390 protein-coding genes, 9 tRNA genes, 6 rRNA genes and 6 pseudogenes (2 of these 411 cut by a window edge) are annotated in these 461,373 nt (G+C 57.2%); 169 read left to right on the forward strand and 242 right to left on the reverse strand.

The genetic code is table 11. The features are described from left to right. The 4 genes in view from K3169_RS25920 to K3169_RS25935 are tightly spaced (at most 15 nt apart) and all read right to left on the reverse strand, a layout consistent with a single transcriptional unit that may run on beyond the window. Nucleotides 1–747, reverse strand: the 5' portion of a protein-coding gene (locus K3169_RS25920; RefSeq protein ID WP_263268733.1) for a betaine/proline/choline family ABC transporter ATP-binding protein. It extends 420 nt beyond the left edge of the window; the window shows 747 of its 1,167 coding nt (coding positions 1–747); the start codon lies at nucleotides 745–747; its stop codon lies beyond the left edge, outside the window. Then, a complete protein-coding gene (locus K3169_RS25925) occupies nucleotides 744–1,397 on the reverse strand; it encodes an ABC transporter permease (protein ID WP_027898181.1) in 654 nt (217 codons plus the stop codon). Before K3169_RS25925 ends, K3169_RS25920 begins: the two co-directional genes overlap by 4 nt. A 13-nt stretch (nucleotides 1,398–1,410) precedes the next feature. Further along, the gene (locus K3169_RS25930; protein ID WP_263268735.1) at nucleotides 1,411–2,319 is read right to left on the reverse strand and encodes a glycine betaine ABC transporter substrate-binding protein; all 909 of its coding nucleotides are present in this window, start codon (nucleotides 2,317–2,319) and stop codon (nucleotides 1,411–1,413) included. 15 nt (nucleotides 2,320–2,334) lie between these two features. Continuing rightward, nucleotides 2,335–3,048, reverse strand: a complete 714-nt coding sequence (locus tag K3169_RS25935) for an ABC transporter permease (RefSeq protein ID WP_027898183.1) — start codon at nucleotides 3,046–3,048, stop codon at nucleotides 2,335–2,337. A gap of 344 nt (nucleotides 3,049–3,392) precedes the next feature. Here K3169_RS25935 and K3169_RS25940 point away from each other — a divergent pair, with 344 nt between their 5' ends. Further along, nucleotides 3,393–4,976 carry a peptide chain release factor 3 gene (locus K3169_RS25940; protein WP_027898184.1) on the forward strand — a complete coding sequence of 528 codons (1,584 nt, stop codon included), beginning with the start codon at nucleotides 3,393–3,395 and terminating at the stop codon, nucleotides 4,974–4,976. 1,031 nt (nucleotides 4,977–6,007) lie between these two features. On the opposite strand, the gene ggt is transcribed toward K3169_RS25940, so the two are convergent. The 6 genes from ggt to K3169_RS25970 form a co-directional block, all read right to left on the reverse strand. Beyond that, complete coding sequence (ggt, locus tag K3169_RS25945) at nucleotides 6,008–7,675, reverse strand: gamma-glutamyltransferase (protein ID WP_263268736.1); 1,668 nt, start codon at nucleotides 7,673–7,675, stop codon at nucleotides 6,008–6,010. A 132-nt stretch (nucleotides 7,676–7,807) separates the two neighbouring features. Next, entirely contained in the window at nucleotides 7,808–8,722 is a 915-nt protein-coding gene (locus K3169_RS25950) for an IS3 family transposase (protein ID WP_231677976.1), read from the reverse strand. After that, on the reverse strand, nucleotides 8,638–8,934 hold the full coding sequence (locus K3169_RS25955; RefSeq protein ID WP_095096866.1) for a transposase: 297 nt from the start codon (nucleotides 8,932–8,934) through the stop codon (nucleotides 8,638–8,640). Before K3169_RS25955 ends, K3169_RS25950 begins: the two co-directional genes overlap by 85 nt. 230 nt (nucleotides 8,935–9,164) lie before the next feature. Then, the gene (locus tag K3169_RS25960) at nucleotides 9,165–10,061 is read right to left on the reverse strand and encodes a LysR family transcriptional regulator (protein ID WP_122705345.1); all 897 of its coding nucleotides are present in this window, start codon (nucleotides 10,059–10,061) and stop codon (nucleotides 9,165–9,167) included. Nucleotides 10,062–10,253: 192 nt separating this feature from the next. Continuing rightward, complete coding sequence (locus K3169_RS25965) at nucleotides 10,254–10,838, reverse strand: NAD(P)H-dependent oxidoreductase (protein WP_263268738.1); 585 nt, start codon at nucleotides 10,836–10,838, stop codon at nucleotides 10,254–10,256. A 140-nt stretch (nucleotides 10,839–10,978) separates the two neighbouring features. Then, the gene (locus tag K3169_RS25970; protein WP_263268740.1) at nucleotides 10,979–11,740 is read right to left on the reverse strand and encodes a sulfite exporter TauE/SafE family protein; all 762 of its coding nucleotides are present in this window, start codon (nucleotides 11,738–11,740) and stop codon (nucleotides 10,979–10,981) included. Between the two features lie 258 nt (nucleotides 11,741–11,998). On the opposite strand from K3169_RS25970, the gene K3169_RS25975 reads away from it, so the two are divergent. Next, nucleotides 11,999–12,889 (forward strand): LysR family transcriptional regulator, encoded by an 891-nt coding sequence (locus K3169_RS25975; protein WP_263268741.1) that lies wholly within the window; start codon nucleotides 11,999–12,001, stop codon nucleotides 12,887–12,889. Between the two features lie 276 nt (nucleotides 12,890–13,165). Beyond that, complete coding sequence (locus tag K3169_RS25980) at nucleotides 13,166–14,107, forward strand: NAD-dependent epimerase/dehydratase family protein (RefSeq protein ID WP_263268743.1); 942 nt, start codon at nucleotides 13,166–13,168, stop codon at nucleotides 14,105–14,107. Between the two features lie 74 nt (nucleotides 14,108–14,181). Here K3169_RS25980 and K3169_RS25985 read toward each other — a convergent pair whose 3' ends face one another. From K3169_RS25985 to K3169_RS25995, 3 genes are all read right to left on the reverse strand, one after another. Further along, nucleotides 14,182–15,432, reverse strand: a complete 1,251-nt coding sequence (locus K3169_RS25985) for an OprD family porin (protein WP_027901638.1) — start codon at nucleotides 15,430–15,432, stop codon at nucleotides 14,182–14,184. A 205-nt stretch (nucleotides 15,433–15,637) separates the two neighbouring features. Then, complete coding sequence (locus K3169_RS25990) at nucleotides 15,638–16,564, reverse strand: 2-hydroxyacid dehydrogenase (RefSeq protein WP_263268745.1); 927 nt, start codon at nucleotides 16,562–16,564, stop codon at nucleotides 15,638–15,640. Beyond that, entirely contained in the window at nucleotides 16,561–17,337 is a 777-nt protein-coding gene (locus K3169_RS25995; protein WP_263268747.1) for a class II aldolase/adducin family protein, read from the reverse strand. Before K3169_RS25995 ends, K3169_RS25990 begins: the two co-directional genes overlap by 4 nt. Before the next feature lie 120 nt (nucleotides 17,338–17,457). Between K3169_RS25995 and K3169_RS26000 the strand changes: the two genes are divergently transcribed. Next, nucleotides 17,458–18,429, forward strand: a complete 972-nt coding sequence (locus K3169_RS26000) for a LysR family transcriptional regulator (RefSeq protein WP_263268748.1) — start codon at nucleotides 17,458–17,460, stop codon at nucleotides 18,427–18,429. Between the two features lie 73 nt (nucleotides 18,430–18,502). Here the strand turns inward: K3169_RS26000 and K3169_RS26005 are convergent, their stop codons facing one another. Next, nucleotides 18,503–19,474, reverse strand: coding sequence for a LysR family transcriptional regulator (locus K3169_RS26005; protein ID WP_263268750.1), 972 nt, complete (start codon nucleotides 19,472–19,474; stop codon nucleotides 18,503–18,505). Nucleotides 19,475–19,650: 176 nt separating this feature from the next. Between K3169_RS26005 and argH the strand changes: the two genes are divergently transcribed. The 7 genes from argH (at nucleotide 19,651) to K3169_RS26040 (ending at nucleotide 26,987) form a co-directional block, all read left to right on the forward strand. After that, a complete protein-coding gene (argH, locus tag K3169_RS26010; RefSeq protein WP_099269034.1) occupies nucleotides 19,651–21,078 on the forward strand; it encodes an argininosuccinate lyase in 1,428 nt (475 codons plus the stop codon). Nucleotides 21,079–21,096: 18 nt separating this feature from the next. After that, nucleotides 21,097–21,972: an amino acid ABC transporter permease gene (locus K3169_RS26015; RefSeq protein ID WP_027901632.1), complete on the forward strand. Its 876-nt coding sequence runs from the start codon at nucleotides 21,097–21,099 to the stop codon at nucleotides 21,970–21,972. Between the two features lie 18 nt (nucleotides 21,973–21,990). After that, the gene (locus tag K3169_RS26020) at nucleotides 21,991–22,755 is read left to right on the forward strand and encodes an amino acid ABC transporter ATP-binding protein (protein ID WP_122395431.1); all 765 of its coding nucleotides are present in this window, start codon (nucleotides 21,991–21,993) and stop codon (nucleotides 22,753–22,755) included. Nucleotides 22,756–22,783: 28 nt separating this feature from the next. After that, nucleotides 22,784–23,620: an ABC transporter substrate-binding protein gene (locus tag K3169_RS26025; protein ID WP_406644112.1), complete on the forward strand. Its 837-nt coding sequence runs from the start codon at nucleotides 22,784–22,786 to the stop codon at nucleotides 23,618–23,620. 59 nt (nucleotides 23,621–23,679) lie between these two features. Then, nucleotides 23,680–24,528 (forward strand): polysaccharide deacetylase family protein, encoded by an 849-nt coding sequence (locus K3169_RS26030; protein WP_231670944.1) that lies wholly within the window; start codon nucleotides 23,680–23,682, stop codon nucleotides 24,526–24,528. Continuing rightward, nucleotides 24,521–25,423, forward strand: a complete 903-nt coding sequence (locus tag K3169_RS26035) for a polysaccharide deacetylase family protein (protein WP_263268756.1) — start codon at nucleotides 24,521–24,523, stop codon at nucleotides 25,421–25,423. The genes K3169_RS26030 and K3169_RS26035 overlap by 8 nt, the downstream gene beginning before the upstream one ends. A 202-nt stretch (nucleotides 25,424–25,625) precedes the next feature. Next, nucleotides 25,626–26,987, forward strand: a complete 1,362-nt coding sequence (locus K3169_RS26040) for an MmgE/PrpD family protein (RefSeq protein WP_263268758.1) — start codon at nucleotides 25,626–25,628, stop codon at nucleotides 26,985–26,987. A gap of 369 nt (nucleotides 26,988–27,356) precedes the next feature. On the opposite strand, the gene mmsB is transcribed toward K3169_RS26040, so the two are convergent. The 3 genes from mmsB to K3169_RS26055 form a co-directional block, all read right to left on the reverse strand. Next, complete coding sequence (gene mmsB / locus K3169_RS26045; protein WP_263268760.1) at nucleotides 27,357–28,244, reverse strand: 3-hydroxyisobutyrate dehydrogenase; 888 nt, start codon at nucleotides 28,242–28,244, stop codon at nucleotides 27,357–27,359. 149 nt (nucleotides 28,245–28,393) lie between these two features. Further along, nucleotides 28,394–29,920, reverse strand: coding sequence for a CoA-acylating methylmalonate-semialdehyde dehydrogenase (locus K3169_RS26050; protein ID WP_263268762.1), 1,527 nt, complete (start codon nucleotides 29,918–29,920; stop codon nucleotides 28,394–28,396). 36 nt (nucleotides 29,921–29,956) lie between these two features. Next, nucleotides 29,957–31,285, reverse strand: coding sequence for an MFS transporter (locus K3169_RS26055; RefSeq protein WP_122805778.1), 1,329 nt, complete (start codon nucleotides 31,283–31,285; stop codon nucleotides 29,957–29,959). Between the two features lie 277 nt (nucleotides 31,286–31,562). Between K3169_RS26055 and K3169_RS26060 the strand changes: the two genes are divergently transcribed. Further along, entirely contained in the window at nucleotides 31,563–32,510 is a 948-nt protein-coding gene (locus K3169_RS26060) for a LysR family transcriptional regulator (protein WP_099269025.1), read from the forward strand. Nucleotides 32,511–32,620: 110 nt separating this feature from the next. On the opposite strand, the gene K3169_RS26065 is transcribed toward K3169_RS26060, so the two are convergent. Together K3169_RS26065 and K3169_RS26070 are read right to left on the reverse strand one after the other, a co-directional pair. Then, nucleotides 32,621–34,561: a putative bifunctional diguanylate cyclase/phosphodiesterase gene (locus tag K3169_RS26065; RefSeq protein ID WP_373562219.1), complete on the reverse strand. Its 1,941-nt coding sequence runs from the start codon at nucleotides 34,559–34,561 to the stop codon at nucleotides 32,621–32,623. Between the two features lie 166 nt (nucleotides 34,562–34,727). Continuing rightward, a complete protein-coding gene (locus tag K3169_RS26070) occupies nucleotides 34,728–37,358 on the reverse strand; it encodes an EAL domain-containing protein (protein ID WP_263268763.1) in 2,631 nt (876 codons plus the stop codon). Nucleotides 37,359–38,000: 642 nt separating this feature from the next. Here K3169_RS26070 and K3169_RS29650 point away from each other — a divergent pair. The 6 genes and pseudogenes from K3169_RS29650 to K3169_RS26095 form a co-directional block, all read left to right on the forward strand. Continuing rightward, nucleotides 38,001–38,246 (forward strand): annotated as a pseudogene (locus tag K3169_RS29650) (hypothetical protein); the annotation flags it as partial. 492 nt (nucleotides 38,247–38,738) lie between these two features. Beyond that, nucleotides 38,739–39,623 (forward strand): annotated as a pseudogene (locus K3169_RS29895) (methyl-accepting chemotaxis protein); the annotation flags it as partial. Nucleotides 39,624–39,821: 198 nt separating this feature from the next. Then, nucleotides 39,822–40,526 carry a methyl-accepting chemotaxis protein gene (locus K3169_RS29900; protein WP_410478228.1) on the forward strand — a complete coding sequence of 235 codons (705 nt, stop codon included), beginning with the start codon at nucleotides 39,822–39,824 and terminating at the stop codon, nucleotides 40,524–40,526. A 371-nt stretch (nucleotides 40,527–40,897) separates the two neighbouring features. Next, nucleotides 40,898–42,646, forward strand: a complete 1,749-nt coding sequence (locus tag K3169_RS26085; RefSeq protein WP_122705429.1) for a type I secretion system permease/ATPase — start codon at nucleotides 40,898–40,900, stop codon at nucleotides 42,644–42,646. Beyond that, on the forward strand, nucleotides 42,627–43,961 hold the full coding sequence (locus K3169_RS26090; protein WP_231676885.1) for an HlyD family type I secretion periplasmic adaptor subunit: 1,335 nt from the start codon (nucleotides 42,627–42,629) through the stop codon (nucleotides 43,959–43,961). The genes K3169_RS26085 and K3169_RS26090 overlap by 20 nt, the downstream gene beginning before the upstream one ends. Beyond that, on the forward strand, nucleotides 43,958–45,283 hold the full coding sequence (locus tag K3169_RS26095; protein ID WP_122705378.1) for a TolC family outer membrane protein: 1,326 nt from the start codon (nucleotides 43,958–43,960) through the stop codon (nucleotides 45,281–45,283). Before K3169_RS26090 ends, K3169_RS26095 begins: the two co-directional genes overlap by 4 nt. Before the next feature lie 565 nt (nucleotides 45,284–45,848). Here K3169_RS26095 and K3169_RS26100 read toward each other — a convergent pair. Both K3169_RS26100 and K3169_RS26105 read right to left on the reverse strand, forming a co-directional pair. After that, nucleotides 45,849–47,684, reverse strand: a complete 1,836-nt coding sequence (locus K3169_RS26100; RefSeq protein WP_263268767.1) for a tetratricopeptide repeat protein — start codon at nucleotides 47,682–47,684, stop codon at nucleotides 45,849–45,851. 80 nt (nucleotides 47,685–47,764) lie between these two features. Further along, nucleotides 47,765–54,136 carry a hypothetical protein gene (locus K3169_RS26105; protein WP_263268769.1) on the reverse strand — a complete coding sequence of 2,124 codons (6,372 nt, stop codon included), beginning with the start codon at nucleotides 54,134–54,136 and terminating at the stop codon, nucleotides 47,765–47,767. A gap of 408 nt (nucleotides 54,137–54,544) precedes the next feature. Between K3169_RS26105 and K3169_RS26110 the strand changes: the two genes are divergently transcribed. Beyond that, a complete protein-coding gene (locus tag K3169_RS26110; protein ID WP_122705383.1) occupies nucleotides 54,545–55,147 on the forward strand; it encodes a class I SAM-dependent methyltransferase in 603 nt (200 codons plus the stop codon). 155 nt (nucleotides 55,148–55,302) lie between these two features. On the opposite strand, the gene K3169_RS26115 is transcribed toward K3169_RS26110, so the two are convergent. The 7 genes from K3169_RS26115 to K3169_RS26145 form a co-directional block, all read right to left on the reverse strand. Continuing rightward, entirely contained in the window at nucleotides 55,303–56,298 is a 996-nt protein-coding gene (locus K3169_RS26115; protein WP_263268771.1) for a class I SAM-dependent methyltransferase, read from the reverse strand. A gap of 93 nt (nucleotides 56,299–56,391) precedes the next feature. Further along, on the reverse strand, nucleotides 56,392–58,083 hold the full coding sequence (locus K3169_RS26120; RefSeq protein WP_263268773.1) for a rhamnan synthesis F family protein: 1,692 nt from the start codon (nucleotides 58,081–58,083) through the stop codon (nucleotides 56,392–56,394). A gap of 1 nt (nucleotide 58,084) precedes the next feature. After that, nucleotides 58,085–59,461, reverse strand: coding sequence for a glycoside hydrolase family 99-like domain-containing protein (locus tag K3169_RS26125; protein ID WP_263268775.1), 1,377 nt, complete (start codon nucleotides 59,459–59,461; stop codon nucleotides 58,085–58,087). Between the two features lie 26 nt (nucleotides 59,462–59,487). Then, entirely contained in the window at nucleotides 59,488–60,492 is a 1,005-nt protein-coding gene (locus K3169_RS26130) for a class I SAM-dependent methyltransferase (RefSeq protein WP_122705389.1), read from the reverse strand. Continuing rightward, nucleotides 60,489–61,838, reverse strand: coding sequence for an ABC transporter ATP-binding protein (locus K3169_RS26135; RefSeq protein ID WP_122705391.1), 1,350 nt, complete (start codon nucleotides 61,836–61,838; stop codon nucleotides 60,489–60,491). The genes K3169_RS26130 and K3169_RS26135 overlap by 4 nt, the downstream gene beginning before the upstream one ends. After that, nucleotides 61,828–62,658, reverse strand: a complete 831-nt coding sequence (locus K3169_RS26140; RefSeq protein WP_122705393.1) for an ABC transporter permease — start codon at nucleotides 62,656–62,658, stop codon at nucleotides 61,828–61,830. Before K3169_RS26140 ends, K3169_RS26135 begins: the two co-directional genes overlap by 11 nt. Nucleotides 62,659–62,794: 136 nt before the next feature. Then, nucleotides 62,795–63,886: a glycosyltransferase family 2 protein gene (locus K3169_RS26145; protein WP_241154056.1), complete on the reverse strand. Its 1,092-nt coding sequence runs from the start codon at nucleotides 63,884–63,886 to the stop codon at nucleotides 62,795–62,797. Between the two features lie 316 nt (nucleotides 63,887–64,202). On the opposite strand from K3169_RS26145, the gene K3169_RS26150 reads away from it, so the two are divergent. After that, nucleotides 64,203–64,994 (forward strand): substrate-binding domain-containing protein, encoded by a 792-nt coding sequence (locus tag K3169_RS26150; protein WP_263268791.1) that lies wholly within the window; start codon nucleotides 64,203–64,205, stop codon nucleotides 64,992–64,994. Between the two features lie 135 nt (nucleotides 64,995–65,129). Here K3169_RS26150 and K3169_RS26155 read toward each other — a convergent pair whose 3' ends face one another. Next, nucleotides 65,130–65,588, reverse strand: a complete 459-nt coding sequence (locus tag K3169_RS26155) for a metallophosphoesterase family protein (protein WP_263268793.1) — start codon at nucleotides 65,586–65,588, stop codon at nucleotides 65,130–65,132. A 592-nt stretch (nucleotides 65,589–66,180) separates the two neighbouring features. Between K3169_RS26155 and K3169_RS26160 the strand changes: the two genes are divergently transcribed. From K3169_RS26160 to K3169_RS26195, 8 genes are all read left to right on the forward strand, one after another. Beyond that, nucleotides 66,181–67,434 carry an OprD family porin gene (locus K3169_RS26160; RefSeq protein WP_027900142.1) on the forward strand — a complete coding sequence of 418 codons (1,254 nt, stop codon included), beginning with the start codon at nucleotides 66,181–66,183 and terminating at the stop codon, nucleotides 67,432–67,434. A gap of 282 nt (nucleotides 67,435–67,716) precedes the next feature. Next, nucleotides 67,717–68,544, forward strand: a complete 828-nt coding sequence (locus K3169_RS26165) for an NAD-dependent epimerase/dehydratase family protein (protein WP_263268795.1) — start codon at nucleotides 67,717–67,719, stop codon at nucleotides 68,542–68,544. 35 nt (nucleotides 68,545–68,579) lie between these two features. Continuing rightward, entirely contained in the window at nucleotides 68,580–69,467 is an 888-nt protein-coding gene (locus K3169_RS26170; RefSeq protein ID WP_099269019.1) for a glucurono-1,5-lactonase, read from the forward strand. 54 nt (nucleotides 69,468–69,521) lie between these two features. Continuing rightward, entirely contained in the window at nucleotides 69,522–70,535 is a 1,014-nt protein-coding gene (locus K3169_RS26175; RefSeq protein ID WP_099269018.1) for a TRAP transporter substrate-binding protein, read from the forward strand. A gap of 75 nt (nucleotides 70,536–70,610) precedes the next feature. Further along, nucleotides 70,611–71,138 (forward strand): TRAP transporter small permease, encoded by a 528-nt coding sequence (locus K3169_RS26180; protein WP_099269017.1) that lies wholly within the window; start codon nucleotides 70,611–70,613, stop codon nucleotides 71,136–71,138. After that, a complete protein-coding gene (locus K3169_RS26185) occupies nucleotides 71,139–72,419 on the forward strand; it encodes a TRAP transporter large permease (protein WP_263268798.1) in 1,281 nt (426 codons plus the stop codon). A 140-nt stretch (nucleotides 72,420–72,559) separates the two neighbouring features. Next, complete coding sequence (locus tag K3169_RS26190; protein ID WP_263268799.1) at nucleotides 72,560–73,474, forward strand: EamA family transporter; 915 nt, start codon at nucleotides 72,560–72,562, stop codon at nucleotides 73,472–73,474. 31 nt (nucleotides 73,475–73,505) lie between these two features. Further along, entirely contained in the window at nucleotides 73,506–74,375 is an 870-nt protein-coding gene (locus tag K3169_RS26195) for an aldose 1-epimerase (protein ID WP_263268801.1), read from the forward strand. Nucleotides 74,376–74,983: 608 nt separating this feature from the next. Here the strand turns inward: K3169_RS26195 and K3169_RS26200 are convergent. Beyond that, a complete protein-coding gene (locus K3169_RS26200; RefSeq protein WP_263268803.1) occupies nucleotides 74,984–75,697 on the reverse strand; it encodes a cupin domain-containing protein in 714 nt (237 codons plus the stop codon). 15 nt (nucleotides 75,698–75,712) lie between these two features. Next, nucleotides 75,713–76,576 (reverse strand): GNAT family N-acetyltransferase, encoded by an 864-nt coding sequence (locus K3169_RS26205; RefSeq protein ID WP_263268805.1) that lies wholly within the window; start codon nucleotides 76,574–76,576, stop codon nucleotides 75,713–75,715. Nucleotides 76,577–76,783: 207 nt separating this feature from the next. On the opposite strand from K3169_RS26205, the gene K3169_RS26210 reads away from it, so the two are divergent. From K3169_RS26210 to argE, 12 genes are all read left to right on the forward strand, one after another. Beyond that, complete coding sequence (locus tag K3169_RS26210; protein WP_263268806.1) at nucleotides 76,784–78,256, forward strand: aldehyde dehydrogenase family protein; 1,473 nt, start codon at nucleotides 76,784–76,786, stop codon at nucleotides 78,254–78,256. Nucleotides 78,257–79,049: 793 nt separating this feature from the next. Then, nucleotides 79,050–79,508, forward strand: coding sequence for an REP-associated tyrosine transposase (locus K3169_RS26215; protein ID WP_263268808.1), 459 nt, complete (start codon nucleotides 79,050–79,052; stop codon nucleotides 79,506–79,508). A gap of 1,210 nt (nucleotides 79,509–80,718) precedes the next feature. Then, nucleotides 80,719–81,387 carry a haloacid dehalogenase type II gene (locus tag K3169_RS26220; protein WP_263268810.1) on the forward strand — a complete coding sequence of 223 codons (669 nt, stop codon included), beginning with the start codon at nucleotides 80,719–80,721 and terminating at the stop codon, nucleotides 81,385–81,387. A 48-nt stretch (nucleotides 81,388–81,435) separates the two neighbouring features. After that, nucleotides 81,436–82,710, forward strand: coding sequence for an NAD(P)/FAD-dependent oxidoreductase (locus K3169_RS26225; protein WP_263268812.1), 1,275 nt, complete (start codon nucleotides 81,436–81,438; stop codon nucleotides 82,708–82,710). A 94-nt stretch (nucleotides 82,711–82,804) separates the two neighbouring features. After that, a complete protein-coding gene (locus K3169_RS26230; protein ID WP_263268814.1) occupies nucleotides 82,805–84,442 on the forward strand; it encodes an ABC transporter substrate-binding protein in 1,638 nt (545 codons plus the stop codon). Nucleotides 84,443–84,476: 34 nt separating this feature from the next. Then, nucleotides 84,477–85,433 carry an ABC transporter permease gene (locus tag K3169_RS26235; RefSeq protein ID WP_027901144.1) on the forward strand — a complete coding sequence of 319 codons (957 nt, stop codon included), beginning with the start codon at nucleotides 84,477–84,479 and terminating at the stop codon, nucleotides 85,431–85,433. After that, a complete protein-coding gene (locus K3169_RS26240; RefSeq protein WP_263268817.1) occupies nucleotides 85,430–86,305 on the forward strand; it encodes an ABC transporter permease in 876 nt (291 codons plus the stop codon). Before K3169_RS26235 ends, K3169_RS26240 begins: the two co-directional genes overlap by 4 nt. Nucleotide 86,306: 1 nt before the next feature. Then, complete coding sequence (locus K3169_RS26245; protein ID WP_263268819.1) at nucleotides 86,307–88,151, forward strand: ABC transporter ATP-binding protein; 1,845 nt, start codon at nucleotides 86,307–86,309, stop codon at nucleotides 88,149–88,151. Then, nucleotides 88,148–88,456, forward strand: a complete 309-nt coding sequence (locus K3169_RS26250; RefSeq protein WP_027901147.1) for a (2Fe-2S)-binding protein — start codon at nucleotides 88,148–88,150, stop codon at nucleotides 88,454–88,456. The genes K3169_RS26245 and K3169_RS26250 overlap by 4 nt, the downstream gene beginning before the upstream one ends. Beyond that, a complete protein-coding gene (locus K3169_RS26255) occupies nucleotides 88,438–89,814 on the forward strand; it encodes an NAD(P)/FAD-dependent oxidoreductase (protein WP_263268822.1) in 1,377 nt (458 codons plus the stop codon). Before K3169_RS26250 ends, K3169_RS26255 begins: the two co-directional genes overlap by 19 nt. After that, the gene (locus tag K3169_RS26260; RefSeq protein ID WP_231667356.1) at nucleotides 89,811–90,965 is read left to right on the forward strand and encodes an NAD(P)/FAD-dependent oxidoreductase; all 1,155 of its coding nucleotides are present in this window, start codon (nucleotides 89,811–89,813) and stop codon (nucleotides 90,963–90,965) included. The genes K3169_RS26255 and K3169_RS26260 overlap by 4 nt, the downstream gene beginning before the upstream one ends. Further along, nucleotides 90,962–92,119 (forward strand): acetylornithine deacetylase, encoded by a 1,158-nt coding sequence (gene argE, locus K3169_RS26265; RefSeq protein WP_263268825.1) that lies wholly within the window; start codon nucleotides 90,962–90,964, stop codon nucleotides 92,117–92,119. Before K3169_RS26260 ends, argE begins: the two co-directional genes overlap by 4 nt. A gap of 155 nt (nucleotides 92,120–92,274) precedes the next feature. Here argE and K3169_RS26270 read toward each other — a convergent pair whose 3' ends face one another. The 4 genes from K3169_RS26270 to K3169_RS26285 all read right to left on the reverse strand — a co-directional run bounded on the left by K3169_RS26270 (nucleotide 92,275) and on the right by K3169_RS26285 (nucleotide 96,894). Next, on the reverse strand, nucleotides 92,275–93,201 hold the full coding sequence (locus K3169_RS26270) for a 2-hydroxyacid dehydrogenase (RefSeq protein WP_027901151.1): 927 nt from the start codon (nucleotides 93,199–93,201) through the stop codon (nucleotides 92,275–92,277). A gap of 422 nt (nucleotides 93,202–93,623) precedes the next feature. Next, nucleotides 93,624–94,886, reverse strand: coding sequence for a 3-phosphoshikimate 1-carboxyvinyltransferase (gene aroA, locus K3169_RS26275; protein WP_263268827.1), 1,263 nt, complete (start codon nucleotides 94,884–94,886; stop codon nucleotides 93,624–93,626). Between the two features lie 52 nt (nucleotides 94,887–94,938). Further along, complete coding sequence (locus K3169_RS26280) at nucleotides 94,939–95,892, reverse strand: GGDEF domain-containing protein (protein WP_099268999.1); 954 nt, start codon at nucleotides 95,890–95,892, stop codon at nucleotides 94,939–94,941. 3 nt (nucleotides 95,893–95,895) lie between these two features. Next, nucleotides 95,896–96,894 (reverse strand): response regulator, encoded by a 999-nt coding sequence (locus K3169_RS26285; protein WP_027901154.1) that lies wholly within the window; start codon nucleotides 96,892–96,894, stop codon nucleotides 95,896–95,898. A gap of 490 nt (nucleotides 96,895–97,384) precedes the next feature. Here K3169_RS26285 and K3169_RS26290 point away from each other — a divergent pair, with 490 nt between their 5' ends. Together K3169_RS26290 and K3169_RS26295 are read left to right on the forward strand one after the other, a co-directional pair. Next, nucleotides 97,385–98,911: a sensor histidine kinase gene (locus K3169_RS26290; protein ID WP_263268832.1), complete on the forward strand. Its 1,527-nt coding sequence runs from the start codon at nucleotides 97,385–97,387 to the stop codon at nucleotides 98,909–98,911. After that, nucleotides 98,901–99,554, forward strand: coding sequence for a response regulator transcription factor (locus tag K3169_RS26295; protein ID WP_263268834.1), 654 nt, complete (start codon nucleotides 98,901–98,903; stop codon nucleotides 99,552–99,554). Before K3169_RS26290 ends, K3169_RS26295 begins: the two co-directional genes overlap by 11 nt. A gap of 518 nt (nucleotides 99,555–100,072) precedes the next feature. Here K3169_RS26295 and K3169_RS26300 read toward each other — a convergent pair. The 15 genes and pseudogenes from K3169_RS26300 to K3169_RS29910 form a co-directional block, all read right to left on the reverse strand. Continuing rightward, nucleotides 100,073–101,335, reverse strand: a complete 1,263-nt coding sequence (locus K3169_RS26300; RefSeq protein ID WP_263268836.1) for a type II toxin-antitoxin system HipA family toxin — start codon at nucleotides 101,333–101,335, stop codon at nucleotides 100,073–100,075. Further along, a complete protein-coding gene (locus K3169_RS26305; protein WP_122394607.1) occupies nucleotides 101,328–101,645 on the reverse strand; it encodes a helix-turn-helix domain-containing protein in 318 nt (105 codons plus the stop codon). The genes K3169_RS26300 and K3169_RS26305 overlap by 8 nt, the downstream gene beginning before the upstream one ends. Nucleotides 101,646–101,982: 337 nt before the next feature. Continuing rightward, nucleotides 101,983–102,354: a response regulator transcription factor gene (locus tag K3169_RS26310; protein ID WP_122703529.1), complete on the reverse strand. Its 372-nt coding sequence runs from the start codon at nucleotides 102,352–102,354 to the stop codon at nucleotides 101,983–101,985. Nucleotides 102,355–102,528: 174 nt separating this feature from the next. Further along, nucleotides 102,529–106,140, reverse strand: a complete 3,612-nt coding sequence (gene bcsC, locus K3169_RS26315; RefSeq protein WP_263268842.1) for a cellulose synthase complex outer membrane protein BcsC — start codon at nucleotides 106,138–106,140, stop codon at nucleotides 102,529–102,531. Then, the gene (gene bcsZ / locus K3169_RS26320) at nucleotides 106,128–107,252 is read right to left on the reverse strand and encodes a cellulose synthase complex periplasmic endoglucanase BcsZ (RefSeq protein WP_099268993.1); all 1,125 of its coding nucleotides are present in this window, start codon (nucleotides 107,250–107,252) and stop codon (nucleotides 106,128–106,130) included. Before bcsZ ends, bcsC begins: the two co-directional genes overlap by 13 nt. Next, entirely contained in the window at nucleotides 107,242–109,512 is a 2,271-nt protein-coding gene (gene bcsB / locus K3169_RS26325) for a cellulose biosynthesis cyclic di-GMP-binding regulatory protein BcsB (protein WP_099268992.1), read from the reverse strand. Before bcsB ends, bcsZ begins: the two co-directional genes overlap by 11 nt. Further along, nucleotides 109,509–112,103 (reverse strand): UDP-forming cellulose synthase catalytic subunit, encoded by a 2,595-nt coding sequence (bcsA, locus tag K3169_RS26330; RefSeq protein ID WP_411567016.1) that lies wholly within the window; start codon nucleotides 112,101–112,103, stop codon nucleotides 109,509–109,511. Before bcsA ends, bcsB begins: the two co-directional genes overlap by 4 nt. Further along, the gene (gene bcsQ, locus K3169_RS26335; protein ID WP_263268845.1) at nucleotides 112,100–112,819 is read right to left on the reverse strand and encodes a cellulose biosynthesis protein BcsQ; all 720 of its coding nucleotides are present in this window, start codon (nucleotides 112,817–112,819) and stop codon (nucleotides 112,100–112,102) included. Before bcsQ ends, bcsA begins: the two co-directional genes overlap by 4 nt. Continuing rightward, nucleotides 112,816–113,073 carry a cellulose biosynthesis protein BcsR gene (gene bcsR, locus K3169_RS26340; RefSeq protein ID WP_049827026.1) on the reverse strand — a complete coding sequence of 86 codons (258 nt, stop codon included), beginning with the start codon at nucleotides 113,071–113,073 and terminating at the stop codon, nucleotides 112,816–112,818. The genes bcsQ and bcsR overlap by 4 nt, the downstream gene beginning before the upstream one ends. After that, a complete protein-coding gene (gene bcsG, locus K3169_RS26345; RefSeq protein ID WP_263268847.1) occupies nucleotides 113,043–114,683 on the reverse strand; it encodes a cellulose biosynthesis protein BcsG in 1,641 nt (546 codons plus the stop codon). The genes bcsR and bcsG overlap by 31 nt, the downstream gene beginning before the upstream one ends. Then, nucleotides 114,670–114,870, reverse strand: a complete 201-nt coding sequence (bcsF, locus tag K3169_RS26350) for a cellulose biosynthesis protein BcsF (RefSeq protein WP_231677533.1) — start codon at nucleotides 114,868–114,870, stop codon at nucleotides 114,670–114,672. The genes bcsG and bcsF overlap by 14 nt, the downstream gene beginning before the upstream one ends. Continuing rightward, nucleotides 114,867–116,405: a cellulose biosynthesis protein BcsE gene (gene bcsE, locus K3169_RS26355; protein WP_263268849.1), complete on the reverse strand. Its 1,539-nt coding sequence runs from the start codon at nucleotides 116,403–116,405 to the stop codon at nucleotides 114,867–114,869. The genes bcsF and bcsE overlap by 4 nt, the downstream gene beginning before the upstream one ends. Before the next feature lie 599 nt (nucleotides 116,406–117,004). Beyond that, complete coding sequence (locus tag K3169_RS26360; RefSeq protein WP_263268851.1) at nucleotides 117,005–118,177, reverse strand: murein transglycosylase A; 1,173 nt, start codon at nucleotides 118,175–118,177, stop codon at nucleotides 117,005–117,007. A gap of 424 nt (nucleotides 118,178–118,601) precedes the next feature. Then, a complete protein-coding gene (locus K3169_RS29905) occupies nucleotides 118,602–119,159 on the reverse strand; it encodes a methyl-accepting chemotaxis protein (protein WP_406644118.1) in 558 nt (185 codons plus the stop codon). Continuing rightward, nucleotides 119,145–119,915, reverse strand: a pseudogene (locus tag K3169_RS29910) (PAS domain-containing protein); the annotation flags it as partial. The pseudogene K3169_RS29910 and the gene K3169_RS29905, both read right to left, overlap by 15 nt. Nucleotides 119,916–120,268: 353 nt before the next feature. On the opposite strand from K3169_RS29910, the gene gmd reads away from it, so the two are divergent. Together gmd and K3169_RS26375 are read left to right on the forward strand one after the other, a co-directional pair. Continuing rightward, nucleotides 120,269–121,300 (forward strand): GDP-mannose 4,6-dehydratase, encoded by a 1,032-nt coding sequence (gene gmd, locus K3169_RS26370; protein ID WP_255878700.1) that lies wholly within the window; start codon nucleotides 120,269–120,271, stop codon nucleotides 121,298–121,300. Continuing rightward, complete coding sequence (locus K3169_RS26375; RefSeq protein WP_263268855.1) at nucleotides 121,300–122,193, forward strand: GDP-mannose 4,6-dehydratase; 894 nt, start codon at nucleotides 121,300–121,302, stop codon at nucleotides 122,191–122,193. Before gmd ends, K3169_RS26375 begins: the two co-directional genes overlap by 1 nt. A gap of 172 nt (nucleotides 122,194–122,365) precedes the next feature. Here K3169_RS26375 and K3169_RS26380 read toward each other — a convergent pair whose 3' ends face one another. From K3169_RS26380 to K3169_RS26390, 3 genes are read right to left on the reverse strand one after another with little or no spacing between them, the layout of a single operon-like run. Next, a complete protein-coding gene (locus K3169_RS26380; protein WP_263268857.1) occupies nucleotides 122,366–123,580 on the reverse strand; it encodes a cytochrome c in 1,215 nt (404 codons plus the stop codon). An 11-nt stretch (nucleotides 123,581–123,591) separates the two neighbouring features. After that, on the reverse strand, nucleotides 123,592–125,784 hold the full coding sequence (locus K3169_RS26385; RefSeq protein ID WP_263268859.1) for a xanthine dehydrogenase family protein molybdopterin-binding subunit: 2,193 nt from the start codon (nucleotides 125,782–125,784) through the stop codon (nucleotides 123,592–123,594). Nucleotides 125,785–125,795: 11 nt separating this feature from the next. After that, nucleotides 125,796–126,248, reverse strand: coding sequence for a (2Fe-2S)-binding protein (locus K3169_RS26390; RefSeq protein ID WP_099268981.1), 453 nt, complete (start codon nucleotides 126,246–126,248; stop codon nucleotides 125,796–125,798). A gap of 752 nt (nucleotides 126,249–127,000) precedes the next feature. Between K3169_RS26390 and K3169_RS26395 the strand changes: the two genes are divergently transcribed. The 4 genes from K3169_RS26395 (at nucleotide 127,001) to K3169_RS26410 (ending at nucleotide 131,449) form a co-directional block, all read left to right on the forward strand. Continuing rightward, a complete protein-coding gene (locus tag K3169_RS26395) occupies nucleotides 127,001–127,852 on the forward strand; it encodes a sugar phosphate isomerase/epimerase family protein (protein WP_263268862.1) in 852 nt (283 codons plus the stop codon). A 14-nt stretch (nucleotides 127,853–127,866) separates the two neighbouring features. Then, on the forward strand, nucleotides 127,867–128,922 hold the full coding sequence (locus K3169_RS26400) for an isopenicillin N synthase family dioxygenase (RefSeq protein WP_263268864.1): 1,056 nt from the start codon (nucleotides 127,867–127,869) through the stop codon (nucleotides 128,920–128,922). A gap of 67 nt (nucleotides 128,923–128,989) precedes the next feature. Further along, the gene (locus K3169_RS26405; protein WP_263268866.1) at nucleotides 128,990–129,793 is read left to right on the forward strand and encodes an ABC transporter substrate-binding protein; all 804 of its coding nucleotides are present in this window, start codon (nucleotides 128,990–128,992) and stop codon (nucleotides 129,791–129,793) included. Nucleotides 129,794–129,937: 144 nt separating this feature from the next. Beyond that, a complete protein-coding gene (locus tag K3169_RS26410) occupies nucleotides 129,938–131,449 on the forward strand; it encodes an amino acid ABC transporter permease/ATP-binding protein (RefSeq protein WP_263268868.1) in 1,512 nt (503 codons plus the stop codon). Nucleotides 131,450–131,581: 132 nt separating this feature from the next. Here K3169_RS26410 and K3169_RS26415 read toward each other — a convergent pair whose 3' ends face one another. Next, nucleotides 131,582–132,994: a M20 family metallopeptidase gene (locus K3169_RS26415; protein ID WP_411567017.1), complete on the reverse strand. Its 1,413-nt coding sequence runs from the start codon at nucleotides 132,992–132,994 to the stop codon at nucleotides 131,582–131,584. Nucleotides 132,995–133,165: 171 nt separating this feature from the next. Here K3169_RS26415 and K3169_RS26420 point away from each other — a divergent pair, with 171 nt between their 5' ends. After that, the gene (locus K3169_RS26420; protein ID WP_255880518.1) at nucleotides 133,166–134,080 is read left to right on the forward strand and encodes a LysR family transcriptional regulator; all 915 of its coding nucleotides are present in this window, start codon (nucleotides 133,166–133,168) and stop codon (nucleotides 134,078–134,080) included. Nucleotides 134,081–134,236: 156 nt separating this feature from the next. Here K3169_RS26420 and K3169_RS26425 read toward each other — a convergent pair whose 3' ends face one another. The 11 genes from K3169_RS26425 to K3169_RS26475 form a co-directional block, all read right to left on the reverse strand. Further along, nucleotides 134,237–135,529 (reverse strand): MFS transporter, encoded by a 1,293-nt coding sequence (locus K3169_RS26425; protein ID WP_027897897.1) that lies wholly within the window; start codon nucleotides 135,527–135,529, stop codon nucleotides 134,237–134,239. Between the two features lie 299 nt (nucleotides 135,530–135,828). Continuing rightward, nucleotides 135,829–137,925 (reverse strand): exodeoxyribonuclease V subunit alpha, encoded by a 2,097-nt coding sequence (recD, locus tag K3169_RS26430; protein WP_263268871.1) that lies wholly within the window; start codon nucleotides 137,923–137,925, stop codon nucleotides 135,829–135,831. Then, nucleotides 137,922–141,632: an exodeoxyribonuclease V subunit beta gene (gene recB / locus K3169_RS26435; RefSeq protein WP_263268873.1), complete on the reverse strand. Its 3,711-nt coding sequence runs from the start codon at nucleotides 141,630–141,632 to the stop codon at nucleotides 137,922–137,924. The genes recD and recB overlap by 4 nt, the downstream gene beginning before the upstream one ends. Further along, nucleotides 141,629–145,105, reverse strand: a complete 3,477-nt coding sequence (gene recC / locus K3169_RS26440; RefSeq protein WP_263268875.1) for an exodeoxyribonuclease V subunit gamma — start codon at nucleotides 145,103–145,105, stop codon at nucleotides 141,629–141,631. Before recC ends, recB begins: the two co-directional genes overlap by 4 nt. 458 nt (nucleotides 145,106–145,563) lie before the next feature. Then, nucleotides 145,564–145,679: ribosomal RNA gene (rrf, locus tag K3169_RS26445) — 5S ribosomal RNA — on the reverse strand. Between the two features lie 171 nt (nucleotides 145,680–145,850). Further along, nucleotides 145,851–148,744 (reverse strand): 23S ribosomal RNA (locus K3169_RS26450). A gap of 228 nt (nucleotides 148,745–148,972) precedes the next feature. Further along, a tRNA-Ala gene (locus K3169_RS26455) sits at nucleotides 148,973–149,048 on the reverse strand. Between the two features lie 30 nt (nucleotides 149,049–149,078). Next, nucleotides 149,079–149,155, reverse strand: a tRNA-Ile gene (locus K3169_RS26460). 122 nt (nucleotides 149,156–149,277) lie between these two features. Beyond that, nucleotides 149,278–150,816 (reverse strand): 16S ribosomal RNA (locus tag K3169_RS26465). Together the 16S, 23S and 5S rRNA genes with 2 tRNA genes alongside form the textbook arrangement of a ribosomal RNA operon. Before the next feature lie 577 nt (nucleotides 150,817–151,393). Beyond that, nucleotides 151,394–152,887 (reverse strand): CoA-acylating methylmalonate-semialdehyde dehydrogenase, encoded by a 1,494-nt coding sequence (locus K3169_RS26470; protein ID WP_122707119.1) that lies wholly within the window; start codon nucleotides 152,885–152,887, stop codon nucleotides 151,394–151,396. Between the two features lie 60 nt (nucleotides 152,888–152,947). Next, complete coding sequence (locus K3169_RS26475) at nucleotides 152,948–154,294, reverse strand: aspartate aminotransferase family protein (RefSeq protein WP_122707117.1); 1,347 nt, start codon at nucleotides 154,292–154,294, stop codon at nucleotides 152,948–152,950. 127 nt (nucleotides 154,295–154,421) lie between these two features. Between K3169_RS26475 and K3169_RS26480 the strand changes: the two genes are divergently transcribed. From K3169_RS26480 to K3169_RS26510, 7 genes are all read left to right on the forward strand, one after another. Next, nucleotides 154,422–155,342, forward strand: a complete 921-nt coding sequence (locus tag K3169_RS26480) for a LysR family transcriptional regulator (RefSeq protein ID WP_027901269.1) — start codon at nucleotides 154,422–154,424, stop codon at nucleotides 155,340–155,342. A 210-nt stretch (nucleotides 155,343–155,552) separates the two neighbouring features. Continuing rightward, nucleotides 155,553–156,944 carry a uracil-xanthine permease family protein gene (locus K3169_RS26485; protein ID WP_263268877.1) on the forward strand — a complete coding sequence of 464 codons (1,392 nt, stop codon included), beginning with the start codon at nucleotides 155,553–155,555 and terminating at the stop codon, nucleotides 156,942–156,944. A 75-nt stretch (nucleotides 156,945–157,019) separates the two neighbouring features. Further along, nucleotides 157,020–157,682, forward strand: coding sequence for a TetR/AcrR family transcriptional regulator (locus K3169_RS26490; RefSeq protein ID WP_027901271.1), 663 nt, complete (start codon nucleotides 157,020–157,022; stop codon nucleotides 157,680–157,682). 33 nt (nucleotides 157,683–157,715) lie between these two features. Further along, the gene (locus K3169_RS26495; protein WP_027901272.1) at nucleotides 157,716–158,306 is read left to right on the forward strand and encodes an IMPACT family protein; all 591 of its coding nucleotides are present in this window, start codon (nucleotides 157,716–157,718) and stop codon (nucleotides 158,304–158,306) included. 700 nt (nucleotides 158,307–159,006) lie between these two features. Next, nucleotides 159,007–160,575, forward strand: a complete 1,569-nt coding sequence (locus K3169_RS26500) for an ABC transporter ATP-binding protein (protein WP_263268882.1) — start codon at nucleotides 159,007–159,009, stop codon at nucleotides 160,573–160,575. Nucleotides 160,576–160,586: 11 nt separating this feature from the next. Further along, nucleotides 160,587–161,690 (forward strand): ABC transporter permease, encoded by a 1,104-nt coding sequence (locus K3169_RS26505; protein WP_027901274.1) that lies wholly within the window; start codon nucleotides 160,587–160,589, stop codon nucleotides 161,688–161,690. Next, complete coding sequence (locus tag K3169_RS26510; protein ID WP_099269472.1) at nucleotides 161,690–162,616, forward strand: ABC transporter permease; 927 nt, start codon at nucleotides 161,690–161,692, stop codon at nucleotides 162,614–162,616. Before K3169_RS26505 ends, K3169_RS26510 begins: the two co-directional genes overlap by 1 nt. 107 nt (nucleotides 162,617–162,723) lie before the next feature. Here the strand turns inward: K3169_RS26510 and K3169_RS26515 are convergent, their stop codons facing one another. After that, nucleotides 162,724–163,134: a hypothetical protein gene (locus K3169_RS26515; protein ID WP_263268885.1), complete on the reverse strand. Its 411-nt coding sequence runs from the start codon at nucleotides 163,132–163,134 to the stop codon at nucleotides 162,724–162,726. A gap of 80 nt (nucleotides 163,135–163,214) precedes the next feature. On the opposite strand from K3169_RS26515, the gene K3169_RS26520 reads away from it, so the two are divergent. The 3 genes from K3169_RS26520 to K3169_RS26530 all read left to right on the forward strand — a co-directional run bounded on the left by K3169_RS26520 (nucleotide 163,215) and on the right by K3169_RS26530 (nucleotide 165,871). Then, complete coding sequence (locus K3169_RS26520) at nucleotides 163,215–163,565, forward strand: MerR family transcriptional regulator (protein ID WP_027901277.1); 351 nt, start codon at nucleotides 163,215–163,217, stop codon at nucleotides 163,563–163,565. A 19-nt stretch (nucleotides 163,566–163,584) separates the two neighbouring features. After that, entirely contained in the window at nucleotides 163,585–164,274 is a 690-nt protein-coding gene (locus tag K3169_RS26525; protein WP_122707113.1) for an SDR family oxidoreductase, read from the forward strand. Nucleotides 164,275–164,515: 241 nt separating this feature from the next. Continuing rightward, nucleotides 164,516–165,871, forward strand: a complete 1,356-nt coding sequence (locus K3169_RS26530; protein ID WP_263268887.1) for an 8-oxoguanine deaminase — start codon at nucleotides 164,516–164,518, stop codon at nucleotides 165,869–165,871. 137 nt (nucleotides 165,872–166,008) lie between these two features. On the opposite strand, the gene K3169_RS26535 is transcribed toward K3169_RS26530, so the two are convergent. Next, entirely contained in the window at nucleotides 166,009–167,100 is a 1,092-nt protein-coding gene (locus K3169_RS26535; RefSeq protein ID WP_027898103.1) for a calcium:proton antiporter, read from the reverse strand. A 394-nt stretch (nucleotides 167,101–167,494) separates the two neighbouring features. Here K3169_RS26535 and K3169_RS26540 point away from each other — a divergent pair, with 394 nt between their 5' ends. From K3169_RS26540 to K3169_RS26550, 3 genes are all read left to right on the forward strand, one after another. After that, nucleotides 167,495–168,592 (forward strand): BMP family ABC transporter substrate-binding protein, encoded by a 1,098-nt coding sequence (locus tag K3169_RS26540; RefSeq protein ID WP_027898104.1) that lies wholly within the window; start codon nucleotides 167,495–167,497, stop codon nucleotides 168,590–168,592. A 165-nt stretch (nucleotides 168,593–168,757) separates the two neighbouring features. After that, nucleotides 168,758–169,723: a 2-oxoglutarate and iron-dependent oxygenase domain-containing protein gene (locus K3169_RS26545; RefSeq protein WP_263268891.1), complete on the forward strand. Its 966-nt coding sequence runs from the start codon at nucleotides 168,758–168,760 to the stop codon at nucleotides 169,721–169,723. 84 nt (nucleotides 169,724–169,807) lie between these two features. After that, the gene (locus tag K3169_RS26550) at nucleotides 169,808–170,761 is read left to right on the forward strand and encodes an adenosine deaminase (RefSeq protein ID WP_263268893.1); all 954 of its coding nucleotides are present in this window, start codon (nucleotides 169,808–169,810) and stop codon (nucleotides 170,759–170,761) included. A 12-nt stretch (nucleotides 170,762–170,773) separates the two neighbouring features. On the opposite strand, the gene K3169_RS26555 is transcribed toward K3169_RS26550, so the two are convergent. The 3 genes from K3169_RS26555 to K3169_RS26565 form a co-directional block, all read right to left on the reverse strand. Further along, nucleotides 170,774–171,466, reverse strand: coding sequence for an ArsR/SmtB family transcription factor (locus K3169_RS26555; protein ID WP_027898604.1), 693 nt, complete (start codon nucleotides 171,464–171,466; stop codon nucleotides 170,774–170,776). 805 nt (nucleotides 171,467–172,271) lie between these two features. Continuing rightward, nucleotides 172,272–173,468 carry a multidrug effflux MFS transporter gene (locus tag K3169_RS26560; RefSeq protein ID WP_122707105.1) on the reverse strand — a complete coding sequence of 399 codons (1,197 nt, stop codon included), beginning with the start codon at nucleotides 173,466–173,468 and terminating at the stop codon, nucleotides 172,272–172,274. A gap of 226 nt (nucleotides 173,469–173,694) precedes the next feature. After that, complete coding sequence (locus tag K3169_RS26565; RefSeq protein WP_099269465.1) at nucleotides 173,695–173,898, reverse strand: heavy-metal-associated domain-containing protein; 204 nt, start codon at nucleotides 173,896–173,898, stop codon at nucleotides 173,695–173,697. 157 nt (nucleotides 173,899–174,055) lie between these two features. Here K3169_RS26565 and K3169_RS26570 point away from each other — a divergent pair, with 157 nt between their 5' ends. The 3 genes from K3169_RS26570 (at nucleotide 174,056) to cueR (ending at nucleotide 177,101) form a co-directional block, all read left to right on the forward strand. After that, nucleotides 174,056–174,436 carry a hypothetical protein gene (locus K3169_RS26570; protein ID WP_027898601.1) on the forward strand — a complete coding sequence of 127 codons (381 nt, stop codon included), beginning with the start codon at nucleotides 174,056–174,058 and terminating at the stop codon, nucleotides 174,434–174,436. A gap of 68 nt (nucleotides 174,437–174,504) precedes the next feature. After that, nucleotides 174,505–176,703 carry a heavy metal translocating P-type ATPase gene (locus tag K3169_RS26575; protein ID WP_263268897.1) on the forward strand — a complete coding sequence of 733 codons (2,199 nt, stop codon included), beginning with the start codon at nucleotides 174,505–174,507 and terminating at the stop codon, nucleotides 176,701–176,703. Then, the gene (gene cueR, locus K3169_RS26580) at nucleotides 176,700–177,101 is read left to right on the forward strand and encodes a Cu(I)-responsive transcriptional regulator (RefSeq protein ID WP_027898599.1); all 402 of its coding nucleotides are present in this window, start codon (nucleotides 176,700–176,702) and stop codon (nucleotides 177,099–177,101) included. Before K3169_RS26575 ends, cueR begins: the two co-directional genes overlap by 4 nt. A gap of 210 nt (nucleotides 177,102–177,311) precedes the next feature. On the opposite strand, the gene K3169_RS26585 is transcribed toward cueR, so the two are convergent. Both K3169_RS26585 and K3169_RS26590 read right to left on the reverse strand, forming a co-directional pair. Beyond that, on the reverse strand, nucleotides 177,312–178,208 hold the full coding sequence (locus tag K3169_RS26585) for a PA4780 family RIO1-like protein kinase (protein WP_027898139.1): 897 nt from the start codon (nucleotides 178,206–178,208) through the stop codon (nucleotides 177,312–177,314). Nucleotides 178,209–178,443: 235 nt separating this feature from the next. Beyond that, on the reverse strand, nucleotides 178,444–179,250 hold the full coding sequence (locus K3169_RS26590) for an AraC family transcriptional regulator (protein WP_406643815.1): 807 nt from the start codon (nucleotides 179,248–179,250) through the stop codon (nucleotides 178,444–178,446). Between the two features lie 84 nt (nucleotides 179,251–179,334). On the opposite strand from K3169_RS26590, the gene K3169_RS26595 reads away from it, so the two are divergent. Further along, entirely contained in the window at nucleotides 179,335–180,363 is a 1,029-nt protein-coding gene (locus K3169_RS26595) for a bile acid:sodium symporter family protein (protein ID WP_099269460.1), read from the forward strand. A gap of 153 nt (nucleotides 180,364–180,516) precedes the next feature. Here K3169_RS26595 and K3169_RS26600 read toward each other — a convergent pair whose 3' ends face one another. Next, nucleotides 180,517–181,794 carry an acetyl-CoA C-acetyltransferase gene (locus tag K3169_RS26600; RefSeq protein WP_122707095.1) on the reverse strand — a complete coding sequence of 426 codons (1,278 nt, stop codon included), beginning with the start codon at nucleotides 181,792–181,794 and terminating at the stop codon, nucleotides 180,517–180,519. 114 nt (nucleotides 181,795–181,908) lie between these two features. Here K3169_RS26600 and K3169_RS26605 point away from each other — a divergent pair, with 114 nt between their 5' ends. Both K3169_RS26605 and K3169_RS26610 read left to right on the forward strand, forming a co-directional pair. Then, nucleotides 181,909–183,264, forward strand: a complete 1,356-nt coding sequence (locus tag K3169_RS26605) for a 3-oxoacyl-ACP reductase (RefSeq protein WP_263268904.1) — start codon at nucleotides 181,909–181,911, stop codon at nucleotides 183,262–183,264. A gap of 36 nt (nucleotides 183,265–183,300) precedes the next feature. Next, nucleotides 183,301–184,158 (forward strand): MaoC family dehydratase, encoded by an 858-nt coding sequence (locus K3169_RS26610; RefSeq protein WP_263268906.1) that lies wholly within the window; start codon nucleotides 183,301–183,303, stop codon nucleotides 184,156–184,158. Nucleotides 184,159–184,318: 160 nt separating this feature from the next. Here the strand turns inward: K3169_RS26610 and K3169_RS26615 are convergent, their stop codons facing one another. The 4 genes from K3169_RS26615 to K3169_RS26630 all read right to left on the reverse strand — a co-directional run bounded on the left by K3169_RS26615 (nucleotide 184,319) and on the right by K3169_RS26630 (nucleotide 188,042). Then, nucleotides 184,319–185,653, reverse strand: a complete 1,335-nt coding sequence (locus tag K3169_RS26615) for a DEAD/DEAH box helicase (RefSeq protein WP_263268908.1) — start codon at nucleotides 185,651–185,653, stop codon at nucleotides 184,319–184,321. A 141-nt stretch (nucleotides 185,654–185,794) separates the two neighbouring features. Beyond that, a complete protein-coding gene (locus tag K3169_RS26620) occupies nucleotides 185,795–186,406 on the reverse strand; it encodes a PolC-type DNA polymerase III (RefSeq protein ID WP_027902938.1) in 612 nt (203 codons plus the stop codon). Nucleotides 186,407–186,428: 22 nt separating this feature from the next. Then, nucleotides 186,429–186,905 (reverse strand): NYN domain-containing protein, encoded by a 477-nt coding sequence (locus K3169_RS26625; protein ID WP_099269455.1) that lies wholly within the window; start codon nucleotides 186,903–186,905, stop codon nucleotides 186,429–186,431. Nucleotides 186,906–187,277: 372 nt separating this feature from the next. Then, nucleotides 187,278–188,042, reverse strand: coding sequence for a DUF2076 domain-containing protein (locus tag K3169_RS26630; protein ID WP_099269454.1), 765 nt, complete (start codon nucleotides 188,040–188,042; stop codon nucleotides 187,278–187,280). Between the two features lie 179 nt (nucleotides 188,043–188,221). On the opposite strand from K3169_RS26630, the gene K3169_RS26635 reads away from it, so the two are divergent. The 3 genes from K3169_RS26635 (at nucleotide 188,222) to K3169_RS26645 (ending at nucleotide 190,732) form a co-directional block, all read left to right on the forward strand. Next, nucleotides 188,222–188,899, forward strand: coding sequence for a YciC family protein (locus K3169_RS26635; RefSeq protein WP_231675619.1), 678 nt, complete (start codon nucleotides 188,222–188,224; stop codon nucleotides 188,897–188,899). A gap of 114 nt (nucleotides 188,900–189,013) precedes the next feature. Further along, nucleotides 189,014–190,102, forward strand: a complete 1,089-nt coding sequence (locus K3169_RS26640; RefSeq protein WP_122707091.1) for an endonuclease/exonuclease/phosphatase family protein — start codon at nucleotides 189,014–189,016, stop codon at nucleotides 190,100–190,102. 201 nt (nucleotides 190,103–190,303) lie between these two features. Next, nucleotides 190,304–190,732 carry a hypothetical protein gene (locus K3169_RS26645; RefSeq protein WP_231675620.1) on the forward strand — a complete coding sequence of 143 codons (429 nt, stop codon included), beginning with the start codon at nucleotides 190,304–190,306 and terminating at the stop codon, nucleotides 190,730–190,732. Nucleotides 190,733–190,965: 233 nt separating this feature from the next. On the opposite strand, the gene hrpB is transcribed toward K3169_RS26645, so the two are convergent. Then, complete coding sequence (gene hrpB, locus K3169_RS26650; protein WP_122396803.1) at nucleotides 190,966–193,497, reverse strand: ATP-dependent helicase HrpB; 2,532 nt, start codon at nucleotides 193,495–193,497, stop codon at nucleotides 190,966–190,968. 40 nt (nucleotides 193,498–193,537) lie between these two features. Then, nucleotides 193,538–194,095, reverse strand: coding sequence for an RBBP9/YdeN family alpha/beta hydrolase (locus K3169_RS26655; protein ID WP_231675622.1), 558 nt, complete (start codon nucleotides 194,093–194,095; stop codon nucleotides 193,538–193,540). Between the two features lie 395 nt (nucleotides 194,096–194,490). Here K3169_RS26655 and K3169_RS26660 point away from each other — a divergent pair, with 395 nt between their 5' ends. Together K3169_RS26660 and K3169_RS26665 are read left to right on the forward strand one after the other, a co-directional pair. Continuing rightward, complete coding sequence (locus K3169_RS26660; protein ID WP_263268912.1) at nucleotides 194,491–194,910, forward strand: polyribonucleotide nucleotidyltransferase; 420 nt, start codon at nucleotides 194,491–194,493, stop codon at nucleotides 194,908–194,910. A 21-nt stretch (nucleotides 194,911–194,931) separates the two neighbouring features. Beyond that, nucleotides 194,932–195,825 (forward strand): cation diffusion facilitator family transporter, encoded by an 894-nt coding sequence (locus K3169_RS26665; RefSeq protein ID WP_099269448.1) that lies wholly within the window; start codon nucleotides 194,932–194,934, stop codon nucleotides 195,823–195,825. Nucleotide 195,826: 1 nt separating this feature from the next. Here the strand turns inward: K3169_RS26665 and K3169_RS26670 are convergent, their stop codons facing one another. Next, nucleotides 195,827–196,978, reverse strand: a complete 1,152-nt coding sequence (locus K3169_RS26670) for a DUF6515 family protein (RefSeq protein WP_099269447.1) — start codon at nucleotides 196,976–196,978, stop codon at nucleotides 195,827–195,829. 438 nt (nucleotides 196,979–197,416) lie between these two features. Here K3169_RS26670 and K3169_RS26675 point away from each other — a divergent pair, with 438 nt between their 5' ends. Next, complete coding sequence (locus K3169_RS26675; protein ID WP_027901835.1) at nucleotides 197,417–197,896, forward strand: Lrp/AsnC family transcriptional regulator; 480 nt, start codon at nucleotides 197,417–197,419, stop codon at nucleotides 197,894–197,896. A 16-nt stretch (nucleotides 197,897–197,912) separates the two neighbouring features. Next, the gene (locus K3169_RS26680) at nucleotides 197,913–198,113 is read left to right on the forward strand and encodes a DUF2788 domain-containing protein (protein ID WP_027901836.1); all 201 of its coding nucleotides are present in this window, start codon (nucleotides 197,913–197,915) and stop codon (nucleotides 198,111–198,113) included. A 112-nt stretch (nucleotides 198,114–198,225) separates the two neighbouring features. On the opposite strand, the gene K3169_RS26685 is transcribed toward K3169_RS26680, so the two are convergent. The 4 genes from K3169_RS26685 to K3169_RS26700 form a co-directional block, all read right to left on the reverse strand. After that, complete coding sequence (locus tag K3169_RS26685; RefSeq protein WP_027901837.1) at nucleotides 198,226–198,858, reverse strand: pseudouridine synthase; 633 nt, start codon at nucleotides 198,856–198,858, stop codon at nucleotides 198,226–198,228. A gap of 67 nt (nucleotides 198,859–198,925) precedes the next feature. After that, complete coding sequence (amn, locus tag K3169_RS26690; protein WP_176560639.1) at nucleotides 198,926–200,422, reverse strand: AMP nucleosidase; 1,497 nt, start codon at nucleotides 200,420–200,422, stop codon at nucleotides 198,926–198,928. 272 nt (nucleotides 200,423–200,694) lie between these two features. Continuing rightward, nucleotides 200,695–202,353, reverse strand: a complete 1,659-nt coding sequence (locus K3169_RS26695) for an acyl-CoA dehydrogenase family protein (protein WP_263268917.1) — start codon at nucleotides 202,351–202,353, stop codon at nucleotides 200,695–200,697. A gap of 119 nt (nucleotides 202,354–202,472) precedes the next feature. Continuing rightward, nucleotides 202,473–204,467: a hybrid sensor histidine kinase/response regulator gene (locus K3169_RS26700; RefSeq protein ID WP_263268919.1), complete on the reverse strand. Its 1,995-nt coding sequence runs from the start codon at nucleotides 204,465–204,467 to the stop codon at nucleotides 202,473–202,475. Nucleotides 204,468–204,864: 397 nt separating this feature from the next. Between K3169_RS26700 and K3169_RS26705 the strand changes: the two genes are divergently transcribed. From K3169_RS26705 to K3169_RS26730, 6 genes are all read left to right on the forward strand, one after another. Then, entirely contained in the window at nucleotides 204,865–205,662 is a 798-nt protein-coding gene (locus tag K3169_RS26705; protein ID WP_122396824.1) for a hydroxymethylpyrimidine/phosphomethylpyrimidine kinase, read from the forward strand. Nucleotides 205,663–205,685: 23 nt separating this feature from the next. Continuing rightward, complete coding sequence (gene thiE, locus K3169_RS26710; RefSeq protein ID WP_263268921.1) at nucleotides 205,686–206,312, forward strand: thiamine phosphate synthase; 627 nt, start codon at nucleotides 205,686–205,688, stop codon at nucleotides 206,310–206,312. Between the two features lie 41 nt (nucleotides 206,313–206,353). Continuing rightward, entirely contained in the window at nucleotides 206,354–207,637 is a 1,284-nt protein-coding gene (gene hemL, locus K3169_RS26715) for a glutamate-1-semialdehyde 2,1-aminomutase (protein ID WP_027899835.1), read from the forward strand. A 274-nt stretch (nucleotides 207,638–207,911) separates the two neighbouring features. Then, nucleotides 207,912–208,460, forward strand: coding sequence for a tetratricopeptide repeat protein (locus tag K3169_RS26720; RefSeq protein WP_027899834.1), 549 nt, complete (start codon nucleotides 207,912–207,914; stop codon nucleotides 208,458–208,460). Nucleotides 208,461–208,678: 218 nt separating this feature from the next. Beyond that, nucleotides 208,679–212,197: a toxin VasX gene (locus K3169_RS26725; protein WP_263268924.1), complete on the forward strand. Its 3,519-nt coding sequence runs from the start codon at nucleotides 208,679–208,681 to the stop codon at nucleotides 212,195–212,197. A 15-nt stretch (nucleotides 212,198–212,212) separates the two neighbouring features. Then, a complete protein-coding gene (locus K3169_RS26730; protein ID WP_263268926.1) occupies nucleotides 212,213–213,325 on the forward strand; it encodes a hypothetical protein in 1,113 nt (370 codons plus the stop codon). A gap of 13 nt (nucleotides 213,326–213,338) precedes the next feature. Here K3169_RS26730 and K3169_RS26735 read toward each other — a convergent pair whose 3' ends face one another. Next, nucleotides 213,339–213,665 (reverse strand): DUF1820 family protein, encoded by a 327-nt coding sequence (locus K3169_RS26735; RefSeq protein ID WP_027902336.1) that lies wholly within the window; start codon nucleotides 213,663–213,665, stop codon nucleotides 213,339–213,341. 133 nt (nucleotides 213,666–213,798) lie between these two features. Between K3169_RS26735 and miaB the strand changes: the two genes are divergently transcribed. From miaB to lnt, 5 genes are all read left to right on the forward strand, one after another. Continuing rightward, nucleotides 213,799–215,127 (forward strand): tRNA (N6-isopentenyl adenosine(37)-C2)-methylthiotransferase MiaB, encoded by a 1,329-nt coding sequence (gene miaB, locus K3169_RS26740; RefSeq protein WP_099268228.1) that lies wholly within the window; start codon nucleotides 213,799–213,801, stop codon nucleotides 215,125–215,127. 388 nt (nucleotides 215,128–215,515) lie between these two features. After that, on the forward strand, nucleotides 215,516–216,538 hold the full coding sequence (locus K3169_RS26745) for a PhoH family protein (protein ID WP_122397727.1): 1,023 nt from the start codon (nucleotides 215,516–215,518) through the stop codon (nucleotides 216,536–216,538). Beyond that, a complete protein-coding gene (gene ybeY / locus K3169_RS26750) occupies nucleotides 216,531–217,031 on the forward strand; it encodes an rRNA maturation RNase YbeY (RefSeq protein ID WP_263268930.1) in 501 nt (166 codons plus the stop codon). The genes K3169_RS26745 and ybeY overlap by 8 nt, the downstream gene beginning before the upstream one ends. Before the next feature lie 5 nt (nucleotides 217,032–217,036). Continuing rightward, on the forward strand, nucleotides 217,037–217,879 hold the full coding sequence (locus K3169_RS26755; RefSeq protein ID WP_027902332.1) for an HlyC/CorC family transporter: 843 nt from the start codon (nucleotides 217,037–217,039) through the stop codon (nucleotides 217,877–217,879). A gap of 26 nt (nucleotides 217,880–217,905) precedes the next feature. Beyond that, a complete protein-coding gene (lnt, locus tag K3169_RS26760; protein WP_231675628.1) occupies nucleotides 217,906–219,426 on the forward strand; it encodes an apolipoprotein N-acyltransferase in 1,521 nt (506 codons plus the stop codon). A 133-nt stretch (nucleotides 219,427–219,559) separates the two neighbouring features. Here the strand turns inward: lnt and K3169_RS26765 are convergent, their stop codons facing one another. Next, nucleotides 219,560–220,321 carry a YdcF family protein gene (locus tag K3169_RS26765; RefSeq protein WP_263268933.1) on the reverse strand — a complete coding sequence of 254 codons (762 nt, stop codon included), beginning with the start codon at nucleotides 220,319–220,321 and terminating at the stop codon, nucleotides 219,560–219,562. Nucleotides 220,322–220,406: 85 nt separating this feature from the next. Further along, nucleotides 220,407–220,778, reverse strand: a complete 372-nt coding sequence (locus K3169_RS26770) for a hypothetical protein (protein WP_231675630.1) — start codon at nucleotides 220,776–220,778, stop codon at nucleotides 220,407–220,409. Between the two features lie 314 nt (nucleotides 220,779–221,092). Between K3169_RS26770 and leuS the strand changes: the two genes are divergently transcribed. From leuS to K3169_RS26795, 5 genes are all read left to right on the forward strand, one after another. Continuing rightward, complete coding sequence (leuS, locus tag K3169_RS26775) at nucleotides 221,093–223,699, forward strand: leucine--tRNA ligase (protein ID WP_231675631.1); 2,607 nt, start codon at nucleotides 221,093–221,095, stop codon at nucleotides 223,697–223,699. A gap of 86 nt (nucleotides 223,700–223,785) precedes the next feature. Next, nucleotides 223,786–224,391, forward strand: coding sequence for an LPS assembly lipoprotein LptE (gene lptE, locus K3169_RS26780; protein ID WP_122707060.1), 606 nt, complete (start codon nucleotides 223,786–223,788; stop codon nucleotides 224,389–224,391). A gap of 192 nt (nucleotides 224,392–224,583) precedes the next feature. After that, the gene (gene holA / locus K3169_RS26785; RefSeq protein WP_027902326.1) at nucleotides 224,584–225,621 is read left to right on the forward strand and encodes a DNA polymerase III subunit delta; all 1,038 of its coding nucleotides are present in this window, start codon (nucleotides 224,584–224,586) and stop codon (nucleotides 225,619–225,621) included. A 316-nt stretch (nucleotides 225,622–225,937) separates the two neighbouring features. Next, nucleotides 225,938–226,093 (forward strand): alternative ribosome rescue factor ArfA, encoded by a 156-nt coding sequence (gene arfA / locus K3169_RS26790; protein WP_027902325.1) that lies wholly within the window; start codon nucleotides 225,938–225,940, stop codon nucleotides 226,091–226,093. A gap of 84 nt (nucleotides 226,094–226,177) precedes the next feature. Then, complete coding sequence (locus tag K3169_RS26795; protein ID WP_263268937.1) at nucleotides 226,178–227,497, forward strand: lytic murein transglycosylase; 1,320 nt, start codon at nucleotides 226,178–226,180, stop codon at nucleotides 227,495–227,497. A gap of 1,045 nt (nucleotides 227,498–228,542) precedes the next feature. On the opposite strand, the gene lipA is transcribed toward K3169_RS26795, so the two are convergent. The 12 genes from lipA to K3169_RS26855 form a co-directional block, all read right to left on the reverse strand. After that, complete coding sequence (lipA, locus tag K3169_RS26800) at nucleotides 228,543–229,565, reverse strand: lipoyl synthase (RefSeq protein ID WP_263268940.1); 1,023 nt, start codon at nucleotides 229,563–229,565, stop codon at nucleotides 228,543–228,545. A 2-nt stretch (nucleotides 229,566–229,567) separates the two neighbouring features. Further along, nucleotides 229,568–230,215: a lipoyl(octanoyl) transferase LipB gene (gene lipB, locus K3169_RS26805; RefSeq protein ID WP_027902322.1), complete on the reverse strand. Its 648-nt coding sequence runs from the start codon at nucleotides 230,213–230,215 to the stop codon at nucleotides 229,568–229,570. Then, complete coding sequence (locus K3169_RS26810) at nucleotides 230,215–230,490, reverse strand: DUF493 domain-containing protein (protein ID WP_027902321.1); 276 nt, start codon at nucleotides 230,488–230,490, stop codon at nucleotides 230,215–230,217. Before K3169_RS26810 ends, lipB begins: the two co-directional genes overlap by 1 nt. Before the next feature lie 87 nt (nucleotides 230,491–230,577). Next, the gene (locus tag K3169_RS26815) at nucleotides 230,578–231,738 is read right to left on the reverse strand and encodes a D-alanyl-D-alanine carboxypeptidase family protein (protein ID WP_027902320.1); all 1,161 of its coding nucleotides are present in this window, start codon (nucleotides 231,736–231,738) and stop codon (nucleotides 230,578–230,580) included. Nucleotides 231,739–231,978: 240 nt separating this feature from the next. Then, nucleotides 231,979–232,986: a septal ring lytic transglycosylase RlpA family protein gene (locus K3169_RS26820; protein ID WP_231667782.1), complete on the reverse strand. Its 1,008-nt coding sequence runs from the start codon at nucleotides 232,984–232,986 to the stop codon at nucleotides 231,979–231,981. Then, nucleotides 232,986–233,993, reverse strand: a complete 1,008-nt coding sequence (gene mltB, locus K3169_RS26825) for a lytic murein transglycosylase B (protein WP_099268219.1) — start codon at nucleotides 233,991–233,993, stop codon at nucleotides 232,986–232,988. The genes K3169_RS26820 and mltB overlap by 1 nt, the downstream gene beginning before the upstream one ends. Before the next feature lie 17 nt (nucleotides 233,994–234,010). Further along, nucleotides 234,011–235,114, reverse strand: coding sequence for a rod shape-determining protein RodA (rodA, locus tag K3169_RS26830; protein WP_049827151.1), 1,104 nt, complete (start codon nucleotides 235,112–235,114; stop codon nucleotides 234,011–234,013). A gap of 31 nt (nucleotides 235,115–235,145) precedes the next feature. Beyond that, nucleotides 235,146–237,047 (reverse strand): penicillin-binding protein 2, encoded by a 1,902-nt coding sequence (mrdA, locus tag K3169_RS26835; protein ID WP_122707054.1) that lies wholly within the window; start codon nucleotides 237,045–237,047, stop codon nucleotides 235,146–235,148. A 12-nt stretch (nucleotides 237,048–237,059) separates the two neighbouring features. Beyond that, nucleotides 237,060–237,527, reverse strand: coding sequence for a 23S rRNA (pseudouridine(1915)-N(3))-methyltransferase RlmH (rlmH, locus tag K3169_RS26840; RefSeq protein ID WP_027902315.1), 468 nt, complete (start codon nucleotides 237,525–237,527; stop codon nucleotides 237,060–237,062). Between the two features lie 9 nt (nucleotides 237,528–237,536). Next, a complete protein-coding gene (gene rsfS / locus K3169_RS26845) occupies nucleotides 237,537–237,935 on the reverse strand; it encodes a ribosome silencing factor (protein WP_027902314.1) in 399 nt (132 codons plus the stop codon). A gap of 16 nt (nucleotides 237,936–237,951) precedes the next feature. Beyond that, nucleotides 237,952–238,596, reverse strand: coding sequence for a nicotinate-nucleotide adenylyltransferase (gene nadD, locus K3169_RS26850; RefSeq protein WP_176560584.1), 645 nt, complete (start codon nucleotides 238,594–238,596; stop codon nucleotides 237,952–237,954). A 64-nt stretch (nucleotides 238,597–238,660) separates the two neighbouring features. Beyond that, the gene (locus tag K3169_RS26855) at nucleotides 238,661–239,932 is read right to left on the reverse strand and encodes a glutamate-5-semialdehyde dehydrogenase (protein ID WP_027902312.1); all 1,272 of its coding nucleotides are present in this window, start codon (nucleotides 239,930–239,932) and stop codon (nucleotides 238,661–238,663) included. A 337-nt stretch (nucleotides 239,933–240,269) separates the two neighbouring features. Between K3169_RS26855 and K3169_RS26860 the strand changes: the two genes are divergently transcribed. Next, nucleotides 240,270–240,941 (forward strand): DNA-3-methyladenine glycosylase, encoded by a 672-nt coding sequence (locus K3169_RS26860; protein ID WP_099268217.1) that lies wholly within the window; start codon nucleotides 240,270–240,272, stop codon nucleotides 240,939–240,941. Between the two features lie 2 nt (nucleotides 240,942–240,943). Then, entirely contained in the window at nucleotides 240,944–242,260 is a 1,317-nt protein-coding gene (locus K3169_RS26865; RefSeq protein ID WP_263268946.1) for a bifunctional DedA family/phosphatase PAP2 family protein, read from the forward strand. Between the two features lie 197 nt (nucleotides 242,261–242,457). Here K3169_RS26865 and K3169_RS26870 read toward each other — a convergent pair whose 3' ends face one another. The 3 genes from K3169_RS26870 to K3169_RS26880 are packed head-to-tail and all read right to left on the reverse strand — an operon-like array spanning nucleotide 242,458 to nucleotide 244,133. Then, on the reverse strand, nucleotides 242,458–243,048 hold the full coding sequence (locus tag K3169_RS26870; protein ID WP_231675635.1) for an LON peptidase substrate-binding domain-containing protein: 591 nt from the start codon (nucleotides 243,046–243,048) through the stop codon (nucleotides 242,458–242,460). Nucleotides 243,049–243,058: 10 nt separating this feature from the next. After that, on the reverse strand, nucleotides 243,059–243,775 hold the full coding sequence (locus K3169_RS26875) for an LrgB family protein (protein ID WP_027897920.1): 717 nt from the start codon (nucleotides 243,773–243,775) through the stop codon (nucleotides 243,059–243,061). Next, nucleotides 243,765–244,133 carry a CidA/LrgA family protein gene (locus K3169_RS26880; protein WP_027897919.1) on the reverse strand — a complete coding sequence of 123 codons (369 nt, stop codon included), beginning with the start codon at nucleotides 244,131–244,133 and terminating at the stop codon, nucleotides 243,765–243,767. Before K3169_RS26880 ends, K3169_RS26875 begins: the two co-directional genes overlap by 11 nt. A gap of 189 nt (nucleotides 244,134–244,322) precedes the next feature. Between K3169_RS26880 and K3169_RS26885 the strand changes: the two genes are divergently transcribed. The 3 genes from K3169_RS26885 to K3169_RS26895 all read left to right on the forward strand — a co-directional run bounded on the left by K3169_RS26885 (nucleotide 244,323) and on the right by K3169_RS26895 (nucleotide 247,306). Continuing rightward, nucleotides 244,323–244,778: a MaoC family dehydratase gene (locus K3169_RS26885; protein ID WP_263268948.1), complete on the forward strand. Its 456-nt coding sequence runs from the start codon at nucleotides 244,323–244,325 to the stop codon at nucleotides 244,776–244,778. A gap of 136 nt (nucleotides 244,779–244,914) precedes the next feature. Then, nucleotides 244,915–246,639: a C13 family peptidase gene (locus K3169_RS26890; protein WP_263268950.1), complete on the forward strand. Its 1,725-nt coding sequence runs from the start codon at nucleotides 244,915–244,917 to the stop codon at nucleotides 246,637–246,639. A 25-nt stretch (nucleotides 246,640–246,664) separates the two neighbouring features. Then, nucleotides 246,665–247,306 carry an oxidoreductase gene (locus K3169_RS26895; protein WP_099268213.1) on the forward strand — a complete coding sequence of 214 codons (642 nt, stop codon included), beginning with the start codon at nucleotides 246,665–246,667 and terminating at the stop codon, nucleotides 247,304–247,306. Nucleotides 247,307–247,484: 178 nt separating this feature from the next. Here the strand turns inward: K3169_RS26895 and K3169_RS26900 are convergent, their stop codons facing one another. The 3 genes from K3169_RS26900 to mpl are packed head-to-tail and all read right to left on the reverse strand — an operon-like array spanning nucleotide 247,485 to nucleotide 249,737. Next, on the reverse strand, nucleotides 247,485–247,769 hold the full coding sequence (locus K3169_RS26900; protein WP_027897915.1) for a YceK/YidQ family lipoprotein: 285 nt from the start codon (nucleotides 247,767–247,769) through the stop codon (nucleotides 247,485–247,487). Next, on the reverse strand, nucleotides 247,762–248,391 hold the full coding sequence (gene ubiX / locus K3169_RS26905) for a flavin prenyltransferase UbiX (RefSeq protein WP_027897914.1): 630 nt from the start codon (nucleotides 248,389–248,391) through the stop codon (nucleotides 247,762–247,764). The genes K3169_RS26900 and ubiX overlap by 8 nt, the downstream gene beginning before the upstream one ends. Further along, nucleotides 248,388–249,737, reverse strand: a complete 1,350-nt coding sequence (gene mpl / locus K3169_RS26910) for a UDP-N-acetylmuramate:L-alanyl-gamma-D-glutamyl-meso-diaminopimelate ligase (RefSeq protein ID WP_263268952.1) — start codon at nucleotides 249,735–249,737, stop codon at nucleotides 248,388–248,390. The genes ubiX and mpl overlap by 4 nt, the downstream gene beginning before the upstream one ends. Nucleotides 249,738–249,995: 258 nt before the next feature. Between mpl and K3169_RS26915 the strand changes: the two genes are divergently transcribed. From K3169_RS26915 to K3169_RS26955, 9 genes are all read left to right on the forward strand, one after another. Continuing rightward, complete coding sequence (locus K3169_RS26915; protein WP_099268211.1) at nucleotides 249,996–251,516, forward strand: aldehyde dehydrogenase family protein; 1,521 nt, start codon at nucleotides 249,996–249,998, stop codon at nucleotides 251,514–251,516. Nucleotides 251,517–251,857: 341 nt separating this feature from the next. Then, entirely contained in the window at nucleotides 251,858–253,252 is a 1,395-nt protein-coding gene (locus K3169_RS26920) for an ethanolamine ammonia-lyase subunit EutB (protein ID WP_263268955.1), read from the forward strand. Nucleotides 253,253–253,263: 11 nt separating this feature from the next. Next, entirely contained in the window at nucleotides 253,264–254,100 is an 837-nt protein-coding gene (gene eutC / locus K3169_RS26925; protein WP_263272362.1) for an ethanolamine ammonia-lyase subunit EutC, read from the forward strand. A gap of 87 nt (nucleotides 254,101–254,187) precedes the next feature. Further along, on the forward strand, nucleotides 254,188–254,646 hold the full coding sequence (locus K3169_RS26930; RefSeq protein WP_027898136.1) for a GNAT family N-acetyltransferase: 459 nt from the start codon (nucleotides 254,188–254,190) through the stop codon (nucleotides 254,644–254,646). 259 nt (nucleotides 254,647–254,905) lie between these two features. Next, nucleotides 254,906–255,553, forward strand: a complete 648-nt coding sequence (locus K3169_RS26935; RefSeq protein WP_231675639.1) for a DedA family protein — start codon at nucleotides 254,906–254,908, stop codon at nucleotides 255,551–255,553. Between the two features lie 3 nt (nucleotides 255,554–255,556). After that, nucleotides 255,557–256,369, forward strand: a complete 813-nt coding sequence (locus K3169_RS26940; RefSeq protein ID WP_263268958.1) for a zinc-dependent peptidase — start codon at nucleotides 255,557–255,559, stop codon at nucleotides 256,367–256,369. 111 nt (nucleotides 256,370–256,480) lie between these two features. Beyond that, nucleotides 256,481–257,008 (forward strand): inorganic diphosphatase, encoded by a 528-nt coding sequence (gene ppa / locus K3169_RS26945; protein WP_003317259.1) that lies wholly within the window; start codon nucleotides 256,481–256,483, stop codon nucleotides 257,006–257,008. Between the two features lie 375 nt (nucleotides 257,009–257,383). Continuing rightward, the gene (locus K3169_RS26950) at nucleotides 257,384–258,109 is read left to right on the forward strand and encodes a helix-turn-helix transcriptional regulator (protein WP_027898626.1); all 726 of its coding nucleotides are present in this window, start codon (nucleotides 257,384–257,386) and stop codon (nucleotides 258,107–258,109) included. 938 nt (nucleotides 258,110–259,047) lie between these two features. Further along, nucleotides 259,048–261,636: a DEAD/DEAH box helicase gene (locus K3169_RS26955; protein ID WP_263268973.1), complete on the forward strand. Its 2,589-nt coding sequence runs from the start codon at nucleotides 259,048–259,050 to the stop codon at nucleotides 261,634–261,636. Between the two features lie 55 nt (nucleotides 261,637–261,691). On the opposite strand, the gene K3169_RS26960 is transcribed toward K3169_RS26955, so the two are convergent. The 11 genes from K3169_RS26960 to K3169_RS27010 all read right to left on the reverse strand — a co-directional run bounded on the left by K3169_RS26960 (nucleotide 261,692) and on the right by K3169_RS27010 (nucleotide 269,825). After that, nucleotides 261,692–262,162 carry a hypothetical protein gene (locus K3169_RS26960; RefSeq protein ID WP_263268975.1) on the reverse strand — a complete coding sequence of 157 codons (471 nt, stop codon included), beginning with the start codon at nucleotides 262,160–262,162 and terminating at the stop codon, nucleotides 261,692–261,694. Then, nucleotides 262,159–262,989: a hypothetical protein gene (locus K3169_RS26965; RefSeq protein ID WP_263268977.1), complete on the reverse strand. Its 831-nt coding sequence runs from the start codon at nucleotides 262,987–262,989 to the stop codon at nucleotides 262,159–262,161. The genes K3169_RS26960 and K3169_RS26965 overlap by 4 nt, the downstream gene beginning before the upstream one ends. 388 nt (nucleotides 262,990–263,377) lie before the next feature. Further along, entirely contained in the window at nucleotides 263,378–264,223 is an 846-nt protein-coding gene (locus K3169_RS26970) for a hypothetical protein (protein WP_263268978.1), read from the reverse strand. Between the two features lie 109 nt (nucleotides 264,224–264,332). Beyond that, nucleotides 264,333–264,986, reverse strand: a complete 654-nt coding sequence (locus tag K3169_RS26975; RefSeq protein ID WP_263268980.1) for a helix-turn-helix domain-containing protein — start codon at nucleotides 264,984–264,986, stop codon at nucleotides 264,333–264,335. Nucleotides 264,987–264,988: 2 nt separating this feature from the next. Continuing rightward, entirely contained in the window at nucleotides 264,989–265,576 is a 588-nt protein-coding gene (locus tag K3169_RS26980) for a recombinase family protein (protein ID WP_263268981.1), read from the reverse strand. 211 nt (nucleotides 265,577–265,787) lie between these two features. Then, complete coding sequence (locus K3169_RS26985) at nucleotides 265,788–266,195, reverse strand: recombinase family protein (RefSeq protein ID WP_263268982.1); 408 nt, start codon at nucleotides 266,193–266,195, stop codon at nucleotides 265,788–265,790. After that, complete coding sequence (locus K3169_RS26990) at nucleotides 266,195–266,458, reverse strand: AlpA family transcriptional regulator (RefSeq protein ID WP_263268984.1); 264 nt, start codon at nucleotides 266,456–266,458, stop codon at nucleotides 266,195–266,197. The genes K3169_RS26985 and K3169_RS26990 overlap by 1 nt, the downstream gene beginning before the upstream one ends. 106 nt (nucleotides 266,459–266,564) lie before the next feature. Next, a complete protein-coding gene (locus tag K3169_RS26995) occupies nucleotides 266,565–267,212 on the reverse strand; it encodes a hypothetical protein (RefSeq protein WP_263268986.1) in 648 nt (215 codons plus the stop codon). A 47-nt stretch (nucleotides 267,213–267,259) separates the two neighbouring features. After that, nucleotides 267,260–268,477: a tyrosine-type recombinase/integrase gene (locus K3169_RS27000; RefSeq protein WP_263268988.1), complete on the reverse strand. Its 1,218-nt coding sequence runs from the start codon at nucleotides 268,475–268,477 to the stop codon at nucleotides 267,260–267,262. A gap of 157 nt (nucleotides 268,478–268,634) precedes the next feature. Continuing rightward, complete coding sequence (locus K3169_RS27005) at nucleotides 268,635–268,814, reverse strand: hypothetical protein (protein WP_263268989.1); 180 nt, start codon at nucleotides 268,812–268,814, stop codon at nucleotides 268,635–268,637. A gap of 552 nt (nucleotides 268,815–269,366) precedes the next feature. Then, on the reverse strand, nucleotides 269,367–269,825 hold the full coding sequence (locus K3169_RS27010; RefSeq protein ID WP_122707129.1) for a winged helix-turn-helix transcriptional regulator: 459 nt from the start codon (nucleotides 269,823–269,825) through the stop codon (nucleotides 269,367–269,369). Between the two features lie 141 nt (nucleotides 269,826–269,966). On the opposite strand from K3169_RS27010, the gene K3169_RS27015 reads away from it, so the two are divergent. Next, on the forward strand, nucleotides 269,967–271,196 hold the full coding sequence (locus K3169_RS27015) for an MFS transporter (protein WP_263268991.1): 1,230 nt from the start codon (nucleotides 269,967–269,969) through the stop codon (nucleotides 271,194–271,196). 154 nt (nucleotides 271,197–271,350) lie between these two features. On the opposite strand, the gene K3169_RS27020 is transcribed toward K3169_RS27015, so the two are convergent. The 3 genes from K3169_RS27020 to K3169_RS27030 form a co-directional block, all read right to left on the reverse strand. After that, the gene (locus tag K3169_RS27020) at nucleotides 271,351–272,244 is read right to left on the reverse strand and encodes a helix-turn-helix domain-containing protein (protein ID WP_231675644.1); all 894 of its coding nucleotides are present in this window, start codon (nucleotides 272,242–272,244) and stop codon (nucleotides 271,351–271,353) included. A gap of 372 nt (nucleotides 272,245–272,616) precedes the next feature. Continuing rightward, nucleotides 272,617–273,588 (reverse strand): FecR family protein, encoded by a 972-nt coding sequence (locus K3169_RS27025; RefSeq protein WP_263268994.1) that lies wholly within the window; start codon nucleotides 273,586–273,588, stop codon nucleotides 272,617–272,619. A 48-nt stretch (nucleotides 273,589–273,636) separates the two neighbouring features. Next, nucleotides 273,637–274,155 carry a sigma-70 family RNA polymerase sigma factor gene (locus tag K3169_RS27030; protein ID WP_027902034.1) on the reverse strand — a complete coding sequence of 173 codons (519 nt, stop codon included), beginning with the start codon at nucleotides 274,153–274,155 and terminating at the stop codon, nucleotides 273,637–273,639. Between the two features lie 216 nt (nucleotides 274,156–274,371). On the opposite strand from K3169_RS27030, the gene K3169_RS27035 reads away from it, so the two are divergent. The 3 genes from K3169_RS27035 to K3169_RS27045 all read left to right on the forward strand — a co-directional run bounded on the left by K3169_RS27035 (nucleotide 274,372) and on the right by K3169_RS27045 (nucleotide 279,226). After that, on the forward strand, nucleotides 274,372–276,825 hold the full coding sequence (locus K3169_RS27035; RefSeq protein ID WP_263268997.1) for a TonB-dependent siderophore receptor: 2,454 nt from the start codon (nucleotides 274,372–274,374) through the stop codon (nucleotides 276,823–276,825). Nucleotides 276,826–276,985: 160 nt separating this feature from the next. Then, a complete protein-coding gene (locus tag K3169_RS27040) occupies nucleotides 276,986–278,536 on the forward strand; it encodes a PepSY-associated TM helix domain-containing protein (RefSeq protein ID WP_263268999.1) in 1,551 nt (516 codons plus the stop codon). Between the two features lie 384 nt (nucleotides 278,537–278,920). Then, on the forward strand, nucleotides 278,921–279,226 hold the full coding sequence (locus tag K3169_RS27045; protein ID WP_263269000.1) for a DUF3649 domain-containing protein: 306 nt from the start codon (nucleotides 278,921–278,923) through the stop codon (nucleotides 279,224–279,226). Nucleotides 279,227–279,229: 3 nt separating this feature from the next. On the opposite strand, the gene K3169_RS29915 is transcribed toward K3169_RS27045, so the two are convergent. The 3 genes and pseudogenes from K3169_RS29915 to K3169_RS27055 all read right to left on the reverse strand — a co-directional run bounded on the left by K3169_RS29915 (nucleotide 279,230) and on the right by K3169_RS27055 (nucleotide 281,446). Continuing rightward, complete coding sequence (locus K3169_RS29915; protein WP_371856810.1) at nucleotides 279,230–280,093, reverse strand: methyl-accepting chemotaxis protein; 864 nt, start codon at nucleotides 280,091–280,093, stop codon at nucleotides 279,230–279,232. Further along, nucleotides 280,088–281,152 (reverse strand): annotated as a pseudogene (locus K3169_RS29920) (methyl-accepting chemotaxis protein); the annotation flags it as partial. The gene K3169_RS29915 and the pseudogene K3169_RS29920, both read right to left, overlap by 6 nt. 138 nt (nucleotides 281,153–281,290) lie before the next feature. Then, nucleotides 281,291–281,446 (reverse strand): hypothetical protein, encoded by a 156-nt coding sequence (locus tag K3169_RS27055; RefSeq protein WP_263269004.1) that lies wholly within the window; start codon nucleotides 281,444–281,446, stop codon nucleotides 281,291–281,293. Between K3169_RS27055 and K3169_RS27060 the strand changes: the two genes are divergently transcribed. Next, nucleotides 281,445–282,767 carry a UDP-glucose dehydrogenase family protein gene (locus tag K3169_RS27060; protein WP_263269006.1) on the forward strand — a complete coding sequence of 441 codons (1,323 nt, stop codon included), beginning with the start codon at nucleotides 281,445–281,447 and terminating at the stop codon, nucleotides 282,765–282,767. The genes K3169_RS27055 and K3169_RS27060 overlap by 2 nt on opposite strands. A gap of 295 nt (nucleotides 282,768–283,062) precedes the next feature. Here the strand turns inward: K3169_RS27060 and K3169_RS27065 are convergent, their stop codons facing one another. Then, a complete protein-coding gene (locus K3169_RS27065) occupies nucleotides 283,063–283,944 on the reverse strand; it encodes a LysR family transcriptional regulator (RefSeq protein ID WP_122397854.1) in 882 nt (293 codons plus the stop codon). 50 nt (nucleotides 283,945–283,994) lie between these two features. Further along, a complete protein-coding gene (locus K3169_RS27070; RefSeq protein ID WP_027901903.1) occupies nucleotides 283,995–284,747 on the reverse strand; it encodes an Asp/Glu racemase in 753 nt (250 codons plus the stop codon). Between the two features lie 249 nt (nucleotides 284,748–284,996). On the opposite strand from K3169_RS27070, the gene K3169_RS27075 reads away from it, so the two are divergent. From K3169_RS27075 to dxs, 3 genes are all read left to right on the forward strand, one after another. Beyond that, complete coding sequence (locus K3169_RS27075) at nucleotides 284,997–285,239, forward strand: exodeoxyribonuclease VII small subunit (protein WP_027901904.1); 243 nt, start codon at nucleotides 284,997–284,999, stop codon at nucleotides 285,237–285,239. Then, on the forward strand, nucleotides 285,236–286,123 hold the full coding sequence (locus K3169_RS27080) for a polyprenyl synthetase family protein (RefSeq protein WP_027901905.1): 888 nt from the start codon (nucleotides 285,236–285,238) through the stop codon (nucleotides 286,121–286,123). Before K3169_RS27075 ends, K3169_RS27080 begins: the two co-directional genes overlap by 4 nt. A gap of 160 nt (nucleotides 286,124–286,283) precedes the next feature. After that, nucleotides 286,284–288,179 (forward strand): 1-deoxy-D-xylulose-5-phosphate synthase, encoded by a 1,896-nt coding sequence (gene dxs / locus K3169_RS27085; RefSeq protein ID WP_263269008.1) that lies wholly within the window; start codon nucleotides 286,284–286,286, stop codon nucleotides 288,177–288,179. A 373-nt stretch (nucleotides 288,180–288,552) separates the two neighbouring features. On the opposite strand, the gene K3169_RS27090 is transcribed toward dxs, so the two are convergent. The 11 genes from K3169_RS27090 to nrdR form a co-directional block, all read right to left on the reverse strand. Beyond that, on the reverse strand, nucleotides 288,553–289,185 hold the full coding sequence (locus tag K3169_RS27090) for a Vat family streptogramin A O-acetyltransferase (protein WP_411567018.1): 633 nt from the start codon (nucleotides 289,183–289,185) through the stop codon (nucleotides 288,553–288,555). 52 nt (nucleotides 289,186–289,237) lie between these two features. Beyond that, entirely contained in the window at nucleotides 289,238–289,657 is a 420-nt protein-coding gene (locus K3169_RS27095; RefSeq protein ID WP_263269011.1) for an MFS transporter, read from the reverse strand. Continuing rightward, entirely contained in the window at nucleotides 289,654–290,271 is a 618-nt protein-coding gene (ribA, locus tag K3169_RS27100; protein ID WP_027901909.1) for a GTP cyclohydrolase II, read from the reverse strand. The genes K3169_RS27095 and ribA overlap by 4 nt, the downstream gene beginning before the upstream one ends. Before the next feature lie 226 nt (nucleotides 290,272–290,497). Further along, nucleotides 290,498–291,007, reverse strand: a complete 510-nt coding sequence (locus K3169_RS27105; protein WP_027901910.1) for a phosphatidylglycerophosphatase A — start codon at nucleotides 291,005–291,007, stop codon at nucleotides 290,498–290,500. Continuing rightward, nucleotides 291,004–291,969, reverse strand: a complete 966-nt coding sequence (thiL, locus tag K3169_RS27110) for a thiamine-phosphate kinase (protein ID WP_263269012.1) — start codon at nucleotides 291,967–291,969, stop codon at nucleotides 291,004–291,006. The genes K3169_RS27105 and thiL overlap by 4 nt, the downstream gene beginning before the upstream one ends. Nucleotides 291,970–292,094: 125 nt before the next feature. Further along, nucleotides 292,095–292,595 carry a transcription antitermination factor NusB gene (nusB, locus tag K3169_RS27115; protein WP_027901703.1) on the reverse strand — a complete coding sequence of 167 codons (501 nt, stop codon included), beginning with the start codon at nucleotides 292,593–292,595 and terminating at the stop codon, nucleotides 292,095–292,097. After that, nucleotides 292,592–293,068, reverse strand: coding sequence for a 6,7-dimethyl-8-ribityllumazine synthase (ribE, locus tag K3169_RS27120; RefSeq protein WP_027901702.1), 477 nt, complete (start codon nucleotides 293,066–293,068; stop codon nucleotides 292,592–292,594). Before ribE ends, nusB begins: the two co-directional genes overlap by 4 nt. A 114-nt stretch (nucleotides 293,069–293,182) precedes the next feature. Continuing rightward, the gene (ribBA, locus tag K3169_RS27125; RefSeq protein ID WP_027901701.1) at nucleotides 293,183–294,274 is read right to left on the reverse strand and encodes a bifunctional 3,4-dihydroxy-2-butanone-4-phosphate synthase/GTP cyclohydrolase II; all 1,092 of its coding nucleotides are present in this window, start codon (nucleotides 294,272–294,274) and stop codon (nucleotides 293,183–293,185) included. Between the two features lie 18 nt (nucleotides 294,275–294,292). Continuing rightward, nucleotides 294,293–294,964 (reverse strand): riboflavin synthase, encoded by a 672-nt coding sequence (locus K3169_RS27130; RefSeq protein ID WP_027901700.1) that lies wholly within the window; start codon nucleotides 294,962–294,964, stop codon nucleotides 294,293–294,295. 47 nt (nucleotides 294,965–295,011) lie between these two features. Continuing rightward, complete coding sequence (ribD, locus tag K3169_RS27135; RefSeq protein WP_231666968.1) at nucleotides 295,012–296,112, reverse strand: bifunctional diaminohydroxyphosphoribosylaminopyrimidine deaminase/5-amino-6-(5-phosphoribosylamino)uracil reductase RibD; 1,101 nt, start codon at nucleotides 296,110–296,112, stop codon at nucleotides 295,012–295,014. Between the two features lie 41 nt (nucleotides 296,113–296,153). After that, on the reverse strand, nucleotides 296,154–296,618 hold the full coding sequence (nrdR, locus tag K3169_RS27140) for a transcriptional regulator NrdR (RefSeq protein ID WP_027901698.1): 465 nt from the start codon (nucleotides 296,616–296,618) through the stop codon (nucleotides 296,154–296,156). Nucleotides 296,619–296,837: 219 nt separating this feature from the next. On the opposite strand from nrdR, the gene K3169_RS27145 reads away from it, so the two are divergent. The 3 genes from K3169_RS27145 (at nucleotide 296,838) to trxA (ending at nucleotide 298,994) form a co-directional block, all read left to right on the forward strand. Beyond that, complete coding sequence (locus K3169_RS27145; protein WP_027901697.1) at nucleotides 296,838–297,290, forward strand: hypothetical protein; 453 nt, start codon at nucleotides 296,838–296,840, stop codon at nucleotides 297,288–297,290. Further along, nucleotides 297,287–297,988 carry a class I SAM-dependent methyltransferase gene (locus K3169_RS27150; RefSeq protein WP_263269017.1) on the forward strand — a complete coding sequence of 234 codons (702 nt, stop codon included), beginning with the start codon at nucleotides 297,287–297,289 and terminating at the stop codon, nucleotides 297,986–297,988. Before K3169_RS27145 ends, K3169_RS27150 begins: the two co-directional genes overlap by 4 nt. Before the next feature lie 133 nt (nucleotides 297,989–298,121). Then, nucleotides 298,122–298,994: a thioredoxin gene (gene trxA / locus K3169_RS27155; RefSeq protein WP_231666948.1), complete on the forward strand. Its 873-nt coding sequence runs from the start codon at nucleotides 298,122–298,124 to the stop codon at nucleotides 298,992–298,994. A 10-nt stretch (nucleotides 298,995–299,004) separates the two neighbouring features. On the opposite strand, the gene K3169_RS27160 is transcribed toward trxA, so the two are convergent. Then, on the reverse strand, nucleotides 299,005–299,361 hold the full coding sequence (locus tag K3169_RS27160) for a hypothetical protein (RefSeq protein WP_122398187.1): 357 nt from the start codon (nucleotides 299,359–299,361) through the stop codon (nucleotides 299,005–299,007). Between the two features lie 555 nt (nucleotides 299,362–299,916). Between K3169_RS27160 and K3169_RS27165 the strand changes: the two genes are divergently transcribed. The 6 genes from K3169_RS27165 to K3169_RS27190 all read left to right on the forward strand — a co-directional run bounded on the left by K3169_RS27165 (nucleotide 299,917) and on the right by K3169_RS27190 (nucleotide 304,436). Next, on the forward strand, nucleotides 299,917–300,111 hold the full coding sequence (locus K3169_RS27165; RefSeq protein ID WP_122398188.1) for a hypothetical protein: 195 nt from the start codon (nucleotides 299,917–299,919) through the stop codon (nucleotides 300,109–300,111). Between the two features lie 204 nt (nucleotides 300,112–300,315). Further along, entirely contained in the window at nucleotides 300,316–300,909 is a 594-nt protein-coding gene (locus K3169_RS27170) for a DUF2796 domain-containing protein (protein WP_122398139.1), read from the forward strand. Nucleotides 300,910–300,983: 74 nt separating this feature from the next. Beyond that, nucleotides 300,984–301,694, forward strand: coding sequence for an ABC transporter ATP-binding protein (locus K3169_RS27175; RefSeq protein WP_027901693.1), 711 nt, complete (start codon nucleotides 300,984–300,986; stop codon nucleotides 301,692–301,694). A 1-nt stretch (nucleotide 301,695) separates the two neighbouring features. Beyond that, the gene (locus tag K3169_RS27180) at nucleotides 301,696–302,961 is read left to right on the forward strand and encodes an ABC transporter permease (RefSeq protein ID WP_027901692.1); all 1,266 of its coding nucleotides are present in this window, start codon (nucleotides 301,696–301,698) and stop codon (nucleotides 302,959–302,961) included. Nucleotides 302,962–302,972: 11 nt separating this feature from the next. Continuing rightward, nucleotides 302,973–303,494 (forward strand): DUF3299 domain-containing protein, encoded by a 522-nt coding sequence (locus tag K3169_RS27185; protein WP_231675658.1) that lies wholly within the window; start codon nucleotides 302,973–302,975, stop codon nucleotides 303,492–303,494. 255 nt (nucleotides 303,495–303,749) lie between these two features. Further along, nucleotides 303,750–304,436 (forward strand): OmpW/AlkL family protein, encoded by a 687-nt coding sequence (locus K3169_RS27190; protein ID WP_263269018.1) that lies wholly within the window; start codon nucleotides 303,750–303,752, stop codon nucleotides 304,434–304,436. A 159-nt stretch (nucleotides 304,437–304,595) separates the two neighbouring features. On the opposite strand, the gene K3169_RS27195 is transcribed toward K3169_RS27190, so the two are convergent. Both K3169_RS27195 and K3169_RS27200 read right to left on the reverse strand, forming a co-directional pair. Next, entirely contained in the window at nucleotides 304,596–305,525 is a 930-nt protein-coding gene (locus tag K3169_RS27195) for an NAD-dependent epimerase/dehydratase family protein (RefSeq protein ID WP_231675659.1), read from the reverse strand. Continuing rightward, nucleotides 305,518–306,402, reverse strand: coding sequence for a sugar nucleotide-binding protein (locus K3169_RS27200; protein WP_049827086.1), 885 nt, complete (start codon nucleotides 306,400–306,402; stop codon nucleotides 305,518–305,520). Before K3169_RS27200 ends, K3169_RS27195 begins: the two co-directional genes overlap by 8 nt. Nucleotides 306,403–306,760: 358 nt before the next feature. Here K3169_RS27200 and K3169_RS27205 point away from each other — a divergent pair, with 358 nt between their 5' ends. Beyond that, the gene (locus K3169_RS27205) at nucleotides 306,761–311,083 is read left to right on the forward strand and encodes a DEAD/DEAH box helicase (RefSeq protein ID WP_263269019.1); all 4,323 of its coding nucleotides are present in this window, start codon (nucleotides 306,761–306,763) and stop codon (nucleotides 311,081–311,083) included. A 391-nt stretch (nucleotides 311,084–311,474) separates the two neighbouring features. Here K3169_RS27205 and K3169_RS27210 read toward each other — a convergent pair whose 3' ends face one another. Next, nucleotides 311,475–313,613, reverse strand: a complete 2,139-nt coding sequence (locus K3169_RS27210) for a mechanosensitive ion channel family protein (RefSeq protein ID WP_317633769.1) — start codon at nucleotides 313,611–313,613, stop codon at nucleotides 311,475–311,477. A gap of 229 nt (nucleotides 313,614–313,842) precedes the next feature. Here K3169_RS27210 and K3169_RS27215 point away from each other — a divergent pair, with 229 nt between their 5' ends. From K3169_RS27215 to K3169_RS27225, 3 genes are read left to right on the forward strand one after another with little or no spacing between them, the layout of a single operon-like run. After that, nucleotides 313,843–316,194, forward strand: coding sequence for an FdhF/YdeP family oxidoreductase (locus tag K3169_RS27215; protein WP_263269020.1), 2,352 nt, complete (start codon nucleotides 313,843–313,845; stop codon nucleotides 316,192–316,194). Nucleotides 316,195–316,238: 44 nt separating this feature from the next. Further along, nucleotides 316,239–316,832 carry a TetR/AcrR family transcriptional regulator gene (locus K3169_RS27220; RefSeq protein WP_099268180.1) on the forward strand — a complete coding sequence of 198 codons (594 nt, stop codon included), beginning with the start codon at nucleotides 316,239–316,241 and terminating at the stop codon, nucleotides 316,830–316,832. Nucleotides 316,833–316,861: 29 nt separating this feature from the next. Beyond that, nucleotides 316,862–317,341 carry a nuclear transport factor 2 family protein gene (locus K3169_RS27225; protein ID WP_263269021.1) on the forward strand — a complete coding sequence of 160 codons (480 nt, stop codon included), beginning with the start codon at nucleotides 316,862–316,864 and terminating at the stop codon, nucleotides 317,339–317,341. A gap of 214 nt (nucleotides 317,342–317,555) precedes the next feature. On the opposite strand, the gene K3169_RS27230 is transcribed toward K3169_RS27225, so the two are convergent. Further along, nucleotides 317,556–318,092, reverse strand: coding sequence for a single-stranded DNA-binding protein (locus K3169_RS27230; protein WP_027898315.1), 537 nt, complete (start codon nucleotides 318,090–318,092; stop codon nucleotides 317,556–317,558). A gap of 9 nt (nucleotides 318,093–318,101) precedes the next feature. Continuing rightward, nucleotides 318,102–319,496, reverse strand: coding sequence for an MFS transporter (locus K3169_RS27235; protein WP_027898314.1), 1,395 nt, complete (start codon nucleotides 319,494–319,496; stop codon nucleotides 318,102–318,104). 191 nt (nucleotides 319,497–319,687) lie between these two features. Here K3169_RS27235 and uvrA point away from each other — a divergent pair, with 191 nt between their 5' ends. Continuing rightward, nucleotides 319,688–322,522, forward strand: a complete 2,835-nt coding sequence (gene uvrA / locus K3169_RS27240; RefSeq protein ID WP_099268178.1) for an excinuclease ABC subunit UvrA — start codon at nucleotides 319,688–319,690, stop codon at nucleotides 322,520–322,522. Between the two features lie 82 nt (nucleotides 322,523–322,604). Here the strand turns inward: uvrA and bfr are convergent, their stop codons facing one another. The 55 genes from bfr to tyrS all read right to left on the reverse strand — a co-directional run bounded on the left by bfr (nucleotide 322,605) and on the right by tyrS (nucleotide 365,343). Next, on the reverse strand, nucleotides 322,605–323,069 hold the full coding sequence (gene bfr / locus K3169_RS27245; protein ID WP_027898312.1) for a bacterioferritin: 465 nt from the start codon (nucleotides 323,067–323,069) through the stop codon (nucleotides 322,605–322,607). Nucleotides 323,070–323,223: 154 nt separating this feature from the next. Beyond that, on the reverse strand, nucleotides 323,224–324,672 hold the full coding sequence (locus K3169_RS27250; RefSeq protein ID WP_231666943.1) for a catalase: 1,449 nt from the start codon (nucleotides 324,670–324,672) through the stop codon (nucleotides 323,224–323,226). A 181-nt stretch (nucleotides 324,673–324,853) separates the two neighbouring features. Next, on the reverse strand, nucleotides 324,854–325,240 hold the full coding sequence (gene rplQ / locus K3169_RS27255; RefSeq protein WP_008145500.1) for a 50S ribosomal protein L17: 387 nt from the start codon (nucleotides 325,238–325,240) through the stop codon (nucleotides 324,854–324,856). Between the two features lie 42 nt (nucleotides 325,241–325,282). Then, on the reverse strand, nucleotides 325,283–326,284 hold the full coding sequence (locus tag K3169_RS27260; protein WP_003176403.1) for a DNA-directed RNA polymerase subunit alpha: 1,002 nt from the start codon (nucleotides 326,282–326,284) through the stop codon (nucleotides 325,283–325,285). A 22-nt stretch (nucleotides 326,285–326,306) separates the two neighbouring features. Further along, nucleotides 326,307–326,927 carry a 30S ribosomal protein S4 gene (gene rpsD / locus K3169_RS27265; RefSeq protein WP_025262045.1) on the reverse strand — a complete coding sequence of 207 codons (621 nt, stop codon included), beginning with the start codon at nucleotides 326,925–326,927 and terminating at the stop codon, nucleotides 326,307–326,309. 18 nt (nucleotides 326,928–326,945) lie between these two features. Beyond that, complete coding sequence (gene rpsK, locus K3169_RS27270; RefSeq protein ID WP_002555466.1) at nucleotides 326,946–327,335, reverse strand: 30S ribosomal protein S11; 390 nt, start codon at nucleotides 327,333–327,335, stop codon at nucleotides 326,946–326,948. 30 nt (nucleotides 327,336–327,365) lie between these two features. Beyond that, nucleotides 327,366–327,722, reverse strand: a complete 357-nt coding sequence (gene rpsM / locus K3169_RS27275) for a 30S ribosomal protein S13 (RefSeq protein ID WP_027898310.1) — start codon at nucleotides 327,720–327,722, stop codon at nucleotides 327,366–327,368. 130 nt (nucleotides 327,723–327,852) lie between these two features. Continuing rightward, entirely contained in the window at nucleotides 327,853–327,969 is a 117-nt protein-coding gene (rpmJ, locus tag K3169_RS27280) for a 50S ribosomal protein L36 (protein WP_002555468.1), read from the reverse strand. Nucleotides 327,970–327,997: 28 nt separating this feature from the next. After that, on the reverse strand, nucleotides 327,998–329,326 hold the full coding sequence (gene secY / locus K3169_RS27285) for a preprotein translocase subunit SecY (RefSeq protein ID WP_027898309.1): 1,329 nt from the start codon (nucleotides 329,324–329,326) through the stop codon (nucleotides 327,998–328,000). After that, nucleotides 329,327–329,761 carry a 50S ribosomal protein L15 gene (gene rplO, locus K3169_RS27290; RefSeq protein WP_027898308.1) on the reverse strand — a complete coding sequence of 145 codons (435 nt, stop codon included), beginning with the start codon at nucleotides 329,759–329,761 and terminating at the stop codon, nucleotides 329,327–329,329. Between the two features lie 3 nt (nucleotides 329,762–329,764). Next, nucleotides 329,765–329,941, reverse strand: coding sequence for a 50S ribosomal protein L30 (rpmD, locus tag K3169_RS27295; RefSeq protein ID WP_003186033.1), 177 nt, complete (start codon nucleotides 329,939–329,941; stop codon nucleotides 329,765–329,767). Nucleotides 329,942–329,943: 2 nt separating this feature from the next. Further along, complete coding sequence (gene rpsE, locus K3169_RS27300; RefSeq protein WP_003186035.1) at nucleotides 329,944–330,444, reverse strand: 30S ribosomal protein S5; 501 nt, start codon at nucleotides 330,442–330,444, stop codon at nucleotides 329,944–329,946. Between the two features lie 3 nt (nucleotides 330,445–330,447). After that, nucleotides 330,448–330,798 carry a 50S ribosomal protein L18 gene (gene rplR, locus K3169_RS27305; protein ID WP_027898307.1) on the reverse strand — a complete coding sequence of 117 codons (351 nt, stop codon included), beginning with the start codon at nucleotides 330,796–330,798 and terminating at the stop codon, nucleotides 330,448–330,450. A gap of 10 nt (nucleotides 330,799–330,808) precedes the next feature. Then, nucleotides 330,809–331,342, reverse strand: a complete 534-nt coding sequence (gene rplF / locus K3169_RS27310; RefSeq protein WP_027898306.1) for a 50S ribosomal protein L6 — start codon at nucleotides 331,340–331,342, stop codon at nucleotides 330,809–330,811. Between the two features lie 12 nt (nucleotides 331,343–331,354). Beyond that, nucleotides 331,355–331,747: a 30S ribosomal protein S8 gene (rpsH, locus tag K3169_RS27315; RefSeq protein ID WP_027898305.1), complete on the reverse strand. Its 393-nt coding sequence runs from the start codon at nucleotides 331,745–331,747 to the stop codon at nucleotides 331,355–331,357. Nucleotides 331,748–331,960: 213 nt separating this feature from the next. Next, nucleotides 331,961–332,266, reverse strand: a complete 306-nt coding sequence (gene rpsN / locus K3169_RS27320) for a 30S ribosomal protein S14 (protein ID WP_027898304.1) — start codon at nucleotides 332,264–332,266, stop codon at nucleotides 331,961–331,963. Nucleotides 332,267–332,279: 13 nt separating this feature from the next. Next, complete coding sequence (rplE, locus tag K3169_RS27325; RefSeq protein ID WP_004883677.1) at nucleotides 332,280–332,819, reverse strand: 50S ribosomal protein L5; 540 nt, start codon at nucleotides 332,817–332,819, stop codon at nucleotides 332,280–332,282. Nucleotides 332,820–332,839: 20 nt separating this feature from the next. Continuing rightward, the gene (gene rplX, locus K3169_RS27330; RefSeq protein WP_002555478.1) at nucleotides 332,840–333,154 is read right to left on the reverse strand and encodes a 50S ribosomal protein L24; all 315 of its coding nucleotides are present in this window, start codon (nucleotides 333,152–333,154) and stop codon (nucleotides 332,840–332,842) included. Nucleotides 333,155–333,165: 11 nt separating this feature from the next. Continuing rightward, nucleotides 333,166–333,534 (reverse strand): 50S ribosomal protein L14, encoded by a 369-nt coding sequence (gene rplN, locus K3169_RS27335; RefSeq protein WP_002555479.1) that lies wholly within the window; start codon nucleotides 333,532–333,534, stop codon nucleotides 333,166–333,168. A 23-nt stretch (nucleotides 333,535–333,557) separates the two neighbouring features. Beyond that, nucleotides 333,558–333,824, reverse strand: a complete 267-nt coding sequence (rpsQ, locus tag K3169_RS27340; protein WP_002555480.1) for a 30S ribosomal protein S17 — start codon at nucleotides 333,822–333,824, stop codon at nucleotides 333,558–333,560. Between the two features lie 2 nt (nucleotides 333,825–333,826). Beyond that, on the reverse strand, nucleotides 333,827–334,018 hold the full coding sequence (gene rpmC, locus K3169_RS27345; protein WP_002555481.1) for a 50S ribosomal protein L29: 192 nt from the start codon (nucleotides 334,016–334,018) through the stop codon (nucleotides 333,827–333,829). Beyond that, a complete protein-coding gene (gene rplP, locus K3169_RS27350; protein WP_027898303.1) occupies nucleotides 334,018–334,431 on the reverse strand; it encodes a 50S ribosomal protein L16 in 414 nt (137 codons plus the stop codon). The genes rpmC and rplP overlap by 1 nt, the downstream gene beginning before the upstream one ends. 12 nt (nucleotides 334,432–334,443) lie before the next feature. Then, the gene (gene rpsC, locus K3169_RS27355; protein WP_003176422.1) at nucleotides 334,444–335,130 is read right to left on the reverse strand and encodes a 30S ribosomal protein S3; all 687 of its coding nucleotides are present in this window, start codon (nucleotides 335,128–335,130) and stop codon (nucleotides 334,444–334,446) included. A 13-nt stretch (nucleotides 335,131–335,143) separates the two neighbouring features. Beyond that, entirely contained in the window at nucleotides 335,144–335,476 is a 333-nt protein-coding gene (gene rplV / locus K3169_RS27360; protein WP_027898302.1) for a 50S ribosomal protein L22, read from the reverse strand. Between the two features lie 13 nt (nucleotides 335,477–335,489). Beyond that, complete coding sequence (gene rpsS / locus K3169_RS27365) at nucleotides 335,490–335,765, reverse strand: 30S ribosomal protein S19 (protein ID WP_002555486.1); 276 nt, start codon at nucleotides 335,763–335,765, stop codon at nucleotides 335,490–335,492. 16 nt (nucleotides 335,766–335,781) lie between these two features. Next, the gene (gene rplB / locus K3169_RS27370) at nucleotides 335,782–336,606 is read right to left on the reverse strand and encodes a 50S ribosomal protein L2 (protein WP_003317104.1); all 825 of its coding nucleotides are present in this window, start codon (nucleotides 336,604–336,606) and stop codon (nucleotides 335,782–335,784) included. A 14-nt stretch (nucleotides 336,607–336,620) separates the two neighbouring features. After that, nucleotides 336,621–336,920 carry a 50S ribosomal protein L23 gene (gene rplW, locus K3169_RS27375; RefSeq protein ID WP_002555488.1) on the reverse strand — a complete coding sequence of 100 codons (300 nt, stop codon included), beginning with the start codon at nucleotides 336,918–336,920 and terminating at the stop codon, nucleotides 336,621–336,623. After that, nucleotides 336,917–337,519, reverse strand: coding sequence for a 50S ribosomal protein L4 (gene rplD / locus K3169_RS27380; protein ID WP_020290705.1), 603 nt, complete (start codon nucleotides 337,517–337,519; stop codon nucleotides 336,917–336,919). The genes rplW and rplD overlap by 4 nt, the downstream gene beginning before the upstream one ends. 12 nt (nucleotides 337,520–337,531) lie before the next feature. Further along, on the reverse strand, nucleotides 337,532–338,167 hold the full coding sequence (gene rplC, locus K3169_RS27385; RefSeq protein WP_027898301.1) for a 50S ribosomal protein L3: 636 nt from the start codon (nucleotides 338,165–338,167) through the stop codon (nucleotides 337,532–337,534). 81 nt (nucleotides 338,168–338,248) lie between these two features. Then, on the reverse strand, nucleotides 338,249–338,560 hold the full coding sequence (gene rpsJ / locus K3169_RS27390; protein ID WP_003186070.1) for a 30S ribosomal protein S10: 312 nt from the start codon (nucleotides 338,558–338,560) through the stop codon (nucleotides 338,249–338,251). Nucleotides 338,561–338,700: 140 nt separating this feature from the next. Beyond that, nucleotides 338,701–339,894: an elongation factor Tu gene (tuf, locus tag K3169_RS27395; RefSeq protein WP_027898300.1), complete on the reverse strand. Its 1,194-nt coding sequence runs from the start codon at nucleotides 339,892–339,894 to the stop codon at nucleotides 338,701–338,703. A gap of 32 nt (nucleotides 339,895–339,926) precedes the next feature. After that, nucleotides 339,927–342,029: an elongation factor G gene (fusA, locus tag K3169_RS27400; protein ID WP_027898299.1), complete on the reverse strand. Its 2,103-nt coding sequence runs from the start codon at nucleotides 342,027–342,029 to the stop codon at nucleotides 339,927–339,929. Between the two features lie 30 nt (nucleotides 342,030–342,059). Beyond that, nucleotides 342,060–342,530: a 30S ribosomal protein S7 gene (gene rpsG / locus K3169_RS27405; RefSeq protein ID WP_002555493.1), complete on the reverse strand. Its 471-nt coding sequence runs from the start codon at nucleotides 342,528–342,530 to the stop codon at nucleotides 342,060–342,062. A gap of 122 nt (nucleotides 342,531–342,652) precedes the next feature. Continuing rightward, on the reverse strand, nucleotides 342,653–343,024 hold the full coding sequence (gene rpsL, locus K3169_RS27410) for a 30S ribosomal protein S12 (protein WP_002555494.1): 372 nt from the start codon (nucleotides 343,022–343,024) through the stop codon (nucleotides 342,653–342,655). A 204-nt stretch (nucleotides 343,025–343,228) separates the two neighbouring features. After that, on the reverse strand, nucleotides 343,229–347,428 hold the full coding sequence (rpoC, locus tag K3169_RS27415) for a DNA-directed RNA polymerase subunit beta' (protein ID WP_027898298.1): 4,200 nt from the start codon (nucleotides 347,426–347,428) through the stop codon (nucleotides 343,229–343,231). 63 nt (nucleotides 347,429–347,491) lie between these two features. Further along, the gene (gene rpoB, locus K3169_RS27420) at nucleotides 347,492–351,565 is read right to left on the reverse strand and encodes a DNA-directed RNA polymerase subunit beta (RefSeq protein WP_027898297.1); all 4,074 of its coding nucleotides are present in this window, start codon (nucleotides 351,563–351,565) and stop codon (nucleotides 347,492–347,494) included. 219 nt (nucleotides 351,566–351,784) lie between these two features. Then, complete coding sequence (gene rplL, locus K3169_RS27425; protein WP_027898296.1) at nucleotides 351,785–352,150, reverse strand: 50S ribosomal protein L7/L12; 366 nt, start codon at nucleotides 352,148–352,150, stop codon at nucleotides 351,785–351,787. A gap of 78 nt (nucleotides 352,151–352,228) precedes the next feature. Further along, nucleotides 352,229–352,729: a 50S ribosomal protein L10 gene (gene rplJ / locus K3169_RS27430; RefSeq protein WP_027898295.1), complete on the reverse strand. Its 501-nt coding sequence runs from the start codon at nucleotides 352,727–352,729 to the stop codon at nucleotides 352,229–352,231. A gap of 195 nt (nucleotides 352,730–352,924) precedes the next feature. Beyond that, nucleotides 352,925–353,620 carry a 50S ribosomal protein L1 gene (gene rplA / locus K3169_RS27435; RefSeq protein ID WP_032626524.1) on the reverse strand — a complete coding sequence of 232 codons (696 nt, stop codon included), beginning with the start codon at nucleotides 353,618–353,620 and terminating at the stop codon, nucleotides 352,925–352,927. Further along, on the reverse strand, nucleotides 353,620–354,051 hold the full coding sequence (rplK, locus tag K3169_RS27440) for a 50S ribosomal protein L11 (protein WP_020290713.1): 432 nt from the start codon (nucleotides 354,049–354,051) through the stop codon (nucleotides 353,620–353,622). Before rplK ends, rplA begins: the two co-directional genes overlap by 1 nt. Before the next feature lie 118 nt (nucleotides 354,052–354,169). Beyond that, complete coding sequence (nusG, locus tag K3169_RS27445) at nucleotides 354,170–354,703, reverse strand: transcription termination/antitermination protein NusG (protein ID WP_020290714.1); 534 nt, start codon at nucleotides 354,701–354,703, stop codon at nucleotides 354,170–354,172. Between the two features lie 9 nt (nucleotides 354,704–354,712). Continuing rightward, nucleotides 354,713–355,081, reverse strand: coding sequence for a preprotein translocase subunit SecE (gene secE, locus K3169_RS27450; protein ID WP_027898161.1), 369 nt, complete (start codon nucleotides 355,079–355,081; stop codon nucleotides 354,713–354,715). Nucleotides 355,082–355,127: 46 nt separating this feature from the next. Further along, nucleotides 355,128–355,203 (reverse strand) — tRNA-Trp (locus K3169_RS27455). 178 nt (nucleotides 355,204–355,381) lie between these two features. Further along, nucleotides 355,382–355,457 (reverse strand) — tRNA-Thr (locus K3169_RS27460). Between the two features lie 25 nt (nucleotides 355,458–355,482). Beyond that, a tRNA-Gly gene (locus tag K3169_RS27465) sits at nucleotides 355,483–355,556 on the reverse strand. Between the two features lie 25 nt (nucleotides 355,557–355,581). Further along, nucleotides 355,582–355,666 (reverse strand) — tRNA-Tyr (locus tag K3169_RS27470). 143 nt (nucleotides 355,667–355,809) lie between these two features. Next, nucleotides 355,810–356,247 (reverse strand): hypothetical protein, encoded by a 438-nt coding sequence (locus K3169_RS27475; RefSeq protein ID WP_255876895.1) that lies wholly within the window; start codon nucleotides 356,245–356,247, stop codon nucleotides 355,810–355,812. Nucleotides 356,248–356,254: 7 nt separating this feature from the next. After that, a complete protein-coding gene (locus tag K3169_RS27480) occupies nucleotides 356,255–357,004 on the reverse strand; it encodes a pantothenate kinase (protein WP_263269081.1) in 750 nt (249 codons plus the stop codon). After that, complete coding sequence (gene birA / locus K3169_RS27485; protein ID WP_255880357.1) at nucleotides 356,994–357,956, reverse strand: bifunctional biotin--[acetyl-CoA-carboxylase] ligase/biotin operon repressor BirA; 963 nt, start codon at nucleotides 357,954–357,956, stop codon at nucleotides 356,994–356,996. The genes K3169_RS27480 and birA overlap by 11 nt, the downstream gene beginning before the upstream one ends. 445 nt (nucleotides 357,957–358,401) lie before the next feature. Continuing rightward, nucleotides 358,402–358,517: ribosomal RNA gene (rrf, locus tag K3169_RS27490) — 5S ribosomal RNA — on the reverse strand. A gap of 168 nt (nucleotides 358,518–358,685) precedes the next feature. Beyond that, nucleotides 358,686–361,579: ribosomal RNA gene (locus K3169_RS27495) — 23S ribosomal RNA — on the reverse strand. Nucleotides 361,580–361,808: 229 nt separating this feature from the next. Further along, nucleotides 361,809–361,884, reverse strand: a tRNA-Ala gene (locus K3169_RS27500). A gap of 44 nt (nucleotides 361,885–361,928) precedes the next feature. After that, nucleotides 361,929–362,005 (reverse strand) — tRNA-Ile (locus K3169_RS27505). 96 nt (nucleotides 362,006–362,101) lie between these two features. Further along, nucleotides 362,102–363,640: ribosomal RNA gene (locus K3169_RS27510) — 16S ribosomal RNA — on the reverse strand. Between the two features lie 503 nt (nucleotides 363,641–364,143). After that, a complete protein-coding gene (tyrS, locus tag K3169_RS27515; protein ID WP_122395513.1) occupies nucleotides 364,144–365,343 on the reverse strand; it encodes a tyrosine--tRNA ligase in 1,200 nt (399 codons plus the stop codon). Between the two features lie 215 nt (nucleotides 365,344–365,558). Between tyrS and K3169_RS27520 the strand changes: the two genes are divergently transcribed. Further along, nucleotides 365,559–366,995: a peptidoglycan DD-metalloendopeptidase family protein gene (locus K3169_RS27520; RefSeq protein ID WP_263269082.1), complete on the forward strand. Its 1,437-nt coding sequence runs from the start codon at nucleotides 365,559–365,561 to the stop codon at nucleotides 366,993–366,995. Nucleotides 366,996–366,998: 3 nt separating this feature from the next. Then, nucleotides 366,999–368,093, forward strand: a complete 1,095-nt coding sequence (locus K3169_RS27525) for an anhydro-N-acetylmuramic acid kinase (protein WP_099268450.1) — start codon at nucleotides 366,999–367,001, stop codon at nucleotides 368,091–368,093. Between the two features lie 57 nt (nucleotides 368,094–368,150). On the opposite strand, the gene erpA is transcribed toward K3169_RS27525, so the two are convergent. Both erpA and argC read right to left on the reverse strand, forming a co-directional pair. Further along, nucleotides 368,151–368,501: an iron-sulfur cluster insertion protein ErpA gene (gene erpA, locus K3169_RS27530; RefSeq protein WP_027900658.1), complete on the reverse strand. Its 351-nt coding sequence runs from the start codon at nucleotides 368,499–368,501 to the stop codon at nucleotides 368,151–368,153. Between the two features lie 196 nt (nucleotides 368,502–368,697). Beyond that, nucleotides 368,698–369,732: an N-acetyl-gamma-glutamyl-phosphate reductase gene (gene argC / locus K3169_RS27535; protein WP_095101166.1), complete on the reverse strand. Its 1,035-nt coding sequence runs from the start codon at nucleotides 369,730–369,732 to the stop codon at nucleotides 368,698–368,700. A 133-nt stretch (nucleotides 369,733–369,865) separates the two neighbouring features. Here argC and hemJ point away from each other — a divergent pair, with 133 nt between their 5' ends. The 5 genes from hemJ (at nucleotide 369,866) to coq7 (ending at nucleotide 373,258) form a co-directional block, all read left to right on the forward strand. After that, nucleotides 369,866–370,288 (forward strand): protoporphyrinogen oxidase HemJ, encoded by a 423-nt coding sequence (hemJ, locus tag K3169_RS27540; protein WP_099268451.1) that lies wholly within the window; start codon nucleotides 369,866–369,868, stop codon nucleotides 370,286–370,288. Nucleotides 370,289–370,357: 69 nt separating this feature from the next. Further along, on the forward strand, nucleotides 370,358–371,209 hold the full coding sequence (locus tag K3169_RS27545; RefSeq protein WP_263269086.1) for a DUF805 domain-containing protein: 852 nt from the start codon (nucleotides 370,358–370,360) through the stop codon (nucleotides 371,207–371,209). Between the two features lie 60 nt (nucleotides 371,210–371,269). Next, the gene (locus tag K3169_RS27550) at nucleotides 371,270–372,058 is read left to right on the forward strand and encodes an SDR family NAD(P)-dependent oxidoreductase (protein ID WP_263269088.1); all 789 of its coding nucleotides are present in this window, start codon (nucleotides 371,270–371,272) and stop codon (nucleotides 372,056–372,058) included. Between the two features lie 92 nt (nucleotides 372,059–372,150). Continuing rightward, on the forward strand, nucleotides 372,151–372,489 hold the full coding sequence (locus tag K3169_RS27555; protein WP_027900662.1) for a histidine triad nucleotide-binding protein: 339 nt from the start codon (nucleotides 372,151–372,153) through the stop codon (nucleotides 372,487–372,489). 121 nt (nucleotides 372,490–372,610) lie between these two features. Beyond that, nucleotides 372,611–373,258, forward strand: a complete 648-nt coding sequence (coq7, locus tag K3169_RS27560; RefSeq protein ID WP_231676426.1) for a 2-polyprenyl-3-methyl-6-methoxy-1,4-benzoquinone monooxygenase — start codon at nucleotides 372,611–372,613, stop codon at nucleotides 373,256–373,258. Nucleotides 373,259–373,323: 65 nt separating this feature from the next. Here the strand turns inward: coq7 and speD are convergent, their stop codons facing one another. Together speD and K3169_RS27570 are read right to left on the reverse strand one after the other, a co-directional pair. Continuing rightward, nucleotides 373,324–374,124: an adenosylmethionine decarboxylase gene (gene speD / locus K3169_RS27565; RefSeq protein WP_027900664.1), complete on the reverse strand. Its 801-nt coding sequence runs from the start codon at nucleotides 374,122–374,124 to the stop codon at nucleotides 373,324–373,326. 238 nt (nucleotides 374,125–374,362) lie between these two features. Then, on the reverse strand, nucleotides 374,363–374,785 hold the full coding sequence (locus K3169_RS27570) for an OsmC family protein (RefSeq protein WP_027900665.1): 423 nt from the start codon (nucleotides 374,783–374,785) through the stop codon (nucleotides 374,363–374,365). Nucleotides 374,786–374,990: 205 nt separating this feature from the next. On the opposite strand from K3169_RS27570, the gene crp reads away from it, so the two are divergent. After that, a complete protein-coding gene (gene crp / locus K3169_RS27575; RefSeq protein WP_122706939.1) occupies nucleotides 374,991–375,635 on the forward strand; it encodes a cAMP-activated global transcriptional regulator CRP in 645 nt (214 codons plus the stop codon). Nucleotides 375,636–375,797: 162 nt separating this feature from the next. Here crp and K3169_RS27580 read toward each other — a convergent pair whose 3' ends face one another. Genes K3169_RS27580 through K3169_RS27595 form a run of 4 tightly spaced genes read right to left on the reverse strand, consistent with a single transcriptional unit; the run spans nucleotide 375,798 to nucleotide 379,055 of the window. Beyond that, a complete protein-coding gene (locus K3169_RS27580; protein WP_099268454.1) occupies nucleotides 375,798–376,505 on the reverse strand; it encodes a biotin/lipoate A/B protein ligase family protein in 708 nt (235 codons plus the stop codon). A gap of 43 nt (nucleotides 376,506–376,548) precedes the next feature. Then, a complete protein-coding gene (gene trpC, locus K3169_RS27585) occupies nucleotides 376,549–377,388 on the reverse strand; it encodes an indole-3-glycerol phosphate synthase TrpC (RefSeq protein WP_099268455.1) in 840 nt (279 codons plus the stop codon). Next, complete coding sequence (gene trpD / locus K3169_RS27590; protein WP_027900669.1) at nucleotides 377,385–378,434, reverse strand: anthranilate phosphoribosyltransferase; 1,050 nt, start codon at nucleotides 378,432–378,434, stop codon at nucleotides 377,385–377,387. Before trpD ends, trpC begins: the two co-directional genes overlap by 4 nt. Nucleotides 378,435–378,455: 21 nt before the next feature. Then, entirely contained in the window at nucleotides 378,456–379,055 is a 600-nt protein-coding gene (locus K3169_RS27595; RefSeq protein WP_263272363.1) for an aminodeoxychorismate/anthranilate synthase component II, read from the reverse strand. Between the two features lie 476 nt (nucleotides 379,056–379,531). Here K3169_RS27595 and estP point away from each other — a divergent pair, with 476 nt between their 5' ends. Further along, entirely contained in the window at nucleotides 379,532–381,460 is a 1,929-nt protein-coding gene (gene estP / locus K3169_RS27600; protein WP_317633747.1) for an esterase EstP, read from the forward strand. Between the two features lie 108 nt (nucleotides 381,461–381,568). Here the strand turns inward: estP and trpE are convergent, their stop codons facing one another. The 9 genes from trpE to K3169_RS27645 form a co-directional block, all read right to left on the reverse strand. Beyond that, nucleotides 381,569–383,044 carry an anthranilate synthase component I gene (gene trpE, locus K3169_RS27605; RefSeq protein WP_099268457.1) on the reverse strand — a complete coding sequence of 492 codons (1,476 nt, stop codon included), beginning with the start codon at nucleotides 383,042–383,044 and terminating at the stop codon, nucleotides 381,569–381,571. A gap of 74 nt (nucleotides 383,045–383,118) precedes the next feature. Then, nucleotides 383,119–383,937: a phosphoglycolate phosphatase gene (locus K3169_RS27610; protein WP_122706817.1), complete on the reverse strand. Its 819-nt coding sequence runs from the start codon at nucleotides 383,935–383,937 to the stop codon at nucleotides 383,119–383,121. Further along, nucleotides 383,934–384,608: a ribulose-phosphate 3-epimerase gene (gene rpe, locus K3169_RS27615; protein ID WP_027900674.1), complete on the reverse strand. Its 675-nt coding sequence runs from the start codon at nucleotides 384,606–384,608 to the stop codon at nucleotides 383,934–383,936. The genes K3169_RS27610 and rpe overlap by 4 nt, the downstream gene beginning before the upstream one ends. A gap of 166 nt (nucleotides 384,609–384,774) precedes the next feature. Next, nucleotides 384,775–385,599, reverse strand: a complete 825-nt coding sequence (locus tag K3169_RS27620) for an ABC transporter permease (RefSeq protein WP_099268459.1) — start codon at nucleotides 385,597–385,599, stop codon at nucleotides 384,775–384,777. 11 nt (nucleotides 385,600–385,610) lie between these two features. Then, nucleotides 385,611–386,858, reverse strand: a complete 1,248-nt coding sequence (locus tag K3169_RS27625) for an ABC transporter permease (protein ID WP_027900676.1) — start codon at nucleotides 386,856–386,858, stop codon at nucleotides 385,611–385,613. A gap of 80 nt (nucleotides 386,859–386,938) precedes the next feature. Beyond that, a complete protein-coding gene (locus tag K3169_RS27630; protein WP_027900677.1) occupies nucleotides 386,939–387,970 on the reverse strand; it encodes a polyamine ABC transporter substrate-binding protein in 1,032 nt (343 codons plus the stop codon). A gap of 84 nt (nucleotides 387,971–388,054) precedes the next feature. Beyond that, nucleotides 388,055–389,179 carry an ABC transporter ATP-binding protein gene (locus tag K3169_RS27635; protein WP_027900678.1) on the reverse strand — a complete coding sequence of 375 codons (1,125 nt, stop codon included), beginning with the start codon at nucleotides 389,177–389,179 and terminating at the stop codon, nucleotides 388,055–388,057. A 247-nt stretch (nucleotides 389,180–389,426) separates the two neighbouring features. After that, on the reverse strand, nucleotides 389,427–390,056 hold the full coding sequence (locus tag K3169_RS27640) for a response regulator transcription factor (protein ID WP_027899443.1): 630 nt from the start codon (nucleotides 390,054–390,056) through the stop codon (nucleotides 389,427–389,429). Continuing rightward, complete coding sequence (locus K3169_RS27645; RefSeq protein ID WP_263269097.1) at nucleotides 390,053–392,062, reverse strand: histidine kinase; 2,010 nt, start codon at nucleotides 392,060–392,062, stop codon at nucleotides 390,053–390,055. Before K3169_RS27645 ends, K3169_RS27640 begins: the two co-directional genes overlap by 4 nt. 122 nt (nucleotides 392,063–392,184) lie before the next feature. Here K3169_RS27645 and K3169_RS27650 point away from each other — a divergent pair, with 122 nt between their 5' ends. Then, entirely contained in the window at nucleotides 392,185–393,162 is a 978-nt protein-coding gene (locus tag K3169_RS27650) for an alpha/beta hydrolase family protein (RefSeq protein ID WP_263269099.1), read from the forward strand. 67 nt (nucleotides 393,163–393,229) lie between these two features. On the opposite strand, the gene K3169_RS27655 is transcribed toward K3169_RS27650, so the two are convergent. The 3 genes from K3169_RS27655 to K3169_RS27665 all read right to left on the reverse strand — a co-directional run bounded on the left by K3169_RS27655 (nucleotide 393,230) and on the right by K3169_RS27665 (nucleotide 395,754). Next, complete coding sequence (locus K3169_RS27655; protein ID WP_231676413.1) at nucleotides 393,230–393,994, reverse strand: DnaJ domain-containing protein; 765 nt, start codon at nucleotides 393,992–393,994, stop codon at nucleotides 393,230–393,232. Beyond that, nucleotides 393,994–394,665: an N-acetylmuramate alpha-1-phosphate uridylyltransferase MurU gene (gene murU / locus K3169_RS27660; protein WP_122706826.1), complete on the reverse strand. Its 672-nt coding sequence runs from the start codon at nucleotides 394,663–394,665 to the stop codon at nucleotides 393,994–393,996. The genes K3169_RS27655 and murU overlap by 1 nt, the downstream gene beginning before the upstream one ends. Nucleotides 394,666–394,728: 63 nt before the next feature. Further along, nucleotides 394,729–395,754 carry an aminoglycoside phosphotransferase family protein gene (locus K3169_RS27665; protein WP_231676394.1) on the reverse strand — a complete coding sequence of 342 codons (1,026 nt, stop codon included), beginning with the start codon at nucleotides 395,752–395,754 and terminating at the stop codon, nucleotides 394,729–394,731. A gap of 129 nt (nucleotides 395,755–395,883) precedes the next feature. Here K3169_RS27665 and K3169_RS27670 point away from each other — a divergent pair, with 129 nt between their 5' ends. The 11 genes and pseudogenes from K3169_RS27670 to K3169_RS27720 form a co-directional block, all read left to right on the forward strand. Then, nucleotides 395,884–398,658, forward strand: a complete 2,775-nt coding sequence (locus tag K3169_RS27670) for an LPS-assembly protein LptD (protein WP_263269102.1) — start codon at nucleotides 395,884–395,886, stop codon at nucleotides 398,656–398,658. Then, entirely contained in the window at nucleotides 398,639–399,961 is a 1,323-nt protein-coding gene (locus tag K3169_RS27675; protein ID WP_231676389.1) for a peptidylprolyl isomerase, read from the forward strand. The genes K3169_RS27670 and K3169_RS27675 overlap by 20 nt, the downstream gene beginning before the upstream one ends. Continuing rightward, nucleotides 399,958–400,947 carry a 4-hydroxythreonine-4-phosphate dehydrogenase PdxA gene (pdxA, locus tag K3169_RS27680; RefSeq protein WP_263269105.1) on the forward strand — a complete coding sequence of 330 codons (990 nt, stop codon included), beginning with the start codon at nucleotides 399,958–399,960 and terminating at the stop codon, nucleotides 400,945–400,947. The genes K3169_RS27675 and pdxA overlap by 4 nt, the downstream gene beginning before the upstream one ends. Further along, on the forward strand, nucleotides 400,944–401,750 hold the full coding sequence (rsmA, locus tag K3169_RS27685; protein WP_263269107.1) for a 16S rRNA (adenine(1518)-N(6)/adenine(1519)-N(6))-dimethyltransferase RsmA: 807 nt from the start codon (nucleotides 400,944–400,946) through the stop codon (nucleotides 401,748–401,750). Before pdxA ends, rsmA begins: the two co-directional genes overlap by 4 nt. A gap of 114 nt (nucleotides 401,751–401,864) precedes the next feature. Further along, nucleotides 401,865–402,245: a Co2+/Mg2+ efflux protein ApaG gene (apaG, locus tag K3169_RS27690; protein ID WP_027899453.1), complete on the forward strand. Its 381-nt coding sequence runs from the start codon at nucleotides 401,865–401,867 to the stop codon at nucleotides 402,243–402,245. Beyond that, nucleotides 402,245–403,126, forward strand: a complete 882-nt coding sequence (locus K3169_RS27695; protein ID WP_263269109.1) for a symmetrical bis(5'-nucleosyl)-tetraphosphatase — start codon at nucleotides 402,245–402,247, stop codon at nucleotides 403,124–403,126. The genes apaG and K3169_RS27695 overlap by 1 nt, the downstream gene beginning before the upstream one ends. A 311-nt stretch (nucleotides 403,127–403,437) precedes the next feature. Further along, on the forward strand, nucleotides 403,438–403,758 hold the full coding sequence (gene glpE, locus K3169_RS27700) for a thiosulfate sulfurtransferase GlpE (RefSeq protein WP_231666366.1): 321 nt from the start codon (nucleotides 403,438–403,440) through the stop codon (nucleotides 403,756–403,758). Between the two features lie 286 nt (nucleotides 403,759–404,044). Continuing rightward, nucleotides 404,045–405,967: a PrkA family serine protein kinase gene (locus K3169_RS27705; protein ID WP_027899456.1), complete on the forward strand. Its 1,923-nt coding sequence runs from the start codon at nucleotides 404,045–404,047 to the stop codon at nucleotides 405,965–405,967. A gap of 118 nt (nucleotides 405,968–406,085) precedes the next feature. Then, nucleotides 406,086–407,357 (forward strand): YeaH/YhbH family protein, encoded by a 1,272-nt coding sequence (locus K3169_RS27710; protein WP_027899457.1) that lies wholly within the window; start codon nucleotides 406,086–406,088, stop codon nucleotides 407,355–407,357. Further along, complete coding sequence (locus K3169_RS27715; protein WP_099268474.1) at nucleotides 407,354–408,916, forward strand: SpoVR family protein; 1,563 nt, start codon at nucleotides 407,354–407,356, stop codon at nucleotides 408,914–408,916. The genes K3169_RS27710 and K3169_RS27715 overlap by 4 nt, the downstream gene beginning before the upstream one ends. 121 nt (nucleotides 408,917–409,037) lie before the next feature. Beyond that, nucleotides 409,038–409,805: pseudogene (locus K3169_RS27720) on the forward strand (multifunctional CCA addition/repair protein); the annotation flags it as partial. Nucleotides 409,806–410,810: 1,005 nt separating this feature from the next. On the opposite strand, the gene folB reads toward K3169_RS27720, so the two are convergent. Next, nucleotides 410,811–411,413, reverse strand: coding sequence for a dihydroneopterin aldolase (gene folB / locus K3169_RS29925; protein WP_411567019.1), 603 nt, complete (start codon nucleotides 411,411–411,413; stop codon nucleotides 410,811–410,813). Between the two features lie 74 nt (nucleotides 411,414–411,487). Here folB and plsY point away from each other — a divergent pair, with 74 nt between their 5' ends. Then, nucleotides 411,488–412,057 (forward strand): glycerol-3-phosphate 1-O-acyltransferase PlsY, encoded by a 570-nt coding sequence (plsY, locus tag K3169_RS27730; RefSeq protein WP_263269112.1) that lies wholly within the window; start codon nucleotides 411,488–411,490, stop codon nucleotides 412,055–412,057. Between the two features lie 47 nt (nucleotides 412,058–412,104). Here plsY and tsaD read toward each other — a convergent pair whose 3' ends face one another. Then, on the reverse strand, nucleotides 412,105–413,130 hold the full coding sequence (gene tsaD / locus K3169_RS27735; protein WP_263269114.1) for a tRNA (adenosine(37)-N6)-threonylcarbamoyltransferase complex transferase subunit TsaD: 1,026 nt from the start codon (nucleotides 413,128–413,130) through the stop codon (nucleotides 412,105–412,107). A gap of 198 nt (nucleotides 413,131–413,328) precedes the next feature. Between tsaD and rpsU the strand changes: the two genes are divergently transcribed. The 6 genes and pseudogenes from rpsU to K3169_RS27765 all read left to right on the forward strand — a co-directional run bounded on the left by rpsU (nucleotide 413,329) and on the right by K3169_RS27765 (nucleotide 421,948). Continuing rightward, entirely contained in the window at nucleotides 413,329–413,544 is a 216-nt protein-coding gene (rpsU, locus tag K3169_RS27740) for a 30S ribosomal protein S21 (protein ID WP_002551877.1), read from the forward strand. A gap of 520 nt (nucleotides 413,545–414,064) precedes the next feature. Next, the gene (dnaG, locus tag K3169_RS27745; RefSeq protein ID WP_027899463.1) at nucleotides 414,065–416,023 is read left to right on the forward strand and encodes a DNA primase; all 1,959 of its coding nucleotides are present in this window, start codon (nucleotides 414,065–414,067) and stop codon (nucleotides 416,021–416,023) included. A 67-nt stretch (nucleotides 416,024–416,090) separates the two neighbouring features. Continuing rightward, nucleotides 416,091–417,941 carry an RNA polymerase sigma factor RpoD gene (gene rpoD, locus K3169_RS27750; RefSeq protein WP_027899464.1) on the forward strand — a complete coding sequence of 617 codons (1,851 nt, stop codon included), beginning with the start codon at nucleotides 416,091–416,093 and terminating at the stop codon, nucleotides 417,939–417,941. Between the two features lie 413 nt (nucleotides 417,942–418,354). Then, nucleotides 418,355–421,297 (forward strand): annotated as a pseudogene (locus tag K3169_RS27755) (EAL domain-containing protein); the annotation flags it as partial. Between the two features lie 15 nt (nucleotides 421,298–421,312). Further along, a tRNA-Ile gene (locus tag K3169_RS27760) sits at nucleotides 421,313–421,389 on the forward strand. A 235-nt stretch (nucleotides 421,390–421,624) separates the two neighbouring features. Then, nucleotides 421,625–421,948, forward strand: coding sequence for a helix-turn-helix domain-containing protein (locus K3169_RS27765; protein ID WP_099268484.1), 324 nt, complete (start codon nucleotides 421,625–421,627; stop codon nucleotides 421,946–421,948). A 167-nt stretch (nucleotides 421,949–422,115) separates the two neighbouring features. Here K3169_RS27765 and K3169_RS27770 read toward each other — a convergent pair whose 3' ends face one another. The 7 genes from K3169_RS27770 to K3169_RS27800 all read right to left on the reverse strand — a co-directional run bounded on the left by K3169_RS27770 (nucleotide 422,116) and on the right by K3169_RS27800 (nucleotide 427,184). Further along, nucleotides 422,116–423,273, reverse strand: coding sequence for a glutathionylspermidine synthase family protein (locus K3169_RS27770; RefSeq protein WP_263269119.1), 1,158 nt, complete (start codon nucleotides 423,271–423,273; stop codon nucleotides 422,116–422,118). A 14-nt stretch (nucleotides 423,274–423,287) separates the two neighbouring features. After that, nucleotides 423,288–424,004: a DUF1190 domain-containing protein gene (locus tag K3169_RS27775; protein WP_027899469.1), complete on the reverse strand. Its 717-nt coding sequence runs from the start codon at nucleotides 424,002–424,004 to the stop codon at nucleotides 423,288–423,290. Between the two features lie 26 nt (nucleotides 424,005–424,030). Beyond that, the gene (locus tag K3169_RS27780; protein ID WP_027899470.1) at nucleotides 424,031–424,456 is read right to left on the reverse strand and encodes a DUF350 domain-containing protein; all 426 of its coding nucleotides are present in this window, start codon (nucleotides 424,454–424,456) and stop codon (nucleotides 424,031–424,033) included. A 13-nt stretch (nucleotides 424,457–424,469) separates the two neighbouring features. Further along, entirely contained in the window at nucleotides 424,470–425,138 is a 669-nt protein-coding gene (locus K3169_RS27785; RefSeq protein ID WP_027899471.1) for a DUF2491 family protein, read from the reverse strand. A gap of 49 nt (nucleotides 425,139–425,187) precedes the next feature. Further along, complete coding sequence (locus K3169_RS27790) at nucleotides 425,188–425,748, reverse strand: rhomboid family intramembrane serine protease (protein WP_099268485.1); 561 nt, start codon at nucleotides 425,746–425,748, stop codon at nucleotides 425,188–425,190. Between the two features lie 92 nt (nucleotides 425,749–425,840). Beyond that, the gene (locus K3169_RS27795; RefSeq protein WP_027899473.1) at nucleotides 425,841–426,548 is read right to left on the reverse strand and encodes a PspA/IM30 family protein; all 708 of its coding nucleotides are present in this window, start codon (nucleotides 426,546–426,548) and stop codon (nucleotides 425,841–425,843) included. 15 nt (nucleotides 426,549–426,563) lie between these two features. Further along, the gene (locus K3169_RS27800; protein ID WP_027899474.1) at nucleotides 426,564–427,184 is read right to left on the reverse strand and encodes a YjfI family protein; all 621 of its coding nucleotides are present in this window, start codon (nucleotides 427,182–427,184) and stop codon (nucleotides 426,564–426,566) included. A gap of 167 nt (nucleotides 427,185–427,351) precedes the next feature. Here K3169_RS27800 and K3169_RS27805 point away from each other — a divergent pair, with 167 nt between their 5' ends. Together K3169_RS27805 and K3169_RS27810 are read left to right on the forward strand one after the other, a co-directional pair. Beyond that, nucleotides 427,352–428,425: an FUSC family protein gene (locus K3169_RS27805; RefSeq protein WP_099268486.1), complete on the forward strand. Its 1,074-nt coding sequence runs from the start codon at nucleotides 427,352–427,354 to the stop codon at nucleotides 428,423–428,425. Between the two features lie 369 nt (nucleotides 428,426–428,794). After that, a complete protein-coding gene (locus tag K3169_RS27810) occupies nucleotides 428,795–429,838 on the forward strand; it encodes a methyl-accepting chemotaxis protein (protein ID WP_263269123.1) in 1,044 nt (347 codons plus the stop codon). Between the two features lie 137 nt (nucleotides 429,839–429,975). Here K3169_RS27810 and K3169_RS27815 read toward each other — a convergent pair whose 3' ends face one another. Further along, nucleotides 429,976–431,565 (reverse strand): gamma-glutamyltransferase family protein, encoded by a 1,590-nt coding sequence (locus tag K3169_RS27815; RefSeq protein ID WP_263269125.1) that lies wholly within the window; start codon nucleotides 431,563–431,565, stop codon nucleotides 429,976–429,978. Then, a complete protein-coding gene (gene oxlT, locus K3169_RS27820; RefSeq protein WP_263269127.1) occupies nucleotides 431,566–432,858 on the reverse strand; it encodes an oxalate/formate MFS antiporter in 1,293 nt (430 codons plus the stop codon). A gap of 411 nt (nucleotides 432,859–433,269) precedes the next feature. Between oxlT and K3169_RS27825 the strand changes: the two genes are divergently transcribed. The 10 genes from K3169_RS27825 to K3169_RS27870 all read left to right on the forward strand — a co-directional run bounded on the left by K3169_RS27825 (nucleotide 433,270) and on the right by K3169_RS27870 (nucleotide 444,404). Further along, nucleotides 433,270–433,731 carry an Lrp/AsnC family transcriptional regulator gene (locus tag K3169_RS27825; RefSeq protein WP_263269128.1) on the forward strand — a complete coding sequence of 154 codons (462 nt, stop codon included), beginning with the start codon at nucleotides 433,270–433,272 and terminating at the stop codon, nucleotides 433,729–433,731. 254 nt (nucleotides 433,732–433,985) lie between these two features. Beyond that, nucleotides 433,986–435,665 carry a flavin monoamine oxidase family protein gene (locus K3169_RS27830; RefSeq protein WP_027899480.1) on the forward strand — a complete coding sequence of 560 codons (1,680 nt, stop codon included), beginning with the start codon at nucleotides 433,986–433,988 and terminating at the stop codon, nucleotides 435,663–435,665. Nucleotides 435,666–435,680: 15 nt separating this feature from the next. Then, nucleotides 435,681–436,481, forward strand: coding sequence for a carbon-nitrogen hydrolase family protein (locus K3169_RS27835; RefSeq protein WP_231666379.1), 801 nt, complete (start codon nucleotides 435,681–435,683; stop codon nucleotides 436,479–436,481). 204 nt (nucleotides 436,482–436,685) lie between these two features. After that, nucleotides 436,686–438,974: a pyrroloquinoline quinone biosynthesis protein PqqF gene (gene pqqF / locus K3169_RS27840; RefSeq protein ID WP_263269129.1), complete on the forward strand. Its 2,289-nt coding sequence runs from the start codon at nucleotides 436,686–436,688 to the stop codon at nucleotides 438,972–438,974. Nucleotides 438,975–439,127: 153 nt separating this feature from the next. Then, entirely contained in the window at nucleotides 439,128–439,199 is a 72-nt protein-coding gene (gene pqqA, locus K3169_RS27845) for a pyrroloquinoline quinone precursor peptide PqqA (RefSeq protein ID WP_008365141.1), read from the forward strand. A gap of 101 nt (nucleotides 439,200–439,300) precedes the next feature. After that, nucleotides 439,301–440,212: a pyrroloquinoline quinone biosynthesis protein PqqB gene (gene pqqB / locus K3169_RS27850; protein WP_263269130.1), complete on the forward strand. Its 912-nt coding sequence runs from the start codon at nucleotides 439,301–439,303 to the stop codon at nucleotides 440,210–440,212. Nucleotides 440,213–440,407: 195 nt separating this feature from the next. After that, nucleotides 440,408–441,163: a pyrroloquinoline-quinone synthase PqqC gene (gene pqqC, locus K3169_RS27855; RefSeq protein ID WP_099268493.1), complete on the forward strand. Its 756-nt coding sequence runs from the start codon at nucleotides 440,408–440,410 to the stop codon at nucleotides 441,161–441,163. Then, complete coding sequence (pqqD, locus tag K3169_RS27860; RefSeq protein ID WP_027899483.1) at nucleotides 441,160–441,435, forward strand: pyrroloquinoline quinone biosynthesis peptide chaperone PqqD; 276 nt, start codon at nucleotides 441,160–441,162, stop codon at nucleotides 441,433–441,435. The genes pqqC and pqqD overlap by 4 nt, the downstream gene beginning before the upstream one ends. After that, nucleotides 441,407–442,594: a pyrroloquinoline quinone biosynthesis protein PqqE gene (pqqE, locus tag K3169_RS27865; RefSeq protein WP_263269133.1), complete on the forward strand. Its 1,188-nt coding sequence runs from the start codon at nucleotides 441,407–441,409 to the stop codon at nucleotides 442,592–442,594. Before pqqD ends, pqqE begins: the two co-directional genes overlap by 29 nt. Then, nucleotides 442,560–444,404: an alpha/beta hydrolase family protein gene (locus tag K3169_RS27870; protein ID WP_122397998.1), complete on the forward strand. Its 1,845-nt coding sequence runs from the start codon at nucleotides 442,560–442,562 to the stop codon at nucleotides 444,402–444,404. The genes pqqE and K3169_RS27870 overlap by 35 nt, the downstream gene beginning before the upstream one ends. A 189-nt stretch (nucleotides 444,405–444,593) precedes the next feature. Here K3169_RS27870 and K3169_RS27875 read toward each other — a convergent pair whose 3' ends face one another. The 9 genes from K3169_RS27875 to K3169_RS27915 all read right to left on the reverse strand — a co-directional run bounded on the left by K3169_RS27875 (nucleotide 444,594) and on the right by K3169_RS27915 (nucleotide 454,988). Then, a complete protein-coding gene (locus K3169_RS27875; protein ID WP_027899486.1) occupies nucleotides 444,594–445,223 on the reverse strand; it encodes a glutathione S-transferase in 630 nt (209 codons plus the stop codon). A 66-nt stretch (nucleotides 445,224–445,289) separates the two neighbouring features. Further along, a complete protein-coding gene (locus K3169_RS27880; RefSeq protein WP_049826841.1) occupies nucleotides 445,290–445,466 on the reverse strand; it encodes a hypothetical protein in 177 nt (58 codons plus the stop codon). Then, on the reverse strand, nucleotides 445,463–446,596 hold the full coding sequence (locus tag K3169_RS27885) for a PepSY-associated TM helix domain-containing protein (RefSeq protein WP_231666383.1): 1,134 nt from the start codon (nucleotides 446,594–446,596) through the stop codon (nucleotides 445,463–445,465). Before K3169_RS27885 ends, K3169_RS27880 begins: the two co-directional genes overlap by 4 nt. 378 nt (nucleotides 446,597–446,974) lie before the next feature. Then, the gene (locus K3169_RS27890; protein ID WP_263269135.1) at nucleotides 446,975–447,781 is read right to left on the reverse strand and encodes an electron transfer flavoprotein subunit beta; all 807 of its coding nucleotides are present in this window, start codon (nucleotides 447,779–447,781) and stop codon (nucleotides 446,975–446,977) included. Further along, a complete protein-coding gene (locus K3169_RS27895) occupies nucleotides 447,771–448,991 on the reverse strand; it encodes an electron transfer flavoprotein subunit alpha/FixB family protein (protein ID WP_263269137.1) in 1,221 nt (406 codons plus the stop codon). The genes K3169_RS27890 and K3169_RS27895 overlap by 11 nt, the downstream gene beginning before the upstream one ends. Continuing rightward, nucleotides 448,991–450,937, reverse strand: coding sequence for a dimethylglycine demethylation protein DgcB (gene dgcB, locus K3169_RS27900; RefSeq protein ID WP_263269138.1), 1,947 nt, complete (start codon nucleotides 450,935–450,937; stop codon nucleotides 448,991–448,993). The genes K3169_RS27895 and dgcB overlap by 1 nt, the downstream gene beginning before the upstream one ends. Before the next feature lie 375 nt (nucleotides 450,938–451,312). Continuing rightward, nucleotides 451,313–453,373, reverse strand: a complete 2,061-nt coding sequence (dgcA, locus tag K3169_RS27905; RefSeq protein WP_263269140.1) for a dimethylglycine demethylation protein DgcA — start codon at nucleotides 453,371–453,373, stop codon at nucleotides 451,313–451,315. A gap of 15 nt (nucleotides 453,374–453,388) precedes the next feature. Then, entirely contained in the window at nucleotides 453,389–453,919 is a 531-nt protein-coding gene (locus tag K3169_RS27910; protein ID WP_027899495.1) for a DUF5943 domain-containing protein, read from the reverse strand. Nucleotides 453,920–454,010: 91 nt separating this feature from the next. Then, nucleotides 454,011–454,988 carry a dipeptidase gene (locus K3169_RS27915; protein ID WP_027899496.1) on the reverse strand — a complete coding sequence of 326 codons (978 nt, stop codon included), beginning with the start codon at nucleotides 454,986–454,988 and terminating at the stop codon, nucleotides 454,011–454,013. Nucleotides 454,989–455,231: 243 nt separating this feature from the next. Between K3169_RS27915 and K3169_RS27920 the strand changes: the two genes are divergently transcribed. Together K3169_RS27920 and K3169_RS27925 are read left to right on the forward strand one after the other, a co-directional pair. Then, nucleotides 455,232–455,642, forward strand: coding sequence for a lysozyme inhibitor LprI family protein (locus K3169_RS27920; RefSeq protein ID WP_263269142.1), 411 nt, complete (start codon nucleotides 455,232–455,234; stop codon nucleotides 455,640–455,642). Nucleotides 455,643–455,702: 60 nt separating this feature from the next. After that, a complete protein-coding gene (locus K3169_RS27925; RefSeq protein WP_099268500.1) occupies nucleotides 455,703–456,122 on the forward strand; it encodes a DUF3010 family protein in 420 nt (139 codons plus the stop codon). A 1,250-nt stretch (nucleotides 456,123–457,372) separates the two neighbouring features. Here K3169_RS27925 and madM read toward each other — a convergent pair. The 6 genes from madM to K3169_RS27955 form a co-directional block, all read right to left on the reverse strand. Next, nucleotides 457,373–458,137 carry a malonate transporter subunit MadM gene (gene madM / locus K3169_RS27930; RefSeq protein ID WP_099268501.1) on the reverse strand — a complete coding sequence of 255 codons (765 nt, stop codon included), beginning with the start codon at nucleotides 458,135–458,137 and terminating at the stop codon, nucleotides 457,373–457,375. Between the two features lies 1 nt (nucleotide 458,138). Beyond that, on the reverse strand, nucleotides 458,139–458,579 hold the full coding sequence (gene madL / locus K3169_RS27935) for a malonate transporter subunit MadL (protein ID WP_099268502.1): 441 nt from the start codon (nucleotides 458,577–458,579) through the stop codon (nucleotides 458,139–458,141). 72 nt (nucleotides 458,580–458,651) lie between these two features. Then, nucleotides 458,652–459,587, reverse strand: coding sequence for a malonate decarboxylase subunit epsilon (gene mdcH, locus K3169_RS27940; RefSeq protein ID WP_263269145.1), 936 nt, complete (start codon nucleotides 459,585–459,587; stop codon nucleotides 458,652–458,654). Further along, nucleotides 459,584–460,210 (reverse strand): malonate decarboxylase holo-ACP synthase, encoded by a 627-nt coding sequence (locus tag K3169_RS27945; protein WP_255879541.1) that lies wholly within the window; start codon nucleotides 460,208–460,210, stop codon nucleotides 459,584–459,586. The genes mdcH and K3169_RS27945 overlap by 4 nt, the downstream gene beginning before the upstream one ends. Beyond that, on the reverse strand, nucleotides 460,211–461,011 hold the full coding sequence (gene mdcE, locus K3169_RS27950) for a biotin-independent malonate decarboxylase subunit gamma (protein ID WP_263269147.1): 801 nt from the start codon (nucleotides 461,009–461,011) through the stop codon (nucleotides 460,211–460,213). Next, on the reverse strand, nucleotides 461,008–461,373 hold the 3' portion of the coding sequence (locus tag K3169_RS27955; protein WP_263269148.1) for a biotin-independent malonate decarboxylase subunit beta. 501 nt of this gene lie beyond the right edge of the window; the window shows 366 of its 867 coding nt (coding positions 502–867); the start codon falls outside the window, past its right edge — the gene reads right to left on this strand; the stop codon is at nucleotides 461,008–461,010. Before K3169_RS27955 ends, mdcE begins: the two co-directional genes overlap by 4 nt.

Below are 461,373 nucleotides of genomic sequence, written 5' to 3' on the forward strand. Positions count from 1 at the left end.
CAGACGCTTGAGCGTGCTGTCCTGGCCAACGAAGCTCGACACGAACTCGTCTGCCGGATGCGCCAGCAAGGTGTCCGGGTGGTCGATCTGCAGCAGTTTGCCTGCGCGGAAGATCGCGATCTTGTCGCCCAGTTTGATGGCTTCGTCGATGTCGTGGCTGACCATGATCACGGTCTTGTTCAGCGCGCGTTGCATCTCGAAGAATTCGTTCTGGATCATCTCGCGGTTGATCGGGTCGACCGCACCGAACGGTTCGTCCATCAGCAGCAAAGGCGCGTCGGCGGCCAGAGCGCGGATCACACCGATACGCTGCTGCTGACCACCGGACAGTTCACGCGGGTAGCGATGCAGGTACTGCTTGGGCTCCAGCTTGATCATGCTCATCAGTTCGCGAGCACGGTCGTGGCAACGCTTGGCGTCCCAACCCAACAGCTTGGGCACCACTACGATGTTTTCTTCGATGGTCATGTTCGGAAACAGACCGATCTGCTGAATCACGTAGCCGATGTTGCGACGCAGGGTCACTTCGTCCAGATCAGTGGTGTCTTCACCGTTGATCAGCACCTTGCCGGAGGTCGGCATGATCAGGCGGTTGATCATTTTCAGGGTGGTGGACTTGCCGCAACCCGACGGGCCGAGGAAGACGCAAATCTCGCCTTCGTTGACGGTGAGGCTGACCGAATCGACAGCCTTCACTTCTTTGCCGTTGCTTTGGAAAGTCTTGGTGAGGTTTTGAAGTTCGATCATTTCAGTAATCCTTTTGGAGTCAGCGCACGTTGCAGCCATTGCAGGAGAAGGTCAGCGATGATGGCCAGAATACTGACCAGTACCGCGCCGACGATCAGCATCGACATATCGCTGCGGCTGATTGAAGCAAGAATAAGTACACCTAGACCGCCAGCACCGATGGTGGCGGCGATGGTCATGACGCCGATGTTCATCACCACGGCAGTACGCACGCCAGCGAGGATCACCGGCACGGCGATAGGCAGCTCAACCATGCGCAGGCGCTGGCCGAAGGTCATGCCGATGCCTTTGGCGGCTTCGCGAATACCCGGCTCCACGCCTGTCAGTGCCAGATACGTGTTGCGCATGATCGGCAGCAGCGAATACAGGAATACGGCGGTGATCGCAGGCATCGGGCCAAGGCCTTGACCGAACTTGGAGTAGAACGGCAGCAGCAGACCGAACAGGGCAATCGACGGCACGGTCAGCAGCACGGTGGCGCTGGCCTGCAGTGGACCGGCGAGCGCCGGGAAGCGGGTCATCAACACACCCAATGGAACACCGACCAGAATCGCCAATGTCACCGCAATGCCGACCAGCGTGATGTGCTGCCCGGTCAGTTGAATGACCTGAGCCCAATCCAGATGGGAGAAGGCGGCAAAAATACTCATATCGTCTCCTTCCTTAGTTAAGTGGGTGCTGCTGCAGGAACTCTGCTGCAACTTTGGATGGGCTTTCATGACCGACGTCGATGCGAGCGTTGAGGTCGATCATGGTCTGGTTGTCCAGCAGATCAGCCAGTGGCTTGAGCAACGTGGCGATTTCCGGATGCTTGTCCAGATACTCTTGACGGATTACCGGGGCGGCGGTGTAGTCCGGGAAGTAGTGTTTGTCGTCTTCAAGCACTTTGAGCTTGAAGGCGTTCAAGCGACCATCAGTCGTGTACACCAGACCGGCAAACACTTGACCGTTGCGCAGTGCGGTATAGACCAGGCCGGCGTCCATCTGGCGAGTGTTCTCACGACCGAGATTCATGTCGTAATGCTTGACCATGCCGATCAGACCGTCGGAACGGTTGGCGAACTCGGTGTCCAGCGCTACGAGATGACCCTCTTTGACTTCGTCTTTGAGGACTTTGGTCAGGTCGGTCATGGTGTTGACCTGCGGATACTTGTCCGCAACTTTCTGCGGCAGCGCCAAGGCGTAGGTGTTGTTGAACTTCGACGGCGAAAGCCATACCAGGCCTATCTTGGCGTCGAGCTCTTTGACCCGTGCGTAGGTTTGCTCGCTGTCGAGTTTTTCATCGATATGGTTGTAATTAACCAGCGACACGCCGGTGTACTCCCAGATCAGATCCAGTTGACCGCTTTCCTGTGCACTACGTGCCAGGCTGCTGCCCAGACCACCCGTGACTTGAACGTCATAGCCCTTTGTACGCAGATACTGCGCAGTCAGTTCGGCTAGCAACGTTTGCTCGGTGAACACACGTGCACCCACGCGCAATACCGGCCCTTCCGTGGCGGCGTTGGCCACCTGGGCGAATCCTGCGAACAGCAAGGCAAAGCCCGCTATTAATGTGCATAACTTTTTCATTGGTATTCCTTTCGCTCAGCGAGTCAGGCCACGTTCCAGCCAGGTACGACTGGCAAGAGTCACCAGACCATCAAGCAGCAACGCCAGCAGAGCGGTACACGCTGCACCCAGCACCAGTTGCGGCTGATTGTTCAAGGCGATGCCCGGGAAGATCAGACTGCCAAGGCTGTTGGCACCGATCAGGAAGGCCAAAGGCGCGGTACCAACGTTGATGGCCAGCGCGACACGCACACCACCGACGATGATCGGTACGGCGTTAGGCAATTCGACTTGCCACAGGACTTGGCGCGGCGTCATGCCGATACCGGTGGCTGCTTCCTTGAGTGAACCCTGAACGTTTTTCAGGCCTTCGTAGGTGTTGCGTACGATGGGCAACAACGAGGCGAGGAACAGCGCGAAGATCGCAGGCCCGCTACCAATCCCGAGAATCCCGAGGGCAATGGCCAGAACGGCGAGAGGGGGAACGGTGTTACCAATGTTGAAGATCTGCATGAAGCGTTCGGCACGGCCAACCATGCTTGGTCGACTAAGGGCAATGCCCGCCGGGATCCCGACCACGAGGGCCGCCAACATTGAAACCAGAACCAGAATCAGGTGAGCTTGCAGATAGAACAGCAGGTCATCCTGGTATTGCTTGATAGTACTGATGCCGATCCAGTGGATCAGCAGGGCCAGGAGTGCGATTACAACCGCACCTCCAATCAGCCCCTTGCCATAGCGATTAGCCACAGGCGGACTCCTTATTTCAGTCGGCGAACGCGTTGCCGTGATCGACCCTTGCAGGTGATCAGGAATAACGTTCGCGAAGAGCAGCGGGTGGGTCGCCATTGAGGTTGCCCTCGGCGAAAACACAAGCCATTAGCGCAGCTTCGTCAAGCCAACATGCTGATGAATCAGCCCCTGAAGTTGGCCGTTTTACTGGCCTTGACGGGGGAATGGACGTCTCCACGACCCGAAAGGTTCCCACACAAGATGGTAATTGGCCACCGACCATGTGCTGAACGGTTCGGTTATTGCTATCAGATAGGCTATAATCTGCGCCCTTTTTTGACTCACCTGCCAGGCGATTTCCCATGACCCAACAGGCCGCCGAAGTCGCGAAACGCCGCACTTTCGCCATTATTTCCCACCCGGATGCGGGTAAAACCACCATCACAGAAAAACTGCTGTTGATGGGCAAGGCCATTTCCGTCGCTGGCACGGTGAAATCTCGTAAATCAGATCGTCACGCGACATCCGACTGGATGGAAATGGAGAAGCAACGCGGCATCTCCATCACCACCTCGGTTATGCAGTTCCCGTATCGCGATCACATGATCAACCTGCTCGACACCCCGGGCCACGAAGACTTCTCCGAAGACACCTATCGCACCCTGACTGCCGTCGACTCGGCGCTGATGGTGCTCGATGGCGGTAAAGGGGTTGAGCCACGGACCATCGCGCTGATGGACGTTTGCCGTCTGCGTGATACGCCGATCGTCAGCTTCATCAACAAGCTCGACCGTGATATTCGCGACCCGATCGAGTTGCTGGACGAGATCGAAGCAGTCCTGAAGATCAAGGCTGCGCCGATCACCTGGCCGATTGGCTGCTACCGCGACTTCAAGGGTGTCTATCACCTGGCTGACGACTACATCATTGTTTACACCGCCGGTCATGGCCACGAGCGCACTGACGTTCGTATCATCGAGAAGCTGGATTCGGACGAAGCCCGCGCTCACCTGGGCGACGAGTACGACCGTTTTGTTGAACAGCTGGAGCTGGTGCAGGGCGCTTGCCACGAGTTCAATCAGGAAGAGTTCATCAACGGTCAACTGACCCCGGTGTTCTTCGGTACTGCACTGGGCAACTTCGGTGTCGATCACGTACTTGATGCCGTTGTGAACTGGGCGCCGAAGCCTTTGGCCCGTGTTGCCAACGAGCGTACCGTCGAGCCCGTGGAAGAGAAATTCAGCGGTTTCGTGTTCAAGATCCAGGCGAACATGGACCCGAAGCACCGCGACCGTATCGCGTTCATGCGTATCTGTTCGGGCCGCTACGACAAGGGCATGAAAATGCGCCATGTCCGTTTGGGCAAAGACGTGCGGATCGGCGACGCGCTGACGTTCTTCTCCTCCGAGCGTGAAATGCTTGAAGAGGCCTATGCGGGCGACATCATCGGTTTGCACAACCACGGCACGATCCAGATCGGCGATACCTTCACCGAAGGCGAAAGCCTGGGCTTCACCGGTATCCCACACTTCGCCCCGGAACTGTTCCGCCGCGTGCGTCTAAAGGATCCGCTCAAGTCCAAGCAATTGCGTCAGGGCCTGCAGCAACTCGCTGAAGAAGGCGCCACTCAGGTGTTCTTCCCGCTGCGCAGCAACGACATCATTCTCGGCGCGGTCGGTGTGCTGCAGTTCGATGTGGTGGCAAGCCGCTTGAAGGAAGAATACAAAGTCGAATGCGCTTACGAGCCGATCACGGTGTATTCAGCCCGCTGGATCGATTGCGCGGACAAGAAGAAGCTCGAAGAGTTTGAAGTCAAAGCGGTGGAAAACCTGGCAATGGACGGCGGCGGTCACCTGACCTACCTCGCGCCAACGCGGGTTAACCTGGCTTTGATGGAAGAGCGCTGGGCAGACGTGAAATTCCGCGCTACGCGTGAGCATCATTAAGTAAAAGATGCGCGGTTCTGACACCGCGCCGCTTGAACATTGCATGAATGCCCGGACTGAAACCGGATTTTCTGTGGGAGCGAATTCATTCGCGAAGAGGGCAGACCTGAATAAAATCCGGGTCTGACACACCGCTTTCGCGAATGAATTCGCTCCCACAGGGAACTGCACCACATCCAGATTGGTAACTAACGCACCACCATCCCCACTCCCCTGCCCGCAGATCAGAGCGGGCGCTGGGCAGATGTGAAATTCCGCGCTACGCGTGAGCATCATTAAGTAAAAGATGCGCGGTGTAGCTGACACCGCGCCGCTTGAACATTGCATGAATGCCCGGACTGAAACCGGATTTTCTGTGGGAGCGAATTCATTCGCGAAGAGGGCAGACCTGAATAAAATCCGGGTCTGACACACCGCTTTCGCGAATGAATTCGCTCCCACAGGGAAATGCGCCACATCCACATCGATAACTACCGCACCACCATCCCCACTCCCCTGCCCGCAGATCAGAGCGGGCGCTGAGCGGACGTGAAATTCCGCGCTATGCGTGAGCGTCATTAAGTAAAAGATGCGCGGTTCTGACACCGCGCCGCTTGAACATTGCATGAATGCCCGGACTGAAACCGGATTTTCTGTGGGAGCGAATTCATTCGCGAAGAGGGCAGACCTGAATAAAATCCGGGTCTGACACACCGCTTTCGCGAATGAATTCGCTCCCACAGGGAACTGCACCACATCCAGATTGGTAACTAACGCACCACCATCCCCACTCCCCTGCCCGCAGATCAGAGCGGGCGCTGGGCGGATGTGAAATACCGCGCTACGCGTGAGCATCATCAAGTAAAAGATGCGCGGTGTATCTGACACCGCGCCGCTTGAACATTGCATGAATGCCCGGACTGAAACCGGATTTTCTGTGGGAGCGAATTCATTCGCGAAGAGGGCAGACCTGAATAAAATCCGGGTCTGACACACCGCTTTCGCGAATGAATTCGCTCCCACAGGGAAATGCGCCACATCCACATCGATAACTACCGCACCACCATCCCCACTCCCCTGCCCCGCGGATCCGAGGCTGTTTCCAGCTTCGTGCCGTCCACTTTGATTGCCTGCACGTTACCCATCTCCCAGCCCTGATCTTCGAGCGTGTAACCCATGGCTTTCAGCTCATCGGCAACCTTGCCAGTCAAAGGCGCGTGGGAATCGTAATAGATCGTATCCTTGGGCAATAACTGGTGATGCACGCGTTGCGCACCCACGGCTTCCTTGAGCGGGAGTTTGTAGTCGTAGATGTTATTCAGCACCTGAAAGATCGAGGTGAAGATCCGCGAGCCGCCGGGCGTGCCCAATACCAGCGTTACCTGACCGTCACGCGTCACCAGGCTCGGGCTCATCGACGACAGCATGCGCTTGCCCGGCTCGATGGCATTGGCGCTACCGCCCACTACGCCAAACGCATTAGCGACCCCCGGCTTGGAGCTGAAGTCGTCCATCTCATCGTTGAGCAAGAAACCCCCGCCCTTCACCACCACGCCACTGCCGTAATCCCAGTTCAACGTATAGGTATTGCTGACCGCGTTGCCCTGCTTGTCGACGATCGAGAAGTGCGTGGTCTGATGCGGTTCCAGCCCCGGTTTGACGTTTTCGGTTGGAGAGATGGCGGTCGGATTGATCTCATTCGCGCGCTTGGCCAGATAACTCGGGTCGATCAATTCTGCAACGGGGGCCTTGGTGAAGTTCGGGTCGCCCAGGTAATCAGCCCGGTCAGCGAACACGCGCTTTTCGATTTCCGCCAGCAGGTGAATGTACTTGGCGGAATTCAACGCCACGCCTTTGAAGTCATCAGCTCGCTGCTCTTTGATGCCTATCAGTTGCGCCAGCGCGACTCCACCTGAGCTGGGCAAAGGCGCGGTGTACAAGGTGTTGCCCTGCCAGTTGACGTGCAGCGGCTTGCGCCAAAGCGCTTTGTAATCAGCAAGATCCTGTTTGGTCACCAGACCTTTGTCATGCTCCATTTGCTTGACCAATAGATCAGCGGTCTCACCCTTATAGAACTCATCCGCACCCTTGTTGGCGATGCGTTCCAGGGTCTTGGCCAGCTCAGGTTGACGCAAGGTTTCACCAACTTTCATGCTGCCAAAGTAATCGTTGAAATTGGTGGTGCCCTTGAACAGCTCCAGGGCTTCCTGACGGTACATGTATTGTTTTTCAGCCACTTTGAAGCCGTTCTGCGCATAGCCAATCGCGGGGGTCAGCAACTCAGCCCACTTCAGCTTGCCGAATTTTTGATGCGCTTCCCACAGCCCCATAACCGTACCCGGCACGCCGACTGCGCGGGCACCGACCAGGCTCATGTTTTCGATCACCTCGCCTTTTTCGTTGAGGTACATGTTACGGCTGGCCGCTTTGGGCGCCGTCTCACGGTAATCGAGGAAGTACGGTTTGCCATTCATGAACAAGGTCATGAAGCCACCGCCACCAATGTTGCCCGCCTCGGGGTAGGTAACGGCCAGCGTGAATGCGGTAGCGACCGCGGCGTCCACCGCATTGCCGCCTTTGCGCAGCACATCGGCCGCCACCTTGGCACCGTACTCATCAGGCGACGCCACCGCGCCGCCCTCAAGCGTGACTGCGAATACTGAAGATGAACTGAAGATTACCACTGACAAAGCCAGTGTCTTGAACATAACCACTCGCATGAGGCTTCCTTAATGTGAAAGTCGGACGGGATTGATTAATGACCAGAGAGCGTATAAACGCAAATGAATGGATGAGATCCGTAGGAGCGGCTATGTAATGGTCCAGTTTTTTTGGACCGTTCCGTAGGAGTGTTAGGCCGCCAGTTTTTCGAAAACAGCTGGCGGCAGGTTATTCGAGGCAGAGTGGCAACGTCGATGGTTGTAGTGAGCAATAAAATCCATCACGTCTCGTTCTGCCTCGAAGTGATTCGAGTAACCGTTCTCAGGTGACCAATCGTGTTTCTGTGATCGGAAGTAGCGTTCCACTACCGCATTGTCCCAACAGTTTCCGCGCCGACTCATGCTCTGCACGATTTGCTTCTCGGCCAGATAGCTAACGAAGCGGTCAGCGGTGTATTGGCATCCCTGATCCGAGTGAAACACCAGCTCGGAAGAAGGTCGGCGCAGCCCCACCGCAAGTCGTAAAGCCTGCAATGAAAGCTCGGTATCGGCCGTCCTTGAAAACGCCCAGCCAACGATCCTGCGCGAGAAAAGATCCATCACAATTGCCAGGTACAGCCAACTACCACCGACACGGATATAGGTAATGTCTCCCGCCCAGAACGTGTTGGGATGTTCAGGGTTAAAGCGTCGTGCCAGCACATTGGGCGCAATGTTGGACGGTTTGGTAGCCCGTCGATAGTGCGCATGCTGTGCCCGACGCCTCACCAAACCCAGACTCTTCATCAAGCTGCGCATACGATGACGCCCCATTTGGACGCCTTGTGCCTTCAGCGCTTTAACAAATCCGCGACTGCCCAGCGCGCCTCGATGTTCTTTGTGCAAAAGCCGGATCTTCTTCTCTAACTGCGGCTCGATACTGCGTTTAGCTCGAGGCCGACGCATGGCGTAATAACTGCTGCGAGGTATGCTCAGTACGCAGCACAAGCGTCGAACCGACAGCTTCTTTGTAGCGCCCTCAATCATTTTCTTCGGCCAAACAGCACCTTTAGATGAGAGGGCAACTGCTTTTTTAAAACATCGTTCTCGGCCTCCAGCAGTGCCAATCTGGCCTGCAGCGAGTCGATGAGATCTTGATCCTGAGGCCGGGTAGTTTGCGCGGCTCCTACCTGCTCCTTGCGCCACCGTGAAACCCAGCGCCGCAACGCGGTAGGCCCTACGCCAGTCTGCTCACACGCTTTAGGCACTGAGTAATTCAACTCAACGACAAGGCGAATAGCCTCGGCTTTTTCTTCGGCTGTAACGACCCGAAATCCCATGATGCTTCCTTAGGTTGATACTCCTACATCATGGTCCATAAATATTGAGCCACAACACTACGGGGACGCGGTTATCTGACCAAAGTCGTAGGAGCGGCTTCAGCCGCGAGAGGGGCAGCCCATTCACCGCATTCCTTCAGCAATAACGCCCTCCCGGCTAAAGCCGGTCCTACGGGGACGCGGTGAGTATGGCCATATCGTAGGAACGGCTTAAGCCGCGAGAGGGCCCGCTAAACCACATACCCCTTCATCTTCTCCTGAATGAAATCCAGGAAGCATTGAATCCTCAGCGCCAGTTGCGAGTTGCGGTAATACACCGCATGGATCGGCTGACGATGACCACTGTTGGCGTTGGGCAGAATGACTTTGAGGCGACCGAGGCGGATGTCTTCGTGGGTCATGAAGTGCGACAGACAGACGATGCCCTCACCCGCCAGTGCCAGATGGCGCAAGGTCTCACCACTGGACGCGGAAATAGCGGGCTGGATCAGTAAACGATCACCTTCGGTATGGCGCAGCGGCCAATGGTTGAGGGTTTCGGTGTGGGTGAAACCCAGCAGTACGTGGTTGCTCAATGACGCTACGGTTTTGGGCTGACCATGGCGCTCAAGATAAGCCGGGCTGGCCAGAATATTCAGTGGGCTACTGCCCAGAAAACGGGCATGCAGCGTTGAATCAGCGAGGTTGCCGATCCGGATGGCGACGTCAGTACTTTGCTCCAGCAGATCGATGATCAGGTCGTTGGTGTTGAGTTCCAGCTGGATCTCTGGATAACGCTGACGAAACTCGGCCACGTAAGGTACGACCGAATGGAACATGAACGGCGATGCCGCGTTGATCCGCAAACGCCCGGCCGGGGTCTGGTGACGCAGTGACAGGCGCTCTTCGAGGTCTTCCATTTGCGCCAGGATCTGTCGGGCCTGCTCGAGGAAGTACTTGCCCTCTTCCGTCAGGTCCATGCGCCGCGTGGTGCGGTTGATCAGGGTGGTTTCCAGCTTGGCTTCGAGCCGCGACAACGTACGGCTGATGGCCGATGGCGTCTGCCCAATCTGCTCGGCCGCCGCAGAAATTGAACCGCTTTCGATGACTGAAACAAATACCTGTAATTCGTCAGACCGGGCTTTCATCCATGTACTCCGCTCGAAAATACGCGGGATATTAGCGCTATTTTGAGCAGGAGCTTAATGCCGACTGTGCAAATACTGTTGGAGCGCGGCTTGCCCGCGAACCTATCGACTCAACAAATCAGACACACCGCATTATCGTTCTTCGCGGGCAAGCCTCGCTCCAACAGGGCTTTACCGAGTTTTCAATCAGCTTTACCCCCCAAACACCTGCGCCAGATGCGCTTCGTAACGCTTCACGTCGTTCTCGATATTCGGCATCTTCATGACATCCACCGCCAGGAAAGTCGGCAAAGCGATCATGTCGAGAAACTCGTTGGCTTTGTGGAACGGGAAGTACACCGCGTCCACACCCTTGCCTTCAAAGAAATCAGTCGGGTCTTCGAACGCTTGCTGTGGCGCGTTCCAGGTAGCGGAAATCATGTACTGCTTGCCCTTGAGCAAGCCTCCACTGCCGTATTTCTGCGACGCATCGGAACGGGTACGACCATCGTTGGCGTACAGCGAACCGTGGCCTCCGGTGAAGACTTCGTCGATGTACTTCTTGACGGTCCACGGCGCGCCCATCCACCAGCCCGGCATCTGATAAATGATCACGTCAGCCCACAGGTACTTCTGCACTTCATCGATGATGTTGTAACCGCCGTCGATAAAAGTCTCTTTGACGTCGAACCCGGAGCGATCCAGGTAAGCCACCGCCGCTTCATGCAGGGTGGCGTTGTAACGGCCATCGGAGTGAGCGAATTGTTTGCCGCCGTTCAATAACAGAATTTTTTTCATGTGTTACCCCATCAAGTAAAAGGGAGGTTCATTAAATTTGATGGGCGAAAGATACAGGCTGGGGCTGGTCAGAATAAGGCCGGCAAGGTCAAATAACTTTTGACCCAGAAGCACGAATAAGCCTCACATTATTGAAACCGCTAGCCGAGCAAGAGATGTAAACCCAACGCTCCCATGCCGATAAAGAACACGCGTTTGAACACCTTCGCGCTGATCCGTTGACGCAGCCACTGCCCGACCCACATACCGAGCAGCGCGGGGATCAACGCCAGAACAGAAGCCCCCAGCTCGCCGCCACCCAGTGCGCCGTTCAAGAACAGACCACCGGCCAATGCCAGCGTGGACACCGTGAAGGACAGACCCAACGCCTGCACCAGCGCGTCACGCTCCAGCCCCAATGCTTGCAAGTAAGGCACGGCCGGGATCACAAACACCCCGGTGGCCGAGGTGATGATGCCGGTGACAAAACCGCAGGCAGGGCCAAGCCAGACTTCATGACGTGGCGCAATACGAAGGGTCGGTAAAAACAGACCGCTCAAGGCATAAAGCAATAAGGCCGCGCCTAACGCCCGGGTCATCAATGGGCCGCTGCTGATGCCGATGACCATGGACCCCAAGACCGTGCCCAGAGCGATCATCAGCAACATGGGCCAAAGCCGCTTGAGCAAAGGGATAAGATGCCCGCCAGTTATCAGTTGCCAGACATTGGTCACGGTCGAAGGAATGATCAGCAATGCGGCTGCCTGCGCCGGAAGCATAACCATCCCGAGCAACCCCATGGCCACGGTCGGCAAGCCAAGGCCGATGACACCCTTCACGGTTCCGGCGAGTAGAAAAGCCGCCATCACTAGTGCTGAAAGGGCCAGACCGAGTGTTTGATAGTGCTCGATAATGTCGTTCATGACGTTATATTGGCAGCACAGACCGTATTGGAAAATTCGCCATATACTGAGCCAGCCTTAGGCAGAACCGGAGGCTGTTCTGATAGTGCTTCAGCCCCGCGCTGTCTTCTGGCAACCAACGAACCTGTAGGAGTGAGCTTGCTCGCGATAGCATCTTGTCAGTCACAAGATATGTGACTGGCAGACCGCTATCGCGAGCAAGCTCACTCCTACAGGGGCGGCGCTGGGCATCTGACCGCGCACACCGGACAAACCCACATGCACTTCGATTTGATTGATCTACGCCTGTTCCTGAATGTGCTGGAAAGCGGCAACATCACCGCCGGAGCGGCACGCAGTCATCTGTCGCTGGCATCAGCGAGTGCGCGCATTCGGGGGCTTGAGACGTCACTGAATATTCCTCTGCTCGAACGCGGCCGGCGCGGCGTTACGCCCACGCCTGCGGGCAAGGCGCTGGCGCAGCACGCACGGCTGATTCTGCAACAGGTCGAGCGCATGCAGTTTGATCTCGCGGACTATGCCAAGGGATTCAAGGGACAAGTGCGCCTGCTGTGCAACAGCTCAACCCTCAGCGAGCATCTCCCAGAGCTGCTGGCGGACTTCCTGGTCAGCCATCCGCACATCGACATTGATGTTGAAGAGCAGCCCAGCCTGCGCATCATTCATGCGTTGCGCAATGGCACGGCCGACATCGGAATTATTTCCGACGCAGTCGACGCCAGTGATCTGCAGACCCGGCCGTTTCGAGCGGATCCATTGAGCCTGATCATGCCGCTCGATCATTCATTGGCCCTTGAAGAGCACCTGCATTTCAACCAGGCGCTGGATTATGAATTCGTCGGCCTGTCGGTCAACAGTGCCTTGGCCCTGCACCTTGAAGCACAAGCGTTGCATGTCGGTAAACGGCTACGCATCAGGGTGCGAGCTGAAGGCTTTGACGCAGCGATCCGGATGGTCAGCCATGGCGCGGGATTGAGCATAGTGCCGCAAGCCGCGGTGCAACGCTGGCAAGGGCCGCACACCTTCAAAAGTGTGCCATTGAGCGACGCATGGGCCGACCGGCAATTGCTCCTGTGCGCGGTGGATTTCGCTGCATTGCCGGGGTATGCGGCGGTATTGCTGGCGGCGTTGAGTATGAAGGCCCCGTAGGACCGGCTTTAGCCGGGAAGGCGTCATATGTGGCGGCGAAGATCCCGGGCCTGCTCGCGGCTGAAGCCGCTCCTACGACCGCGCATACCCGTAGGACCGGCTTTAGCCGGGAGGGCGTACTTTCTGGCGAAAAATATGCGGCGGATTTACAGGCGCCCTCCCGGCTAAAGCCAGTCCTACAGATCTTTGCAGGGCTTTTTTCTTCAACCGTCAGCATTCCCCAATCCCCCTACTATCCTGATTGCAGCAATAGCTAACGGCACATCAGGGAAGACCATGAAAATACTCGTCACAGGCGCAACAGGTTTTATCGGTAAAGCATTGCTGCACAGACTTGCTACAGAGCCTCAATACCAGGTGACAGGTTCGACCCGCCAGCAAAATCCTGAGCCGTCGGTGGCACCACTGATTGAAGTAGGCACCGCAAATGCCGCGACCGACTGGTCAGCCGCCCTGCAAGGCGTTGATGCGGTTATCCATGTTGCAGCCCATCTCGCCACCCGCGGCAGTACGCTGGAAGAACTCAGAAGCACCAATGTTGACGGCACGCTGGCCCTGGCGCGGCAAGCATTGTCTGCGGGCACGCAACGTTTCATTTTCATCAGCTCGGTCGGCGTCAATGGCTCGACAACCCGCCATGCCCCTTTCAACGAAATATCCCTGCCCGCTCCGACGGATGATTACGCACGGTCAAAACTCGAAGCGGAGCAAGCGCTGCAAAAGCTGTTACACGGCACAGCCATGGACCTGGTGATCATCCGTCCACCACTGGTCTACGCGGGCCATGCGCCGAGGAATTTTTCGAAGTTGATGCAGTGGGTTCGTTCCGGGGTGCCCATGCCGTTTGCTGCCATTCATAACCGGCGCAGCATTATCGCCTTAGAGAATCTGGTGGATTTCATCGCGCTGTGTGTCAGACACCCTGCCGCTGCCAACGAACTGTTCCTGATTTCGGACGGCGCTGACCTCTCGACCGCTGAATTGGTGAAGCACCTGGCCAATGGAATGGGCTGCTCAGCCCGGCTGGTGCCTGTGCCTGCGTCGTTATTGCGTCGGGGGGCAAGGCTGTTGGGCAAAGGCCCTATGTATTCCACGCTGTGTGCATCGCTGGTGGTTGATTCGGATAAAGCGCGTCGCCTGCTCGGCTGGACCCCGCCCCTGGCAACCATTGATGCGCTGATCAAAAGCGGTCGTGATTACCGCACATTGAACACTTGAACACGCGCCCATAAAAAACCCGCTCCGGAGGATGAATCCGGGGCGGGCCATATTTCGATGGGGATCGAAATGCGTTACAAGATGCTGATCGGGTATTCGATGATCAGACGAGTGTCGTCGACTTTCGAGTTGAAGTCCGAAGCGCCACTGCGATAGGTCGCGTTACGCACACGGAAGCTCAGGTCCTTGGCCGGGCCAGACTGGACGACGTACTTGGCTTCGATATCACGCTCCCATGCGTTGATATTGTCGCGGGTCGCGGTGGTCGCATCGGAACCCATGACATAACGCGTCATGAAGCTCAGGCCCGGCACGCCGTAGAGCGCCATATTCAAGTCATAGCGCGCCTGCCAGGACTTCTCGTTTTCATGGTTGAAGTCAGAGAACTGAACCGAGTTGCCGACGAAGATGGTGCTGTTACCGTCAACGCCATAGTCGTAGTTGTTGGTGCCATTGACCACCTGACGGCCCACCAGGAAGGTGTGCGCGCCGAGGGTGTAGGACGCCGTCAGACTCCAGATAGTGCTGTCGTAAATGCCCCGCTCTTCAGCGCCGATGCTTTTGGTGTCGTAACCGTTAAGGTCGAACTTCACGACGTCCTGTGGCGACAACGCCAAAGCGTAAGTCAGGCTGCCGTAGTATTTGCGCCATACGTCTTCAACGTTCGAGTAGTAAGCACTGGCCGACAGGTTCTTGTTGAACTTGTACAAGCCACCACCGAAGTTGATGACATCCAGGCCACCGCTGTCGTGGTTGCTCGAGTTACGGCTTTTCAGCGAGGTGAAGTGACCGCCTTGCAGGGTCAGATTGTCGATTTCGTTACTGGTGACCAACAGACCTTGAGCCGTTTCCGGCAACAGACGGCTGTCAGACGTCGCGAAGACCGGGTTGTTGACGATCTGGTCGCCAAACTTCAACACGGTTTTGGAAACGCGCATTTTGACCGCAGCGCCAGCATACCCGTAGCCGTCTTTGGCATGGGTGCCGCCATCTTCCTGCTCAAGCAAACCGGTACCGCGGCCGGTGCGACCATCGCCAGTATCCAGCTTCAGACCGTACATGCCGATCGCATCCAGACCAAAACCGATGGTGCCTTGAGTGAAGCCGGATTCAAAGTTGCCGATGAAGCCTTGCGCCCACTCTTCGCCGGTGTCGCCTGAGTTGCGAGCACGCTGGTCGCGGTTCATGTACATGTTGCGCGCCTTGACGTTCAACTTGGCGCCTTCCAGAAAACCCGTAGCGTCTGCCTGCGAATCAGCAAAAACCGGCTGCACAGATCCCGCTGCCACTGCCAGGGCAATGACACTTAGCTTGCTAACATTCATTACTGCGCTCCGTTGGTTATCGCATCCGCCTGCCTTCGTTGGGCGAGCGGATATTTATTGGCAGATTCAGAAGGGGTTGTTTCCTTTGCCAATACATTCGCGATGGCATTTCTTATAGATCAAGCCGTTGTTCCCACACACAACCAGTCCCGGCTTCTTCTCCCCAAGAAGCCCCCAACCCAGGTCTGGCTTGTTACTACTCTCCCTAGTAGCCCTGTTCCGGGTTGACCTGATTCGCCAAGGGTAAATCCGCATCAAGGCGTTTCAGGTTTCCAAGAATCTGTTCAGCTATCACTTCGTAGGAAGCGGATGAAGCAATGTGCGGCGTCACGCCTATCTGCGGATGGCGCCAGAATGAGTCGTCCGTGGGTAATGGTTCCTGCTCGAATACATCCAGCAAAGCGCCACGCAATTGACCGCTGTCCAGCGCGGCTAACAAGTCGTCGCGGCGCAGGTGTTCGCCGCGACCGCAGTTGATGATGACCGAGCCTTTCGTCATGGGCGCGAAGGTCTCGTTATTCAGAATGCCAACTGTCTCTGTGGTAAGAGGCAATAAACAGACCAAGATGTCCAGATCCTGCAAAAACTCATTGAATTCAGCCAATTGAAAGGTTTTTACGCCCTCAACCTGCTGCGCACGACGTGCCCAGCCGCGCGTATCGAAACCCAGCCCGGACAATTGCACCGCCACGGCGCGCCCCAGCTCGCCAAGCCCCATAACGCCCACTCGGGTTTGCTTGGCTGGTTGCTGCCCGGGCCGATGCCAGACCACGCGGGCCTGATTTTTCAGCATCTGATCAAAGCCACGGTGATAGTGCAGCACACCCCATAGAACGTACTCGATCATGCCCAGCCGATGGTCCGGATCAATGATGCGACAGACCGGAACATGCGCTGGCCTACTTGGATCCTTGAAGATCTGATCAGCACCGGCAGCAATGGAATGAATAAGACGCAGCTTGGGAAACATTCCCAGATCGCCTGGCGACGGGTTCCAACAGAGTGCAACTTCAGCGCCCTGCGCACCGGCTTCGCCCGGCCGCAGAATCGTCAGTGACGGGTCCAGCGCCAGGAGATTTTCACGAACACGTCCCAGGCCACCGCCTGTGCCAAGCAACACCAGAGGCTTCATGAGCAATACTCATCACGCTGGCTGGCAATCAGTTCCAATGCCGCTTGCCAGGCCAGTTCGGTGATGCCTTCGCTGTCGTCGGCTTCGAACTGTTGCGCGGTGTGCTCACAGATGTGCGGGTCTGGCTGTACCAACTCGACGCCACCGGCCAGCGCCTGAACCTGCGCCTGACAGGCTCGCTCCAGGAAGTAGATATTGGCGAACGCTTCGGCCGTGGAACCACCGGCGACCAACAGGCCGTGATTGCGCAGGATCATCGCGTTGTTGCTGCCCAGGTCGGCCACCAGACGCTCACGCTCTGCGACATCAACCGCAATACCTTCGTAGGTGTGATAACTCAGACGGTTGTAGAACTTCAATGCGTGCTGACTCAACGGCAGCAACCCTGCCCGCTGCGCCGACACGGCGATGCCTGCCGCGGTGTGGGTATGAATCACACAGTGCGCGTCGGGGCGCGCGGCATGAATCGCAGAATGGATAACGAAGCCCGCACGGTTGATGCGGTGGTCGGGGTAGAACTCGTCGACGACGTTACCCTCGCTATCGATCTTCACCAGCGTGCTGGCACTCATGCGCTCGAACAGGGTGCCATAGCGATTGATCAGGAAGTGTCCGCTGTCGCCCGGCAGCCGCAAGGAAATGTGCGTATCGATCAGGTCGGTCATGCGGTAGTGAGCCAGCAAACGGTAGAGCGCGGCGAGTTCGCAGCGGGCGTTGCGTTCGGTCTCGGGCATGTGCGGCGGTAGCCGATCGTGGCTGGCGGGAGCGGACATCGTGGGTTCCATCAAAAGGTCATGGCGCAATTTGTGCAGCCTTTTTAAGAGCAAAGGGCAAAGCAGTTCAATTCGCCATTGCTTATATTCATTATTTTTTTCACCAATAAAGGCTGTGCAGTGACTCAATCGACAAGCCCGGTAGCCATTCCTCGTCCGTCTTCGCGGTCGCTGGGCGAGCGGCTGGACTGGAATCTGTTGCGTACCTTTCAAGTCGTCGCGCAAGAGCTGAGCATCAGCCGCGCCGCAGCACGCCTGCACCTTTCACAGCCAGCCGTCAGCCAGGCGATCAAACGTCTTGAGGAGCAACTGGGTGCTGCGCTGATCGAACGTCGCGGGCCGCGCTTTCTGTTGACCCAGTCGGGCATTGAAACGCTGCGCGTAGCAGCGGAAGTGCAGAGCCATTTCACCCAGCTGGACGCTGCCCTCGAACGCAGCAGCGATCAGGTCGTAGGCAAAGTGCGGATGCTGACGGTGAGCGGGATTCGCTGCCCCGCCTACGATAAGTTTCTGTCGCAACTGCACCGCGACTATCCCGGCATCACCCTGGAAATCGACGTGCAATCCAGCGACGCAATCCTTAGCTCGCTGTCCCAGAAAACCGCCAGCTTCGGCCTGGCAGTCAACCGCACAGCGCCCGCCTGGCTCGGCCAGCAATGCCTGACTCAGGAGCACTACGCGTTTTATTGCAGTGACGAGCATCCTTTATACGGGCGCGACGATTTGACCCTGACCGACCTGCGTAACGAGCAGCTGATTATTTTCACCGGGGATCTGCTGGGGGGCACGCTGTCGTCGCTGGCCGAGTTTCGTGACCTGCACAAACTCACCGGACAAATCGTCGCTTCGTCCGCCAATACACAGGAAGTCTTACGTCTGGTACTGGCGGGATTTGGCATCGCATGCCTGCCGCAACACATCTGCCAGAACGAATTGGCAACCGGCCGTTTGTGGCGCTTGCCGCCTGAAGAAAGTGTGGGTTCTGTGGATATCAACTTGCTGTGGAATCTGGAGCAACGCCTGACCAAAGCCGAATCAGTATTCCTCCAACGCCTGCGCGAAACGACCACTGATCGCCAATCCGCACCTTGATGTTCCGTTCCGGTGCGCGGTAACCGGGTACTTCCGTAACATGCACCAGTAGCGCGCATTAGTTGCTGTCTTATTAGCTCTGGTTATTAGCGCTGGAACTTTCCTGCATTATTTCGAGAAAAACATCCAACAAAGGGTTGCGTGGAACCTGCTGCTTGTACAACAGTTTAACCGGTGTGGCTATGGCGAATTTCTGCCTCTTTATAGAGCGCATCTCGCCACGCGAGACATAACTTCTGGCCCAATGAACGGGCAAATAACCCAGATAACGCCCCGTCTTTATCATGATCGCCACGGCCTCAACCTGAGTGGCCACAGCTGTCACTTCGCGCTGGCTCATCAATGTCGACTTACCCGCATGAACGGCATAAGCGTGCTCGACGAACTCTGCTTCCGACAGGCACTTCTCATCGACACTTTCGTCACTCATGGCGAAAAATGGATGCCTGTTCGAACAGTAAAGCTCTGACACTTCGTCATACAGCGGGATCACTTGAAAGTCATCTTTACCGCTATACACGGGCACGATACCGGCCGCAAAACGGCCTTTGAGAATACCTTGCTCGATCTCGTCCAATGGTGCCACATTGAGCCGCACCTTTGCCTTTGGAGCCTTTATCTGCAAGGCTTTCAGGGCATCCACCAAAGGGGAGTCGGGGTCTGAAACAGTGTTATCGATGACGGCGATATTCAAATCGCCGAGCAACTCGCCACGCACATTACCGAGGCGATCACGAAAGTTATCCAGCGCCATGAACAGGTCAAGGCTGGCGTCGTAGATAATCTTGCCTTGTTCGGTCAGGCAGAACTTTTCCCGCCCTCGCGTACATAAGCGCATGCCCAGTCGAATTTCAAGATCCGATATCTGCTTACTGATTGCCGCCAGGCTGATATTCAGTTCTACCTGTGCAGCGGTAAATCCTCCCGCTTCAACCACTGCCCTAAAAACCTTGAAGAGTTTCAAGTCCATGGCGCTGGCCATTGACATCGCCGCTTCACCACTTCTTTTTGGCAGGTTTCCAGTTTCAGTAAGTTGACTTGCCATTTAAAACATTTCCCCGCGCGTTGGTTTTTTCTAGCATCCCTCTCAATTGATCAATTCAACGTTAAGTGTAAGTCCACTTATTCCTTGCTCGCCCCGCGATCTTCACATCGCAGTTCGTATCGCACAACACGCTGTTGTTCAGGGTGGAGCAATCAACGTGCCAACGGAGAATTTACATGTCTGACGCCACTGATCGCCTTTGGGGCGCACGTTTCAAGACCGGCCCTGCCGAAGCCATGGCCAACCTGTCCCGCTCGCCACGCGCCTACTTTCGCCTGACGCCGTACGACATCGCCGGTTCCAAGGCGCATGCCAACGAGCTGAACCGTGCCGGACTGCTGGATGCCGACGAAACCGCGCGCATCATCGAAGCCTTGCGCACCATCGACGTGGACTTCGCCGCGGGCAACATCGAACCGATTGCTGCCGACGAAGACGTACACACCTTCATCGAACGCCTGCTCACCGAACGCCTTGGCACGCTGGGCGGCAAACTGCGCGCAGGCCGTTCGCGTAACGACCAGTCGGCTAATGACATGCGGCTGTTCCTGCGTGATCAGGTGCGGGTCATGACCCTGGCAATTCTCGAATTGCAGAAGGCGTTGGTCTCGCAAGCCGAGCAGCACATCAACACCATCGCGCCGGGCTTTACTCACTTGCAACAAGCGCAACCGATCGTGTTCGCCCATCACCTGATGGCGCACGCTCAGGCGATTCATCGTGACATCCAGCGCCTGCAGGATTGGGACAAACGCTTCAACCTGTCGCCACTCGGCGCGGCCGCTCTGGCAGGCTCGGCCATCGCTCGCGATCCGCAGCGCTCGGCGGCAGAAATGGGCTACAGCGGCCCCTGCGAAAACTCCATCGACGCCGTCGCCAGCCGCGACCACGTCGCGGAATTCCTGTTCTGCAGCAGCATGCTCGGCATCAACATTTCGCGACTGGCCGAAGAGTTCTGCCTGTGGACTTCCCGCCAGTTCCGCTGGATCGAACTGGACGACGGTTACGCCACCGGTAGCTCGATCATGCCGCAGAAAAAAAACCCGGATATCGCCGAACTGGCCCGCGGGAAATCAGGCCGGCTGATCGGCAGCCTGACCGGCATTCTGGCCGTGCTCAAGGCTCAGCCGCTGTCTTACAACCGCGATTTGAGCGAAGACAAACACGCCATTCTCGACAGCCTGGAAACCGTGCACCTGGTGCTGCCTGCTTTCGCGGGCATGGTCCAGACCATGAAGGTGCGCGTTGACGAATTGCTGCGTCAGGCACCACTGGGCTTCACCCTCGCCACTGAAGTTGCCGACTGGCTGGCCGTGCGCGGCGTACCGTTCAAGGAAGCGCACGAGATCACCGGCAAGCTGGTGCAGCTCTGCGAAGAAAACAATATCGGCCTGGAAGAACTCAGCACCCAACAACTGGCCGCAACCGACTCACGCCTGACGCCAGAAGTGCTCGACGCACTGACGCTGGAAGCGGCACTGGCGGCGCGCAGCGGCTGGGGCGGAACGTCGCCGGTACGGGTGGCCGAGCAGATCGAGCGGTTCAAAGCGCAACTGGTCGCACAGGAAAAATGGGCACTCGACTACGCGGGTCCGCGCGGCTGATTCAACGGAGAGCATTCCATGTCAAAGCCTCAAGCTTCAGCGAGCGCCGAGCGCGCTTCACTCGCGGCCAAGTACGACATTTCGACCTACAAGGTTGTGCCACGTCGTTACTACGGTCGTTATGCCTCAGCGACACTGATCGTGGTGCTGTTGATCGGGTTGGTTCACGCCTTTATCAACGGCAACATCGAATGGAGTTTCGTGCGGCAATTTCTGACCGCCGAATCGATCATGTTCGGCCTGTTGAACACCATCATCATGTCGATCCTGGCCATGGCGCTGGGGGTGGTGCTCGGGGTGATCGTGGCGGTGATGCGCATGTCGCAGAACCCGCTGCTGCGCTATGTGGCTCAGGGTTACACCTGGCTGTTTCGCGGTACACCGCTGATCCTGCAATTGCTGCTGTGGTTCAACCTGGCGTTGATCTTCCCGACTCTGGGCATTCCCGGTCTGTTCGAATTCAAGACCGTTGAGGTGATCACACCATTTGCCGCAGCGCTGCTGGGCCTGGGCATCAATCAGGGTGCCTACACAGCCGAAGTGGTGCGTGCCGGTCTGCTGTCAGTGGACAGCGGCCAGTACGAAGCTGCCAAGTCCATCGGCATGCCGCGTCTGCAAGCATTGCGCCGGATCATCCTGCCGCAGGCCATGCGGATCATCATCCCGCCGGTCAGCAACGAGTTCATCGGCATGGTGAAAATGACCAGTCTGGCCAGCGTCATTCAGTATTCGGAGCTGCTGCACAACGCACAGAACATTTACTACGCCAACGCCCGCGTCATGGAGCTGCTGATCGTGGCCGGCATCTGGTATCTGGCGGTCGTGACCATCCTGACACTGGGTCAGAGCCGACTGGAAAAACGCTTCGCCCGCGGCGCTGGCAAACGTAACTGAGCCCCAGGAGGCGCAATCATGTTGAACATCGTCAAAGCAGTAGACGTCAACAAGTTCTTCGGCGACTTCCAGGCGCTCAAGAACGTGAATCTGGAAATCCCTCACGGCGAAGTGCTGTGCATTATCGGCCCGTCAGGCTCCGGCAAAAGCACCCTGCTGCGTTGCATCAACCAGCTGGAGAAAGTCGACAGCGGCGGGCTGTGGGTCGATGAAGAAATCCTCGGCTACCGCACCGACGGCCATAAGCTGGTGGAGCTGAGCGACGTACAGATCGCAAAGCAACGGCTCAAGACCGGCATGGTGTTTCAGCGCTTCAACCTGTTCGCGCACATGACCGTGCTGGAAAACATCATCGAAGGGCCGTCGCAGGTGCTGCGTCAACCCGTTGAAGATTGCCGGGAACTGGCCATGGAACTGCTCAAGCGCGTAGGCCTGGAAGCCAAGGCCAATGCTTATCCCATCGAGCTTTCAGGTGGTCAGCAACAACGTGTTGCCATCGCTCGGGCCTTGGCCATGCGTCCCAAGCTGATGCTGTTCGATGAGCCGACGTCGGCCCTCGATCCCGAGCTGGTCGGCGAAGTGCTGTCGGTCATGCGTGACCTGGCCAAGAGCGGCATGACCATGATTGTGGTCACTCACGAACTGGGGTTCGCCCGGGAAGTGGCCAACCGCGTGGTGTTCATGGATGCGGGGCAAATCATAGAGACGGGGGCACCCGAAGACGTGCTGATGAACCCGCGCAACCCACGCACCCAGGATTTTATTGCTGCCGTTTTGAACTGAACTCAAACCCTTGCTGAGGATGTCCGATTTGAAAACTTTCGCGCTTACCGCTACCGCCGTACTGTCCGCCCTGATTTCGGTTTCGAGCTGGGCAGCCGACACTCACGTGTTGCCAAAATCCATCAAGGACAAGGGCTACATTACCGCCGGTATCGCTCCGAACTATCCGCCGATGGACTTCAAGGATCCTGCAACCGGCAAACTGACCGGCGTCGATTACGACCTGGGCACCGAGATCGCCAAGCGTCTGGGTGTCGAGATCAAGTGGCAGGAAACCGCTTTCGAACAAATGGTCAGCGGTCTGGCCACCAACCGTATCGACATCGTGCTGTCGGGCATGACCGACACGCCTGAGCGCCAGCAGACTGTAGACTTCGTTGACTACTTCAGCACCGGCCCGCAGTTCTACACCCTCGAATCCCAGAAGGATTTGAAGACCACCGCTGATATGTGCGGCAAGAAAATCGGCACCAGCCGTCGCACCACGTTCCCGGTGGAAATCGCCAAGTGGAGCGAAGTGAACTGCGTGGCCATCGGCAAACCGGCCATCACTGTCGTCGGCACCGAAGGCAGCGCCGATGCCCGTGCGCAACTACGCCAGTCGCGACTGGACGCCGCCGTGCAAGGCAGCGAAACCCTGCCGTACATTCAGGGCCAGGAGCCAGGCGTGTTCAAGGTCATCGGTGAGCCATTGTCGCGTCAGTTGACCGGCCTGGGCGTTGCCAAGCACAACGCCGAGTTGAGCACCGCGATCATCGCCACCCTCAACGACATGATCAAAGACGGTACTTACGAGCAGATCCTCGGCAAGTGGCAGCTCAAGAATGGCGCACTCGAACAAGCTGTCTTGAACGGCGCCAAGTAAGCGCCATTGCACTCGCCCAGGGACCGGGCGGGTGATATTCACACAGGCGGAGACTCCCCATGTTTGCCTCTAACGATCTGCGCTGGCCAAACAACGCCCGCGCCAGCGTCGCCCTGGCCTTCGATCTGGATGGCCCGACCGGTGCAGCCATGCTCGACGGCTCGATCTGGCAGAAACCGGAATACTTCACCTTCGGCAGCTACGGCCCCTATCGCGCATTGCCACGTCTGCTGGACATGCTCAAAGCCCACGCGACACCGGCGACTTTTTTCGTCCCGTCCTGGGTCGTGGAGAACTGGCCCAGACAATGCCAGGCAATCATCGAACACGGCCACGAAGTGGCTTATCACGGTTATCGTCATGAATCGTTTTTCGCCCTGGACCTGCAAGCCCAGCGCGACGTCATGAAGATCAGCGCCGACATTTTCAAGCGCTATCTGGGCATCACTGCCACAGGTTTCCGCACGCCTTCAGGCGATTGGCACAAAGAAACACCCGCCTTGCTCATGGATTGCGGTGTGACCTACTCCAGCAGCATGCGCGGCGATGACCGCCCGTACTTCATCGAAGTGCCCGGCCAGCCAAACGGACTGGTGGAAATCCCCGGCCGCTGGGAACTGGATGACTACGCCTCGCTGGCCTACACCCGTGCGCCGAATTACCCGGCCGGGCTCGACCGCATCGCCAGTTACGACCAGACGCTGGACAATTGGTGTCGCGAGTTCGACGGCACCTATCGCGAAGGTCTGTGCATGACCACGCTGTTCCATCCCAAGATCAGCGGCAAGCCGGGGCGCATCGGTATTCTTGAGAGATTTCTGGAGCACATGCACGGCCACCCGGACGTCTGGTTTGCGACCTGCGACGACGTCGCCAACTTCTGGCTCAAGGAGCATCGGCATGACTGAATCCAGATCCGTCTGGCCCGCGCCTTATCGTTGCGCAGTGGTCATCACATTTGATTACAACGACATTCACGGCATCCTGACTCAGGTTCCAGCGATTGCCGGGCGCGATAAGAGCCTGTCGGTCTGGCGCTACGGCACGACACGCGGTGTGCAGCGGGTACTGCAGATTCTTGCGGATCAGAACCTGCCATCGACCTGGTGCATCCCCGGTATCGTCGCCGAGGAGAACCCACAAGTGATTCAGGCCATTCATGCAGCAGGCCACGAAATCGCCTGTGCGGGCTATCGCCATGAAGATTTTTCACAACTCGATCTTGCCGGGCAACACGCGTCTCTGAAGCAAGGCTGCCAGGTGATTGCCGAGATGACAGGTCAGCGTCCCAGCGGCTTTCGTGCGCCCGCAGGCAGTTATGCGCCGGGCTTCGTTGATGCAATGCGTGCGGAAGGTATCGCATGGTCCTCATCGTGGTCTGGCGATGACCTGCCTTATTTGCATCCAGCGACGCAGATTGATTCGGCACCTTTGGTTGAGCTGCCACTGCATTGCGAACTGGAGGACGAGCCGTACTTCGCCTTCAACCTGGCGCCTGCGGTGCCGGTCAGCCAGGCGCGCATTGGTTCCAGCGCCGAGGTGTTGAAAAACTGGCAGCACGACTTTAATGGCTTCCATCGTTTCGGCCTGTGCTACGTGTTGCGACTGCATCCCGAAACCCTCGGCAACGTCGGCCGAAGTGGTTTGTTGCTAGAGCTGCTGAGCTGGCTCAAGGCGCAGCCGGATGTGTGGTTTGCCACCGCTGAGGAAGTTGCGGATTGGTGGAGTGGCAATCACAGCAAGGTGCCTGAGGATCACCCGGCGGCAGTGTTTGAGCGGCACAACAAAGTCCAGAACGCCTGAGATTTACATCGGCATATATCGAACCTGTAGGAGTGAGCTTGCTCGCGATAGCGTCAATTCAGGCGATAAATTCGCCGACCAAAAAACCGAATCGCGAGCAAGCTCACTCCTACAGTCCCAGTGTTTGCTTCGCGACAGCGCGGTGTCATGGCACCCGAGCCTACCCAAATCGCGGTAACGTCCAATTTATGAGCTTCTCTTTATGACCAACGCCGTTGAAACCCTCAGCCAGTTCATCTGCCGCACCTCATTCGATGAGCTGCCCGAATCGCTGGTCGTCAAAGCCAAGCAGCATCTGCTAGACACTCTGGGGGCAGCGTTGGCCGGGTCGCAAGCTCCGCTGACCCAGAATGCGTTGCGCGCGATGAATGCCAGCGAAGCAGAAGGCGCATCGGTGATCTGGGGTGCCGACTATGGGTTGTCAGCGCGAAACGCAGCGCTGATCAATGGCATCGCCGCCCACGCGCTAGAGCTGGATGACGCCGGTGGCTGCGATCACTCCGGCGCGGTCGTCGTCCCGGCCATGCTCGCGGTATTGCCCTTGTGCGAGCCAATGCCCGATGGCCAGGAACTGCTCACGGCCATGGTGCTCGGTTACGACGTGGCGCGCCGGGTGCTGGAGGCCTGTGGCGGGTACTCACCACACAACGAAGCAGGCTGGCATTCCACCGGCACCTGCGGAGTATTTGGCGCGGCTGCTGCCTGTGCTCGATTGCTCAAACTTGATGAACAGCAGACGGGCTCGGCACTAGGTCTGGCGGCCAGCATGAGTGGCGGCTTGTGGGCGTTCATCCACGACGGCGCCGACAGCAAAAAGCTCCATGCCGGACGCCCCGCCGAAGGTGGTGTGCTGGCTGCGTTGCTGGCGCGTGAAGGCATTACCGGGCCGACACAGGTGTTCGACGACGTATGGGGCGGATTTCTGCGCACACTCGCTCGGGACACGGCCCAGCCTCAGGCGCTGACCGATGATCTGGGCGTGGTCTGGAAACTGGCGCGTTGCTCGATCAAACCCTATGCGGCGTGCCGTGGTACTCACTCGGCCATCGATGCCATCGGCCAACTGTTGAACGAAATGCAGATCAACGCCGATCACGTCGCGTCCATTCAGGTCAACGCCAGTGCCTTTCTGGTGGACATGTGCGCGGGCATCGACACGCAGACCCTGGCCGCTGCGCAAATGAGCTTGCCCTATGCCCTCGCAGTGCGCTGCTTGCTGGGTCACGCGGGACTGGATGCGTACGAAGAGATAAAGCGCACGTCACCTGCCGTGCTGGGCTTCATGCAGAAGATACAGATGCAGGTCGATGAGTCCCTCGCACCGCTGGATGAACCGCATGTCACCCTTGTCAGCGAAGATGGACGCAGCGCCACCTTGCAAATCAAAACCCCATTGGGCGGCCCGCTGAACCCGATCGGCGACGGCGAACTCTGGTCGAAATACAGCTCGCTGGCCAACCGCGCCCTGCCCGCCATGCAGGCCGAACATCTGGGAGAACTGTGTATGAACCTGCAGCACATCACTGATCTGCAGGAGATGCTGGACCTGTTGCGCAGCCCCTAAGCGCAAAGGCTAAGCCCAAAAATGTGACGCTGAAATGCAATCCAATGTGGGAGCAGAGCTTGCTCGCGATAACGCTGGACGCGGTTCACTTTAGATCGCATCCAGCCTTATCGCGAGCAAGCTCTGCTCCTATCAAACAAACTACAACTATTTGATTTGGAGTACTTTTTCATCTGTAGGAGCGCGCTTGCCCGCGATCGCGTCAGCACAGGCAATATATTCATCGACTGACAGACCGAATCGCGGGCAAGCGCGCTCCTACAGGGTCCGTGTTTGCTGCGCGACAGCGTGGTGTCAGGGACACCGGGGCGACTCCCACAAGATATTGTAGCCAGACATAGAATCTCCTACACAAGTCCGGCATCAGCTTCAGATTTTCTTGCGATACCCCTCAACAATCGCCGAGAAGTCCTTGCCGCCCTCGCCGCGCAGGCTCATCGCCTGATAAAGCTGCTGCGCCACTGCGCCAAGGATCACCGGTTGATGGGCGACGCGTGCCGCTTCGGTTGCCAGGCCCAGATCCTTGAGCATCAGCTCCGCACCAAAGCCGCCTGTATAACCTCGGGAAGCAGGCGCGGTGTCGACGATGCCTGGCCATGGGTTGTACATCTCTGAACTCCAGCAGCGACCTGTCGAGGTGTTGATGATTTTCGCCAACACTTCGGTGTCGATGCCCAGCGAATCGCCCAATGCCATGGCTTCAGCAACGCCGATCATGGTGATGCCCAGCAGCATGTTGTTGCAGATTTTGGCGATCTGCCCGGTGCCGATGTCACCGCAGTGGACGATGTTCTTGCCCATCTGTGTCAGCACCGGCTTGAGCGTTTCGAAATGCTCGTGGCTGGCTCCGACCATGAAGGTCAATGTGCCCGCCTGCGCGCCTCCGGTACCGCCCGATACCGGCGCATCACCGAGGCTGACGCCCTGCTTCGCCGCGATAGCCGCAACGTCGCGAATGGTCTGCGGATCAATGGTGCTGCAGTCCACAGCCGGTACACCGGGACCGATGCCTGCGAGCACGCCGTCTTCGTTCAGGTACACGCTGCGCACATGGGCCGCGGCGGGCAGCATGGTAATGACCAGCTCAGCGCCCTGAGCGGCATGTTTCGGCGATTCGCTGATGCGCCCGCCCAATGCAGCCAGCTCATTGAGGATGGTGGTGTTAAGGTCGAACAGATGCAGATGATGCCCGGCCTTGAGCAGATTACGGGCCATGGGCGCGCCCATGTTACCCAGGCCGATGAATGCGATTTTCATTGTTGTTCTCCTGATTCCGAAATCACCCGGATCTCATGTGGGAGCGGTGCTTGCCCGCGATAAGGGCGACGCGGTTTAAAAGGGAATTGCGGTGCCCTTATCGTCGGAATGCCGCCCAGACCAAGCTCAGCTCCCACAGAGTTGTCCTTCTACTTCAGGTTTATGGTGGTATTCACCCCGTCGTTCACACTGTCATCGTCAAACCAGCGACTGGTGACAGTCTTGGTCTGAGTGTAGAACTGCACCACCTGTTTGCCGTAAGGGCCGAGGTCGCCGAGTTTGGAACCGCGTGAACCGGTGAAACTGAAGAACGGCACGGGCACCGGAATCGGGATGTTGATCCCCACCTGCCCAACGTCGATCTCACTCTGAAACTTGCGCGCCGCCGCGCCGCTCTGGGTGAACAGGCCGGTGCCATTGCCAAAGGGGTTGGCGTTGACCAGCGCGATGGCCTGATCCAGCGTGTCGACCTCCAGCACCACCAGCACCGGACCGAAGATTTCCTGGGTGTAGATCTGCATCTCAGTAGTGACACCAGAGAACAGCGTCGGCCCGACAAAGTTACCGTCCTCAAAACCCGGCACCTTAATGTCGCGGCCGTCCAGTTCGAGCTTCGCCCCTTCGCGCACGCCACTTTCGATCAGGTCCAGAATCCGCTGTTTGGCGCGCCTGGAAATCACCGGCCCAACATCGGTGCCCGCCTCGCTACCGGCGTTAACCTTGAGTTGCTGCGCCAGGGCTTTGAGGTCCGGCAGCCATTGCTTCGCCGCGCCGACCAATACCACCACCGAAGTGGCCATACAGCGTTGACCGGCAGCACCGAACCCGGCACCGACCAAGGCATTCAGCGTTTGTTGACGATTGGCGTCGGGCAGCACCACCGCGTGGTTCTTGGCACCCATCATCGACTGCACGCGCTTGCCGTGTTGACCGGCCAGGTTGTAGACATGCGTACCGACTGCAGTAGAACCCACAAAGGAAACGGCTTTGATGTCCTTGTGGGTGCAAATGGCATCCACCACCTCCTTACCGCCATGCACCACGTTGAGAACGCCCGGCGGAACACCCGCCTCCACTGCCAGTTCAACCAGTAGCATCGTCGACATCGGGTCCTGCTCGGAGGGCTTGAGCACGAAGGTGTTACCGCAGGCGATGGCCATCGGGAACATCCACAACGGGATCATTGCCGGGAAGTTGAACGGTGTGATGCCAGCGCAGACGCCCAAGGGCTGGCGCAAGGTGTAGGTGTCAACACCGCCTGCGACGTTCTCGGAGAACTCGCCCATTTGCAGGCTGCCGATGGAGCAGGCGTGTTCAACCACTTCCAGGCCGCGAAAGATATCGCCCTCCGCATCGGCGATGGTCTTGCCCTGTTCGGCGCTGAGCACTGCCGCAATGCGCGACGAGTGTTCACGAATCAACGCCTGCAACTTGAGCATGATGCGCATCCGCGCACCAATCGGCGTATGACGCCAGGTCTGAAAAGCCTTCTGCGCGGCAGCCACGGCGGCATCCACTTCGCCGGTCGTGGCAAACGGCACTTGAGCCAGCACGTGCTGGGTCGCCGGGTTGATGATGTCGTGCCATTCGGTGCTTTGCGATTCAACCCACTCGCCATTGATCAGCAGCTTGACTCGATCCACGGTGTTGTCCTTGTTGTTCGGGGAAGCGTTCATGAAAATCTCCTAATCAAACAGTTATTCAGGACTCGCTCAGGACACCCTGTGTCGAGGCGGGTCGCGCTTCATCAGCGCGGTGCAGACCAGCGCCACAACGCCCATGCCCACCAGATAAACGATCACGTAATGCGGGCTGCCATCGGCATAGGCCAGTAGCTTGGTGGCGATCATCGGTGCGAATCCGCCGCCCAATACACCCGCCAGTTGCACCGATACCGAAATGCCGCTGTAGCGAATTTCTGCCGGGAACTGTCGGGCGAACAGCAATGATTCAGGGGCATAAAGAATCGGGAACACCACACCCACCGCCAGCACCATCGCCCACCAGACCAACAGCGGTTCGCGGGTGCCGAGCATCGCGAAGAACGGATAGGCAAACGCGCACAGCAGCAATAAACCTGCGAAGTACAACCGGCGCTGGCCGACCTTGTCCGAGAGGTAGCCGCAAAACGGCATGGTGATCAGTGACAGCGCTGCACCCGCAGTAATCGCGTTGAGGACGTCGGCACGAGGGATCTGCAACTGATTGGCGGCATACGCCAGGGCGAAGGTCACTGACATGTAGAACCAGGCATTCTCGGCAGTCCGTGCGCCGATGATCGTCAGGGTTTCCCGCGGGTGTTCACGCAGCACCTTGAGCAGCGGCACCTTGACTGCAATTTTGTCTTTCTTGAGCTTTTCGAAGTCCGGCGACTCCGGCACTTTCAGACGGATCAGCCATCCCACGCCCAGCAGCACGATGCTGGCAATGAACGGCAGCCGCCAGCCCCAACTGAGCATGTCTTCTTCGGGCAATTTGGCGACCATGCCCATGGCCAGCGTTGCCAATACAAGGCCTGCACCAACACCGGTTTGCGGCAAACTGCCGTAGAAGCCTTTTTTGCCTTCAGGCGCATGTTCGACGGCCATCAACACCGCACCGCCCCACTCGCCTCCCACCGCCATGCCTTGCAGAAAGCGCATGACCACCAAAATCAGCGCCGCCCAATAGCCGATCTGTTCATAGGTGGGGATCAGGCCGATGATGATCGTCGGAATACCCATCATCATCAGGGTCATCAGCAGCATGGATTTGCGCCCGATGCGGTCGCCGAAATGCCCGAATATGATCCCGCCCAGTGGCCGCCCGAGAAAGCCCACAGCGTAGGTGGCAAATGCCGCCAAAACGCCGCTGATCGGGTCCAGTGCAGGGAAAAAGATTTTGTTGAAGATCAGCGCGGCAGCCGTGCCGTACAAGAAAAAGTCGTACCACTCGATGGTCGTGCCCGCCATGCTCGCGGCACCGGCAAGGCGATAGGATCTGGCTTTTTTCGCGGGCCCGGCATCGAGTGCGCCAGCGTCTGCCGTGAGTGCGTCCTTCATAAACTCCTCCGCTTATTTATTGTTGTGCAGGGTGTTATGTCGTGGGGGTGTTGCCTGGGGTTGCAGGGTGACGCTCTAGGGCAATTCAATCCTCGTGTTTCGAAATCCATTCCCTGTAGAAGCTGCCGAAGGCTGCGAGACGTAAAGCCTGACACAACGCCATCGCAGCCTTCGGCAGCTCCTACAGATTCATTCCAACAGGCTCTGTGTTTACCGGCTGCATCGGAGTATAGATGTGCAAACTTCTAACAAGAACGCACATAAAAGCAGGACCAACATGCAAAAAAACATCACCTCCCTGAGCAGTCTGAACTGGGATGACCTGAAGTTTTTCCTTGAGGTGGCCCGTACCCGCAAGGCAAGCAGTGCTGCCAAACGCCTCGCTGTGGATTACACAACGGTGTCGCGGCGCATTACGTCGCTGGAAAATTCGCTGGGCACGCTGCTGTTCGAAAAGTCTCGAGGTAACGGTTTCGTACTGACCGCCGAGGGCCAGCGACTGCTGGGCTACGCGGAGTCCATTGAAAGTACGTTGCATTTGGCCTGCGAGCAGGTTTCGGGCTCAGGCCTGGCGTTATCCGGGCATATCCGCATCGGTTGTACCGAGGGTTTCGGCAGTTTTTTCATCACGCCACAACTCAGCCATTTCCTGGATGACTACCCCGACATCTCGGTGGATATCCTGCCGCTGCCGCACTTCATCAGCCTGTCCAAACGCGAAGCCGATATCGTCATTGCCCTGGAGCGACCGGAGCATGGGCCTTATGTGTGCTGCAAATTGTGCGATTACAACCTGCGCCTGTACGCGACTCAGGAATACCTGGACAGCCACACACCGCTCAACAGCACGGCGGATCTGGCCGAGCATACTTTCATCAGTTACGTAGACGATCTGGCCTTCAGCTCGGAGCTGCTTTACCTCAGCAACCTGCTCCCGGGTGCACAGGCGCAATTACGCAGTACCAGCGTCATCGCCCAATACCTCGCTGCGCTGCAAGGCCGTGCAGTGGCGATTTTGCCGTGTTTTCTTGCCGCTCAGGATTCGCGGTTGATACCGGTACTGGCCGAGGAAGTGAACATCACCCGGCACTTCTGGATGTACTGCCGGGAGGACTTGAGGAAGCTGAAACGGATTACAGTGCTGTGGGATTACATTCGGGAGGTGACGGAGTTGAATCAGGGGTTGCTGCTGGGGCGGTCGCGGGAAGTGATGTTTGCAGAATAGTCATGCCCACCGAATACCCGTAGGAGCTGCCGAAGGCTGCGAAGCATTTACTCCTGACACGCCGCCATCGCAGCCTTCGGCAGCTCCTACAGAGGCTTTTGAATCAGGAACTAGGCCGCAGAAACCTGCTCATGCTCGAACCACCCTCCAATCTCCTCCAGCGGTATCGGTCGCGAAAACAGGTAGCCCTGTGCGGACATGCAACCAAGGCTCCTCAGTGCGCCAAGTTCTGCTGCCGTTTCAACTCCTTCGACGATGCATTCAAGCTGCATGTCCTGGCACAACGCGACCAGGGATTTGACGATTTTGAAGCTCGCAGGGTTGAGGTGGATGTCGGTCACAAACGTACGGTCAACTTTGAGCTTGGTCAGTGACAGCGCATGAATCTGGCTCAGGCTTGAGTACCCGGTGCCGAAGTCATCCAGGGAAATACCACAGCCCAGACTGCGGAACAGCCCGATGGCGCGCTGCGTCTGGGCAAGGTCCTGAATAACGGCGGTCTCGGTGATTTCCAGATCCAGACATGACGGATCGAACGCACTGTCTTTGATGGCCTGGACAATGACCTGAGCAGCTTCTTCCGACCCGCAATCATGGGCGGAAAGGTTGAACGAAAGGCGAATACCGGCAGGCCAGGACGATGCCGCCTCCAGCGCCTTGCTCAACAGTGGCACGGTCAAGCGGTTAACCATGCCGATACGTTCGGCGATGGGAATGAACTCACTGGGCGGCACATTCCCCAACTCAGGACTCCGCCAACGAGCCAGTGCCTCGAACGCGACGGTTCGCTGGCTATGAATATCGACGATGGGCTGGAACACCACGTGAAACTCTTCATTCAGGTTCGCCCTGCGCAGCGCTTGTTCGGTCAAACCCTGCTGACTCAGTTGCTGACGATGTACACCGGAGAACATGCACACCGTGCCCGGTCGGTTGCGCTTGCTTTGGTAAAGCGCGTAGTCAGCGTATTCGTAAACTTCGGTTTCGCTGACGGCCAGGTCGGGAAAGGTCGCGATGCCCATTGAAGCGCTGATCTGGATCGGAATATCCACCAACAGAAAAGGCTCACGCATCCGTGCACAGATCAGCTCACCGAAAGCGCGCAACTGCTCGTCGCTTTTGGCATCGGTCATGATCAACGCAAATTCGTCTCCGCCCAGTCGAGCCAGATGCACGCCATCGTTCAATAAACCCGTCAAACGCTGGCCCACTTGATACAGCAGCTTGTCGCCAATGCTGTGGCCGTAGAGATCATTGACCGGTTTGAAGCCGTCCAGGTCGATCAAGCCGACCGCCAGGCGCGCATCCTGTACCCGAGCTTCTTCAAGCAAGATGTCGAGCAAAGAAAAAAACTGTCGACGATTGGCCAGGCCGGTCAGGCTGTCCATATTGGCAAGGCGGCGGTTCTCGTTACTGAGCCTTTCAGTGCTGGCCTGCATGTTGACCAGTCGCTTGAAGTCGCCGTACTGGGCCTTGAGGATCACGAGCATCGCGATGGAAACCAGCACGACATCAATCGCGGTCGCAATAAATGTGATGTTGTTGGTCGAGGCGAAGAACACCACGAACGCCGTATTGACCACGACCGTGGTTGCCAGCGCCGCAGGAAGCAAATGCATCATGCAGAAGATGCAGGCGATAACCGTAATCGCCATGAAGAAGGCGACATGAGCCTGACCGTAGCTGTCGCCATAAGGAAACAGCGCCAGCGACCAGGCTGTAAAGCCCGCAGCAACGAGTGGCGCGAGGCGATTCGTGCGTTTCAGGGCGGTCAGCATCTGTGCCGGGCTGGCAGTGCGTGTGCGCGTACGCCACCACTCCACGGCACGGATAACACCGAACACTGTCATAACCAGCGGGCAATAAACCGCCAGCCAGGCCGGGGCAGCTGAGTAATGAGTACCCGCCAGCACCAGCGTATTGACCAGCAGGATGAAGTACATCATCGGCAGTTGCCGGGACAACGCGATGTATTGGGCTTTGACCAATCCAGGGTTGTCTTGAGGCACAGACATGAGCGCTCGCAAATTGGCGAACAAGGATTTATTCATCAGGCGTGGCTCTGAAAGTTCAACCAGTTATAACCGACCAGATATCCCTTCCAGTTTTGGTCAAGTACATCGATAGACCGTGCACTTATCTATTCGTGTCGGCAGCGCGAGCGGTTTGTGCACGTCTTCCGATGAATGGTGGCATTTTGACTGTAGACCATGATTTTCAAATCAGCACAGACTCAGCCAACCAGGCTTCAAACTCTTCCAGCGGCATCGGTCGGCTAATCAGATAGCCTTGCCCGGTGTCACACCCTGCCTCGCTCAGGAACGCCAGTTGCTCGACGGTTTCGATACCTTCGGCGGTGACGGTGTAGCCCAGCGCATGCCCCAGCTCTATGACGGCCTGAGTGATGGCGACGTAGGCTTTGTCATGAGGCAGACCGGAAATGAACGTGCGGTCTATTTTCAGGTTGTCGATAGGCAAATCTTTCAGGTAAGCCAGAGAGGAATAACCGGTACCAAAATCATCAATGGCTACGCTCAGGCCCATGTTGCGCAGTTGACTCAGCACCGTGTGCGCCAGCTCCTGACGATTCATGATCAGGCTTTCGGTGACCTCTACCTCCAGCGCCCGGGCGGGCAAGTCATAGCGCGCCAGGGCCAGCCGTACGTCCTCGACAAAATCGCTGCGTTCTATTTGCATGACGGCCACGTTGATTGCCACGTGCTGGTTGTACTGCCCGGAGTCGAGCCAGAGCCTCGACTGCCTGCACACCTGGTCGAGCACCCATTGGCCGATCGAGACGATCAACCCTGTGCGCTCAGCCAGCGAGATGAAATCGGCAGGCGACACCAGACCCAGCGTCGGGCTGCGCCAGCGAATCAATGCCTCTGCGCCTTCGACCTTGCCAGTTCTCAGATCGCGCTTGGGCTGGTACCAGACTTCAAATTCATTGCGCTCAAGCGCCTGACGTATCGCTGCCTCCAGCGCCACCCGCGCCTGAATCAGGGTGGTCATATGCGGCTGGTAGAAACAGAAATCGTCACGACCGGCCTCTTTGGCGGCGTACATTGCCGTATCGGCCTGGGTCAGAAGCGCCTGGGCCGTGGTGCCGTTTTCCGGATACATCGTGACGCCGATACTGGCAGTCACTAACGCGGCGGTCCCGTCCAGATCGAATGGCTTGTGCAGCGACTGCAGGATCCTGCCCACCACCGGTACCACGTCCGCCTCGCACTCAAGCCCGTCAAGGATAAAGCCGAACTCGTCGCCACCCAGTCGAGCGACAACATCCCCAAACCTTGCTGCGTCGACGAAGCGGTGGGTGGCCTGCTGCAACAACAGATCGCCCATCGGGTGGCCCAGGCTGTCGTTGACCATCTTGAAGCCATCCAGATCCAGCATCAGCACGGCCATGCAGTTGTTCTGACGTTTGGCCTGCTCGATGCCCTGGATCAGTTGCGTGTGAAACAACACACGGTTAGGCAAGCCGGTCACCGAGTCGAAGTGAGCCAGCCGCTCAAGCCCGCGTTCGGCTTCTCTACGAACCGTAACGTCTCGCACGATCGCGTAAGTCACCAGCTCTTGCGCCAGTTGCATGGTGCACAGCGTCACCTCGGTTGGAAACACGCTGCCATCCACACGTTTGTGATCCCACTCGAAACGCAGCGAGCCCTCACGTTCTACTTCGACTCGAAGCGCTGCGGCTTTGACTACCGAGGACTGCCCGTCAGGCTGGAACTGTGGAGAGATGTCGGCCACGGTGACACTGGGGAACGAGTCACCCTCGAACCCCAAGGCCTTCATTGCGGCAGTGTTACCCAGATTGATCCGCCCATCCTGGCCCCTGATCCAGATGGGGTCCGGTGAACGCTCGAACAACATGCGGAAGCGATCTTCACTTTGTATCAGCGAAGAGGTCACAACTTCCCGCTCGGTAATCTCTTTACACAGCTCGGCGTTTCGCCGCTGAATAAGTCGGTGATTCAGACTGGCCTGCAGAATGAAGAGACTCAACAGTATGGACGTCGAAATTGCCAGGAGGAAAAGCGAGGAGTCAAGGATTGAACGTTCTACCCAACCGTTTTTGGGCAGGGCCGCCAACTGCCAGCGGCCACCGGGGATACTGACGTCGACCATGATCGGATCGCTGTCGAACAAAGCTGGATCACCATAAATCAACTGACCTGCAGCACCGAGGCCATCGTGGCCGCGCAACGCGATTTGCAGCCCTTCCTCCTCTTCAAGTCCGGCTGCCTTCAGCAAGGCGTCAGTACTGGTGACTACGGAAATAACGCCCCAGTAAGCCTCATGCTCCCGATGTGCAGAGAGGAAAACAGGACGGCGATAGATCAATTCCCTGCCCCCCTGATACAGCGTCAAGGGCCCGGCCAGCAACGCGGCCCCGGTCACGCGGGCTTTTTCTATCAGTGGGTACTGGTTGAGCAGGCGTCGATAGTCCAGGCCGATGATGCCTTCATTGCCTGCCAGGGGGTACGTATCCAGAATCACTTCATCGGGCGCGATGACGATGTTGCGAATGTAAGGCACAGCGTCAATAGCGCTGTGTGCCATACGCCTGAAATGCTGAGGCGAGATACTCCCGTCAATACTGATGAGTTGAGCAATGCCTTCGGTGCCGCTGAACGCAAATCGCACACGCTCCGCCAGTTGCGTGCCGAGACTGCTGAGTTGAAGGGCCAGGCCAGCCCGATCATTGTCGCGGTGACGTGCGTTATCCAGTGCCCCCAGGCCATAGGACAGAAATGCGCCGATGAGCAGCACCCCGAGAGGTAAAAAGAAGGTGCTATACGAGCCCTTGTCACGGCTCGCTGGTGCCTGGGCTTTACTCACATGCTGCCATCCGGTTGGGTAATTCAAAGAACATTGATACCCGATGCACTATCCGAGCTCGCGCAAGACAGTGGCTGATAGCTCAAGGGCAATGTATCCGTATGAGTGCATATCGTCATCGACCAGAATGACAGATCCTTTAGAGACATTTTCAACTATCAATTTGGACGATGATGGGTAGTAATCGCATTGACTTCTTAATAAATACCAGCGGCGTAGCATTGCCTCCATACCGAGTTAACAACTAACCGATCTGGAGCAACTACCATGAAAACTTCAAACGTGATTTTTGGCTTTACCTTCTCCCTGCTGGCTGCAAGTGCTTTCGCCCTTCCAGCCATAAATGTACAAAACCAGTTGAACGCCCCGATAGTTGCTGAAGGCGGTTCGGATCATGTAGGTGCAAACCGTGTAGCCGCTGACGGTGCTGACCGCGTCGGTGCAAATCGCGTCGCTGCTGATGGTGCTGACCATGTCGGTGCAAACCGTGTCGCTGCTGATGGTGCTGACCATGTCGGTGCAAACCGTGTCGCTGCTGACGGTGCTGACCATGTCGGTGCAAATCGCGTCGCCGCTGACGGTGCTGACCGCGTAGGTGCAAACCGTGTAGCTGCTGATGGTGCTGACCACGTAGGTGCAAATCGTGTAGCCGCTGATGGTGCTGACCACGTCGGTGCAAATCGCGTCGCTGCTGATGGTGCTGACCGCGTAGGTGCAAACCGTGTAGCTGCTGATGGTGCTGACCGCGTAGGTGCAAACCGTGTAGCCGCTGATGGTGCTGACCGCGTAGGTGCAAACCGTGTAGCCGCTGATGGTGCTGACCATGTCGGTGCAAACCGTGTAGCTGCTGATGGTGCTGATCGCGTAGGTGCAAATCGCCTAAGCTGATTTCTGATCTGCTTTTCTACAGCCCGGCTTAGTGCCGGGCTTAATTTTGTCCGTAATAAAGTTGTTTCACTCAGCACATATATACAAAGTTATAATCACCCAGTTATTAAGCGCGATAATTGGATCCAATTATCATTAGCCATTCTCCTCGACAAGTATGACGTCCGATCACAAACCGGCACACTAAAAAGCCTGATCAAACAACTGCTTGAAACTTTGTCCTGCTTTTTGACAGTCGGCCATTAAGGTTCGAAAGTCAGTGCCGATAGGGTGTTGTACAGATGCCCTCGCTGCCTTAAAAAAATAATGCTCCGGCTGTGATTGATCTTCAAAGCAAAAAATTCGTGGAGAAACACAATGAACAGCTGGTTTGCCAACATCAGCGTCAACATGAAGCTCGCCCTTGGTTTTGGGCTGGTGCTTGTTTTTACTGCCATCCTCGCTCTGACTGGCTGGAACAGCCTGAGCAAACTCATCGACCGTAGTAACTGGATGAGTGACATCACCGAACTCAATGCCCAATTGACCAAATTGCGGGTCGCACGCCTGCAATACATGGTTGCCGACGGCGACGACACCGTAGCCCAGAGCGTTCAGGTCGCTTTGGACGGTTTCAAGGCACAGCAGGAAAAACTGCTGAAAAGCTTCAAGAGCCCGGAAAACATTGCGCTATTGAAGCAACTGAGCACTGTAATCGCCGAATATGAAAAAGGCCTCGCTGACATGCGCTCTGGCTACAAGGCCAGCAACAGCGCGCGCGATTCAATGGGCGGCCATGCAGACAAAGGCACCGCGCTGATTGATCAGCTTTACGCAGACGTACTGAGCCTCGGCGCAGAAGACGAGCGCCGCTTCGAGCAGTATCAAGCCATCAGCAAGGTCAAACAGGACCTGATGCTGGCGCGTTACGCGACGCGTGGTTACACCGGCAGCACCACGCCGGAGAACGAGCAGAAAGCATTAAGCGAAATCGAGAACGCGATCAAAGGCCTGCAGGCTACACAGTCGACGTTCAGCGGCGTACAAGCTGAACGCCTCAAACAGCTGGAAGCCGAACTGGGTGAGTACCGCAATTCATTGATGGCCTTCAAGACCACCATTGGCAACCTCGCTGTATTGCGCAAGAACATGACGACCCAGGGCGCGACCATCGTCAAGCTCAGCGATGACATGTACAAAATCCAGCTGGACCGCCGTGACATCGAGAGCGCCGACGCCCGCAATATGCAGCTGATCTGCACCTTGCTTGCACTGGTGCTGGGTGTATTGGCAGCAATTATCATCACCCGTCAGATTACTCGTCCGCTGAGAGACACCCTGGAAGTTGTAGAGCGCATTGGTTCTGGCGATCTGTCGCACACCATGGTGGTGACCCGTCGCGATGAATTGGGCGAGCTGCAACAAGGCATTCAGCGCATGGGCACTACACTGCGCGACCTGATCGGCAATATTCGAGACAGCGTTGTGCAAATTGCCAGCGCCGCTGAAGAGCTGTCTGCCGTTACCGAACAGACCAGCGCCGGTGTGAACAGCCAGAAGGTCGAGACCGATCAAGTAGCCACCGCGATGCACGAAATGTCGGCCACGGTGCAGGAAGTGGCGCGTAACGCCGAACAGGCCTCTCAAGCAGCATCGGTCGCCGATAAAGAAGCTCGTAACGGTGACAAGGTTGTTGGCGAAGCCATTGTGCAGATCGAGCGTCTGGCAGCTGAAGTGGGCCGCTCCTCCGACGCGATGACCCAGCTTGAACAGGAAAGTGACAAAATCGGCAAGGTCATGGACGTGATCAAGGCCGTTGCCGAACAAACCAACCTGCTGGCGCTCAACGCTGCGATCGAAGCAGCACGTGCCGGTGAAGCCGGACGTGGCTTTGCGGTGGTGGCTGATGAAGTTCGCGGCCTGGCGCAGCGCACTCAGAAGTCCACCGAGGAAATTGAAGCCCTGGTCGCCGGTTTGCAGAACGGCACCCGTCAGGTTTCAAGCATCATGCTCAGCAGCCGTGAACTGACCGAAAGCAGCGTAACCCTGACTCGTAAGGCTGGTACCTCGCTGGAAAGCATCACCCTGACGGTTTCCAACATTCAGGCGATGAACCAGCAGATCGCCGCAGCCGCTGAGGAGCAAAGTGCAGTGGCCGAGGAAATCAGCCGCAGCATCATCAACGTACGAGATGTTTCCGAGCAGACCGCTTCGGCCAGCGAAGAAACCGCCGCATCCAGCGTTGAACTTGCCCGCCTGGGCAATCAGCTGCAAATGCTGGTCAGCCACTTCAAGGTCTGACCCTCGGCAAGCAGTCGCCACACACCTCAAGCCCGGCTATCTGCCGGGCTTGAGCGTTTCTGGGCAGCGCAATTGCAGTGCTGGCAAGCACCTCAGATGCCTTGAGCGCCGACAAATCAAACACCACGGCGCACCGCACGCCGCTGGCGTTTCATCACGTGCGTCAAGCGGCACAGAACCTGATACGAGCCGCCTCAAGATCAGGAGCCTCAAGCCGATGAAGTAGAAGTGTGAACAAGGTCACGCGCGGGCTCGATAATTATCACCAAAGTGCCAGCATCGGACCCCTTGAATTCACTGTGAGTGATGTAGCGCCACTCATCATGGCGCTACCGGAATTCTCCCTAACATTTCTCTATCTCACGGATTCTATGCGATTTTTTCTTGATCCCAAGCGAGACATCGATGCTGCCCTGCTGCGTTATCGCCGTCTTTTCGGAGTGCTCGCACTGTTCAGCGGCGTGATCAACCTGCTGATGCTGGTGCCCTCCATCTACATGATGCAGGTCTTCGATCGCGTGCTCACCAGCCGCAACGAAACCACGCTGCTGATGCTGAGCCTGATACTGCTGTGCTTCTTTGCGGTCAGCTGTGGTCTGGAATGGGTCCGTGGTCAGGTCATGATCAAGATGAGCGCAGGTCTGGATGCCCAGCTCGGGGAGCGGGTATTCGACGCCGCGTTCCTGCGTAGCCTGAAGGAACACAACTCCAACCCGGCACAGGTACTGAGTGACCTGAACAACATTCGTCAGTTTGTCACCGGCCCCGGATTGATCGCGCTGTTCGATGCGCCATGGCTGCCGATCTATCTGATTGCGACGTTTCTCTTCCACCCATGGCTGGGCGTATTTACCGTCGTGGGCTCGCTCATCCTTGCCGGTCTGGGCATCTGGAACGAGTTGACCACCCGCCGCAGTATGGGCGAAGCCAACCGGCTTTCGGTTTCCTCGGCAAGTTATGTAAACAGCACACTGCAGAACGCGGAAGTCATTCAGGCAATGGGCATGCTGACGCCTTTGCGGCGTCGCTGGTTCAATGTCCAGCAGCGCGTCATTACTGAACAAGGCGAAGCCAGCGATCGCAGCTCGCGGATTGCCGCCCTCTCGCGTTTTGTACGCATGACCTGGCAATCCCTGGCGCTGGGCTTGGGTGCCGTGCTGGTCATGGAAAACCAGATTTCAGCTGGTGTGATGATTGCCGTATCGGTTTTGCTCGGACGAGCCATGGCACCGGCCGAAGCGCTGATCGGCTCATGGAAGCAGATGGGCAATACCAAGAGCAGTTATGAACGCTTGAATCGTCTGCTCAATGAATTTCCCAAGGCCCCGCAGCCAATGCCTCTGCCAGCACCAACCGGTGCGCTGAGCATCGACAAACTGGTGATCACTCCACCGGGCATGAAAGTACCGGCTGTGAACGGCGTGACGATCAAACTCGCCAAAGGCGAAGTGCTGGCGATCATCGGCCCAAGCGCCTCGGGTAAATCCTCCCTGGCTCGGGCCATGGTCGGCATCTGGCCCGCCAATCACGGTTCGGTACGCCTGGACAGCGCAGAAGTCAGCCAATGGTCGCGGGAGGCGCTGGGGCCATATCTGGGCTATCTGCCACAGGACATCGAGCTGTTTGACGGCACCATCGCCGAAAATATCGCCCGGTTTGGCGAAGTGGACTCGGCGAAAGTCATCGAGGCGGCGCAACTGGCCGGCATCAACGAAATGATTCTGCACTTCCCCAAGGGTTACGACACGCTGTTGGGCGTGGGCGGGCTGGGTCTGTCCGGCGGGCAGAAACAACGTATCGGTCTCGCCCGGGCACTGTATGGCCAGCCTCCTCTGGTGGTGCTCGATGAGCCCAATTCCAATCTGGATGATGCTGGTGAGGCTGCTCTCGTCAAAGCCGTGCGCATCCTGAAAAACGCTGGTTCCACGGTGGTGCTGGTGACCCATCGGCCGAACATTCTGGGGGTAGTCGACAAATTGCTGTTCCTCAGGGACGGCGTGCAGCACCTGTTCGGTCCACGGGATCAGGTAATGAAAACTCTGGTGCCGACTCCCGTGCAAAAACCCGTCGAACCCACCAGCCAGGACACCGGAGGCGTCAATGCAAGCCAGTCAAAATGACATGTTGACCCCTCCGCCAGCGCCGGATGCTGATGCCGCGGGCATTGCCCGGATTGGCGTATGGTTTTTGATCCTGGGTCTGGGCGGATTTTTCCTGTGGGCCGGTTTCGCGCCGCTTGACCGCGGCGTGGTCGGCAGCGGCACCGTAACGGTTGCCGGTGAACGCAAAACCGTCCAGTCACGCACTGGGGGCATGATCGATCGAATTCTGGTTCGTGAAGGCGACCTGGTGACACAAGGTCAGGTGGTCGTGCAGCTCAATATCGTCCAGACCCAATCACAGCTGGATGTAGCACTGGGGCAATGGATCAGCGCACGTGCCGTGGAAGACCGGTTGATCGCCGAGCGCCTTGATCGCAAGGATATTCAGTGGTCCCCGGAATTGCTGGCCAGGGAAAACGATCCCCGTGCCCGCTCGGCAATGGAACTGCAAGGCTATCTATTTGCTACACGCCGCGCTGAACTGAACAGCAGGATGAAAATCAACGACCACGAAATCGCCTCGTTCAACGAGCAACTGGCTGGTTACGAAGAGATCAAACGCAACCACGCGGCTCAATTCCAGTTCCAGCAGCAGGAACTCAATGGGTTGCGTGAGCTGGCTCGCGAAGGCTATCTGCCGCGCAATCGCCTGTTCGAAGCTGAAAGTAATGCCGCGCAACTGGGCGCCCAACTGGCCTCGACTATTTCCGACATCGGTCGCACCCGCCAGGCTATCAACGAGAGCAAGCTCAAGGCGCTGCAGCAAGGCCAGATCTTCCGCAGCGACGCTGAGTCTCAGCTCACTCAGGTTTCGGCGCAGACATCGAGCCTGAGGGATCAGATCAAAGCGTTCGAATTCGAAGTGCAAAGCGCCTCGATTGTGGCCCCGGTGGCGGGTCAGATCATGAGTCTGGCGGTGCACACCGTCGGTGGCATTGCACCGGCGGGCCAACGCCTGATGGATATCGTCCCGCAGGGTTCCAGCTGGGTCGTCAAAGCTCAATTCCCGCCAATGATGGCTGACCGACTCAAGCCTGGGCTTAAGGTCGACCTGCGATTCGGCTCATTACAGCGAGTACACACGCCTGTGATCGTCGGCACCGTGTCCACCGTATCGGCCGACCAATTGGTCGACGAAAAAACCAATTCTCCGTACTTCGCAGTTGAAGTGTCCGTGAGCCCGCAGGACGTCATTCACCTGCGCGATCTAGGGCTCGATATCAAGCCGGGCATGCAGGCCGAAGTGCTGGTCAAGACCGGCGAGCGGACCCTGGCCAACTACCTGATGCAGCCGGTTGCCGAGCGTATGGCCGGTGCTTTCAAGGAAGAATGACAGTGCGCACACGTCTAGCTGTTCTCTCACTGCTCTGGTCCTGCCAACTTCTGGCGGCGGATGATTCGTTATCGCTGGTGGCGCTTTACGATGCATCAAGGCTGAACGATGCGACGTACAAGGTCGCCGACCATGACTATGCAGCGTCGCGCGAGGAAATCGCCATTGGTCGCAGTGGTTTGCTGCCACAGGTCGCCATCAACTCCCGATATGGCCATGGCGGGCAGCTCGAAAAGCGAACGCCAAACAACAACTCAGATGATCAGTACTCCGCCGACAGCATCGCGCTTTCAGTCAGCCAGCCGCTGTTCGACAAGGGCCGCTGGGCGTCCTATGAGCAGGCAAAAGCCCGGGCAAAACTGGGCGAAGCGCAATATGAAGGCGCCGGACAAGGTCTGTTCGACCGCGTAGTACAAGCTTATTTCGACATCGCCCAAGTGGAAAACGAACTGAAGCTGACCACCCAGCAAAAAGCGTCCATCGAAGCCTTGGCCAAGCAATCCAAGCGTCTATATGAAGCCGGTGAAGGCACAGTGACAGACATGGAAGAAGCCCAGGCCCGACTGGATTCGACACGCGCCCAGGAAATCGAACTGCAAGCCCGACGTCGGGCGGCACTGCGTAAACTGGCGGGCCGCTCCGGGCTGACGGTAGGAAACATTCCCGAAATGCAGGAAAAGTCTCCGGCAACCGCCTTGCTCGCGCCGGAGGAAGACCTTGATTACTGGATGCTCAAGGCCGACCAGGCCGGCGCTACGCTTGGCGTCAGCCGCGCTTCGGTCAAGGTCGCCGAAGCCAATCTGAAGCTGCAAAAGTCCGGTCACTACCCGACCGTTGCGCTGAGCGGCCGTCTGGCTCGGGTTGATCAGAGTGATACCAACGACTACTCCCAGCGCCAGTCCACGTACTACCTGGGCGTAGTGATCGATATTCCTCTGTATCAGGGCGGCGGCATCAGTGCCTCCTCCGAAAAAGCCCGCGCGGCCCTGGAAAGCGCCCGTTCCAGCTACGACGCGCAACTCCAGCAACTGACTGAAGACGTCGAGACCAATTACCTTGGTGTGGTGGCAGGGTTCGAGAAAAGCAAAGCACTGGTCACGGCCGTGCGCTCAAGCCAGATTGCCCTGACCTCAGCCGAGAAAGGCTATCAGGCTGGCGTTCGTTCGACCGTGGAGATTCTGGACGCTCAGCAACGTCTGTACTCGGCCAAACGCGACCTGCTCGATACCAAGCTCGCGATGTTGCTCAGCTACGTGAACCTGCACACCCGCACCGGACAAATGACCCGCAGCCAGCTGCAGAAGGTTCAGGAGCTGTTCTGAAATGGCTTGGTTGAACCCTGCAACTGCCTGACCTTGAGTACTTTCTGTAGGAGCAACTTGTTGGCGATAGGGCTTAAGCGGTGAATCAGGCCTGCCGCTTCGCGAACAAGTTCGCTCCTACCGGTTAGCGCTGTATCAGGTAGGAGGCAACTTGTTGGCGAGAGGGTTACGCGGTGAATCAGGCCTGCCGCTTCGCGAACAAGTTCGCTCCTACCGGTTAGCGCCGTGTCAGGTAGGAGGCAACTTGTTGGCGAGGGGGTTACGCGGAGAATCAGGTCTGCCGCTTCGCGAACACGTTCGCTCCTACCGGTTAGCGCTGTATCAGGTAGGAGGCAACTTGTTGGCGAGAGGGTTACGCGGTGAATCAGGCCTGCCGCCTCGCGAACACGTTCGCTCCTACCGGTTAGCGCTGTATCAGGTAGGAGGCAACTTGTTGGCGAGAGGGTTACGCGGTGAATCAGGCCTGCCGCCTCGCGAACACGTTCGCTCCTACCGGTTAGCGAAGCAGTTATCCTGACAGACCACCATCGCAGCCTTCGGCAGCACGTGTTTGTTGCGTGAGAACCTAAGCGGTTCTCAGCGCAACGCTGCTGATGGCGTCTTCGAAATCCCGGACGAAAGCCGGGGTATCGAACAGCGCAGACGTCGTTCTCCCCTCCTGCAAACGCTGGCGCAATCCAGGCATTAGATCGGCCTGGGTTGCCAGTTGCACAGCACGCTCTTCGTAGTCCTCCAGCGTTGTCGTAATCAACTCCGGCAACTCCAGCGCAGTCAGCAGACTACCCGCCATACGCGAGGCAAAGGTGCGACCGGAACGTGTCAGAACCGGCAGGCCCATCCATAGCGCATCGTTGGCTGTCGTCCCTGCATTGAACGGATAAGCATCGAGAAACAGATCCGCTGCGGTGTACCGCGCCAGGTATTCAGGGGGGGCAACCCGCGGCGCGAAGAGCAGACGAGCCGGGTCTACCCCCTGCTGCTGCGCACGCTCGCACAGGTTTTTCTGTGCCCAGGGATTGTCTGCCAATAACCACAACACACTGTCGGGAGCGCGCGTGAGAATGCGCATCCAGCAGTCGAACACCTCTTCATTGAACTTGTAGTTGTTGTTGAAGGAGCAGAACACAAAGCGATCTTCAGGCAAGCCGCATTCGGCTCGGCTCGGCAGTGTCGCGACCGGGCGTTGCCGGTCACTGCATTGATAGATCTGCGCCAGGTAAAGTGGCTTCTCGCTGTAGTAAGGCTTGACGCTATCCGGGATCAGGTAGCGGTCAGCGATGACGTAATCAATGCAAGGCAGGCCGGTGGTGCCGGGGAAACCAAGATAGGTCATCTGCACAGGCGCCGGACGATAGGCCGGGATGTCTGCGCGGGCACCGGAAGTCAGGCCGTGAAGGTCAATCAGGATGTCGATTTCATGATTGCGGATGCACTGCGCTGCTGCCGCGTCGCTCATGTCGCCGATCCGTATGAAGTGATCCATCGCGTTTTTCACTCGCTCGCGCAACGGCGAACCGTCTTCGCGACTCCAGCAAAAACCGTACACCTCAAAGCGCGCTCGATCGATCAGTTCGAACAGCTCAACGGTCAGCAGCGACACCGCATGCAGAGAGAAGTCGGAGGACAGAAAGCCGATACGCAGTTTCGGATGGGCATACCCCTGAGTCGGTGCCAGGGCCGGAACCCGTACATTGACGCGCTCCTTGACGAAGTGAACCGCTGCCGCCAACTGCAAGCCCGGATCGTCGCTGCCCGCAAGCAACGCCAGAGGCGAGGACGCTTTGAGCAAATCGCCCACGGTCAAGCCCTGAGGCGGTTGGTACACAGGCCAGACACATTGCTTCTGGCGCAAATGCACCCAGTGCTGAATAACCTTGGGCTGAACAGGATCAACCTCCAGGCTGGTACGCAGAATGGCTTCCGAGGGCTGTAACTGGCGGGTCTCCTCCAGCAAGCGCCCCAGACCGTTACACACCATCAGGTACAAATCACGGCTCGCCTGCGGATCGACCCGTTTGTCGTCAAGCATGGACTGCCAGGTTGCCAGGGCCTCCTGAGGTTTTTTCTGGCGTTCAAGGATGGTTCCCAGATTGAACCAGGCCTGAGCAAACTCCGGGTTCTGGGCAATGGCAGCGCGGTAGGCAGCTTCGGCGGCCGCAAGCTGACCCAGACTGGTCAGTGTGACACCGAAGTTGAACTGAATAATGTAGTTGATCGAGGACTGACAGTGCCCCAACCAGGTTTGATAAAGGGCCGCAACATCGGTAAAGCGCAGCGCTGCGTTAAGTCGGTCGGCGGCCGCAAGTAGCTGCATGGGTTGTAGCGCGACACCTTTGGCCAACTCCAGGGCGGCAGCCAGCATGACATCGAGGTCCGGGCTATCAAGATTCTCTGTAAGCATTCGAGTGACAGTCTCCACCAAAAAAAATACCGGGCTCTCGCGAGCCCGGTATCAGGTCAATCAAGGTCTAGCACTGAATATCAGTGAACCCAGGTATGAACATCCGTTGCGACCAGCAGTTGAACATTACCATCGTTGAAGACGTTGTAGCTCGCGCCATCAACTGTTGTGGTACCGCCCGCATGCCATTCGCCACTGGCGCCATTGATGTTGACTGTGTCATGGCTGTCACCGTTGATGATCATTTGCACCGGTGCCGCGGCACCGTTGCCAGCCACATCAACCTGACCAGCCTTGCCGAGTTCGCTGACCGTCTTGGCATCAACAGTCAGAGTCGTCGCCTTGCCACCATCTGCCGCGAGGTCGATAGCGCCCAGAGTATGAGCACCCACGGTTTTCGGATTCAGCTGTGTCAGATCGATGTTCTGATTGCCGTTTGCGTCAGTGCGGAACCACACGTCGGCAACGGTATGCGTCTGACCATCACTGGTTTCGTAGGTGCTTTCCAGGCCAAGCAGGTTGCCATGGTTCAACTCGGTGATCGTGCTTGCACCCAGGTTGAACTGGGTGATACCCAGGTCGCTCAGGTGGAACATCTCGCCCTTGTCGCTGATGCCATCGTTGTTGGCATCGACCCAGACCTGCAGCGACGCGAAGAGTGCGTCAGAACTGTTGACGACACCATCGTGGTTGCTGTCCAGGCTTTTCAGTGCTTCGAAGCCGTCTTTGGCCAGCGAACCATCCGCCAGTTTGAACGAAGAACCGAACAGCTCGGAACCATCGTTGACCTTGCCATCGCCGTTCAGGTCGATGGTCAACAGACCATCACCACCGGCAGTCCAGCCAGTCGTTTCCTTCACGCCATCAGCGTTCAGGTCGAACTTCACGCCTGAGGTCAGGTGCGAGGTTTGCACGCCGTCACCGTTGAGATCCAGAACCAGCGGCGTGGACAAAGCCAGCGCGTCGATCTGGGTGGCAGTCATTGCTTGCAGCTGTGCCGTGGTGAACGAATCGACCTGAGTCATATCCAGATGCGACAGTTGCGCCGTGGTCAGAGCCTGAACCTGAGTGGTGGTCAAGGCGGCGACTTGAGCGGTAGTCAGCGCCGCCATGTCTGTCGTCTCGATCGCCGCGACCTGAGCCGTGGTCAGGGCCGCCACATCGGCGGTTTCCAGGGCGCTGATCTGGGTCGGTTTCAGTGCAACGATCTGCGCAGTGGTCAGTGCTGCAACCTGAGCCGTGGTCAGTGCAACCAGTTGAGCCGAGGTCAGCGCACCGATATCGGCAGTTTCCAGAGCCGCCACTTGCGTGGTGGTCAGGGCTGCGATTTGCGTTGGCTTCAAGGCAGCGACTTGTGCAGTGCTCAAGGCCACGATATGCGCTGTGGTCAGCGCCGCTATATCAGCGGTTTCCATGGCCGCGATCTGAGTCACTTTCAGCGCTGCAACCTGAGCAGTGCTCAGAGCAGCCACTTGAGCGGTGGTCAGGGCTACGACACCTGCAGTAGTCAGGGAGTCGATATCCGCTGTCTCCAGAGCCGCCACTTGCGTGGTGGTCAGGTTGGCCACCTGAGCGGTGGTCAGCGCTGCAACCTGGGCAGAGGTCAGGGCCACGATTTGTGCCGTGGTCAGGGCCGCCGCTTGAGCAGTGGTCAGGGCTGCAATGGAGGTCACTGGCAGCGCGGCAATATCGGCAGTTTCCAGAGCCGCCACTTGCGCGGTGGTCATGGCTGCGATTTGCGTAACTTTCAGAGCCGCTACCTGTGCGGTGGTCAGAGCCACGATCTGACCGGTGGTCAGAGCCGCCACATCTGCGGTTTCCAGTGCTGCGATCTGAGTCACTTTCAGCGCTGCAACTTGTGCAGTGGTCAGGTTAGCCACTTGTGCGGTGGTCAACGCCACGATGCCAGCGGTGGTCAGTGAGCCGATATCGGCAGTCTGCATGGCTGCCACTTGCGTGGTAGTCAGGTTTGCAACCTGAGCCGTGGTCAATCCTGCTACTTGAGCAGTGGTCAAGGCCACGATCTGGTCGGTGGTCAGAGCAGCAGCATCAGCAGTTTGCAGGGCAGCAATCTGGATCACGGTCAGTGCGGCAACCTGAGCTGTGGTCAGTGCAGCAACTTGAGCAGTTGTCAGCGCTACGACGCCAGCAGTGGTCAGGCCAACGATGTCGTTGGTCTGCAGAGCCGCCACTTGCGTGGTGGTCAGGTTAGCCACTTGAGCGGTGGTCAACGCTGCAACCTGGGCAGAGCTCAGAGCCACGATTTGCGCCGTGGTCAGGGCGGCTGCCTGAGCAGTAGTCAACGCTGCAACCTGTACCGCTGTCAGCGCTGCAACATCAGCAGTTTCCAGAGCCGCCACTTGTGCGGTGGTCAGGGCTGCGATTTGCGTAGCTTTCAACGCTGCCACTTGTGCGGTAGTCAACGCCACGACCTGACCGGTGGTCAGAGCTGCCACATCGGCAGTTTCCAGAGCTGCGACCTGAGCCACATTGAGCGCTGCAACTTGTGCAGTGGTCAGTGCAGCCACTTGGGCAGTGGTCAAAGCCACGATGCCTGCGGTAGTCAGTGAGGCAATATCGGCCGTCTGCATGGCTGCCACTTGAGTGGTAGTCAGGTTTGCAACCTGAGCAGTGGTCAATGCCGCCACTTGAGCGGTAGTCAACGCAACGATCTGGTCGGTGGTCAGCGCAGCAGCATCAGCCGTTTGCAGTGCTGCGATCTGAGTCACTTTCAACGCTGCAACTTGTGCAGTGGTCAGGGCTGCTACTTGAGCGGTGGTCAAAGCAACGATGCCAGCAGTGGTCAGGCCGCCGATATCGGCAGTCTGAATGGCCGCCACTTGCGTGGTGGTCAGGTTAGCCACTTGGGCAGTCGTCAATGCTGCGATCTGGGCAGAGCTCAAAGCTGCGACTTGCGCCGTAGTCAGGGCTGCTGCCTGAGCGGTGGTCAACGCTGCGACTTGCAACGCTGTCAGAGCCGCCACATCTGCAGTTTCCAGAGCCGCTACTTGCGCGGTGGTCAGGGCTGCGATTTGAGTAGCCTTCAGCGCTACGATCTGGGCCGTGGTCAATGCCACAACCTGGCCAGTGGTCAGAGCGGCCACATCAGCGGTTTCCAGGGCTGCGATCTGAGTCACTTTCAACGCTGCAACCTGTGCCGTGGTCAGAGCTGCGACTTGACCGGTGGTCAAGGCCACGATGCCTGCGGTGGTCAACGAACCCACATCAGCTGTTTCCAGGGCTGCCACTTGAGCGGTAGTCAGGTTGGCAACCTGAGCGGTGGTCAAGGCTGCTACTTGACCAGTGGTCAAGGCAACGATCTGGGCGGTGGTCAACGCTGCTACATCAGCAGTTTGCATCGCCGCGATCTGGGTCACTTTCAGAGCTGCGACTTGCGCCGTAGTCAGGGCCGCGACTTGATCGGTGGTCAACGCCACGATGCCAGCAGTGGTCAGGCCGCCGATATCGGCAGTCTGAATGGCTGCTACCTGCGCAGTGGTCAGGTTAGCCACTTGAGCAGTTGTCAGTGCGCCGACCTGGGCAGAGGTCAGGGCCACGATCTGAGCGGTGCTCAACGCTGCCGCTTGAGCCGTGGTCAGGCCTGCGATTTGTGCAGTAGTCAAAGCTGCGATATCGGCAGTTTCCAGAGCCGCCAGTTGCGCGGTGGTCAAGGCTGCGATTTGCGTGGCTTTCAGCGCAACGATTTGTGCTGTGGTCAGTGCGACGACTTGAGCGGTAGTCAGGGCCGCTACGTCAGCGGTTTCCAGTGCGGCAATCTGAGTAACTTTCAGAGCACCAACCTGAGCAGTGGTCAGGGCAGCTACCTGCGCGGTGGTCAGAGCCACTACGCCAGCGGTGGTCAGGCCGCCAATATCGGCAGTCTGAATCGCCGCCACTTGGGTGGTAGTCAGGTTGGCGACCTGAGTGGTCGTCAGCGCTGCAACCTGGGCAGAGGTCAGGGCCACGATTTGTGCCGTGGTCAGAGCCGCTGCTTGAGTGGTGGTCAGAGCTGCAACAGAAGCTGGAGTCAGCGCGGCGATATCAGCAGTTTCCAGGGCCGCCACTTGCGCGGTGGTCAGGGCTGCGATCTGCGTAGCTTTCAGCGCGACAACTTGTGCGGTAGTCAGGGCCACGATTTGCGCAGTGGTCAGGGCTGCCACATCAGCAGTGGTCAAGGCCGCGATCTGAGTCGCTTTCAGTGCAGCAACCTGTGCAGTGGTCAGCGCCGCTACTTGAGCGGTGCTCAACGCGACAACACCAGCCGTAGTCAGCGAAGCGATGTCAGCTGTCTGCATGGCTGCCACTTGAGTGGTAGTCAGGTTGGCAACCTGGGCGGTGGTCAATGCCGCTACTTGAGCGGTAGTCAACGCAACGATCTGGTCGGTGGTCAGCGCAGCAGCATCAACGGTTTGCAGTGCAGCTACCTGAGTCAGGCTCAGTGCAGCAACCTGGGCAGTCGTCAGCGCAGCAACCTGAGCAGTGGTCAACGCCACGATGCCTGCGGTGGTCAAGCCGATGATGTCGTTGGTCTGCAAAGCCGCCACTTGGGTAGTGGTCAGGTTGGCGACTTGAGCAGTCGTCAATGCAGCCACTTGAGCCGAGCTCAAGGCAACGATCTGTGCAGTCGTGAGTGCAGCAGCCTGAGTAGTGGTCAGACCAGCGATCTGAGCAGGGGTCAGCGCAGCAATGTCAGCCGTTTCCAGTGCTGCCAGTTGAGTGGTGGTCAGCGCGGCAATTTGCGTGGCTTTCAGAGCGCCGATCTGGGCGGTGGTCAAAGCAACGATTTGCGCGGTGGTCAGGGCCGCTACATCAGCGGTTTCCAGCGCGGCAATCTGAGCGACTTTAAGTGCTGCAACCTGTGCAGTGGTCAACGCCGCTACTTGAGCGGTGCCCAACGCGACAATGCCAGCCGTAGTCAGCGAAGCGACATCAGCTGTCTGCATGGCTGCCACTTGAGTGGTAGTCAGGTTGGCAACCTGGGCGGTGGTCAGCGCCGCTACTTGAGCGGTGGTCAGCGCCACGACCTGGTCGGTGGTCAGCGCAGCAGCATCAGCGGTTTGCAGTGCAGCAACCTGAGTCACGCTCAGTGCAGCAACCTGGGCGGTGGTCAGGGCAGCAACCTGAGCGGTAGTCAGGGCCACGATGCCAGCGGTGGTCAAGCCGATGATGTCGTTAGTCTGCAGGGCAGCCACTTGAGTCGTAGTCAGGTTTGAGACTTGAGCGGTGGTCAGTGCAGCCACTTGAGCGGAGGTCAAAGCGACGATCTGTGCAGTGGTCAGCGCCGCTGCTTGAGTCGTGGTCAGGCCTGCGACTTGTACAGGAGTCAACGCTGCAATATCAGCAGTTTCCAGAGCCGCCAGTTGCGTGGTGGTCAGTGCTGCGATTTGGGTGGCTTTCAATGCAACCACTTGGGCAGTGGTCAGGGCCACGATTTGCGCAGTGGTCAGGGCCGCCACATCAGCGGTTTCCAGCGCGGCAATCTGAGCAACTTTAAGTGAAGCAACCTGAGCGGTCGTCAGAGCAGCCACTTGAGCGGTAGTCAGCGCCACGACGCCAGCAGTGGTCAGGCCACCGAGGTCAGCGGTCTGCAAAGCAGCGACTTGGGTGGTGGTCAGGTTGGCTACTTGCGCAGTCGTCAGCGCGGCAACCTGAGCAGAGGTCAGTGCGACGATTTGTGCGGTAGTCAGAGCTGCCGCTTGAGCGGTGGTCAAGGCCGCAACTTGCACGGCTGTCAAAGCCGCTACATCAGCAGTTTCCAGAGCCGCCACTTGCGCAGTGCTCAGGGCCGCAATTTGCGTAGCCTTCAGGGCCACTACCTGAGCAGTGGTCAGCGCGACAATTTGATCTGTGGTCAGAGCCGCTACGTCAGCGGTTTCCAGCGCGGTGACTTGGGCGGCTTTGAGTGCAGCAACCTGAGCAGTGGTCAGGCTTGCCACTTGTGCAGTGGTCAGCGCCACGACCTGGGCTGTAGTCAGCGAGGCAACATCGGCAGTCTGCATGGCCGCCACCTGGGTGGTGGTCAGGGCGGCGACTTGAGTCACTTTCAGTGCTGCTACTTGTGCAGTGGTCAGCGCCACGACCTGGGCGGTGGTCAGCGCGGCAGTCTGTGCAGTGGTCAACGCGGCGACGGCTGTCACGGTCAACGCAGCGACATCGGCTGTTTCGAACGCTGCCACTTGAGCAGTGGTCAGGTTAGCCACCTGAGCGGTGGTCAGCGATGGAATTTGTGCAGTGGTCAGCGCAACAATCTGACCTGTGGTCAGCGCTGGAATTTGCACAGTGGACAGAGCGGCAACGTTTGCCTTGGTAATCACAGCGATCTGCGCAGTCGTGAGCGCTGCAACCTGAGCTGTGCTCATGGCTGCAATGTCAACGGTACCGAGTCCCGCAATGGTTGTTGTACTCAAGGCGGCAATTTGCGCGGTGGTCAACGAAGAAATAAAACTAGCCATATTCGCATCCTGTTTAGGTCATTAACCGCGCTGCCAGCGACGCCGCCGTAGCCTCGAAAACGGGCCGGGGAGCCCATGTGTCATCAATAGCGACCGTCCGTGGAAAATCCTTAAGAATATTTAAAGGTGGCGTTCTACCTTTTTTGACTTTTTAGTTATTAGCACGCCATCTTTTAGAGGCTGAGCTCATAAACAATGACATCATATAGCCACCTTAAAAATTTGTTCACTTTACTTTTATTACTGCCGATAAACGGTGTACGCCCCGGTAACCTTGACCACTCAAGGGACTTAACCTAGTGTGCGTTTGACCTCCCAAGCGCCGCCGACCACCTCGTCCGGCCTGACGGAGAACGCTTCCACGCCCCCCTTTGGCACATGCAAAGGGCCTTGATCGAGTAACTGATTGTGAAAACCTTCCTCCATGTAGGTTGCGGTCCAAAGAACAAAAGCGGCACGACCAAGGGCTTCGCCTCGCCGGAGTGGCAGGAGCTGCGTTTTGATATCGATGAGAGTGTGAATCCGGATATCGTGGGGACGATGACCGACATGTCGCAGGTTAAAGACGCGTCGGTGGATGCCTTGTTCTCAAGCCACAACATCGAGCACCTCTACCCTCATGAGGTGCCAGTAGCGTTGGCAGAGTTCAAGCGCGTGCTCAAGCCAGGCGGCTTCGTCGTCATCACCTGCCCGGACCTGCAATCGGTCTGCGCGCTGGTGGCCGAAGACAAATTGACCGACCCGGCCTACATCTCGCCAGCCGGCCCGATCGCGCCGATCGATATCCTGTACGGACATCGTCCGGCCATGGCCAATGGCAATGTGTACATGGCGCACCGTTGCGGTTTCACCAAGAAAGTCCTGACCGGCAGCTTCCAGGCAGCTGGCTTCGACTTGGTGCTGCCCATCCAGCGCGCTCACCCGGCCTACGACCTATGGGCAATCGCAGCCCTTGCTCCGCTCACCGAGCAGGAAGTCGTGGACATTGCCAACCAGCACTTCCCGGCCTGATCTGCGGGGTTAGTCGGGGGTATTGGGAACTCAGAGTGACGAGCGGACGTTGTTTTCGCTCGTTGCCACAGATGCCAAACGTTTTGGGCAGCAGACCGGGCCGATCAGAGGCAGGGCCTAAGCGTGCAGTGTCAAACGTACCGGCGTGCTTGGCATTAGCGGCTTACGAACTCCCGTAATAGCCTTAAGGGCAGCGTGAGACGCCACGAGGTGCTTGAATACAAACTGTCGAGTTGTTTTTTCTGCTGCGCAATAACATCCGTTAAACGCCTGTTTTCCGACACCTGCCGCGTGAGGTCTTCACTGAAGCAAGGCTCCTTTTCCGAATGAGTCGACCGCGTGTAAAAAGCCGCACCGACTTCATGTTGAATTTCAAAAAGCAGCTGTGCCTTGGTTCTAGACTCGACGGGAGCGCGAGTGGATAAAATAGCCAGAAACTCGTAGCCCAATGTCGCGTACGCTTGATCTATTCCCAGATTGACGAAGCCATGACCACGTAGCTCGGCCAAGGCAAATGCAAAGCTGGCAGGAACGAATACCCACTCATGTGCATCCGAGTAGTCGCCAGACAACAGCGGCTTGTTCACTGCGTCCATCGTCATGTCAGCAGTATGAATAAACTCCAAGTCAGCGACATCCTCAACATCGCCCCATGCCATCTGACCTTTGTTCCTGCAAAAATAAGAATAATGATCAAAAAGCCCTCCGACATGCAACGTTCTCTTTGAACAGTAAGCGTCGACCATTGCTCCTGGCGTTGTAACGGGCCTGAAAAAGTCGAAGCAATGACGTTTATCAGGGACAATGAGAGCAAGCTGTCCACCCTCCACCAACAGACTCTCGCAATCGTTAAGAAATTTTATAAAGTCTGTCACATGTTCTATCACGTGACTGGCCACCACCAAATCGAATCTGTGTCCGGTCGATTTTATCGACGCCAGATCGGTGGTGACATAATCGACATCTTCAATTCTGCTCGTATCAACGTCGAAAGCTGCATATTTCTCTACTAACTCTGACCGGTTAGCATGGTCCATGATAGACACTTGATAGCCTTCGGCCTTAGGGAGGATCGGATTATAAGACGGTCCAATTTCCAATACACGACTTTTACGTTTGGCCAAATGCTGAATATAAAGACGGAAGTCCATTGAGATCGCCCCGCAACTGTAGAGAAAACACGTAATCCCCGTCGCATCCGACAGAACGTATCGCTATAAAACACTCATCATCAGGCAATACAATTAAAGAACAGGAACCGTATTGCTGATGGAGTGGGCGTCATTTATTTCTTCCCCGCCCAATTCAAGACTGGATGTTTTCAATCCGACGAATCTTGATAATGGACAGAAGATCCTCTCGAATGCATGAGCAACGGTACCGTCTTGCAGTCCATTCTCCTCAGGGAATGAAAAATAGGACTGTGGAAGGCTTTTCAAAGGAGCAAGCGCTTTGGGCGAGAGCCAAAACATCGAGCCCGCGAAGAAACCAAGAGAGGTTGCAGTGTGTAAGGGCACTCCCAATGCACTCAGTGTTGTCGCCACCGATAGCTTGTTTGCCCCCCAGAATCTATCATGACTCAAATAATATCGATGAGGGCCAACGATACCGACATCCTTATTCTTAAGTAAGTCCACCACCTTGGCAACGACCAACGATGAGCCCATGAGCGAGTGATATATATTTCTCCTCCACTCATCGCCAGACGCGCTGTAACTGCTTTTCTTTGAATGCAGCTTCAAAACCGCCGTATAACCATCCAGAAGTCCCTTCAAAAAAATAGAAAGAAAGGGTCCTATGTCTCGTCCGCGATTTTCACTCACATGAACCGTCACGCTGTTTGAAACCGAGGAGCAACGATCTATTATCGACACCACATCCCCCTCAAAAGGAGTCGTTATATATAAATCGAATGGCTCTGCGAAATGTTTCAAATAGCTTAGTATTTCGTCTAGAAGATCAAGGTAGTAGAGATGAATAACCACGGCCACTCTCACGCCTTCTACTCTAGGCAGCCCCCATTGAACCGCCCGATAGAGAGGTAGCGGTGATGCCCCAACGCAGAATTCGGACAACCCATCGACGCTTACCTGATATTGCCCTTCGGAGCTTGACAACGCAGTCTCGATCTCATTGATCAGCTCGTGAGACAGCCCGTTTTTTATTGAATTGACATCAACTCGCAATGGATTGGTTCTGAAAACCTCAGACTTTATCACGCCATACCGATCGGAAATTTCTTGCGCCGCGAAGTGCGTCCAGTTAATGCCGCTGACCGCATTTAATACACGCCCATTAAAGAGGTCTCGCGAAGGTGAAATACTAATCAGCCTCTTGAGCCATCTACACTTCGAAACGAGTTCAGTCCGCCAATCCGCTGCATACAAAACTGCCGTACTGGCCGCGTTCTGTTTCAGCAATGTAGACAACCCGATTTCATAATTGAATATAATTTCGATCTTGCGATTTAAAGGGCTGACCCGATGGATAAATATTGAAAACCAATCGGAATACAAAACCTCCCCCCCCAGCAACATCATGTAAGACTGCACATGCCAGCTGAACTGTTTTGACTCGGTAAGGCCGACCACATCGCAGTGTTGTGATTCGAGCATCATACACCGGAGCAGCGCACCAAACCTAGAGCTGGACGTCACGAAGTAGCTGGAATTTGTTATCAGTAGACGCTGAACGTCCCAATGCGTTTTTGCGTACTCGATCCCCACTCGGTAACTATAAAAATCATATCCTATGTTAGGGCGTTTAATGAGCGTCGTTTTAGTGAGGTCAGCCACGCACGCCTGATCTATATCACTGGTCGAGACCAACACCACCTGATCAAACACTAACTCCAGCGCTGTCAGAATTCTTCTGAAGTTTTGGCCCACCGAATGGTTTGCATCAAAATGGGCAATAATGGCAACGTTGGTTTTCATATCATCCCCGCACCCGCCGAGCCAATAAATAAATAAATCTTGCTATTTTGTAGACCGTGGGCCATTTGCCCAAATGCGCGGAAATCTTATGTGCATAACTTTTAACCGGCCGATAATTACGCATGTCGACACCGATGCTTTGTGCGCTGGCGATAACGATGCCGGATGCCTCCCTGCCTGCGGCAACAGCAGCCACCGCCGTATACAAGTCTTCACGCGCCTCGCTCGAACTTTTCGGAACGCCATAGTTATAGGAAGACCGTAAAACCTCTTCAAGATACCCCAGCCCCCACTTCAGATCAGGCTCCAGGTGACAACCCTCCCCCCATTCGTTCCAGGCATTGATGAAAATGAAATCACCAGACCCGGACTGTTTGTTTTCACGCGTGTAAGCCCTTAAATACCTTAACCAGTGCCCGAACAACGGGGGCGTAGCATTCACCACGGTGGTGGGTGTGAGCTGCCGTCGTGCAGTATTGTCCCAACTCGGAATGATCCCGCGATACAGTTTAAAGGGGGGTATTTCACGTTTCGCACTTTGCGCAATGATTTTTACATAGTCAACGACGCCCCCTGCAAAACCCGGCGTGGTGAAGACAGAGACGTTATCCGGAACACTTTGAGGACCATTGAATTTATGAGGGGGGAACTCGACCAGCGCATCGGCACTCACTTCCTCAGGGCTCTGGATATCGTAAAAATCTACGACGGCGATATGCAGACCTGAAAAACCATGCTGGACAGCAAGTAATCTCCATTGAGCAAAAGCGGCACTCGCATCAGGCAAACTCTTCGCACGGTAGACCACAAGCATCGGCTTGCCATCCACAAAGATATAACGTGGATCCCTGAAGAACTCGAGCAGTGACTCAATAAATTTTTCATTGTCATCCGCAGCGTACTGTTGCCCCAACAACACACTTTTCTCGTCACCGGACCATGTCCGCGTCCAGTTTTCATTCGCCCAGCACAAGCAAAATTTTATATCAATATCGGTTTTCAGAAAATTGGCGACCGGCCGCTCAAGAATACGACGCCCGCTGAACCAGTAATGATAGAAACAAAAACCATAGACACCGTACAGCTTGGCCATCTCAGCCTGCTCATACATCACATCCGGATGGGTTAAATCATAGAAACCCAATTCTCTAGGAATGTGCGGCTGGTAATGCCCCTCAAAATTAGGTTTGGCACGTGCGACATTGGTCCACTCTGTAAATCCAGGCCCCCACCACTCGGAATTCTCGGCCGTCCTGTGAAACTGAGGAAGGTAAAATGCCAAGAGTCTACTGTCGTCTTGAGTAACTGAGGTCTTATCTGAGTCGATCAGGTCGTGTCGAGTTGAAAGCGCATCAAAAGAAGGGGTCGTGTCTCTCATGGACGTCTCGCAAAGAGTGAGCATTATCAAAAAATCGCGTTTTTAATACTTGAAATTTTTGTTAGCACTTTCCACACCGTAGAGTCTTTGATTTTTTTTAACTCGGAATTTGACGATGCCAATTCGGCATCGGCTCGCCTTAGCGCAGCATCCAACTGTTCCTTTTCTGCGAGCATGGCAGGAGTCGTAACGGTCTCAAGGACCTCCAATTTAAGCTGTTGCTCGATAACCGCCTGCTCTAAATAATGGCGAGCGGCATCCGACTGCTTCTTTTCTGCGATCATTCCAGGAATCGTAACGGCCTGAAGTTTTTCTAACTCACCGTGCTTCTCGCTAACAATCTGCTGTAACCAGAGTCGCTCGGCAAGACGCTCACCCAGTAATGCGACAGATTTTATAGCTTTCAGTAACGCGTCATCCTGCTGGTAGAGGCTACCGACGAGCAACACCCCCAGACCGTTGCTATGAGTGAAATTATAAGAAGGAAAAAGATCGCAGACTTCAGACCAAAATCTAATGACGCCAAACCCGTCAATGTCCACGACGGTATCGTGAAACAGAATGACGCCTCGCTCAGACATTTTAGGCATCCACGTTTCATAATCATTCTTGACGGCTTCATAGGTATGAAGACCATCAATATGAAGAAGGTCTACGCTGCAATACCCCACCTTGGGAAGCGCATCGTCAAATCGCATGCGTAAACAGCTGGAAAACTCACTGAAATGAGTTTCATTGTATTCAGTGAATGCTTGAAAGATAGCGTCGGAATAGCTACCGGTGTGCTCATCACCTTCCCAGGTATCAATCGCAAAACAGCGTGTATCTAAAGCCGCATTTTTTATCGCCTGGCAAAAAGCAAAGTAAGAGGTGCCTGAATAACTTCCCAGTTCTACAAACTGTCTGGGCTCAACGACCGTCACCAACCACGCAGCGAACGGAATGTGGCCCAACCATGAAAGGGGATAGGCAATATAGTCCGGATGCATGGCAAGCTGCTTTAATTCACCGGCGTACTGATCAGCGCTCATGATACTGTGCTCATCGTCAGCAACTTTATTTCCAACATGGGGATCCCGACGATCCCCGTCGATAGCGGGTCATGATGCGAGCGAAATAAGAGAGCGTCGTGTACCCATTGCTGATGGACATGCTCTGCCTGGGTTCCGTCCGCAACGGCGACTGCAATTGAATAGTCACCTTGCGCCAGCCAAGGCATTGGAAACGTGAACTCGGCAATAAAAACGCTGCCCGCCCGTGACTGAATAGGGGTCGCGGCATAATTTAAATAAGTGTTATCACCGAACAATGTCTGTCCCAAGCGATCTTTCACATAAAACCCGACAATGGGACTCAATAAGCATCTAAGAGATGCCACTTCTACGCGGAGCATGACCACCTCGCCCCCCACCACCCAACTCAGAGCCCTGCCGAGACTATCGTTTAATGTAACGTTCAGAATTTTTGCTCCGCCTGCGCCAAATTCCTCAGTGTCGGTGGTATTGAAACGAAACACTTCCATGTCATTACGATGCAGACTGCTGTTAACAAAATCCTGACGGTGGTCGCGCCAGGCAGCCGCTTTCACAACCCTCAGATTTTCCAGCAATGGACTTTCTGTCGGCTCTTTTTTTTCTGAATGACCGAATAACGCAGCGAGGTACTGCTCAGCTACCGCTTTAGCGGGGCCATAGCCTCTGATCTGTCCTTCATCCAGCCATATCGCTCTGTCGCATAGATTTATAACGGAGCTGGTGTCGTGGCTGACAAACAGGAGCGTGTGTTCTTCCTTGAATGCTCTAAGGAATCGCATGCATTTTTGCGTAAAAAGCGCATCCCCCACTGCCAGCGCTTCATCGATGATCAAGATGTCAGCGTCTACGTTCGCAATGATGGCAAACGCAAGACGTACGAACATGCCGCTTGAATAGATTTTCACCGGCTGATCGATAAAATCACCGATGCCCGCGAACGCCGCGATCAACTCAAACTTCTGATCCACCTCTTTGCGATCAAGACCATAGAGCGCGGCGCAAAGGTAGACATTTTCCCGCCCCGTGAACTCGGGGTTAAACCCTGCCCCCAGCTCAAGCAGCGCAGCGACCTTGCCCTTTACCGCAATGATCCCTTCGGTCTGGTTCAACGTGCCACATATCATCTGTAGCAGCGTTGACTTGCCAGAGCCGTTCCTTCCAATAATACCTATCGTTTCCCCTTTTTTTAGTTCAAATGAGACGTCCTTCAGGGCCCAAAATTCTCTGTAATACTTCTTGCGAGAGCGTACAAACATCTGCATCAGACGCTGGTGCGGGCGTGCATAAATGGCGAAGCACTTGCCCAAGCCTTTCACACTGATGGAACCTGCATCAGATGACATCTGCAAACCCTCTACGCGTTTTCTGAAACCATACGAACCCCATCCAGGCAAAAAACAGACTGGTCAGACTGCTGATCAGCAGCGTCGCGGGGTCCGGCGGCTGATTCAACAGCAGCACCTCACGCGTCTGCTCAATAATTGAGGTCAGCGGGTTCAGCTTCAAATAGAACTGGAATGTCAGCGGCAGTGAAGCGACTGGATAAAACACAGGTGATAAAAACATCAGCATGGTTGTCGCAATGCCTACCGTTTGCCCGACATCACGAAGGTAGACGCCGAGCGAGCACAGAAACCAACTCAAGCCCATGCATAAAAAAATCAGTGGCAGCAGCACGACCGGCAGCCAGATAACGGTCCAGGTGAGTTGATGGTTGGTTAGTAAGAAAAAAGTGACAAGTACACAAAAGCCAATGAGTGCATTGAACATCGCCGTTCCCAGAACGATCCACGGCAAGATATCCAATGGAAAAACAACGCGTTTTACATAGTTTGGATTACCGAGTATTAAGGTAGGCGCCCTGTTCACACACTCGGCAAAGATGCCATAGACGATCATGCCGGTGAACAACATGATTGCAAAGTCTGATTGACTCTGCACCTCCCCAAACCCGCCCCCCGCCCAGCGAGCTTTAAAAACCACACTGAACACGAAGGTATAAACCGCCAGCATTAAAACAGGTGTCAGGAACGCCCACATCACACCAAAAATAGATCCTTTGTATCGGCTGCTTATTTCTCGGCAAATCATTTGTCCGATCAGTTGTCGGTAGCGACTGACACTACGGTACACCTCGACAGGAGTGGCATTGAATTTTTCCATCGTTATTTATTCACCCTTGCGAACATTGGCATCAACGAATGGGTCGCTCTTCTGACCACCACCGCAGATGAAAGCTTTTTCAAGTAAGTCCTTAAACGCTGATGAGCGATCTGAATAATCATCTGCGCTTCCACATTTATATCTTGCCCATGACAGCCGCCACGATCAGGCCCAGATTACCCAGTCGAGTTTGTCGATAAATTCCCGACCGCTTGAGTCCTGCCAATCGACGCGGCAATGTATCGCTGCGTAATAATTTGAAGCGCTCCAGCAACTCCCGATTTTCATGAGTCAAGGAACCGATGACCCTTTCAAGGTTGGCGATATTGATGCTATTCCATACCCGGAAGCGACCTTGAGTCATCATCTTCATGCGGATAACCCTCGCCCGCCAACTCGAATTAGCCCCCACCAGATTACCGGCATGCTGGCGGTACATTACATACGGACTCGGATCATAGAAAACGTTCCCACCAGCACCAGTTACCAATAGATAAGCCCACCAGTCATGGGAAACGACATCCAGATTCTGTCCAGCCTTCTCCAGCAACACACGAGCGGCGTGGTTCAGAACCATGGTGTTGCCCCCACCTATATTTTGAACCAGCGCGTTGGCAAAAGAAGGAGAGCGTCGGAACAATGGCGAGTACCCTAATACCACGCCCATCGAGTCAACCAATTGAGTCCGGCCGAAATAGAGTGCGGGAATGTCTTTCGGCATGCTGTGTAACCAGCTCAACGCGGCCTGTAACTTTTTCTCGTTCCACATATCATCCTGATCACACCATGCGTAGTGATCTGCCGACAGATCCTTGTGACAGACTGAGGAGATGAAGTTCCGCGCAAACCCTTTTCCAGGCCCTTGCCAGACACTAAGTTTTTCCTCACCCCATTTGAGCCTGTAGCGTTGGGCAATGGTTAACGTTTCATCTTCAGAACCGTCATCAGAAATAGCCACGTGCCAGTCACTACAGGTTTGAGATTCAATCGATTCCAGTTGCTTTTCAAGAAACGTCTGTCCGTTGTAGGTACACATCAGTATCAAAACTGAAACACGCGCTGTGTGTTTCTTTACCTCAACCGAGTCGTGATGGATTAATGACGTCAACGCTACCGCTGCCACAGTGGCATCGATAAGTTTTGTTTCTAAGGAACACTCAGAACTTTCATCTACACGCGAACAACCATGAATACTGCACGAGGTTCCGGGCAAATGATCGTTGATCATTGTCGGGTCACCTTGGCAAAGGGCAGTGCCTAATTTGTGTCAGTCAGTGTGGCAGTCTAAACACACTTTAGTCTGGCAGAGCGATGAGTGGTCGTTGGAACTGCAATTCGTTGAAGTTTATCGCTTAATTAATCATGGGTGGCAGTTACAGTTTGACGCGTGTTAAGTTTATGAAACATAAACTGTATCACCCGCTTAACTTCTAATGCTCATAAGCGTGTCTTCAGTCGTGGATTTTTCAGGTCGATAACCGCGCAATATTAGTGGCTTTGCCACATAATCGTCGGGTTTTCTCCACTGCAAGGTCTATCTTCACATGCCAAAAATTCTTTCCTGCCTGCTCGGCGCCGTCCTTTCCTTCTCACCTGTGGCGCTGGTCAGCGCCGCGACGGTAGCCAAGCCTGTTTCTCTGGTCGTCCTCAGTTCCGGCGGCATCATGGGCGCGTTCAACGCGATCAGTAGTGATTATGAGCAGCGCACGGGCGTGCGTCTGGTGGCGGAGGCTGCGCCGTCAATGGGTGCTACGCCGCAAGCGATACCTAACCGCCTGGCTCGCAATGAACCTGCCGACGTTGTTCTCATGGTTGGCTCGGCACTGGATAAACTGATCAAGAACGGCCAGATCGATCCCAAGAGCCGCGTCGATCTGGGGAAATCCTACATTGCCATGGCCGTGCGTCACGGTGCTCCCAAGCCTGATATCAGCACGATGGAAGCCTTCAAGCAGACATTGGTTGATTCAACCTCCATCGCTTATTCGGACAGTGCCAGCGGCGTTTACCTGTCACGAGTGCTCTTCAATCAGATGCATATCGGTGAGCTGATGCAGACCAAAAGCCGCATGATTCCTGCTACCCCGGTGGGTGAAGTGGTCGCACGTGGCGAGGCCCAGCTCGGCTTTCAGCAGTTGAGCGAGCTCAAGCAGGTTGAAGGCATCGACATCGTTGGTTTGATTCCCGATCAGGCTCAACAAATGACCCTGTATTCAGGTGCGGTTTCGTCGCGCAGCACTCATCCGGAACAGGCTAAACAGCTGCTGGAATACCTGGGCTCGCTGGCGGCAGCTGACGCGATCAAAAAAAGCGGGCTGGATCCGGTGGCGAAGTAACGGCTCATTATTGCCTGAGCTGACGCAATTTGTAGGAGCTGCCGAAGGCTGCGATGACGGCGTGTCAGGGAAAAAACATCGCAGCCTTCGGCAGCTCCTACAAGGATATCGTCAAGCCAAAGACTTAGAGATCGTTCACACCACCAACTCAACCAGCTCGGCCCTCACGCCTTGCTCGTCGATATGCAGCACAGCAACCGAAATCGGCAATTTGAAACGCCGAGGGCCAGCGCTGCCCGGGTTGATGAAAAGCACACCGGCTCGCTGTTCGATCAGCGGTTTATGGGAGTGCCCAACGACTACGACCTGGATATCCTCAGGTAAGGGTTGAGGAACATCAGCCGGAATGTGGGTGACGTATATCCCGATGTCTGCCACGCGCAGCACCGCCGAATAAGGCACGTCGCTGGCCCATGCATCGTCCTGGTCGTTATTGCCGCGTACGACAGTCAGCGGCGCGATGGCGCGCAACTCTTCCAGAATCTCAGCCTTGCCAATGTCACCGGCATGAATCAGTTGCTCACAGCCTTTGAGTGCATCCAGCGCCTGCGGGCGCAACAGGCCGTGCGTGTCGGAGATCAGGCCAATTTTCATGATCGGGGCTCGTGCTTCCTGAACGTAAGGGACTGAGCATATCGGTAAATGCTTTGATCCTGTAGGACCGGCTTTAGCCGGGAGAGTGGCGTTTCTGGCAAATATTTTTGGCGGATGCCCGGACGTCCTCCCGGCTAAAGCCGGTCCTACGGAATTGCGCCGACTCTGCGCGAATTCATTCGAGAAGGGGACACCTGCACCACTCGGCGCACGTCCAAAAGGCTTATTGACAAACATCAGGCGGACTGCAAATATCGCAAAAAGTTGTACGACGACAGATAACAAAAATAACAATAATCAGGGAATCACACGTATGACGAACCTCGTTCGCACCCCGCAATACCCACGCGCCAAGCGCCCCGCACACTCAGTGTCCAGCGGTAGCTCTTGCTCGCGCTCCCGATCAAGTCCGGGATCCCCCCTCTTTTATCAAATTCGCTGACGGTTAATCCGTTTCGAAGTGAAGACTCGTCTGCAGTAGCGGCCCGAGTCTGAAGCCCCAGCATGGGGGCACCTTGCACTTTTCCACAGGACAGGCCGTTCAAGTGCCGGAGGAGAAGTGCTTTGTCAAAAAAATGGGAGCACAACAATAATGAGATCTAAAAACAAGCGTTCGCTGGCCCTTCTCGGGCTGGGCACCATGAGCCTGACGTTCCCGCTGATGGGCATGGCCGAAGGTTTTGTAGACGATACCAAAGCGACGCTGACTTTTCGTAATGCCTACTTCAACCGTAACTTCGTCGACCCGGCGAATGCGCAGAGCAAGGCGGAAGAGTGGACACAAAGTTTTATTCTTGATGCCAAATCCGGGTTCACTCAAGGCGTAGTCGGTTTCGGGATCGATGTTCTGGGCATGTACTCGGTGAAACTCGATGGCGGTAAAGGCACAGGCGGCACACAACTGCTGCCGATCCACGATGACGGTCGTCCGGCCGATGACTTTGGACGCCTGGGTGTCGCGGCCAAAGCCAAGGTTTCCAAAACTGAATTGAAAGTCGGTGAGTGGATGCCGGTTCTGCCAATCCTGCGCTCGGACGACGGCCGTTCGCTGCCACAGACGTTCCGTGGCGGGCAGATTACCTCCAAAGAACTCGATGGCCTGACCCTGTACGGCGGTCAGTTCAGGGGCAACAGCCCGCGTAACGATGCGAGCATGGAAGACATGTCGCTCAACGGTCGGGGCGCTTTCCAGTCTGACCGCTTCAACTTTGGTGGCGGTGAATACGCCTTCAATGAAAAGCGCACTCAAGTCGGCCTGTGGTACGCCCAACTCGAAGACATCTACAACCAGAAGTTCATCAACGTGCTGCACAGCCAGCCTATTGGTGACGTGACGCTGGGCGCGAACCTGGGTTACTTCTGGGGTAATGAAGACGGCAACAAACTGGCTGGCGATCTGGACAACAAAACCGCATACGCTTTGTTGTCTGCCAAATACAAGGGCAACACCTTGTACGTGGGCCTGCAGAAAGTCAGCGGTGATGACGGCTGGTTCCGGGTAAACGGAACGAGCGGCGGCACGCTGGCAAACGATAGCTACAACGCCAGCTATGACAACGCCAAGGAAAAATCCTGGCAACTGCGTCACGACCTGGACTTCGCCATCTTCGGCGTGCCCGGCATGACTTTGATGAACCGCTACATCAGCGGTGACAACGTCCACACTGGTGCCATTACCGATGGCAAGGAATGGGGTCGGGAGTCAGAACTGGCGTACACCGTACAAAGCGGCACGTTCAAGAGCCTGAACTTCCGGTGGCGCAACTCTTCCATCCGTCGCGACTTCAGCACCAACGAGTTCGACGAAAACCGGGTATTCATCAGCTATCCGCTGTCGCTGCTTTAAGTAACAAACTCTACTCCCCGTAGGAGCTGCCGGAGGCTGCGAAGCATTTGTTCTGACACACCGCCATCGCAGCCTTCGGCAGCTCCTACAAGTATCCTGTTGGCCGGGCGACTGTGGTGTGTCAGAGATACAAGACGATCCGGGCGGTCGTTCGTCTTCGTCTCGCCAACCAGCCATCATTTCGACCTAAGTCGCGTTGACAAAGCCATACACGACTGCAAATAATCACCCACAAGTCATACGACAACAGATGACAACTAATAAGAATTGCAAGGGAATCTCATGACAACGACTCATACCGCCCAAACTCCCTTCAATCGCCTGCTACTGACAGGTGCAGCAGGCGGTCTGGGCAAGGTTCTGCGACAAAGTCTGCGGCCTTACGCCAAGGTCCTGCGACTGTCCGATATCAGTGAAATGGCCCCCGCCGTTGACGCCAGCGAAGAAGTACAACCCTGCGACCTCTCCGACAAGCAAGCCGTTCATCAACTCGTTGAAGGTGTAGACGCGATCCTGCATTTCGGCGGTGTCTCGGTAGAGCGTCCGTTTGAAGAGATCCTCGGGGCGAATATCAGCGGTGTCTTCCATATCTACGAAGCCGCCCGTCGCCACGGCGTGAAGCGCATCATTTTCGCCAGCTCCAACCACGTTATCGGTTTCTACAAGCAGGATGAAACCATCGACGCGCTCTCCCCGCGCCGTCCGGACAGTTACTACGGTCTGTCCAAATCATACGGCGAGGACATGGCCAGCTTCTATTTCGACCGCTACGGCATCGAAACCGTGAGCATCCGCATTGGCTCGTCGTTCCCGGAACCGCAAAACCGCCGAATGATGAGCACCTGGCTAAGCTTCGACGACCTGACGCAACTCATCGAGCGCTCGCTGTATGCACCGAACGTCGGCCACACCATCGTCTATGGTGCTTCCGCCAACAGCAACGTGTGGTGGGATAACCGGTACGCCGCCCACCTCGGCTACAACCCCAAGGACAGCTCGGAAGTTTTCCGGGACAAGGTTGAAGCGCAGCCGATGCCTGCTGCTGACGACCCGGCGATGGTTTATCAGGGTGGCGCCTTCGTTGCATCAGGCCCCTTCGGCGACGACTGAGAACCGATAAAAAAACAATAAAAGGACAGGGCGACATGGATGCTGAATTGATTCTCGACGCACAAAACGCCACGGGTGAAAGCCCGGTGTGGAGCGCCAGGGACAAGGCTCTTTATTGGGTTGATATCCCGGCGGGTAAGCTTCATCGCTGGGACTCGGCCCATGACAGCACCCAAAGCTGGAAAGCACCGCAAATGCTCGCCTGCATCGCTCGTTACGATAACGGCGACTGGATTGGCGGTATGGAAGACGGTCTGTATCGGCTGACCGAAAGCGCCGACGGCACCCTGAGCAGTCGTTCTCTGGCCAGCGTCGATCATGCGTTGCCTGGCATGCGCTTCAACGATGGACGCTGTGATCGCCAGGGCCGCTTCTGGGCCGGCACCATGTTGATGGACATGGCCGCAGGTGCATCGGTCGGCGCGATGTATCGTTACAGCGCAGGCCAGAGCGAAGCGCTCACGGCACAACTTACTGACTTCATCGTACCCAACGGCCTGGCGTTCAGCCCGGACGGCAAGACCATGTACTTGTCCGACTCGCACCCCAGCGTGCAAAAGATCTGGGCGTTCGATTACGACACCGACAGCGGCACGCCCCACAACCGCCGCCTCTTCGTGGACATGAACCACTATCTGGGCCGCCCTGATGGCGCAGCGGTCGATGCCGAAGGCTGCTACTGGATCTGCGGCAATGATGCGGGGCTGATTCACCGCTTCACACCGACTGGCAAGCTTGACCAGTCACTGGTTGTGCCGGTGAAGAAACCCACTATGTGCGCCTTCGGCGGATCGAATCTGGACACGCTGTTCGTGACCTCGATTCGTCCCGGTGGCGACATCAGCGACCAGCCACTGGCCGGTGGCGTCTTTGCCCTGAGACCCGGAATCAAAGGCTTGGAGGAGCCTGCCTTCAAGGGCTAATGCATCACACACAAATCCACCAGCACCACAAAAACAACAAAACTGGAGTTATCCATGGATTTCAAACGCAAGCTTCTCATCGCCGCACTTCCACTGGCCTTCTGTATGTCGGGCCTGGCCCAGGCAGAAGTCAAAATCAAATTCGCCGAAGTTCACCCCGCCGGCTATGCCCCGGTAGTGGCCGAACAGAACATGGGCAAAAAGCTAGAAGAGCAGTCCAAAGGTGAGATTAGCTTCAAGATGTACCCCGGCGGCGTGCTCGGTTCAGAGAAAGAAGTGGTTGAGCAGGTACAGAGCAACGCCATCCAGATGACCCGTGTCAGCCTGGGCATCGTTGGCCCGGTAGTGCCTGACGTGAACGTCTTCAACCTGCCGTTCGTATTCCGCGATCAGGCGCACATGCGCACCATTATCGACGGTGAAATCGGCGACGAAATTCTGAAGAAAATCACAGACTCCAACTTCAACCTGGTCGCTCTGGCCTGGATGGATGGCGGGACCCGCAACCTGTACACCAAGAAGCCGGTACGCCAGATTTCCGATCTCAAAGGTATGAAGATCCGCGTTCAAGGCAACCCGGTATTCATTGAAACCATCAATGACATGGGCGGCAGCGGGATCGCAATGGCCACCGGCGAGATTTTCAGTGCATTGCAGACAGGCGTAATCGACGGTGCAGAAAACAACCCGCCAACTTACTTCCAGCACAATCACTATCAGAACGCCAAGTTCTTCACCATCACCGAGCACCTGATCCTTCCAGAGCCGATCGTGATGGCCAAAGACACCTGGAACAAACTCAATCCAGAACAACAAGCGCTCGTGAAAAAGCTGGCTCGTGAAGCACAAGCCGAGGAACGCGTGCTGTGGGACAAGTCGTCTGCTGATGCAGAAGCCAAGCTTAAAGCAGCAGGCGTAGAGTTCATCACCCTGACGCCTGAGCAGAAGAAAGCGTTTTATGACGCTACCCAGCCGGTTCGCGACAAGTTCGGTGCGCCATACAAAGACCTGATCAGCCGTATCGAAGCGGTGAAAACTGATCCGGCTCTGGCCGCAGCTAAAAACTAAGCAGCCCTATAAGTCAGTCCGATAACGCCGCGGGGGCGAGCGAAAGCTCGTTCGCCGCCGCAGTGGTGAGCCTCAATGAAAAATACGCTGTTAAGTATTAACGACATTATTTATCGGGTCTGCATCGGGATCGCCGGCTTTGCGGTGCTGATCATGACGTTGATTATCCCTTGGGGCATTTTCGCTCGTTACGTTCTTGGTACGGGGTCGAGCTGGCCGGAACCTGTTGCGATCCTGTTGATGGTGGTGTTCACCTTCTTCGGAGCTGCAGCCAGCTACCGTGCCGGTGCGCACATGGCCGTCTCCATGGCGGTGGATCGCATGCCCCTGCATTTGCGCAAGCTCGCTGCTGTGCTGGTGCAAGTGCTGATGGCAGTCGTAGCACTGTTCATGATCGTCAAAGGCTTCAAACTCTGCGCCACTACCTGGAACCAGTTTCTGGGCGAAATCCCGTCGCTGCGCGTAGGTATCTCCTACTTGCCAATTCCCCTCGGCGGGATCGTGACCCTGATTTTCATTCTGGAGCGAGTTTTTCTGGGTGACCAAAGCCATCGCGCCGTCATGCATTTTGACGTCGTAGAAGAAAGTGAAGGTGCTGCATAAATGGACGCACTTATATTACTAGGCAGCTTTATCGCGCTGATCCTGATCGGCATGCCGGTCGCTTACGCACTAGGTCTGTCTGCGCTGATCGGTGCATGGTGGATTGAGATCCCTGCTGATGCACTGATGATTCAGATCGCTGGCGGTGTCAATAAATTCTCTCTTCTGGCAATCCCATTCTTCGTCCTGGCGGGCGCGATCATGGCCGAAGGCGGTATGTCGCGGCGGCTCGTCGCATTTGCTGGCGTGCTGGTGGGTTTCGTACGCGGTGGTCTGTCGCTGGTAAACATCGTTGCGTCTACCTTTTTCGGCGCTATTTCCGGCTCCTCGGTAGCGGACACTGCCTCAGTTGGTTCGGTGCTGATTCCGGAAATGGAACGTGCGGGCTACCCTCGTGACTTCTCCACAGCGGTAACGGTCAGCGGTTCGGTCCAGGCGCTACTGACACCGCCAAGCCACAACTCGGTTCTGTACTCGCTGGCAGCGGGCGGCACCGTTTCCATCGCATCGTTATTCATGGCTGGGATCATGCCGGGCCTGTTACTCAGTGCGGTGATGATGGGTCTGTGCATGATCTTCGCCCGTAAGCGCAACTACCCCAAGGGTGAGGTCATCCCGTTGCGCAAGGCGCTGAAAATCGCGGCTGACGCGCTGTGGGGCATGATGGCGCTGGTCATCATTCTCGGCGGTATCCTGTCGGGCGTGTTTACCGCCACCGAGTCGGCAGCCATTGCGGTGCTCTGGTCATTCTTCGTGACCATGTTCATCTACCGTGACTACAAATGGTGTGACCTGCCCAAGCTGATGCACCGGGCAGCCCGTACCATTTCCATCGTCATGATCCTGATCGGTTTCGCTGCCAGCTTCGGTTACATCCTGACGCTGATGGAAATCCCGATGAAGATCACGACAGCGTTCCTGACCATATCGGACAACCGCTACGTGATCCTGATGTGCATCAACATCATGTTGTTGCTGCTAGGCACCATCATGGACATGGCACCGCTGATCCTGATCCTTACACCAATCCTTTTGCCAGTAGTGGCGAGCGTGGGCGTAGACCCTGTGCACTTCGGCATGATCATGCTGGTGAACCTGGGGATCGGGCTCATCACACCACCGGTTGGCGCGGTGCTGTTCGTCGGTGCTGCGGTGGGTAAAGTGACCATCGAAGCCACCGTGAAAGCTCTGCTGCCGTTCTACGCTGCACTGTTCATGGTGCTGATGCTGGTGACCTACATCCCTGCAATCTCCCTGTGGTTGCCGAGTGTGGTGTTGTAAGAAACACCGATGATCCAGGGTTGGAACGATGATTTGTGGGAGCGAGGCTTGCCCGCGATAAGGTACACACCGATCGCGAGCAAGCTCAGCTCCCACCGTTGCCTGGATTCGCGCCCCCCAGCCAAGGAGGCTGGTTGCTCATGTCTGCTCCTGCTTTGTTTCCCCGCCACATCGCTGTATTGCTCCTCGCCCTTCTCGCCTGTGCTTTTGCAGGCAATCACATCGCCGCGCGTATCGCCTTTGACCATGACACCGGCCTGCTGCTGGCGATTCTGTGTCGCTCGGGCGTGACCTTGCTGGTCCTTACTGGCCTGGTGCTCTGGCAGCGGGAACGCCCGAACCTGACCGCCAGAACGTGGCGCTGGCAATTGCTGCTGGGCGTGCTGATCGCAGCACAAAGTTTCTGCATCTACTCGGCTGTTGCTCGCATTCCAGTCGCGCTGGCGTTGCTGATCGCCAACGTGGCTCCCATCCTGTTGGTCTTGCTCATATGGGCGTTAGGCGGCGCAAGGCCGACCGCTCGTGCCGCGTTGCTGATGGGTTTTATTCTGATTGGTCTGGTCTTTGCGCTGGACGTACCAGAGCGCCTGTCCAGCCAGCACAGCACCGAGGCACAATGGCTCGAAGGCATTGCCTTCGGTTTTGGAGCGGCGGGTGTTTTCGCCTGTGCGCTGTGGATAACCGACCATAAACTTTCATCCCTGCGCGGCACCGTGCGCAGCATGCTGACCATGTTGATTGTGTTCAGCGCTGCTGCATTGGCGGGTTTCAGCGGCGTGCTGCCTGGAGGTGTTTCATTGCCGTCCACCGCCACCGGCTGGACAGCACTGACCTGTCTGGTCACGCTTTATGGCGTTGGGTTTTCCCTGCTGTTCATTTGCGTAAACCGTCTGGACATGGCCCGCAACGCGCCGGTGATGAACATCGAGCCAGTGGCGAGTCTGTTGTTTGGCTGGTTAATCCTTGATCAATTGCTCAGCGGCGGCCAGATCATTGGCGGCCTGATCGTGGTCACCGGCATTGTGCTGCTGACCTGGCGGCGTAAAACGGCTTGAGCCCTCATCTGCACTCATACGGCGAATCATCATGCACCCGGCAATCCTGACGCTTGAAGATGGCATCACCCGACTGACGCTCGCCCCGCAAACCGGCGGCAGCATTGTTAACTGGAATGTGATCGCCAGCGGCCAACCGCTACTGCGCCCCAGCAATGACGAAGCCCTCGGTGCCGGGACTGCACGGAAGCTGGCCTGCTATCCGCTGGCACCGTGGTCCAACCGGATCAGCAACGGAGGATTTGAAAGTCCCGATGGCTGGTTCGCGCTTGAGCCCAACAGCCACAACGACGCGTTGCCGATTCATGGCAGTGCCTGGCAGCAGCCATGGGAAGTGATTGAGCAAAGTGCGCAACATGCCTGCCTGCAACTGAACAGCAGCATCCCTTTTGCTTATCGCGCGCAACTGCACTTCAGCCTGCTGGACGGCACGCTGAGCATCATGCTGCAGGTGACCCACCTGGACGCGCGGGCCGCCTGGCACGGGCTGGGCTTGCATCCTTATCTGCCACGCACCGCCAACACCCGGTTACGGGCCACGGCGTCACAGGTCTGGCTGACCGATGAAACCGGGCTGCCTACTGAACTGGAAAATATACCGGCCGCATGGAACTTCAATGCGTTGAACAGCCTGCCGCAAACTCGTCTGGATAACGGTTTTACCGAATGGGATGGCAGTGCCCTGATCAGCCAGCCGGACCTGGGTTATGAGCTTGAATGCCGGGCGACGGGCAGTGAGTTCTTTCTGGTGTTCTGCCCGCCCGGGCTGGATTTTTTCTGCTTCGAGCCGGTCAGCCACCCGGTGAATGCCCACCATTTGCCGGGGCATCCAGGGTTGCGGCTGTTGCGACAGGGAGAGTCGGCTGAGCTGGGTTTCAGCCTGAGTTACCGCGCGCTGTAACAATTTCATTCAGGCGGATCGCAAATCCCTGTGGGAGCCGGGGTTGCCCGCGATGCTGGCGACTCGGTTTCAAAGCCATACCGCGTCATCGTTCATCGCGAGCAAGCTCAGCTCCCACAGGTGGGTAGCCTCTCAAGCTCATGCAAAACCTGTGGGACCGAATTTATTCGGGAAAGGGCTGGCAGATTCAATACTTCTGTCGCCTGACATGACGCATTCGCGAATGAATTCGCTCCCACCGGGATCAACCCTTGCAGGCCAACATAGAACCTCCCGCAGACAACCGTCTCAGGCGGATCGCAAAATTCCTGTGGGAGCCGGTTTGCCCGCGATATAGGCGACGCGGTTTCACGGCCACACCGCGTAATCGCTCATCGCGAGCAAGCTCAGCTCCCATCGGGATCAACCCTTGCAGGCCAACATAGAACCTCCCGCAGACAACCGTCTCAGGCGGATCGCAAAATCCCTGTGGGAGCCGGGCTTGGTCTGGGCGGCATTCCGACGATAAACGATAACGCGGTGGGTCTTCTGTCCGCGTCTCATGTATCGCGGGCAAGCCCGGCTCCCACAATTAAATGCACTCCAACCAGACTTTTGAAGTCTGCCAATCAAACCACCACGTAGTACTTGCGCACATACACCGTGCTTTCCCATGCGCAGCTCGCGCCTAGCGGAACAAACACGGTGTCGCCGGTGTTCACGATCAGCGCTTCGCCGTCTACACCGGTGAGCGTCACCTGACCTTCGATCAGATGCATCAACTCATGCACTTTGTGCGGTCGGCCGCCACGGGCATAAGGTGTCGAGTCCCAGACGCCGATGCGCAGGGAGCTGTTCGAGGCTTCATAGGCGTTGTGTGAGCGGCACTGAGGCGTCGGGCCAATCAGGATGCTGGCCTCGGGGGCTGCCGAAGGTGCCAGTGGAACTCGCTTGTCGATCCAGGTCAGCGCCGGTTGCGTCGATGGCGCGGAGTCCCTGATTGCGCAAAAAGCCCAAAGGCTGCCATCTGCCGCATCAAACTGACAGGCGACTCCCTGCTCCACTACAACGCTTTCGCCGGGGCCGACTTCGAGGGTTTCACCGTTAACGTGCAGGCTGACACACCCGCGGTGGACAACCAACATTTCCGTGAATGGATACGATTGACTGCTACGTAAGCCACTGGCGCTGACCAATCCGGCACTTACGCCATCATCAGCGACATAAGCGATATCACGCACGTCGGCAAACGGATCGCCAGCGCTCAAAGCACCGCGCTTCAACGGTGCATCGGTTTGACTGCCGTCAGCGCGGACCAACAACAAAGCTTTTAGCTGTGACATTAAACACTCTCCGGATTAGCCAACGGCCTGGGTGACGAGGGCAAACTGTGCGACGCCAGCAGTGGCCTGCGGAGCCTTGCCTTTAGCCATTTGTGTGACGCTGTCGACAGCTTTAAGACCTGCAGCGTCCAGCCAGTCTGCCAAGCCGCTATTCGTAGGAATATCGATACGCACAAAGGAATACGGCACTCGCGACAGCAACTGACTGATCAGGTACCTGGCCTGCTCTACGTTTTGAGCGATCACCGGGCCGATGCACAGGCCGCGACCAAAAGGGCGCAATAGAGCAAACGCCTGTAATTGCCCATTGCGCTCGATAGCTGCCGAGTGTTCTACGCTCGGCAGCAGGTCCTTGAGGACCGCAGTGCGATCAAGCCCGCTGCCCGCGTTGGCCAACTCGAACAGGCGCGGGTAATCCGCTTCGCTCACCGAGCGGCAGCTTTCGCTGAACGCGAGCGCGGGCGCTGACGGTGCTTCGGCTGGAGCCTGACCCTGACGTTGTTCGACGCTGCCGAAATCAACAAATCCCAAACTGGCGTAAAGCGGGGCTCCGGCCAGGGTCGCGTTGAGAACAGGAGTACGAGGTGTGGCGGCCTCAATCGCCAGGTTCATCAGTTGCCGACCAATCCCCTTGCCCTGATATTCGTCGCTGACGATCACCAGACCAATGGTTGAGAAATCCCCCTGATGGCAAGTGAATGCACTGCCGATCACCCGCCCCTTGTCTTGCGCAACGAAACCCTCGCTAACGCGTTGCAGCATCGCCCAGTCCTCACGACGATGCGGCCATTTCAACTGTACTGAAAGTTGGTGTGCAGCATCCACATCGGCCGCAGTCATAGGGCGATAGGAACATGAAGAACGTTGCGAGTCAGCCATGAAAAGCTCTCCGGTCAAAGGGGCACTAATGCCTGTATCCCATCTGTTTACCGCTCATGGCAAGAGCCCCGGAACGATTCGGCAGATTGCGCAAAGCGCGCTGCCGTTTACCACAGTTACTGCTTAAATCGACACTAAGGTCGGCAGCAAATGCTTGGGCTTTTTTCCTAGGATGGACGTCTCGCTTTTTATCGGCTGGAGTCCTTCATGGATAGCTTCGATCCTCGTCAAATTTCTGTTCGCAGCGCGCACTTCATCGGCGGTCATTATCGCGATGCCCAGTCAGGCATGGACGTCTCACGCCCCTCCGACGGGCAGGTCTACGCCGGGCTGCCGATTGCTGACGCGGACATGGTGGACGAAGCCGTCAGTAATGCCTGGCAGGCGTTCAAGCACAGTGACTGGGCCAGCCGCCCGCCTCGCGAGAGAGCCCGGGTCATGCGTCGTTGGGCCGACTTGATTGAAGCCGATGGCGCGATCCTGGGACCGCTGGAAGCAGTCGGTTCGACGCGTCCCCACAAAGACGTGCTCGCCTGGGACATTCCTTATGTCGCCGAAGGGATTCGTTTTTTCGCAGAGCTGGCAGACAAGCATGGCGGCGAAGTGGCGGCGACTCAAAGCGACCGGCTGGGCATGCAGATCGCCGAGCCTTACGGCGTGATTGCCGCCATTGCACCGTGGAACTTCCCGCTGAGTATGGGCCACTGGAAAGTCGCCCCGGCGCTGGCAGCGGGTAACGCCGTAGTGCTCAAACCTTCGGAACTGACGCCATTTTCCAGCCTGCGCTTTGCCGAGTTGGCCGTGCAGGCCGGGCTCCCTGCCGGGATGTTCAACGTGGTTCAGGGTGACGGACGCACCACAGGCGACGCGCTGTGTCGTCATCCGCGCATCTCGAAAGTAACCTTCACCGGTTCGACGGCCACAGGCTCCAGCATCATGTCCACTTGCGCACTGGTCGGTCCCAAACCCGTGACACTGGAGCTGGGCGGTAAAAGCCCGCAACTGGTGTTTGCTGACGTGCCTGATCTGGCCAAAACCGCACGCACCGTTGCGCTAGCCATTACCGGTAATGCCGGACAGGTGTGTGTTTCGGGTTCACGACTGTTGATAGAACGCTCGATCATGGCGCCGTTCATTGAGCATCTTCAGGGCTACTTCGCTTCTTTGCGCCCCGGCCCGACCTGGTCACCAGACGCCACGCTGCCGCCGATCATCTCCCATTTGCAGGGCAGCCGCATCGACAACATCGTCCAGCGTGCGCGCCAGGCCGGAGCCGAAGTGCTGGCCGGTGGCGGGCTGTTCGAAGGCATGGGCGGCGCTTATTACCAACCGACATTGCTGACCGCAGTGGACAGCCAAAGCCCGGCAGTCTGCGAAGAGATTTTCGGCCCAGTGCTGACCATTCAGCCATTCGACACCGAAGAACAGGCGCTGCAACTGGCCGAACACGACACCTATGGTCTGTGCGCAGGCGTGCATACGGCTGACCTGAATCGCGCACTGCGACTGATTCGCAAGCTGGAAGTCGGCACCGTCTGGGTCAACCGCTACGGGCGCAGCAACGATTACATCCTGCCAACCGGGGGCTATAAACGCTCCGGCATTGGCAAGGACCTGGGACGTGAAGCGTTTGAAGCCAATCTACGCTTTAAAAGCGTGTTGATCGATATCGCTCAATAGCGGCAGAAACACCGCGCTGCAACGGTAGGAGTGAACTTGTTCGCGAGACTTTTCTCCTGACACACCGCCTCGCCAACAAGTTGCCTCCTACCTGGAAAGCGACAAGCCTGACACACCGCGTTGCAATGGTAGGAGCGAACTTGTTCGCGAGACGCTTCTCCTGACATACCGCCTCGCCAACAAGTTGCCTCCTACCGGGAAAGCGACAAGCCTGAAACACCGCGTCGCAATGGTAGGAGCGAACTTGTTCGCGAGGCTTTTCTCCTGACACACCGCCTCGCCAACAAGTTGCCTCCTACCGGGAAAGCGACAAGCCTGACACACCGCGTTGCAATGGTAGGAGCGAACTTGTTCGCGAGACGCTTCTCCTGACATACCGCCTCGCCAACAAGTTGCCTCCTACCTGGAAAGCGACAAGCCTGAAACATCGCGCTGCAACGGTAGGAGCGAACTTGTTCGCGAGACCTTTCTCCTGACACACCGCCTCGCCAACAAGTTGCCTCCTACCTGGAAAGCGACAAGCCTGAAACACCGCGTCGCAATGGTAGGAGCGAACTTGTTCGCGAGACTTTTCTCCTGACACACCGCCTCGCCAACAAGTTGCCTCCTACCTGGAAAGCGACAAGCCTGACACAACGCGTTGCAATGGTAGGAGCGAACTTGTTCGCGAGACTTTTCTCCTGACACACCGCGCTACAGCGGCAGGCCGAAATACTCAGGTACGTAATAGGCGAGCGACTTAGCCAATCGACCGCTAAATTCGCGTTTCACTCTTCCCAAGGAGCGCCACGGATTGGCTCTTAGCGCAAAAGCACACCAACTTCGTAAAGGTCGCTACTCCGAAATTGGACGGTTCTATATCGTCACTGTTACCACTCATCAGCGCCGCCCTTTCTTCGCCGACTGGAGACTAGGAAGGCTTGTCGTTCAAGAGCTTCGCCGGGCCGAACAGCAAGGCCTGGCTGAATCTTTAGCCTGGGTTGTGATGCCCGATCATCTCCACTGGCTGTTTCAACTCAAGAAGACATCTCTGAGCCTTTTGTTGAAACAGGTCAAAGCCCGAAGCGCTATCGCCCTCAATAAAGTCAGCGGGAGTGAAGGCCAGATCTGGCATCAGGGCTTTTACGATCACGCGCTTCGCCGTGAGGAAAATCTACGCAAACACGCACGCTACATCGTCGCCAATCCCGTGCGGGCAGGCTTGGTGAAGCGTGTAGGAGATTATCCGCTTTGGGATGCGGTCTGGTTGTAGATTCGAACCACCGCCTCATCCCCTCTCGCCAACAAGTTGCCTCCTACCTGAAAAACGACAAGCCTGAAACACCGCGTTGCAATGGTAGGAGCGAACTTGTTCGCGAGGCTTTTCTCCTGACACACCGCCTCGCCAACAAGTTGCCTCCTACCTGGAAAGCGGCAAGCCTGAAACACCGCGTTGCAACGGTAGGAGCGAACTTGTTCGCGAGACCTTTCTCCTGACACACCGCCTCGCCAACAAGTTGCCTCCTACCGGGAAAGCGGCAAGCCTGAAACACCGCGCTGCAACGGTAGGAGCGAACTTGTTCGCGAGACACTTCTCCTGACACACCGCCTCGCCAACAAGTTGCCTCCTACCTGGAAAGCGACAAGCCTGAAACACCGCGATGCAATGGTAGGAGCGAACTTGTTCGCGAGACCTTTCTCCTGACACACCGCCTCGCCAACAAGTTGCCTCCTACCTGGAAAGCGGCAAGCCTGAAACACCGCGTTGCAATGGTAGGAGCGAACTTGTTCGCGAGACGCTTCTCCTGACACACCGCCTCGCCAACAAGTTGCCTCCTACCTGGAAAGCGGCAAGCCTGAAACACCGCGTTGCAATGGTAGGAGCGAACTTGTTCGCAAGGCTTTTCTCCTGACACACTGCCTCGCCAACAAGTTGCCTCCTACCTGGAAAGCGACAATCCTGAAACACCGCGCTGCAACGGTAGGAGCGAACTTGTTCGCGAGGCTTTTCTCCTGACACACCGCCTCGCCAACAAGTTGCCTCCTACCTGGAAAGCGGCAAACCTGACACACCGCGTTGCAATGGTAGGAGCGAACTTGTTCGCGAGGCTTTTCTCCTGACACACCGCATCGCGAGCAAGGGCGGTCTACAAAACAACGGGAGCAGCTTTCTGGCTGCTCCCGTTTTTTATTGGCTTGACGCAGTTTGTGCTGCGCTGGCACAGCATCTGTTCGGCGTCAGCACCATAAGTGCTCATAAAAGTACATAAACACGAGGCTCGCCCAAGGCTGGAGCGCTCCGCAAAGTGTGCTGAGGGCACCCCCTAAAACGGCGTTTTCTATCAAGCAGCCGACGCTTTTAACGTCATCTGCTGATTTCACGGTGTTGTAATGAAGGTGTGGTGCAGCGTTGCATCACGCGCTTTGAATCCGAAGCACAGAGATGCCTCGCCCAGACTTAACGAACTTCAGGACCGCACTCAATGAGCTTTCTTCGTCCCAAATTCATTACGTTCGATTGCTACGGTACGTTGACCAACTTCCACATGGGCGCCATGACCCGCGAACTCTTCGCGGACCGTGTCCCCGCTGAACGCATGGAAGAGTTCGTCAAGGATTTCTCCGCCTATCGCCTGGATCAAGTCATGGGCGACTGGGTGCCTTACGACGAAATCATCAAGACTGCGCTGGAACGTACCTGTAAACGTTGGGGTATCGAATACCGCCAGGAAGGCCAGCTTTACTACGACGCGGTTCCAACATGGGGTCCGCACGCCGACGTTCCGGCAGGTCTGGCAAAAATTGCCGACAAGATCCCTCTGGTGATTTTCTCCAACGCCAGCGACAGCCAGATCATGTCCAACGTGAACATGCTCGGCGCGCCGTTCCACAAAGTCTTCACCGCTGAACAGGCTCAGGCCTACAAGCCTCGCCTACGTGCGTTCGAGTTCATGCTCGACAACCTCGGCTGCGGCCCGCAGGACGTGCTGCACGTTTCCTCGAGCTTCCGTTACGACCTGTTCCCGGCGCATGACATGAAGATCAAGAACCGCGCATTCGTTGCCCGGGGCCATGACGTGCCTGCCAACGAGTCCTACGGCTATCACACCCTCAAGGACATCGGCGGCTTGCCTGCGCTGGTCGGCCTGTAATCCGCATTGCCCACGGTTTCCGGTAACGCCACAGGTAAGGACAGCACCATGCGAAGTGAATCCTACTGGCTTGATACCGCACCGGCATTTGCCGGGGCGCAGACCGGCGCGGTGGAAGGCCAGGTGGATGTCGCCATTGTCGGGGGCGGCTTTACCGGTCTTTCGGCGGCCCGCGCCCTGGCGATGAAAGGCGCAAGCGTGGCAGTCCTGGAAGCTGACCGGGTGATCGGCGAAGCGTCCGGGCGTAACGGTGGCCAGTGCAATACCGGCGTGGCTCAGGATTATTCAGCGCTGACCGCCAGTCTGGGCGCCGACCAGGCCCGCGCGTATTACCTGGCTTACGAAAGCGCTGTAAAGAGTGTCGTCGCGGTGGTCGAGCAGGAGCAGATTGCGTGTGACATGACCCGTAACGGCAAGCTGAAACTGGCCGCCAAACCGATGCACTTCGACGGCATGGCCCGCACCTGCGAGCTGATCCGTCGGGAAGTGGACGCGGACGTCGAGCTTCTGTCCGCGCAAGAAACCCGCGCCGAAGTGGACTCGGCTGAATTCCACGGCGGCTTGTTACAGCGCAACGGCGTGCAGATGCATGTCGGGCGCTTTGGTGTCGGGCTGGCCGATGCTGCCGTGCGTCACGGCGCACAGGTTTTCCAGAACGCCGCAGTAAAAAGCTGGAAAGCCAACGCTTCAGGCTATCTGCTCAACACGGCCAAGGGCTCTATTCAGGCCAAACAGATCATGCTGGCAACCGGTGCTTGCCAGCATGGCGGTCCAGGCTGGTATCGACGGCGCATCGTGCCGGTGGGCAGCTTTGTGATTGTGACCGAGGTGCTGCCTCAAGCTTTGATTGATCAATTGCTGCCGCAGCATCGCGCCTATGTCACCAGCCGCATGATCGGCAATTACTTCCGCCTGACGCCGGATAACCGTTTGCTGTTTGGCGGCCGGGCGCGTTTTGCCATGTCCAATACAACCTCCGACGCCAAGAGCGGCAAGGTATTGCGTGCCGCCATGGTGCAAATGTTCCCGCAACTGGCCAGCGCCAAAGTGGATTACTGCTGGGGCGGTCTGGTGGACATGACCTCCGACCGCTTGCCGCGTGCGGGTGAACACGAGGGCGTTTTTTACTCCATGGGCTACAGCGGCCACGGCGTACAGATGTCCGTCCACATGGGCCAGGTCATGGCCGACGTTATGGATGGCAATCCGCAAGCCAACCCGTGGCGTGAGCTTGACTGGCCAGCCGTTCCAGGACATTTCGGCACCCCGTGGTTCCTGCCGCTGGTGGGCGCGTGGTATCGATTTCAGGATGCCCGGCACTAGATTTTGCGCTTCACCGTCGTTGTGTGCGTTTCAAGGACGCTCCGGTCAACCGTGAGCAACTCATGCATTCCCTTAATCGACAGGTAGAACTGATATGGCTGACAACAAAGACGATTCCCCATTGATCTCAGGCCAGGACAGCCTGCGCGTATTCGAAGGGCTCAATCGCGGTCTTTCACGTCGTGATGCATTACGCATGCTGGGCGTTGCTGGCGTCGTCGCCAGCGGTGCGACGAGTCTGTTCGGTGCAGCGGGCAAAGTCTTCGCCGACGAAGCGGCAGCGCCTGGCAAAGGCAAACCCGGTGGGCGTATTCGTGTAGCAGGCATGTCCAGTTCTACCGCCGACACCCTCGACCCCGCCAAAGGCGCACTGTCCACCGACTATGTCCGCCACTTCATGTTCTACAACGGCCTGACTCGCTTCGACTCGCATCTGGTACCGCAGATGGAGCTGGCCGAGCGCATCGAAAGCGACGACGCCACCTTGTGGACCGTAACGTTGCGCAAGGACGTTACGTTTCACAACGGCAAACCGCTGACACCTGCCGACGTGGTCTTCTCGTTGAACCGTCATAAGGACCCGCTGACCGGTTCAAAGGTCATGCCGTTGATGGCTCAGGTCAGTGAGGTCAAAGCCAGCGGTCCGAACGAAGTACAAATCCGCCTCAGCGCTGCCAACGCCGAGCTGCCCTCGATTCTGGCGGTGTCGCACCTGTTGATCGTTCCGGAGGGCACCACCGACTTCAATCAGGGCATCGGCACCGGGCCGTTCAAGGTCAAGGAATTCAAACCGGGCGTGCGCTCGATCAGCGTGCGCAACCCGAATTACTGGAAGCCGGGCCTGCCATATCTGGACGAAATCGAATTCATCGCGATTGGCGACGAGCCTTCACGGGTCAACGCGCTGCTGTCCGGCGATGTGCACCTGATCAACGAGGTCAACCCGCGCTCCACCGCGCGCATCACTGCCAGCGCCAAGCACAGCGTGTTCGATGCCCCCTCGGGCAACTACACAGACTTGATCATCCGTCAGGACCAGATGCCGGGGCAGAACCCGGACTTCACCTTGGCGATGAAGTACCTGCTGGATCGCGAACAGGTCAAATCGGCGGTGTTCCGGGGCTACGCCCGCGTCGGTAACGACACGCCGATTTCTCCAGGGTCGCGCTACTTCAACGCTGATTTGCCGCAGCGTGTATACGACCCGGAAAAAGCCCGCTTCCACCTGAAAAAGGCCGGTATGGAAAAAATCACCATGGCTGTGGCTGCATCACCTGCTGCCACCGGCTCGGTGGACATTGCAGTGCTGCTGCAACAGTCCGCCAAGGAGGCGGGCCTAACCCTCAACGTCAACCGTCTACCCAGCGACGGCTACTGGTCCAACCACTGGATGAAGCACCCGCTGAGTTTCGGCAACATCAACCCGCGGCCGAACGCCGACGTGATTTTCTCTCAGTTCTTCCAGTCCACTGCGCCCTGGAACGAATCGGCCTGGAAGAACGAGCAGTTCGACCAGTTGCTGATGCTGGCACGCGGTGAAACCGACGAAGCCAAGCGCGCCGAGATGTATGGCGACATGCAGACGCTGGTCCACGACCACTGCGGAATCGGCATCCCCGTCTTCATCAGCAACATCGATGGCGTCGACAAGCGTATCAAAGGCTATGGCAGCAACCCGCTCGGCGGCTTCATGGGCTACATGTTCAGCGAGCAGATCTGGCTGGACGCTTGATTGCGGGTAGTTTCCCCTTTGCCGGAGCAATGCCATGAATAGCAACACACTCTGGTTGATCGGCAAGCGCTTCGGCGCTGCGATCCTGACCTTGCTGATCGTTTCCATGGTGGTCTTCGCCATTACGGCGGTGCTACCCGGCGACGCGGCTCAAGCAGCCCTCGGGCAATTCGCGACGCCTGAACAGGTCGCGGCATTGCGGATAAAAATGGGCCTGGATCAACCGGGTGTGGTGCGTTACCTGAGCTGGTTGATGAACCTGCTCAGTGGCAATTTTGGCGAGTCGGCGTCAAACGCCATGCCGGTTACCGAACTGGTGGGCAGCCGCTTCCCCAACACCTTGATGCTGGCCGGGGCCACCGCGCTGGTTTCAGTTCCGGTGGCATTGGTGCTGGGCATCGGTTCGGCCATGGGACGTGGCGGCCGACTGGACAGCGCGTTGAGTTTCATCACGCTGGCGCTGGTCGCGGTACCGGAGTTTCTGGTGGCGACCCTCGCGGTGCTGATTTTCGCGGTTAACCTGGGCTGGCTGTCGGCGTTGTCCTATGCCAGCGATACCCACTCCCCTCTGGAATTCATACGCACTTATGCACTGCCGGTGATGACCCTGTGCTGCGTGATTGTTGCGCAAATGGCGCGCATGACCCGCGCAGCCGTCATTGATCAACTGGACAGCCCTTACGTGGAAATGGCCCGCCTGAAAGGCGTCAGCCCTGTACGCATCGTGTTGCGCCACGCGTTACCCAATGCCATCGGCCCCATTGCCAATGCCATCGCCTTGAGCCTGTCGTACCTGCTTGGCGGCGTGGTGATCGTCGAGACCATCTTCAACTATCCGGGTGTCGCCAGCTTGATGGTCGACGCCGTGACCAACCGGGACATGGCCCTGGTTCAAGCCTGCACCATGTTGTTCTGCTCAGCGTATCTGGGCCTGGTGCTGATTGCCGACCTGTGCGCCATCCTTTCCAATCCGAGGCTGAGAACCCAATGAATAACCTCATTGTAAAATCGACGCCACCCGGTGCTGACCTGTCATTGGGCAAGGTCGCGCACAGCACATCATGGCTGGGTCTGGCGGGTGCATTCGTGTGCATCTTCTGGCTATTGGTGGCGCTGTTCGGGCCATGGCTCGCCCCTCACCCGGTCGGTGAAGTGGTGTCCAACAACGTCTTCGACAGCATGAGCGGCACGTACCCCTTTGGCACCGATTATCTGGGCCGCGACATGCTCAGCCGGGTGCTGGCCGGATCGCGTTTCACTGTCGGCCTGGCGCTGATTTCCGCTGTGCTGGCGAGCGGTCTGGGCACCAGCCTGGCGCTGCTTGCCGTGGTCGTACCGAAATGGCTGGATGAAGTGATCAGCCGCCTGATGGACGCTTTTATCTCGATCCCCAGCAAGATGCTGGCGCTGATCATGGTCTCAGCGTTTGGCTCATCGGTCACGCTGCTGATCACTACCGCCGTACTGAGCTTTGCACCCGGCGCATTCCGGATCGCGCGTAGTCTGGCGGTCAACATCGAAGCGCTGGAGTACGTGCAAGTCGCGCGCACCCGCGGCGAGCGCCGCTTGTACATCGCCTGTGTGGAAATCCTGCCCAACATGCTTAATCCGGTGCTGACCGATCTGGGCCTGCGCTTTGGCTTCATCGTGCTGCTGCTCAGCGGCATGAGCTTTCTCGGCCTTGGCGTGCAACCGCCCGACGCCGACCTGGGTTCGCTGGTTCGGGAAAATATCGGCGGTTTGAATCAAGGCGCACCCGCCATCGTGATTCCGGCGCTGGCCATCGGCACCCTGACGATCGGAGTGAATCTGTTCATCGACAGGCTCTCGTCACGGCGCAGCCGACGTTCCGGGGGGCATTGATATGAGCCAATTGATCAAGGTCCAGGACCTGCGAGTCGTCGCCAGCGCAGACAGCGGCGACATTGAGATCGTCAAAGGCGTGAGCTTCGCCCTGGAAAAAGGTGAAGTGCTGGCGCTGATCGGTGAGTCCGGCTCTGGCAAAACCACGATTGCCCTGGCCTTGCTGGGTTACGCCCGACGCGGCTGTCGTCTGGCCAGCGGCACGGTGCAGATCGCGGAGCACAACATGCTCGACTTGCCGGAAAGCATCCTGCAAGGGCTGCGCGGCAATCGCGTTTCGTACATTGCACAGAGCGCAGCAGCGGCCTTCAACCCGGCCAAAAGACTGATAGACCAAGTGATCGAAGGCGCGTTGATTCACGGGCTGGGCAAGCGCGCAGCGCTGGAAGCCAAAGCCATCGAACTGTTTCGCGACCTCTCGCTACCCAATCCGGAACAGATTGGTCAGCGTTTCCCGCACCAGGTCTCCGGCGGCCAGTTGCAGCGGGTCATGGCGGCCATGGCACTGATCAGCGATCCGTTGCTGGTGATCCTTGACGAACCCACGACCGCACTGGACGTCACCACTCAGATCGATGTGTTGCGCGCTTTCAAGCGTGTGGTGCGTGAGCGCGGGGCGACGGCGGTCTACGTCTCTCACGACCTGGCCGTAGTGGCGCAAATGGCCGATCAGATTGTGGTACTCAAGGGTGGCCAGATCGTCGAGCAAAGCAACACCGCGGCGCTGCTCAAAGGCCCGGAGCATCCCTACACTCGCAGCCTGCTGGCCGCCGCAAGGCCGGATGCAACATTGCGCCCGGCCAGTGAGGTTGCACAAGACAAGCCGTTGCTGACCATCACGGGCATGTCTGCCGGTTATGGCAATAAAGACCTGCAGGGCAGGCCGATGATTCGCGTGCTGGAAGACATTGATCTGACCATCAACCGGGGTCAGGCGATCGGTGTGATTGGCGAGTCAGGCTCCGGCAAGTCCACCCTGGCTCGGGTCGTAGCCGGTTTACTCGATCCAGCGCGGGGCAGCTTGAGATTTGATGGCGAGCCGCTGTCAGGCGATCTGGCCGGTCGTACGGACGATCAGTTCCGGCGCATTCAAATGGTCTTCCAGAATGCCGACACCGCGTTGAATCCGATGCACAGCATCAGCACTATTCTCGGCCGCCCATTGAAGATGTACTTCAATCTCAAAGGGGCTGCCTTGCGCGAGCGTATCGATGAATTGCTCGATCTGGTGCGCCTGCCCCGGGACATGGCAGAACGACGCCCCGGCGAACTGTCCGGCGGACAAAAGCAGCGGGTCAATCTGGCTCGCGCACTGGCCGCCAAACCAGACCTGATCCTCTGCGATGAAGTCACGTCAGCACTGGACACTGTGGTCGGCGCAGCGATTCTCGAATTGCTGGGCGACTTGCGCCGGGAGCTGGGCGTTTCCTATCTGTTCATCAGCCATGACATCTCCACCGTCCGGGCCTTGTGCGACGACATCGTGGTGATGTACAGCGGTCACAAGGTCGAAGAAGGCAGCCGCGAATCCTTCAGCCAGACACCGTTTCATCCCTACACCGACCTGCTGGTGCATTCGGTCCCCGAATTGCGTCAGGGTTGGCTGGAAACCTGCGGCACCACCACCTGCGGTACGCTGCCAACCATCACCGCGCCGACCAACACACGGGAACTGTGTACCTTTTTGAACCGCTGCCCGCAACGCGTCGAAGGCTTGTGCAACCGCACCGCGCCGGGTCGCCGCGAGATTACTGGTGGCAGCCAGGTACTCTGCCACCTGGACAGCGGCGAGCTGCGGCAAAATCAACAAGAACTGGAAAACATGATCGTGGGAGCCTACGCATGAACGGGCGTTTTGTAAGGCTGGGCGAGCGCGACCGAACCACCGTGAACCTCGTGGTGGACGGCGCGCCGATTGAAGCGTTGCAGGGCGACACCTTGATGGTGGCGCTGCTGACCCAAGGCGTATCGCTGCGCCAGTCGGAGTTCGATCCGGGCCGCCGCGCAGGGTTCTGTCTGATGGGCGCGTGTCAGGACTGTTGGGTCTGGACTCGATCCGGGGAGCGTTTGCGTGCCTGCTCCAGCGAAGCCCGCGAGGGTCTGGATATTGTCACTACACAACCGGAGGCGACATGGCCACTCCACGGGTAGTCATTGTAGGGGCCGGACCAGCCGGTACGCGTTGCGCACAGACGCTGCTCGCCGCCGGGATCAAACCGATCCTGATCGATGAAAATCGCCGCGATGGTGGGCAAATCTATCGTCGTCAGCCTGAAGGTTTCAAGCGAGATTACGCGGCGCTGTACGGCTCCGAAGCCGACAAGGCGCGGGATCTGCACCAGAGCTTTGACCGCCTGCGCGAACACATCGATTACCGTCCCGACACGCTGGTCTGGAACCTCAGCCAGGGTCAACTGTGCTGCGTCCATCAGGGCCAGCATTCAGTTCTCAACTACGACGCGCTGATTCTCTGCACCGGTGCCACTGACCGGTTGATGCCCATCAACGGCTGGCAACTGGCCGGGACTTACAGCCTCGGCGGCGCGCAGATTGCACTCAAGGCGCAATCCGTCTCCATCGGTCACAAAGTCGTGTTCATGGGCAGCGGTCCTTTGTTATATCTGGTCGCCAGCCAATACGTGAAGGCCGGTGCCGAAGTCGCTGCGGTGCTGGACACCTCGCCGCTGAGCAAGCGGATCATGGCCACGCCCAAACTGCTGGCGCGCCCCGGCGTGCTGCTCGAAGGGATGAAGTTGATCGCGCGCCTGCGCAGCGCCAAGGTGCCGGTCCATTTGGGTGTCGCGCCTTTGCATGTCCTGGGCGACGCTCAAACCGGTGTCAGTGGCGTGCGCTTCAAAGACGGCAGAGGCAACCCGCAACAGCTGGATTGCGACGCCGTGGCCCTGGGATATCACCTGCGACCGGAAACCCAACTGGCCGATCTGGCCGGGTGCCGCCTACGCTTCGACGAGGTATCCAGCCAGTGGCTGCTGGACGTCGATGAAGCAGGCCGTACCTCGGTCAGCGGTGTTTATGCCGCAGGTGACGGGGCGAAAATTCGTGGCGCGGACGCCGCTGAACAAGCCGGGCGTCTGGCGGCACTGGCCGTTCTGCAAGACCTGAAACTCCCGGTAGATGTCAGCGTGATGCAAACGCAAACGCGCCAGTTGGCCGTCATGGATCGCTTCCGGGTCGGGTTGGCCGAAGCCTTTCCCTGGCCTTCTTCACAAGCCAGATCGCTGCCCGACGAAACGATTATTTGCCGCTGCGAAATGATCAGCGCAGGCGAACTACGTGGCGTAGTCCGGGAAAAAGGTGCCTGTGAAGTCAACCGTGCCAAAGCCTTCAGCCGGGTGGGAATGGGCCGTTGCCAAGGGCGTTATTGTTCGCAGGCCGGGGCAGAAGTGATCGCCGCCGAAGCGGGCGTCGCCGTGGAGCTGGTCGGCCGTCAGCGTGGACAGGCACCGATCAAGCCGTTGTCGATGCTTACTGATGAGGTCGTGTCATGAAACAGCAAAAATCCGATGTACTGATTGTCGGCGGCGGCTTCATGGGCTCGGCCACAGCGTTTTTCCTGCGTCAGCGCGGCCAGTCGGTGACGTTGCTGGAACGCGACATGATCGGCCAGTACGCCAGCGGCGTTAACTTCGGCAACGTGCGGCGCCAGGGTCGCTTCCTCGGCCAACTGGAACTGGCCAACCGCTCCCGCGCCTTGTGGGGCCGTCTGCCGGAGCTGATTGGCGAGGATCTGGAATTCCTGCCCAGCGGCCATATGCGCGTCTGTTATCGCGAAGATGAAATCGCCGAGCTGGAAGCCTATGCCGCAGCACCCGAAGCCCGCGAGCTGGACCTACGTATCTACAGTGGCCGCGAACTGCATCAGCGTTTTCCATTCCTTGGGCCGGTGGTCAAAGGCGGCTCTTATGCGCCTCACGATGGTCACGCCAATCCACGTCTGGCGGCCCCCGCCTTTGCCCGCGCAGCGATCCGCGCCGGGGCGCGCATTGAAGAGCGCACTGAGGTCACCGAGGTGCAGAAAGTCGGCAGCCAGTTCGAAGTCACGACCCGCGACGGTCGGGTGTTCAGCGCCGATCAGTTGCTGATTACCGCAGGCGCCTGGGGACAAAAGCTGTCCACACAGTTCGGCGAGCCGGTGCCACTGGAAACGTTTGGCCCGCAGATGGCAGTCACCGAACCCGTGCCCTACGCCCTGCCAACGGTCATTGGCGTCTACACCAAAATCGCCGAGGAAGTGATTTATTTCCGCCAGATCCCCCGTGGCAACATCATCATTGGCGGCGGCTTTCGCAGCAAGCCGGACATGGTCAACAAACGGGCCGTAGTCGAACCACGCAGCACCATCAATCAATTGCAGCAGATGCGGCGTTTATTGCCCGGCGTCGCTAACCTGAACATCATCCGGGTATGGAGCGGCATCGAAGGCTATCTTCCGGATTCGCTGCCAGTCATGGGCCGTAGCGGCAATGTCGATGGCCTGTTTTACGCGTTCGGCTTCTGCGGCCACGGCTTTCAGCTCGGCCCTGGTGTCGGCGATGTGATGGCCGAATTGCTCAGTACCGGCAGCACCAGCACCTCGATTGCGCCTTTCGATATCCGTCGCTTTGCCAGCGCCAGCAATCAACAGAGCAAAGCCTCATGAAGCCGCGTGTACGGGAGATATTCAACCGCCTGCTGGCATTCGATACCGTGTCATCTCAGTCGAACATGGCGCTCATTGAATACGTGCGGGATCTGCTGGCTGTCAAAGGGATTGACGCGCTGATCGTCAAGGATGAAACCGGGCTCAAAGCCAATCTGTTCGCCAGCACCGGACCAAAAGATCAGCCGGGGATTTTGCTCTCTGGCCACACCGATGTGGTGCCGGTCGCGGGCCAGGCCTGGACCATGCCAGCGTTTCAGGCCACCGAGCGCGACGGGCGGATTTACGGGCGCGGCAGTTGCGACATGAAGGGCTTCATCGCTCTCGCCATTGATTGCATGCTCGATGCCGCCGATCAGAACCTGACCCGCCCACTGCAACTGGCGTTGTCCCATGACGAAGAAATCGGCTGCGTGGGTGTACGACGCTTGCTGGACGTGTTGCATCTGGCGCCGCAACGGCCGTTTCTTTGCATCGTCGGTGAACCGACCAACATGCAGTTTGCGCTGGGCCACAAAGGTAAAAGCTCTTTCCGGACCTTCTGTCGCGGCCAGGAAGCGCACTCCTCTCTCGCACCGCTGGCCGTCAACGCCATTCATCTGGCCAGCGATTTCATTGCCTCGCTGCGTCTCAGTCAAAAGCAACTGCAACAACATGGCGCACAGGACGCCGACTACGACATTCCGTACAGCACGGTGCATGTCGGTCGGATCGACGGCGGCAAGGCGCTGAACATCGTGCCGAATCTTTGCACGCTGGATTTCGAACTGCGCAATCTCAATGCGGATGATCCAGAACTGTTTCTCGACCAGTTACGCGAACAGGCTGAAGCCATCGTTCACGAAGCACGCAAGGTCTCGGCAGTGGCCGCCATCGAGATCGAAACCCTGAACGAGTATCCCGGTCTGGACACTCATCCCAGCGTTGAAGCCGTGCGTTTGCTGCAAGCGTTTGCCCCGGCGGAAACCTCACGCGTCAAGGTGTCCTACGGTACCGAAGGCGGCCTGTTCGCTCAGCGTCTGAATGTTCCGGTTGTGGTCTGCGGCCCTGGTTCCATCGAGCAAGCGCACAAGCCGGACGAGTTTATCGAGGTCAGTCAAATGATTGCCGGGGAGAAATTTTTAGGCGGTTTGCTGGGATCGTTGATGCGTTGATGTGATCGCGATTCCTGTTGGAGAGATGTCCCTGTGGGAGCAGAGCTTGCTCGCGATAAGGCTGGAAGCTATTTACTTTAGATCGCATCCAGCCTTATCGCGGGCAAGCCCTGCTCCCACAGGGATTGTATTTACAGATCAATGTAGAATCGCCATCAATACCCCTGCCCGCGATCCACCTGACCCAGCATCGGCTCGCCACGCTCGAAGCGGCGAATGTTTTCCAGCAGGCCGGGGAACGCACTGTCAGGCTGGGTCATCGCAGCAATATGCGGCGTAAGCAGTATCTGCGGGTGATTCCAGAATGGATGCGCAGGATCAGCAGGCTCCTGTTGCAATACATCCAGCACTGCCGCGCTGAGCTGCCCGCTGTCCAGCACCTGCAGCAGATCCTGCTCAATCAAATGCCCACCGCGCCCCATGTTCACCAGCGCAGCGCCTTCAGGCATCTGCTCGAATAACTCGCGATTGAGAATGCCCGTGGTCTGCTCGGTCAACGGCAGTACGCATACCAGAATGTCGCACTGCCCCAGAAATGCGGACAACTGTGCGCTGCCCGCATAACACGCGACACCTTCAATCTGATGCTCACTGCGCGCCCAGCCCGATAACTCGAAGCCGAAATTCTGCAAGCTGGCGAGAATCTGTTGCGCCTGTAATCCCAGGCCCATGACACCGACTCGACGTTTGCTGGCTGGCACCAGCCGATGCGCCTGCCAATGGCTTTCAATCTGTTGCTGCCGATAACGCAACATGTCCCGGTGCAGGCTCAATACCGCGAAGCACGCGTATTCACACATGCCCCGACCAATCCCCGGATCCAGCAAGCGCACTACTGGCAATGTATCGGGAAGGCGGCTCAGATCCAGTTGATCGACACCCGCCGACAAGGCAAACACCACCTGCAAGTTCGGCAACAGAGTTTGCACGTCATCAGGGGCGAGCCAGGCGGCAAGGTAAGTGATGTCCTGCGGATCGCCAATATCAGGCCAGGCACGCCACTCGATATCGGGGGCATGTTCGGCAAACAGAGCCTTCCACTGCTCGCCCCTTGCGGGATCAGCTTTATAGAGCAACGCCATGAATGAGTCCTGAACGTGAAGGTGTCATTCATGATGCCTGAGATGCAAAGCAGCATTGGCTGAAAGGACCGCGTTTACGGCGTAGCGTGCTGTTTATGGGAGATGGCGCGACAGATTCAAGCATGTAAACGATGAACCTGTAGGAGCTGCCGAAGGCTGCGATTGCGGCCTGTCTGCTAAACAGCTTTCGCAGCTTTCGGCAGCCCTTATCAAACAACGAATAACTATCTGATTTAAATGCTTTTTACTGTAGGAGCGCTTGGTCTGGGAAGATAGCGACAGCAGAGGCGATAGAGTCATCGACTGACAGACCGAATCGCGGGCAAGCGCGCTCCTACAGGTCCTATGTTTGCCGTGAGACAGCGCGGTGTCATGGACAGCGGGACAGTTCCTACAGGAGAAGCATTTCGAGTCAAATAACCTCAATCCTGCCGCTGAACCTTGACCCCCAACGATTGCAACGCATCCCAATAACCGGGGTAGGTCTTGCCGACGCAGTCAGGGTCCTGAATCCGGATACCGGCGATTTTCAGTCCGGCGAGGGCGAAACACATGGCGATGCGGTGATCAGCGTGGGTATCGATCAACGCATCCACGGTGCGACCTGCCAACTGAGGATCGGCGTGGACGATCAGGTCGTCACCCTCTTCCACCGCCAGCCCCGGCGCAATGGCACACAAGCCGTGGGACAGCGCGGAGATGCGGTCACATTCCTTGACCCGCAGATTCGCGATGCCCACGAAGCGGACCGGCTGATTGTTGAAAGCTGCGAGCACGGCCAGTGTCGGAATCGCGTCCTGCATTTGCGAACCGTCGATAACGGACGGCATGTTCGGGAAACGCTCGATCAACTGACTGGCTAAGGCATCAGGCTGAGTGAAATCTTCAGTGGCGACACCCAGATCAATTGTACCGCCGGTGATGGCCTGCGCCGCCCATAAGTAAGTCGCTGCCGACGCATCCGGCTCGATATGAAAATCCGTCGCCTTGTAGCCGGTAGCCAGGACTTTCCAGGCGGTGTCGCTGATCACTTCGACTTCAGCACCAAAGGCTTTCATCGCGGCCAGTGTCAGGTCTACGTAACCGCGCGCGCCGATATCACTGCCGGTCAGCGCCACTTCAATTGGCCCCTTGCCACAGGCACCCGCCATCAACAGTGCCGAGACGTACTGACTGGACAGGTTACCGTCGATTTCGATACGCCCGGCCGCCAGACCGCCTTGCCCTTTGATCGCCACCGGTGGGCAACCAGTCGGTGAACTGACATCGACGCCCATGCGCTGCAAGGCATCGACCAGTGGGCCGATAGGACGCTTACGCATGTATTCGTCGCCATCAACGACAAACTCACCGTCAAAGTTGGCCAGCGCCGCCGTCAGAAAACGCGTTGCGGTGCCCGCATTACCCAGAAACAGTGCTTGCCCGGGTGCATGCCACTGGCCGTTGCTGGTGACCACAAAGGTGCTGTCGTCCGGCTCATCAACCTGCACGCCCATGAGGCGCAAGGCTTCTGACATCACGCGCGTGTCGTCACTCTTCAGCGCACCGCTCAAACGGCTGGTGCCTTTGGCCAGGCCAGCCAGCAACAGCGCGCGATTAGTGATGGATTTCGAGCCCGGCGGGCTCACACGCCCGATCAATGGCTGGTCGACAGGGGTTACGGTGAGAGTGGATTGTGGTCGCATGATGTCCGTGATCGTCGCCGGAAAAACACCGATGCTACCAGCAATCGGCGCCTTATTCGTCCACCGAAGCCTGATTGCGACCGTTTTTCTTCGCTTGATGAAGTGCCTGTTCGGCCCACGCAATGACAGTGCTGTAATCAGTCGTCGGCCTGGAGAGGTCAGCAGCGCCCAGGCTGATCGTGCACTTGATCGCGTGCCCTTCGTAATGCACGGTCTCAGCCTCGACCGCCAGACGCAGCCGCTCACAGAACACTGCAGCACCGGCCTTGTTGGTATCCGGCATCAGGACAGCAAACTCTTCGCCACCATAACGCCCGGCGATGTCTGCATTGCGGATATGGCTACGCAGGACCTCAGCGACACGCTGAATCACTTTATCGCCCGCCTGATGACCATACGTATCGTTGATCCGCTTGAGATGGTCGATATCACACATCACCAGCGAGGACACCGCGCCGTATCGGCTATGGCGGGCGTATTCAAGCTTGAGCAGCTCTTCCCAGTGACCCCGGTTATAGAGGCCGGTAAGACGGTCGGTGCTGGAAAGTTTCTGCAGTTCACTGTTGGCCGTCTGCAACAGATGCCGGTTACTGGCAACGTCGGTCACGTCGTAGATCACCAGACAGATATGGGTAATCTCGCTGGTGGTCGAGCGCAGCGGGAACATCGTGGTGTTCTGGTACATGAAGTCTTCCCGGCCAGTGATTGGCTGGTAGTTCTTGAACCGCACCAGATATGGCCGCTGCTCCCAGATGGTGAACGCAGGCGTACCCAGAGTAATCACGTTGTCGACTTTCTTGCTGAACCACATCGGGTTGAGCTCAGGGAACAACTTGAAGATCGACTGTCCGGCCGCGTCATACGGCACCACGCCGGAGCGGTTTTCCATGAACGTATTCCAGACCTGGACCCGGTAGTCCCGGTCGAGCACTACGATCCCCACGTCGATGTTCTGGGTGACCGTCAGTAACCAATGAAGCTCTTTGATATCGATCTGATTACTCATGGGTCAGCTCATCAAGTACGCAAGTTTTTTAGTCAGACGGTCTACCGAATCTTCGGTGAACAGCATGAGCAAATCGAAGTTGATGCTATGCCCTTCAACGCTGTAGCTGATCTCTACGGCCAGGGTTTTCTGCCAGCGTGTCTGGTTGATCCGGATCAGGTCGTCAATCCCGCCCTGAGAACCCAACATCTGCGGGTGCCCCTGGGAAAACTCTACGTCGATCTGCTCGGCAATGCCGCTCAGGCAGGCACCGATCAGAATCGTGGACAGATCGAGAAGCATTTCCTCGTCGGTGTAATCCGCCGAGTCGCGATGCATCAGCGAGCCCATGTCCGCGATGTCCGAATCATGAAAAATCAACAACGCCTCGCCCGCGATGCCACCACCGATATACCCCTGACAGATGGCGGTCAACCGCTCACTGGTGTGTGCATCGGCCAACGCCATGTGCAGCTCACCCACTTCGAACATGTTGACGGTGGGTACCGGCAACTGCACGAACACGCCCAATACCTTGGCCAGCAAGGCTGCAGCCCGGCCCATGGCGACGTTGATGGTTTCGCGGAATGCATCCTGAAAGCTGATGATTGCGCCTGTCATGGCGGGCGCGATGGTGGGGACTGGCGCAGGCTCACCCAGCAAGCCCAATCGGGTCAGGGTGTTTTTCAGTTCATCCGGATCAGCCGGCTTTTTGATAAACGCCAGCGCGCCCAACTCCATGACGCGGCGCACGGCCTCGTCCTGAACGTCGCCGGAGACGACGATGATCTTCGCCTCAAGATTTTCTGCGCGAATCGCCGCCAGCGTCTGATAGCCATCCATGACCGGCATGGTCAAATCCAGCAGCATGACCTGGCCCAGTCCACGGCGCACCGCTTCAAGGCCTTCGAGCCCATTGGTCGCCTGCGTGACCGACACGCCCCACTCGGCAGGTAAAGCCCTGAGCAACTGCTTGCGGGCCATGTTCGAGTCGTCGCAAATCACCAAGGGAATCATCGGCATTGCATTGTTTCTCACTGCAAAAGAGTTCTGGCGCAAGTATCAGCGGGTTTGATTTCACTCGCGAGGAAATGGAACCGTATTGAACACATTCCTTATTAAACAATCAGTTGGATCATTTAATCGGCGTCAAATAGATACGCTCATTCGCTCACGCAACATCACAGACACTGCATTACCTGTGGTCATGTATTCATACATCGGCAGTGGCAGATAAATCTGCAATTAACCGGCCAGAGAATTGGCCCTTTAAAAATTTCACGATTCAAACATTCGTGGGTCTTCAACGGGCCATTACTGCCCGCTGAAGCTCAAGCAAAAGCACAAGCGTTCCAAAAATAACCATTCTGACTATAGGTTGAAACAACGGCGCCGCTTAAAATTCGTCCCACACTGGCACGCGGTCGTCGTTGTTTTTCCGTTGCGCCCATTCAAGGATCAGAAGCTGTCCAGTGCGGTTGTCGGCCAGCATTCAAGGACATGATGCGTTCCAATGAATACACCCGCTACGTTGCCTGCCGGGCATGCCGCTGCAGCCCCCAACGCCCGCGCTTCATCCTTATTGCTTCGCCTGGGCGCTGTCGCCATTACCACTGCGGTGTTCATCATCGATACGGTGACTTCACTGGACGTTGCGGTGGCGGTGCTTTATGTCATGGTCATTCTGTTGTCGGTGAACATTTTCAGTCGCCATGGTTTGACTATCGTCGCCTTGAGCTGCCTGTTTCTGACGATCACTTCCTTTTTGCTGACCCACGGCCAGGACGCCGAGTTACCCGCGGTCGCCCGTTGCCTGGTGAGCATCGCCGCAATCGGAATTACCACTGTGCTGGCGCGCAGCAACAAGGCGGTCAATGACCGGTTACAGGAGCAGGTCTGCCTGCTCGCCGAGGCGCATCAGGCATTGCGTCGCAGCGAAGCTTTTCTGATTGATGCCCAGCGTCTGAGCCGGACCGGCAGCGTCGGCTTTCGGGTGCCTGATCTGGAGATGCACTGGTCGGAAGAAACTCAGCGGATTTTCGAGTACGAAGCGGGTGCTCACGCGTCCATAGACCGTGTCCTGCAAAGAACCCATCCCGATGACCTGGCCCTCGTGCTGGATTGCATTGCCCAGGCCCGAAAACTGACCCCTGACCTGAGCGTCGAGCACCGTCTGCTGATGCCTGACGGACGCATCAAACATCTGCACATGCTCGCGCACCTGACCCACGATCAGGACGGCAACTGCGAATACGTCGGGGCCTTGATGGACGTGACCGCGTCCAGGCAGGCCGAAGAAGCGCTGCACCGCTCACAGACCGAACTGGCCCATGTCACCCGCGTCACGACCCTGGGCGAACTGACCGCCTCGATTGCTCATGAAGTGAATCAACCTCTGGCGGCGGTCACGACCAACGCCGAAGCGTCGCTGCGCTGGCTCAATCGCAGAGAACCGGATATCACCGAAGCCGCGCAGGCACTGGAGCGCATTCTCAGTGAAACCTTCAGGGCCAGTGAAGTGATCCGGCGTATTCGCGCCTTGTCGCGTAAAGCCGACCCGCAAAGAGCCCCCGTGGACTTGCGGGAAATCATCGAGGACTCAGTGAGTCTGGTCGCTCGGGAAATCCAACGCGCCCGGGTCGAACTGGTGCAGGACATCGCCCGCGATGTACCCAGGGTCATGGGCGACCGCATTCAGTTGCAGCAAGTACTGGTCAATCTGTTGATCAACGGTATACAGGCCATGGGCGGCAATCAGGGCTCGCTACGCAAGATGAGCGTGCGCTTGCACCATGAGTCGCAAAATGAAGTAGTGGTAGAGGTGCGCGACAGTGGGCCGGGTATTCAGCCCGACGACATGGGACGTCTGTTCAATGCGTTTTTCACTACAAAACCTGAAGGCATGGGAATGGGATTGTCTATCTGCCGCTCGATCATCGACGCACACGGCGGCAGGATCTGGGCCCAGAGCAAGCTTGGCGAAGGGGCAGTGCTGCTTTTCGCCCTCCCCGGAGAACCAGAGCCTCCTCATGAACGATGACCATCCGATGAACCTGAGCGCTGTCAAAATCAGCCACGATCCGATCGTTTTCATCGTTGATGACGACGCAGCCCTGCGCGATGCGTTGAGCAGCCTGCTGCGCTCCATCGGCCTACGGGTCGAGACGTTCCCTTCCGTGGTCGACTTCACTCAGTTTCAGCGGCCGGATGTACCCAGTTGCCTGGTACTCGATGTTCGCCTGCAAGGCACCAGCGGTCTGGATTTCCAGAACGAACTGGTGCGCGCCAACATCGACCTGCCCATTGTGTTCATGACCGGCCACGGCGACATCGCCATGACGGTACGCGCCATGAAAGCGGGTGCCGTAGACTTCCTGGCCAAACCGTTCCGTGAGCAGGACTTGCTGAACGCAGTGTCTGCGGCGCTGGAAAAAGACAAAAGCGGTCGGCAGGCCAACAGGAACGTCCATGAAATACGCACTCGTTTCGAAACTCTGACGCCACGCGAGAAAGAGATCATGGCCCTGGCGGCTTCAGGCCTGATGAACAAACAGATCGCCGGTGAAATAGGCCTGAGCGAAATCACCGTCAAAATCCACCGCGGGCATGCCATGAAGAAAATGAACGCAAAGTCATTTGCGGAGCTGGTGCGCATGGCCGAGACGCTGGAGTTGGGGAAGTGATGTGGTACCTGGTCTGGGCCGCATTCCTGACGGCACAGATACATCCAATGTACCGGACCCTTCGCGAATAAATTCGCTCCCACGGATTTTCGTACGGCTTCAGGTTCATGAAGAGCCTGTGGGACCGAATTCATTCGGGAAGGCGGCATTCCTGACGACACAGCTACATCGAATGTACCGGACCCTTCGCGAATAAATTCGCTCCCACGGATTTTCGTACGGCTTCAGGTTCATGAAGAGCCTGTGGGACCGAATTCATTCGGGAAGGCGGCATTCCTGGCGACACAGATACATCGAATGTACCGGACCCTTCGCGAATAAATTCGCTCCCACGGATTTTCGTACGGTTTCAGGTTCATGAAGAGCCTGTGGGACCGAATTCATTCGGGAAGGCGGCATTCCTGGCGACACAGATACATCGAATGTACCGGACCGTTCGCGAATTAGTGTTTGCAGGCCACATAGAATCTCCCCAAAGGATTTTCGCCTGCAAGATTGCGTGAAAACAGCGATATCGGCTAACGCAGCAAGTCCACATTCTCGTTGATCCGACTTTGTATCGTATGCAGAGTGTCCGGGGTGATCATGCCTGGGCATACACGCTCGGCGATAGCCGAAAACTGGCTGGCGATGCCGCCAATGCTCTCAATAATCTCGCCCGCGATATCTACTGAAACTTCTGCTTCGTCTGCAAGGTTGAGTAGCGCATTCCGGTCGATTGCCAACGCCTCGCCCATCACGTCCATCTGGTGATAACCGCCAGGCCCCTCACAAAAAGTGACGTCGTAGGCAGGTGCGAGTCGCCATGTACCTGACGATGACATGACATAGGCGAAGTTTTTCGGATGGTCGTCGCGGTTGTTGAACGCAATATTGAAAACGGCACGCCGGAAGGCAATAGCTTTCTCCCGTACATCATTGGTGCACATCTGCGTTGCCCGCAAAAAGTTGACATAGTCCAGCGCACCTGGAGACGTGTAATCCGCTCCGGTAAAAGCCGCAAGGCTCTGCATGGGCACACGCTGGCCGTCTATACGATCAAAACGTTTGCTCGCGAAGGCTGCCAGGCCATTGGGCAGACTAAAGTGCTGCGTCTCGGGGGTCTGGATGCCGCACATGCGGAGGCATTCGGCGTAGACCATCTCGATAGCGCATACCTCCCGGTGTTCGTCTTTTGCGGGGAATTTGATCAACCAGGCTTCCAGACCCGGGCTGTCCGCAGCAGTGGTGAAGGCTCCGCTCTGAGGATCGCGATAGACCAGCGCCTTGGGTCTGGCACCTTGAGGCGAGCCCCCCACCAACAGCAGCGTCTGCAGAAAATCCCCGCCTTCGCCATTGAGAACGTCCTGAATCTCAGACGCAAGCAGCTCAAGGGGGATATGCACTTTCGGCTCCAGCGCCTCGGGAGCCACGGGTTCAAACGACATTGCGCCCATGGCATGGCTGCCAATATAAGCCAGCCGCTCTAGCGGTCCGATACGTGCGACATTGAGGCCGCGGCGTTTGAACAACCTGTCCATAAGCAGCATGCCCCAACCATCCGGCAATGAGTCATAGACAGGACCTGGCAGACCGAACTGGTGTGACGCAAATCCTCGACGCAGGCGTGCACCCTCTAACGGAAGGGTGTAGGACGATAACTCCAGGCCTTTGCCCCGAGCCTCATTGCTGTACTCAAAAACAATCTGTGGGCGACCGGTGATAGCCGTTGTAGACACAAGCGTGCCCCATAACCAGCGCTCACCCCAGCCGTTGTAGTAGACGTTGATTTGCTCAAGCATCGCCGGACTTCCCTCTCACCCGATGACGATGCGCAGTGCTTTCGTATCGGTGGATATCTTCGAGGCTGTCCAGCTTTGGCAAGAACAGCCCTTCAAGTTCCTTGCTTCGCCCAAGCACCATCGCGACACGAACAAGACTCTCGAACCCGACATTGCGTCCGGCTTCAAGATTGGCAACGGTATTGGTCGCCACACCGGCGCGACCGGCCACGTCAGCTTGCGTCATCTGTTGAGCAAGACGCTCCGTGCGCAGACGCTCACAGAGTCGTTTAACAATCTCACTCGGCTTGCTGAAGCTTAAATCCAACATAACGTCTTCCGGTGCTGGGTGCTGCATGGAACTTGAAACTATAGACTAGCCTCGGCCTTATCAATACTTAATTCCCTTATTTTTGTTTTTAAATCCATAAATCAAATATAAACCACAATATATTGATATTGAAATATCATAGCGAGGGTGTTTCCTGTATGGGCGTCCCGTCCAGAGGCCGCGCTGTGGTACAGCAAACACGGACCCTGCAGGAGTGAGCTTGCTCGCGATAGCGTCAGCCCAGACGGTAATTTCTTAACAGGTCTTCCGCTATCGCGAGCAAGCTCACTCCTACAGTCCAATGTTTACGATGCGACAGCGTTTCATTTATCGGGAATCAAACCGCAGGAAACGTCGACTCGATGCAGTCGATCAGCCTCTGGGCGTTAAACGGTTTGCTCAGAAAGCCCACGGCGCTGCCGGTCATGGCGCGTTTGCGTATGGACTCTTCGGGGAAGGCGGTGATGAAGATAGTGGGGATCTGCAGACCCTGACGCGTCAGGTGCTCGTGCAACTCAACACCACTCATGCCGGGCATTTGCACGTCGGTGATGAGGCAATCAGCCGTTTTCAGAAAGGGCGAGATCAGGAACTCCTCGGCCGAGGCGAACAGGCACGCGACGAAACCCAGAGAGCGAACAAGACTGTCGATGCCAGTGCGGACTGCGGTGTCGTCATCGACGACCGCGATCACCGGGGATTTAGCCAAAACCAGTTACCTTCAATAGCCATGAGTAGAAGTGCCGATGATCTGCGCACTCATGGCCTGCACGGTAACCAGCAAGGCACGTTCCTGAAATCATACCCACGTATAAAGCACGGTTTAAAGCGACCGACGGGCGAAATACTGACCGTGTGGACAGTGATTGCGCCCGACGATTTGTCAGCGCATATCTGCGTATGGCGTTACGGCTTCAATAGGCATCGGCAGATTGCCTTGCCACACATCGAAGGTGTAACGCAGATAAAGCATGGCGCGACTCGGCGCATAACCTTCGCTGTGTTGCAGTGCGACGCCTGAGCCAAGCACCAGGTGGTCACTCAAACGTCGTTCAAGCGATGCCTGCAAGCGAACACTTGCGCCAGAGCTACTGCTCGCGGCCTTGGTCAGCGTGGTACTGCCATCGATATCCAGTCCGGCGTCCGAAGCCTGGCTGAAGAACTTGCCAGCCGGGCCATCCAGCGGATACAGATCGCTGCTGTCGGTTTTCGAGAAGGACCAGCCCACTGAGCTGTCCAGCTGAACGGACCAGTTGGCATTGCGCCAGGCATAACTGAACGGCACACCGATCGAATAGTACTGCTGCGGGCTGTAGTAACCACCCTGCCCCAGTGTGTATTCACTCAAGTCCTTGTCGTAGCCCCAGTACATCAAGGTCAGGCCGGTGCGCATGCGCTCGTCGGCACGGTCCATCAAACGGTAGTAATAGCCGGTCATTGCCGAGAGCCGCTGATTGTCGACCACGTTGGTACCACGCAACCAATGGCTGCCAAAGCTGGCCCATACGCCGTCAACGCCACCTTCGTCATGGCTTAGGCTCAGTGTCAGCCCATTGCTGGTCACACCGCCCCAGCGGGTTCCGGTCACAGGATCGACAGCACCTGCGTAGGACACGACGGAGTTGCTCACCGGACGACGCGAGGCGGTCAGGGTCCAGCCGATGGATTGCCAATCGCTGCTGTAGGCGACGCCACCCAGCCAGTTGCCGACTTCGAAGCCTTGTGGCGTATGACCCAGATCAACGGCCCACTGAGCGTTTTTCCAGCCCACCGCCAGGCTCGGCCCGGAGGTACTTTGTGAGGTGCTGCGACAGCCGTTGGCGACCAGCGCCCCGGTGGTTCGGTCTCGAAACTGAACCGCACAGGTGCCGAATGCCTCCCGGTGCAGGCCGTCGGCATCGGTGTCGAAAGCAGTGGCCTGCAGATCGACCTGCTCGGCCTGCACAAAACCCTGCCCCGCGGCAAAGGGGGAGTCGATGCGCAAAATAGTGGTCTGGGTAGTAAGGTCGGAAATCCCCGGCGCGGTATTGTCGGTGCGCCAGGCAAAATCGCGGTACACATTGACCGTTGGATTCTGCTGTTTATAGAGCTCATCGACTTCGCTGCGCAGACTGCGTGGCAACCAGTCATCGGCGTCCTTGGCACGGCTGGCCCCAGTCATTGCCAGGTTGTCCCGCGGACTGCCTTGCGCAGGTGAAATCAAGCCAGCCGAGGCCATGCTGCGGGCGTAATTATCCAGTGCCCGTTGCGGATGATCCTTAGCCATCAGGCGGGCAGCATCGCGGTACAACAAAGGATCGGTCTGTGGGGTTTTCAGCAGTTGGGCAAAGATCGCATTGGCCTTGTCTTTTTCACCCACGGCGGCCCATGCGTTGGCCAGACGGCGTTGCCAGCTCACCGAAGCGGCCGGGGTCACGACGATGCTGTTCAGCGCTGCGTCTGCCTGGGGCGTGCGCGCCGTTGCAATCTGCACTTCGATCAGCCCCAACTGCGCTTCGGCATTTTCAGGATCGGCCTTGAGCACTTTGCGGTAATCGCTTTCGGCCTCGGGATAGTCCCCGCGCTGCATGGCCCAATCGGCCAGCGTGGCGAAATCGTCCAGAGTCGGATTGGCCCGCAACAATGCAATGGCCTGCGGCTCGCGCCCGGCATCACGCAACTGCTGCGCCTGGGCCAGCAATTGCCTGCGTTTGATCCGCGCGGCCAGCTCGCGCATGTTGTCCGTCCAGGCCTTCGCGGGAATCTGGCCGAGACTGCTCAGTACGTCGCTGTCGCGATTCAGGTTGGCCAGATACAGACCGTGTGCGTAACGCGCTTCAGGATTGCTGCCTTGACGGGCCAGCAGTTGGCGAAACGCGTCATCCGCTTCGACCGGTTTACCCAATGCGATTTCGGCTGCTGCAAGGCGATAGGTCAGCCACGGATTATCCGGGTCCAATTGACGGATTTTTTTCAGCACCAGCACCAATTGCGCCCAATCGGAACGTTCGCTGAACACATCGGCCTGCAGGTTCAAACGCTCGATTTCAAAGCTCTGGCGCAAGGCGGCGAACTCGGATTGGTTACTGGCGGGCAAGCTGTCGAGAAACGCTTCGACTTTGGCACTCGACTGCCCACGGTACAAGCGCACCAGTGCGCGCAGCACGCTGGTGTTGTTTGGTTCAGCCTTGCGTGCTTGCAGTAACAGCGCCTCGGCACCGATATCATCGGCCTCGCCAAGGGCCACGGCTGCCAGGCCCATCAAGGGTGCGGCAGCCTTGGGATTGAGAATTCGTGCCTGCTGGTACGCCTTGCGCGCCTTCACGTAATCCTTGCGCTGCAAGGCTTCGTCGCCTTGCTGAAGGATCATCCAGTTGCGGGTCAGCAACTGCAGGTCCTGCCATTTGCTGATGTAATAGGTGTCTTGTTCTTTGGTCAGCGCAGTGGAAAACGCCTCAAGTGCTGCCGGGTATTTATCCTGGCGCATCAACGATGTGCCCAAGGCACCATACAGACTCGAATCTTGCGGATAGGCTTTAACGGCGCGCCGCAACAGCACTTCGGCCTGGGCGCTGTCAGTGCCCTTGTCTCGTTCCAGCAGACGCTTGGCCTGGGCCCCCGCCTGCCATGCGGGATCGGCAAGCAGTCGTTGCTGTTCGGCCAGCCGCTGGGTAGCTTCCTTTCTGAACGACGAATAAGGGTAGTAATCGAGAAAGACCTGCCAGTTTCGGGCCGTTTCAGGGCTCACCGGCAAGGTGTTCAGGTAGATGAATTCCCGCTCTGCGGCATTGTTGCTCGCCTGAGGATCAGCTGCCAATTGATGCAGCACCGCCAGCGCCTGATCGTTACGACCTTCGGCAAATAACAGGCCGACCAGCATCTGCCGCACGCTGGCATTGCCCGGGTAGTCGCGATCAAGGTCTTTCAAATGCTCGATGACGGCGGCCCGCTGGCCGCTGATGCGACTACGGGCGCTCCAGTATTCCAGCGCAGAAGGCAAGTCCGGCGGCTCTTTGCCGAACAGTTGTTCAAAGGCCTCACTCGCTTGATCGAAACGTCCGGCAGCAGCAAACAACCGCGCTTGCTGTAACTGCCCCGCACCTTCCGAGCTGTTAAGCCGGATCAGCGCGTTTGCCTGACGCAGCGCCGCCGAGTCGGGCCCCTGCTGACGCAAACGGGCCATGAGTTGCTCAATCCAGGCGGTATTTAGCGGCGCACTTTTATCAGCCAGTGCCTGGCGAACCTTGCCCACCAGAACCTGCGGATGATTGGGATCAATCAGCTCCAGCCTCGCCAGGGCATCACGCACCAGATCGTCGCGATACAAGGCTTCGCCGATACGCGCCTGTTGCAGCAGCCACTGCTGTTGATCCTGAGGTGCAGGCGCTACGGTTGCGCTGAGCGCCGTGCCATACCAGCAGGACAAGGATAATGCGCCGCACATCGCCAGAGCCTTGAGTGCACCTTTGGGCAGCAGCCGGTAGCCGGAAACGGGTGGTGGATTCACTGTTTGCATGACGATGTCCAGGCTGGCTGCAAACGTCCGTCCTTATCGAATCGATACCGCTGTTCGTCCCAGCCTTGGCCGAACATCAACAGCGACTGGCTGTAATAAGCGTCAGCCAACGGCGGCGCGGTACGCAGTCGCTCACGCTGGGCACTCAATGCAGCACTGTCGTCGGCCAGCAACGGCAGAAGGGCCGCCGAAAAACCGGCAGGCCCCGTGCCAGTGGACTCACCAGTAACGACGGCGACCTGCTCAGGCACAAAACCCCGTTGTCTGGTGGCGTCGATCATGGGTTTGAAGTGCGCGAGCAACGAAGCACGCTCCGGCGCATCGGACGCCAGCATCCCCAGCCAGAGGTAGACACGAATGGCGTCGTAACTGCCTTTTGCTCCGTGCTCCTGGGCCTCTGCGCCTTGCCCCGCTTGCCACACCAACCAGTCTGGAGCGAAGCCTTTTGGCGAGCCTTCGATCCACAGACGCCGGGCGTTTTTTGCCACCTCATCCCAGACGGGGGCGATCAGCGCAAAGCGAGCCAACAGTTGCGGCGGCGTATAGCTGGGGTTCAGACGCCAACCTTGGGGCGACTCAAAACCTTTGTCTCCCGGCAGCAGCATCAACCCCAGACCCGGCAGCTTGCGCAAGGTCTGCGCGGCACTGCGCCACAGCAGATGGTTACCCAATTGCAGGTAATCAGGCCTGCGCCAGAGCCGTCCCGCTTCCAGCAGGCTGTACGCGATCCACAAATCCGAGTCACTGGCATTGTTGCTGTCGAGCACCTGCCACTTGCCTTGCGCGCTGAGGCCCCATTTCCAGGCTGGCAGATGATCGTCGAGATCACCGCCTGCGAGGTTGTCGCGCGTCCAGTTCAGCAACCGCTCAAAGCTTTCCCGGTCGTTGGCCACCAAGGCGAAAAACAGTCCGTAGCTCTGCCCTTCCGACGTGGTGATCTGCTGCGCGGAGGAGCGGTCGATGACCCGGCCATCAGCGCTGATAAGGTGCTGCCTGTAACTCTCCCATGCGGGCCAGTTACACGCAGGCGCACCTTCGGCCTCCTGAGTCAGAAATGACAAAGCAACGGTGGCCAACAAAAAACCGACCCCGTTCACTGACTTATTCCTCATAAGCCAGACGGCGACGAGCCGCCCACTGCAACATGCGCCATACCAGGAACGCACTGAGCAACACGCCGCCCACCGCCATGAAGGCCAACAGCACGGGATGCTCGGAAAGCTTGAACCAGAGCATCAGCCACCACGGTAGCTCACCGACGAAATACTGATCGCCAACTGCCTGGCTGCTGACGCCACTGCTGCGGATCAAGGCGACCGAGCCAGACACAGCGTCCATCTTGCCGCTGTCGTTAAGCGTCTCGCGCAGCAGGCTGAAGTCAGCATCGGTGGTGGCCAGCAGTGCAACAACGCTGCGCTGGTCATGGTAAGGCGACTGCAAGCCGACGATTGCAGCAATCGGGCCCTGAGCCGAGACTTCGACACGGCTGGCAACCGGGTTCCCCTCACCCTTTATGGCTGCATAACCTGGGCCTTGCTGGTTAGCCTTGAGCAACCAGTTACGGGAGCGATCCAGCAGCAGATTCATGTCGTGGTTGTCGCGCATATCCGGGGCGAACGAGCCGAGCACCAGCAGGTCCGCGTCGTATCTGGACGCCTCTTCCCAGTTATCGCTGAGTTTGAGGTTCAGGGCGGGCAAGCCCGAACGTGCCGAAATTCCTGCGACCGCTTCCAGGTAAGTGCTCAGTTGTACGGCACTTGGCCGGGACGGCAACAGCACCATGGTTTCGGACAGATCCGCCATACGGCTGTAGGGGAAACCACTGCGCGCAAAGGCCGCCAGATCAGGCATCGCCATGTAATGGTGGTAACCCGACATGTCGATGGTCGACTGGTCATCGATGACCGCCTGGGTGTCCACCGGCAACGATGTCTGGCAGCGGTCACGCTGGGAGCCGCTGTTGGTCGTCGCGAAACTGAAATTAAACTTCAGGGTATTGCGGTCACCGATCTTGAGGGCCGGAACCGAGAGGTTTTCATTGACGTTGGCTGACTCGCTGGACATCACCGCAAGGCGTAACTCTTCAAGCCGGTCATTACTGTTGACCTGCAATGGCAGGCTGGTAATGAACTGGTTGTTGAGGCTGATGTTGAGGCGCGAACCATCGTTGTACGCGGGCGGCGTGTAGCGGTATTTGGTTTGCAGCGGGATACCCTGATTGCGCCAGACGAACAGGTCAGGCGGCAGGTTGATGTCCAGGCTGATCGGCAGCGGTTGCAGACCGCTGACGCGCAACTGCTCGGGGTACTTGATCAACTCGGCAAAACGTACCGGGCGATCAGTGCGCATCCAGTTTGGCGCGTCGTAGGGCACGCGGGGCTTGATCTGTTGCAGCTTGTCGATGACCACGCGCTCGCCACGAAACAGATCGCCGCCCAACGCCAGCGCCTGAGCGGCGGTGACCAGGTCCGCGTCGTCACGTCCCAGCACCAGCAAAACCTTGCTGAAGCGATCGTCAGGGTTGTCGATCACCTGCACCACGGGCGCATCCACCGCCGGGAATTTCTCCAGGTCCGCCAGAAACGCCGGACGATGGGTGTTGGTGGCAAACACAACGGATGACGTCACTTGACCCGCGCTGGCAGCAGGCAACTGATCCGACAGTACCGGGAAGGTCATGGCGCGCCATGAAGACAGGCTGCCGAAATACGAGGCCAGAATCCCGGCAGCGCGCTGTTCGCCCAGCGTAGGTGCAGCAGCGAACACCATGTTCAATACCGGTTTTTCATACCCACGGGCATCGAAGAAAGGCATCGGGAAGTAAGACAGATCGTTTTTGACGATCAACGCCTGCTCTCTCAACGCGATCTGGCTGTTGCGTCCAATGCTGACCCACAGCGCAGTGTTGGACGGTTCCTCACAGATATCGGTGTAGTGCCCTACAAACTCCAGCCGGACCCGATTGAAGTCGGTGATCAACCGGGGATCAAGCTGAACCGGACGAACCACTTTTTTGCCCAGTTGATCCTTTTCAATCGGGATGACGCTCATCAATACGTCATTGAGGTAAACCCTCAAGTGCGACAGCGTCGGCAGTAGCGCCGGCGAAGGGGTGTATTCGAGTTGCAAACTGGCATCGCTGGCGATGCGGTCGCGGCGCATGGTGAACTCGAACTGATCGGTAGTGTGCGTACCCAGCAAAAGGCTGTCCGCGGGGCGGCCCAGTTGCAAAAAGCTGCGAGTGACATCCCAGCCTGGCGTCGCGCCCGCCACCGTGAGGTCCGGAGTGGAAACCACAGCAGTCCCGGCTTGGGCACAGGTCATGGCCACCCACAGCAGACTCGCCAGGGTGAGATTAAAAGAGCGACTCATGGGGCACTTACCGATCGGGAGGATGAGGAATAAGGTTCGGATTTGGCAAAGCGCGGCACGTAGCTGAGCAGCCACGCACACGTCGTTACAAAGGGGCGCGTAATCGCACGCAGCCAGGCAGGCAGGTACTGATAAAGACGGTAATAACCGCGAGCGCCCAGGCTCAGTACATCAATGAAACTGTGCAGCGGACGATCAGGGGTGAAATCTTCGCTCCAGTTCAACCACGCATCAGCGCGAGCAAAGGTGCATTGCACGTAATCGATTTTCTGTTGCGCAGACAGTTCGTTAAGCGAGATACCGATGAAGTTCTTGTGGCTGCGACTGACAATCCCGGAGAACAGAAACTCGCGCTCGCCACGCTGCATCAACAAGCTGACCCGCTCGCCCATTGGCAAACTCAGTTGCGCGTCCAGCTCGATGCCTGCGCCACCGTCGGAGTAGTCCACCAGCATGCCGGGGTAGAAACGTCCGTTCGGCAAACGCACGGCGGCAGGCAATTGGGCCTGGACGCGATGGGTTTCACGCACCTGACGCACCTCGGCAGCAATCGCCACCGCAGCGCCGACAATCAGCAGGTTGTAGAGCACCCAGAGCATGCTGACCAGAATCGTGCCGACCTCATTCGACGGGCCGGTAAACAAACGCCACACCGCAAAGCCCAGGCCAAGAACATTGAGCGCCGCCAGCACCAGGTAAGGCCGTGCGATCCCCCAGTCGAACTGGTTCTCGCTCATCAACCCACCTTTGGCGGTCACGTTGAACTTGCCTTTCTTCGGGTTGAACAACGCCACAGTCGTAGGCCGTGCGATGTACCAGGCGAGCACGGTTTCATAGACTTCGCCCCAGAAGGTCAGACGATGTTCGCCCTGCATTCTGGAGTTGGTCAGGCTGGCATGGACCATGTGCGGGATCACGTACAGAACGATCATCAGTGCGGGGGCATAGATGATGTAGGCGTGCAGCAGGAGGAATGCCAAGGGGGCGGTGAGAAATACCAGCCGCGGCAGGCCCGCCAGAAAGTGCAGCATGGCGTTGGCATAACAGATCCGCTGAAAGATCGTCAGCCCCTTGCCCAGCAATGGATTGTCCGTGCGAAAAATCTGCGCCATGCCCCGCGCCCAGCGAATCCGCTGACCGATGTGCGCCGACAGGCTTTCAGTTGCCAGCCCCGCGGCCTGAGGAATCCGCACATAGGCCGAGTTCCAGCCCTGGCGATGCAGTCGCAAGGCGGTATGCGCGTCTTCGGTAACGGTTTCCACAGCAAAACCGCCGATGTCATCAAGGGCAGAACGACGCAGTACAGCGCATGAGCCGCAAAAGAACGCGGCGTTCCACATGTCGTTGCCATCCTGGACGAGGCCGTAAAACAGCTCACCTTCGTTGGGGCGCTGCCGGAAGGTGTCGAGGTTGCGCTCGAAAGGGTCAGGCGAAAGAAAGTGATGCGGCGTCTGTACCAGCGCCAGCTTCGGGTCGCGCAGGAACCAGCCAACGGTCAGTTGCAGGAAGGAGCGAACCGGCACGTGATCGCAATCGAATATCGCCACCAGCTCGCCATCGAGCTGCTGCAACGCATGATTGAGGTTGCCGGCCTTGGCGTGTTTGTTGTCGGAACGGGTGATGTAGTTCACGCCCGCCTGCTCGGCAAACAGCCGAAACGCGTCACGCTTGCCATCATCGAGAATCGAGATACGCAGCTTGTCGTGCGGCCAGTCAATACCCAGTGCGGCGTACACCGTGCCGCGCACGATGGACAAATCCTCGTTGTAGGTCGGGATCAGCAGATCCACGGTCGGCCATAAACGGGTGTCACGCGGCAGTTGCGCGGGCGGCCGCCGCAGAGGCCAGCAGGTCTGGACATAACCGAGCAACAGCACCAGCCAGGAATAGGTTTCGGCGATCAGCAGCATGACGCCGCAGGCCAGATCCAATGGGCTGTCCCAGTTCAGGGTTGCGGTGTAGCGCCACCAGAGATAACGGCACGAAACAATGACCGACAGCATGATCAGCAGCAGTGTCGGAAAACGCCCTGGCACACGACGGATCAACATCGCCACCGCCCACAGCAGAATCACGAACAACAGTTGCGAGAAATAGCTGAAAGGTTCGGTGATACACACCGCAACCAGCAGCAAGGCCATGGCCGCGCAGAGATAACTCAGGCAACGCTGCTGGCGAGCACTCAGGGTTTGCCACCATTTGGCACTGCCATGCACTGACTGGCTCTGAGTCATTTGTACCGGCAAGCCATCCAGCAAAGTCCCGAGGCGCTTCCAGACGCTCCGATTAATCTGACCGGTCGTGCGCAGCCACTGCGGAACTGCCCGGCGGCGATAGCTCGGCCAGGGCCGGAACAGCAGCAACCAGAGGCTTTGCAGGGCTATACGCAACGGATCCCCGGCACGCGGCTGCTTGCCCGCCAGATGCGGATACCAGCGTTGTCGTTGTTCCAGCAGCCGTTGCCAGACCGGCGACTCCAGCCGCAAAACCAGCCAGCTCAGGCTGATCAGAGAGGCCAGCAAGAGTGCCGTCGGTGGATAGCAATCGTACTGGCGACGCAGCTGCATGTAAGGGAAGTAGCGCGCAATCATGCCAGCTCACCGCGGCGCGTCAGGCACCAGGTCGCCAGACTCAGAGCGTCCTGGGCAGCCAGACTGTCAGGTGCGTATTGGCCGACCGGTTGCTTGAACGCCAACGACTCACTCAGCGCCTCATCGGCATGCACCGTGAGTGGCAAAAGACGCGATGCGTGACTCTCGCGCCAGATCAGCAGCAAGTCGCGCTGCAACTGACTGCCGGGATCAAAACGATTGACCAGTAACGGCGAGGACGCGGACGGCTGGAGCAAGAGCACATGACAGGCTGCATCCGCTTGCGCGATCTGGATCGGAAACTGACACGGGCCGATCGTCGAGTGGCCTGTCAGACGTTGCGGCATGTCGAACAGGATCCAGTCGTAGTGAATGGCCAGATTCGCCTGACGTCGACTCCAGAGGAACGGATCATCGATCAGTTGCCCTTCGATGAGCATGCTCTCTGCATGGGTCAACTGCCCATAGGGCAACAGCTGCAATGTCGGTGACAAGCTCCAGGCCTGACCATACCAGTCCTCACCGTCCAGCATGGCCCGGGCCCACCCGCCACTCTCTGCCACGGGCAGATTGAAATGCAGGCGCAGCATGTTTTCCGGGCACATATCGATCATCAATACGCGCTCGCCCAGGCTTTCAAGGGCATAACCCAATGCCGCCAGCAATGAGCTGGTGCCGACGCCGCCGCGAATGCCACGCAAGCTCAGGGTGGTCACGATTGCGCCCCGAACCTGTTTTTGCGGATCGGTTGATGGGCCGGCAAATCTTGCGTCGGCTCGCCAGGGATCGTCAGATCAACCAGCAAAGGCCAACGCTGCAAGGCACGGCTCAGCTCCATCTGCGCAGAGATATCGACATACTCGAGGCTCGGCAGACTCAGCTCGACTTTAAGTCGGGCAATATCATCGGCTCGCTCGTTGCGCGAAACCGCCTGCTTTTTCACTTGAACCTTTGCGGGTAAGGCAGCCATGCGCCCTTCTCCTTGATCCGAACGTAAGGCTTGCCGGCGTAGTCGAGTACTACGGTTCCGGAGTTTTCCGAGACCATCGGGGTCTCTGGCAGATTGGCCAGGAGCACTTTCCAGTCAGGTATCAACCCTTCCCCTTGAGGCGGGGCGGCATACAAGCGCGAGATGATTTCCGAGACCGCCAGGTAGCTGCTTGGTCCGGAGATGTGCAACGGTTCCGGGCGCGGATTTTTGCCCATGCCGATCAGCTTGATGCCGACCGGAACATGGGTAATCGACGGGCTCGGAATTTCGCGCATGCCGTCGATCTGCATCCGGTCGCCATGCAACGCCGCGCCGTGCTCAGGGACGATCACCACCGCCACTCTTCGGCCGCTCTTTTCCAGTTCCTTGAGGAACGCGGCAAGGTCGTCGATCAGGGTTTGCGCACGGGGTTTGTACTCGGCGCTTTTGGTACCGCCATCGGCAGTGAGCGCGCGGTTGCCGTCATGCAACGTCGTGGTGTTGTAAAACAGCGCCACTCGGGAGTCAGCCTCCCCCTCGCGGTGCTTCCACCATTTATCCAGAACGTCCCGATCACGCAAGACCGGCGAGCCGTCAAAGCCCACTAGCGTCCGCGGGAGATCCGACGTACTGACTGCAGGGCCAGGCATTGATCCCTGAGCACGAACCTCGTCCATGAAACCTTCGAACTGCCCGGTGTGATTGAGCATGACCTCGCTGTCGAAGCCCAGCTTGCGCAGATCATCCATCAACAGGCATTGCTCGGGTGCCACGCCATATAGCTTGTTGTGTGGCTGCTGGCCGCAGCTGGCACGCAACAGTCGAATGGCAGCGGGACCGCTGTAGGAAGTGGCCGAGTTGAAGTTGTCGAATACCACGTCCATCTGCTGCAGCAACTTATTGTCCCGCATGCCCACGGCGTCCAGATCATCCCAGGCCATGGAGCAGATGTTGATCAATAGCAGGTCGAACGGTTGGGCGGCCGATGCCGACGGGACAAACGCCACCTGTCGCCCTGCCTCGGAGCTGTAGAACTTCTGCAGGTAGCTATCAAGCGTCTTGCTGTCCGGCTCGGCAGCGCTGATGGCAGCGGCAGGTCCGGCCACTGGATTGACCGGCTGCGGAACGGGTGCATGCATCGCCAACAATCCCGAACCGCCCAGCCAGGCAAAACCGGCCAGGGTCAGGGTGGTCAGACGCAGCCACTGACGGACGAAGAAATACCCCACCATCAGCAGCAGCAACGCCCCGCACAGGTTCCAGTCGATGAAGCGACCAGCCAGTTCCAGCAGGTAGTCACCGGTGAAGTTCAGGACGCCAGGCTGATCCAGCAAACGACTGAAAGGCGGAAGCCAGGTGTCTTGATACAACAACGCTACGCCTACCGGTATCGCAATCACCGTGCGCAACAGCGCCAGATATCTATTGCGCAGCGGCACCAGCAATACGGCGGCGAAAACCAGATTCGGCAGGATTTGCAGATTCAGGTATCCAGCCCAGAGCAGCGCAAGCTTGATAATGAAATACAGGTTCCACAGCCCCAGACCGGGCCAGGTCCAGACAGTATGGGTACGCACCGGGGCGGCGCTGACGCTCTCAGGATGGATCATGAGCGTCACTCACGGTCGGCGCAGCGGATACGCGTCGGCGAACGCCGCGGGGTTTCAGATAACGCGGGGGCAAGTAACGCTGGAACCACAGTTTGAGGCTCAGGTGAAAACGGCCCAATACCAGCATCAAGGCCACGGTCAACAGGCAGCTCGCCGCGATCACCTGCAACAGCTCGGCATACTTCATGAGCAGTGCTCCGACAACGTCAACGTGATCCGTTGCGGTGCATAGCCGACCTGGATAATGGCCTGGGTCAGATCCGCTGTGACCTGCTCCGTGGCAAGGCGGGAAGTTTCCAGCAGCTGCGATGCGTCGAGGAAGTCCTGACGCGGCAGCATGTCTACCGCAGAAAGCGACTTGCACTCAGTGAACAGGTCTCGCCAGGGTAAACGGCAAATGTTGCCCAGCGCCGGTTCCAGACCGTCACCACGACAGGCGAACAGGAACAGGTAAAACACGCCGTTGACCACACAGGCTACGTCGCCAAAACGCCGCAAGCTGATCTGGTTCAGGTACTGATCAATGTTCAGATCGCCTCGCGGCCGAAGGCTCAGCAGTTGGTGAACCAGCTCGCCCGAGGCACCGCTATAGACTTGATCCAGCAAGGCGATGAATTCTTGCGGCGACACAAGACCGCGCTGGGCGGGCGGGCGCAGTCGTTCGAACAGCGACTGGAAGTCGGGCGTCTGACGGTGGTGCCAGGTCAGGCCCTGCACGCTGTCGACCATGCTCAGGAAGTTCGCCAGTTGAGTATTGGCTGGCACAATCAGGTTGGCACCACACGCCAGCAACAGGCGCTCATCCCGGTAGCGCAGGCAAGGCTCCATCTCGCGCACAATGATTTTCAGGGCCACGCCACAGTGGTCGCGCAAATGATGCAACTGCCGGGCAAGCGGTTCGACTTCGCTGTTGCTCTCCAGCGCCACGATGACGCTGGCAGCACGAGCGTGTGCCGCCTGTTCCAGCAAGTCACTGCGCTTTTCAAACAGACGCCACTGCTCCGACAACGGTGCAGTGCCCTCGAGCACCGCACGTTGCGTGAGGTAAATGCGTTGGTCGTCGGTGCGCACCTGAAAAGGGCTGGACGAGGGCGATTTGCTCTGGGCAAACGCACCGTCTGTCACGCTCAGATCGAAGGCCTGCGCGGCGCAGACGCCCAAACCGCTGTGCCAGTAGTTGAGCTGATAACGCACACCGCCGTCCTGGCGATACAGCTGCGCCAGACCGGAAATCTGCTCGTTGAGATCAAGCAGTTTTTCATGCAACTGCGGGGCCTGATCACTGCACAGCACCAGCAGTGTGCAATTGCGTTTAACCAGCCATTGACGGGTACTTTCACACCAGCGTTGCAGTTCCAGCCCGGTGAAGTTCTCCAGGCTGTCAGCCGACAACATGAGCACCAGATGACTGTCACGTGCAAGATTGATGCGGTGCAGATCTGCCGTCAGCGACGTGAGAAATTTACGGGCCGACCCGGGAACAGCGAACAGGCGTAAGGCGGACGGACCACAATCTGCGTCCATGGATTCGACGACTGTTTGAGGGTCGATATGGGTACTGACCAAGGTGGCCAGATGCTGTTCGGTCAGCGCGGACAGGAACTGTCGGGCGAGCATGTCAGCATCCGATGCCAGATCCAGTGCGATCCAGTACAAACCTCCCTGGCGCAGCAGCATGTTCTCATCCTGCATCTGCCGGATTGCTAATGTGACATGACCCAAACGCGCTACCCCATCAATTCGAATGCACAGGCAACCCTCAGACCGAAATGGCTGAACGTTGGCAGAACTACAAGACTTTGAACTACAAAAAACGAGGCAAGCGCTCGTCAAGGCGGCGCGTTTGATACGCGTCGAACCTCAATATTCAGAGCGTGTAAATGAGTGCGATCATCCCCACCGCGCGATCTGATTCCTTCAACAAACCAGCCATGGCAGTGAACATTCATTCCGTGTGGCGCGAATAATGTGCCATCAAAGTGACACTGTCAATAATTTGAAAAGCTTGTTGTGCGCAACGGACGAACGGTAGTGGCGTGTCGTTTTTTTGGCGATATAAAACCGTTGCAAACTGTTACATAGCCTGAGAACAGCTCAAAACCGCTCCTATCAAACAACACGTAACTATCTGAATTACGCAAATCCTGTGGGACCGAATTCATTCGGGAATGGGCCAGTACATCCACTACATAATCTTCGTCTGGAATGCTGTCTTCCCGGATGAATCCGGTCCCACCAGCCCTCTGTTTACCGGGGCAGCTCTAAGGGTGACCGCAGGCAAATAAAAAAGGGCGCCTGAGCGCCCTTGAGTTTGTCTGCGTTTATTCCTGAGGCAGCGCCATACCTTTCGGCCATAGCAACCAGATATTGCCCTTCTGCTTCATGTCGCCCGCCAGATGACCCGCTTCATCGCCCGTGCCCCAGAACAAATCGGCACGAACCTCACCGGCGATTGCGCCGCCGGTGTCCTGTGCGGCGACCGGACGAACCAGCGCGGTACCGTCAGGCCGGGTGGTCGACAGCCAAAGCAGGCTGCCCAACGGGATAACCTTGCGGTCAATTGCCACGCTGTAACCCGATGTCAACGGCACATTCAACGAGCCCCTTGGCCCTTCGTTGCTGTCAGGGTTGCGGGTGAAGAATACGTAACTGGGGTTGCTCGCCAACAGCTCGGGGATGCGCGAGGGATTGGCTTTCGCCCATGCGGCGATGCTGCCCATGGTGATGTCTTCCTTGGGTATCGCACCCTGCTCTACCAACCAACGGCCAATGGCCCGGTAGGGTCTGCCGTTCTGATCGGCGTAAGCGATACGCAGCTGTTTGCCATTCTCCAGGCGAACCCGGCCAGAGCCCTGAATCTGCAGAAACTGCAGGTCCATCGGATCGGTCAACCAGGCAATCACGGGGGCATTCAGGCCCTGCGCGCCGATAGTTGCGGCGTCATCGTAAGGCTTGAGCACGCGCCCTTCGAGACGTCCGCGCAGACGTTTGCCTTTGAGCTCCGGGTAGATGCTTTCCAGATTGACGATGATCAGGTCGTCAGGCACGCCATAGATCGGCACCGAAGCTTTGGCGGTTTTGATCAGGCTGCCGGGGTAGACCGGCTCGTAGTAGCCGGTGATCAAACCGTCCGCGCTGCCGGTGGCCGAGCGCATGCTGTAGACCTGAAGATTCGCCTGCAGGAACTCACGGATCTGAGCGGCACTGGCATTCGCGGGCACTGTGGCCGCAGCGGCACAGGTCGCGCCCCAGACTGCATCGGCCTTGAGTCGCACACAGGCGCTGCGCCACGAAGCAAAACCGGCTTGCAAGTCGGCATCGGATACCGCAGGCAGGGCATCCCAGGTCGCCTGGGTGTAAGTGGTATGCGGCGGGGGCGGTGGTTCTGGTGGCGGGGCTGGCTGTTTGTCTCCGCCATCGCAACCGACGAGCAGAATTGCCAACGGCACGGCCCAGGCCAGGCCTTTGCGCCATTGCTTGAAAGAAAGGTTCATGAGCTCTGCGGCTCCCCTGGAGCGGTGTGGGCCGCAAGGGTACTCAATGCCCGCACGCGTGTCCAAAGGGCAAGGTGTCAGCTCGGGAATTACAGGTGATGACTGAGGAAATACCGTGTCATGTGTGACACAAATCCTGTGGGAGATTCTATGTTTGCCTGCAAGCGAGTTCTTGATCTTGCAGGACCGGCTTTAGCCGGGAGAGCGGTATGTCGCCAAAGAAAATTTAGCGAACATTCGGACTTCCTCCCGGCTAAAGCGGAACGCCGCCCGGCCGGTCCTACGGAATAGCGCGGTCTATGTGGGAGCGAGGCTTGCCCGCGATAAGGCTGGACACCATCTAAAGTGAACCGCGTCCAGCCTTATCGCGGGCAAGCCTCGCTCCCACAGGACCCTATTCCAATTCAAGCAACTGCGCTCAACCTCACTTCAACTGATTGGCAAACCGGCTCACAGCGCCCACCACCTGTCGGGCGCCTTCCTGGATTTCGACGATCACCGAGCCTGCATCGTTTGCCAGCCCCAGTCCCTGCTCGGCCTGCCCCCGGCTGTTGGCCATTCCGCGTACGGCGGCGTCCACCAGATTCTGGTTCTGCTGCACTACGTTGACGATTTCCTCAGTCGCGGTGCTCGTGCGCCCGGCCAGTTGCCTGACCTCATCGGCGACCACCGCAAAGCCTCGACCCTGCTCACCAGCCCGGGCGGCTTCAATGGCCGCGTTAAGCGCCAGCAGGTTGGTTTGCTGCGCGATGCCGCCGATGGTCTGAACGATGGAGCTGATCAGCAGCGACTGCTTGCCCAACGCTTCGATGCCTTCTGACGCCGACTGCATTTCGTCCGAAATCTTGCGCATGGTGTCTACAGTGTCCTGAACCACCGTCGCGCCGCGCTGGGCACTCAAGTCCGTACGCTGGGAAATCTCGAAAGCGATGCCTGCCGCTTCACTGACTTCCACCTCGCGCTCGACCTGATCCGTCACCACAGTCGCAAACTTCACGACTTTATAAAGCTTGCCCTGAGCGTCATGCACCGGGTTATAGGTTGCTTCCAGCCATACCACACGACCACTGGCGTCAATCCGCTTGAACCGGCTGGCAACAAATTCGCCACGATTCAAGGTCGCCCAGAACTCTTTGTATTTGGATGAAGAAGTTTCTTCAGGCTCGCAAAACATGCTGTGGTGCTTGCCCTTGATCTGCGAAAGGCTGTAACCCATACCGCGCAAGAACTGGTCGTTGGCGGTAATGACATGCCCACCGAGATCAAACTCGATGACCGCAGTGGAGCGCAGCAACGCCTGTATGAATCCAGCGTTTTCCGTGGCCAGTTCGATCGTTTCGGTGATGTCGGTACCGAAGCAACGGATCTCGGACAACTTGCCGTCCCCACCCATGATCGGATACCAGATCGCCCGCAACCAGGCCAGACTGCCGTCCACTTTGATAAAACGGTAGTTGTCGATGACCGATACGCCACTGTCGACTGCCGCCCGCAGGTTACGGTAACAATCAAGCTGCTTGACGTAAGCCGGGATGAAGTCATCCAGCGGTCGGCCCTGCACGCGCTCGGCACCGTAGCCCAGTGTTTTCAGAAAATTGTCGTTGATACGGGTAATGCGATAGCTGGGATCAAGGGTGATGGAAAGCATCTGAGCATTCATGCCGACTTCCATCTGCCTGTAGATCGCCAACTCGGCTTGTTGCGCCTGTAATTCCTTTTTCAAGCGAGTGTTGAACATTTCGCCACCGGTCGATGTGTTGAGTATTTCGGTTATCGGCAAAGGGTGAAAAGGGCTTATGACCCTTTGTCAGATTTCACGCAACGCGCTAAACGCAACGAGATGCATAAGGTTGAGCCACTTCGGGTTCACCATTCACCCCCATATGAATGAATAAAGCAGACTTTCTGCCAGTGCGCGTGTTTTTTACAAGATGTTGCGAGCCAGCTTTACTTGGCCGAAGTGTCGTCTAGCATGTGAAGGGTCTCGCGCAGCATCTCCCCGCAGTATCAAGGATGGTCAGCCAGAGTGTGGTGGTCATGAAGATCCCGACCGACCGCTCTATCCTCATGAACGGAGTTGAAAGCCACCGTATGAAAGCAATCGTCACCGGCATCACAGGACAGGATGGCGCCTACCTGAGCGAGTTATTGCTCGAAAAGGGCTACACGGTTTATGGCACCTACCGACGCACAAGCTCCGTGAACTTCTGGCGCATAAACGAACTGGGCATCCAGAATCATCCCAACCTGCACCTGATCGAATACGACCTGACCGATCTGTCAGCCAGCATTCGTCTGCTGCAGAAAACCGAAGCCACGGAAATCTATAACCTGGCAGCGCAAAGCTTCGTGGGCGTGTCCTTCGACCAACCGGTCACCACCGCCGAAATTACCGGCCTGGGCGTGGTCAATCTGCTCGAAGCCATACGCATCGTTAACCCGAAGATCCGCTTTTATCAGGCATCCACCTCCGAGATGTTCGGCAAGGTGCAAGCCATTCCGCAAATTGAAAGCACGCCGTTTTACCCGCGCAGCCCTTATGGCGTTGCCAAGCTTTACGCGCACTGGATGACCATCAATTACCGGGAGTCGTACGGAATCTTTGGAACCAGCGGCATCCTGTTCAACCACGAGTCGCCCCTGCGCGGGCTGGAATTCGTGACTCGCAAGATCACCGACTCAGTAGCCAAGATCAAACTGGGCCAACTGGACGCGTTTTCTCTAGGCAACATGGACGCCAAGCGTGACTGGGGTTATTCCAAAGAGTACGTCGAGGGCATGTGGCGCATGCTCCAGGCTGACGAGCCGGACACCTTTATCCTCGCCACCAACCGCGTGGAAACCGTGCGTGACTTCGTCACCATGACGTTCAAGGCCGTCGGTATGGACATTGAGTGGAAAGGCTCAGGCGAAGAGGAGCATGCGGTCGATGCGGTAACGGGCAAAGTGCTGGTGACGGTCAACCCGAAATTTTACCGTCCGAACGAGGTCGAACTGCTCGTCGGAGACCCGGCCAAGGCGAAGAAAATCCTCGGTTGGGAGTCCAAAACCACGCTAGAGGAGCTGTGCCGCATGATGGTTGAAGCCGATTTGCTGCGTAATGAAAGAGGCATTAGCTTCTGATGACTATTGCTGGCAAGCGCGCGTTGATTACCGGCATCCACGGTTTTACCGGTCGCTACATGGCTGCAGAACTCAAAGCCCAGGGCTGCGAAGTCATTGGCATTGGTCGTCAATCTTCTGAAGAAGCGGGTTATTACCAAGTCGATCTGGCGGACACTGCAGCACTGCAAAAGCTGTTGGCCGAAATCCAGCCTGACATTGTGGTGCATCTTGCCGCAGTGGCATTTGTCGGACATGGCGTGGCGGATGCGTTTTATCAGGTCAACCTGATCGGCACTCGCAACCTGCTGGAAGCCATCGATGCGTGCGGCAAAACCCCGGACTGTGTGCTGATCGCCAGCAGCGCGAATGTCTACGGGAATGCCTCAGAAGGTTCGCTGGATGAAACAACGCCAGCCTCCCCTGCCAATGATTACGCGGTCAGCAAGTTGGCCATGGAGCACATGGCTAACCTCTGGCAGGCCCGACTACCTTTGATCATTGCGCGCCCGTTCAATTACACCGGCGTGGGGCAGGACGAAAACTTTCTGCTGCCCAAAATCGTCGCGCACTTTTTGCGCAAGGCGGACAGGATCGAACTGGGCAACCTTGATGTGTGGCGCGACTTCAGCGATGTGCGTGCGGTTGTCAGTGCCTATCGAGGGCTGCTGGAGGCTCAGCCTCTCGGGCAGACCTTCAATGTCAGCTCGGGCGTCACTCACTCACTGCGTGAAGTGATCGACATGTGCAGCGAAATCACCGGCCATCAAATCATCACCGAAGTGAACCCGGCGTTTGTGCGGGAGAACGAAGTGAAGACGCTGTGCGGGAATAACTCACGGCTGCGCGGTTTGGTGCCGGAGTGGAAAACGCCGCCGTTGAAAGAGACGCTGCGGTGGATGTTGGAAGGCTGATGCACGGCTAATGATTCACACATCTTGAATTGGAATGGGAATCCTCTGTGGGAGCTGGGCTTGCCCGCGATAAGGCTGGCGCGATTCTCTTTAGATCGCGTCCAGCCTTATCGCGGGCAAGCCCAGCTCCCACAGAGGAGAGCATTTCAATTTAAATGATAAGCACTGCCAATCAGTGCAACGAAGCCTCTCTCGATTTCGCTACGTCTTCAGCTTTCACTTCCCCGTTGCTCTGTCCAAAACGACGCAATACAAACGTGCTGACCGCTGCCAGCTCGGTATCGTTATAGGCGCGGGCGAAGTCGGGCATGCGTTGATCAGCGCGGAGCGTCCCTTGGGTGTGGCCCTCCAGCAGCGTCGCCATCAGGTTGGTGCCTGCCGGGTCGTTGACTGTTTTCAAGCCGATCAAGGTCGCAATGGCCGACTGATTACCCGTACCGTCCAGACGGTGGCAGCCCACGCAGGAGTCAGTGAAGACCTTGCTGCCCAGACCTTTCTCAGCCTTGTCGTTGACCGCAACTGTTGGCCGCGGCACACCCTGGCTGCGTGCAGGCGTGGACTTTAGGTAAACGGCAATCGCGTTCACGTCTTCCGGCGTCAAGTAGCGCAGGCTGTGTTCGACAGCATCCGCCATCGGCCCGCCAGCACCGCCATAACCCGGCGCGTAACCTTTGGACAGGTAGCTCACCAAAGCTTCCTGCGGCCAGGCACCGATCCCGTGTTTCGGGTCAGAGCTGATGTTATAGGCGCGCCAGTTGCCAATCTCGCCACCGGCCAGGGATTTACCGCTGCTCATGGCCTGGAAGATATTGCGCGGGGTATGGCATTCGCCACAGTGCCCTGGACCTTGCACCAGATAAGCACCGCGATTCCATTCAGCAGACTGTTTGCTGTCCGGCACGAAGCGTTCGTTATCGGCGAAGATCGCGTTCCAGAAGAACATGCCCCAACGCTGGTTGAACGGGAACGCCAGGTCATTTTCTTTGGGCTTCTGACTGATCGGCTCAAGGCTGAACAGATACGCCTTGATCGCCAGAATGTCCTCGCGCGGCATCAATGTGTACGAGGTATACGGGAAGGCCGGGTAGTAATGTTTGCCGTCCTTGCCGACGCCCTTTTGTAGCGCGCTGACAAATTCATCGTCGGTCCAGTTGCCAATCCCGGTTTCTTTATCGGGGGTGATGTTCGGCGAATACAGCGTGCCAAACGGCAGCTTGAACTCCAGACCACCCGCGTAGGGTTTGCCGCCAGGTGTCACGTGACACGCCACGCAATCAGCGGCGCGAGTCAGATACTCGCCTTTGCTGATGAGGCTTTGATCAGCAGCCTGAACCGTCAGCCCAAAGCTTGCACCCAGCACGGCGAGCGCATAATTCAACGTTTTCATAACAGCGCTCCTCAAAGAGTGAAATAGCCGGAACGGCTCAGTGGCAGACGACGCTCGCGTACTTTCGACGCGGCGAACACGGCGTTGACCAGCGCTGCAGCAGCAGGCACTGCGCCGGTCTCACCGACACCACCGGGGCTTTCTTCACTCTTGATCACATGCACTTCCACGGGCGGAGCATCACTCATGCGGATCTGCCGATAGGCGTGGAAGTTGGTCTGCACCACCTGGCCTTTTTCGATGAGGATTTCGTTGAACAGCGCAGCCGACAGGCCGAAGAGCGTTCCGCCCTCCATTTGCGATTCGACAGACCGTGGGTTGGTGGCAAAGCCGCAATCCACCACCGTGATCAGACGCTTGATGCGCATCCCTTTGTTAGCCTGCACTTCCAGCTCGACGATGGTCGCCACAAAGCTGCCAAACACAGCACTGACCGCTACGCCTCGACCGTGACCGGCGGGCAGAGGGGTTTTCCAGTCGGCGATTTCTGCAGCTTTCTTCAGCACTGCCTGAGCGCGGGGTTGCTCCTGCATCAGGCTCAAGCGGTATTCAACCGGATCAACTTTGGCGTTGTGCGCCAGCTCGTCGATGAAGCTTTCGACGGCGTAAGTGCTGCGCAACGGGCCCACGCCACGCCACCAGGAAACCGGAATAACCTCCGGGTCCTGGCGGATGTAACGCACTTGCAAGCTGTCCAGTTTGTAGACCGGATCGATGGCGACTTCGACGGCGTCAGCATCCACGCCGCTTTCTGGCAGCTTGCCAACGTAGGCCGCCATGACTGAAGCGCCTGCAATTCGATGTTCCCAGCCAACCGGTTTGCCATCTTTACCCAGCGCCGCATTCATGCGATCAACGTAATGCGGACGGTATTTGTCGTGGGTCATGTCCTCTTCACGGCTCCAGATCAGCTTGATCGGGTAGCTGAGCTGGCGGGCGATGTCCACGGCCTGGAAGATGAAGTCCGACTCCAGACGCCGACCAAAGCCGCCGCCGATGAGCTGGTTGTGGATAACTACTTTATCCACAGGCAGACCGGCGACCTTGGCCGCGCCCATTTGCGCAAAGCCAGGAGCCTGGCAACCGACCCATAGCTCGCACATGTTCGGACGCACATGAGCGACGCAGGTCATGGGTTCCAGCGGCGAGTGAGACAGGAATGGCTGCTGGTACACGGCTTCGAACTGGCTTGAAGCGTTCTTCAGCGCCGCACCGATATCACCGGTCTGCTTGGCGAACACGCCGTCTTTGGAACTGGCGTCCAGCAGTTCTTTGTCCAGTTGTGCGGAATCAATCGACGCATGTGGACCGAGGTCCCATTCGATTTCCAGCGCCTTCAGCGCTTGCTGGCAGGACCAGAAATTAGTCGCAGTAACGGCGACAGCATTCTCCAGGCGGACCACATCGCGCACGCCGGGGACTTTGCGTGCTGCCTCGTCTTTCACGCTGCGCAGCTTGCCGCCATGGACCGGACAGGTGAGCGACGAAGCGATCAGCATGTCGGGGATTTTTACGTCGATGGTGAACTGCGCCGAACCGTTGACCTTGTGCGGCGTGTCCAGACGTTGAGCGGAAGTGCCCAGCAATTTGAAGTCGGCGATAGCCTTGAGCGGGACGTCCTTGGGAACCGGGAGCGCAGCGGCGGCTTCTACCAGTTCGCCATAGGCCAGCGTCTTGCCGTTAGGCCCCAGCACGTGACCGTTTTCGGCACGGCACAGGCTTGGCGCCACGTTCCATCGAACGGCGGCGGCTTCGATCAGCAGAACCCGGGCGGTTGCCCCGGCTTTGCGCAATGGCTCCCAGGTGTAGCGGGTCGATGAGGAACCGCCGGTGGCCTGGAACTGCAGAATGTTGTCGGTATACAGCGCCGCGTCGGGCGGCGACTCTTCGATCCTCACCGAGCTGAGCGGGACTTCCAGCTCTTCAGCGACCATCATCGCGATACCGGTCTGCACGCCCTGACCCATTTCGATTTTCGGCGAGATCACAGTGATCTGACCGTCGAGGGCTACGCGCACAAAGGCACCAAAGCCTGGAGAGGCCTTGTCACCCAGACGAGCAGCGCTGACCGCTTCGGCCGCCATGCTGCGTGTGGCCATCGGCGGCAGCCAGGTGCTGATCACCAGCCCACCCAGCGAAAGCGCTCCACCCTTGAGCAGCCCACGACGTGACACCGTCGCAGCAGATCCTTTTACTTCTGACATGGTGTCTTCCTTCAGGCCTGACTGACGCTTTTGATGGCGGCACGAATCCGCGTATAGGTCGCGCAACGGCACAGATTCCCGGCCATGGCCTCGGTGATCTGTTCATCGTTGGCATCCGGATGCGCCTGCAGCAGCGCCACGGCAGACATGATCTGCCCCGGCTGGCAGTAACCGCATTGCACGACTTCGTGCGCGAGCCAGGCTTTTTGCACTTCCTGACCGACCGGCAATTCGCCGACGGCTTCAATGGTGGTCACTTTGCGCCCACCCACAGCACTGACCGGCAACACGCAAGAGCGCACCGCCTGGCCATCGAGATGCACCGTGCACACGCCGCACTGGGCAATACCGCAGCCATATTTAGTGCCCGTCAGGCCCAGCACGTCGCGCAGGACCCAGAGCAAAGGCATGTCTTCAGCGACATCCAGCTCATGCTGCTGACCATTGATCAGTAGTGTTTGCATCGTAAAACCTCTGGCATTCATCACGGTTAACCGCTGATGCGTCGCGTTGGCGACGCTGGTCCACAGCGGTTTCGGTTCAGTTCGTTATAGTTCTGTGATCACCCGGATCGTTGCCGGGTGATTTAAAAGTAGCGCGCCTGTGAAAACTCCGGAGGATTTAATCCGGCTGGCAGAAACAAAATAAAGAAAGACAGCAGGTATGGCAGCCGCTCTACGGCGTGACTTGCGCAATACCTTGACGAGGATCGTCAGCAATACGGTCGTGCGCGGATAGTACGCGCGTGCTGGCACCGGACGAAATGCCTAGAACTCCGGGGTTCGTGCCTGATTCCATGCATTTCCTGATTAAACGCTTGGAATACACCCTTACAGGTTTTAAACAACTCCGTAGGACCGGCTTTAGCCGGGAGGGGGTCAGAACATCCACAAGATCTACTTCTATAGAAATACTGTCCTCCCGGCTAAAGCCAGTCCCACGTCATCAGTGATTCCTGTAGGAGATTCTATGCTCGCCCACGTCAGTGATTCCTGTGGGAGCCGAGCTTGCTCGCGATGAACGATAACGCGGTCCGGCTGAAACAACGCGTTGCCTGCATCGCGAGCAAGCTCGGCTCCCACAATGGATATGCGCTGGCCGCTGATACTTCACAAATCTCTGAACTATCGATTTGAGCTTTCCTATTCTTCTCGCTCATCACGCCCACCTAAGATCAGGCCGCGTCACTTGCTTGAGCAATCTTTGAGGTCGATCGATGAAGCTGGAAATATTCCGCACCCTCTGGGGCTATACCGCGAGCAAAACCCAGGCTCTGGAAGAACTGCTCGAAGCCGGGTTCGACGGAATGGAAGCGCGCCTGCCACTGAGCGCTGCGGAGCGTGCCGAGTTCGCGGCGTTCTTGCGGGCCAATCAGGTGGGCTATATCAGCACTGTCTTCACCGCTTACGACGTGCTGCCAGAACAATCAGCGACAGTCGCCGAACACCTCACTGATCTGGACAAGAAACTGGGCTGGGCGAGTGAGCTGTCGCCACGCTTCGTCAACGTACTGGCCGGTAATGATCGTTGGCAATTAACACAACAAGTGGAGTTCTTCGGTCAGGCTCTGGAACTGGCACGCAAGCACGGTCAGTTATGCGCCTTCGAAACTCATCGCTCGCGCTCGTTGTTCAATCCGTGGGTGACCCTTGAACTGATTCGGCAATTGCCGGACCTGCGTTTCACCAGCGACATCAGCCACTGGATCGTGACCTGCGAGCGTCTGCTCAACGATCCGGAAGACGACCTGAGCGCTTTCGTTGAACGCGTCCATCACATTCAGGCCCGGGTTGGTTACGACCAGGGCCCGCAAGTCCCGCATCCCGCCGCACCGGAATACGCAAAGGAATTGGCCTTCCATCAGCAACACTGGGAAGCGATCTGGCGCTCGCAACAGGAGCGCGGCTATCAAGTCACTACGCTGACGCCGGAGTTCGGCGCCGATGGCTACCTGCATCACCTGCCCTTCACCAACGTGCCGGTGGCCGATTTGTGGTCGCTGAACACCTGGATGGGTAAGACCGAACGCGAACACTTCCAGCGCTTCTCCCAATCCACCTACCGCTAATGGAGCCTGTTGTCATGCCGGATCACTCTCAAGCCATCGCCAACTTCAACAGCATCCCGGTTGTGGATATCGCCGGGCTGTTCAGCACCGATATTGCCCAACGCCAGGCGGTGGCCGAAGACCTCGGCAAAGCGGCGCGGGAAGTCGGCTTTCTGTACATAAAGAATCACGGCATTGATCTCACGTTGATCGATGGACTGCGTCAGGCCGCCAAGGATCTTTTTGCCCAGTCGCTGGATTACAAGATGCAGCATTACATCGGCACGTCGCGCAGCCATAAAGGCTTCGTGCCGGAAGGTGAGGAGGTGTATGCCAAAGGCAAGCCGGACCACAAAGAAGCCTTCGATATCGGCTTTGAAGTGGGTGATGAAGACCCGCTGGTGATCGCCAAAACTCCCCTGATCGGCGCCAACGAATGGCCGGACCTGCAGGGCTTCAAGCCTGCGGTGCAAGCCTATTACGCGGCTGTATTCGCCCTGGGTCGTCGGCTGTTCGATGGCTTCGCGTTGGCGCTCGGTCTGGAAGAGGGTTACTTCGACGCGATGGTCACTCGACCGCCTTCCAAGCTGCGCCTGATCCACTACCCCTTCGACGACGCCGCACAGGACGCGCCCGGTATTGGTGCACACACCGATTACGAGTGCTTCACGATCTTGCTGGCCGACAAGCCGGGCCTGGAAGTGATGAACGATCTGGGTCAATGGATCGACGCGCCGCCTGTAGAAGACGCATTCGTCGTCAATATCGGCGACATGCTGGAGGTAATGACCGCTGGTACGTTCGTTGCAACGGCCCATCGGGTCAGAACCGTCAGCGAAGAACGCTATTCATTTCCACTGTTCTACGCCTGCGATTTTCATACGCAAATCAAACCGTTGCCGCAGTTCGCCAAGGCCGGCGCACAGGATTACGAGGAGATCACCATCGGCGAACACATGTTCGGCCAGGCACTGCAAACCTATCAGTACCTGCGCAGAAAAGTGGAGAACGGCGAATTGAAGCTTTATGAAAAAGCCCGCAAGCCTTCGAGCTTTGGCCACTTGAAAAACCAGGCTTCAGAACCGCTCTGAATTGCCCGGCTAAACCCTTTTCCCAACTCTACCGTGCTTACCTTTCTCTACTTTGGAGTCCTCGACGATGCGCAATAAAAAGAACATTGCTGTCCGCTTGACCGTGCTTGCCGCCGCCGTGTTTGGCGCGACGCTGGCACACGCCGCCACTACCGTGACACCGGGCGTGTTCAAAGTGGGGATGGAGATCACTTATCCACCGTTCGAATCCTATGACGAGAAGAAAAATGTCGTCGGTTCAGATCCCGAACTGGCGCACATGCTCGCCAAGCACATGAACCTCAAGGCGGACTTCGTCGACACCAAGTTCTCCAGCCTGATCCTCAGCCTGAACTCGGGTCACTACGACGCGATCATCTCGGGCATGTACATCACGCCGGAGCGTCAGACCCAGGCACAAACCATTGCCTACGCCAAAACCGGCGCAGCGATCATGGTGCTCAAGGACAGCAAGGTTAAACCCAAGGTGCCGGAAGACCTCTGCGGCCTGAAAGTCGGCCTGGAAAAAGGCACGACCTGGGTTGCCCAGTTCAACAAGCTGTCGGTGGATTACTGCGTGCCGAACAACAAAGGCGCAATCTCGGTCAGCGAATTCCCATCAGCCCCTGAAGTGACTCAGGCGCTGCTGTCGGGCAACGTTCAGGCACAAGTCGAAATCGACGGCGCGGCCGGCATGATCGCCGAACGCACCAAAGGCCGCGTGGTGGTCAGCACTGAGCATTCGATCTATCAGCAGACCCTTGGCATCTACGTGAAGAAGGGCAACGAGGAGCTGTATCAAGCGCTGCTCAAGGCCTTCGACGAGACCAAGAAATCCGGCGAATACGATGCGTTGCTGAAGAAATACAACCTGGAAGCGCCGAGTAACTGATTCACAGCATTAAACGCCCCCAATCGGTAGGAGCGCGTTTGCCCGCGATAGCGTCAGTCGAGTCGATAACTCAGTCGACCTGTAGACCCAATCGCGGGCAAGCGCGCTCCTACAGGTTGCTGTGCGGCTGACCTTGAGGTGTACATGCAATTCGAATGGGCTTACTTTTTTTCTCTGTTTTCGATGGTGGACTTCTGGAAGTCCTGCATCACCGTCATCCAGCTCAGTGCCCTGGGCTGGTTCATCGGCATGCTGCTGGGGTTTCTGCTGGCTTCGGCCAAGCTGTCGGCTTCGCGCTGGGTCCGTATTCCAGCGTCGATTTATATCTGGTTCTTCCGCAGCGTCCCGCTGTTGGTGCTGGTGGTGTTCATCTACAACCTGCCGCAGATGCTGCCATTCACCCGCGACCTGTTCTCCGATCCGTTCTATTCAGGCCTGTTTGCGCTGGTGGTCACGGAAGCGGCGTACATGGCCGAGATCCATCGCGGCGGGCTGATTTCCGTGGCCAAGGGTCAGAAAGAAGCCGGGCGTGCGCTGGGTATTGGCGTCCTGGGCATGCAGCGGCTGATCGTGATCCCGCAGGCGTTTCGTATCTCGCTGCCAACGCTGATCAACGAATACATCACCGTAGTAAAACTCACTTCGATCATCTCGGTCATTTCCCTGACTGAACTGCTGACCGTGGGCCAACGCCTGTACGCGCAAAACTTTCTGGTCATGGAAACCCTGTCGGCCGTGGCGGTGTATTACGTGATGATCGTCACCGTGTTCGGCTGGCTGTTCCACTGGCTGGAACAGCATCTGGAACTGAACAACCGCAAGCCGCAAACCCTGGATGACGCCAGCGTGCAGCAATTACGGGCCAGCCTTCCGGCCACCGTCTCGAAAGCGGCCGCCCCCGCTGAAAACGGTCTTGCGCCAGCGCTGCAACTGCACACGATTCATAAAAGTTACGGCAAGCATGAAGTGCTCAAGGGCATCAATCTGGACGTAGCTGTGGGTCAGGTAATCTCTATCATCGGTCCGTCTGGCTCAGGCAAGACCTCGTTGATTCGTACCGTCAACGGCTTGGAAAGCATTGATGACGGCGAGATCATTCTGTTCGGCGAGAGCTTCATTCACGCAGGTGACAAGCCGAACAATCCGCAGATACGTCGCGGGGTGCAGCGCATCGGGATGGTGTTCCAGAACTTCAACCTGTTCCCGCACCGGACGATCCTCGACAACGTCACCCTCGCCCCGCGTTATCACGACCGGGATCGGGTGATCAGCGAGCAACGCGCCTACGCACTGCTGGACAAGGTTGGCCTGCTGGCCCACGCACACAAGTATCCGCATCAGTTGTCCGGCGGGCAGCAGCAACGCGTCGCCATCGCCCGCGCCCTGGCAATGGACCCGCAGATCATGCTGTTCGATGAACCGACCTCTGCGCTGGACCCGGAACTGGTAGGAGATGTGCTGAAGGTCATCAGCGACCTGGCGAAGGAAGGCATGACCATGCTGATCGTCACCCACGAAATGGACTTCGCTATGTCCATTTCAGACCGGGTGATTTTCATGGAAAACGGCGTGGTCCAGGCCGATGCCGGACCGCAGACCATTCGTGCGGGTCAGGCTGGGGAACGGGTGGTGCAGTTTATGGGGCTGGATCGCTAATACACTCCCCTCTGTGGGAGCTGGGCTTGCCCGCGATAAGGCTGACGCAGTCCACGACAGAACAGCGTCGCCTGTATCGCGGGCAAGCCCGGCTCCCACAAGGATTGGTGCGCCCGTGCAAAAGAGTTTCTGTCAGACCTTCAGCATCTTCGCGGGCGCCTCGCCAAGATCCCAGAACAACCCGGTCGCGGCTTTCAGGCCTTGTTCCACAACGCTCTCGAGCAGATGTTCATCCGGCGCATGCTGTTTGCAGGATGGATAAGAGTGCGGCAGCCAGACCGTTGGCAAGCCCAGTACATCAGCGAAGCAGTGGTTGGGAATCGTCCCGCCCAGGTTCGGCAAAATGCTCACCGGCTCACCAAGACTCCGGCTCACCGACTGCTGCACAAACCCAACCCACGGATGACGTGGATCAAGGCGGGTCGCGGCATACCCGCCCTCGATATTGATCTGCACATCTTCAAAGCCATGCTGATCCAGGTACTTGCGCAGGTTGCTCTCCAGCGATTGCCAGTCAGTACCGTCGACAAAACGCAACTGGCACACCGCTTCGGCCCGCCCCGGAATCGCACCGATCACTTTGACCGTGCTGCCGGACGACAAGCCGACGACCTCAAGAGTGTTGCGGCCGAACAGTTTTTCGCCTGTGGTCAGGCCCGGTTCGCCCCAGTTCGGGTTGAGCTGCGGGTCAAAGCTTTCGCCCCCCACCGGCAGATCACGGATCAGCGCCGACACGTATTCCGGCATGGGTGCCGGCCGCAGGCATTCAGCGAGTAGTTCGCCCTGAGCAGAAACCAACGATGACAAGGCGTGGCCCAGCACGATGGCCGGGTTGGTAATAATCCCGCCCCAATTGCCCGAATGACGGCTGCCGTTACCGGTGTCCAGCGTCAGACGGAACTGGCAGACGCCACGGGAGCCGAGGAACAATGTCGGCAGATCGTGTCGTACACGCGGGCCATCGGAGGCCAGAAACAGATCAGCGGCCAGCTCTTCGGCGTTGTCACGGCAGGCTTGTTCAAGACCCGGCGAGCCGACTTCTTCACTCATCTCGAAAATGATTTTCAGGTTGTAGCCGAGCTTGCCTTCGCGCGCCTGCAACACCGCTTCGAGCGCGGCCAGGTTGATGCTGTGCTGGCCCTTGTTGTCGGCCGTACCGCGACCATAAATGCGCCCGTCCTTGATGCTCAATTGCCAAGGGGCAGTGCCTTCCTGCCAGAGTTCGTCCTGGCCGCTGGTGACGTCGCCATGGCCGTAAGTCAGCAAGGTCAGCAACGCAGGGTCTTCAATGCGCTGAGCAAAAAGCAGCGGTGGTTTGCCGCTGTGCGGGTTTTCAACAAAGCGGCAGGTGAATCCCAAACGGACCAGCAATGGTTGCAATTCGATCAGTAAATAGTCACTCAACGGCTGGGCGCACTCAGGGTTCTGGCTCTCGGTACGTTGCGCTACACGGCGGCTCAGGGTCTCAATAAACGCCCCGGAATTGAGGGTTTGAGCGGCAAGTTCAATGGCGTGCTCTCGGGTATGCAAGGGGGTTGAAGACATCAGGATTACCTTTCACGGGGCGTTCAGTCGTGCTGAAAAGCAGCTCGACCAGCAATGAAATCAAGGGTAACGTTGCCGCCTGACTTGCAACAATTATCAAGTTTGCAAGCTATCCTTGCCTTTAGAACAAACCTGATCTGCACAGCGATGAGGCAGCAATAGGGAGCTGATATGCATGATCTGCCGCTGCGTTATTTCCACAGTGTGGCCCGGACCGGTTCGCTATCGGCAGCGGCCGAAGAGCTGCATGTCGCGGTGTCTGCGGTCAGCCGCCAGATCAGCAACCTTGAAGAGAACCTCGGCTTGCAGTTGTTCGAGCGCAAGCCGCGCGGCATGCAACTGACCGAGCCGGGCGAATTGCTGCTGGCCTATGCCACGCGCAACATGCTGGAAGTGAAGAACGTGATCGCCGAAATGCGCGGCGTGAACACCTTGCAGCAGCACCGGATTGTGCTGGCCTGCCCGGAAGGGATGGCGTGGGAATTTTTGCCGAGGGTCACGGCAGAGTTTCGTAACTTCCATCCTGGGGCGAGTTTCGATGTGCACGTGGTGGACGCGGCCCGCGCATCGCAACTGGTCAAGGAAGGTTCGGTGGACATCGCCCTGACCTTCAGTCTGACGCCAACTCAAGGCGTTGAAATATCCCTGAGTTGCGACTCACCCATCAGCGCCCTCATGCCCGCCAGCCACCCGCTGGCCAACCGTGAGTCCCTTGAAGTGAAAGACCTGAGCGACTTCCCGCTCGCCCTGCCCTACACAGGCTCGACCCTGCGCTATCTGTTCGATATCGCCTGTCACTTGCAGGGCATCAACATCGTGCCCGCCTACACCAGTCAATCGTTGGGCACGATCTATAGCGTGGTTCGGTATTCCCAGGATGTTATTGCGCTGTGCGGCACCGTCACCGTCAATGGCTCCACAAACCGGGACAATCTGGTGCTGGTGCCCATGAGCGATCCTCAGTTACGCCAGCGCAGCCTGCAAGTGCAGATCATGGCCGGACGCAAACTGCCGGTGTTGGTGCGTTACTTTCTGAGTTTTCTGGAAGAGCAACTGGTGACGGCGAGCACAGTCACCAAAGGCTGATGCGGCTCTTGTCAAAAAACTCAACTAACTGATCTGGAATGCTTTTGCGTAGGAGCGCGCTTGCCCGCGATTCGGTGTGTCAGCCGATAAATATATCGGCTGCGCTGACGCTATCGCGGGCAAGCGTGCTCCTACAGGTCCTGCGTTGACGTGCTGTCAGGCCAGCTTCAGCAGTCGACGAATCGCGAACAGGGTGACCAGACTGAGCACACCTGTGACGAGCAGGTAGTAACTCGGCGCGAGGTTGTCGCCGCTGGCACTGATCAGCCACGCGATGATGAAGGGCGTGAAGCTGCCGAACACCGTGGTGCCGATGTTGTAACTCAGGGCCATGCCGGTGGCACGCACCTGGGTAGGAAACAACTCGGACATCAGGGCAGGCAGGCCACCGAAGTAGATCGCCTTGAGAATGCTCATCCAGAACAATACCGCCAACAACACCAGCAACGTCGGGTTGGCTGCCAGCCAGGAAAACGCCGGATAGATACTGAGGATGAAGATCAGCGACGCGCCGAGCATGATCCGGGTACGACCAAACACGTCGGACAGATGACCAATGAACGGCGTCAGAATAGTCAGCACCAGCCCACTGAGCAGCGTGCCCGCAAAACCGATGGATGCGCTCAGGCCCAGCTGTTTGACGGCATAAGTGGGCATGTAAATGATCACGTAGGTGGCCGACGTGGACAGCATCAGCGCGCCGACAGCAAGTAGCATGCGGTACTTGTGCGCCTTGAACAGTTCTCCCACAGGCGCATGGCTGCGCTCACTTTCCTTGAACTCCCCAGCCTCTTCGATGTGACGACGGATGTACAAGCCGACCGGGCCGATCATCAAACCGAACAGAAACGGAATGCGCCAGCCCCAGGATTCAAGCTGGTCCACCGTCAGCGTGGTAGTCAGTAACAAACCGAACCCTGAAGCCAGCAAACTGCTGATGCCCTGACTGGCAAACATGAAACTGGAAAGCAGCCCTTTGCGTTCCGGAGCATGTTCCACCAGCAAAGCGGTTGCGCTGCCGAACTCGCCACCCGCGGAAAATCCCTGAATCAGACGCGCCAGGAATATTCCGATCGGCGCCCAGACACCGATAGCCGCGTAGGTCGGCATGATCGCAATCAGCAACGTGCCGAGCATCATCAGCCAGATCGATACCAGCATCGCCGACTTGCGACCGACACGGTCGGCATAGGAGCCCAACACGGCCGCGCCCAAGGGGCGAATCAGGTAAGAGAGTGCGAAAGTACCCAGCGCCAACAGTAGCGATACCGTCTCGTCAGCGGTGGGGAAGAACAGTTTGGAGATGGTGATCGCGAAGAACCCGTAGACGATCAGGTCGAACCATTCCAGAGCATTGCCAATCGACGAGGCGATCACCAGTTTGTACAGCTTGCCTCTGGACATCGGCGGTTTCGCGGGAGACTGGGCCGCTACGTGCGCAGTTGTCATGCGTGGTTCTCCAACTCGTCAAGGAATGGGTCTTTTACCCCTGACGAGGGGGCTGACCTTTGACGTGATGGTAGGGGCGGGCAACCCTTCACACAATTATGCATTTCAGAACATTTCATTGCTCTGAACGCAAAGCGCCGGTGCGATATTTTGGCTTTTTTGAGCGTTATTGGTGCTCACCTCCCCTTGTAGGAGCGCACGAGCACTGCGAGGCCGCGATGGCGGTGTATCAGGCAGATCGCGATCGCGGCCTCGCAGTGCTCGTGCGCTCCTACAGGGAGAGATGGGTTTTGTGGTTTTTACAGCTCCAGCATCAACCCACTCAGGCGCTTTACCTTGCGCCGCAGTGCTTCTTCGAACACGCCTTTGCGCGGTTCGATCAGACTGAACCAGTGTTTGGCGCGGGTGATGCCGGTGTAGATCAGCTCTTTGGTAAGGACCGGATTTAGCGCCTCGGGCAGGATCAGTGCGGTATGGGCGAACTCCGAGCCTTGGGATTTGTGCACAGTCATGGCGTAAACCGTTTCCACATCGTTGAGCCGACTCGGCAAAACGAAACGCACCCCGCCGCTGCCGTCGTTGCGCGGGAAGGCCACGCGCAATACCTGTTTGCCTGCTTCCGGCCCGTCGCGCTCTGGCAGGCGCAAGGCGATGCCAATGTCGCCGTTCATCAAGCCAAGCCCGTAATCATTGCGGGTCATCAACACCGGCCGACCTTCGTACCAATGCTGATCGCTTTCAATCAGCCGGGCTTCGTACAGCGCGCTGGTGATGCGCCGGTTTAGCCCCTCAACGCCCCACGGTCCTTTACGCACAGCGCACAACAACTGAAACGCGTCGAACGCATCCAGTACCGCTCGCGCCCAATACCCCCAACGCTCGTCTTCCAGCGCGGCATCCTGTGGCGGACGCTGCGCGGCCATCACGCCCAGATAATGGCGATAGCCCTGCGGGCCTTCCGAGCCTTGGTCGAGTCCTTCGAGTAGCAGGCGCTCCAGTGAACGGTCCTGCTCATTCTTGAGGGCCAATGCGTGCAAATCCGCGTGGCTACGAGCGGCCAACAAAGCGCGCGCTTCGGTGGACTGCTGCTGATTGACCAGCCGCGCCAATTGCCCGATACCACTTCCTTCGCCAAAGCGCCGCGAGTAACGCAACATCGCCACTTGCTGAGCCAGCGGATGCTGCTGCTCATCGCCTTGCTGCAAACCGGCGCGATTCAAGTCTTCGCCGCTGATTACTTCCAGCCAGCGCTGGGTTTGCGGGCTGTAAAGCCCGGCTTCGGCATCACGGCATAAATCGCCCAATACAGCACCCGCCTCAACGGAAGCCAACTGGTCTTTGTCACCCAGCAGCACCATGCGCGCATGGGGTGGCAGCGCTTCCAGCAGATTGGCCATCATTTCCAGGTCGATCATCGACGCTTCGTCCACCACCAACACATCCAGGGGCAGTAGATTCCCGGCGTGATGACGGAAGTGCCGCGTGCCCGGACGGCTGCCCAGCAAACGGTGCACCGTAGTGACTTCGGCAGGGATTTTCTGACGCACGTCTTCACTGACCGTCAGGCTCTGCACTTGCTGGCTGATGGACTCAGTCAAACGCGCCGCCGCTTTACCGGTGGGCGCAGCCAGACGAATCCGCAACGGCTGACCGGCTTGAACAGCCGGGGCCTGCAATAACGCGAGCAAGCGAACAACCGTGGTGGTTTTACCGGTGCCCGGCCCGCCCGTGATGATGCTGAATGCGCCGCGAGTCGCCAGCGCACAGGCCAGTTTCTGCCAGTCGATCAGCGCATCCGGCGTACTACTCGGCGGGAACAGTGCATTCAAACGTTGGGCGAGGTCATCAGAAACGGCCTCTCGCAGTGCCAGTCGCTGACGCAAGATCGCGCCGATGCGCCGCTCGTACGTCCAGTAACGGCGCAAGTACAAACGGCGATCAGACAACACCAACGGTTTGCTGGCCGCACTTTCACTGGCGTCGTCGCCTCGGGCAACCAACGTACTGGCCAGCAATGCCTTGCACCATGCGTCGCCATCCAGCGCTACCAGCAATTGCGACGGCAGCAGCATCGGGCCGCTTTGCACATCACCTTCGGGGGGCAATGACAGTGCGAAGTCCGGCTCTTTAAGCGTTTCGTACAGGTCCAGGCAAACATGGCCGTGGCCGAGTTGGTGACTGGTCAACGCAGCGGCCAGCAGAACCAGTGAATCGGCGGACGGATCCAGCTCACTGAGGAACGCCACGAAAGCCTTATCCAGAGCCCGCAGCCAGCCGCGCTCGACCCAACGCTCAAGCAACAGCAGCAGGTCGCGAACGTTGGTCAATGGCGTTAGGTCAGCCAGACTCTGTGCATCCAGCGGGGTGGGCAGCAGTTCAGCGAATGAGCGAGTCATGCGGGTTCTCCGGTCAGGACGAACTCTTCAGTCACTGACTTGCCTTGAAACAGTAGATCCAGACCTTCGATCAGCTCCCGTGGCGGCCGGGTAAACCAGGCGCCCTGACTGGTTGAATAAGCGCCACGCAGGAACACATAAAGTGCGCCGCCCATGTGTTGGTCGTAATCGTAATCGGCGAGACGAGCCTTGAGCTGGCGATGCAGAGCCAACAGATAGAGCACGTATTGCAGGTCATAACGGTTGTCCAGAATCGCACTGGTCATGGCGTCCTGGGTGTAGCTTTCATCGTCCGGGCCGAGCCAGTTGGATTTGTAATCCGCCACGTAATAGCGACCTTCGTGTTCAAAGGTCAGGTCGATGAAGCCCTTGAACATGCCGTTCAAAGACACCGTTTCGGTTGCCGCGCGCGGGGCGTTGTCGTGGGTGTAGCGGCGCACCAGAGCGTCCATTTGTGCGACGTTGACCTTGTGGCAGGCGAACCAGAACTCCATTTCGATGCGGTACTGATTGGGCTGATCCATCGCGCCTAGAGAAACCGGCGTACTGTCGGCTGTCAGCGACAACGGCAAATTCAGAACCTGTTGCAGCCAGCCGCTCAGCGTGTCGATCCAGCCTTCCCAACCACGTCGGTTACAGCGCCGAGCCACAGCATCTTTGAGTAGCTGCGGATCGCTGACAGCCTTGGCAAAACCTTCGTTGCCCGCCCATTCCAGCAAACCATGGAGGAAGGTGCCGGGATTAGGGCCGCGTGGAAAACGGTGGATATCACCGCCGCTGACCAGCACTTCACGCGGCGCTTCGGGGTCGAGGCGTTCGTCATCGAACAGCTTTTGCGCTTGCGGGCTGTCCGGTGATTCGTCGCTATCGCTACCCGCGGTGATCGTGTCGCCGATGCGCAATGCGCTGTAAGAGGCGATCCACCAATTCTCGGCAGCGCGGCGTTTGGGCATGCGCGGTTTGAGCAAGGTTGCTTCATTGCGTGGCGGGCTGAAGGTTTCTGCAGTTGGGGCAGGAACGTCTTCGACGCTGATCCCGGCGCAACCTTCGCCCAGATCGCGTAGCCATGAAGCCAGGCCTGCCGACTCGACCAACGGCATGCCGCCGCCCAGCAGGTAACCCAATGCCGAGCGGTGCAACATCGAGCTGCTGGAGTTACCGCGCTTGAGGTCGGCCACGCCCAGCCAACAGGCATATTCAGCTCGGGTCAGGGCCACATAAAGCAGACGTAGATCTTCAGCCAGACGCTCGTTGTCGGACTGTTCGATGAGGGCAGCGGTAGGCTTGAGACTGACTTGCGCCCTACCGTTTTCATCGTGGAAATGCAGTGGTAGACGCGTGCCATCCACCGGTTTGCTGGAGCAAATGAACGGCAGGAACACCAATGGATACTGCAAGCCTTTGGACTTGTGGATGGTCACGACCTTGACCAGTTGCTCATCACTTTCCAGACGCAAAATCTGTTCTTCACCCGCCTGACCGGACATCGCCAGATGCTCGCCCAGATGGCGGATCAACGCCTGTTCGCCATCCAGTTCGGCAGCGGCTTGCTGCAGTAACTCGGACAGGTGCAGCAAGTTGGTCAGGACACGCTCGCCATCATTTCGGGTGATCAGGATCTGCGGCAAATGGAAGTCGTGCAGCAAGCGGCGCAGCATCGGCAATACGCCCTGGTTACGCCAGATCAGGTGATAACCGCGGAACTGCATGACCCGCGCTTCCCACGCCAATTCGTCCTGATTCAAGCGCTCCAGCTCTGCCAGCGGTAACGCCAGGGTGATGCATGCCAATGCGGCGCGCAGGGTACGTTCGGAGTCTGGTTCGGCGCAGGCCTTGAGCCAGGCCAATACGTCATGCGCTTCCTGAGCGGCGAACACTGAATCCTTGTCGGACAAGTAAACGCTGCGCACGCCACGGGCCGACAATTCGCCGCGCACCGTCTGAGCCTCTTTGCCGTCACGCACCAGAATCGCGATGTCGGCAGGCAGCAGGCCTTTCAAGTCTTTATCCACAGCGGCGAAACCGGCGCGGCCTTGTTGCCCGGCGTTAAGCAGCCGGACGATTTCACTGGCGCAACTGGCAGCCAGTTGCTGGCGATAGCTGACGCCGGATACCGGCTGATCACTCGCCAGTTGCCAGACATTCAGGGCAGCCAGCGGTGTGCCGTCTATTTGCAGAGCGTCTTTGCGACCTTGAGAAAGCGCATCCGAGAATGGCACATCGTTCTTGTCGCCTTCGCGAAACAGGAAAGCACCACGCCCTTCCGGACGCTGCTCGGCACGCTGAAACAAGTGGTTAACCGCTTCGACCATGGAGTGGCTGGAACGGTAGTTGGTGTCCAGCGTATGCCAGCGGCCAACCGTGGCCTGACGCGCGCGCAGGTAGGTGTAGATGTCAGCACCACGGAACGCGTAAATCGCCTGCTTGGGGTCGCCGATCAAGAACAACCCGGTTTCGGTGTCGTTTTCTTCAAGGCGATAGATGCTCTCGAAAATCCGGTACTGCACCGGGTCGGTGTCCTGGAACTCATCGATCAAGGCAACCGGAAACTGTTCGCGAATCAAGGTCGCCAGACGCTCGCCGCCTGAGCTTTGCAGCGCCGCGTCGAGCCTGAGTAGCATGTCGTCAAAGCCCATTTCCGCACGACGGCGCTTTTCTGCTTCGAAACGCATGCCGACCCAGTGTGCGGCATGTTCGAGCACTGCGGCATCGGGTGTTGGCAAGGTATCGAGCGCGACTTTGAGTTCGACCATCGCCTCGAAAGCGGGATGCGAAGGCGGATTGCTCTTCCACGCCTCAGCAATGCCGTCGGGCGTCAGCCGGGTAAAACCTGTACCCAGATCGAGTTCTTCCAGTTCGTCATCAGCAGCCCAGGCGGTGAGCTTTTCAAACCAAGGCCGGAAATAGCGCTCCTGCATCTTGCGCCCATCGACCACCTTGCACGCCACGCCATCGATGCAGATTGCATGCAGCTCGGCAGCCCAGTTGGTCCACGGCGACTTAAGTGCTTTGAGCGCCTCGCGACGTTGCTGCAGAGAGGCGGTGATCAACTCGGCAGGGGCTTGGGTCGGGACCGCCCGGTCGCTGCCAAAGAGGCTGCGCACCCGAGGTAACAAGGCCGCCGGACCACTCCAATTGGCGCGTACCCAGTTCAGGGCATCGCCACTCATGGGGTAGCAGAACAGTCGCCAGTAGTCGCGTAGCACTTCGCCAAGCAAATCGCTGTGATCGGTTTCCAGGGTCTGGGTGAACAGGCTGCCGCTGTCGAAAGCATGTTCGCGCAGCATGCGCTGGCACCAACTGTGGATCGTCGATACCGCAGCTTCGTCCATCCATTGTGCTGCAATGTCCAGGCGACTGGCGCAGGCTGGCCATTGCTCGGGCGTGAATTGCTCGCGCAGTTCGTTGATCAACTCATCAGGCGCGCTGATTTCTTCGCGAAAGAAGCGTGCGGCTTCGGCCAACCGGATGCGAATCCGGTCGCGCAGTTCTTTGGTCGCGGCATCGGTGAAGGTGACGACGAGGATTTGCGGCGGCAACAGTTCACGGCCAAAACCGGCGACATCACCGCCATGGCCGAGAACCAGACGCACATAAAGCGCCGAAATGGTGAAGGTCTTGCCGGTTCCGGCGCTGGCTTCGATCAGTTGGCTGCCACGCAGCGGGAAACGCAGAGCCAAGGATGCGGTGTGTTGAATGTCGGTCATGCGCTGGCTCCTTCACTTTGCCAAGGCGCGTCGAAAATCGGCTTGTAGAGCGCATCGCACCAGCCAGCAAACTCTTCGCTTTCGATCAGGGCATCGAAGTCCGGAAATTGCCGGGCCAGCGCAGTGCTTTCGCGTCGCTCGCCATCAGAGGTTTGGCCGTCGCCTTCGTAGGCTTTGCGAGCAGCGGCTTCGGCTTTGCTTTCGTCGTTCTGGCTGAGTGAGGCGAAAGCGGTTTTGACTGCGACAGGTAAAGGTCGCTGCATGCCACTGAGCCAAGCCGTGAGCAAGTCATTCAGCGCAGCTGTGGCGAGGGATTTATCCAGCGGGTCCAGCAACAGCGTTTCATCGCTGGCTACCAGTGCAGTGCTCAGCGGCAGCCCGCATGCGCAGCCCACCAGGTGTAAAACCCAAGGACGAATAAGGCGATGCCATTTACGGTTTTTCTTTGAGCCAATGGAGTTCGGAATAGCCGTGATCAGTAAGTACTCGCCTTGAGCATTGGCATGCAAACCACCTAGCCAACCTTCCAGTCGCACGCCTTGATGGGCATAACTGACCGGCAGCGCACTGCTCAGCGCTTCAGGCCATTTATGAAGCAGGCTCTGATAACGCTGCAGCAAATCCGGCAGCGGCTCGATCAATTCTTCTCGCAAGCTGCTGCCGAAACCCGCCATGGGTAACAGGCCGCTGCCCTGGAGTTTTAATGCCTGTGCCTGCAGCGCCTCGTCAATGTCTTGCGAGCCAGTGAGCGCAGCGTTGAGCAGGCTGTCACTCAGGCTGTAGCGCTCAAGGGCGTCGAGCACAAACGGCTCTTCATCAGCCAAAGGCGCTTCGGCCACTTCGAAGTAGATCTTCAAACGCTGGCTGAAGAAGTGTTTGACCGGATTCCTGAGGAAGTCCTGCAGTTGAGCCAGGTTCAGGGGTTCGTCTTGTTCGTGGGCAGCAAGTTTCGTGGTTGTCGGCACGGTGACACTGGTTTCGTGCAGGACCTGCCATTCCCGGGCGAAGCTGAAGAAGCCGGTGTTCTCATGAAAGTATTGCGCGCTGAATGGCTGAAGCGGATGTTCGAGGGTGAGTGCGTGCAGGAGCTGCTGACCCGGATCGCGCTTTTTGCTGTCCATGGGTTCTTGGGCATCTTGGAGTCTCCAGCCTGCGGCGAGGTGATCGCGCAACTGGCCGATCAACACGGATGGCGGACGCTCGCTGTTGTCGCGAATGCTACGGCCCACCCAACTGATATACAGCTGGTCTCGCGCTGAGAGCAGTGCTTCGAGCAGCAGATAGCGGTCGTCTTCACGACGTGAGCGGTCACCGGGACGGTAATCGCTGCCCATCAAATCGAAGTCCAGCGGCGGCTGCGCGCGAGGGTAATCACCGTCGTTCATGCCGAGCAGGCACACCAGCTTGAAAGGAATAGCGCGCATCGGCATTAAGGTGCAGAAGTTGACCGAGCCGGCGAGGAAGCGCTGGGACAAACGACCTTGGTCCAGTCCGGCCAGCCAGGCTTCGCGAACTACAGTCAGCGGCAACTCGTCTTGCAGGCCAACCGATTCGCACGTCTCCAGCCAGGTCTCACGCAGTTGCTCCAGTTGAGCGAGCAAATAGTCGTCGTGCTCGCTGTCAGCCAGGAAGAACAATTGCAGCAGCGCTTGCAGGCGAGCGCCCCACTCTGTGGCAACCGCAGGCGAGGACAGCTCGTTGTGGGCGACCTGAAGCGCGTCAATCAACGCCACTAATGGACCGATCAGAGCTGCGTCCAGACCACCGATTTCGTCGTAGGGTTCTATGCCGTCACAGGCAGCACCGGCACCGACCGCATAGCCGAGCAACATGCGTCGTAATCCGAAGTGCCAGCTGTTTTGCTCGAGCGCTGCTGGCAAGCCGAGCCCTTCCCGTTGCTCGGCATTCAACCCCCAACGTACGCCTGCCCCTTCGATCCAGCGATGCAGGGTTGGCAGGTCGCGTTCCTTGATTTTGAAGCGAGCGCGCAGTGCAGGAACGTCCAACAGGTCGAGGATTTCGCTGACCGGAAAACGGCTGTCCGGAATTTTCAGCAGGTGCTCGACAGCAATCAACAATGGCTCGCGACCGCGTTGCCCTTGGTCGGCAAGGGTGAATGGGATAAAGCGGCGGTCTTCGCGATCAATCTGGCCAAATACGGCGCGGATATGCGGAGCGTAGCTGTCGATATCCGGGACCATGACAATCACATCGCGAGGACGTAGATCCGGGTCTTTGCTGAAACGCGCGAGTAATTGGTCATGCAGGATTTCGACTTCCCGCTGAGCGCTGTGGGCGACGTGGAAGCGGATTGAGCGATCTTGCAGTGGATCGACAGCGGGCCAGAGTTCTCGGGTTTCATCGAGCGGCCTTAGCTCAAGAATGTCGTCCTGTAGCTGATTGAGGACCGTATGCGGATCACTCTCGCTGAACAGGTCAATGCGCCCATCTTTGAACGCTGAGCGATAGCTGCCGGGATCGTCGTGGCTATCCAGAAGATTGATGTAGTCACGACCTTGCTTGCCCCATGCAGCCAACAGCGGATGGGCGTGTTGGTGCAGCGCTTGGGGATCAAGTACGACAGGCATTCCGGTTTTGCGAGCCTGACGCTTGTATTGATGACGCAGTAAATCCTTGTCGGCGACGATGTCGGCCCAGTGGTGGCGACAAGGATTGTGAACACAGAGCAGCACTTGGCTGAATCGTGCCAAACCGGCCAATGCTTCCAAGGCCTGAGCGGGCAGAGAGGAGATACCGAATACGATGACCCGCGCCGGTAAACCCGCCGGGGCTTCATTCATATGGGTGATGCGTTCAATGAAGCGTTGATGCACACCTGCTCGGCTTTGGGCCATGCCTTCGGTGCCCACATCCAGGAGCAACGCACGCCACAACTCAGCTTGCCAGCAATTCGCCGGGGTCAACGGCTTGGCTTCGCCTCTGACGTTACGCAATTGGTGGCGACCTGCAGCCCAGTCTTCCAGCCAGTCGGCGCGATACACCTGGTATTGGTCAAACAGGTCGGCCAAGCGCTCGGACAACTGATAGCGCTTGCGCAGATCAGTGTCGTTAGTCAGGAAGCGGCTTAGCGGCTCAAAGTGTGGCTGGTCGATCAAGGCGGGTAGCAGACGCATCAGACGCCAGGTCAGCGGCGCCTTGTCCAATAGTGACGCGGCCGGGATTTCATCCTTGCCTAATACCGATCGATACAGCTGCCACATGAAGCTGCCCGGAAGCTGGACGTCGATTGCGGCGGCAATTCCACAGCCACCCAGGTCTTCGTCTTCGGCATCTTCAGCCAAGGCCAGCTTCAACCATTGGGCAATGCCGTTGCTTTGCACCAAGGCGATTTCGTTTTCCAGAGGCGAAAGCGGATAACGGCGCATCCAGGACACAACCAGACTGCGCAGGTCATCCAGGCGATTGCCATGAACGACCATGAAACCGGCGCTGAGAGAGGTTGTTACAGGCATGAATGCTTCCTTGGCTGGAGGGTGCGGCGTGGAAAAACTGTAGCCGAACCTTAAAGCAAAACGGAGGGGGTGTAGGAGGGAATTTGCGGGTGAATTGTCGCTGGCCTACCGAGGTTCGCGGATGGACGGTAGGAGCGAACTTGTTCGCGAAGGGGCGGTACATCCGCAGCTTATGTATCGCCTGACACACAGCTTCCCGAATGAATTCGGTCCTACCGAGCTTGGCGCATGGACGGTAGGAGGGAACTTGTTCGCGAGGGGCGGTACACCCGCAGCTTTTGTATCGCCTGACATATAGCCTTCCCGAATGAATTCGGTCCTACCCGGTAGCGAGTGGTGTGCCAGGTTCAACGCGTGGTTGTCCATCGCGGGCAAGCGCGGTCCTACGGCTAATCCTTTTTCTTCGCGCACAAACAAAACCCCTGAACGCGTAAGCGATCAGGGGTTCTGGAATTTAATCTTGACGATGACCTACTCTCACATGGGGAAACCCCACACTACCATCGGCGATACATCGTTTCACTACTGAGTTCGGGATGGGATCAGGTGGTTCCAATGCTCTATGGTCGTCAAGAAATTCGGTTGCCGGTGCGTTGGCCCTTGCGGGTTACGTGCCAGCGAATGGGTATGTGATAGCTCAGGTTCAGTGTGCGAACAAACTTTCGGTTCGTGTCGTCTTCACAGTCACCGCAATCTGGCCCTGCCTTCATTTATCAAGGCATGTCGCAAATTGCTTGGGTGTTATATGGTCAAGCCTCACGGGCAATTAGTATGGGTTAGCTCAACGCCTCACAGCGCTTACACACCCCACCTATCAACGTCGTAGTCTTCGACGGCCCTTCAGGGAACTCAAGGTTCCAGTGAGATCTCATCTTGAGGCAAGTTTCCCGCTTAGATGCTTTCAGCGGTTATCTTTTCCGAACATAGCTACCCGGCAATGCCACTGGCGTGACAACCGGAACACCAGAGGTTCGTCCACTCCGGTCCTCTCGTACTAGGAGCAGCCCCTCTCAAATCTCAAACGTCCACGGCAGATAGGGACCGAACTGTCTCACGACGTTCTAAACCCAGCTCGCGTACCACTTTAAATGGCGAACAGCCATACCCTTGGGACCGGCTTCAGCCCCAGGATGTGATGAGCCGACATCGAGGTGCCAAACACCGCCGTCGATATGAACTCTTGGGCGGTATCAGCCTGTTATCCCCGGAGTACCTTTTATCCGTTGAGCGATGGCCCTTCCATACAGAACCACCGGATCACTAAGACCTACTTTCGTACCTGCTCGACGTGTCTGTCTCGCAGTCAAGCGCGCTTTTGCCTTTATACTCTACGACCGATTTCCGACCGGTCTGAGCGCACCTTCGTACTCCTCCGTTACTCTTTAGGAGGAGACCGCCCCAGTCAAACTACCCACCATACACTGTCCTCGATCCGGATAACGGACCTGAGTTAGAACCTCAAAGTTGCCAGGGTGGTATTTCAAGGTTGGCTCCACGCAGACTGGCGTCCACGCTTCAAAGCCTCCCACCTATCCTACACAAGCAAATTCAAAGTCCAGTGCAAAGCTATAGTAAAGGTTCACGGGGTCTTTCCGTCTAGCCGCGGATACACTGCATCTTCACAGCGATTTCAATTTCACTGAGTCTCGGGTGGAGACAGCGCCGCCATCGTTACGCCATTCGTGCAGGTCGGAACTTACCCGACAAGGAATTTCGCTACCTTAGGACCGTTATAGTTACGGCCGCCGTTTACCGGGGCTTCGATCAAGAGCTTCGCGTTAGCTAACCCCATCAATTAACCTTCCGGCACCGGGCAGGCGTCACACCCTATACGTCCACTTTCGTGTTTGCAGAGTGCTGTGTTTTTAATAAACAGTCGCAGCGGCCTGGTATCTTCGACCGGCAGGGGCTTACGCAGTAAATGCTTCACCTCCACCGGCGCACCTTCTCCCGAAGTTACGGTGCCATTTTGCCTAGTTCCTTCACCCGAGTTCTCTCAAGCGCCTTGGTATTCTCTACCCAACCACCTGTGTCGGTTTGGGGTACGGTTCCTGGTTACCTGAAGCTTAGAAGCTTTTCTTGGAAGCATGGCATCAACCACTTCGTGTTCTAAAAGAACACTCGTCATCAGCTCTCGGCCTTAAGATCCCGGATTTACCTAAGATCTCAGCCTACCACCTTAAACTTGGACAACCAACGCCAAGCTGGCCTAGCCTTCTCCGTCCCTCCATCGCAATAACCAGAAGTACAGGAATATTAACCTGTTTTCCATCGACTACGCTTTTCAGCCTCGCCTTAGGGACCGACTAACCCTGCGTCGATTAACGTTGCGCAGGAAACCTTGGTCTTTCGGCGTGGGTGTTTTTCACACCCATTGTCGTTACTCATGTCAGCATTCGCACTTCTGATACCTCCAGCAAGCTTCTCAACTCACCTTCACAGGCTTACAGAACGCTCCTCTACCGCATCATCCTAAGATGATACCCGTAGCTTCGGTACCTGGTTTGAGCCCCGTTACATCTTCCGCGCAGGCCGACTCGACTAGTGAGCTATTACGCTTTCTTTAAAGGGTGGCTGCTTCTAAGCCAACCTCCTAGCTGTCTAAGCCTTCCCACATCGTTTCCCACTTAACCAGGATTTTGGGACCTTAGCTGACGGTCTGGGTTGTTTCCCTTTTCACGACGGACGTTAGCACCCGCCGTGTGTCTCCCATGCTCGGCACTTGTAGGTATTCGGAGTTTGCATCGGTTTGGTAAGTCGGGATGACCCCCTAGCCGAAACAGTGCTCTACCCCCTACAGTGATACATGAGGCGCTACCTAAATAGCTTTCGAGGAGAACCAGCTATCTCCGAGCTTGATTAGCCTTTCACTCCGATCCACAGGTCATCCGCTAACTTTTCAACGGTAGTCGGTTCGGTCCTCCAGTTAGTGTTACCCAACCTTCAACCTGCCCATGGATAGATCGCCCGGTTTCGGGTCTATTCCCAGCGACTAGACGCCCTATTAAGACTCGCTTTCGCTACGCCTCCCCTATTCGGTTAAGCTCGCCACTGAAAATAAGTCGCTGACCCATTATACAAAAGGTACGCAGTCACCCAACAAAGTGGGCTCCCACTGCTTGTACGCATACGGTTTCAGGATCTATTTCACTCCCCTCTCCGGGGTTCTTTTCGCCTTTCCCTCACGGTACTAGTTCACTATCGGTCAGTCAGTAGTATTTAGCCTTGGAGGATGGTCCCCCCATGTTCAGACAAGGTTTCTCGTGCCCCGTCCTACTCGATTTCATTGCAAAGAGATTTTCGCGTACAGGGCTATCACCCACTATGGCCGCACTTTCCAGAGCGTTCCGCTAATCTCTAAACAACTTAAGGGCTGGTCCCCGTTCGCTCGCCACTACTAAGGGAATCTCGGTTGATTTCTTTTCCTCAGGGTACTTAGATGTTTCAGTTCCCCTGGTTCGCTCCATACACCTATGTATTCAGTGTAAGGTAACTGTCTTATGACAGCTGGGTTCCCCCATTCAGACATCTCCGGATCACAGTCTGTTTGCCGACTCCCCGAAGCTTTTCGCAGGCTACCACGTCTTTCATCGCCTCTGACTGCCAAGGCATCCACCGTATGCGCTTCTTCACTTGACCATATAACCCCAAGCAATCTGGTTATACTGTGAAGACGACATTCGCCGAAAGTTTGTTCTCACAAACTTTACCTTAGCCTGGACACGCACCAGTGAAAGAGGTGCCCAGTCTATATTTCTATCACATACCCAAATTTTTAAAGAACGATCTAATCAAAGACTAGAAATCAACACTCACCATCGCATCGATGGAGTGCTCATTTCTAAGCTTTCAAACAGAAGCAGTAAGTGGTGGAGCCAAGCGGGATCGAACCGCTGACCTCCTGCGTGCAAGGCAGGCGCTCTCCCAGCTGAGCTATGGCCCCGTATTTCTACAGGCGTTTCCCACACAAAATTGGTGGGTCTGGGCAGATTCGAACTGCCGACCTCACCCTTATCAGGGGTGCGCTCTAACCAACTGAGCTACAGACCCAATTTCGAGCTTGTAGCCGCTAGCGTGAGCTATCAGCTTGGAGCTTAAAGCTGCTTCTAATCGTCTTCTTCAATGAATCAAGCAATTCGTGTGGGAACTTGTGCTGCAGCTGAGTCGTCGATTAAGGAGGTGATCCAGCCGCAGGTTCCCCTACGGCTACCTTGTTACGACTTCACCCCAGTCATGAATCACACCGTGGTAACCGTCCCCCCGAAGGTTAGACTAGCTACTTCTGGTGCAACCCACTCCCATGGTGTGACGGGCGGTGTGTACAAGGCCCGGGAACGTATTCACCGCGACATTCTGATTCGCGATTACTAGCGATTCCGACTTCACGCAGTCGAGTTGCAGACTGCGATCCGGACTACGATCGGTTTTATGGGATTAGCTCCACCTCGCGGCTTGGCAACCCTCTGTACCGACCATTGTAGCACGTGTGTAGCCCAGGCCGTAAGGGCCATGATGACTTGACGTCATCCCCACCTTCCTCCGGTTTGTCACCGGCAGTCTCCTTAGAGTGCCCACCATAACGTGCTGGTAACTAAGGACAAGGGTTGCGCTCGTTACGGGACTTAACCCAACATCTCACGACACGAGCTGACGACAGCCATGCAGCACCTGTCTCAATGTTCCCGAAGGCACCCATCCATCTCTGGAAAGTTCATTGGATGTCAAGGCCTGGTAAGGTTCTTCGCGTTGCTTCGAATTAAACCACATGCTCCACCGCTTGTGCGGGCCCCCGTCAATTCATTTGAGTTTTAACCTTGCGGCCGTACTCCCCAGGCGGTCAACTTAATGCGTTAGCTGCGCCACTAAGAGCTCAAGGCTCCCAACGGCTAGTTGACATCGTTTACGGCGTGGACTACCAGGGTATCTAATCCTGTTTGCTCCCCACGCTTTCGCACCTCAGTGTCAGTATCAGTCCAGGTGGTCGCCTTCGCCACTGGTGTTCCTTCCTATATCTACGCATTTCACCGCTACACAGGAAATTCCACCACCCTCTACCATACTCTAGCTTGCCAGTTTTGGATGCAGTTCCCAGGTTGAGCCCGGGGATTTCACATTCAACTTAACAAACCACCTACGCGCGCTTTACGCCCAGTAATTCCGATTAACGCTTGCACCCTCTGTATTACCGCGGCTGCTGGCACAGAGTTAGCCGGTGCTTATTCTGTCGGTAACGTCAAAACACTTACGTATTAGGTAAATGCCCTTCCTCCCAACTTAAAGTGCTTTACAATCCGAAGACCTTCTTCACACACGCGGCATGGCTGGATCAGGCTTTCGCCCATTGTCCAATATTCCCCACTGCTGCCTCCCGTAGGAGTCTGGACCGTGTCTCAGTTCCAGTGTGACTGATCATCCTCTCAGACCAGTTACGGATCGTCGCCTTGGTGAGCCATTACCTCACCAACTAGCTAATCCGACCTAGGCTCATCTGATAGCGCAAGGCCCGAAGGTCCCCTGCTTTCTCCCGTAGGACGTATGCGGTATTAGCGTCCGTTTCCGAGCGTTATCCCCCACTACCAGGCAGATTCCTAGGCATTACTCACCCGTCCGCCGCTCGCCACCAGGTACAAGTACCCGTGCTGCCGCTCGACTTGCATGTGTTAGGCCTGCCGCCAGCGTTCAATCTGAGCCATGATCAAACTCTTCAGTTCAAACATCTTTGGGTTTTGAGAAAACCCTAAACTTGGCTCAGCAATCGTTGGTTATTTCTTTGATTTCTCGCGGAGTAACTTACGATGCTGATAATCTGTTGACTTCAGTCTGACAGCGCAAGCACCCACACGAATTGCTTGATTCAATTGTTAAAGAGCGGTTGGTTAAGATCTTTCGTCTCAACCGAGGCGCGCATTCTACAGCAGCCTCTGTATCTGTCAAGCGGTTATTTTAAGAAGTTTTCAAAGTTTCCTTATCAACTTCAACCACTTGCGCTTCGATCAACATCACGCTGCTCGTTAGCGGGAGGCGAATTCTACAGCGTTACAACCTGCTGTCAACTGCCTTTTTTTCACCGCTTTCGATCAACTTCATCAAAGCCTCTTCCGAGCTAACCGAATCGTCCAACTCATTGATTATCAAGGAGTTTTTCGTTCTGTCTGCGCCAGAAGAGGTGCGAATTATAGAGAGATTAGAGAGTCCGTCAACCCTTAATTTCACTAAATTGTCATATCTTTCTGAAACCCCATAAAACAAAGGGGTGAGCCTGACGGCTCACCCCTCTTCCAAGACGTCTTACAGACTAGGAAAGGCGAACTGCGACGCCTCGTGGCTCGCACGTTGCGGCCAACGCTGGGTAATCGCCTTGCGCCGCGTATAGAAACGCACCCCATCCGGCCCATAGGCATGCAGGTCACCGAACAGTGAACGCTTCCAGCCACCGAAGCTGTGGTAGGCAACCGGCACCGGCAGTGGAACGTTGACCCCGACCATGCCTACTTCAATCTCATCACAGAACAAACGTGCAGCTTCTCCGTCTCGAGTGAAGATGCAGGTGCCATTGCCGTACTCATGATCATTGATCAGTTGCATGGCCTGCTCAAGACTGGCAACTCGCACGATGCACAGCACCGGCCCAAAGATCTCTTCCTTATAGATACGCATCTCTGGGGTCACCTGGTCGAACAGGCAACCGCCCATAAAGAAGCCATCTTCATTACCGGCAACACTCAAGCCGCGACCATCAACAACCAGTTTGGCGCCCGCTTGCACGCCGTCTTCTATATAGCCGCTGACTTTGTCCCGATGCTGACCCGTGACCAGAGGCCCCATGTCCAGCCCGCAGGTTGTACCGGCACCGATTTTCAGGGAGGCAATTTGCGGCACCAGTTTGGCGACCAGCGCATCAGCAATCTGATCACCCACACATACGGCCACCGAGATCGCCATGCAGCGCTCGCCGCACGAACCGTAAGCAGCGCCCATTAACGCACTGACCGCGTTATCCAGGTCAGCATCCGGCATCAGCACCGCATGGTTTTTCGCGCCACCCAAGGCCTGCACTCGTTTACCGCGCGCAGCGCCTTCTTTATAGATGTACTCGGCAATCGGCGTTGAACCCACAAAACTCAGCGCTTTGACTTCCGGAGCTTCGATCAGAGCATCCACCGCAGCCTTGTCGCCATGGACGACATTGAGTACGCCTTTAGGAAGACCGGCTTCGTGCAGCAATTGTGCGATCAGCAGCGTGGAGCTTGGATCACGCTCGGACGGTTTGAGGATGAAACAGTTACCGCAAGCGATCGCCAGCGGGTACATCCACAACGGCACCATCGCCGGGAAGTTGAACGGGGTAATACCGGCGACGACACCCAAAGGCTGGAAGTCGGACCAGGCATCAATGTTCGGCCCTACGTTACGGCTGTATTCACCCTTGAGAATTTCCGGCGCGGCACAGGCGTATTCGACGTTCTCGATACCACGCTTGAGTTCGCCCGCGGCATCTTCAACCGTTTTGCCGTGCTCTTCGCTGATCAGTTGCGCGATACGACTTTCGTTCTGCTCCAGCAGTTGCTTGAAGCGGAACATCACTTGGGCGCGTTTTGCCGGAGGAGTATTACGCCAGGCGGGAAACGCTGCCTTGGCTGAATCAATCGCTTGCTGAACGATTTCGCGGCTGGCCAACGAAACCTTATGGATAGCCTGACCGGTCGACGGATTGAACACGTCGGCAGTACGGCCGTTATCGCTGACCAGTTGGCCGTCGATCAAATGTTGAATGGTGCTCATGAAATGACTCCAAAGCAGGCGCGAACGAATCCGCGCCTGTCACCTATATAGAAGGGTTTATCAGTCGATCTGATTCAGCGCTTCGCCAACCGCATCGAACAAACGATCCAGGTCTTGCGGCTTGCTGTTGAAAGTAGGTCCGAACTGCAAGGTGTCGCCGCCAAAACGTACATAGAAACCAGCTTTCCAGAGCTTCATGCCCGCCTCGAATGGGCGAACGATCGCATCGCCATCTCGCGGCGCAATCTGAATAGCGCCAGCTAGGCCGTAGTTACGAATGTCGACGACGTTCTTTGTGCCTTTGATACCATGCAGTGCGCTTTCGAAATGCGGTGCCACTTCAGCAACCTGCTGCACAAGATTTTCCCGCTGCAGTAAATCAAGCGCTGCGAGACCAGCAGCACACGCAACCGGGTGCGCGGAGTAGGTATAACCATGCGGGAATTCCACCGCGTATTCAGGCGTCGGTTGATTCATGAATGTCTGATAGATCTCACTGCTGGCGATCACGGCCCCCATCGGAATCGCACCGTTGGTGATTTGCTTCGCAATGCACATCAGATCAGGCGTCACACCAAAGCTGTCTGCGCCAAACATTGAGCCGGTGCGACCAAAGCCCGTAATGACTTCGTCGAAGATCAGCAGGATGTTGTGCTGATCGCAGATTTCCCGCAGCCGCTTGAGGTAGCCCTGAGGCGGCACAATCACACCGGCCGAACCCGCCATTGGTTCGACGATGACTGCAGCGATGTTTGAGGCATCGTGCAACTCGATCAACTTCAGCATTTCATCCGCGAGAGCAATACCGCCCGCCTCCGGCATGCCTTTCGAATAAGCGTTGCTGGCCAGCAAGGTGTGCGGCAGGTGATCCACGTCCATCAACTGGCCAAACATCTTACGGTTGCCGTTCACCCCACCGAGACTGGTGCCCGCAATGTTTACACCGTGATAGCCACGCGCACGGCCGATCATTTTGGTTTTGGTTGCCTGCCCCTTCAAACGCCAGTAGGCGCGCACCATCTTCACGGCGGTGTCGGCACATTCGGAACCTGAGTTTGTGTAGAACACATGATTCAGATTGCCCGGCGTCAGCTCGGTGATTTTTTCAGCAAGCTGAAAGGACAGCGGGTGACCAAACTGGAAGCCCGGGGAGTAGTCCAGAATGCCCAACTGCCTGGAGACAGCTTCCTGAATCTCCTTGCGCGTATGACCCGCACCACAGGTCCACAGACCAGAAAGCGCATCATAGATCTTGCGTCCCTTGTCGTCTGTCAGATAGCTGCCATGCGCCGCGACGATCAAGCGCGGATCACGCTGGAAATTGCGATTGGCGGTGTAAGGCATCCAATGAGCATCAAGCTTCAATTGGCTGGCAATAGACATCTCGGACGACTCGAAACTGTTCATCGAAACGGACCTCGCTGGAGCGCTGGGCGGTTGAGTGACTGCAAATACTTGATGCAGCTACGGTGCCACGGGGATAAAGTCGGAAAAACTCAACTTTTACGATCTTCAGTTAGCCGATGACTAAACTATGAGCAGCCGTCGCCCCGATCCACTGGCACAAGTGAGCGATTTTGATATTCGATTGCTGCGCATCTTTCGAAGCGTAGTTGAGTCGGGAGGATTCTCTGCCGCCGAAAGCGCACTCGGCATAGGGCGCTCGGCCATCAGCCAGCAAATGAGTGATCTGGAGCAACGCCTGGGCTTACGCCTTTGCCAACGTGGACGTGCCGGATTTTCGCTTACCGAAGAAGGCCGGGAGGTTTACCAGTCGGCGTTGCAACTACTGAGCGCACTGGAAAGTTTCCGCACTGAGGTCAACGGCCTCCACCAGCATCTGCGTGGTGAGTTGAACATTGGCCTGACTGACAATCTGGTCACCCTCCCCCACATGCGCATCACGCACGCACTGGCTCAGTTGAAAGAGCGCGGGCCTGATGTGCACATCAACATCCGCATGATTGCGCCCAATGAAGTGGAACAAGGCGTACTCGACGGCCGGTTGCACGTGGGTGTCGTTCCTCAAGCCAGTGCATTGTCGGGCCTTGAATATCAACCGCTGTACAGCGAGCGCTCGCTGCTCTACTGCGCGGTGGGCCACCCGCTTTTCTATATGGAGGATGCTGCGCTGGATGACGGGCGCCTTGCAGAACAGGACGCCATAGCGCCGACCTTCCGATTACCCGCAGAGATTCAGGCCCATTATCAGGCGCTCAATTGCACCGCCAGCGCGTCGGACCGGGAAGGCATGGCGTTTTTGATCCTGACCGGGCGTTACATCGGCTATTTGCCGGATCACTATGCGAGTTTCTGGGTGCAACAGGGTCGACTGCGGGCATTGAAATCTGCGTCGCGCTTCTATGATCTAAGCCTGGTGTCGGTAACCCGCAAAGGACGCCGCCCTCATTTGGTGCTGGAGAGCTTTCTGCAGACGCTGGCTGCTACACGGTGAGACATGGCGCCCTGCAAAAACATACCAACCCGTAGGAGCGCGCTCGCCCACGATGGCGCCAGATCATTCAACGAATTTTGCGCCTGAACCACCCAATCGCGGGCAAGCGCGCTCCTACAAACATCTGCAACGTGCTAACCATAGAAAAACCTGAGCACTTGGACAGCTTTTTGCACAGTGGTTGTATTAAACGACCCGCGAGAGCACGACATGCAGCCCGACGCCTCACCCAGCAGCGATCTGATCTACGGCCTTGATGATCGGCCCAAGCCACTACCGGCCATACTTGCTGCGCTGCAACACGTGCTCGCCAGTTTCGTCGGCATCATCACACCGCCGTTAATCATCGGTTCTGCACTTGGGCTGGGCGCCTACATGCCTTACCTGATCAGCATGGCATTGATGGTTTCAGGCGTAGGCACTTTCATCCAGGCACGTCGGCCATTCGGAATTGGCGCAGGAATGATCTGTCTGCAAGGCACCAGCTTTGCCTTTCTCGGCGCAGTCTTGTCTGCGGGCTTTCTGGTCAAGCAGCGCGGCGGGAGTCCTGAAGACATTCTGGCGATGATTTTCGGGGTCTGTTTTTTCGGTGCGATGGTGCAGATTGTGTTGAGTCGCTTCATTGGCCAACTGCGCAGAGTCATCACGCCGCTCGTGACCGGCATCGTGATCACCCTGATCGGCGTCAGCTTGATCAAAGTCGGGGTGACGGACCTGGGCGGTGGATTCAACGCTCCAGACTTTGGCGAACCGCTGAACCTGGCGTTGGGCGGTTTTGTGCTGGTCGTTATCATTCTGCTCAACCGGTCAAATACTCCCTGGATACGCCTGTCGGCGATCATCATCGGCCTCGCTGCTGGCAGTCTGGCAGCGTGGCTCAGTGGAAAGCTGATACCTCATTCCGTTGGCGACCTGCCCCTGATCAGCGTACCGGTCCCGTTCAGGTTCGGTTTCGCCTTCGACTGGACAGCTTTCCTGCCCGTTGCGCTGATTTATCTGATCAGCACTATCGAAACCGTCGGCGACCTGACCGCTAACTGCATGCTCGCTAAAAAGCCCATAAGCGGCTCCACGTACATTGCCCGGCTTAAAGGTGGCGTATTGGGCGACGGATTCAGTTGCATGATCGCCGCAACCTTCAGTGCCTTCCCCAATACCACTTTCGCGCAAAACAACGGTGTGATTCAGCTCACCGGCGTGGCCAGTCGTTATGTCGGTCTGTACATCGGCGCAGTCCTCTTCATGCTCGGCCTGTTCCCGACCATTGGCGCTTTGCTGCAACAAATCCCAAAACCCGTACTGGGTGGAGCGACTCTGGTCATGTTCGGCAGCGTTGCTGCTGCGGGCGTACGCATTCTGGCTCAGGCACCGCTGGATCGGCGCAGCATGCTGATCATTGCAACGTCTTTTGGCGTTGGTTTGGGCATCGCTTCCCAACCGGCATTGCTGCATCACCTGCCTAAACTGGTACAAAACCTGTTCGACTCGGCAATCACCAGCGGCGGCATCACCGCCATTGTGATGTGCCTGTTATTGCCGGAGGACAAGACAAGCGTTGCGGGTACAGAATCTGCAACCGAAGCTGAGCCATCGACACACTAACTACTGATAATGCTGAACACCTGATTGGGTCAGGTGTTCAGTGTTGTATCCCCATGATCTGTCCGGAACGGCCCCATGATCCTTGAAGTCCCTGCGCACAGTAGTCACGGCACCAAGCCCGCCAGTCGCATTCGTCAGAAGAATGAAGAGGCCATTATCAAAGCCGCCGAAGACGAGTTCGCTCGCCACGGCTTCAAAGGCACCAGCATGAATACCATCGCGCTGAACGCCGGGCTGCCCAAGGCCAACCTTCATTACTACTTCACTAACAAACTCGGGCTGTACGTCGCGGTACTCAGCAACATCCTCGAGTTATGGGACAGCACCTTCAACAACCTGACCGTCGAGGACGATCCGGCTCTGGCATTGAGCCGATACATTCGAGCCAAAATGGAGTTCTCGCGTCGTCAGCCTCAGGCATCGCGGATTTTCGCCATGGAGATCATCAGCGGCGGCGAATGCCTCAACCAGTATTTCAGCCAGGATTACCAAGCCTGGTTTCAAGGCCGGGCCTCTGTTTTTCAAGCGTGGATCGATGCGGGCAAAATGGACCCGGTGGATCCGGTGCACCTGATTTTCCTGCTGTGGGGCAGCACGCAGCATTACGCCGACTTCGCTACGCAAATTTGCCAAGTGACCGGACGCACTCGATTGACCAAGCAAGACATGGAAGTTGCGGGCGATAATCTCATTCGCATCATCCTCAAGGGTTGCGGCCTGACGCCTCCAGGCGCTTAACTGGCGACATCTGTTTACAGCTGGAACCCACGCATGCCCTTTACTCTGGTTGGCCCTTGTGAATTTCGCGAAGAGATTCGCAAGAGCCGCTTTATCACTCTCGCCGCGCCCATTTCCAGCGCCGCCGACGCACAAGCGTTTATCGAACAGAACAGCGACCTCAACGCGACGCACAATTGCTGGGCCTGGAAACTGGCCGATCAATACCGCAGCAATGACGATGGCGAACCTGGCGGTACAGCAGGACGACCGATTCTGGCCGCCATCGAAGCCCAGGAATTTGATCAGGTCGTGGTGCTGGTGATTCGCTGGTACGGCGGCATTCAACTGGGTACCGGCGGCCTCGCCCGGGCCTACGGCGGCGGTGCCAATAAATGCCTGCAACAGGCTGAGCGTCTAGCGTTGGTTACTCGGGTGCCATTGAGCCTGTCGTGCAGCTTCAGCGAACTGGCGCTGGTCAAATTGCGGGTCGCCGAATTGAACGGATTGGTGCAGAACGAAGACTTCACGGCTAATGGAGTGGACCTTGCGATCGCGGTTGGCCCCGAGCAGGTCGAAGTGCTGCAGCGGCAGTTGGCGGATTTGAGCCGGGGCCGGATTGTATTGAGTAAAGACGGGGAATGATGTCGCGTTGTGGTGCGCCACATGCAGGCCCATTCGGGAGACTTCTGTTTGCCCGCAATCCAGTAGGACCTGTGGGAGCTGAGCTTGCTCGCGATGAAGCTGGACGCGGTTCACATTGGATCGCGTCCTACCTTATCGCGAGCAAGCTCGGCTCCCACAGATCTGCGCGATGTCGCGGGAGCGCGAACTCGGACTGCACACATTTACTGTGCATCCGGCTGTGGACAAGCTGAGTACATGCCGCCGCAAGCCTTGCCACGCTTAGCTTTCAGCCAATTGATTACTTTTTATACAAAACTGTCACAAACCGCGAAAAGCATCGTTAAAACAGCGCTTTACAATCTCTTATGGTCAGACGCTACTAGCGACTGCCCGCTTATATCGCACTTTTGCGCTTGCACACATTTACTGTGGAGGAACCTGTGGATAACAGGTGCAAGGGTCGCGGTGACGCCGGAGTTGCCTGACTCGACAGCGACTGTATGTTTTTTACTCAGACAGGCTGGTCGAAATTGAATCATTCAATGTCGGAAACGCCCTGATCTGGTGCCGATACTGGCGATCAGTTGCACCACAGGAGCCACCCTATCGCTCTTGCGACATCGTCGTTACAAGCAAATCAGCATTTACCCGCAAAAACCTGACTGCCTGGCCAGGAAATTGCTTTATCCACAGGCGATCCTCTTACCTTGAGCCTGTCATGCCAAACCCTGTGACATCTGCACGCCTGCAGCTGCGTGCCATCAGCAAGCGCTATCCGGGCTGCCTGGCCAACGATGCCATTGACCTGAATATCGCCTCCGGAGAAATCCACGCCCTGCTCGGCGAAAACGGCGCAGGCAAAAGCACCTTGATGAAGATCATCTACGGCGTGACGCAGCCCGATTCAGGCGAAATCGTCTGGCAGGGACAGGCTCTGAAAATGCGTAACCCAGCCCAGGCCCGCAGCCTGGGCATTGGCATGGTGTTTCAGCATTTCTCATTATTCGAGACCCTGACCGTAGCCCAGAACATCGCCCTGGCGATGGGCGGCGCGGCCGGTACGCCAAAGCAACTGGAGCCCAAAATCCGTGAAGTCTCCCAACGCTATGGCATGGCGGTCGAGCCGCAGCGACTTGTCCACAGCCTGTCGATCGGCGAGCGGCAGAAAGTCGAGATCATTCGTTGCCTGATGCAGGACATCCGCCTGTTGATTCTTGATGAGCCGACTTCAGTGCTGACGCCGCAGGAAGCCGACGAACTATTCGTCACCCTGCGCCGCCTGGCCGCTGAAGGCTGCAGCATTCTATTTATCAGTCACAAGCTGGGTGAAGTCCGCGCCTTGTGTCATAGCGCGACGGTATTGCGCGGCGGCAAAGTGTCCGGCCACTGTATTCCGGCACAATGTTCGGATCTGGAGCTGGCGCGGTTGATGGTCGGCGATGCTGAAGGCCTGACCGCGCAGTATCCAAAAGTCGCGGGGCATAAACCGTTCCTGCAGGTGGAAAAACTCTCCTGGCATAACCCCGATCCGTTCGGTTGCTCTCTGGTCAATCTCGATCTTGAAGTGCGCAGCGGCGAAATCGTCGGCATTGCGGGCGTCGCAGGTAATGGTCAGGACGAGCTGCTGGCCCTGCTCAGCGGCGAACAAACAGTAAGCAACTCGCTGTCATCCAGTATTCGCTTTGCAGACTTGAACGTTGGTCATCTACGTCCCGATGCACGGCGTAAAAACGGCCTGGCGTTTGTTCCAGCGGAACGACTCGGGCACGGCGCGGTGCCGGACTTGAGCCTAAGCGATAACGCGCTGCTGACCGCATTTCAGCAAGGACTGGTCAGCAAGGGCCTGGTCCAACGCGGCAAGGTCCGAAGCCTGGCCGATGAAATCATCAAACGCTTCGCAGTGAAAACTCCGGACGCTCAAGCGCCCGCTCGAAGCCTGTCCGGCGGTAACTTGCAGAAATTCATTCTGGGCCGCGAGATCTTGCAGAACCCGAAACTGCTGGTCGCCGCGCATCCAACGTGGGGCGTCGATGTGGGGGCCGCCGCAGCGATTCATCGCGCGTTGATTGCCTTGCGCGATGCGGGCGCAGCGATTCTGGTGATTTCCGAAGATCTCGACGAACTCTTCCAGATCAGCGACCGCCTTGCCGCGCTGAGCAGTGGCAGGCTCTCCCCTCTTGTACCGACCGGGCAGACCTCGCCCGTGCAGATCGGCGGCTGGATGGCCGGTGAATTCGATGCACCGCCTGGCACTCAACCTCAATTCCAAGCCGCCGCGCTTAATTAACGGAGTTTCCGATGCTGCTTTCTCTGGAACCGCGCGGGCAACAATCGCGGGCCATGCTGTGGTTTTCGCCGCTGCTGGCCGCTGTATTGACCCTGATCTGCGGCTCATTACTGTTTATCGCCCTGGGTCTGGACCCTTTGCTCACTCTGCATACGTTGCTGATTGCACCGGTCAGCGACTGGTATGGCGTATCCGAATTGATGGTCAAGGCGCTGCCCATTCTGCTCTGCGCGCTGGGTTTGGCAGTGGCTTACCAGGCGCGTATATGGAACATCGGTGCCGAAGGCCAATTGTTGATGGGCGCGCTGGCTGGCAGCGCATTGGCAGTCAATATCATCGACATGGAAAGCCGCTGGGCACTGGTGCTGGTTCTGCTGGTTGGCACACTCGGTGGCGCGGCATGGGCTGGCTTGACCGCCTGGCTGCGCACCCATTTCAATGCCAATGAAATCCTGACCAGCATCATGCTCAACTACATCGCGCTGAACCTGCTGCTGTTCTTCGTGCATGGACCGTTGAAAGACCCTGCCGGGATGAATTTCCCTGAGTCAGCGATGTTTGGTGACGCTAGCCGCTTGCCACTGCTGACCGAGGACGGCCGCGTGCATGCCGGTGTGTACTTCGCCTTGCTGGCTTTGGTCGCAGTCTGGGTTTTGCTGCAACGCAGCTTTGTCGGTTTCCAGATCAAAGTGCTGGGGCTGGATAAACGAGCTGCAGGCTTCGTCGGGTTTCGCGAAAAACGTCTGGTCTGGCTGGCCTTGCTGATAAGCGGCGGCCTCGCAGGATTGGCCGGGGTAAGCGAAGTCGCCGGGCCCATTGGTCAGCTAGTTCCGCAAGTGTCGCCGGGTTACGGCTACGCAGCGATCACCGTGGCCTTTCTCGGCCGCTTGAATCCAATCGGGATTCTGTTCGCCAGCTTGCTGATGGCGTTGCTCTATCTGGGCGGCGAAAACGCGCAAATGGCTCTTAACCTGCCGCAAGCCATCACACAGCTGTTTCAAGGCATGATGCTGTTTTTCCTGCTGGCCTGCGATGTGCTGATTCTCTATCGCCCACGCCTGAATGCGCGCTGGGCCAAACGTCAGATGGCACCCGCTGCCACGGGAGCTGTGTGATGGATATCGATCTGCTGAGCAATATTTTCTTCGCCATGGTGCGTTGCGGGACTCCGCTGCTGCTGGTCGCACTGGGCGAATTGATCTGCGAAAAAAGCGGAGTCCTCAATCTTGGGCAAGAAGGCATGATGCTGTTCGGTGCGGTGATCGGTTTCATCATCGCCTTGAGCACCGGCAACCTGTGGCTCGGTGTGCTGCTGGCGATGATGGCGGGCATGCTGCTGTCGGGATTATTCGCGGTGGTGGCGCTGGTCTTCAATGCCAATCAGGTCGCAACAGGTTTGGCGTTGACTATCTTTGGCGTTGGTTTGTCGAGCTTCGTCGGCGCAGCCTGGGTGGGTAAACCGCTGCAAGGTTTCGAGCCAATTCTGATCCCTTACTTGAGCGACATCCCGTTGATCGGCCGCATGCTGTTTGCTCAGGACATTTTGGTGTACCTGTCCTTCGCGCTGTTTGCCCTCGTGGCCTGGACGCTGCTGAAAAGCCGCGTCGGATTGATCATTCAGGCCGTTGGCGAGAACCCGGACGCAGCCAGCGCCATGGGCTTGCCGGTGCTGCGCGTGCGTACTCTAGCAGTGCTGTTCGGTGGCGCCATGGCCGGACTGGCCGGGGCTTACCTGTCTCTGGCGTACACGCCGATGTGGGCCGAAAACATGAGTGCCGGTCGTGGCTGGATCGCCCTGGCGCTGGTGGTGTTCGCCAGTTGGAGAGTGTGGCGCCTGTTGTTGGGTGCGTACCTGTTCGGCCTCGCCAGCATCCTCCATCTGGTGGCGCAAGGTATCGGCCTGGCGATCCCGTCCAACCTGTTGGCGATGCTGCCTTACGTGGCGACCATCGTCGTGTTGGTGCTGCTGTCGCGCAATGCCCTGCGCACGCGTCTTTATGCCCCGGTTTCGCTAGGACAGCCCTGGCAGGCGGGGCATTAACGCAGCGCTGAAAAAAATGATGCTGTAGGAACACAACGAGCACCGCGAGGCGCGATAGCGTTCGGCCTGAAACACCGCTATCGCCGCCTCGCCGTGCTCGTGGGCTCCTACAGTCGCTGGTTAATCGGGCGAACCGGCCACAGCTGCAACACCGCCCACATCATTTCCATGATCAGGAATCCCGCCAGCAACCACGTTGCTCCCTGCATCAGGGCATAGGCCTGCCACGTCGCGAAGAGCAGTCGACCTGCCGCGTCGTAACGTCCGAAAATCATCTGCGGATCGCGAATCCGAAGCACTGACCACACGCAAACAATCGAACCCAACAAGTTGGCCATCAACATATGCATGGGCTCGAACGGTGGCATCGCGCCGGGAACATTCCAGGCTTGGCTCACACTGGATAACAGCCCATGCAAGGCGACAAAACTCCATGGTGTTACAAAAGCAGCTGTGACGATCAGGTCGTACCAGCCACTGGCACGAACCAGTTGCCTATAGTGTTGCGGTTGCCACATAAAAACGCTCCAGAGGATTTAATATTCCAACAGGCTAAAGGCTGGAGTACGCTCCAGGGTCAACCCCAAGGAACGGAAAAATGCGCATTGGTGAATTGGCTCAAGCCACCGCGGTCAGCCGCGACACTCTGCGGTTTTATGAGCAGCGTGGTTTGATTGCAGCGCAACGCAGCGATAACGGCTATCGGCACTATCCTGCGGAGATGGTGCAACTGGTGCAGTTCATCAAAACCGCGCAGCGCCTGGGTTTCAGCCTGAACGAAATCGGACACAGCGTTGCCGAACTCTGGAAGGCTCCAGCGCCAGACCTGGCCATTGCTCAATTACTTCGGGACAAACTCGTGCTGATCGAGACACGCATCGCTGAACTCGGCGAACTGCGCATCGAGTTACAGAATCGTCTGGGCCAGAGCTGCCCGCTGAGCCCCTGATAACTTTTCAAGGAGAAAAATCTTGTCCACTCAAAAAACTGCACTGATCGTCGGCGCCTCTCGTGGCATCGGCCTGGGACTGGTCAAACGGCTGACTGAACAAAACTGGAACGTCACTGCCACCGTTCGCGATCCACAAAAAGCAACTGATCTCAAAGCAATATCCGGCGTCCGTATCGAGACTCTTGATCTGGATGACGTCGCATCTCTGGATGCTCTGAAAAACAAACTGGAGGGGCAAGTCTTCGATGCGCTGGTCATCAATGCCGGGATCATGGGGCCGAGGCCACAAAGTGCCGAGCAGGTCACCACGGCGGAACTGACTCAATTGTTCCTCACTAACGCTATAGCACCTATCCGGCTGGCTGAACGCCTCGTTCAGCAGATCCGGCCCACTACAGGTGTATTGGCTTTCATGAGTTCCAGATTTGGCAGCGTTACCTGTCCGGACGGGGCAGATGCTTCGCTGTACAAGGCGAGCAAAGCGGCCCTCAACTCCCTGACCAACACTTTCGTCCTGCAGTTGCCAGCGCCTCGCCCAACCGTTTTGTCTTTACACCCGGGCTGGGTGAAAACCGATATGGGCGGCGAAGGTGCGGCTATCGACGTTGAAACCAGCACTAGCGGGCTGGTGGAACAGCTCGTGGCCTATGCGGGTAAAGGCGGACATCATTTTGTGGACTACAAGGGCGAAACTATTCCGTGGTGATCTAGCAGAGGTCGCAGTTTCCTGTGGGAGCGGTGCTTGCCCGCGATTGAAGCGCTGATGTTTGTCAGATAAACCGCGGTGCCCCTATCGCGGGCAAGCACCGCTCCCACAAAGATCTCGACCCGACATAAAATGCGGTTAGAATCGCCGAGCGCTGAGATGCACCCGGCGACCCTGGATCAGCAGACAGGGCAACACTGAGCTGGCTAACCTGAACCTGTCTTTCAGAGGAGCCGGCACGATGCCTGCGATCCGTATCTGGTTGAAAAATCCCCTCGCTGTTTTCACGGCCAATGCCCTCGATGCCCGAGGCGGTCTGGTGATTGAAAACGGTGTCATCGTCGAAATGCTCGGCGTGGCTCAGCAACCTGCCAGCCCGTGCGGTCAAGTATTCGACGCCCGCGAGCATGTTCTGCTGCCGGGCTTGATCAACACCCATCACCATTTTTATCAAACCCTGACCCGTGCCTGGGCTCCGGTGGTCAACCAGCCTTTGTTTCCGTGGCTGAAGACTTTGTATCCGGTCTGGGCGAGGCTGACTCCCGAGAAGCTCGCGCTGGCCAGCAAAGTCGCACTGGCCGAGCTGCTGCTGTCGGGTTGCACCACAGCAGCGGATCATCACTACCTGTTTCCGGACGGGCTGGAAAACGCCATTGATGTCCAGGTTGAAAGCGTCCGCGAACTGGGAATGCGCGCCATGCTCACCCGCGGCTCAATGAGTCTGGGTGAAGACGATGGAGGTTTGCCGCCGCAACAAACCGTGCAGCAGGGAGAGGTAATTCTTGAAGACAGCCAGCGCCTGATCGAGCGCTATCACCAGCGTGGCGCGGGCGCGCAGATCCAGATCGCCCTGGCGCCCTGCTCACCCTTTTCAGTTACGCCGCAGATCATGCGTGAAAGCGCAGCGTTGGCGGAAAAGCTCGACGTGCGCCTGCACACTCACCTGGCCGAAACCCTCGATGAAGAAGATTTCTGCCTGCAGCGTTTCGGCCTGCGCACGGTGGATTATCTCGACAGCGTTGGCTGGCTGGGGCCGCGGACCTGGCTGGCCCACGGCATTCATTTCAACCCTGACGAAATCGCCCGACTGGGCGCAGCAGGCACCGGTGTTTGTCATTGCCCGAGCTCCAACATGCGCCTGGCTTCCGGCATTTGCCCGACACTGGATCTGATCGCAGCAGGCGCGCCGTTGGGGCTTGGCGTAGACGGCTCGGCCTCCAATGACGCCTCGAACATGATCCTCGAAACGCGGCAGGCGCTGTACCTGCAACGTCTGCGTTATGGCGCAGAAAAAATCACACCCGAGCTGGTGCTTGGCTGGGCAACAAAGGGCTCGGCGCAGTTACTCGGCCGTAGCGACATAGGTGAGCTGGCAGTCGGTAAACAGGCGGACCTGGCACTGTTCAAGCTGGATGAACTGCGCTTTTCCGGGAGCCATGATCCGTTATCGGCGCTGCTGTTGTGCGGCGCTGATCGTGCTGATCGGGTGATGATTGGCGGCCAGTGGAGAGTGATTGATGGTCAGGTCGAAGGGCTCGATCTGAAGGGGTTGATTGCTGATCACAGCCAGGCAGCGCGAGAGTTGATTCGCGGCTGATCAACGCGTTCCTGTTGGAGCGAGGCTTGCCCGCGAATGATACGCCTGGGTTCTACCAGAACGACCGCATCATCGCCCTTCGCGGGCAAGCCTCGCTCCAACATATTCAGCCAGTGGTGCGTTATTTCAAGAAAGCGCTATAACCCCAACAACGACAGCATGATGAACGTCGCGAACAACACAAAGTGGGTCATGCCCTCTATCGCGTTGGTTTCACCATCATTCAGGTTGATTGCGCTCACCAGCAGGGTGATGAAAATCATCACGGTCTGCACCGGGGTCATTGCCATTTGAAACGGTTGGCCGCTGTAAAGTGCCATGGCTTCCATGACGGGTACGGTGAGGATCACGGTCGACAGCGACGCACCCAGCGCGATATTCACCACCGATTGCATCCGGTTTGCCAAAGCAGCGCGCAATGCAGTCAGAATCTCCGGTGCCGCAGAAATGGCCGCCACCAGAATCGCCGTCATGACCGGCGGTGCGCCAGTACCTTCAAGCCCTAGATCAACGGTCTTGGACATGACTTCCGCCAGTGCACCAATCACCACCACGCCCAGCATCAGAATCCCGATCGACAGCGTCAGATTGACCGGTTCGCTCTCGGCTTCAGGTTGATCCTTGCGCTTCTTTTTCTCTGGATAGCTGTAGCTGAAAAAGTAGCTGTGCGGCCCGACCTGCATGCGCAGGAACAAGGTGTAAAGCAGGATCATCGCGCCAATGGTGAACGCCGAATACAGCTTCCAGTCGCCTTCGGGGATGAACTCGGGAACCACCATGGAAACGCCCATCGCGGTGAGAATCATCACGCTGTACGTGCGGGCTGAATCGTCGTTGTAGGACTGTTCGCCGTGCTTGATACCGCCCATCAGGGCAGCCAGACCAAGGATGCCATTGATATCGAGCATCACTGCCGAGTAAATCGTGTCGCGCACCAATGTTGGCGACGGTTCATTACTCATCATGATCGCCAGGATGACCACTTCGACCAGCACCGCTGAAAGGGTGAGGATCATGGTGCCGTAGGGATCGCCGACTTTCTCTGCAAGCAACTCCGCATGGTGAGCCACGCGCAACGACGCGCAGACGATAAAACCTACCAGCGCAATCCCCGCCGTCAGCGCAACGCCCTGCCCGTTATTGAGGAACGAATGCTCGAACACGTAGGCGACAACTGTCGCGATGATCGCGAGCAGGAGAAATTTTTCTTGCTTGAGTATTGAGCCCATGACTAGCCTTTAAACCTTCCTGGGTGAAACGTCCGGATAACGTGTTCAAGGCGTTGAGAGTGCCGAGTGTAAGCAAAGGTTTCAAAACTGTTGATAACTTGATTGGAACGCCGCTACCCGTAGGAGCGCGCTTGCCCGCGATCCATTTGATCATTTAGCACCTCACCGCCTGGACTGACGCCATCGCGGGCAAGCGCGCTCCCACCCGTTCAGGAAAGGCGCACCAGTTGGCGGCAACACGTGCCTTTCTTGCACCGTCCAGCATCGCTTTGCGCTACTAAAAGCAGCTACAACCCCAGCCCTGTCATTAACTGTCCAGTTGGTCAGTTTTTTGCATTGTTCGAGCAACCCGCTTAGACGGCCGTGCCAACAAGACCACTAGGAGCTAGACCCGATGCACTCCACCACTCACCCGCGTCGCCCCCTGAAAAAATTGCTGTGCGCCATGGCCGCGGTCGTTGGCCTGGGTTCCAGCCTGCTGGCATCAGCGGCAGACCCGCTGAAAGTCGGCTTCGTCTATATCGGCCCGATCGGCGATCACGGCTGGACGTATCAGCATGAACAGGGCCGCAAGGCTATGGTTGAAGCTCTGGGCGACAAGGTCACCACCAGTTATGTCGAAAACGTGCCGGAAGGTGCGGACGCTGAGCGCGTGATCCGCAACATGGCCAAAGGTGGCTACGATCTGGTCTTCACCACCTCGTTTGGTTACATGAACCCGACGTTGAAAGTCGCCAAGCAGTTCCCGAAAGTGACTTTCGAGCACGCGACCGGCTACAAGCAAGACAAGAACATGGGTACCTATCTGGCGCGCACCTATGAAGGTCGCTACGTCGGCGGGTTTCTTGCGGCAAAAATGACCAAGACCAAAAAGATCGGTTACGTAGCCTCGTTCCCGATTCCTGAAGTACTGCGTGACATCGACGCCATTCAGCTGGCATTGAACAAATACAACCCGGGCACCGAGATCAAAGTCGTGTGGGTCAACTCCTGGTTCGATCCGGGCAAAGAAGCTGACGCCGCCAACGCACTGATCGACCAGGGCGTGGACGTCATGTTCCAGCACACCGACAGCCCGGCGCCGATCCAGACGGCTGAGCGTCGTGGCGTCTACGCCGTGGGTTACGCCTCGGACATGGCTCACTTCGGCCCGAAAGCGGTGCTGACCTCCATCGTCAACAACTGGGGACCGCATTACATTCAGGCCACAGAAGGCGTGATCAACGGCACCTGGAAATCTCAGGATTACTGGGGCGGCCTGAAAGAAGGCACGGTTGAGTTGCCGATCAGCGATATCGTCCCGGCGGACGTCAAGGCAGAAGCCGAGAAGATCATTGCCGACATCAAAAGTGGCGCGTTCCACCCGTTCACCGGCCCGATCAAGGATCAGACCGGCGCAGTAAAAATCCCGGAAGGCAAGGTTGCGACCAATGCAGAACTGGCCTCGATGAACTATTACGTTGAGGGCATCAAGGCGGAATTGCCGAAGTAATCAAGACGAGCAACCGCAAACTTGTGGAAGCCATTGCCTGTAGGAGCTGCCGAAGGCTGCGAAAGCGGGGTGTCAGAAAGACCGCTTTCGCAGCCTTCGGCAGCTCCTACAGGGATCTTCGACGGTTGCAAATAAACAATCACGTCAAACCAGAGACAATCCACCGTGAACCAACTCCCGATCATCGACATCGCCCCGCTCTACAGCGATGACCAAATCGCATGGCAAGACATTGCCCGGCAAATCGACCAGGCCTGTCGGGAGTGGGGTTTTTTCTATATCAAAGGCCACCCGATCAGCGCTGAGCGGATTGAACAAGTGGTCGGTACGGCGCAACAATTCTTCGCCCTGCCCCAGGCAGAAAAGCTCAAGATCGACATCACTCAAAGCCGTCACCACCGCGGCTATGGTGCTATTGCGACCGAACAGCTCGACCCGAATATACCGAGCGATCTCAAAGAGACCTTCGACATGGGCTTTCATCTGCCCGCCGATCACCCTGAGGTCGTCGCTGGAAAACCATTACGCGGCCCCAACCGGCATCCCGACATGCCGGGCTGGGAAGCCTTGATGGAACAGCACTATCTGGATATGCAGGCACTCGCGCAGAAGTTGCTTCAGGCGATCACTGTCGCGCTGGGCATCGAGCGTGACTTCTTCGACAAGCGCTTTGTCGCCCCCGTGAGCGTGCTGCGCTTTATCCATTACCCGCCGCGCCATACCGCCACCAGCGCCGAACAACAAGGCGCGGGCGCACACACAGACTATGGCTGTATCACCCTTCTGCATCAGGACTCTGCGGGCGGATTGCAAGTGCGAGATGTGCGCGGCCAGTGGATCGACGCGCCGCCGATTGACGGCACGTTTGTGGTCAACATCGGCGACATGATGGCGCGCTGGAGTAACGACCGATATGTGTCCACGCCCCATCGGGTGGTCAGTCCACTGGGCGTTGATCGCTATTCGATGCCGTTTTTTGTCGAGCCCAACCCGGACACTGAAATTGAATGCTTGCCCGGCTGCAAGAGCGAAACCGAGCCAGCACGCTACCCTGTGACTACTTGCTCGGCATTTTTGCTGTCGCGTTTCGCCGATACCTATGCCTATCGACGGGAGCAAGAGGCCGGGTAAATTTGAACCGCTTGGTCAGGTTTTGCCCATCCCGAAGCACGACTCTGTAGAATGCCGGGCATCTGCACCTGATGAGAAAAGCACATGTACGACTGGTTGAACGCCCTGCCCAAGGCAGAACTGCACCTGCACCTTGAGGGCTCTCTCGAGCCCGAGTTGCTCTTTTCACTCGCCGAACGCAACAAGATCGCGCTGCCGTGGAATGACGTCGAAGCCCTGCGCGGCGCTTACGCCTTCAACAACCTGCAGGAATTCCTCGACCTCTATTACCAGGGCGCAGATGTACTGCGTACCGAGCAGGATTTCTACGACCTGACCTGGGCGTATCTGGAGCGCTGCAAGGCCCAGAACGTGATTCACACCGAACCGTTCTTCGATCCGCAAACTCATACTGACCGGGGTATCCCTTTCGAAGTGGTACTGAACGGCATCACGGGAGCCCTGAAAGACGGCCAATCAAAGCTAGGGATCGGCAGCGGTCTGATTCTCAGCTTCCTGCGCCACTTGAGCGAAGAAGAAGCAGAAAAAACGCTGGACCAGGCGCTGCCGTTTCGCGATGCGTTCGTCGCCGTGGGGTTGGACAGCTCGGAGATGGGCCATCCACCGAGCAAGTTCAAACGCGTCTTCGACCGTGCTCGTCATGAAGGCTTCCTGACCGTGGCCCACGCTGGTGAAGAAGGCCCGCCCGAATACATATGGGAAGCACTGGACCTGCTGAAAATCCAGCGTATCGACCATGGTGTGCGCGCCATCGAAGACGAGCGCCTTATGCAGCGCATCATCGACGAGCAGATTCCGCTGACGGTCTGCCCGCTATCGAACACCAAGCTCTGCGTCTTCGATGACATGGCAAAACACAACATCCTCGACATGCTTGAGCGTGGTGTGAAGGTCACGGTGAATTCCGATGATCCCGCTTATTTCGGCGGCTACGTCACCGAGAACTTCCATGCGCTGTATACCCATCTGGGGATGACCGAGGATCAGGCGAAACGTCTTGCACAAAACAGCCTGGACGCACGACTGATCAAGCCTTGAGCTGACTCCTTATCAGGCGGCAGCCGCGATCTTGTCGATCTCGCGCTGCCCGCTGGACGAAACTTGCAAGGTGCTGGACTCCTCTGTAATGCGCAGCCAGCCCATCTGAATAAAAAGCTGCAACAAACCTGCGCCTAACGCACCGCCCAAATGCGGCGTGACCTCGCTCCTGTCGGCACAGGCACAAACAGTCTCGCGCTGACGCAAAGCAAGTGCCGGCACGTAAATCCCCCTCTCTGCAAACCTCGCCACCCCCACGCTGGTAACTTCGACACGATGTTCCTGTTGTTCGATCCACCCCGCTCCCAGCAACCGTTGATACAACTCGGCAGCCATATCACCGCCAAGGTGATCACTGCAAATACGCGCCTCACGCAAAGGCATGGAAGGCAAAGGTTGCGCAACATTACGGTTGATCTGGGCTGCACTCGCGGCAGAGGCACATGCAAGCGCTTGAAGTGCCGTCGCCACCTGCGGACCCGCCAGACGGAAAAAACGCTTGCGGCCCCGCACTTCCTGCTTCAATAAACCACCAGCAGCCAGTCGCGCCAAATGCGCCCCGGCAGATGATGTCGTCAAGCCCGCAAGCAGGGCCAGCTCATTGGCGGATCGCGCACTACCGTCCATCAAGGCCCAGATCATTGCACTACGCTTCGGGTCAGCCAGCAATGTTGCAACGTGGCTGATGCAAGGTGCATATTCCATATGTTCACTCCCTGTTGAAACATCGTCTATCGCGATGACATGGTGGCAGTAATACAGTTGTAACCAAGAAGCAAGACCGCCATAGTCGAGGCCGTAATGAGCCAGTGAAGTAGAACGCCTCAGGTAACTGACGACCTTTAACCTGGAAAGGCCTCAGGGCACCCACGGCATTGATGACTGCGTTGGTACGGCTTATCAACTTATGCGCAGATCTAATGTGGAGCTCGTAAACAAGGCAACGGCCCGATGATAGACCGGGGCTTACATAACTATGGTCCAACCAACTCCGGACGATCAGTATAAGCCTTGGAACCTTTCACCCGATCAGGCAAACAGAGCATTGCATCAAGAGCATCCGGAGTTTCCTGATCAACCTTGCCCAATCTTTCACGCGAGGAGCATTCCTGAAAATATCACATGGGCGCCCATCGAACCCCGGCTACAAAGGCCCACATACCCTCGAACAGAAAATCCGTCATATCGTGCACGGCATTTTCCTACAACATGGACAACTAGAAACGCTCAATAAAATAAGACAAATAGTAGAGCCCATGTTCGCAGCTAACTGCCATCAATCATATTTACACTCGTCACTTTCCGAAAAGTCCGTAGGATAAATCTACAATCCATGTAGCATCTAGCCAGTAACACTGAAGGAAGATAAACAGAAACTCACCTCAGCACTATTTATAGTGCACACAGACAATCAATCTGCATTCATTTGGCAATGAATACAGTGAAAGCGATCGACCGGGATTTGGTTGATATAACCGGGTTAGCTCCCGCACACAGGCGGGAGCATCTATCAGCCCTGAATTACTGACGCGTCACGCTTGTGCTGCAAGCGACGGGTCAATACCGACATAGTGACCGCCAGCCCGCCACACAGGCTAATGACCAGAGCCATGGGGACGGCAGTGCCATCGTGCAACACACCAACTAACGCTGCCGCACCGGCAGCCACGCTGAATTGCAGACACCCCAGCATCGCTGATGCACTCCCGGCACGCGCCCACTGGCCGTTCATTGCACAAGCCGATGCGTTGGGGATGATGCAGCCCAGGCTGGCAATGCAGATGAACAACGGCACCAGCAACGGCCAAAGCTGCTCGGTACGCAAACCGGTAATGGCCAGCAACGTCAAAGCCGCAGCCAGATAAATCCAGACCGTACGCGACAGCAGGAACGCCGGACCTTTCTTGCCTACCAGCCTTGCATTGAGCTGGGCAATCAGTATGAAGCCAGCAGCGTTGGTGCCGAACAGCCAGCCATAATGCTCAGCAGGCACGCCATACAGTTTGATGAATACGAACGGCGAACCCGCGATATAGGAAAACATGCCTGCCATGGCGATGCCGCCCGTCAATGCATGCCCGAGGAAAATCCGGTCCCCCAGCAAACTGCGATACTGCTTGAAAGCACCTGCCAGTGGCTGACGCGGATGGCTGGCCGGCATGCTTTCAGGCAACCCGAGCGCCACCGCCAACGATGCCAGTGCACTGAAGGCTGTAAGGCTGATAAAGATGGATTGCCAGCCATATAGATTGACCAATAACCCACCGAGCATTGGCGCAAGAATCGGCGCCAGCCCCATCACCAGCATCAATTGCGAGAAGACCTTGGCAGACTGCACCGCATCACATTTATCGCTGACAATTGCCCGGGAAATCACCATGCCCGCACAACCGCCCAGCGCCTGAACAAAGCGCGCGCCAATCAGCCACTCAAGATTCGGCGCGAAGGCGCAAGCCAGCGAAGCCAAAGTGAACAGGGTCACGCCAAACAGCAGTGGAATCCGCCGACCGAAGCGGTCAGCCACAGGCCCGTAAGCCAACTGGCCGATGGAGAGGCCCAGAAAGTAAGACGCCAGGGTCAGTTGAACGTGTTTCTCGTCAGTGCCAAACGCCAAAGCGATGGCCGGGAAACCTGGCAAGTAGAAATCGATGGCCAATGGGCCGAAGGCGCTGAGCGCGCCGAGAATCAGGATGGTGCGAAGGTTCATGAGGCGTCCAGACAGTACTCTTGCAGCCCGACAGTTTAACCGGGCCTGTGCGGGCTGAGTGTCAGGAGAAGGTAATTACTTCAAAAAGTTTCACGGCCGCGCCTCGTAGGAGATTTCACACTGTGGGAGATGCTTGCTCGCGTTAAGGCTGGATGCAGTTCACTTTATATCGCGTCCAGCCTTATCGCGTGTAAGCAGCGCTCCCACAGATCGAGTTCTAACCCACTCACGTATGGGCGATTTGCGCCTGATACCCCTCCTCGGAAATCAAGCCGATCACCTGCTCGCCGGTCAGGTCGCTTTCTACAATGACTTCGCCAGTCGGCAGATCGACTTGCACCAGCGCGCTGGGGTCCTGGTCCTTGATGGCAGTGGTCACCGCTTTGACACAGTGGCCGCAAGTCATGCCTTGAACGTTGAATCGTTGCATGGTGCTACTCCTTCAAACGGGGCTGTAGGTGACGATAACGCCATGTTTCACCTTCCCATCGTGGCAAGGTCAAGTTTCTCGTTTGTCTGCCGGGCTGGTATTCGGCGCAAGGCTCGGCCAAGCTGCATCATCACCGTCTACATCAGGAGTATCAGCGATGCGCTGGTCAGCATTGAGCCTCTTCGGCATTCTCGGCCTGTTCGCTGCTTCCCCGGCAGTTCAGGCTGATCAGGATTATGGCGTTCTGATCATTTCTCGCGAGCGACTGGAAGTCGCGACATCCTGCGAGATCGGCATCTATATTCAGGACCAGCTCGCGGGCCGCTTGTTCCAGGAACAATCTGTGTCCTTCAACCTTCCCGCGGGCAATGTCGCCATTCGCCTGCGTGTGCTGCCAGGTGCGGTATTCGGTTGCGACCCCGGCATGGAGGCCCAGAGCAACACCAACATCAAGATTCAAGCCGGCGATATTCTCAAATACCGAATCGCCAGCAGCCTGAATGGCATGTATCTCAAACGCGCCGATCTGAATTATTGATCTGGACTTGACCTTGTCCTCGTGGAAAGGTTGATCCTTGCAGGCAACTGCCTTCAGGGAGAATGAACATGCTCAATCCGCTCAACTTCGATCTGCCGATTTCCGGCATGACCTGCGCCAGTTGCGCAGGTCGGGTCGAGCGTGCGCTGAACAAAGTGCCAGGGGTGAAGACTGTCAGTGTCAACCTTGCCAATGAACAGGCGCACATCGAGACGGACGGCGGGCCGGACACTGCCACCCTCATCGCAGCAGTCGAAAAAGCCGGATATACCGCTACTGCGCATCAAGACCCGATTGCGAAAGCCGACCAGCAGCTTCGCACACTGACCCGAGAGCGCTGGGCGCTGATTCTGGCAATCCTGTTAGCGGTCCCGTTGATTCTGCCCATGCTGCTCCAGCCCTTCGGGATTCACTGGATGTTGCCCGCCTGGGCGCAATTCGCACTGGCCACCCCGGTCCAGTTCATTTTTGGCGCACGATTTTATGTAGCGGCCTGGAAAGCCGTGCGCGTCGGGGCAGGCAACATGGACCTGCTGGTAGCACTAGGCACCAGTGCCGGATACGGCTTGAGCGTTTATGAGTGGGTCACTGCCGCCCCCGGCGAAATGCCGCATTTGTACTTTGAAGCGTCGGCGGTAGTGATTGCTTTGGTGCTACTGGGCAAATACCTGGAAAGCCGTGCCAAACGTCAGACCGCCAGCGCCATTCGCGCGCTGGAAGCCTTGCGACCTGATCGCGCTCTGCGAGTCATTGACGGTCATGAGCACGACGTCGCCATCAGCGCTTTGAATCTGGGCGACCTGGTGCTGGTCAAACCGGGCGAACGCGTCCCTGTAGACGGTGAAGTGATCGAAGGCCGAAGCCACGCCGATGAAGCCCTGATCAGCGGCGAAAGCCTGCCGGTGCCCAAACAGGTCGGCGACAAGGTCACCGGCGGCGCAATCAATGGCGAGGGGCGCCTGCTGGTCCGAACCACAGCGCTAGGCACCGAAACGGTCCTGGCGCGCATTATTCGATTGGTTGAAGATGCTCAGGCAGGCAAGGCTCCCATTCAGAAACTGGTGGATCGGGTCAGCCAGGTGTTCGTCCCGACCGTTCTGGTCATCGCCTTTTTTACGTTTGCCGGATGGCTGGTGGCGGGCGCTCCGATGGAAAGTGCGCTGATCAACGCCGTTGCGGTATTGGTCATCGCCTGCCCCTGCGCGCTGGGGCTGGCAACGCCAACGGCAATCATGGCCGGAACCGGCGTCGCGGCGCGCTACGGTATTTTGATCAAGGACGCCGAGGCACTGGAGCGTGCCCATGAAGTGACAACCGTGGTGTTCGACAAGACCGGCACGCTGACTTCCGGCACTCCGCAAATCGCCCACTTCTGCGCCAAAGGCGGCAATGAAGAACAGGTACTGGAATGGGCGGGCGCGCTGCAACGCGGCAGCGAGCATCCGTTGGCCAAGGCGGTGCTGGACGCCTGCCGGGATTGGCACCTGCATCCGGCCAGCATTGAAAACAGTCGGGCCCTGCCTGGCGTCGGAATTGCCGGGACGCTGGACGGCCGCGATTTGGCCTTGGGCAATCGCCGAATGCTTGAACAAAGCGGTTTGCACATGGACGAACTGGCCGATGCCGCCCGTGCCTGGGAAGCCGAAGGCCGGACCTTGTCATGGTTGATCGAGCAAAGCCCGAACCCCGCGGTGCTGGGCCTGTTCGCCTTTGGTGACACACTCAAGCCCGGAGCACGGCAAGCCGTTGAACAGTTGGCCGCACGTAACATCAGTAGCCATTTGCTGACCGGTGATAACCACGGCAGCGCCAGAGTGGTCGCTGAAGCACTGGGTATTCGTGACGTTCATTCCGAAGTGCTGCCTGCGGACAAAGCCGCAACAGTGGCGGATCTGAAGCGATACGGCGTTGTGGCGATGGTCGGTGACGGCATCAACGATGCGCCCGCGCTGGCTGCCGCCGATATCGGCATCGCTATGGGCGGTGGCACTGACGTCGCTATGCATGCGGCAGGGATTACGCTGATGCGCGGCGATCCGGCCTTGATTCCGGCAGCGCTGGAGATCAGCCGCAAAACCTACGCAAAAATCCGCCAGAACCTGTTCTGGGCCTTCGTCTATAACCTGATCGGAATTCCGTTGGCGGCCTTCGGTTTCCTCAATCCGGTATTGGCCGGCGCGGCAATGGCACTGTCCAGCGTCAGCGTGGTGAGCAACGCCTTGCTGCTTAAAACGTGGAAGCCTGAAGATCCGGGTGCAAAGTCATGAACATTGGGCAAGCAGCGAAACAGAGCGGCCTGAGTGCCAAGATGATCCGTTACTACGAAGCCACCGGTCTACTGCAGGCGGCGCATCGCAGTGACAGTGGTTATCGCCTGTATGGCAAGGACGATCTGCACACACTTGCGTTCATCAAGCGCTCGCGGGATCTGGGGTTTTCTCTGGAGGAAGTGGGCAAATTGCTGACGCTTTGGCAAGACCGGCAACGCGCCAGCGCCGACGTCAAAGCACTGGCCCGCGAGCATATCGCTGATCTGAACCAGAAGATCGAGGAAATGGTGAGCTTGCGCGACACCCTGCAGGAACTGGTCGAGCACTGCCACGGCGATGACCGCCCGGACTGTCCGATTCTCAAGGACCTGGCTTCGGGTGGGTGTTGTGGGTAGGTGACCTCGCAGGTGACACCCACACCTTGTGGGAGCCGAGCTTGCTCGCGATAAGGCTGGACGCGATCTAAGTCAACCGAGTCCAGCCTTATCGCGAGCAAGCTCGGCTCCCACAGGGGAACAGCGTTCCAACCCAAATGACAGTGGCGATATTGGCAGCCTTCCGCCCACAAAAAACCCGGCCGAAGCCGGGTTTTTATTAACGGCCGATCACTGCATCCAGGGCGGAGGCGGTTCTTCGGCAGTTTTGCTCGGTGGAGCATCGTCGGCAGCGCGGGCGGCCTGGCGACGATCTTCGTCCAGACGCGCGGCTTCGATTTCCCGCAACACGCCACCCACATCGGCCTCGTCTTCCGGTTCATCAAACTCGCCGGTCAACACTGTCGCTGGCGATAAGGTCCCTGCTTCGTAGTACGACCACATTTCCTTGGCGTACTTCGTTTTACGCAACTCAGGCGCAAAGCGGCCGAAGTAGGAAGCCATGTTGCCCACATCACGCTCCAGCATGCTGAACGCGTGGTTGTTACCCGCTGCGTCGACAGCCTGAGGCAAATCGATGATCACCGGGCCAGTCGGGGTCAACAGCACGTTGAACTCCGAAAGGTCACCATGCACCAAACCGGTACACAACATCAGTACGATCTGCTCGATCAAAAACTTGTGATATTCCCGAGCCTGATCCGGCTCCAGAACCACATCATTCAATCGCGGTGCGGCGTCGCCATACTCGTCGGCGATCATCTCCATGAGCAACACGCCTTCAAGGAAGTCGTATGGCTTGGGAACCCGAACGCCAGCGCCAGCCAGCCGGAACAGCGCCGCCACTTCGGCGTTCTGCCAGGCATCCTCTGTTTCCTTGCGACCAAACTTGGAGCCCTTGGCCATCGCCCGTGCCTGACGACTGTTACGTACCTTACGGCCTTCCTGATACTCGGATGCCTGACGGAAACTGCGTTTATTTGCCTCCTTGTAAACCTTGGCACACCGCAGCTCATTGCCACAGCGCACCACATAAACAGCTGCCTCTTTACCGCTCATCAGCGGGCGCAGCACCTCGTCCACCAGACCGTCCTCGATCAGGGGTTCAATGCGTTTAGGAGTTTTCATCAGCTTTTATTGTGGGTCCTTCGTTGCCAAACACGCGATTGTTGCCCGTTATACGGCAATCCTCTGCCAGCGAGTAGTAGGAGCTGACGTTTGATGTGGATAGTTTCTGTCGGAAAAACCCTCATCGCCCCGATATAAAGCAGCTTTCATGCCGTTAGAGAGCAAAAAAACAAACCTGGATCTCAAGGTAAGAAACTTCAGCCACTGCACGCATTGCGTAAGGTAATCCGGTCAATTACTGCTTGAACAGTTCACCGGGAGTGAACCCGAACAACCCCTTGAAAGCCGCGATGAACGCCGAAGTCGAGTCGTAGCCGCAGGCCAGCGCCGTATTGGTTACGCTGTCACCATTCTCCAGCGCGCCAAGGGATGAAAGCAGCCGCGCACGCTGCCGCCAGCCACGGAAGCTCAAACCCGTTTCACGCAGGAACAGGCGCATCAAGGTTTTCTCCGAAGCGCCCAGACGTACTGCCCAATCGTGCAACGTGATCAACTGGCTCGGGTTTTCGATCAGTTCATTGCACAGTTCCAGAAGACGCGGGTGACGAGGCAAGGGCAACGAGAACCCCACTTCAGGCAGATGCGCCAACTGGTCCATGAGCACTTGCACCAGTCGCGCTTCGCTGGTGTCACCCAAGGGGTACTCGGCGGGTAAATGACAGAAGCTTTTGATCAGCTCCCGAGCCAAAGGCGTCACTTCCAGAACCCTACAGCGCTGCGGCGCCCAGCCGGAGTCCTCTTTGCGTACATACAGGCTGCGCATTTCTGCACGCATGGAGGTCACCACTTCATGCTCCAGCCCCGCCGGTATCCAGACACCCCACTGCGGGGGGGCAAAGAAACTGCCTTCGGCGGTATGCACGCCCAGAACACCACTGATCGCGTAGGAAAATTGCACCCACTCATGACGATGTGGCGGCGTCCATGATCCAGCGCTCAAGCTCTCGGCGCGGGCATACAATGGACGCGGCAATTCGCTCAATGCTGGAATCTGTCGCTCGCTGCCATGACGATGCATATGAATTTGTCCGTTAGCCGTTATGGAATGGCCTTATGTCGCAAGACGGAAGTTTACGAGTGCGTTAGCCTTCGGACATCTATTTTTACAAACAATTGCCGAGCGCTTATGTCTGTCCTCAAACATCTCAAACGCGTCGTCACCGACTGGTTCCTCTGCGGGATGGTCCTGGCCACGGTTCTGGCCTACTTCTTCCCGGGCTTTGGTGCCACGGGTGGCGGCATGCATGCTGAATACGTCATCAACATCGGCGTGTTCGTGGTGTTCTTCCTGCACGGCGTCAATCTCTCCAGCGAGCAGATCAAAAACGGCCTGAAGAACTGGCGCCTGCACATCATGGTGCAGGTCTTCACGTTTGTGGTGTTCCCCATTATCTGGCTGGCCTGCGACAAGGCATTTGGTGCCTACGTTCCGGCATTGTTGATGCTGGGCTTCCTGTACCTGTGCGCACTGCCCTCGACCATTTCCTCTTCGGTGGCATTGACCGGCAGTGCAGGCGGCAACGTCCCAGCGGCGATTCTCAACGCCAGCATGTCCAGCGTGTTCGGCATTTTCATGACGCCGTGGCTGGTCAGTCTGGTCGTTGGTACCGGCTCTGGCGGCATCGACCTGGGTTCCACGTTGCTGAAACTGAGCCTGATGTTGCTGCTGCCACTCATCCTGGGCCAGTTGGTGCGTCCGTTGGTGGGCAAGTTTTTCGCCAGACACAAGAAGTACACCAACCTGATCGACAAGATCGTGATCCTGCTGCTGGTCTACGCGGCGTTCTGTAATTCGATGGTGTCGGGGCTGTGGCAAACCCAGGGCAACTCGGTCATCGCCATGGCCTTCGCAGGCAGTGCAGCATTGCTGGTAGTGATCCTGCTACTGACCACCGGCACGGCCCGCGTCCTGAAATTCAATCATGCGGACAAGGTGGCGGCGGTGTTCTGTGCGACCAAAAAGTCACTGGCGGCCGGTGCTCCGATGGCAGCGCTGATTTTTGGAAACAATCCGGGGCTGGGTCTGATCCTGCTGCCGATCATGATCTACCACCCGCTGCAATTGATCGTGTGTTCGGTGATGGCCGAGAATTATTCAAACCGGCACAAGCTGCAACTGTCGGCGGAAGCGCTGGAGGAAGCCCGGGCGGCGTGAGCAAGCCCAATATCAGGTTAATACAGGACTTGTGGGAGCTGGGCTTGCCCGCGATAAGGACACCTCGGTCTATCCTAGATCGCATCCAGCCTTATCGCGGGCAAGCCCAGCTCCCACAATGCATTCCAATATTGGCAGTTGTGTCCATTCTCATCACCGCTCAAGAATCGCCGTAACCCCCTGCCCGCCCGCGGCGCAGATGGAAATCAATCCCCTCCCTTCCCCTGCGACACTCAACAACTTGGCCAGGTTGGCGACGATACGTCCGCCCGTGGCGGCAAACGGGTGACCGGCGGCCAACGAGCTGCCTTTGACATTCATCTTGCTGCGGTCAATCGAGCCAAGAGGCGCGTCAAGCCCAAGCCGGGTCTGGCAATAATCTGCGTCCTCCCAAGCCTTCAGCGTACACAACACCTGCGCGGCGAACGCTTCGTGAATCTCGTAGTAGTCGAAGTCCTGCAAGGTCAGGCCATTGCGCGCCAACAGCCGAGGCACGGCATAGGCTGGCGCCATCAGCAGGCCCTCTTTGCCGTTGACGAAATCCACCGCCGCAGACTCTCCATCACGCAGATAAGCCAATACAGGCAGGCCGCGCTCTCGGGCCCACTCTTCACTGGCCAGCAGCACCAATGAAGCTCCGTCAGTCAGCGGTGTGGAGTTGCCCGCTGTCAGCGTGCCCTTGGCGCTGCGCTCGAACGCGGATTTCAGGCTGGCGAGCTTGTCGAGGGTCAGGTCCGGACGCAGGTTGTTGTCGCGGGTCAGGCCCTGAAACGGTGTGATCAAATCGTTCTGCCAGCCTTCGGCATACGCTGCGGCCATTTTCAGATGGCTTTCCAGCGCCAACTGGTCCTGTGCATCGCGAGGGATATTCCAGGTTTGCGCCATCAATTCGCAGTGCTGCCCCATGGACAGACCGGTGCGCGGTTCGCCATTGCGTGGCAACTCAGGCTTGAGATTATGCGGACGCAATTGCAACAAAAGTTTAAGTTTGTCGCCTACGGACTTGGCCCGGTTAACCTGCAGCAAAATGTTACGTAAATCTTCGTTCACGCCAATCGGCGCATCGGAAGTGGTATCCACCCCGCCCGCAATACCGCATTCGATCTGTCCCAAGGCGATTTTGTTGGCCACCAGCAACGCCGCTTCCAGCCCGGTGCCGCAGGCCTGTTGCAGATCGTAGGCAGGCGTCTGCGGGGACAGGCGCGAGCCCAGCACGCACTCGCGGGTCAGGTTGAAGTCCCGGGAATGCTTGAGCACAGCCCCGGCAACGACCTCGCCCATGCGCAGGCCATGCAGGTTGAAACGCTCGATCAAACCCTCCAGCGCGGCGGTCAGCATGTCCTGATTGCTCGCGGTGGCGTAAGGGCCGTTGGAGCGAGCAAATGGAATACGGTTACCGCCGACGATGGCGACCCGGCGTGGCTGATTCATTGAAAACTCCCTTTCTTGATACGGATTCGCTGATGAGCAGCGTAGGGGATACTCGAACGAACGTCGCTTGAGTGTGGTCAACTCCTTTGAACCCCGACTCAAGGAGAGTGTTCCATGCCGTCTGATCGCTACATAGATTTTGCCAACTCTGACCTGGGCAGCCGCCTGGTTGGCGCTGTTGGCCTGCCTAAACCGGTCAGACTGGAACGCTGGCAGGCTGGACGTCTGCGCCCTGTTGAAGGCTCGCTGCTGATCAGCGCGGGACCGCTGGCCGATCAGGTCCGGCTATTTGCTCCTCGCTTGACCGAGTCGATCTACAGCTTTGGCTCGGAGGTACCCGGCGCAACCGCCTGGATTGCCGATCAGGGCCCGAAAATCAAAGCGGTGGTCTTCGATGCCAGCGCTTTCACGCGCACCGAAGACCTCAAGCAATTACGCGAATTCTTTCAGCCTTTGTTGAAAAAGCTCGATTACAGCGCGCATGTAGTGATTCTCGGCCACGCACCCGCAAGCGTCAGCGAGCCGCTTGCCGCCAGCACCCAACAAGCACTCGAAGGCTTCAGCCGCTCGCTGGCCAAAGAGATGCGCAACGGCGGCACCGTACAACTGCTGCAGGTGGACAATGGAGCGGAGGATCAGCTTGAAGGTGCACTGCGGTTTTTCCTGTCGCCCAAGAGCGCGTTTATCTCCGGCCAGGTTATCCGCCTGAGCGCTTGCCCATCACAGGTTCAGGACTGGAGTCGGCCGCTTAGCGGTCGCAGAGCATTGGTGACCGGCGCTGCACGCGGTATCGGTGCAGCGATTGCCGAAACCCTGGCTCGCGACGGCGCAGAAGTGGTCTTGCTCGATGTGCCTCAGGCCAAATCAGACCTGGATGCCCTGGCAGCACGACTGGGCGGCAAAGCCCTGACGCTGGACATTGGCGCGGCCGATGCGGGCGCGCAATTGATCGAACATCTGCAGGGTGGCATCGACATTCTGGTGCACAACGCCGGGATCACCCGGGACAAGACGCTGGCCAACATGTCTGCCGATTTCTGGGACTCAGTGCTGTCGGTCAATCTCAACGCCCCTCAAGTATTGACTGAAGCACTGCTGGAAAGTGGCACCCTGCGCGACAACGGTCGCGTCATTCTGCTGGCTTCGATCAGCGGACTTTCGGGCAATCGTGGGCAAACCAATTACGCCACCAGCAAGGCCGGCCTGATCGGTCTGGCCCGGGCAATGGCGCCCACTTTGAGCGAGCGCGGCATCAGTATCAATGCCGTGGCTCCCGGCTTTATCGAAACCAAAATGACCTCAAGCATGCCGTTTGCCCTGCGTGAAGCGGGCCGCCGCATGAGCTCCCTGGGTCAGGGCGGTTTGCCGCAGGACGTGGCTGAGGCGGTTGCCTGGCTGGCCCAGCCGGGTGCTGGTGCGGTCAGCGGTCAAGTGCTGCGGGTCTGTGGTCAGAGTGTCATCGGCGCATAAGGCGCAAGACAATAAACAAGAGCAAGGAGATGCACGATGAGCGCTCACTGGCGATACCTGGATTCCCTGCCGACGCTGCCAAACCTGTTCGTCCAGGCCGCGCTGCGGCGTAAGGTGACCGGTACTGAACTGCCTGATATCGGCTTGCGTTGCTGGACGTCCGTGGACCCGCAAAAGCTGTCTCAGTACCGCGAAGTGTGTGGTTTCAGCGAAAACAGCCTGCTGCCGCCCACTTATCCACACGTGCTGGCGTTCAATCTGCAAATGCAATTGATGACGGCCAAGGACTTCCCCTTCCCGTTGCTGGGGCTGGTTCATCTGGCTAACCGGATCAGAATTCATCGGCCGCTGGGCAGCGTGAACAAGGTGTACATCGGTGTAAAAGCTGAAAACCTTCAGCCTCACGACAAAGGCGCTACGTTCGATCTGATCACTCAGGTTGAAGATTCAATGGGCCTGCTTTGGGAAGAAGAAAGCACGATGCTGTGTCGCGACGTGAAACTGGAAGGTGCAGCGAGTGGCGATTATGAGCCTGCGGATATGCCCATGACAGAAGTTGCACGCTGGCGTGCGGCGGCGGAAATTGGCCGACGTTACGCCAAGGTGTCCGGCGACTACAATCCGATCCACCTGAGCGGGCCAAGCGCCAAACTGTTCGGCTTCCCGAAGGCGATTGCCCATGGCATGTGGCTCAAGGCAAGAACCCTGGCCTTTCTGACCAACCATCTTCCGGCGTCGAACGTCGATATCAGAGTGCAGTTCCAGAAGCCGGTGCGCCTGCCCAGCGAGATTGTGCTGTCGGCCAGCGCAGCGGGCTCCCATGGCCAATTCCGCCTGGAAGGTGCACCGGGGTTGGTGCATATGGTGGGGGGTTGGCAGCCGGTGACGGAATAACAGCGCAGCCTAGGCACCTGACATCACGCTGTCGCGCAGCAAACACGGCCCCTGTAGGAGTGAGCTTGCTCGCGATTCGATTTCATAGTCGACGAACTTATTGCCTGAACTAACGCTATCGCGAGCAAGCTCACTCCTACAAAAAAACCGTGCAGTTACATCAAGGCTTCTTCTTGCGCGGCCCCGTGTTGAACACCGGGACTTTACGCACGGGCTTGGCCGACGGCGCTTCCGGCGCGGCGTCGCCACTGTCGATCCATTTGCCCAGGTTACGTTTGCCGCCACCGGAGGTTTTGGGTTTCTTCGGTTTTTTCGGTTTCTTCAGAATCTGACCGCTGGCATCCGTGGTCGGCACGCGGTGCTCAGGTTCGAAATCCGGTTCTTCTTCACGACGTAACGTCTGACGGGTCAGGGTTTCAATGGCTGACAGCAATTCCACTTCGTCAGCGCACACCAGGGAAATCGCCTCGCCCGTCAGGCCTGCACGGCCGGTACGCCCAATCCGGTGAATGTAGTCTTCAGCGACAATAGGCAAGTCGAGGTTGACCACTGTAGGTAAATCGTCGATATCCAGACCGCGCGCAGCAACGTCGGTCGCTACCAGAATCTGCACTTCGCTGGCCTTGAAGCGATCCAGCGCCCGTTGGCGTGTGGCCTGTGGCTTGTCGCCGTGGATGCCATCGCAACTGATGCCCAGCCCTTGCAGGCGATCTACCAGTTGATCAACGCCAACACGAGTTTTGGCGAACACCAGAACCTGGGACCAGCGCAGTTTTTTCAGCAGGTGAATGAACAGCTCGGGTTTGCGCTTCTTGTCGACCGTCACTACCCACTGCTTGACCGAAGACGCCGCCACATTGCGCGGGCTGACCTCGATGGTCATTGGGTCGTCGAGCATCTGCCCGGCCAGCTGGCGGATGGCATCGGAGAAGGTCGCAGAGAACAGCAGGGTCTGACGTTTTTTGGGAAGCGCCTTGTAGATGTCACGCAGCTCCTCGGAGAAGCCCAGATCGAGCATGCGATCCGCTTCGTCGAGGATCAGGGTTTGCAACTGGGAGAACTTCACCGCGTTCTGGCGGTAGAGGTCGAGCAAGCGGCCTGGAGTAGCGACCAGCACATCGACGCCCTTGCGCAGTTTCATCATCTGCGGGTTGATGCTCACGCCTCCGTAGACCGCGTAAGTGCTCAGCGGAAGGTGTTCGGCGTACTGACGAATATTCTCGTGGACCTGCTCGGCCAACTCACGGGTCGGCACCAGCACCAGCGCACGCACCGAGTTGGGAGTGACTTTCGGGCCTTCCATGGTCAGGCGTTGCAGCAGCGGCAAGGCGAAACCGGCAGTTTTGCCTGTACCGGTCTGGGCGGCGGCCATCAGGTCACGCCCGGCCAGGACCGGTGGAATCGCCTGCGCCTGAACAGGCGTCGGAGTCTGGTAGCCGAGCGTTTCAAGAGCGCGCAGCAGGGGTTCGATCAGGCCGAGTGTGGCGAATGTCATTTGAATACCGTAGATAAATCACGCGAGATGGCGCGCAGTTTACCCTGTCCGGACTATTCCGGCCCGCACCGCCTGCGGCTTTCGCCATTAGCCCGGGTCAATCTGCTGTAGATACTGGCAACAAGGCAATAGAAGACGCCTTTAAAATCCGCGCTGGCGTTTGATGGCGTCGCTGATTTTCGCTGCGGGCACTTTTTGCAGCGTGCAGAGCAATTGGTGGGAGATCGCAGAAAGGCCATGGGTGTGGCGCAGTTCATTGGTCAGATACGCGGTGAGGTTGGCGGCCATTTCGGCGTCGGCCATGGCTCGGTGAGCCTTGCCGGTGTTGGGCAGGCGTGCATAGCTGGTCAGGGTGCCAAGCTTGTGATTGGGAGCAGTCGGCATCAGGCGTCGCGCCAACAGCAATGAGCAGGCAAAGCTTTGTTGGCGGCTGCGCTCGATGCGTGACAGCTCGTAGTCCCAGAACTTCTGGTCGAACGAGGCGTTATGCGCCACCAGCGGTATCGTGCCCACAAAATCAGCCACGTCACTCATGACCCGCTCGGCCGACGGCGCGGTACGAATCATGCTGTTGCTGATACCGGTCAGCGACTCAATGAAGCCTGGAATTCGCACACCGGCGTTCATCAGGCTTTGAAAACGATCAACGATGCGCCCCTGCTCCATGATCACCACAGCAATCTCCGTGGCACGGCAGCCCTGGCCGGGAGAAATACCAGTGGTTTCAAAGTCGATGACCGCTACTTGTTCCAACACTTGATGAACCTTTGAAAAATCAACGTAAAAGCAACGCGCCTTCGATGGGCACGTAACGAGTGGCGGCGCGAATCAGCGAGTTGGCGGTCAGCCCCGGCACGCCATAGGCAACCGCTTCGACGCCATGTTTGCTGATGATGCGCTCAAGCAACAAATCGAAATCGCCATCGCCGGAAGCCAGCACCACTTCGTCGACCTGTGGCGCGACGTCCATGATATCGATGGTGATGCCCACGTCCCAGTCACCTTTGGCCGAACCATCGCTGCGCTGGATGTAGGGCTTGAGTTTGACGGTGAAGCCGAGGTTGCGGAGGATTTGCTGGAATTGCTGCTGCTTGCTGTCGCCACGGTCGATGGCATAGGCGTAAGCCTCAACAATTTCCCCACGCTTGCTGATATCCGCCCACAACGCCGCATAGTTGAAATGGCAACCATGGGCCTGACGGACGGTGTAATAGAGGTTCTGTACATCGGCGAACACAGCGATTTTCTTCACCGGTAATCCTCATGACGCAGCAGCGCAGCCAAACGACAACGCCGATTCAGAAGTTGAATCGGCGCTTAGTATGCCAGTTTCGTGTGTGGCTGAGTCGCTGGGGCCTGGCGATAAACTTGTGGGAGCGAATTCATTCGCGAAAGCGGTGTATCAGATATACATTTTTCATGGCCGCCACCTTCGCGAATGAATTCGCTCCCACACAGACTGTGTGAAAACGTAGCGAGCGACGGCAAGACAAGGCAAAAACAGGCGAAAAAGCGGAGTCTAGGTGTTCTAAATGAGCATTTTTCGCCTGTTTTTAACGCAGTATTGCCGAGCGCAGTAGTTTTCACACAGTCTGCACAGGTACCGCGCTATTCAGCTCAACACTCAAACAAACGAATCATCATCCCCGCCATCAAAACCGCCGTCATCCCAGCCGCCTTGATCGCTGCCGTATGAATCGTTGCTGGTCACACTCTCTTGGTTATCGTTCCAGCCGCCACCAGAATCCTGAGGGCTATGATCAGCAACCTGAGCAGGCTCTTCTTTGATGACTTCGACAACTTCTTCAGGCTGATTGTGACTGCCAAACATGCTGCTCAGACCTTGCGCGAGCATTACACCACCGGCGACACCGGCTGCGGTTTGCAACGCGCCACCGAGAAAACCGCCGCCGCGTGGAGCCTGCTGTTGCGGAGCGGCGTAGTTACCCTGATTACCCTGCGGCGCGTTATAAGGCGGCGGGCTGGAAGGACCACCGTCGCGCCAGCCACCACCGGACGAGGCTGGCGGCTGGGAGAAGGACTGCTGCGGCTGAGACTGCGGACGGTTGCCTCCGCCACCGAAGATGCTCGACAGAAACCCACCACCGCCCTGCGCCGGAGCCGAAGAGCCCTGAGCCTTCGCCTGCTGAAGTTCAGCCTGCAAACGCTGGATTTGCTCATCGCGCTCTTTGACCTGCTGGTTGAGCTGATTCACTGCCGCTTCCTGCACCAGAATCGCCTGCGCCATGTAATAAGGCGCGGCGGGCTGCTGGTTGAGATGCTCCTTGATCCTGGCCTCAGCCTCGACGTCACGGGGGGCTGAACCGGTTTCGGCACTTTTCAGTTTGCTGAAAAGACCATCGATCAGGGTTTGCTCTTCGCTGTTCATGGCGACCTCGTTAGATTGCCGTTAAAAATCTTCGCCTGGCCGAATAGCCAATGCGTAAGCAAGGTAATGGGGCTAATCCGGGGCGTTTCAATAGACTGTCGTAAATGTTAAGAAGGCTCTGGCCGGTACCTGGTTAGCCAGCTAAAGTGACCGACTGCTTTTTCTGCGACCCGATCCTAATGAACCCGCTGACCATTCTTACCGACTCCCTGTACTTTTTCCGGCGCAACCTGACGAGCATTCTGGTGCTGTGTCTGCCGCTGGTGATCGTTGAGGCGCTGGCCAAGCAGGCGCTGAGCAGTTCGCTGGCGGCCAACACTTCATCGACTTACGAGTTACTGATCGGTGTGTTGTTCTACCCGCTGTACACCTGTGCACTGATCCTGTTTCTGGATGCACGCACCCGTGGTGGTGACCAGCCTGGAACGCTTGACCTGCTCGCCATGGCATTACGCATGTGGCCGACCTTCGCCGTGCTCTCGGCGCTGAGCACGCTGCTGATCCTGTTCGGTCTGTCGCTGTTTATCCTTCCCGGCATCTGGGTGATGGTCAGACTGGTGTTTTCGGAATACCTGCTGGTACTGCGCGGCCTGACGCCGCTAATGGCGATGCGCGCAAGCTTCGAGATGAGCCAGGGTCACTTCGTGCGCATCATGACCTGCGTGCTGTGCATCTATATTCCCCTGTCGCTGCTTGAAGGAAGCGCTTATCTCCTGCTCCCGGAGAAACCAAATGAGGCCGCCGTTTTGCTGATCAACGTCGTCAGCAGCTTCCTGCAACTATTCACCAGCGTGGTGATGTTTCGCCTGTTCATGCTACTCAACGAACCGCCTGAACAACCCGAAGAGCTGGAGTAAACGAGACGAAGGCTGCCAATCATGTTCCAGTCGGGCTATGCTCGGGTTTGCACTTTTTTCGAAACCCTGCAACGCGACCTTCTGACTGAACGCAACGCGTTCTAAGCCGAGCCGATGAGCCGCTTGATCCGTTTCATGCTGATTCTTGTATTGCTGGCCGGCGTGCTGCTGGGGCTGGTCTACACCCTGACCTGGCGCCCTGTACCCCGCGAAGAACTGCCTGTCAGCTGCAGTCCTGCTGATAAAGCACCCCGTTTGATACCCGGGCAAGCGCTCAAGGTGATGACCTGGAACATCCAGTATCTGGCGGGCAAGCGTTACGTGTTCTGGTATGACGTGACTGATGGCAGCGGTCAGGACGAGCGGCCAACGCCGGAAGATGTCGCCTTCAACCTTGATGAAGTCGCCCGGGTGATTCGCGACGAACAGCCGGACATCGTCCTGTTGCAGGAAGTGAACGACGGCGCGAAGAACACCGATTACGACGATCAACTGGCGCTGCTGCAAGAGCGCGTCACCGACCTGTATCCCTGCAGCTCCGAGGCGTTTTACTGGAAAGCCGATTTCGTCCCGAATCGGCACATCGCAGGCAGCGTCGGCATGAAACTCGCGACCCTGAGCCGATTCGAAATCGACCGGGCCGAACGCATTCAGCTACCGATTCGCGACGCCAACCTGATCAGTCGACAGTTCCAGCGCAAACCCGCATTGCTGGTCAGTTACCTGCCCCTGCGCGACGGCGGTCATCTGGCTGTGATCAACACCCATCTGGACACATTCATTGAAGGCGACGACGCCATGCAGCGTCAGGTGCAGGCGACCAGCAAGCTGCTCGACAAATTCGAAGCCACTGGCACGCCCTGGCTGATCGGCGGGGATTTCAACCTGCTGCCGCTGGGTCAGTATCAACGTCTGCCTGCCGAACAGCGCTCGTTGTATCAGCCAGACAGCCAGTTGCATGTGCTGTGGGACAAATACCCGATGATCCCGAACAACGTTGAAGTCGGCGGCATTGATCGCGCGAAATGGCTAACGCACTTCCCCAATGATCCGCGCGTCAGTGGCCCTGACCGCACCGTGGATTACCTGTTTTTCAGCCCGCGACTCAAACGTGTGGGGGCGGCTGTGCGCCAGGAAGATACGCTGCTGATCTCCAATCATTTGCCAGTGATTGGGCGGTTTTTGTTGCCGGTGTTGCCCTGAAGCCCATTGAATCGCGCCAATATCAGGCTCGCCCTCCTCTGTGGGACCGAATTTATTCGGGAAGGCATTATTTCAAGCAATACATAGGCTGCGAATGTACCGGCCCATTCGCGAATGAATTCGCTCCCACAGAAATGTATTGGCAAGCCAACATGGGATCGTCCAAAACGAGCGTGTCACTCTGGTGGTTATGGTGGATAAGTGAGCGTTATTGAAAACTATTCGGTGATCGACAATCCTGGATCATCTGACCGCGGTGCCAACTCTCAAGGCTTGAGCGTGTGGGAGCTGTTGCCTACCGGAGTCGCATGGTCTTTTCTTGGGTGTTCTCACAAAATCGAAAATCCCCAGAAACTGATTCCCGAATTATTAGTGGACGCTACTGGCATAGCGGTTGTGATTGCTCCCTTTGATATCAAAGGAAATGAAGCCTTGATTATCAAGCCTGACGGCGACCTGATGTGGGATGTCCGCGCGGCTGCAAAAACCGTAGTCGGCCAAGGAATTTTTTCTGATGTCTATTATGTGTCCGGGCAACTGTGCTTCTTTGTAAACATCAATAATCTGGATTACAGATTTTCGTTTGATGTTGTTTCTGGAGCGGTCGGTGAGTTGATGCCTTCATATTGAATTCATCTCGTAACCATCTGATGTAGTTGGCTGTTTTTTGTTGTCGGCGTTGCCCTGAGTTCGCGAACTTGAACAGATATCTGTAGGAGCTCACGAGCACCGCGAGGCAGCGATGGCGGTGTGTCAGGCAAATCGCTATCGCGGCCTCGCGGTGCTCGTACGCTCCTACAGATTCAGCGTTTGCTGCGCGATAGGGTTGTGGCAGGCACAGAAGGCGCTCTCCTAAAGCGCCTTCACTTCCTCGGCTTGATCCGCGCCGTCGGCTCGGCAATCAGCGGGTCATCCGGCCAATAGTGCTTGGGGTATCTTCCTTTCAAATCCTTCTTCACTTCGGCATAGGTACTGCGCCAGAAGTTGGCCAGGTCTTGCGTGACCTGCACCGGACGGCGGGCCGGGGACAGCAGGTGCAGTTTGACGATCTGCCGCCCGTTGGCGATGCGTGGTGTATCGGCCAGACCGAACAGCTCTTGCAGGCGCACTGCGAGAATTGGCGGGTGTTCGCTGTAATCCAGCCGCACCGATGACCCCGACGGAACGCTCAAGTGGTGTGGCGCCTGCTCGTCCAGACGCTGGGGCAGTGGCCACGGCAGCAGATTGTGGAGGATCGACGACAGGTCCAGATTGCTGAAATGGCTGAGCCGCGACACCTTGCCCAGATAGGGCAGCAACCAGATTTCCAGCCGTTCGAGCAAACCGTTATTACTGACATCCGGCCATTCGCTGCTGTCTTTTTGTTCTAGATCCAGCGAGCGCAGCAAAGCAACTCGTGCCTGCCATTGGCGAAGTTCGGGTGTCCACGGCAGCAGCTCAAGGCCTTTACGGCGCACCAAAGCCAGCAAAGCCTGACCTTTGGCGGACTCGTCCAGCCCGGTCAGCGGCTCACGACTTAGAATCAACTCCCCCACCTTGCGCTGCCGCTCGGCACGGAACACACCTTCGCGCTCATCCCAATCCAGTTGGTCGAGCTGAACCACTTGTTCCGCCAACACCGAATCAAACAACGCAGGATCGAACTCGGCTGCCATGTAGATACGCTCTTCGCGCTGACCCTGACGACTGCCAAGGTCGGCGATAACCAACCACGGTTGCTTCATCAACGCATCGACTTCGGCAAACAAGGCGGCACGACCATTGGCCAGCCGGTATTCCGCACCACCCGCCTTGCGTTGTTGCGCAACCCGGTCGGGATACGCCAGCGCCAGCAGCGCGCCAAGCCAGCGCGGATGGTCTGGGTCGCTGACGGGTTCAGACACAGAACCGCGCAAATAGCCGCGATATTGGCGAGCCAGTTGTTTGGCCCGTTGCACGCCGCCTTGAGCGCCACGGGCAGCACGCTCACTGCCATCGAGCAGCGTCAGACGACTGTGCAGATCGGCACCGGCACCACGCAAAATGTCGCGCTCGCCAAGCAGTGCAGCAACATCGCAGGCCAGACTGCCAAGGCCCAGCGCCTGACCGCGCAGGAGCAAATGGGCGATACGCGGGTGAGCGGGCAACTCAGCCATGGCCTGACCATGAGGGGTGAGTTTGGGCTCTTGCCCCGGCTCACGGGTCAGCGCGCCCAGACGGACCAACAAATCCTGAGCCTGGCCGTAAGCCGCAGCGGGCGGTACATCGAGCCAGACCAGCTGTGTTGGCGTTACGCCCCAGCGCGCCAGTTGCAAGGCTAAACCCGCGAGATCGGCCTGAAGAATTTCCGCTGCACCGTAAGCAGCCAATTGTTCATGTTGAGCTTCGGACCACAGCCGATAACACACTCCCGGCTCCAGCCGCCCTGCTCGACCCGCGCGCTGAGTTGCGCTGGCACGGGAGATGCGTTGGGTGTCGAGGCGGGTCATGCCGCTGCCCGGATCGAAACGCGGGACTCGCGCCAACCCGGCGTCGATCACCACGCGCACGCCATCAATGGTCAGGCTGGTTTCGGCAATATTCGTCGCCAGCACCACTTTGCGAATGCCTTTGGGCGCAGGCTCAATGGCTGCACGCTGGGCGCTCAAATCAAGCTCGCCGTGCAAGGGACACAGCATGATGTCGGAGCGCGAGCCCAGCGCATCCGCCAGTTGCTGATTGACCCGCCGAATCTCGGCCTGCCCCGGCAAGAACACCAGCAGGCTGCCGCTTTGATCGTTGATCGCATCCAGCACCGTCTGCACCACACGCGGCTCAATGAATTCGCCGGGCTGAAACGGTCGCCCCCACTGCATCTGCACCGGGAACATCCGACCGTCGCTGCGCACCACCGGCGCATCGTCGAGCAAACTGGACAGCCGCTCGCCCTCCAGAGTGGCCGACATCAGCAAGATCTTCAGCGGTTGCTCGTCGCGAAACAGGTCGCGGCCGTTCAGGCTCAGGGCCAAGGCCAGATCGGCATCCAGGCTGCGCTCGTGGAACTCGTCAAAAATCAGCAAGCCCACGCCTTCCAGCGCCGGATCATCCTGTAAGCGTCGGGTCAGAATGCCTTCGGTGACGACTTCAATACGGGTATTGGGCCCTACCCTGCTTTCCAGACGGATCCGGTAGCCGACCGTTTCACCCACCTTTTCGCCTAGCTCACTGGCCAGACGCTCAGCCGCTGCCCGTGCTGCCAACCGGCGCGGTTCGAGCATGAGAATGGTTTGCCCGGCCAGCCAGGTTTCCTCAAGCAACGCCAACGGCACGCGCGTGGTTTTGCCTGCGCCGGGCGGGGCTTCGAGCACCGCTTCATGGCGCTCGGACAGCGCCTGGCGCAGGTCGGGTAAAACAGCATCGATGGGCAGGGAAATCATGGCGGCTCCAGAACAGGCCGCCGATTATACGTGCCGATGGCTATTTGAGCTTAAAACGAGCGTCGCCCGTCAGTTGGTACAACAACTCGATACCCTCGGGCCAAGGACCGTAACCGGATTGTCCGTTGATGTGCCCGGCATTCTCCAGCCAGATCAACTCGCTGCCCCACGCCTCACTGAAGAGCCGGGCTCGTTCCTGGGTGACATAGGGGTCATTCGTGCTCGTCACTGTGATGCTTCGGAATGGCAGGCGCCGCGTCGACATCGGCGTGAAGCCGCTCGTACCGGGCGGATAGCTTTCTGCTTCCGTATCGCTGGGAGCCACCAGCAAGGCGCCGCGTACTTTATTCACCTCTGGATATTGCCCGGCCCAAAGAGTGATCAAGGTGCAGGCCAGGCTGTGACCGACCAGTACGACTTCACCGTCGGTTGCCGTGATTTCCTGATTGAGGCGTTCAACCCAATCCGCTGCGACCGGTGTTTCCCAGTCTTGCTGCTCAACCCTGTGCAGCTCGGGAAACTGCCGCTCCCACTGCGATTGCCAATGGGTTTCGCCCGAATTGAACAGCCCCGGCAACGTCAAAACCCTGATTGACATCATTCGTCTCCTTTGGATGTGTCAGTAATATGCAGTGGTTTGGCTGGTGGGTAAATCATGGATGCTATAGGCAGCTCCTACCCGAAAAATGCAAATATTTGATTTGAATGTTTTTTACCTGTAGGAGCGCGCTTGCCCGCGATTCGGTTTTTCAGTCGATGAATACATCGCCTGCACTGACGTGATCGCGGGCAAGCGCGCTCCTACAGATACGTGTCTACTGCGAGACAGCGCGGTGTCAGGGACACTTGGCAGCTCCAGGAAAGTGCATTCAATTCATTGTTCTGCATGTTGGCCACTAATGAGTTACGCCAGCGAACCGCCGAACCATGCAATAGTCATAGCTCTGCGTTATTTGCCTTGTATAGTTGCCACTTCAACTCCTGGAGATGTTCATGCGCATTCCTTCTCGTTTAATCGGCGGCGTTGTGGTCGCTACTCTGCTGACCCAACTCACCGCATGCGGCAGCATTTTCTATCCTGATCGTCGTGGCCAGATCGATGGCAAGATTGACCCGGCGATCGCCGTGCTCGACGCGGTCGGCCTGCTGTTTTACGTAATCCCTGGCCTGATCGCCTTTGGTGTCGACTTCGCTACCGGCGCGATCTACTTCCCGCACGGCCAGAGTGCGCAGATCGACCCGCAAAAACTGCAACCGGCTGTGAGCGCTGATGGCAGCGTCGACAACAGCAAGCTGCAAGCCATTCTGGAAACCGAACTGGGTCGCACTCTGCCATTGAACGATCCACGCCTGATCCAGCATCGCGGCAGTGTGCAACAACTGGCAGCGCTGGGCCTCGCGCCGTCGGCCTGACTGTAATCTGAAGGAAGCACCATGAGCACCAGCCTCGAACACGCCCGCTTGTTGCGTCTGGCAACCCGGGCTTCGCTGGCAGTTGCCAGTACCCTGATCATTGCCAAGGCGGTGGCGTGGTGGCTCAGTGGATCGGTCAGCCTGCTAGCCGGGTTGACCGATTCGTTGCTCGATGGAGCGGCATCATTTCTGAACCTGCTGGCGGTGCATTACGCCCTGCGACCGGCCGATGACGATCACCGTTATGGGCATGGCAAGGCGGAAGCGCTGTCGGGCATGGCACAGGCACTGTTCATTGCGGTCAGTGCCTGCCTGATCGGCTTTCAGGCGGTCGAGCGGATTCAGAATCCGGAACCGATAGGCTCGCCCGGTCTGGGCATCGCCGTGATGTTGCTTTCGCTGGTGCTGACTTTTGCCCTGCTGACCTTCCAGCACAAAGTGATCAAGGAAACCGGCTCCGCCGCGATCCGCGCCGATTCGCTGCATTACCGCTCAGATATGTTGCTGAACATGGGCATTCTGCTAGCGCTGGTGTTGGCATGGTTCGGCTGGCAGCAACTGGATGCCTGGTTTGGCCTGGGTATCTCCCTGTACATCCTGTGGAGTGCTTTCCAGATCGCCAGGGAAACCGTTTCGGTGCTGATGGATCAGGAATTACCGACGGATGTCAGCGAAAGAATGCTGGAGCTGGCGTGCAGCGTACCGGGCGTACTCGGTGCCCATGACTTGCGCACCAGGATTTCCGGCAACCATTGGTTCGTGCAGTTGCATCTGGAGTTGCCGGGAAGCCTGACGCTGTCCGTCGCCCACGCTCTTTGCGATCAGGTTGAAGCCGCGATCAACAGCGAGTATCCGAAGGCCGAAGTGCTGGTGCACGCCGACCCGCAGGAAGTCGTGCGCCCAGCTACAATCTGAATCAGTTAATGGTGTAGCCGCGCCCCATCAGGCAAGCCACCATCGAACGACGGTAGACCTGAATCATCGCCGGTGCATTGTTTACATTCGGTTCGGCCGGATCAAAGCTGCTCTGTTCTACCGACCAGCGATAGCAGTCATATTTGTCCTGTGCGACCTGCTCGGCGCTCTGGCCATTGTTTGGGTAGGCGACCGGGTCATACGGGCTGGATGCAGGCGCCTGTGGCGTATAAACCGGCTCGACGTTTTGCGGCGGATAGGCCACCACATAATCCTGTGTATCTTGCTGATAGCTGTAGTACGTCCCGGCAGCCACGAAGAACAGCGAGCTGCCAATCCAGACTTCCTGAGAATAGGCCGGCAAGCTGCGTACTCGTACGCCATACGGCGGCGTCACGATCACATAGCGCGGACCTTGCGGACGGTACCAGTAGCCGTCCGAATAGTAGTAATCCAGGCCGCGATACGGGACGCGGGAATAACTGCCCGGCACTCGGTCAATCACATGGCCCGGACGATATTGCGGGCCGGGACCCCAGCCATTGCCGTGACCATCAGGACGACCGGTCCAGTGATCATTAGGACGGTTATCACCCCGACTCCCGCGATAACCATTGTTCTGGTCCTGGTAATACCCCTGACGCGGTGGCTGGGTCTGGCGCGCCTCGCCGGGGCCGCTCTGAATCGGCAGATTGTCCTGACGCTGCTGTAGCTGCTGACGATCAACCTGGCGTTGCTGCTGAATTTGCTGTTGTTGCTGGCGCTCAACCTGACGCTGTTGAATTTGCTGCTGCTGAATCTGCTGCTGTTGCTGGCGATCAACGTCACGAATCTGTTGCTGCTGTTGGCGCTCGACCTGACGTTGCTGATTTTGTTGCTGTTGAATCTGCTGTTGCTGCTGACGTTGAACATCACGCATTTGCTGATCCTGCTGACGCTCGACACCGCGCTGCTGTTGGATCTGTTGCTGTTGCAGGTTCTGTTGCTGGCGCTGCTGCATTTGCTGCGGAGCATTGGGTTGCTCGCGCTGCTGACCCGCGCCCGCGCTGCCACGAATCTGATCACGTGGTGCGTCATCCCCGGCCAAAGCCTGAGTGCTGATGCTTACACATAACAGGCTCAAACCTGCCAAATGCCAGATACGGGATTTCATGCTTTCCTCACAGGGGCGCCGGATGTATGTGGTTAAGACTGCATTATTGATGCGCCGTTCGCCGCATGCTATCAGCACGCTACTAGCGCGAACATGTTCCTGTGCACAAACAACCATGCACAAAGAAAAAGGGGGACCTTGCGGCCCCCCTTCGAGAATTTCGTCCTGGCTCAACGCTTGTGGCGTCGGCTCACCTCATGCCGTCTTCTGGACAGTATGTAGCCCGGGGGCCGTGCCAACCCTTTTGGGCTGGAGGCCGCAGCTGGCCTGATTGGGCGAGCCGCGCTGGACGCTATGTCCGGGCAGTGATTCTGTTTAAAAGCATAGGCCGGAGGCGTTAGCACAAGATTGCTAAAATTGCGGGATAAAACATTACTTGCGCAATTTTTAGCTTCGGATGAATAATTCAGCGCAATACAACCCAGGAAGGTGAACTTCGTGAGCAAACTCGACAGATATGATCTGAGTATTTTGGCGGAATTGCAGCGCGACGCGCGCATCTCCAATCAGGAGCTGGCTGAACGAATCGGTCTGTCCCCTTCGCCATGCTCGCGACGCGTAAAGCAGCTGGAAGACGATGGCTACATCGTCAGACAGGTTGCACTGCTGGACCGAAAGAAGCTTGGCCTCAATCTGACAGCCTACGTACTGATCGGCATGGATCGGCATACGCCCGACCGCTTCGAGAACTTTGAAGCACAGATTCGCAACCTGCCTCAGGTCCTCGAATGTAGCCTTGTGACCGGTATGGATGCGGACTATCAGTTGAAAGTCGTGGTAGCTGACATGGATCACTATCAAAAGCTGCTGTTAGGGCACCTTACCCGTATCGACGGTGTTACCAGCGTGAAATCGAGCTTCGTGCTCAATCAGGTGCTGGCCAGCACCGAGCTGCCTTTGGTGCATCTGCGCAACTGATTGGCTGGAGAGCGTGATGGAGCCTGAAGTTTACGAACAATGGATGATGACAAGCCTCATCACCCTTCTGGTCGGCTTCATGGGCTTCATCGTCTGGGACCTGGCGAAGAAGTCCAAAGCCGGACGATTCGGCACCCTCATCCTGTTCTTCGTGCTGGGCCTGGGGATTATGGCGTTTGTGATCAAGACGGTTGTGATTGCTTATCTTGAGAGCTAAAGCAATTTCATGAGGGAGCAGAGCTTGCTCGCGATAGGGCTGCACGCGATTCACTATAGACCGCGTTGCCTGTATCGTGAGCAAGCTCTGCTCCCACAAGGTCTAGACCTGCTCACAGCTTCGCGGGCACTTCCCGCCATTGCCCTTGATCCAGCCCTTCAATCGTCCAGTCACCAATCCTGACCCTAACCAGCCTTAGCGTCGGCAGACCTACCGCGGCAGTCATGCGCCGAACCTGTCGGTTACGGCCTTCCTTGATGATCAATTCCAGCCAACTGGTGGGCACGCTTTTGCGAAAGCGCACCGGAGGATCGCGTGGCCAGAGTTGTGGTTCGTCCAGTTGCCGAGCCTGAGCGGGCAAGGTCGGGCCGTCATTGAGCTGCACACCGTCACGCAATTGCTGCAACTGCTCGGCACTCGGCTCACCTTCAACCTGCACCCAATAGGTTTTTGGCAGTTTGTGTTTCGGGTCAGCGATGCGCGCCTGAAGCTGGCCGTCGTTGGTCAGCAGCAATAAACCTTCGCTGTCCCGATCCAGTCGTCCCGCCGGATAGATGCCGGGGATCTCTATGAAATCCTTGAGCGTCGCTCGCCCTTCTCCATCACTGAACTGAGTCAGCACATCGAATGGCTTGTTGAACAGGATGAGCTTAGGCTCGGCGGGCGGAGCCTTGGCGACACGGCGGGTTGCACCGGCATTGGCAGGCGATGGGCGACGAGCAGGAGGGCGCTGGGTACGGGACATGACAGTTTCGGTATTCGGAAAACAGAAAGGGCCACTTTAATGGCCCTTTCGTTCATCACCTAATAAATCAACGGAACGGCGGCTCATCGAAGCTGCGCAGTTTGCGCGAATGCAGCGAATTAAGCTGAGTACGCATCAGGTCCAGTGCTGCAATACCGATCTTCAAATGCTGGCTGACCGCACGCTCGTAAAACGCGTTGGCCGAGCCGGGCAGTTTGATTTCGCTGTGCAACGGCTTGTCCGAAACGCAGAGCAACGTGCCGTACGGCACCCGCAAGCGATAGCCCTGGGCTGCAATGGTGCCACTTTCCATGTCCACAGCCACTGCACGGGACAGGTTGATCAGCGGACGCTCCTGAGCCCAGCGCAGCTCCCAGTTACGGTCGTCATAAGTGAGAACCGTACCGGTACGCAGACGCTTCTTCAGATCGTCACCTCGCTCGCCAGTGATCTGCGCTGCAGACTCCTGAAGAGCCAACTGAACTTCGGCCAACGCCGGAATCGGAATATGAGGCGGCAGTACCCGGTCAAGAATCCCGTCGCGACGCATGTAGGCGTGAGCCAGCACGTAGTCGCCGATAGTCTGGGATTGGCGCAGCCCGCCACAGTGGCCGATCATCAGCCAGCAATGCGGACGCAGCACGGCGAGGTGATCGGTGATGTTCTTGGCGTTGGACGGACCTACGCCGATGTTGACCAGCGTGACGCCATGACCGTCTTCAGCAATCAGGTGATAAGCCGGCATTTGATACCGATGCCAGACCACGCTGGCGACGATGGCCTGCGCTTCACCGTGATCCATGCTCTTCTCGACGATGACGTTACCCGGCAGAACCATGCGTACAAAACGCGGGTCTTCACGCAGCTTTTCCAGCCCGTGGACGATGAACTGGTCAACGTAGCGGTGATAGTTGGTCAGCAGGATCCACGGCTGCACATGACGCCAGTCGCTACCGGTGTAATGCACCAGACGTCGCAGGGAAAAGTCCACGCGGGCGGCATCGAACAAGGCCAGCGGCAGAGGGTCGGTGTTGGCCCAGTCGTACAGACCGTCGGCGATGCCATCAGTGGCGGCAGACAAGTCAGTGCTGGGGAAAACCCGCGCCAACGCTGCGGCCGTTACGCCAGAACCCGCCAGTTCGTCGCCCTGCTCAACCACATAGGGATACGGGATGTTTTGCTCACTGACGCCGACTTCCACCGTAATCGTGAAGTCGTTCATCAATGGCCCAAGTTGTTCGAGCAGGTATTTGCGGAAGGCTGCCGGGTGAGTCACGGTCACGCTGTAGTTGCCGGGCAACTGAACCTTGGCATAAGCGCGAGTGGTCAGCGGCACTTCGCCCTGGCAGTGATAAGTCAGGCGCAATTCTGGATAACGGAACAGGGCACGCTGCTCGGCATCAGGCTCGATCCGGTCTTTCAGATACTGCTTGAGTGCCTTACTCAGCGCACTGGTTGCGCGCTCATGCAGCTCAGCAAGGCGATCCACGGCTTGTTCAGGCGTTTCAACGACAATAAAGGTTTCAGTCACAATTAGTATCCTTCTGATCTTGCAGTGGCCCATCTTGCCTGCATCGTGAAGGGAAGGCACTAGTGGCGTAGTATGGGAGGAATAGTCGTAGGACCGGCTTTAGCCGGGAGCGCAGTATTTCTGGCTGAGGATATTCAGCGAATGCCCTGACCTCCTCCCGGCTAAAGCCGGTCCTGAGCACTAGCACGGTCTATGTGGGAGCGAGGCTTGCCCGCGATAAAGACGCTGCGGTGTATCAGATAGAACAAGTCGCCCATATCGCGGGCAAGCCTCGCTCCCACAAGGATCCAGGCGATCCCGGCGGGTTATGTGCCTCGGCCAACCATCGGGGTGGATCGTGCAACGAGCGCTTGCACATCAACGCCTCTTGGCAAGGTGCCGTACACCGAACTCCGCGACGCCAGTCGACTGGCAATAAACGCATCACTGACCGCCGCATTGCCCGCTTCAAGCAACAGCTTGGCCTGCAGCGCCAGCGCAATGTCTTCGGTCAGTTGTCGAGCCCGGTACTGGATATCACCGGTATCCCGAAACGCGGCTTTCAAGCCATCGATATGCATCGCCAGATCCTGATCCCCATGCCCGTCGCCCAACTCGGCGAACAGGGTATCAAGCACGCCCGGCTCCCTGGACAGCGCCCGCAGCACGTCCAGGCATTGCACGTTACCGGAGCCTTCCCACGTGGAGTTGACCGGTGCTTCACGATAAAGCCGCGGCAGGATGCTGTCCTCGACATACCCCGCGCCGCCCATGCACTCCGCAGCCTCATTGATCATGGCCGGGGCTCGTTTGCAGATCCAGTATTTGCCCACTGCCGTCACCAACCGGGCGAAACGCGCCTCGTGCGGATCGTCCAGATGGTCAAGTGCGCGCCCCATGCGCATGCTCAAGGCCAGCGCGGCCTCGCTCTCCAGTGCCAGATCAGCCAGTACGTTCTGCATCAAAGGCTGTTCGGCCAACATCCGACCGCCAACACTGCGATGAGCGCAATGATGCGCGGCCTGGCTCAAGGCCTGACGCATCAGGGCACTGGACCCGACCATGCAGTCGAAGCGGGTCATACCAACCATTTCGATAATGGTCGGCACACCACGGCCTTCTTCACCGAGCATCCAGGCAAACGCCCCGCGGAATTCCACTTCGCTGGACGCGTTGGACCAATTGCCCAGCTTGTTCTTCAAACGCTGTATGTAAAACTCATTTCGGGTGTCATCCGGACGATGCCTTGGCAGCAGAAAACAGGTCAAGCCCTTGTCGGTCTGCGCCAGCGTCAGAAACGCATCGCACATCGGCGCCGAACAAAACCATTTGTGCCCGACCAGCTCATAAGCCTGGCCCGGGCCTGACGCTCCAACGGGATAGGCCCGCGTGGTATTGGCGCGAACATCGGTGCCACCCTGCTTCTCGGTCATGGCCATACCGATGGTCACGCCAGCCTTGTGCGCCATGCCGATATTTCGGGGATCGTATTCCCGTGCAAGGATTTTCGGCAGCCACCGTGCAGCCAGATCAGGCTGCACGCGCAGCGCCGGCACACTGGCAAAAGTCATGGTCAATGGGCATCCGCTACCAGCTTCGGCCTGACTGTGCAGGTAGCTCATGGCGGCGCGGGCAACATGGGCACCGGGTTGTGGATCAGTCCAGGGTAGCGACGGGATGCCATGCTCTACCGCCGTACTCATTAACTGGTGGTAAGCCGGATGGAACTCCACCAGATCAATACGATGCCCATACCGATCATGACTGGCGAAAACCGGCTTGTTCTGATTGGCGAGAAAACCCGCCTCCATCAGCGGCCCGCCCGCCAGCGCGCCATACGCGTCGATTCGGCCCTGAGCCCAACCGGCACCAAAGCACTCCGTCCATTGCTGCAGCGGCAGATCGATGCGATAGAGATTCGCGCCGTCCAGAGGGGGCGGCTGGTTGGTGACTTCGTGGGTTTCGGCGAACTGATGCAGGTTCATGGCGATATCCTCTCTGTCGGGTGCGCTTCGAGCACAACCAGACATGAAGTGAATCACGCACACCTCGCTTTAAAAAGCGCCATACACGACGAATCCACGGCGCTTTTGCCCTGCCTCTGTTAGTCAGCGCTGTGCAGTTTCACAGACGTTTCTGCAGGCGCGAAATTCCGCGCCGCGCATCCCAGCGTCACTTTGAGCGCAAAACAACTGCCCTCTCCCGGCGCTGAACTGTGGCTGAGCCGCCCGCCATGCAACTCAATCAACTGTCGACAAATAGCCAGGCCAATGCCCAACCCGCCGTATTGACGGGTCAACGAGCCGTCCACCTGAAAGAAGTGCTGATAGAGCGTCGACTCATCCAGCCGGGTAAAGCCTATGCCGCTATCGATAACCTCAATCAACAACTGCACCTGCTCTTCGCCTTGGGCCTGCTGCTGAACGCGGATTCTGACCGAGCCGAACTGGGTGAACTTGATCGCGTTGTCCAGAAGACATTCCATGCACTGGCGCAACTTATAGACATCCCCGATCAGACCGGCCCGCAACGGCTCCACCCACTCGACGATCAATTTAATCCCTTTATCCTGCGCAGCGTTGGTGAACTGCCCCTTGAGCCCATAAACAAGGCACCTTAAATCAAAGGATTCAGGCACGACATGAAGCCGTCCTGCCTGCAGCTCCGTCAGGGTCAGGATGCCATTCACCATGCCCATCATGTCCTGTGCAGAACTGGCAGCGGTCTGGTGATATGAAGAGAGTTCGGGATTCAATTCCACGGTCTGCATCAATTCCAGCGAACCAATCACGCCATTCATCGGGGTGCGCAGTTCGTGAGTCAGCGAGGCGAGGAACTCATCCTTGAGGCGATTGCTTGCTGCCAATTGCTGATTGGCACGTTCAAGGTTTTCCCCGGCCTCACGCATGATCTGCGCATGCTCCTCACGGCTCTGATTGATCCGCACAGCCAAGGCCATGGAAACCAGCGCAGCTTCCATGGCCGAACCGATCTGATTGGCGTACATCGTGAAAAAGTTGTGTGGCAGATAGCCCGCCAACATGCCGACGTGAATAACGCTGCCCAGCAGAAACGCTGTCCAGGCGAGGACAAAGTAACGAGCTTCACGTACCCCGTGACACATTGCAGTGATGCCAGCGACAAAAATCATCGAGGTAAAGATCAGCATCAACCCGCCATAAAGGCGAAACGCGAGGTTCAGGTTGGGTGACAAGCTCAATAGCATCACCACGCCTGCGGCGGCCATTACCAGTACAAGCGAATGATCGAGCCAAGTGCCGATTTTCCTGGTCTGCAGGAACGAACGGGCAAACTGACAAGCAAAAAGAACCGACATCATCAGCAGAAACAAGGGCGCAACGTTGGCCAGCCAGGGACTTTCCGGCCAGAGAAACTCGACACCGATGCCGTTGAGCGCCAGTTGATAAAGCCCGAGGGGGGCAATGTAAAGCACGTAATACAGATAACTGACGTCACGCACACCCAGATAGATGCACAGGTTGTAGATCAGCATCACCAGAAGCACGCCGTACAGCACACCCAACACATACATGCGCGGGGGTTGATCTTCCAGAAAGGCACTGCTGTCCCAAAGACTCAGCGGGACTTGAATAGAACCGGCGCTTTTTACGCGCAAGTAGATAGTCTTGGTTTGCCCGGGCTCCAGACTGACTTCAAACAGGTAATTGGCCTGTTTGATCTGTCGGCTGGAGAACGGCAACATGTCCCCGGTCTGCCAGGCAAGGTGCTGGGTGCCGATGGCATCGGGCAGGTAAAAATCCACGTAATCCATGGGCGGATAGGCGAGCTCTACCATCCAGTCACGGTGCGCGGTTACGTCTCTGGGCATATAGCGCAAATCCACCCTGAGCCAGAAGGCAGAGTTGGAAAAGCCAGCGTTGAGGGTGTCACTGTCGAGGGCTCGAAAACTCGACGCCATTGCCGCCGAGCTGACATCACTGATCGTCGCTTCGCCGCTGACATCTTCAAACACCTGAACTGCACGGCCTAACGCCAGGCTGCGAGTGCTCTCGTCGAATTCGACGGCACTGGCTAGCTGCGACAACAAGGCGACCAGCATGATCAACAAATAGCGCATAAAGCCCCGGATAGATTCGTCAGTTGACGCCGCTGGCCCCCTTCCATTGGAGCGACGCTTTCTGCGATTCCTGATTTTTTTAGAGTAGCTCCAGACAGACTGAAACAACGAACTCAATGCGGGCCTGTTTGTGCAGACCTGCTCACCTCAAACAGCAGTACCGGGTTAATGCCATCACTATTTCATGCCAACGCGTTAAAGCATAGCTGCCTAATGGTCTTATGCATTAATTTATGAAAACTCCTTAAAGGCTCTATCTAGGCACTTACAGACAGACCGACCTTTTTTCAGAGTAAATTCATGCGCTGAACGTCGCGTCAGAATTTCTATCGGCTGTATGAAAATTCCGAGTCCACTGAGCGGTGCCCAAAAAAGTTTAGTGGTAAGCTCGCGCACCATGAATATCTATAGCTCCCGCCCTGTTGTCCTCTGCCTCTCCGGCCACGATCCAAGTGGTGGTGCCGGTCTGCAAGCAGATATCGAAGCATTGCTCGCCCAGGGTTGCCACGCAGCTCCGGCAATCACCGCCTTGACCGTTCAAGACACCGTGAATGTCACCGATTTCAGGGTGCTGGACCGCGAATGGGTGTTGGCGCAAGCCAACGCCGTACTCAACGACTCGACTGTCGCCGCAGTGAAGCTGGGTATGCTCGGTTCGCTGGAAATGGTCGATACCGTCGTAGAGCTGCTTGAAGCGCATCCGCACCTGCCGATGGTCTGCGACCCGGTGCTACGTGCGGGCGGCGGTGGACGGTTGGGCAAGGATGAAGTCGGCTATGCCATGCGTGAGCGCTTGCTGCCGCTGGCAACCATTGCGACGCCCAATCTGCCGGAAGCCCGAATTCTGGCCGAGCTGCCGGAAGGCACAGCCGACGAGTGCGCCGAGAAGCTGCTGCCATTTTGCGAGCATCTGTTGATCACCGGCGGCCATGGTGATGAAGTGGAAGTCCATAACCGCTTATATATCCGTGGTGGTGAAACACGCACCTTCATCTGCCAGCGCCTGCCTGGCAGCTACCACGGCTCCGGCTGCACACTGGCCAGCGCCCTGGCGGGCCGACTGGCGCAAGGTGAAAACCTGATCAGCGCCGTGCAGACCGCGCTTGACTACACTTGGCGCACGCTGCGCGATGCTGAACAGCTGGGTAAAGGACAATTTGTTCCCCGTCGCCTGCCCCTGGACTTCTGTTCGTAACGCCACGTGATGAGGCTTTTTCTATGAAACTACGTGGCTTGTATGCCGTTACCGACAGTCGCCTGCTGGCTGGCAAATTCCTGTCTTACGTCGAAGCCGCCCTTGATGGCGGCGTTACACTGCTGCAGTACCGTGACAAGTCCGGCGATGAATCCAAACGCCTGCGTGAAGCCACCGCTCTGCTGAGGCTTTGCGAGCAGTACAAAACCCGTTTGATTATCAACGATGACGCCGAGGTTGCGGCTCGTCTGGGTGTTGGCGTGCACATGGGTCAAACCGACGGATCACTGACCGACGCCCGCGCACTGCTGGGCCACAAGGCGATTGTCGGCGCGACCTGCCACGGCAGTCTCGCAATGGCTGAGAAAGCCAAGGCGGACGGTGCGACTTATCTCGCGTTCGGACGTTTCTTCAACTCGACGACTAAACCCGACGCCCCGGCCATCGAGCTGGACGTTCTGACTCAAGCCCGGGCCCGCTTCAATATGCCGATTGCCGTCATCGGTGGCATCACCCTGGAAAATGCTCCCCATCTGGTGGAGCACGGTGCCGACCTGTTGGCCGTGGTGCACGGCTTGTTCGGTGCCGAAAATACTCAGGAAGTTACCCGCCGCGCCCGCGCCTTCAACGCCTTGCTTTCCAGCCGCTAATCGCGCCCGGCCCTTATTTCGATTACGTAAGAGATTTAATTATGTCCCGCTCTGAAACCTTGTTCGCCAATGCTCAAAAACACATTCCCGGTGGCGTTAACTCGCCCGTACGGGCCTTCAAAAGCGTCGGCGGCACGCCGCTGTTCTTCAAACACGCGGTCGGTGCGTATGTCACCGACGAAGACGACAAGCGTTATGTCGACTACGTGGGTTCGTGGGGGCCGATGATCCTCGGCCATAGCCACCCGGAAGTGCTGGATGCCGTACGCAGTCAGTTGGAACACGGTTTGTCCTATGGCGCGCCCACCGCCATGGAAACCGAAATGGCCGATCTGGTCTGCTCCATCGTGCCTTCGATGGAGATGGTCCGCATGGTCAGCTCGGGCACCGAAGCGACCATGAGCGCCATTCGTCTGGCCCGCGGTTATACCGGCCGCGACAGCATCATCAAATTCGAAGGCTGCTACCACGGCCACTCCGACAGTCTGCTGGTCAAAGCGGGCTCCGGTGCACTGACCCTCGGTGTGCCAAGCTCGCCGGGCGTACCGGCAGCATTCGCCAAACACACGCTGACCGTACCGTTCAATGATCTGGACGCCGTTAAAGAGCTGCTGGCCGAAGTAGGCCAGGAAGTCGCGTGCATCATCGTTGAGCCGGTTGCGGGCAACATGAACTGCGTACCGCCAGCACCGGGTTACCTGCAAGGCCTGCGCGCACTGTGCGACGAACACGGCGTGGTGCTGATTTTTGACGAGGTCATGACCGGTTTCCGCGTGGCCCTTGGCGGCGCGCAGGCTTATTACGGCGTAACACCAGACCTGAGCACCTTCGGCAAGATCATCGGCGGCGGCATGCCCGTCGGCTGTTTCGGCGGCAAGCGCGAAATCATGTCGCACATCGCGCCACTCGGCCCGGTTTATCAGGCAGGGACGCTGTCCGGTAACCCGCTGGCCATGGCAGCTGGCCTGACCACCTTGCGCCTGATCAGCCGTCCGGGCTTCCACGACGAACTCAGCGACTTCACCCGTCGCCTGCTCGAAGGCCTGCAACAACGCGCCGACGCTGCCGGCATTCCGTTCGTGACCACCCAGGCGGGCGGCATGTTTGGTCTGTACTTCAGCGAAGCCAAGGAAATCGTCACCTTCAATGACGTGATGACCAGCGACGCCGATCGCTTCAAGCGCTTCTTCCACTTGATGCTCGAAGGCGGCGTGTACCTGGCGCCAAGCGCATTCGAAGCAGGCTTCACCTCCATTGCCCATGGCGAAGAAGAGTTGAAGTTGACGCTGGATGCGGCCGAGAAGGCGTTTGCGGCGCTGAAATAAGGGCAGCACATGACCAACTGTGGGCGAATTCATTCGCGAAGGCGGTTTTACAAACGATGATTTTCTGTCATATGTACCGGCCGCTTCGCGAATGAATTCGCTCCCACAGGATTTAATCGTATCGTTACCCCCGCAAAACCGGGCTTTTCAGCCCCGCGCAGCAGAAAAACAGTAAAGACTTTGTAAGGTTGGCCTCGCTTATTTCATAATGCGCAGCCAGCACGTTTAGCTGGACGGGCACGCCCGCACCTTTTTCAGAGGTAAGTCGATTCCCATGAACCGCACCGGCCGCACCCTTGCATTGGGCTGCCTGTTGCTTATTCATCCCCTGCTGGCGAATGCAGGCGGCAACTCGTTGTTAATCCCAGCGGTGGGTCGTTGCACCCTCAATACCCAGCCAGACAACCTGCCTGCGGCGCTTTCGGCGTGTCAGCAAGCGGCTCAGTCCGGGGATGCACAAGCACAATACGAGTTGGGCGAGTTTTACTACGACGGTAAACACGCGCCACAAGACTTGCCCAAGGCACTTGGTTATTTCGAGCAGGCTTCGCTGCAGGGTCACGCGCAGTCGCAGTATCAGCTCGGCTTGATGTTCTCCAAGGGGGAAGGCGTGCAGGCCAACAATGTTCAGGCGTATATCGTACTGAAGATGGCCTCGGTCAACGGCTCCGAAGACGCACTGGACGCTGCCGACGAAGTCGCCGAGCACATGCAGCGCGACGAACTTGAAGTAGCCACTCAAGTGCTGGGACAGATTTTCCGCAAGTACTTGCTGGAATTGCAGACCGCAGAAGGGCGTACGCCGTTTGCTCCACTGCCGTAGAAATCACCGCAGTTCTGACACAAACCGTTAGCCCGGCCTTCTACCTCGGAAAAACTTAAGACATTTCCTGTAGGGCATTTCCCAAACCGCTCTCCATGCATTGAGTGCCCGTCGCTCATCAGCCACTCTCCCGCCCCTCGCTCAGGGTCGGGCTTGAGATTACACGCTCCGCCATCTGGATCCTGGCCTCTACTCGCCAGCCCAAGGCAGGAGCCTGCATGACAAATCCTCACATAACGCCGCGTGGCCACATGGCCAATCTGGTCGCCAGGGCCAAACCCGCCGAGGCGCCCGATGCTGGCGGATTTTGTCCGCTGATGAGTCAGACCCTGCAACTGTTACCCGTGCGTTATGGCCTGGTGGAAGACCTAGATCCGTCCATCGAAATCGCCATGCCTTACAAACTGCGGGCTCTGCCTTTGGGGTTTCGTCTGTTGCGGGACGGCTATATGTACATCATCGACAGCGCCACAGGCCTGCTGCATGAGTACCAGTTAACCAATGGCTCCGTGACTGCGCTGTTGTTCAAGGGCGATCAAGTCAACAAGGATCGGCGCGCTGACGTGATCGAAGCTGAACCGGCGCTGGCGTTCTCTCGCAGCAGCGTTCTGCACGCCTCTTTTTCCGAGGTCCAGTGGACGGCCTTCAAATGCGCACAGGTGATGAAGGTTTCCACCGAGCGCGGGCACTTCATGCAGCGCGTCAGCTTTGAAAATATTCAGCGCGGCGATGCCCGGGACCTGTTCGACGACCGAAAAATGGCCGTGTGGCTGGCGGAAAGCAGCGGCAGTTGGGCGGACAGACCGGACGACACGTCAACGAAGATTCCCTACGCCTGGGAACACACACCGCTGTATCGCCAGACCATTCTTGAAGAGTTCACCAGCCAGATCACCACGGCCCACAAACGCGATTTCCTGTTTCTGGCCGTACGTGATGACGTCGGCGTGATGCGTGATCTGGCGCAGTATCAGGATCAGGTGGTCGGCCAGATCGGAAAGTGGGCGCTGAGCCAGCAAGGCGAGGTCGAGCGCGACTACTTGCTGGGCTGCTACATCGAATCGCTCACTCAGATTAACGAGGAGGATCTGAACGAACGCGCTAAAAAGGAGCGGACGCTCAAAACCTTGCTTGATGACTTGGAAACCCTGCCCGAGCCTGAGCAAACTCTGACCCGTAATACGTTGCGAGAGGTGATGAGCCAGGATAACCGGCAGGAAGCGGGGGCCTATTTCAATGATCCCGACATACCAGCAGACCTGCTGGAACGCCTCGAAAAAGCCAAACCGGACCGACTGAGCATGGACGACGGCATCGAGGCCCGAGCCAGTACCATTCAGCAATATCAGCTTGAACAACGCTTCGTCGGCACCAGCCCGGACTTCATCGCCCGGCATCGCAAAACCCTCTGGAAGCTGTATCGCCAGATGGACAAACCCACTAAAGACGCACTATACGGCGCCAAATTCGGCCAGCGCGGCATCAATGACCTGATCGACCGCCCGCGCATGGATGCCTTTCTCAAGCAGCAACGGGGAATCCTTCAGCCACTGAACGAGCTACTGGAAAAGATCACCCAGGATCGAATCGATCTGCTGCTCAAAAACCGCCTGCATCGAGCGATCTGGTATTACGACATCGAAGACAGCGAGCAGGTTGATCACGCCCTGCTCACCGAATACGCCTGCCTGAAAGACATCTGCCGCAGCGACAAAGCCGTTGATTCGGTCCTGGATTGGCTGAACAACAATCCGGCCATGTCCCGCCCGATGTTTTACGCCGCGCCGTTGAGTGCGCAAACCGAGCTGGGCGTGCAGTTTGCAGTATTCACAAATGCGAGCTGGTTGTTTTTCAAGGACGCACCGCAATGGCTGGAACGCCTCAAGCAATGGGGTGCAGGCCTTGTGCTCGACACCAGGCGGCTATCGCCCGCCTCTCAAGTCAACCTCACTGCTGCCTGGGGCACGCTGGCTCCCGCATTGCAGATGGGCATTCAGCAGGCGGTGCAGGCCTTCTTGCAGCAGATGGAAAAAGGCCAGCTGCCGGATATGGACGCGCTGTTTCGCAGCCTGCCCAAGGCGGCGGGCGTAGCGATTCTTGATGCAGCACGCCGGGAGAACGTGACCTTTCAGGTGGCCAGCGCCGAAGACCTGCAAAACCTTGGCAAGACCGTCAAAGCCGTGCAGCAGCATCGTGATCGCCTGCGCACCTTGACCAGTATGTCCCGCGAGCGCAGGGCCGCAGACCGTTCCTGGCACCTGAGTCCCGATGCCAACTGGTTTAAAGAGCAACGCCATACCACCCGACAGTCCTTGGCTGAACTGGAACAACAACTCGCCAAGGCCATGAGCCCGGTAGCTGAGCTGCCGACCGACTCAACTCACCTGCAATCCGCATCATCCGGCAAGCCAGGGTTGGCGCTGGTGTTTCCGGCGCAGCAGCATCGGGAGGTTCAGTCGGTGCTGGAGAGTTATCGAAAGGGTGTGGTCGTGGCGCCGACGGCCGGGCTGCTCGGAGATGGGGCTGGGTTGTTGGTGTTTGTGGCGCAGGCGGTGAATTTGGTTGTGGTGCAGAGGGAGGTTTTTTCGCAGCCAAAGAGTTCTAGAGACCTAATGCCTTTCCTTAATTCTCTTGCGGCGACCATAGCCGCAGGATTTGGCGCAGCGCAGGGTATTGCAGACACGGCGCTTGGCGCCCACGCCGCAGAGCTGGCGAAAAACTTCAAGAAAGCTGAACTGCTCGGTGTTCATGTGCAAATGGGGAAATTGCATATTGGCCTTGGAATGGCGGGCTACGTCGCAGGGATCATTGCTGCCACTACGAGCCTTGCGAGTTCCCATAAAAATTGGCAAGACTCAGTGCGCCGCGGTAATAGCGATGCGCAGATTGGGGCCACCATCAGCATGCTGGGCAATAGCGGCTTTCTGGCTAGCAACAGTTATGGCTTCGCTCAAACGATTCAAACTTTCAGCCATGTTCTAGCCGCAGAGGCTGGAACCGCTGCGAGGACAGCCGCTTGGGCGGCAGCAGGTGTGCGCCTGTCCACGGTGTTTTTACGTTTCAACCTGGCAGGAATTTTGTTTACTGCCCTGGAGCTATCCGGCAGTTGGTACTACAACCGCAACAACCTAAACCGGCATGATCGCTGGCTGCTGAGCACACCATGGGGCCAAGGGCAGGACCCCGACCTGTGCCTTTCTTTACCTCTTGCTCATTATTTAAAAGAACTACGCGCGCATTACCAGGCCCCACGTATGCAAATCATCCCGAGCAGCGATGACGCACCTCGCCGGTTCTTGCTGCATTTCCCGACACTGTTTACTGCTGAGCTGACAAACCCCCTTGGCAGTCATGCCAGCGCTACCGTGCTCAACATTGGTGGCTATCAATGGATACGCAAAATCGAAGGCCAAATAGGCAGGCCAGAGCGCTGGAGCCCTCTAGGCACCGCCCTGGAGGATCGTCTGCACATCAAGGCGCGCAACCCACTGATCGTGGAATTGACGGATGTGCGCAGCCTTATCAATTCAGACCTGCCCAGCCACACCGACATCGTGCTCTCAATCCAGCTGGGACCCATCACTTCAAAAGGGCAGCACGAGGCCAACGTGTATGAGGTGCGCTTCCCGGTTTTTGGCGAAAGCGGCGACTTTCCGGCGTTGGACCTCGACCCACCGGGAGAGCAATGCAAGTACTTCGCTATCCATCCCGACCTCATGTCAGAGGTGAAAAAATAAGATGGAAAAAAAGACATGACTGGCCCGCCGCCCATTAATCATGCCCCGAGCGCTGGCATGCTGGAGGTATTCCCAACCGGTCAGGTGACTTATTTGGCCCCATTGCCGTTACCCACCGACCTGCCGGCGCAGGATTACGGCGGCGCCGTGGGAGAAGTAAACGACGGGTATCTGAATTTTGGAGTCGGTTTGCCCGCTGTTTTCGCTTGGCAAATGGGCCTTGGGACACCTTTCTGGGCGATCTGGTTCTATGGGCTTTTTGCACCTTTTTTCACATGGTTTCTAGGGATTGTTAACGGAAACTCAATGGGGGACTCCCTGGAGTTTGCGCTGGAAGTAGTGCCTTACACGCTGAAAATGGGAGGATGGGGCGCATTAGTCGCTTTAATCATCTACCTCGCAATAACCTTCAACCACTTAAACAAATACAAAGAAGTAATCCCCACCCGCTTCAACCGTCAACGCCGCGAAGTTTGCTTCGTCCCCAACGGCCAAACAGAGCCCATCTTCGTCCCGTGGGAATCGCTATCCGCCTGGGTCGTGCAGGCCCGGAGCGTGACGCAGTACGGCATGGACATCCGCTACGCCATGGGTGTGGGGTTCTATCATCCGCCCCACGATGAGCATTACAGCCTGGAGTTTTTCTGCGCCGGGTTTGATCTGGCGGTGTGCAACTGGGAAGCGATTCGGGCGTACATGGAATATGAGGTTCACACCCTGAAGGAAATCCAGGACCCACTGGACCTGCAAAACCCCGGCGATCCGCCCCATGAAGGGCTGCATACGTTTTACAACGCTCGGGAGCGCATGCGGCGTCGTCGCAAGAATCGCGAGGTTGGGTTCTTCTATCCGTTCTGTTGGTACACGTACCACGTGCTGACCCTGTGGACCTTGCCCAACCACCTCACCGAATGGGAAATCCGCCGGATCAAAAGCATCGGCCGCGCAGTCATTCCGGAGGCGATGAAAAGCTGGTCCGAGCCGCTGCCAGAAGCGCAATGGGCCAAGCCCAGTGAAGAATTGCAGCGTCTGAGCCAGGCGGTAAAGGATCTTCGAGAGCAAAAGCCCAATCAGAACCTTACGGCACGATTTACCGAGGCGCAGTCCAACGCCGGAAAGCGAGGATAAAAGGGACGAAGGCTTACTTATCCGGCATCGGTACAGGAAATGGCATCACGTTGCTGGTGCCGCGGGCTTCGCTGATCTTTGGTGTGCCGATTCGCTCGACTTCGTCGATGCGCACAATTGAATGCATGGGCACAAAGCTGCGCACTACGCCTTCGAACTGCGCCTTGAGCTTCTCTTCGCTTGGGTCTACCACAACGGTCGTGCGCTCGCCAAAGACGAATTCCTCTACTTCAAGGAAACCCCACAGATCGCTCTGATAGATCTGCTTGGCGTACATTTCGAACACCTGGCCCTGGTTGAGGAAAATCACTTTGTAGATTGGAGCTTCGCGTTTGGTCATAAAGGGCGGGTAAGAATCGGGGACATAAAAAGAGGGCGCGAACTATAGCATGCCCGTTCGGTAGAGGACGCTAGGAAGCGGAGACCGACGCCACTATAATGCGCGGTTCTTTGAACCACCTGATGACGGACGCATGGCCAAGAAGCTTTATATCGAAACCCACGGTTGCCAGATGAACGAGTACGACAGCTCGCGCATGGTCGATCTGCTGGGCGAGCATCAGGCCCTGGAAGTCACCGCTCGCGCGGAAGATGCCGACGTCATCCTGCTCAACACCTGCTCCATCCGCGAACGCGCCCAGGACCGGGTTTATTCCCAACTGGGCCGCTGGCGTGAGCTGAAACTGGCCAACCCGGAGATGGTGATCGCTGTCGGCGGTTGCGTTGCCAGCCAGGAAGGCGCAGCAATCCGTGATCGCGCGCCCTACGTGGATGTAGTTTTTGGCCCGCAAACCCTGCACCGCCTGCCGGAAATGATTGATGCGGCACGCTTCACGCGGTTGCCGCAGGTTGATGTCTCGTTCCCGGAAATCGAAAAGTTTGATCACTTGCCCGAGCCCCGTGTAGATGGCCCGAGCGCGTACGTGTCGGTCATGGAAGGCTGCAGCAAGTACTGCACTTTCTGCGTGGTGCCTTACACCCGTGGTGAAGAGGTCAGCCGTCCATTCGATGACGTCGTGGCCGAGGTGATTCATTTGGCTGAAAACGGCGTGCGGGAAGTGACGCTACTGGGTCAGAACGTCAACGGTTATCGCGGTACGACCCATGACGGCCGCGCCGCCGACCTGGCCGATCTGATCCGGGTTGTCGCTGCCGTCGATGGCATCGACCGTATTCGTTACACCACCTCGCACCCGCTGGAATTCTCCGACAGCCTGATCCTGGCTCATGCCGAAGTGCCGGAGCTGGTCAAACACCTGCATTTGCCGGTTCAGTCGGGCTCGGACCGTATTCTGGCAGCGATGAAGCGCAACCACACCACGCTTGAATACAAATCCAGAATCCGCAAGCTCAAGGCTGCCGTACCAGGGATCAGCATCAGTTCGGACTTCATCGTCGGCTTCCCGGGCGAAACAGATAAAGACCATGAGAACACCATGAAGCTCATCGCTGATGTCGGCTTCGACTTCTCGTTTTCCTTCATCTACAGCCCGCGCCCCGGCACTCCGGCAGCGGATCTGGCAGATGAGACTCCCGAAGCGCTGAAAAAAGAACGCCTGGCCGCCCTTCAGCACCGACTGAACCAGCAGGGTTTCGAGATCAGCCGACAAATGGTCGGTAGCACCCAGCGCATCCTCGTGACCGACTACTCGAAAAAAGACCCAGGCGAACTGCAGGGCCGTACCGAGAACAACCGGATCGTGAATTTCCGTTGCGACAACCCCAAGCTGATCGGCCAGTTTGCTGACGTACACATCGACGACGCCCAGCCGCACTCGCTGCGCGGGTCGTTGCTGAATTGAGTGTGAGCGTATTGCTGGAATGAATTCTGTGGGAGCGAATTCATTCGCGAAGGCGTTCTGTCCGGCAATGATTTGTCGGATGTACCGCCCCTTCGCGGATGAATCCGCTCCCACACAGACTGTGTGAAAACGTAGCGAGCGACGGCAAGACAAGGCAAAAACAGGCGAAAAACGGCCGGGGTCGCGTCCGACTCTAGTGTTCTAAATGAGCATTTTTCGCCTGTTTTTAACGCAGTATTGCCGAGCGCAGTAGTTTTCACACAGTCTGCACAGGTTTTGCGCTCCTCATGACGTTGCGCAACCTTTATCAAGTCAGAGCTTTCGCACACAGGTCACAGGGTTTATCCTTCGTTTCACCTTAATTGCCCCAGGGCGGCTAAAAACGACCTTGAACGTACAAGTCGAACCACATCGTTTCATCCTCGAACCTTTCGAGGCTCATCGCTTCGCAAATCTCTGCGGGCAACTCGACGAGAATCTGCGTCTCATCGAACAGCGCCTGAACATTGAGATCCGTAACCGCGGAAATCAGTTCGAGTTGATTGGCGAGCCCAAGCAAACCACCTCAGCCGAAAACCTGTTGCGCCGCCTTTATCGGGAAGCCAAAAGCTCTGAACTGTCGCCCGACATGGTCCACCTGTTCCTGCAGGAATCCGGCGTAGAAGAGCTGGACAACCACCCGGCGGCCGACCCAGGCGTCGCCCTGCGCACCAAAAAAGGCATGATTCGCCCGCGTGGCCTGAATCAGCAGCGCTACGTTAAAGAAATTCTTGGGAACGACATCAACTTCGGCATCGGTCCGGCCGGTACCGGCAAGACGTACCTTGCCGTAGCCTGTGCCGTTGACGCGCTTGAACGTGAACAGATCCGACGCATTCTGTTGGTGCGACCGGCCGTAGAAGCGGGTGAAAAGCTCGGTTTCCTGCCCGGTGATCTGGCACAGAAAATCGACCCTTACCTGCGCCCGTTGTATGACGCGCTTTACGAGATGCTGGGCTTCGAATACGTCGCCAAGCTGATCGAAAAGCAGGTTATCGAAGTTGCACCGCTGGCGTACATGCGCGGTCGTACGCTCAATAACAGCTTCATTATTCTCGACGAAAGCCAGAACACCACGGTCGAGCAGATGAAGATGTTCCTGACCCGTATCGGTTTCGGCTCCACCGCAGTGATCACGGGTGACATTACTCAGGTCGACCTGCCAAAAGGCACCAAGTCGGGCCTGACCCATGTCATCGAGGTGCTCAAGGACGTGCAGGGAATCAGTTTCACGCACTTCAAGCCAAAGGATGTGGTGCGTCACCCGCTGGTGCAGCGCATCGTCGAGGCCTATGAGCGCTTCGAAGACCGCAACAGCGATGCGCCCCCAGCTACGAACAATTCCTCTCGGGAATACCGCCGCGATGCTTGAGCTGGACCTGCAAGTTGCAAGTGAAGCAAGCGTCCCCAGCGAAGCCCAGTTCCGCCTTTGGTGCGAAATGGGCTTGCGCCAACGCAGCGCCGATTCCGAGCTGACCATCCGGCTGGTGGATGAAACCGAAGGCCGTGAGCTTAATCACACGTGGCGACACAAAGATTACGCGACTAACGTCTTGTCGTTCCCCGCTGACGTGCCCGACGACATGCTGGATATTCCGCTGCTCGGCGATCTGGTCATCTGTGCCCCGGTTATTGCCCGCGAAGCAACGGAACAAGGCAAAGCGTCAGATGCGCACTGGGCGCACATGGTGATTCACGGCTGTCTGCATCTGTTGGGTTACGACCACATCGATGATGAAGAAGCCGAAGAAATGGAAGCACTGGAACGAACGTTGCTTGAGGAGTTGGGCTATCCCGATCCTTATGCCGATGACGAACACGACGAAACTCCACATTCAGCAATACCAAGCAAGGACAACGAGTAAGGGCTATGAGCGAAGATCGATCGAGCAACGGGCAAAAGTCATGGCTGGGTAAGCTCACCCAGGCTTTTGCCCATGAGCCGAAAAACCGCCAGGAGCTGCTTGAGCTGCTGCGCGAAGCCCATCAGAACAAACTGCTGGACAGCGAAGCGCTGGCCATCGTCGAAGGCGCCATTCAGGTCGCTGACCTCCAAGTCCGGGACATCATGGTCCCGCGCTCGCAGATGATCAGCATCAAGGCCAGCCAGACGCCGCGGGAGTTCCTCCCCGCCGTCATCGATGCCGCCCACTCCCGCTATCCAGTCATCGGCGAAAGCCACGATGATGTACTCGGCGTGCTGCTCGCCAAAGACCTGCTTCCGTTGATCCTCAAGGAAGACGGCGGCGAAGGCGATATCAAGAATTTGCTGCGCCCTGCTACCTTCGTCCCGGAATCCAAGCGCCTGAACGTACTGCTGCGTGAATTCCGTGCCAACCACAATCACATGGCCATCGTTATCGACGAATACGGCGGTGTGGCAGGTCTGGTGACCATTGAAGACGTGCTGGAACAGATCGTTGGCGATATTGAAGACGAGCACGATGTCGAGGAAGACAGCTACATCAAACCGCTGCCCAGCGGCGACTTCCTGGTCAAGGCGCTTACGCCCATCGAAAGCTTCAACGAGTTTTTCGACAGCGAGTTCTCAGATGATGAATTCGACACGGTCGGTGGCCTGGTGATGAGTGCTTTCGGGCATCTCCCCAAGCGTAATGAAATCACCGTAATCGGCGCGTACCGTTTCCGGATTCTCAACGCTGACAGCCGTCGTATCCACTTGCTGCGTCTGAGCCCTGTCACACGCTCGTAACGCTCTCTCCGCTTTAAGGAATGTAAATGCGCTGGATCACCCACCCCGGCTGGCCCGGTAACCTGCTGGCCGTGGTGGCTGGCGCGCTTACCACCCTCGCCCTTGCACCCTACGATATCTGGCCGCTGGCGCTGGTTGCGCTCGCCCTGTTTTATCTGGGCCTGCGCAATCTGAGCCCGCGTCAGGCGCTGGGTCGGGGCTGGTGCTTCGGTTTTGGCCTGTTCGGCGCTGGCACCAGCTGGATCTACGTCAGTATCCATAACTTCGGCGGTGCTTCGGTGCTGCTCGCCGGGTTCCTGATGCTGCTGTTCATTGCCTGCATCGCTTGGTTCTTCGCCCTGCCCGCCTGGCTGTGGGCCCGCTGGATTCGCCGCAACGAAGCACCGCTGGCCGACGCACTGGCTTTCGCTGCCTTGTGGTTGGTCCAGGAGGCATTTCGCGGCTGGTTCCTCACCGGCTTCCCGTGGCTTTATTCCGGTTACAGCCAGCTTGACGGCCCATTGGCAGGCCTCGCGCCGCTTGGCGGGATGTGGCTGGTGTCCTTTGCGCTGGCACTGACCGCGGCGCTGCTGTGCAATCTTTCACGGTTGCGGACACGCAAATCATTTCTGGCGGTTGGCGTGGTGTTGCTGGTCGCGCCCTGGATTACCGCCTTGGCCTTGAAAAACCATGCCTGGACTTCGCCCGCTGGTGCACCACTGAAAGTTGCCGCTATTCAAGGCAACATCGAACAACACATGAAGTGGGACCCCGAGCAGCTTAATGCGCAATTGGCGCTCTATCGCGACATGACCTTCCGCTCGCAGCAGGCGGATCTGATCATCTGGCCGGAAACAGCAGTGCCGGTGCTCAAAAGCTCTGCCGAGGGCTATCTGAAGATGATCGGGCAGTTCGCGACAGAGCGCGGTTCGGCGCTGATTACCGGCGTCCCGCTGCGTGAAACCAATGACCGCGGCAGCTACAGCTATTACAACGCAATCACCGTAGTCGGTGAGGGCCAAGGCACCTACATGAAGCAGAAGCTGGTGCCCTTTGGTGAATACGTTCCTTTGCAGGACCTGTTGCGTGGCCTCATCGCCTTCTTTGACCTGCCGATGTCCGACTTTGCGCGCGGCCCAAGTGATCAGGCGATGCTGCAAGCCAAGGGCTACCAGATCGCGCCCTTCATTTGCTATGAAGTGGTGTATCCGGAGTTCGCGGCCGGGCTTTCCGCGCAAAGCCAATTGCTGCTGACGGTGAGTAACGACACGTGGTTCGGCACCTCCATTGGGCCACTTCAACACCTGCAAATGGCGCAGATGCGAGCACTGGAAGCCGGTCGCTGGATGATCCGCGCTACCAACAACGGCGTGACGGCATTGATCGATCCGTTCGGCAAGATCACCACGCAGATCCCGCAATTCGAACGCGGTGTGATGTATGGCGAAGTCGTGCCCATGCAGGAATTGACGCCTTACCTGCGCTGGCGCTCATGGCCACTGGCGATTGTCTGTGCGCTGTTGATTGGCTGGGCGCTGGTGGCGAGCCGGATTTCCAAGACGGTCTGATTACACCTGTGGATGAGATTTCTGTGGGAGCGGTGCTTGCCCGCGATGCATGAGACGAAGCTTGAAGACATACCGCGTTATCGTTTATCGCGGGCAAGCACCGCTCCCACAAGGAATGCATTCCAAATGGAATTCAGGGATAAACCCACGGATAAACCAGCAACCCCGCCGCTTCATTAAGCAATTGCCCGCTCTGCCAGATCGCCCGGCTTTCCGGCAGCCAGCCGCCAAAGACGCGTGCGTTGTCGGCACTTAAAAACCCAACGGGTGCGCCAACTACGGTAAATCCGGCTTTTTCAAAGCTCCAGATGGAGCGCGGCATGTGCCAGGCCTGAGTCACGATCACCACCCGCTTGATACCCAAAGGCTGCAACATCGCCGCCGTCATCGTAGCGTTCTCCCAGGTCGTGCGACTCGAACCTTCCTGCCAGCGAACCTGCACGCCGAAGTCGTTTTCCAAAGACTCAGCCATGATGGCCGCCTCACTCGGCGGTTCGCCGTAATGCAGGCCACCTGTCGTCAGGATCGGCAGGCCGGATGCCTTGGACAGCCTGGCCGCATAGCGCATACGTTCAAGGGCCACACCTGTGGGGATATCAGCTCCCCAGCTCGGATCATTACGCTCGCGGCCCGACCCGAGAATTACAATCGCGTCAGCTCGTTGCGCCAGGGTCGCCCATTCGCCAAGTGGCAGAGGCGGAACCGTCTCGATCCCGCGGGCCGCAGTCTCCACAACCACCGGCAAACTCATCAGCCACAGTCCGCCCAGCCCTACCGCAAAACAGCTCGCAGCCAGACGCGGCCGGGCCCGGCGCAGATAAAACGCCACCAGCAACAGCAGGAAGAAAATACCGGGCGGCAGGACAATTGCTTTGATCAAATAGCGGACAGGCATCAGGCATCTCCAGAAGATGCCCGAAGCCTAGAAGGATTGACGCCAAGCAACAATGCTTGTGATGCAGACTTGTAGCCCGCGAACGTTAACGCCTGAAGAGATTGCTTGAATTGTGACGGTTCAACCTGGCCAATGACATGGCTCGCTTCTTGTCCTTCAGCCAGATTACCTTGGCTGAAGATGACGGCACCGATGCCGCCTCAGCGGGCTCCCGTGAAACGATGAAACTCCCTGGCACATCAGGGCTTACGTCACCACCTGCCGCAACGCCAGCGTTATTCAAATAGGCTTCAATCAAATCGAACTCGGCACGACTCAGGCCACGGAGTTCAAGCTCCTCAGGCCACTCGTCACGAAGTCGTACTGCAATATCTGCCGTTTCCAGAGCAAGGCCCAGCCGATTAATCAAACGTTCGTACAGATCATGAGTTGTATCTGTGTGCTGCAGCTCTGTCATCCGCTCACCTCATCGAAGATAAAACATACCCTCGATATTGAGCTTAGCGCCGCTGTCAAAACCGGTGCATTGCTGCGACAAACGGCGGCTGACTGCCGCTGAACTGGCCCTCTCGAGCAAACGGCCACGTAAATCAGGGTTTCCCTCGATAGTCGGCGCTCATGTATGCTACGGCGCTTCCTGTAATTCCACTTCCGCTCGCTCGAGCCCGAAAGCACCGCACAGGCAGTTTCCATTGTCCGGCAGCGGTGCCGACCTGAATCGGCGATGCAACGAAGAGGTCAAGGGTCACCAATCTTTAGTAAAAAGTAGCCATGCACGAACTCTATCAGCCCCGTGAAATCGAAGCCGCCGCCCAAACCTTCTGGGACGAGCAAAAGTCTTTTGAAGTCAGTGAACAGCCAGGCAAGGAAACCTTCTATTGCCTATCGATGTTTCCTTACCCTAGCGGCAAGCTACACATGGGGCACGTGCGCAACTACACCATTGGTGACGTGATCGCTCGCTACCAGCGTATGCAAGGCAAGAATGTCCTGCAGCCAATGGGCTGGGACGCATTCGGCATGCCGGCAGAAAACGCCGCGATGAAAAACAACGTCGCGCCAGCCAAGTGGACCTACGAAAACATCGCCTACATGAAGACCCAGCTGAAAAGCCTCGGTCTGGCGATCGACTGGTCCCGCGAAGTCACCACCTGCAAACCAGACTACTACCGTTGGGAACAGTGGCTGTTCACGCGCCTGTTCGAAAAAGGCGTGATCTACCGCAAGAACGGCACCGTGAACTGGGACCCGGTTGACCAGACCGTTCTGGCCAACGAACAAGTCATCGATGGCCGCGGCTGGCGTTCGGGCGCAATCATCGAGAAGCGCGAAATTCCGATGTACTACTTCAAGATCACCGCTTATGCGGATGAGCTGCTGGAGAGTCTCGACGAGCTGCCGGGCTGGCCCGAGCAGGTCAAAACCATGCAACGTAACTGGATTGGCAAATCCCGTGGCATGGAAGTTCAGTTCCCGTACAACCAGGCTTCCATTGGTGAAGCCGGCGCGCTGAAAGTTTTCACCACCCGTCCGGACACCCTGATGGGCGCGACTTATGTCGCCGTTGCCGCCGAACATCCGCTGGCTACCCTGGCCGCGCAGCACGATCCGCAGCTGCAAGCATTCATCAACGAATGCAAAAGTGGCAGCGTCGCCGAAGCCGACGTTGCCACCCAGGAAAAGAAAGGCCTGCCGACCTCGTTGTTCGTCGAGCACCCACTGACCGGCGAAAAGCTGCCCGTCTGGGTCGCTAACTACGTACTGATGCATTACGGCGACGGCGCTGTAATGGCAGTCCCTGCACACGACGAGCGCGACTTCGAGTTCGCCTCGAAATACGACCTGCCAATCAAGGCCGTAGTCCGCACCGGCGCAGGCGATGAAACACCTGCTCCGTGGCAGGCGGCTTACGGCGAGCACGGCACGCTGATCAACTCCGGCGAGTTCGATGGCCTGGATTTCGCTGGCGCATTCGACGCGATGGAAGCAGCACTGACCAAGAAGAGTCTCGGTCAGTCCCGCACCCAATTCCGTCTGCGCGACTGGGGCATCAGCCGCCAGCGCTACTGGGGCTGCCCGATCCCGATCGTGCATTGCGACACCTGCGGCGACGTGCCTGTTCCAGAAGATCAACTGCCCGTTGTATTGCCTGAAAACGTCGTACCCGATGGCGCTGGTTCGCCATTGGCGCGCATGCCTGAGTTCTACGAGTGCAGTTGCCCGAAATGCGGCGCACCGGCCAAGCGTGAAACCGACACCATGGACACCTTCGTGGAGTCCTCGTGGTATTACGCTCGTTACGCCTCGCCTCACTACGAAGGCGGTCTGGTCGATCCTGCTGCGGCTAACCACTGGCTGCCGGTTGACCAGTACATTGGCGGTATCGAGCACGCCATCCTTCACCTTCTGTATGCGCGCTTTTTCCACAAGCTGATGCGCGACGAAGGCCTGGTGACCTCGAACGAACCGTTCAAGAACCTGCTGACTCAGGGCATGGTCATCGCCGAAACCTACTATCGCCTTGAAGCCAACGGCAGCAAGACCTGGTTCAACCCGGCAGATGTAGAGCTTGAGCGCGACAGTAAAGCCAAGATCGTCGGCGCCAAACTGATCAGCGACGGCCTGCCCGTCGAGATCGGTGGCACCGAGAAAATGGCCAAGTCGAAAAACAATGGCGTCGACCCTCAGTCGATGATCGATCAGTACGGCGCCGATACCTGCCGCCTGTTCATGATGTTCGCCTCGCCACCTGACATGAGCCTGGAATGGTCCGACTCCGGCGTTGAAGGCTCGCATCGCTTCCTGCGTCGCGTCTGGCGCCTGGCGCAGAGCCACGTTACTCAGGGTCTGCCAGCAGCGCTGGACATCGCCTCTCTTGATGACGGCCAGAAAGTCATTCGCCGTGCGATCCACCAGGCGATCAAGCAGGCTAGCCAGGATATTGGTCAGCACCAAAAATTCAACACCGCCATTGCCCAGGTGATGACGCTGATGAACGTGCTGGAAAAAGCCCCGCAGGCCTCCGCTCAGGATCGCGCCCTGATTCAGGAAGGTCTGGAAACAGTTGCCCTGCTGTTGGCACCGATCACACCGCACATCAGCCACGAGCTATGGAACAAATTGGGCCACAGCACGCCTGTTATCGACGCTGGCTGGCCGGTTCTGGATCAAACTGCATTGGTTCAAGACAGCCTGCAACTGGTCATTCAGGTTAACGGCAAGTTGCGCGGTCAGATCGAAATGCCAGCCAGCGCTACCCGCGAAGAAGTCGAAGCGGCTGCCCGTGCCAACGAGAACGTATTGCGCTTCGTCGATGGCCTGACCATCCGCAAAGTCATCGTAGTGCCCGGCAAACTGGTCAATATCGTCGCAAGCTGATGGGATCGAGCGCCCGACGATCGGGCGCTGAACATATTTCCTGGGTTCGCACAGTCGGCCCAAACGGATTCAAGGGGAGCATCAAGATGATCAAACGCAATCTGCTGGTTATGGGCCTCGCCGTACTTTTGAGCGCCTGCGGTTTCCAGCTGCGTGGCACTGGCGAAAACCAGCTGTCCATCAAGGAACTGGATGTCAGCGCACGTGACGCCTACGGCAAAACAGTCGTGCAACTGCGTCAGGTTCTGGAAGGCAGCGGTGTCAAAATCTACCAGGGCGCGCCCTACAAGCTGGTGATTCTCAACGAACAGGAAACCCAACGTGCCGCGAGCTCCGCGGGCGCGGGTCGTTCGGCTGAGTACACGCTGAACACAACGCTTAACTACCAAATCAGAGGCGATCAGAATCGCGAGTTGCTGACCCGTAAAGTCCAGGTCGAAAAGATCTATGTGCATGACGGTAATAACCTGATCGGTTCCGATATGCAGGCTACGCAAGTTCGCAATGAGATGCGCAGCGACGTCATCCAGAATCTGATGGCCCAACTGCAACAACTGACGCCAGCGCAACTGGATGAGCTGCAAGCGAAGGCTGACGCCGTTGCCAAAGCAGAAGCCGATGCACTGGAAGCCGCTCAACGCATTCGCGACGAAACGCCACAACAGTCGCCGATCGAAATCCCGTCTCGTTAAGATGTAGAGGGCCGGTTAACGCTGGCCCTCGATGCCTACCTGTTTGAAATGCATTCCCCCTGTAGGAGCCAACTTGTTCGCGAGACGCCAGGCCTGCGTAATCAAAACTACCGCCTCGCCAACAAGTTGGCTCCTACAGGGACCGTGTTTACTGCTTGATGGCGCTTTGTCAGGGACACCGAGGAATTTCAGATGAAACTCGCCCCCGCCCAACTTGGCAAACACCTGCAAGGTGCTCTCTCGCCCGTTTACATAGTCAGCGGCGACGATCCACTGCTGTGCCAGGAAGCCGCCGACGCGATTCGAGCTGCGGCCCGACAGCAAGGTTTTGACGAACGCCAGGTCTTCAGCGCCGACTCCAGTTTCGACTGGGGCACGCTGCTGCAGGCCGGCGCAAGCATGTCGCTGTTCGCCGAGCGCCGACTGCTTGAGTTGCGCCTTCCCTCCGGAAAACCTGGAGACAAAGGGGCTGCTGCCTTGATGGAGTACTGCGCCCGCCCCGCCGAAGACACGCTGCTGTTGATCAGCTTGCCAAAGCTTGATGGCAGCGCGCAGAAAACCAAATGGGGTAAAGCGCTGGTCGAAGGTGCGCAGACCCAGTTCGTGCAAATCTGGCCGGTAGATGCCGGGCAATTACCCCAATGGATTCGCCAACGCCTGTCTCAATCCGGGTTGGCAGCCACCCAAGATGCCGTCGAGTTGATCGCGGCGCGAGTGGAAGGCAATTTGCTGGCCGCCGCTCAGGAAATCGAAAAGCTCAAACTGATGGCCGAAGAAGGCCAGATTACTGTCGAGACCGTACAGGCAGCCGTAGCTGACAGCGCGCGTTTCGACGTTTTCGGGCTGACCGATGCCATCCTCAACGGCGAGGCTTCTCACGCCTTGCGCATGCTTGAGGGCCTGCGAGGCGAAGGTGTCGAGCCGCCAGTGATTCTCTGGGCTCTCTCTCGAGAGCTGCGAGTACTGGCAAACCTTGCACTGCAATTCAGTCAGGGCATGCCATTGGACAAAGCGTTCAGTTCCGCCCGTCCGCCCATCTGGGACAAGCGCAAGCCGCTCATGAGCAAAGCACTGCAACGCTATTCCGCCAAACGCTGGGCCGAACTGCTGATGGATGCGCAACGCATTGATGCGCAGATCAAAGGCCAGGCAGTTGGCTCGCCTTGGAGTAGTTTGAGCCGGTTGTCACTGCTGATGGCAGGTCAGCGTCTGGCGTTGCCAGCGGAGTAAATCCGCTCCTATCAAACAAAATATAACTATCTGATTTGGAATGCTTTTTACTGTAGGAGCGACCGGGGCGACTCCCACAGGTCAAACGAGTTTCCTGTGGGAGCCGGGCTTGCCCGCGATGAACGATGACGCGATATGTCTGTTGCACAGAGGTGTTTGTATCGCGGGCAAGCCCTGCTCCCACTGGGACTGGATTTGCTGGCAAATAGATAACCCTCCACAGAGATTTGCCAGCGATAGCGCAGATCAATTAGACACTGCCCTGTCTTGGGTCGATGATTCGCGCCGCTTACTTAACAGCCGAGAGAACATCACCATGAAAAAGTCCAAACGGCCCAACAAGGCCAAATCCATCATTGCCCAGCCATTGTTCCGCAGCCGCCAGGAACAACCCGGCAAAGGCAAAGGCAGCTACCGCCGCGAAGCCTTCCAGTCTAAAAGCTGGGAGGCTTCTTACTTTCTGGCTGCCTGAAACATCGCGACTGTTCCCCGAGGTCCTTTCCGGCCTGCAGGCATGATAAGGTCTGCATCTAACGGTAATACCTTGGACCCAAGCATGCCCTCTTGTTTTTTCCGACGTTGGCAAATGCGCCAAATGATCGCTGCCTCCAGCCTTATCCTGTTAGTTGCCTGTGCGGAAAAACCGACAGCAGCCGACGCCACGCCTCTTCCACGCGTTATCACCACGCCGCTCGCCTCACCGGCTCCGGCCATTGCCGTGGATGCCAATCTCGATATTCTGCCCACCATGAGCTTTGCCGACTGGCAGGCTGGTTTCCGCGCGCAGGCACTCAAGGCAGGTATCAGAGCAGACATTTTCGATCGTGCCTTCACAGGCGTGACGCCGGATATGAAGGTGGTGAAGGCTGACCGCAGCCAGCCGGAATTCACTCGGCCAGTGTGGGAATACCTGGACGGTGCGATCTCTGACGCACGCGTTCGTAAAGGGCAAGCGTTGCTCAACCAATATGCTGGCGTCCTGCAAACCATCGAGCAGCGATACGGCGTAGACCGCAATGCGTTGGTTGCTGTGTGGGGCATGGAGAGTAATTTCGGGCAGTTCCAGGGTTCGCAATCGGTGATTCGCTCACTGGCGACGCTTGCTTATGAAGGCCGCCGTCGCAGCTTCGCTCAAGATCAGTTGCTGGCCGCACTGCAAATTCTGCAGCAGGGCGACATAGCCCCTGAACAGATGATCGGTTCCTGGGGCGGTGCCATGGGCCAGACGCAGTTCATCCCGACGACGTACAACACCCATGCAGTGGATTTCGACGGTGACGGTCGCCGGGATATCTGGAACAGCGCTCCGGATGCCCTCGCGTCGACTGCGCACTACTTGCAAAGCTCTGGCTGGCAGACCGGTCAGCCTTGGGGCTATGAAGTCAGACTCGCCAATGGCTTCGACTACGCACTGGCTGACGCCTCGACCCGCAAAAGTCTGGCGGAATGGCAGCAACTGGGCCTGACGCTGCCTAGCGGCAGTGCCCTGCCTGCGACCGCCTTACAGCAACAAGCCGCACTGTTGTTACCCGCTGGCTACAAAGGCCCTGCGTTTCTGGTGATGGATAATTTCCGCGCAATCCTGCGTTACAACAACTCTTCGTCTTACGCATTGGCGATCGGGCTGTTGTCAGGACGATTCCAGGGTGGCGGCCTCGTCGAAGGAAGCTGGCCGCGTGGAGACGTCCCTCTGAGCCGTTCTGAGCGCATGGAACTGCAAAGCCTGCTCTCGGCCAGCGGTTACGACGCAGGCAACCCGGACGGCATTATCGGCGCCAATACGCGCAAAGCCATTCGCAGCGCTCAGCAGGCGTTGGGCTGGCCAGCAGATGGGTATCCGACACAGGAATTGTTGCAAAACCTGCGCAAACCATAGAATCAGGTAAATTTGCGCGGACACTTGTAGGAGCGAACTCATTCGCGAAGAGAGCAGTACATTCAGCACATTTTCATTGGCTGGAGTACCGCTTTCGCGAATGAATTCGCTCCCACGGGAATTTTGTTTTCAGGTCAACATAGAGTCTCCCGCATGAAATTGCGTTCTTCCGTAGGACCGACTTTAGCCGCAGCGCTTAGCAGGCGTTGGGATGGCCAGCAGATGGGTATCCGACGCAGGAATTGTTGCAAAACCTGCGCAAACCATAGAGTCAGGTAAATTTGCGCGGACACTTGTGGGAGCGAATTCATTCGCGAAGAGGGCAGTACATTCGACACATCTTCATTGGCTGGAATACCGCTTTCGCGAATGAATTCGCTCCCACGGGAATCGTGTTTTCAGGCCAACAAGAGTCTCCCGCATGAAATTGCGTTCTTCCGTAGGACCGACTTTAGCCGCAGCGCTTAACAGGCGTTGGGCTGGCCAGCAGATGGGTATCCGACGCAGGAGTTGTTGCAAAACCTGCGCAAACCATAGAATCAGGTAAATTTGCGCGGCCACTTGTGGGAGCGAATTCATTCGCGAAGAGGGCAGTACATTCGACACATCTTCATTGGCTGGAATACCGCTTTCGCGAATGAATTCGCTCCCACGGGAATTGGGTTTTCAGGCCAACATAGAGTCTCCCGCATGAAACTGCGTTCTTCCGTAGGACCGACTTTAGCCGCAGCGCTTAGCAGGCGTTGGGATGGCCAGCAGATGGGTATCCGACGCAGGAATTGTTGCAAAACCTGCGCAAACCATAGAATCAGGTAAATTTGCGCGGCCACTTGTGGGAGCGAATTCATTCGCGAAGAGGGCAGTACATTCGACACATCTTCATTGGCTGGAATACCGCTTTCGCGAATGAATTCGCTCCCACGGGAATTGGGTTTGCAAGCCAACATAGAATCTTTAAGAGTCTGAACATTCGCAAACAAAAACGGGCCGGATAGTGATATCCGGCCCGTTTTGTTTGCAGCTCAACAGTTCAACGCTTGACGCGTCAGACCATCGCCTTGACGGCAATCTTGGCCTGCTCGTCGGCGTGATACGAAGAGCGCACCAGCGGGCCAGACGCCACGTTTTTGAAGCCCATCTTGTAACCTTCCTCCGCAAACCAGGCGAAGGTGTCCGGATGCACGAAGCGCTGCACCGGCAAGTGGCTGCGGGAAGGTTGCAGGTATTGACCCAAGGTCAGCATGTCGATGTCGTGCTCGCGCATGCGCTGCATGACTTCGATGACTTCTTCGTCGGTTTCGCCCAGGCCCAGCATCAAGCCGGATTTGGTCGGCACGTGCGGGACCATTTGCTTGAAGCGTTGCAGCAGGGTCAGCGACCACTGGTAATCCGACCCCGGACGCGCAGCCTTGTAGAGACGCGGCACGGTTTCCAGGTTGTGGTTGAACACATCTGGCGGCTCGGCTGCGGTGATTTCCAGCGCAACGTCCATGCGGCCACGATAGTCCGGAACCAGCGTTTCGAGCTGCACGTTTGGCGACAGCTTGCGGATCTCGCGGATGCAGTCGGCGAAGTGCTGGGCACCGCCGTCACGCAAATCGTCGCGGTCAACCGACGTGATCACCACGTACTTGAGGCGCAGGTCTGCGATAGCGACCGCCAGGTTAACCGGCTCATCGACATCCAGCGCCTTCGGACGACCATGGCCCACATCGCAGAACGGGCAGCGACGGGTGCAGATATCACCCATGATCATGAAGGTCGCAGTGCCGCCGGAGAAGCACTCGCCCAGGTTCGGGCAAGAAGCCTCTTCGCAAACGCTGTGCAGTTTGTGCTTGCGCAGCAGTTGCTTGACGCGATCAACCTCAGGGGAAACCGGAATACGAACGCGGATCCAGTCAGGCTTTTTCGGCAGATCGACAGTTGGAATGATCTTCACCGGGATACGCGCAACTTTTTCCGCGCCACGCAGCTTAACGCCAGCCTCAACTTTAGGGCGAGGTGCACGCTCGGAAACGTCGACGGTTGGGATCAAGGTTTGCACGGCAGTTTCAGTCGCAGTAGTCATAATCAGTCGATTCCGCCCGTTAGGGTCGTCTGCTCAGCATAGTCGAGGTGTTTGACGAGCTGCGTACGCAGCCGGGCACTTACCTCGGCAAATTCAATCGGGCCCGCATGATCGCACAGCTGGGTCATTGCCAGCCCTGCGTATCCACAGGGATTAATCCGTCGAAAGGGCTCAAGGTCCATGTCGACGTTCAGCGCCAGACCATGGAATGAGCAACCGTGGCGAATTCGCAGCCCCAGGGACGCGATCTTCGCTCCATCGACATAAACACCCGGTGCGTCAGCCTTGGCTGCGGCCGTTACACCGTAACTGGCCAGCAAATCGATCAGGCTGTTCTCGATCCGGGTTACCAGATCACGTACACCGAAACCAAGGCGCCTGACATCGAGCATCAGGTAGACCACCAATTGGCCGGGGCCATGATAGGTCACTTGGCCGCCACGATCGACCTGTACCACCGGAATATTACCCGGTAATAGCAAATGTTCGGGTTTGCCGGACTGCCCCTGAGTGAAAACCGGTGCGTGCTGCACCAGCCAGATCTCGTCCTGAGTGTCTTTACCGCGCTGGTCGGTAAAGCGCTGCATCGCATGCCAGGCCAGTTCGTAATCGATCTGGCCGAGCTCTCGAACGCCCAGCATTGCGCCCATCAAAGCACCATGTGCACGCGACCCGTAGCGCGCAGTGCGCTATTGATGTCACGCAGTTGGTCTTCGCCGGTTGCAACGATGTGCAACTGGATAGTCGTGTACTTGCCGTTGCTGCTTTGGCGTTCGGCGAGCGTGGATATCTCGATCTTGGCGTATTTGGCCAGAATCTCGATCACGCTGTCTTTGAAACCCACACCTGTGTCACCGATCACTTTGATCGGATAGTCATCGCAGGGGAATTCGATTTTGTGCGACTTGACGTCGGAATCTGTCATGGCAGTAAAGGTCTCACAAGCCGTGAAGACGGAAACGCGCCCAATCAGGGTATGAGTGGGCGCGTCGTGGTCAGCGTTGTACTGGAATCAGTTGAACAAGCCGAAGAAGAACAGGCGAATGCTATCCCACACGCGGCGGAAGATGCCACCTTCCTCGACAGCGTCGAGGGCGATCAGGTTAGCGGTATGGACGACTTTGTCTTCCATTTTCACTTCAACCTTGCCGATCACGTCGCCCTTGGCGATTGGCGCAACCAGCTGCGGGTTCATGGTCATGCTGGCGGTCAGCTTCTTCATCTCGCCTTTTGGCATGGTCATGCTCAGGTCTTCAGCCAGGCCAGCCTTGATTTGACGCTCGGTGCCTTTCCAGACGGTTGCCTGAGCCAGCTCAGTGCCCTTCTGGTAGAAGTTCTGGGTTTCGAAGAAACGGAAGCCGTAAGTCAGCAACTTCTGGGTTTCAGCCGCACGGGCCTGCTCGCTGCTGGTGCCAAACACCACAGCGATCAAACGCATGCCATCACGAACGGCAGAAGACACCATGCAATAGCCCGCTTCATCGGTGTGGCCGGTTTTCAGACCATCAACGGTCTTGTCGCGCCAGAGCAGCAGGTTGCGGTTAGGTTGCTTGATGTTGTTCCAGAAGAACTCTTTCTGCGAGTAGATCGCATAGTGAGCCGGATCTTCATGAATGATCGCGCGAGCCAGAATCGCCATGTCGTGGGCCGACGAATAGTGCTCCGGGTTCGGCAGGCCTGTCGGGTTCATGAAGTGACTGTTGGTCATGCCCAGATCAGCAGCAGTCTTGTTCATCATGTCGGCGAATGCGTCTTCGCTACCGGCGATGTGCTCGGAGAGCGCTACGCTGGCGTCGTTGCCGGACTGAATGATGATCCCGTGCAGCAGATCGCTGACGGTGACCTGGCTGCCCACTTTGATGAACATCCGCGAACCGCCGGTACGCCAGGCGTTCTCGCTGACGGTCACCGGATCATTCTCGCCGATCTGCCCACGACGAATTTCCAGCGTCGCGATATAGGCAGTCATCAGTTTGGTCAGGCTGGCAGGCGCCAAACGCTGGTCGCCGTTGTTCTCGACCAGAACGTTACCGCTGCTCGCGTCCATCAGCACATAGGCTTTGGCAGCCAGTTGCGGAGCGGAAGGCGTCATCTGTTCAGCGGCCCAGGCAGCCGGAGTGATGATCAGCGGTACAAGCAGGCACAAGCGTTTTGCAAAGGTGGTGATGTTCATCCGTCTCTCGAAATTGCTAATGGGCAAACATGCCCTCACGGGCAAAGCTTAACGGGCCGATGCAAGCGGTACCGCTCACAACGACCGGCGGTGCCAGGCTCTAATCCTGGCCCATGAACCGCCTGCTTGACAGACAGACTCATGGACAATTGCCTGCGCGGCTTGCTCTGGTGGCAATCGTTCGGCAGGCAATTGTAAAACCGATGCGTCCCGAATATCTCTGCGGGACGTAAACAGCTCTTAATCCAGTGTCACGACGCTAGGCTGGCCCAGATTGGCTGACCTTACGCTGTTTTGCATTTGCTGGGCTTCACCCTGAGTGCCGATCGGCCCCATTCGAACTCGATAGAGTGTCTGTTGATTGCGGGCTATCGAACTCACGAACACCGGAGCCCGAACCATTCCGCTCAATTTCGACCTCAGGAGCTCCGCAGCGTCCGGGTTGGCGAACGCGCCCACCTGGAGATACAGCCCAGAGGCTGGTGCGGAAGCGTTTTTTTTTGCGTCAAACGGCACCGCAGGCGCAGCGTGCTGTTGCGGCGGTGGCGTGTACTGCTCGATGGTCCCGGCGGATGCGATCAATGCCGGGGCTGCAGCTTGCGGAATGGCTTGCGGCTGGCTAGGCAACAGCGGCGCAGGACGCCCATTCTGAGCCAGCCATACCTGTGGATCGATACCCTCGACCTTCACACGCGCCGTACCGGTCTCGGCATAGCCGAGCTTCTTGGCGGCAGCGTAGGACAAATCGATGATGCGATCCGAATAGAACGGCCCGCGGTCATTGACCCGCAGGATCACCGTGCGGTTGTTGTCCAGATTCGTCACTTTGACATAGCTGGGCAGCGGCAGCGTCTTGTGCGCCGCGCTCATGCCATACAGGTCATAAACCTCGCCGTTGGCGGTGTTCTGCCCGTGGAACTTGGTGCCATACCAGGACGCAGTGCCCGACGCGACATAGTTACGCGAATCCTGGATCGGGAAATAGGTTTTGCCCAGCACGGTGTATGGGTTCGCCTTGTACGGCCCGGTGTGCAGGCTCGGCGTAGCATCCGGAATACGCGAGATATCCACGTCCCACCAAGGCGCGCCATCTTTATGCGCACGGTTGATGTCCAGGCCCGGTGGCGAAGAAATACCGGCGGTGCCCTTCTGCACAGGACGGCTTGGGGACGAACAGCTGACCACCAGCAATGACAGCGAAGCCAACGCCATCAACTTCAACGATGTAACCATCGGCAATGCCCGCATTACTTGACGCCCCGAGCTTGAACCAACAATTCAGACAGCTGATGAACACTCATGGCGTACATCACACTGCGGTTATAGCGAGTGATTGCATAAAAATTCTTCAAACCCATCCAGTATTCAGGTCCGTTTTCGCCTTCCAGCTTGAATGCGGTCACTGGCAAGTCGTCGCGCAGCGCATCATGACTCGACCAACCCAAGGCTCGCAACTCCCCGACGGTCTTTACCGGATCAATGCCCGGTGTGAGGCCTTCATCGACACGCTCACCGCGTACGCTCGCCAGGCTGACAACTGGCTCGCCAGCTACCCAGCCATGCTGCTTGAAGTAACTGGCCACACTGCCAATGGCATCATCCGGATCGGTCCAGATATTAATGTGTCCGTCGCCGTCGAAATCCACGGCATAGGCGCGGAAGCTGCTCGGCATGAACTGCGGCAGCCCCATCGCACCAGCATAAGAGCCCTTGAGCGTCAGCGGATCAACCTGCTCTTCCCGTGCCAGCAACAAGAACTCGCGCAGTTCCTTGCGGAAGAAGTCAGCACGCGGCGGGTAGTCGAAGCCCAGCGTAGACAGTGCATCGATCACTCGATAGTTGCCGGTATTACGCCCGAAAAAGGTTTCGACACCGATGATCGATACGATGACCTGAGCCGGAACGCCATACTCCTGTTCCGCGCGTGTGAGCGCAGCTTCGTGCTGACGCCAGAAGTCCACACCTCGCGCAATTCGCGCGTCAGTGATAAACATCGGGCGGTAGTCTTTCCATTGCTTGACCCGCTCGGCCGGGCGGGAAATCGCGTCAAGAATCGCCTGTTTGCGTTCTACTTCGCGAAATACTTCGATCAGTTGTTCGCCAGCGAAACCATAGTCCCGAGTCATCTGGCCGACAAATTCGGCGACTTGCGGCGAACCTTCGTAATCGCCAGCGAATGCTTCCTGAACAGATCCAAGGATGCCAACCAGGCCGACCACCGGAGCATATCGAGCCCAGCTACGCACTACTTGCATTGAATTCTTCACCTTAATCAAACCTGAGCGATCCATTTACGGTGTGTATGGATCGACATCAAAACTCCAAAGGCTGACAGCAGCGTCACGAGCGAAGTTCCTCCATAGCTAATGAAGGGTAACGGCACGCCCACTACCGGCAACAGGCCACTGACCATACCGATGTTGACGAAAACGTAAACAAAAAATGTCATTGTCAGCGCACCCGCCAGCAATTTGCCGAACAATGTCTGGGCCTGAGCGGTAATCACCAGCCCGCGCCCGATGAGCAGCATGTAGATCAGCAACAGAGCACAAATCCCCACCAGCCCGAACTCCTCGCCCAGTACAGCGATGATGAAGTCGGTGTGGCTTTCCGGCAGAAAGTCCAGGTGCGACTGGGTTCCGAGCAGCCAGCCTTTGCCGAATACGCCGCCGGATCCGATGGCCGCTTTTGACTGAATGATGTTCCAGCCAGTACCCAGCGGATCACTTTCAGGGTCAAGAAAGGTCAGCACCCGCTGCTTCTGGTAGTCGTGCATGATGAAAAACCACATGGCGACGGATACCGGCACCGCAGCGGCGATCACGCTGATAATCCATCGCCAGCGCAGACCGGCCATGAACATCACGAACGCACCCGAGGCGAGAATCAGCAGCGAAGTACCGAGGTCTGGCTGGCGAACGATCAAGGCAAACGGAACGCCGATCAGCGCCAGACTCACCCCAACATGCTTGAGCTGCGGCGGCAGGGTTCGCTTGGACAGATACCAGGCGATGGTCGCCGGCATGATGATCTTGAGGAACTCGGACGGCTGAAAGCGGATGACTCCTGGGATATTGATCCAGCGCGTGGCCCCCATGGCGTTGTGGCCCATGACATCCACCACCACCAGTAATAACACGCCGATCACATACAGCACGGGGACCCATCGAGCCATGAAGCGCGGCTCCAGCTGGGCAATGATCACCATTGCCACCAGGCCTATACCGAACGAACTCGCCTGCTTGATCAGCAAGTCCCAGTTCTTACCGCTGGCCGAATACAGGACGAACAGGCTGCCCGCCGCCAGGGTCAACAAAAGCACCAGCAAAGGACCATCGATATGAATGCGCTGCAAGAAGGTCGCGCGGCGACGCATCACGTCTTCGCTGGACAAAATGCGGTCGAAATTACTCTTCACTGGCACTGGCCGCGGCCTCCACGGCTTGAGCGCCGCCATATTCAGGTTTGAGTGTTCCGTCAGGTTTGAGCAGCCAGGCATCCATGACCTGACGAACCACAGGCGCCGCGACACCTGAGCCGGACTCGCCATTTTCGACCATGACCGAAACCACAATCTTTGGATCATTGGCCGGAGCAAAGCCTACGAACAGCGCGTGGTCGAGGTGACGTTCCTGAACCTTGGAGCGGTCGTACTTCTCGCCCTGCTTGATTGCCACCACCTGCGCGGTGCCGCTTTTGCCAGCGATCAGGTATTGAGCACCAATGGCGGCTTTGCGCGCTGTACCCCGGGCGCCGTGCATAACCTGCTGCATGCCGTGGTTGACCTTGTCCCAGTCAGAGGGGTTACGCAACACGATATTGGGCATCGGATTTTCATCAACAGGCTTCTCACCCTCGATGCTCTTGGCCAGATGTGGCCGGTTCCACACGCCTCTGTTGGCAACCAGCGCGGTGGCCTGGGCCAGCTGCAACGGCGTGGCCTGCATGTAGCCCTGACCGATCCCGAGAATCAGTGTTTCCCCCGGGAACCAGGCCTGACGACGAGTCGCACGCTTCCAGTCGCGGGATGGCATCAGGCCGGGAGACTCTTCAAACATATCCAGCGACACTTTTTGCCCAATGCCGAACTTGTTCATGTACGCGGAGAGCCGGTCAATGCCCAGCTTGTGGGCCAGATCGTAGAAATAGGTATCGTTGGAACGCATGATCGCGGTATCCAGATCCACATAGCCATCGCCGGTGCGGTTCCAGTTACGGTATTTGTGATCGTAATTGGGCAATTGGTAATAGCCCGGGTCGAACACCCGACTTGACGCTGTCACAACACCCGAATCCAGACCGGCAATGGCCACAGCGGGCTTGATGGTCGAACCGGGCGGGTATAAGCCGCGCAGAATTCGGTTGAACAGCGGCCGATCGATGGAATCACGCAACTCGGCATAAGCCTTGAAACTGATGCCGGTAACAAACGGGTTCGGGTCGAAGCTCGGCGCGCTGACCATCGCCAGCACCTCGCCGTTTCTCGGGTCCATGGCCACAACTGCGCCACGACGCCCTGCCAGTGCTGCTTCGGCGGCTTCTTGAAGCTTGATATCCAGGCTGAGGACGATGTCCTTGCCGGGCACCGGATCAGTCCGTTTGAGCACTCGCAAGACACGACCACGGGCGTTGGTTTCGACTTCCTCGTAACCCACTTGACCGTGCAACTGATCTTCGTAGAAACGCTCGATCCCGGTTTTGCCAATGTGGTGAGTACCGCTGTAGTTGACCGGATCGAGGTTTTTCAGCTCTTTCTCGTTGATCCGCCCCATGTAACCCACAGAGTGTGCAAAGTGCGGACCCTGAGGGTAATGCCGAACGAGCTGCGCAACGACTTCCACACCAGGCAACCTGAACTGGTTAACCGCCACGCGGGCGATTTGCTCTTCAGTCAGCTCAAAAAGGATGGGCACCGGCTCAAATGGCCGCCGCCCCTGCTTCATGCGCTTTTCAAAGATCAGCCGGTCGTCCGGTGTCAGTTCCAGCACCTCGACGATGGTGTCCAGCACCTGCGCCCAGTCGCCAGAACGCTCGCGGGTCATGCTCAAACTGAAACTGGGCCGGTTGTCAGCGATCACCACACCATTGCGGTCGAAGATCAACCCACGGCTCGGTGGAATCGGCTGCACATGGACCCGATTGTTTTCCGACAGGGTCGAATGATAGTCGTACTGAATGACCTGCAGGAAATACAGCCGGGCAATCAACACACACACCAGCGCCACCACGGCCACAGCCCCGACCACGACGCGACCACGCACAAGGCGTGCGTCTTTCTCGTGGTCTTTTAGGCGAATCGGCTGAGACATGAGGGCGCGATGCTATTTGTGATAGGGGTGCCCGGACAGAACTGTCCAGGCGCGATAGATCTGTTCGCCAATGAGGATGCGCACCAAAGGGTGCGGCAACGTCAAAGGTGACAATGACCAGCGTTGCTCGCTGCGCGCACAGACTTCCGGGGCCAGCCCTTCCGGACCGCCCACCATAAGATTCACAGTGCGTGAATCAAGGCGCCAGCGGTCCAGCTCAACCGAGAGTTGTTCGGTGCTCCATGGCTTGCCGTGCACTTCCAGGGTCACGATCCGCTCGCCCGGCTGCACTTTTGCCAGCATGGCCTCGCCTTCCTGACGGATCAGGCGGGCCACATCGGCATTCTTGCCACGGGTATTGAGCGGAATTTCCACGAGGTCGAGCGCCAGTTCGGATGGCAGACGTTTGGCATATTCATGCCAGCCTTCTTCCACCCACTTGGGCATGCGCGAACCAACGGCAATCAAACGCAGACGCACAATAAAGCCTTATTCGACTTCGTTGCCTGGGGTGTGGTGCGCAGCGCTCGCAGCACGGCTCTGCTCAGCACCCTGCCAGAGGCGTTCCAGGTCATAGAACTGACGAGCCGCGGCAGTCATCATGTGCACGATAACGTCGCCCAGATCGAGCAGTACCCAATCGCTTTCGCCCTTGCCTTCTTCGCCCAATGGCTGTGCGCCGCGGGCTTTGACGTTTTCGCGAACCTTGTCGAGCATCGCGTTGATCTGACGGTTCGAGGTACCGGTGGCGATAACCATGTAGTCAGTCAGACTGTGCTTGTCTTTCACGTCGATGACCAGGATGTCCTGGGCTTTGACGTCTTCCAGAGCGGCCTTGGTCAGTTCAACCAGCTCTTCGCCGGAAATGTTGTGTTTTTGCTTGGTCATATAAAACTCATTCAGTTCAATTGGGAGCACGGTACAGCCCGTGCTCCTCGATGTAGGCCAGTACGGCGTCTGGCACCAGAAAACGTACCGACTTACCGCTGGCCAGCAGTTGGCGGATCTGGGTGGCAGACACCGATAAAGGCGTCTGCCAGACGAATGTAATGTGCCCGCCGGGCCCCTTAAGGGCCTTCGGATCGCTGACCGCGCGGGCCGCCAGCAGATTGCGCATGGCATCCGGCGACTCGCTGTCGGCGTCCGGGCGCTGGAGCACCACTATATGGCAGTGCTCCAGCAACTCCTCCCAACGATGCCAGGTGGGTAGCCCGCAAAAAGCATCCCAGCCCAGCAACAGGAACAACTGGTCCTCTGCGGCCAGTTCGGCGCGCATCGATACCAGGGTGTCGATGGTGTACGACGGTTTGTCCCGATTCAGTTCACGGTCATCCACCGTCAAGGGCGTCACGCCGGCCACTGCGCAAACGACCATCGCGAGACGGTCGTTTGCGCTGACACTCGGCATTTCGCGATGAGGTGGCCTGGCGCTGGGCGTCAGGCGCAACTCATCGAGTTCAAGCAACGCGGCAACCTCAAGGGCTCCGCGCAAGTGACCGATGTGAACCGGGTCGAACGTGCCGCCCAGCATACCGATACGTTTGGGCAAGACCTCAACGGCCTCGACTACAGCATCCGCGGGAATTGGCGCGTGCTGCACAGGTGCGCTCAAGTCAGGCTGGCTCCTGTCCGCGCAACTGGCCGTCGCCGATCACGATGTACTTTTCGCACGTCAGCCCTTCCAGACCGACCGGACCACGGGCGTGCAGCTTATCAGTAGAAATGCCGATCTCCGCACCCAATCCGTATTCAAAGCCATCGGCAAAGCTGGTAGGTGCATTGACCATTACGGAGCTGGAGTCGACTTCAGCCATGAAACGGCGAACCTGCCCCTGATGGTCTGAAACAATGGCATCGCTGTGATGCGAGCCATAGTGGTTGATGTGTTCGATGGCCTGATCCAGCCCGGTCACGATACGAATCGACAGAATCGCAGCCAGATACTCGGTATTCCAGTCTTCTTCGGTGGCCGGGATCGCTTCGATCAGATCGCGGGTGCGCTCGCAGCCACGCAGCTCAACGCCTTTTTCGCGGAACTGGGCAGCCATCTGAGGCAGAAATTCGGCGGCGATGGTCTGATCGACCAGCAGCGTTTCCATAGCACCACAAATGCCATAACGGTAAGTCTTGGCGTTGAAGGCAATTCGCTGAGCCTTGGGCAGGTCAGCGTGGGCGCTGACATAGACATGACAGATACCGTCCAGGTGTTTGATGACCGGGACACGCGCATCACGGCTGACACGCTCGATCAAACCCTTGCCGCCACGAGGAACGATCACATCCACGTACTCGGGCATGGTGATCAGCGCACCGACGGCGGCGCGGTCAGTGGTTTCCACCACTTGCACCACAGCAGCAGGCAGCCCGGCTTCAGCGAGACCGCGCTGTACACAGGAAGCAATCGCCCGGTTGGAGTTAATCGCTTCGGAGCCGCCACGCAAAATAGTGGCGTTACCCGACTTCAGGCACAGACTGGCAGCATCGATGGTCACGTTCGGACGCGACTCGTAAATGATACCGACCACGCCCAGGGGCACACGCATCTTGCCGACCTGAATACCAGACGGCCGAAAACTCATGTCGCGGATCGCGCCAACCGGGTCGGGTAAATTCGCTACCTGACGCAACCCGACGATCATGCTGTCGATACGTGCGGGGGTCAGGGCCAGACGTTCAAGCATGGCAGGCTCCAGACCATTGGCGCGACCTGCGGCCAGGTCCAGATCATTGGCTGCGGACAACTCGTCGCGGGCTTCGTCCAGAGCGGCGGCGGTGGCAAGCAGGGCGCGGTTTTTCTGCGCGGTGCTGGCACGGCCGATCACTCGCGAAGCTTCGCGGGCGGCGCGACCCAGGCGGGTCATGTAGTCAAGAACGGACTCAGTCATGGTCTCAGAGGTCTTGGCAGAGAAGAAAGCGGCCGATTATAGCTGTCGGGCGCCGCTAACGACAGCGGTGACAGGCGGATGGTCGATAACGGGGCGAAATAGGGCGCAGGTTTTATCTTCAGGAGATCGCTCTGTGCTACTGACACACCCCTGCCGCGCAACAACCAGGTGAATTGTAGGAGCTGCCGAAGGCTGCGACCGTGGTGTGTCAGGGTAAATGCTTCGCAGCCTTCGGCAGCTCCTACAAATGCAGGCACATAATTTGAACTGTCACATTCAGCTGCAATTAAGCCGCGCATTGATATGATCAGCGCCCGCCCCTTTTGTGTACCCCGCTATGCCAATCCCCTTGCCCGACAGTTTCTTCAACCGCGACGCCCAGGTTCTGGCGCAGGCGCTGCTGGGTAAAGTGATCAGACACAAGGTGGGCGATCTTTGGCTCGCCGCACGCATTATCGAAACCGAAGCCTACTATTTCGCCGAAAAAGGCAGCCACGCATCCCTCGGATATACCGAAAAACGCAGAGCACTGTTTCTCGATGGCGGGCACATATATATGTACTACGCACGCGGCGGGGATTCGCTTAACTTCAGCGCCGAAGGGCCGGGCAACGCGGTATTGATCAAATCAGCCCATCCATGGGTCGATGCCGTATCAGATGCCAACAGTCTGGCCAGAATGCAGTTGAACAACCCCGATGCCAGCGGCGCGCTGCGTGCGCCCGAGCGTCTGTGTGCAGGCCAGACACTGCTGTGCAAAGCGCTGGGCCTTAAAGTGCCGATGTGGGACGCGAAACGTTTCGATGCAAATTTATTGCTCGTGGAAGATGTGGGCCAAACGCCACCCCGTATCATCCAGACCACGCGGCTGGGCATACCTCTGGGCCGTGATGAACACCTGATGTACCGCTTCGTGGACCCTGAATACGCTCGCTTCTGCACACGGAACCCGCTGCGACGCGGTCAGGTCGAAGGGCGCGACTACTTTTATCTCGATCAAGGAAATTAACCATGGGCCAATGGCTCGACAGCATCACCGGCTGGCTGGCGGTCAATCCCTCGTGGCTGAGCGTGGCTATCTTTTTGATCGCGTTCGTTGAATGCGTAGCGATTGTCGGGATTATCGTGCCGGGAACGGTCGTACTGTTTGCTGTTGCAGCGTTGGCCGGCAGCGGAATTCTGCCGCTGGGTGAGGTCCTGCTGCTGGGTTTTCTCGGCGGCCTTTTGGGTGATGCTGTTTCCTACTTCATTGGTCGTAAATACCATCAGAGCATTCGACGCCTTCCGGGCCTTCGTACCCATCCGGAGTGGATCGGCGGCGCAGAAACCTATTTCCAGCGTTACGGCATCGCCAGCCTGCTGGTCGGGCGCTTCATTGGGCCACTGCGGCCGATGCTGCCCATGGTGGCAGGCATGTTCGACATGCCGTTCCCGCGCTTCGCCGCCGTCAGCGTCATCGCTGCGGTGGGCTGGTCGATTGCTTATCTGCTACCGGGCTGGGCTGCAGGTGCTGCTGTTCGCTTGCCATTGCCGGAAGGTTTCTGGCCTCAGGCGGCCGTAGTCGGCGGTGGACTGGCGATACTGATCGGCGTCGCCATCCAGACCAGCCTGCGCTCCAAAAAGTACGCCACTGAAATCATCGCGGCGACCAGCGCAGTTCTACTTGCCGCCATATTCTTCGGCTGGCCGCACCTGACGCAGCTTGATAACGGCATCATGACGCTGATCCAGGAACACCGCAGCACGGTGGTCGATCAGTTCGTTATTGTGGTCACCGGCCTTGGGGATTTCCGTACCCAGTTCTTCGCCGCAGCCTTGTTGCTGGTGATATTGCTGATCACCCGACAATGGCGGCATGCGCTGTTTGCCTGCATCACCACTCTGGGTACAGCCTGCGCTAATGGCGGGATGAAATGGGTGTTCGCACGCCAGCGTCCGGAAGTGCTGCTTGAGCCGTTGACGACTTACAGCATGCCGAGTGGACACAGCTCTGCCGCATTTGCATTTTTCATGACCCTGGCAGTACTGGCTGGTCGCGGCCAGCCGGTGCGGCTGCGCCTGACATGGCTGATGCTCGGCGGATTACCGGCGATCTCGATTGCCATGTCACGGGTTTACCTCGGCGTGCATTGGCCAACCGACGTACTGGCCGGAATGCTGCTGGCATTCACGCTGTGCGCTATCAGCCTGAGCGTGGTGCAACGTCGTTCGTCGCTGACAGCCTTGCCGGTGCGTATCTGGTGGCTGATATTGCCTTCGCTGGCCGTGCTGTTCACCGGCTTCGCGTTGCACTCACTACCGCATGCGGTGCTGCGTTATCAGTACTAGCCCTGAAAAAGCATCCTATGCTGGCCTGGCAGATCAAATCCCCTGTGGGAGCGAATTTATTCGCGAAGGGGCCGGTACATCCGCAGCCTTTGTATCGACTGAAACATCGCCTTCCCGAATGGATTCGGTCCCACAGGTCCATCATGACCCAATATCCACGGCCAACCTGTGGGGGCTGTTACAGATCCAATGTTGTTTCAAGCCTGAAGATCGCCTTGCATTTCGTCGAGCAGATCCTGAATGGCGTCCAGACGATCTTCAGGGTCGTCGATTTCCAGCAGCTCGATCTTGTCCTCTTCGGTGAACGGCAGCAGATAGGCCAACTGATTGGCCAGCGACCACTGACCATTGGCCTTGAGCCCCATATTCAGGGCCTCCACCATCGGGTGCTCAGCCAGGGCTGCCAGCAGCGCCACCAGATCTGCGTCTTCCTCCTGAAGCGGGCGCTCCTGAGGCTCATCCAGCCATTGCACCTGAGCGATCAGTAACTGATCGCGCTGGGTTTCGGTGCTCAACACCCGAAACCGCCGTCCGCCTTCGACACGAATCCCCAGCAGACCGTTGTCCTGTGTCTGAAAGTCACGCACCAGTGCTTCACAGCCAATCAGGGAGTATTCGCTGGGAGCATCGCCGACCTCACTGCCCTGGGTGATGCACACCACGCCAAAACCTTCTCCCTGCTTCATGCAGCGCCCGATCATGTCCAGGTAGCGCGCCTCGAACAATTGCAGATCGAGAATGCACCCCGGAAACAGCACAGCGTTAAGTGGAAACAGCGGCAATGTCATACATGCACCTTTAAACGACCAGAGACACCGCCAACGGCAGGAACAACGCCGTGGCGACTCCCATCAGACTCATCCCGAGCGCAGCGAACGCGCCGCACTCCTCGCCTTCCTGCAACGCGATTGAAGTCCCGACAGCATGCGCCGTCAGGCCCAGCGCCATACCCCGCGCAGCAGGATTATCGACCCGCGCCAGCGTCAGCAAGCCGGGCCCGAATATAGCGCCAAGCACGCCGGTGATCAGAACGAACACTGCGGCCAGTGCTGCAACTCCGCCGATCTGCTCAGCCACCAGCATGGCGATCGGTGACGTCACTGATTTCGGCGCCATGGTCATCAAAATCATGTGATCGGCACCGAACCACACACCCAGCAGCAAACACAGCCCGGTGGCGAACACGCCGCCCACTACCAGCGTAGTTAAGGTCGGCCACAACAACTGACGAATTCGACGCAAATTCAAATAAAGGGGCACGGCCAGCGCAACGGTCGCCGGGCCCAGCAGGACGCTGAGGATTTCCGTGCTCTTGCGGTACTCCACATAGCTCACGCCACAGGCGGTCAGCACACCAATCAGCACCAGCATGGAGATCAACACCGGTTGCAGGAACACCAGGCGAGTCTTCTCATAAGCGGCCAGCGCCAGTTGATAAGCGCCCAGAGTAATCGCTATACCAAATAGCGGATGATGAATCACCGACATCCCGGCGCCATACCAATCAAGCGTCATGATGCCTCCCGGCACGCGCCTGACGTTCGATCAGTTTCTGCATCAGCCATCCGGCAAAAGTCAGGGCAATCAGCAGCGACAGCACCAGCGCGCCGACAATCGCCCAGAAGTCTTCGGCAATTGCCGCCGCATAGACCATCACACCCACCGCAGGCGGCACCAGCAAAAGCGGCAAGTAACGCAGCAGACTGCTGGCAGCCTGACTAATGGGCTCACTGACTTCGCCGCGCACCATGAGGAATGCCAGCAGCAGCACCAGACCAATGATTGGCCCCGGCAAAATGGACAAGAACAAATGATTCAGCGCGGTGCCAAGTAATTGAAACAGCACCAGCCAGGTCAGGCCCCTTAGCAACATAGAAAGCTCCAGCAGATTCGCGGGCCATTATAAGCACCTTGTAGAGCTATGGATGGGCATTCGCGACATTAGGCTTCCTTGACCAATCCCACTCTCTCTGCTGATCTTGGTGTCGCAAGCGCAGGCAAAATCCTACGCAATAACACGCAAAAAGCGACAACAACATCAGCCAGAACAAGGAGAGTGGACATGCCTTTCGTACCTGTTGCAGAGCTCAAGGACTACATTGGCAAGGAGTTGGGACATTCCGAATGGCTGACCATCGACCAGGAACGCATTAATTTATTCGCTGAAGCCACGGGCGATTACCAGTTCATTCACGTCGATCCGGTCAAAGCTGCGCAGACGCCATTTGGCGGGACCATCGCCCACGGCTTCCTGTCGTTATCGTTGATTCCCAAGTTGATGGAAAACCTGCTGGTGCTGCCTGACGGTTTGAAAATGGTGGTCAACTATGGGCTGGACAGCGTTCGCTTCATTCAGCCAGTCAAAGTCGATTCACGCGTTCGTCTAAAAGTCGCGCTGACTGAAGTCACCGAGAAAAAACCCGGTCAATGGCTGCTCAAAGCCACGGCCACACTGGAAATCGACGGGCAGGAAAAGCCCGCATTCATCGCCGATCCTTTGTCGTTGTGCTTCGTGTAAAACGGCCTAAACACGAAACAGTCGTTACAGACTGTTTCGTCACTAATACTCGCTGCGGCATACTCCCTGCGGCTGTGCACATAACGCCACCTGATCGTCACTTGCACGCCTGAAATCATCTTGCTCAGGATTGACCATGCGCGCGCTTGTTCCTTTGGCTCTGACTTTTCTTCTCGCTGCTTGCGGAGAAGGCGAACCGCTGTCCCCTCCTGACGCGCGCCTGCCAGACGGTGGACGCTATCGCGGTGACGTGGTCAATGGCCTGCTGCAGGGCCAGGGCCGCATCGACTACCCCAACGGTAGTTGGTACAAGGGAGAATTTCACGACGGACTGTGGCAGGGCCACGGCGAATGGCACGCGAGTAATGGCGACACCTATAAAGGTGGCTTCGCCAACGGTCTGTTCGACGGTGAAGGCACACTGATTACTCACGGTGGTGTCTACGTCGGAGGTTTCAAACAAGGACGCCGCGAAGGCGAAGGTACGCTCAAAGAGAAGGGCCTGACTTATCGCGGGGCCTTCAAGGCTGACCAATACGAAGGGTTGGGCCGTATCGAACTCGAAGACGGCAGCCAGTACCAAGGCATGTTTGCCCGCGGCAAGCCCAATGGCGAAGGTCTGCGCAGCGACGCCAGCGGTAACCAGTTCAGCGGCAAATTCGTCAACGGCAAGCTGGAAGGCAACGGCAGCTTTACCAGTGCCGAAGGCGATCAGTACGTCGGCGGCTTTCGTAACAACCAACTGGATGGCCGCGGCCGCTACGAAAATAGCGATGGCGACGTGTGGGTGGGCCAGTTCAGAGCAGGCGCATTAAACGGCAAAGGCGAATTGATCGGTGCCGATGGCAGCCGCTACCAGGGGGAATTCACTAACTGGCGCTTTACCGGCCAAGGCCGCTTGAGGCTGGTGGATGGCACGACTTACGTTGGGCAATTCGCCGATGACGTCTATCAGGGCCAAGGCGTGCTGACTCCGATTCAAGGCAGCGTGCAAAGCGGCACCTGGAACAATGGCCAGCTGATCCGCGACGCCAAGGGCAAACTGCTACCCGATACCTTGGAGGCCGGCTTGCTGGCCCAAGGCCCGCTGCTGGAAAAATCTCTCGCTGCGGTACCGGCCTCAACGCCATCAGTAGAGCTGTTCAGCCTGGTGGTGGGCGGCGACGGCAAACAAAGCGTGTTCCTGCGCGAAGCCGACTACGTCAACAATTTGCTGGCCTCACGCTTCGGCGCTTTTGGGCAGATTACGCTGGTCAACCATCGCGACCACATGATTGATCGTCCTCTGGCCACTCGGGAAAGCATCAGCCGCGCAGTGAAAACCCTGGCACAACGCAGTGGCCCGGAAGATCTGGTGTTCATTTACCTGACCAGCCACGGCACTTCCGAGCATGAACTGGTACTCGATCAGCCTCGTCTGGAACTGGCCGACCTGCCCGCCGACGAACTGGCTGAAGCACTGGCCCCCTTGAAGAATCGCGACAAAGTCATCGTCATTTCAGCCTGCTACTCCGGCGGCTTCATCCCGGCACTGAAAGACGAGCGCACGCTGATCATGACCGCCTCCCGTGCTGACCGGGTTTCCTTTGGCTGCTCGGAAGAAGCGGACTTCACTTATTTTGGCGATGCACTATTTGCCAAGGCGCTGGTCGAAACCGATGACCTGCAACAAGCTTTCAGCGACGCCAAAACTTTCGTCGCAGAGCGTGAGATAGCAGATAACTACGAAGCGTCTGAGCCGCAGATCTGGGCACCCAAGGGCGTGATTTCCCGCTGGCAATTGCTGCGCAAGAACCAGGCGGAACGGGCCCTGAACACCGCGATGATCCGCAAGGAAGCGAAGACTGCTGCAAGCCACTAAGCTGTCGGTATCAAGGGAGAATGCTATGTACTTGACGCCTCAACACATCCTGCTTGCGGGAGCTACCGGTCTCACTGGCGAACACTTGCTGGATCGCCTGCTCAATGAACCCACCATCAGCCGCGTATTGGCACCGACGCGTCGGCCAGTGCCCGAGCATTCACACCTGGAAAACCCGGTCGGCGATCTGAGCGGGCTGTTGCCTGGCTTGAGTGGCCAGGTCGATATCGCGTTCTGCTGCCTGGGTACGACGATCAAACAGGCAGGGTCACAGGAAGCATTCAAAGCGGTTGATCTGGATCTGGTCGTGGCGTTCGCCAAGCGCGCGCGAGAGCTCGGCGCGCGGCATTTGCTGGTTATCAGTGCCATCAATGCTGATCCGAAATCCAGCGTGTTCTACACCCGAATCAAAGGTGAGATGGAACAGGCGCTCATCGCTCAGGACTGGCCACAACTGACCATCGCCCGCCCTTCCCTGCTGGTGGGCAACCGCAGCGACCAGCGTCTGGCGGAACAACTTGCAGCGCCGCTGGCCAAGTTGATCCCCGGCAAATACGGCGCGATTGAAGCGTGCACGTTGGGCAGAGCGCTGTGGCGCCTGGCGCTTGAAGAGCAATCCGGGGTGCGGATTGTGGAGTCGGATGAATTAAGGCGGTTGGGGAAGTGAAGCCTCGGGAAGTTTCCCGGCGGACATCAATGTGGGAGCGAATTCATTCGCGAATGCGGTATCAGAGGCGATAGATTTGTATCGGCTGTACGGACCTCTTCGCGAATGAATTCGCTCCCACCGGGATCAATGCTTGCAGGCCAACATAGAATCTCCCACAGGGTTAATCCAGCAAGGGCTACAACCCACCACTCGCCTGAAAGCCCACTCCTGCGGCGGTCAATAGAGACAGCGGCAGCAGCAACGTATCGAGCAACGCGCTGGCCGGAAGGTCCAGCCCTGGATAGCTTGGCGCATGCGCACCAAAGCGGTCCATTGCACAGCAGCCACCTTGCATCGCATACAAATCCAGCCGCGTGCCGGCATACACCACTGGCGCGCCGGGCTGTGCTGCATTGAGCGTACGGGCGGTAGCGCAGCCCGTCAGGCTCAACGCCAGCGCGATCAGCAGCAGCTTATTCATCGCCGCCCATATGGTGCTCACCCCAGCGTGGCAGCATGTCTTGCGGAATGTTGAGCAGGTTGAGAATCCGCGCCACAACGAAGTCCACCAGATCATCAATGGTCTGCGGCTGGTGATAAAAGCCCGGCGAAGCAGGCAGAATCACCGCCCCCATGTTCGACAGCTTGAGCATGTTCTCCAGGTGAATGCTGGAAAACGGCGCCTCACGCGGGACCAGAATCAACTGCCGACGCTCCTTGAGGGTCACGTCGGCGGCGCGCTCGATCAGGTTGTTGCAAGCGCCGGTCGCAATGGCCGACAACGAGCCGGTGGAACACGGCACCACCACCATCGCGGCGGGCGAGCCGGAGCCCGAGGCCACCGGCGACATCCAGTCTTCCTTGCCATACACCCGAATCTGCCCGGCGGCAGCGCCGGTGTACTCGGTGAGGAAGGCCTGCATCATCGCCGACTTGGGCGGCAGCGAAACGTCGGTCTCCGTCGCCATCACCAACTGCGCGGCCTTGGAGATCAGGAAGTGCACCTCCCGATCTTCACGCACCAGACAGTCCAGCAGGCGCAAGCCGTACTGCGCGCCGGACGCACCGGTCATCGCCAGGGTAATGCGCTCCGGGCCGCTCATTGCAGCGCCCCGGCGAGTTTGCCGTGCAGGCCGCCGAAGCCGCCGTTGCTCATGATTACCACGTGTGTACCGGGCTGAGCCTGGCTTTTCACACGAGCAATAATGCCCTCAAGAGAATCACAGACCACTGCCGGTACTGAACACTGCGCCGCGGTTGCGCCCAGGTCCCAGCCGAGATTGGCCGGTGCGTACCAGACCACCTGATCAGCCTGCTGCACGCTTTCCGGCAAACCGTCGCGGTGAGCGCCGAGCTTCATGGAGTTGGAGCGCGGCTCAATGATCGCGATCAAGGGAGCATCACCGACTTTCTTGCGCAAGCCGTCCAAAGTGGTGGCGATGGCGGTCGGATGGTGAGCGAAGTCGTCGTAGATGGTGACGCCGTGCACTTCTGCAACTTTCTCCATGCGACGTTTGACGCTTTTGAATGCACTCAAGGCTTCGACGCCCAGCGCAGGTACGACGCCAACATGGCGTGCAGCTGCAAGCGTAGCCAAGGCATTCGCAACGTTGTGCTGACCGGTCATGTCCCAGTCCACCGTACCCTGCACTTCGCCTTCGAAGATCACTTCAAACTGCGAACCGTCCTCGCGCAACAAACGCGCTTGCCACTGACCGCCCTGGCCGGTGGTTTGCACCGGCGTCCAGCAGCCCATTTGAACCACGCGGGTCAGCGCAGGCTCGGTCGTCGGATGAATGACCAGGCCTTCGCTTGGGATAGTCCGCACCAAATGGTGGAACTGGCGTTCGATAGCAGGCAGATCGGGGAAGATGTCAGCGTGATCGAACTCAAGATTATTGAGGATCGCGGTGCGTGGACGGTAATGAACGAACTTGGAGCGTTTGTCGAAGAAGGCGCTGTCGTACTCGTCGGCTTCGACCACGAAGAACGGCGTGCCGCCCAACCGGGCCGACACCGCGAAGTTCTGCGGTACACCACCAATCAGGAAACCGGGGCTCATGCCCGCATGTTCCAGCACCCAGGCGAGCATGCTGCTGGTGGTGGTCTTGCCGTGGGTGCCCGCAACCGCCAGCACCCAACGGCCTTGCAGCACGTGATCGGCCAGCCATTGTGGGCCGGACACATACGGCAAACCTTTATTGAGCACATATTCGACGGCAGGGTTGCCACGCGACAGCGCGTTGCCAATCACCACCACATCCGGCGCAGGGTCCAGTTGCGCCGGGTCGTAACCCTGCGTCAGCTCGATGCCCTGAGCCTGCAATTGCGTGCTCATCGGCGGATAGACATTGGCGTCGGAACCGGTCACCCGATGTCCCAACTCTTTGGCGAGCACCGCCAGAGAACCCATGAACGTGCCGCAAATACCAAGGATATGAATATGCATGACCACCTCTTAAAACATCCGCGCAGGTTAGCTCACAGAGGGTGAAATGGCACTTAGTATCAACACCCGGTAGGAGCGCGCTTGCCCGCGACAGCATTGTGTCGGCCTACACACATGTCGAAGTCGAAATTGCATCGCGGGCAAGCGCGGTCCTACAAAAGCGTATTTGCGCCCTTTGCTCTACGCTTGAACAACCGCACGATTCAGAGCTACTGTCTTGTCAGCTCTCCCAACAACAAAAAATCAGGAGAAATCACCATGCGTTACGCACATCCCGGCACTGAAGGCGCTCTGGTCAACTTCAAGGAGCGCTACGGTAACTATATTGGCGGCGAGTTCGTTGCGCCGGTCAAAGGTCAATATTTCACCAATACCTCGCCGATTACCGGCAAGCCCATCGCTGATTTCCCGCGCTCTACGGCCGAAGACATCGACAAAGCCCTGGACGCTGCTCATGCCGCCGCCGACGCCTGGGGATCGACCTCTGTTCAGGCGCGCTCACTGACCCTGCTGAAAATCGCCGACCGTATCGAGCAGAATCTCGAAATCCTGGCGATCACTGAAACCTGGGACAACGGCAAGGCCATCCGCGAAACCCTGAATGCCGACATCCCGCTGGCAGTCGATCACTTCCGTTATTTCGCAGGCGTACTACGCGCTCAGGAAGGCACCGCAGCCGAGATTGACGGCAATACTGTGGCTTATCACATTCATGAACCGCTGGGCGTAGTCGGGCAGATCATCCCCTGGAACTTCCCGATCCTGATGGCCGCCTGGAAGCTCGCTCCAGCCTTGGCAGCCGGTAACTGCGTCGTCCTCAAACCGGCCGAACAAACCCCGCTGGGTATCAGCGTGCTGGTTGAACTGATCGGCGACCTGCTGCCGCCCGGCGTACTCAACATCGTGCAGGGTTATGGCCGTGAAGCGGGCGAAGCCCTGGCCAGCAGCAAGCGCATCGCCAAGATCGCCTTCACCGGCTCGACCCCGGTGGGCTCGCACATCATGAAGCTGGCGGCGGATAACATTATTCCGTCCACCGTCGAGCTGGGCGGCAAGTCGCCGAACATCTTCTTCGAAGACATCATGAACGCCGAGCCCGAGTTCATCGAAAAAGCCGCTGAAGGCGTGGTGCTGGCGTTCTTCAATCAGGGCGAAGTTTGCACCTGCCCTTCCCGCGCGCTGGTACAGGAGTCGATCTACCCGCAGTTCATGGAAGTGGTGATGAAGAAGGTCCTGAAGATCAAGCGCGGAGACCCGCTGGACACCGATACCATGGTCGGTGCGCAAGCTTCGCAGCAGCAGTTCGACAAAATCCTCTCTTATCTGGAAATCGCCCAGGGCGAAGGTGCCGAGCTGCTGACGGGTGGCAAAGTGGAGAAACTGGAAGGCGATCTGGCAACCGGTTACTACATCCAGCCGACGCTGCTCAAAGGCAACAACAAGATGCGCGTCTTTCAGGAGGAAATCTTCGGTCCGGTGGTCAGCGTGACTACCTTCAAGGATGAAGCCGAAGCAGTGGCCATCGCCAACGACACCGAGTTCGGCCTGGGTGCGGGCCTGTGGACCCGGGACATCAACCGCGCATACCGCGTGGGCCGTGCGATCAAGGCCGGTCGTGTGTGGACCAACTGCTATCACCTGTATCCAGCGCACGCGGCGTTCGGTGGCTATAAAAAGTCCGGTGTTGGCCGCGAAACCCACAAAGTCGCGCTTGAGCATTACCAACAGACCAAAAACCTGCTGGTGAGCTACGACACGAATCCGCTGGGCTTTTTCTAAGACGGGTTGATTGACTGCCAATGGCCTCTTCGGAGGCCATTGGTGTTTTTGGAGCCACCCCCAATCCATGTGGGAGCTGAGCTTGCTCGCGATAAGGCTGGATGCGATCTGAAGTGAACCGTGTCCAGCCTTATCGCGAGCAAGCTCAGCTCCCACAGGAAGGATTGCATTCCAGTTCACAGAGAGCTTAACGCCCCAAAACAGTTCACAAAACGCCGCCACCCACTGCATTCACGACACGCCGCCCCCGGTAATTGGCACCTTGGCCCGTGATGGAGTATTAATTGCTTACTTTGCTGCCTTCGCCCCGTATTTGAACCGGGGCGTCATGGAGATTCTGTATGGCAAGCTTTTCCCACTCCGTCGGCGCACAGACGTATCGCTTTGATAGCCTCAAAGACGTTATGGCCAAGGCCAGTCCAGCGCGCTCCGGGGATTTTCTGGCGGGCGTAGCGGCGTTGAATGATGGCGAGCGAGTTGCCGCGCAAATGGCGCTGGCGAACATTCCCCTCAAGCACTTCCTCGAAGAAGCGCTGATCCCGTATGAACAGGACGAAGTCACCCGACTGATCATCGACACTCATGACACACTGGCTTTCGCCCCCGTCAGCCATCTGACCGTCGGCGGTTTCCGTGACTGGCTGCTCAGCGACAAAGCCGACGAAACCAGCCTGCGCGCCCTCGCCCCCGGTCTGACACCGGAAATGGCCGCTGCTGTGTCGAAGATCATGCGCGTTCAGGACCTGGTACTGGTGGCGCAGAAGATTCGTGTGGTCACAAAGTTTCGCGGCACCCTGGGCCTGCGCGGTCGCTTATCAACCCGCCTGCAACCCAACCACCCTACCGATGAGCCTTCCGGTATCGCCGCGAGCATTCTCGACGGTCTGCTATACGGCAACGGCGACGCCATGATCGGCATCAACCCGGCGACTGACAGCACCTCATCCATCGTCGCTCTGCTGGAGATGCTCGACGCAATTATCCAGCGCTATGAAATCCCGACTCAGGCTTGTGTACTGACACACGTCACCACTTCGATTGAAGTCATCAATCGTGGCGTACCGGTGGACCTGGTCTTCCAGTCGATTACCGGCACCGAAGCGGCCAACTCCAGTTTCGGCATCAACCTCAATCTGTTGCAGGAAGGTTATGAAGCGGGGTTGAGCCTCAATCGCGGCACGCTGGGCCAGAACCTGATGTATTTCGAGACAGGTCAGGGCAGCGCACTGTCGGCCAACGCTCATCACGGCCTCGATCAACAAACCTGCGAAACCCGCGCCTACGCCGTAGCCCGGCACTTCAACCCGTTTCTGGTCAACACTGTGGTCGGTTTCATTGGCCCGGAATACCTCTACAACGGCAAACAGATCATCCGCGCCGGGCTTGAAGATCACTTCTGCGGCAAGCTGCTGGGCGTGCCCATGGGGTGCGACATTTGTTACACCAACCACGCCGAAGCAGATCAGGACGACATGGATACCCTGCTGACGCTGTTGGGGGTAGCGGGCATCAATTTCATCATGGGCATCCCCGGCTCTGACGACATCATGCTCAACTACCAGACCACCTCGTTCCACGACGCACTCTACGCCCGGCAAACACTGGGCCTGCGTGCTGCGCCGGAATACGAAGCCTGGCTGGAAAAAATGGGCATCTTCACCCAGGCCGATGGCCGCATACGCTTCGGTGACAGCCTGCCGCCGGCCTTTCGCAACGCCTTGGCGCATCTGGCATGAGTGACGAGTTGATGGACGATCTCCCTGAAAGCAGACCCGACAGCACGCCAAACCCGTGGCTGGAACTGCGCCGCCTCACCCCCGCGCGAATCGCCCTGGGTCGCACCGGCACCAGCCTGCCCACCAGTGCGCAACTGGATTTCCAGTTTGCCCACGCGCAGGCTCGGGATGCCGTGCATTTGCCGTTCGATCACGCAGCGCTCAGCGAACAACTGACCGCCAAAAACCGCGAGACCCTGCATTTACACAGCGCCGCGACCGACCGGGACAGCTATCTGCAACGCCCGGACAAAGGCCGTCGTCTGGACGAGGCTTCCGCGCAAACCCTTCGCGATTACGCAGCAGCACATCCCGGCGGGATTGATGTGGCTGTAGTGGTCGCCGATGGTTTGTCTGCATTGGCCGTGCATCGCCATACCGTGCCGTTTCTGGCGCGCATGGAAGAACTGGCCAGCGCCGAAGGCTGGACGCTTTCACCGGTGATTCTTGTGGAACAAGGCCGGGTCGCGATTGCTGACGAAATCGGCGAATTGCTCGGGGCAAAAATGTCGGTGATCCTGATCGGCGAACGCCCCGGCCTCAGCTCGCCGGACAGTCTGGGCCTTTATTTCACCTACGCCCCCAAAGTCGGTCTCAATGACGCGCACCGCAATTGCATCTCGAATGTACGACTTGAAGGGCTGAGTTACGCAATGGCCGCGCATCGTCTGCTTTACTTGATGCGAGAGGCCTGCACGCGGGGTATATCCGGGGTCAACCTCAAGGACGACGCGCAACTCAACAGCCTGGAATCCGATGAGCCACTGAACACGAAAGGCAACTTTCTACTGGCAGGGCCATCGGACTGAGCATTAGATTGCGCTTTCTAAACTCATTCGGCAGCATCGGGCGGCAAGCCTGTGGAATATTTGTCATCGAGAAGTTGAGGCCCAACCATGCGGATCGTTAAAGCCACACTGGAACACCTGGACCTGCTAGCCCCGCTATTCGTCAAATACCGCGAGTTCTATGGCGAACTGCCGTTTCCGGATTCATCCCGCGCCTTCCTCGAAAAACGCCTGAGCCGGGATGAATCAGTGATCTACCTGGCGCTGGCTGCCGACGATGACAAAAAGCTGCTGGGCTTTTGCCAGCTGTATCCGAGCTATTCTTCGCTGTCGCTGAAACGCGTGTGGATCCTCAACGACATCTATGTCGCCGAAGATGCCCGTCGCCAACTGGTGGCCGACCACCTGATGCGCACCGCAAAGAAAATGGCCAAAGACACCCAAGCCGTCCGCATGCGCGTATCGACCAGCAGCAATAACGAAGTGGCGCAAAAGGTCTACGAATCCATCGGGTTTCGCGAAGACACCCAGTTCAAGAATTACGTCCTGCCGATCAGTGAGGATTGAAACGCCGCAATTCCGTAGGAGCTGCCGAAGGCTGCGAAGCATTTATCCTGACACGCAGCCATCGCAGCCTTCGGCAGCTCCTACAGACTACTTACTCGCCACACGACAGCGCGGGATCTGCATGATTGCCGCGAATACAACTGATCCTGAGAACCCAATCCCCCTCCCCACCCATTCTGCTTCTATAATCCCGCCGCAACCTCCTCAGTAGTTACTTCCGCACGTGACCCGGTCTGGGTCTCCGCTATTGGTGCCATACATGGATTTCAATCCGCTCGACCTGATTCTGCACTTGGATGTGTACCTCGATTTACTCGTAACCAACTACGGCACCTGGGTCTACGCGATCCTGTTTCTGGTGATTTTTTGCGAAACCGGTCTGGTGGTCATGCCGTTCCTGCCGGGTGATTCGTTGCTGTTCATTGCTGGCGCGGTAGCCGCCGGTGGCGCAATGGATCCTGTATTGCTGGCATGCCTGCTGATGGCAGCGGCGATCCTTGGTGACAGCACCAACTACATCATTGGCCGCACCGTAGGGGAAAAACTCTTCCAGAACTCTAACTCGAAGATTTTCCGCCGCGACTATCTGGTCCGTACTCACGAGTTCTACGACCGCCATGGCGGCAAGACCGTCACCCTCGCGCGCTTCCTGCCGATCATTCGCACCTTCGCTCCTTTTGTCGCGGGCGTCGGCAGAATGCATTACCCGCGTTTCCTCGGTTTCAGCATTCTGGGCTCAGTGTTATGGGTCGGCAGCCTGGTCACCCTCGGCTACTTCTTTGGCAACGTACCATTCATCAAGAAGAACCTGTCGGTATTGGTGCTGGCGATCATCGTGATCTCGCTGCTGCCAATGATCATCAGCGTGGTACGCGGTCGCATGACTCGCTCGGCGGACGCCCGCTAAGGGATGTGGTCGTTCAGCCAATGGCGTCGGCAACGCAGGCTAGCCAAGAGCTCCGTTGCCGCCGAGTTGTGGCAGCGGGTGCGTCAGGGTTTGCCAATCCTCGATGGCCTGAGCGCCGAGCAAGACGCCCTGCTGCTTGAAAATAGCGTGCTGTTCCTGCAAGACAAGCACATCACCTGCCTGCCGGGCGTTGAGCTCAGTGACGAACAGCGCCTGCATCTCGCCGCGCAGGCGCAACTGCCATTGCTCAACCTTGGCGACCTGAACTGGTATCAGGGCTTTCACGAACTGGTGATCTACCCCGACGACTTCGTCAGCCCGCAGCGCCATCGCGATCCCAGCGGCATCGAACACGAATGGGACGGCGAGCACAGCGGCGAAGCCTGGCAGCAAGGCCCGGTGATCCTCGCCCTGCCCGGCGTGTTGTCCAGCGGCAACTGGGAGCCGTACAACCTGGTGATCCACGAACTGGCGCACAAACTCGACATGCTCAACGGCGACGCCAACGGCCTGCCGCCGCTGCACGGCGACATGCAGGTCAGCCAGTGGGCCAGTGTCATGCAACACGCCTATGACGACATGAACCGCCAACTCGATGCAGATCCAGACATCGAAACCGCCATTGACCCCTACGCCGCCGAAGACCCGGCGGAGTTTTTCGCCGTGACCAGCGAATACTTCTTCTGCGCACCGGATCTATTGGTTGATGCTTACCCGGCGGTCTACCAGCAGCTCAAAGCCTTCTATCGTCAGGACCCGCTCAGCCGCCTGCAAAACCTGCAGCGTGATGAACCTTCCTACCAGAATCAGGACTAACCCCTGCAGGCTGCCACGCGTGGCAACACCAACAGAATATGCCTATAATCCGGCCCACTTTTTGGCGTAACCAGCCAAAGCCGTCTGGTCAATCAAGGGGGGCAATGCCCAATGAGCTACAGCAAGATTCCGGCCGGTAAAGACCTGCCGAACGACATCTACGTCGCGATCGAAATTCCGGCCAACCACGCGCCGATCAAATACGAAATCGACAAAGATTCCGATTGCCTGTTCGTTGACCGTTTCATGGCGACGCCGATGTTCTACCCGGCCAACTACGGTTTCATCCCGAACACCCTGGCTGACGACGGTGACCCCCTCGACGTGCTGGTTGTAACCCCTTACCCGGTTACCCCAGGTTCGGTTATCCGCGCCCGTCCAGTCGGCATCCTGCACATGACCGACGACGGCGGCGGCGATGCCAAAGTCATCGCAGTCCCACACGACAAGCTGTCCCAGCTGTACGTCGACGTGAAGGAATACACCGACCTGCCTCCACTGCTGCTGGAGCAGATCAAGCACTTCTTCGAGAACTACAAAGATCTCGAGAAAGGCAAATGGGTGAAAATCGAAGGCTGGGGTAACGCAGACGCCGCCCGTGCCGAGATCACCAAATCGGTTGCTGCCTACAAAGGCTGATCGATTGCTGCATCGTCAACGGAGCATCTGCAACAGATGCTCCGTTAACATCCCTCGCAAAACCCTCCGATTCTTTAAAACGCTCCCGGCAAACATTCATGCCGATTGATCGTTCTGCGAAAACAATCATTTTTTTCAGTAAACACCCGCCAAACAAACAACTCCCCCCGTTAAACCCGATAAACAGACCTCCAGGCCTGCCATTGCGCGCTGAACTAAATCCGCACTGTTTACCCGCCACAAACCAATGACAGAAGCGCCCTACAAAACCCGTCAAACCCTGTAATCCCGGGGCTCGCAGGACAATTAGACACACCGCTCATTTGAACACCTCGTTTATTTAAACCCGCTAACGAGCGCCGTAAACTCGGGGTCATGAATACATCAGGTGATCGACTACGCGCCCTCCTGCGGGAGTGCCACCTCTCAGCCACGGACTTCGCCGCCAACCGGAAGGTCACGCCTCAGCATGTGAACAACTGGTTCAAGCGGGGCATCCCCATGGCCCGTCTGGACGAAGTGGCTGAACTGTTAACCGTCAACGCACGGTGGCTGCGCACGGGCGAAGGCCCCAAGCATCCGTGCGACTCGGCCAATGAAAACAATGGCGGCGACAGCGGCGCGTCCCGCCACGCCAACCGCAGCTCGCTGCGCAGCGACGTGGAAGTGCCGGTCTATAAGGAAACCGAATCGGACACCGGCGACACCCTTATCGCTGAAGCCCCCGGCAAGAAAATCCGCCTGCCGCTGCATGTGCTGCAAAGCATGAATATCAACATCGACAACGCCATCTGCGTCGCCATGATCGGCAACAGCATGGCCGACAAGATCCAGGACGGCTCCGTACTCGGCATCGACCGCGGCCTGACCCGAATCATCGACGGCGAAATGTACGCCCTGGAACACGGTGGCATGCTGCGCGTGAAATACCTCTACCGCCTACCCGGCAACGGCCTGCGCCTGCGCAGCCACAACAGCGCCGAATACCCAGACGAACTGTTCTCAGCCGAACAGATCGAGCAGCAAGGCATCCGCGTACTGGGCTGGGTGTTCTGGTGGTCGACGCTGAACACGCGGCGGCATGGGATAGCGTTTCGGTGAGGGTGGTGATCTGTTGGAGCGAGCAGGCGGCAATCCGACTTGCCAGCAAACCTGTGGGAGCTGAGCTTGCTCGCGATAGTAGCGCTGCGGTTTGAAGTCATACCGCGTTATCGTTTATCGCGAGCAAGCTCGGCTCCCACAGAACCGTGACCATCCTGAGATTCCTTTACCTCGCATGCCTGTCGGGATGATTGCATTCTGTGGGCGAGGCTTGGTCTGGGCGGCATTCCGACGATAAGGCTGGACGCTGTCACCTGAAATCCACGGTGCACTTAACCAACCAGCGTCAGGCAAGCGTGATGTCGGACATCCACAATGCCAAGTCAAAGTGTTTCAAGACTGGGCAACAGCCGCGAACATCAGTATCCTCTGCGCCATCCCGGCCCAAAGCACACAACGCTCCGACGCCGACGGTTACGCCCAGACTAGAACCTGGTCAGCGTCACCATCCTAATTAGCGCCACTCGCTGAGCGCACCTGTTAAAGGCGAGCACGGTTTGCCAAAAACAAACCAAGCTCGTCCTTGAGAAGCCGGCCACAAGCCGGCTTTTTAATGCCTCATGAGCGTGCAAAGAAGGCCATTTCAATGAACGCCTTAGCTCAGCCCATACTTCAGCCCATACGCCTCCAACCGCTTGAGCTAATCCAGAAAGGAAGCTACAAGCTGCGTTGAGCAGCCAAGCAATGCTGATTAAATTACGCCCCCTAAGTGACAGACCGCCGGCGATTTGGTAGCGTCGAGCCATTACTAACGGCAATGGTAGCTGGACGCTAGCGCTAAGCAGGACTGCGCAAGCCGAAGGACCAGCTGTTTGCGCCCGGATGCGCTCCGCCAGTACTGTGGTCCAAGTACTTTGCCCAAAAGCACGAGCTCCCCTCTGGTGTATTCAGCGCCGTTCTCATAGGCGACGCTTACAGCTGCACTAGGGCCGAAAATCATGGCGTTCAAAAAACCCCCAACTCAAACACCTGTTCCTGAGAGCCCGGACCGACTGTTTCGTGATCTGCCTCGCCGCAAACATCCAAGCCTATACGACCATCAAGGCCAGATACTTAGAACATATGTTTCGGACGCACTTACTGTTAGCGACGTTGCACTACAGCTACCGACCGGCAGCGGGAAAACGCTAGTCGGGCTCCTGCTCGCTGAATGGCGGCGCCGCAAGTTCAAGGAGAGAGTTGTCTACCTGTGCCCTACTCGACAACTGGTAAACCAGGTTGTCGAGGAGGCGTCAACGAAGTACGGCCTGTCGGTTGAGGCTTTCACAGGACAGGTCAAACGTTACACACCAGATGCCAAAGCAGCCTATCTAAGCGGTCAGCGCATAGCGGTGACTACGTACAACAGCCTCTTCAACGTAAATCCATTTTTTGAAGCGCCAGACATCATCATCATTGATGATGCGCATGCAGCAGAGAACTACATAGCAAGCCAGTGGACGATGCGCATCCAACGCTCTGAAGATGCAACGCTCTTCCAGGCAGTGGTTAGCGTTCTGAGGTGCGTCATTTCTGACCAAAGCTACGCGCGCCTGACCGGCAACTGGAGCAGCGTTGACGACCTAACTTGGGTGGATAAAATTCCCACTCATCAAATAGATGAGATCGCTAGCGAGCTACGCGCAGCAATCTCTGAAAATGTTGGTGACGGCGATCAAAGATACGTGTGGCGAATGCTTGGAGACCGCCTGCAAGGATGCCAACTCTACCTGTCCGCCACAGAAATACTGCTACGCCCCTTGATCCCTCCTACTTGGACGCACAAGCCATTTTCAGACGCAACACAGCGCATTTTCATGTCCGCGACTTTGGGAGCAGGAGGCGATCTAGAACGGCTAACGGGACGCAGTAAAATTAAGCGTTTGCAGATTCCAGACGGCTGGGATCGGCAAGGGATAGGACGTCGGTTCTTCGTTTTTCCGGAGATGTCACTAGACGAGGCTGGCAGCATAAAGCTTCGACATGAACTGATGAAGCGGGCTGGACGTAGCCTAGTTCTAACTCCTAGCGGTGCAAGTGCGGATGATATAGCAGAGGACGTGAAAACAGCGCTTCGCTTCAAGGTGTTTCGTGCGAACGATTTGGAAGATAGCAAGACGGCGTTTACCAACACTAGTCCAGCTGTTGCGGTAGTAGCAAACAGATTTGACGGTATTGACTTCCCAGATGAAGACTGCCGGCTTCTTTTTGTGGAGGGCCTTCCACGCGCTACGAATCTACAAGAACGCTTCCTCATGAATCGAATGGGCGCCAACCTCCTGTTTAACGAGCGCATTCAAACGAGGGTGCTTCAGGCGATTGGACGTTGTACAAGAGGGCTTAACGACTATTCGGCCGTCGTTGTGACCGGAGAAGATCTCCCAGCTTATCTAACGGACCGGAAGCGGCGCAGCTATCTGCATCCAGAACTGCAGGCGGAGCTTGAGTTTGGGATAGAGCAGTCTTCTAGCGTCACAACAGCGGAAATCCTAGAAAATTTCGCAATCTTTCTCGAACATGAGGAAGAATGGGAGGACGCTAACGAAGGCATACTCGAAACGCGCGAGAGCGTGTCTCAGTTAGCGTTTCCAGCTATGGACCAACTGGCTGCCGTCGTTCCAAACGAGATCGCATGGCAAGCCGCGATCTGGAACGAAGATTATGTAAGTGCCTACGAAGCTGCGCGAGAGGTTCTAGGCGGCCTGAATGACACGGGCCTTCGAGGATATCGTGCTCTGTGGCACTATCTTGCAGGCAGCGCTGCCGAGCGCGCCTCATCAGAAGGTGAGCCCGGCTTCGATGGTAATGCTAAACAGCAGTTTAAAAAGGCCAAAGATTCCGCTGCAGGCATCCCGTGGCTCATTTCACTTGCCCGTGGAATCAAAACCGAGCTTTCCGCTGCCGATTCAAACCACGCGGCTGTACAGTTACAAGTCGAGCAATTAGAAGCCCACCTCGCCAAACTTGGAACTCTTCACAACAGGACATTTACTGCCTTTGAGAAGCGAATTAGGGAGGGGTTGCTTGCAGCAGGAACGTTTGAGCAAGCACAAGTACTCTTAGGGCAGCATCTAGGCTTTAACGCAGGGAAGAAAGAAATCGATGCATCTCCAGATCCATGGTGGATTATTGGCGATATCGCTATCGTTTTTGAGGACCATGCAAATGCAAAAGGTGAAGACAGTACCATTGATGCGACCAAGGCTAGGCAGGCAGCCTCGCATCCCGACTGGCTACGAGAGCATGTAGCTGGCGCGGCTACAGCGTCTATATGCTCTGTACTATTAACACCTGCTACAAAAGCTAAACAGGGTGCTATTCCACACCTAGGCCGCGTAGCTCATTGGAGCTTGAACGACTTCCTGGCATGGTCGGAGATGGCTCTTAGCAGTATTCGAGAGCTACGGCGCAACTTCACAGAGCCAGGAGACCTAGCATGGAGAGCTCAAGCCGCTGAAGCCCTCGTTGAGGTTCGAGCTGACGCTCCCGGACTTACAGCGTGGCTCTCTAATCGGCCGGCACGAGAGCATCTGATAGCTGTGCTTTAATCAATTAGCAGTGCCTTCTTAGCGCTACATTGCTTAAGAAGGCACTGAGGTGCGGTTATGTTGACTTCCGGTCAGTTCGATCCAGGCGCCTCAGACGTATAGAAAAAGTTGCTTCCGCTACAGCCGAAAAATAACCATCAGCGTCCATGCGACGCTTCTGACCGTCAATGAGACTCATTAATCGATTGTGAATATCTTGTTCGACGCGTAAGTCGCGACTCGTTTTTCGCATTCGCAAAAAATAGCTATACAGCAGGGATAGTGAGCCGCCCACCACGACCATTCCGAAGGCGGTGCTGGCGACTTTCCAAGAGCTAGAAATTGAGTAATCGCTCCCAGAATAAAATGCAAAATAACCCAATGATATAAGTAGGGCGTAGAGCACAACAACGTTAAGCAGAACTCTCAATCGAGCCCCGTCGAGCCTTTCGACTAGCTCATCAATTGCTTTTGCGGACTGCTCTGCAAGGTCCACAAGCTCATTCAACTCATCGAAAAGCTCAGAAGTTGGCCCCGTATGTTTCATGAGTGGGCCGTCGATATAGCAGCGACGCTCCTAGTGAACTCGAGTAGGATCTTATCTTGCTCCTGGCGCTCAAGCAGGGATCTTCTCACTTCACCATTCCATTCAAAGTCTTTCTCGTAGGCGCATGCTTGAAGGACATATACTCCAATATTCTGAGCCCCAAGATCTCGCTGAAAGTCGGAAAGCATACGGCTGAAGGCACTTGTACCGGCCGGGTGGTAATGCGCCAATGCAGCCTCTCGCTCATCAGCAAAAAGATCGACTTTGTTAACGGCAATCACTACCCACTTAGGCTTAGCGTGTGTTGACCACATTCTTCTAACGTCGGTCAAGAAAACCCTCAGGTCTTCTAATTCCAGCCGCAGATTGCGCTGGCGCAATTTTTCGATGGTCGTTAGTCCGTCAGTATTTATCAGCGCGTTTGCTAAAACCGAGTCGCGAGGAGCTTGATAACCAAAATCCACTAAGTGGATTGCCCCTTCGAGTTGGTCATTGTCCTGAAAGGACTCGATTGCGCCTTTCGATCGATAACCATCTTGACCCGGAAGAACCCTGACTAGCTTTGTCCAGGATCCAGCTGAGACGGCGGCGACTTCAACGTTTAGCGATTCCAAGGGTAGATCGAAGGCAAGCTCACGGGCTCGTCCGTGCATTTGGGCTGTAAGCAGGGTCTTACCCACACCAGCATGGCCAGTTACCACTATTTGGGTTGCACCAAGGTTCAGATAAGCTTTCACATGCGTCCAATATTTCTGGATCGTGTAACGATTGTCGTAGCTTTGCTTGCCTATACGAGCCGCAAGTGAAAGAGCAGTAGTCCATTCCATAAGTGTCTTAGTTTTCCGTGCCTTGGTGGAAGCTGACGTCGCCCCCGAACAGAAGTAAGCGTCTGGTAGTGTGCCTCCTAGGCTATCACGACAGATGGTCCCTCGCATGCGGAGGTCGCACGCATCGTTGACTGGTCAAGCAGTATCACGAGCCAGGCACTGATGGGCTCAAAGCTCTCGCCTCCTGTGTCAGCTTTAGAGTGGCGTAGTGCGGACGGCTTTTGCCCCTCGCTCAGATTCAAGTCTGCCCAAGGTGATCCGGTATTCTTTCATGCCGTAAGCAGCCCATCAATGAGCGCTACGAGAGCTTTCTAAATGCACGGCAAGGTTTGTGTAACGCTGTCTGCAACCCAGCGCCAGCGTCTTTCTGGGAGCCATTTGTGTAGAGTCAGGTCGGCAAGATCTGTGCTAACCCCATGCCAAACCACTTGTCGATCTTGGCGTAGAACGCTCTCGCGTTGCGAGTCTGGCCGCGAGTGGCATAAGACGCCGAATCCGTCCGGCCAAAGTTCCTAAACAATATCCCGGAGGTCACGGCCGACTCCTTGATGCAGTAGCTGGCCCAGAAGCCTGGACTCTGCGGCCTCTCAAGCAACACAGCTACATTTTTCCATCGAGCCCTATACCCGGCAGCAAGCGCCCGGGTGAGCGCATCTATGACGGCAGGTAACTGGTCATCCGGCACACACAGCACACCGTGAATGTGCAGTGGATGGTTCTCACGACAGGCACCGTGCACAAACTCAAGGTTGAATGCCAATTCGGTATTAACATCCAAAACCTTGAGCGTTCTCATGATCACGCCAGCTAGGTAGTCAGCAGGACCTCTGGGAGCACTCAGGGCCGCCTCCGCGACCTTGTGCCCTAAGCGAATACTGATTACTTGAGCGTGAGGCTGTGAGAGGAGATGACGCAGCCGGAAGAACTGCTTGATGTCTTTACTGAGGCTCTTAGACCAATCCGGGAGCTTGCCGGTAGAGAGGTAGCTCCTTGCAAGGCTTCGAACATAGGAATCGATCTTCTGGATACGTTCTATGCCTGTCTGATCTACCTGAGGGTTCAGTTGACTAATAGCTGCTACCCGTTTTTCCATACCGGCAGCAAAGCCAGCTAGGAGTCGTGCCTGACCTGAGGTTACAAGCGCTCCAGCAGCCACTCGCCGACGGATTGTTTTTGCATTTACTCCAGCGCGGGGCGGTGATGAAGTGTCGGAAAGGCGTTTGTGATCATTCATGGCCTGCTGCTCCCAGGTCTCGGATCCGATTTTCAAAATGACTATACCGGCAGAACAGCCATGGTGGTCGATGCTTACACTGCGTTCTAAGGGTTTGACACTTGACCGGTCAGGTTCCGGTCATAAGTGAATCATCGCCCTCGATTACGATGTCGTCATCTCCACGACTCAACTGTGCCAGTCGCCTGGATGCCATCCATCGCAAGTTTTCGTGCTCATCGTTGAGGCTTTGAAGATCTCCATCTCGTTCAGCTTCTTCGATGCGTTGCTGCATCCGCATCTCTGCAACATCGTCCTCCGTCATGATCCGAATCCGAAGCTCCGGTAGCTCTTCGATTTCCATCGCCTGACCGAGCTTGTCGATAGGCAACGCGCGACGAGTAACATCTTGAGTGAGTTTCAGTGCCGTCGAGGCCGCAGCAAGCCCACGGAAGGCTATGGGGTTTGTCGGATCGAGATTCTCGACCGAACTGGCTATCTTTTGTCGGATCTGCCGGACCAGCGCGAGCTCGTCGGCTACCAATGACGCAGCTGTTTGCTGAACCGCCTCCAAGGAGAACGCAGCAGTCAATAGTTCCTCTCTGGCCTTTTCAATCAGGGCCTGAGTCCCGGCGCCCGCAACCACATGATGCTTCTTCAAGAGACGCTGCACAGTGCTGACACTTATGGCGAGCCGGTCAGCGATTGCCGATACGGTCCAACCGGCTTCTCTCAGCACCACTGCTTGTGTTTCTTGATCTGGAGTCTTCTGCTTACCTGACATGATTACGCCCCCTCCGTCCTTACAGTCGCCGAAGATTTGCCGGCGCACGCCCGCTTCACTGCCGCAATCGATATCGAAAATTGTGTAGCCGTCTCTTGAATCGTCGCCTTGTTTGCTTCGCGCCAGATGCGGACAGCCTCGTCATCGATACGCTTCGGCGCGCCCAGCTTCTGCCCTGTGGCCTTTGCTCGTGTAATACCGGCCAACTGACGGGCTTTAATGTTTGATCGCTCAAGCTCAGCGACTGCACCCAACATCGTAAGCATCGCCTTTCCGATGGGCGTCGACAGATCAAAACCTTCTCGTAGTGAAACTACTGCCACACCTTTCCCCTCTAGCGCTTGAACTGTCGTGAGCAAGTCCAAGGTATCGCGTCCCAGGCGGTCAATTGCAGCGACGACGAGGGTGTCGCCCTCTCGTGCGTATTTGAACAACTCTGCGAAACTTGGGCGCTCCAGGGCTTTCGTTGCGCCGCTGACAGCTTGATCCTCAAACCATTTACCGACGTTGTGCCGTTCAGTGATCGCGTGACGCTGAGCGTTCGTGCTCTGGTCTTCGGTGCTGACTCGAACATAGGCTAGGACTGTCATGGGAACTCACCGCTATCTGGCTCAAAAGTATGGCTCAGAATATACGGGATAGCTCAGAATAAAACAACAGTTCTGAGCCATGTCGACGACCAACGTTTACGGGCGGTATATCAATCCGGTTTCACTGGCTAAAAAGGCACACTCTCTGAGCTAGCAACAATCGTGTGGACGAGGCGCGAGCCCCATCCACAACCATGCGGTGAGCATGAAATCACCACTGCAAGCGCTGGAGCCTCACCTGCATCTTCACGACAGATCTGAGCAAAGCCATGTACGCCTTTCCATCGGGGCTATTGAGGGTGACGCGTGCTCGCGCTAAGACGACTGACACACCTTTTCTGCTAAGTGACTGCAAAGCCTGCAAAAGCTCTTTTGGGTTGGTGCCTAGCATGTCCGTTGCGGCAACGACGAATGTGTCTCCACTACTAAGCGCCCTCCGTACCTCGAGAAATTTCGGTCTTTTGAGAATGTTGACCGACCGGTTCGACGCTTCTTCTGCAAACACACCATCAAGCTTGCCAATGTCGCAAGCCTGGGTAACAGCCTTGGCAATGTCGCAAGCTTGGCTAACAGTCTTGTTCGTGTCTCCGCTGAGAACGATATAACCGTAAGTCGCCATCAGAGTGCTCCTCCGGCCGAAGGGCAAAAGAACAAGTCTCCGCCAATGCGTTCCTCGATCCACCTATCAATTGCATGTGAATCCCAGCCGACGGCTCTCGGACCAAGCTGAATCGACTTCGGAAAGCGTCCTTGGGTCATAAGACTGTAAATGTGGGCGCGCTTGAACCCGGTTAGAAGCTCAACATTTGGCAGTCTGAGGATTCGACGGCCTGAGTATCCGGAGGGGACCGGGAGAGGATGATTTGACGTAGGGTTTTGCATCGTGGACTTCCTTGGTGTGTTGTGGACTGGTGGAAGCCATTCAATCCGCCAGCGCCAAAGAAGTCATTTCAACTGCAATTTCAACCATTGCAGTTGCAATCGTCTATCACCACATTTTGGCGTCTTTTGCCCGCCCGTTTGAGGCGGCAAATATTTTCTGAAGATTGCTTTCGCTAAGGCCATGAGCTGGGTACCGATCAAGTATCTCTGCGATGACATCGGCTTGGTTATGAACAGGGCGTCCTGGCTTGAGCACCAGGTCCAGAAGAGCGGCTATTGTCAGATATTGGGATGGTTTCGCGTGACCCATTGATGAGGCGCCGCTGGCGAAAGATTGAGCCAACTCTTCAATCTCCGCAGTTTTGAAGAGCAGATGGCACTCGGCATGCGTGACCTTGGTATTCCAGTCAACGCTATGGTAAACCTCAGCCTCGGCGCGCTCGATTTGACGTACCTCACCTGATATTTCAAGTGCTATCTCGGGCTTGCCTGCAGCCTCTATTACTGCCCTCGGATTGAGGATTTGCCCTTTGCCCACTCCGAAAACATCAAAGAATCTCTCACCCAGCTCATCCATCAGTCCTTCAGCGCATTCGCCCTTCAACCGATCAACATTGAGGTATGCGGCACATCGGCCAGCATCGCACTGCGCCAGTAAATCCTCTTTAAGAAGCTGGATGCCGGCCTTTTCCTTCAACCAGAGCAGCGCCTGCTCCGGGCTAAGCCACTGCAAGCCCATTAGATCTGCCCGCATGTCGGGTCACCTCATCGAATGATCAAAAGAATCGAAGCCTACAGCACTTAATCCGTGATATTCGAGGCCAACGCATAGTCCGCCCATTCCTGCATCAACGGCCGGCGCTTTTCGAGAAAGTCAGTCCGAGAGTACGCCCCTTCAGTTTGATCACGTTCGTCGTGCGCAAGCGCCATCTCACAGACCTCACGAGAATGGTCAGTATTTTCCGCAGCCCAATCCCGGAATGTTGATCGAAACCCGTGACGGGTGATGTCAGCGTGCTCTATTCGATGCAAAAGTGTACGCACGGCATTCGCATGCATAACACCGCTCTTTCCTCTCCCAGGAAAAAGGTATGAGCTGCCCTCAATGCGCGGGACTTTAGCGAGCATCTCTATGACCTGTTCAGAGAGAGGGATTGCAAATGCCTTCCGCGCCTTCATGCGTTCAGCTGATAGCACCCAGATTTTAAAATCAAAGTCGAACTCCTCCCAACGTGCAAACCGGACCATATGAGCCCGCGCACCAGTCAATATCATTAGCTGAGCAGCAAACGATGGGAGGGTGTCATCCCTTCGAAGAGTTGCCATCAACGCGGGCAGCTCCGACCACTTCATAGCGGCAAAATGCTGGCGCTGTCGGGCCGCTTTCTTCGCATCTCTGGAGAGGAGATGCTCCAAGTTCCCCCGCCAACGCGCTGGATTCTCCCCCGCTCGCAAGCCGCGCGCTTTTGCAGCATCGAGCACCTGCTCGATTTGCCCCCGAACCTCGTCCGCCGTGCGAGTTTTTTCACCCCATATAGGATTCAAAATCTTTTGCAGATGGCCCACCTCGACCGCCTCAGCAGGAAGGTCACCGATCAATGGAAACGCATATTTCTCCATTTTTCGTACCCACCCCTTTCGCCACTTCTCTGAGTGATTTCCGCTATGCGCTTGATGGTACTCAAGAGCAAGGCTTTTGAACGAATGACGCTTGGCCTCAGCAGCCCGCGCTACAGCTCTGATAGTTTCGCGTGCGACCTCTCGCTCCGATAGCGGGTCTGCGCCTGTATTCAATACTCGGCGTGCCTCAAGAGCAATTGCGCGAGCATCAGGCAGGCCGATGTCTGGATAAGACCCCAGCCCCATATCACGGGACTTGCCGTTCCACTTGTAGCGAAAGATCCAGCTTCCCTTGCCATCAACGTTGTACTTGAAATACAGGTTTCCTCCGTCACCGGCGTAGCCTCGTTTACCGGATTTCAACAACCCGGCGATTCCCTTGACTGTCAGCTTAACCATATATCCACCAGAGGCTCAGCCCATACCCGGGCCCATACCAAGAACGGTAGATGATGTTGGCGGGCACTGGCAAGCAATGGACGTAAATAAGCACCAAATCCATTATTTACAGGCATATTATGCGGCGCCCCCAGATGATTGCAGACTTTGATGGACGCTAGAAAAGCCGCCCACAAGCCGGCTTTTTAGTGCCTGGAGAAAAGTCATGCAGGTTGTCTCGACGGGAAAATGCCTGCACGCCCACTTTCCAAACCCCAATAAAAAACCCGCCGAAGCGGGTTTTTTGTCCAGTACCATTCCAACTCCCTGTCGGCAGTATCCTTTCATGGTCGATCATCCTTGATCCTGACGGGCTTCCTGCTCGTCAGTGGTTGAATACAAGACTATGCCTGTCGGGCAGGTCTGCAAATGGCAGTTTTTCTCTATAACGTGTAAGCGTTTGGCTATGCGTGGATTGAGACTTACGTCAGGCCCCAATGACAACCAATCAACCGGCAAATGCGGAGTCTGAATAAGCATCCAGACCAAGCCTTCTCGCCTGGCAAGCAACGCCCGGCGAAACGAAAAATCCGCGTAATCCATGAACAGCCGAGCCAAGTGATTCAGCGTGGCCTCCTCTGCTTCGCTGCCGACGCAAAGTCGAAACTCTGGGCGCGTTTGTTTTGCTTGGGGAGGTCTTCCCAGCTTGTCATGATGCAGGCGTACATCGCGGTGACGACTTGGAGTTTGGTGAGGTTTTCAGGAGGTGAAGCGGATACAGTGCAGTTCATAAATGGCTCGAGTCCTTGTAATTGCGAGCCGATTTTTCGATGATTCTGCCTTGATTACCACACGCTATAGCACGCACTTGCCTGGTTTGTGGTGCATTAAGTTAACAAGCAGTCTCCCGCTAAGACGCGCCCTTAACCACCCTTCCCCGCTGACAATCCTCCGGCCCAAGCAGTCGCCCTTCCGCAGACCGAACCTCCAACGCAACCACCGGCTGCTCACGCGCTTTATCCAGCAGCACCGAATGCACTTCACCCGTCTGGAATAGGTGCTGTTCTCCCCATTGGCGCATCGAGACGACGATGGGAAAGACCGCACGGCCGCGCTCTGTCAGCACGTATTCCTTGTAGGCGCTCCCATCTGAGGCGGGATGGATTTCGAGAATCTGCAGTTCGACGAGAGTTTTCAGGCGTGCGGCGAGGATGTTTTTAGCCATGCCGAGGTTTTTCTGAAACTCGCCGAACCGTCGAACGTTGTCGAAGGCGTCGCGGATGATGAGCAGCGACCAGCGATCGCCGATGGCTTCCAGGGTTCTCGCTACTGGGCATTCGTCGCCCTGGACAGTTGAATGATTCGCCATTTTGTATTCCCGATCAGCCATCAGAGGAAGTCTCGCCAGCAACAACGCTTTGAAAAACTGGTTGCAGATTAAAACCGGCCTTGGTAGAAATCAACGAAGTAGTTTTCAATTGAAACCGGAATTAGTATCAAGGATGGATTCATGGCCTCCAATATCAATGCCGCAAGCGAGCTCGACTCTTGTGAAGCCCGGTCGGAGAGCACTCCCGAGATATCTCCAGCATTGACGCTGCTGTTGTCGATCACCTGCGCACTGGCCGTTGCCAATGTCTATTTCGCGCAGCCGTTGCTTGATTCTATGGCTCAAAGCCTCGGCGTCGACCCAGGCATGATCGGCATCGTGGTCACCGCCACTCAGGTTGGCTACGGCGTGGGTTTGGTTTTTATTGTGCCGTTGGGTGATCTGATCAATCGCAAGGCTTTGATCCTGACTCAAGTGTTGCTGTCGGCTGTTGCGTTGATAGTGGTCGGGTCTGCTCAGCAATGGTCGGCCTTGCTGGGTGCGATGATTTTGGTCGGTTTGATGGCGGTGGTTGTTCAAGTGGTCGTGGCTTATGTCGCTGCGCTGGCAACGCCATCACGACGCGGGCAGGCCGTTGGCACGGTAACGAGCGGGATTGTCTTGGGCATCCTGCTTGCGCGTTTTACATCAGGGCTTATTGCTGATCTGGCCGGGTGGCGGGCGGTTTATTTTGTTTCCGCGGGGTTGATGCTGACCCTGGCCGTTGTGCTGTGGAGGGCTATCCCGAGCAAAGGTTTACCACGTGTTGAAAGCACGTATCTAAAGCTTCTGTTGTCGACGTTCACACTTTTTGTCACCGAACCGGTGTTAAGGGTCAGGGGTGTTTTTGCACTGCTCATCTTTGCTGCTTTCAGTGTTTTGTGGACAGCAATGGTGTTGCCGCTGAGTACGCCGCCGTTGAGTCTTTCGCATACGCAGATTGGCTTGTTTGGCCTCGCAGGGATAGCGGGCGCGTTGGCGGCATCGAGGGCTGGTCGCTGGGCCGATCAGGGCTTGGAACAGCGCATTACGGGGATTGCTTTGGCATTGCTGGCGCTGTCCTGGATCCCTATCGCGTTCGCGGAAACATCGTTGCTCGCGCTGATCGTCGGAGTGGTCGTCCTGGACTTCGCAGTGCAGGCGGTGCATGTCACTAATCAGAGTCTGATATTTGCGGCAAGGCCCGACGCGCAAAGTCGGCTGGTCGGTGCTTACATGTGTTTTTACTCGCTTGGAAGTGCGCTAGGGGCGGTTGCGGCCACCCAGGTTTATGCACGTTGGGGCTGGGTAGCGGTGTGTTTGTTGGGGGGCTCAATTAGTGTTGTGGCGCTGGGGTTTTGGTTGTGGACGCGGGTTGTGGGGCGTTCATGATTAGCCGCTTTAGAGGGGGAGATAGATTTGCCCGCGACCAGGACGACGCAAACAGGCGGATATTCCGCGTTATCGTTCATCGCGGGCAAGCCTCGCTCCCACAGGTTCTGCGCAAACCGTAAGACCCGCTTTAGCCGGTCCTATGTCACCGTTATCAGACGCCTTCCATCTCCGCCGATGCCTCAATCTCCGCCGTCTGATACTGAAGCAGCGGGATGTCCACCAACGCCACTTGCGACGGCGAGAAGTGGTTTTCTTCTTCCGAATCCCTTGTGCTCAAGCTGATACCCAGCGGCATGCCAGCGTAGGCGTCCAGCACGAGGTTGTAGATGTCGGCGTTGGCGGCGCGCACGTTGGCGGTTGTGCCGCTTGCGAGATGGACGTGGGTATCGCTGATCAAGTGCATGACTTTCGCGCTGGTCAGATCATGCTGGGCGATCAGCGTATGAATCACCTGTTGGGCCACCAGTGAGTTGTTGGTGTCGAACGCAAGTTCGTCGGTGAAGTATTCACCAAGTGCGCGATAGAGCTCCGGTGTCAGGCCTTGTTCGCTGTCCCAGCCGAGTTGCCAGGCGTCGTCTTCCGGGCGGTCTGCGGCGTCGTCGAGCAGGCGGATGCGTCGGATCAACGCGGGATTGATCAGCAGCTTTCGGTTGTTAAGGGTGCTGACCACCAACCACTGTGGCTCTGCATGCTCAATGCTCAGCGAGTCGGTAATCTGGGAATATTCCGCGAAGGTAACGGGATACCAGGTGCAATTGGTTTCACCGGGAAGCAGCAAACCCATGCGGCCCCAGAAGCCGTCGAAGATGGCATCGTCGCCCGGCACCCAATGTTGGGACGTGATTCTTCGGCCGCTGGTGGCGAAGTCCATCAAGTCATCAACGTTGGTGCCCAGCAGCGTGGCGATATCTCTCAAGGCCGGAACGCCGGGCTCTGCCTCGCCGCTTTCCCACTGCCCGACAACCTGTTCGGACACCCCCAGTGCCTTGGCAAAATCGGCCATCGGCACGCCTAAAGTGGTGCGTAATTCTTGTATGCGCTGCATGGCTTACTCCAACCGTTAGTTCTTTCAGATTCAGATGCTGAGCCAGCAGGTGACCGGTGCGTCAGCATCTATCGGAGGGAGAAATTAGCGGGAGTGAGCAGGCGCGTTCGGGGAGAGGGTTTATGGGAGGCGTAGTTGATTACGCAAAGGGCTGACGGAAGATTCTTACAAGGCGGAACGAAAGGCCGATGGTTGATCGTGATGGCCCGTCAACTACTGAATGGAATGCTAGCCCCTTCCCTTGTGGGAGCGAGGCTTGCCCGCGATGAGGACACCGCAAATATCAGGTGCATCGCGTCTAGCCTTATCGCGGGCAAGCCTCGCTCCCACAGGGGTTCAGTGTTCAGCTTGAGATTCCGGTATCAGCCAGGGCTAAATCCCGGCCTTCCCCTCTTTCACCGCCTCGCCATTCATCACTACCGTCAACCAGGGCAGTTGATAGATCCGCACGGGCTGGGTTTGGGACAGCACGTTGAGCATGCCGGGTACGTCGTCGAGGTTGAATACGCCGCTGACGGCGGTGTCGGGCAAGGTGCCAGCGACGATCAGTGAGCCGGGCATGTAGCGTTCGATGTCGGCGAAGACTTCGGTCAGCGGGCGGCTGTTGAAGATCAGTTTGCCGCGTTGCCAGGCGGCCGCGGTGGTGGTGTCCAACGGGCTGGTGGTGGACGGAGGTGAGCCGCTTTCGAACTCGAGTTGCTGGGCCACTTTCAGGGGGACGGCTTCGCCGCCTGAAGAGACTTTGACTTCACCTTCGGTGACGCCGACGCGGACACGCTGGCTCTGGCGGTCGACGTCAAAGCGGGTGCCAACAGCCTGCACGCTGCCGCCAGAGGCCTGGACAATGAAGGGCCGGTTGGCGTCTTTGCTGACTTGAAACAGTGCTTCGCCTTTGAGCAGACTGATGTCGCGACGGTTAGCCGAGTAATGCACGGACAACGCTGTGGCGCTGTTCATCCAGACCTGGCTGCCGTCTTCGAGGGTGAGCATTTTGCGCTCGCCGACTGCGGTGGTGTGGTCGGCGAAATAGACCTGAACAGGTTCTGTAAAACTGGTCAGCGCCAACGCGCCCAACCCGGCAGCCAGTGCGACCCAACGCAAAGGACGGCGCTGCGGCGGGGCTGGGGGCACGAAGACTTCAGCGGTCCGGGTCTTCGGGATGGCCTGCCACATCTGTTCGGCCAGCCTGGCGGCGGCTTCATGCGCAGGGCTTTGCTGACGCCAGCGGGCGAACGCGGCGTGCTCCGATTCGCTGGCACTGCCCGAGGTTAGCCGCACCCATTGTTCAATGGCCTGATCTTCCAGCTCAACGTTGGGCATTGCGTGGTTCATAGGCTCGGTCATGGTGATGGGCTCAAAGAAGCCGCCAGTGGAGAGTGCATCTTGCTCATTCTAGATGCACTCCGACTGGCGTAGCCAATCCCGACAATGGCGCATGGCCTGGACAATGTATTTGCCCACCGAGCTTTCCGATACCCCTAGACGCGTAGCGATCTGCGCGTGGGTCATGCCTTCGAGGCGATTGAGCAACAACGCCAGCCGTGCATTGCTTGGCAAGAGGTGCAGCGCCTTGTCGAGCTGCTCGACGGCTTCGGTCGCCAGAAACGAGCGTTCCGGCGATGCCATCGGGTCGCAGAAGTCCTCATCCAGGTCATCGGCCTGCAATGCAGAGCGCCGTTGTTCCTGACGTAAACGATCAATGGCCAGATTGCCCGCCACCCGAAATACAAAGGCCCGAGGCTCCAGAATCTGCGCCGTATCGGACAACCCTGCCAGCCGCAAGTAGGTGTCCTGGGCCACATCGGCGGCCTTTTCCACATTCCCCAGACGACGTGCGAGAAAGGCCAACAGGTCGCTGTAATGCTCCTGAAAGACTGTCAGCAAGTGATTTGAGTTGGGTGAAACAGACATTCGGACTGCCCCGGCTGGTAAGGCATGCATCCTATCTCAACTGAGAACAGTTATCATCAATATCTCCCACCAGGCCGGTTTTGATCTATCGGCGTCACGCGAATAAAAATTATTTCAATAATCGACGGCAAGGTTGGTGGGGATGATTCGTCGTTGGGGTGGGCGCGAATAATTCTCATGTCGTGTCACCACCACTATTCAATACGGACGATTGAAATGCAGGCACCTTCCAAGTTCTTTGCTCCGGTCAGCGGTCGCACGTTGACCCTGACGTTGATGTTGACCATGGCTGGCAGCCTGCCCTTGATGCCGCTCACTGCGATGGCCGCTGACACATCGACCAGTATTGATCTGAAGCTGCCGGAGCAATCCCTGGATCAGGCGCTGACCCAGCTTGCGGATCAGGCCAACGTCCGTCTTATTTTCAACTCCAGCGATGTAGGCGCGCTACGCACCAAAGCGCTGCAGGGCAAGTACACACTGGGCCAGGCCATGGACACGCTGCTAAAGGGCAGCGGTTTCACCTGGCGCCTGCTGGACGAACGCACCGTGGTGCTGGAAAGACTGCAGGTTTCGGGCGACTCCGCCATGGTGCTGGGCGCTACCAATGTGAACGCGGCGGGCCAACTCGGAACGACCACCGATGGGACAGGTTCCTACACCACTGGAGGAAGCAGCACCGCCTCGAAACTGAACCTGAGCCTGCGGGAAACGCCGCAGACGGTCAGCGTCATGACTCGACAGCTGATGGACGACAAGAAACTCACCAGCCTCGACAAGGTACTGGAGCAGACGCCCGGCATTACTTTTCAGTACCGCAACTTCGGCGGCCACGTTTACACCTCGCGGGGCTTCTCGCTGCTGGCCGAGAGTTTTTTGATTGATGGCGTGCCGGGTCAGGGCTACCAGATCACCGGCTGGATGAAACCTGATACCGCTATTTACGACCGCGTCGAGGTATTGCGCGGTGCTTCCGGCCTGCTGGTGGGTGCAGGCGAGCCCGGCGGTGCGGTCAACCTGGTGCGCAAGCGCCCAACCGCGGAAAACAAGCTGACGGTGCAGGCCAGCGCAGGCTCTTGGGACCGCTACCGCATGGACCTCGATGCCAGCGGCAAGCTCAATGATACCGGCACCGTGCGCGGCCGCATGGTCACCGCTTACGAGGACAGCGGCTCGTACATTGACGAACGGGACACCCGCACGCCATTGATGTACGGGATTGTCGAAGCCGATGTGAATGACGACACCACGCTGACCCTGAGCCTGCGTCATCAGGAAAACGTCATCAACGGCTATTCGATCTACGGCCTGCCGCGCTACAGCAATGGCAACTCGCTGGATATCTCCCGCTCGACCTCGTTGGTGCAGGACTGGAACCGTCACGAGAGCGACATGAGCGAGGTGTTTGCCGAGGTTGAGCATCGCTTCAATGATCGCTGGAGCAACACGACGTCGATGACGTATTCGGAGGGTGGGTTTGATCAGCAGGTTGCTTATGCTCGTGGCGCAATAAACCCTGTGACTCAAACCGGTTCGAGTTTTCGCAGCACGCTGTTCCGTCGCGACGAAGTAGCAAGTACGGGGCTGGATAGCCACGTGAATGGCAACTTCGACGCGTTCGGGCTGACTCATGAAGTGACGGTCGGCGCCACTTGGTCTCGGCAAGAGGCCAATACCAAACAGACGACGGTCAACCGGACTTTGGCGCTGGATATTTTCGACGTAGATCACAGCAGCTACGCGAAGCCGACAAGGTCGGGATGGGCGACAGACATCGACATGACCGAGGAGCGCTCGGGCATTTACGCCAACTCGCGGATACGTTTGACCGAACCTCTGAGCCTGGTTTTGGGTGGCCGTGCCAGTTGGTATGACTACACCTACGAAATCAATCGTAGTACGACAGCTCTGCCCTATGAGTCAAAGGTCACTAGAGAGGTAACGCCTTACGCGGGCCTGATTTACGACATCAACAATAACTGGTCGTGGTACGCCAGCTACGCGGAGATTTTCAACGCGCAAGGTAACTACGTTGATACTTCCGGCACCCCGTTGTCACCTTCATCTGGAGACAATTACGAAACCGGCATCAAAGGCGAGCTTTTCGATAAACGCTTGAACCTGTCGATGGCCCTGTTTTATATAAAACAGACCGACGTCGCTTTGGTGGATTTGGCCAACACTAACTGCAGTAGTAATGATTCAGAAGGTACTTGCTACATCAACGGCACCATCAAACGCAGCAAAGGCATCGACATCGAAGCCAGCGGAGAGGTAGCACCGGGCTGGCAGGTATTCGGCGGATACACCTACAACCTGCTGCGTAACAACACGGAATCGGTCGAAGTCGCCTACGAAACCCCAAAACACATGCTGCGCCTGCAAACCAGCTACAACCTGCCAGGAGTCTGGAATCGTCTGACCATCGGTGGCGGTGTTTCAGCGCAATCCGGTTACAAGGCCGCTGTTGAAGGACTGGATTTCGGCAGCCAGGGTTACGCCATCTGGGATGCCCGCGCCAGCTGGAAGCTGGACGAGCACTGGAAGGTTTCGCTGAACGCCGAAAACCTGTTTGACCGTCGCTACTACACCACGGCCGTGGCCACCGACCGCTCGAATCTGTTCGGCGATCCGCGCAGCTACATGTTCACACTGCGGGGCGATTTCTGATCAAAGCCCGGGCAAAACCCTATCACGGGGCGAACACTTCCCCTGTAGGAGTGAGCTTGCTCGCGATACGTTCTTTCAGTTGGCAAATCACGGCCAGCCAGGACGCTATCGCGAGCAAGCTCACTCCTACAGAATTTGCTTCAAATCAGCGACCCCAACCGTGAAAGGTAAATTCCGCCAGTCCATGTCGTGGCTCCACACGTGGTGCGGGCTGGTGTGTGGATGGTTGTTGTGTGCGATTTTCCTGACCGGCACGTTGAGCGTTTTCCGGGAACCCATCACGCGCTGGATGGAAGCGCAGCCACTGGTTGCAGTCGACCAAAACGCGCCCACCAGTGACATTTCGGGTGCTGCGCGCTATGCCGAGCATTACCTGCTTGAACACGCAACCGGTGCCCGATTCTGGCGGGTCGAATTCCCTCAGCATCCGGGCCAGGCCCTCCAATTGGCGTGGCGTTCGGGGTCGACCCTTCAGCAGGTTTCGCTGTCAGCTAAAACCGGCGAAATACTCCCCAAGGGCGTCGCACGGAAAACCGAAGGCGGTCGGCACTTCATGTCGTTTCACTACATGCTGCATTTGCCGGTGCTGGGCTTCTGGCTGGTGGGCTGGCTGACCGTGGGCATGCTGGTCGCGCTGGTGTCCGGGGTGGTCATCCACCGACGAATCTTTCAGGACTTCTTCACCTTTCGGCCCAACAAGGGTTTGCGCTCCTGGCTCGACGCACACAACGCCACGGCGGTCATGACCCTGCCCTTTCTGATCATGATTGCCTACACCGGGCTGGCCGTTTTCTATACCAGTTACATGCCCTGGCCTCTGCAAGCGGCTTACAGTTCCAGCCCGGATGCCTACAGTCAATTTCAGTCGGAGCTGTCGGGAAAAGCAGGCTCTATCGACAAGACCGAAAACACCACAACTGATTGGCCCTCGCTTCTGCGACAGGCGCAAACCTTGACGGGCCAGGACGCACGCATGCTGGTGGTGCAGAACCCGGAGTCACAGAAGGCTACGGTCCGGGTGATGGGTCGCCACGATGAAGCTCACCCTTCCCAGACACTGTTCACGCCGCAAGCCAGCGTGCTGTTTGACGGTATAACGGGCGCGACTTTGCAGGTCCAGAAGCCGCTGCCGGAAACCCTGTCGCTGGGCGATCAGATCTACGGCGTCCTGCGTTCACTGCATTTTGCCGAGTTGGGCGGCTGGGGCATGAAGTGGCTGTACTTCGTCAGCGGGTTGCTGGGCATGGCGATGATGGCGACCGGTACGCTGCTGTTCACCATCAAGCGACGCAACAAGAGTCAGCGAGAATTCGGCACCGCGACTGCCAGGGTTTACCGTTGTATCGAAGCGTTTAACGTGGCGAGCATTGCAGGCATTGGCGTGGCGTGTATTGGATATTTCTACGCCAACCGGTTCATACCGGTGGATATGGCGGACCGAGCCACATGGGAGGTTCGCAGCTTCCTGCTGATCTGGTTGGCGACGCTGACCCATGCCTTGTGCCGCCCGATCAACAGGGCTTGGACCGAGCAACTGACCATCGCCGCAATACTGTGCTTATGCCTGCCGCTGCTCAATTTTTGCACAACAGGCCAGCATATCGGTCGTTATCTGGCCACAGGGGATTGGCAGCGCGGAAGCGTTGAGATTGTAGCGCTGGGGTTTGGAGTCATGCTGGTGATTGTTTTGTTGCTGCGGCGAAGTAGATGAGATCTGCAGCAGATGCATGTGTGCCAATCAGCTACTCACGGCCCATCGATTTGGAACGCGATTCCCTGTGGGAGCGAGGCTTGCCCGCGATGCATGAGACGCAGCTTAAAGGCATAGCGCGTTTTCGTTTATCGTCGGAATGCCGCCCAGACCAAGCTCAGCTCCCACAGATTGTCCTTGATCTTAAGCTCATGATTGCCCCGTGGGACCGAATTCATTCGGGAAGGCGGTGTTCCAAGCGATGCATAAGCTGCGGATGTACCGGACTCTTCGCGAATGAATTCGCTCCCACCGGTATCAGCGCTTGCGGGCAAACATAGAAGCTCCCACATAAAATCGCATTTCAATTCGTAAATTATTTGCGGCATCTACAGGTGATGTGCAATGAAGAAAACCACCCACACACACCTCTACCGCTGGATGATTCTCAGCCGGGTGCTGGCCGCCACCCTCGGCGGTTATGTTTTGTCGGCGCTGGTCACGTCGTTGCTGGCGCTGTTGCTGCCGCGCGTCTCAGGCAGCGATCCCGCAAGCGTCGTGCAGATCGCGACGTTGCTGAGTTTCGTGCTGTACACCGCCATAGTCATCTGGGTATTCAGCACCGCCAGCGCCTGGCGGGCATGGTTCGGCCTGGGGCTGGCGGCGCTGTTGACGGGCGCGGTGATCGTCGGGCTGACGATCACCGTGTGAGCGTTAAACCTTGAAGTGCCCAACCATCATCTGTAACTGACCACCTAATCGCGCCAACTCAACGCTGGATGCGGCGGTCTCTTCACTGGCTTCCGCCGTCTGCTCACACACGTCACGCACGTTGACGATGCTGCGGCTGATTTCGTCAGCCACCGAGCTTTGTTGCTCAGCCGCTGCGGCAATTTGCTGGTTCATGGCCTGAATACTGGAAACAGTCTGAGTGATGCTTTCCAGCGAGGTGCCCGCCTTGCGCGTCAGGGCAACGCTGTTGTCGGTCAAGGCGCGGCTGCCGAGCATGATTTGCGAGACCTGACGAGTACCGTTTTGCAGCCCGGCAATCAGGCTTTCGATCTCTTCAGTGGACTGTTGGGTGCGTTGCGCCAAACCCCGTACTTCATCGGCAACCACCGCGAAACCTCGCCCTGCTTCACCGGCACGTGCCGCTTCGATGGCAGCGTTGAGCGCCAGCAGGTTGGTCTGCTCGGCCACGGCCTTGATCACGTCCATGACTTTGCCGATCTTGTCGCTTTCCTGCTCCAGCAAGGTCATGGCATCGCTTGAACGCAGCACTTCACTGGCCAGTTTTTCGATCTGCGTGATGGCCTCGCCCACCACTTTGTCGCCGTCCCGGGCTTGAGTGTCGGCGTTCGCCGCCGCTACCGAAGCCTGCTCGGCGTTGCGCGCAACTTCGTGCACGGTGGCAGACATTTCCTGCATTGCGGTAGCGACCTGATCGGTCTCGATCTTCTGATTGTTGACCCCGGCGCTGGTCTGCTCGGTGACGGCGGACAATTCTTCAGCCGCGCTGGCAATCTGTGTCACGCCATCACGAATCCCGCTGATCAGATCTCGCAGCGTGACGCCCATGCGCTGAATACCTTGCTGCAACACGCCCAGTTCATCGCGACGGGTAATGGTGATGGTGTGAGTCAGATCCCCCGAGGCGATGCGGTTCACCACTTCCAGGGTTTGCTGCAACGGACGGGTGATCTGACGCGTGATGATGATCGCCGCAAAGATACCCAACAGCAGGGCCAACACAGCACCGCCGATCTGCATGCTGCGAGCCTTGGTGGTGTCTTGCGCGGCAAGGCTCAGCTGGATTTTGGAGAGCTCCTCGCCAAGGTTCACGATCTCGTACCCTTGGGCAGTCATGTCTTTGCGCGCCGACACAATCGTATCGTTGGCAGTTTTGTAGGCTTGAACCAGAGTCAGATAGTTACGCAGAGAGGCTTCAAGCTGTGCCACTTCGGTGCCATAGGTCGCATTGAACACAGTCTTCAGCTTGTCGACGTTTTTAATCGACGTTTCCAGTTGGCTGAACGCAGCCTGCTCGGTCTTTTCATTCGAGTTGCCGGTGTAACCGCGCACTTCATAACGAACCAGCTGGAAATCCATTTTGGCGTCAGCCAACAGTTGCAATTGGTCAGAACGCTCAGGGTTCGAGGGGTCCTGTTTAAGCACCGAGTCATTGATGGCAGCAATCAACTGAGCACCTTTGGTGGCCTCCACGCCCATATCGGCACGAACCTTGGTGCTGACCTGATAGCCACCGCGCATCTGCTCCAGCGACGTCTCGTAGTTTTTGATGATGTCGGTGAGCTGAGAAAGGGCTTTGGCGTTAAGCGGATTAGTGAAGGTGGACAGCAGCAGTTGCTGTTGCTTCTTGAAGTCGTCCAGGGCGGCCTGCACTTTTTGTGCGGCAGCTTCGTCACCATTGGCAAGCATGTATTGCAGACGCGCGACGCGTAATACCGTCAGGCGATCAGAAAGCTCAGCGATGTCACCGATTCTGTCGGTGCGGTAGATCAGCTTATCCAGACTGGTCCACCCCAGAAGTGAAAGCAGTGCAGTGAATATAAGCACCGCCCCGAACCCCAGGGCTAACTTCATGGTGACGCTGATATTGGCCAAGCTGCTGTTCATAAACTCTCCGTGATGTGTCTGTGTTTCCCCAATGCACGCTGTTGTTATTTTTATTGAGAGCAACCTGTGCACAGGGCATATCGGCCAACACAACGGATAACTTGACTGTTTATGCGTTTTTTTGAGTCCCCCTGCTGATTAAGGACCACGCTGAAAGCATTGATCCAGAGCCTTCAGCGCAACGTAATTCATCGCCGGACAAGCGAAATCATCAGGTTGCACTGGCTGTAACACGCGCTCGATACCCTCATGCACGTCACCACGCTGCGCAAAAAACCGAGGGTAATGACTCATGAAGATCAGCGTTTTTGGATCAGGCTATGTCGGTCTGGTGGCCAGTGCATGCCTTGCCGATGTCGGGCATGACGTGCTGTGCATGGACATCGATGAGCAGCGAATAGAGCTACTCAAATCAGGCGAAACGCCGATTCATGAGCCCGGCCTGAACATGCTCATTCGCAGCAACGTGCATGCGCAAAGGCTGTTCTTCTCGACCGATGCCGCACAAGCCGTTGCCTTTGCTGACCTGTTGTTCATCGCGGTAGGCACGCCCTCCGATGAGGACGGCAGCGCTGACCTGCAATACGTCCTCGCAGTCGCGCGAAGCATCGGCCAGCACATGCAGACCTTCAAAACCGTGGTCAACAAGTCTACCGTTCCGGTCGGCACCGGGGAGAAGGTGGCAGAGACTATTCGTACGACGCTGGAAAACCGCGACCTGCAGATCCCCTTCGATGTCTGCTCCAACCCCGAGTTCCTCAAGGAGGGCGCGGCCATCGAGGACTTCACCCGTGGTGCCCGGATCATCATCGGCACCGACTCAGAGCGTGTCAGAACGCTCATGCGTGAGTGCTACGCGCCGTACAACCGCAATCACGACAAGCTGATGTTCATGAGCCTGCGCGCCGCCGAACTGACCAAATACGCTGCCAACGCAATGCTGGCGACAAAGATCAGCTTCATGAATGAAATGGCTAACCTGGCCGAGCGCCTGGACGTGGACATCGAGCAAGTCCGCCACGGCATTGGTAGCGATCCGCGCATTGGTTATGACTTCATCTATCCCGGTTGCGGCTATGGCGGCTCCTGCTTCCCCAAGGACATTCAGGCACTGAGTCGCACAGCCCATGAAGTCGGGTACAACCCGCAACTACTCAGGGCTGTGGAAGAGATCAACCAGCGACAGAAAACCGCGCTGTTCAAAAAGCTCGAACGAGCTCTTGATGGGCAATTGGCAGGCAAGACCATCGCCGTCTGGGGACTGGCATTCAAACCCAATACTGACGACATGCGCGCCGCGCCGAGCAGAGACTTGATGGAATCACTGTGGAGCGCCGGAGCCAGCGTTCAGGCGTACGACCCCGAAGCGATGCAGGAATGTCGAAGAATCTACGGCGAACGTGACGATCTGGTCCTGGTCGGTGATCGCATCCAGGCAGTCAAAGGCGCGGATGCATTGGTGATCTGCACCGAATGGAAAGCTTTTCGCAGTGTCGATTTCACGTGGCTCAGGCAACAACTCAAATACGCGATCGTGATTGACGGGCGCAACCTGTATGAACCCAAAGCCCTGGCGGATGCGGGGTTGAGTTATTCGAGCATGGGTCGGGCTTGAGTTTCGGGGACGGAGTAAACGGTACTGCGATATCACGTAAAACGACCGACCTTGTGGGAGCCAGGCTTGCCTGCGATAAGACTGGACTCGATATACCTGACATTTGCGGTGCCTGTATCGTCGGAATGCCGCCCAGATCAAGCTCTGCTCCTATCAAACAAAATATAAATCACTGAATAAACGGGGGTTGTTGGAGCGAGTGGGCGGTGTCAGGGATACAGGGCTAGCTCCCACAGGTCCAGCGGCGTGCGCGCCCAGGATCATACCGGCCTAAGGACAGGTGGCTGGCGCTGACTCAACCATCCAGCAAATGCTCCAGAAACAAACCCGCCGCGCTCGACAGCCCTTCACGTGGGCGGATGCAGACCATCAATTCCCGCTCTGCCCACGGCTCATCCAGCACCACTGTTCGTACGCCTTCCAGCCTGTAAATCCCGACGCTACCTTGCGGCAGAATGCCGATACCGACGCCCGCCTGAACCATCAGGCACAGCGCATCGTAGCTGGACACTTCCATGCGGATTTTCAGCGAACGCCCCACATCGTTGGCGGCTTTGATCAACTGGAAGTTCAGGTGGGTACCGCTGCGCAGCGCTACGTAAGGATGATCAAGGGTTTCGCTGAACGTGACGCTGTCACGGCCCGCCAGCAGATGCGTGTCGGGCACCAGCAACACCAGCCGATCCTTGCGAAAGGGAAAGACTTCAACATCGGTGCCATGGGGCAAGCGGGTGAAGATGCCGATATCAGCGCGGTTCTCGGCCACGGCTTTGGTGATGGCCAGGCTTTCCTTTTCTTCAAGCCGGATATCGATCAGCGGGTTCATATCCATGAACGACTTGATCAGCTCCGGCATGAACTGGCTGATGGCCGAGATGTTCGCCAGTACATGCACCGAACCTCGACGACCATGGCCGTATTCGCGCATCTGCACGACGATTTCATTGAGGCTGTTCAGGGCACTGCGGGCCATGTACAAGAGGGAGATACCCGCCGCAGTAGGCGTGACGCCCTTGTTGGTACGCACCAGCAAAGGCGCGTCGAGCAACTCTTCCAGCTCACTGAGCCGCTTGCTGACCGCCGCCGCGGCAATGTGCTCGCGCTCGGCGGCGGCAGCGATGGTGCCTTCTTCGATAACACTGACGAACAGGCGCAGCGAAACAGGATCGAGCTTCATGGGAAGTACCGGACGTGAAGTCCGGTCATAGTACGCGTTCAATCAACCTCTCAGAACGCGCCTGACAACAGATGACCGGCGTTTGGCACTTTGGCTTCCAGCCCCAGGGTTTTCAGTATCTGATAAACGGTGGCGACCGAGGCGGACAATACCGGCTTGTCGAGCCGATCCTGCACGACCTGAATCGCAGGCAATGACGGCATCTGCACACAGCATGACAACACCACACCATCCGCCTGGCCGATATTCAAACGATCGGCATGCGCCACAAGATTCATCGGATCAAGACGCCCTACCGCCAGATTGTCGGCCACCTCCAGACTGATGGAGTCTGTCACTTCGATCCCTGCAGCTTCGATGTAATCAATCACTTGCTGAGTCAGCGGCTTCATGTACGGCGTAATAATCGCGACTTTTTTGTAGCCCAGCACATTAAGGCTATCGATCAGTGCCCCTGCCGAACTCAGCACCGGGGTTGGTGCTTCGTTCCCGGCAACCACGTTGCCAAGACGTTCCTGGGACACTTTGTGATAACCCGCGCCCTGGCACATGATCGCCACCAGACAGGCGTAAGCCATGACATCAACACGTGCGTCGCTCAGTTCCAGCGCGCAACGGTCGCTGTCGATGTCCATTTTTTTCAGCTCTTCCGGGCTGACCTTCATCATGCGCATGCGCGCCGAGTGAAAAGTGAAGTGCTCTTCGGGGAACAGCGAGTAACGCGAGGTCAACATCGCCGGAATTTCGGTTTCCATGGTGGTGTTGGAGCTGGGGACGATCTGCCCGATACGGAAATTCTTCATTGTTCTGCCCTCGACAAAGCAAACGATCCAAAGATCACAGGCTTGCGATGCTAGAAGCGCTGAACGAGCGCGTACATCAGGCATTGATGAGGCTGCCATCGCGGATGACGATGGCTATCCGGCAGATGAACGGTGTAACAAACCGCTGGTTTACCCTGCCCGAACAGCCATTTTAGCGCCGCCCAATTTGCCCAGAAGCCCTCGCTCTGCTAGTGTCGCGCCGGTTTAACCTCTACCGGAATAGCCCCCATGGCCCGCAAGAAAGCTGCACTGGATTTCGAACAATCACTCGCTGATCTGCAAACGCTGGTAGAGCGTCTGGAGAACGGCGAGCTGTCGTTGGAAGACTCGCTGACTGCCTTCGAGCAAGGTATTCGCCTGACTCGCGAATGCCAGGGCGCGCTGGCGCAAGCCGAACAGAAGGTTCAAGTGCTGCTCGAACGCGACGGCGAACTGGCCGAAGAGCCATTCGACGCGGAACAACCTGAATGATCGCGACTTATCAGGCACTGAGTCAGACCCGCGTAAACGCGGCGCTGGAAGGTCTGTTTGCAGCACCCGCTCCAGAATTGACCCGCCTGTACGCCGCCATGCGCTACAGCGTGATGAACGGCGGCAAACGCGTGCGCCCGCTGCTGGCCTACGCAGCCTGCGAAGCGCTGGGCGGTAACGCTGAGGATGCCAACGGCGCAGCCTGCGCCGTTGAGCTGATCCACGCATATTCGCTGGTTCATGACGATTTACCGGCGATGGACGATGACGATCTGCGTCGCGGCCAGCCAACGACTCACAAAGCGTTCGACGAAGCCTGCGCGATTCTGGCCGGTGACGGCCTGCAAAGCCTGGCCTTCACGGCTCTGCTCGACCCACGCCTGACCTCGCGAGATGCCGAAGCACGTCTGCAAATGGTCAGTGCCTTGGCGTTGGCCGCTGGCCCTGCCGGGATGGTCGGCGGTCAGGCCATCGACCTGGGTTCGGTAGGCCTGAAGCTGGATCAGGCAGCACTCGAATTCATGCACCGGCACAAGACCGGCGCGCTGATCGAAGCCAGCGTAAAGCTTGGCGCACTGGCCAGCGGTAATGCTGACCAGACCCGACTCGATGCGTTGCAAGTCTATGCCCGGGCCGTTGGTCTGGCATTTCAGGTGCAGGACGACATTCTCGACGTTGAAAGCGATACCGAAACCCTTGGCAAACGCCAGGGCGCAGACATCGCCCGCGACAAGCCAACGTATCCGGCACTGCTAGGGCTGGAACCTGCCCGGCTGTACGCCTTGCAACTGCGTGATCAGGCCATAGACGCCCTGCGACTTTTCGACGCGTCGGCTGATCCGCTGCGTGAGCTGGCTCGTTTCATCGTCGAACGGCGCAACTGATCCCTGCAACACGACTGCAAATACTCCGAACCGGCCTTGTCTGGCCGGGTCAGAAACGTGTGTTCCCCAGGTTTGCCGACGTATCAAAAACTGCACTTCATGGGCAGCATGCGATGCATCAGGTAAACTGCCGCCTCTTTTACTTATAACGATTCGCCTGATGCCCACGACGTTTAAAGAGATTCCCCGCGTGCGCCCAACCACGCCGCTGCTCGACCGCGCTGATACGCCGGACGGCTTGCGTCGCCTGGGCGAAGCCGAGCTGGAAGACCTGGCCGATGAACTGCGCCTGGAGCTGCTCTATTCCGTTGGCCAGACCGGCGGGCACTTCGGTGCCGGCCTGGGTGTGATCGAGCTGACCATCGCCTTGCATTATGTCTTCGATACCCCGGACGACCGTTTGGTCTGGGACGTGGGCCATCAGGCGTATCCGCACAAGATCCTCACCGGCCGTCGCCAGCGCATGAACACCCTGCGCCAGAAAGACGGTGTTGCCGCCTTCCCGCGCCGCAGCGAGAGCGAGTACGACACTTTCGGCGTCGGCCACTCCAGCACCTCGATCAGCGCAGCATTGGGCATGGCCATCGCCGCCCGTCTGCAAGGCAGCGACCGCAAGTCCATCGCCGTCATCGGTGATGGCGCGCTGACTGCGGGGATGGCGTTCGAAGCGCTGAACCACGCGCCTGAAGTCGCCGCCAACATGCTCGTCATCCTCAATGACAATGACATGTCGATCTCGCGCAACGTTGGCGGGCTGTCGAATTATCTGGCAAAGATTCTTTCCAGTCGCACTTACAGCAGCATGCGTGAGGGCAGCAAAAAGGTTCTGTCGCGTTTACCCGGTGCCTGGGAAATTGCCCGCCGCACCGAGGAATACGCCAAAGGCATGCTGGTGCCCGGCACCCTGTTCGAAGAGCTGGGCTGGAATTACATCGGGCCTATCGACGGCCACGACCTGCCAACCCTGATCGCCACGCTGCGCAACATGCGTGACCTCAAAGGTCCGCAATTCCTGCACGTTGTGACCAAGAAAGGCAAAGGCTTCGCACCCGCCGAAGTCGACCCGATCGGCTACCACGCCATCACCAAACTGGAGCCACTCAATGCTCCGGCCGTTGCCCCGAAAAAGGCCAGCGGGCCGAAGTATTCCGGTGTGTTTGGTCAGTGGATCTGCGACATGGCCGAGGCTGACTCACGTCTGGTGGGTATTACCCCAGCGATGAAGGAAGGCTCGGACATGGTCGAATTCGCCGAGCGCTTCGCGGAGCGCTACTTCGACGTGGCCATTGCAGAGCAGCACGCTGTAACACTGGCTGCGGGCATGGCCTGCGAAGGCGCCAAACCAGTAGTAGCGATCTACTCCACCTTCCTGCAACGCGGCTATGACCAACTGGTGCATGACGTGGCGGTGCAGAACCTCGACGTCCTGTTCGCCATCGACCGCGCAGGCCTGGTGGGCGAAGACGGCCCGACCCACGCGGGCAGCTTCGATCTGTCGTACTTGCGCTGCATTCCGGGCATCGTGGTCATGACGCCGAGCGACGAAAACGAATTGCGCCTGATGCTTAGCACCGGCTACCTGCATAACGGCCCCGCCGCTGTGCGCTATCCACGGGGTACCGGGCCGAACGCAGTGATCGAGAGCGGCCTCGCACCGATCGAAATCGGTAAAGGCATCGTTCGCCGTAATGGTCAGGGCGTTGCCATTCTGGTGTTCGGCGTGCAATTGGCTGACGCGCTTAAAGTCGCAGATAAGATCGACGCCACCGTAATCGACATGCGCTTCGTCAAACCGATTGATGAGGCACTGATCCGCGACGCTGCAGCCAATCATGAATTGCTGGTGACCGTCGAAGAAAACGCCGTCATGGGCGGTGCCGGTGCTGCCGTCAGCGAGTTTCTGGCACGGGAAAACATCCTCAAGTCCGTGCTGCATCTCGGCTTGCCGGATGTCTACGTTGAACACGCCAAGCCTGCACAAATGCTGGCTGAGTGCGGATTGGATGAGGCGGGTATCGAAGCGGCGATCAACGAGCGACTAGTGTTGATTGGCTAATCGTTGAAAGCATCAAAAAGAAAGGCGCTCATTGAGCGCCTTTTTTTGTGCAGTTTGGTTGATGACTGGCAGCGAATGGCACTGTGTCCCGATAACGCTCTGTCGCTAAGCAAACACAGAACTGTAGGAGTGAGCTTGCTCGCGATTCGATTTTTCTGTTTATGAATCATCGACTGGCCTGACGCTATCGCGAGCAAGCTCACTCCTACAGGGGGATGCATTTCACCCGATGACTATGCGTCTCGCTAAGCAAACACGGATCTTTAGGGGCGCACGAGCAGCGCGAGGCCGCGATGGCGGCTTGTCTGATATACCGCCATCGCTGGCCTCGTAACCTCGGTGAGCCCCTACAGGAAATGTGCGCGTATTTACGCTAAACAGCTGCCTCTAACGCCTCGATATCACCTGAAACAATCATCTGCAGATTCCGGGTAATTTTCTCTATGGGCCAGTCCCACCAGGCAATGGTCAAAAGTCGCTCGCTGACCTCAGCGGGGAAGCGGTGTTTCAGGACTTCGGCCGGGTTACCGCCGACGATGCTGTAAGCAGGGACATCACTGACTACGACCGAACGCGAAGAGACGATCGCCCCGTCACCGATGGTCACGCCAGGCATGACCAGCACGTCGTAGCCCATCCAGACATCGTTACCCACCACGGTATTGCCTTTATAGGGCAAGTCTCCCGGCTCAGGGGTGACCTTCTCCCAGCCACTGCCAAAGATTTGAAACGGATACGTCGAGATGCCACTTATCTTGTGGTTGGCACCGTTCATGATGAATTTAGTGCCCCGCGCCAGTGCGCAGAATTTGCCAATGATCAGTTTGTCGCCAATGAACGGGAAGTGATAAAGGACGTTGCGCTCGAAGTTTTCCGAATCTTCGGGGTCATCGTAGTAGGTGTAATCGCCCACAATGATATTCGGATTGTTGAGGGTGTTCTTAATGAAACACACCTGCGGAAAGCCGTTCATTGGGTGGGGATTTTTCGGGTCAGGTCCGTTCATGGAAAGCTCCTTTTTCATGCAAGTACACACAGCGCCTACAGGTGGCAGTACTTCAAACCAGTTGCCGGGGTAAGCGGTAAAGATACAGAAGCACCGCACTGGAGAACGCCAACAGCAGCAGCGGAACCGTTTCCAGCCCGACAAAAACCGCCAGTGCAGCGATCCATGCCGGCAACCCCGCAGTCAGAAACGCCACGCGACGGGCGTCAGCGAGGTTGATCCAGGCCGCGGACTCTTCAGGGGTTTCACGGGCAGCGCCGGTAGCGATCAGCGCGTGTTTGTAGCGGCCGAATGGCTTGAGGCTGACAAACATCGATAGCAGCCCGACAACGAAGAGTGGCATCGCCAGCACGGGAAAAATGGCGTTTTTGCTATCGAACGCGCCATTGATCACAAACAGCGGCGCCAGGGTCAACACCAGTTGCCACCACCACGCGAGAGCGAAGCGGCGTCTGGTGTTGTGGCGATTCAAGCGCGATCAGCCTCGCCCTGGTGCTCATTGCCCATCATGTGCCCGAGCTTGCCGGCCTTGGTCGCCAGATAGAGCTTGTTGTGCGGGTTATGGCCGGTGTGCAGCGGTACACGCTCGGCAACGTTGATGCCCATCTCGGTCAAGGCTTTGACCTTGCGCGGGTTGTTGGTCATCAGACGCAGGGATTCGACCCCCAGGTGCTGCAGCATTGGCAGGCAGATAGCGTAATCGCGCTGGTCTGCGGCAAAACCCAGACGCTCATTGGCTTCAACGGTATCAGCACCACCATCCTGCAGTTCGTACGCGCGAACCTTGTTCAGCAGGCCAATGCCCCGGCCTTCCTGACGCAGATAGAGCAAAACGCCGCGACCTTCAGAAGCGATGGCACGCAAGGCAGCTTCGAGCTGTGAACCGCAATCACAACGCTGACTGAACAACGCATCGCCGGTCAGGCATTCGGAATGGACACGCCCCAGCACTGGAGCACCATCGGATACGTCGCCCAGGCTCAACACAAGATGTTCGCGACCGGTCGCATGCTCAAGAAAGCCATGCATGGTGAATTCGGCAAAAGGGGTAGGCAGCTTGGAAGCGGCTACAAATACGACGGGCACCGTGTGCTCCTGATCAGTATGGGACTGGAAATTCGCAAGGCACGCATTGTAGCAGCACGCCTCGGCAGACGCTTATGCCGAATTGTGGGGCATACAGATCGGGAAGTTAGATTGATGCCCTGTGGGAGCGTGGCTTGCCCGCGATAAGGTTGAACGCGATTCACTTTAGATCGCGTCCAGACTTATCGCGGGCAAGCCTCGCTCCCACAGGAAAGCACATTGCGGCTCAAATCCACGCCCAGACCCAGACGATTCCCTGCATCGCCGCCCAAGCGAATACGCCCGCTAGCACGTCATCGAGCATGATCCCGACGCCACCGTGCACCTTGCGATCGATCCAGTGAATGGGCCATGGCTTGAGAATGTCGAAAAAGCGGAACACCAGGAACCCCACCAGCAGCCAGACCCAGCCCTCGGGCACTAGCCACAAGGTGATCCACATGCCGACCATTTCGTCCCAGACGATGCCTTCGTGGTCGTGTACGCCCAGATCATCCGCGACTTTGCCGCACAGCCAGAAACCGAACAGCATGGTGATGCCGAGCATCAGCCAGTAGCCCCAGTCCGGAAGCATTTGCCACAGCGGAATGAACGGCACGGCAACCATGGAACCCCAGGTGCCCGGCGCTTTGGGCAGGGTGCCGGAGCCGAAACCGAACGCCAGGAAGTGCCACGGGTTGGTCCAGACCGAAGGTGGAACGAATTCCGCCGGGACCTGCTTTGGATGATCTGTCACGGTGTCTCCCGAAAATGTTGGTAGCCGCGTGCCAGGACAGGAATGTCGTGACCCATGGTGTCGATCAGCGCGACGCCCTCGCCCGCCTCGACTCGCCCGATGACATGGATGGGTAATCCTGCGTCGAGCAAATCCTGTAAGTGTTCTGGGGGCAACGTGAACGCCAGCAAATAATCATCACCACCACTCAACGCTGCTTCCCTCGCGTCCTGCTGCCCGATAAAGGCTAGCAAAGGCTCGGACATCGGCAGCTTTTCCTGCTCGACCAATAGCCGGACTTTCGATGCCCGCGCGATATGCCCGCAGTCGGCCAACAGACCATCGGAGATATCCAGGGCGGCGCTGGCCTTGCCGCGTAGCGCCAGCCCCAGGGTAAATTGCGGTTGTGGCGACCAGTAGCGCGCCAGCAACGCCTCTGCGGTAGACGCCTCAGTGGTGCGCTGGTTCAACACAAGCGGCAATGCACCCGCCGCATCGCCCAACGGTCCACCGACACACAGCAGATCCCCCGGACGTGCGCCGCTGCGAGTCAACGCCTGCCCCGTCGGCACGCGACCGAATACCGTGACTGTCAGGCTTAATGGCCCCCGAGTCGTATCGCCGCCCACCAGTCGCAAGCCGCAACCCTGCGCCATGAGGTTCAAACCTTCGGCGAAAGCCTTCAGCCAGTCGACAGATACGTCAGGGAGGGTCAACGCAAGGGTAAATGCAACGGGCGTGGCGCCCATGGCCGCCAGATCACTGGCAGACACGCCAAGCGCACGCTGGCCGAGCAGGAAAGGATCGCAAACGTCAGGGAAATGCACGCCGATGACCAGCGTATCGGTAGAGATCGCCAACTGCTCACCAGGCGGTAGCGTCAGCAAAGCGCAGTCATCACCAATCCCCAGCGCCACACCTTCACCCGCTTGCGCACAAGGCGCAGCGGCGAAGTAATTGCGGATCAGCTCAAACTCGCCCATCAGGATCTCGTTGTTGTGTTCTCAGCCTGTATTTGCGTTGCTCCTATCGCGGGCAAGCCACGCTCCCACAGGAGATCGCATTCCCTGTGGGAGTGTGGCTTGCCCGCGATGAAGGCGACCAGATCTTAGCGCTTGTACGCTTTGACTTCAGCTTCACGCAGGCGCGGGGCCAGTTTGTCCAGGACGCCATTGACGAACTTGTGGCCGTCAGTGGAGCCGTAGACTTTCGCCAGCTCGATACCTTCGTTGATCACCACGCGATACGGCACGTCGACGCGCTTGAGCAACTCGTAGGTGGACAGACGCAGGATGGCCAGTTCAACCGGGTCGAGTTCTTCAATGGTCAGGTCCAGACATGGCGTCAGGGCCGCATCGATTTCGTCGATGTTGGTCGGTACGCCGCGCAGCAGCTCACTGAAATAAGGGCCGTCGACGTCTTTGAAATCGTTATCGACGCGGAACTGCGCTTCGATTTCATTCAGCGAATGACCCGCCATGTGCCACTGGTAAAGCGCTTGAGTGGCCAACTGACGGGCTTCCCGGCGCTTGACGCTCTTGGATGGCTTGCCAGCGTCCGCAGGTTTTGGATCGCGCGGATTGAACTGATCGCTGTCGTCGGAAATCACTTGGCCTCCAACTGCGCCAGCAGGCTGACCATTTCAAGAGCAGACAACGCAGCTTCTGCGCCTTTGTTACCGGCTTTGGTGCCGGAACGCTCGATGGCTTGTTCGATGGTGTCGACAGTCAGGACGCCGAAAGCAACCGGCACGCCGAACTCCATGGAAACCTGGGACAGGCCTTTGACGCATTCGCCAGCCACGTATTCAAAGTGCGGAGTACCACCGCGGATCACTGCGCCGAGAGCGACGATGGCGGCGAACTCGCTGCGCTGGGCAACTTTCTGCACGACCAGCGGGATTTCGAAGGCACCCGGAGCGCGGATGATGGTGATATCGCTTTCTTTGACGCCGTGGCGTACCAAAGCATCAACAGCACCGCTCACCAGACTTTCCACGACGAAGCTGTTGAAACGGCCAACTACCAGAGCGTAGCGGCCTTGGGGAGCGACGAAGGTACCTTCGATGGTCTTCAGGGTCATTCGTGTAAGTCTCGTATTAAAGAGCAAGTACGCCTTGGGGCGGACTATAGGGATGTTAGGCCACGAAACAGATCAGCCGGTGGCACGCACAAAAGCGTACCACCCGACCGGTCTTTATTCGGAGGGCACGTATTCTACAACTTCCAGATCGAAACCGGATATCGCATTGAACTTCATTGGCGAACTCATCAGGCGCATTTTACGCACACCGAGGTCACGCAGGATCTGCGAACCGGCCCCCACGGTGCTGTAAGTGGTCGGCGATTTGATCGGCAATTGCCCGGCGGTTTCACGAATATGCGCCAGCAGCACATCGCCATCCAGCGGGTGACCGAGCAACAGGACAACACCGCTGCCCGCCTCGGAAACCTTGGTCATCGCGGCGCGCAGGCTCCAGCGGCCAGGCTGTTTGACCATCAAAAGGTCACGCAGCGGGTCCATGTTATGCACCCGCACCAGGGTCGGTTCTTCTGCGCAAATCTTGCCCAGCGTCAGTGCGAGGTGGACGTCACCTTCCACTGAATCGCGATAGGTCACCAGGTTGAACTGGCCCAATTCGCTGTCCATTGGCTGCTCGGCAATCCGCTGAACGGTACGTTCATGGATCATCCGGTAGTGAATCAGGTCGGCAATCGTACCGATCTTGATGTCGTGTTCCGCCGCGAAAGCTTCCAGTTCAGCCCGACGCGACATTGTGCCGTCGTCGTTCATCACTTCACAGATCACGCCGCTTGGCTCGAAACCGGCCATGCGCGCCAGGTCACAGGCTGCCTCGGTGTGCCCTGCCCGGGATAATGTACCGCCGGCCTGAGCCATCAACGGGAAAATGTGGCCGGGGCTGACAATGTCTTCCGCTTTGGCGTCTTTGGCCGCTGCAGCCTGCACGGTGCGGGCACGGTCAGCAGCAGAAATGCCAGTGGTCACGCCTTCGGCAGCTTCGATGGACACGGTGAACTTGGTGCCAAAACCGGATCCGTTACGCGGTGCCATCAGTGGCAGCTTGAGAGCCTCGCAGCGCTCACGGGTCATCGGCATGCAGATCAGACCACGCGCGTAGCGGGCCATAAAGTTGATGTGTTCAGCCTTGACGCACTCGGAAGCCATGATCAGATCGCCTTCGTTCTCGCGATCTTCGTCATCCATGAGGATGACCATTTTGCCCTGGCGAATATCTTCAACCAGTTCTTCGATACTATTGAGCGCCACTCGGCACCCTCCTTCAATTCAGGATTTGAGGTAGCCGTTGGCGGCCAGGAAGCTTTCGGTGATGGTGCCTGACTGCCCTTTCGAGGAGTCGGCGGCCTTGTCGCCCATCAGCAAACGCTCCAGATAACGCGCCAGCAAATCCACCTCAAGGTTGACCTTACGGCCCGGACGGTAGTCGGCCATGATGGTTTCGGCCAGGGTATGCGGCACGATGGTCAGCTCGAACTCGGCACCGTCAACGGCGTTCACGGTCAGGCTGGTGCCATCGACCGTGATAGAACCTTTGTGCGATATGTACTTGGCCAGCTCGCGGGGTGCGCGCACTTTGAACTGGATAGCGCGGGCGTTTTCCTCACGGGAAACGATCTCGCCAACGCCATCGACATGGCCGCTGACCAGATGGCCGCCCAGACGTGTAGTCGGGGTCAGGGCCTTTTCCAGATTGACCGGGCTGCCGGTCTTGAGATCGATGAACGCCGTGACGTCGAGGGTTTCACGGCTGACGTCAGCCCAGAAGCCATCGCCGGGCAGCTCTACAGCAGTCAGGCAAACGCCGTTGACCGCGATGCTGTCGCCCAGTTTGACGTCGCTCAGATCAAGTTTGCCCGTCTCGACATAAACACGGACATCGCCGCCTTTAGGGGTGATGGCGCGGATGCTGCCGATGGATTCGATGATGCCAGTAAACATGGGTCCTCCAGGAGAACAAGCCCAGCGCGCTGAGCGAAAGGCCGAAATTATACGCCGGGTGGGAGCTTGGGGGTTGCAATGACTCGCCAGTCATCACCCACGGCGCGTATATCCGTAATTTTCAGCTCAAAAGCCTCGCTCATCTGCGCCAGCGGCAGATCAAGCAATGGGCGAGCAGAAGAGCCAAGGAACTTGCCTGCGACGAAAATCTGGAATTCATCCACCATCCCCAGGCGAGTAAACGCCCCGGCGAGACGCGGGCCCGCTTCGATCAGCACGTCGTTGACACCGCGAGCCGCCAGCTCGATCAGTAACTTGCGCAGGTCTACATGACCGCCGCTGCCGGCCAGGGCCAACATGTCGTGGCCTTCATCGTGATAACGCTCGCGGGCTGACGCGGCAGCGCAGGTCACCACCAACGCATGCCCGGCCTGAAAGAACGGCGCATCCAGCGGCACCCGCAATCGGCCGTCGATCAACACCCGCAGCGGCGGACGCGTCATGGCCAAGCCGGTGAGCTCGGCATTCAGGCCCAGCTCATCAGGACGTACAGTCAGGCGAGCCTTGTCGGCCAGCACGGTGTCAGCGCCAGTCAACACGACACTCGATTGCGCACGCAGACGCTGTACCGCCCCACGCGCAGCCGGGCCGGTGATCCATTGGCTTTCGCCGCTGGCCATGGCGGTGCGACCGTCCAGGCTCATGGCGAGCTTGACCGTCACATACGGCAAGCCTTTGATCATGCGCTTGAGGAAGCCTTTGTTCAGCGCCCGGGCTTCGTCTTCCAGAACCCCGCACTGCACCGAAATACCGGCATTCATCAAACGCAGCAAACCGCGTCCGGCAACATCGGGATTGGGGTCCTGCATGGCTGCGACCACTCGCGCCACGCCAGCATCGACCAGCGCATCGGCGCACGGCGGTGTGCGGCCATGGTGGCTGCAAGGCTCCAGCGTCACATAAGCCGTCGCGCCTTTGGCCTTGTCGCCCGCCTGACGCAAGGCATGCACTTCGGCATGCGGCTCGCCAGCGCGAGCGTGCCAGCCTTCGCCGACAATCTGGCCGTCGCGCACGATCACGCAGCCGACTCGTGGGTTGGGATGGGTGGAGTAAATCCCTTTGCGCGCCAGTTCCAGCGCGCGCGCCATGTAATGGGTGTCCAGCGCGGTTTGCTCAGTCAACGAAGCACTCACTCTTTAGCTGGCTCGCGAGCCAGGCGATCGATTTCTTCGCGGAATTCGTTGAGGTCCTGAAAACGCCTGTAAACAGAAGCAAAGCGGATATACGCCACTTCGTCGAGCTTTTGCAGTTCGCCCATGACCAAATTGCCCACCACCAGCGACTTGACCTCGCGCTCGCCAGTCGCGCGCAGCTTGTGCTTGATATGCACCAGCGCTGCTTCCAGCCGCTCGACGCTGACCGGTCGTTTCTCAAGAGCGCGCTGCATACCGGCGCGCAGCTTCTCTTCATCGAAGGGCTGACGGCTACCGTCTTGCTTGATCAAGCGTGGGAGCACCAGCTCGGCTGTTTCGAACGTCGTGAAACGCTCACCGCACGCCAGGCATTCGCGACGACGACGAACTTGATCGCCTTCGGCAACCAGGCGGGAATCGATGACTTTGGTGTCATTGGCACCGCAGAAGGGACAGTGCATGGTGGCAGGCAACAAAAATAGGAAGGGCCGCCATGGTAGCGCATCCCGCTGGCAAGACAAGTCTTGGACTTTGCGCTATATAGACGCGCATCTGGCGCGGTGTTCAGCGATACTGCTGGCCATTGGGCTATTTATCGGCGCTTGCGGGTAATTTAGCGTTACCGTCATTGAGCGGTTTGCTGCTGTCCTTCGTATTGATTTTTTTTGTTGGAGCTGTTCATGACGCTACGACCGCTGATGTTGCTCAGCCTGATTGGCCTGCTTGCCGCCTGCAGCAGCAATGAGACACCTGACACTGCCCCGGCCAAACCTGCCACGGTGCCCGTTGTTAAAGTACCGGCCGGTCCCGGCCCATTGCAGCCCTTCCAGCGAGAGCTGAGCGGCCAGTTGCTGGGCGTACCGGCTGGCGCCGAAGTTGAATTGGCGCTGCTGGTGATCGACGAGCGCGGTCGTCCGCAGAAACTGCTGACCAGCACCAAGCTGCAAGGCAACAATCAGTCGCTGCCCTTCCAGCTGCGTTTCAATCCGGAAGCCTTCCCGGTGGGTCAGCGCGTAGAACTGCGCGGCCGTGCCAGCAAGTCTGGGCAATTGATCCTGCATCTGCCGTCGATGCGTATTGAACAACCCGTCACACAAGCGCTGGGGCCTTTGCAGTTCGAAACCGCTCCATGATTGCACCGCAACACCTGCAACAGGCACTCAGCGAATTGCTCGGCGATGCACAACTGGTCGCCACAGCACTGCCGGACACCGATTTGCGGCTGTGGCTGATCGACGCCGAGAACATGGATCGCGCCTTCAGCCCCGAAGAAACCCGACGCGTCCTTGAAGAGCCGCCGTACTGGAGTTTCTGCTGGGCCAGCGGCCTGGCACTCGCGCGGTTTCTGGCAGAGCAACCGCATTGGGTCGCCGGTAAGCGAGTGCTGGATTTTGGCGCAGGCTCTGGTGTTGCAGGGATTGCAGCGGCTAAAGCGGGCGCACTTGAAGTGGTGGCCTGTGATCTTGACCCGCTGGCCCTTGAAGCCTGCCGCGCCAATGCTGAACTGAACGGCGTGCAGTTGAGCTACTCGGCGGACTTCTTTGCCGAAGCGGATCGCTTCGATTTGATCATCGTCGCTGACGTGCTCTACGACCGGGCCAATTTACCCCTGCTGGATCAGTTTCTCAGTCGCGGGCGACAAGCATTGGTGGCGGATTCGAGAGTGCGGGATTTTCAGCACCCGGCTTATCAACGGCTGGATATCTTTGAAGCGCACACCTTGCCGGATCTGGCCGAACCCCATGAGTTTCGTCACGTGAGCCTGTATCACGCTGCCCGAGTTGAAATGCAATCCCCTGTTGGAGCGAGGCTTGCCCGCGAAGAACGATAACGCGTTGTCCTTGCCACACCGAGGCGACTGATTCGCGGGCAAGCCTCGCTCCCACAGATCCCTCTACTCATCGCTTTGCGCAAACCCAAGCGCCCTTTATAGTTGGCCCCATTCAGATCCCCCGAGATTCGCAATGAACCAGGACACTACCTACATCTTTGACGCTACGGCGGCGACCTTTCAGCAACTGGTCATCGACAAGTCTTTCGACCAGCCCGTACTGGTGGACTTCTGGGCCGAATGGTGTGCGCCCTGCAAAGTGCTGATGCCATTGCTGGCGCAGATCACTGAAAGTTATCAGGGCGAATTGCTGCTGGTGAAGGTCGATTGTGACGCCGAGCAAGACATCGTCGCCCGCTTCGGCATACGTAGCCTGCCGACGGTTGTGCTGTTCAAGGATGGTCAGCCCATCGACGGTTTCACCGGTGCGCAGCCTGAATCAGAGATCCGCAAGATTCTCGAACAGCACGTGGTCATGCCTGCGCCAGTCGCCGCTGACCCGCTGAAGCTGGCTCAGGAAATGTTCGCTGAAAGCCACTTCGCTGAAGCCGAAGCAGCTTTGCAACAGATTCTGACTGAAGACAACACCAACGCCGCAGCGCTGATTCTTTACGCACGCTGCCTGGCGGAGCGCGGTGAACTGGGCGAAGCACGACAAGTCCTGGACGCGGTGAAGACTGACGAACACAAAGCTGATCTGGCCGGTGCTCGTGCGCAGTTGACCTTCCTGGCTGAAGCCAAGGCATTCCCGGATGCGGCAGAGCTCAAGGCTCGTCTGGCGCAAAACCCGCAGGATGACGAAGCCGTGCATCAACTGGCGATTCAACAACTGGCCCGCCAGCAATACGAAGCGGCGCTGGAAGGCTTGTTGAAGCTGTTCATCCGCAACCGCAACTACGCCGACGGCTTGCCACACAAAACCCTGCTGCAAGTCTTCGATCTGCTGGGCAACGACCACCCGCTGGTCACTGCCTATCGTCGCAAGTTGTTTGCTGCGCTGTACTAAGCCTCTGGCATCAGGCGCCTGTGCCAACCCAGCTGTAGAGCGGCGCGTCCTGCCCGCTCTCGACCTTGACTTGCGAACTGTGGCGCAAGCGCACTAACAGGCGCTTGCCTGCCGCTGTGCTGCCGGTCAGACCTTCCAGTTGATCCAGCAACTCAGGGCCATTTATCTGCCCGGCGTTGCGCAGCAGATCCAACGCGATCTGCCAGATCTTGTCGTCCTGACTGGCCGGTTTGCTGACCACGGCTGCGGCGGCGGCTTCAGGTTTGGCGGCTTTGAGTTGAGCGCCAAGCTGCGCCCAATCGCCTTCGTCAAGCTCCAGCGTCAAATCCACCGGCCAATCGCCAACGGTTCCACGAATACGCAACATGGGTGCTTCCTCTTTTTTTGCAGGGGGACATGCTCGCATAGATTCATCTTTTTGCGCTGGGCTGTAGACGCTGCCGAAGGCTGCGAATTCGGCATGCCATGAGATTGCTTCGCAGCCTTCGGCAGCTCCTACAGAGGTACAGGTAGCAGTATTTGTGGGAGCAGAGCTTGGTCTGGGCGGCATTCCGACGATACAGGCGCCGCAAATGTCAGGTCGATCGAGTCCAGTCTTATCGCGGGCAAGCCCTGCTCCCACAGGGGATCTGTGTTCAGGCAGAGACCATTCCTACACTCTGAATCGCTATCGTTACCTCGTGGATCGCATCCCGCATCGGTAATGTGCGCCGGTCGTTGCCGCAGCAGCGAACGGGTTTCGCAGCCCGATTGTCGTAAGTTTCCACGAACAGCTAGCCTGTAAGTTATATGGCCGCTGTGCGCGGGACATCTTCGGATGTGCCGGGACCCTTACGACTCGGTCTGCGAACCTGCGCACAGTTGCCACCCATTCGAATCGCAGCGTTTGAAGGCAACTCCAGAAAATCGTAAGGAGCTTCAAATGAAATCAAAAAGAAATTCTCACCACACCATCGACTGCCTCCACGAAGCCAGAACCCAAGGCTTCGCCTACCTCACGCCTGATGAGCATCGACTTATAGAAACCCTGCGCTGGACCACTCACGCCGGGCGGACAACTATTTACACGTTGGCTCAAGACCTGCGGCGGGCGCGGCCCTGGGGTCAGCGCGTTTAATCATTGGAATACATCACCCGGTAGGAGGCAACTTGTTGGCGAGGCATTGGACCTGCGCAACCAGAACGACTGTCTCGCCAACAAGTTGCCTCCTACCGGGGAAGTGATCCTTACCCAAATCCAAATTCCAGCTCACGCCCGCGACAATAATTGTTATAAGATCACATAACGATCTTTATCCAGTCATGTCCGGAGTCTGTTTTTATGCGCCGTCTGCTGCTCGCTTTGCCCTTCGCCCTGCTTCCACTCGCTATGGCTAATGCGGCCCCCGAGCATGATCACGACCACGAGCACGGTAGCCTCGGCGCGCATGAGCACGGTGTGGGTCGGCTGGACGTTGCGCTGGTCGGCGGCACGCTGGAGTTCGAACTGGACAGCCCGGCCATGAACCTCGTCGGGTTTGAGCATCTGGCTACCAGCGCCGAAGACAAAGCCAAAGTAGCCTCGGCCAAAGATGTGCTGCTCAAGCCCCACGCCCTGTTCAGCATCCCTGAAGCTGCCGAGTGCAACGTGGTTTCCCAGAAGCTGGAAAGCCCATTGTTCGGTGACAAGCCTGAGGCTGACGCGGACCATGATCACGATCATGACGCCAAAGACGCCCACGATGAGCACGAGCACAGCGAAATCCACGGCACTTACAAATTCACCTGCAAGGTCCCGGCCGTGCTGAAAACCCTCGACCTGTCGACCATCTTCAAATCGTTCCCGGGCACCGAAAAACTTCAGGTTCAGTTGATCTCGCCAAAAGGCCAGTCAGGTGCCGAAGTACGCCCGAGCAATCCAAGCCTGAAATTCTGATTCAGCTATTGTTGAAAACCGACCGGGCTTGCCCGGTCGTTTGATTTACACTCAGCCGGATTCCGAAGACGGTTATGACCCAAGCACTTATCGAATTGGCAGACCTTGGCTTCACGTGGCCAGGCCATGCGCAATTGCTGGATATCCCGGCGTTCCGCCTGGAACCGGGCGAAACACTGTTCCTCAAAGGCCCCAGCGGCAGTGGCAAGACAACGCTGCTGGGTTTGCTGGGCGGCGTGCAGAAACCCAATCGCGGCAGCATTCGCCTGCTGGGTCAGGAGCTCACCGAACTATCATCCGGTGAGCGTGATCGTTTTCGCGTCAATCACACCGGCTATATCTTCCAGCAGTTCAACCTGCTGCCGTTTCTCTCGGTGCGTGAAAACGTCGAGTTGCCGTGTCACTTCTCGAAAGTCCGCGCCGAACGTGCGAAACAGCGCCACGGCAGCGTAGAAAATGCCGCCGTAACACTGTTGGCTCATCTGGGTTTGAAAGACCTGGAGATGCTCAGTCGCCGCGCCGACTCACTGTCCATCGGCCAACAACAACGGGTGGCGGCCGCACGAGCGTTGATCGGTCAGCCCGAATTGGTGATCGCGGACGAACCGACCTCCGCGCTGGATACCGACGCACGGGAAGCGTTCATCAAGTTGTTGTTCGCCGAATGCCGCGAAGCAGGCAGTAGCCTGTTGTTCGTCAGCCACGACCAGAGCCTGGCACCGCTGTTCGACCGCAGTCTGTCGTTGTCCGAACTCAATCGCGCCGCCGTCGCCGCAGAGGTTTGAGATGTATTTGTTTCGCCTAGCCATGGCCAGTCTGGCTAACCGTCGTTTCACCGCTTTCCTTACCGCATTCGCCATTGCCTTGTCGGTCTGCCTGTTGCTGGCGGTGGAGCGCGTGCGTACCGAAGCCCGCGCCAGTTTCGCCAGCACCATCAGCGGCACGGATTTGATCGTCGGCGCTCGCTCCGGCTCGATCAATCTGTTGCTGTATTCGGTGTTCCGTATCGGTAATGCAACCAACAATATTCGCTGGGACAGCTTTGAAGAAATCGCCCAAAGCAAACAAGTGAAATGGGCCATCCCGATTTCCCTGGGTGACTCCCATCGCGGTTATCGAGTGATGGGTACCAACGAAAACTACTTCGAGCATTACCAGTTTGGCCGCCAGCAACACCTGGAACTGGCACAAGGTCGGGCCTTTGCGACGGACCCCTTTGAAGTGGTGCTCGGCGCCGAAGTGGCCGATGCCTTGAAATACAAACTCGGCGACAAGCTGGTGCTGGCCCATGGCGTAGCGGCGATCAGTCTGGTCAAACACGACGACAAACCGTTTACCGTGGTCGGTATTCTCAAGCGTACCGGCACGCCAGTGGATCGCACGTTACACATCAGCCTCGGCGGCATGGAAGCGATCCATATTGACTGGCAAAACGGCGCGCCCGCTCACGGCAACGGACGCATTTCTGCTGATCAGGCGCGCAATATGGACCTGACGCCCAAAGCAATTACCGCGTTCATGCTGGGCTTGAACAGCAAGATCGCCACCTTCTCGATGCAGCGCCAGATCAATGAATTCCGCGGTGAGCCGTTGCTGGCGATCCTGCCGGGCGTGGCCCTTCAGGAACTGTGGAGCCTGATGGGTACGGCCGAAAAAGCCTTGTTCGTGATTTCGCTGTTCGTGGTCCTGACCGGTTTGATCGGCATGCTCACGGCCATTCTTACAAGCCTTAACGAGCGACGCAGAGAGATGGCAATTCTGCGCTCAGTGGGCGCCCGCCCCTGGCATATCGCAACGTTGCTGATCATGGAAGCCTTCGCCCTGGCACTCGCGGGAGTGGTCAGTGGCATGGTCCTGTTATACGTCGGCATCGCTTCTGCACAAGGCTATGTACAGAGCAATTACGGCCTGTTCCTGCCGCTTTCGCTGCCCAGCGAATATGAATGGACGCTACTCGGTGGCATTCTGGCTGCCGCGTTGTTGATGGGGGTTGTGCCTGCGTGGCGCGCCTATCGGCAGTCGCTGGCTGATGGCTTGTCGATTCGTTTATGAGGACGTTGAACATGCGGCGCCTGTTGTTGGTTTTGCTGTTGTCAGTCAGCTCACCGTTGTGGGCGGCCGAGCCGAAGGTGCTGACCTGGGAAGAAATGATCCCGCCGGATGCGCCAAAAATCGCGCCGATCACTGCGCCCATTCATGACCTGTCGAAACTGTCCGATGCGCTGTCAGTGGAGTCAGCGCCCGCTGCGCATCAACAATCGCCCCATGCCCCAGTGGTCAAGGCGCTGGATGGCAAGAATGTGCGCTTGCCGGGTTATATCGTGCCGCTGGAAGTCAGCGAAGAAGGCCGCGTTACGGAGTTCCTGCTGGTGCCGTATTTTGGCGCGTGCATCCACGTGCCGCCACCGCCTTCGAACCAGATCGTACATGTCACCAGCGAGCTGGGCGTGAAGGTTGAAGAGCTTTATCAGCCGTACTGGATCGAAGGTCCAATGCAGGTCAAAGCCTCGACCAGCGAGTTGGCGGACGCGGGCTACAGCATGGAGGCAGACAAGATCCTGGTTTACGAGTTGCCCGATAATTAGGCCCACCTGCGGGGGAGTTTGCCTTTAAATTCGCGCAATCCCGTGGGACAGGATTCAGCTGGGAAAGCAGGACTCCTGACAAAGCAGATGCAGTGGATGTGCTGGCCCTTTCGCGAACAAGTTCGCTCCTACCGGCGTGGCACAAAAGATCGTTTCACGGGTTTCATTGCGATTTCATTGAGCTGTGTCAAAGCCTTGGTTCAGACGCTCCGTACCATTGGCGACAGACAACTTGAATCGCCTTTTGGAGCCCTCATGAACAAGACCCTGCTCAGCGCTTCCCTCTGCGCGCTGGCGCTCAGCGCCCCTTTCGCCGCTCAGGCTTACGAGGCGGGTGATTTCATCGTGCGTGCCGGTGTCGCGCACGTTGAACCAAATGAAGACAGCGGTGAGGTGAAACTCGACGGCACCAAAGTCTCCGGCACCAAGGCAACCGTTGATGGTGAGAACCAGCTTGGCCTGACGTTCGGCTACATGATTACCCCGCACGTGGGTATCGAATTGCTGGCCGCAACACCTTTCAGCCACACCGTTTCGGTCAAAGGTCTGGGCCCGGGCCTGGATGGCAAACTGGCAGATGTTAAGCAGTTACCGCCGACCCTGTCGCTGCAGTACTACCCGATGGAAGCGTCGTCGAAGTTCCAGCCCTACGCGGGTGTCGGCATCAACTACACCACGTTCTTTGACACCGACCTGACTGGCAATCGTAAAAGCCAGGGCTTCAGCAACCTGAAGATGAAAGATTCCGTCGGCCTGGCTGCACAAGTCGGCATGGACTACATGCTGACCGACAACATTTTGGTTAACGCCTCAGTCTGGTATGTGGACATCGACACTGAAGCGACTGTCGACGGCCCTTCAGCCCTGAGCGTTGGCAAGACCAAGGTGAGTGTGGACATTGATCCGTGGGTTTATATGGTGGGGGTGGGTTACAAGTTTTAAGACGCGGCGCACACTGGACCTGTAGGAGCTGCCGAAGGCTGCGAAGCATTTCTTCTGGCACACCGCGATCGCAGCCTTCGGCAGCTCCTACAGGTCAACGGTTTGCAGTAACCGCCCACAAAAAAAGCACCTCAAGGGTGCTTTTTTTGTGGGTCTGGATCAGCGACCGAGCAGTTTCGCCAAGCCCACTTTCAACGGCGTCGGCTCATCCAGGGTAAACCGCTCCAGCAGGCGCTGGTTGTTCGCTCGTGAGTGGCGGATGTCGCCGGAACGCGCGGTTTGATATGTCACTTGTGGCTGTTTGCCCACGACGTCTGCCAATGCCGTCAGCAACTGGTTCAACGAAGTGGTCTGGTTCAGACCCACATTGACCGCACCCGACTCGACCTGCGGCAGATCCAGTGCTTGAGTCAGCAACTTGACCACGTCGCCCACGTAGAAGAAGTCCCGTGTTTGTTCGCCATCGCCAAACACTGCGATGGGCAGGCCCTTTTCTGCACGCTCGGCAAAGATACTGATCACACCCGAGTAAGGCGAGGAAGGATCCTGGCGCGGGCCAAAGATGTTGAAGAAACGAAAGATAGCCGGCTCCAGACCATGCTGGCGGCCGTAGAAGTCGAGGTAGTGCTCGCTGGACAGCTTGTCCGAGGCATAAGGCGTCAACGGCGCTTTGGGCGTGTCTTCGCTGATGGCTTCGCCTTCGCCATTGTTCCCATAGATCGCAGCACTGGAGGCAAAGACTACGCGCTTGATACCGGCTTCGCGCATGGCTTCACACACGTTCAACGTGCCAATGAAATTGCTCTGGTGCGTACGTACCGGGTCATCCACCGACGCTTGCACCGAAGCGACTGCTGCCAGATGCACAACCGCTTTGCAGCCCAGCGCAGCGCGCTTCACCAGAGCGGCATCGGCAACATCACCCTCGATCAATTCGATAAGCGGGTTATCCAGCGCAAGGTTGCTGCGCTTGCCGGTGGAAAGGTCATCGAGAATGCGCACCGAATGCCCTTGGGCCAGCAGCGCGTCGGCCAGATTAGAGCCAATAAATCCGGCACCGCCGGTAATCAGGACAGGAAGATCAGACATGACGGTAATAACGGTCCAGAAGGCTCGGCAACCCGGCACGCCATGCACGAGGTTTGACGCCGAAGGTATGAAGGATTTTCTTGCAGGCCAGCACGCCATGTTGAGGCTCGTCTGCTGCGTCGGGACGTGCAGCATGGGCCTGCGCAGTTGGTGACTCTATTGCCAGAGGATGCAACAAACGGGCTTCGGTGAGAATCGCCTGCCCAAGCGCCAGCGGCGTAGTAGCCTCATGACCGGCGTAGTGGTAAGTACCCCAAAGAGGCGCTTCACAGTCGAGCTGCTTGAGGACGGCAATCATGACCCGCGCGGCATCGTCGACGGGCGTCGGGTTGCCACGTCGGTCGTCGGCCATCAACAACTCTTGCGTTGATTCGGCGCGCTTGAGAAAACGCCCCAACACACCCTCGGCACTGTCATCGAGTAGCCAGCCGAACCGCAGCAGCAGGTGTTGCGGGCAGGTAGCGCGCACACTTTGCTCGATACGCAACAGTGCCTGGCCACGTGCACCCAACGGCACCGGTTCGTCTTTCTCACTGTAGGCGGTAGCCCGCGAACCATCGAACACCCGATAGCTGGAAGGCTGCAGTAGAACAATGTTGTGGTGCTGGCACAGCTCGGCGAGGCGCTCAACAGAGCGTTCCTGACTGGACAGGCGCGCGTCGCTTACGGATTCCGCCTGAAACCAGTCGAAATAGTAGGCAAGATTGATCAAGGCATCGGGGCGGGTGTCATCAAGCAGTTGCGTCAGACTCGCTGCATCCCATCCGTCTTGCGGTGGACGCGGTGCCAGGAAGCCAATGTCTTCCTCTGCACCCAGACGAATCAGCGCCTGCCCGAGGGCATTCCCGCCGCCCAACAGCATAAGGCGCATTCGCATAGAGTCAGCAGGCTCGGTATCAAATTCAGTCGAAATATTATGTGTAAAACGCCTGCAAACATATCACGTCGGCGCTTAACCCCCAACCGTTGAGGGCTGTGGGATTTTTCTGCCCTGCATGCAGGCACAGGATTAACCCTCAGGCCTGTTGAATGCTGCGCCTGTGGGAGCTGGGCTTGCCCGCGATGAAGCTGGACGCGATTCACTTTCGATCGCGTCCAGCTTCATCGCGGGCAAGCCCAGCTCCCACAGGCGCAGCATTCCAGCTCAAAATGCCAGGGTTATAATTCTCGGCGCTCCCCCAGCCACCGATCAAAGGCGCTTGCATCTTCCCCGTGCCACCCTCATTAATTTGCCCATGAACCTCCCGCTTATTCCCGACCCGGCACTCGACGGTTTTCATCCGGCGGTCAGTGCCTGGTTCCGCAATACCTTCCCCGCGGTGACGCCCGCGCAGGCGCAGGCGTGGCCGTTGATCAAGGCCCGGCGCTCGACGCTGATTGCCGCGCCCACCGGCTCCGGGAAAACCCTGACGGCGTTTCTGGCTGTGCTTGATGATCTTGTGCATCGAGGCCTTGAGCACGGCGGCGAGTTACCCGAGCAGACCTTCGTGGTTTACGTCTCGCCGCTCAAGGCCTTGTCGAACGACATTCAGATCAATCTGCAAAACCCGCTGGCAGGCATCACGGAACAACTGCAGCGCATGAATCTGCCGCCGCTGCGTATCAGCACTGCCGTGCGAACCGGGGATACGCCGCAGAAAGATCGCGCCGCCATGCGCAAGACCGCGCCGCACATTCTGGTGACTACGCCAGAATCGCTTTACGTATTGCTCGGCTCCGACTCTGGCAGACGCATGCTGGCCAGCACGCGCACGGTAATTGTCGACGAGATCCACGCCATCGCGGCCAGCAAGCGCGGCAGCCACCTGGCGCTGACACTGGAGCGGCTGCAAGCCCTGTGCAGTGAACCGTTGCTGCGCATCGGATTATCGGCGACGCAAAAACCCATCGAGCAGGTGTCGCGCTTTCTGGTGGGCGCGGACCCGATAGAGCGTCCGTGCACCATCGTCGATATCGGCCATGCACGGCCGCGGGACCTGGGGATCGAAGTACCGCCCGTGCCCTTGGGGCCGGTCATGTCCAATGATGTCTGGGAGCTGGTGTACGACCGCCTTGCCGAATTGGCACGTGAGCACCGGACCACGCTGATTTTCGTCAACACCCGGCGCATGGCTGAACGCATGGCGCGACACTTGAGTGATCGCCTGAGCCGAGAAGCAGTGGCTGCGCATCATGGCAGCCTTGCCAAGGAGCAACGGCTCGATGCCGAGCAACGCCTCAAGCGCGGCGATTTGCAGGTGCTGATCGCAACGGCATCCCTTGAGCTGGGCATCGATATCGGCGATGTGGATCTGGTGTGTCAGATCGCTTCGCCGCGCTCCATCTCTGCCTTTCTGCAACGGGTCGGACGCTCCGGGCACCACGTTGGTGGCACGCCCAAAGGTCGGCTGTTTGCGACCTCCCGCGACGACCTGATCGAATGCGCCGCGCTTCTCGATTGCGTGCGGCGTGGCGAGCTGGATATTTTGCAGATCCCCAAAGCGCCGCTGGACGTGCTCGCCCAACAGATCGTCGCTGAAGTCAGCTTGCAGGAATGGCACGAAGACGCGCTGCTGGAAATGTTTCGTCGAGCGTCGCCCTACGCCGGGCTGGACGCTGATCACTATCAGGCATTGTTGAGTATGTTGGCCGAAGGCTATAGCGGAAGTCAGGGCGTGCGCGGCGCTTACCTGCATCGCGATGCCATGACCCGCACCTTACGGGGTCGACGCGGCAGCAAGCTGACCGCCGTCACAAGCGGCGGTACGATCCCGGACAACGCCGACTACAGCGTGATTCTTGAGCCGCAGGCGTTGAACATCGGCACCGTCAACGAAGACTTCGCGGTCGAAAGCATCGCCGGGGACATCTTCCAGCTGGGTAACACTTCGTACCGCATCCTGCGCATCGAGAGCGGCCGCGTAAGGGTTGAAGACGCCCAAGGCCAGCCGCCCAACATTCCATTCTGGATGGGCGAAGCACCGGGCAGAAGCGATGAGTTGTCGTTTGCTGTGGCACGCCTGCAAGGTCAGATTGACGAACTGCTAGGCGCCCACCCCGGCGATCTACAGCCGTCCACTGACTGGTTGATCGACACACTCGGGTTGAATCTGGCGAGTGCCGAGCAACTGGTGGATTACCTGGCGCGAACTCGCTCGGTGCTGACTGCGCTGCCGTCGCAAGACACGTTGATCATGGAGCGTTTTTTCGACGAGTCCGGCGGTACTCAACTGATCATCCATACGCCGTTCGGCAGCCGAGTCAATCGTGCCTGGGGCCTGGCGTTACGCAAACGCTTCTGCCGCACGTTCAATTTCGAGCTTCAAGCAGCCGCCAGCGAAGACGCGATTGTGCTGTCGCTGTCCACCAGCCATAGCTTTGAGCTGGATGAAGTCTGGCGTTATCTGAGCGCCAACACAGCGGAACATCTGCTGATTCAGGCCGTACTCGATGCGCCGCTGTTCGGCGTGCGCTGGCGCTGGAATGCCGGAACTGCGTTGGCGCTGCCCCGCTACACCGGCGGACGTAAAGTCGCGCCACAATTGCAGCGTATGAAAAGCGAAGACCTGATCGCAACGGTTTTCCCCGATCAGATTGCCTGCCTGGAAAACATCGTCGGCGAGCGTGAAGTGCCGAACCATCCACTGGTGGAGCAAACCCTCGACGATTGCCTGCACGAGGCGATGGACGCTGAAGGATGGCTGACGCTGCTGCAGCGCATGGAAAAAGGCGAAGTCCGGCTGATTGCGCGCGACTTGCCCGCACCGTCACCGCTGGCTGCCGAAATTCTCAACGCGCGGCCCTACGCCTTTCTCGACGACGCCCCCTTGGAGGAGCGTCGCACTCAAGCCGTGCTCAATCGGCGCTGGAGTGATCCGCAATCTTCGGACGATCTCGGCGCGCTGGATGCCGACGCTATTGCAGCAGTCAACGAAGAGGCCTGGCCTCAACCACAGAACATCGACGAGATGCATGAAGCGTTGATGAGCCTGAGTTGTGTCAGCAACACGGAAGCCAGCGCGAATGGGAGTTGGCTGAAATGGCTTGAATCCTTGGCCCGCTCCGGCCGTGCCACGCGTTTCGAGGTCGGTGCCGATGAAGGGTTGTGGGTGCCCTTGGAACGCCTCACATGCCTGCGGGCCATTTATCCACAGTCGAACATGCACCCACCGCTAAGTGCCCTGCCCGGCTTTGATGATGCGTGGGACGCCGATGAGGCGATCGTTGAAGTGGTGCGCGCCCGCCTGAGCGGCTTTGGCCCGATGCCAACGCGGGACATCGCCGAGCCGTTGGCGTTGAGCGCCAGCAGCGTGGCTCAGGCGCTGGCTCGGCTGGAGAGCGAAGGCTACGTGCTGCGCGGACGCTTCAGCCCCGGAGCCACTGAGGACCAGTGGTGCGAACGGCATTTGCTGGCGAGGATTCATCGCTATACCGTCAAGCGACTGCGCGGGGAAATCGAGCCGGTCTCGTTACAAGACTTCATGCGCTTTCTATTCGACTGGCAGCATTTGTCCACAGCCACGCGCAGCCAGGGCCGAGCAGCGCTGCCGGAAATCATCAGTCAACTTGAGGGCTTCAGCGCTGCCGCAGGGGCCTGGGACAGCGACTTGCTGTCAGCCCGGATCAAGGATTACTCGTCACTCTGGCTCGATGAAATCTGCCGCTCGGGCAAGGTGGTCTGGACGCGACTGGCCGCCCACACTAAAACCGGCGCGGTGGCGTTGCGCAGCACTCCGATTGTTTTGCTGCCCCGCAGCCAGGTCAGCGTATGGAGCGGCTTGACCGAGCAGCCTGAGCCCGACGATTTGTCGCCCAAGGCGCAGAAAGTACATGCGGCACTGACCCAGCACGGCGCGATGTTTTTTGATGAACTGGTAAGCGAAGCGCATCTATTGCGCGCGGAACTTGAAATCGCGCTGCAAGAGTTGGTGGCTGCCGGGTTGGTGAATGCCGACAGCTTTGCCGGGCTCCGCGCCTTGATCACTCCGGCCAGCAAGCGCTCGGCGCACACCAGCCGACGTAATCGCGGAGCGTTTATTGGCGGCATGGACGATGCCGGGCGTTGGGCGTTACTGAAGCGTTCGACGCGTCCGCCTACTGTCGCCAGCAAGCGTCCGCAACCTGTAGACCCGCAAGTGCTGGAGCATGTCGCGATGACTCTGTTGCGCCGGTATGGCGTAGTGTTCTGGCGTCTGCTGGAGCGCGAAGCCGACTGGCTGCCGAGTTGGCGAGAATTGCTGCGCACCTTTCATCGGCTTGAAGCACGGGGTGAAATTCGCGGCGGGCGCTTCGTCAGTGGTCTGGCGGGCGAGCAATTCGCACTGCCTGAAGCCATCCCGGTGCTGCGCGAGATTCGCAAACGGCCACTGGATGGCAGCCTGATCAGCCTGAGCGCCGTTGATCCGCTGAATCTGCAAGGCACGCTGCTGCCAGGCAGTAAAGTGCCCGCGCTGGTGGGGAATCGGCTGGTGTATCGCGATGGTATTCCGGCTGCGGCAGTTATTGCAGGTAAACCACAGTATTGGCTGGCGCTGGAACCGGAAGCGATGGCGCAGGTGCGGGACAGGTTGTTGCGCTGACTTTGAAAAGCACCGATTGCCGTGGGAGCCAGGCTTGCCCGCGATGAAGTATGCCTCGTCAGGCAGCTACACCGCGGAGCCCTAATCGCGAGCAAGCTCTGCTCTCATCAAACATCACGTCAATAATGGATTTGAAACGCAGACATGGTAGGAGCCAACTTGTTGGCGAAGCGGAATTTCTGACGATGCAGGTCCGACGTATCGCCAACAAGTTGGCTCCTACAGGGTTATCCGTTTGTAGGAGCTCACGAGCACCGCGAGGCAGCGATGGCGGTGTATCAGGCAAACCGCCATCGCGACCTCGCGGTGCTCGTGCGCTCCTACAGGTCCACTGTTTGGCGCGAGACAGCGCGGTGTGATGAACACCTGGGCTGCTCACACAAGTCAGGGGTCAGCCGGGTTTCACCGGCGGGCTCTCCGAGCCATCAACGTTCACCACATTGCCTTTACCTGACGCCGGCTGCGCATCTCTGTCGACAGAAAGCTGCTGCACATGCCCCGCATTCGGGCTGATCACCGTCTGTGGATACGTTTGCGCGAAGCGAACGTCATCGGATTTATCCACAAGCTTTTTCAAACGCTCGTTGAACGCACGGCCCACGCTGTACTGCCCGCCTGAAGAGGTCCGGAACTGCGCCGTGAGCACCACGCCGTTGAGGTCCATGCGATCCACACCGAAAACTTCCAGCGGCCCTTGCAGATTGCTCTTGAGCAGTATGTCTTCGCTAATCGACTGGCCGGCTTCACGAATCAGGGACAGCGCGCTGTCGATGTCGGAATCGTAGGTGAACTGCACCGAGAAGAACGCGTATGCAAATTGCCGGGACTGGTTAGTCACTGCCTTGATCTGGCCGAACGGCACCGAGTGTACAAAGCCTTTGCCGTCACGCAGACGCACGGTGCGAATAGTCAGGCTTTCAACCGTTCCCGAATGGCCGGTGCTGAGTACCACCCAGTCGCCAATGGAGAAGGTGTCTTCAATGATGATGAACAGACCGGTGATGACATCCTGCACCAATTGCTGAGAGCCAAAACCAATCGCCAGGCCGACCACCCCCGCACCCGCCAGCAGTGGCGCGACGTTGATGCCAAGGTTGGCCATGGTGGTGATGGCGCAGATCACCACCAGAATGATTTTTATCGCATTACGCAGCAACGGCAGAATTGTCTTGATTCGCGTACTCGGCTGACGAGACGAGCGATGATTGAGCGGCGCTTTCAGTGCTTCCTGAATCGCGGTGTCGAGCACCACCCATAGCATCCAGGTGACCATGAAGATCAGGCCAATGCTGCTCAGCGATTCACCGATGGCTCGGCCCAGGCTGTTGCTCTGGGCAAACTCGAACAGCGAAAAACCCCAGATCTGACCGAGGATCTCGATAAACGCGACCGCCAGAACAATCCGCGTCAGCCCGTGAGCCAGATTCAGCAACCGCGCCTTGTAGATATGCCCACCACGCCCTTCAACCGTCGTGGGTTTGAACAGGTGCTGGAAAACCGTACTCAAAAACACCGTAGCAATCAGCAATACCGTTGTGAACAACGCGCAACGCAAAGCCTTCTGACTGTCTTCCCCCGCACCGATCAGATTCACTGCGGAAACCAGAATCATCAGCAGAATCGGCAGATACCAAAGGTTTGAGAACACCTTCAGGGACTCTTGCAGCGCGGGTCGTGCCAGGCGACTGCTTAGCGAGCGATTGCGTATGAGATGCGCGATCGGACGACGCACTTTGATTACCAACATGCAGAACACGACTGACGCAAAGAGACCGGTAAACACCGCAACGCTGGTAGTGACGTTGTTGCCTATCTGGCGAGCGATCTGCGGGCTGGTCAAGGCGTCGCTAAGGGCCGCCATGAAACCGATGACAAACAGCGGCTTGGGGCTGAAGCGACGAATCATTCGCACTGCGGCACGCTTGTGCCCGTAGTTGAACATGACGATCACGCACAACAACACTGACGTGGAGACAATGCCGCTACTGGTGGAGTAAGCCAGACACAGCGCCAAGGCGCGCCCTACCGAAGCCGTCAGGAAGTGACTGGCATATAGCGTGAGCGGCAAGCTGATCAACGCGGGCAAGGTGTAGGGCAATACATAGCCAAGCAACGCCTGACTGCGTTCACGTACCTGGAAGAACGGGCGGCGGCTGAGACGCATGGCGACCAAACTGCCGAGCGTGGTCAATGCTGCGAAAGCGCCGATCCATACCACCGAGAGCATCAGGAAGTCGCCGACAACGCCCCACTTGGAACGCGAGGTCGGCTTGTTGACCAGCTTGTCGAGCTCATCGGCCGCCCGGTCTGCGCGCAGGCGCCAGCTGTCGAGCAGTCGGCCATCCAGCGACAGGGTTTCCTGCACATCATCAATGCTGGAGCTGATCACGCCAAGCAGACCGCCCTGCACAAGAATTTCCGGTGCAGCAGGCGTTTCGGGAGTATCAGGTGCGGCATCTGCAGACGCAGCAGGAGCGGCAGCCGCTTGCTCGGCAGCCTGCACGTTGAAGCTGCCAGCAACGAGCAGCATGCAAAGCAGGACGATGGACTTGAAGTTCAACAAAACGCGGGGCACTCCTCGATGGTCAGGGCTCTGCCTGTCAGGCAATAGGAACTGATTCATATACGGCGGACAAGTTCGGTTTTCGCCTGTCAATCCCATGACAACCACTGGAGAAAGCACAGCGAACCTTCCATAGGCCCCCACGTCAGAGTTGCATAAGACGTTCAGCGCGGCTGTTCGGCAAGAGGAAACCCTGATGCTCATTCATCCCCGGACACGCTATAAACCTTACAAAATGGCAGCAGGCGGTTGGGGCTCCGCCATGTCGGTCATGCGTATTCTCTGGCGTGAACAGACACTGCTCAAAGCGACGGGGGCACTGACCCGGCAAAACAAGTCAGGTGGCTTCGCCTGTGTCAGCTGTGCGTGGGCCAAACCCGGCAAACCTCACGCGCTGGAGTTCTGCGAAAACGGAGCGAAAGCCACAGCCTGGGAATTGACCTCGCTGAAAACCGGCCCTGAGTTCTTTGCCCACCACTCAGTCACAGAGCTGCTGCAATTGCCCGATTACGACCTCGAGCAGAATGGCCGCCTGACCCACCCGATGCGCTACGACCCCAAAACTGACCATTACCGCGAAACCACTTGGGAGCAGGCTTATCTCGAGATAGGCGCGCAGCTGAAAAACCTGGATCCGGACAGCGTCGCGTTTTATGCCTCAGGACGCGCCTCCCTTGAGACCTCCTTCATGTACCAGCTCTTCGCCAGAGCTTACGGGACAAATAACCTGCCAGACAGCTCCAACATGTGCCACGAAAGCACCTCGGTGGGATTGCAGGAAAGCATTGGCGTCCCCGTAGGCACTGTGACGCTTGAGGACTTCAAGCAGACCGATTGCATCTTTTTCTTTGGGCAGAATGTAGGTAGCAACAGCCCGCGCATGCTTCATGATCTGCAAGAGGCACGCAGTCGAAATGTGCCGATCATCACGTTCAACCCCATCCGGGAACGAGGACTGGAACGCTTCGTCAATCCACAATCACCTGTCCAGATGCTCGGTCCGGACTCGACAGTGATCAGCACCCAATACCATCAGGTAGCGATAGGCGGTGACATTGCAGCCGTCATGGGCATAGCCAAGGCATTGCTGGAAATCGATAAGACCGCACTGATCAAGGGCGAGCCTCCAGTGATTGATCAAACGTTCATCGGCCAACATACCGAAGGCTTCGCCGACTTTATCAATGCGGTACGTAACTGCGGATGGGACACCCTGAAGGAGCGCTCAGGGCTCACTCGTGAGGCCATGGAGGCGGCGGCGACAGTCTATGCCGCCAGCGAGCGGACCATCGTTGTTTACGGCATGGGCATCACTCAACACCGTAAAGGGGTTGAAGCCGTACAGATGTTGGTCAACCTGCTGATGCTGCGCGGTAACATCGGCAAGCCCGGTGCTGGTATCTGCCCGGTGCGCGGTCATTCCAACGTGCAAGGTCAGCGGACCGTCGGCATCACTGAGGACCCAGGCAAGGTGCCTGTGGATAACATTGAGACGTTGTTCGGGTTTCAGGTCCCGAAAAACAAAGGGCGTGCGACCGTGGAAACCTGCGAAGGCATCGTTGACGGCAGCGTGCGCGGCTTCATCGGTCTGGGCGGTAATTTTCTCCGGGCGATTCCCGATACCTCACGCATGGAACCTGCCTGGAAAAATCTGCAACTGAGCGTACAAATTGCCACCAAGCTCAACCGCACCCATCTGGTTACGGCGAAAAACACTTGGCTGCTACCGTGCCTCGGCAAGATTGAAATCGACCGCCAGAACGGTCACGCACAAAGCTACAGCACCGAAGACAGCACTGGCTGCATTCATGGCTGGAAAGGCACCAGCGAACCGGCGAGCGAACAATTGCGCGCCGAGACCGCGATCATTGCGGGCCTGGCCGAGGCGACACTGACGGGAACCGAGCACATAGACTGGGATGCCTGGCGCAGTGACTACAGCAAGATTCGCCAGGCCATCGCGACCGTATACCCGGAAATTTTTCATGATATGGAAACCCGGATGTGGCAAACCGGTGGTTTTCACAAACCCATCCCGGCCATTCAGCGTGAATGGAAAACCGAGAGCGGGCGTGCCCATTTCATCACTCCACAATCCCTTGATGAAGACAGTGACGTCAGCCCGGGATCTGATTGCCATGATGTTCTGCAACTGATGACGCTACGCAGCAATGATCAATTCAACACCACGATCTATGGGTATGAAGATCGCTTTCGGGGCGTCAGCGGTACACGTTCGGTGATTTTCATGAATCGTAACGACATCGTACGGCTCGGCTTTACCGCCGGTGACTGGGTTTTGCTAAAGACAGCGGTGGAACCGGAAACACCGCGAGAAGCCGGGCCAATGCAAATCATTGCCTATGACATTCCCGAAGGCTGCAGCGCGGCGTATTACCCGGAATGTAATCCGTTAGTGCCGCTTTGGCACTACGCGGAACGTAGCAAGGTCCCCGCCGCCAAATCCATCCCAATCACCCTTATCCGTGCAGAGCCAGACTCTGTACAACGCAAACGGGCGATCCCGAAAACGGATCAGGTGGTTTAAGCGATACGTTTGACAGGGTAGAACGATCGTTCTACCCTTCGGCCATGAACAAGACATCGACCACCGCTGTGCAGGACAAAATCCTGCAAACCGCCGAGCAACTGATCTACACCAACGGGATTCATGCCATGGGCATGGACTTGCTGGTACGTACTTCCGGCGTGGCACGCAAAAGCATCTACCGATATTACGCGACCAAGGAAGACGTGGCCGTGAACGCGCTTAGCGCGCGCGATGTTCGCTGGATGCATTGGTTTCGTACTGAGACCGACAAGGCTACGAGCCCTGAAGCGCGCATTCTCGAAATGTTCACCGTGCTCAAAGGCTGGTTTGAATCAGAAGGCTTTCGTGGCTGCGCATTTATCAATACGGCAGGTGAGATCGGGGACGCGGAAGATCCAATCCGTCAGTTGGCAAAAGCCCACAAACAGAAGCTTTTTGATTACGCACTGGAGCTCTGCCAGCAATTGAACATCGAACAGCCCGATGTGCTGGCCAAACAACTGCTGATCCTGATCGACGGCGCCATCACCCTTGCCTTGGTCATGGGTGACCACAATGCCGCCGACAGCGCCCGCGACATGGCGCAATTGCTCTTGAATGCCTTAACGAAAAAGCCTGCGCCCACTGCAAGCTGATCCCCCACTATCCGTCCAGAGGTTTTGCCATGTCACCCAGCACTGAAACCCGCCCGCCTTTGCCGCCCTTCACCCGGGAGTCTGCAACCCAGAAAGTCCGCCTGGCCGAAGATGGCTGGAATGGTCGCGATCCCGAAAAAGTCGCATTGGCCTACACACTGGATACTAAATGGCGCAACCGCACAGAGTTCGCGACTAACCGGGACGAAGCCAAAGCCTTCCTGACTCGCAAATGGGCGAAGGAGCTGGACTACCGGCTGATCAAAGAATTATGGGCCTTCACCGATAACCGTATCGCCGTGCGCTACGCCTACGAATGGCACGATGACTCGGGCAACTGGTTCCGCTCATACGGCAACGAAAACTGGGAGTTCGACGCGAATGGCTTGATGGCCAACCGCTTCGCCTGCATCAACGACATGCCGATCAAAGAGTCGGAGCGCAAGTTCCACTGGCCGCTGGGTCGGCGTCCGGATGATCATCCGGGGTTGTCTGAGTTGGGGTTGTAACAGAAAGCTCCGTTGCCCATGGCACCGCGCTGACTCTACGCAAACATTGGACCTGTGGAGCTGCCGAAGGCTGCGAAGCCGTTATCCTGAGACACCGCAATCGCAGCCTTCGGCAGCTCCTACAAGGTCGAATCTGTCATACGCACGCCCAACAAAAAGCCCGCAGCGAATGAACGCTGCGGGCTTTTTCGTTTAGCCGGATGAAGCGAATTGGTTAGAACGGAATATCGTCATCAAAGCTGTCGAAATCGGCGGCCGGCTGTGGCGCTTGTTGCTGAGGAGCCGGACGGGATTCGCGCTGTGGCTGTTGCTGCGGCGCGGACTGCTGTGGACGCGACTGCTGAGGACGTGGAGCGGAATTCTGATAATTGCCGCCACCTTGCCCTTGAGGAGCGCCGTCGTTTTGTGGACGGCCGCCCAGCAGCTGCATGGTGCCTTGCATGTCGACGACGATTTCAGTCGTATAACGCTTGATACCGTCTTTTTCCCACTCGCGGGTCTGCAGCTTGCCTTCGATGTAGACCTGGGAACCCTTGCGCAGGTATTCGCCAGCGATTTCGGCGACTTTGCCGAACATCGACACACGGTGCCATTCAGTCTTTTCGACTTTCTGACCGGTCTGTTTGTCAGTCCACTGTTCGCTGGTCGCCAGACTCAGGTTGGTCACGGCATTACCGTTAGGCAGGTAGCGAACTTCGGGATCCTGGCCGCATGTGCCGACCAATATAACTTTGTTAACCCCACGGGCCATAACGTTCTCCTAGGCTTCGCACGCTTGGGTCGCTGGGTTGACCATCCGTTCCAGAGACGCGCGATCCAATAGTTTTGTATCCAATTTGATATAGATGGCAGCCTCTTCGGCAACCACCACTGCATCCGTTACGCCTTCCACGGCCTTGAGTCTGTCCGCCAGGCCCGCATCACGCAGGGCTTCAGGCGACAAGGGCAGACGCAGGCTCGTCACGTAAGGCGGTTCACGCATGGTTACTGCAACCGCTAGCCAGATGGCGGCCATCGCAGCCCCGCCAAGGAACACCACGTCGAGCCCGCCATGCTGGAACAACCAGCCGCCGAGTATCCCACCTGCGGCCGAACCAAGGAACTGGCTGGTGGAATAAACCCCCATCGCCGTACCTTTTCCGCCAGCCGGTGAGACTTTGCTGATCAATGACGGCAAAGACGCTTCCAGCAGGTTGAACGCGACGAAGAATACCACTGTCCCGATGACCAGTGCTCGTAACGTGTTCCCAAACTCCCAGAAGAATAGTTCAGTGAGCATCAATACGGTGACTGCACCGATGAGCACACGCTTCATCTGACGCTTTTTCTCACCATAAATAATGAATGGGATCATTGCGAAAAATGAAATCAACAGTGCCGTGAGATAGACCCACCAGTGCTCTTCTTTGGGCAAACCGGCTTTTGTCACCAGTGCCAGCGGCAAGGCCACAAAGCTTGACATGAGCATCGCGTGCAACACGAAGATACCCAAATCCAGTCGAAGAAGATCAGGATGACGCAAGGTCGGCCCTAAAGCCTGGCGTGCTACTCCCGATTCGCGGTGCTGCAAGGTGACGGTATTTTTCGGCACCACGAACGCGACAATGAAAATCCCCACCAAGGCCATCGCACCGGTTGCGAGAAACAGACCGGACAAGCCAAAGGCGCTGGTCAGGATCGGGCCGACCACCATGGCGATCGCAAACGAAAGACCAATAGTCATGCCGATCATGGCCATTGCCTTGGTGCGATGCTGCTCCCGGGTCAGATCCGAGAGCAAGGCCATGACCGCTGCGGAGATGGCACCGGCACCCTGCAGAATACGTCCGGCAATGATGCCCCAGATCGAATCTGCACTCGCTGCCAGGACGCTGCCCAAGGCGAAAATGATCAAGCCGAAATAGATAACCGGACGCCGTCCGATACGGTCGGAAATAATCCCGAAGGGAATCTGCAGGAACGCCTGGGTCAGGCCATAAGCGCCGATTGCGAGACCGATCAACGCCGGGCTGGCTCCCGCCAGGTCCATGCCATAGGTCGCAAGCACAGGCAGGACCATGAACATGCCAAGCATGCGAAACGCAAATACCAGCGCAAGACCGCCTGCTGCGCGGGTCTCGCCGCCGCTCATTCTCTCGCTGTGGGGATCGTGCATGGAAAAACCTCGTGTGAACCGGCGGCGATTCTACCAGTCCCATCGATTGACGGGGTATATCGCGACGCTATGACACGCCTAGATGACACAGTCTTCATTTACGGCTAAGACAGCTATTCATATAGTGTGCATCCATCCAGTGTTTTTTCCGTATACTCCTACGTTTTCGACGCCCGCCGTGCGAGGCCATTTTGGACAAGATCCTGATTCGTGGGGCTCGAACCCACAACCTGAAGAACATTGACCTGACCCTGCCACGCGACAAGCTGATCGTCATTACCGGGCTTTCCGGTTCTGGCAAGTCATCGCTGGCATTCGACACCCTGTACGCCGAAGGGCAACGGCGCTATGTCGAATCGCTTTCCGCGTATGCCCGGCAATTCCTTTCCATGATGGAAAAGCCGGACGTCGATACCATCGAAGGCCTGTCGCCGGCCATTTCCATCGAGCAGAAATCGACTTCACACAACCCGCGTTCGACCGTGGGCACGATCACCGAGATCTACGACTACCTGCGCCTGCTTTATGCTCGCGTTGGTCAGCCTCGCTGCCCGGATCACGACATTCCGCTGGAAGCGCAAACCGTCAGCCAGATGGTTGACCTGGTAATGGCGCAACCTGAGGGCAGCAAATTGATGCTGCTGGCCCCGGTGATCCGTGAGCGCAAGGGCGAGCACTTGTCAGTGTTCGAAGAGCTGCGCGCACAAGGCTTCGTCCGCGCCCGGGTAGATGGCCGTCTGTGCGAACTCGATGAGCTGCCAAAGCTTGATAAGCAGAAGAAGCATTCCATCGATGTGGTTGTCGACCGTTTCAAGGTGCGTGCCGACCTGCAACAGCGTTTGGCGGAGTCTTTTGAGACAGCGCTGAAATTGGCTGACGGTATCGCCTGGGTTGCGCCAATGGATGACGAGCCCGGGGAAGAGATGATTTTCTCTGCCCGCTTCGCCTGTCCCATCTGCGGCCACGCGATCAGCGAGCTGGAACCCAAACTGTTTTCCTTCAACAACCCGGCCGGCGCATGTCCAACGTGCGATGGCTTGGGCGTTAAGCAGTTTTTCGACATCAAGCGTCTGGTAAACGCAGAGCTAACGCTGGCTGAAGGCGCTATACGCGGCTGGGACAGGCGCAACGTGTATTACTTCCAGATGCTCGGTTCGCTGGCCAAGCACTACGATTTCAGCCTGGAAGTACCGTTCAAGGAACTGCCAGGTGATATTCAGAAAACCTTGCTCAATGGCAGCGGCTCGCAGAATGTCGACTTCCGCTATTTGAACGATCGCGGTGACATCGTCAAACGCGCCCACCCGTTCGAAGGCATCGTGCCCAACCTGGAGCGTCGCTACCGGGAGACCGAATCGGCGACTGTGCGCGAAGAGCTGGCCAAGTTTCTCGGCACGCAGCCCTGCCCGGATTGCCGCGGTACACGCCTGCGTCGCGAGGCTCGTCACGTTTGGGTTGGCGAGAAGACACTGCCTGCCGTTACGAACATGCCAATCGGTGATGCGACCGACTATTTCGGTGAGCTGAAGCTGACAGGACGTCGTGGTGAAATCGCTGACAAGATTCTTAAGGAGATTCGCGAGCGTCTCGAGTTCCTCGTCAACGTCGGTCTTGATTACCTGACGCTGGATCGCAGCGCTGACACGCTCTCGGGCGGTGAAGCGCAGCGTATCCGGCTCGCCAGCCAGATTGGTGCGGGTCTCGTCGGTGTCATGTACATCCTCGACGAACCCTCGATTGGCCTGCACCAGCGGGACAATGACCGGTTGCTGGGCACCCTCAAGCACCTGCGTGACATCGGCAACACGGTGATCGTGGTCGAGCACGATGAAGATGCGATTCGCCTTGCAGACTATGTGGTCGACATCGGCCCGGGCGCTGGCGTGCATGGCGGGCACATTGTCGCCGAGGGAACGCCGGACGAGGTCATGGCGCACCCTGACTCGCTCACGGGCAAGTACCTGTCAGGTCGGGTGAAGATCGCCGTCCCGGCCAAACGCACACCCCGCAATAAGAAGCTGTCACTGACCCTCAAGGGTGCTCGCGGCAACAACTTGCGCAACGTTGATCTGGAAATCCCCATTGGCTTGCTGACCTGCGTGACCGGTGTTTCAGGTTCGGGCAAATCGACGCTGATCAACAACACGCTGTTCCCGCTCAGTGCAACCGCACTGAACGGCGCCACGACGCTGGAAGCTGCGACCCACGACAGCATCAAAGGCCTGGAACATCTGGACAAGGTCGTGGACATCGATCAAAGCCCGATTGGTCGTACCCCTCGCTCCAACCCGGCAACTTACACTGGTCTGTTCACGCCGATTCGCGAGCTGTTCTCCGGGGTGCCTGAGTCGCGCTCCCGCGGATACGGACCAGGGCGTTTCTCTTTCAACGTCAAGGGCGGCCGCTGCGAGGCGTGTCAGGGTGATGGCCTGATCAAGGTCGAGATGCACTTCCTGCCGGATATCTACGTACCGTGCGATGTGTGCAAGAGCAAGCGCTACAACCGCGAAACCCTTGAGATCAAATACAAGGGCAAGAGCATTCACGAAGTGCTTGAAATGACCATCGAAGAAGCACGCGAGTTCTTCGATGCGGTTCCAGCGCTGGCGCGCAAGCTACAGACCCTGATGGATGTGGGCCTGTCTTACATCAAGCTGGGTCAATCTGCGACTACGTTGTCTGGCGGCGAAGCTCAACGGGTGAAGCTGTCTCGCGAGCTGTCCAAGCGCGATACCGGCAAAACGCTGTATATCCTTGATGAGCCGACCACAGGCCTGCACTTCGCAGATATCCAACAACTGCTGGACGTTCTGCATCGTTTACGCGACCACGGTAATACCGTGGTGGTCATCGAGCACAACCTTGATGTGATCAAGACTGCCGACTGGCTTGTGGACCTTGGTCCGGAAGGCGGCTCCAAAGGCGGACAGATCATTGCCGTAGGTACGCCGGAGCAGGTGTCTGAAATGGAGCAATCCTACACAGGTCACTATCTCAAGCCTCTGCTGCTCAGGGACAAAGCCTGACATTGTCAGGCCGCTAGAATCAAAAAGCCCCTGTCACGTAAAAGTGCAGGGGCTTTTTTATGCGGCTTGTCTGGCTACGAAATCAGAATTGCGACTGCAGGTAGTTTTCCAGACCGATGGTCTTGATCAGACCCAACTGCTTTTCGAGCCAGTAGGTGTGATCTTCTTCGGTATCGTTCAACTGAACACGGAGGATTTCACGCGTTACGTAATCCTTGTGCAGCTCGCAGAGCTCAATGCCCTTGCACAGCGCAGCACGGACCTTGTACTCAAGACGCAGATCAGCAGCGAACATCTCTGGGACCGTAGTACCGACATCCAGATCATCCGGACGCATGCGCGGAGTGCCTTCGAGCATCAATATACGACGCATCAGAGCATCGGCGTGCTGTGCCTCTTCTTCCATCTCGTGATTGATACGCTCGTAGAGCTTGGTGAAGCCCCAGTCTTCGTACATACGCGAATGAACGAAATATTGGTCACGCGCTGCCAATTCGCCCACCAGCAGCGTATTGAGATAATCGATTACTTCCGGGTGGCCTAGCATCGCCCACGTCTCCTGCCTGAAAGTGCATAGTCTGAACCAACCGCTTGCGAAGGTCACTGTCCAAAGTGATAAAAATCGACAAAAAGCAGCGAAAAATCGGTGATCAGATACGAAAAACCGCCCAAATGAGGGCGGTTCCGTTTATCACTTAGACTTACATCAGCGATACGCCCAACGCTTTCGCAATACCCTCGCCGTAAGCAGCATCGGCTTTGCAGAAATGCTGCAACTGACGCTGCACCACATCGCTGGAAACATCGGCCATCGTGCCCGCAATATTGTTGATCAGCAGTGCTTTCTGGTCGGCACTCATCAGGTTGAACAACTTACCCGCCTGGCTGTAGTAATCGCCATCTTCACGATGATCATAACGATCAGCTGCGCCGCTAAGGGCCAGCGATGGCTCAGCATAATGCGGGGCCTGCTTCGGTGCATCTGAGTAGCTGTTAGGCTCGTAGTTAGGCCCTGAACCACCGTTAGTACCGAAAGCCATCGCACCATCACGCTGGTAGCTATGAACCGGATTCCGGGGTGCGTTGATTGGCAAGTGCTGGTGATTGGTGCCCACCCGGTAGCGGTGCGCATCGGCGTATGCGAAAACGCGCCCTTGCAGCATGCGATCCGGAGACAGTCCTACACCCGGAACCATGTTGCTTGGACCAAATGCCGCTTGCTCAACTTCAGCAAAATAGTTAAGCGGATTGCGATTGAGCTCAATCTCACCGACTTCAATCAGGGGGTACTCTTTCTGCGACCAGGTTTTGGTCACGTCGAAAGGATTCTCGTGATGGGCTGCCGCTTGAGCTTCGGTCATCAATTGAATGCAGACGGTCCACTTCGGGAAGTCGCCTTTTTCAATGGCGGTGAACAAGTCACGTTGAGCGTAATCAGGATCCGTTCCCGCAATGCGCGCAGCATCGGCAGGCGTAAGGTTCTTGATGCCTTGCTGGGTCTTGTAGTGCCATTTAACCCAGTGACGCTCACCAGCAGCGCTGATCAGGCTGTAAGTGTGGCTACCGAAGCCGTGCATGTGGCGATAACCATCCGGGATACCGCGATCCGAAAACAGGATGGTGACCTGGTGCAGCGCCTCAGGGGAATGAGACCAGAAGTCCCACATCATTTGCGCATTCTTCAGGTTGGTCTGCGGCTGGCGTTTTTGCGTGTGGATAAAGTCCGGGAATTTCAGCGGGTCACGGATAAAGAAAACCGGTGTGTTGTTGCCAACGATGTCCCAGTTACCTTCTTCTGTGTAGAACTTCAGTGCGAAGCCGCGAGGATCGCGCTCAGTGTCAGCAGAACCACGTTCACCACCGACAGTAGAGAAGCGCAGAAAAATCGGGGTCTGTTTACCCACGGTATTGAACAGATTAGCACTGGTGTATTGGGTGATATCGCGGGTGAGAGTAAAGGTGCCGTGAGCGCCAGAACCTTTCGCGTGCACACGACGCTCAGGGATGTTTTCACGATTGAAGTGGGCAAGCTTCTCAATCAGATGAAAATCATCAAGCAGTAACGGGCCACGAGGACCAGCGGAACGGGAATTCTGGTTATCAGCTACAGGTGCGCCGCTGGCGGTGGTGAGAGTCTTGGGTTGGCTCATTAATAATTCCTCTGGCATAAACGACCGGCTAATCGGCATGGCAGGGATTATTGTCCACTTCTGTTACACAGCGAAATTTATTAAATCTTAGTCTTCGATAGCCATAGACAATACGAAACCACCGAATCCTGAAAACAAAAAACCGGGCACTAGGCCCGGTTCTTCGTTTCAGACTGACGTCTTACTCAGCGGATACAGCTTCGCCGCCAGCAGGACGATCAACCAGCTCGACATACGCCATTGGCGCGTTGTCGCCAGTGCGGAAACCGCACTTCAGGATGCGCAGATAGCCACCCTCGCGGGTTGCATAACGCTTGCCCAGATCGTTGAACAGCTTACCAACGATTGCTTTCGAACGAGTACGGTCGAAAGCCAGACGGCGGTTAGCCAGACTGTCTGTTTTAGCCAAAGTGATCAGCGGCTCAGCAACGCGACGCAGTTCTTTAGCTTTCGGCAATGTAGTTTTGATCAGCTCGTGCTCGAACAGCGACACCGCCATGTTTTGAAACATGGCCTTACGGTGGGAGCTAGTCCGGCTCAGGTGACGACCACTTTTACGATGACGCATGGTTCATTCCTTACCAAACACAACGTTCGGTGATTACGACGATCAGGCAGTCGCCTTGTCGTCCTTCTTAAGACTTGCCGGCGGCCAGTTGTCGAGGCGCATGCCGAGGGACAGACCACGGGAGGCCAGGACGTCCTTGATCTCAGTCAAGGATTTCTTGCCAAGGTTTGGAGTCTTCAACAGTTCTACTTCGGTGCGCTGAATCAGGTCGCCGATGTAGTAAATGTTCTCCGCCTTGAGGCAGTTGGCCGAACGTACAGTCAATTCCAAATCGTCAACCGGACGGAGCAGGATCGGATCGATCTCGTCTTCCTGTTCGATTACCACTGGCTCACTGTCACCTTTGAGGTCGACGAACGCAGCCAACTGCTGTTGCAGAATGGTTGCAGCGCGGCGGATAGCCTCTTCAGGATCCAGAGTACCGTTGGTTTCCAGATCAATAACCAGCTTGTCCAGGTTAGTACGCTGCTCGACACGGGCGTTTTCCACCACGTATGCGATACGGCGAACCGGGCTGAACGAAGAGTCAAGCTGCAAGCGACCAATGCTGCGGCTTTCATCTTCATCGCTCTGACGCGAGTCTGCCGGTTCATAACCACGACCACGAGCTACGGTGAGCTTCATGTTCAGGGCGCCGTTAGACGCCAGGTTAGCGATTACGTGATCGGGGTTAACGATCTCGACATCATGATCCAGCTGAATATCGGCAGCGGTAACCACCCCCGAACCCTTCTTCGACAAGGTCAGCGTAACTTCGTCTCGACCGTGCAGCTTGATAGCCAGACCTTTAAGGTTCAACAGGATTTCAATTACATCTTCCTGTACACCTTCGATGGCGCTGTACTCATGAAGTACACCGTCAATCTCGGCCTCGACTACTGCACAGCCGGGCATGGAGGACAACAGGATGCGGCGCAGCGCGTTGCCCAGGGTATGGCCAAAACCACGCTCGAGAGGCTCGAGAGTAATCTTGGCGCGGGTTGGACTGACAACCTGCACATCAATGTGGCGGGGTGTCAGGAACTCATTTACCGAAATCTGCATGGATGCACCTATTTTCTAGCCCTTACTTGGAGTAGAGCTCGACAATCAGGCTTTCGTTGATGTCGGCGGACAGATCACTGCGAGCTGGAACGTTCTTGAAAACGCCCGATTTCTTCTCAGTGTCTACTTCTACCCATTCTACGCGGCCACGTTGGGCACACAGATCGAGAGCCTGGACGATGCGCAGTTGGTTCTTGGCTTTCTCGCGGATAGCAACCACGTCACCGGCACGAACCTGATACGACGGAACGTTTACGGTTTTGCCGTTCACGCTGATCGACTTGTGCGAAACCAATTGACGGGATTCAGCACGAGTCGAGCCGAAGCCCATACGGTATACAACGTTATCCAGACGGCATTCGAGCAGTTGCAGCAGGTTCTCACCAGTAGCGCCTTTCTTGCCGGCAGCTTCTTTGTAGTAACCGCTGAATTGACGCTCGAGTACGCCATAGATACGACGAACTTTTTGTTTCTCACGCAGCTGGGTGCCGTAGTCGGACTGACGGCCACGGCGCTGGCCGTGGATACCTGGAGCTGCTTCGATGTTGCACTTGGATTCGATCGCGCGAACGCCGCTCTTCAGAAAGAGATCGGTGCCTTCACGACGAGCAAGTTTGCATTTTGGACCAATGTAACGAGCCATTTTCTACAGTCTCCTGGATTACACGCGGCGCTTCTTCGGCGGACGGCACCCGTTGTGCGGGATTGGCGTCACGTCGGTGATGCTGGCGATCTTATAGCCACAGCCGTTCAATGCACGGACAGCAGACTCACGACCTGGACCTGGACCTTTGACGTTAACGTCGAGGTTCTTCAGACCATATTCCAGCGCAGCTTGACCAGCACGTTCAGCAGCTACTTGAGCAGCGAACGGCGTGGACTTGCGAGAACCGCGGAAACCCGAACCGCCGGAGGTAGCCCAGGACAGCGCGTTACCTTGACGATCGGTGATGGTGACGATTGTGTTGTTAAAAGAAGCGTGGATGTGGGCGATGCCATCAACCACCGTCTTTTTAACTTTTTTACGAGGACGAGCAGCAGGTTTTGCCATGACTAAATTCCTGTCGTTGCGCTAATGCGATTACTTGCGGATCGGCTTACGCGGACCTTTGCGAGTACGCGCGTTAGTCTTGGTACGCTGACCGCGTACTGGAAGACCACGACGATGGCGCAGACCGCGGTAGCAGCCCAAGTCCATCAAGCGCTTGATTTTCATGTTGATTTCGCGACGCAGGTCACCTTCAGTGGTGAACTTCGCCACTTCGCCACGCAGTAGTTCAATCTGCTCGTCGCTCAGATCTTTGATCTTTGCCGCTGGGTTAACCCCAGTGGTTGCACAGATCTTGTGTGCAGTGGTGCGACCAACACCATAGATGTAGGTCAGCGAGATAACAGTATGCTTGTTATCTGGAATGTTAACGCCTGCAATACGGGCCATTCAGTGGGACTCCAATTGACAGCTACCTACGCCCCGGAAGCCAAGAAATAGGGCGCGAGATAATATCGCTGTAATAACAAATAATCAACCCAGCAGCGCACTAGCTGCTGGGCTTAAGCACAGATCACACTCAGCCTTGGCGCTGTTTGTGACGTGGTTCCGCGCTGCAAATTACTCGAACAACACCTTCGCGGCGAATAATCTTGCAGTTGCGGCACAGCTTTTTCACCGATGCACGAACTTTCATTACCAGCTCCTCGAACCTTATGGGTACATCAGCGCAACATGCCGCTGCCGTAGCCCTTCAGGTTGGCTTTCTTCATCAGGGATTCGTACTGGTGCGAAACGAGGTGCGATTGTACTTGGGACATGAAGTCCATCACAACCACTACCACGATCAGCAACGAGGTCCCGCCAAGGTAGAACGGTACGTTTGCTGCAACCACCAGGAACTGGGGCAACAAGCAGACGGCCGTCATATATAGAGCACCGAACATGGTCAAGCGGGTCAGAACGCCATCAATATAGCGCGCAGACTGCTCACCTGGACGGATACCCGGAATAAAGGCACCGGACTTCTTCAGGTTTTCCGCTACGTCTTTCGGATTGAACATCAACGCCGTATAGAAGAAGCAGAAGAAAATAATCCCTGCACTAAACAGCAGAATATTCAACGGCTGACCAGGAGCGATCGACTGCGAGATGTCCTGCAACCAGCCCATACCTTCAGACTGACCAAACCAGGCACCCAACGACGCCGGAAACAGCAAAATGCTGCTCGCGAAAATAGCCGGAATAACGCCAGCCATGTTCACTTTCAGCGGCAAGTGGCTAGTCTGCGCAGCAAAAACCTTACGGCCCTGCTGACGCTTGGCGTAGTGAACAGCAATACGACGCTGACCACGCTCAATGAACACCACGAAACCGATAATCGCTACTGCCAGCAAACCGATAGCAACCAGGGCGAAGATATTGATGTCACCCATGCGAGCAGACTCGAAAGACTGCCCGATTGCTCTCGGAAGACCGGCGACGATACCTGCGAAGATCAACATCGAGATACCGTTACCAACACCGCGCTCGGTAATCTGCTCGCCTAGCCACATCATGAACATCGCACCAGCCACAAAGGTGGTGACAGCAACGAAGTGGAAGCCTATGTCTGCAGAGAACGCGACGCCCTGACCGGCCAGACCAACGGACATGCCGATAGCTTGAACCAAGGCCAGGACAACGGTGCCGTAGCGGGTGTACTGGCTGATCTTGCGACGGCCAGCTTCCCCTTCCTTCTTCAACTGCTCCAGCTGTGGGCTGACGGCTGTCATCAATTGCATGATGATCGATGCCGAAATGTACGGCATGATCCCCAGTGCAAAAATACTCATCCGCTCCAGCGCACCGCCGGAAAACATGTTGAACAAGCTAAGAATGGTCCCCTCATTCTGTCGAAACAGGTCTGCGAGTCGCTCCGGGTTAATACCTGGAACCGGGATGTGTGCGCCTATTCGGTAGACGATAATCGCCAGGAACAGAAAACGCAGACGAGCCCAGAGTTCAGACATACCGCCTTTGCCGAGCGCAGAGAGAGCACCTTGCTTAGCCATTTATTCCTCGAACTTGCCGCCAGCTGCTTCGATAGCCGCACGCGCACCTTTGGTGGCTGCGATACCTTTGATGGTGACAGCGCGATTAACTTCGCCGGACAGCATGATTTTCACACGCTGTACGTTTTGGTTGATCACGTTGGCATCCTTCAGGGACTGCACAGTTACAACGTCGCCTTCCACTTTAGCCAGCTCGGACAAACGCACTTCTGCGCGATCCATGGCCTTCAGGGAAACGAAGCCGAATTTTGGCAGGCGACGATGCAGCGGCTGTTGGCCGCCTTCAAAGCCCGGAGCAATAGTGCCACCGGAGCGGGAGGTTTGACCTTTGTGGCCACGGCCACCAGTCTTACCCAAACCACTACCGATACCACGGCCCGGACGATGCTTTTCGCGACGGGAACCCGGCGCTGGACTCAGATCATTGAGTTTCATCGATTAACCCTCGACTCGCAGCATGTAGTAAGCCTTGTTGATCATCCCGCGATTCTCAGGAGTATCCAGCACTTCTACAGTGTGACCGATGCGACGCAGACCCAGACCTTTAACACACAGTTTGTGGTTAGGAATGCGACCGGTCATGCTTTTGATCAGCGTTACTTTAACGGTAGCCATGATCAGAAGATCTCCTTGACACTTTTGCCGCGCTTGGCAGCAATAGACTCAGGAGATTGCATAGCTTTCAAACCCTTGAAAGTGGCGTGAACCACGTTTACAGGGTTAGTCGAGCCGTAGCACTTGGCCAATACGTTCTGAACACCAGCAACTTCCAACACTGCGCGCATAGCGCCGCCAGCGATGATACCGGTACCTTCAGAGGCAGGCTGCATGTACACCTTCGAAGCGCCATGGGCAGACTTCATTGCGTACTGCAGAGTAGTGCCATTCAGATCAACCTGGATCATGTTGCGGCGAGCAGCTTCCATCGCCTTCTGGATCGCAGCAGGCACTTCACGTGACTTGCCACGGCCAAAACCAACACGCCCTTTACCATCACCAACCACGGTCAACGCGGTGAAAGTGAAGATACGGCCGCCTTTTACAGTCTTTGCAACGCGGTTAACTTGAACCAGCTTCTCAATGTAGCCTTCGTCGCGTTTTTGGTCGTTATTTGACATAACTTAGAACTCCAGCCCGCCTTCACGAGCAGCATCAGCCAGCGCCTTGACGCGGCCGTGGTACTTGAAGCCAGAACGGTCGAAAGCCACTTGTGATACGCCGGCGGCTTTCGCACGCTCAGCAACCAGCTGGCCAACCTTAGTGGCCGCGTCGATGTTGCCAGTGGCACCATCACGCAGTTCTTTGTCCAAAGTCGAGGCGCTCGCCAGGACTTTGCTGCCGTCGGCCGAAATGACCTGGGCATAAATGTGCTGCGAAGAGCGGTGCACGCAGAGACGCACGACTTCTAGCTCGTGCATTTTCAGGCGTGCTTTGCGAGCGCGACGCAGTCGGGTAACTTTTTTGACGGTCATTTGCTATGCCCTACTTCTTCTTGGCTTCTTTACGGCGGACGACTTCGTCTGCGTAACGCACACCTTTGCCTTTGTACGGCTCAGGACGGCGGAAGTCGCGGATCTCAGCGGCCACTTGACCAACCAACTGCTTGTCGATACCTCGGATGAAGATATCGGTCTGGTTGGGAGTCTCAGCGGTGATGCCTTCCGGCAGGTCGTAATCCACTGGGTGCGAGAAGCCAAGAGCCAGGTTCAGCACTGTGCCTTTTGCTTGCGCTTTGTAACCAACACCGACCAGCTGGAGCTTACGCTCGAAGCCTTGGCTTACGCCCTGGACCATGTTGTTAACCAGTGCACGAGTGGTGCCGGCCATTGCGCGAGTCTGTTGATCGCCATTGCGAGCAGCGAAACGCAGCTCACCAGCTTCTTCAACAATCTCAACGGACGAATGGATGTTCAGATCTAGAGTGCCTTTGGCGCCCTTCACCGAAAGCTGCTGGCCGACGAGTTTAACTTCGACGCCTGCTGGCAACTTAACGGGGTTCTTAGCTACGCGTGACATGCTTATCCCCCCTTAGAACACTGTGCAAAGCACTTCGCCGCCGACACCGGCAGCGCGCGCAGCACGATCCGTCATCACACCTTTGCTGGTGGAGACGATAGACACACCGAGACCGCCACGAACTTTTGGCAGATCATCGACGGACTTGTACTGACGCAGGCCTGGACGGCTTACGCGCTTCACTTCTTCGATGACTGGACGGCCTTCGAAGTACTTCAGCTCGATAGACAACAGCGGTTTTGTTTCGCTGCTGATCTGATAACCCGCAATGTAACCTTCGTCTTTCAGGACTTTGGCTACAGCAACCTTCACAGTGGAAGATGGCATGCTTACGACGGGCTTTTCAGCCATCTGGGCATTACGGATACGAGTTAGCATGTCCGCTAACGGGTCCTGCATACTCATGGGCTAGACGCTCCTAATACAAAATAATTAGCCTTGCGGCTACAGCTTATCGCCGAGAATTCCGGGCAAATGAAAAACACGGGCTCAGGCGAGCCGGCAATTCTAGGCGTACCCCGGAAATGAATCAAGCCCCAATAGGGGCTTGATTCAAATTCAGGCTTGATTCCGACCAATCGCTTGCACGATAAGCCGGAACTTCGCGTGAAAGGCGTATTACCAGCTGGCTTTAACCAGACCTGGCACATCACCACGCATTGCAGCTTCACGCAGCTTGTTACGGCCAAGGCCGAACTTGCGGTAAACGCCGTGCGGACGACCAGTGATGCGGCAGCGGTTACGCATGCGCGAAGCGCTTGCGTCACGTGGCTGCTTCTGCAGAGCTACGGTAGCTTCCCAACGCGCTTCTGGACTTGCGTTCAGATCAACGATGATTGCTTTGAGCGCTGCACGCTTGGTGGCGTACTTGGCAACGGTGAGCTGACGCTTCAGCTCACGGTTCTTCATGCTCTTCTTGGCCATTTTCCTACTCCAATCAGTTGCGGAACGGGAATTTGAAAGCACGCAGCAGAGCGCGGCCTTCGTCATCGTTCTTGGCAGTGGTGGTCAGGGTAATGTCCAGACCGCGGAGAGCATCGATCTTGTCGTAATCGATTTCCGGGAAAATGATCTGCTCTTTTACGCCCATGCTGTAGTTACCACGACCATCGAAGGACTTGGCATTCAGGCCGCGGAAGTCGCGAACCCGAGGCAGGGAGATCGAAAGCAGACGATCCAGGAATTCATACATACGATCGCGGCGCAGAGTCACTTTGACGCCGATCGGCCAACCTTCACGGACTTTAAAGCCAGCGATGGATTTCCGAGCGTAAGTCACAACGACTTTTTGACCGGTGATCTTTTCCAGGTCAGCAACAGCGTGCTCGATGACTTTTTTGTCGCCGATCGCTTCGCCCAGACCCATGTTCAGGGTGATTTTGGTAACGCGCGGAACTTCCATCACGTTCGCGAGCTTAAGTTCTTCCTTAAGCTTCGGAGCGATTTCCTTCCGGTAAATCTCTTTTAGTCGTGCCATGGTCTTCTACCTAGCAGTGTTCAAGCATCAACCGCTTTTTGGGTCGACTTGAAGACACGAATTTTCTTGCCATCTTCAACTTTGAAACCAACGCGGTCAGCCTTGTTGGTTGCGCCATTGAAAATAGCGACGTTAGAAGCGTGCAGTGGCGCTTCTTTCTCGACGATACCGCCCTGTACGCCCGACATCGGGTTTGGCTTGGTATGACGCTTTACCAGGTTGATCCCACCAACGACCAGACGGTCGTCAGCGAGAACCTTGAGCACCTTACCGCGCTTACCTTTGTCTTTGCCGGCGATCACGATGATCTCGTCGTCACGACGAATCTTTTGCATGTCGGATCTCCTTACAGCACTTCTGGGGCGAGCGAGACGATCTTCATGAACTTCTCAGTACGAAGTTCACGGGTCACTGGCCCAAAGATACGGGTGCCGATCGGCTCTTGCTTGTTGTTCAAAAGAACAGCAGCGTTGCCATCAAAGCGGATGATGGAGCCGTCAGCACGACGAACGCCATGGCGAGTGCGGACTACAACAGCAGTCATCACTTGGCCTTTCTTCACCTTACCGCGAGGAATTGCTTCCTTGACGGTAACTTTGATGATGTCACCGATACCAGCGTAACGACGATGGGAGCCACCCAGCACCTTGATGCACATAACGCGGCGTGCGCCGCTGTTATCGGCCACATCGAGCATGGATTGAGTCTGAATCATATAATTTCTCCGACCCCTAGTCCTTAGACTTCCACAGCGCGTTCGAGAATATCAACCAGTGCCCAAGACTTGGTCTTGGCTACAGGACGAGTTTCACGAATCGTGACTTTGTCGCCGATGTGGCATTGATTGGTTTCGTCGTGCGCGTGCAGCTTAGTCGAACGCTTAACATATTTACCGTAGATCGGGTGCTTAACGCGACGCTCGATCAGAACGGTGATGGTCTTGTCCATCTTGTCGCTGACAACACGGCCAGTCAGCGTACGGACGGTTTTTTCGGCTTCAGCCATGATTACTTACCTGCCTGCTGGTTGAGCACAGTCTTCACGCGAGCGATGTCACGCTTAACTTGCGAGAGCAGGTGAGACTGCCCCAACTGGCCAGTTGCTTTCTGCATACGCAGATTGAACTGGTCGCGCAGCAGGCCGAGCAGTTGCTCGTTCAGCTGCTGTGCTGATTTTTCACGAAGTTCATTCGCTTTCATCACATCACCGTCCGTTTAACAAAGGAGGTGGCGAGCGGCAGCTTTGCAGCAGCCAGGGCGAAAGCCTCACGCGCCAGCTCTTCAGAAACACCCTCGATTTCATACAGGACTTTGCCTGGCTGAATCTGGGCAACCCAGTACTCCACGTTACCCTTACCTTTACCCATACGAACTTCGAGGGGCTTTTTGGTTACAGGCTTGTCCGGGAATACACGGATCCAGATTTTACCGCCACGTTTAACGTGACGGGTCAGAGCACGACGCGCTGACTCAATCTGACGGGCAGTGAGACGACCACGAGCAACAGACTTCAGCGCATATTCGCCGAAGCTGACTTTGCTACCGCGCAATGCCAAGCCACGGTTGTGGCCAGTCATCTGCTTGCGGAACTTCGTACGCTTTGGTTGCAACATTTGGCGTACCCCTTACTTAGCAGCTTTTTTACGAGGCGCAGGTGCTTGTGGTTTCAGTTCTTCTTGGCGACCACCAATTACTTCGCCTTTGAAGATCCAAACCTTTACACCGATCACACCGTAAGTGGTGTGAGCTTCGTAGTTGGCATAGTCGATGTCGGCACGCAGGGTGTGCAAAGGCACACGACCTTCGCGATACCATTCAGTACGTGCGATTTCAGCACCGCCGAGACGACCGCTCACTTGGATTTTGATGCCTTTGGCACCAATGCGCATGGCGTTCTGTACAGCGCGCTTCATAGCGCGACGGAACATAACGCGACGCTCCAGCTGCTGAGCTACGCTCTGCGCAACCAACATACCGTCGAGCTCCGGCTTGCGGATTTCTTCGATATTGATGTGCACAGGCACACCCATTTGCTTGGTCAGGTCCTGACGCAGTTTCTCAACATCTTCACCTTTCTTCCCGATAACGATACCAGGACGAGCAGTGTGGATGGTGATACGTGCTGTCTGAGCCGGACGATGGATATCGATACGGCTTACGGACGCGCTTTTTAATTTGTCTTGGAGATACTCACGCACTTTCAGATCAGCGAACAAATAGTCCGCATAAGTCCGACCGTCTGCGTACCAGACGGAGGTGTGCTCCTTGACGATTCCCAGGCGAATGCCAATGGGATGTACTTTCTGACCCATCTCTTCGACTCCGTTACTTGTCAGCAACCTTGACAGTGATATGGCAAGACCGCTTGACGATGCGATCAGCACGGCCTTTGGCACGTGGCATGATGCGCTTCAGCGAACGCCCTTCGTTGACGAAAACGGTGGAGACCCGGAGGTCATCAACGTCTGCGCCTTCGTTATGCTCGGCGTTGGCTACAGCCGACTCCAGCACTTTCTTCAGGATCTCGGCAGCTTTCTTGTTGCTGAAAGCCAACAGGTTGAGCGCTTCGCCCACCTTCTTCCCGCGGATCTGGTCGGCGACCAAGCGGGTTTTCTGGGCGGAGATTCGAGCGCCCGACAACTTAGCGGCTACTTCCATCGTTCCTTACCCCTTAACGCTTGGCTTTCTTGTCTGCCACGTGCCCACGATAAGTGCGGGTACCGGCAAACTCGCCTAGTTTATGGCCGACCATGTCTTCGTTCACGAGAACTGGAACATGTTGGCGACCGTTATGCACAGCAATGGTCAGACCGACCATTTGTGGCAGGATCATCGAACGACGCGACCAGGTTTTCACCGGTTTGCGATCGTTCTTTTCCGCCGCCACTTCGATCTTCTTCAGTAGGTGAAGATCAATAAAAGGACCTTTTTTCAGAGAACGTGGCACTGTCGTATCCCTCTATTTACTTGCGACGACGGACGATCATTTTGTCGGTACGCTTATTACCACGAGTCTTCGCGCCCTTAGTCGGGAAGCCCCACGGCGATACCGGATGACGACCACCAGAGGTACGACCTTCACCACCACCATGTGGGTGATCAACCGGGTTCATGGCAACACCACGAACGGTTGGGCGAACGCCACGCCAGCGCTTAGCACCAGCTTTACCCAAGGAACGCAGGCTGTGCTCGGAGTTCGAGACTTCGCCCAGCGTTGCACGGCACTCGGAAAGCACTTTACGCATTTCACCGGAACGCAGACGCAGGGTCACGTAGACACCTTCACGAGCGATCAGCTGAGCCGAAGCACCAGCGGAACGAGCGATCTGTGCACCTTTACCTGGCTTCAATTCGATACCGTGAACGGTGCTACCAACTGGAATGTTACGCAGTTGAAGAGCGTTGCCCGGTTTGATTGGAGCCAAAGCGCCTGCAATCAGCTGATCGCCAGCACTCACGCCTTTAGGGGCGATGATGTAGCGACGCTCGCCGTCTGCGTAAAGCAGCAATGCGATGTGAGCAGTACGGTTTGGATCGTATTCGATACGCTCGACAGTGGCAGCGATGCCATCTTTGTCGTTGCGACGGAAATCGACCAGACGATAATGCTGCTTATGACCACCACCGATATGACGGGTAGTAATACGGCCATTGTTGTTACGACCACCAGACTTCGATTTTTTCTCGAGCAGCGGTGCGTGAGGAGCGCCTTTATGCAGCTCCTGGTTGACCACCTTGACCACAAAACGGCGGCCAGGGGAAGTCGGTTTGCATTTAACGATTGCCATGATGCACCCCTTCCTTACTCAGCACTGCTGCTGAAATCGAGATCTTGGCCTGGCTGAAGGGAGATAACTGCCTTCTTCCAGTCATTACGCTTGCCCAGACCGCGAGCAGTGCGCTTGCTCTTACCCAGAACATTCAGGGTAGTAACACGCTCTACTTTCACGCTGAACAGGCTTTCGACGGCCTTCTTGATTTCCAGCTTGGTTGCGTCAGTAGCAACCTTGAAAACGAACTGACCTTTTTTATCTGCGAGAACCGTAGCCTTTTCGGAAACATGCGGGCCAAGCAGAACTTTAAATACGCGTTCCTGGTTCATCCCAGCAGCTCCTCGAATTTCTTCACGGCCGACACAGTGATCAACACTTTGTCGTATGCGATCAGACTAACTGGATCGGAACCTTGTACGTCACGTACATCTACGTGCGGCAGGTTGCGAGCAGCCAGGTACAGATTCTGGTCAACAGCATCAGACACGATCAGGACGTCAGTCAGGCCCATGCCAGTCAGCTTGTTCAGCAGATCTTTGGTTTTCGGTGCTTCAACAGCGAAGTCCTGAACCACGACCAGACGATCAGTACGAACCAGTTCAGCAAGGATGGAGCGCAAAGCTGCGCGATACATCTTCTTGTTGAGCTTCTGAGAGTGGTCCTGAGGACGTGCTGCGAAAGTGGTACCGCCGCCACGCCAGATTGGGCTACGGATAGTACCGGCACGAGCACGGCCAGTACCCTTCTGACGCCATGGACGCTTACCGCCACCACGAACATCGGAACGGGTCTTTTGCTGCTTGGTGCCCTGACGACCGCCAGCCATGTAGGCTACGACTGCCTGGTGAACCAGTGTCTCGTTGAACTCGCCGCCAAATGTCAGTTCGGAAACTTCGATTGCTTGAGCGTCATTTACATTTAATTGCATGTCAGCTTCCCCTTAACCGCGAGCCTTGGCTGCTGGACGTACAACCAGGTTGCCGCCAGTAGCGCCAGGAACAGCGCCCTTGACCAACAACAGATTGCGTTCAGCGTCCACGCGCACTACTTCCAGGGACTGCACGGTCACGCGCTCAGCGCCCATATGACCGGACATTTTTTTGCCCTTGAATACACGACCAGGAGTCTGGCACTGGCCGATAGAGCCTGGGACGCGGTGGGATACGGAGTTACCGTGGGTGTTATCTTGCCCGCGGAAATTCCAACGCTTGATCGTACCCTGGAAGCCTTTACCCTTGGACTGACCGGTTACATCAACCAGTTGACCAGCAGCGAAGATTTCAGCGTTGATCAGGTCGCCTGCTTGGTACTCGCCTTCTTCAAGACGGAATTCCATGACGGCACGACCAGCGGCAACGTTCGCTTTAGCGAAGTGGCCAGCTTGAGCAGCTGTAACACGCGAAGCACGACGCTCGCCTACAGTGACTTGCACTGCACGATAGCCATCGGTCTCTTCAGTTTTGAACTGGGTGACGCGATTCGGCTCGATCTCAATGACCGTAACCGGAATGGAGACACCTTCTTCGGTGAAAATACGGGTCATACCGCATTTACGACCGACTACACCAATAGTCATGTTGTAAACCTCATGAGTGTACGGGGCTTTCACCCGCTATGGCCGCCCATTTCAGAGCGTTACACGACTAAGACCCAAGTCTTAGCCGAGGCTGATCTGCACTTCCACACCGGCTGCAAGATCAAGCTTCATAAGCGCGTCAACGGTTTTATCCGTTGGCTGGACGATATCCAGAACGCGTTTATGAGTACGGATCTCGTACTGGTCGCGCGCGTCTTTGTTGACGTGCGGGGAAACCAGAACGGTGAACCGCTCTTTACGTGTCGGCAGTGGGATTGGACCACGCACCTGAGCACCAGTACGCTTCGCGGTTTCCACGATTTCCTGGGTGGATTGGTCGATCAGGCGATGGTCAAAAGCCTTCAACCTGATACGGATTTGCTGGTTTTGCATTGGATTCAGACTCCAGATTGCTGTTCCCACCGAGCGCAATACGCCCGTTAAAAGGAGGCGCAATTCTATAGACGAGGTAACGGGGTGTCAACCCAATAAAAAAAGCCCCCGCAAGCGGAGGCTTTTTTTCAAATCATTGCTTACGCGATGATTTTGGCTACGACGCCAGCGCCGACGGTACGACCGCCTTCACGAATTGCGAAACGCAGACCATCTTCCATTGCGATTGGCTTGATCAGGGTAACGCTAACTTTCACGTTATCACCTGGCATAACCATCTCAACGCCTTCCGGCAGTTCGCAGCTACCAGTTACGTCGGTAGTACGGAAGTAGAACTGTGGACGGTAGCCTTTGAAGAAAGGAGTGTGACGACCGCCTTCTTCTTTGCTCAGAACGTAGATTTCAGCTTCGAACTGAGTGTGCGGCTTAACAGTGCCTGGCTTAACCAGAACCTGACCACGCTCAACGTCGTCACGCTTGGTGCCACGCAGCAGAACGCCACAGTTCTCACCAGCACGACCTTCGTCAAGCAGCTTGCGGAACATCTCAACGCCAGTGCAAGTAGTTTTAGTGGTGTCACGCAGACCCACGATCTCTACTTCTTCCTGGATTTTGACGATACCACGCTCAACACGACCAGTAACAACAGTACCGCGACCCGAGATCGAGAATACGTCTTCGATTGGCATCAGGAACGGCTTGTCGATAGCACGAACTGGTTCTGGGATGTAGCTGTCCAGAGTCTCAACCAGTTTCTTGACGGCAGTGGTGCCCATCTCGTTGTCGTCTTGGCCGTTCAGAGCCATCAGAGCAGAACCGATGATGATCGGGGTGTCGTCGCCCGGGAAGTCGTAAGTGCTCAGCAGATCGCGCACTTCCATCTCAACCAGTTCCAGCAGCTCTGCGTCGTCAACCATGTCAGCCTTGTTCAGGAAGACAACGATGTACGGAACGCCAACCTGACGGGACAGCAGGATGTGCTCGCGAGTCTGAGGCATCGGGCCGTCAGCAGCCGAACAAACCAGGATAGCGCCGTCCATCTGAGCAGCACCAGTGATCATGTTTTTTACGTAGTCGGCGTGACCTGGGCAGTCAACGTGCGCGTAGTGGCGAACGGCCGAATCGTATTCAACGTGAGCGGTGTTGATGGTGATACCACGTGCTTTTTCTTCTGGCGCGCTGTCGATTTTATCGAAATCGACTTTAGCCGAACCGAAAACTTCGGAGCAAACGCGAGTCAGAGCAGCAGTCAGAGTGGTTTTACCGTGGTCAACGTGACCGATGGTGCCAACGTTGACGTGCGGTTTGTTACGTTCAAATTTTTCTTTAGCCACGACAGTGAACTCCTAGCCTAAAGGGGCTGAAATCAGCCTTGTTTTTTAACGATAGCTTCGACGACATTCGACGGAGCTTCGGAGTATTTGGAGAATTCCATGGAGTAGCTCGCGCGACCCTGAGACATGGAGCGAACGTCGGTCGCATAACCGAACATCTCACCCAACGGTACTTCGGCGCGAATCACTTTGCCAGAAACCGTATCTTCCATACCCTGGATCAGACCGCGACGACGGTTCAGGTCACCCATCACGTCGCCCATGTAGTCCTCAGGTGTAACAACTTCAACCTTCATGATCGGCTCAAGTACAACACCGCCACCTTTGGTAGCCAGTTGCTTGGTCGCCATGGAGGCTGCCACCTTAAACGCCATCTCGTTGGAGTCGACGTCGTGGTAAGAACCATCGAAAACGGTAGCCTTCAGGCCGATCAGCGGATAGCCGGCAACAACACCGTTCTTCATCTGCTCTTCGATACCCTTCTGGATAGCAGGGATGTATTCCTTAGGAACAACACCACCCACTACTTCGTTTACGAATTGCAGACCTTCCTGACCTTCGTCAGCAGGAGCAAAACGGATCCAGCAATGGCCGAACTGACCACGACCGCCGGACTGACGAACGAACTTGCCTTCGATCTCACAAGCCTTCGTGATTTTCTCACGATAGGAAACCTGTGGTTTACCGATGTTGGCTTCAACGTTGAACTCACGGCGCATCCGGTCAACCAGGATGTCCAAGTGCAACTCGCCCATGCCAGAGATGATCGTTTGACCAGTCTCTTCATCAGTTTTTACGCGGAAAGACGGGTCTTCCTGAGCAAGTTTGCCCAGAGCGATACCCATTTTTTCCTGGTCATCCTTGGTCTTAGGCTCAACGGCAACCGAAATAACCGGCTCCGGGAAGTCCATACGAACCAGAATGATTGGCTTGTCAGCCGAGCAGAGGGTATCACCAGTGGTGACGTCCTTCATGCCGATCAGAGCCGCGATGTCACCAGCGCGAACTTCTTTGATCTCTTCACGTGTGTTCGCGTGCATTTGCACCATACGACCAACACGCTCTTTCTTGCCTTTAACCGAGTTGATCACGCCGTCGCCGGAGCTCAACACGCCCGAATAAACACGAGCAAAGGTCAAAGTACCCACGAATGGGTCAGTAGCGATCTTGAACGCCAGAGCCGAGAACGGCTCGTTGTCGTCTGCGTGACGCTCCATTTCAACAGTCTCGTCATCCGGGTCGGAACCCTTGATGGCAGGAATGTCTACAGGCGCAGGCAGGTACTTGATCACTGCGTCGAGAACCAGGGGAACACCCTTGTTCTTGAAGGAAGAACCGCAAACTGCCAGAACGATTTCGCCAGCGATAGTACGCTGACGCAAAGCGCCTTCGATTTCCGCGATGGTGAGCTCTTCACCTTCGAGGTATTTGTTCATCAGCTCTTCGTTGGCTTCAGCGGCAGCCTCAACCATGTTGCTGCGCCACTCGTCAGCCAGCTCTTGCAGCTCAGCCGGGATAGCTTCGCGACGAGGGGCCATGCCCTTGTCAGCGTCATCCCAGTAAACAGCTTCCATGGTCATCAGATCGATCTGACCCTGGAAATTGTCTTCAGAGCCGATAGCCAACTGGATTGGCACCGGAGTGTGACCCAGACGCTGTTTGATCTGACCGATCACGCGCAGGAAGTTCGCACCAGCACGGTCCATCTTGTTCACATAAACAAGACGTGGAACGCCGTATTTGTTGGCTTGACGCCATACGGTTTCCGACTGAGGCTCAACACCCGAAGTACCGCAGAACACAACGACCGCGCCATCGAGTACGCGCAGAGAGCGCTCTACTTCAATAGTGAAGTCAACGTGACCCGGGGTATCGATGATGTTGAAGCGATGTTTTTCGAACTGCTTGACGGAGCCAGCCCAGAATGCCGTCGTAGCAGCGGAAGTAATGGTAATACCCCGCTCCTGCTCTTGCACCATCCAGTCCATGGTCGCGGCGCCATCATGCACCTCGCCCATTTTGTGGTTTACGCCAGTGTAAAAAAGGACGCGCTCGGTGGTGGTGGTTTTACCAGCATCCACGTGAGCAACGATACCGATGTTACGGTAGCGGTTAATCGGAGTAGTACGAGCCATAAAGCCCTCGCAAAATTAGTGACGCTGAAATTAGAAGCGGTAGTGCGAGAAAGCTTTGTTAGCTTCAGCCATACGATGCACGTCTTCACGCTTCTTAACTGCAGCACCTTTACCTTCAGCGGCGTCCAGCAGTTCGCCAGCCAAACGCAGAGCCATAGACTTCTCACCGCGCTTGCGCGCGAAGTCTACCAGCCAGCGCATTGCCAATGCATTACGACGGGACGGACGAACTTCGACCGGAACCTGGTAAGTAGCACCGCCTACACGGCGCGACTTCACTTCGACCAGCGGAGCGATGGCGTCGAGAGCTTTCTCGAAGATTTCCAGGGGATCGCTGTTCTTGCGTTCTTTAACCTTTTCCAGCGCGCCATAAACGATACGCTCGGCAACGGCTTTTTTGCCGCTTTCCATCACGTGGTTCATGAACTTGGCCAGAATTTGGCTTCCGTATTTTGGATCGTCAAGCACTTCGCGCTTGGCTGCTACGCGTCTTCTTGGCATGGATAAGCCCTCAAACGGTCTTCAGGTAGCTCGGGACCACCACTCACTCTGGAGTGCGCCCGACCTTACTCTTATCGACTCAGAAAAATAGAAATCTGCAATTTGTCACAGGAAGCCAAATACTACTTAGGCTTCTTGGTACCGTACTTCGAACGACCCTGGTTACGACCTTTAACGCCGGAAGTATCCAAAGAACCGCGAACGGTGTGATAACGAACACCTGGCAAGTCTTTTACACGACCGCCACGAATCAGTACCACGCTGTGCTCTTGCAGGTTGTGACCTTCACCACCGATGTACGAGGAAACCTCGAAACCGTTGGTCAGGCGCACGCGGCATACTTTACGCAGTGCCGAGTTAGGTTTTTTCGGCGTGGTGGTATACACACGAGTGCATACGCCACGACGTTGCGGGCAGTTCTGCAGCGCAGGTACGTCGGATTTCTCGACGATACGCTTACGCGGCTGACGTACCAGCTGGTTGATAGTTGCCATCTACTAGCTCCACTGTTGTCTTGCGACGCTATTGTCTTGCAAGAAAAGCAAAATGGCAGGACGCGAGTCCCGCCAAATTTAGGGGTACAAGAGTCTAAAGAGGATCCTGTCCCCAGTCAAGACAAAGCCCCGACGTCCTTTCTCGTCAAGCGACAGAATTTACCTGCCACTTGATGAGATTGGAGGCCGAGGCCTTACTCTTTTTTAGTTACCGCTTGAGTTCAACGCTTCAGTCAATGCTGCTTCGACTTCGCTAGCGCTCACACGCAACGGTTTGTCGACTTCACGGCGACGCTTGCGCTCGCTGTGATAAGCCAGACCTGTACCAGCCGGGATCAAACGACCCACAACCACGTTTTCCTTCAGACCGCGCAGATAATCGCGCTTGCCTGTTACTGCTGCTTCGGTCAGTACACGGGTTGTCTCTTGGAAAGACGCCGCGGAGATGAACGACTCAGTGGACAACGAAGCCTTGGTGATACCAAGCAGTACACGGGTGAACTTGGAAACGAATTTCTCTTCCGCGTTCAGACGCTCGTTCTCGACCAGTACGTGAGTCAGCTCCATCTGATCACCTTTGATGAAGGTGGAATCGCCAGACTCGGAGATTTCAACTTTACGCAACATCTGACGCAGAATGGTCTCGATGTGCTTATCGTTGATCTTCACGCCCTGCAGACGGTAAACGTCCTGGATCTCGTTAACGATGTACTTGGCCAGCGCACTTACACCCAGCAGACGCAGGATGTCGTGTGGATCGCTAGGACCGTCGGAGATAACTTCGCCGCGGTTAACCTGTTCGCCTTCGAAGACGTTCAGGTGGCGCCACTTCGGAATCAGCTCTTCGTACGGATCGCTACCATCGTTCGGGGTAATAACCAGACGACGCTTGCCTTTGGTTTCCTTACCGAACGCAATGGTACCGCTGACTTCTGCAAGGATCGACGCCTCTTTCGGACGACGAGCTTCGAACAAGTCGGCAACACGCGGCAGACCACCGGTGATGTCTCGAGTTTTCGAAGTTTCCTGCGGGATACGAGCGATAACATCACCGATCGCAACCTGCACACCATCCGCCACACCAACGAGTGCGTTAGCTGGCAGGAAGTACTGAGCAGGAACGTCAGTACCTGGAAGCAACAGATCCTTGCCATCAACACCAACCATTTTCACAGCCGGGCGAATATCTTTGCCCGCTGCCGGACGGTCTTTGGCATCCAGAACTTCAATGTTGGTCATACCGGTCAATTCGTCTGTCTGACGCTTGATCGTGATGCCCTCTTCCATGCCCACGTAGGTCACGGTACCTTTCATTTCGGTGACGATTGGGTGAGTGTGCGGATCCCACTTGGCCACGATCGAACCTGCGTCGACCTTGTCGCCTTCCTTCACCGAAATCACTGCACCGTAAGGCAGTTTGTAACGCTCACGCTCACGACCGTAGTCATCAGCGATGGCCAGCTCGCCCGAACGGGACACAGCTACCAGGTGGCCGTCTACTCGCTCAACGTGCTTCAGGTTGTGCAGACGGACTGTACCGCCATTTTTCACCTGAACGCTGTCAGCAGCAGAGGTCCGGCTTGCCGCACCACCGATGTGGAATGTACGCATGGTCAGCTGGGTACCCGGCTCACCGATGGACTGGGCAGCAATAACGCCGACCGCTTCACCGATGTTTACCTGGTGACCACGAGCCAGATCACGGCCGTAGCACTTGGCGCAGATGCCGTAACGGGTTTCACAGCTGATCGGCGAACGAACGATTACTTCGTCGATGCTGTTCAGCTCGATGAACTCAACCCACTTCTCGTCTACCAGCGTACCGGCAGGCACGATGACTTCATCGGTGCCAGGCTTGAATACGTCACGGGCGATTACTCGACCCAGTACGCGCTCACCCAATGGCTCAACAACGTCGCCGCCTTCAATGTGTGGAGTCATCAGCAGACCGTGTTCGGTACCGCAGTCGACTTCGGTAACAACCAGATCCTGGGCAACGTCAACCAGACGACGAGTCAGGTAACCGGAGTTAGCTGTCTTCAAGGCGGTATCCGCAAGACCCTTACGAGCACCGTGAGTCGAGATGAAGTACTGAAGTACGCTCAAACCTTCACGGAAGTTCGCGGTGATCGGCGTCTCGATAATCGAGCCGTCCGGCTTAGCCATCAGACCACGCATACCCGCCAACTGACGAATCTGTGCAGCCGAACCCCGTGCACCGGAGTCAGCCATCATGTACATCGAGTTGAAGGATTCCTGATCAACTTCGACGCCGTGACGGTCAATAACGCGCTCTTTGGACAGGTTCGACATCATCGCTTTCGAGACTTCGTCGTTCGCCTTGGACCAAAGGTCGATTACCTTGTTGTACTTCTCGCCCTGAGTTACCAGGCCCGAGGCGTACTGACTTTCGATCTCTTTAACTTCTTCGGTAGCTGCGTCGATGATGCGAGCTTTCTCATCAGGGATAACGAAGTCGTTAACACCAATGGAAACACCCGAAATAGTCGAGTAGGCAAAACCGGTATACATCAACTGGTCAGCGAAGATAACGGTCTCTTTCAGACCAACCACGCGGTAGCACTGGTTGATCAGCTTGGAGATCGCCTTTTTCTTCATTGGCTGGTTGACCACGTCATAAGACAGGCCGGCCGGAACCACCTGGAACAGCAGCGCACGGCCGACAGTGGTGTCGACAATACGGGTGTTCTTGACGCTGCCACCATCACGATCATTGATCGTTTCGTGGATCCGGACTTTAACCTTGGCATGCAGCGCGGCTTCGCCGGCACGGAATACGCGGTCAACTTCCTGCAGATCCGCGAACACACGACCTTCGCCTTTGGCGTTGATCGCTTCACGAGTCATGTAGTACAGACCCAATACAACGTCCTGCGAAGGAACGATGATTGGCTCACCGTTAGCTGGCGACAGAATGTTGTTGGTCGACATCATCAACGCACGCGCTTCAAGCTGGGCTTCCAGCGTCAGCGGTACGTGTACGGCCATCTGGTCGCCGTCGAAGTCGGCGTTGTACGCAGCACAGACCAGAGGGTGCAGCTGAATAGCCTTACCTTCGATCAGTACCGGTTCAAAAGCCTGGATGCCCAGACGGTGAAGCGTTGGCGCACGGTTCAGAAGCACCGGGTGTTCGCGGATGACTTCTGCGAGAACGTCCCAGACTTCCGGCAGCTCGCGCTCAACCATCTTCTTGGCAGCTTTGATAGTCGTGGCAAGGCCACGCATTTCCAGCTTGCCGAAAATGAAAGGCTTGAACAGCTCGAGAGCCATTTTCTTCGGCAGACCGCACTGGTGCAGACGCAGGGTCGGACCAACGGTAATTACCGAACGACCCGAGTAGTCAACACGCTTACCGAGCAAGTTTTGACGGAAACGACCCTGCTTACCCTTGATCATGTCAGCCAGGGACTTCAGCGGACGCTTGTTCGAGCCAGTAATGGCGCGACCGCGACGGCCGTTGTCGAGCAGAGCATCGACAGCTTCCTGCAACATACGCTTTTCGTTGCGCACGATGATGTCCGGAGCGGACAGATCAAGCAGGCGCTTCAAACGGTTGTTACGGTTGATCACTCGACGATACAGATCGTTGAGGTCAGAAGTCGCAAAGCGACCGCCGTCCAGCGGAACCAATGGACGCAGATCTGGCGGCAGAACCGGCAGAACGGTCAAAACCATCCACTCAGGCAGGTTGCCCGAACCCTGGAAGGCTTCCATCAGCTTCAAACGCTTGGACAGCTTCTTGATCTTGGTTTCGGAGTTGGTTTGCGGAATTTCTTCGCGCAGACGACCAATCTCGTGTTCAAGATCGATAGCGTGCAGGAGCTCGCGAACAGCTTCAGCACCCATGCGGGCGTCGAAGTCATCACCGAACTCTTCCAGAGCTTCGAAGTACTGCTCATCATTCAGCAGCTGACCTTTTTCAAGGGTGGTCATGCCTGGATCGATTACGACATAGCTCTCGAAATAGAGAACACGTTCGATATCACGCAGGGTCATGTCCATCAGCAAGCCGATACGGGACGGCAGCGACTTCAGGAACCAGATGTGGGCAACAGGCGATGCCAGTTCGATGTGAGCCATACGCTCACGACGGACCTTGGCCAGTGCAACTTCAACGCCGCACTTCTCGCAGATCACACCACGGTGTTTCAGGCGCTTGTACTTACCGCACAGGCACTCGTAATCCTTGACCGGACCAAAAATCTTGGCGCAGAACAAGCCGTCACGCTCAGGTTTGAACGTACGGTAGTTGATGGTTTCCGGCTTTTTAACTTCACCGAACGACCACGAACGGATCATCTCAGGCGATGCCAATCCAATACGGATTGCATCGAACTCTTCGACTTGACCCTGGTTTTTCAGCAAATTCAGTAGGTCTTTCAAGGCCTTTCCTCCTGGCGGAGCAGAGGGCAGTCATACCGACCCACCCTCGATTCGCGTCACGTGTTATTCGGTTTCCAGATCGATATCGATGCCGAGCGAACGGATTTCTTTGATCAACACGTTGAAGGACTCGGGCATGCCCGGCTCCATACGGTGATCGCCATCCACGATGTTTTTGTACATCTTGGTACGGCCGTTCACATCGTCCGACTTCACTGTGAGCATTTCCTGCAGAGTGTAGGCCGCGCCGTATGCTTCCAGCGCCCACACCTCCATCTCCCCGAAACGCTGACCACCGAACTGAGCCTTACCACCCAGCGGCTGCTGGGTAACGAGGCTGTAAGAACCAGTGGAACGCGCATGCATCTTGTCGTCCACCAAGTGGTTCAGCTTCAGCATGTACATGTAGCCAACGGTAACCGGACGCTCGAACTTGTTGCCGGTGCGACCATCGAACAGCTGCATCTGGCCGCTCTCTGGCATATCTGCCAGTTTGAGCATTGCCTTGATTTCAACTTCCTTGGCGCCGTCGAACACAGGCGTAGCCATTGGCACACCATTACGCAGGTTCTTCGCCAGATCCAGGATTTCTTTATCGCTAAAGTCTTCCAGCTTCTCTTGACGGCCACCGATCTCGTTATAGATCTCGGTCAGGAACTTACGCAGTTCAGCAACTTTACGCTGCTCTTCGAGCATGCGGTTGATCTTCTCGCCCAAGCCCTTGGCCGCCAAGCCCAGGTGAGTTTCGAGAATCTGACCAACGTTCATACGCGAAGGAACGCCCAACGGGTTGAGAACGATGTCGACCGGGGTGCCATTGGCATCGTGCGGCATGTCTTCAACCGGCATGATCACAGAGACCACACCTTTGTTACCGTGACGACCGGCCATCTTGTCGCCCGGTTGGATGCGACGACGGATTGCCAGGTAAACCTTGACGATTTTCAGAACGCCTGGAGCCAGGTCATCGCCCTGCTGCAGTTTGCGTTTCTTGTCTTCGAACTTGTCATCCAGAAGACGGCGACGGTCAACGATGTAAGCCTGAGCCTTCTCGAGCTGCTCGTTCAGAGCATCTTCAGCCATGCGCAGTTTGAACCACTGGCCGTGCTCAAGACCGTCGAGAACTTCGTCGGTGATGTCCTGACCTTTCTTCAAGCCAGCGCCGCCTTCGACCTTACGGCCAACCAGAGCGGAACGCAGACGTTCGAAAGTAGCGCCTTCTACGATACGGAACTCTTCGTTCAAGTCCTTGCGGATCTCGTCCAGCTGAGTTTTCTCGATAGAGAGTGCGCGAGCGTCACGCTCAACACCATCACGGGTGAAGACCTGAACGTCAATGACAGTACCCTTGGTACCGGTAGGTACACGCAGGGAGGTGTCTTTAACGTCGCTTGCCTTCTCACCGAAGATAGCACGCAGCAGTTTTTCTTCTGGAGTGAGCTGGGTCTCGCCTTTAGGCGTGACCTTACCTACCAGAATGTCGCCAGCACCAACCTCAGCACCTACGTAAACGATACCGGCTTCGTCCAGTTTGTTCAGTGCAGCTTCACCCACGTTCGGGATGTCTGCAGTGATTTCTTCAGGGCCAAGCTTGGTGTCACGCGCCACACAGGTCAGTTCCTGAATGTGGATCGTGGTGAAACGATCTTCCTGAACAACACGCTCGGACAGGCAGATGGAGTCTTCGAAGTTGAAGCCGTTCCATGCCATGAACGCGATGCGCATGTTCTGACCCAGAGCCAGCTCACCCATATCGGTGGACGGACCATCAGCCATGATGTCGCTACGCTCAACACGATCACCCTTGCTCACCAGCGGACGCTGGTTGATGCAGGTGTTCTGGTTGGAGCGGGTGTACTTGGTCAGGTTGTAGATGTCGACACCAGCTTCACCGGTTTCAACTTCATCATCAGCAACACGAACCACGATACGGCTTGCATCAACAGAGTCGATCACGCCGCCACGACGAGCCACGACGCAAACGCCGGAGTCGCGAGCCACGTTGCGCTCCATGCCAGTACCTACCAGCGGCTTGTCAGCACGCAGAGTAGGAACAGCCTGACGCTGCATGTTGGAACCCATCAACGCACGGTTGGCGTCGTCGTGCTCGAGGAACGGGATCAGCGAGGCCGCAACCGAAACTACCTGCTTCGGCGATACGTCCATCAATGTCACGTCTTCTGGAGCCTTGACGGTGAACTCGTTCAAGTGACGTACGGCAACCAGCTCGTCGATCAGGACCTTCTTGTCGTTCATTGCCGCAGAAGCCTGAGCAATGACGTGATCGGCTTCTTCAATAGCTGAGAGGAAAACGATTTCGTCAGTTACCAGAGCGTCTTTAACAACACGGTACGGACTTTCAAGGAAGCCGTACTGGTTGGTGCGCGCATAAGCAGCCAAGGAGTTGATCAGACCGATGTTCGGACCTTCCGGCGTTTCAATCGGGCATACACGACCGTAGTGAGTCGGGTGTACGTCACGAACTTCAAAGCCAGCACGCTCACGAGTCAAACCACCAGGGCCGAGTGCAGAGACACGACGCTTGTGAGTGATCTCGGAAAGCGGGTTGTTCTGGTCCATGAACTGCGAAAGCTGGCTGGAACCGAAGAACTCTTTAACAGCAGCGGCAACTGGCTTGGCGTTGATCAGGTCCTGAGGCATCAGGCCTTCGCTTTCTGCCATAGACAGACGCTCTTTGACTGCACGCTCAACACGCACCAGGCCAACGCGGAACTGGTTTTCAGCCATCTCGCCAACACAACGAACACGACGGTTACCCAAGTGGTCGATGTCGTCGACGATGCCTTTGCCGTTACGGATATCAACCAGCGTCTTGAGAACGGCGACGATATCTTCTTTGCACAGAACACCCGAACCTTCGATCTCGGTACGACCGATACGACGGTTGAACTTCATCCGGCCAACAGCAGAGAGGTCATAGCGCTCTGGACTGAAGAACAGATTGTTGAACAGAGTCTCTGCTGCATCCTTGGTAGGCGGCTCGCCTGGACGCATCATGCGGTAGATCTCAACCAGCGCTTCGAGTTGATTGCTGGTGGAATCGATCTTCAGCGTGTCAGATACAAACGGACCACAGTCGATATCGTTGGTGTACAACGTTTCGATGCGAACAACCTGAGCCTTGGCGATTTTTGCCAGGATTTCAGTGTTCAGCTCGGTGTTGCACTCAGCAATGATTTCGCCGGTAGCCGGATGCACGATGACCTTGGCAGTGGTGCGACCAAGGACGTAGTCCAGAGGCACTTCCAGTTGCTTGATACCGGCTTTTTCCAGCTGGTTAATATGACGAGCCGTGATACGGCGACCTTGCTCGACAATAACCTTGCCTTTGTCATCCAGGATATCCAGGACGGCAATTTCACCGCGCAGGCGCTGAGGAACCAGTTCCAGACTAAGGTTCTCACCATGAACGTGGAACACGTTGGTGGTGTAGAACGCGTCAAGAACCTGTTCTGTCGTGTAGCCAAGCGCGCGAAGCAATACCGACGCAGGCAGCTTGCGACGACGGTCGATACGGACGAATACACAGTCCTTTGGATCGAACTCGAAGTCCAGCCACGAACCGCGGTAAGGAATGATACGAGCGGAATAAAGCAGCTTGCCGGAGCTGTGCGTCTTGCCGCGGTCGTGGTCGAAGAACACGCCCGGGGAACGGTGCAGCTGGGAAACGATAACGCGCTCGGTACCATTGATAACAAAGGTACCGTTCTCAGTCATCAGGGGGATTTCACCCATGTAGACTTCTTGCTCTTTGATGTCCTTGATCGCTTTGTTCGACGATTCTTTGTCGAAAATGATCAAACGGACTTTTACTCGCAGAGGTACAGCGTAAGTCACACCGCGCAGCACGCACTCTTTGACATCAAATGCCGGTTCGCCCAAGCGATAACCTACATACTCCAGCGCAGCATTGCCGGAGTAGCTGATGATCGGGAAAACGGATTTGAAGGCTGCATGCAGACCGACGTCGCGGAACTGATCTTTGGTAGCTCCCGCTTGCAGGAATTCGCGATACGAATCCAGCTGGATGGCCAGGAGATACGGCACATCCATTACGTCCGGCAACTTGCTAAAGTCCTTGCGGATACGTTTTTTCTCAGTATATGAGTAAGCCATCAGCGTTCCCCAGCTTGGTCACCTGCTTGTTTGGCTCCTCCCGACGGGAGCAGCCAGAAAATCGTGCAAACCCCTTGGTTTGCGCCACCATTACCGGTGGTTTTACACGCTATGAATGCCGGCCGAGCCAGTCATCTATAACGGAAAAAGGCCGGTGGCAAGAGCCACCAGCCATCAGCCTTTCGCTTAACGCTTGGGCTGGACACTCAAAGTCGATACTTACTTCAGCTCGACTTTAGCGCCTGCTTCTTCCAGCGTAGCTTTGGCTTTGTCAGCAGCGTCTTTCGCAACTGCTTCCAGAACCAGAGCTGGTGCGCCGTCAACTACAGCCTTGGCTTCTTTCAAGCCCAGACCGGTCAGCTCACGTACAGCCTTGATGACGTTAACTTTCTTCTCGCCAGCTTCCAGCAGCATGACGTTGAATTCAGTTTGCTCTTCAACAACAGCGGCAGCAGCAGCTGGACCAGCAGAAGCAGCAGCGGCAGTAACACCGAACTTTTCTTCGAATGCTTTGATCAGCTCAACAACCTGCAGAACGGACATTTCGCCAACTGCGTTGAGGATATCGTCTTGAGAGATAGACATGAATCTAATTCCTGAATTGGGGGACGGCCTACGCGACCATCGAAATAAACAAAAATACGCGAAAGGAGGTACGGAGCCTTAGGCTGCGGTAGCTTCTTTTTGGTCGCGAATAGCCGCCAGAGTACGAGCCAACTTGCTGGTAGCGCCTTGAATCACGCTCATCAGCTGGGAAATTGCTTCGTCACGGGTCGGCAAGGTTGCCAGTACGTCGATCTGATTAGCTGCGAGGAACTTGCCCTCGAACGCAGCTGCCTTGATCTCGAACTTATCCTGACCCTTGGCGAACTCTTTGAACAAACGGGCAGCAGCGCCAGGATGTTCGTTGGAGAACGCAATCAGGGTCGGGCCGGTGAACGCATCGTTGAGGACACTGAAATCAGTACCTTCAACAGCGCGCTTGAGCAGGGTGTTACGTACAACACGTACGTAAACGCCAGCTTCACGAGCCTCTTTACGGAGTCCGGTCATTGCGCCTACTGTCACGCCACGGGCATCAGCCACGACAGCAGACAGAGCGACTTTGGCAGCCTCGTTGACTTCAGCGACGATGGCCTTCTTGTCTTCGAGTTTAATTGCCACGGGTTTAACTCCTGCTTGTTACCGTTTCATCTGACCTGAGCCAAATGTCGTTTTGGTGTCTGATTCGGTAAGGAACCGGGAGCACCATCTGCGTAGGCTTGTATTTTAAGACTTGCGCCGCCTACGGTCTTGGATAGCCCCCGCCAGGCAGGGACCCCAATTTTTTCATTGGTGCGGCGCGCGCACCAATTTGTCTTACGCGTCCAGGGAACCCTGGTCGATCACCAGGCCTGGGCCCATAGTGGTGCTCAAGGTTACGCGCTTAACGTAGATGCCTTTCGAAGAAGCAGGCTTGATACGCTTAAGATCAGCGATCAGAGCTTCAACGTTTTCTTTCAGTTTGACTGCGTCGAAACCGACCTTGCCAACTGAAGTGTGGATGATGCCGTTTTTGTCGGTGCGATAACGAACCTGACCAGCCTTGGCATTCTTGACGGCGTTAGCAACGTCAGGAGTAACAGTGCCGACTTTAGGGTTAGGCATCAGGCCGCGAGGACCGAGGATCTGACCCAACTGACCAACAACACGCATCGCGTCCGGGGAAGCGATAACGACGTCATAGTTCAGGTCGCCGCCTTTCATTTCGGCAGCCAGATCGTCCATACCAACGCGATCAGCGCCAGCAGCCAGAGCGGCTTCTGCAGCAGGACCCTGGGTGAACACAGCAACGCGAACAGTCTTGCCAGTGCCGTGCGGCAGCACAGTAGCGCTACGAACAACCTGGTCAGATTTACGCGGGTCTACGCCGAGGTTTACAGCAACGTCAACGGACTCGCTGAACTTGACGGTCGACAGCTCGGCCAGCAGGGTAGCTGCGTCGGTGAAGCTGTAAGATTTGCCCGGCTCGATTTTAGCCGCGATAGCTTTTTGGCGCTTAGTCAGCTTAGCCATTACACACCCTCCACGTTAAGGCCCATGCTACGAGCGGAACCGGCGATGGTACGCACGGCCGCTTCCATGTCAGCAGCAGTCAGATCCGCATTTTTTGCTTTAGCGATATCTTCCAGCTGTGCACGAGTCACGGTGCCAACTTTAACGGTGTTCGGACGTGCCGAACCGCTAGTCAGACCAGCAGCTTTCTTCAGCAGAACCGAAGCAGGGGTGCTCTTTGTTTCGAAAGTGAAGCTACGGTCGCTATAGACAGTGATGATCACTGGAGTCGGCAGACCTGGCTCAAGACCCTGAGTACGGGCGTTGAAGGCCTTACAGAATTCCATGATGTTCACGCCGTGCTGACCCAGGGCCGGACCAACTGGCGGGCTTGGGTTAGCTTGAGCAGCTTTCACTTGCAGCTTGATGTAAGCGGTAATTTTCTTGGCCATGAGGCACTCCAATTACGGGTTCAAACGCCAATAAAGGCTCCCCGGTTACTTGCACGTTTATCCCAGTGACGAAAAAACCCCACAGCCTACGGCTACGGGGTATGGGATTCTCGCTCAGCTAGACCTTTTCGACCTGACTGAACTCCAGCTCCACCGGAGTAGAGCGACCGAAAATGAGCACTGCAACTTGAATGCGGCTCTTCTCGTAATTAACTTCTTCGACAGTGCCATTGAAATCTGCGAACGGACCGTCTGTGACGCGAACGACTTCACCCGGCTCAAACAGAGTCTTGGGTTTAGGCTTGTCACTACCATCAGCCACACGACGAAGAATCGCGTCAGCTTCTTTATCTGTGATTGGAGCAGGCTTGTCAGCCGTACCACCAATGAAGCCCATGACACGAGGGGTATCCTTGACCAAGTGCCAAGTACCTTCATTCATGTCCATTTGGACCAGCACATAACCTGGGAAGAATTTACGCTCACTTTTGCGCTTCTGGCCGTTACGCATCTCCACCACTTCTTCAGTGGGAACCAGAATTTCGCCGAAGCCATCTTCCATGCCAGCCAGCTTCACACGCTCGATCAACGAGCGCATTACATGCTTTTCGTAACCCGAATAAGCATGCACTACGTACCAACGCTTAGCCACGGGACACCCTTAGCCAACAATCAAGGAAACAAGCCAACCGAGCAGGGAATCAAGCCCCCACAACAGCAACGCCATAACCAGAACAACAGCCACAACAATCAACGTGGTCTGAGTGGTTTCTTGGCGAGTCGGCCAAACGACTTTGCGAATTTCAGCACGAGCCTCCTTTGCCAAAACAAAGAAAGCCTTGCCTCTAGCAGTCTGCAAACCAACAAATGCAGCAACCCCAGCCAGCACAAGCAGGACCAGGACGCGATACAAAATAGGTTGAGCTGAGTAGTATTGATTACCGACAACTCCAACCACTATCAGAGCGACCACAACCAGCCACTTGAGCAGATCGAAGCGAGATTCTTGGGCTTCAGCCTTGAGAGTCATCTACGGTAATCCTGTGAAAAGAAAGCCAGATACAATCTAGTGAATCTGGCAGGTCAGGAGGGAATCGAACCCCCAACCTACGGTTTTGGAGACCGTCGCTCTGCCAATTGAGCTACTGACCTAAAAGCAAAATCAGGCCGACCAATATGCCAGCCCAACAAGAATTTTTCAACAGCCTTTTGGCTTTGCCTTCACACCCAACAGGGATAAGCAGTGAACACCAAACCAACTGATCGCCTTGAAATGACAGCAAACCGATCAGTAAAACAAAGGCAGATATTTGCATATCTGCCTTTATAATGGAGCTCTTGAGCGGATTTGAACCGCTGACCTCACCCTTACCAAGGGTGTGCTCTACCAACTGAGCTACAAGAGCAAACTCTTTGGACATACAACAAATCTGGAGCGGGTAGCGGGAATCGAACCCGCATCATCAGCTTGGAAGGCTGAGGTTCTACCACTAAACTATACCCGCCTAACTTGCTGCACAGCCTGAAATATGGTGGAGGGAGAAGGATTCGAACCTTCGAAGTCGTAGACGTCAGATTTACAGTCTGATCCCTTTGGCCGCTCGGGAACCCCTCCTGAACGAGGCAGCATTCTCAACTCATGCTACCCTTCTGTCAACCTTTTTCTCAGTAAAAACCTGAGGTTACATGCGTTGACTAACGCTTTACACTCCCTGACAAATTATCAAGCACTGCGAAGCGGGCGCCATTCTATGCAAACTACTCTCCGGTTGCAATGCCTTCGCACAACATAATTTTGCTTTTTAGCTCAGGGAAATCTTTTGACAGCGCCTCCAGGAGACTATCCCCCACAAGTCGGCGACTGGCAGGATCTATTTTGACCCAGTACGTATTAACACCTCCAAGATGCTGTACGTGAGATTGCGTCTGAACATCCAGGCTTATGAGCCTCTGTTCAATCGTACGAGCCTCATCCTGTCGCAAGAAGCCACCAAGGTAGAGGCACTTGTCTTGCGCCTCTCGATCTGACGCTTGATCACTCTCAACTCCGGACTCACTTAGCAGATGTATATTCTGCTGCTCAGCCCGATGCAGGGATAACGGCAAAATCTCTTTGGCCCTTAACGGAGCTTCCTGCTGATGCCACACGTAGTAAAAGCCATTCAACATCAGCAGCAAAAGAAATAACCACCGCATAGAAACCTCAGAGCAAAGGACAGGCTAATGCAAGCCCGACAAACACCAGGTCAGGCACAAGCCTCGCGCCGGGCGTAACCCCCGTGACCAACCCTGCATCTCCCCCGGTTACAAAGACAACAAAGTCATCCCCCCAGTATTGATGCGCAAGCTCCAGTTGAGACACAGCAAAGCCTCTCAACATAAGGGCGCAGCCTCGCTCTACCGCCTCTGCAGTCGAACGCCCGGGAGCGAAGCTCGAGTGCGCCTCTTCAGCCGCCGCATCGTCATATCGAATACGACGAGTATGAGTTCGCAACTGCCCGCGCATCAACGGCATGCCTGGGCATATAAACCCCCCAAGGTGCTCACCCTGAGCATTAACGAAATCCGAAGTGACCGCGGTACCTAGATCAATGACAAGACAGGACGTACCTACAGTTGCATAAGCACCAACCAGCGCCAACCACCTATCAAGGCCCAAGCGCTCATAGGCCTCATAACCATTCTTGACACCCGCTAGCACCTTGGCCGAGCTCGCGCACTGAGTTTGAAGACCAAATGACTCCTCAATCCTGAGAGTCAGCTTCTGCGTCTCCTCCGCACTACGGACACTTACCATACGACTATGCTGAAGACTCAACCCGGAGGTAGAAGCGATAGCCTCAACGAGCCCATCATCAGAGTCCACAACACCACCAGCTAGCACGACGGGTAGATCCTGGCGAATAACACGCCATTTTATGAAGCTATTCCCACAATCCAGCTCAAGTATCATCACGCAACCTCAAGCTGAGCTCTCCACCACTGAACACTTTCTCGTCACTCCCAACCTTCAATCGCAAGGCACCCTGCGAATCGATGCCGAGGACGACGCCGTCGACTGCCTGGCTACCCGCAAGCAAACTCACAGCACAGCCTTGCCATAGATGATTTGCCTCCCACTCAGACCTGAATACCTCAAAGCCCGAGGCCTGATGCACCGACAGATACTCTTCGATATTGCAGGTTAATTTACCCGCGAGCTCATTACGGTTCGCCATGGACCCGACCTCCAACCTCAAAGAGGTCCACAACTGATCAACCTCTTCCGTGACACGCATATTCACGTTAATGCCAATGCCAATAATCACGTGACAGACATCTGCAGGATCCCCCACTAACTCCAGCAGTATTCCGGCAATCTTGCGACGCCCTACCAGGACATCGTTTGGCCATTTCAAACCAGCGCCCTGGACACCCATCTCGCGTAACGTTTTCAAAACCGCGAGACCAATCAACAAGCTCAATCCTTCTAACTGACGCATTCCACCATCAATGCGCAGCGCCAGGCTGTAGTAGATATTCTCACCAAAGGGGCTGACCCACTTGCGCCCTCGACGACCTCGGCCAGCAGTCTGGCGCTCTGCCAAAACCACAAAGGGCGGCGGGGAATTCTCGGCAATCAGCTTTACGGCCGCCGCATTGGTCGAGCCTATTGAGTCGTAGACGACAACAGGCCATGCACTCGCTCTGCCAGCGACCGCAGATATTTCGCCAGCATCCAGAAGGGATATAGGGCTTTCGAGCCTGTAGCCACGCCCCTTAACCTTGTGAACATCAATATCCAGCTCAGACTCCAACTGCTGGAGTTGCTTCCACACAGAAGTACGACTAACTCCGAGAGCCTCACCCAGAGCCTGCCCTGAATGAAATTTCCCATCCTTGAGGAGCTTTAACAACGTCAGCATTTAAAGGTCGCCATTCAATAAGGCTCGCATCATAGCCACGCAAATCGAAGATGCATAGAAACTGCTTGTGGTTAATTTCGGATCTGAACGGGCTGCGGGAGAATGCGCGAAACGGGAGACCGGATTATCCGGAAGGACAAAATCTCAGCCGATGGATATGCAGCGTCTGTGCATGTGTCTTCCCGAATGAATTCGGTCCTACCGAGCTTGGCGCATGGACGGTAGGAGCGAACTTGTTCGCGAGGGGGCGGTACACCCGCAGCTTTTGTATCGCCTGACATATAGCCTTCCCGAATGAATTCGGTCCTACCCGGTAGCGAGTGGTGTGCCAGGTTCAACGCGTGGTTGTCCATCGCGGGCAAGCGCGCTCCTACGGCTAATCCTTTTTCTTCACGCACAAACAAAACCCCTGAACGCGTAAGCGATCAGGGGTTTTGGAATTTAATCTTGACGATGACCTACTCTCACATGGGGAAACCCCACACTACCATCGGCGATACATCGTTTCACTACTGAGTTCGGGATGGGATCAGGTGGTTCCAATGCTCTATGGTCGTCAAGAAATTCGGTTGCCGGTGCGTTGGCCCTTGCGGGTTACGTGCCAGCGAATGGGTATGTGATAGTTCGGTAATGTGCGAACAAACTTTCGGTTCGTGTCGTCTTCACAGTCACCGCAATCTGGCTCTGCCTTCACTTATCAAGGCATGTCGCAGATTGCTTGGGTGTTATATGGTCAAGCCTCACGGGCAATTAGTATGGGTTAGCTCAACGCCTCACAGCGCTTACACACCCCACCTATCAACGTCGTAGTCTTCGACGGCCCTTCAGGGAACTCAAGGTTCCAGTGAGATCTCATCTTGAGGCAAGTTTCCCGCTTAGATGCTTTCAGCGGTTATCTTTTCCGAACATAGCTACCCGGCAATGCCACTGGCGTGACAACCGGAACACCAGAGGTTCGTCCACTCCGGTCCTCTCGTACTAGGAGCAGCCCCTCTCAAATCTCAAACGTCCACGGCAGATAGGGACCGAACTGTCTCACGACGTTCTAAACCCAGCTCGCGTACCACTTTAAATGGCGAACAGCCATACCCTTGGGACCGGCTTCAGCCCCAGGATGTGATGAGCCGACATCGAGGTGCCAAACACCGCCGTCGATATGAACTCTTGGGCGGTATCAGCCTGTTATCCCCGGAGTACCTTTTATCCGTTGAGCGATGGCCCTTCCATACAGAACCACCGGATCACTAAGACCTACTTTCGTACCTGCTCGACGTGTCTGTCTCGCAGTCAAGCGCGCTTTTGCCTTTATACTCTACGACCGATTTCCGACCGGTCTGAGCGCACCTTCGTACTCCTCCGTTACTCTTTAGGAGGAGACCGCCCCAGTCAAACTACCCACCATACACTGTCCTCGATCCGGATAACGGACCTGAGTTAGAACCTCAAAGTTGCCAGGGTGGTATTTCAAGGTTGGCTCCACGCAGACTGGCGTCCACGCTTCAAAGCCTCCCACCTATCCTACACAAGCAAATTCAAAGTCCAGTGCAAAGCTATAGTAAAGGTTCACGGGGTCTTTCCGTCTAGCCGCGGATACACTGCATCTTCACAGCGATTTCAATTTCACTGAGTCTCGGGTGGAGACAGCGCCGCCATCGTTACGCCATTCGTGCAGGTCGGAACTTACCCGACAAGGAATTTCGCTACCTTAGGACCGTTATAGTTACGGCCGCCGTTTACCGGGGCTTCGATCAAGAGCTTCGCGTTAGCTAACCCCATCAATTAACCTTCCGGCACCGGGCAGGCGTCACACCCTATACGTCCACTTTCGTGTTTGCAGAGTGCTGTGTTTTTAATAAACAGTCGCAGCGGCCTGGTATCTTCGACCGGCAGGGGCTTACGCAGTAAATGCTTCACCTCCACCGGCGCACCTTCTCCCGAAGTTACGGTGCCATTTTGCCTAGTTCCTTCACCCGAGTTCTCTCAAGCGCCTTGGTATTCTCTACCCAACCACCTGTGTCGGTTTGGGGTACGGTTCCTGGTTACCTGAAGCTTAGAAGCTTTTCTTGGAAGCATGGCATCAACCACTTCGTGTTCTAAAAGAACACTCGTCATCAGCTCTCGGCCTTAAGATCCCGGATTTACCTAAGATCTCAGCCTACCACCTTAAACTTGGACAACCAACGCCAAGCTGGCCTAGCCTTCTCCGTCCCTCCATCGCAATAACCAGAAGTACAGGAATATTAACCTGTTTTCCATCGACTACGCTTTTCAGCCTCGCCTTAGGGACCGACTAACCCTGCGTCGATTAACGTTGCGCAGGAAACCTTGGTCTTTCGGCGTGGGTGTTTTTCACACCCATTGTCGTTACTCATGTCAGCATTCGCACTTCTGATACCTCCAGCAAGCTTCTCAACTCACCTTCACAGGCTTACAGAACGCTCCTCTACCGCATCATCCTAAGATGATACCCGTAGCTTCGGTACCTGGTTTGAGCCCCGTTACATCTTCCGCGCAGGCCGACTCGACTAGTGAGCTATTACGCTTTCTTTAAAGGGTGGCTGCTTCTAAGCCAACCTCCTAGCTGTCTAAGCCTTCCCACATCGTTTCCCACTTAACCAGGATTTTGGGACCTTAGCTGACGGTCTGGGTTGTTTCCCTTTTCACGACGGACGTTAGCACCCGCCGTGTGTCTCCCATGCTCGGCACTTGTAGGTATTCGGAGTTTGCATCGGTTTGGTAAGTCGGGATGACCCCCTAGCCGAAACAGTGCTCTACCCCCTACAGTGATACATGAGGCGCTACCTAAATAGCTTTCGAGGAGAACCAGCTATCTCCGAGCTTGATTAGCCTTTCACTCCGATCCACAGGTCATCCGCTAACTTTTCAACGGTAGTCGGTTCGGTCCTCCAGTTAGTGTTACCCAACCTTCAACCTGCCCATGGATAGATCGCCCGGTTTCGGGTCTATTCCCAGCGACTAGACGCCCTATTAAGACTCGCTTTCGCTACGCCTCCCCTATTCGGTTAAGCTCGCCACTGAAAATAAGTCGCTGACCCATTATACAAAAGGTACGCAGTCACCCAACAAAGTGGGCTCCCACTGCTTGTACGCATACGGTTTCAGGATCTATTTCACTCCCCTCTCCGGGGTTCTTTTCGCCTTTCCCTCACGGTACTAGTTCACTATCGGTCAGTCAGTAGTATTTAGCCTTGGAGGATGGTCCCCCCATGTTCAGACAAGGTTTCTCGTGCCCCGTCCTACTCGATTTCATGACAAAGAGATTTTCGCGTACAGGGCTATCACCCACTATGGCCGCACTTTCCAGAGCGTTCCGCTAATCTCAAAGCCACTTAAGGGCTGGTCCCCGTTCGCTCGCCACTACTAAGGGAATCTCGGTTGATTTCTTTTCCTCAGGGTACTTAGATGTTTCAGTTCCCCTGGTTCGCTCCATACACCTATGTATTCAGTGTAAGGTAACTGTCTTATGACAGCTGGGTTCCCCCATTCAGACATCTCCGGATCACAGTCTGTTTGCCGACTCCCCGAAGCTTTTCGCAGGCTACCACGTCTTTCATCGCCTCTGACTGCCAAGGCATCCACCGTATGCGCTTCTTCACTTGACCATATAACCCCAAGCAATCTGGTTATACTGTGAAGACGACATTCGCCGAAAGTTTGTTCTCACAAACTTTACCTTAGCCTGGACACGCACCAGTGAAAGAGGTGCCCAGTCTATATTTCTATCACATACCCAAATTTTTAAAGAACGATCTAATCAAAGACTAGAAATCAACACTCACCATGCAAACCGATGGAGTGCTCATTTCTAAGCTTTCAAACAGAAGCAGTAAGTGGTGGAGCCAAGCGGGATCGAACCGCTGACCTCCTGCGTGCAAGGCAGGCGCTCTCCCAGCTGAGCTATGGCCCCGTATCCGGGTGTCGTACGCGCTCTGACCAACTTCACCAGGTAACTGGTGGGTCTGGGCAGATTCGAACTGCCGACCTCACCCTTATCAGGGGTGCGCTCTAACCAACTGAGCTACAGACCCAAAATCGGGTGTGCAAAGCAAAAGCTGCTTCTAATCGTCTTCTTCAATGAATCAAGCAATTCGTGTGGGAACTTGTGCTGCAGCTGAGTCGTCGATTAAGGAGGTGATCCAGCCGCAGGTTCCCCTACGGCTACCTTGTTACGACTTCACCCCAGTCATGAATCACACCGTGGTAACCGTCCCCCCGAAGGTTAGACTAGCTACTTCTGGTGCAACCCACTCCCATGGTGTGACGGGCGGTGTGTACAAGGCCCGGGAACGTATTCACCGCGACATTCTGATTCGCGATTACTAGCGATTCCGACTTCACGCAGTCGAGTTGCAGACTGCGATCCGGACTACGATCGGTTTTATGGGATTAGCTCCACCTCGCGGCTTGGCAACCCTCTGTACCGACCATTGTAGCACGTGTGTAGCCCAGGCCGTAAGGGCCATGATGACTTGACGTCATCCCCACCTTCCTCCGGTTTGTCACCGGCAGTCTCCTTAGAGTGCCCACCATAACGTGCTGGTAACTAAGGACAAGGGTTGCGCTCGTTACGGGACTTAACCCAACATCTCACGACACGAGCTGACGACAGCCATGCAGCACCTGTCTCAATGTTCCCGAAGGCACCAACCCATCTCTGGGAAGTTCATTGGATGTCAAGGCCTGGTAAGGTTCTTCGCGTTGCTTCGAATTAAACCACATGCTCCACCGCTTGTGCGGGCCCCCGTCAATTCATTTGAGTTTTAACCTTGCGGCCGTACTCCCCAGGCGGTCAACTTAATGCGTTAGCTGCGCCACTAAGAGCTCAAGGCTCCCAACGGCTAGTTGACATCGTTTACGGCGTGGACTACCAGGGTATCTAATCCTGTTTGCTCCCCACGCTTTCGCACCTCAGTGTCAGTATCAGTCCAGGTGGTCGCCTTCGCCACTGGTGTTCCTTCCTATATCTACGCATTTCACCGCTACACAGGAAATTCCACCACCCTCTACCATACTCTAGCTTGCCAGTTTTGGATGCAGTTCCCAGGTTGAGCCCGGGGATTTCACATTCAACTTAACAAACCACCTACGCGCGCTTTACGCCCAGTAATTCCGATTAACGCTTGCACCCTCTGTATTACCGCGGCTGCTGGCACAGAGTTAGCCGGTGCTTATTCTGTCGGTAACGTCAAAACACTTACGTATTAGGTAAATGCCCTTCCTCCCAACTTAAAGTGCTTTACAATCCGAAGACCTTCTTCACACACGCGGCATGGCTGGATCAGGCTTTCGCCCATTGTCCAATATTCCCCACTGCTGCCTCCCGTAGGAGTCTGGACCGTGTCTCAGTTCCAGTGTGACTGATCATCCTCTCAGACCAGTTACGGATCGTCGCCTTGGTGAGCCATTACCTCACCAACTAGCTAATCCGACCTAGGCTCATCTGATAGCGCAAGGCCCGAAGGTCCCCTGCTTTCTCCCGTAGGACGTATGCGGTATTAGCGTCCGTTTCCGAGCGTTATCCCCCACTACCAGGCAGATTCCTAGGCATTACTCACCCGTCCGCCGCTCGCCACCAGGTACAAGTACCCGTGCTGCCGCTCGACTTGCATGTGTTAGGCCTGCCGCCAGCGTTCAATCTGAGCCATGATCAAACTCTTCAGTTCAAACATCTTTGGGTTTTGAGAAAACCCTAAACTTGGCTCAGCAATCGTTGGTTATTTCTTTGATTTCTCGCGGAGTAACTTACGATGCTGATAATCTGTTGACTTCAGTCTGACAGCGCAAGCACCCACACGAATTGCTTGATTCAATTGTTAAAGAGCGGTTGGTTAAGATCTTTCGTCTCAACCGAGGCGCGCATTCTACAGCAGCCTCTGTATCTGTCAAGCGGTTATTTTAAGAAGTTTTCAAAGTTTCCTTATCAACTTCAACCACTTGCGCTTCGATCAACATCACATTGCTCGTTAGCGGGAGGCGAATTCTACAGCGTTACAACCTGCTGTCAACTGCCTTTTTTCACCGCTTTCGATCAACTTCATCGAAGCCTCTTCTATGCCAACCAAATCGTCCAACTCATTGATTAACAAGGAGTTTTTCGTTCTGTCTGCGCCAGAAGAGGTGCGAATTATAGAGAGATTCGAGAGGCCGTCAACCCCTAATTCACGCTTTATTCCAAAACCAGCGTAATACGCCCGAAAGCCTTCTTCCCAGCCTGGCAAACATGAGTCGCTCCCACCTTAAAGACGAACGAGCGATCAACAACTTCACCATCTATACGCACGCCACCCGAAGCAAGCAGATCCCGGGCGACTGCGGAGTTCTTAACCAACCCTGCCTTATTAAGGACGGCTGAGATCGGCATATCTTCAGGGGCACCTACCGAGATCTCGGGCAAATCGTCTGGCAGTTCACCTTCCTTCATGCGGTTACCCGCAGAGCGGTGGGCACTGGCAGCAGCTTCTTCACCATGGAAACGAGCAACGATCTCTTCAGCCAGCTTGATTTTGATATCGCGCGGGTTTGCACCCTTCTCACAATCTGCCTTGAAGCCGTTGATCTCTTCCATAGAACGAAAGCTCAGCAGCTCGAAGTAACGCCACATCAATGCATCCGGGATCGAAACCAGCTTGCTGTACATAACGCCCGGCGCTTCCTGGATACCTACATAGTTACCCAGCGACTTGGACATCTTCTTCACACCATCCAGACCTTCCAATAGAGGCATGGTGAGGATGCACTGCGCTTCCTGCCCGTAGGCGCGCTGCAACTCGCGCCCCATCAGCAGATTGAATTTCTGGTCGGTACCACCCAGCTCGACATCGGAACGAAGAGCGACAGAGTCGTACCCCTGCACCAACGGATAGAGGAACTCGTGGATAGCGATTGGCTGGCTGCTTTTATAGCGCTTGTCGAAATCATCACGCTCAAGCATCCGCGCCACGGTGTACTGCGACGAGAGACGAATGAAATCCGCAGGACTCAGCTTGTCCATCCACGTAGAATTGAAAGCCACCTCGGTCTTGGCAGGATCAAGAATCTTGAATACCTGGGATTTGTACGTCTCGGCGTAGTCGAGAACCTGCTCACGGGTCAGCGGAGGACGCGTGGCGCTTTTGCCACTTGGATCACCGATCATGCCAGTGAAGTCGCCAATCAGAAAGATGACGTGATGCCCCAGCTCCTGGAACTGACGCAGCTTATTAATAAGCACGGTATGACCCAGGTGCAGGTCAGGTGCCGTAGGATCGAACCCGGCTTTAATACGCAGCGGTTGACCACGCTTGAGCTTGGCCACAAGCTCGGCCTCAACCAAAAGCTCATCCGCCCCACGCTTGATCAGCGCTAGCTGCTCTTCAACCGACCTCATATCCATCCCCTACAAATAGCCGTTTTCAAAAGGGGACCAACCATACAAGATCAGCGCCCAATTACAAGTTTTGCCCAGCATTGCGGGACGAATCGAAAGCCGATTCATCCGCAGGGTTGCTTCGCACAGGTTTTGGTTATATTTTATACAGTTATTTCATCTTCATCATGTCATTCATCTTTTCCAATTCATCTTTTTTCAAAGTCAAATTACCTATGATAGACACGCCGCCTAAAGCGCCACCGCTTTATCCCAAGACTCACCTGCTCGCAGCCAGCGGCATCGCCGCCCTGCTAAGCCTGGCGCTCTTGGTCTTTCCCTCAAGCGAAGTCGAAGCTAAAAAAACCGTTTTGAATCTTGATATGGAAGCGCCTGCTGATCAAAGCGCACCTAACCAAGACGCTCTGGAAACGACTGAAGCCACACAATCGGTAACAGATTCTCCATTCGCCCAGATCGACAATGGCGATGAGCAAACTGAGAGCAATGCGGCCAATGAACCCCAGCCCACCGCAGACAGCACAGTTGCGGCGGCTGCACCCAAGAATCCCAACCATCGGGAAGTTACCGTAGCCAGAGGGGACACCCTGTCCACTCTGTTTGAAAAGGTAGGCCTTCCAGCTGCGACCGTGCATGAAGTCATGGCCAGTAATAAGGAAGCCAAACAATTCAGCCGCCTGCAGGATGGCCAGGTTCTGCAATTCGAACTGACGCCGGAAGGTCAGTTGAAGCAACTGCACACCAAGCTCAGCCAGCTGGAAAGCATCAGCTTGTCCAAAACGGACAGTGGCTTCACGTTCAATCGTGAAATCAGCAAGCCAGATGTGCGTACAGCCTACATACACGGCGTAATCACCAATTCCCTGTCACAGTCCGCACAACGTGCAGGCCTTTCGCACACCATGACGATGGACATGGCCAATATCTTTGGCTACGACATCGACTTCGCTCAGGACATCCGTAAGGGTGACGAATTCGACGTCATCTACGAGCAGAAGGTCATCAACGGCAAAACGGTAGGCACCGGCAATATCCTTTCTGCCCGTTTTACCAACCAGGGCAAGTCCTACTCCGCAGTTCGTTACACCAACAAACAGGGCAACACCAACTACTACACCGCCGACGGCAACAGCATGCGCAAGGCCTTCATCCGCACGCCCGTTGACTTCGCCCGCATCAGCTCAATGTTCTCCATGGGTCGCAAGCACCCCATCCTGAACAAGATCCGCGCGCACAAAGGCGTCGATTATGCAGCGCCACGCGGTACGCCGATCAAAGCTACCGGCGACGGCAAGGTACTGCTGGCAGGCCGTCGCGGCGGATATGGCAACACGGTAATCATTCAGCACGGCGATACGTACCGTACGCTGTACGGTCACATGCAAGGCTTTGCCAAAGGCGTTCAGACTGGAAGCACCGTCAGACAAGGTCAGGTGATCGGCTATATTGGTACTACCGGTCTGTCGACAGGCCCGCATTTGCACTATGAGTTCCAGGTAAATGGCGTGCACGTCGACCCTCTGGGTCGTAAATTGCCGATGGCGGATCCGATCGCCAAATCCGAAAAACAGCGGTTCATGCAGCAGAGCCAGCCATTGATGGCTCGTATGGATCAGGAAAAGGCCACCATGCTGGCCTCGAGCAAACGATAAGCCATGGCCTTCTTTTATATAGGTGTGATGTCCGGCAGCAGTCTCGATGGGATCGATATCGCCCTTGTTGAGCAGGATGACCGGCCAAGACTGTTGGCAACTCACTACATCCCGATGCCGGAGGACTTGCGCGCCGAGTTGCTAGGGCTTTGCTCCAGCGGACCGGACGAGTTGGCTCGTGCAGCGATCGCTGAACAGAAGTGGGTTCGCCTGGCAGCTGAAGGCGTACTGACGCTTCTGACCCAACAAGGTATGGTCGCTGGCCAGATTCGCGCCATCGGCAGCCATGGCCAGACCATCCGCCATGAGCCCGCTCGCGGTTTCAGCATCCAGATCGGCAACCCGGCGCTGCTGGCTGAGCTGACCGAGATCACCGTAGTCAGCGATTTCCGTCGCCGCGACATCGCGGCTGGTGGTCAGGGCGCACCTCTGGTTCCCGCGTTTCATGAGGCGCTGTTCGACGACAATAAAGACCGTCGTGCCGTTCTCAACATTGGCGGTTTCAGCAACCTGAGCCTTATCGAACTGGACAGGCCGGTAACCGGCTTTGACTGCGGCCCAGGCAACGTTTTGCTTGATGCGTGGATTCAGTCGCAGCGCGGTGAAGGTTTTGATCGTGACGGCGCATGGGGCGCAAGTGGCAAAGTTGATCCTGCCCTGCTGAAAGCGCTACTCAGCGATCCGTTCTTCCTGACCAAGGGTCCGAAGAGCACAGGACGGGAGGTGTTCAACCTCGGCTGGCTGCACCACCATCTGTTCCAGCTGCCGACGCTTTCTGCCGAAAACGTACAGGCGACATTGATGGAGCTAACCGCTCTGTCGATTACAGAATCCCTGCAATCGGCTCAGTCGGAAACCAAGGAGCTGCTGATCTGTGGCGGCGGTGCGCACAACGTGGCACTGACCAATCGCCTGGCGGAATTGCTCCCTAATACCAAAGTCAGCAGTACGGCCGCCTTTGGTGTTGACCCTGACTGGGTAGAAGCCATGGCGTTTGCCTGGCTGGCGCATTGCTGCCTGGAAGGCGTGCCTGCCAACCGTCCGACCGTCACGGGCGCTCAGGGTCTGCGAGTGCTGGGCGCTATCTACCCGGCCTGACTCCAGACGAACAAAAACGCCGCGCATTTGCGCGGCGTTTTTATGTGTGCAGGACAATCAGATCGAGAATGAAGACCCGCAGCCGCAAGTAGTGGAAGCGTTAGGGTTCTTGATAACGAAACGCGAACCTTCAAGACCTTCCTGATAATCCACTTCAGCACCCGCCAGGTACTGAAAGCTCATTGGATCGACCACCAGGCTTACGCCTTCGCGCTCAACGATGGTGTCATCGTCGGCGACGTCTTCATCGAAAGTGAAACCGTACTGAAACCCGGAACAACCGCCGCCAGTCACGAATACACGCAGCTTAAGGCGATCGTTGCCCTCTTCATCGACCAGGGTCTTCACCTTGTGCGCAGCACCATGGGTGAATTGCAAAGCCGTTGGAGTGAAGGATTCGACGCTCATGTTAAATATCTCCCGGCGCTAAGCCGTCATAATGCGTAATGACGCGCATTATCCGCTTCTCCGAGAAAATTGGTCAACTATTAGAGGAGCAGCGATGAGCGGCAAGCTACAAGCGACAAGAAGCACCATGCATTCTTTCAGCTTGCAGCGTGCAGCGTGCAGCTTGAAGCTTGAAGCTTGAAGCTTGAAGCTGCGTCTAAGGCATCATCCCGGCATGGGACAGACCCAGCTTCTCGTCCAGCCCGAACATAATGTTCATGTTCTGTACGGCCTGGCCCGAGGCACCTTTGACCAGGTTGTCGATAACCGAGAGGACCACGACCAGATCCCCGCCCTGCGGACGATGGACCGCAATACGGCAAACGTTGGCACCGCGCACGCTGCGGGTTTCCGGATGGCTGCCAGCAGGCATCACATCCACGAACGGCTCGTTGGCATAACGCTTCTCGAACAGCGCCTGCAGATCAACTGACTTATCGACGACTGTGGCGTACAGCGTGGAGTGAATACCACGGATCATTGGCGTCAGGTGTGGGACGAAGGTCAGACCAACATCGCCGCCAGCCGCGCGACGCAGCCCTTGGGTGATTTCTGGCAAGTGACGATGGCCTTTGACCGCATAAGCCTTGAAGCTTTCATTGGCCTCGGAGTACAGCGAGCCGATGCTCAAGCCACGACCTGCCCCGCTAACACCGGACTTGCAGTCGGCAATCAGACGCGTGTTATCGGCAAGCCCGGCTTCCAGCAATGGCAGGAAACCCAGTTGCGTGGCGGTTGGATAGCACCCTGGCACAGCAATAAGGCGAGCCTGCTTGATTTGCTCACGGTTAACTTCCGGCAAACCATAAACTGCATCCTTGAGCAACTCTGGCGCGCCGTGAGGCTGACCGTACCACTTCGCCCACTCCACGGAGTCTTGCAGACGGAAGTCAGCAGACAGGTCGATGACCCGAGTGCCGGCATTCAAGAGTTCGCCTGCAAGGGAATGCGCGACGCCGTGAGGCGTGGCGAAGAAGACAACGTCACAGGCACCAAGCGTTGCAATATCAGGCACGCTAAATGCGAGGCCATCGTAATGGCCGCGCAGATTAGGGTACATATCAGCAACAGGCAGACCTGCCTCGGATCGAGAAGTAATAACGACCACTTCAGCTTGCGGATGCTGTGCCAACAGACGCAGCAACTCGACACCGGTGTAACCCGTGCCGCCGACGATACCGACCTTGACCATAACCTGCCCTCAACGTACCAACTGGAAAGCCGTCGATAATATGGGCCTGGCGCGTCTGCGACAACCGACAACGTGACGTATGGGCGCTCAAGCCACTACTATTTGCATACCGTGAACCTGGGAATAACTAAAAATGCTTTTATGGATCAAGGCTTTTCATATCGTTTCAGTGGTCTGTTGGTTCGCAGGGCTGTTCTACCTGCCAAGACTTTTCGTTTACCACTCCATGAGCGAGGACGCGGTCAGCCGTGAACGCTTCTGTACCATGGAGCGTAAGCTGTACCGGGGAATCATGGGCCCGGCGATGATTGCGACATTGATTTTTGGCATCTGGCTTATCGCTTTGGTGCCGGGGTACATGAGCCAGGGCTGGATGCACGCCAAGCTGACACTGGTCATTCTGCTGATCGGCTATCACCATGTGTGTGGCGCACAGGTCAAACGCTTCGCTCGTGGCGAAAATGGCCGTAGCCATGTGTTTTACCGCTGGTTCAACGAAATCCCTGTATTGATCCTGCTGGCAGTCGTCATTCTGGTGGTGGTTAAACCTTTCTAATCTCCTGACGGGACCGTCTAGTCATCCTAGGCGGTCCGCGTTGCCGTTCTCACGACAAGGAAGCGAAGCATGACCACCCCGCTGTTCAAGATTGTGTTCGAAGGGCAGTTGCGTAACGGTGTTGAGTTGCAGACTGCCAAGCTCAATCTTGCTAGCCTTTTCAAGAGTGAAGTTACCGCTGTAGACAATCTGTTCAGCGGCAAACCCGTCGCCCTCAAGCGAGGGCTGACTCAGGCCGACGCACAGGTCTACCTTAAAGCGCTTAACGATGCTGGTGTCGAAGCGCGCATCGAAAGTGACCCCGTAATAATCCTGAACATTGAAGAAGTAGAAGAAACCTCGCCGACGCTACAGTCCTCTCAGCCAGTACCGACTTCGCCATACGCACCACCTCGCGCAAGTGTCATAGATGACGAGACAAAACAATCAGAACTGAAAATCTTCAGCTTTCAGGGGCGAATTGGGCGTGTACGTTACCTGGCGTGGATATCAGTGCTGGTTGTCACAGGCTTTATTGCTGCCGGCATATGCTCAGTGATCATGAGCGCCTCTTTGGTTGGCGGCGGCTTGTTGCTGGCGATTGTTGGAGCAGCATTCTTCCTGGTTGGCCTTCAGATAGGTGCTCAACGGCTGCACGATGCAGGATGGTCGGCGTGGCTGCTGTGTTTATATCTGGTGCCCTACATAGGCTTTGTGCTGCCTCTGCTTCTGATTTTCGCCCCGGGTAACAAGGGAGCCAACCGCTATGGCCCGCCGCCGCCCCCTAATAACCGTGGCGTCATCCTGCTGGCCTGCATGTGGATTGTGTTCATTGGCGTGTCCGTGATCACCACACTGACTGGCGGGTTCCTTTCACTGAAAGAAGAGCTGTCGGACGTCACCACACAATATGAGCAGTCACTGCCTGATGACGATCAATAGCCTGTCGTCCAGGCCCTGGACTAAACTCCGCGGCCCGCACTACGTTCAACGGAGAACCGCATGACCCGTTACGCCTTGATCACCGGGGCAACCAGCGGAATTGGCCTGGCCATGGCCGAAGCCTTGGCGCGCAGAGGACGGAGCCTGTTACTCGTCGCCCGTCAGCGCGATCAGCTGGAAACGATCGCCATTGAACTGACTCAGCGTTTCGGCGTAGAGGTACTGATTCGCGCATGCGATCTGGGCGAACCCTTGCGCCTGTCAGGTTTTCTGCTGGAACTGGAAGAAGAAGGTGCGCACCAGATCGACCTGCTGGTCAATTGCGCCGGCATCGGAACATCCGGCCCGTTCCTGGCCCAGGACTGGGGATTGGAACAGGACCTGATCGACTTGAACATTCTGGCCCTCACCCGCCTTTGCCACACGGTCGGTAATTTGATGGCGCTGCAGGGTGGCGGACAAATTCTCAACGTTGCATCTGTGGCTGCGTTCAGCCCAGGCCCGTGGATGAGCGCTTATTACGCAAGCAAAGCTTATGTGCTGCATTTTTCGGAAGGGCTGCGTGAGGAGGTCAAGAAAAACGGGATCAAAGTATCGGTCCTGTGCCCGGGCCCTACGCGAACCAGTTTTTTCCGTACTGCCCAATTGCAAGTGGGTAAAAGCGGCAACCAGAAAATGATGAGCCCCGAAGAAGTGGCGCTGTACACCGTTCGCGCGTTGGCAAAGAACCGCGCAGTGATCATTCCTGGCTGGCGTAACCGATTGATCACATTCAGCCCCAGGCTGGTCTCACGCTGGGTAAGCCGTAACATTGCCGGGCTTATCAACAAGTCCGTGTGCTCGCGCTGACCGACAAACACTGGGCGCGGGCCGATCCCGTCAGTACACTCGGTGCGGTCCATTCATCTGCACGTTCCATCCACCACAAGGAGCAAATGGCTGTGGATACTTTGTTCACCAAGATCATCAACCGCGAAATACCGGCGAAGATCATCTACGAAGACGATCAAGTGCTGGCCTTTCACGACATTGCCCCCCAGGCACCGGTCCACTTTCTGGTTATCCCGAAAAAACCGATCCGCACGCTTAATGACCTGACCGAAGAAGACAAAGGCCTGGCCGGTCATATTCTGTTCACCGCGCAACGTCTGGCGAAAGAGCTGGGCTGTGAGGATGGATTTCGCGTGGTCATGAACTGCAATGAGCTGGGCGGACAGACCGTCTATCACATTCATATGCACGTTCTGGGTCAGCGTCAGATGAACTGGCCGCCGGGTTAATCCCGATATTCAAAGACTTGCAGTAAGGCTGGAGCCCGCCAGGGCTCTAGCCAGCTGATCCAGCTCAAGCCTCATCTGGCGGATTGGGGTAGACTGGCCCCAGGTTTTTCCGGAGGTGCCCATGGCTACCGAACGTCACTACTCCCCTATCGACCGTATCCTTTTGCAGGCCGACGCTGCGATGCGCACGCTGTTGCCGTCCAAGGGATACTCCTCTCGTCCCTCGCCCGCCCTCGTCCAGCCCGAAGTTGCGATGAGTGACGTTGATACTCGGCACGTTGCAGGCCTGATGCGTATCAACCACACAGGTGAAGTGTGCGCCCAGGCGTTGTATCAAGGGCAGGCACTCACCGCCAAATTGCCCGATATACGCAAAGCGATGGAGCATGCCGCAGAAGAAGAGATTGACCATCTGGTCTGGTGTGAACAGCGCATTCACCAGTTGGGCAGCCATACCAGCGTACTCAATCCACTATTTTACGGCTTGTCCTTCGGCATCGGCGCCGCAGCAGGGTTGATCAGCGACAAGGTCAGCCTGGGTTTCGTCGCAGCGACCGAAGATCAGGTCTGCAAACACTTGAATGAGCACCTTGAGCAACTTCCCGCCGAAGACGAAAAGTCCCGTGCGATTCTTGAGCAGATGCGTGCCGACGAAGAACACCACGCACAAAGCGCGCTGGATGCAGGCGGCTTCCGCTTCCCGGCGCCGGTCAAGTTTGGCATGAGCGTGCTGGCCAAGCTCATGACCAAAAGCACTTATCGTATTTAAACCCGATAAATCGCGAGCACAAAAAAAGGCGCCTTTAGCAGGCGCCTTTCTTTTTGCATTGAATCCTAGACGGCGACGTTAACGTTGCGGCCGTAGAAGATTTCCAGCATTTCGTGCTTGACCTTGGCGGTCACCTGATCGCGTTGCACCGGGGACAGATTGCTGGTCGCGTCGCCGAACAGGTAGTTATCCAGTTCGAAGTTCTTGAGCAGCATCTTGGTGTGGAACAGGTTCTCCTGATACACGTTCACGTCTGTCATCTGGTAACTGTTGCGCGTGTCTTCAGAGAGGTAGTTCTGAATCGAGTTGATCTCATGGTCGATGAAGTGCTTCTTGCCTTCAACGTCACGGGTGAAGCCGCGCACACGATAGTCGACCGTCACGATGTCTGATTCGAACTTGTGAATCAGGTAGTTCAGCGCTTTAAGCGGTGAAATCACCCCACAGGTTGACACGTCGATGTCCACACGGAAGGTCGCGATACCGTCAACCGGGTGAATTTCCGGATAGGTATGGACGGTGATGTGGCTCTTGTCGAGGTGCGCCAGAATGGTTTCCGGCAGCGGGCCCGGCGACTCTTCGATCTGGCTTTCGGTAGGCGTCACCGGCTGCTCGGAAATCAGAATAGTCACGCTGGCGCCTTGAGGATCGTAATCCTGGCGGGCGATGTTGAGGATGTTGGCGCCAATGATATCGACGACATCGGTCAGAATCCGCGTCAGGCGTTCGGCGTCGTACACACTGTTGATGTACTCGACGTAAGCCTGCTGGTCCTGCGGGGTTTCCGCATAGCAGATGTCATAGATGTTGAAGCTCAAGGTCTTTGTCAGGTTATTGAACCCGTGGAGCTTGAGTTTGCTTTTCACCGTTAAAAACTCTCTATATATGTGCGGCCCAAGCCACGTGATCAAGCATGCCCGTCAGTTGAGCGAAGCTCAGCTGCGTAGGACGGTTAACACCTCTTCGCGGTGGCGATTTTGGTTGTCTGGTCGGGAGCGGCCGCAAACAACCTGCGCATCCTGCTCCCTGAAAAAGGGGCGCATTATGCAGACGTCAGGAGCTGTCTGCCAGAGTGTGCGCCGCTTTTATGATAATTGGGTGTCGTTAGCCCAATTCAATGATTTCGTAGTCGTGAGTAATCTCGACCCCGGCGTTGCCGAGCATGATCGAGGCTGAGCAGTATTTCTCGGCGGACAGCTCGATGGCGCGCTTGACCTGAGCTTCTTTCAAGCCACGGCCCTTCACCACGAAATGCAGGTGAATTTTGGTGAATACCTTTGGATCTTCAGTGGCGCGTTCGGCTTCCAGAAAGGCCTCGCAGCTTTCTACTGGCTGGCGCGACTTCTTCAGAATGCTGACCACATCGAAGTTGCTGCAACCGCCGAGGCCGATCAGCACCATCTCCATAGGGCGCACGCCCAGATTGCGACCGCCACTCTCGGGCGGGCCGTCCATCACCACTACGTGACCACTGCCGGATTCACCGAGGAACATGGCTTCACCAGCCCATTGAATGCGTGCTTTCATCGCCAGGGGCTCCAATGCTGAAAAGGCGGCCAGCTTAGCACAGCGCTCGCCACGCTCTGAACGTACCGAGAAATTCCACTTTAAGACCAACCTGTAGGAAATTTCCGAAATGGTCTCAAATGAGATCCAAAAAGCTGGCTAAATGCAATCTGCTGCCGATAACGCTAACAATGCCTCCGGCGATGTACTTTTTCAGGACAAAAGAATGCTAGCTATTCCCCTGTCATCAAAGACCAAGCACCTGGAAAAGTTTCTGGCTCACGCCCAGCGTCGCCGCTATTCGGCCAAATCCAACATCATTTGTGCAGGGGATCGTTCCGAGTCCTTGTTCTTCATCATCAAAGGCTCGGTCACCGTGCTGATCGAAGATGATGAAGGCCGCGAGATGATCGTTGCCTACCTGAACTCCGGAGATTTCTGCGGCGAGCTTGGGCTTTTCGAACCTGTCGGAAATGAAAAAGAGCGCAGCGCCTGGGTGCGTGCCAAGACCGAGTGCGAAATTGCTGAAATCAGCTACAGCAAATTCCGCGAGATATCGCTGCTGGAACCGGAAATCCTGTACGCCCTTGGCGCCCAGATGGCCGAACGTCTGCGCAACACCACGCGCAAGGTTGGCGACCTGGCCTTTCTCGATGTCACTGGCCGTGTCGCCGGTACGCTGCTGGATTTATGCAAACAACCGGATGCAATGACTCACCCTGACGGCATGCAGATCAAGATCACGCGCCAGGAAATCGGACGTATTGTGGGATGTTCACGAGAAATGGTTGGCCGGGTGCTCAAAGCGCTGGAAGAACAGAAACTGGTCCACGTCAAAGGCAAGACGATGGTGGTGTTCGGGACGCGTTGAGAAAGCCAATCGGGGGCTATCGCTGAATCACCCATAGGCATGGATTGAAATCTTATCTCCCGTGGGAGCGAATTCATTCGCGAAAGCGGTATCTGAAGCGATAGATATGCATTGAATGGACTGGCCTCTTCGCGAATGAATTCGCTCCCACAGGTCGTGGGCTCACCTTTGCCCCGATAACAGCGAAAGTCCTTCCTGATAGGTCTGCGCCAACCTCTCCAACACACCCTCAACCGCAAACGCCTCGCGCAATGCAATATGGCTGTCGGCTCGCACGCGCTGATCAAGCTCGCAGATTTCGTTGAAGCGATTAACGGCGGCGACCATTTCATGCCGTTCGTTATCGACCAGCAATGCACCGTGGGCGAGCACGACAGGCCTCAGTCCACCTTGACTCTGGCGCCAACGCTGGGCAGTGCCGACCATCTTGCGGCCATCAAGATTGACGTTGAAGCGACCGTCACAAAACGCACCTTCCACCTCGCCCAACGAAGCAGCGCCGCCCAACTCATTCAAAACATCCAGAATCGGCTGACACAGACGGCGATAGGCGAGTTCGATACGGTCGCGATCCGGGTCACTTGCAGGCTGGGCGTAAACCAGGGCGATGTTCACCGTGGCTGACGACTGCGGAACCGGCTCACCTCCGGTTTCCCGCAACAGAATTGGCCAGCCGCTGTCAGCCAGTGTTTCGCTGGCCTCTACAAATCCGGGCAAACGGCTCATGCGGCGAGGCATCACCAGCGCTCGATCGCTCGGTCGCCAGAGCAGTAATGCAAAATCGGAATTTCCGTCACAGACTGAGGCAAGCAAGTCCTGCTCGGCTTTCAGGCCAGCTTCGACGCAGATATCAATCACCGAACCAGACATGTTGATCCTCTGTAAAACCTGTCGAAGCAAAGCCGAGGAATGATCAGTCCAGGGTAGAGCTGCGCACCGGAGGCGTACCGCGCTCAGGGAAGAACAGACGCTGCAGTTCATCACCCGGATGCTCGGCGCGCATGAACGCTTCACCCACCAGGAAGGAATACACATCGCTGATTTCCATCAACTCGACATCGGCACGGTTGAGAATGCCGCTTTCAGTGATGACCAGACGATCACGAGGAATACGCGGGAGTAAATCCAGCGTGGTTTCCAGGCTCACTTCGAATGTATGCAGGTTACGGTTGTTAACGCCGACCAGTGGCGTATCGAGGGTTTTCAATGCGCGCTCCAGCTCGTCACCGTCGTGCACTTCAACCAGCACGTCCAGCCCGACGCTTTTCGCGACCGATGCCAGCTCAGCCATTTTCACGTCATCCAGCGCAGAGACGATCAGCAGCACACAATCAGCGCCAAGGGCGCGGGCTTCAATGATCTGATAGGGATCAATCATGAAGTCCTTGCGGATCACCGGCAGCTTGCACGCAGCACGCGCCTGCTGCAGATAAGCATCAGCACCCTGGAAGTAATCGACATCGGTCAGCACCGAGAGGCAGGTCGCCCCGCCCTTCTCATAGCTTCGGGCGATGTCGGCAGGTACGAAGTTCTCGCGAATCACGCCCTTGCTCGGCGATGCCTTTTTAATTTCGGCAATGACCGCCGGCTGCTTGCGCTTGGCTTGCTCGATCAACGCGTTGGCAAAGCCGCGAACCGGGTCAGCCGCTGCAGCCAGCTTCTCGACTTCGGCCAGGCTGACGGAAGCACTGCGAGCTGCAACCTCCTCGGCCTTACGGGCAAGAATCTTTTCCAGAACTGTTGGCACGCTCATTCTTCATTCTCCTGCTTGAATACCGCGGTAAAGGCACCCAATTCTTCAAGCTTCTCCCGGGCCAGGCCGGTATGAAGCGCATCGTGAGCCAACTCGACACCTTCTTTGAGCGTGTAGGCATGATCAGCAGCATAAAGCGCTGCGCCCGCATTCAGCACGATCATTTCAGCCGCTTTCTGGCCATGTTCCGTTTTGCGCCGACCCAACGCATCGCGGATCAGGACCAGCGAAGCTTCAGGGCCATCAACGCTCAGGCCAAACAGGCTCTGGCTTTTCATGCCCAGATCTTCAGGCTGCACCCAATATTCGGTGACTTCGCCGTTTTTTAGTTCAGCCACGAACGTCGGTGCCGCCAGACTGAACTCATCCAGGCCATCCTGCGAATGCACCACCAGTACATGCTTGCTGCCCAGACGAAGCAGAACTTCGGCCAGCGGGCGGCACAAGGCCTGACTGAATACGCCTACTACCTGATGGCGGACACCGGCCGGATTCGTAAGCGGGCCGAGCATATTGAACAGGGTACGCAAGCCGAGATCGCGACGCGGGCCTGCGGCATGTTTCATTGCGCCATGATGAGCCTGGGCGAACATGAAACCGATGCCCACGCTGTCAATGCAGCGCGCCACTTGTACCGGCGTGAGGTTGAGGTATACGCCAGCCGCTTCCAGCAAATCAGCGCTGCCGCTCTTGCCCGAGACTGCGCGGTTGCCGTGCTTGGCGACGGTACAACCGGCTGCGGCAACCACGAAAGAAGACGCCGTCGAAACGTTGAAAATGTTAGCGCCATCACCGCCGGTGCCCACTACGTCTACAACGCCATCGAGGGTTTTCAGCTCAACCTTGTCGGCCAGCTCGCGCATGACCGAAACCGCACCGACAATCTCATCGATGCTTTCGCTCTTCATGCGCATGCCCATCATGAAAGCGCCAATCTGCGCTTCCGTGCACTGCCCGGTCATGATGGCGCGCATGACGTCGCTCATCTCGGCGGTGCTCAGATCCAGATTATCGACAACACGCCCCAGAGCGGTCTTGATGTCCATTGGCTTAGTCATAACGAATCCTTAACCCTGACGGGTGCCGCCGGTTTGCTTGAGGAAGTTGGCGAACAGCTCGTGGCCCTGCTCGGTCAGAATTGATTCAGGGTGAAACTGGATACCCTCGACGTTCAGTGTCTTGTGGCGCAGGCCCATGATTTCGTCTCTCGAACCATCTTCCAACGCAGTCCAGGCTGTCACTTCGAGGCAATCAGGCAGGGTGTCGAGTTTGACAACCAGCGAGTGATAGCGGGTAACGGTCAGAGGGTGATTCAACCCTTCGAACACGCCGTGATCCTCATGAACCACCGGGCTGGTCTTGCCGTGCATCACCTGACGGGCGCGCACAACATCGCCGCCGAACGCCTGACCAATTGACTGATGACCAAGGCATACACCCAGAATCGGCAGTTTGCCGGCGAAGTGTTTGATCACCTGCAGCGAGACACCCGCTTCATTCGGCGTACAAGGGCCGGGCGATACCACAATGCGCTCAGGGTTGAGGGCTTCGATCTCGGCAACGGTCAATTCGTCGTTGCGGATCACCTTGACGTCGGCACCCAGCTCACCGAAGTACTGCACGACGTTGTAGGTAAAGGAATCATAGTTATCGATCATCAGCAGCATTTGGCTTAAACCCATTGAATTACTGACTATTTTTTCAACCTTCAAAATCGCTGCCGATTGAGTGCCCGCTAGTGTAACGACCGGGGGTTGACCCGGAAAAGCGGCAGGGCGGAGTTTTAAAGGCGTATCAGGAGGTCCGGACAGGCCGGAAGAGAATAAGTCAGGCGCGCCAACGCCAGCGGGCGTGAGCCTTGATAACGCGCATCAAGAGTTTGCTGACGATCAACACAGGGGAGGTCTCATTTTTACGTTCCGGCACATTAGCGTACCGAGGGATGGCGCGCAATATCACATAACCTTGGCAAGATGATCAAAATCTACTTTTGGAGTCACTAACCAATCAAATCTGTAAAGCAGCGAATACACATCAACCATAACGCCAACCGCTGGGCGGTTAATGACTATTTAGCCGGTCGTGCAGGGTTCAGATAGCTACTTTTCCTTAAGCATTAAAAAAACAAAAAAGGAACCTGATCATGCTCAGACCCCGACGGTTTGCGGCGCTTGTCGCTTGCTTGCTGGTTTCAGCCTGCCCTGACAGCTGGGCAGCCTCTTCGCCTTATTCAACCATGGTGGTATTCGGTGACAGCTTGGCCGATGCCGGGCAGTTTCCCGATGCGGATGGCCCAATGGGATCGACGCTACGTTTCACCAACCGTACCGGGCCAACTTATCAGGACGGCAGCGGCGAGATTTTCGGACTGAACTCATCGACCTTGCTGGGTCTGAAACTCAATGTTGCTCAGGCCGACCTCGCGGCCTCCACGTCGCCAGTGAACGCCGCCTCAGGTTTGGCAGACGGCAACAACTGGGCGGTAGGAGGAGATCGTACCGATCAGATTTATGATGCAATCACCTCGCAGTCCAACGTTATCAACCCCGATAACGGAGCAGTTTTACGCAGCCGACCGGGTTACCTGATCGCTAACAACTTTCGGGCAGATCCTGACGCCCTGTACTACTTGACCGGGGGCGGCAATGACTTCCTGCAGGGCCGAGTGCTGAGTCTGTCGCAGTCCCGGGAGGCCGCAGATCGTCTTGCCGACAGTGCCCAGGTCCTGCAGCAAGCGGGGGCTCGATACATCATGGTCTGGCTGCTGCCAGACATCGGTCAGACGCCAGCCGTGTCCGGCACCATCCTGGCACCCGTCACTTCAATACTGAGCGGTGTATTCAACGCCCAACTGATCAGCCGCCTGGCGCAGATCGATGCGCAAATAATCCCGCTGAATATCCCACGCTTCGTTGCGGAAACGTTGAATGAGCCAGCCCGCTTTGGTCTCGCCGCAGATCAGAATCTAACAGGAACATGCTTCAACGGTAACAACTGCGATGAGAACAACACCTACGGGATAAGTAGTGCTACGCCGGACCCGAGTAAATTACTGTTCAACGATGGGGTGCATCCCACCGTCACCGGCCAGCGGCTGATCGCCGATTACGCCTACTCGTTGCTGGCAGCGCCTTGGGAAATCAGCCTGCTGCCGGAAATGGCCAACGGCACATTACGTGCGCAACAGGATGAACTGAGGAGCCAATGGCTAGCGGATTGGGGAAATTGGCAGGGCGTCGGGCAGTGGCGTGCGATTGTCGCCGCTGGTGGTCAGAAAATGGACTTTGATGCACAGGACAACTCAGCGAATGCTGACGGTCATGGCTACAACGTGACCGTTGGCGGCAGTTATCGACTCGCCGATCATTGGCGAGTCGGCATGGTGGGCGGAGCTTATCGGCAACAACTGGACGCCGGGGATCGGGATTCGGACTACAAACTCAATAGCTATCTGGCGACTGCCTTTGTCCAGTATCAGGCGAACCATTGGTGGGGTGATCTTACTGCCTCAGGTGGACATCTGGATTACGAGAATGCCGAGCGCAAATTCGCACTGGGTATCAGCCAGGGGAATGAGAAAGGCGATACGGATGGTGAAATCTGGGGAGCCAGTACAAGACTGGGATTTGATATCGCGGGCGCCAACAGCCCTTGGCATTTATCGCCCTTCATCAGCGCGGACTACGCACATGTGAACGTGAATGGCTATTCGGAAAAAGGCACTCGCTCAACGGCCCTGACCTTTGATGACCAGACTCGCAAGTCACGACGCCTGGGTGCTGGGTTGCAGGGCAAGTTTCAGGTCACCCCCACGACGCAGCTGTTCGCCGAAGTAGCGCATGAGCGGGAGTTTGAAACTGATCAACAGGAGGTGACCATCGCCTTGAACAGCCTGCCGCTCAATGATTTCACCCTTGAAGGCTACACGCCGCAACGAGATCTGAACCGCGCCACACTTGGCGTCAGCCAGAAACTGACCCGAGACCTGACGCTACGCGGCGGGTACAACTGGCGCAAGAATGATGATGTCACCCAGCAAGGGATGAATCTGGCAGTGAGTCTGGACTTCTAAACAGCCCCCCTGTGGGAGCGGTGCTTGCCCGCGATAAGAGTGACGCGATCTAAAGTGGACCGCGTCCAGCCTTATCGCGGGCAAGCACCGCTCCCACAGGGTTAAGCCTCACTGCTCCTGCTCAGCCAGCGCCACGGCGCGGAACATCGCCCGGCGTTTGTTCAGGGTTTCTTCCCATTCCAGCGCAGGCACCGAGTCAGCGACGATGCCGCCACCGGCCTGTACATGCAGTTCGCCGTTCTTGATGACCGCGGTCCGGATCGCAATCGCGGTGTCCATGTTGCCGTTCCAGGCCAGATAACCCACAGCGCCGCCGTAGACGCCACGTTTCACGGGCTCCAGTTCGTCGATGATTTCCATGGCGCGGATTTTCGGTGCGCCAGACAAGGTGCCTGCTGGAAGGATCGCCCGCAGTGCATCCATCGCCGTCAGGCCGCTTTTCAACTGACCGGTGACGTTGGACACGATGTGCATCACGTTGGAGTAACGCTCAATGACCATTTTCTCGGTGAGCCGGACCGAACCGATTTCCGAAACACGACCGGTGTCGTTGCGCCCCAGATCGATCAGCATCAAGTGCTCGGCGATCTCCTTGTCATCGGACAGCAGGTCTTCTTCCAGCGCCAGATCGGCTTCTTCGTTCGCACCGCGTGGACGGGTGCCGGCAATCGGGCGAACGGTGATCAGGTTGTCTTCAACACGCACCAGCACTTCCGGAGAACTGCCAACCACGTGGAAATCGCCAAAGTTGAAGAAGTACATGTAAGGCGTCGGGTTGAAGCAGCGCAGTGCCCGATACAGATCAATCGGTGCAGCCTTGAAGTCGATGGACATACGCTGCGACGGAACCACCTGCATGACGTCGCCCGCCAGGATGTATTCCTTGATGGTATCGACTGCCCGCTCGTAGTCATCCTGCGTGAAACTTGAGCGGAATACCGGATCAGCCGCTTGCGGCCGGGTCAGGTCCAGGCCACGACGCGGGGTGATGGGCTGGCGCAGTTGTTCCATCAGTTCGTCGAGACGGGCCAGGCCGTTTTCGTATGCGTCCTGCTGGGCCGGGTCGACCAACACGATAGCGTGCATCTTGCCCGCCAGGTTATCGAACACGACGACGGCATCAGACACCATCAGCAGGATATCTGGCACGCCCAACGGATCAGGATTCGGGCATTTGCCGAGACGCTTCTCGACATAGCGAACACAGTCATAACCGAAGTAACCCACCAGCCCGCCGTTGAAACGTGGCAGGCCAGGAATGGTCGGCACGTTGTAACGCGCCTTGAAGGTTTCAACGAACGCCAGCGGGTCTTCGGTCTCAAGATGCTCGATCTCGACGCCGTCGTGAGTGACACGAACATCGTGATCGTGAACGCGCAAGACCGTGCGGCATGGCAAACCGATGATCGAGTAACGGCCCCATTTCTCGCCGCCCTGCACCGACTCCAGCAGATAGGAGTTCGGTTGGTCGGCAAGCTTGAGGTAGATCGACAGCGGCGTGTCGAAGTCGGCCAGGGTTTCGTAGGCAAGCGGGATGCGATTATAGCCAGCAGCAGCCAAACGCAGGAATTCTTCGCGATTCATCATCAGCCTCATTGGTGAGGGTTAGCAGTCAGGTAAGCAAACAGTGCCGGTAAACGTATCCGGCCGGATTCAAGTCAGGCGCGCCAACGCCAGCGGGCCAAGGCCTTGATGACTTTCATCCAGAGTTTGCGAGTGACCACCACGATGGAATCTCTAAAGGAGGGATCTTTGATTTCCGGCAACAGTATCCCAGCGTCCAGATCCAGGCAACCGGGAATCAGACGTCGCAGGTCATCAATGACCAGCGCCGGGGACTCTTCTTCAATCGGTCGACCATGGTTGTAGCCGTAGCTCATGGCAACACAGGGCACACCAGCGGCTTTGGCTGCCTGCACGTCGCTGCGTGAATCCCCGACGAACAGCGACTGCGAGGCTGGAATATTGGTCATCTTCATGACAAAGAACAGCGCCGCCGGATCAGGCTTTTTCGTCGGCATGGTGTCGCCACCGATGATCAGGCGGAAAAAGCGGCCCAGTTTCATCTCATCCAGCAGCGGCGCGACGAACCGTTCCGGCTTGTTGGTGATCAGCGCCATCTCCACGCCCATCTTCTGCAACCACTTCAGGGTTTCACGAACGCCAGGATAGACGACCGTGAACTCATGCTTTTCGGCATAGAACTTCATGAAGATTTCCAGCGCCTGATCGGCCTGGGCATCATCGACGCCACTGTGGTCCAGATCATTGGCCAGAGCGCGGCGTACCAGAACAGGCGCACCGTTACCGATCCAGTTTCTGACCTGCGCCAGACCGGCCGCAGGACGACCCAGTTCAAGCAGCATTTTGTCGACTGCTACGGCCAGATCGGGTACCGAATCCACCAGGGTACCGTCCAGATCAAACATGATCAGCTTTGGCAGGCGCCCCGGAAACAGTTGCTCGAAGCCGCTCATGCGCGGGACAGCGCCAGTTCTGCGCGCATCTTGTCGATGACTTGCTTGTAGTCCGGGGTATTGAAGATGGCGGAACCGGCGACAAAAGTATCAGCACCGGCGGCGGCGATCTCACGGATGTTATTCACGTTCACGCCACCGTCGATTTCCAGACGAATGTCCAGACCCGAGGCATCAATCAAGGCGCGCGCCTCACGCAGTTTGTTCAGCGTCCCCGGGATGAATTTCTGACCGCCAAAGCCAGGGTTGACGCTCATGAGCAGGATCATGTCGACCTTGTCCATCACGTACTCCAGCAAGTTCAGCGGAGTCGCCGGGTTGAATACCAGGCCCGCCTTGCAACCGCCCTCTTTGATCAACTGCAACGAGCGATCAATGTGCTGCGTCGCCTCCGGATGGAAAGTGATGTAGCTGGCACCCGCTTCGATGAAATCGCCGATGATGCGATCCACCGGGCTGACCATCAAGTGCACATCAATGGGTGCCGTCACGCCATATTTACGCAGCGCCGAGCACACCATCGGACCGATGGTCAGGTTCGGCACATAGTGGTTGTCCATCACATCGAAGTGAACAATGTCGGCACCAGCGGCCAGCACAGAGTCAACTTCCTGACCCAGACGGGCGAAGTCGGCGGAGAGAATCGATGGAGCAATGAGGAAGGGCTGCATGACGCACCTTTTTGAACAGAATCACGGTGGCGCGCATTGTACTCCAGTGGCAGTTGCAAGCTATAAGCTATAAGCCACAAGCTAGCTACAAGCCAAAAGCCAAAAGCTGAAGGTGCCCTAGCCAAATACTGCTTTAGCTTGAAGCTTGAAGCTTCCCGCTTGCCGCTCACTCAATCTGAGTACGCAACTTCTCGCTACGCCCGCGTAACCACTCCAGCACCAGCAGCAATACCACCGAGAATCCGATCAGCAGCGTCGCAGCAGCAGCGATGGTCGGACTGAGGTTTTCCCGGATGCCGCTGAACATCTGCCTTGGCAGCGTCGCTTGCTCGGGGCCGGCGAGGAACAGCGTCACGACCACTTCATCGAAAGACGTCGCGAACGCGAACAGCGCGCCGGAGATCACACCCGGCGCAATCAGCGGCAAGGTCACCCGACGAAATGCGGTCAGTGGCGACGCCCCCAGGCTGGCAGCTGCCCTGACCAGGTTATGGTTGAAGCCCTGCAAAGTCGCCGACACGGTAATGATCACAAACGGTACACCCAACACCGCGTGAACCAGAATCAACGACAGGAAGCTGTTGCCCAGCCCCAGCGGCGCGAAGAACAGATAGCTCGCCACACCAATAATCACCACCGGCACCACCATCGGCGAAATCACCAAGGCCATGACCAGCGCCTTGCCGGGGAAGTTGCCGCGGGTCAGGCCAATCGCCGCCAGCGTGCCGAAAACCATGGCCAGCACAGTCGCAGCGGGAGCGATGAGCAGGCTGTTCTTCAGCGCGCGCATCCACTCGTTGGAATTGAAAAAGTCCTGATACCAATGCAGTGAGAAGCCTTGCAACGGGTAAACCAGAAAGCTGCCGGAGTTGAACGACAGTGGAATGATCACCAGCACTGGCAACACCAGGAACAACAGGATCAGGCCACACAGGATGCGCAAGGCGTAGTACCAGACACGTTCCAGCGGCGAGGAATAAGAACTCAACATGGCAATGCTCCTCAGCTCAAACGCAGGCGGCTGGCGCCGACCAGCCAGCTATAGATCAGATAAAGCACAATGGTCGCTAACAGCAGCAGACCGCCCAGTGCCGTGGCCATACCCCAGTTGATGCTGGTGTTGGTATAAAAGGCGACAAAGTAGCTGACCATCTGGTCGTTCGGGCTGCCCAGCAATGCCGGAGTGATGTAGTAACCAATCGCCAGAATGAACACCAACAGGCAACCCGCGCCGATACCGGCATAGGTCTGCGGGAAATACACCCGCCAGAAGCTGGCAAACGGGTTGCAGCCCAGAGAGATAGCGGCACGCATATAAGTTGGCGAGATGCCTTTCATCACGCTGTAGATCGGCAGAATCATGAACGGCAACATGATGTGCACCATCGAGATGTAAACGCCGACCCGGTTGAACACCAGTTCCAGCGGTTTATCGATGATGCCCATGGCCATTAATGCACCGTTGATCAGACCACTGGATTGCAGCAACACGATCCATGCCGCCACCCGAACCAGAATCGACGTCCAGAACGGCAGCAACACTAGAATCATCAGCAAGTTGCTCTGCCGCGCAGGCAGGTTGGCCAGCAAATACGCCAGCGGGTAAGCCAGCACCAGGCAGATCAGGGTAATGACAAACCCCATCCAGAACGTGCGGGCGAAGATGTCCAGATAGATCGCTTGATCAGGCGTCGCAGGTGCCACTTCACCAAGGTCATCAATGCGATGGTCCACTGCGGCCAGCAAATAATAGGGGGTGACACTACTGGTATTGCGTCGGATCACCTGCCAATAGGCCGGATCTCCCCAACGCTCATCCAGTGCTTCGAGTGCATCTTTATAAGAAGCAGGCTCTTCCTTGAACGGCAGCGCACGCGCGGTGCTCGTCAACAGGCTGCGATAGCCAGCCAGTTCCATGTTCAGGCGCTTGGACAGATCGCCAAGGGTCGAATTCTTGCGGGTCTGGGCCAGATCCATGCTCAGTGCCTTGTAGACCGGCTCCGAGGGCAAGCCCTTGCCGTCCCATTTAGCGACTTCGATCACGGTAGTCGGCAAAGCATTGACCACTTCCGGGTTGCCGACGCTCTTGTAGAGCAGCGCCACAATCGGTACCAGAAATACCAGCAGCAAGAAGATCACTAACGGCGCGATCAAGGCCTGAGCCTTCCAGCGGTTGACCCGCTCGGCACGAGCCAGACGTTGCTTCAAGGTAGGGCTGGCGCCTTCAGTCAGGGGCACGGCGATGGCCATAGCGAACTCCGAAATCTTTGAACGAAGGGCGCATTCCCTACTGTAGGGAACACGCCCGGATCTAACTCAACCTGATGCGCTTACTTGGCAGCCCAAGAGTTGAAGCGCTGCTCCAGAGACTCACCGTTGTCATTCCAGAACGCCACGTCGATCTGCACCTGATCCTTGATGTTCTCAGGGGTAGTCGGCATGTTCTGCAGGGTTTCAGCGCTCAACAGTTTGACGGCGTCGGTATTGGCCGGACCGTAAGCGATGTTTTCCGAGAAAGTCTTCTGCTGCTCAGGCTGCAGGCTGTAAGCGATGAACTTCTTCGCCGCTTCGGCATTTTTCGAACCCTTTGGGATGGCCCATGCGTCGAAGTCGTATACGCCACCGGTCCATACCACTTTGAGTTTGCTTTCTTTGGCGACCGCAGCGATGCGACCGTTGTAGGCAGAGCTCATGACCACGTCACCCGATTGCAGGAACTGCGGCGGCTGTGCGCCCGCTTCCCACCACTGAATGCTTGGCTTGAGTTTGTCGAGCATCTTGAAAGCGCGGTCCTGACCGTCTTTGCTGGCCAGCACTTTGTAGACGTCTTTTGGAGCAACGCCGTCGGCCATCAGCGCGAACTCCAGGGTGTACTTGGCGCCTTTACGCAGGCCACGCTTGCCCGGGAATTTTTCGGTGTTCCAGAAATCTGCCCAACCGGTTGGCGCCGAAGCCAGTTTGTCGGCGTTGTAAGCCAGCACGGTGGACCAGACGAAGAAGCCAGCACCGCAATGAGAGATCGCGCCCGGCACGTATTTCGACTTGTCGCCGAACAGCGCAGGGTCGAGCTCTTCGAACATGTCTTCGTCGCAGCCGCGAGCCAGTTCTGGTGATTCAACTTCTACCAGATCCCAGGACACGCTCTTGGTGTCGACCATGGCTTTGACCTTGGCCATCTCGCCGTTGTATTCGCCAGCGATGATCTTGCCGTTACCGGCTTTATCCCAAGGTGCGTAGAAAGCTTTTTCCTGGGCTGCCTTGTTGGCACCGCCAAACGAAACGACGGTCAGGTCAGCGGCCATGGCTTGCGCGGCGCACATCATGCCCAGCGTGATTGCGGTGAACTTCAAAGATTTGAGCATTTGGTTGTTTTCTCCACGAGCAGTGTTGGTTTATGCGTTGTGGGCGATGAGTTCGCCTCTGGCTGATGCCTTTTTATTGATAGATCAATGCACGTGCTGCAAGGGATCGAGTGCGCGAACGTGCTCGATTTGCCATCCAATTGGCACGACATCGCCAACGCTCAGGGCCGGGTCCAGCTCGGCAATGGGCTGCTTGACGAAGAAGTCGGTTTTGCCTGCCACTTCCAGGCGCACACGAACGTGGTCGCCCAAATACACAAACTCTGCAACGCGACCGGAGAAACGGTTCGCGCAGCTCTCGCTGTTGCCATTCAAACTGATGCGCTCCGGGCGGATCGACAGGGTGACGTCATCGCCCACCTGGCCAACATTCACAGCCAGCGCCTCGACTTTCTCGCCCTTCTCCAGTTGCACAACGCAACGCTCGCCGGTATGGCTGAGCAGCTTGCCGCTAAGGCGATTGTTTTCGCCGATGAAGTTGGCTACGAAGGTGTTCTTCGGCTCTTCATAGAGATTGCGCGGGGGCGCGATCTGCTGGATTTCGCCCTGATGAAAAACGGCAACACGGTCGGACATGGTCAGCGCTTCACCCTGGTCGTGAGTCACGTAGACCACGGTCACGCCCAGACGCTGGTGCAGGTGTTTGATTTCCATCTGCATGTGTTCACGCAGTTGCTTGTCCAGTGCGCCAAGCGGTTCGTCCATCAGAACCAGTTGCGGCTCGAAGACCAGAGCACGGGCCAGGGCCACACGCTGTTGCTGACCGCCAGACAGTTGCGCCGGGTAGCGATGAGCGAACGTGCCCAGCTGCACCATGTCCAGCGCACGTTTGACCTTCTCGCTGACGTCGGCCTTGCTCATGCCGCGTACGGTCAGCGGAAACGCCAGGTTTTCTGCGACGGTCATGTGCGGGAACAATGCATAGTTCTGGAACACCATGCCGATATCGCGTTTGTGCGGTGGCACGTTGTTGATGGCACGACCCGCGAGGAGGATTTCACCCGCCGTCGGCGTTTCAAATCCGGCCAGCATCATCAAGCTGGTGGTCTTGCCGGAGCCGGAAGGCCCGAGCAAGGTCAGGAACTCGCCTTTGCGAATGTCCAGGTTAAGGTCTTTGACGATAAGGGCTTCGCCGTCGTAGCTCTTCTGCACACCACGGAAGCTGACCAGAACATCATTAGCCCCAGCGCTTGAATCGACGTTGCTCATTACCCACACCTTTGTTTTGTCTGCGTGCGGTCAGCCTAGTTTAGGCTGCGAACCGCGCAAATCGGGGGGTAGGAGAGATTGGGGTAGGGATTGCCCTACAGGGATGGCGGGGATAGGTATGTGCTCGACGACGAATCTCATGACCTTATCGCGGGCAAGCCACGCTCCCACAGGGGAATCAATCTCCTGTGGGAGCGTGGCTTGCCCGCGATAAGGTCAATGAGGTCTCGGACATGTCGTTTTCAGATCACAACAACTTATGCTCCATCGCATATTTCACCAGATCAGCCAGGGAATGCAGATTCATCTTCTGCATCAGCCGTGCTTTGTGGGTGCTGATGGTCTTGCTGCTCAGGTTCAGTTGCTGGGCGATGTCGTTGACGTTGGCGCCTTGAGCCAAGCGTTCGAACACAGAGAACTCGCGCTCGGACAATAGCGAATGCAATGGCCTGTTATCCGTCAGCCCGACTTCGAAGACCATGCGGTCGGCAAGGTCCGGGTCGATGTAACGACCACCCGCCGCTACCCGTCGAATTGCCGTCAGCAGTAACGCCGGATCGCTGTCCTTGGTCGCATAACCGGCAGCCCCGACTTTCAAGGCGCGCGCTGCCATTTGCGCTTCGTCGTGCATTGACAGCACCAGTATGGCTGGCGGATTGGTCAGCGCGCGAATACGCGGGATCGCCTCAAGGCCGTTCACTCCCGGCATGGAGATATCCAGCAGCACCACCTCGCATTCAGTCTGACGAAGAGCCTCAAGCAGCTGCTCACCGTTACTGGCCTCGCCCACCACGAGCAAATCCTTGGCAAGGCCGATCAACTGCTTGATGCCTTCACGAACAATAGTGTGGTCTTCAGCTACCAGTACACGAATCACTTGTGTTGCTCCTGCCCGGCTTGATGCAGCGGAATATAGGCGCGCAAGGTTGTGCCCTCACCTGTCTCACTGTCCAGCTCCAGTCGCCCGCCAAGCATCAACACCCGCTCGCGCATGCCCACCAGACCGAACGACACGACCTTACCCTGCGGCTGAACAAAACCAATACCGTCGTCGGCAATGGTCAGGCACATGACGCCATCGTCCAGCGTAAGGCTCACGTCCACGGTGTGCGCCTGAGCATGACGTATAACGTTAGTCAGCGCCTCCTGCAAAATCCGGAACATGCCAATGGCCAAAGCATCGCTGAGCGTCGGCAAATTATCAGGCACGTCCACCAGACACGGAATTTGCGTGCGCGCCTCGAACCGTTGCGCCTGCCATTCGATGGCCGACGCGATACCCGCATCGAGGATCGGCGGGCGTAGCGCGGTCGCCACGTCGCGCACCAACTGGAACAATTGCGATATCAGGCGCTTCATGCTGTTGAGCCGATCGCGCAAGCCCGGATCAAGATCGGCGTAAGCCAGCTCACACATGGACGTTTCCAGCTTGAGCACGGTCAACATCTGACCCAATTCGTCGTGAACTTCCCGGGCGATACGCGCCTTTTCCTCCTCGCGCACGCTTTCCAGATGCGCCGACAGCTCGCGCAGTTGTTCGTGGTAACGACGACGCTCGGTCACGTCAGTGAGGAACACCACCAGATACTCGGACTCCTCGAAGCGCAGGAAACTCAAGGAGACATCGGCGGGCAGAACGCTGCCGTCGGCACACACACAATTGGTTTCGAATGTCTGAGCAATCCCTTCACTGGAGCGCGCACTTTTCCAAAGGCCCAGCCAGCGATCCATGTGCAGCGTAGGCTCAAAATCAATCAGCGGCCGATCCACTACGCCGCCGGACGAATAACCCAGCATGGCTTCTGCCGCATGGTTGGCATAGCGCACGCGACTGTCCCAGTTGACCCAGAGAATGCCCACAGTGCTTTGATCAATGGAAAACTGTGCCAGCTTTAACGCCTCTTCACCTGCCTCGCGCCGCGCCAGTTCTTCGCGAGCAAGCAACACATCGCGCTCCAGCGACTGCTGCTGACGTCGCTGCCATATAACAATGGCGGAACTGGCCAGCAGTAATACCAGCAGCAACAGACAGATGTTTTGCCAGAAACCAGGCGATTCGCTGGCTTTCACAGCATTGAGCGGCAGCCAGCGCGCATGCAACTGATCAAGCTCTTTGGCCGGAATCGCATGCAGGGCAGCGCTGATAATGTCCGCCAACTCAGGCACATCCCGACGGGAAGCGACGCGCAGCAATTGGGGATAGCCAATATCGCCGACAATACTCAGCCCGGCGAACTCCGGCTCCCGAGACAAGCGACTGAGCTGCGCCTCATCAAGCACGGCATAACGCGCCTGCTGACTCAACAATAATTGCAGCGCTTGCCGATCCAGCGGTACGCCTTGCAGGTTGATATGGGGATAGGTGTTACGCAGGTAGTCGGCGGTGACGCTGGGCATGCGAATCGCTACGCGCGTGCGGCTGTCGAGCTTCTCAAGGTCCACGACACCAGAGCCGTCGCGCTCGCCCACCACCAGTTGCGAAATCCGCATATAGGGATCGGAAAACAGCCAGACACGAAGGCCAGCCGGGGTTTGAGTCAGACCGGGGGCAATATCCACCATGCCTTGCGCCAAGGCCTCCTCCAAAGCGGCCTGATCAGGGAAGTTACGCCAGAGCAGTTCAGTTTGCAGGCTCCTGCCGAGCAGATTCATCAAGTCGACGTTGGCGCCGGAAAGCTGCTGCTGACGACGATCAAGCTGCGCATAAGGTGCCTGCATTACCAGCCCAACCCGCAAGGGGCCACGCTTTGCAAGCCATGCGCGCTGCTCAGCCGACAGCGGCGTGGACACGGCAGGCTCTGAATCCGCCTGAGCCACGGCGTTGAAAATCATCAAGAGCAGGGCCAGACAGCCGATAACTCCAGTGCGCAGCAGAACCATCATCAAGGTGTCGTTCCCATGTTTTCTATGTAGTCGTTTGAACCGATGCGCCACTCAAGCATGGGCCTGACAAATCCTTACCAACCCATTAGGCTGCCAAGATAGTTTCTGGCCTGGAATATCCGATGTCCTACACATTTCGCGCAACGCTTCCTTCGCTTTGTCTAGCGCTGATACTACCTTGCGCGTTGCCTGTCATGGCGGCAGATCCTGCTCCTGCAAAAGATGCTGCAACCGAACCTGCCGTGGAAAGGGCACCACTGTTACCGCGCACTCAAGAAGATGCGCTGGCCCTTGAAGGGCGTTTGCCGGTTGCCGATCAACAGCAATTACAGGCTGGCGAAGACAGTTTCCTCGCCTTGTGGAAGCCAGCCAACACTGACGATCCCAAAGGTGCAGTGATCATTATTCCCGGTGCTGACGAGTCGGCTGACTCTCCGGATGCCGTAGGCCCGTTGCGACGCAAGTTTCCGGACATCGGTTGGTCAAGCCTGAGCCTGACCCTGCCCGACCAGTTGGCTGATTACAATCAGGCCAGAGCCGCCGATGCGCCTGCAGAAGAGGGTGCAGCAGAAAAACCCAAAGACGCGGCCAAAGCTACCGCGCCAACTGATGCCGACAAAGCCGCTGCCGCAGAAAAAGAGGCTGCTGCTGAAACAGCAAGAGCTGCTGCCGCAGAGGAGCAGGCCAAGGCTCAGGCTGAGCGTATCTTCGCCCGAATTGAAAGCGGCATCAGCTTCGCACAACAGAACAAGGCCCGCAGCATCGTGCTGCTCGGTCATGGCAGCGGTGCCTATTGGGCAGCCCGTTACTTGAGCGAACGCCCGGCGCCGCTGGTACAGAAATTCGCCATGGTCACGGCGCGAGAGCCCGCAGACGCCAAGCCACTGCTGACCGAGCTGATACCCGGCCTTAAAGTGAAAACCTCGGACTTCATTTACAAGGACGCGAACAACAGGTCTCCGATGGAACGTCTGCAAATCAGCAAGCGTGCAAAAGGACCAGGCTACAGCCAGATTCCTCTGACCGCGATTCCGGGTAACGCTGCTGCAGAGCAGGAACAGATGTTTCGCAGGATTCGCGGGTGGGTTGAGTCGCAGTAAGCCCTTGACCTTGCAGGACCGCCTCTAGCCGGTCCTACAGAACTTCTTAGGACTTGCTCTGCCTCGATCAAAACCCGCGCCGCGCCTTGATCACTTTGTAGGCGTTATGCAAATCCTGAGTCCGGTCCGTTGCATCGCGCACCTGCAACTGGCTAGCGCCAGAACCGGCTACTTTATCCGGGTGGTGTCGACTGAGCAGGCGGCGATAGGCACGTTTCACCTGCGCAGGATCCGCATCGGCTTGCACGCCCAGCAGTTTCAGTGCCGCCTGGTAATCGTTGCTGTTGTTAGCCAGCGGTTTACGGGGGGCTTCGTGCCCGGAAGCCAGTGAGTCAACTCTGGCCGGCGACCAGCCGAGCCATTTACCCCACCAGACGATCAACTCTCGCTCACCGCGTGAAGGTTTGCCGTTGGCCCATGCCATGCGCCAACACGCGCGCAGCAGCGCTTCAGCCGTATGCGGCTGGGGGGCGAGCCGACGCAGATGGCCGCGCAGATTATCACCCCCGTCCTTGCCTCGATTGAAGGCCGCGATAGCCCGGCGTTGAGCAGGCTCACTCATGCCCATACGATGCATTTCAGCCCGCGCCTGCTGGATGTGCTGCTCGACCACCCGCCCGTCATTCTTTGCCAACCGACCCAGCAGGACGAACAGCAACTCATCATCGCGCAGCGCCGCACGACCGCGCATGCGCTCCCGCAAATGTGCCCAGCTCTGCAGTGCCAGACGCCGATCCAGTGCTTGCCCCAACAACGCGCCCAGCAAGGCGCCCGGGATGCTGGCAATGGCAAACCCGGCTCCGGCGCCCAAAAGGGTAGATGGCCAGAGCATTAGTGTCTCGCCGCGAGCAACTGCTCGACCTGAGCAAGGCGCTCATGGGTGCCGACATCGACCCACTGCCCGGTAAAATGCTCACCGGTCACTTGCCCTTGCTCCATGGCTGCTCGCAACAGCGGCGCGAGTTTGAAAGCACCGGCCTGGCAATCTGCAAACAGTTTCGGGTGAAGGATGGCAATGCCACTGTAGGTGAGCCTTGCACCGGCATCGCTGGAATCACGAACCTGCCCGTCGATCAACGAAAAGTCACCCTGCGGGTGGTGCTCCGGATTATCGATCAACACAAGGTGAGCCAGACCGGCCATTGGCACTCGCAGTGCGCTGAAGTCGTAATCGGTCCAGACATCGCCGTTTACGACCATAAAAGGCTGATCACCCAGCAGCGGCAGCGCACGAAAAATACCGCCGCCCGTTTCAAGCGGCTCACCTTCAGGTGAATACGCAATACGCAGCCCCAAACGTTCGCCGTTCCCCAGGTAATCTTCAATCTGTTGCCCAAGCCAGGCGTGATTGATCACTACATCGTGAAACCCTGCCTCATGCAGCGCGCGCAGATGATATTCAATCAGCGGCACACCGCCTGCACGAACCAGCGGCTTTGGAGTGTGCAGGGTCAATGGACGCATTCGCTCGCCCTTCCCTGCTGCCAGAATCATCGCTTTCATGCCTGCCTCATCAACACAATCGATAGCCTTATTTCAATGATGACCTTCATACCGTGGCGCGATTCAGAGCGATCCGCTCGCCGGTCGTTTCAAGCTGGTCAGCAAGTTAGCCAGTTCAGCCAACTCTGGTCGCCGCTCCAGCACCGCGTCTATATAAGCAAAGAAGCGCGGAACATCGGCCAGATAACGCGGTTTGCCGTCACGATGGCAGATACGGGCGAAGATACCGATGACCTTCAAATGACGCTGTACGCCCATCAGGTCACTGGCACGCAGAAACTCTGCAAAGTCCTCCTGAACAGGAATCCCCGCCGCGCGAGCCTTTTCCCAGTAAATTTCCAGCCAGCCATGCACTCGATCTTGCGGCCAACTGAGAAAGGCGTCCTTGAACAGGCAGGTCACGTCGTAAGTGACGGGTCCATAGACCGCATCCTGGAAATCCAGCACTCCCGGATTAGGTTCGCTAAGCATCAGGTTACGCGGCATGAAGTCACGGTGCACCAGCACTCTGGGCTGCGCCAGCGCGCTCTCGATCAAGAGATCACTGACGCGCTGCCAACTCGCCAATTGCTGCTGATCCATCTCGATGCCGAGGTGTTTGCGCACATACCATTCAGGAAACAGTTCCAGTTCACGGCGCAACAAGGCGACGTCATAGCTGGGCAGCGGTGCATCCATCGGCAGTTGCTGATAAGCCAGCAGCGCATCGAAAGCATCGGCGAACAAAGCGTCTGCGTTTTGCTCGTTGATGACATCAAGGTAGGTTTTTCGCCCAAGATCGCTTAGCAGCAAAAAGCCCTGAACAAGATCTTCGGCATAAATTTCAGGAACATTAATCCCTGATTTATTTAACAAACGGGCAATATCCACGAATGGTTTGCAGTTTTCCTGAGGCGGCGGAGCATCCATCACAATAAAAGTTTGCTCACCACCCTCCCAGCGAAAATAACGGCGAAAACTGGCATCGCTACTGGCCGCGGTCAACGTGGCCGGGGGAATCGCGCCCCAGCCCTGCGCTGAAAACAGCGCGGGAAGCTGCTCATCGAGCCAGGTTTTCAGGCGTTGCAGGCGTACATCTTGATCTGGCATTGCAAGGGTCTCCGACGGCGCTAGCCGTCAAGCGGGTCATGCTTTATTATCCGACATCTTTTTCAGCCCATCGAGAGGCGTGCGGCCCCCCCGCGGGCAGATGGCGCGCAGGAAGCCCGGATTAATAAGATGGCATTGAAATCCCCCGCGTTTCGTAGAAAGTTTCCGTTGCTCATAACCGGCAGTTTGCTGGCGATGCAACCTTTAGCCACTCAGTTCGCGGTAGCCGCCGAACAGTATGACTGCTCAGTCTCTGCTTCGGGTGCCTGGAATTGCGCGCCGAAAAGCAATGCAGTCGAGCTGCCTCCGCGTCCAGTGCACAGCACGACGTCGGTCAGCTCCAACGGCACTGTCACTTCGGACAGTAGCTCCACCAGCGAACCTGCCGTGGCCAAGCCGCAGTTGGTGACCGAAGCCAAAGGGCGCGGTCTCAAGTCGCGCAGTGCTGACTACAGCCACCTTGACTGGGTTCCTCGCGAAAGCCTGACGCCTGCCCAGCTCGCAGAAACCGGACCTTACTGTTCCGGGGCCTACGTCGAGCCGATTCGTCCTGGCATGGATGACAAGACGCCGAAGAAAGACGCGCCGATGTTCATCGGTGCCAAGGCTTCGCGTTATCAGCAAGAAGAGCAGATTGCTTCGCTGGCCGGTGACGTCGTTCTGCGTCAGGGCAGCATGCAGGTCCAGGCCCAGGAGGCCAACCTGTATCAAGCCGAAAACCGCGGCGAGTTGAACGGCGATGTCCGTATGCGCGACAACGGCGCTCTCATCGTCGGTGACCGTGCCGAGCTGCAACTGGACACCGGTGAGGCCCAGATCGACAACGCAGAGTACGTGCTGCACAAGTCGAACGTGCGCGGTAACGCCCTTTACGCCAAGCGTGCCGAGAACGCGATCATTCGCCTCAAGGACGGTACGTACACCACGTGCGAACCGAACAGCAACGCGTGGACGCTCAAAGGCAACAACATCACGCTGAACCCGGCCACCGGTTTCGGTACGGCGACCAACGCAACGCTTCGGGTCAAAGACATACCGGTGTTCTACACACCGTATATCTACTTCCCGATCGATGACCGCCGCCAGTCAGGCTTCCTGCCGCCGTCCATCAGCACCAGCAGTGATACCGGCTTCATGCTGGTAACGCCGTACTATTTCAACCTGGCACCGAACTACGATGCCACGCTCTATCCTCGCTACATGTCCAAACGCGGCATGTTGATGGAAGGCGAGTTCCGCTACCTGACCAAAAGCAGCGAAGGTCAATTTGGCGGCGCATACCTCAACGACGACGATGACGAGCGCAAAGAGCAGACGGATTACAAAGACACTCGCTGGATGATGAACTGGCAGCACAAAGGCGGCCTCGATTCGCGCTGGCTGACTCAGGTCGACTACACCGATATAAGTGACCCGTATTACTTCCAGGATCTGGAAACCAGCCAGATTGGCGTGGAAACCCGCACCTATATCAATCAGCAGGGCTCTCTGACGTATCGGGGAGACACCTATACCGCTGCGATCAACGCGCAGGCTTACAAGCTGGCGACGGTGTCCCAAATCACACCGTACGACAGGTTGCCGCAAATCACATTCAACGGGTCTCTGCCTTACAACCCGGGTGGATTGCAGTTCGACTACCAAACCGAAGCCGTACGATTTGACCGCGACCTGCGCGACGGCAACTACATTGACCAAGACGGCAACGCAGAGGCGCGTCTGGACACTCGCGTGTCGGGTCTGGCCCGTGCCAATGGTGATCGCCTGAATCTGGCCCCGTCGGTCAGCCTGCCGCTGAACTGGAGTTACGGCTACCTGACGCCGAAGCTGAAATATGTCTATACCCAGTACGAACTGGATCTGGACAGCCAAGGCAAGGCAAGCCTGCTTCAGGGCGAAGAGTACAGCAGCAGCCAAAGCCGCAGCGTACCGATATTCAGTGTCGACAGCGGCCTGTACTTCGACCGCAATACAAACTGGTTCGGCAAGGATTATCGTCAAACCCTGGAGCCACGCCTGTTCTATCTTTATGTTCCAGAGAAAGACCAGTCTGACATCCCGGTATTCGATACCTCTGAAACCACGTTCAACTACAGCTCGCTGTTCCGCGATAATCGCTTTGTCGGCTCCGACCGCATTGGCGACGAAAACAAGCTGTCGCTGGGTGTTACCAACCGCTGGATCGAAGACAACGGATTCGAACGTCAACGCTTCAGCATTGGCCAGGCGATCTACTTCAAGGATCGTGAAGTACAACTGCCAGGCGTAGCTTTCAGAGACCGTGATGACGCGCAAGCCAACGTATCGCCTTACGCGCTCGAGTACGAATACCGCTTCAACCGCGACCTGCGCTTCAACTCGGACTTCAACTGGGACCCGGACAGCCACAGCACACGCTCCGGCAGTGCGATGTTCCACTACCAGCCTGAAGACAACCCGAACAAGGTCATCAACGCTGGCTACCGCTATCGTAATGATCAGATCCGTTATGACCAGAACACTGGCAGATGGGTCATGGGTGGGGATTACGGCACTCCAGGTCAACCGGGGTACGTGAAGGACTACTACAAGATCCAGCAACACGACTTCTCGGTCATCTGGCCGATCGTTCCGCAGTGGAACGCAATCAGCCGCTGGCAGTTCGACTACAACCGCAACCGCACGATCGAAGCTTTCGGTGGTTTCGAATATGACAATTGCTGCTGGAAACTGCGCCTGATCAGTCGCTACTGGGTCGATTACGACGAGTTCAGCCAGAACGAGCCTGAGAACGAAAAAGGCGACCGCGGCGTATTCCTACAAATCGTGTTGAAGGGGCTAGGCGGCGTGACCGGCGCCAAAGTAGATAGCTTCCTCGACAAAGGCATCCAAGGTTATCGTGAACGTGAAGACCAAGCTTTCTGATTGTCTGCGCCCGCTAATGCTGGGCGCGTTACTCCTGGGAACTGCAGCCAACGCTGCAGTTCAGCAACTGGACAGTGTTGCAGCCATCGTCGATAACGATGTGATCATGAAGAGCCAGGTGGACCAGCGTGTCCGCGAAGTTCAACAGACCATTGCCAAACGCGGCTCAGGTGTTCCTCCTGCAGAGGCCTTGCAGCCACAGGTTCTGGAACGTCTGATTCTGGAAAACCTGCAACTGCAGATAGGCGACCGCTCCGGCATTCGCATCACTGACGAAGAGCTGAACCAGGCAATCGGTACCATCGCTGAACGCAACAACATGAGCGTGGAACAATTCCGCGCCGCGCTGGCCCATGACGGTCTTTCCTATAACGACGCGCGCGAGCAGGTTCGTCGGGAAATGATCATCAGCCGGGTGCGTCAACGCCGTGTGGCCGAGCGCATTCAGGTTTCGGAGCAGGAAGTGAAAAACTTCCTGGCTTCCGGCCAGGGTCAGGCTCAACTGTCCGAAGAGTTCCACCTGGCGAACATCCTGATTGCTACCCCTGACAGTGCATCGTCAGACCAGATTCAGGCTGCGGCTCGCAAGGCTCAGGATCTGTACAGCAAGCTCAAGCAAGGCGCTGACTTCGGTCAGGCAGCCATTGCCAACTCGGCCAGCGAAAGCGCCCTTGAAGGTGGCGACATGGGCTGGCGTAAAGCCGCTCAACTGCCTCCTCCATTTGGTGACATGCTGGGTTCGATGCCGGTTGGCGACGTTACGCCTCCAGCCCGTACTCCGGGCGGCTTCATCATCCTCAAGCTGCTGGAGAAGCGCGGCGGTCAGGGTCAGGCACAGATGCGCGACGAAGTACACGTGCGTCATATCCTGATCAAGCCAAGCGAAATTCGTAGCGAAGAAGAAACACGGCGTCTGGCGCAGAAGATCTATGATCGCATCCAGAACGGCGATGACTTCGCTGAACTGGCGAAGAGCTTCTCCGAAGATCCGGGCTCGGCACTCAACGGTGGTGACCTGAACTGGGTTGACCCGAACTCGCTGGTTCCGGAGTTCCGTCAGGTCATGAACGACACGCCGCAAGGCACTTTGTCCAAGCCGTTCAAGACTGCTTATGGCTGGCACGTGCTGGAAGTTCTTGGCCGTCGCGCTACGGACGCTACCAACCAGGCGCGCGACCAGCAAGCCTTGATGGTATTGCGCAACCGCAAGTATGACGAAGAGCTGCAAACCTGGTTGCGTCAGATCCGTGACGAAGCCTACGTTGAGATCAAGCTCCCTGGCGCAGCCCAGGCTGCACAGTGAAACCCCGGCGTTTCGCACTGACACCCGGCGAGCCGGCCGGCATTGGTCCTGACCTTTGCCTGCTGCTCGCCACGCAACTTCAGCCACACCCCCTTATTGCCATTACCAGCCGCGACCTGCTCACCGAGCGGGCCGCGCAGTTGGGCGTGGTTGTCGATCTGATCTGCGTCACACCTGATGCCTTCCCGGACACTGCCGCTCCTGCCGGCAGCCTTTACGTCTGGGATACGCCACTGCAAGAGCCGGTGATTACGGGCCGACTGAACAAGGCCAATGGCGCGTTCGTTCTGCAAACCCTGACCCGCGCCGGACAAGGCTGCATGGACGGCCACTTCGCCGGGATGATAACGGCCCCGGTCCACAAGGGCGTCATCAACGAAAGCGGCATCGCCTTTTCTGGCCACACCGAATTTCTTGCCGAGCTGACCGGGACTGAACAGGTGGTGATGATGCTGGCGACCGGCGATCTGCGCGTCGCGCTGGTCACCACTCACCTGCCGCTACGCGAGGTCGCCGACGCTATTACCCCTGAGCGTCTGGAACGTGTGACACGCATTCTTCACGCGGATCTGGTGAACAAGTTCGGCATCGCCCGGCCGCGTATCCTGGTGTGCGGGCTTAACCCCCACGCCGGTGAAAGCGGGCACCTGGGGCGCGAAGAGATCGACATCATAGAACCTGCTTTGGAGCGTCTGCGCAGCGAGGGCCTGGATCTACGCGGGCCACTGCCAGCCGACACTCTGTTTACCCCCAAATATCTGGAGCACTGCGACGCAGTGCTGGCGATGTACCACGACCAGGGCCTGCCTGTACTCAAGTACAAAGGCTTCGGTGCTGCTGTCAACGTGACCCTAGGCTTGCCGATTGTTCGCACCTCTGTCGACCACGGCACTGCGCTGGATCTGGCAGGCACTGGCAAAATCGACACCGGCAGCCTGCAGGTCGCTCTGGAAACCGCCTATCAGATGGCCGAGACCCATTCATGACCGAGCAATTTCAACACAAGGCGCGCAAGCGCTTCGGACAAAACTTCCTGCATGACGCGGGCGTGATCGACAAGATCCTGCGAGCCATACGTGCCCGTCCGGAAGATCGCCTGCTTGAGATCGGGCCCGGCCAGGGCGCCCTGACCCAAGGCTTGCTCGGCAGCGGCGCACAGCTGGACGTCGTGGAACTGGACAAAGACCTGATCCCGATCCTGATCCACCAGTTTGGCAACAAGCCCAATTTCAACCTGCATCAAGGCGATGCACTGAAATTCGACTTCACCTCGCTCGGCGCCTCGGCAAACAGCCTGCGCGTGGTCGGCAACCTGCCTTACAACATCTCCACGCCGCTGATTTTCCATCTGCTGCACAACGCCAACCTGATTCGCGACATGCACTTCATGCTGCAGAAGGAAGTGGTTGAGCGCATGGCAGCGGTTCCCGGCGGCGGTGATTACGGTCGCCTGTCGATCATGGTTCAGTACCATTGCCGGGTAGAGCACCTGTTCAACGTCGGACCGGGCGCTTTCAACCCGCCGCCAAAGGTGGACTCGGCAATTGTCCGCCTTGTGCCCCACGAAACACTGCCGCATCCGGCCAAGGATCATCGCCTGCTGGAGCGCGTGGTACGTGAAGCGTTTAACCAGCGCCGCAAGACATTGCGCAACACACTCAAGTTACTGCTTAGCAGTGACGATATTACGGCTGCAGGGGTCGATGGCAGTCTGCGCCCCGAGCAACTGGACCTGGCCGCATTCGTTCGCCTCGCTGACAAACTGAGCGAAATGCCAGCACCGGCCTGAGCCCAAAGGACATGTAGATGATCGAAGTCTGATTGGTCATTTATCGTTTACATGTCCTAGACTGATTCCACCGGCTTTCCGGTTTTATCCGCATCCGCTTCCAAGGCCTTCCGAATGCCCGATTCCCGATACCAGGTCGACGTCAGCGTCGTCACACGCTTCCTGGCAGAGCAGTCACAACCCGAGCAGAATCGCTTTGCCTTCGCCTACACCGTCACCGTCCACAACAGCGGCGAACTGCCTGCCAAGTTGATGTCCCGGCATTGGGTGATCACCGATGGTGATGGCCATGTCGAAGAGGTACGTGGTGAAGGCGTGGTGGGGCAACAACCTTTGATTGCTGCCGGGAAAAGCCATACGTACAGCAGCGGCACCGTGATGACGACCAAGGTTGGCAACATGCAGGGCTCGTATCAAATGCTCGCTGACGACGGCAAGCGCTTCGATGCGGTCATCGCTCCGTTTCGCCTGGCGGTACCGGGGTCTCTTCACTGATGGCGGTGTACGCCGTTGGTGACCTGCAAGGTTGCCTCGAACCTCTGCAGTGCCTGCTGGAACATGTGAATTTCGACCCGGCCAGGGATCGCCTCTGGCTGGTGGGCGATCTGGTCAACCGCGGCCCTCAGTCGCTGGAAACCCTGCGCTTTCTGTACAGCATCCGCGACTCGGTCAACTGCGTACTCGGTAACCACGATCTGCATATGCTTGCCGCGTCGCGCAACATTGAGCGCCTGAAGAAAGGCGATACGCTGCGTCCCATTCTTGAGGCACCCGATTGCAACGATCTGCTGCAATGGGTGCGGCGGCAAAAGCTGCTGCACTACGATGCCGAGCGCAACGTTGCCATGGCTCACGCCGGTATCCCTCCCCAGTGGACCTTGAAAAAAGCCCTCAAGCTGGCTGCTGAGGTGGAAGCCACCCTGCTTGATGACTCGCTCTACCACCCGTTCCTTGACGGAATGTATGGCAACGAGCCAAACAAGTGGGACCCCGAACTGCATGGCGTTGCACGGCTACGGGTTATCACCAATTACTTCACCCGCATGCGCTTCTGCACCAGCGACGGCAAGCTGGACCTCAAGGGCAAGGAAGGAATCGAAACCGCCCTGCCCGGCTATGCGCCCTGGTTCAAGCATCCGGAGCGCAGGACCCGCGATGTGAAAATCATCTTCGGTCACTGGGCTGCGCTGGAGGGCCGTTGCGATGAGCCCGATGTCTACGCGCTGGACACCGGCTGCGTCTGGGGCTCTGCGATGACAATGCTTAATGTCGATACCTTCGAGCGGTATCTCTGCGATTGCGATGAGCACGGTAATGCTGAATCAGGTGCGACCCGAACCATTCTGCATGACCCGGCAGGCGTGATCAGGCGTTAAACTCCAGACTCGAATTAATTGCGATCCTGTGGGAGCGAATTCATTCGCGAAAAGGGGGCCGCGTGCAATACATCAACGGCTGACACACCGCTTTCGCGAATGAATTCGCTCCCACACAGACTGTGTGAAAACGTAGCGAGCGACGGCAAGACAAGGCAAAAACAGACGAAAAACGGCCGGGGTCGCGTCCGACTCTAGTGTTCTAAATGAGCATTTTTCGCCTGTTTTTAACGCAGTATTGCCGAGCGCAGTAGTTTTCACACAGTCTGCACAGGAATAACCACTGAGCCACAACCTTCAAGGAGCCAACCATGACCGAATTCAAACGTATCCCGCCAGAACAGGCTCAAGCCCTTCGCGAACAAGGTGCCGTGCTGGTGGACGTTCGCGATCCACAGGCCTTCGCCGGCAATCACATCCCTGATTCCCAACATCTGGACAACCAATCCATTGCCGACTTCATCCGCAATGCCGACCTGGATAAACCGGTGGTCGTAGTCTGCTATCACGGTAACTCCAGCCAGAGCGCCGCGGCTTATCTGGTGAATCAGGGTTTCTCCGATGTATACAGCCTGGATGGTGGCTTCGAGCTATGGCGCAACACCTTTCCAGCCGACACAGCCCAGAGCTGACAGAAAATATTTTTATTGCAGTTGATCCCGCGTCCTGCGCGGGCTCGCGACCTAACTGACGGACGGTCTGTCAGTCTTTCTGCTCATCCCTTCTTTATCTTTCCGATTCCGAACTATCCTTAGCCTCAGGCCATCCGTAATCAGGGGAGAGCCGGTACACCGGCGCGTGGGTCATCGGTAGCTACTTTTATGGTGTTTGGGGGGTAAACGGCATCCGGATTCTCGGCTGCTGCCAACATCGACTGACGATCCGCCGCCGGCTCTACGTATCGAGCGAGGTGACGTCATGAGTATTTTTAGCCACTTCCAACAACGCTTTGAATCGACACGGCAGGAGGAGCTCTCCTTACAGGAGTATCTAGAGCTCTGTAAGCAGGATCGCAGCGCTTATGCGTCAGCGGCAGAAAGACTGTTGCTTGCTATCGGCGAGCCGGAGCTGGTTGATACCTCGACCAACTCCCGGCTCTCGAGGATCTTTTCCAATAAGGTCATCCGCCGCTACCCGGCCTTTGCTGACTTCCATGGGATGGAAGAATGCATCGACCAGATCGTCTCGTACTTCCGCCATGCCGCTCAGGGCCTGGAAGAGAAGAAACAGATCCTTTACCTGCTCGGCCCGGTGGGTGGCGGTAAGTCATCGCTGGCTGAAAAACTCAAACAACTGATCGAAAAAGTCCCGTTCTACGCGATCAAGGGCTCGCCGGTTTTCGAATCTCCGCTCGGTTTGTTCAACGCAACCGAAGACGGTGCGATTCTCGAAGAAGACTTCGGTATCCCGCGTCGCTATCTGAGCACCATCATGTCGCCCTGGGCGACCAAACGTCTGGCTGAGTTCGGGGGCGACATCAGCCAGTTCAAAGTGGTCAAACTCTATCCATCGATTCTCAACCAGATCGCGGTGGCCAAAACCGAGCCGGGCGACGAGAACAACCAGGACATTTCTGCACTGGTGGGTAAGGTCGATATCCGCAAACTCGAGGAATACCCACAGAACGATGCCGACGCCTACAGCTATTCTGGCGCGCTGTGCCGGGCCAACCAGGGCCTGATGGAATTCGTCGAAATGTTCAAGGCACCGATCAAGGTGCTGCACCCACTGCTTACCGCTACCCAGGAAGGTAACTACAACAGTACCGAAGGTCTGGGCGCGATTCCGTTCACCGGTATTCTGCTGGCCCACTCCAACGAATCGGAATGGCACAGCTTCCGCAATAACAAGAACAACGAAGCGTTTATCGACCGGATCTACATCGTCAAAGTGCCGTACTGCCTGCGCGTGAGCGATGAGATCAAGATTTACGACAAGCTTCTGTTCAATAGCTCATTGTCCAAGGCCCATTGCGCGCCAGACACCCTGAAAATGCTCGCGCAGTTCACCACCCTGTCGCGCTTGAAAGAGCCGGATAACTCCAACATCTACTCCAAGATGCGCGTGTATGACGGCGAAAACCTCAAGGATACCGATCCAAAGGCCAAGTCGATTCAGGAGTACCGCGACGGCGCAGGCGTCGATGAAGGCATGAATGGCCTGTCCACACGTTTTGCGTTCAAGATTCTTTCCAAGGTGTTCAACTTCGATCCACACGAAATCGCAGCCAACCCGGTGCATTTGTTGTACGTGCTGGAGCAGCAGATCGAGCAGGAGCAATTCCAGGCTGAAACCCGCGAGCGCTATCTACGGTTCATCAAGGAATACCTGGCACCGCGCTACATCGAGTTCATCGGCAAGGAAATACAGACCGCGTATCTGGAGTCCTACAGCGAATATGGACAAAACATCTTTGACCGCTACGTGCTGTACGCGGACTTCTGGATTCAGGATCAGGAATACCGCGACCCGGAAACCGGAGAAATCCTCAACCGCGTGGCCCTGAACGAAGAACTGGAAAAGATCGAGAAACCGGCCGGCATCAGTAATCCGAAGGATTTCCGTAACGAAATCGTCAACTTCGTATTGCGGGCCCGCGCTAACAACAACGGCAAAAACCCGACCTGGCTCAGCTACGAGAAACTGCGCGTGGTGATCGAGAAGAAAATGTTCTCCAACACCGAGGACCTCCTTCCCGTCATCAGCTTCAACGCAAAAGCCAGCAAAGAGGATCAACAGAAACACAACGACTTTGTTACCAGGATGGTCGAGCGGGGCTATACCGACAAACAGGTACGGCTTCTTTCCGAATGGTACCTACGGGTCCGGAAGTCGCAGTAAGGCAGCTGCAAGCGTCCAGCTACAAGCTGCAAGAATGAAGCACGTGAAATCTGATAGCCGGGTAATTGCTTCTACTTGCAGCTTGCAGCTCACAACTTGAAGCTCCCCGGAGGGGCCTATGAGCTATGTGATCGACCGACGTCTCAATGGCAAGAACAAGAGCACGGTAAACCGCCAGCGGTTTTTGCGGCGTTACCGTGATCACATCAAGAAAGCAGTCGAAGAAGCCGTCAGCCGCCGCTCCATCACTGATATGGAACATGGCGAACAAATCAGCATTCCCGGTCGCGACATCGACGAACCGGTGCTCCATCACGGTCGTGGCGGCAAGCAGACCGTAGTTCATCCGGGTAACAAGGAATTCACCTCGGGTGAGCACATCGCCCGCCCACAAGGCGGTGGCGGAGGCAAAGGGCCAGGCAAAGCCAGTAATTCCGGCGAAGGCATGGATGAGTTTGTCTTTCAGATTACTCAGGAAGAGTTTCTGGAGTTCATGTTCGAAGACCTTGAACTGCCCAACCTGGTCAAACGCAACCTGACCGGCACCGACACCTTCAAAACCGTCCGCGCCGGGATCAGCAACGAGGGCAACCCCTCGCGCATCAATATCATCCGCACCCTGCGTTCCGCTCACGCACGTCGCATTGCACTGTCCGGGAGCAGTCGCGCCAAACTCAGAGAAACCATCACTGAGCTGGATCGTCTGAAGCGCGAAGAACCCGACAACTTTGGCGATATTCAGGAGCTGGAGTCTGAAGTTGATCGCCTGAAGGCCCGGATTCGCCGGGTACCGTATCTCGATACCTTCGACCTCAAATACAACCTGCTGGTCAAACAACCAAACCCAAGCTCCAAAGCGGTCATGTTCTGCCTGATGGACGTTTCCGGCTCCATGACCCAGGCCACCAAAGATATCGCCAAGCGCTTCTTTATCCTGTTGTACCTGTTCCTCAAGCGTAATTACGACAAGATTGAAGTGGTCTTCATCCGCCACCACACCAGCGCCCGGGAAGTCGACGAGGAAGAATTTTTCTATTCGCGGGAAACCGGCGGCACCATCGTTTCCAGCGCACTCAAGCTGATGCAGGAAATCATGGCTGAGCGCTATCCCACCAACGAATGGAATATCTACGCGGCTCAAGCGTCGGACGGCGACAACTGGAACGACGACTCGCCTATTTGTCGCGACATCCTGATCAAGCAGATCATGCCGTTTGTGCAGTACTACACGTACGTGGAGATTACTCCACGTGAACATCAGGCCTTGTGGTTCGAATACGAACGTATCGGTGAAGCATTTGCCGACACGTTTGCCCAGCAGCAGCTGGTCTCTGCCGGTGATATCTATCCGGTATTCCGTGAACTCTTCCAGCGCAGGTTAGTGACATGACCGCTAGAGAGCAGAAGCGCCAACCCTTGTCCACGGGTTCCGAGTGGACGTTTGAACTCATTCAGGCCTACGACCGCGAGATCAGCCGTATCGCGGAACGCTATGCGCTGGATACCTATCCCAACCAGATTGAAGTCATCACGGCCGAGCAGATGATGGATGCCTATGCCTCAGTGGGTATGCCCTTGGGCTATCACCACTGGTCCTACGGCAAACACTTCCTGAGCACGGAGAAATCCTACACACGTGGCCAGATGGGTCTGGCCTATGAAATCGTCATCAACTCTGATCCTTGTATCGCTTACCTGATGGAAGAGAACACCATCTGCATGCAGGCACTGGTAGTGGCCCACGCCTGCTACGGGCACAACAGCTTTTTCAAGGGGAACTACCTGTTCCGAACCTGGACCGACGCCAGCTCGATCATTGATTACCTGGTGTTTGCCAAGCAGTACATCATGCAATGCGAAGAGCGCCATGGGATCGATGCCGTCGAGGACTTGCTCGACTCCTGCCATGCACTCATGAACTATGGCGTGGACCGCTATAAACGCCCTTACCCAATCTCGGCCGAAGAAGAACGCCGCCGACAGAAAGACCGGGAAGAGCATCTTCAGAAACAGATCAATGATCTGTGGCGCACTATCCCTAAAAACGCCGACAAAAACAGCAAAGAGGACAACGCTCGTTTCCCCGCAGAACCGCAGGAAAACATCCTCTACTTCATCGAAAAACATGCACCTCTGCTGGAACCATGGCAGCGTGAAATCGTACGTATCGTGCGCAAGATTGCGCAGTACTTCTATCCGCAGCGCCAGACTCAGGTGATGAACGAAGGCTGGGCGACGTTCTGGCACTACACGCTGATGAACGACCTGTATGACGAGGGCCTGGTCACCGACGGCTTCATGATGGAGTTCCTGACCTCGCACACCAGCGTCATCTATCAACCTGGTTTCGACAGCCCTTATTACAGCGGCATCAACCCCTACACGCTGGGTTTCGCCATGTATCGCGATATACGCCGCATGTGTGAAGAGCCTACCGAGGAAGATTACCGCTGGTTCCCCGAACTTGCTGGCACGGATTGGCTGACTGCCGTGAAGTTTGCCATGAGCAGCTTCAAGGACGAGAGCTTCATCCTTCAGTACCTGTCACCCAAAGTGATCCGGGATCTGAAACTGTTCAGCATCATGGACGACGATCAGAAAGACGATCTGGTGGTGCCAGCCATTCACGATGAGCCTGGTTACCGGATCATCCGCGAAACGCTGGCGGCGCAGTACAACCTGGGCAATCGTGAGCCCAACGTGCAGATCTACAGCATCGATCGCCGCGGCGACCGCTCATTGACGCTTCGCCATCAGCAGCACGACCGTAAACCACTGTCTGAATCCACCGACGAGGTGCTTAAGCACCTGCATCGGCTCTGGGGGTTTGATATCCACCTGGAAACGCTGCAAGGCGACCAAGTCATGAAAACTCATCACGTCCCTCCAAAGAGCGAGCATGCCGACAGTGAATATCCCCGGCTTGATATGGCGGTAGTACACCTCTAGAACGCCTGCTTAATGGGATTGCTCAGCGAGGTATTTGTTTGGCACCCTATGACTATTGATTAGGTTTTACCTCCGCAAGAGCGACACAGGGTTTATCCTGTCGCGCTTACGGAGGTTTTTTATGCAGATCTATAAAGTCGGTGGCGCGGTGCGCGACCGTCTGCTGGGCAAACCGGTTACCGATGTGGATTGGGTAGTGGTCGGCGCGACTACCGATGAAATGCTGATCAAGGGCTATCGTCCGGTGGGTATCGACTTTCCGGTTTTTCTTCACCCACTGACGGGCGAGGAATATGCCTTGGCCCGTACCGAACGCAAAAGTGGACGCGGATACGGCGGCTTCGTGTTTCACGCCAGCCCTGACGTTACCCTCGAAGATGACTTGATCCGTCGCGACCTGACCATCAACGCCATCGCCGAAGATAAAGAGGGCAATCTGACCGACCCTTACGGCGGCCAGCGTGACTTAGAGGCCCGCGTTTTACGCCACGTTTCCCCTGCGTTCGCCGAAGATCCACTGCGAGTCTTGCGTGTAGCCCGCTTTGCCGCACGCTACGCGCCGGAAGGTTTCAGCATCGCTCCTGAAACGCTGGAACTGATGCGTCAACTCAGCGAATCAGGCGAACTTGATGCGCTGACCCCGGAACGCAGCTGGAAGGAAATTTCCCGCGCGCTCATGGAAAAACAGCCACAAGTATTTATTCGGGTGTTGCGTGACTGCGGCGCTCTGAAGGAGCTTTTGCCAGAAGTTGACGCGCTGTTCGGCATCCCTCAGCCTGCCGCCCATCATCCGGAAATAGACACCGGTGAGCATGTGCTGAGCGTTCTGCAACAGGCTACCATTCACCAGCAACCGCTGAGCGTGCGTTGGGCCTGCTTGCTTCACGACAGGGCGTCCTTCGACGCCCGCGCCGTCACCGCCAGCGCAGCGTTCGCCCCGCTATCGCCACGCCTGCCGACCCGCGCGGCCAATGCCTGCCCGCGCCACGGAAGGCCAGAAACGGCGCCGTTTCGTACCGGATATCCGCTACCGCCCGGTAGAGATCGTCTCCGCCGCCGAACCTTGCTGGCGCGAAGTTCATCGCCACCGTCCAGCGCCGAAGACCCATCATCGCCCTGGTAGGCCGACGTGCCCATGGTGGTCGACAGCACGGTCTTCGACGGCGCGCTATCGCCCGCGCCCATTACCCGCACGCCAGCGCGACCAGTTTTTCCGGGAACGCCATCCCTTCTGAGCGTCACCATGGCGCGTCCAGCACAAAGAAGCAAGAAGCGCCTGCCGAGCGCTCCGATGCCACGTCTCTGCAAAGCAAGCAGCACCTTCCTCCAGCAGCCCAACTGGATGATTTTCCTGGGAGGACTCCACTGCGGAGCAAGAATCCTGGATGGGCAAACAGTACCCACTGTCTGTCTGATCACATCTGTCTCAGCTCCTGCTGTGGCCCCAGAACCGCCGAAGGAGGCTTCTGAAATTGGCGGAGCCGGCCGACGGACACCCTCTCTGTGTCGCGGCCGGCCACGCGCGCAAGAATAGGCAGAGAGCGCTCCGTCCACGTCCGCGCTCTCTCATCCCTCTGCCTGCTGCCTCCCTTTTCCAAGGGTGCTCCGGCTGCCTGCCCCGTCATTCAACTGAGGAGCCAATTTCAGCAGAGTTCAAAGCCAGAAGCCCTGACAGGTCTTCAGCCCAGGAAGAGGGCACAATGAGGACAAGACGGATCCGCGGTCCAAGACACGCCAGCACACAGCGGCTGCTGAGATCCGCACAGCGGGATCGGCTCAGTTCAACACAACGCACTGACTGCTGTGCAGCTGCTGATAAGAGGCCCAGGAAGCCCTCCCTGATCCGGATGCAGAATGTCGCCATTTGTCGCACAGCCCCAAGCAGCCAGTCCCATCAACGTGCGGTCAAACCCAGCCATGATGGGGCTGCCTGTCCTGTCCCCACTCCATTGCTGGACTCTCCGTCCGGAGAATGTTCATGTCTTCCTGGGATGAAGTCACCCCCCCCCCCCCCCCCCCCCCCCCCCCCCCCCCCCCCCCCCCCCCCCCCCCCCCCCCCCCCCCCCCCCCCCCCCCCCCCCCCCCCAAGTTTTGTCTCCAAACTTTCTTTTTTTTTTTTTTTTTTTTTTTTTTTTTTTTTTTTTTTTTTTTTTTTTTTTTTTTTTTGCGCGCCCACACCAGCAGCAGCTGCAACCGCGCCGGGCTTGGTCAGTTTCAAGTGCAGCCAGGGAATCTGGAACTCACTCATAAGCACTTCCGCCAATCGTTCGGCAAAGGTCTCCACCAACTGGAACTGCGCCTTGTCGGCAAAATCCAGAATGCGAGTGGAGACGCTGGCGTAGTCGAGTGCCTTGCTCAGGTCATCACCAGCAGCGGCTGGTCGATTATCCCAGGCAAAACTCAGGTCCAGGCGCAGACACTGGCGAATGCCCCGCTCCCAGTCGTAAGCACCGATAACGGTATCGACTTCCAGACCTTCAATGAAAACTCTGTCCAAACACCACTCTCCACTGCACGACAAGGGCGCGATGCGCCGTTAGAATCAGGGCTTCCCAGCCCGGAATAGTTAGCATGTTTTGGTTACTGGCGATTTTCGCCTACCTGCTTGGCTCACTGTCCTTCGCCATTCTCCTGAGCCGCCTCACTGGCAGCCCGGACCCGCGCGCCAGTGGCTCTGGCAATGCGGGCGCGACCAACATGTTGCGTCTGGCCGGCAAAAAACTCGCGATCCTGACGCTGCTCGGCGACCTGTGCAAAGGCCTGCTGCCGGTACTGCTCGCCAATCTCGCCGGGATGGACCCCAAAGCACAGGCCTGGATTGGGCTCTGCGCAGTGCTGGGTCATCTGTTCCCGCTCTACTTTCGCTTCCGCGGTGGCAAAGGCGTCGCCACTGCCGCCGGTGTACTGCTGGGGCTTTATCCGCCCGCCGCCATCCTGGCAATGTGTGCGTGGGGGCTGATGCTCTATATGACCCGCACCAGCTCGATCGCGGCCCTGGTCGCTACCCCGCTGACGCTGCCATTGCTCGCCTGGCAAGAACCACGAGCGTTGCTGCCGATGACTCTGCTCACGCTGCTGATTGTCTGGCGGCACCGGGGCAATCTACGCGACCTGTTTGCCGGGCGCGAACGGCATTTTTGAATCGCCTGAATGAATCCGCCTCACGTCGCCGGTTTAAATCCTTGAACCTACAAACCTTGCAACTGCTCCATCGGCCAGCGAGCCTGAACGCTGATGCTCAGATCTTCCTTCTGCCCCGCCAATAAACGCTGGCATCCGGCAAAAGCGATCATCGCGCCGTTGTCAGTGCAAAACTCAGGGCGCGCATAGAAAACATTGCCCTTGAGCTCGCCCAGCATTTTTTCCAGAGACGCGCGCAGGGACTTGTTGGCGCTTACGCCGCCCGCAATCACCAGACGCTTCATGCCGGTCTGCTTCAGTGCCCGCTTGCATTTGATGGTCAAAGTCTCCACCACTGCCTGCTGGAAGGCCAGCGAGATGTCGCAACGAGTCTGCTCGCTGTCGTCTCCGACACTTTGGCACTGCTGCCAGGTCGTCAACGTGGAGGTTTTCAGGCCACTGAAGCTGAAGTCCAGCCCCGGGCGATCCGTCATTGGACGCGGAAAGACAAAACGCCCGGCCACACCTTTGGTCGCCAGTGCCGCAATTTCAGGTCCGCCTGGATACTGCAGGCCCATCATCTTTGCCGTTTTGTCGAACGCTTCGCCCGCAGCGTCATCCAGCGTCTCGCCCAACAACTCATACAAGCCAATGCCATCAACCCGAACCAGTTGCGTGTGCCCACCGGACACCAACAAAGCGACGAACGGAAACTCCGGAGGCTGCGCTTCCAGCATCGGGGCGAGCAGGTGGCCTTCCATGTGGTGAACACCCAGCGCCGGAATATCCCACGCGAACGCCAGCGCCTGAGCACACGATGCGCCGACCAGCAAAGCGCCTACAAGGCCCGGCCCTGCTGTGTATGCGATAGCATTGATGTCTGTAGCGACAACGCCCGCGTCGGCTATAACCTGACGAATCAAAGGCAACATGCGCTTGACGTGATCACGCGAAGCAAGCTCCGGCACCACACCGCCATAAGCACGATGCAGGTCGATTTGACTGAACAATGCGTCGGCCAGCAGCCCGCGCTCACTGTCATAGAGCGCGACGCCGGTTTCGTCGCAAGAGGTTTCTAATCCCAGTACTAGCATGGGTTTGCGCCTTGTTTAGGCTGAATTCGAAGGCGCGCATAATAGTCGCCGCCCGGTGCCCCGACCAGCGGTTTTCGATCAGAGGCTTTGCATTCCTCTCAATGAGGGGTTAACATCCGCAACCCTTAAAAACCGACGTACTTATGTGCAGTCTTTGCACGAGACGTTGACCCCGGTAATGAATGAAGGTAGCTCTGGATGCCAGCCGTCAAAGTTAAAGAGAACGAACCCTTCGACGTAGCTCTGCGTCGTTTCAAGCGCTCCTGCGAAAAAGCCGGTGTTCTGGCTGAAGTTCGTAGCCGCGAATTTTACGAGAAGCCTACTTCTGAGCGTAAGCGTAAAGCAGCAGCCGCTGTTAAGCGTCACGCCAAGAAAGTACAGCGCGAACAGCGCCGCGCCGTTCGTCTGTATTAATTTACAGACGTCTGTCGCAAGCTTCTGCAATGCCCGGCCCCAAAGCCGGGCTAGCGGCAGTTAAGGCACCGCATAAGCTACATCGAAGAAGCACACAGGTCGCACACGCGCACCTCACACTTCCTCAAAGCACGTCCCGCCTGAGATTCAGGCCACGTTGATCACGTCGTTATGACGAATGCATCAAGGTGAATGACGAGTATGCCTTGATGATCTTCGCAAGAAGCTCAGCCAAGGCAGCGTCGCCCTCGACACGCTGAGCACAACGAATCCGTAACCGGTATTCGGTTTGCTACAAACAGCAACATGCTTAAAAGCCGCCACTGCCTGATTTCTGCTGCCTGATGTTAACAGCGGGTCACGGGTAGATTGCTGGCAGCTACCATTCCAGATAATGATGAGCAGCCGCGCTCAAGTCAGGCTGTGCATGCCTTTGTGGCATTACAGAAAGACCTGCTGCAGCCGTTACATCCTGGATTCGCCACGAGCCTCATGGCGGAACGCTTGATATGAGAACGATATGGCCGGGCTGATTCCCCAAGGCTTCATTGACGACCTCCTGAACCGCACCGACATCGTCGATGTTGTCAGCTCACGTCTGCAATTGAAGAAAACCGGGAAGAACTTCAGCGCCTGCTGCCCGTTCCACAAGGAAAAGACGCCGTCTTTCAGCGTCAGCCCCGACAAGCAGTTCTACTACTGCTTTGGCTGCGGCGCAGGGGGTAACGCCCTTGGCTTCATCATGGACCACGACAATCTGGACTTCGTCCAGGCCGTCGAAGACCTGGCCAAATCAGCGGGCATGGAAGTCCCCAGAGAACAAGGCACCAAAGGGCAAAAGCCCCGCCAGCCTGTGGACTCGCCGCTCTACCCGCTGCTGACAGCCGCCGCCGAGTATTACCGCCTTGCGCTGAAGAACCATCCATCGCGCAGAGCCGCAGTGGAATATCTGAAAGGTCGCGGCCTTTCCGGCGAGATCGCCCGTGACTTCGGTCTTGGCTTTGCCCCGCCGGGCTGGGACAACCTGCACAAGCACTTGAGCAGCGATACGCTTCAACAGAAAGCCATGATTGATGCCGGCCTGTTGATCGAGAATGCCGAAACCGGCAAGCGCTATGACCGCTTCCGCGACCGGGTGATGTTTCCGATCCGCGACAGTCGCGGCCGGGTCATCGCTTTTGGCGGACGGGTACTGGGTGACGACAAGCCCAAATACCTGAACTCGCCGGAAACACCTGTATTCCATAAGGGCCAAGAGCTTTACGGCCTGTTCGAAGCACGCAAATTCAATCGCAACCTCGATGAAATCATCGTGGTCGAAGGCTACATGGACGTCATCGCTCTCGCCCAACAAGGCTTGCGCAATGCCGTTGCAACACTGGGCACCGCGACCAGCGAAGAACACTTGAAGCGGCTGTTCCGGGTTGTACCCAACGTCCTGTTCTGCTTTGACGGCGACCAGGCGGGTCGCAATGCCGCATGGCGCGCACTGGAAGCAACGCTCTCCAGCCTGCAGGACGGACGCCGCGCACGATTTTTGTTTCTGCCCGAAGGCGAAGACCCGGACACTCTGGTTCGCGCTGAAGGCACCGACGCGTTCAAGGCCCGCATTCATCAGCATGCGCAGCCGCTGGCCGACTATTTCTTCGAACAGCTGACCAAGGAAGCAGACCCACGCTCCCTTGAGGGCAAGGCCCACATGGCCACCCTCGCAGCACCGCTGATCGACAAAGTGCCCGGCGCCAACTTGCGCACGCTCATGCGTCAGCGACTGACGCAGATAACCGGCCTGAGCAACGAAAACGTCAGCCAACTGGTGCAGAACGCACCGGCGGAGGCACCCCCAAGCTACGACCCGGGCTTCGATTACGACGCGATGCCCGACTATGCTGATTACCAGCCACAGGTCGGATACGAAGCCCCTCAGCAAGAATGGACGCCGAAAAAATCCGGCGGCCAGGGCCAGAAAAAGTGGGAAAAGAAGCCGTGGGACAAAAAAGGTAAGCGTGGAGATGACGAACCACGTGCCCCGCGGACGCCGACGACCGTCGAACCACCAACGTTGACGGCATTGAGAACACTTCTGCACCACCCGGAGCTGGCCGAGAAAGTCGAAGATGCCAGCCACCTGGCGGCAGAAGATCATATTTACGCGCAGCTACTGGTCGCTTTGCTCGAAGCCTTGCAAAAAAATCCGAAGCTGCGCTCGCTGCAACTGATCGCCCGCTGGCACGGCACCGAACAAGGTCGATTGCTGCGAGCATTAGCGGAAAAGGAATGGTTGATCTCGGCCGATAACCTTGAACAACAGTTTTTCGACACTATAACTAGGTTATCCGCCCGCCAACGCGAGCGAAGCCTGGAGCAATTAATCAGGAAGGAACGCCAGTCAGGCCTGGACGCGGAGGAAAAACTTCTGCTGCTCAAGCTGTTAAATCGGAATGTTCCTGCACAAACCCCGACCTCAACTGGCGCGTGAGGTCATAGCTCGGGTATAATCCCCGGCTTGTTTTTTGCCCGCCAAGACCTTCAGTGGATAGGGTGTTATGTCCGGAAAAGCGCAACAGCAGTCTCGTATCAAAGAGTTGATCACCCTGGGTCGTGAGCAGAAGTATCTGACTTACGCAGAGGTCAACGACCACCTGCCTGAGGATATTTCAGATCCCGAGCAGGTGGAAGACATCATCCGCATGATTAACGACATGGGGATCCCGGTACACGAGAGTGCCCCGGATGCGGACGCCCTGATGCTGGCCGACGCCGATACCGATGAGGCAGCCGCAGAAGAAGCGGCCGCAGCGTTGGCAGCGGTTGAGACCGACATTGGTCGCACCACTGACCCTGTGCGCATGTATATGCGTGAAATGGGTACGGTCGAGCTTCTGACCCGCGAAGGCGAAATCGAAATCGCCAAGCGTATCGAAGAAGGCATTCGTGAAGTGATGGGCGCAATTGCGCACTTCCCAGGCACGGTTGACCACATTCTCTCCGAGTACACCCGTGTCACGACGGAAGGCGGTCGCCTGTCCGACGTGCTGAGCGGCTACATCGACCCGGATGACGGCATTGCGCCGCCAGCTGAAGTCCCGCCGCCTGTTGACCCGAAAACAGCCAAGGCTGCGGAAGGCGATGACGACGAGGAAGAGAAGGACGAGTCTTCTGACGACGAAGAAGAAGTCGAAAGCGGTCCCGATCCGATCATTGCCCAGCAGCGTTTCGGCGCGGTTTCCGATCAAATGGAAATCACCCGCAAAGCCCTGAAAAAGCACGGCCGTGACAGCAAGCAAGCGATTGCCGAGCTGGTTGCACTGGCTGAGCTGTTCATGCCGATCAAACTGGTCCCTAAACAGTTTGAAGGTCTGGTTGAACGCGTTCGTAGCGCACTTGAGCGCCTGCGTGCTCAGGAACGCGCCATCATGCAGTTGTGCGTACGTGATGCACGTATGCCGCGCGCCGATTTCCTTCGCCAGTTCCCAGGCAACGAAGTCGACGAAAGCTGGACGGATGCGCTGGCTAAAGGCAAAAGCAAATACGCTGAAGCCATTGGCCGCCTGCAGCCTGATATCCAGCGTTGCCAGCAGAAGCTGACCGCGCTGCAGACCGAAACCGGTCTGACCATTGCTGAAATCAAGGACATCAACCGTCGCATGTCGATCGGCGAGGCCAAAGCCCGTCGCGCGAAGAAAGAGATGGTTGAAGCGAACCTGCGTCTGGTGATCTCGATCGCCAAGAAGTACACCAACCGTGGCCTGCAATTCCTCGACCTGATCCAGGAAGGCAACATCGGCTTGATGAAGGCGGTGGACAAGTTCGAATACCGTCGTGGTTACAAGTTCTCGACGTACGCCACATGGTGGATCCGTCAGGCCATCACTCGCTCGATCGCCGACCAGGCACGCACCATCCGTATTCCGGTGCACATGATCGAGACGATCAACAAACTCAACCGTATTTCCCGGCAGATGTTGCAGGAAATGGGTCGCGAGCCGACCCCGGAAGAGTTGGGCGAACGCATGGAAATGCCTGAGGATAAAATCCGCAAGGTATTGAAGATCGCTAAAGAGCCGATCTCCATGGAAACACCGATCGGTGATGACGAAGATTCGCACCTGGGTGACTTCATCGAAGACTCGACCATGCAGTCGCCAATCGATGTCGCTACCGTCGAAAGCTTGAAAGAAGCAACTCGCGAAGTTCTGTCGGGCCTTACCGCCCGTGAAGCCAAGGTTCTGCGTATGCGCTTCGGTATTGATATGAATACCGACCACACGCTGGAAGAAGTGGGCAAACAGTTCGACGTGACTCGTGAGCGTATTCGTCAGATTGAGGCGAAGGCTCTGCGTAAGTTGCGCCACCCGACAAGAAGCGAGCACTTGCGCTCGTTCCTTGACGAGTAAGCGAGCAAAGCTGCACACAAAACCCCCGGCCCTGCCGGGGGTTTTGCATTATGGGTCGCAAATTTTCAACTTGGAGCGACGGTTTTCTCACTACGGCTACACTCTTCGGAGTGCCATCACGCCATCATGAGGCTGCCATGTTACAACTGTCGGCCATTATTCTGACGTACGCTCTAGGTTCTACAGCGGCTGCCGCGAACACGGAAGACCTTTCTACCCTTTACTCCGGGGTAATCTCGGTTTCGCAATTCATTAGCGTTAGCTCGCCCCCTGGACCTGCGGCCCTTTATGCGACGTCATCCATGCCGTCGGCCAGTGCAAACCCAACGAGCATCAACACCCCCTCTACAGCATCTGAATCCGGATCAGAGCTGATGCCACGCACCAGCGGCACATCCCTCAAGGAAAGCTTCCTGCTATACGGACTGCCGGGGCTTTTACTGCTTTCAACTGTCTTGATCATCGTGATTCGTGTGAACCGTCAACTGAGCTCGGAAATCACCCGAAGGATGGAGCTGGAGCAACAACTCCGAAGTAGCGAGTATCACTACCGCGGGATGGTCGAGAGCCTGTCGGCAATTGCCTGGGAGGCCAACCCGGAAGATTATTGCTACAACTACGTCTCACCTCAGGCTGAGAGCCTGCTGGGCTACCCGCTTCATCAATGGAAGGAACCGGGGTTCTGGCAGAGCATCGTGCACCCTCAGGACTTGCAGAAGACTGAAGCGCTGTGCAGAGAAGCCGCCAGCAGCGGCAACGATCACAGTGTCGACTACCGCGTCATCAGTGCTGACGGCCGAACACTCTGGATACGCGACATCGTCAGTTTGATAAAGCAGGGTCGCAAGTCCGTCATGCGCGGGCTGATGATCGACATCAGCGAAACCAAGCAAACCGAAGAAGCCCTGCGACTTTCCGAAGGTAAATTCGCCTCGGTATTCGCTCAGTGCCCGGACATTCTTGTGATTGCCAGCCTGGTGGACGGCGCCGTTCTGGAAGCCAATACCGCGTTTGTCGACCAGATAGGCTTTCCCGTGGAGGACATCATTGGGCGCACACCCACCGAACTCGACATCTGGGGCATTCCAGGCATAGGCCCCGGGATACTGGAACGACTACAGAAAGGCAGCATCCGCAACCTTGAGATGCCCTTTCGGCGCAAAGACGGCCGCATGTTTTCCGGGCTGGTTTCCGCCGAACCTTTTGACCTGGACTCCACGCCAGCGGTAGTCGTTGTCGTGCGGGATATCACCCAGCTCAAACAGGCCCAGCAAGAACTTCAGATGTCTGAAGAGAAGTTCGCCAAATCATTCCATTCCTCACCGGACGGCCTGCTGATTACTCGTCAGCGCGATGGGATGCTGGTCGAGGTCAACGAAGGGTTCAGCCGCATCACCGGTCACGAAAGCTCGACCTCACTGGATCAGTCCGTCATCGATCTTGGAATCTGGGCGAATCTGGACGAGCGTAGCAAGCTGCTGGAGCAGTTGAACCGCGAAGGTTTCGTCCGTGATTTTCGTAGCCACATCAGGCACAAGGATGGTCAGATTCGGCTGTGTGAAATCTCGTCACGGCCACTGCTAATCGGCGGCGAAGCGTGCATGCTGACCATCGCCCGGGACATCACCGAGCGTCATCAGATGCAGGAAAAGCTGCAACTGGCTGCCACTGTCTTCGAGAGCACTGCGGAGGGGGTGTTAATCACCGATACCCGACAGCGAATAAACGCGGTCAATCGGGCCTTCAGCGAAATTACCGGCTATAGCGAGCAGGAAGCGCTTGGTCAAACACCAAGCCTGATGGCTTCAGGTCTGCATGACAGCGCGTTCTATGCAGCCATGTGGTACCAGTTGACCGCTGAAGGACATTGGCAGGGAGAAATAACAAACCGCCGAAAAAACGGGGAGGTCTACCCAAGCTGGCTGACGATCAGCGCGGTCCGAAACAGGGAACAGTTCATCACCCACTTCGTCGCAGTCTTCGCCGACATTTCAAGCCTCAAACATGCTCAAGCACGCCTGGACTATCAAGCTCATCATGACCCGCTGACCGGTCTGCCCAATCGAACGCTTTTCGAAAACCGCCTGCAAGCGGCCTTGCTGCACAGCATGGAATCCAACAGCCTTGGCGCGGTGCTGTTCCTTGACCTTGATCGCTTCAAGCACATCAACGACAGCCTCGGACACCCCGTGGGCGACCTGCTGCTCAAGGGCATCGCACAACGCCTCAAAGAAACCCTGCGCGACATCGACACAGTGGCGCGCCTGGGCGGAGACGAGTTCATCATCCTGCTGCCGGGCCTGCTGCACCCGAGCGACGCCGAAACCATCGCCGCCAAGCTACTGGCCTGCTTCACCGCACCGTTTCAGGCCGGGGAACATGAGTTCTTCATGAGCGCCAGCATTGGCAGTTGCCTGTTCCCTACCGACGGTCACGACGTGGCCACAGTGGTGAAGAATGCTGACGCCGCCATGTACCGCTCAAAAGCCAAAGGTCGCAACCGCGTTGAAAGCTATACCCAGGATCTGACCTCACAGGCCAGCGCCCGCATCGCGCTCGAACATGAACTGCGCCGAGCCATCGAGCGTAATGAGTTCAGCCTTTGCTATCAGCCGAAAATCAGCCTGCTCAACCAACAGCTGGTTGGCGCAGAAGCCCTGCTTCGCTGGACACATCCCACTTTTGGCGAAGTACCACCTGAGCATTTCATTCCATTGGCTGAAGAGAACGGCATGATTCTGCAGATCGGCGATTGGGTGCTGGAACGCGCCTGCCTGCAACTGTACGAGTGGAACAAGCTTTACGCCCCTTTCGGAGCGCTCTCAGTAAACCTGGCGGGCGCACAGTTACGTCAGCCCAATCTACTGGCCCGGATCGAACAGCTGCTCTCTGACCACAACCTGGCCCCCGACTGCCTGCAACTGGAGATCACCGAAAACTTCATCATGAGCCAGGCGGAAGAAGCCCTCGCCGTCCTGCACAAACTCAAAAATCTCGGCGTACAACTCGCTATCGATGACTTCGGCACAGGCTACTCATCCCTGAGCTACCTGAAACGCTTGCCACTGGACATCCTGAAAATCGATCAGTCATTTGTGCGCAGCCTGCCCGATGATCCACACGACGTCGCCATCGTCCGCGCCATCATCGCCCTGGGCCGCAGCATGCAATTGACCGTCATCGCCGAAGGCGTAGAGAACAACGAACAACAGCAATTCCTCGCCAACGAAGGCTGCGAACAGATCCAGGGCTACATCGTCAGCCTCCCTCTCCCACCCGATGAATTCAGCTCGAAATTTCTTCGTACGACTCTTTCGGACTTTTCGGATAGCACAGCATCGAAACCGCCGTTATAATCCGCGGCCTACTGAGGGCCTATAGCTCAGTTGGTTAGAGCAGGGGACTCATAATCCCTTGGTCCACGGTTCGAGTCCGTGTGGGCCCACCAAATTAAAAAGCCGCGCTAATGCGCGGCTTTTTTTGTTTTGGGTTGAATACTTTCATGCGTTCGAAACGCTGGAAAGGTCCTGAATAGGGACATAGGTCCCTTTTAAGGGCCGATACATTTGACATGCCAGCCCTTCCCCTAAACGATGCGCTCTTCGCGAAAAAATCACCGGAAGTACCGGCTGCTCAATCCGAGGCTAAAAAGCAGCTGAAGATCACTCAAAGGATTTGAAAAAATGATTGAGATCGAAGAAGGTAGCGGCAACGTCTACGCTGACCTCGGCCAGGATGACGCCAAGGAGATGCTGGTCAAGGCTCAGCTAGCGTCGAAGATCGGCGGCATCATCAAAGCTCGCCATCTGACTCAGCTCGAAGCAGCTGAAATCCTGGGCATGCCTCAGCCCAAAGTGTCCGAAATGCTGCGCGGGAAATTCAGAGGAATCAGCGAGACCAAGATGATCGACTGCCTGTCTCGACTTGGGCGTGACGTTCAGATAGTCGTCAAGACAGCGCCTCGTTCGCGTCATGGTGTGGGACGTGTTGAAGTTGTGTTTGCTTGATCGGGCGTTAAGTTACGACGACACTGCCAAGCAAATGAAGGCAGCCCTGTGGGAGCGAATTCATTCGCGAAGGGGTCGGTGCATCCGATAAAGAACTATCGCCCGTGATGCCGCATTCGCGAATGAATTCGCTCCCACAGGTATACCGCGCTTGCAGTTTCGTAGCCTCAATCCACCACCACATGTGGCAAGAACCGGCTGCTGTCCTTGGTGATCAGGCTGTCGTCTTCCCGAATGCCAATCCCTGAAGCCACATCGCCCACGACCCATGAACCAATGAGTGTGTAGCTGTCGCCGAAGCGTGGCAGCGGGGCGAATTTTTGCAGGATGTAGGGCGCGTCGTTGTAGGGGCCGTCTTCGAAAATGACTTCGTCACCGGGGGTGCGGATTTCGATGTTTGCACCTTCGCGGGAGAAGTAGGGTTTGCGGACCCAGCCTTTAGGGACAGGCGCTCGCGGGTCTTTGTCGACGAAGGTCGGCAGCAGGTTCGGATGGCCTTCGTTGAATTTCCAGAGCAGCGGCAGAATGCCTTTGTTGGAGATGATGGACTTCCACGCAGGCTCGATGAATTGCGTGTCGCATTGCGGGACTGCCTGCCCATGAGGCTCGTGGAACACGTGTTCCCAGGCATGCAGTTTGAAAATACGCTCGATCCAGCGGCCTTCAAGGTCGACGAAGCGGCCTTGGGAGTTGAGGCCGATGTCTTCGATGTCGATGTGCCGGGTTTCGATGCCGACGTGTTCCGCCATCTTGCGCAGGAACTCAGTGGTGCCTCGGTCTTCTGCTGAACCTGACATGGCGGAGAAGTAGAACGGCCCGCCTTCTCTGATGGCTGCGAAAGCCCGGACCAGATCTTCTGCCAGCGAATTGAACTGCGAGGCATGTGCAGGCAAGACGCCTCGGGCGATTTGCTCTTCCAGCCAGATAAGCTGAAATGCGCCAGCTTCATAGGCAGAAGTTGGCGTGTCCATATTGCCTTCCAGCAGCTTAGCCGGATTCACGCCGTCATAACTGAAGTCGAAGCGCCCGTACAAATGTGGGTGCCCTTCCTTCCAGGACGTCCGGACCAGATCGAAGAACGCTGGCGGGATGGCCAGTTCAGTCAGCAACTCCTCGCTTTCCACCACCCGCTCGACGGCATCCATACACATGGCATGAAGCTCCTGAGTCGGAGCTTCAATGTCACGGGTGATCTGAGCCTCGGAGAACTGGTAGTAAGCGCGCTCATCCCAATAGCGCTCGCCGTCGATGGTGTGGAAATCGAATCCCTCACGCTCGGCGGTCTCGCGCCAGTCAGGCCGCTCTTCGATACTGATCTTTTTCATGGCTGGCGCTCCCGTTAGCCGCCGAAACCGCTGCTTTTGCCGCCCCAGCCACTGCGCGCCGTTGCCTGGCTGCCAAAGCCGCCACGGGAAACCGATGACGAGACTGACGAGTTACGGCCCAGTGTGCTCTTGGAGTAGGTACCGGTTGAGCTGGTGCGCGCCTGAGTGGAATTGCCGAAGGTCTTGCCGCGCTCGATCTGACGCGACAGCGTCGAGGACTGATAGCCGCCGCGCGAGTCGCGCTCCTGATAAACCGGTTGGGAATAGTAACGACCGCCGCCACCACTGAACCCGTTGATCATGTTGCTGACCAACATGCCCATCAGAAACCCGTTGACGCCGGAGCTGGCGAAGCCTGAGCCCCCCGACTGGTTCGCCTGAGCCTTGGCAGCCTCGACCTGATCCTTGGGCAGCTCACCGGAAATCTCCAGTTGAAAGCCACCCAGCTTGGGCGTGAATTTGCCGTCGGAATTCTGCTGGCAGTAATCAGGGACAAAATCCGCTTCACAGGCGGCCGCATTGTCGTACGTTGGGGCGATACGGCGGTGATCCGCCAAGGCCGTCATGTAGGCATCCGAGCACACATCGACGGGAACCTTCTGGTCCACGCAGGCTTGCACAGTCGGATACGTCTGCTGAGCCGTCACTTCCACAGTATCGGACTTGCTGCACGCACTGATTGCCAGCGGCAAGGTGCTGGCCAGGACCAGCTTCAAAGAACTACGTCTCATCGAATACTCCTTTCGATCACAGGCAATCAGGTCGACGGCGTCATGCAGGCCGAATTGAGGAAGCCGACACTGATCGAAACGCTGGCTGCGTAAATGGCAGCGGCCAGTTCGCCACGGGTGATGCGAGCCGAGAGGTCTTTGAGAACAAAATTGGTCGCGGTGAACGCCAACAATTGCACGACGGCTGCGATAAGCGCCCAGATCACCACGTCCAGCACACTGATGCTGTAAGTAATCACGTTACTGGCAGGCAGGGCGAAACCAATCAATGCACCGCCCAGCGCAATAGCTGCAGCGACATTGCCTTCACGAATCTGCACGAACTCCTTGTGCGGCGTCAGACGTGTGTAGGCCATCTGGAACAGAGCGAACAAGCCACCCGCCACAATGATGTAGATAATGAAGCTCAGCACGGATTGAAAGCTGAGGGACAAACTAAGCGCATCAAGCATTTTTTACTTCCTTTTAGAGGACGGTGAAATCAGTGGATTGCAGCGTGACGCCAACCGAGGTCGTGAGCGAGACCACGCCCTCTTCATCCTCTTCGACAGACAGCAGCAAAAACTCGCGTCGATCAATCAAGCCCGTGTCGCGGGCGTACAGCATACTCAAATGCTCGATACGGTAGCTGCCATCCGGGTTGGCAACATGTTCAGTCATCGGCGTCAGCTCAGTCTGTCCTTGTTCAGTACCCCACTGGCGCTCGTACTCCCAGCCGTCATGCTCATACACTGGCAAACCGATTTTCGATTCAGGGCCCACCAGACGCTTCAATTCAGACTCGCTGTTGATGGTCACGACACTGCTGTAGCCGAACAGGATAACGTCCTGAACGTCTTCAGCCGCAGGGCCATTCATCATGACCTGCATCCAGTAGTCTTCATCTTCGAAATAGAAGCGCACCAGCCGGATGGACTGTCCGAGGTCAACATGGCCCACAGACCACACCACCTCTTCGTTGGGTACGACCAGTTCCGAATGCCCATCAAGCAGCAGCTTGAGGGAGTCATCAAGATCCAGCATGCGCCCGGTTGCCAGGCCAAACGGCGCGAGCAACGCAGCGCCATTCAACGGCGCGGTCGCGGCGGATGGCTTTGGCGGTGCCAGGCCCAAAGCTCGTTTGATCCAACTCATAATGCGTTTCCTTTCATTGACGCCAGAGCGATGCTCAGCGCGAAATTGCTCAAACTGATGGTTTTTCCACCAGCCCTTTTGCGTGCATCAGCCAGGCCACGACAATACCTGCAAGCGCGCCCGCAATGTGTGATTCAAACGAGACGCCCGGCACCGGTATGAAGCCCAGGATCAGTCCGCTGTAACCCACTAACGTGATCAATGCGACGGCGAAGCTGACCAGACTGCGCTGAAACCACGCGCGCGCCAACAGATAAGCCCACAACCCAAAGATCAATCCGCTGGCCCCGACATGAATCGTCGGCCGACCCACCATCCAAACCAACAGGCCGCCTAACAGCGTTACCAGCAAAACCACACGAACATAACGCTGCAAGCCTTCAGTTGCCACCAACCAGCTCAGCACGATAAAGGGCAGCAGATTACTCAGCAAATGACGAACAGAGCCGTGCAGAAAAGGGGAAAAAATAATGCCTTGCAGCCCCGACCAGGTCCTGGGAACCAGACCATGATTCAGGAGGCTGTTTGCGGTCAGCGAGTTAATCACCTGAACTGCAATCATCACAGCGGCAAGGCCAAGAATAACCCGTAGCCCGTTTCCGACATTCATGTAGGCACCGTTCGAATCAGACGAAGGCTATCGAGAAAAGCAAACAGAAAAAAGGGGCAAACGGGTATCCGCCTGCCCCTCTTTCAACGATGTTACTGACCCGCGTTGCCGCCTTGGTTCTGCGCCTTGAGGCGAGCCAGCACGTCAGCAGCGCCACCGGTTTTCGCACCGATACCGGCGTCCTGCAGACGACGCTCAAGATCACCGCCATTGGCGGCGTCCGCGAGCTCTTCTGCGGCTTCCAGCTTGGCATCCTGCTCGTCCTGACGCTGCTTGATGCGCGCCAGCGAACCCACTGCAGTTTCCAGACGACCATTGGCACCGCCCGTGGCTGCCGCGGCGTTGATCTGCGCTTTCTGCACGCTGTCACGCGCCTTGGCCATGTCGGCTTGCTGACGCAGGCCTTTGATCTGGCTTTCGGCCTTGGTGACCTGAGCCGTCAACTTGGTGACCTGAATGCCGAACTGGTCAGCTGCGGCTTTTTCCTGATCGCGCAGTGCAGTCAGTTCGGAAACCTTTTCCGCACATTCCAGAGCCAGGCCTTCTTCGCCCTTGTTCATGGCGGCGATGGCTTTCTGTTCCCAGTTGGCGATGTTCTTGTCGTGTTCATCCACACGCTGTACGGACAGCTTGTGTTTGGCTTTGATCTGGATCAGTTGATTGCGAGCGGCGAGCATAGAGGCATCGGCGTCACGGATTTCCTGGTCCAGAATTCGGAGTGCCTGAGCGTCGACGATTGCCTCACCGACCTCGGAGGCGCCGCCACGCATAGCGGTAACCATTTTCTTCCAAAGGCTCATTGATTTGTCTCCCGATTACTGTGAGTCAACTGTTAAAAAATCTTCGTAGGCATCAGCGGCGCGGATCACGTTGTCTGCCAGGGTAAACACTTCCTGGACAATGACGGTCAGTGAAGAAGCCGCGCTCAGCGCGCCAAACATGCTGTAAACGGTCTCGCCGTTCGGCATGGTTTCGATACCGATGGACGACAGCGGGAAGATGTCCCGGCTGCGCAAAACGGTGTCGTTGAAAGCCGCGACGTCTTTTACCTGGGAGGCGTAAACCAGTACGCAATCCACAAGAATCTGATCGCCAGCAATTGCAATGATGATCGGCAGGCCGCCGAAGTTGTTCATCGTAACGCTCAAACTTGGCTCGGCCCCCTGAACCAGCGTCAACTCGACTTCATTACTCTTTACCACGTCCAGTTCAGCGAGCGCCGAGTGCAGCGTGTCGATGGTCCAGTTGGTATTTTCGCTCATGAATTCCTCCAGTTTGATGCGGTTACCCAAATAGGGCTGGCGTAACACTTTTTCGACGTTTCTCAAGACTTCAGCGTTTTCAGGAAGCACATACAGCTCTCTTTTAACGTACCCGGCCGCCGTCAGCCGTGCACGCATTTCACGCATGTAGTCGGTTGAAGTTTTTCGAGCCATCCAAGCGCCTTCCGGGATATCACATGTGATAGGTCAGCAAGCTACGCTCAAAAAAACTGATAAGCAATACCTCACATGTGATGAAACATTTCATTGCGACTGTGGCTTACTGGTGCCATCCCGCGTCTCTTCTGGGATCGATTCTCAAACCGCGCGGTCTTTTACGCATGACGAATTCCCGCTCTCTCCGTTTGCCTTTCTGGCTGCGTCGCGTTTTGCGACCTTTGCTGGATCCTTATCGCCGCTTCCGCCACGCACGCCTGATCCACGCAGCGCGAATCGCGGTCGGGTTGCTGGTGACGATTCTGTTGACCACAGGGCTCAACCTGCCTCACGGCGAGTGGGCATCGGTGACGATGCTGATCGTGATTGGCGGCTTGCAGCATCATGGCAATATCCGCAAAAAATCAGTCGAGCGAGCCTACGGAACGTTGATTGGCGCAGGGCTTGGATTGCTGGTCGTTGTGCAGCAAGGCTATCTGGAGATACCGCTGCTGACCTACGCCATGATGTCGGTGATGTGCGGATTCTTTGCGTATCACGCGATCGGTAAAGGCGGTTATACCGCCCTGCTGTCGGCTATTACCTTGTTCATCGTCGCAGGCCATGGCTACAACCCGATCAGCGATGGCTTGTGGCGCACGGTCGACATCCTGATCGGTATCGCACTGGCGCTGGCGTTCTCTTTCGCCCTGCCGCTTTATGCGGTCTTCTCCTGGCGCTACAACCTGGCCAGCGGCTTGCGTGACTGCGCCAAGGTCTATGGCCGAATCATCCACGGCCAGCCGGTAGCGGCTGATGAGCATTTGAAGTTAGTGGCTCGCCTGAACAGCACTATGCTGCAATTGCGCTCGCTGTTGCCGTCGGTGTCCAAGGAAGTGCGAATTTCCATGGTCGAACTGGATGCCATTCAAGGGCACTTCCGTATGTGCCTGAGCACGCTGGAAATCCTCGCCAATATACGGCCTGATGATCTTGATCAAGCGGCCGGCCCTGAGTGGCGCGCACGTCTGGACACGGAGTTTCGTCAAACCCGCCGCCAGTTGATCGCCATGGCGCGCGCTCTGCAGACAGGCGCTACCGAGCGCCTGCAGCGTACCTCCGAAACCAGTCTGCCAGACATGGGTTACCCGATACCGGTGCAACTGACCGGATATCACCTGTTGATGCTGCAACTGGCGAGCAACATCGACGGCCTGCAGCAAAGGCTGGCAAAGACATCCAGACGCTGGAAAATTTGAGCATGAAGCAGTTGCTTGAATGGCTGCTTCGTTTTTCGACCTGCCCTTTTGGCCCCCCAGTCAAATCTTCGTTATAGCGCTGTCACAAAGGGAAGATAGCTTCATCTGCAAAAACATCCTGATCGCGACCGAAAACGCTTTTAAAAGCGACACAACGGACAAGATTCTGGCTTCATCAGCCTCACAGATGACATATCTTTAAAACTGCTATAGCTTGCCCAAACGCACATTGCTATCAGCGACAAAACAAAGAGGAAGTCCACACTTCCCGAATTTCAAAGGGGCAAATTACCTGCCCCTTTTTCTATACCTTCTTTGCACATGTTTATGTGAAGGCTGCCGCCTAATCACTCTTTGAAGTACACGAAAATGATCGAACCCGAACGGATCGTCACTCTCTCCCGGGAAGTGGAAGCGTTAGCGAATCGAGGTGTCAGCGACATACAGATGATCACGCGGCAAACCCGATTATTGGCGATCAACGCGCTGATTGAAGCGGCGCATGCGGGTAAAGCCGGCCTGGGTTTCTCGGTGGTGGCAGAGGAGGTCAAAGACATTTCCGAACGGATTTCGAAAATCGCCAGTGGCCTGACCCAGGATTTGCAGGCATCAGTCAACGAACTGACTGACCTGGGCCGTGGCATGTGCTTCGACGTACGCGGTCAGCGGCTGGCAGATCTGTCGCTGAACATGATCGAGATCATCGACCGCAACCTTTATGAGCGCACGTGCGATGTGCGCTGGTGGGCAACCGACGCCTCGCTGGTCGATGCGTTAACCACAACCACGCCGCAAACCAGTGCTCACGCCAGCGGGCGGCTGGGGATCATTCTCGACAGCTACACCGTGTACCTGGACATCTGGGTTGCAGACACCAAAGGGCGCGTCATCGCTTCGGGTCGACCGGATACTTTTGGCAAGGTTATCGGTGCCAACGTAGCCGAGGCGCCATGGTTCAAGCAAGCCGTGCGGCATTCATCCGGCGATCAGTATTTCGCCGGCGAAGTGGCCGTGGAACCGTTGCTTAACGGCTCGCAAACCTGTGCGTTCAGTGCTGCTGTACGCAGCAAAGCCGGCAAGCAAACACCGGTGATTGGCGTGATCGGGATCTTCTTTGACTGGAAAAATCAGGCGGATTCGATCATCAACGGCGTGCGCTTGAGCGACGAAGAGCGCGCTCGCAGCCGGGTGATGCTTGTGGATGCCAATCACAAGGTCATTGCCAGCTCCGACGCCCAAAGCCACTTGGGCCAAAACGTTGACCTGAAGTTAAAAGCCGGACAAGCCAGCGGTTACAGCGCTCAGGCTAACAACGTCATTCAGGGTTACTCGATGACACCTGGATTCGAAACCTATCCAGGCATGGGCTGGCTGGGTGTGATCGAGCAGCAGCTGCCCGCGATAGAGGGGTAGCTCGGCGTAGATCAAGCTAAATAGTTTGAAATGCATTCCTGTAGGAGCTGCCGAAGGCTGCGATGGATTTATCCTGAAACACCGCATTCGCAGCCTTCGGCAGCTCCTACAGGGACCGTGTTGATGTGTGATTACACTCAATACCCCGCAGCAGCCCCATTACTGCGCGGATCAAACGCTCCCTCGAAAGAGCCATTCGGCAAACGAACCGCCGCTGCCGCATGCCCCATGGTTTCGGTAAAGGGCGCAAGTATCTCGACCTCATGACCGAGCGCTTTCAACTGCTCAATCACCTCGGGTGCGGCGCGTGACTCCAGCTTCAACGTATCGCTGCTGTCGCCCCAGGTTCTGCCCAGCAACCAGCGTGGCGCGGTGACAGCCTGTTGCAGTGGCTGGCCGAACACCGCGTATCGGCTGAACACCGCAGCCTGTGTCTGTGGCTGACCATCTCCGCCCATGGTTCCATAGACCAGCGTACGGCCGTCACTCAACCGCGCCGCCGCAGGGTTCAATGTGTGGAACGGCTTCTTGCCGGGTTTCAGCGCCAGCAGGTGATCAGGGTCGAGGCTGAATGAAGCGCCCCGATTCTGCCAGTTCAGGCCGCTTTCCGGCAGCACCACGCCACTGCCAAACTCGTGATAGATACTCTGGATAAACGACACCGCCAAACCACTGCTGTCGATGATGCCCATCCAGATCGTATCGCCCGGTCCCTTACCTTCCCCCCAGAGTGCCGCGTGATGTGGATCGATGCGTTCAGCCAAAGCATGCAAGTAGTCAGCTTCAAGACAGGCCTGTGGCTCGATGGTCATGTGCTCGGGATCGGTGATGTGCTCATCGCGCACTGCAAAGGCCAGTTTGGTGGCCTCCACAAGGGTGTGGATATGCTCGGCGCTTTCAGCCGTGCACTGGCTCAGGCCAGCGTGGTCTGCGATGCCAAGGATCAATTGCGACACCAGCCCCTGACTCGGCGGCGGCATGTTGAACACGGTGCCAGCGCTGTGCTGGAGCGCCAAGGCCCGGACACGTTTGGCGCGATAACCGGCCAGGTCGCTACGAGTGACCGGCGCGCCTACCCGCTCCAGATCCATGGCGATGGAGTCCGCCAGCGAGCCGCGGTAGAAACTGTCCAGCCCCTCTTCTGCCAGGGTTCGCAAAGTAGTCGCGAGACGCGTTTGCTTGAACAGACTGCCTGCCAAAGGCGCTTGGCCGTCGTGCAAAAAGGTTTCGGCGAAGCCTGGAATATCCTGTAATTCAGCCTTCTTGCTTGCCGTTGCCATGTGCTGGGACGGCGTCACCGGGATGCCGGATTCCGCATAAAAGATTGCATCGGCCAGCAGTCGAGGCAGCGGCAGACGACCGCCCCTTTCGGTGCTGACCTGCAACGCTTCTTGCCAACCGCCGACAGTACCGGCAACCGTCAGCGCAGCATCAGGGCCTCGAACCGGAATACGCGTCATGCCCGCGTAATGCTCCATGGTCGCGAGGCTCCCGGCAGGGCCGCTGGCATCAATGGCAACCGGATCTCCTTCGGGCGGCACAATCAACCAGAAGCCATCGCCGCCCAGGCTGTTCATGTGTGGATACACCACCGCAATCGTCGCGGCAGCAGCGACCATCGCTTCAATTGCGTTGCCACCCTCACGCAAAACAGCCAGTGCCGATTGCGCAGCCAGGCTATGAGGCGCGACGGCGATGCCACGGGCAGCGAGCGTTGTATTAAGCATTCAGACTCCTTGGTTGACGGGCTGCGGGGCGTTCTTCGCCAGCCAGTTGATGCGCATGCGTTTGAGTACGAAAAAAGCCAGCGCAGCGGTAATGATGTCGAAGCTGATCGCAACGGCAAACACCGGTACCCAGCTGTCGGTGTATTGGTGCAGCAAGGCCGCCACCGGACCACCGAAGATTGAGCCGATGCCTTGGGCCATGTACAGAAAGCCGTAGTTGGTCGTCGCGTTTTTGCTGCCGAAGGTGTCCGTCAGCGTCGACGGGAACAGCGAGAAAATCTCACCCCAGCCGAGAAATACCACGCCTGACAGCAACACGAAAAGGACCGGGTTATCGATGGTCAGAAACCACAACGTCATCGCGACGCCTTCAAAGAAGAAAGCGAAGGCCATGGTATTTTCCCGGCCCCAATGATCAGAGATCCAGCCAAACAAAGGCCGCGTCAGCCCGTTGCAAATACGGTCGATGGTCAACGCCAGTGGCAGAGCCGCCATGCCCATGACCATCACATTGGTCATGCCGAAGTCCTTGGCGAAACTGGCCATCTGCGAAGTGACCATCAGGCCCGACGTGGACATCATGGTGAACATCGCAAACATCAGCCAGAAGACCGGTGTTTTCAGCATTTGTCGCGGCGCCACATCCGCAACCACTCGGCCTACGATTGGCACCGGCTGCTCGGCGAGTTGCGCGGGCGGTTGCCGCAAGAACTGCGAAGCGACAAACCCGACGATGCCGAGGATCAGGCCGAAGGTCATCAGCGTCGACTCCATGCCGACATCCTTGAGGCTGTTGCTGATCGGGAAGGTCGTGAGCATCGCGCCCATGCCATAACCTGCAGCAACAGCGCCCGCCGCCAGACCACGGCGATCCGGGAACCAACGAACCATCAAGCCGACGATCCCGACATACACGATGCCGGTCCCCAGACCACCCAGCAGGCCATAACTCAGGTACAGCGAAGTCAGTGAGGTTGCCTGGCTGGCGAGAATCCAACTCAACCCGGACAGTACACATCCCGTGGCAATCAACTTTCGCAGGCCAAAACGATCAATCAACCAGCCTTGGGCGGGTGAAAAGAAGGTCTGCAGGATAATTAATAGCGAGAACGTTATCTGCACCTGAGCCAGAGAAACACCCAGTTTCTGCGTCAACGGACCGGTAAATAAAGTCCATACATATTGCGGACTGGAGATGGCCATCATACAAACCATGCCAATAACCAATTGATACCAGCGCGAACTGAAAGCCCCGACGACTGGCTGCTCTAGCGTAAGCGTCTTGCTGACCATAACGAATCTCACTGTCCAAGTGGGTATACGTCTGTTCAGCAAGCGGCATGCCAATAATATTTAAGCAGTAACAGTAAAAATCTAGAACTTCACAAGTCCAGTCTGAGCTAATACAAAACCATTGCCCGCACTTATAACTTCCGAAGCAAAAGTCGAAATACAAGCATTAATGGTTTACGGATTACATTTACACACTACTTATTAACGGCCTTTACCTTACGCCTAACTTTCAGGCTCATCTAACGCTGGCAAGACACAAGGCATCGCTTAACGGACACATCGCCTTTTTTGTTCACTTGGTAGCTCACATTGTGCGCACCAGAATGATTCTGCCTGCTTCGTTTTAGCCCGCACGCCCCCCATCCGCGGCCGCCACAGGTAATATGCCCGCAGCCTTGAAGGAGAGACTCTTTGTCCACCACTCGCCAACCCGTCCTTGATGAAGTCGACCGCCAATTGATCGCAGCCCTGCAGATTAATGCTCGCGAAAGCGTTGCCATGCTTGCCCGGCAACTGGGTATCGCCCGGACCACCGTGACGTCCCGGCTGGCACGGCTTGAAAGCGCCAAGGTGATCACCGGCTATGGCGTGCGCCTCAGTCAACGAGTAGTTGATGGTGGGTTGCAGGCCTATGTCGGGATCACCGTGCAACCGCGCTCGGGCAAGGAAGTGCTACGCCGCTTGAGCAGCCTGACTCAGGTCCAGCAGCTGTGTGCTGTGAGTGGTGAGTTTGATTACGTAGCCTGGCTGCGCACTGATTCGCCGGAGCAACTGGACCAGCTACTGGATTTGATCGGCGGCGTTGATGGCGTCGAAAAAACCACGACCTCGATCATTCTCAGCAGCAAGATTGATCGCGGGCAGCCGGTTTAGAGCAACGCCCTCCTGTAGGAGCTGCCGAAGGCTGCGATGCATTTATCCTGACACACCGCCATCGCAGCCTTCGGCAGCTCCTACAGAAATGCATTTCAATCCAAAACGGTTTGGGTAGATAAAGGGAAATTGTCTAACTGACCACTAGCATCGTCATATCGCACAAAATCACTCCATAACGACGACACTTTGCGTCTTATTTACGTCCCTGCGCTTGTCTAAACTGTCGCTTTCGCGTGTCAGCCAGGTCAGTCATGAAAAACAATCGCCACCCCGCAGACGGTAAGAAGCCGATCACTATTTTCGGCCCGGACTTTCCCTTCGCCTTCGATGACTGGATCGAGCACCCCGCCGGGCTGGGCAGTATTCCTGCCGAGAATCACGGTCAGGAAGTGGCGATCGTTGGCGCGGGCATCGCGGGTCTGGTGGCGGCCTATGAACTGATGAAGCTGGGTCTGAAGCCTGTCGTCTACGAAGCATCCAAGATGGGGGGCCGTCTGCGATCCCAGGCTTTCGAAGGCACTGAAGGCATCATCGCGGAGTTGGGCGGTATGCGTTTTCCGGTGTCTTCCACGGCGTTCTATCACTACGTCGACAAGCTTGGCCTGGAATCGAAGCCTTTCCCAAACCCGCTGACGGCCGCCTCGGGCAGTACCGTTATCGATCTGGAAGGCGTCACCTATTACGCGCAGAAACTCTCGGATCTCCCCGCGATGTTCCAGGAAGTCGCCGACGCCTGGGCTGATGCGCTGGAAGAAGGTTCGGGTTTCAAGGATATCCAGCAAGCCATCCGCGACCGTGATGTGCCGCGCCTCAAAGAACTGTGGAACACCTTGGTGCCATTGTGGGATGACCGTACGTTCTATGACTTCGTCGCCACCTCCAAAGCGTTCGCCAAACTGTCGTTCTACCACCGTGAAGTCTTCGGGCAGGTCGGCTTCGGCACCGGCGGCTGGGACTCGGACTTCCCCAACTCGATGCTGGAAATCTTCCGCGTGGTCATGACCAACTGCGACGATCACCAGCACCTGATCGTGGGTGGCGTAGAGCAAGTGCCGCTGGGCATCTGGCGCCATGTACCGGAGCGCTGCGCCCACTGGCCGGAAGGCACCAGCCTTGCTTCGCTGCATCACGGCGCGCCACGTACCGGTGTAAAGCGGATTGCCCGCGCCGAAGACGGTCTGCTGGCCGTCACTGATAACTGGGGTGACACCCGCCACTACGCGGCGGTACTGACCACCTGCCAGAGTTGGTTGCTGACCACCCAGATCGAATGCGAAGAATCACTGTTCTCGCAAAAAATGTGGATGGCGCTGGACCGTACCCGTTACATGCAATCGTCAAAAACATTCGTGATGGTCGATCGTCCCTTCTGGAAGGACAAAGATCCGGAAACCGGCCGCGACCTGATGAGCATGACCCTCACCGACCGTCTGACCCGCGGCACTTACCTGTTCGATAACGGTGACGACAAGCCAGGCGTGATCTGCCTGTCTTACTCGTGGATGAGTGATGCGCTGAAGATGCTACCGCAGCCCATCGAAAAACGGGTCAAACTGGCGCTCGATGCGCTGAAGAAGATCTACCCTAAAGTCGACATCGCCGCGCGGATCATCGGAGACCCGATTACCGTTTCCTGGGAATCGGACCCGCACTTCCTTGGCGCTTTCAAAGGTGCATTGCCAGGGCATTACCGCTACAACCAGCGGATGTACGCGCACTTCATGCAGCAGGACATGCCTGTCGAACAGCGCGGCATGTTTATCGCGGGAGACGACGTATCCTGGACTCCCGCCTGGGTGGAAGGCGCAGTGCAGACCTCACTGAATGCGGTATGGGGCATCATGACCCATTTCGGCGGCAAGACCCACGCCGACAACCCAGGTCCCGGTGATGTGTTCCACGAGATTGGTCCCATCGCCCTGACCGATTGAACAAAAGGCTGAACCATGCACATCGCCCTGTACCAATGCCCGCCGCTGCCGCTGGATATCGGCGGCAATCTGCAACGTCTGGATGATCAGGCGCGAGAGGCGGCAGCACTCGGTGCAAAGCTGCTGGTTTGCCCTGAAATGTTTCTCACCGGCTACAACATCGGTGCCGACGCGGCGCGTACCTTGGCGCAACCCAGTGATGGCTTCGCTGCGGGTGATATCGCGGCGATTGCCAAGGGTTACGATATTGCGATCCTTTATGGATATCCGGAGCTGGGCGCTGACGACCTGATTTACAACTCTGTGCAGTTGATCGACGGCCACGGCAAGACCCTTTGCAACTATCGCAAGACGCACCTGTACGGCGAGCTGGACAAGGCGATGTTCAGCCCCGGCGAGGACCGTTTTCCGATTGTGGAGTTGAACGGTTGGCGGCTGGGCTTTCTGATCTGCTACGACGTTGAGTTCCCGGAGAACACCCGACGTCTGGCGCTGGAAGGTGCCGAGTTGATTCTGGTGCCAACGGCTAATATGGCCCCTTATGATTTTGTCGCCGAGGTGACCGTTCGTGCCCGGGCCTACGAGAATCAGTGCTACGTGGTTTACGCCAATTATTGCGGCAGCGAGGGCGACATTCATTACTGCGGTCTGAGTAGCCTCTGCGCCCCGGACGGCAGCCGCCTGGCCGTGGCTCAACAGGGCGAGGTACTGATCTCGGGCACCCTGGATCGACAGTTGATGGAGCAGTCGCGGTCGATCAATACCTACTTCAATGATCGACGGCCGGGGTTGTATGTAGGGCTGAGCAAGGATTAACGGCAGGCCTTATCGAACATACAAACTACCGAATTGAAACGCACTCTCTGTAGGAGCTGCCGAAGGCTGCGAAGGATTCATCCTGAAGCGCCTCCATCGCAGCCTTCGGCAGCTCCTACAGATCTGGTGTTTTCTGCAAGACCGCGCGGTGCCATGAATAACCAATTCCGCTAGCATGACCCGATCACGTCTCCCGGAACGCCCATGCCTGCCTCGCCCACCACCGAACACCTGACCCTCGCCAACGGCCTGAACGTCGTGCTGTGCCATGCGCCACGGCTCAAGCGCTGCGCCGCTTCGTTGCGAGTGGCCGCGGGGAGTCATGATGTGTCCGCTGCATGGCCGGGGCTTGCGCATTTTCTGGAGCACCTGTTTTTCCTCGGCACCGAACGGTTTGCCGGGGATGAAAAGCTGATGGCCTTCGTCCAGCGTAATGGCGGGCAGATCAACGCGAGTACCCGTGAGCGAACCACTGATTTCTTTTTCGAGCTGCCGTTGACGGCGTTCGCGCAAGGGCTGGAGCGTCTCAGCGACATGCTCGCTCGTCCGCGCATGACCATGGCCGATCAACTGCGCGAGCGGGAAGTCCTGCATGCCGAGTTCATCGCCTGGTCTCGCGACGTCAAGGCACGCCAGCACATGCAGATGCTGGAAAGTATTTCAGCTCGCCATCCACTGCGCGCCTTTCATGCAGGCAATCGCTATAGCTTGCCGGTGCCGCGTCCGGCGTTTCAGCAGGCGTTGCAGGATTTTTATCAGCGGTTTTATCAGGCTGGGCAAATGACCTTGTGCCTGGCGGGGCCTCAGTCGCTGGAGGAGCTAAAACAGCTGGCGACGAATTATGGCGCAGGGCTGGCCAGTGGCGTAAGGGTCGCGCAAGCCACCCCTCCGAAGCTGGTTGATGATGGGGATCGGATACTTGTGAGGGCCGATCAACAACTGCTTCTGGCCTGTGAGGATTTGCCTGACGGAGCGGATGAGGCTGCCGCGTTTCTGTGTCATTGCCTGAATGGCAGTCGAGCGCAGGGCGTGGTTGAAGCATTGAAGGCGGAAGTGGTTTATCAGTTTGCTGGTCAGATTTTGATCAAGGTCGATGTTAGCGGCGTCAAAGAAATCGCTATCGCGGGCAAGCGCGCTCCTACGGATGGAACGCGTTTTCCTGTAGGAGCGCGCTTGCCCGCGATGGCGTCGGCACTGACACAAAACCTCAAAACCCATTGGCCATCCCTGCGCGACGACTACAACCGCCTTCAGCAACGACAACTGGATGTCAGCTCCGCTCTGGAACTGGCCCACCACCACGCCCGCAACCTGCCCCAAGGCTTATCTGAGCAAGGCGGCACAGCGCTGATCGCTTTGCTGGAACAGATTCAACCGAACACACAACCTTCAGAAATCCACTGGCAACTCCCGAAACCAAACCCTTTCCTGAACGTCCCGAGTAACGGCCACGAAGGCGCACTCTATCTGCGCTGGCGCCTGCCATCCCCGCAACCCACGCTGTGGCGGATGTTTGAGCAGAGCTTGAAGCCCTTGGCGCGGGATGCGAAGCAAGCAGGCGTCAACCTTGAGTTCAGTGCGTACGGCCATTACTGGCAACTCAAACTCAGCGGCCTCGACGCCCCGATGCCTGAAATCCTCAAGCATGCGTTACAACAACTGAGCGCCCCCGACGATGCAAGCCTGGGCCAACCCGGCGATGAACCTGCCCTGATTCCAATCCGGCAGTTGCTCAAAGCACTGCCCGATTGCTATCTGAACGCAGCACCCGCCAGTGAAACCGCCGAAGTTCAAGCCTTCTGGCCAGCCACGCAGTGGATCAGCTTCACGTCAGGTTTTGCAAAGGAAACGATCCCTACGCTGAACAGCGTCTTACGCAGTACGCCGGGCCAGCGGGACAAGCAAACACTCCAAGCGCCAGCGCTGGCAGCCGGTAAGCACTGGCAGTCCGCCGCACCACAATCCTCGGAGAGCGCCGTGCTGCTGTTCTGCCCCACACCCTCCTCCTCCATCGCCGACGAAGCTGCATGGCGATTACTGGCTCATCTGGCACAAAGCCCGTTCTACCAACGGCTGAGAGTCGAGCTGCAACTGGGTTACGCAGTGTTCAGCGGTTTGCGGCAGATTGCCGGACGAACGGGAATACTCTTCGGTGTCCAGTCGCCTAACGCCTCGGCGCCACAACTGGTAGAGCACATAGAACAGTTTCTGAACGATCTGCCTGACTGGATCAACGACGCTGAGCTGACAGCCCAGACTGAAGCCTTGGTCGCGCAATTGGATCTTGATGCCATGGAAACCGCCCAAGCAGCCGAACTGCGCTGGCAGGTGTATCTGGCGGGCCGCGACGAACGGTTCGTGTCCGCGCTACATGAAACATTACGAAACCTCGACCGGCAGACTGTGTTGCAAGCCGCTGCTAGCCTTCGACAGGCCACGGGCGGCTGGCTTTACCTGACCAATAGTCAGCAAACCCCATGGCGCGGGGCCTGATCGTTACCAAAGCTGCAAAAGCTTTGTTCACGAATCCGACAGCCAGAATTTGTTAAATTAAGTAACATAGCTTCCTAATCACCGAACGTATGCCTTTGCAGGTGTACTAACGATTTACCACCCACCGCTGCAATCACCCAGAAGGAGTCTTTTATGTGGACTAAACCTGCTTACACTGATCTGCGTATCGGTTTCGAAGTCACGATGTACTTCGCAAGCCGTTGATGACAACGCGGTGCAAAGCCTCGGTTCGCCGGGGCTTTTTTTATTGGTAAGTTCTTTTTTCTTTTAGATCATCTTTTCATGCCTCGCCCCAGGGAGCTGACATGCACATCCAGATTCTAGGCTCCGCTGCTGGCGGCGGCTTTCCACAGTGGAACTGCAATTGCGCGAACTGCGCCGGTTTTCGCGACGGCAGCCTGCGGGCCCATGCCCGGACCCAATCGTCCATCGCGCTCTCCGACGATGGCATCAACTGGGTGCTGTGCAACGCCTCTCCGGACATTCGCGCACAGCTGGCCGGTTTCGGCCCTATGCAACCAGGCCGCGCCCTGCGCGACACAGGGATCAGCGCAATCATTCTGATGGACAGCCAGATCGACCACACCACCGGTCTGCTCAGTTTGCGCGAAGGTTGCCCGCATCAGGTCTGGTGTACCGACATGGTTCACGAAGACCTGAGCACCGGCTTCCCGTTGTTCAACATGCTCAAGCACTGGAACGGCGGCCTGGTCTGGAACCGGATCGAGCTTGAAGGTAGCTTTGTGATTCCGGCCTGCCCGAACCTGCGCTTCACGCCATTCCCGCTGCGCAGCGCGGCCCCGCCTTATTCGCCGCATCGCTTCGATCCGCACCCGGGCGACAACATTGGCCTGATGGTCGAAGACCTGAAGACCGGCGGCAAGCTGTTCTACGCGCCGGGGCTGGGCAAGGTCGATGATGCGCTGATGGAAAAAATGGTCGCCGCCGATTGCCTGCTGGTGGACGGCACGATGTGGGACGACGATGAGATGCAGCGTCGTGGGGTTGGTACACGGACCGGAGCAGAAATGGGTCACCTGGCACAAAACGGCCCTGGCGGCATGCTCGAAGTGCTGGAACGCCTGCCGAAACAGCGCAAGGTGCTTATCCACATCAACAACACCAACCCGATCCTCGACGAAGACTCGCCCGAACGCGCTGAGCTTGCTCGCCGTAATGTCGAAGTGGCGTTTGATGGGATGAGTATTGAGTTGTAAGCAGTGATGACGGCCGACCTGTGGGAGATTCTATGTTGGCCTGCAAACACGACTACCGTGGGAGCGAATTCATTCGCGAAGGGGCCGGTACAGACCATACATATTCAGCGTCTGGCAATCAGTCTTCCCGAATGAATTCGGTCCCACAGGTGCTTGCCCGCGAAGACCGCGCCGGACAACAAGGAAATGACTGACATGAGCGAAGCAACGCCGCTGTCCCCCGCTGAATTCGAACAGGCTTTGCGTGCCAAAGGCGCGTATTACCACATTCATCACCCGTACCACGTGGCGATGTACGAAGGCCGTGCGACCCGCGAACAGATTCAGGGCTGGGTCGCCAACCGGTTCTACTATCAAGTGAACATCCCGCTCAAGGACGCGGCCATTCTGGCCAATTGCCCGGATCGTGAAATTCGTCGTGAGTGGATTCAGCGCCTGCTGGATCACGACGGTGCACCCGGCGAAGACGGCGGTATTGAAGCCTGGCTGCGTTTGGGCCAAGCCGTTGGTCTGGATCCGGATCAACTGCGCTCACAGGAACTGGTTCTGCCAGGCGTGCGCTTCGCCGTGGACGCCTACGTCAACTTTGCCCGCCGCGCCAACTGGCAGGAAGCGGCCAGCAGCTCGCTGACAGAGCTGTTCGCCCCGCAGATCCACCAGTCGCGTCTGGACAGCTGGCCACAGCATTACCCGTGGATCGATCCAGCAGGCTACGAGTATTTCCGGACCCGACTGGGTCAGGCACGTCGAGATGTAGAGCACGGCCTGACGATCACCCTGCAGCACTATACGACTTATGAAGGCCAGCAGCGCATGCTGGAAATCCTGCAGTTCAAACTCGACATTTTGTGGAGCATGCTGGACGCCATGAGCATGGCTTACGAGCTGAACCGCCCGCCTTATCACAGCGTGACCGACCAACGGGTCTGGCATAAGGGGATTGCCCTATGAGCTTTGATCGACAACAAGTCCCGAGCTGGCGCCGGGGCTACCGCTACCAGTTTGAACCGGCGCAGAACGGCCACGTGCTGCTCTACCCGGAAGGCATGATCAAACTCAATGAAAGCGCCAGCGCGATTGGTGGCCTGATCGATGGCCAGCGCAGCGTGGCGGCGATCATTGAAGCCTTGAACGAGCAGTTCCCGGGCTTTCCCGAGCTCGGCAGCGATGTCGAGCAATTCATGGAGGTCGCCCGTGGCGAACACTGGATCGAACTTGCCTGAGTCGCCCCCGGTCGAGTCAGCCATCAAGATTCCGCCCAAGCCCGCAGTCGGTTTGCCGCTTTGGCTGTTGGCCGAGCTGACATATCGCTGCCCGCTGCAATGTCCGTATTGCTCGAACCCGTTGGACTTTGCCAAACAGGGCCAGGAGTTGACCACCGAACAGTGGTTCAAGGTCATGGCTGAAGCGCGGGAGATGGGCGCGGCGCAGATTGGTTTCTCCGGCGGCGAACCGCTGGTGCGTCAGGACCTCGCGGAGCTGGTCCGAGAGGCCCGTCGTCTGGGTTATTACACCAACCTGATTACGTCAGGCATCGGTCTCACCGAGCAAAAAATCATCGATTTCAAGGAAGCTGGGCTCGATCACATTCAGATCAGTTTCCAGGCCAGTGACGAGCAAGTGAACAACATGCTCGCAGGCTCGAAAAAAGCCTTCGCGCAGAAGCTGGAGATGGCCCGTGCGGTCAAGAAGCACGGCTATCCGATGGTGCTTAACTTCGTGACTCACCGGCACAACATCGACAAGATCGATAAAATCATCGAGTTGTGTATCGCCCTCGAAGCAGATTTCGTCGAGCTGGCGACGTGTCAGTTCTACGGCTGGGCGCACCTGAACCGCCAAGGCTTGCTGCCCACCAAGGATCAGCTGGTTCGCGCCGAGCGGGTCACTAATGAATACCGCGACAAGCTGGCTGCCGAAAATCATCCGTGCAAGTTGATCTTCGTCACCCCGGATTACTACGAAGAACGCCCGAAAGCCTGCATGAACGGATGGGGCAATATCTTCCTCACCGTGACTCCGGATGGCACCGCCCTACCCTGTCACGGGGCACGGCAAATGCCGGTGCAGTTCCCCAACGTTCGCGACCATACGATGCAACACATCTGGTACGACTCATTCGGTTTCAACCGCTTCCGTGGTTACGACTGGATGCCCGAGCCGTGCCGCTCATGCGACGAAAAAGAGAAGGATTTCGGCGGCTGTCGCTGCCAGGCATTCATGCTCACCGGTGATGCTGCCAATGCCGATCCGGTGTGCAGTAAATCACCTCATCACGGGATGATTGTGCAGGCTCGAAAAGAAGCCGAATATGCGACTCAAACCATTGAGCAGTTGGCCTTTCGCAATGACAGAAACTCGCGCCTCATCGCCAAATCCTGAAACGTTTACTGCAGCCCAGGCGGTCGCCGCCGGCGTTGATTTCGCCGAGTTGGCTGTCAGCCCGTTGGGGCTGTTCTGGAATGAATACCGGCCTGAGGATGGCGCGTGCCGTATCTGGCGCTGGTTTGAAGGCAACACGACCTGCCTGACCCCCGATGGCTTCAGCGTGCGCAGCCGGGTCTATGAGTACGGCGGCGGTTCTTTCTGCCTGACCGACGATGGCCTGGTGTTCGTCAACGAAAGCGATCAGCAGCTCTATCGCCAGCCACTGGTGTTTGATGAGTTCGAGGGTGAAGGTCTGCCCGAAGCCATCACCACCGGCAAAAAACGCTACGGCGATCTGGTATTTGCCAACGGGCAGATTCTGGCCGTTGAAGAAGATAAAGAATTCCATCAATTGGTCAGCATTGACGTCGCCAATGGCAAGCGTCTGGTACTGGCGCGCGGGGCGGATTTCTATGCGTCTCCGACCCTCAGCCCTGACGGTCAGCGCCTGGCCTGGATTGAATGGCAGAAGCCGCACCAGCCGTGGACAAGCACACTGTTGATGAGCAGCAAACGTCAGGCTGCCGGCGGTTGGTCCGAGCCGCGCTGCCTGGCAGGCGATCGCGATGAAGAGTCCATTCAGCAAGCGCGTTTCGACGCCACGGGGCGTTTGTATTGCCTGAGCGACCAGGGCGGTTTCTGGCAGCCTTGCGTAGAAGGTTCATTCGGCCTGACCCATCTCAAGGCATCCGATGCCGATCATGCGCCAGCGCCTTGGCAATTGGGCGGGCGCAGTTGGTTGCCCCTGCCTCATGGTGCCTACCTCGGCACCTGGTCGGAAAACGGGACAGGCGTGTTGGGGATGCGTGACTCCCACGGCACGCTGCAAGACTTCAGTGGCGAGTACAGCCGCTTCCGCAGCCTGGCGCTCGACGATCAATACGTTTATTGCGTCGCGGCTTCAGCTACCTGCCCTTCGGCGGTGCTCGCGATCAGTCGCAAAGATCATAGCGTTCAGGTCTTGGCCGGAGGCGTCGCGCCCCTGCCGCCTGAGCAAATCAGCCGTCCAGAAACCCTGCGCTACAAAAGCGGCGATGGCGAAGCGCACGGTTATTTCTATCCGGCCATGAACGCCGTCGGCACGCCACCGCTGGTGGTATTCGTCCACGGGGGGCCAACCTCGGCCTGCTACCCGGTGCTAGACCCGAAAATCCAGTACTGGACCCAACGCGGCTTTGCCGTGGCCGACCTCAACTATCGCGGCAGCACCGGTTACGGCCGGGAGTATCGCCAGAGCCTGCACCTGAACTGGGGCGTGGCCGATGTGGAGGACGCCTGTGCAGTCGTTGCGCACCTGGCGGGACGCGGGCTGATCAATCCGGATCAGGCGTTTATTCGTGGCGGCAGTGCCGGGGGCTATACAACCCTGTGCGCACTGGCCTTCAAGAAAGTCTTCCGCGCCGGTGCAAGCTTGTACGGCGTCAGCGACCCACTGGCACTGGCCAAAGCCACGCATAAATTCGAGAGCGATTATCTGGATTGGCTGATCGGTGACCCTGAAGAGGACATCGACCGCTATCACGCCCGCACGCCACTGCTCCACGCCGCCGAGATCCAGGTGCCGGTGATTTTCTTCCAGGGCGAGCTCGACGCAGTGGTCGTCCCCGAACAGACCCGCGCTATGCTGATGGCCCTTAAATCCCGAGGCGTTGTGGCTGAAGGGCATTTTTACGCCGACGAACACCACGGCTTCCGCAAGGCGGTCAACCAGGCAGATGCGTTGACGAAGGAGTGGGCGTTTTATCGAAAGGTGATTGATGGGTGATCATTACACTTGGCTTGTCAGGCAACGCGACTAATTGAATTGGAACGCAGTCCTGTGGGAGCGGTGCTTGCCCGCGATAAGGCTGGACGCGATTGACCTTGTATCTGCGTCGCTCCTATCGTCGGAATGCCGCCCAGACCAAGCACCGCTCCCACAGGGTTAAGTGTTTGCTGCGCGAATATCTGTGCCTCAAACCGAAGGCTGTGTAGCCTGCATCGACGGTCTCTGACTGACCTCGAAATACCAGTTGGCCAGACGCGGGTAGCGGTTGCGCCAGGCCAGGTCTGGCTGGCGGAAGTCGAGGTAGCCCAACGCTGCAGCGACGCTAATCGAAGCCACATCAAACGCCGAGCTGAGCTCGGTAATCGCTTCCTGCTCGAAGTAAGCCAGGCTGCGCTCGACCTTTTCCTGCTGATTATCGAGCCAGGTGTCCCAGTGCTTTTCCGCCGGACGTAGCGCTTGCTCGTATCGAATCAGCAACGCCGCATCCAGCAAAGCGTCGGCCAGAGAAGCCAGGGTCAAACGTCTCCAGCGCGCCGAGCCCTCGCGCGGAATCAGCGCAATGCCCACATGCTGATGATCGAGATAATCGAGAATGACCCGGCTGTCATGAATGACGTTGCCATCCGCCAACCGTAGCGCGGGAAGCTTGCCAGCGGGGTTATCGTTGTTCAGTTCTTCAACCGGGGCGACAGGCGAAAGCGTGGTGGGTTGAAGTGTCACCCGGTCCAGCTGTCCCGTTTCATGCAGTACCAGCATCACCTTGCGGGCAAACGGTGAAGCCGCGTTGTAGTACAACGTCATGGTCGGCGCAGACATGGAGGTTCCTCGAATAAGACAGTCCCTCAGACTAGCCAGCGCCACGGTGGTCCGCAATATCTGCTTTCAGGACTTGCGAGCCAGCAAGCCTCTGATGCTGAACACTGCTGCGACGCCCATGCCCAGCCAGGCCAGTGCATCCCACCAGCCATCACCCAGCAGCGCAGCGAAAAGCCCCAGCCCGGTCAGCAAGGCAATCACTCCCGGCGCGGCAAAGGTCTTCCAGAATGTGGAACGCTTCATTGCAGCGTCTCTTGTGGCGACACATGGATTGGACGTGCAACCTTTCTGCGCACCCACCACAAATACAGCCCGCTGCTCAGGACAATAATCGTCAGCACATCAAGCGTCGCCCACAGCACTTTCATTGGCATGCCGCCGTAATCCCCAAAGTGCAGTGGCTGAGACATGCCCAGCGCATCCATGTACCAGGGCCGTTCGACCACCGCCGTGACATCCAGGGTTTGCGCATCAATCAGCACTGGTGTCATGAGGTGCGCCGTTAAATGCGTATTACCTTTCATGAACACCCCGTAATGGTGCTCGCTGGAGAAACGCGTTCCGGGGAAAGCAACGAAGTCGATCTGCATGCCCGGCGCGGCGGATTCGGCGATCTCCACCAGACGCGTTGCGGGGGCAAGTTGAGTCAGCGGCGGCGTACCCCGATAAGGTTCGATCATCGCGGCTAGCGTGTCGTTGCGCCACGACGCGATCAACAGGTCGGCGCAGGCGCTGATCACTCCGGTCACCCCTACCACCAATGCCCAGGTCAGGGTGACGACGCCAATCAGGTTGTGCAGATCAAGCCAGCGCATGCGCGTTGATTTGTCGGCGCGCACGGTGGCGAATTTGAGTTTGCGCATGAACGGCGCGTACAGCACCGTCCCGGAAATAACCGCCAGCACGAACATAAGGCCCATGAATGCCAGCAGCAACTTCCCCGGCAGCCCTGCATACATATCCACATGCAGGCGCAACATGACCATCATGAAACCGCCGTTGGCAGACGGCGTTTCCAAGGCTTCCCCCGTGCGCGAGTCGAGCATGAAAGAGTGTGAATCGTTGGGTTCGGTGCCCGCTGTTTTGGCCATGATCGCCCAGACACCGTTCGGCTCGTCGTCCTCCCAGCCGAAGTACTGCATGACCTCGCCAGGACGATGAGCTTCGGCAGCTTCGACCAGTTGCTGCAGGTTGAGGTGCGGCGTGTCGGCTGGCATTTCCTTGAACTCAGGTGAATTGCCCAGCAGGTGATCAATTTCGTGACTGAACACCAGTGGCAACCCGGTCAGCGCCAGCATCAACAAAAACAGGGTACAGATCAGGCTCGTCCAGGTATGGACGAAGGACCAGCGGCGCACGGTTTGGCTTTTCATGCTGTTCTTCTCGAAAACCTTTATCCAAAACAAAAAGGCCGCTGATCAGCAGCGGCCCTTCAGTACAACATGAAATAACAAGAACGATTCGCGATTGTGTCAGAGCCATTGATTACTGGCAAATGCTGGCTGTCGGATGAAATCCTTTGGCAAAACTTTGTCAGGAGGGTATGCCGTGTAGGCGATGCAATTCGTGGCCTGAGTCCGGGAATCTGCAAACCTGGAGCGCGCTTGCCCGCGATAGCGTCAGCACAGGCGATACATTCATCGACTGACAGACCGAATCGCGGGCAAGCGCGCTCCTACAGCTCACCCGTTTGCTGCGCGACAGCGTGGAGGCATGGAAGCCGGGCCTCTCCTACAAAAAATCAAAGGTCTTCACCTCACCACGCCTTCCTCAATCAACAGCTTCAGGATCGCCTCAGCCCCCGCCTCTGGCGTAACGCCCTTGAGCACTTGCCCGCCGCCACCGCTGGCTTTGGCCGTTGCAGCTTTCATGCGGTCTGCGCCGCTTTTGGCCTTGATGACTTTCAGGCGTTTGGGCCGGGGTTTGGCCGGTTGCAGAACAGAGCCGCCGAGCAGTTCATCGCTAATGATTTCCACCTGTTCGGCTGCAAGTGTGCCGCGTTGCGCGGGGCCGTAAGCGCTTTGCCGGGGCTTGGGCGCGGCGTTATCCACAGTCGCCAGAAACGGCAGCCGTACTTTCAAGCGCCGACGCTGACCACGAGGTAATGCCTGAAGCACCAGAGCACTGCCGTTATCCAGTGACTCCACTTGCGCCAATCCCACTACGAGCGGCCAACCCAGCTTTTCCGCCAGCAGAAATGGCAACATGCCAGAGCCCTCGCCGGTTTCTGCCTGACTTCCGGTGAGCACCATCTGCACACCGGACTCTCGGATGTAATCCGTCAATGCAGGTAATGCGTCAGCGTTTTCCGGTTGCTCCAGCACATGCAACTCGTCCAGGCCCATGCCCAGATAGGCTCGCAGCGCAGGCTCTTCGGGGTTCCCCGCATGCAGCACGTGTAAGTTATCCCCAGCCAGCTGCAAGCCTAACTCGACGGCGCGGGCGTCCTGCTCGGCACGCCGTGCGCGGCCGGATGTCGGGTGTGCGCCGATGGAGACCAAGCTGATGACGTGCGTAGCAGCATTATCCACAGAGAAAGCAGTTGGTTCAGGCCGCATCTTGTTTTGCTCCATGACGATGGGTTTCCACCGCGTCGATCAGCGCCTTGAGAATTGCCGCGCTGTCGCCGATCACAGAAAGGTCAGCGCGTTTGATCATGTCGCAGCCGGGATCAAGGTTGATTGCCACGACTTTGTCGCAAGCACCAATGCCTTGCAGGTGCTGGATTGCGCCGGAAATACCCACCGCCACGTAAACCCGCGCCGTCACCCACGTACCGCTGGCGCCGACCTGTCGATCACGGCCCATGAAGCCATCGTCTACCGCCACCCGAGATGCACCTTCGGTCGCGCCAAGCGCTGCTGCTGTGCGATGGAACAAATCCCAGTCCTTGACGCCATTACCGCCGGAGAAGATGAACTCCGCTTCCGCCATCGGAATCATGGCCGGATCGACAGCGACAGCGCCAAGGTCTTCAATCCGCGGCAGGCTGCGCGCCACGCTTGTGGATAACTCGACGGGCAATACTTCATGGCGGGTTTCACTGACCGGTTCAGCACACTCCGCAGCAGCGAGGATCAAGCGCGCCAGTGGTCTTGAGATATCTTCCTGACCCGCACCGGCGCGACCGACGCATTGTTCATCCTTGACCTGCCAGACACGTGTGGCCGGACGCTCGCCCAGACTTGCTGCAAAGCGACGGCCCAATTCGCCACCACCGCTACGACTGTCCGGCAACAGCCAGTGACGTGGGTTGAACTGGTTATCCACAGCCCGCAGGCCCTGGACGCGCTGCTCCGGTGAGTAACCGCTGAACTCGCTACCCTCCAGAACCAGCAAGCGATCCACGCCTGCCGTCGCGAATGCGCTCTCTTTGTGCTCACCAAACACCACCGCCAGTACCGCGCCATTCTGACCAGCAAGCTGATGAGCAAGGCCCAAAAGGTCGCGGTCGTGAGCGCTCAAACGCCCGCCGACCATATCCGGCACAACGCATATATAGAAAGATGGCTGCGACACCTGATGCAGCGGCAACTGCACTTCGGCGGCGGCTGAGCGTTTCACCGCCCCACCTTGCTGCGCGCCACTGCGGTCTATTCGCTTGATGCCGTTGGGACCGATAAATCCAAGGCCGTGCACGTTCTTGCGCATCAGGCCGTTAGGCCCCATCCAGCTAGTTTGCGCCGGTTGCATCGCAGCATGCAGCGGGTGCAGACGGTTACGGGCGATCCATTCAGCGCGAGGATCACGACGGATAATGTCGCTCATCAGTGCACCTCCGCAGGTTCACGTTTAGTCGGCGCGGGCTTGCTGGGGATTACTTCTTCCACCAGTGCATCTGCCACCAATTCGGCAATGTCTTTGATCATCGGTCGCGGCTCGACCACGCCTTCGAGCATCGCGGTGCATTGCGGGCAACCGACAGCTACCAGTTCAGCACCGGTTTCGCGGATGTCGTCCATGCGCATGTCGGGGATACGTTGTTTGCCAGGAATATCCGTAATGGGCGCGCCGCCACCGCCACCGCAGCAACGGGATCGGAAACCGGAACGCTGCATTTCCTTGACCTCAATGCCCAGCGCGCGCAACACATCACGCGGCGCTTCGTACTCGCCGTTGTAGCGGCCCAGATAACACGGGTCGTGATAGGTCACGCTGGAGCCCTTGTGCTGGCCCAGATTCAGCGCGCCACCTTGAATCAACTCAGCCATGTAGGTGCTGTGGTGTTGCACGAGGTAATTGCCATCGAACGCGCCGTACTCGTTTTTCAGCACATGGAAGCTGTGCGGATCGCAGGTGACGATGCGTTTGAAGCTGTATTTGTTCAGGGTCTGAATATTGCGTCTGGCGAGCATCTGGAAGGTTGCTTCATCACCGAGACGCCGTGCCACGTCGCCGCTGTCCCGCTCTTCAAGACCCAGCACGGCGAAGTCGACTTTGGCCGCTTTCAGGACTTTGACAAAGGCGCGCAAAGTCCGTTGGTTGCGCATGTCGAAAGCGCCGTCGCCGACCCAGAACAGGACGTCGACAGCTTTTTTGTCGGAGAGCAGATTGAGGTTCAAATCCGCCGCCCAGTTCATCCGCCCGCCCGGTGCGAAACCGCCAGGGTTATCGGTGGCGATCAGGTTTTCCAGCACTTCAGCGCCTTTGTTCGGCGTCGCGCCTTTTTCCAGGGTCAGGTGACGGCGCATGTCGACGATGGCGTCCACGTGCTCGATCATCATCGGGCATTCTTCAACACAGGCGCGGCAGGTGGTGCAGGACCACAAGGTTTCAGCGTCTACCAGGCCGTTGACGATGGGCTGAAGCGGGTTGCCGCCGTGCAGGCCGATCTCTTTGCCCGGATATGGACTGCCGGCGAATTTGGCGTCAGTGCCGCCAGCCAGACCCACCACCATGTCCTGAATCAGTTTTTTCGGGTTCAACGGCTGACCGGCTGCGAACGCCGGACACGCGGCTTCGCATTTACCGCATTGCACACAGGCGTCAAAACCCAGCAGTTGGTTCCAGGTAAAATCCTTGGGTTTTTCTACGCCGAGTGGCGCGGTTTTGTCGTTGAGGTCCAGGGGTTTAAGGCCGGTTGAGCGACCACCGCCAAAGCGTTCGGCGCGACGGTGCCAGGCCAGATGCAACGCGCCGGCAAAGGCGTGCTTCATCGGGCCGCCCCAGGTCATACCGAAGAACATTTCCGACACGCCCCACAGGCATCCCAGGCCTAGTAGCGCGACCAACACCCAGCCGCCGAAGTCCTGCGGGAGAATCCCCGCCACCGGCAGCGTGACTAGGAAGAAGCTGACGGAAAACGCCATAAGGCTTTTCGGCAGGCGCATCCACGGGCCTTTCGACAGGCGAGCCGGTGGGTTACGGCGGCGCAGGAACATGAAGATCGCGCCGATGAACATCAGGGTCGAGGCCAGCAGCAGGGCATAACCGAGGATGCGGCTGTGCAGGCCAAAGCCGTGTACGACGATCGCGAGCAATGCCGACAGCACAAAGCCCAGCGCCGTTGCGACGTGGGTGTTAGCGATGTATTTGTCCCGAGCCACGACATGGTGCAGATCGACCATGTAACGCTTGGGCATGGCCAACAATCCGCCGAGCAGGTCGACTTTAGAGGCTCGGCCGTTGCGCCACATATTCACCCGCCGCACAGCCCCCAGGACAGCAAGGCCCAGAGCAGCGAACAGCAAGATGGGAAGCAGTGTGTTCAGCATGTGAAGCTCCTACAGCGCGCGGTCCGACAGAGGTCATCGGTCTCCTGTAGGAGTGAGCTTGCTCGCGATCCAGTGCGCAGCGCTGGCAATGGATTCATTCAAAGCCGACTGAAGGCCGTTCCGGCCTTATCGCGAGCAAGCTCACTCCTACAGGGAAATTCGGTGTTTTCTATGGGAGCCGGGCTTGCCCGCGATTTAGGCGCTGCGGTTCATCAGGACAACCGCGTTATCGTTCATCGCGAGCAAGCTCTGCTCCCACAGAGGTATTCGGTGCTTTTCCGTAGGAGCGGGCTTGCCCGCGATACAAACACTGCGGTCTATCAGGTAAACCGCGTTATCATTCATCGCGGGCAAGCGCGCTCCTACGGGATCGACTTAGAAATCCTTACAAAGACGCAAACCGTCATAAATCGCCGCATGGGTATTACGCTGTGCCACGCAGTCACCAATGCGGAACAGCAAGTACCCGTCACCCGGTTCGCTCAAACAAGGTTGCGGCTGAATAGCGAACAACGCTTCGATGTCGATCTGGCCCTTGTTACGCGAATCTGCTTTCAACGCGTAATACAACTCTTCGTCCGGACGCACACCGTTTTCGACGACCACCTGATCCACTACCCGCTCTTCTTTGGCACCGGTGTATTCGTTTTCCAGTACAGCCACCAGCTTGTCGCCTTCGCGGTAGACCTTCTCCAGCATCATGTCGCCGGTCATGATCACTTCTTTCGGATACATGCTGCGGTAGTACGTCGGGAACGAAGTGCCGCCAATGGCAACGCCCGGCTTGATGTCGTCAGTGACGATCTCTACCTGGCTGCCTTTATCGGCCAGGAAGTCAGCCGTCGACATCCCGGTGAATTCACAGATGGTGTCGTAGACCAGCACGTTCTTGCCCGGCGCGACCTTGCCGTCGAGGATGTCCCAACTGCTGACCACCAAACCTTCAGCCGCGCCCCAATGTTCGTTCTGCTCCAGAAACGGATGACCACCCACCGCCAGCACGACGATGTCCGGACGCAGATCCATGATGGTTGCCGGATCAGCCGCCGTACCCAGGCGCAGATCGACTTTCAAACGCGCCAGCTCCAGCTGGAACCAGCGAGTGATGCCTGCAATCTGGTCACGCTGCGGGGCTTTCGAGGCGGTGGTGATTTGCCCGCCGATGAATTCTTTCTTCTCGAACAGCGTCACATCATGGCCGCGCTCGGCCGAAACACGCGCTGCCTCCATGCCCGCAGGCCCGGCACCGACAATCACGACCTTGCGTTTGGCACCGGTGGATTTTTCGATGATGTGCGGCACGCCCATGTATTCACGAGAGGTCGCGGCGTTCTGAATACACAGAACGTCAAGGCCCTGGTATTGGCGGTCGATGCAATAGTTGGCACCGACGCACTGTTTGATCTGGTCAATCTGGCCCATCTTGATCTTGGTGATCAGGTGCGGGTCAGCGATGTGCGCGCGGGTCATGCCAACCATGTCGACGTAACCACCTTCAAGAATCCGCGTAGCCTGATTCGGGTCCTTGATGTTCTGCGCGTGCAGCACCGGTGCCTTGACCACTTCCTTGATACCGGCCGCCAGATGCAGAAACGGCTCCGGTGGGTAACTCATGTTCGGAATAACGTTGGCCAGGGTGTTGTGGGTATCGCAACCCGAGCCGACGACGCCGATAAAGTCGATCATGCCGGTCTGGTCGTAGTACTTGGCGATCTCCTTCATGTCTTCGTGGCTGAGGCCATCCGGGTGGAATTCGTCACCACAGATGCGCAGGCCGACGCAGAAGTCAGGACCGACCTCTTTACGCACCGCCTTGATCACTTCCAGGCCGAAACGCATGCGGTTTTCGAAGCTGCCGCCCCACTCGTCCGTTCGCTTGTTAACCCGCGGGCTCCAGAACTGGTCGATCATGTGCTGGTGCACAGCCGACAGTTCGACACCGTCCAGGCCACCAGCCTTGGCCCGCGCCGCAGCGCTGGCGTAGTTGCCGATCACTCGCCAGATTTCTTCCGGCTCGATGGTCTTGCACGTCGCACGGTGCACTGGCTCGCGGATGCCCGAAGGCGACAGCAACGTCGGCCAATGGTCGCCGTCCCAGCGTGAGCGACGGCCCATGTGGGTAATCTGGATCATGATCTTGGCGCCGTGCTTGTGCATGGCGTCCGCGAGATTCTGGAAGTGCGGGATGATCTTGTCGGTCGCCAGGTTGACCGACTTCCACCAGCTTTGCGGGCTGTCGATAGCGACGCTGGATGAACCACCACAAATCGCCAGGCCGATACCGCCCTTGGCTTTTTCCTCGTAGTACTTCACATAGCGGTCCGTGGTCATGCCGCCATCGGTGGCGTAGACCTCGGCGTGCGCGGTGCTCAATACCCGGTTACGGATCGTGAGTTTGCCTATCTGGATAGGCTGAAACATCGCTTCGAAAGCCATGACACGATCCTCGACTTACAACGGTTTGACGATGAACAGGCCGTCGTCATGGCCTTCTTCCGAACCGCCGTAAACCTGCTCGGCGACCGTACGAATCGGGCTGCCTGCTGCGGCGAGAATCTGATCCATGGCGCCGGCAAACCAACCGGTGAACATGTAATCAACCTTGCGACCGACTTTGCCGTAGACGTACACAAAGCAGGAGTGCTCAAGCTTGACGCTGGCGGTGCCTTTCTCCAGGTCGATGTCTTGAATCTTGAACAGCCCCCAGCCACGCTGCGACAGACGCTTCATGTAGTGTTCGAATACTGCAACGCCTTCCAGACCGTGGCATTCAGCTTCTTTCTCGCACCAGTGCCAGGCGGATTTGTAGCCCGCCTTGTAGAGAATGTCAGCGTAGGCATCAGCGCCCAGTACTTCTTCAATGCCCATGTGGTTGTTGACGAAAAAGTGGCGTGGCACGTACAGCATCGGCAACGCATCAGAGGTCCAGACGCCGGTTTCGCTGTCGACTTCGATAGGCAGTTGCGGGGCGATTTTAGCCATGGGGTCAAACTCCAGATGTTCGGGGTACGCCCACTGCGCGAAATGGCAGCGGGGTGATCAATTCGGTAAAGCTTTTGCTCGTGATCGGGGGTTACTCGCCCCAGACATCCTTGAGCACGTTGACCCAGTTCTCGCCCATGATCTTGCGCACCACACGCTCGGAGTGGCCGCGCTTGAGCAAGGTCTCGGTCAGGTTCGGGAACTCGCCAACCGTGCGGATACCCAGCGGGTTGATGATCTTGCCGAAGCTGGTCAGGCGGCGGGCGTAGCCCTTGTCGTGGGTCAGGTATTCGAAAAAGTCCTGGCCGTGCCCCTGAGTGAAGTCGGTGCCGATACCGATGGCGTCTTCGCCGACGATGTTCATGGTGTATTCGATAGCTTCGGCGTAATCGTCGATGGTCGACTCAATGCCTTTGGCGAGGAACGGCGCAAACATGGTTACGCCGACGAAACCGCCGTGATCGGCGATGAACTTGAGTTCTTCGTCGGACTTGTTGCGCGGGTGCTCTTTAAGACCGGACGGCAGGCAGTGGGAGTAGCAGACCGGTTTTTTCGATTCGAGGATGACTTCTTCTGAAGTCTTGGAACCGACGTGGGACAAGTCGCACATAACGCCGACCCGGTTCATTTCAGCGACGATTTCGCGGCCGAAACCCGACAGCCCGCCATCACGCTCGTAGCAGCCGGTGCCCACCAGATTCTGGGTGTTGTAGCACATCTGCACGATGCCCACGCCGAGCTGTTTGAAGATCTCGACGTAGCCAATCTGGTCTTCATAGGCATGCGCATTCTGGAAGCCGAAGAGGATGCCGGTCTTGCCCAGTTCTTTCGCCTTGCGGATGTCGGCGGTGGTACGTACCGGCATCACCAGGTCGCTGTTTTCGCGCATCAGCTTCTGGCTTTTGCAGATGCTGTCGATAGTCGCCTGGAAACCTTCCCACACCGACACGGTGCAGTTGGCCATGGTCAGACCACCTTTGCGCATGTCTTCAAACAGCTCACGGTTCCACTTGGCGATGATCAGCCCGTCAATAACGATGCTGTCGGCGTGTAATTCGGCTGGGCTCATCAGGCTGTCCCTTTATATAAGTGCTGATTAGGTACTGGCGCGCCGAATCGTATGCCGACGCTATTGAGGCCAGCATATGCCTGAGGGTCGGCCGAGCCGGGTGCAAAAACGACAGGGGGTTTGCCGAAAGCGTCAAGAAACGACAAAGGGCGACAGGACGCTGTCGACGTGTATCTCGCCAAACTGTTCTTTAGGCCGCGCTTAGGCCAGAATCCAGCTCATCAAATGGAGTGGAGAGACTCGATGAACAAGGTTTTCCTGGCTTTGGTTCTTTTAGCGACCGGCATCGCGGGCGCTCATGCAGCACAAAACCCTTATGTCTCGCCATGCGACGGTGTCGAAGAAGACCAACAAACCCTCGAGTGCTCCAAGTACAGCCGCGACACGGCCGAGGAATTGCTGAAAGAGAACTTCCAGAACCTGTTGCAGCGGGTTAACACCCAGTTCGGGGCGAACAAGTCCCAGGCCAACGCCTTCGCCGAAAAACTCAAGACTGCCCAGCTAGCCTGGGAGAAGCTTCGCGACGCCGATTGTGCAGTGGAAGTCTTCCCGGCGGCGGCTGGCAGTAAAGCGTTCAACATCGCCCAGAACGATTGCCTGGCGCGCACCAGCGATGAGCGCTCCGAGTATCTGGAATCCATCGCGCAGGAATGAACACCTGAATGAGCTATGGTGTCTGCCTTTTTATCCAGGCAGTTACGTAAAGGCTCATTCATGATCATCTGTGGTGTAGAAATCAAAGGCAGTGAGGCTATTTTTGCATTGGCGACCCGCCAGCAAGGTGGCCTCGAACACTTGCCGCTGGCGACCAAGAAGCTGGCACTCGAAGACGATGACGAGTCTGCCAACGTCAAAACCTTCGCGACCCAGATCGCCAGCTTTGTGCGTGAAAACGGCATCAGTCATGTTGTTATCAAGAAGCGCAGCAAAAAAGGCGAGTTTGCAGGCGGCCCGACGACGTTCAAGATCGAAACGGTTTTCCAGTTGCTGCGCGATTGCGAAGTGACCCTGTTGTCGCCACAAACCATCAACGCGCAGAACAAAAAGCACAACTTCGACCTGCCTGCTTCGCTGAACAAGTATCAGCACGAGGCATACAAGGCCGCGTGTTCGGGGTTGATGAAGAGTAAATAGAACTACTGCGCTCCTACCCCGCAATTGCGCAGGCCCAGACTTGTCGCGTTAAAGGTAGGAGCCAACTTGTTGGCGAAAGGGCCTGACGTGTTTCTTCAGGCTCGCCGCCTCGGGAACAAGTTCGCTCCTACCCCAGCAAAACGCGCAGGCTCAACACTTTTAAAGGTAGGAGCCAACTCGTTGGCGAAAGGGCCTGACGTGTTTCTTCAGGCTCGCCGCCTCGGGAACAAGTTCGCTCCTACCCCAGCAAAACGCGCAGGCTCAACACTTTTAAAGGTAGGAGCCAACTCGTTGGCGAAAGGGCCTGACACGGTTCTTCAGGCACGCCGCTTCGCGAACAAGTTCGCTCCTACCCAGAAATGCGCAGGCTCAACACTTTTAAAGGTAGGAGCCAACTCGTTGGCGAGAGGGCCTGACGCGTTTCCTCAGGCACGCCGCCTTGCGAACAAGTTCGCTCCTACCCCAGCAAAACGCGCAGGCTCAACACTTTTAAAGGTAGGAGCCAACTTGTTGGCGAAAGGGCCTGACGTGTTTCTTCAGGCTCGCCGCCTCGGGAACAAGTTCGCTCCTACCCCAGCAAAACGCGCAGGCTCAACACTTTTAAAGGTAGGAGCCAACTCGTTGGCGAAAGGGCCTGACACGGTTCTTCAGGCACGCCGCTTCGCGAACAAGTTCGCTCCTACCCAGAAATGCGCAGGCTCAACACTTTTAAAGGTAGGAGCCAACTCGTTGGCGAAAGGGCCTGACGCGTTTCTTCAGGCACGCCGCCTCGCGAACAAGTTCGCTCCTACCCCAGCAAAACGCGCAGGCTCAACACTTTTAAAGGCAGGGGCCAACTTGTTGGCGAACGGGGCTGACGCGGTTCTTCAGGCACGCCGCCTCGCGAACAAGTTCGCTCCTACCCCAGCAAAACGCGCAGGTTCAACACTTTTAAAGGTAGGAGCCAACTTGTTGGCGAAAGGGCCTGACGCCGTTCCTCAGGCACGCCGCCTTGCGAACAAGTTCGCTCCTACCCCAGCAAAACGCGCAGGCTCAACACTTTTAAAGGTAGGAGCCAACTTGTTGGCGAAAGGGCCTGACGCCGTTCCTCAGGCACGCCGCCTTGCGAACAAGTTCGCTCCTACCCCAGCAAAACGCGCAGGCTCAACACTTTTAAAGGTAGGAGCCAACTTGTTGGCGAGAGGGCCTGACACGGTTCTTCAGGCACGCCGCCTCGCGAACAAGTTCGCTCCTACCGTGATATGCCGTCATCACCCGACGATAGCGCGCACCACGAAGTACAACAACGACGGCCCCAGCAGGCAGCCCAGTCCGGTATGGAACGTTGCCGTCAACGCGCCGTAAGGCACCAGTCGCCGATCCGTTGCGGCAAGACCCGCCGTCACACCACTGACGGTGCCTGCCAGACCGCCGAAAACCATTGCCGAGCGCGGGTTATCCAGCCCCATCCAGCGCGCCGCCATCGGTGTACCGACCATCACGATGATCGCCTTGATCAAGCCAGTTGCGATCGACAGCGCCATCACATCCGATGTCGCCCCCAATGCCGCGCCAGTGACCGGGCCAACGATATAGGTCACTGCGCCCGCGCCAATGGTGGTCATGCTTACTGCATCGCGATAGCCAAACACCCAGGCGATGCTCGCGCCGACAATGAACGGCAGGATCGTGCCAAGCAGCAGCGCAATCACGCCAATCAATCCGGCTTTGCGCGCTTCAGTTGCCTGCACTTCGAACGCGGTGGCAACGATGGCGAAGTCACGCAGCATTGCGCCGCCCATCAGCCCGATACCGGAAAACAATGTCACGTCCGCCAGGCCTTTTTGGCCACCGGTCATCGTGCCGCCGACCCACGCCAGAACCAGGCCGATGACAATGGCGATGGCTGATCCATGCACCCTGCCGAACGTCAGCCGCTTGGAAAGCACGACAGAGATCCACATCACCACGCCCACAAAGGCAAATGCCGTCACCAGCCCGTTGCTGATCAAACCCTTATCAATGATTTCCCACATATCAGCGGCTCCCTGCTGGCGTTGGCGAAGGCGTTGGTACCGGCGTGATGCCCGGAATGATCACCGGCTCTTCCGGAGGCAGCGGCTCGCCCTTGTTGATGCGGCTGATCAAGGCAATGGTGCAACCGCACAAGACCACCGAGCCGACGGCTGCGAGTACGGCGACAGGGCCGCCTTTGAGGGCCGTGACGACGTTTTGCTGAGCCGCCATCGCGACCACCACCGGGATGTACATAGCGCCCCAGAAACCGACGCCCATCTCGCATTCCTTGCTCATGCCGCCGCGCTTCTCCATCCACAGACGGGCACAAATCAGCAGGATCATCGCGATCCCGACACCACCCACGTTGGATTTGACGCCCAGCATTACGCCAAGCAAGTCACCGAGAATCACCCCTGCAAGCATGCAGATAGCCAGCAGTGCTACACCGTAGATAATCATTATTGTTATTCCTCAGTTTGCCTTACGAAGTTGTTGTTCTTGTTCTTCGAAACGGTCCAACGTCCGTGCACTCTATGGGTTGCGGCTGCCCTCCTCGCGCGACAACGCGACCAGACTGTCCAGGCGAGCGCCTTGAAAAGCGACTGCCGTTCCCTGCTCGAAAACTTTGCGCGCTAGCCCGGTCAACACGGTGCCCGGCGGGAATTCAATCTGCAGACGTGCGCCGCGCTCGTAAGCGGTTTGCACCGTGCTGCGCCAGTCGATGACGCGGCACATGTTGAAGGCCAGATCGTCGCGCAGCTTGTTGGCAGTCAACATTGGCCGCGCCGTGCTGCCACTCAGATAACGCACCGCAGGGGCTTTGATCGTCACGTTGGCGAAAGCCTCAGCCAAGGCTTGCGCCGGTTGTTCAAGCAGCGCGCAATGGGACGGCACGCTCACCGCGAGGCGCTTTACCGTTGCTGCGCCACTGGCTTTCGCCAAATGCGCCACTTCACCCATCGCCTCGGCGCTTCCGGCGATCACAAACTGGTTTTCGGCGTTGATATTGGCCAGGTACACGGGCTGTTGAGGACCGTGCACTTCGGCGACCAGCGCTTCGACGGCGGTCAGATCCAGCCCGATAATCGCCGTCATGCCATAACCTTGGGGATAGGCGCTCTGCATCAGCTCACCGCGCAAGGCCACTAACCGAACAGCGTCAGTGAAGCTCAGCGAACCGGCAACAACCGCTGCCGGATACGCACCGATGGACAAACCGGCAACGGTGTCCGGCTCGCAGCCCTGGGTTTTTAAAAACCGCGCACTGGCGACCCCGGCGACCAACAAACACAGCTGAACGGCACGAGTGGATTGCAGTGCTTGCTCACAATCCAGCAGCAATACGTCTTCGCCCAACGCATCGCTTGCTTCACTCAGGCAATCACGCATCGATTGCTCATCAGGCAAATGATTCAACATGCCCGGCTGCTGCGCGCCCTGGCCGGGGAACACCCAAAAGCTGCTCATGCGCAGGCCTCGGTCGGCTGCCAGGGTTGGGTGACCAACCAGGCCCCCTGCTCACTCTTGAGCAACACCTGACGCGAAGCACCCGCCCACTCGCGCAATGCCAGTGCGCCAAAAGGCGTCTGCAATTGCACGTCGATTCGACACACGGAACGGTCCAGAACCTTCACCAGCTCGCCAGCCCATTCACGGCTGACAAAGCGCGGGGTGCGCACAATCAAATCCAGATCGCTGTTCTGATGCAGAGCCGCCACACCGCTGGCCAATTCGAAACCAGCGCTGCCGCTGACGCCCCAAGGCAGCGCCAGCAAATCCATCAACGGGCGAATCTGATCCAGTGCTTGCAGCGCAGGCCAATCGTGCGCCCCTTGAACATGCGTCAACTGCTCAGGACGCACGCAACGCTCAATAGCATCCCGTGGCATCAGTGCCGCAAACCGTTGCTCACGACCCGGACCACGAATACCCACCGCGACAAGCGCTCGCGGCGCCAAGGAACGACGCACCACCACCGGATGCTCAAGGCGTACAGCCTCAAGCACCCAGTCCGGCGCATCGGCAGGCAAGGCAGACACCGGCATGCCCCACAACAAATCGTGGGGCAGCACTGCCAGATCAGCGTTCATTTACCACTGCGCCCGCAGCAGTTCGCGTACTTTTGACGAGGCTTGGCGATTGCTCGCGCCAAGTCGGCTGCTCAGGTCATTCCCTGCGGCCTTCACGTCTTTGATCGCACTGTTCAGCACGTCCTGAACGTGACTGATATCTTCGCCAGAGGGCTGCTCGATCTGGCTGACCGACAAGGTTTCCCAGAGCAGGCCAAGGCTGGCGTAGTTCTCGATGTCGTACGCCATGGGCGGGATGCTGGCGGCAAGTTTTTCCAGTTCGTCGACGCTGCGCAACGTCACCCGCGCGGCTGACTCTTTGCCCATGGCGTGCACCATGACGCCGGGATCACGCAGGGCGATCAGCCGATTGGCTTGATAACCGTGAGCCAGAAACGCACCGGACATCGCCTTGCCGACCAACAAACCAATCACCGGATGGCCCGCCAGTCGCGCACGGGCATAACTGTCTACAGCGCCCGCCAAAGCTTGATGAATGCCCAGCGCTTCTTCGCGCCGCCCATACGCCTGGCTCGGCACATCGACGATAGCGATCAGTGCTCGCTTGTGTTCGTTATCACGATCCAGCTCGATGGCGGAATCCACGGCCTTGGCCAAACCCCAGCCTTCCAGTAAACCGACCTCGCCATTGCGAGCACGGGGGAACCGGTTGTCAGCATCGGCGACCACTGCCAGAAAGCGCACCGCCTGCTCACCCAATACGCCATCCGCTGCCTTGACTGAATGCGGCAAACCCACCACTTCGGCCGCGTTGGCGCTGAGCGCTTTGAACCAGTTCAAACCTCGTTGGGAAGCGCTCATGGCTTGACTCCTTTGGATTGCGGCTCTGTATAGAGATCGCGCACGGTTTGCGGATCGATTTGCGAAGCGGTGTCGAGACGCGCCAGACGATGCAGAAAGGTTTCGTACTGGCTGCTGCGCTCCTGAGCCGGAACACCGAGGCTGATCCAGCCGGTCACTTGTTCACGGATCGCTTGCACGTCGTCAGCGGCAAAACCGTCCACCAGATGGCTGGCGTAACGCTGCTCACCTCCGGTAAGGCTCCAGATGAAAGGCCGATCGCGGGAGTCGTATTCTTCGATGCCCGCTTCCTGCTCGATCACTTGCGGGCCGTTCAAGCCCAGCCGCGCTTCCTGGGTCACCAACAGGTAACTGCACAAGCC

The organism is Pseudomonas phytophila (assembly GCF_025643095.1).
In the GTDB taxonomy this organism is placed as follows: domain Bacteria; phylum Pseudomonadota; class Gammaproteobacteria; order Pseudomonadales; family Pseudomonadaceae; genus Aquipseudomonas; species Aquipseudomonas quasicaspiana.

Bases quoted from the DNA above. Each gene is read 5' to 3' on its own strand.
- K3169_RS26890 (WP_263268950.1), top strand. From the start codon at position 244,915: ATGCGCGCGCTTGTTCCTTTGGCTCTGACTTTTCTTCTCGCTGCTTGC.
- rpsU (WP_002551877.1), top strand. From the start codon at position 413,329: ATGCCAGCCGTCAAAGTTAAAGAGAACGAACCCTTCGACGTAGCTCTG.
- K3169_RS26695 (WP_263268917.1), bottom strand. From the start codon at position 202,353: ATGAACCTGCATCAGTTCGCCGAAACCCACGAAGTCACCAACCAGCCG.
- K3169_RS27920 (WP_263269142.1), top strand. From the start codon at position 455,232: ATGAACAAGGTTTTCCTGGCTTTGGTTCTTTTAGCGACCGGCATCGCG.
- lptE (WP_122707060.1), top strand. From the start codon at position 223,786: ATGATCAAACGCAATCTGCTGGTTATGGGCCTCGCCGTACTTTTGAGC.
- rplP (WP_027898303.1), bottom strand. From the start codon at position 334,431: ATGTTGCAACCAAAGCGTACGAAGTTCCGCAAGCAGATGACTGGCCAC.
- K3169_RS26700 (WP_263268919.1), bottom strand. From the start codon at position 204,467: ATGCGCTATTTGTTGATCATGCTGGTCGCCTTGTTGTCGCAGCTAGCC.
- K3169_RS26085 (WP_122705429.1), top strand. From the start codon at position 40,898: ATGCGATTTTTTCTTGATCCCAAGCGAGACATCGATGCTGCCCTGCTG.
- plsY (WP_263269112.1), top strand. From the start codon at position 411,488: ATGTTTTGGTTACTGGCGATTTTCGCCTACCTGCTTGGCTCACTGTCC.
- K3169_RS27075 (WP_027901904.1), top strand. From the start codon at position 284,997: ATGGCCCGCAAGAAAGCTGCACTGGATTTCGAACAATCACTCGCTGAT.
- K3169_RS26495 (WP_027901272.1), top strand. From the start codon at position 157,716: ATGCCCTTTACTCTGGTTGGCCCTTGTGAATTTCGCGAAGAGATTCGC.
- K3169_RS27610 (WP_122706817.1), bottom strand. From the start codon at position 383,937: ATGAGCGGCTTCGAGCAACTGTTTCCGGGGCGCCTGCCAAAGCTGATC.
- K3169_RS26385 (WP_263268859.1), bottom strand. From the start codon at position 125,784: ATGTCAGAAGTAAAAGGATCTGCTGCGACGGTGTCACGTCGTGGGCTG.
- mdcE (WP_263269147.1), bottom strand. From the start codon at position 461,011: ATGAGCGCTTCCCAACGAGGTTTGAACTGGTTCAAAGCGCTCAGCGCC.
- K3169_RS26895 (WP_099268213.1), top strand. From the start codon at position 246,665: ATGTACTTGACGCCTCAACACATCCTGCTTGCGGGAGCTACCGGTCTC.
- K3169_RS26735 (WP_027902336.1), bottom strand. From the start codon at position 213,665: ATGACCAAACGCGAAGCTCCAATCTACAAAGTGATTTTCCTCAACCAG.
- bcsF (WP_231677533.1), bottom strand. From the start codon at position 114,870: ATGAAGTATGCCGAGCTGTTGCAGGTGATCGCGGCGAGCTGCCTGTTG.
- secY (WP_027898309.1), bottom strand. From the start codon at position 329,326: ATGGCTAAGCAAGGTGCTCTCTCTGCGCTCGGCAAAGGCGGTATGTCT.
- K3169_RS25940 (WP_027898184.1), top strand. From the start codon at position 3,393: ATGACCCAACAGGCCGCCGAAGTCGCGAAACGCCGCACTTTCGCCATT.
- K3169_RS26220 (WP_263268810.1), top strand. From the start codon at position 80,719: ATGAGCTTTCTTCGTCCCAAATTCATTACGTTCGATTGCTACGGTACG.
- K3169_RS26930 (WP_027898136.1), top strand. From the start codon at position 254,188: ATGCGGATCGTTAAAGCCACACTGGAACACCTGGACCTGCTAGCCCCG.
- argE (WP_263268825.1), top strand. From the start codon at position 90,962: ATGAAGCCGCGTGTACGGGAGATATTCAACCGCCTGCTGGCATTCGAT.
- K3169_RS27165 (WP_122398188.1), top strand. From the start codon at position 299,917: ATGAAATCAAAAAGAAATTCTCACCACACCATCGACTGCCTCCACGAA.
- K3169_RS27635 (WP_027900678.1), bottom strand. From the start codon at position 389,179: ATGAGCAACGTCGATTCAAGCGCTGGGGCTAATGATGTTCTGGTCAGC.
- K3169_RS29900 (WP_410478228.1), top strand. From the start codon at position 39,822: ATGTCGGCCACGGTGCAGGAAGTGGCGCGTAACGCCGAACAGGCCTCT.
- recD (WP_263268871.1), bottom strand. From the start codon at position 137,925: ATGACTCGCTCATTCGCTGAACTGCTGCCCACCCCGCTGGATGCACAG.
- glpE (WP_231666366.1), top strand. From the start codon at position 403,438: ATGACCGAATTCAAACGTATCCCGCCAGAACAGGCTCAAGCCCTTCGC.
- K3169_RS26360 (WP_263268851.1), bottom strand. From the start codon at position 118,177: ATGAACCTTTCTTTCAAGCAATGGCGCAAAGGCCTGGCCTGGGCCGTG.
- pqqD (WP_027899483.1), top strand. From the start codon at position 441,160: ATGAGCTTTGATCGACAACAAGTCCCGAGCTGGCGCCGGGGCTACCGC.
- K3169_RS27655 (WP_231676413.1), bottom strand. From the start codon at position 393,994: ATGCTCTGGCCATCTACCCTTTTGGGCGCCGGAGCCGGGTTTGCCATT.
- hemJ (WP_099268451.1), top strand. From the start codon at position 369,866: ATGCTTTTATGGATCAAGGCTTTTCATATCGTTTCAGTGGTCTGTTGG.
- K3169_RS27160 (WP_122398187.1), bottom strand. From the start codon at position 299,361: ATGTTGCGTATTCGTGGAACCGTTGGCGATTGGCCGGTGGATTTGACG.
- K3169_RS26880 (WP_027897919.1), bottom strand. From the start codon at position 244,133: ATGTTGCTAAGGGGCCTGACCTGGCTGGTGCTGTTTCAATTACTTGGC.
- lipB (WP_027902322.1), bottom strand. From the start codon at position 230,215: ATGGGCGCAATGCTGGGCGTTCGAGAGCTCGGCCAGATCGATTACGAA.
- K3169_RS26610 (WP_263268906.1), top strand. From the start codon at position 183,301: ATGAGCGCTCACTGGCGATACCTGGATTCCCTGCCGACGCTGCCAAAC.
- rpsN (WP_027898304.1), bottom strand. From the start codon at position 332,266: ATGGCCAAGAAGAGCATGAAGAACCGTGAGCTGAAGCGTCAGCTCACC.
- K3169_RS26390 (WP_099268981.1), bottom strand. From the start codon at position 126,248: ATGCAAACACTACTGATCAATGGTCAGCAGCATGAGCTGGATGTCGCT.
- ribD (WP_231666968.1), bottom strand. From the start codon at position 296,112: ATGGCGCGCGCGCTGGAACTGGCGCGCAAAGGGATTTACTCCACCCAT.
- K3169_RS27945 (WP_255879541.1), bottom strand. From the start codon at position 460,210: ATGAACGCTGATCTGGCAGTGCTGCCCCACGATTTGTTGTGGGGCATG.
- rpsQ (WP_002555480.1), bottom strand. From the start codon at position 333,824: ATGGCTGAAGCCGAAAAAACCGTCCGTACGCTGACTGGCCGTGTTGTC.
- ybeY (WP_263268930.1), top strand. From the start codon at position 216,531: ATGCTTGAGCTGGACCTGCAAGTTGCAAGTGAAGCAAGCGTCCCCAGC.
- K3169_RS26820 (WP_231667782.1), bottom strand. From the start codon at position 232,986: ATGCGGGCATTGCCGATGGTTACATCGTTGAAGTTGATGGCGTTGGCT.
- rpmJ (WP_002555468.1), bottom strand. From the start codon at position 327,969: ATGAAAGTTCGTGCATCGGTGAAAAAGCTGTGCCGCAACTGCAAGATT.
- K3169_RS27695 (WP_263269109.1), top strand. From the start codon at position 402,245: ATGGCGGTGTACGCCGTTGGTGACCTGCAAGGTTGCCTCGAACCTCTG.
- K3169_RS27065 (WP_122397854.1), bottom strand. From the start codon at position 283,944: ATGAAGCTCGATCCTGTTTCGCTGCGCCTGTTCGTCAGTGTTATCGAA.
- recB (WP_263268873.1), bottom strand. From the start codon at position 141,632: ATGACCGACATTCAACACACCGCATCCTTGGCTCTGCGTTTCCCGCTG.
- K3169_RS26190 (WP_263268799.1), top strand. From the start codon at position 72,560: ATGTCTGCTCCTGCTTTGTTTCCCCGCCACATCGCTGTATTGCTCCTC.
- pqqC (WP_099268493.1), top strand. From the start codon at position 440,408: ATGAGCGAAGCAACGCCGCTGTCCCCCGCTGAATTCGAACAGGCTTTG.
- rpsE (WP_003186035.1), bottom strand. From the start codon at position 330,444: ATGTCAAATAACGACCAAAAACGCGACGAAGGCTACATTGAGAAGCTG.
- K3169_RS27830 (WP_027899480.1), top strand. From the start codon at position 433,986: ATGAAAAACAATCGCCACCCCGCAGACGGTAAGAAGCCGATCACTATT.
- K3169_RS27625 (WP_027900676.1), bottom strand. From the start codon at position 386,858: ATGGCCATCGCCGTGCCCCTGACTGAAGGCGCCAGCCCTACCTTGAAG.
- secE (WP_027898161.1), bottom strand. From the start codon at position 355,081: ATGACTCTCAAGGCTGAAGCCCAAGAATCTCGCTTCGATCTGCTCAAG.
- K3169_RS27880 (WP_049826841.1), bottom strand. From the start codon at position 445,466: ATGAAGCGTTCCACATTCTGGAAGACCTTTGCCGCGCCGGGAGTGATT.
- K3169_RS26975 (WP_263268980.1), bottom strand. From the start codon at position 264,986: ATGTCAGGTAAGCAGAAGACTCCAGATCAAGAAACACAAGCAGTGGTG.
- K3169_RS27785 (WP_027899471.1), bottom strand. From the start codon at position 425,138: ATGAGTTGGATCAAACGAGCTTTGGGCCTGGCACCGCCAAAGCCATCC.
- K3169_RS26855 (WP_027902312.1), bottom strand. From the start codon at position 239,932: ATGACTGAGTCCGTTCTTGACTACATGACCCGCCTGGGTCGCGCCGCC.
- K3169_RS27200 (WP_049827086.1), bottom strand. From the start codon at position 306,402: ATGCGAATGCGCCTTATGCTGTTGGGCGGCGGGAATGCCCTCGGGCAG.
- K3169_RS27710 (WP_027899457.1), top strand. From the start codon at position 406,086: ATGAGCTATGTGATCGACCGACGTCTCAATGGCAAGAACAAGAGCACG.
- mrdA (WP_122707054.1), bottom strand. From the start codon at position 237,047: ATGTCTCAGCCGATTCGCCTAAAAGACCACGAGAAAGACGCACGCCTT.
- K3169_RS26040 (WP_263268758.1), top strand. From the start codon at position 25,626: ATGACCAACGCCGTTGAAACCCTCAGCCAGTTCATCTGCCGCACCTCA.
- lnt (WP_231675628.1), top strand. From the start codon at position 217,906: ATGCGCTGGATCACCCACCCCGGCTGGCCCGGTAACCTGCTGGCCGTG.
- dgcA (WP_263269140.1), bottom strand. From the start codon at position 453,373: ATGGCTTTCGAAGCGATGTTTCAGCCTATCCAGATAGGCAAACTCACG.
- apaG (WP_027899453.1), top strand. From the start codon at position 401,865: ATGCCCGATTCCCGATACCAGGTCGACGTCAGCGTCGTCACACGCTTC.
- mmsB (WP_263268760.1), bottom strand. From the start codon at position 28,244: ATGAAAATCGCATTCATCGGCCTGGGTAACATGGGCGCGCCCATGGCC.
- K3169_RS26965 (WP_263268977.1), bottom strand. From the start codon at position 262,989: ATGGAATGGACTACTGCTCTTTCACTTGCGGCTCGTATAGGCAAGCAA.
- K3169_RS27875 (WP_027899486.1), bottom strand. From the start codon at position 445,223: ATGTCTGCGCCGACCATGACGTTGTACTACAACGCGGCTTCACCGTTT.
- estP (WP_317633747.1), top strand. From the start codon at position 379,532: ATGCTCAGACCCCGACGGTTTGCGGCGCTTGTCGCTTGCTTGCTGGTT.
- rpmC (WP_002555481.1), bottom strand. From the start codon at position 334,018: ATGAAAGCGAATGAACTTCGTGAAAAATCAGCACAGCAGCTGAACGAG.
- miaB (WP_099268228.1), top strand. From the start codon at position 213,799: ATGGCCAAGAAGCTTTATATCGAAACCCACGGTTGCCAGATGAACGAG.
- rpe (WP_027900674.1), bottom strand. From the start codon at position 384,608: ATGCAGCCCTTCCTCATTGCTCCATCGATTCTCTCCGCCGACTTCGCC.
- K3169_RS27580 (WP_099268454.1), bottom strand. From the start codon at position 376,505: ATGTCTGGTTCGGTGATTGATATCTGCGTCGAAGCTGGCCTGAAAGCC.
- K3169_RS27175 (WP_027901693.1), top strand. From the start codon at position 300,984: ATGACCCAAGCACTTATCGAATTGGCAGACCTTGGCTTCACGTGGCCA.
- K3169_RS26065 (WP_373562219.1), bottom strand. From the start codon at position 34,561: ATGAATAAATCCTTGTTCGCCAATTTGCGAGCGCTCATGTCTGTGCCT.
- K3169_RS27190 (WP_263269018.1), top strand. From the start codon at position 303,750: ATGAACAAGACCCTGCTCAGCGCTTCCCTCTGCGCGCTGGCGCTCAGC.
- K3169_RS27145 (WP_027901697.1), top strand. From the start codon at position 296,838: ATGACGCTACGACCGCTGATGTTGCTCAGCCTGATTGGCCTGCTTGCC.
- bcsZ (WP_099268993.1), bottom strand. From the start codon at position 107,252: ATGAGGAATAAGTCAGTGAACGGGGTCGGTTTTTTGTTGGCCACCGTT.
- K3169_RS26480 (WP_027901269.1), top strand. From the start codon at position 154,422: ATGAGCAGCCGTCGCCCCGATCCACTGGCACAAGTGAGCGATTTTGAT.
- thiL (WP_263269012.1), bottom strand. From the start codon at position 291,969: ATGGGCGAGTTTGAGCTGATCCGCAATTACTTCGCCGCTGCGCCTTGT.
- dxs (WP_263269008.1), top strand. From the start codon at position 286,284: ATGCCCACGACGTTTAAAGAGATTCCCCGCGTGCGCCCAACCACGCCG.
- K3169_RS26105 (WP_263268769.1), bottom strand. From the start codon at position 54,136: ATGGCTAGTTTTATTTCTTCGTTGACCACCGCGCAAATTGCCGCCTTG.
- K3169_RS26570 (WP_027898601.1), top strand. From the start codon at position 174,056: ATGCGCTGGTCAGCATTGAGCCTCTTCGGCATTCTCGGCCTGTTCGCT.
- K3169_RS27080 (WP_027901905.1), top strand. From the start codon at position 285,236: ATGATCGCGACTTATCAGGCACTGAGTCAGACCCGCGTAAACGCGGCG.
- K3169_RS26870 (WP_231675635.1), bottom strand. From the start codon at position 243,048: ATGACATTGCCGCTGTTTCCACTTAACGCTGTGCTGTTTCCGGGGTGC.
- tsaD (WP_263269114.1), bottom strand. From the start codon at position 413,130: ATGCTAGTACTGGGATTAGAAACCTCTTGCGACGAAACCGGCGTCGCG.
- K3169_RS27870 (WP_122397998.1), top strand. From the start codon at position 442,560: ATGACAGAAACTCGCGCCTCATCGCCAAATCCTGAAACGTTTACTGCA.
- trpE (WP_099268457.1), bottom strand. From the start codon at position 383,044: ATGAATCGCGAAGAATTCCTGCGTTTGGCTGCTGCTGGCTATAATCGC.
- K3169_RS26940 (WP_263268958.1), top strand. From the start codon at position 255,557: ATGTGGTCGTTCAGCCAATGGCGTCGGCAACGCAGGCTAGCCAAGAGC.
- rpsH (WP_027898305.1), bottom strand. From the start codon at position 331,747: ATGAGTATGCAGGACCCGTTAGCGGACATGCTAACTCGTATCCGTAAT.
- K3169_RS26260 (WP_231667356.1), top strand. From the start codon at position 89,811: ATGAAACAGCAAAAATCCGATGTACTGATTGTCGGCGGCGGCTTCATG.
- K3169_RS26600 (WP_122707095.1), bottom strand. From the start codon at position 181,794: ATGAATCAGCCACGCCGGGTCGCCATCGTCGGCGGTAACCGTATTCCA.
- K3169_RS27705 (WP_027899456.1), top strand. From the start codon at position 404,045: ATGAGTATTTTTAGCCACTTCCAACAACGCTTTGAATCGACACGGCAG.
- K3169_RS26520 (WP_027901277.1), top strand. From the start codon at position 163,215: ATGCGCATTGGTGAATTGGCTCAAGCCACCGCGGTCAGCCGCGACACT.
- K3169_RS26665 (WP_099269448.1), top strand. From the start codon at position 194,932: ATGAGCACCAGCCTCGAACACGCCCGCTTGTTGCGTCTGGCAACCCGG.
- K3169_RS26420 (WP_255880518.1), top strand. From the start codon at position 133,166: ATGCATGATCTGCCGCTGCGTTATTTCCACAGTGTGGCCCGGACCGGT.
- K3169_RS27260 (WP_003176403.1), bottom strand. From the start codon at position 326,284: ATGCAGATTTCGGTAAATGAGTTCCTGACACCCCGCCACATTGATGTG.
- K3169_RS27775 (WP_027899469.1), bottom strand. From the start codon at position 424,004: ATGAGACGTAGTTCTTTGAAGCTGGTCCTGGCCAGCACCTTGCCGCTG.
- rpsL (WP_002555494.1), bottom strand. From the start codon at position 343,024: ATGGCAACTATCAACCAGCTGGTACGTCAGCCGCGTAAGCGTATCGTC.
- rplF (WP_027898306.1), bottom strand. From the start codon at position 331,342: ATGTCACGCGTAGCTAAGAACCCCGTTAAGTTGCCAGCAGGCGTCGAA.
- K3169_RS26885 (WP_263268948.1), top strand. From the start codon at position 244,323: ATGCCTTTCGTACCTGTTGCAGAGCTCAAGGACTACATTGGCAAGGAG.
- K3169_RS26680 (WP_027901836.1), top strand. From the start codon at position 197,913: ATGGAGCCTGAAGTTTACGAACAATGGATGATGACAAGCCTCATCACC.
- K3169_RS26765 (WP_263268933.1), bottom strand. From the start codon at position 220,321: ATGCCTGTCCGCTATTTGATCAAAGCAATTGTCCTGCCGCCCGGTATT.
- K3169_RS27480 (WP_263269081.1), bottom strand. From the start codon at position 357,004: ATGATACTTGAGCTGGATTGTGGGAATAGCTTCATAAAATGGCGTGTT.
- K3169_RS26235 (WP_027901144.1), top strand. From the start codon at position 84,477: ATGAATAGCAACACACTCTGGTTGATCGGCAAGCGCTTCGGCGCTGCG.
- rpsD (WP_025262045.1), bottom strand. From the start codon at position 326,927: ATGGCTCGTTACATTGGTCCAAAATGCAAACTTGCTCGTCGTGAAGGC.
- K3169_RS27890 (WP_263269135.1), bottom strand. From the start codon at position 447,781: ATGCGGCCTGAACCAACTGCTTTCTCTGTGGATAATGCTGCTACGCAC.
- rpsM (WP_027898310.1), bottom strand. From the start codon at position 327,722: ATGGCCCGTATTGCAGGCGTTAACATTCCAGATAACAAGCATACTGTT.
- K3169_RS27915 (WP_027899496.1), bottom strand. From the start codon at position 454,988: ATGAGCCCAGCCGAATTACACGCCGACAGCATCGTTATTGACGGGCTG.
- trxA (WP_231666948.1), top strand. From the start codon at position 298,122: ATGAACCAGGACACTACCTACATCTTTGACGCTACGGCGGCGACCTTT.
- K3169_RS27570 (WP_027900665.1), bottom strand. From the start codon at position 374,785: ATGAAAGCACGCATTCAATGGGCTGGTGAAGCCATGTTCCTCGGTGAA.
- K3169_RS26865 (WP_263268946.1), top strand. From the start codon at position 240,944: ATGGGCCAATGGCTCGACAGCATCACCGGCTGGCTGGCGGTCAATCCC.
- K3169_RS26090 (WP_231676885.1), top strand. From the start codon at position 42,627: ATGCAAGCCAGTCAAAATGACATGTTGACCCCTCCGCCAGCGCCGGAT.
- K3169_RS26410 (WP_263268868.1), top strand. From the start codon at position 129,938: ATGCAATTCGAATGGGCTTACTTTTTTTCTCTGTTTTCGATGGTGGAC.
- K3169_RS27215 (WP_263269020.1), top strand. From the start codon at position 313,843: ATGCTCATTCATCCCCGGACACGCTATAAACCTTACAAAATGGCAGCA.
- K3169_RS27805 (WP_099268486.1), top strand. From the start codon at position 427,352: ATGACGAATTCCCGCTCTCTCCGTTTGCCTTTCTGGCTGCGTCGCGTT.
- K3169_RS26615 (WP_263268908.1), bottom strand. From the start codon at position 185,653: ATGACATTCGCCACACTCGGCCTGATCGAACCCCTGCTGCGCGCTCTT.
- K3169_RS26980 (WP_263268981.1), bottom strand. From the start codon at position 265,576: ATGACAGTCCTAGCCTATGTTCGAGTCAGCACCGAAGACCAGAGCACG.
- K3169_RS26485 (WP_263268877.1), top strand. From the start codon at position 155,553: ATGCAGCCCGACGCCTCACCCAGCAGCGATCTGATCTACGGCCTTGAT.
- cueR (WP_027898599.1), top strand. From the start codon at position 176,700: ATGAACATTGGGCAAGCAGCGAAACAGAGCGGCCTGAGTGCCAAGATG.
- K3169_RS26795 (WP_263268937.1), top strand. From the start codon at position 226,178: ATGCCCTCTTGTTTTTTCCGACGTTGGCAAATGCGCCAAATGATCGCT.
- rpsC (WP_003176422.1), bottom strand. From the start codon at position 335,130: ATGGGTCAGAAAGTACATCCCATTGGCATTCGCCTGGGAATCGTCAAG.
- K3169_RS26210 (WP_263268806.1), top strand. From the start codon at position 76,784: ATGGATAGCTTCGATCCTCGTCAAATTTCTGTTCGCAGCGCGCACTTC.
- K3169_RS27835 (WP_231666379.1), top strand. From the start codon at position 435,681: ATGCACATCGCCCTGTACCAATGCCCGCCGCTGCCGCTGGATATCGGC.
- K3169_RS26050 (WP_263268762.1), bottom strand. From the start codon at position 29,920: ATGAACGCTTCCCCGAACAACAAGGACAACACCGTGGATCGAGTCAAG.
- madL (WP_099268502.1), bottom strand. From the start codon at position 458,579: ATGATTATCTACGGTGTAGCACTGCTGGCTATCTGCATGCTTGCAGGG.
- K3169_RS27715 (WP_099268474.1), top strand. From the start codon at position 407,354: ATGACCGCTAGAGAGCAGAAGCGCCAACCCTTGTCCACGGGTTCCGAG.
- K3169_RS27650 (WP_263269099.1), top strand. From the start codon at position 392,185: ATGTCCTACACATTTCGCGCAACGCTTCCTTCGCTTTGTCTAGCGCTG.
- madM (WP_099268501.1), bottom strand. From the start codon at position 458,137: ATGTGGGAAATCATTGATAAGGGTTTGATCAGCAACGGGCTGGTGACG.
- K3169_RS26095 (WP_122705378.1), top strand. From the start codon at position 43,958: ATGACAGTGCGCACACGTCTAGCTGTTCTCTCACTGCTCTGGTCCTGC.
- K3169_RS27895 (WP_263269137.1), bottom strand. From the start codon at position 448,991: ATGAGCGACATTATCCGTCGTGATCCTCGCGCTGAATGGATCGCCCGT.
- oxlT (WP_263269127.1), bottom strand. From the start codon at position 432,858: ATGGTCAGCAAGACGCTTACGCTAGAGCAGCCAGTCGTCGGGGCTTTC.
- K3169_RS25965 (WP_263268738.1), bottom strand. From the start codon at position 10,838: ATGAAAAAAATTCTGTTATTGAACGGCGGCAAACAATTCGCTCACTCC.
- K3169_RS27210 (WP_317633769.1), bottom strand. From the start codon at position 313,613: ATGCTGCTCGTTGCTGGCAGCTTCAACGTGCAGGCTGCCGAGCAAGCG.
- K3169_RS27780 (WP_027899470.1), bottom strand. From the start codon at position 424,456: ATGCTTGATGCGCTTAGTTTGTCCCTCAGCTTTCAATCCGTGCTGAGC.
- crp (WP_122706939.1), top strand. From the start codon at position 374,991: ATGCTAGCTATTCCCCTGTCATCAAAGACCAAGCACCTGGAAAAGTTT.
- K3169_RS25990 (WP_263268745.1), bottom strand. From the start codon at position 16,564: ATGAAGCCTCTGGTGTTGCTTGGCACAGGCGGTGGCCTGGGACGTGTT.
- K3169_RS26400 (WP_263268864.1), top strand. From the start codon at position 127,867: ATGCCGGATCACTCTCAAGCCATCGCCAACTTCAACAGCATCCCGGTT.
- K3169_RS26705 (WP_122396824.1), top strand. From the start codon at position 204,865: ATGAATATCTATAGCTCCCGCCCTGTTGTCCTCTGCCTCTCCGGCCAC.
- K3169_RS26720 (WP_027899834.1), top strand. From the start codon at position 207,912: ATGAACCGCACCGGCCGCACCCTTGCATTGGGCTGCCTGTTGCTTATT.
- K3169_RS27205 (WP_263269019.1), top strand. From the start codon at position 306,761: ATGAACCTCCCGCTTATTCCCGACCCGGCACTCGACGGTTTTCATCCG.
- K3169_RS25960 (WP_122705345.1), bottom strand. From the start codon at position 10,061: ATGAAAGCCCGGTCTGACGAATTACAGGTATTTGTTTCAGTCATCGAA.
- K3169_RS27180 (WP_027901692.1), top strand. From the start codon at position 301,696: ATGTATTTGTTTCGCCTAGCCATGGCCAGTCTGGCTAACCGTCGTTTC.
- K3169_RS26125 (WP_263268775.1), bottom strand. From the start codon at position 59,461: ATGAGAGACACGACCCCTTCTTTTGATGCGCTTTCAACTCGACACGAC.
- fusA (WP_027898299.1), bottom strand. From the start codon at position 342,029: ATGGCTCGTACTACTCCGATTAACCGCTACCGTAACATCGGTATCGTT.
- K3169_RS26290 (WP_263268832.1), top strand. From the start codon at position 97,385: ATGAATACACCCGCTACGTTGCCTGCCGGGCATGCCGCTGCAGCCCCC.
- K3169_RS26490 (WP_027901271.1), top strand. From the start codon at position 157,020: ATGATCCTTGAAGTCCCTGCGCACAGTAGTCACGGCACCAAGCCCGCC.
- K3169_RS27250 (WP_231666943.1), bottom strand. From the start codon at position 324,672: ATGAGCCAACCCAAGACTCTCACCACCGCCAGCGGCGCACCTGTAGCT.
- K3169_RS26180 (WP_099269017.1), top strand. From the start codon at position 70,611: ATGAAAAATACGCTGTTAAGTATTAACGACATTATTTATCGGGTCTGC.
- pqqB (WP_263269130.1), top strand. From the start codon at position 439,301: ATGCACATCCAGATTCTAGGCTCCGCTGCTGGCGGCGGCTTTCCACAG.
- K3169_RS26585 (WP_027898139.1), bottom strand. From the start codon at position 178,208: ATGAAAACTCCTAAACGCATTGAACCCCTGATCGAGGACGGTCTGGTG.
- K3169_RS26425 (WP_027897897.1), bottom strand. From the start codon at position 135,529: ATGACAACTGCGCACGTAGCGGCCCAGTCTCCCGCGAAACCGCCGATG.
- K3169_RS26280 (WP_099268999.1), bottom strand. From the start codon at position 95,892: ATGAGTAATCAGATCGATATCAAAGAGCTTCATTGGTTACTGACGGTC.
- K3169_RS27170 (WP_122398139.1), top strand. From the start codon at position 300,316: ATGCGCCGTCTGCTGCTCGCTTTGCCCTTCGCCCTGCTTCCACTCGCT.
- K3169_RS26195 (WP_263268801.1), top strand. From the start codon at position 73,506: ATGCACCCGGCAATCCTGACGCTTGAAGATGGCATCACCCGACTGACG.
- K3169_RS27885 (WP_231666383.1), bottom strand. From the start codon at position 446,596: ATGAAAAGCCAAACCGTGCGCCGCTGGTCCTTCGTCCATACCTGGACG.
- K3169_RS27025 (WP_263268994.1), bottom strand. From the start codon at position 273,588: ATGACCGAGCCTATGAACCACGCAATGCCCAACGTTGAGCTGGAAGAT.
- K3169_RS26115 (WP_263268771.1), bottom strand. From the start codon at position 56,298: ATGGACTTCCGTCTTTATATTCAGCATTTGGCCAAACGTAAAAGTCGT.
- K3169_RS27020 (WP_231675644.1), bottom strand. From the start codon at position 272,244: ATGCAGCGCATACAAGAATTACGCACCACTTTAGGCGTGCCGATGGCC.
- K3169_RS26670 (WP_099269447.1), bottom strand. From the start codon at position 196,978: ATGAAATCCCGTATCTGGCATTTGGCAGGTTTGAGCCTGTTATGTGTA.
- rplX (WP_002555478.1), bottom strand. From the start codon at position 333,154: ATGCAAAAGATTCGTCGTGACGACGAGATCATCGTGATCGCCGGCAAA.
- K3169_RS26920 (WP_263268955.1), top strand. From the start codon at position 251,858: ATGGCAAGCTTTTCCCACTCCGTCGGCGCACAGACGTATCGCTTTGAT.
- K3169_RS26685 (WP_027901837.1), bottom strand. From the start codon at position 198,858: ATGTCCCGTACCCAGCGCCCTCCTGCTCGTCGCCCATCGCCTGCCAAT.
- K3169_RS25970 (WP_263268740.1), bottom strand. From the start codon at position 11,740: ATGAACGACATTATCGAGCACTATCAAACACTCGGTCTGGCCCTTTCA.
- mdcH (WP_263269145.1), bottom strand. From the start codon at position 459,587: ATGAGCAGCTTTTGGGTGTTCCCCGGCCAGGGCGCGCAGCAGCCGGGC.
- K3169_RS26200 (WP_263268803.1), bottom strand. From the start codon at position 75,697: ATGTCACAGCTAAAAGCTTTGTTGTTGGTCCGCGCTGACGGCAGTCAA.
- K3169_RS26270 (WP_027901151.1), bottom strand. From the start codon at position 93,201: ATGGCGTTGCTCTATAAAGCTGATCCCGCAAGGGGCGAGCAGTGGAAG.
- bcsR (WP_049827026.1), bottom strand. From the start codon at position 113,073: ATGGCTGCCTTACCCGCAAAGGTTCAAGTGAAAAAGCAGGCGGTTTCG.
- K3169_RS27520 (WP_263269082.1), top strand. From the start codon at position 365,559: ATGATAGACACGCCGCCTAAAGCGCCACCGCTTTATCCCAAGACTCAC.
- K3169_RS26660 (WP_263268912.1), top strand. From the start codon at position 194,491: ATGCGCATTCCTTCTCGTTTAATCGGCGGCGTTGTGGTCGCTACTCTG.
- K3169_RS26535 (WP_027898103.1), bottom strand. From the start codon at position 167,100: ATGGGCTCAATACTCAAGCAAGAAAAATTTCTCCTGCTCGCGATCATC.
- K3169_RS26100 (WP_263268767.1), bottom strand. From the start codon at position 47,684: ATGCTTACAGAGAATCTTGATAGCCCGGACCTCGATGTCATGCTGGCT.
- argH (WP_099269034.1), top strand. From the start codon at position 19,651: ATGTCTGACGCCACTGATCGCCTTTGGGGCGCACGTTTCAAGACCGGC.
- K3169_RS27815 (WP_263269125.1), bottom strand. From the start codon at position 431,565: ATGCTTAATACAACGCTCGCTGCCCGTGGCATCGCCGTCGCGCCTCAT.
- rplL (WP_027898296.1), bottom strand. From the start codon at position 352,150: ATGTCTATCTCTCAAGACGATATCCTCAACGCAGTTGGCGAAATGTCC.
- K3169_RS26915 (WP_099268211.1), top strand. From the start codon at position 249,996: ATGCGTTACGCACATCCCGGCACTGAAGGCGCTCTGGTCAACTTCAAG.
- K3169_RS26475 (WP_122707117.1), bottom strand. From the start codon at position 154,294: ATGAACAGTTTCGAGTCGTCCGAGATGTCTATTGCCAGCCAATTGAAG.
- K3169_RS26205 (WP_263268805.1), bottom strand. From the start codon at position 76,576: ATGGCTGACTCGCAACGTTCTTCATGTTCCTATCGCCCTATGACTGCG.
- rsmA (WP_263269107.1), top strand. From the start codon at position 400,944: ATGACCGAGCAATTTCAACACAAGGCGCGCAAGCGCTTCGGACAAAAC.
- rplO (WP_027898308.1), bottom strand. From the start codon at position 329,761: ATGAAACTCAATGATCTGAGTCCAGCGCCGGGTTCCCGTCGCGAAAAG.
- K3169_RS26295 (WP_263268834.1), top strand. From the start codon at position 98,901: ATGAACGATGACCATCCGATGAACCTGAGCGCTGTCAAAATCAGCCAC.
- K3169_RS26770 (WP_231675630.1), bottom strand. From the start codon at position 220,778: ATGACAGAGCTGCAGCACACAGATACAACTCATGATCTGTACGAACGT.
- K3169_RS27060 (WP_263269006.1), top strand. From the start codon at position 281,445: ATGAAGATCAGCGTTTTTGGATCAGGCTATGTCGGTCTGGTGGCCAGT.
- K3169_RS26970 (WP_263268978.1), bottom strand. From the start codon at position 264,223: ATGAATGATCACAAACGCCTTTCCGACACTTCATCACCGCCCCGCGCT.
- K3169_RS26510 (WP_099269472.1), top strand. From the start codon at position 161,690: ATGGATATCGATCTGCTGAGCAATATTTTCTTCGCCATGGTGCGTTGC.
- K3169_RS26530 (WP_263268887.1), top strand. From the start codon at position 164,516: ATGCCTGCGATCCGTATCTGGTTGAAAAATCCCCTCGCTGTTTTCACG.
- K3169_RS26300 (WP_263268836.1), bottom strand. From the start codon at position 101,335: ATGCTTGAGCAAATCAACGTCTACTACAACGGCTGGGGTGAGCGCTGG.
- K3169_RS27220 (WP_099268180.1), top strand. From the start codon at position 316,239: ATGAACAAGACATCGACCACCGCTGTGCAGGACAAAATCCTGCAAACC.
- amn (WP_176560639.1), bottom strand. From the start codon at position 200,422: ATGGGCCACTGCAAGATCAGAAGGATACTAATTGTGACTGAAACCTTT.
- K3169_RS26140 (WP_122705393.1), bottom strand. From the start codon at position 62,658: ATGGAAAAATTCAATGCCACTCCTGTCGAGGTGTACCGTAGTGTCAGT.
- K3169_RS27195 (WP_231675659.1), bottom strand. From the start codon at position 305,525: ATGTCTGATCTTCCTGTCCTGATTACCGGCGGTGCCGGATTTATTGGC.
- hemL (WP_027899835.1), top strand. From the start codon at position 206,354: ATGTCCCGCTCTGAAACCTTGTTCGCCAATGCTCAAAAACACATTCCC.
- K3169_RS26150 (WP_263268791.1), top strand. From the start codon at position 64,203: ATGCCAAAAATTCTTTCCTGCCTGCTCGGCGCCGTCCTTTCCTTCTCA.
- K3169_RS27010 (WP_122707129.1), bottom strand. From the start codon at position 269,825: ATGGCGAATCATTCAACTGTCCAGGGCGACGAATGCCCAGTAGCGAGA.
- K3169_RS27035 (WP_263268997.1), top strand. From the start codon at position 274,372: ATGCAGGCACCTTCCAAGTTCTTTGCTCCGGTCAGCGGTCGCACGTTG.
- rplW (WP_002555488.1), bottom strand. From the start codon at position 336,920: ATGAACCAGGAACGCGTATTTAAAGTTCTGCTTGGCCCGCATGTTTCC.
- erpA (WP_027900658.1), bottom strand. From the start codon at position 368,501: ATGAGCGTCGAATCCTTCACTCCAACGGCTTTGCAATTCACCCATGGT.
- mpl (WP_263268952.1), bottom strand. From the start codon at position 249,737: ATGCATATTCATATCCTTGGTATTTGCGGCACGTTCATGGGTTCTCTG.
- K3169_RS26860 (WP_099268217.1), top strand. From the start codon at position 240,270: ATGCCAATCCCCTTGCCCGACAGTTTCTTCAACCGCGACGCCCAGGTT.
- K3169_RS26035 (WP_263268756.1), top strand. From the start codon at position 24,521: ATGACTGAATCCAGATCCGTCTGGCCCGCGCCTTATCGTTGCGCAGTG.
- rpoD (WP_027899464.1), top strand. From the start codon at position 416,091: ATGTCCGGAAAAGCGCAACAGCAGTCTCGTATCAAAGAGTTGATCACC.
- pqqF (WP_263269129.1), top strand. From the start codon at position 436,686: ATGCCTGCCTCGCCCACCACCGAACACCTGACCCTCGCCAACGGCCTG.
- K3169_RS26170 (WP_099269019.1), top strand. From the start codon at position 68,580: ATGGATGCTGAATTGATTCTCGACGCACAAAACGCCACGGGTGAAAGC.
- K3169_RS26175 (WP_099269018.1), top strand. From the start codon at position 69,522: ATGGATTTCAAACGCAAGCTTCTCATCGCCGCACTTCCACTGGCCTTC.
- K3169_RS27770 (WP_263269119.1), bottom strand. From the start codon at position 423,273: ATGAAAAAGATCAGTATCGAAGAGCGGCCTGACTGGCGCGAGACCGCC.
- K3169_RS27000 (WP_263268988.1), bottom strand. From the start codon at position 268,477: ATGGTTAAGCTGACAGTCAAGGGAATCGCCGGGTTGTTGAAATCCGGT.
- K3169_RS27015 (WP_263268991.1), top strand. From the start codon at position 269,967: ATGGCCTCCAATATCAATGCCGCAAGCGAGCTCGACTCTTGTGAAGCC.
- K3169_RS27045 (WP_263269000.1), top strand. From the start codon at position 278,921: ATGAAGAAAACCACCCACACACACCTCTACCGCTGGATGATTCTCAGC.
- rplV (WP_027898302.1), bottom strand. From the start codon at position 335,476: ATGGAAGTAGCCGCTAAGTTGTCGGGCGCTCGAATCTCCGCCCAGAAA.
- rplR (WP_027898307.1), bottom strand. From the start codon at position 330,798: ATGACCGTCAAAAAAGTTACCCGACTGCGTCGCGCTCGCAAAGCACGC.
- K3169_RS26395 (WP_263268862.1), top strand. From the start codon at position 127,001: ATGAAGCTGGAAATATTCCGCACCCTCTGGGGCTATACCGCGAGCAAA.
- K3169_RS27910 (WP_027899495.1), bottom strand. From the start codon at position 453,919: ATGGCTAAAATCGCCCCGCAACTGCCTATCGAAGTCGACAGCGAAACC.
- K3169_RS26985 (WP_263268982.1), bottom strand. From the start codon at position 266,195: ATGGCGACTTACGGTTATATCGTTCTCAGCGGAGACACGAACAAGACT.
- rpsJ (WP_003186070.1), bottom strand. From the start codon at position 338,560: ATGCAAAACCAGCAAATCCGTATCAGGTTGAAGGCTTTTGACCATCGC.
- K3169_RS27090 (WP_411567018.1), bottom strand. From the start codon at position 289,185: ATGAACGGACCTGACCCGAAAAATCCCCACCCAATGAACGGCTTTCCG.
- K3169_RS26015 (WP_027901632.1), top strand. From the start codon at position 21,097: ATGTCAAAGCCTCAAGCTTCAGCGAGCGCCGAGCGCGCTTCACTCGCG.
- rodA (WP_049827151.1), bottom strand. From the start codon at position 235,114: ATGCGTCGCCGCGCGACCTTCTTGCAGCGCATTCATATCGATGGTCCT.
- K3169_RS26135 (WP_122705391.1), bottom strand. From the start codon at position 61,838: ATGTCATCTGATGCAGGTTCCATCAGTGTGAAAGGCTTGGGCAAGTGC.
- K3169_RS26285 (WP_027901154.1), bottom strand. From the start codon at position 96,894: ATGCCGATGATTCCCTTGGTGATTTGCGACGACTCGAACATGGCCCGC.
- K3169_RS26380 (WP_263268857.1), bottom strand. From the start codon at position 123,580: ATGAAAACGTTGAATTATGCGCTCGCCGTGCTGGGTGCAAGCTTTGGG.
- K3169_RS26250 (WP_027901147.1), top strand. From the start codon at position 88,148: ATGAACGGGCGTTTTGTAAGGCTGGGCGAGCGCGACCGAACCACCGTG.
- K3169_RS27230 (WP_027898315.1), bottom strand. From the start codon at position 318,092: ATGGCCCGTGGGGTTAACAAAGTTATATTGGTCGGCACATGCGGCCAG.
- ppa (WP_003317259.1), top strand. From the start codon at position 256,481: ATGAGCTACAGCAAGATTCCGGCCGGTAAAGACCTGCCGAACGACATC.
- K3169_RS26470 (WP_122707119.1), bottom strand. From the start codon at position 152,887: ATGAGCACCATTCAACATTTGATCGACGGCCAACTGGTCAGCGATAAC.
- nrdR (WP_027901698.1), bottom strand. From the start codon at position 296,618: ATGCACTGTCCCTTCTGCGGTGCCAATGACACCAAAGTCATCGATTCC.
- K3169_RS26605 (WP_263268904.1), top strand. From the start codon at position 181,909: ATGCCGTCTGATCGCTACATAGATTTTGCCAACTCTGACCTGGGCAGC.
- mltB (WP_099268219.1), bottom strand. From the start codon at position 233,993: ATGCAAGTAGTGCGTAGCTGGGCTCGATATGCTCCGGTGGTCGGCCTG.
- ubiX (WP_027897914.1), bottom strand. From the start codon at position 248,391: ATGAGCGGCCCGGAGCGCATTACCCTGGCGATGACCGGTGCGTCCGGC.
- rplE (WP_004883677.1), bottom strand. From the start codon at position 332,819: ATGGCACGACTAAAAGAGATTTACCGGAAGGAAATCGCTCCGAAGCTT.
- K3169_RS27005 (WP_263268989.1), bottom strand. From the start codon at position 268,814: ATGATCGACCATGAAAGGATACTGCCGACAGGGAGTTGGAATGGTACT.
- K3169_RS26405 (WP_263268866.1), top strand. From the start codon at position 128,990: ATGCGCAATAAAAAGAACATTGCTGTCCGCTTGACCGTGCTTGCCGCC.
- K3169_RS26185 (WP_263268798.1), top strand. From the start codon at position 71,139: ATGGACGCACTTATATTACTAGGCAGCTTTATCGCGCTGATCCTGATC.
- K3169_RS26415 (WP_411567017.1), bottom strand. From the start codon at position 132,994: ATGTCTTCAACCCCCTTGCATACCCGAGAGCACGCCATTGAACTTGCC.
- K3169_RS27550 (WP_263269088.1), top strand. From the start codon at position 371,270: ATGACCCGTTACGCCTTGATCACCGGGGCAACCAGCGGAATTGGCCTG.
- gmd (WP_255878700.1), top strand. From the start codon at position 120,269: ATGAAAGCAATCGTCACCGGCATCACAGGACAGGATGGCGCCTACCTG.
- K3169_RS26230 (WP_263268814.1), top strand. From the start codon at position 82,805: ATGGCTGACAACAAAGACGATTCCCCATTGATCTCAGGCCAGGACAGC.
- rsfS (WP_027902314.1), bottom strand. From the start codon at position 237,935: ATGACCAAGCAAAAACACAACATTTCCGGCGAAGAGCTGGTTGAACTG.
- K3169_RS26640 (WP_122707091.1), top strand. From the start codon at position 189,014: ATGAGCCGCTTGATCCGTTTCATGCTGATTCTTGTATTGCTGGCCGGC.
- K3169_RS25955 (WP_095096866.1), bottom strand. From the start codon at position 8,934: ATGGGATTTCGGGTCGTTACAGCCGAAGAAAAAGCCGAGGCTATTCGC.
- K3169_RS26630 (WP_099269454.1), bottom strand. From the start codon at position 188,042: ATGAACAGCGAAGAGCAAACCCTGATCGATGGTCTTTTCAGCAAACTG.
- K3169_RS26005 (WP_263268750.1), bottom strand. From the start codon at position 19,474: ATGGCAAGTCAACTTACTGAAACTGGAAACCTGCCAAAAAGAAGTGGT.
- K3169_RS27055 (WP_263269004.1), bottom strand. From the start codon at position 281,446: ATGAGTCATTACCCTCGGTTTTTTGCGCAGCGTGGTGACGTGCATGAG.
- K3169_RS27545 (WP_263269086.1), top strand. From the start codon at position 370,358: ATGACCACCCCGCTGTTCAAGATTGTGTTCGAAGGGCAGTTGCGTAAC.
- rplK (WP_020290713.1), bottom strand. From the start codon at position 354,051: ATGGCCAAGAAAATTACCGCTTACATCAAGCTGCAAGTGAAAGCTGCT.
- K3169_RS27595 (WP_263272363.1), bottom strand. From the start codon at position 379,055: ATGCTGCTGATGATCGATAACTATGATTCCTTTACCTACAACGTCGTG.
- K3169_RS26565 (WP_099269465.1), bottom strand. From the start codon at position 173,898: ATGCAACGATTCAACGTTCAAGGCATGACTTGCGGCCACTGTGTCAAA.
- K3169_RS27630 (WP_027900677.1), bottom strand. From the start codon at position 387,970: ATGCTCAAATCTTTGAAGTTCACCGCAATCACGCTGGGCATGATGTGC.
- K3169_RS26960 (WP_263268975.1), bottom strand. From the start codon at position 262,162: ATGAAACATACGGGGCCAACTTCTGAGCTTTTCGATGAGTTGAATGAG.
- ggt (WP_263268736.1), bottom strand. From the start codon at position 7,675: ATGCGAGTGGTTATGTTCAAGACACTGGCTTTGTCAGTGGTAATCTTC.
- K3169_RS26255 (WP_263268822.1), top strand. From the start codon at position 88,438: ATGGCCACTCCACGGGTAGTCATTGTAGGGGCCGGACCAGCCGGTACG.
- K3169_RS27665 (WP_231676394.1), bottom strand. From the start codon at position 395,754: ATGCCAGATCAAGATGTACGCCTGCAACGCCTGAAAACCTGGCTCGAT.
- bcsB (WP_099268992.1), bottom strand. From the start codon at position 109,512: ATGAGTCGCTCTTTTAATCTCACCCTGGCGAGTCTGCTGTGGGTGGCC.
- rpmD (WP_003186033.1), bottom strand. From the start codon at position 329,941: ATGGCTACCGTTAAAGTAACGCTGATCAAAAGCATGACCGGTCGCATT.
- lipA (WP_263268940.1), bottom strand. From the start codon at position 229,565: ATGACTACTGCGACTGAAACTGCCGTGCAAACCTTGATCCCAACCGTC.
- K3169_RS26900 (WP_027897915.1), bottom strand. From the start codon at position 247,769: ATGAATAAGCTGCTGCTGATCGCGCTGGCGTTGAGCCTGACGGGCTGC.
- K3169_RS26120 (WP_263268773.1), bottom strand. From the start codon at position 58,083: ATGAAAACCAACGTTGCCATTATTGCCCATTTTGATGCAAACCATTCG.
- K3169_RS27620 (WP_099268459.1), bottom strand. From the start codon at position 385,599: ATGTTGAGTTCTTATTCCTCGCCGCTGGAACGTGTCTGGTACTACGCC.
- K3169_RS25995 (WP_263268747.1), bottom strand. From the start codon at position 17,337: ATGTCCGCTCCCGCCAGCCACGATCGGCTACCGCCGCACATGCCCGAG.
- K3169_RS26755 (WP_027902332.1), top strand. From the start codon at position 217,037: ATGAGCGAAGATCGATCGAGCAACGGGCAAAAGTCATGGCTGGGTAAG.
- K3169_RS26725 (WP_263268924.1), top strand. From the start codon at position 208,679: ATGACAAATCCTCACATAACGCCGCGTGGCCACATGGCCAATCTGGTC.
- K3169_RS26375 (WP_263268855.1), top strand. From the start codon at position 121,300: ATGACTATTGCTGGCAAGCGCGCGTTGATTACCGGCATCCACGGTTTT.
- hrpB (WP_122396803.1), bottom strand. From the start codon at position 193,497: ATGATTTCCCTGCCCATCGATGCTGTTTTACCCGACCTGCGCCAGGCG.
- K3169_RS27670 (WP_263269102.1), top strand. From the start codon at position 395,884: ATGGCATTGAAATCCCCCGCGTTTCGTAGAAAGTTTCCGTTGCTCATA.
- K3169_RS26815 (WP_027902320.1), bottom strand. From the start codon at position 231,738: ATGAACATCACCACCTTTGCAAAACGCTTGTGCCTGCTTGTACCGCTG.
- K3169_RS27030 (WP_027902034.1), bottom strand. From the start codon at position 274,155: ATGTCTGTTTCACCCAACTCAAATCACTTGCTGACAGTCTTTCAGGAG.
- K3169_RS27235 (WP_027898314.1), bottom strand. From the start codon at position 319,496: ATGCACGATCCCCACAGCGAGAGAATGAGCGGCGGCGAGACCCGCGCA.
- K3169_RS26635 (WP_231675619.1), top strand. From the start codon at position 188,222: ATGAACCCGCTGACCATTCTTACCGACTCCCTGTACTTTTTCCGGCGC.
- ribE (WP_027901702.1), bottom strand. From the start codon at position 293,068: ATGACCCTGAAGACCATCGAAGGTACCTTCGTCGCTCCCCAAGGCCGC.
- K3169_RS25925 (WP_027898181.1), bottom strand. From the start codon at position 1,397: ATGAGTATTTTTGCCGCCTTCTCCCATCTGGATTGGGCTCAGGTCATT.
- K3169_RS25985 (WP_027901638.1), bottom strand. From the start codon at position 15,432: ATGAATGTTAGCAAGCTAAGTGTCATTGCCCTGGCAGTGGCAGCGGGA.
- K3169_RS26995 (WP_263268986.1), bottom strand. From the start codon at position 267,212: ATGCGGGCAGATCTAATGGGCTTGCAGTGGCTTAGCCCGGAGCAGGCG.
- rplQ (WP_008145500.1), bottom strand. From the start codon at position 325,240: ATGCGTCATCGTAAAAGTGGTCGTCACCTGAGCCGGACTAGCTCCCAC.
- K3169_RS27070 (WP_027901903.1), bottom strand. From the start codon at position 284,747: ATGAAGAATTTCCGTATCGGGCAGATCGTCCCCAGCTCCAACACCACC.
- K3169_RS26655 (WP_231675622.1), bottom strand. From the start codon at position 194,095: ATGTCAATCAGGGTTTTGACGTTGCCGGGGCTGTTCAATTCGGGCGAA.
- bfr (WP_027898312.1), bottom strand. From the start codon at position 323,069: ATGCTAGGCCACCCGGAAGTAATCGATTATCTCAATACGCTGCTGGTG.
- rpsK (WP_002555466.1), bottom strand. From the start codon at position 327,335: ATGGCAAAACCTGCTGCTCGTCCTCGTAAAAAAGTTAAAAAGACGGTG.
- K3169_RS26990 (WP_263268984.1), bottom strand. From the start codon at position 266,458: ATGCAAAACCCTACGTCAAATCATCCTCTCCCGGTCCCCTCCGGATAC.
- K3169_RS26540 (WP_027898104.1), top strand. From the start codon at position 167,495: ATGCACTCCACCACTCACCCGCGTCGCCCCCTGAAAAAATTGCTGTGC.
- K3169_RS26515 (WP_263268885.1), bottom strand. From the start codon at position 163,134: ATGTGGCAACCGCAACACTATAGGCAACTGGTTCGTGCCAGTGGCTGG.
- K3169_RS26055 (WP_122805778.1), bottom strand. From the start codon at position 31,285: ATGAAGGACGCACTCACGGCAGACGCTGGCGCACTCGATGCCGGGCCC.
- birA (WP_255880357.1), bottom strand. From the start codon at position 357,956: ATGCTGACGTTGTTAAAGCTCCTCAAGGATGGGAAATTTCATTCAGGG.
- K3169_RS26505 (WP_027901274.1), top strand. From the start codon at position 160,587: ATGCTGCTTTCTCTGGAACCGCGCGGGCAACAATCGCGGGCCATGCTG.
- K3169_RS25930 (WP_263268735.1), bottom strand. From the start codon at position 2,319: ATGAAAAAGTTATGCACATTAATAGCGGGCTTTGCCTTGCTGTTCGCA.
- K3169_RS27185 (WP_231675658.1), top strand. From the start codon at position 302,973: ATGCGGCGCCTGTTGTTGGTTTTGCTGTTGTCAGTCAGCTCACCGTTG.
- rplD (WP_020290705.1), bottom strand. From the start codon at position 337,519: ATGCAATTAAATGTAAATGACGCTCAAGCAATCGAAGTTTCCGAACTG.
- K3169_RS27765 (WP_099268484.1), top strand. From the start codon at position 421,625: ATGATTGAGATCGAAGAAGGTAGCGGCAACGTCTACGCTGACCTCGGC.
- rplB (WP_003317104.1), bottom strand. From the start codon at position 336,606: ATGGCAATCGTTAAATGCAAACCGACTTCCCCTGGCCGCCGTTTTGTG.
- K3169_RS26575 (WP_263268897.1), top strand. From the start codon at position 174,505: ATGCTCAATCCGCTCAACTTCGATCTGCCGATTTCCGGCATGACCTGC.
- K3169_RS26305 (WP_122394607.1), bottom strand. From the start codon at position 101,645: ATGTTGGATTTAAGCTTCAGCAAGCCGAGTGAGATTGTTAAACGACTC.
- trpC (WP_099268455.1), bottom strand. From the start codon at position 377,388: ATGAGCGTGCCAACAGTTCTGGAAAAGATTCTTGCCCGTAAGGCCGAG.
- K3169_RS26950 (WP_027898626.1), top strand. From the start codon at position 257,384: ATGAATACATCAGGTGATCGACTACGCGCCCTCCTGCGGGAGTGCCAC.
- K3169_RS26595 (WP_099269460.1), top strand. From the start codon at position 179,335: ATGTCTGTCCTCAAACATCTCAAACGCGTCGTCACCGACTGGTTCCTC.
- rpsG (WP_002555493.1), bottom strand. From the start codon at position 342,530: ATGCCAAGAAGACGCGTAGCAGCCAAGCGCGAAGTGCTTGACGATCCA.
- K3169_RS26500 (WP_263268882.1), top strand. From the start codon at position 159,007: ATGCCAAACCCTGTGACATCTGCACGCCTGCAGCTGCGTGCCATCAGC.
- K3169_RS26240 (WP_263268817.1), top strand. From the start codon at position 85,430: ATGAATAACCTCATTGTAAAATCGACGCCACCCGGTGCTGACCTGTCA.
- rplC (WP_027898301.1), bottom strand. From the start codon at position 338,167: ATGACTATTGGTGTAGTCGGTCGTAAATGCGGTATGACCCGTATTTTC.
- K3169_RS26550 (WP_263268893.1), top strand. From the start codon at position 169,808: ATGTACGACTGGTTGAACGCCCTGCCCAAGGCAGAACTGCACCTGCAC.
- K3169_RS26145 (WP_241154056.1), bottom strand. From the start codon at position 63,886: ATGATCAACGATCATTTGCCCGGAACCTCGTGCAGTATTCATGGTTGT.
- thiE (WP_263268921.1), top strand. From the start codon at position 205,686: ATGAAACTACGTGGCTTGTATGCCGTTACCGACAGTCGCCTGCTGGCT.
- K3169_RS26955 (WP_263268973.1), top strand. From the start codon at position 259,048: ATGGCGTTCAAAAAACCCCCAACTCAAACACCTGTTCCTGAGAGCCCG.
- K3169_RS26935 (WP_231675639.1), top strand. From the start codon at position 254,906: ATGGATTTCAATCCGCTCGACCTGATTCTGCACTTGGATGTGTACCTC.
- K3169_RS26245 (WP_263268819.1), top strand. From the start codon at position 86,307: ATGAGCCAATTGATCAAGGTCCAGGACCTGCGAGTCGTCGCCAGCGCA.
- K3169_RS27150 (WP_263269017.1), top strand. From the start codon at position 297,287: ATGATTGCACCGCAACACCTGCAACAGGCACTCAGCGAATTGCTCGGC.
- eutC (WP_263272362.1), top strand. From the start codon at position 253,264: ATGGACGATCTCCCTGAAAGCAGACCCGACAGCACGCCAAACCCGTGG.
- K3169_RS26030 (WP_231670944.1), top strand. From the start codon at position 23,680: ATGTTTGCCTCTAACGATCTGCGCTGGCCAAACAACGCCCGCGCCAGC.
- K3169_RS27645 (WP_263269097.1), bottom strand. From the start codon at position 392,062: ATGATGGTTCTGCTGCGCACTGGAGTTATCGGCTGTCTGGCCCTGCTC.
- K3169_RS27795 (WP_027899473.1), bottom strand. From the start codon at position 426,548: ATGAGCCTTTGGAAGAAAATGGTTACCGCTATGCGTGGCGGCGCCTCC.
- trpD (WP_027900669.1), bottom strand. From the start codon at position 378,434: ATGGACATCAAGACCGCTCTGGGGCGTGTTGTCGATAATCTGGATCTG.
- rplN (WP_002555479.1), bottom strand. From the start codon at position 333,534: ATGATTCAGACTCAATCCATGCTCGATGTGGCCGATAACAGCGGCGCA.
- K3169_RS27225 (WP_263269021.1), top strand. From the start codon at position 316,862: ATGTCACCCAGCACTGAAACCCGCCCGCCTTTGCCGCCCTTCACCCGG.
- bcsC (WP_263268842.1), bottom strand. From the start codon at position 106,140: ATGCAAACAGTGAATCCACCACCCGTTTCCGGCTACCGGCTGCTGCCC.
- K3169_RS26555 (WP_027898604.1), bottom strand. From the start codon at position 171,466: ATGGAATATGCACCTTGCATCAGCCACGTTGCAACATTGCTGGCTGAC.
- aroA (WP_263268827.1), bottom strand. From the start codon at position 94,886: ATGCGACCACAATCCACTCTCACCGTAACCCCTGTCGACCAGCCATTG.
- recC (WP_263268875.1), bottom strand. From the start codon at position 145,105: ATGCCTGTAACAACCTCTCTCAGCGCCGGTTTCATGGTCGTTCATGGC.
- dnaG (WP_027899463.1), top strand. From the start codon at position 414,065: ATGGCCGGGCTGATTCCCCAAGGCTTCATTGACGACCTCCTGAACCGC.
- K3169_RS26560 (WP_122707105.1), bottom strand. From the start codon at position 173,468: ATGAACCTTCGCACCATCCTGATTCTCGGCGCGCTCAGCGCCTTCGGC.
- holA (WP_027902326.1), top strand. From the start codon at position 224,584: ATGAAACTCGCCCCCGCCCAACTTGGCAAACACCTGCAAGGTGCTCTC.
- argC (WP_095101166.1), bottom strand. From the start codon at position 369,732: ATGGTCAAGGTCGGTATCGTCGGCGGCACGGGTTACACCGGTGTCGAG.
- bcsA (WP_411567016.1), bottom strand. From the start codon at position 112,103: ATGATTGCGCGCTACTTCCCTTACATGCAGCTGCGTCGCCAGTACGAT.
- bcsG (WP_263268847.1), bottom strand. From the start codon at position 114,683: ATGATCCATCCTGAGAGCGTCAGCGCCGCCCCGGTGCGTACCCATACT.
- murU (WP_122706826.1), bottom strand. From the start codon at position 394,665: ATGAAAGCGATGATTCTGGCAGCAGGGAAGGGCGAGCGAATGCGTCCA.
- tyrS (WP_122395513.1), bottom strand. From the start codon at position 365,343: ATGAGGTCGGTTGAAGAGCAGCTAGCGCTGATCAAGCGTGGGGCGGAT.
- K3169_RS25980 (WP_263268743.1), top strand. From the start codon at position 13,166: ATGAAAATACTCGTCACAGGCGCAACAGGTTTTATCGGTAAAGCATTG.
- K3169_RS27925 (WP_099268500.1), top strand. From the start codon at position 455,703: ATGATCATCTGTGGTGTAGAAATCAAAGGCAGTGAGGCTATTTTTGCA.
- rplA (WP_032626524.1), bottom strand. From the start codon at position 353,620: ATGGCTAAGCTGACTAAGCGCCAAAAAGCTATCGCGGCTAAAATCGAG.
- K3169_RS26875 (WP_027897920.1), bottom strand. From the start codon at position 243,775: ATGACGCTTGATTGGTATGGCGCCGGGATGTCGGTGATTCATCATCCG.
- K3169_RS27475 (WP_255876895.1), bottom strand. From the start codon at position 356,247: ATGCGGTGGTTATTTCTTTTGCTGCTGATGTTGAATGGCTTTTACTAC.
- K3169_RS26810 (WP_027902321.1), bottom strand. From the start codon at position 230,490: ATGACAGATTCCGACGTCAAGTCGCACAAAATCGAATTCCCCTGCGAT.
- K3169_RS26155 (WP_263268793.1), bottom strand. From the start codon at position 65,588: ATGAAAATTGGCCTGATCTCCGACACGCACGGCCTGTTGCGCCCGCAG.
- K3169_RS27800 (WP_027899474.1), bottom strand. From the start codon at position 427,184: ATGGCTCGAAAAACTTCAACCGACTACATGCGTGAAATGCGTGCACGG.
- K3169_RS26730 (WP_263268926.1), top strand. From the start codon at position 212,213: ATGACTGGCCCGCCGCCCATTAATCATGCCCCGAGCGCTGGCATGCTG.
- K3169_RS27130 (WP_027901700.1), bottom strand. From the start codon at position 294,964: ATGTTTACTGGCATCATCGAATCCATCGGCAGCATCCGCGCCATCACC.
- K3169_RS27810 (WP_263269123.1), top strand. From the start codon at position 428,795: ATGATCGAACCCGAACGGATCGTCACTCTCTCCCGGGAAGTGGAAGCG.
- K3169_RS26130 (WP_122705389.1), bottom strand. From the start codon at position 60,492: ATGAGCGCTGATCAGTACGCCGGTGAATTAAAGCAGCTTGCCATGCAT.
- K3169_RS26225 (WP_263268812.1), top strand. From the start codon at position 81,436: ATGCGAAGTGAATCCTACTGGCTTGATACCGCACCGGCATTTGCCGGG.
- K3169_RS27525 (WP_099268450.1), top strand. From the start codon at position 366,999: ATGGCCTTCTTTTATATAGGTGTGATGTCCGGCAGCAGTCTCGATGGG.
- K3169_RS26160 (WP_027900142.1), top strand. From the start codon at position 66,181: ATGAGATCTAAAAACAAGCGTTCGCTGGCCCTTCTCGGGCTGGGCACC.
- K3169_RS29915 (WP_371856810.1), bottom strand. From the start codon at position 280,093: ATGGGCGTCACGCTGCGAGATCTGATCAGCGGGATTCGTGATGGCGTG.
- K3169_RS26165 (WP_263268795.1), top strand. From the start codon at position 67,717: ATGACAACGACTCATACCGCCCAAACTCCCTTCAATCGCCTGCTACTG.
- K3169_RS26060 (WP_099269025.1), top strand. From the start codon at position 31,563: ATGCAAAAAAACATCACCTCCCTGAGCAGTCTGAACTGGGATGACCTG.
- rpoB (WP_027898297.1), bottom strand. From the start codon at position 351,565: ATGGCTTACTCATATACTGAGAAAAAACGTATCCGCAAGGACTTTAGC.
- K3169_RS25975 (WP_263268741.1), top strand. From the start codon at position 11,999: ATGCACTTCGATTTGATTGATCTACGCCTGTTCCTGAATGTGCTGGAA.
- coq7 (WP_231676426.1), top strand. From the start codon at position 372,611: ATGGCTACCGAACGTCACTACTCCCCTATCGACCGTATCCTTTTGCAG.
- K3169_RS27790 (WP_099268485.1), bottom strand. From the start codon at position 425,748: ATGAATGTCGGAAACGGGCTACGGGTTATTCTTGGCCTTGCCGCTGTG.
- K3169_RS26020 (WP_122395431.1), top strand. From the start codon at position 21,991: ATGTTGAACATCGTCAAAGCAGTAGACGTCAACAAGTTCTTCGGCGAC.
- dgcB (WP_263269138.1), bottom strand. From the start codon at position 450,937: ATGCTGAACACACTGCTTCCCATCTTGCTGTTCGCTGCTCTGGGCCTT.
- leuS (WP_231675631.1), top strand. From the start codon at position 221,093: ATGCACGAACTCTATCAGCCCCGTGAAATCGAAGCCGCCGCCCAAACC.
- arfA (WP_027902325.1), top strand. From the start codon at position 225,938: ATGAAAAAGTCCAAACGGCCCAACAAGGCCAAATCCATCATTGCCCAG.